This is a genomic window from Ruegeria sp. ABM4_193, assembly GCF_056158705.1.
Map to the genome: position 1 here is coordinate 921033 of NZ_JBSWTT010000001.1, position 452014 is coordinate 1373046.

Annotated in this window: 447 protein-coding genes, 3 tRNA genes, 5 pseudogenes and 1 riboswitch (1 of these 456 running past the window's edge); of the genes and pseudogenes, 244 read left to right on the forward strand and 211 right to left on the reverse strand. The window is 56.6% G+C overall.

What is annotated here, in order from left to right:
* Positions 1-36 precede the first annotated feature (36 nt).
* The gene (locus tag ACXADZ_RS04615; protein ID WP_171186923.1) at positions 37-252 is read right to left on the reverse strand and encodes a DUF1127 domain-containing protein; all 216 of its coding nucleotides are present in this window, start codon (positions 250-252) and stop codon (positions 37-39) included.
* Positions 253-586: 334 nt separating this feature from the next.
* Between ACXADZ_RS04615 and ruvC the strand changes: the two genes are divergently transcribed.
* From ruvC to ACXADZ_RS04705, 18 genes are all read left to right on the forward strand, one after another.
* Complete coding sequence (gene ruvC, locus ACXADZ_RS04620; RefSeq protein WP_475193033.1) at positions 587-1084, forward strand: crossover junction endodeoxyribonuclease RuvC; 498 nt, start codon at positions 587-589, stop codon at positions 1082-1084.
* Complete coding sequence (gene ruvA / locus ACXADZ_RS04625) at positions 1081-1758, forward strand: Holliday junction branch migration protein RuvA (RefSeq protein ID WP_475193036.1); 678 nt, start codon at positions 1081-1083, stop codon at positions 1756-1758. The genes ruvC and ruvA overlap by 4 nt, the downstream gene beginning before the upstream one ends.
* A gap of 4 nt (positions 1759-1762) precedes the next feature.
* Positions 1763-2782 carry a Holliday junction branch migration DNA helicase RuvB gene (gene ruvB, locus ACXADZ_RS04630; RefSeq protein WP_475193039.1) on the forward strand — a complete coding sequence of 340 codons (1020 nt, stop codon included), beginning with the start codon at positions 1763-1765 and terminating at the stop codon, positions 2780-2782.
* Between the two features lie 63 nt (positions 2783-2845).
* The gene (locus tag ACXADZ_RS04635) at positions 2846-3469 is read left to right on the forward strand and encodes a hypothetical protein (RefSeq protein ID WP_475193041.1); all 624 of its coding nucleotides are present in this window, start codon (positions 2846-2848) and stop codon (positions 3467-3469) included.
* Positions 3466-3849 (forward strand): tol-pal system-associated acyl-CoA thioesterase, encoded by a 384-nt coding sequence (ybgC, locus tag ACXADZ_RS04640; RefSeq protein WP_171094210.1) that lies wholly within the window; start codon positions 3466-3468, stop codon positions 3847-3849. The genes ACXADZ_RS04635 and ybgC overlap by 4 nt, the downstream gene beginning before the upstream one ends.
* Before the next feature lie 110 nt (positions 3850-3959).
* Positions 3960-4655, forward strand: coding sequence for a protein TolQ (tolQ, locus tag ACXADZ_RS04645; protein ID WP_171186917.1), 696 nt, complete (start codon positions 3960-3962; stop codon positions 4653-4655).
* 2 nt (positions 4656-4657) lie between these two features.
* Positions 4658-5134, forward strand: a complete 477-nt coding sequence (gene tolR / locus ACXADZ_RS04650; protein WP_475193042.1) for a protein TolR — start codon at positions 4658-4660, stop codon at positions 5132-5134.
* Between the two features lie 9 nt (positions 5135-5143).
* A complete protein-coding gene (locus tag ACXADZ_RS04655; RefSeq protein ID WP_475193044.1) occupies positions 5144-6247 on the forward strand; it encodes an energy transducer TonB in 1104 nt (367 codons plus the stop codon).
* Entirely contained in the window at positions 6244-7563 is a 1320-nt protein-coding gene (tolB, locus tag ACXADZ_RS04660; protein WP_171094205.1) for a Tol-Pal system beta propeller repeat protein TolB, read from the forward strand. Before ACXADZ_RS04655 ends, tolB begins: the two co-directional genes overlap by 4 nt.
* Positions 7564-7635: 72 nt before the next feature.
* A complete protein-coding gene (gene pal, locus ACXADZ_RS04665) occupies positions 7636-8142 on the forward strand; it encodes a peptidoglycan-associated lipoprotein Pal (RefSeq protein ID WP_171094203.1) in 507 nt (168 codons plus the stop codon).
* Positions 8143-8146: 4 nt separating this feature from the next.
* Positions 8147-8968, forward strand: coding sequence for a tol-pal system protein YbgF (gene ybgF, locus ACXADZ_RS04670; RefSeq protein ID WP_171669285.1), 822 nt, complete (start codon positions 8147-8149; stop codon positions 8966-8968).
* Positions 8959-10218 (forward strand): tRNA lysidine(34) synthetase TilS, encoded by a 1260-nt coding sequence (gene tilS, locus ACXADZ_RS04675; protein WP_475193048.1) that lies wholly within the window; start codon positions 8959-8961, stop codon positions 10216-10218. The genes ybgF and tilS overlap by 10 nt, the downstream gene beginning before the upstream one ends.
* A 75-nt stretch (positions 10219-10293) precedes the next feature.
* Complete coding sequence (gene ftsH, locus ACXADZ_RS04680; protein ID WP_171094198.1) at positions 10294-12210, forward strand: ATP-dependent zinc metalloprotease FtsH; 1917 nt, start codon at positions 10294-10296, stop codon at positions 12208-12210.
* 99 nt (positions 12211-12309) lie between these two features.
* Positions 12310-12885 carry an MOSC domain-containing protein gene (locus ACXADZ_RS04685; protein ID WP_475193052.1) on the forward strand — a complete coding sequence of 192 codons (576 nt, stop codon included), beginning with the start codon at positions 12310-12312 and terminating at the stop codon, positions 12883-12885.
* A gap of 165 nt (positions 12886-13050) precedes the next feature.
* The gene (locus ACXADZ_RS04690) at positions 13051-14727 is read left to right on the forward strand and encodes a formate--tetrahydrofolate ligase (protein WP_475193054.1); all 1677 of its coding nucleotides are present in this window, start codon (positions 13051-13053) and stop codon (positions 14725-14727) included.
* Between the two features lie 58 nt (positions 14728-14785).
* Positions 14786-15091: a chorismate mutase gene (locus ACXADZ_RS04695; RefSeq protein WP_475193056.1), complete on the forward strand. Its 306-nt coding sequence runs from the start codon at positions 14786-14788 to the stop codon at positions 15089-15091.
* Positions 15092-15143: 52 nt separating this feature from the next.
* Positions 15144-16034, forward strand: a complete 891-nt coding sequence (gene folD, locus ACXADZ_RS04700; protein WP_171669281.1) for a bifunctional methylenetetrahydrofolate dehydrogenase/methenyltetrahydrofolate cyclohydrolase FolD — start codon at positions 15144-15146, stop codon at positions 16032-16034.
* Positions 16035-16133: 99 nt separating this feature from the next.
* A complete protein-coding gene (locus ACXADZ_RS04705; RefSeq protein ID WP_253762724.1) occupies positions 16134-16991 on the forward strand; it encodes a LytTR family DNA-binding domain-containing protein in 858 nt (285 codons plus the stop codon).
* 2 nt (positions 16992-16993) lie between these two features.
* Here ACXADZ_RS04705 and pdeM read toward each other — a convergent pair whose 3' ends face one another.
* The 15 genes and pseudogenes from pdeM to ACXADZ_RS04780 all read right to left on the reverse strand — a co-directional run bounded on the left by pdeM (position 16994) and on the right by ACXADZ_RS04780 (position 32622).
* Positions 16994-17656 carry a ligase-associated DNA damage response endonuclease PdeM gene (pdeM, locus tag ACXADZ_RS04710; protein WP_171669280.1) on the reverse strand — a complete coding sequence of 221 codons (663 nt, stop codon included), beginning with the start codon at positions 17654-17656 and terminating at the stop codon, positions 16994-16996.
* 40 nt (positions 17657-17696) lie between these two features.
* Complete coding sequence (locus ACXADZ_RS04715; protein ID WP_475193065.1) at positions 17697-20108, reverse strand: ligase-associated DNA damage response DEXH box helicase; 2412 nt, start codon at positions 20106-20108, stop codon at positions 17697-17699.
* A 40-nt stretch (positions 20109-20148) separates the two neighbouring features.
* A complete protein-coding gene (locus tag ACXADZ_RS04720; protein ID WP_475193070.1) occupies positions 20149-21456 on the reverse strand; it encodes an ATPase in 1308 nt (435 codons plus the stop codon).
* A gap of 117 nt (positions 21457-21573) precedes the next feature.
* Positions 21574-22119 (reverse strand): prepilin peptidase, encoded by a 546-nt coding sequence (locus tag ACXADZ_RS04725; protein ID WP_475193075.1) that lies wholly within the window; start codon positions 22117-22119, stop codon positions 21574-21576.
* Between the two features lie 3 nt (positions 22120-22122).
* Positions 22123-22974 (reverse strand): tetratricopeptide repeat protein, encoded by an 852-nt coding sequence (locus ACXADZ_RS04730; RefSeq protein ID WP_475193079.1) that lies wholly within the window; start codon positions 22972-22974, stop codon positions 22123-22125.
* 29 nt (positions 22975-23003) lie between these two features.
* Positions 23004-23585: a tetratricopeptide repeat protein gene (locus tag ACXADZ_RS04735; RefSeq protein ID WP_171094176.1), complete on the reverse strand. Its 582-nt coding sequence runs from the start codon at positions 23583-23585 to the stop codon at positions 23004-23006.
* A gap of 15 nt (positions 23586-23600) precedes the next feature.
* Positions 23601-24576, reverse strand: a pseudogene (locus ACXADZ_RS04740) (type II secretion system F family protein).
* Between the two features lie 9 nt (positions 24577-24585).
* The gene (locus ACXADZ_RS04745) at positions 24586-25554 is read right to left on the reverse strand and encodes a type II secretion system F family protein (protein WP_475193086.1); all 969 of its coding nucleotides are present in this window, start codon (positions 25552-25554) and stop codon (positions 24586-24588) included.
* Between the two features lie 11 nt (positions 25555-25565).
* Positions 25566-27008: a TadA family conjugal transfer-associated ATPase gene (locus tag ACXADZ_RS04750; protein ID WP_171094170.1), complete on the reverse strand. Its 1443-nt coding sequence runs from the start codon at positions 27006-27008 to the stop codon at positions 25566-25568.
* A 24-nt stretch (positions 27009-27032) separates the two neighbouring features.
* Positions 27033-28271 carry a CpaE/TadZ family protein gene (locus tag ACXADZ_RS04755; protein WP_475193094.1) on the reverse strand — a complete coding sequence of 413 codons (1239 nt, stop codon included), beginning with the start codon at positions 28269-28271 and terminating at the stop codon, positions 27033-27035.
* 208 nt (positions 28272-28479) lie between these two features.
* Entirely contained in the window at positions 28480-29100 is a 621-nt protein-coding gene (locus ACXADZ_RS04760; protein WP_171094167.1) for an OmpA family protein, read from the reverse strand.
* 16 nt (positions 29101-29116) lie between these two features.
* Positions 29117-30490, reverse strand: a complete 1374-nt coding sequence (locus ACXADZ_RS04765) for a type II and III secretion system protein family protein (protein ID WP_171094164.1) — start codon at positions 30488-30490, stop codon at positions 29117-29119.
* Positions 30491-30684: 194 nt separating this feature from the next.
* A complete protein-coding gene (gene cpaB / locus ACXADZ_RS04770) occupies positions 30685-31566 on the reverse strand; it encodes a Flp pilus assembly protein CpaB (protein ID WP_171094162.1) in 882 nt (293 codons plus the stop codon).
* Positions 31567-31850: 284 nt separating this feature from the next.
* Entirely contained in the window at positions 31851-32090 is a 240-nt protein-coding gene (locus tag ACXADZ_RS04775; protein ID WP_475193104.1) for a hypothetical protein, read from the reverse strand.
* 304 nt (positions 32091-32394) lie between these two features.
* Positions 32395-32622 carry a Flp family type IVb pilin gene (locus ACXADZ_RS04780; RefSeq protein WP_171094161.1) on the reverse strand — a complete coding sequence of 76 codons (228 nt, stop codon included), beginning with the start codon at positions 32620-32622 and terminating at the stop codon, positions 32395-32397.
* Positions 32623-32975: 353 nt separating this feature from the next.
* On the opposite strand from ACXADZ_RS04780, the gene ACXADZ_RS04785 reads away from it, so the two are divergent.
* On the forward strand, positions 32976-33842 hold the full coding sequence (locus tag ACXADZ_RS04785; protein ID WP_475193109.1) for a lytic transglycosylase domain-containing protein: 867 nt from the start codon (positions 32976-32978) through the stop codon (positions 33840-33842).
* Between the two features lie 36 nt (positions 33843-33878).
* On the opposite strand, the gene ACXADZ_RS04790 is transcribed toward ACXADZ_RS04785, so the two are convergent.
* From ACXADZ_RS04790 to tldD, 5 genes are all read right to left on the reverse strand, one after another.
* Positions 33879-34505: a 3-oxoacid CoA-transferase subunit B gene (locus tag ACXADZ_RS04790; RefSeq protein ID WP_050603192.1), complete on the reverse strand. Its 627-nt coding sequence runs from the start codon at positions 34503-34505 to the stop codon at positions 33879-33881.
* Positions 34505-35209: a CoA transferase subunit A gene (locus tag ACXADZ_RS04795; protein WP_171094159.1), complete on the reverse strand. Its 705-nt coding sequence runs from the start codon at positions 35207-35209 to the stop codon at positions 34505-34507. The genes ACXADZ_RS04790 and ACXADZ_RS04795 overlap by 1 nt, the downstream gene beginning before the upstream one ends.
* Positions 35210-35300: 91 nt before the next feature.
* The gene (topA, locus tag ACXADZ_RS04800; protein WP_475193118.1) at positions 35301-37919 is read right to left on the reverse strand and encodes a type I DNA topoisomerase; all 2619 of its coding nucleotides are present in this window, start codon (positions 37917-37919) and stop codon (positions 35301-35303) included.
* A gap of 180 nt (positions 37920-38099) precedes the next feature.
* Positions 38100-39224, reverse strand: coding sequence for a DNA-processing protein DprA (dprA, locus tag ACXADZ_RS04805; RefSeq protein WP_475193121.1), 1125 nt, complete (start codon positions 39222-39224; stop codon positions 38100-38102).
* Positions 39225-39461: 237 nt separating this feature from the next.
* Entirely contained in the window at positions 39462-40883 is a 1422-nt protein-coding gene (tldD, locus tag ACXADZ_RS04810; protein ID WP_475193123.1) for a metalloprotease TldD, read from the reverse strand.
* A 176-nt stretch (positions 40884-41059) separates the two neighbouring features.
* On the opposite strand from tldD, the gene coxB reads away from it, so the two are divergent.
* From coxB to ACXADZ_RS04865, 11 genes are all read left to right on the forward strand, one after another.
* Positions 41060-41971 carry a cytochrome c oxidase subunit II gene (coxB, locus tag ACXADZ_RS04815; RefSeq protein ID WP_171094153.1) on the forward strand — a complete coding sequence of 304 codons (912 nt, stop codon included), beginning with the start codon at positions 41060-41062 and terminating at the stop codon, positions 41969-41971.
* Between the two features lie 89 nt (positions 41972-42060).
* A complete protein-coding gene (cyoE, locus tag ACXADZ_RS04820; protein WP_171186863.1) occupies positions 42061-43011 on the forward strand; it encodes a heme o synthase in 951 nt (316 codons plus the stop codon).
* On the forward strand, positions 43008-43169 hold the full coding sequence (locus tag ACXADZ_RS04825; protein WP_171094149.1) for a hypothetical protein: 162 nt from the start codon (positions 43008-43010) through the stop codon (positions 43167-43169). The genes cyoE and ACXADZ_RS04825 overlap by 4 nt, the downstream gene beginning before the upstream one ends.
* Positions 43169-43744 (forward strand): cytochrome c oxidase assembly protein, encoded by a 576-nt coding sequence (locus ACXADZ_RS04830; protein ID WP_475193126.1) that lies wholly within the window; start codon positions 43169-43171, stop codon positions 43742-43744. The genes ACXADZ_RS04825 and ACXADZ_RS04830 overlap by 1 nt, the downstream gene beginning before the upstream one ends.
* 22 nt (positions 43745-43766) lie before the next feature.
* Positions 43767-44582: a cytochrome c oxidase subunit 3 gene (locus tag ACXADZ_RS04835; RefSeq protein WP_171094145.1), complete on the forward strand. Its 816-nt coding sequence runs from the start codon at positions 43767-43769 to the stop codon at positions 44580-44582.
* Between the two features lie 156 nt (positions 44583-44738).
* Positions 44739-45416: an SURF1 family protein gene (locus ACXADZ_RS04840; RefSeq protein ID WP_475193128.1), complete on the forward strand. Its 678-nt coding sequence runs from the start codon at positions 44739-44741 to the stop codon at positions 45414-45416.
* Entirely contained in the window at positions 45413-46801 is a 1389-nt protein-coding gene (gene thrC, locus ACXADZ_RS04845; RefSeq protein ID WP_475193131.1) for a threonine synthase, read from the forward strand. The genes ACXADZ_RS04840 and thrC overlap by 4 nt, the downstream gene beginning before the upstream one ends.
* Positions 46798-48060 carry a M16 family metallopeptidase gene (locus tag ACXADZ_RS04850; protein WP_475193133.1) on the forward strand — a complete coding sequence of 421 codons (1263 nt, stop codon included), beginning with the start codon at positions 46798-46800 and terminating at the stop codon, positions 48058-48060. The genes thrC and ACXADZ_RS04850 overlap by 4 nt, the downstream gene beginning before the upstream one ends.
* Positions 48060-48644, forward strand: a complete 585-nt coding sequence (locus tag ACXADZ_RS04855) for a GNAT family N-acetyltransferase (protein ID WP_171094139.1) — start codon at positions 48060-48062, stop codon at positions 48642-48644. Before ACXADZ_RS04850 ends, ACXADZ_RS04855 begins: the two co-directional genes overlap by 1 nt.
* Before the next feature lie 103 nt (positions 48645-48747).
* Positions 48748-49566 carry an MBL fold metallo-hydrolase gene (locus ACXADZ_RS04860; RefSeq protein WP_475193135.1) on the forward strand — a complete coding sequence of 273 codons (819 nt, stop codon included), beginning with the start codon at positions 48748-48750 and terminating at the stop codon, positions 49564-49566.
* Positions 49567-49604: 38 nt separating this feature from the next.
* A complete protein-coding gene (locus tag ACXADZ_RS04865) occupies positions 49605-51020 on the forward strand; it encodes an FAD-binding oxidoreductase (RefSeq protein ID WP_475193137.1) in 1416 nt (471 codons plus the stop codon).
* Between the two features lie 37 nt (positions 51021-51057).
* On the opposite strand, the gene ACXADZ_RS04870 is transcribed toward ACXADZ_RS04865, so the two are convergent.
* The 3 genes from ACXADZ_RS04870 to ACXADZ_RS04880 all read right to left on the reverse strand — a co-directional run bounded on the left by ACXADZ_RS04870 (position 51058) and on the right by ACXADZ_RS04880 (position 52468).
* Positions 51058-51540 carry a fasciclin domain-containing protein gene (locus ACXADZ_RS04870; RefSeq protein WP_475193139.1) on the reverse strand — a complete coding sequence of 161 codons (483 nt, stop codon included), beginning with the start codon at positions 51538-51540 and terminating at the stop codon, positions 51058-51060.
* A 170-nt stretch (positions 51541-51710) separates the two neighbouring features.
* A complete protein-coding gene (locus ACXADZ_RS04875) occupies positions 51711-52250 on the reverse strand; it encodes an adenine phosphoribosyltransferase (RefSeq protein ID WP_475193141.1) in 540 nt (179 codons plus the stop codon).
* A gap of 83 nt (positions 52251-52333) precedes the next feature.
* On the reverse strand, positions 52334-52468 hold the full coding sequence (locus ACXADZ_RS04880; RefSeq protein ID WP_256367903.1) for a hypothetical protein: 135 nt from the start codon (positions 52466-52468) through the stop codon (positions 52334-52336).
* Between the two features lie 107 nt (positions 52469-52575).
* On the opposite strand from ACXADZ_RS04880, the gene ACXADZ_RS04885 reads away from it, so the two are divergent.
* A complete protein-coding gene (locus ACXADZ_RS04885; RefSeq protein WP_170384937.1) occupies positions 52576-52749 on the forward strand; it encodes a hypothetical protein in 174 nt (57 codons plus the stop codon).
* Positions 52750-52756: 7 nt separating this feature from the next.
* On the opposite strand, the gene ACXADZ_RS04890 is transcribed toward ACXADZ_RS04885, so the two are convergent.
* Positions 52757-53386: a LysE family translocator gene (locus ACXADZ_RS04890; RefSeq protein WP_475193145.1), complete on the reverse strand. Its 630-nt coding sequence runs from the start codon at positions 53384-53386 to the stop codon at positions 52757-52759.
* 251 nt (positions 53387-53637) lie between these two features.
* Between ACXADZ_RS04890 and ACXADZ_RS04895 the strand changes: the two genes are divergently transcribed.
* Entirely contained in the window at positions 53638-54486 is an 849-nt protein-coding gene (locus ACXADZ_RS04895) for an alpha/beta hydrolase (protein WP_475193146.1), read from the forward strand.
* Between the two features lie 2 nt (positions 54487-54488).
* Here the strand turns inward: ACXADZ_RS04895 and ACXADZ_RS04900 are convergent, their stop codons facing one another.
* Both ACXADZ_RS04900 and ACXADZ_RS04905 read right to left on the reverse strand, forming a co-directional pair.
* Positions 54489-55361 carry an S-methyl-5'-thioadenosine phosphorylase gene (locus tag ACXADZ_RS04900; protein ID WP_475193147.1) on the reverse strand — a complete coding sequence of 291 codons (873 nt, stop codon included), beginning with the start codon at positions 55359-55361 and terminating at the stop codon, positions 54489-54491.
* A gap of 66 nt (positions 55362-55427) precedes the next feature.
* Positions 55428-56093, reverse strand: coding sequence for a hypothetical protein (locus ACXADZ_RS04905; RefSeq protein ID WP_475193150.1), 666 nt, complete (start codon positions 56091-56093; stop codon positions 55428-55430).
* Positions 56094-56154: 61 nt separating this feature from the next.
* Between ACXADZ_RS04905 and ACXADZ_RS04910 the strand changes: the two genes are divergently transcribed.
* On the forward strand, positions 56155-57789 hold the full coding sequence (locus ACXADZ_RS04910) for a SulP family inorganic anion transporter (RefSeq protein ID WP_171647542.1): 1635 nt from the start codon (positions 56155-56157) through the stop codon (positions 57787-57789).
* Between the two features lie 136 nt (positions 57790-57925).
* Here the strand turns inward: ACXADZ_RS04910 and ACXADZ_RS04915 are convergent, their stop codons facing one another.
* Complete coding sequence (locus tag ACXADZ_RS04915; protein ID WP_475193153.1) at positions 57926-58531, reverse strand: flavin reductase family protein; 606 nt, start codon at positions 58529-58531, stop codon at positions 57926-57928.
* 71 nt (positions 58532-58602) lie between these two features.
* On the opposite strand from ACXADZ_RS04915, the gene ACXADZ_RS04920 reads away from it, so the two are divergent.
* The 5 genes from ACXADZ_RS04920 to ACXADZ_RS04940 all read left to right on the forward strand — a co-directional run bounded on the left by ACXADZ_RS04920 (position 58603) and on the right by ACXADZ_RS04940 (position 61660).
* On the forward strand, positions 58603-59097 hold the full coding sequence (locus tag ACXADZ_RS04920) for a GNAT family N-acetyltransferase (protein ID WP_475193156.1): 495 nt from the start codon (positions 58603-58605) through the stop codon (positions 59095-59097).
* A 52-nt stretch (positions 59098-59149) separates the two neighbouring features.
* Positions 59150-59893, forward strand: coding sequence for an EcsC family protein (locus ACXADZ_RS04925; protein WP_475193159.1), 744 nt, complete (start codon positions 59150-59152; stop codon positions 59891-59893).
* Positions 59894-60028: 135 nt separating this feature from the next.
* Positions 60029-60490 (forward strand): NUDIX hydrolase, encoded by a 462-nt coding sequence (locus ACXADZ_RS04930; RefSeq protein WP_475193160.1) that lies wholly within the window; start codon positions 60029-60031, stop codon positions 60488-60490.
* 72 nt (positions 60491-60562) lie between these two features.
* Positions 60563-61018 carry a DUF1178 family protein gene (locus ACXADZ_RS04935; protein ID WP_475193162.1) on the forward strand — a complete coding sequence of 152 codons (456 nt, stop codon included), beginning with the start codon at positions 60563-60565 and terminating at the stop codon, positions 61016-61018.
* A gap of 3 nt (positions 61019-61021) precedes the next feature.
* Entirely contained in the window at positions 61022-61660 is a 639-nt protein-coding gene (locus ACXADZ_RS04940) for an SDR family oxidoreductase (RefSeq protein WP_475193165.1), read from the forward strand.
* Here ACXADZ_RS04940 and ACXADZ_RS04945 read toward each other — a convergent pair.
* On the reverse strand, positions 61654-62010 hold the full coding sequence (locus tag ACXADZ_RS04945) for a hypothetical protein (protein WP_475193166.1): 357 nt from the start codon (positions 62008-62010) through the stop codon (positions 61654-61656). The genes ACXADZ_RS04940 and ACXADZ_RS04945 overlap by 7 nt on opposite strands.
* A gap of 165 nt (positions 62011-62175) precedes the next feature.
* Between ACXADZ_RS04945 and ACXADZ_RS04950 the strand changes: the two genes are divergently transcribed.
* The 6 genes from ACXADZ_RS04950 (at position 62176) to ACXADZ_RS04975 (ending at position 70985) form a co-directional block, all read left to right on the forward strand.
* The gene (locus tag ACXADZ_RS04950) at positions 62176-63414 is read left to right on the forward strand and encodes an aspartate kinase (RefSeq protein ID WP_171094108.1); all 1239 of its coding nucleotides are present in this window, start codon (positions 62176-62178) and stop codon (positions 63412-63414) included.
* Between the two features lie 46 nt (positions 63415-63460).
* Positions 63461-65704, forward strand: coding sequence for a phosphoenolpyruvate--protein phosphotransferase (gene ptsP, locus ACXADZ_RS04955; RefSeq protein ID WP_475193168.1), 2244 nt, complete (start codon positions 63461-63463; stop codon positions 65702-65704).
* Between the two features lie 148 nt (positions 65705-65852).
* The gene (zwf, locus tag ACXADZ_RS04960) at positions 65853-67298 is read left to right on the forward strand and encodes a glucose-6-phosphate dehydrogenase (protein ID WP_475193170.1); all 1446 of its coding nucleotides are present in this window, start codon (positions 65853-65855) and stop codon (positions 67296-67298) included.
* Between the two features lie 3 nt (positions 67299-67301).
* The gene (gene edd / locus ACXADZ_RS04965; protein WP_475193171.1) at positions 67302-69107 is read left to right on the forward strand and encodes a phosphogluconate dehydratase; all 1806 of its coding nucleotides are present in this window, start codon (positions 67302-67304) and stop codon (positions 69105-69107) included.
* A gap of 3 nt (positions 69108-69110) precedes the next feature.
* Positions 69111-69743: a bifunctional 4-hydroxy-2-oxoglutarate aldolase/2-dehydro-3-deoxy-phosphogluconate aldolase gene (locus ACXADZ_RS04970; protein ID WP_475193172.1), complete on the forward strand. Its 633-nt coding sequence runs from the start codon at positions 69111-69113 to the stop codon at positions 69741-69743.
* Positions 69744-69794: 51 nt separating this feature from the next.
* Positions 69795-70985, forward strand: coding sequence for a pyridoxal-phosphate-dependent aminotransferase family protein (locus tag ACXADZ_RS04975; protein ID WP_475193175.1), 1191 nt, complete (start codon positions 69795-69797; stop codon positions 70983-70985).
* A gap of 21 nt (positions 70986-71006) precedes the next feature.
* Here the strand turns inward: ACXADZ_RS04975 and ACXADZ_RS04980 are convergent, their stop codons facing one another.
* Complete coding sequence (locus ACXADZ_RS04980) at positions 71007-72122, reverse strand: pyridoxal phosphate-dependent aminotransferase (RefSeq protein WP_475193177.1); 1116 nt, start codon at positions 72120-72122, stop codon at positions 71007-71009.
* 86 nt (positions 72123-72208) lie between these two features.
* Here ACXADZ_RS04980 and ACXADZ_RS04985 point away from each other — a divergent pair, with 86 nt between their 5' ends.
* From ACXADZ_RS04985 to ACXADZ_RS04995, 3 genes are all read left to right on the forward strand, one after another.
* Complete coding sequence (locus ACXADZ_RS04985; RefSeq protein ID WP_475193180.1) at positions 72209-73279, forward strand: SMP-30/gluconolactonase/LRE family protein; 1071 nt, start codon at positions 72209-72211, stop codon at positions 73277-73279.
* Between the two features lie 66 nt (positions 73280-73345).
* A complete protein-coding gene (locus tag ACXADZ_RS04990; protein WP_475193183.1) occupies positions 73346-74128 on the forward strand; it encodes a crotonase/enoyl-CoA hydratase family protein in 783 nt (260 codons plus the stop codon).
* Positions 74125-74499: a VOC family protein gene (locus tag ACXADZ_RS04995; protein ID WP_475193184.1), complete on the forward strand. Its 375-nt coding sequence runs from the start codon at positions 74125-74127 to the stop codon at positions 74497-74499. Before ACXADZ_RS04990 ends, ACXADZ_RS04995 begins: the two co-directional genes overlap by 4 nt.
* Here ACXADZ_RS04995 and ACXADZ_RS05000 read toward each other — a convergent pair.
* The 4 genes from ACXADZ_RS05000 to ACXADZ_RS05015 form a co-directional block, all read right to left on the reverse strand.
* A complete protein-coding gene (locus tag ACXADZ_RS05000; RefSeq protein ID WP_475193185.1) occupies positions 74496-74828 on the reverse strand; it encodes a DnaJ family domain-containing protein in 333 nt (110 codons plus the stop codon). The genes ACXADZ_RS04995 and ACXADZ_RS05000 overlap by 4 nt on opposite strands.
* Before the next feature lie 39 nt (positions 74829-74867).
* Positions 74868-76031 (reverse strand): benzoate/H(+) symporter BenE family transporter, encoded by a 1164-nt coding sequence (locus ACXADZ_RS05005; RefSeq protein WP_475193188.1) that lies wholly within the window; start codon positions 76029-76031, stop codon positions 74868-74870.
* Between the two features lie 142 nt (positions 76032-76173).
* A complete protein-coding gene (locus ACXADZ_RS05010; protein ID WP_475193193.1) occupies positions 76174-79335 on the reverse strand; it encodes a valine--tRNA ligase in 3162 nt (1053 codons plus the stop codon).
* Between the two features lie 79 nt (positions 79336-79414).
* On the reverse strand, positions 79415-80143 hold the full coding sequence (locus ACXADZ_RS05015; RefSeq protein ID WP_171094086.1) for a dienelactone hydrolase family protein: 729 nt from the start codon (positions 80141-80143) through the stop codon (positions 79415-79417).
* Positions 80144-80255: 112 nt separating this feature from the next.
* Here ACXADZ_RS05015 and ACXADZ_RS05020 point away from each other — a divergent pair, with 112 nt between their 5' ends.
* Positions 80256-82547 (forward strand): xanthine dehydrogenase family protein molybdopterin-binding subunit, encoded by a 2292-nt coding sequence (locus ACXADZ_RS05020; protein WP_475193197.1) that lies wholly within the window; start codon positions 80256-80258, stop codon positions 82545-82547.
* Positions 82525-83601 (forward strand): DUF2235 domain-containing protein, encoded by a 1077-nt coding sequence (locus tag ACXADZ_RS05025; protein WP_475193200.1) that lies wholly within the window; start codon positions 82525-82527, stop codon positions 83599-83601. Before ACXADZ_RS05020 ends, ACXADZ_RS05025 begins: the two co-directional genes overlap by 23 nt.
* Before the next feature lie 3 nt (positions 83602-83604).
* Here ACXADZ_RS05025 and ACXADZ_RS05030 read toward each other — a convergent pair whose 3' ends face one another.
* Entirely contained in the window at positions 83605-84249 is a 645-nt protein-coding gene (locus ACXADZ_RS05030) for an NUDIX hydrolase (protein ID WP_475193201.1), read from the reverse strand.
* A gap of 5 nt (positions 84250-84254) precedes the next feature.
* Positions 84255-84830, reverse strand: coding sequence for a GcrA family cell cycle regulator (locus tag ACXADZ_RS05035; RefSeq protein WP_171235262.1), 576 nt, complete (start codon positions 84828-84830; stop codon positions 84255-84257).
* Positions 84831-84956: 126 nt separating this feature from the next.
* Here ACXADZ_RS05035 and ACXADZ_RS05040 point away from each other — a divergent pair, with 126 nt between their 5' ends.
* The 3 genes from ACXADZ_RS05040 (at position 84957) to ACXADZ_RS05050 (ending at position 87394) form a co-directional block, all read left to right on the forward strand.
* Positions 84957-85760 (forward strand): ABC transporter permease, encoded by an 804-nt coding sequence (locus ACXADZ_RS05040; protein ID WP_475193206.1) that lies wholly within the window; start codon positions 84957-84959, stop codon positions 85758-85760.
* Between the two features lie 108 nt (positions 85761-85868).
* Positions 85869-86978 carry a Hint domain-containing protein gene (locus ACXADZ_RS05045; protein ID WP_475193210.1) on the forward strand — a complete coding sequence of 370 codons (1110 nt, stop codon included), beginning with the start codon at positions 85869-85871 and terminating at the stop codon, positions 86976-86978.
* Entirely contained in the window at positions 86975-87394 is a 420-nt protein-coding gene (locus ACXADZ_RS05050) for a NusA N-terminal domain-containing protein (protein WP_171094075.1), read from the forward strand. Before ACXADZ_RS05045 ends, ACXADZ_RS05050 begins: the two co-directional genes overlap by 4 nt.
* On the opposite strand, the gene ACXADZ_RS05055 is transcribed toward ACXADZ_RS05050, so the two are convergent.
* Entirely contained in the window at positions 87374-88276 is a 903-nt protein-coding gene (locus ACXADZ_RS05055; protein ID WP_171669239.1) for a DMT family transporter, read from the reverse strand. The two genes, ACXADZ_RS05050 and ACXADZ_RS05055, sit on opposite strands and share 21 nt — an antisense overlap.
* Before the next feature lie 301 nt (positions 88277-88577).
* Here ACXADZ_RS05055 and ACXADZ_RS05060 point away from each other — a divergent pair, with 301 nt between their 5' ends.
* Both ACXADZ_RS05060 and argF read left to right on the forward strand, forming a co-directional pair.
* Positions 88578-89765, forward strand: a complete 1188-nt coding sequence (locus ACXADZ_RS05060; protein ID WP_475193217.1) for an acetylornithine transaminase — start codon at positions 88578-88580, stop codon at positions 89763-89765.
* A 75-nt stretch (positions 89766-89840) separates the two neighbouring features.
* Complete coding sequence (gene argF / locus ACXADZ_RS05065) at positions 89841-90767, forward strand: ornithine carbamoyltransferase (protein WP_475193219.1); 927 nt, start codon at positions 89841-89843, stop codon at positions 90765-90767.
* Here argF and ACXADZ_RS05070 read toward each other — a convergent pair.
* Positions 90764-91360, reverse strand: a complete 597-nt coding sequence (locus ACXADZ_RS05070) for a ferric reductase-like transmembrane domain-containing protein (RefSeq protein ID WP_475198485.1) — start codon at positions 91358-91360, stop codon at positions 90764-90766. The genes argF and ACXADZ_RS05070 overlap by 4 nt on opposite strands.
* Positions 91361-91366: 6 nt before the next feature.
* Positions 91367-91855: a twin-arginine translocation pathway signal gene (locus ACXADZ_RS05075; protein ID WP_475193222.1), complete on the reverse strand. Its 489-nt coding sequence runs from the start codon at positions 91853-91855 to the stop codon at positions 91367-91369.
* A gap of 171 nt (positions 91856-92026) precedes the next feature.
* Here ACXADZ_RS05075 and ACXADZ_RS05080 point away from each other — a divergent pair, with 171 nt between their 5' ends.
* The 3 genes from ACXADZ_RS05080 to ACXADZ_RS05090 all read left to right on the forward strand — a co-directional run bounded on the left by ACXADZ_RS05080 (position 92027) and on the right by ACXADZ_RS05090 (position 95035).
* The gene (locus tag ACXADZ_RS05080; protein WP_475193226.1) at positions 92027-92899 is read left to right on the forward strand and encodes a phytanoyl-CoA dioxygenase family protein; all 873 of its coding nucleotides are present in this window, start codon (positions 92027-92029) and stop codon (positions 92897-92899) included.
* 121 nt (positions 92900-93020) lie between these two features.
* A complete protein-coding gene (locus ACXADZ_RS05085; RefSeq protein ID WP_475193230.1) occupies positions 93021-93983 on the forward strand; it encodes a pirin family protein in 963 nt (320 codons plus the stop codon).
* Positions 93984-94060: 77 nt separating this feature from the next.
* Complete coding sequence (locus ACXADZ_RS05090) at positions 94061-95035, forward strand: 2-dehydropantoate 2-reductase (RefSeq protein ID WP_475193232.1); 975 nt, start codon at positions 94061-94063, stop codon at positions 95033-95035.
* 9 nt (positions 95036-95044) lie between these two features.
* Here the strand turns inward: ACXADZ_RS05090 and ACXADZ_RS05095 are convergent, their stop codons facing one another.
* The 3 genes from ACXADZ_RS05095 to hrpB form a co-directional block, all read right to left on the reverse strand.
* Positions 95045-96523 carry an inorganic phosphate transporter gene (locus tag ACXADZ_RS05095; RefSeq protein ID WP_475193235.1) on the reverse strand — a complete coding sequence of 493 codons (1479 nt, stop codon included), beginning with the start codon at positions 96521-96523 and terminating at the stop codon, positions 95045-95047.
* A gap of 89 nt (positions 96524-96612) precedes the next feature.
* The gene (locus tag ACXADZ_RS05100; RefSeq protein ID WP_475193238.1) at positions 96613-97089 is read right to left on the reverse strand and encodes an NUDIX hydrolase; all 477 of its coding nucleotides are present in this window, start codon (positions 97087-97089) and stop codon (positions 96613-96615) included.
* A gap of 136 nt (positions 97090-97225) precedes the next feature.
* A complete protein-coding gene (gene hrpB / locus ACXADZ_RS05105; RefSeq protein ID WP_475198487.1) occupies positions 97226-99676 on the reverse strand; it encodes an ATP-dependent helicase HrpB in 2451 nt (816 codons plus the stop codon).
* Between the two features lie 176 nt (positions 99677-99852).
* Between hrpB and meaB the strand changes: the two genes are divergently transcribed.
* The 4 genes from meaB to ACXADZ_RS05125 all read left to right on the forward strand — a co-directional run bounded on the left by meaB (position 99853) and on the right by ACXADZ_RS05125 (position 102586).
* Positions 99853-100824: a methylmalonyl Co-A mutase-associated GTPase MeaB gene (gene meaB / locus ACXADZ_RS05110; protein ID WP_475193241.1), complete on the forward strand. Its 972-nt coding sequence runs from the start codon at positions 99853-99855 to the stop codon at positions 100822-100824.
* A gap of 185 nt (positions 100825-101009) precedes the next feature.
* Complete coding sequence (rpmB, locus tag ACXADZ_RS05115) at positions 101010-101297, forward strand: 50S ribosomal protein L28 (RefSeq protein WP_171094054.1); 288 nt, start codon at positions 101010-101012, stop codon at positions 101295-101297.
* 405 nt (positions 101298-101702) lie between these two features.
* Entirely contained in the window at positions 101703-102053 is a 351-nt protein-coding gene (locus ACXADZ_RS05120; RefSeq protein ID WP_475193246.1) for a hypothetical protein, read from the forward strand.
* A 44-nt stretch (positions 102054-102097) separates the two neighbouring features.
* Positions 102098-102586, forward strand: a complete 489-nt coding sequence (locus ACXADZ_RS05125; RefSeq protein ID WP_475193249.1) for a copper chaperone PCu(A)C — start codon at positions 102098-102100, stop codon at positions 102584-102586.
* A gap of 89 nt (positions 102587-102675) precedes the next feature.
* Here ACXADZ_RS05125 and ACXADZ_RS05130 read toward each other — a convergent pair whose 3' ends face one another.
* Positions 102676-103284, reverse strand: a complete 609-nt coding sequence (locus ACXADZ_RS05130) for an HdeD family acid-resistance protein (protein WP_171647523.1) — start codon at positions 103282-103284, stop codon at positions 102676-102678.
* Positions 103285-103345: 61 nt separating this feature from the next.
* Complete coding sequence (locus ACXADZ_RS05135) at positions 103346-104044, reverse strand: NAD-dependent deacylase (RefSeq protein WP_475193257.1); 699 nt, start codon at positions 104042-104044, stop codon at positions 103346-103348.
* Between the two features lie 27 nt (positions 104045-104071).
* On the opposite strand from ACXADZ_RS05135, the gene ACXADZ_RS05140 reads away from it, so the two are divergent.
* A complete protein-coding gene (locus ACXADZ_RS05140; protein ID WP_475193261.1) occupies positions 104072-104515 on the forward strand; it encodes a low molecular weight protein-tyrosine-phosphatase in 444 nt (147 codons plus the stop codon).
* On the opposite strand, the gene ACXADZ_RS05145 is transcribed toward ACXADZ_RS05140, so the two are convergent.
* A complete protein-coding gene (locus ACXADZ_RS05145) occupies positions 104512-105465 on the reverse strand; it encodes a LysR family transcriptional regulator (protein WP_475193265.1) in 954 nt (317 codons plus the stop codon). The genes ACXADZ_RS05140 and ACXADZ_RS05145 overlap by 4 nt on opposite strands.
* Positions 105466-105531: 66 nt before the next feature.
* Positions 105532-105840, reverse strand: coding sequence for a hypothetical protein (locus ACXADZ_RS05150; RefSeq protein ID WP_171647517.1), 309 nt, complete (start codon positions 105838-105840; stop codon positions 105532-105534).
* Positions 105841-106104: 264 nt separating this feature from the next.
* Here ACXADZ_RS05150 and ACXADZ_RS05155 point away from each other — a divergent pair, with 264 nt between their 5' ends.
* Both ACXADZ_RS05155 and lepA read left to right on the forward strand, forming a co-directional pair.
* Positions 106105-106635: a hypothetical protein gene (locus tag ACXADZ_RS05155; RefSeq protein ID WP_475193272.1), complete on the forward strand. Its 531-nt coding sequence runs from the start codon at positions 106105-106107 to the stop codon at positions 106633-106635.
* Positions 106636-106753: 118 nt separating this feature from the next.
* On the forward strand, positions 106754-108553 hold the full coding sequence (lepA, locus tag ACXADZ_RS05160; RefSeq protein WP_475193276.1) for a translation elongation factor 4: 1800 nt from the start codon (positions 106754-106756) through the stop codon (positions 108551-108553).
* Between the two features lie 181 nt (positions 108554-108734).
* On the opposite strand, the gene ACXADZ_RS05165 is transcribed toward lepA, so the two are convergent.
* On the reverse strand, positions 108735-109853 hold the full coding sequence (locus tag ACXADZ_RS05165; RefSeq protein ID WP_475193281.1) for a hypothetical protein: 1119 nt from the start codon (positions 109851-109853) through the stop codon (positions 108735-108737).
* Positions 109854-110137: 284 nt separating this feature from the next.
* Between ACXADZ_RS05165 and ACXADZ_RS05170 the strand changes: the two genes are divergently transcribed.
* A complete protein-coding gene (locus tag ACXADZ_RS05170) occupies positions 110138-110458 on the forward strand; it encodes a hypothetical protein (RefSeq protein ID WP_475193286.1) in 321 nt (106 codons plus the stop codon).
* 28 nt (positions 110459-110486) lie between these two features.
* On the opposite strand, the gene ACXADZ_RS05175 is transcribed toward ACXADZ_RS05170, so the two are convergent.
* On the reverse strand, positions 110487-111137 hold the full coding sequence (locus ACXADZ_RS05175; protein ID WP_475193289.1) for a hypothetical protein: 651 nt from the start codon (positions 111135-111137) through the stop codon (positions 110487-110489).
* Between the two features lie 328 nt (positions 111138-111465).
* Here ACXADZ_RS05175 and ACXADZ_RS05180 point away from each other — a divergent pair, with 328 nt between their 5' ends.
* Positions 111466-111915 carry a hypothetical protein gene (locus tag ACXADZ_RS05180; RefSeq protein ID WP_171094022.1) on the forward strand — a complete coding sequence of 150 codons (450 nt, stop codon included), beginning with the start codon at positions 111466-111468 and terminating at the stop codon, positions 111913-111915.
* Between the two features lie 1154 nt (positions 111916-113069).
* Here ACXADZ_RS05180 and ACXADZ_RS05185 read toward each other — a convergent pair.
* Together ACXADZ_RS05185 and ACXADZ_RS05190 are read right to left on the reverse strand one after the other, a co-directional pair.
* On the reverse strand, positions 113070-113207 hold the full coding sequence (locus ACXADZ_RS05185; protein ID WP_171094020.1) for an entericidin A/B family lipoprotein: 138 nt from the start codon (positions 113205-113207) through the stop codon (positions 113070-113072).
* Positions 113208-113268: 61 nt separating this feature from the next.
* Positions 113269-113610, reverse strand: a complete 342-nt coding sequence (locus tag ACXADZ_RS05190; RefSeq protein WP_171094018.1) for an ArsR/SmtB family transcription factor — start codon at positions 113608-113610, stop codon at positions 113269-113271.
* Between the two features lie 367 nt (positions 113611-113977).
* Between ACXADZ_RS05190 and ACXADZ_RS05195 the strand changes: the two genes are divergently transcribed.
* The 6 genes from ACXADZ_RS05195 (at position 113978) to ACXADZ_RS05220 (ending at position 117827) form a co-directional block, all read left to right on the forward strand.
* Positions 113978-114610 (forward strand): ATP-dependent Clp protease proteolytic subunit, encoded by a 633-nt coding sequence (locus ACXADZ_RS05195; protein WP_170530866.1) that lies wholly within the window; start codon positions 113978-113980, stop codon positions 114608-114610.
* A gap of 131 nt (positions 114611-114741) precedes the next feature.
* Positions 114742-116010 carry an ATP-dependent Clp protease ATP-binding subunit ClpX gene (clpX, locus tag ACXADZ_RS05200; RefSeq protein WP_171094016.1) on the forward strand — a complete coding sequence of 423 codons (1269 nt, stop codon included), beginning with the start codon at positions 114742-114744 and terminating at the stop codon, positions 116008-116010.
* A 161-nt stretch (positions 116011-116171) separates the two neighbouring features.
* Positions 116172-116534 carry a RidA family protein gene (locus ACXADZ_RS05205; protein ID WP_475193302.1) on the forward strand — a complete coding sequence of 121 codons (363 nt, stop codon included), beginning with the start codon at positions 116172-116174 and terminating at the stop codon, positions 116532-116534.
* Positions 116535-116614: 80 nt separating this feature from the next.
* On the forward strand, positions 116615-116998 hold the full coding sequence (locus ACXADZ_RS05210; protein ID WP_171094011.1) for an NADH:ubiquinone oxidoreductase subunit NDUFA12: 384 nt from the start codon (positions 116615-116617) through the stop codon (positions 116996-116998).
* 11 nt (positions 116999-117009) lie between these two features.
* Complete coding sequence (gene mlaD, locus ACXADZ_RS05215; protein ID WP_171094008.1) at positions 117010-117462, forward strand: outer membrane lipid asymmetry maintenance protein MlaD; 453 nt, start codon at positions 117010-117012, stop codon at positions 117460-117462.
* Positions 117459-117827 (forward strand): DUF2155 domain-containing protein, encoded by a 369-nt coding sequence (locus ACXADZ_RS05220; protein WP_475193309.1) that lies wholly within the window; start codon positions 117459-117461, stop codon positions 117825-117827. The genes mlaD and ACXADZ_RS05220 overlap by 4 nt, the downstream gene beginning before the upstream one ends.
* Here the strand turns inward: ACXADZ_RS05220 and aat are convergent.
* The 4 genes from aat to ACXADZ_RS05240 all read right to left on the reverse strand — a co-directional run bounded on the left by aat (position 117782) and on the right by ACXADZ_RS05240 (position 121012).
* On the reverse strand, positions 117782-118414 hold the full coding sequence (gene aat / locus ACXADZ_RS05225; protein WP_475193313.1) for a leucyl/phenylalanyl-tRNA--protein transferase: 633 nt from the start codon (positions 118412-118414) through the stop codon (positions 117782-117784). The two genes, ACXADZ_RS05220 and aat, sit on opposite strands and share 46 nt — an antisense overlap.
* A gap of 51 nt (positions 118415-118465) precedes the next feature.
* Positions 118466-119812, reverse strand: a complete 1347-nt coding sequence (gene accC, locus ACXADZ_RS05230) for an acetyl-CoA carboxylase biotin carboxylase subunit (RefSeq protein ID WP_171669215.1) — start codon at positions 119810-119812, stop codon at positions 118466-118468.
* Between the two features lie 9 nt (positions 119813-119821).
* Positions 119822-120325 carry an acetyl-CoA carboxylase biotin carboxyl carrier protein gene (gene accB / locus ACXADZ_RS05235; RefSeq protein ID WP_475193315.1) on the reverse strand — a complete coding sequence of 168 codons (504 nt, stop codon included), beginning with the start codon at positions 120323-120325 and terminating at the stop codon, positions 119822-119824.
* Positions 120326-120475: 150 nt separating this feature from the next.
* On the reverse strand, positions 120476-121012 hold the full coding sequence (locus tag ACXADZ_RS05240) for a helix-turn-helix domain-containing protein (protein ID WP_171093998.1): 537 nt from the start codon (positions 121010-121012) through the stop codon (positions 120476-120478).
* 212 nt (positions 121013-121224) lie between these two features.
* Here ACXADZ_RS05240 and ACXADZ_RS05245 point away from each other — a divergent pair, with 212 nt between their 5' ends.
* The 5 genes from ACXADZ_RS05245 (at position 121225) to ACXADZ_RS05265 (ending at position 127139) form a co-directional block, all read left to right on the forward strand.
* Entirely contained in the window at positions 121225-122517 is a 1293-nt protein-coding gene (locus ACXADZ_RS05245; RefSeq protein ID WP_171669213.1) for a helix-turn-helix domain-containing protein, read from the forward strand.
* Positions 122518-122594: 77 nt separating this feature from the next.
* Positions 122595-122975 carry a response regulator transcription factor gene (locus ACXADZ_RS05250; protein WP_171093994.1) on the forward strand — a complete coding sequence of 127 codons (381 nt, stop codon included), beginning with the start codon at positions 122595-122597 and terminating at the stop codon, positions 122973-122975.
* Entirely contained in the window at positions 122975-123280 is a 306-nt protein-coding gene (locus ACXADZ_RS05255; protein ID WP_475193326.1) for a hypothetical protein, read from the forward strand. Before ACXADZ_RS05250 ends, ACXADZ_RS05255 begins: the two co-directional genes overlap by 1 nt.
* Positions 123280-125958 (forward strand): ATP-binding protein, encoded by a 2679-nt coding sequence (locus ACXADZ_RS05260; RefSeq protein WP_475193330.1) that lies wholly within the window; start codon positions 123280-123282, stop codon positions 125956-125958. The genes ACXADZ_RS05255 and ACXADZ_RS05260 overlap by 1 nt, the downstream gene beginning before the upstream one ends.
* A 77-nt stretch (positions 125959-126035) precedes the next feature.
* On the forward strand, positions 126036-127139 hold the full coding sequence (locus tag ACXADZ_RS05265) for a FliM/FliN family flagellar motor C-terminal domain-containing protein (RefSeq protein ID WP_475193333.1): 1104 nt from the start codon (positions 126036-126038) through the stop codon (positions 127137-127139).
* 10 nt (positions 127140-127149) lie between these two features.
* Here ACXADZ_RS05265 and ACXADZ_RS05270 read toward each other — a convergent pair whose 3' ends face one another.
* The 4 genes from ACXADZ_RS05270 to ACXADZ_RS05285 are packed head-to-tail and all read right to left on the reverse strand — an operon-like array spanning position 127150 to position 129340.
* Entirely contained in the window at positions 127150-127581 is a 432-nt protein-coding gene (locus tag ACXADZ_RS05270; protein ID WP_171669210.1) for a protein tyrosine phosphatase family protein, read from the reverse strand.
* A 9-nt stretch (positions 127582-127590) separates the two neighbouring features.
* Positions 127591-128022 carry a DUF6691 family protein gene (locus ACXADZ_RS05275; RefSeq protein WP_475193341.1) on the reverse strand — a complete coding sequence of 144 codons (432 nt, stop codon included), beginning with the start codon at positions 128020-128022 and terminating at the stop codon, positions 127591-127593.
* Entirely contained in the window at positions 128022-128450 is a 429-nt protein-coding gene (locus ACXADZ_RS05280) for a YeeE/YedE family protein (RefSeq protein ID WP_475193343.1), read from the reverse strand. Before ACXADZ_RS05280 ends, ACXADZ_RS05275 begins: the two co-directional genes overlap by 1 nt.
* Before the next feature lie 26 nt (positions 128451-128476).
* Positions 128477-129340, reverse strand: coding sequence for an MBL fold metallo-hydrolase (locus ACXADZ_RS05285; protein WP_475193345.1), 864 nt, complete (start codon positions 129338-129340; stop codon positions 128477-128479).
* Positions 129341-129584: 244 nt separating this feature from the next.
* Between ACXADZ_RS05285 and ACXADZ_RS05290 the strand changes: the two genes are divergently transcribed.
* Positions 129585-129800: a hypothetical protein gene (locus tag ACXADZ_RS05290; protein WP_171093981.1), complete on the forward strand. Its 216-nt coding sequence runs from the start codon at positions 129585-129587 to the stop codon at positions 129798-129800.
* A gap of 9 nt (positions 129801-129809) precedes the next feature.
* On the opposite strand, the gene ACXADZ_RS05295 is transcribed toward ACXADZ_RS05290, so the two are convergent.
* Entirely contained in the window at positions 129810-130028 is a 219-nt protein-coding gene (locus ACXADZ_RS05295) for a hypothetical protein (protein ID WP_475193348.1), read from the reverse strand.
* Positions 130029-130179: 151 nt separating this feature from the next.
* Here ACXADZ_RS05295 and ACXADZ_RS05300 point away from each other — a divergent pair, with 151 nt between their 5' ends.
* Both ACXADZ_RS05300 and ACXADZ_RS05305 read left to right on the forward strand, forming a co-directional pair.
* The gene (locus ACXADZ_RS05300) at positions 130180-130446 is read left to right on the forward strand and encodes a DUF2312 domain-containing protein (RefSeq protein ID WP_171177687.1); all 267 of its coding nucleotides are present in this window, start codon (positions 130180-130182) and stop codon (positions 130444-130446) included.
* A 169-nt stretch (positions 130447-130615) separates the two neighbouring features.
* Positions 130616-130701 (forward strand) — tRNA-Leu (locus ACXADZ_RS05305).
* A 64-nt stretch (positions 130702-130765) separates the two neighbouring features.
* Here the strand turns inward: ACXADZ_RS05305 and ACXADZ_RS05310 are convergent.
* Both ACXADZ_RS05310 and ACXADZ_RS05315 read right to left on the reverse strand, forming a co-directional pair.
* A complete protein-coding gene (locus ACXADZ_RS05310; protein ID WP_475193352.1) occupies positions 130766-131263 on the reverse strand; it encodes a hypothetical protein in 498 nt (165 codons plus the stop codon).
* Positions 131256-132008, reverse strand: a complete 753-nt coding sequence (locus ACXADZ_RS05315; protein ID WP_475193355.1) for a helix-turn-helix transcriptional regulator — start codon at positions 132006-132008, stop codon at positions 131256-131258. Before ACXADZ_RS05315 ends, ACXADZ_RS05310 begins: the two co-directional genes overlap by 8 nt.
* 599 nt (positions 132009-132607) lie before the next feature.
* Between ACXADZ_RS05315 and ACXADZ_RS05320 the strand changes: the two genes are divergently transcribed.
* The 6 genes from ACXADZ_RS05320 (at position 132608) to ACXADZ_RS05345 (ending at position 141330) form a co-directional block, all read left to right on the forward strand.
* Entirely contained in the window at positions 132608-134902 is a 2295-nt protein-coding gene (locus ACXADZ_RS05320) for a hypothetical protein (RefSeq protein ID WP_475193358.1), read from the forward strand.
* A gap of 133 nt (positions 134903-135035) precedes the next feature.
* A complete protein-coding gene (locus tag ACXADZ_RS05325; RefSeq protein WP_475193359.1) occupies positions 135036-136991 on the forward strand; it encodes a type I secretion protein in 1956 nt (651 codons plus the stop codon).
* A gap of 192 nt (positions 136992-137183) precedes the next feature.
* Positions 137184-139253 (forward strand): type I secretion system permease/ATPase, encoded by a 2070-nt coding sequence (locus tag ACXADZ_RS05330; protein ID WP_475193361.1) that lies wholly within the window; start codon positions 137184-137186, stop codon positions 139251-139253.
* A 2-nt stretch (positions 139254-139255) separates the two neighbouring features.
* Positions 139256-140608 (forward strand): HlyD family type I secretion periplasmic adaptor subunit, encoded by a 1353-nt coding sequence (locus tag ACXADZ_RS05335; protein WP_475193365.1) that lies wholly within the window; start codon positions 139256-139258, stop codon positions 140606-140608.
* 66 nt (positions 140609-140674) lie between these two features.
* A complete protein-coding gene (locus ACXADZ_RS05340) occupies positions 140675-141052 on the forward strand; it encodes a rhodanese-like domain-containing protein (RefSeq protein ID WP_475193369.1) in 378 nt (125 codons plus the stop codon).
* A 92-nt stretch (positions 141053-141144) separates the two neighbouring features.
* Complete coding sequence (locus tag ACXADZ_RS05345) at positions 141145-141330, forward strand: hypothetical protein (RefSeq protein WP_171093954.1); 186 nt, start codon at positions 141145-141147, stop codon at positions 141328-141330.
* Here the strand turns inward: ACXADZ_RS05345 and ACXADZ_RS05350 are convergent, their stop codons facing one another.
* Complete coding sequence (locus ACXADZ_RS05350) at positions 141331-142089, reverse strand: alpha/beta fold hydrolase (protein ID WP_475193374.1); 759 nt, start codon at positions 142087-142089, stop codon at positions 141331-141333. It abuts the gene before it with no gap.
* A gap of 89 nt (positions 142090-142178) precedes the next feature.
* On the opposite strand from ACXADZ_RS05350, the gene ACXADZ_RS05355 reads away from it, so the two are divergent.
* The 4 genes from ACXADZ_RS05355 (at position 142179) to ACXADZ_RS05370 (ending at position 144294) form a co-directional block, all read left to right on the forward strand.
* A complete protein-coding gene (locus ACXADZ_RS05355) occupies positions 142179-142553 on the forward strand; it encodes a hypothetical protein (protein ID WP_475193376.1) in 375 nt (124 codons plus the stop codon).
* Between the two features lie 57 nt (positions 142554-142610).
* Positions 142611-143201 carry a TetR/AcrR family transcriptional regulator gene (locus ACXADZ_RS05360; RefSeq protein ID WP_171669198.1) on the forward strand — a complete coding sequence of 197 codons (591 nt, stop codon included), beginning with the start codon at positions 142611-142613 and terminating at the stop codon, positions 143199-143201.
* Positions 143202-143294: 93 nt separating this feature from the next.
* A complete protein-coding gene (locus ACXADZ_RS05365; RefSeq protein ID WP_475193386.1) occupies positions 143295-143972 on the forward strand; it encodes a PspA/IM30 family protein in 678 nt (225 codons plus the stop codon).
* Positions 143973-144009: 37 nt separating this feature from the next.
* Positions 144010-144294: a YiaA/YiaB family inner membrane protein gene (locus ACXADZ_RS05370; protein ID WP_171093944.1), complete on the forward strand. Its 285-nt coding sequence runs from the start codon at positions 144010-144012 to the stop codon at positions 144292-144294.
* Positions 144295-144383: 89 nt separating this feature from the next.
* Here the strand turns inward: ACXADZ_RS05370 and glyA are convergent, their stop codons facing one another.
* Positions 144384-145679, reverse strand: coding sequence for a serine hydroxymethyltransferase (glyA, locus tag ACXADZ_RS05375; protein ID WP_475193396.1), 1296 nt, complete (start codon positions 145677-145679; stop codon positions 144384-144386).
* Between the two features lie 168 nt (positions 145680-145847).
* Here glyA and ACXADZ_RS05380 point away from each other — a divergent pair, with 168 nt between their 5' ends.
* Complete coding sequence (locus ACXADZ_RS05380; protein WP_171091113.1) at positions 145848-146609, forward strand: NAD kinase; 762 nt, start codon at positions 145848-145850, stop codon at positions 146607-146609.
* 259 nt (positions 146610-146868) lie between these two features.
* Here the strand turns inward: ACXADZ_RS05380 and ACXADZ_RS05385 are convergent, their stop codons facing one another.
* The 3 genes from ACXADZ_RS05385 to ACXADZ_RS05395 all read right to left on the reverse strand — a co-directional run bounded on the left by ACXADZ_RS05385 (position 146869) and on the right by ACXADZ_RS05395 (position 152925).
* On the reverse strand, positions 146869-148305 hold the full coding sequence (locus ACXADZ_RS05385; protein ID WP_475193403.1) for an amidase family protein: 1437 nt from the start codon (positions 148303-148305) through the stop codon (positions 146869-146871).
* An 88-nt stretch (positions 148306-148393) separates the two neighbouring features.
* Positions 148394-150283, reverse strand: coding sequence for a propionate-CoA ligase PrpE (gene prpE, locus ACXADZ_RS05390; RefSeq protein WP_171091108.1), 1890 nt, complete (start codon positions 150281-150283; stop codon positions 148394-148396).
* Between the two features lie 368 nt (positions 150284-150651).
* Positions 150652-152925, reverse strand: coding sequence for an NADP-dependent malic enzyme (locus ACXADZ_RS05395; protein ID WP_475193406.1), 2274 nt, complete (start codon positions 152923-152925; stop codon positions 150652-150654).
* 183 nt (positions 152926-153108) lie between these two features.
* On the opposite strand from ACXADZ_RS05395, the gene ACXADZ_RS05400 reads away from it, so the two are divergent.
* From ACXADZ_RS05400 to upp, 7 genes are all read left to right on the forward strand, one after another.
* Positions 153109-153813 carry a hypothetical protein gene (locus tag ACXADZ_RS05400; protein ID WP_475193408.1) on the forward strand — a complete coding sequence of 235 codons (705 nt, stop codon included), beginning with the start codon at positions 153109-153111 and terminating at the stop codon, positions 153811-153813.
* Positions 153776-154879: a cupin domain-containing protein gene (locus ACXADZ_RS05405; protein ID WP_475193414.1), complete on the forward strand. Its 1104-nt coding sequence runs from the start codon at positions 153776-153778 to the stop codon at positions 154877-154879. The genes ACXADZ_RS05400 and ACXADZ_RS05405 overlap by 38 nt, the downstream gene beginning before the upstream one ends.
* Before the next feature lie 92 nt (positions 154880-154971).
* The gene (locus tag ACXADZ_RS05410) at positions 154972-155364 is read left to right on the forward strand and encodes a cytidine deaminase (RefSeq protein WP_475193418.1); all 393 of its coding nucleotides are present in this window, start codon (positions 154972-154974) and stop codon (positions 155362-155364) included.
* Between the two features lie 4 nt (positions 155365-155368).
* A complete protein-coding gene (locus ACXADZ_RS05415) occupies positions 155369-156676 on the forward strand; it encodes a thymidine phosphorylase (protein ID WP_475198488.1) in 1308 nt (435 codons plus the stop codon).
* Positions 156673-157884: a phosphopentomutase gene (locus ACXADZ_RS05420; RefSeq protein WP_475193422.1), complete on the forward strand. Its 1212-nt coding sequence runs from the start codon at positions 156673-156675 to the stop codon at positions 157882-157884. Before ACXADZ_RS05415 ends, ACXADZ_RS05420 begins: the two co-directional genes overlap by 4 nt.
* Positions 157881-158867 carry an adenosine deaminase gene (locus ACXADZ_RS05425; RefSeq protein ID WP_475193425.1) on the forward strand — a complete coding sequence of 329 codons (987 nt, stop codon included), beginning with the start codon at positions 157881-157883 and terminating at the stop codon, positions 158865-158867. The genes ACXADZ_RS05420 and ACXADZ_RS05425 overlap by 4 nt, the downstream gene beginning before the upstream one ends.
* A complete protein-coding gene (gene upp / locus ACXADZ_RS05430) occupies positions 158864-159496 on the forward strand; it encodes a uracil phosphoribosyltransferase (RefSeq protein WP_171091092.1) in 633 nt (210 codons plus the stop codon). Before ACXADZ_RS05425 ends, upp begins: the two co-directional genes overlap by 4 nt.
* 6 nt (positions 159497-159502) lie before the next feature.
* On the opposite strand, the gene ACXADZ_RS05435 is transcribed toward upp, so the two are convergent.
* Positions 159503-160516, reverse strand: a complete 1014-nt coding sequence (locus ACXADZ_RS05435) for a hypothetical protein (RefSeq protein ID WP_475193432.1) — start codon at positions 160514-160516, stop codon at positions 159503-159505.
* Between the two features lie 147 nt (positions 160517-160663).
* On the opposite strand from ACXADZ_RS05435, the gene ACXADZ_RS05440 reads away from it, so the two are divergent.
* Both ACXADZ_RS05440 and ACXADZ_RS05445 read left to right on the forward strand, forming a co-directional pair.
* Positions 160664-161599, forward strand: a complete 936-nt coding sequence (locus ACXADZ_RS05440) for a DMT family transporter (protein ID WP_475193437.1) — start codon at positions 160664-160666, stop codon at positions 161597-161599.
* A gap of 223 nt (positions 161600-161822) precedes the next feature.
* Complete coding sequence (locus tag ACXADZ_RS05445; RefSeq protein ID WP_475193441.1) at positions 161823-162596, forward strand: Hint domain-containing protein; 774 nt, start codon at positions 161823-161825, stop codon at positions 162594-162596.
* 56 nt (positions 162597-162652) lie between these two features.
* Here ACXADZ_RS05445 and ACXADZ_RS05450 read toward each other — a convergent pair whose 3' ends face one another.
* The 8 genes from ACXADZ_RS05450 to ACXADZ_RS05485 form a co-directional block, all read right to left on the reverse strand.
* Entirely contained in the window at positions 162653-164854 is a 2202-nt protein-coding gene (locus ACXADZ_RS05450; RefSeq protein WP_475193446.1) for a 3-hydroxyacyl-CoA dehydrogenase NAD-binding domain-containing protein, read from the reverse strand.
* On the reverse strand, positions 164847-165335 hold the full coding sequence (locus ACXADZ_RS05455) for a cupin domain-containing protein (protein WP_475193451.1): 489 nt from the start codon (positions 165333-165335) through the stop codon (positions 164847-164849). The genes ACXADZ_RS05450 and ACXADZ_RS05455 overlap by 8 nt, the downstream gene beginning before the upstream one ends.
* Positions 165335-166546 (reverse strand): acetyl-CoA C-acetyltransferase, encoded by a 1212-nt coding sequence (locus ACXADZ_RS05460; protein ID WP_475193456.1) that lies wholly within the window; start codon positions 166544-166546, stop codon positions 165335-165337. Before ACXADZ_RS05460 ends, ACXADZ_RS05455 begins: the two co-directional genes overlap by 1 nt.
* A gap of 11 nt (positions 166547-166557) precedes the next feature.
* The gene (locus ACXADZ_RS05465; RefSeq protein ID WP_475193459.1) at positions 166558-167196 is read right to left on the reverse strand and encodes a glutathione S-transferase family protein; all 639 of its coding nucleotides are present in this window, start codon (positions 167194-167196) and stop codon (positions 166558-166560) included.
* A 279-nt stretch (positions 167197-167475) separates the two neighbouring features.
* Positions 167476-167688 (reverse strand): hypothetical protein, encoded by a 213-nt coding sequence (locus tag ACXADZ_RS05470; RefSeq protein ID WP_171091078.1) that lies wholly within the window; start codon positions 167686-167688, stop codon positions 167476-167478.
* Between the two features lie 54 nt (positions 167689-167742).
* A complete protein-coding gene (locus ACXADZ_RS05475; protein WP_475193463.1) occupies positions 167743-169524 on the reverse strand; it encodes an acyl-CoA dehydrogenase C-terminal domain-containing protein in 1782 nt (593 codons plus the stop codon).
* A gap of 42 nt (positions 169525-169566) precedes the next feature.
* Positions 169567-169968, reverse strand: coding sequence for a MerR family transcriptional regulator (locus tag ACXADZ_RS05480; protein ID WP_171091075.1), 402 nt, complete (start codon positions 169966-169968; stop codon positions 169567-169569).
* A 270-nt stretch (positions 169969-170238) separates the two neighbouring features.
* Complete coding sequence (locus tag ACXADZ_RS05485; protein ID WP_171091072.1) at positions 170239-170607, reverse strand: MerR family transcriptional regulator; 369 nt, start codon at positions 170605-170607, stop codon at positions 170239-170241.
* A gap of 115 nt (positions 170608-170722) precedes the next feature.
* Between ACXADZ_RS05485 and ACXADZ_RS05490 the strand changes: the two genes are divergently transcribed.
* Genes ACXADZ_RS05490 through ACXADZ_RS05500 form a run of 3 tightly spaced genes read left to right on the forward strand, consistent with a single transcriptional unit; the run spans position 170723 to position 172981 of the window.
* Positions 170723-171142 (forward strand): PaaI family thioesterase, encoded by a 420-nt coding sequence (locus ACXADZ_RS05490; protein WP_171091070.1) that lies wholly within the window; start codon positions 170723-170725, stop codon positions 171140-171142.
* A 1-nt stretch (position 171143) separates the two neighbouring features.
* The gene (locus ACXADZ_RS05495) at positions 171144-171662 is read left to right on the forward strand and encodes a PaaI family thioesterase (RefSeq protein WP_171091068.1); all 519 of its coding nucleotides are present in this window, start codon (positions 171144-171146) and stop codon (positions 171660-171662) included.
* Between the two features lie 2 nt (positions 171663-171664).
* Complete coding sequence (locus ACXADZ_RS05500; RefSeq protein ID WP_475193475.1) at positions 171665-172981, forward strand: MATE family efflux transporter; 1317 nt, start codon at positions 171665-171667, stop codon at positions 172979-172981.
* Here the strand turns inward: ACXADZ_RS05500 and arsC are convergent.
* Genes arsC through ACXADZ_RS05520 form a run of 4 tightly spaced genes read right to left on the reverse strand, consistent with a single transcriptional unit; the run spans position 172978 to position 175137 of the window.
* The gene (gene arsC / locus ACXADZ_RS05505; RefSeq protein ID WP_171668619.1) at positions 172978-173319 is read right to left on the reverse strand and encodes an arsenate reductase (glutaredoxin); all 342 of its coding nucleotides are present in this window, start codon (positions 173317-173319) and stop codon (positions 172978-172980) included. The genes ACXADZ_RS05500 and arsC overlap by 4 nt on opposite strands.
* Entirely contained in the window at positions 173316-174374 is a 1059-nt protein-coding gene (locus tag ACXADZ_RS05510; RefSeq protein ID WP_475193483.1) for a quinone-dependent dihydroorotate dehydrogenase, read from the reverse strand. Before ACXADZ_RS05510 ends, arsC begins: the two co-directional genes overlap by 4 nt.
* Entirely contained in the window at positions 174371-174802 is a 432-nt protein-coding gene (locus ACXADZ_RS05515; protein ID WP_475193488.1) for a DUF1330 domain-containing protein, read from the reverse strand. Before ACXADZ_RS05515 ends, ACXADZ_RS05510 begins: the two co-directional genes overlap by 4 nt.
* Positions 174799-175137, reverse strand: coding sequence for a DUF952 domain-containing protein (locus tag ACXADZ_RS05520; protein ID WP_171668616.1), 339 nt, complete (start codon positions 175135-175137; stop codon positions 174799-174801). The genes ACXADZ_RS05515 and ACXADZ_RS05520 overlap by 4 nt, the downstream gene beginning before the upstream one ends.
* Positions 175138-175244: 107 nt before the next feature.
* Between ACXADZ_RS05520 and ACXADZ_RS05525 the strand changes: the two genes are divergently transcribed.
* A complete protein-coding gene (locus tag ACXADZ_RS05525; protein WP_475193493.1) occupies positions 175245-176828 on the forward strand; it encodes a bifunctional metallophosphatase/5'-nucleotidase in 1584 nt (527 codons plus the stop codon).
* 64 nt (positions 176829-176892) lie between these two features.
* Here ACXADZ_RS05525 and ACXADZ_RS05530 read toward each other — a convergent pair whose 3' ends face one another.
* Complete coding sequence (locus ACXADZ_RS05530) at positions 176893-178545, reverse strand: tetratricopeptide repeat-containing sulfotransferase family protein (RefSeq protein ID WP_171668615.1); 1653 nt, start codon at positions 178543-178545, stop codon at positions 176893-176895.
* Positions 178546-178599: 54 nt separating this feature from the next.
* Here ACXADZ_RS05530 and ACXADZ_RS05535 point away from each other — a divergent pair, with 54 nt between their 5' ends.
* The gene (locus ACXADZ_RS05535; protein ID WP_171668644.1) at positions 178600-179265 is read left to right on the forward strand and encodes an SOS response-associated peptidase; all 666 of its coding nucleotides are present in this window, start codon (positions 178600-178602) and stop codon (positions 179263-179265) included.
* A gap of 47 nt (positions 179266-179312) precedes the next feature.
* Complete coding sequence (mnmH, locus tag ACXADZ_RS05540) at positions 179313-180365, forward strand: tRNA 2-selenouridine(34) synthase MnmH (RefSeq protein ID WP_475193498.1); 1053 nt, start codon at positions 179313-179315, stop codon at positions 180363-180365.
* Here mnmH and selD read toward each other — a convergent pair.
* From selD to ACXADZ_RS05575, 7 genes are read right to left on the reverse strand one after another with little or no spacing between them, the layout of a single operon-like run.
* Positions 180356-182515: a selenide, water dikinase SelD gene (gene selD / locus ACXADZ_RS05545; RefSeq protein WP_475193502.1), complete on the reverse strand. Its 2160-nt coding sequence runs from the start codon at positions 182513-182515 to the stop codon at positions 180356-180358. The genes mnmH and selD overlap by 10 nt on opposite strands.
* A gap of 5 nt (positions 182516-182520) precedes the next feature.
* On the reverse strand, positions 182521-182907 hold the full coding sequence (locus tag ACXADZ_RS05550; RefSeq protein WP_171091048.1) for a Na+/H+ antiporter subunit G: 387 nt from the start codon (positions 182905-182907) through the stop codon (positions 182521-182523).
* A 7-nt stretch (positions 182908-182914) separates the two neighbouring features.
* Positions 182915-183187 carry a K+/H+ antiporter subunit F gene (locus ACXADZ_RS05555; RefSeq protein ID WP_174825372.1) on the reverse strand — a complete coding sequence of 91 codons (273 nt, stop codon included), beginning with the start codon at positions 183185-183187 and terminating at the stop codon, positions 182915-182917.
* Positions 183184-183681 (reverse strand): Na+/H+ antiporter subunit E, encoded by a 498-nt coding sequence (locus tag ACXADZ_RS05560; protein ID WP_171091225.1) that lies wholly within the window; start codon positions 183679-183681, stop codon positions 183184-183186. The genes ACXADZ_RS05555 and ACXADZ_RS05560 overlap by 4 nt, the downstream gene beginning before the upstream one ends.
* Entirely contained in the window at positions 183681-185225 is a 1545-nt protein-coding gene (locus ACXADZ_RS05565) for a monovalent cation/H+ antiporter subunit D (RefSeq protein ID WP_475193511.1), read from the reverse strand. The genes ACXADZ_RS05560 and ACXADZ_RS05565 overlap by 1 nt, the downstream gene beginning before the upstream one ends.
* Positions 185222-185581, reverse strand: coding sequence for a Na+/H+ antiporter subunit C (locus ACXADZ_RS05570; RefSeq protein ID WP_170751150.1), 360 nt, complete (start codon positions 185579-185581; stop codon positions 185222-185224). Before ACXADZ_RS05570 ends, ACXADZ_RS05565 begins: the two co-directional genes overlap by 4 nt.
* Positions 185581-188451, reverse strand: a complete 2871-nt coding sequence (locus ACXADZ_RS05575) for a monovalent cation/H+ antiporter subunit A (protein ID WP_171676146.1) — start codon at positions 188449-188451, stop codon at positions 185581-185583. Before ACXADZ_RS05575 ends, ACXADZ_RS05570 begins: the two co-directional genes overlap by 1 nt.
* 222 nt (positions 188452-188673) lie before the next feature.
* On the opposite strand from ACXADZ_RS05575, the gene ACXADZ_RS05580 reads away from it, so the two are divergent.
* Both ACXADZ_RS05580 and ACXADZ_RS05585 read left to right on the forward strand, forming a co-directional pair.
* A complete protein-coding gene (locus tag ACXADZ_RS05580) occupies positions 188674-189147 on the forward strand; it encodes a rhodanese-like domain-containing protein (protein WP_475193516.1) in 474 nt (157 codons plus the stop codon).
* The gene (locus ACXADZ_RS05585; protein ID WP_475193520.1) at positions 189144-189968 is read left to right on the forward strand and encodes a CE1 family esterase; all 825 of its coding nucleotides are present in this window, start codon (positions 189144-189146) and stop codon (positions 189966-189968) included. The genes ACXADZ_RS05580 and ACXADZ_RS05585 overlap by 4 nt, the downstream gene beginning before the upstream one ends.
* Here ACXADZ_RS05585 and mdoH read toward each other — a convergent pair whose 3' ends face one another.
* The 13 genes from mdoH to cbiE form a co-directional block, all read right to left on the reverse strand.
* Positions 189969-191840 (reverse strand): glucans biosynthesis glucosyltransferase MdoH, encoded by a 1872-nt coding sequence (mdoH, locus tag ACXADZ_RS05590; RefSeq protein WP_475193524.1) that lies wholly within the window; start codon positions 191838-191840, stop codon positions 189969-189971.
* Positions 191837-193336, reverse strand: coding sequence for an OpgD/OpgG family glucan biosynthesis protein (locus ACXADZ_RS05595; protein WP_475193527.1), 1500 nt, complete (start codon positions 193334-193336; stop codon positions 191837-191839). The genes mdoH and ACXADZ_RS05595 overlap by 4 nt, the downstream gene beginning before the upstream one ends.
* Entirely contained in the window at positions 193333-194550 is a 1218-nt protein-coding gene (locus ACXADZ_RS05600) for an OpgC family protein (protein WP_475193529.1), read from the reverse strand. The genes ACXADZ_RS05595 and ACXADZ_RS05600 overlap by 4 nt, the downstream gene beginning before the upstream one ends.
* A gap of 28 nt (positions 194551-194578) precedes the next feature.
* Positions 194579-195949 carry a tetratricopeptide repeat protein gene (locus tag ACXADZ_RS05605; protein ID WP_475193533.1) on the reverse strand — a complete coding sequence of 457 codons (1371 nt, stop codon included), beginning with the start codon at positions 195947-195949 and terminating at the stop codon, positions 194579-194581.
* 179 nt (positions 195950-196128) lie between these two features.
* Positions 196129-197313, reverse strand: coding sequence for a CaiB/BaiF CoA transferase family protein (locus ACXADZ_RS05610; RefSeq protein WP_475193536.1), 1185 nt, complete (start codon positions 197311-197313; stop codon positions 196129-196131).
* A complete protein-coding gene (locus ACXADZ_RS05615) occupies positions 197300-198919 on the reverse strand; it encodes a thiamine pyrophosphate-binding protein (RefSeq protein ID WP_475193539.1) in 1620 nt (539 codons plus the stop codon). The genes ACXADZ_RS05610 and ACXADZ_RS05615 overlap by 14 nt, the downstream gene beginning before the upstream one ends.
* A 79-nt stretch (positions 198920-198998) precedes the next feature.
* On the reverse strand, positions 198999-199457 hold the full coding sequence (locus tag ACXADZ_RS05620) for a DUF302 domain-containing protein (RefSeq protein WP_171091026.1): 459 nt from the start codon (positions 199455-199457) through the stop codon (positions 198999-199001).
* A 91-nt stretch (positions 199458-199548) separates the two neighbouring features.
* A complete protein-coding gene (gene cobF / locus ACXADZ_RS05625) occupies positions 199549-200286 on the reverse strand; it encodes a precorrin-6A synthase (deacetylating) (protein ID WP_475193546.1) in 738 nt (245 codons plus the stop codon).
* Positions 200279-201007 (reverse strand): uroporphyrinogen-III C-methyltransferase, encoded by a 729-nt coding sequence (gene cobA / locus ACXADZ_RS05630; protein WP_475193550.1) that lies wholly within the window; start codon positions 201005-201007, stop codon positions 200279-200281. Before cobA ends, cobF begins: the two co-directional genes overlap by 8 nt.
* Positions 201004-202326: a cobyrinate a,c-diamide synthase gene (locus ACXADZ_RS05635; protein ID WP_171668599.1), complete on the reverse strand. Its 1323-nt coding sequence runs from the start codon at positions 202324-202326 to the stop codon at positions 201004-201006. The genes cobA and ACXADZ_RS05635 overlap by 4 nt, the downstream gene beginning before the upstream one ends.
* Positions 202313-203107, reverse strand: coding sequence for a precorrin-4 C(11)-methyltransferase (gene cobM / locus ACXADZ_RS05640; protein WP_475193553.1), 795 nt, complete (start codon positions 203105-203107; stop codon positions 202313-202315). The genes ACXADZ_RS05635 and cobM overlap by 14 nt, the downstream gene beginning before the upstream one ends.
* Positions 203104-203484, reverse strand: coding sequence for a cobalamin biosynthesis protein (locus tag ACXADZ_RS05645; RefSeq protein WP_475193554.1), 381 nt, complete (start codon positions 203482-203484; stop codon positions 203104-203106). The genes cobM and ACXADZ_RS05645 overlap by 4 nt, the downstream gene beginning before the upstream one ends.
* Positions 203481-204680: a precorrin-6y C5,15-methyltransferase (decarboxylating) subunit CbiE gene (cbiE, locus tag ACXADZ_RS05650; protein WP_475193556.1), complete on the reverse strand. Its 1200-nt coding sequence runs from the start codon at positions 204678-204680 to the stop codon at positions 203481-203483. The genes ACXADZ_RS05645 and cbiE overlap by 4 nt, the downstream gene beginning before the upstream one ends.
* Between cbiE and ACXADZ_RS05655 the strand changes: the two genes are divergently transcribed.
* The gene (locus ACXADZ_RS05655; RefSeq protein ID WP_475193559.1) at positions 204679-205425 is read left to right on the forward strand and encodes a cobalt-precorrin-6A reductase; all 747 of its coding nucleotides are present in this window, start codon (positions 204679-204681) and stop codon (positions 205423-205425) included. The genes cbiE and ACXADZ_RS05655 overlap by 2 nt on opposite strands.
* Here ACXADZ_RS05655 and cobJ read toward each other — a convergent pair.
* From cobJ to ACXADZ_RS05690, 7 genes are read right to left on the reverse strand one after another with little or no spacing between them, the layout of a single operon-like run.
* Positions 205416-206180 (reverse strand): precorrin-3B C(17)-methyltransferase, encoded by a 765-nt coding sequence (gene cobJ, locus ACXADZ_RS05660; RefSeq protein WP_475193562.1) that lies wholly within the window; start codon positions 206178-206180, stop codon positions 205416-205418. The genes ACXADZ_RS05655 and cobJ overlap by 10 nt on opposite strands.
* On the reverse strand, positions 206177-206905 hold the full coding sequence (locus ACXADZ_RS05665) for a precorrin-2 C(20)-methyltransferase (RefSeq protein ID WP_475193566.1): 729 nt from the start codon (positions 206903-206905) through the stop codon (positions 206177-206179). The genes cobJ and ACXADZ_RS05665 overlap by 4 nt, the downstream gene beginning before the upstream one ends.
* Positions 206902-207531 (reverse strand): precorrin-8X methylmutase, encoded by a 630-nt coding sequence (locus ACXADZ_RS05670; protein ID WP_475193568.1) that lies wholly within the window; start codon positions 207529-207531, stop codon positions 206902-206904. Before ACXADZ_RS05670 ends, ACXADZ_RS05665 begins: the two co-directional genes overlap by 4 nt.
* A complete protein-coding gene (locus tag ACXADZ_RS05675) occupies positions 207531-208652 on the reverse strand; it encodes a cobalamin biosynthesis protein CobG (protein ID WP_475193571.1) in 1122 nt (373 codons plus the stop codon). Before ACXADZ_RS05675 ends, ACXADZ_RS05670 begins: the two co-directional genes overlap by 1 nt.
* The gene (gene cobN / locus ACXADZ_RS05680; RefSeq protein WP_475193574.1) at positions 208649-211942 is read right to left on the reverse strand and encodes a cobaltochelatase subunit CobN; all 3294 of its coding nucleotides are present in this window, start codon (positions 211940-211942) and stop codon (positions 208649-208651) included. Before cobN ends, ACXADZ_RS05675 begins: the two co-directional genes overlap by 4 nt.
* A gap of 3 nt (positions 211943-211945) precedes the next feature.
* Entirely contained in the window at positions 211946-213001 is a 1056-nt protein-coding gene (cobW, locus tag ACXADZ_RS05685) for a cobalamin biosynthesis protein CobW (RefSeq protein ID WP_475193577.1), read from the reverse strand.
* A gap of 1 nt (position 213002) precedes the next feature.
* Positions 213003-213377, reverse strand: coding sequence for a DUF1636 family protein (locus tag ACXADZ_RS05690; RefSeq protein ID WP_171090997.1), 375 nt, complete (start codon positions 213375-213377; stop codon positions 213003-213005).
* A 94-nt stretch (positions 213378-213471) separates the two neighbouring features.
* Positions 213472-213688, reverse strand: a riboswitch (cobalamin riboswitch).
* A 146-nt stretch (positions 213689-213834) separates the two neighbouring features.
* Between ACXADZ_RS05690 and ACXADZ_RS05695 the strand changes: the two genes are divergently transcribed.
* Positions 213835-214791 (forward strand): NAD(P)-dependent oxidoreductase, encoded by a 957-nt coding sequence (locus ACXADZ_RS05695; RefSeq protein WP_171186127.1) that lies wholly within the window; start codon positions 213835-213837, stop codon positions 214789-214791.
* Between the two features lie 80 nt (positions 214792-214871).
* Here ACXADZ_RS05695 and ACXADZ_RS05700 read toward each other — a convergent pair whose 3' ends face one another.
* Both ACXADZ_RS05700 and ACXADZ_RS05705 read right to left on the reverse strand, forming a co-directional pair.
* Positions 214872-216728: an SLC13 family permease gene (locus ACXADZ_RS05700; protein ID WP_171186249.1), complete on the reverse strand. Its 1857-nt coding sequence runs from the start codon at positions 216726-216728 to the stop codon at positions 214872-214874.
* A 154-nt stretch (positions 216729-216882) separates the two neighbouring features.
* Positions 216883-217803 (reverse strand): LysR family transcriptional regulator, encoded by a 921-nt coding sequence (locus ACXADZ_RS05705; protein ID WP_475193579.1) that lies wholly within the window; start codon positions 217801-217803, stop codon positions 216883-216885.
* A 111-nt stretch (positions 217804-217914) separates the two neighbouring features.
* Here ACXADZ_RS05705 and ACXADZ_RS05710 point away from each other — a divergent pair, with 111 nt between their 5' ends.
* Complete coding sequence (locus ACXADZ_RS05710) at positions 217915-218838, forward strand: SDR family NAD(P)-dependent oxidoreductase (protein ID WP_475193583.1); 924 nt, start codon at positions 217915-217917, stop codon at positions 218836-218838.
* 17 nt (positions 218839-218855) lie between these two features.
* Complete coding sequence (locus ACXADZ_RS05715) at positions 218856-219230, forward strand: DUF4345 family protein (RefSeq protein WP_475193588.1); 375 nt, start codon at positions 218856-218858, stop codon at positions 219228-219230.
* Between the two features lie 324 nt (positions 219231-219554).
* On the opposite strand, the gene ACXADZ_RS05720 is transcribed toward ACXADZ_RS05715, so the two are convergent.
* The 3 genes from ACXADZ_RS05720 to ACXADZ_RS05730 all read right to left on the reverse strand — a co-directional run bounded on the left by ACXADZ_RS05720 (position 219555) and on the right by ACXADZ_RS05730 (position 222731).
* Positions 219555-220118 carry an IS5 family transposase gene (locus ACXADZ_RS05720; protein ID WP_475193592.1) on the reverse strand — a complete coding sequence of 188 codons (564 nt, stop codon included), beginning with the start codon at positions 220116-220118 and terminating at the stop codon, positions 219555-219557.
* A 236-nt stretch (positions 220119-220354) separates the two neighbouring features.
* Entirely contained in the window at positions 220355-221266 is a 912-nt protein-coding gene (locus ACXADZ_RS05725) for an alpha/beta hydrolase (RefSeq protein WP_475193595.1), read from the reverse strand.
* A gap of 541 nt (positions 221267-221807) precedes the next feature.
* A complete protein-coding gene (locus ACXADZ_RS05730; RefSeq protein WP_475193598.1) occupies positions 221808-222731 on the reverse strand; it encodes an MBL fold metallo-hydrolase in 924 nt (307 codons plus the stop codon).
* Positions 222732-222820: 89 nt separating this feature from the next.
* Between ACXADZ_RS05730 and ACXADZ_RS05735 the strand changes: the two genes are divergently transcribed.
* On the forward strand, positions 222821-223717 hold the full coding sequence (locus ACXADZ_RS05735; protein ID WP_475193601.1) for a GlxA family transcriptional regulator: 897 nt from the start codon (positions 222821-222823) through the stop codon (positions 223715-223717).
* Positions 223718-223966: 249 nt separating this feature from the next.
* On the opposite strand, the gene ACXADZ_RS05740 is transcribed toward ACXADZ_RS05735, so the two are convergent.
* Positions 223967-224731 carry a hypothetical protein gene (locus ACXADZ_RS05740; protein ID WP_475193604.1) on the reverse strand — a complete coding sequence of 255 codons (765 nt, stop codon included), beginning with the start codon at positions 224729-224731 and terminating at the stop codon, positions 223967-223969.
* A 396-nt stretch (positions 224732-225127) separates the two neighbouring features.
* Here ACXADZ_RS05740 and ACXADZ_RS05745 point away from each other — a divergent pair.
* From ACXADZ_RS05745 to ACXADZ_RS05755, 3 genes and pseudogenes are all read left to right on the forward strand, one after another.
* Positions 225128-225601 (forward strand): annotated as a pseudogene (locus ACXADZ_RS05745) (adenylate/guanylate cyclase domain-containing protein); the annotation flags it as partial.
* Positions 225602-225796: 195 nt separating this feature from the next.
* Positions 225797-227356 carry a HEAT repeat domain-containing protein gene (locus tag ACXADZ_RS05750; protein WP_475198492.1) on the forward strand — a complete coding sequence of 520 codons (1560 nt, stop codon included), beginning with the start codon at positions 225797-225799 and terminating at the stop codon, positions 227354-227356.
* Between the two features lie 312 nt (positions 227357-227668).
* A pseudogene (locus tag ACXADZ_RS05755) lies at positions 227669-228092 on the forward strand (tyrosine-type recombinase/integrase).
* A gap of 389 nt (positions 228093-228481) precedes the next feature.
* Here the strand turns inward: ACXADZ_RS05755 and ACXADZ_RS05760 are convergent.
* Positions 228482-228862: a VOC family protein gene (locus ACXADZ_RS05760; protein WP_475193606.1), complete on the reverse strand. Its 381-nt coding sequence runs from the start codon at positions 228860-228862 to the stop codon at positions 228482-228484.
* A gap of 86 nt (positions 228863-228948) precedes the next feature.
* On the opposite strand from ACXADZ_RS05760, the gene ACXADZ_RS05765 reads away from it, so the two are divergent.
* The gene (locus ACXADZ_RS05765) at positions 228949-229701 is read left to right on the forward strand and encodes a DeoR/GlpR family DNA-binding transcription regulator (protein WP_475193608.1); all 753 of its coding nucleotides are present in this window, start codon (positions 228949-228951) and stop codon (positions 229699-229701) included.
* The gene (locus tag ACXADZ_RS05770; protein WP_475193611.1) at positions 229698-230879 is read left to right on the forward strand and encodes an MFS transporter; all 1182 of its coding nucleotides are present in this window, start codon (positions 229698-229700) and stop codon (positions 230877-230879) included. Before ACXADZ_RS05765 ends, ACXADZ_RS05770 begins: the two co-directional genes overlap by 4 nt.
* A gap of 33 nt (positions 230880-230912) precedes the next feature.
* Here the strand turns inward: ACXADZ_RS05770 and ACXADZ_RS05775 are convergent, their stop codons facing one another.
* The gene (locus ACXADZ_RS05775; protein ID WP_475193615.1) at positions 230913-232247 is read right to left on the reverse strand and encodes a tetratricopeptide repeat protein; all 1335 of its coding nucleotides are present in this window, start codon (positions 232245-232247) and stop codon (positions 230913-230915) included.
* Between the two features lie 78 nt (positions 232248-232325).
* Between ACXADZ_RS05775 and ACXADZ_RS05780 the strand changes: the two genes are divergently transcribed.
* The 4 genes from ACXADZ_RS05780 to ACXADZ_RS05795 all read left to right on the forward strand — a co-directional run bounded on the left by ACXADZ_RS05780 (position 232326) and on the right by ACXADZ_RS05795 (position 236075).
* Positions 232326-232580: a hypothetical protein gene (locus ACXADZ_RS05780; protein ID WP_170594381.1), complete on the forward strand. Its 255-nt coding sequence runs from the start codon at positions 232326-232328 to the stop codon at positions 232578-232580.
* 10 nt (positions 232581-232590) lie between these two features.
* Positions 232591-234057, forward strand: a complete 1467-nt coding sequence (gene gntH, locus ACXADZ_RS05785) for a guanitoxin biosynthesis MBL fold metallo-hydrolase GntH (RefSeq protein ID WP_216602963.1) — start codon at positions 232591-232593, stop codon at positions 234055-234057.
* Positions 234058-234071: 14 nt separating this feature from the next.
* Positions 234072-235052, forward strand: a complete 981-nt coding sequence (locus tag ACXADZ_RS05790) for a CobW family GTP-binding protein (protein WP_171671623.1) — start codon at positions 234072-234074, stop codon at positions 235050-235052.
* Positions 235053-235469: 417 nt separating this feature from the next.
* Complete coding sequence (locus ACXADZ_RS05795) at positions 235470-236075, forward strand: hypothetical protein (RefSeq protein ID WP_475193621.1); 606 nt, start codon at positions 235470-235472, stop codon at positions 236073-236075.
* Positions 236076-236408: 333 nt separating this feature from the next.
* Here the strand turns inward: ACXADZ_RS05795 and ACXADZ_RS05800 are convergent, their stop codons facing one another.
* A complete protein-coding gene (locus tag ACXADZ_RS05800) occupies positions 236409-237338 on the reverse strand; it encodes a hypothetical protein (protein WP_475193626.1) in 930 nt (309 codons plus the stop codon).
* Positions 237339-237850: 512 nt separating this feature from the next.
* Here ACXADZ_RS05800 and ACXADZ_RS05805 point away from each other — a divergent pair.
* The 12 genes from ACXADZ_RS05805 (at position 237851) to ACXADZ_RS05860 (ending at position 247616) form a co-directional block, all read left to right on the forward strand.
* A complete protein-coding gene (locus tag ACXADZ_RS05805) occupies positions 237851-238189 on the forward strand; it encodes a hypothetical protein (RefSeq protein ID WP_475193629.1) in 339 nt (112 codons plus the stop codon).
* The gene (locus tag ACXADZ_RS05810) at positions 238182-239408 is read left to right on the forward strand and encodes an HlyD family secretion protein (protein ID WP_475193632.1); all 1227 of its coding nucleotides are present in this window, start codon (positions 238182-238184) and stop codon (positions 239406-239408) included. Before ACXADZ_RS05805 ends, ACXADZ_RS05810 begins: the two co-directional genes overlap by 8 nt.
* Before the next feature lie 31 nt (positions 239409-239439).
* Positions 239440-239766 carry a potassium channel family protein gene (locus tag ACXADZ_RS05815; RefSeq protein WP_475193635.1) on the forward strand — a complete coding sequence of 109 codons (327 nt, stop codon included), beginning with the start codon at positions 239440-239442 and terminating at the stop codon, positions 239764-239766.
* Positions 239767-240049: 283 nt separating this feature from the next.
* A complete protein-coding gene (locus ACXADZ_RS05820) occupies positions 240050-240253 on the forward strand; it encodes a hypothetical protein (RefSeq protein WP_475193640.1) in 204 nt (67 codons plus the stop codon).
* 109 nt (positions 240254-240362) lie between these two features.
* Positions 240363-240719, forward strand: coding sequence for a hypothetical protein (locus ACXADZ_RS05825; RefSeq protein WP_475193642.1), 357 nt, complete (start codon positions 240363-240365; stop codon positions 240717-240719).
* A 532-nt stretch (positions 240720-241251) separates the two neighbouring features.
* Positions 241252-242493, forward strand: coding sequence for a tyrosine-type recombinase/integrase (locus ACXADZ_RS05830; RefSeq protein ID WP_475193645.1), 1242 nt, complete (start codon positions 241252-241254; stop codon positions 242491-242493).
* A 12-nt stretch (positions 242494-242505) separates the two neighbouring features.
* Positions 242506-243171 carry a hypothetical protein gene (locus tag ACXADZ_RS05835; RefSeq protein WP_475193647.1) on the forward strand — a complete coding sequence of 222 codons (666 nt, stop codon included), beginning with the start codon at positions 242506-242508 and terminating at the stop codon, positions 243169-243171.
* Between the two features lie 416 nt (positions 243172-243587).
* Positions 243588-245108 (forward strand): YfjI family protein, encoded by a 1521-nt coding sequence (locus ACXADZ_RS05840; protein ID WP_475193651.1) that lies wholly within the window; start codon positions 243588-243590, stop codon positions 245106-245108.
* A complete protein-coding gene (locus ACXADZ_RS05845) occupies positions 245105-245386 on the forward strand; it encodes a hypothetical protein (RefSeq protein WP_475193653.1) in 282 nt (93 codons plus the stop codon). The genes ACXADZ_RS05840 and ACXADZ_RS05845 overlap by 4 nt, the downstream gene beginning before the upstream one ends.
* Before the next feature lie 184 nt (positions 245387-245570).
* On the forward strand, positions 245571-245993 hold the full coding sequence (locus ACXADZ_RS05850; RefSeq protein WP_475193655.1) for a hypothetical protein: 423 nt from the start codon (positions 245571-245573) through the stop codon (positions 245991-245993).
* Positions 245994-246719: 726 nt separating this feature from the next.
* Positions 246720-246795, forward strand: a tRNA-Thr gene (locus ACXADZ_RS05855).
* Between the two features lie 518 nt (positions 246796-247313).
* The gene (locus ACXADZ_RS05860) at positions 247314-247616 is read left to right on the forward strand and encodes a hypothetical protein (protein WP_475193656.1); all 303 of its coding nucleotides are present in this window, start codon (positions 247314-247316) and stop codon (positions 247614-247616) included.
* 732 nt (positions 247617-248348) lie between these two features.
* On the opposite strand, the gene ACXADZ_RS05865 is transcribed toward ACXADZ_RS05860, so the two are convergent.
* The 3 genes and pseudogenes from ACXADZ_RS05865 to ACXADZ_RS05875 form a co-directional block, all read right to left on the reverse strand.
* Positions 248349-252956, reverse strand: a complete 4608-nt coding sequence (locus tag ACXADZ_RS05865; protein ID WP_475193658.1) for an NACHT domain-containing protein — start codon at positions 252954-252956, stop codon at positions 248349-248351.
* Between the two features lie 581 nt (positions 252957-253537).
* Positions 253538-254732: pseudogene (locus tag ACXADZ_RS05870) on the reverse strand (IS91 family transposase).
* Between the two features lie 12 nt (positions 254733-254744).
* The gene (locus tag ACXADZ_RS05875; protein WP_475193661.1) at positions 254745-255632 is read right to left on the reverse strand and encodes a tyrosine-type recombinase/integrase; all 888 of its coding nucleotides are present in this window, start codon (positions 255630-255632) and stop codon (positions 254745-254747) included.
* Positions 255633-256147: 515 nt separating this feature from the next.
* On the opposite strand from ACXADZ_RS05875, the gene ACXADZ_RS05880 reads away from it, so the two are divergent.
* A complete protein-coding gene (locus ACXADZ_RS05880; RefSeq protein ID WP_475193662.1) occupies positions 256148-257641 on the forward strand; it encodes an AAA family ATPase in 1494 nt (497 codons plus the stop codon).
* A complete protein-coding gene (locus ACXADZ_RS05885; RefSeq protein WP_475193664.1) occupies positions 257638-258279 on the forward strand; it encodes an HNH endonuclease in 642 nt (213 codons plus the stop codon). The genes ACXADZ_RS05880 and ACXADZ_RS05885 overlap by 4 nt, the downstream gene beginning before the upstream one ends.
* Before the next feature lie 44 nt (positions 258280-258323).
* Here ACXADZ_RS05885 and ACXADZ_RS05890 read toward each other — a convergent pair whose 3' ends face one another.
* From ACXADZ_RS05890 to ACXADZ_RS05905, 4 genes are read right to left on the reverse strand one after another with little or no spacing between them, the layout of a single operon-like run.
* A complete protein-coding gene (locus tag ACXADZ_RS05890) occupies positions 258324-258584 on the reverse strand; it encodes a phospholipase D-like domain-containing protein (RefSeq protein ID WP_475198493.1) in 261 nt (86 codons plus the stop codon).
* Entirely contained in the window at positions 258584-259102 is a 519-nt protein-coding gene (locus ACXADZ_RS05895) for a dCTP deaminase domain-containing protein (protein WP_475193666.1), read from the reverse strand. The genes ACXADZ_RS05890 and ACXADZ_RS05895 overlap by 1 nt, the downstream gene beginning before the upstream one ends.
* Positions 259099-259908 (reverse strand): HD domain-containing protein, encoded by an 810-nt coding sequence (locus ACXADZ_RS05900; RefSeq protein WP_475193670.1) that lies wholly within the window; start codon positions 259906-259908, stop codon positions 259099-259101. The genes ACXADZ_RS05895 and ACXADZ_RS05900 overlap by 4 nt, the downstream gene beginning before the upstream one ends.
* 44 nt (positions 259909-259952) lie before the next feature.
* Positions 259953-260606, reverse strand: coding sequence for a hypothetical protein (locus ACXADZ_RS05905; protein ID WP_475193673.1), 654 nt, complete (start codon positions 260604-260606; stop codon positions 259953-259955).
* 177 nt (positions 260607-260783) lie between these two features.
* On the opposite strand from ACXADZ_RS05905, the gene ACXADZ_RS05910 reads away from it, so the two are divergent.
* Genes ACXADZ_RS05910 through ACXADZ_RS05920 form a run of 3 tightly spaced genes read left to right on the forward strand, consistent with a single transcriptional unit; the run spans position 260784 to position 263296 of the window.
* Positions 260784-262001: a hypothetical protein gene (locus ACXADZ_RS05910; protein WP_475193675.1), complete on the forward strand. Its 1218-nt coding sequence runs from the start codon at positions 260784-260786 to the stop codon at positions 261999-262001.
* On the forward strand, positions 261998-262687 hold the full coding sequence (locus ACXADZ_RS05915; protein ID WP_475193676.1) for an endonuclease/exonuclease/phosphatase family protein: 690 nt from the start codon (positions 261998-262000) through the stop codon (positions 262685-262687). Before ACXADZ_RS05910 ends, ACXADZ_RS05915 begins: the two co-directional genes overlap by 4 nt.
* Positions 262688-262693: 6 nt before the next feature.
* A complete protein-coding gene (locus ACXADZ_RS05920) occupies positions 262694-263296 on the forward strand; it encodes a methyltransferase domain-containing protein (protein WP_475193678.1) in 603 nt (200 codons plus the stop codon).
* On the opposite strand, the gene ACXADZ_RS05925 is transcribed toward ACXADZ_RS05920, so the two are convergent.
* A complete protein-coding gene (locus ACXADZ_RS05925) occupies positions 263293-263844 on the reverse strand; it encodes a deoxynucleotide monophosphate kinase family protein (RefSeq protein WP_475193680.1) in 552 nt (183 codons plus the stop codon). The genes ACXADZ_RS05920 and ACXADZ_RS05925 overlap by 4 nt on opposite strands.
* Before the next feature lie 238 nt (positions 263845-264082).
* On the opposite strand from ACXADZ_RS05925, the gene ACXADZ_RS05930 reads away from it, so the two are divergent.
* Together ACXADZ_RS05930 and ACXADZ_RS05935 are read left to right on the forward strand one after the other, a co-directional pair.
* Entirely contained in the window at positions 264083-264436 is a 354-nt protein-coding gene (locus ACXADZ_RS05930; RefSeq protein WP_475193681.1) for a hypothetical protein, read from the forward strand.
* A 459-nt stretch (positions 264437-264895) separates the two neighbouring features.
* Complete coding sequence (locus tag ACXADZ_RS05935; RefSeq protein ID WP_475193684.1) at positions 264896-267811, forward strand: zinc dependent phospholipase C family protein; 2916 nt, start codon at positions 264896-264898, stop codon at positions 267809-267811.
* Between the two features lie 50 nt (positions 267812-267861).
* Here the strand turns inward: ACXADZ_RS05935 and ACXADZ_RS05940 are convergent, their stop codons facing one another.
* From ACXADZ_RS05940 to ACXADZ_RS05970, 7 genes and pseudogenes are all read right to left on the reverse strand, one after another.
* Positions 267862-268140, reverse strand: coding sequence for a DUF3768 domain-containing protein (locus tag ACXADZ_RS05940; RefSeq protein ID WP_475198494.1), 279 nt, complete (start codon positions 268138-268140; stop codon positions 267862-267864).
* A pseudogene (gene tnpC, locus ACXADZ_RS05945) lies at positions 268037-268729 on the reverse strand (IS66 family transposase); the annotation flags it as partial. The pseudogene tnpC and the gene ACXADZ_RS05940, both read right to left, overlap by 104 nt.
* A 99-nt stretch (positions 268730-268828) precedes the next feature.
* Complete coding sequence (tnpB, locus tag ACXADZ_RS05950) at positions 268829-269176, reverse strand: IS66 family insertion sequence element accessory protein TnpB (RefSeq protein ID WP_475193686.1); 348 nt, start codon at positions 269174-269176, stop codon at positions 268829-268831.
* On the reverse strand, positions 269173-269553 hold the full coding sequence (gene tnpA, locus ACXADZ_RS05955; protein WP_475193688.1) for an IS66-like element accessory protein TnpA: 381 nt from the start codon (positions 269551-269553) through the stop codon (positions 269173-269175). The genes tnpB and tnpA overlap by 4 nt, the downstream gene beginning before the upstream one ends.
* Before the next feature lie 125 nt (positions 269554-269678).
* Complete coding sequence (locus ACXADZ_RS05960; RefSeq protein ID WP_475193690.1) at positions 269679-269807, reverse strand: hypothetical protein; 129 nt, start codon at positions 269805-269807, stop codon at positions 269679-269681.
* Positions 269808-269927: 120 nt separating this feature from the next.
* Entirely contained in the window at positions 269928-271130 is a 1203-nt protein-coding gene (locus ACXADZ_RS05965; protein ID WP_475193692.1) for an McrC family protein, read from the reverse strand.
* Positions 271131-271189: 59 nt separating this feature from the next.
* Entirely contained in the window at positions 271190-274147 is a 2958-nt protein-coding gene (locus tag ACXADZ_RS05970; protein WP_475193695.1) for an AAA family ATPase, read from the reverse strand.
* A 455-nt stretch (positions 274148-274602) separates the two neighbouring features.
* Here ACXADZ_RS05970 and ACXADZ_RS05975 point away from each other — a divergent pair, with 455 nt between their 5' ends.
* Entirely contained in the window at positions 274603-275127 is a 525-nt protein-coding gene (locus tag ACXADZ_RS05975) for a hypothetical protein (RefSeq protein ID WP_475193697.1), read from the forward strand.
* Positions 275128-275436: 309 nt separating this feature from the next.
* Positions 275437-278451: a UvrD-helicase domain-containing protein gene (locus ACXADZ_RS05980; protein WP_475198497.1), complete on the forward strand. Its 3015-nt coding sequence runs from the start codon at positions 275437-275439 to the stop codon at positions 278449-278451.
* A gap of 128 nt (positions 278452-278579) precedes the next feature.
* On the opposite strand, the gene ACXADZ_RS05985 is transcribed toward ACXADZ_RS05980, so the two are convergent.
* Positions 278580-278653 (reverse strand) — tRNA-Cys (locus tag ACXADZ_RS05985).
* 226 nt (positions 278654-278879) lie between these two features.
* Here ACXADZ_RS05985 and ACXADZ_RS05990 point away from each other — a divergent pair.
* From ACXADZ_RS05990 to ACXADZ_RS06000, 3 genes are all read left to right on the forward strand, one after another.
* Positions 278880-279533: a protein-L-isoaspartate O-methyltransferase family protein gene (locus ACXADZ_RS05990; RefSeq protein ID WP_475193700.1), complete on the forward strand. Its 654-nt coding sequence runs from the start codon at positions 278880-278882 to the stop codon at positions 279531-279533.
* A 95-nt stretch (positions 279534-279628) separates the two neighbouring features.
* Positions 279629-281047: a TolC family outer membrane protein gene (locus ACXADZ_RS05995; protein WP_475193702.1), complete on the forward strand. Its 1419-nt coding sequence runs from the start codon at positions 279629-279631 to the stop codon at positions 281045-281047.
* 73 nt (positions 281048-281120) lie between these two features.
* Positions 281121-281891, forward strand: coding sequence for a hypothetical protein (locus ACXADZ_RS06000; RefSeq protein ID WP_475193705.1), 771 nt, complete (start codon positions 281121-281123; stop codon positions 281889-281891).
* A gap of 3 nt (positions 281892-281894) precedes the next feature.
* Here the strand turns inward: ACXADZ_RS06000 and ACXADZ_RS06005 are convergent, their stop codons facing one another.
* The gene (locus ACXADZ_RS06005) at positions 281895-283352 is read right to left on the reverse strand and encodes a cobyric acid synthase (RefSeq protein WP_475193706.1); all 1458 of its coding nucleotides are present in this window, start codon (positions 283350-283352) and stop codon (positions 281895-281897) included.
* Positions 283353-283414: 62 nt separating this feature from the next.
* On the opposite strand from ACXADZ_RS06005, the gene ACXADZ_RS06010 reads away from it, so the two are divergent.
* A complete protein-coding gene (locus tag ACXADZ_RS06010) occupies positions 283415-283984 on the forward strand; it encodes a cobalamin biosynthesis protein CobQ (protein ID WP_475193707.1) in 570 nt (189 codons plus the stop codon).
* An 81-nt stretch (positions 283985-284065) separates the two neighbouring features.
* Here ACXADZ_RS06010 and ACXADZ_RS06015 read toward each other — a convergent pair whose 3' ends face one another.
* Positions 284066-284386 (reverse strand): DUF6280 family protein, encoded by a 321-nt coding sequence (locus tag ACXADZ_RS06015; RefSeq protein ID WP_171090939.1) that lies wholly within the window; start codon positions 284384-284386, stop codon positions 284066-284068.
* 218 nt (positions 284387-284604) lie between these two features.
* Here ACXADZ_RS06015 and efp point away from each other — a divergent pair, with 218 nt between their 5' ends.
* Positions 284605-285168 (forward strand): elongation factor P, encoded by a 564-nt coding sequence (efp, locus tag ACXADZ_RS06020; RefSeq protein WP_475193711.1) that lies wholly within the window; start codon positions 284605-284607, stop codon positions 285166-285168.
* 53 nt (positions 285169-285221) lie between these two features.
* Here the strand turns inward: efp and ACXADZ_RS06025 are convergent, their stop codons facing one another.
* Both ACXADZ_RS06025 and ygfZ read right to left on the reverse strand, forming a co-directional pair.
* Entirely contained in the window at positions 285222-286163 is a 942-nt protein-coding gene (locus tag ACXADZ_RS06025; protein WP_475193714.1) for an ABC transporter transmembrane domain-containing protein, read from the reverse strand.
* A gap of 112 nt (positions 286164-286275) precedes the next feature.
* A complete protein-coding gene (ygfZ, locus tag ACXADZ_RS06030) occupies positions 286276-287013 on the reverse strand; it encodes a CAF17-like 4Fe-4S cluster assembly/insertion protein YgfZ (protein WP_171090935.1) in 738 nt (245 codons plus the stop codon).
* A gap of 73 nt (positions 287014-287086) precedes the next feature.
* Between ygfZ and ACXADZ_RS06035 the strand changes: the two genes are divergently transcribed.
* The 3 genes from ACXADZ_RS06035 (at position 287087) to ACXADZ_RS06045 (ending at position 290338) form a co-directional block, all read left to right on the forward strand.
* Positions 287087-287761 (forward strand): TIGR04283 family arsenosugar biosynthesis glycosyltransferase, encoded by a 675-nt coding sequence (locus ACXADZ_RS06035; RefSeq protein WP_171090933.1) that lies wholly within the window; start codon positions 287087-287089, stop codon positions 287759-287761.
* An 867-nt stretch (positions 287762-288628) separates the two neighbouring features.
* Positions 288629-289399 carry an alpha/beta hydrolase gene (locus ACXADZ_RS06040; protein ID WP_475193716.1) on the forward strand — a complete coding sequence of 257 codons (771 nt, stop codon included), beginning with the start codon at positions 288629-288631 and terminating at the stop codon, positions 289397-289399.
* 99 nt (positions 289400-289498) lie between these two features.
* On the forward strand, positions 289499-290338 hold the full coding sequence (locus ACXADZ_RS06045; protein WP_475193719.1) for an EamA family transporter: 840 nt from the start codon (positions 289499-289501) through the stop codon (positions 290336-290338).
* Positions 290339-290353: 15 nt separating this feature from the next.
* Here the strand turns inward: ACXADZ_RS06045 and ACXADZ_RS06050 are convergent, their stop codons facing one another.
* The 5 genes from ACXADZ_RS06050 to yghX form a co-directional block, all read right to left on the reverse strand.
* The gene (locus tag ACXADZ_RS06050; protein WP_475193721.1) at positions 290354-290635 is read right to left on the reverse strand and encodes a DUF1496 domain-containing protein; all 282 of its coding nucleotides are present in this window, start codon (positions 290633-290635) and stop codon (positions 290354-290356) included.
* 203 nt (positions 290636-290838) lie between these two features.
* The gene (locus ACXADZ_RS06055) at positions 290839-291810 is read right to left on the reverse strand and encodes a UDP-glucuronic acid decarboxylase family protein (protein WP_475193724.1); all 972 of its coding nucleotides are present in this window, start codon (positions 291808-291810) and stop codon (positions 290839-290841) included.
* A 197-nt stretch (positions 291811-292007) separates the two neighbouring features.
* On the reverse strand, positions 292008-292823 hold the full coding sequence (locus tag ACXADZ_RS06060) for a toll/interleukin-1 receptor domain-containing protein (RefSeq protein WP_475193727.1): 816 nt from the start codon (positions 292821-292823) through the stop codon (positions 292008-292010).
* Positions 292824-292841: 18 nt separating this feature from the next.
* A complete protein-coding gene (parE, locus tag ACXADZ_RS06065) occupies positions 292842-294800 on the reverse strand; it encodes a DNA topoisomerase IV subunit B (RefSeq protein ID WP_475193729.1) in 1959 nt (652 codons plus the stop codon).
* 244 nt (positions 294801-295044) lie between these two features.
* On the reverse strand, positions 295045-295959 hold the full coding sequence (yghX, locus tag ACXADZ_RS06070; protein WP_475193732.1) for a YghX family hydrolase: 915 nt from the start codon (positions 295957-295959) through the stop codon (positions 295045-295047).
* A gap of 364 nt (positions 295960-296323) precedes the next feature.
* Between yghX and ACXADZ_RS06075 the strand changes: the two genes are divergently transcribed.
* Positions 296324-296932 (forward strand): carboxymuconolactone decarboxylase family protein, encoded by a 609-nt coding sequence (locus tag ACXADZ_RS06075; protein ID WP_475193734.1) that lies wholly within the window; start codon positions 296324-296326, stop codon positions 296930-296932.
* Positions 296933-296945: 13 nt separating this feature from the next.
* Here the strand turns inward: ACXADZ_RS06075 and ACXADZ_RS06080 are convergent, their stop codons facing one another.
* Positions 296946-297824, reverse strand: coding sequence for an alpha/beta fold hydrolase (locus ACXADZ_RS06080; RefSeq protein ID WP_475193736.1), 879 nt, complete (start codon positions 297822-297824; stop codon positions 296946-296948).
* A 122-nt stretch (positions 297825-297946) separates the two neighbouring features.
* On the opposite strand from ACXADZ_RS06080, the gene ppk2 reads away from it, so the two are divergent.
* Both ppk2 and ACXADZ_RS06090 read left to right on the forward strand, forming a co-directional pair.
* On the forward strand, positions 297947-298870 hold the full coding sequence (gene ppk2 / locus ACXADZ_RS06085; RefSeq protein WP_475193738.1) for a polyphosphate kinase 2: 924 nt from the start codon (positions 297947-297949) through the stop codon (positions 298868-298870).
* A gap of 107 nt (positions 298871-298977) precedes the next feature.
* Positions 298978-300348 (forward strand): MATE family efflux transporter, encoded by a 1371-nt coding sequence (locus ACXADZ_RS06090; RefSeq protein ID WP_171090912.1) that lies wholly within the window; start codon positions 298978-298980, stop codon positions 300346-300348.
* Here ACXADZ_RS06090 and ACXADZ_RS06095 read toward each other — a convergent pair.
* Positions 300345-300746, reverse strand: a complete 402-nt coding sequence (locus ACXADZ_RS06095) for a hypothetical protein (RefSeq protein ID WP_171090910.1) — start codon at positions 300744-300746, stop codon at positions 300345-300347. The two genes, ACXADZ_RS06090 and ACXADZ_RS06095, sit on opposite strands and share 4 nt — an antisense overlap.
* A gap of 2 nt (positions 300747-300748) precedes the next feature.
* Positions 300749-301951, reverse strand: coding sequence for a pyridoxal phosphate-dependent aminotransferase (locus ACXADZ_RS06100; RefSeq protein ID WP_475193741.1), 1203 nt, complete (start codon positions 301949-301951; stop codon positions 300749-300751).
* Between the two features lie 92 nt (positions 301952-302043).
* Here ACXADZ_RS06100 and ACXADZ_RS06105 point away from each other — a divergent pair, with 92 nt between their 5' ends.
* From ACXADZ_RS06105 to ACXADZ_RS06115, 3 genes are all read left to right on the forward strand, one after another.
* Entirely contained in the window at positions 302044-302436 is a 393-nt protein-coding gene (locus ACXADZ_RS06105) for a helix-turn-helix domain-containing protein (protein WP_171185995.1), read from the forward strand.
* A gap of 29 nt (positions 302437-302465) precedes the next feature.
* Positions 302466-302690: a succinate dehydrogenase assembly factor 2 gene (locus ACXADZ_RS06110; protein WP_171091216.1), complete on the forward strand. Its 225-nt coding sequence runs from the start codon at positions 302466-302468 to the stop codon at positions 302688-302690.
* 78 nt (positions 302691-302768) lie between these two features.
* Positions 302769-303266 carry a MarR family winged helix-turn-helix transcriptional regulator gene (locus ACXADZ_RS06115; protein WP_475193745.1) on the forward strand — a complete coding sequence of 166 codons (498 nt, stop codon included), beginning with the start codon at positions 302769-302771 and terminating at the stop codon, positions 303264-303266.
* On the opposite strand, the gene ACXADZ_RS06120 is transcribed toward ACXADZ_RS06115, so the two are convergent.
* From ACXADZ_RS06120 to ACXADZ_RS06130, 3 genes are read right to left on the reverse strand one after another with little or no spacing between them, the layout of a single operon-like run.
* A complete protein-coding gene (locus ACXADZ_RS06120) occupies positions 303267-303980 on the reverse strand; it encodes a DUF1194 domain-containing protein (protein ID WP_475193748.1) in 714 nt (237 codons plus the stop codon).
* The gene (locus tag ACXADZ_RS06125) at positions 303977-304678 is read right to left on the reverse strand and encodes a DUF1194 domain-containing protein (RefSeq protein ID WP_171668569.1); all 702 of its coding nucleotides are present in this window, start codon (positions 304676-304678) and stop codon (positions 303977-303979) included. The genes ACXADZ_RS06120 and ACXADZ_RS06125 overlap by 4 nt, the downstream gene beginning before the upstream one ends.
* Positions 304675-305103, reverse strand: coding sequence for a VOC family protein (locus tag ACXADZ_RS06130; protein ID WP_475193751.1), 429 nt, complete (start codon positions 305101-305103; stop codon positions 304675-304677). Before ACXADZ_RS06130 ends, ACXADZ_RS06125 begins: the two co-directional genes overlap by 4 nt.
* Positions 305104-305279: 176 nt before the next feature.
* Here ACXADZ_RS06130 and thyX point away from each other — a divergent pair, with 176 nt between their 5' ends.
* Positions 305280-306188 (forward strand): FAD-dependent thymidylate synthase, encoded by a 909-nt coding sequence (gene thyX / locus ACXADZ_RS06135; protein ID WP_171090900.1) that lies wholly within the window; start codon positions 305280-305282, stop codon positions 306186-306188.
* A 105-nt stretch (positions 306189-306293) separates the two neighbouring features.
* Positions 306294-306557: a hypothetical protein gene (locus ACXADZ_RS06140; RefSeq protein ID WP_475193754.1), complete on the forward strand. Its 264-nt coding sequence runs from the start codon at positions 306294-306296 to the stop codon at positions 306555-306557.
* Positions 306558-306644: 87 nt separating this feature from the next.
* Here ACXADZ_RS06140 and ACXADZ_RS06145 read toward each other — a convergent pair whose 3' ends face one another.
* On the reverse strand, positions 306645-306851 hold the full coding sequence (locus ACXADZ_RS06145) for a cold-shock protein (protein WP_008758035.1): 207 nt from the start codon (positions 306849-306851) through the stop codon (positions 306645-306647).
* Between the two features lie 214 nt (positions 306852-307065).
* Here ACXADZ_RS06145 and ACXADZ_RS06150 point away from each other — a divergent pair, with 214 nt between their 5' ends.
* Together ACXADZ_RS06150 and ACXADZ_RS06155 are read left to right on the forward strand one after the other, a co-directional pair.
* Positions 307066-307383: an ArsC/Spx/MgsR family protein gene (locus ACXADZ_RS06150; RefSeq protein WP_475193756.1), complete on the forward strand. Its 318-nt coding sequence runs from the start codon at positions 307066-307068 to the stop codon at positions 307381-307383.
* Positions 307384-307424: 41 nt separating this feature from the next.
* Positions 307425-307793, forward strand: coding sequence for a hypothetical protein (locus ACXADZ_RS06155; protein ID WP_171090895.1), 369 nt, complete (start codon positions 307425-307427; stop codon positions 307791-307793).
* A 1-nt stretch (position 307794) separates the two neighbouring features.
* Here ACXADZ_RS06155 and ACXADZ_RS06160 read toward each other — a convergent pair whose 3' ends face one another.
* The 5 genes from ACXADZ_RS06160 to thrS form a co-directional block, all read right to left on the reverse strand.
* On the reverse strand, positions 307795-308322 hold the full coding sequence (locus ACXADZ_RS06160; protein WP_475193759.1) for a DoxX family protein: 528 nt from the start codon (positions 308320-308322) through the stop codon (positions 307795-307797).
* Positions 308319-309080: an HvfC/BufC family peptide modification chaperone gene (locus ACXADZ_RS06165; protein WP_475193762.1), complete on the reverse strand. Its 762-nt coding sequence runs from the start codon at positions 309078-309080 to the stop codon at positions 308319-308321. The genes ACXADZ_RS06160 and ACXADZ_RS06165 overlap by 4 nt, the downstream gene beginning before the upstream one ends.
* The gene (bufB, locus tag ACXADZ_RS06170) at positions 309077-309934 is read right to left on the reverse strand and encodes an MNIO family bufferin maturase (protein ID WP_475193767.1); all 858 of its coding nucleotides are present in this window, start codon (positions 309932-309934) and stop codon (positions 309077-309079) included. Before bufB ends, ACXADZ_RS06165 begins: the two co-directional genes overlap by 4 nt.
* A gap of 73 nt (positions 309935-310007) precedes the next feature.
* Positions 310008-310310, reverse strand: a complete 303-nt coding sequence (locus tag ACXADZ_RS06175; protein WP_171090883.1) for a BufA1 family periplasmic bufferin-type metallophore — start codon at positions 310308-310310, stop codon at positions 310008-310010.
* Between the two features lie 221 nt (positions 310311-310531).
* The gene (thrS, locus tag ACXADZ_RS06180; protein ID WP_475193769.1) at positions 310532-312490 is read right to left on the reverse strand and encodes a threonine--tRNA ligase; all 1959 of its coding nucleotides are present in this window, start codon (positions 312488-312490) and stop codon (positions 310532-310534) included.
* A 215-nt stretch (positions 312491-312705) separates the two neighbouring features.
* Between thrS and ACXADZ_RS06185 the strand changes: the two genes are divergently transcribed.
* The 4 genes from ACXADZ_RS06185 to ACXADZ_RS06200 all read left to right on the forward strand — a co-directional run bounded on the left by ACXADZ_RS06185 (position 312706) and on the right by ACXADZ_RS06200 (position 315907).
* Positions 312706-313455: an alpha/beta fold hydrolase gene (locus ACXADZ_RS06185; protein ID WP_475193772.1), complete on the forward strand. Its 750-nt coding sequence runs from the start codon at positions 312706-312708 to the stop codon at positions 313453-313455.
* Positions 313455-314447 carry an alpha/beta hydrolase gene (locus ACXADZ_RS06190; protein WP_475193774.1) on the forward strand — a complete coding sequence of 331 codons (993 nt, stop codon included), beginning with the start codon at positions 313455-313457 and terminating at the stop codon, positions 314445-314447. The genes ACXADZ_RS06185 and ACXADZ_RS06190 overlap by 1 nt, the downstream gene beginning before the upstream one ends.
* Positions 314448-314491: 44 nt before the next feature.
* A complete protein-coding gene (locus ACXADZ_RS06195) occupies positions 314492-315106 on the forward strand; it encodes a hypothetical protein (protein ID WP_475198504.1) in 615 nt (204 codons plus the stop codon).
* 84 nt (positions 315107-315190) lie between these two features.
* On the forward strand, positions 315191-315907 hold the full coding sequence (locus tag ACXADZ_RS06200) for an alpha/beta fold hydrolase (RefSeq protein ID WP_475193776.1): 717 nt from the start codon (positions 315191-315193) through the stop codon (positions 315905-315907).
* Here ACXADZ_RS06200 and ACXADZ_RS06205 read toward each other — a convergent pair.
* Together ACXADZ_RS06205 and phaZ are read right to left on the reverse strand one after the other, a co-directional pair.
* The gene (locus ACXADZ_RS06205) at positions 315898-316485 is read right to left on the reverse strand and encodes a DUF6151 family protein (RefSeq protein ID WP_475193781.1); all 588 of its coding nucleotides are present in this window, start codon (positions 316483-316485) and stop codon (positions 315898-315900) included. The two genes, ACXADZ_RS06200 and ACXADZ_RS06205, sit on opposite strands and share 10 nt — an antisense overlap.
* Before the next feature lie 6 nt (positions 316486-316491).
* Entirely contained in the window at positions 316492-317763 is a 1272-nt protein-coding gene (gene phaZ, locus ACXADZ_RS06210; protein ID WP_475193785.1) for a polyhydroxyalkanoate depolymerase, read from the reverse strand.
* 111 nt (positions 317764-317874) lie between these two features.
* On the opposite strand from phaZ, the gene ACXADZ_RS06215 reads away from it, so the two are divergent.
* From ACXADZ_RS06215 to phaR, 3 genes are all read left to right on the forward strand, one after another.
* Positions 317875-319677, forward strand: coding sequence for a PHA/PHB synthase family protein (locus ACXADZ_RS06215; RefSeq protein WP_475193790.1), 1803 nt, complete (start codon positions 317875-317877; stop codon positions 319675-319677).
* Positions 319678-319808: 131 nt separating this feature from the next.
* Positions 319809-320255: a phasin family protein gene (locus tag ACXADZ_RS06220; protein WP_475193792.1), complete on the forward strand. Its 447-nt coding sequence runs from the start codon at positions 319809-319811 to the stop codon at positions 320253-320255.
* 134 nt (positions 320256-320389) lie between these two features.
* Positions 320390-320941: a polyhydroxyalkanoate synthesis repressor PhaR gene (phaR, locus tag ACXADZ_RS06225; RefSeq protein WP_171185965.1), complete on the forward strand. Its 552-nt coding sequence runs from the start codon at positions 320390-320392 to the stop codon at positions 320939-320941.
* Between the two features lie 41 nt (positions 320942-320982).
* Here phaR and ACXADZ_RS06230 read toward each other — a convergent pair whose 3' ends face one another.
* From ACXADZ_RS06230 to ACXADZ_RS06260, 7 genes are all read right to left on the reverse strand, one after another.
* Positions 320983-322197, reverse strand: coding sequence for a DegT/DnrJ/EryC1/StrS family aminotransferase (locus ACXADZ_RS06230; RefSeq protein WP_475193795.1), 1215 nt, complete (start codon positions 322195-322197; stop codon positions 320983-320985).
* Between the two features lie 113 nt (positions 322198-322310).
* Entirely contained in the window at positions 322311-323615 is a 1305-nt protein-coding gene (locus ACXADZ_RS06235) for an NAD(P)/FAD-dependent oxidoreductase (RefSeq protein ID WP_475193796.1), read from the reverse strand.
* A gap of 8 nt (positions 323616-323623) precedes the next feature.
* Positions 323624-324982 carry a glutamine synthetase family protein gene (locus ACXADZ_RS06240; protein WP_171090858.1) on the reverse strand — a complete coding sequence of 453 codons (1359 nt, stop codon included), beginning with the start codon at positions 324980-324982 and terminating at the stop codon, positions 323624-323626.
* Positions 324982-325662 (reverse strand): type 1 glutamine amidotransferase, encoded by a 681-nt coding sequence (locus tag ACXADZ_RS06245; RefSeq protein WP_171090856.1) that lies wholly within the window; start codon positions 325660-325662, stop codon positions 324982-324984. The genes ACXADZ_RS06240 and ACXADZ_RS06245 overlap by 1 nt, the downstream gene beginning before the upstream one ends.
* 58 nt (positions 325663-325720) lie before the next feature.
* Positions 325721-327040 (reverse strand): glutamine synthetase family protein, encoded by a 1320-nt coding sequence (locus tag ACXADZ_RS06250; RefSeq protein ID WP_475193799.1) that lies wholly within the window; start codon positions 327038-327040, stop codon positions 325721-325723.
* Positions 327041-327175: 135 nt separating this feature from the next.
* Positions 327176-329362, reverse strand: a complete 2187-nt coding sequence (locus tag ACXADZ_RS06255) for a xanthine dehydrogenase family protein molybdopterin-binding subunit (protein ID WP_475193801.1) — start codon at positions 329360-329362, stop codon at positions 327176-327178.
* A 3-nt stretch (positions 329363-329365) separates the two neighbouring features.
* Positions 329366-329830 carry a (2Fe-2S)-binding protein gene (locus ACXADZ_RS06260; RefSeq protein ID WP_171668556.1) on the reverse strand — a complete coding sequence of 155 codons (465 nt, stop codon included), beginning with the start codon at positions 329828-329830 and terminating at the stop codon, positions 329366-329368.
* Between the two features lie 137 nt (positions 329831-329967).
* On the opposite strand from ACXADZ_RS06260, the gene ACXADZ_RS06265 reads away from it, so the two are divergent.
* Positions 329968-330591: a TetR/AcrR family transcriptional regulator gene (locus ACXADZ_RS06265; RefSeq protein WP_171668555.1), complete on the forward strand. Its 624-nt coding sequence runs from the start codon at positions 329968-329970 to the stop codon at positions 330589-330591.
* 143 nt (positions 330592-330734) lie between these two features.
* Here ACXADZ_RS06265 and ACXADZ_RS06270 read toward each other — a convergent pair whose 3' ends face one another.
* On the reverse strand, positions 330735-331613 hold the full coding sequence (locus ACXADZ_RS06270) for a LysR family transcriptional regulator (protein WP_475193805.1): 879 nt from the start codon (positions 331611-331613) through the stop codon (positions 330735-330737).
* A 111-nt stretch (positions 331614-331724) separates the two neighbouring features.
* Between ACXADZ_RS06270 and ACXADZ_RS06275 the strand changes: the two genes are divergently transcribed.
* The 10 genes from ACXADZ_RS06275 to ACXADZ_RS06320 all read left to right on the forward strand — a co-directional run bounded on the left by ACXADZ_RS06275 (position 331725) and on the right by ACXADZ_RS06320 (position 341344).
* Complete coding sequence (locus ACXADZ_RS06275; RefSeq protein WP_171090845.1) at positions 331725-332561, forward strand: hypothetical protein; 837 nt, start codon at positions 331725-331727, stop codon at positions 332559-332561.
* Between the two features lie 5 nt (positions 332562-332566).
* Positions 332567-333322 (forward strand): sulfotransferase-like domain-containing protein, encoded by a 756-nt coding sequence (locus ACXADZ_RS06280; protein ID WP_475193811.1) that lies wholly within the window; start codon positions 332567-332569, stop codon positions 333320-333322.
* Between the two features lie 13 nt (positions 333323-333335).
* Entirely contained in the window at positions 333336-335093 is a 1758-nt protein-coding gene (locus ACXADZ_RS06285) for a bifunctional sulfate adenylyltransferase/adenylylsulfate kinase (RefSeq protein ID WP_475193815.1), read from the forward strand.
* Between the two features lie 11 nt (positions 335094-335104).
* Entirely contained in the window at positions 335105-335869 is a 765-nt protein-coding gene (gene cysQ, locus ACXADZ_RS06290) for a 3'(2'),5'-bisphosphate nucleotidase CysQ (protein WP_475193820.1), read from the forward strand.
* Entirely contained in the window at positions 335866-337119 is a 1254-nt protein-coding gene (locus tag ACXADZ_RS06295; protein ID WP_475193823.1) for a Coenzyme F420 hydrogenase/dehydrogenase, beta subunit C-terminal domain, read from the forward strand. Before cysQ ends, ACXADZ_RS06295 begins: the two co-directional genes overlap by 4 nt.
* 279 nt (positions 337120-337398) lie before the next feature.
* Positions 337399-338394 carry a tRNA dihydrouridine(20/20a) synthase DusA gene (gene dusA, locus ACXADZ_RS06300; RefSeq protein WP_475193824.1) on the forward strand — a complete coding sequence of 332 codons (996 nt, stop codon included), beginning with the start codon at positions 337399-337401 and terminating at the stop codon, positions 338392-338394.
* A gap of 15 nt (positions 338395-338409) precedes the next feature.
* Entirely contained in the window at positions 338410-339234 is an 825-nt protein-coding gene (locus ACXADZ_RS06305) for a sulfite exporter TauE/SafE family protein (protein WP_171090837.1), read from the forward strand.
* A complete protein-coding gene (locus tag ACXADZ_RS06310) occupies positions 339231-340013 on the forward strand; it encodes a hypothetical protein (protein ID WP_475193827.1) in 783 nt (260 codons plus the stop codon). Before ACXADZ_RS06305 ends, ACXADZ_RS06310 begins: the two co-directional genes overlap by 4 nt.
* A 36-nt stretch (positions 340014-340049) precedes the next feature.
* Complete coding sequence (locus tag ACXADZ_RS06315) at positions 340050-340778, forward strand: SpoIIAA family protein (protein WP_171668502.1); 729 nt, start codon at positions 340050-340052, stop codon at positions 340776-340778.
* Between the two features lie 425 nt (positions 340779-341203).
* The gene (locus ACXADZ_RS06320) at positions 341204-341344 is read left to right on the forward strand and encodes a hypothetical protein (protein WP_475193829.1); all 141 of its coding nucleotides are present in this window, start codon (positions 341204-341206) and stop codon (positions 341342-341344) included.
* Between the two features lie 4 nt (positions 341345-341348).
* Here ACXADZ_RS06320 and ACXADZ_RS06325 read toward each other — a convergent pair whose 3' ends face one another.
* Genes ACXADZ_RS06325 through ccmI form a run of 3 tightly spaced genes read right to left on the reverse strand, consistent with a single transcriptional unit; the run spans position 341349 to position 343282 of the window.
* Positions 341349-341582 carry a DUF1289 domain-containing protein gene (locus ACXADZ_RS06325; RefSeq protein ID WP_171090831.1) on the reverse strand — a complete coding sequence of 78 codons (234 nt, stop codon included), beginning with the start codon at positions 341580-341582 and terminating at the stop codon, positions 341349-341351.
* A gap of 18 nt (positions 341583-341600) precedes the next feature.
* Entirely contained in the window at positions 341601-342065 is a 465-nt protein-coding gene (gene ruvX / locus ACXADZ_RS06330) for a Holliday junction resolvase RuvX (RefSeq protein ID WP_171090829.1), read from the reverse strand.
* Complete coding sequence (gene ccmI, locus ACXADZ_RS06335) at positions 342062-343282, reverse strand: c-type cytochrome biogenesis protein CcmI (protein ID WP_475193835.1); 1221 nt, start codon at positions 343280-343282, stop codon at positions 342062-342064. Before ccmI ends, ruvX begins: the two co-directional genes overlap by 4 nt.
* A gap of 176 nt (positions 343283-343458) precedes the next feature.
* Here ccmI and ACXADZ_RS06340 point away from each other — a divergent pair, with 176 nt between their 5' ends.
* From ACXADZ_RS06340 to ACXADZ_RS06360, 5 genes are all read left to right on the forward strand, one after another.
* Entirely contained in the window at positions 343459-344703 is a 1245-nt protein-coding gene (locus ACXADZ_RS06340) for a sarcosine oxidase subunit beta family protein (protein WP_171090825.1), read from the forward strand.
* Positions 344703-345011 carry a hypothetical protein gene (locus tag ACXADZ_RS06345; protein ID WP_475193843.1) on the forward strand — a complete coding sequence of 103 codons (309 nt, stop codon included), beginning with the start codon at positions 344703-344705 and terminating at the stop codon, positions 345009-345011. The genes ACXADZ_RS06340 and ACXADZ_RS06345 overlap by 1 nt, the downstream gene beginning before the upstream one ends.
* Positions 345005-345337, forward strand: coding sequence for a sarcosine oxidase subunit delta (locus ACXADZ_RS06350; protein WP_475193848.1), 333 nt, complete (start codon positions 345005-345007; stop codon positions 345335-345337). The genes ACXADZ_RS06345 and ACXADZ_RS06350 overlap by 7 nt, the downstream gene beginning before the upstream one ends.
* A 64-nt stretch (positions 345338-345401) precedes the next feature.
* Positions 345402-348416 (forward strand): sarcosine oxidase subunit alpha family protein, encoded by a 3015-nt coding sequence (locus tag ACXADZ_RS06355; protein WP_475193852.1) that lies wholly within the window; start codon positions 345402-345404, stop codon positions 348414-348416.
* On the forward strand, positions 348409-348975 hold the full coding sequence (locus ACXADZ_RS06360; RefSeq protein ID WP_475193855.1) for a sarcosine oxidase subunit gamma: 567 nt from the start codon (positions 348409-348411) through the stop codon (positions 348973-348975). The genes ACXADZ_RS06355 and ACXADZ_RS06360 overlap by 8 nt, the downstream gene beginning before the upstream one ends.
* 37 nt (positions 348976-349012) lie before the next feature.
* Here ACXADZ_RS06360 and ACXADZ_RS06365 read toward each other — a convergent pair whose 3' ends face one another.
* Both ACXADZ_RS06365 and ACXADZ_RS06370 read right to left on the reverse strand, forming a co-directional pair.
* Positions 349013-349405, reverse strand: coding sequence for a hypothetical protein (locus ACXADZ_RS06365; RefSeq protein WP_475193859.1), 393 nt, complete (start codon positions 349403-349405; stop codon positions 349013-349015).
* A 106-nt stretch (positions 349406-349511) separates the two neighbouring features.
* The gene (locus ACXADZ_RS06370; protein ID WP_475193863.1) at positions 349512-350270 is read right to left on the reverse strand and encodes an FkbM family methyltransferase; all 759 of its coding nucleotides are present in this window, start codon (positions 350268-350270) and stop codon (positions 349512-349514) included.
* A 100-nt stretch (positions 350271-350370) separates the two neighbouring features.
* Between ACXADZ_RS06370 and ACXADZ_RS06375 the strand changes: the two genes are divergently transcribed.
* From ACXADZ_RS06375 to ACXADZ_RS06385, 3 genes are all read left to right on the forward strand, one after another.
* Positions 350371-350970 (forward strand): superoxide dismutase, encoded by a 600-nt coding sequence (locus tag ACXADZ_RS06375; protein WP_298381235.1) that lies wholly within the window; start codon positions 350371-350373, stop codon positions 350968-350970.
* A gap of 4 nt (positions 350971-350974) precedes the next feature.
* Positions 350975-351853, forward strand: coding sequence for a metallophosphoesterase (locus ACXADZ_RS06380; RefSeq protein ID WP_475193867.1), 879 nt, complete (start codon positions 350975-350977; stop codon positions 351851-351853).
* A 219-nt stretch (positions 351854-352072) separates the two neighbouring features.
* Positions 352073-352534, forward strand: coding sequence for a host attachment family protein (locus ACXADZ_RS06385; protein WP_171090811.1), 462 nt, complete (start codon positions 352073-352075; stop codon positions 352532-352534).
* Between the two features lie 42 nt (positions 352535-352576).
* Here the strand turns inward: ACXADZ_RS06385 and ACXADZ_RS06390 are convergent, their stop codons facing one another.
* Positions 352577-353128, reverse strand: coding sequence for an LOG family protein (locus ACXADZ_RS06390; protein WP_475193869.1), 552 nt, complete (start codon positions 353126-353128; stop codon positions 352577-352579).
* 127 nt (positions 353129-353255) lie between these two features.
* Here ACXADZ_RS06390 and ACXADZ_RS06395 point away from each other — a divergent pair, with 127 nt between their 5' ends.
* The 3 genes from ACXADZ_RS06395 to ACXADZ_RS06405 all read left to right on the forward strand — a co-directional run bounded on the left by ACXADZ_RS06395 (position 353256) and on the right by ACXADZ_RS06405 (position 356857).
* Positions 353256-354632 (forward strand): LysM peptidoglycan-binding domain-containing protein, encoded by a 1377-nt coding sequence (locus tag ACXADZ_RS06395; RefSeq protein WP_475193874.1) that lies wholly within the window; start codon positions 353256-353258, stop codon positions 354630-354632.
* Between the two features lie 92 nt (positions 354633-354724).
* Positions 354725-356515 carry an ABCB family ABC transporter ATP-binding protein/permease gene (locus ACXADZ_RS06400; protein WP_475198509.1) on the forward strand — a complete coding sequence of 597 codons (1791 nt, stop codon included), beginning with the start codon at positions 354725-354727 and terminating at the stop codon, positions 356513-356515.
* Positions 356516-356584: 69 nt separating this feature from the next.
* Positions 356585-356857, forward strand: coding sequence for a DUF2147 domain-containing protein (locus ACXADZ_RS06405; protein ID WP_475193877.1), 273 nt, complete (start codon positions 356585-356587; stop codon positions 356855-356857).
* Positions 356858-357014: 157 nt separating this feature from the next.
* Here the strand turns inward: ACXADZ_RS06405 and ACXADZ_RS06410 are convergent, their stop codons facing one another.
* Both ACXADZ_RS06410 and ACXADZ_RS06415 read right to left on the reverse strand, forming a co-directional pair.
* Positions 357015-360803, reverse strand: coding sequence for an efflux RND transporter permease subunit (locus tag ACXADZ_RS06410; RefSeq protein WP_475193880.1), 3789 nt, complete (start codon positions 360801-360803; stop codon positions 357015-357017).
* On the reverse strand, positions 360800-362026 hold the full coding sequence (locus ACXADZ_RS06415; RefSeq protein WP_475193883.1) for an efflux RND transporter periplasmic adaptor subunit: 1227 nt from the start codon (positions 362024-362026) through the stop codon (positions 360800-360802). The genes ACXADZ_RS06410 and ACXADZ_RS06415 overlap by 4 nt, the downstream gene beginning before the upstream one ends.
* A 227-nt stretch (positions 362027-362253) precedes the next feature.
* On the opposite strand from ACXADZ_RS06415, the gene ACXADZ_RS06420 reads away from it, so the two are divergent.
* The 5 genes from ACXADZ_RS06420 (at position 362254) to ACXADZ_RS06440 (ending at position 367665) form a co-directional block, all read left to right on the forward strand.
* A complete protein-coding gene (locus ACXADZ_RS06420) occupies positions 362254-362925 on the forward strand; it encodes a hypothetical protein (RefSeq protein WP_475193888.1) in 672 nt (223 codons plus the stop codon).
* A 45-nt stretch (positions 362926-362970) separates the two neighbouring features.
* Positions 362971-364293, forward strand: a complete 1323-nt coding sequence (locus ACXADZ_RS06425) for a PQQ-like beta-propeller repeat protein (protein ID WP_171668487.1) — start codon at positions 362971-362973, stop codon at positions 364291-364293.
* 49 nt (positions 364294-364342) lie between these two features.
* The gene (gene der, locus ACXADZ_RS06430) at positions 364343-365806 is read left to right on the forward strand and encodes a ribosome biogenesis GTPase Der (protein WP_475193891.1); all 1464 of its coding nucleotides are present in this window, start codon (positions 364343-364345) and stop codon (positions 365804-365806) included.
* Between the two features lie 162 nt (positions 365807-365968).
* On the forward strand, positions 365969-366952 hold the full coding sequence (locus ACXADZ_RS06435) for a fatty acid desaturase (protein ID WP_171090790.1): 984 nt from the start codon (positions 365969-365971) through the stop codon (positions 366950-366952).
* 89 nt (positions 366953-367041) lie between these two features.
* Positions 367042-367665 (forward strand): helix-hairpin-helix domain-containing protein, encoded by a 624-nt coding sequence (locus tag ACXADZ_RS06440; RefSeq protein ID WP_475193898.1) that lies wholly within the window; start codon positions 367042-367044, stop codon positions 367663-367665.
* Between the two features lie 55 nt (positions 367666-367720).
* On the opposite strand, the gene serS is transcribed toward ACXADZ_RS06440, so the two are convergent.
* Both serS and ACXADZ_RS06450 read right to left on the reverse strand, forming a co-directional pair.
* Positions 367721-369013 carry a serine--tRNA ligase gene (gene serS, locus ACXADZ_RS06445; protein WP_171185898.1) on the reverse strand — a complete coding sequence of 431 codons (1293 nt, stop codon included), beginning with the start codon at positions 369011-369013 and terminating at the stop codon, positions 367721-367723.
* A 72-nt stretch (positions 369014-369085) separates the two neighbouring features.
* Complete coding sequence (locus tag ACXADZ_RS06450) at positions 369086-370750, reverse strand: mechanosensitive ion channel family protein (RefSeq protein WP_475193903.1); 1665 nt, start codon at positions 370748-370750, stop codon at positions 369086-369088.
* Positions 370751-370951: 201 nt separating this feature from the next.
* Here ACXADZ_RS06450 and yajC point away from each other — a divergent pair, with 201 nt between their 5' ends.
* The 10 genes from yajC (at position 370952) to ACXADZ_RS06500 (ending at position 377903) form a co-directional block, all read left to right on the forward strand.
* Entirely contained in the window at positions 370952-371239 is a 288-nt protein-coding gene (yajC, locus tag ACXADZ_RS06455; RefSeq protein ID WP_171090782.1) for a preprotein translocase subunit YajC, read from the forward strand.
* Positions 371240-371272: 33 nt separating this feature from the next.
* Positions 371273-372934 (forward strand): protein translocase subunit SecD, encoded by a 1662-nt coding sequence (secD, locus tag ACXADZ_RS06460; RefSeq protein WP_475193905.1) that lies wholly within the window; start codon positions 371273-371275, stop codon positions 372932-372934.
* 1 nt (position 372935) lies between these two features.
* Entirely contained in the window at positions 372936-373904 is a 969-nt protein-coding gene (gene secF / locus ACXADZ_RS06465; protein ID WP_475193907.1) for a protein translocase subunit SecF, read from the forward strand.
* Entirely contained in the window at positions 373897-374649 is a 753-nt protein-coding gene (locus ACXADZ_RS06470) for a sulfite exporter TauE/SafE family protein (RefSeq protein ID WP_171668479.1), read from the forward strand. Before secF ends, ACXADZ_RS06470 begins: the two co-directional genes overlap by 8 nt.
* A 12-nt stretch (positions 374650-374661) precedes the next feature.
* On the forward strand, positions 374662-375015 hold the full coding sequence (locus ACXADZ_RS06475) for an Mth938-like domain-containing protein (RefSeq protein WP_171185889.1): 354 nt from the start codon (positions 374662-374664) through the stop codon (positions 375013-375015).
* Between the two features lie 98 nt (positions 375016-375113).
* A complete protein-coding gene (gene ccmA / locus ACXADZ_RS06480; protein WP_475193916.1) occupies positions 375114-375728 on the forward strand; it encodes a heme ABC exporter ATP-binding protein CcmA in 615 nt (204 codons plus the stop codon).
* Positions 375725-376381 (forward strand): heme exporter protein CcmB, encoded by a 657-nt coding sequence (gene ccmB / locus ACXADZ_RS06485; protein ID WP_475193918.1) that lies wholly within the window; start codon positions 375725-375727, stop codon positions 376379-376381. The genes ccmA and ccmB overlap by 4 nt, the downstream gene beginning before the upstream one ends.
* Positions 376382-376442: 61 nt before the next feature.
* A complete protein-coding gene (locus tag ACXADZ_RS06490; protein WP_171090769.1) occupies positions 376443-377216 on the forward strand; it encodes a heme ABC transporter permease in 774 nt (257 codons plus the stop codon).
* Positions 377213-377371: a heme exporter protein CcmD gene (ccmD, locus tag ACXADZ_RS06495; RefSeq protein ID WP_171185881.1), complete on the forward strand. Its 159-nt coding sequence runs from the start codon at positions 377213-377215 to the stop codon at positions 377369-377371. Before ACXADZ_RS06490 ends, ccmD begins: the two co-directional genes overlap by 4 nt.
* Positions 377364-377903: a DsbE family thiol:disulfide interchange protein gene (locus ACXADZ_RS06500; protein WP_171185879.1), complete on the forward strand. Its 540-nt coding sequence runs from the start codon at positions 377364-377366 to the stop codon at positions 377901-377903. Before ccmD ends, ACXADZ_RS06500 begins: the two co-directional genes overlap by 8 nt.
* 25 nt (positions 377904-377928) lie before the next feature.
* Here ACXADZ_RS06500 and ACXADZ_RS06505 read toward each other — a convergent pair whose 3' ends face one another.
* From ACXADZ_RS06505 to acnA, 3 genes are all read right to left on the reverse strand, one after another.
* A complete protein-coding gene (locus tag ACXADZ_RS06505) occupies positions 377929-378630 on the reverse strand; it encodes an SDR family NAD(P)-dependent oxidoreductase (protein WP_475193925.1) in 702 nt (233 codons plus the stop codon).
* A 139-nt stretch (positions 378631-378769) separates the two neighbouring features.
* Positions 378770-380272 carry a BCCT family transporter gene (locus ACXADZ_RS06510; protein WP_475193928.1) on the reverse strand — a complete coding sequence of 501 codons (1503 nt, stop codon included), beginning with the start codon at positions 380270-380272 and terminating at the stop codon, positions 378770-378772.
* Positions 380273-380389: 117 nt separating this feature from the next.
* The gene (gene acnA / locus ACXADZ_RS06515) at positions 380390-383080 is read right to left on the reverse strand and encodes an aconitate hydratase AcnA (RefSeq protein WP_475193930.1); all 2691 of its coding nucleotides are present in this window, start codon (positions 383078-383080) and stop codon (positions 380390-380392) included.
* A gap of 225 nt (positions 383081-383305) precedes the next feature.
* Between acnA and ACXADZ_RS06520 the strand changes: the two genes are divergently transcribed.
* On the forward strand, positions 383306-384007 hold the full coding sequence (locus ACXADZ_RS06520) for a DUF1223 domain-containing protein (RefSeq protein ID WP_475193933.1): 702 nt from the start codon (positions 383306-383308) through the stop codon (positions 384005-384007).
* Here ACXADZ_RS06520 and ACXADZ_RS06525 read toward each other — a convergent pair whose 3' ends face one another.
* The 4 genes from ACXADZ_RS06525 to purB form a co-directional block, all read right to left on the reverse strand.
* Positions 384008-384931 (reverse strand): lysophospholipid acyltransferase family protein, encoded by a 924-nt coding sequence (locus ACXADZ_RS06525; protein ID WP_171668472.1) that lies wholly within the window; start codon positions 384929-384931, stop codon positions 384008-384010.
* A 126-nt stretch (positions 384932-385057) separates the two neighbouring features.
* Positions 385058-386152, reverse strand: coding sequence for a flagellar motor switch protein FliG (locus tag ACXADZ_RS06530; RefSeq protein ID WP_475193934.1), 1095 nt, complete (start codon positions 386150-386152; stop codon positions 385058-385060).
* Between the two features lie 69 nt (positions 386153-386221).
* Complete coding sequence (locus ACXADZ_RS06535) at positions 386222-386770, reverse strand: tetratricopeptide repeat protein (protein ID WP_475193938.1); 549 nt, start codon at positions 386768-386770, stop codon at positions 386222-386224.
* A 379-nt stretch (positions 386771-387149) separates the two neighbouring features.
* On the reverse strand, positions 387150-388454 hold the full coding sequence (gene purB / locus ACXADZ_RS06540) for an adenylosuccinate lyase (RefSeq protein WP_171668471.1): 1305 nt from the start codon (positions 388452-388454) through the stop codon (positions 387150-387152).
* Between the two features lie 88 nt (positions 388455-388542).
* Here purB and ACXADZ_RS06545 point away from each other — a divergent pair, with 88 nt between their 5' ends.
* Both ACXADZ_RS06545 and ACXADZ_RS06550 read left to right on the forward strand, forming a co-directional pair.
* The gene (locus ACXADZ_RS06545) at positions 388543-388875 is read left to right on the forward strand and encodes a hypothetical protein (protein WP_171090748.1); all 333 of its coding nucleotides are present in this window, start codon (positions 388543-388545) and stop codon (positions 388873-388875) included.
* Between the two features lie 153 nt (positions 388876-389028).
* Complete coding sequence (locus ACXADZ_RS06550) at positions 389029-389589, forward strand: hypothetical protein (protein ID WP_475193945.1); 561 nt, start codon at positions 389029-389031, stop codon at positions 389587-389589.
* A gap of 175 nt (positions 389590-389764) precedes the next feature.
* Here the strand turns inward: ACXADZ_RS06550 and ACXADZ_RS06555 are convergent, their stop codons facing one another.
* On the reverse strand, positions 389765-389917 hold the full coding sequence (locus ACXADZ_RS06555) for a hypothetical protein (RefSeq protein ID WP_475193947.1): 153 nt from the start codon (positions 389915-389917) through the stop codon (positions 389765-389767).
* Positions 389918-389963: 46 nt separating this feature from the next.
* Positions 389964-391178, reverse strand: coding sequence for a bifunctional alpha/beta hydrolase/OsmC family protein (locus tag ACXADZ_RS06560; protein ID WP_475193949.1), 1215 nt, complete (start codon positions 391176-391178; stop codon positions 389964-389966).
* 281 nt (positions 391179-391459) lie between these two features.
* On the opposite strand from ACXADZ_RS06560, the gene ACXADZ_RS06565 reads away from it, so the two are divergent.
* Complete coding sequence (locus ACXADZ_RS06565) at positions 391460-391654, forward strand: hypothetical protein (protein WP_171668469.1); 195 nt, start codon at positions 391460-391462, stop codon at positions 391652-391654.
* Between the two features lie 10 nt (positions 391655-391664).
* Here ACXADZ_RS06565 and dddP read toward each other — a convergent pair whose 3' ends face one another.
* Positions 391665-393008 (reverse strand): dimethylsulfonioproprionate lyase DddP, encoded by a 1344-nt coding sequence (gene dddP / locus ACXADZ_RS06570; RefSeq protein ID WP_475198512.1) that lies wholly within the window; start codon positions 393006-393008, stop codon positions 391665-391667.
* A 122-nt stretch (positions 393009-393130) separates the two neighbouring features.
* Here dddP and ACXADZ_RS06575 point away from each other — a divergent pair, with 122 nt between their 5' ends.
* On the forward strand, positions 393131-393874 hold the full coding sequence (locus ACXADZ_RS06575; protein ID WP_475193951.1) for a heme-dependent oxidative N-demethylase family protein: 744 nt from the start codon (positions 393131-393133) through the stop codon (positions 393872-393874).
* Between the two features lie 35 nt (positions 393875-393909).
* Here ACXADZ_RS06575 and ACXADZ_RS06580 read toward each other — a convergent pair whose 3' ends face one another.
* The 5 genes from ACXADZ_RS06580 to ACXADZ_RS06600 all read right to left on the reverse strand — a co-directional run bounded on the left by ACXADZ_RS06580 (position 393910) and on the right by ACXADZ_RS06600 (position 398429).
* Entirely contained in the window at positions 393910-394821 is a 912-nt protein-coding gene (locus ACXADZ_RS06580) for a hypothetical protein (RefSeq protein WP_475193954.1), read from the reverse strand.
* Between the two features lie 199 nt (positions 394822-395020).
* A complete protein-coding gene (locus ACXADZ_RS06585) occupies positions 395021-395809 on the reverse strand; it encodes a lytic murein transglycosylase (RefSeq protein ID WP_171668465.1) in 789 nt (262 codons plus the stop codon).
* 66 nt (positions 395810-395875) lie between these two features.
* Entirely contained in the window at positions 395876-396523 is a 648-nt protein-coding gene (locus tag ACXADZ_RS06590) for an MSMEG_1061 family FMN-dependent PPOX-type flavoprotein (RefSeq protein ID WP_475193959.1), read from the reverse strand.
* A gap of 127 nt (positions 396524-396650) precedes the next feature.
* Positions 396651-398057 (reverse strand): type I glutamate--ammonia ligase, encoded by a 1407-nt coding sequence (gene glnA, locus ACXADZ_RS06595; protein ID WP_475193962.1) that lies wholly within the window; start codon positions 398055-398057, stop codon positions 396651-396653.
* A gap of 33 nt (positions 398058-398090) precedes the next feature.
* On the reverse strand, positions 398091-398429 hold the full coding sequence (locus tag ACXADZ_RS06600) for a P-II family nitrogen regulator (protein ID WP_050602105.1): 339 nt from the start codon (positions 398427-398429) through the stop codon (positions 398091-398093).
* A 169-nt stretch (positions 398430-398598) separates the two neighbouring features.
* On the opposite strand from ACXADZ_RS06600, the gene ACXADZ_RS06605 reads away from it, so the two are divergent.
* From ACXADZ_RS06605 to tig, 3 genes are all read left to right on the forward strand, one after another.
* Complete coding sequence (locus ACXADZ_RS06605; RefSeq protein WP_475193967.1) at positions 398599-400203, forward strand: NAD(P)H-hydrate dehydratase; 1605 nt, start codon at positions 398599-398601, stop codon at positions 400201-400203.
* Between the two features lie 308 nt (positions 400204-400511).
* Positions 400512-401636 carry a porin gene (locus ACXADZ_RS06610; protein WP_475193969.1) on the forward strand — a complete coding sequence of 375 codons (1125 nt, stop codon included), beginning with the start codon at positions 400512-400514 and terminating at the stop codon, positions 401634-401636.
* Between the two features lie 187 nt (positions 401637-401823).
* Positions 401824-403155 carry a trigger factor gene (tig, locus tag ACXADZ_RS06615; RefSeq protein ID WP_171091203.1) on the forward strand — a complete coding sequence of 444 codons (1332 nt, stop codon included), beginning with the start codon at positions 401824-401826 and terminating at the stop codon, positions 403153-403155.
* Between the two features lie 101 nt (positions 403156-403256).
* Here tig and ACXADZ_RS06620 read toward each other — a convergent pair whose 3' ends face one another.
* The 6 genes from ACXADZ_RS06620 to rpsF form a co-directional block, all read right to left on the reverse strand.
* Positions 403257-404111: an acyl-homoserine-lactone synthase gene (locus ACXADZ_RS06620; protein ID WP_171185842.1), complete on the reverse strand. Its 855-nt coding sequence runs from the start codon at positions 404109-404111 to the stop codon at positions 403257-403259.
* Between the two features lie 107 nt (positions 404112-404218).
* The gene (locus ACXADZ_RS06625; protein WP_475193981.1) at positions 404219-404920 is read right to left on the reverse strand and encodes an autoinducer binding domain-containing protein; all 702 of its coding nucleotides are present in this window, start codon (positions 404918-404920) and stop codon (positions 404219-404221) included.
* 237 nt (positions 404921-405157) lie between these two features.
* Positions 405158-405646 carry a transglycosylase SLT domain-containing protein gene (locus ACXADZ_RS06630; protein ID WP_475193984.1) on the reverse strand — a complete coding sequence of 163 codons (489 nt, stop codon included), beginning with the start codon at positions 405644-405646 and terminating at the stop codon, positions 405158-405160.
* 152 nt (positions 405647-405798) lie between these two features.
* On the reverse strand, positions 405799-406419 hold the full coding sequence (rplI, locus tag ACXADZ_RS06635) for a 50S ribosomal protein L9 (RefSeq protein WP_171090720.1): 621 nt from the start codon (positions 406417-406419) through the stop codon (positions 405799-405801).
* A gap of 12 nt (positions 406420-406431) precedes the next feature.
* Complete coding sequence (gene rpsR, locus ACXADZ_RS06640) at positions 406432-406659, reverse strand: 30S ribosomal protein S18 (protein ID WP_005608650.1); 228 nt, start codon at positions 406657-406659, stop codon at positions 406432-406434.
* 28 nt (positions 406660-406687) lie between these two features.
* Complete coding sequence (rpsF, locus tag ACXADZ_RS06645; RefSeq protein WP_171090718.1) at positions 406688-407041, reverse strand: 30S ribosomal protein S6; 354 nt, start codon at positions 407039-407041, stop codon at positions 406688-406690.
* Positions 407042-407324: 283 nt separating this feature from the next.
* On the opposite strand from rpsF, the gene ACXADZ_RS06650 reads away from it, so the two are divergent.
* Together ACXADZ_RS06650 and ACXADZ_RS06655 are read left to right on the forward strand one after the other, a co-directional pair.
* Positions 407325-407843 carry a hypothetical protein gene (locus ACXADZ_RS06650; protein ID WP_475193989.1) on the forward strand — a complete coding sequence of 173 codons (519 nt, stop codon included), beginning with the start codon at positions 407325-407327 and terminating at the stop codon, positions 407841-407843.
* A gap of 127 nt (positions 407844-407970) precedes the next feature.
* On the forward strand, positions 407971-408543 hold the full coding sequence (locus ACXADZ_RS06655; protein WP_475193990.1) for a YceI family protein: 573 nt from the start codon (positions 407971-407973) through the stop codon (positions 408541-408543).
* 61 nt (positions 408544-408604) lie between these two features.
* On the opposite strand, the gene ACXADZ_RS06660 is transcribed toward ACXADZ_RS06655, so the two are convergent.
* A complete protein-coding gene (locus ACXADZ_RS06660) occupies positions 408605-409825 on the reverse strand; it encodes a cytochrome b/b6 domain-containing protein (protein ID WP_475193995.1) in 1221 nt (406 codons plus the stop codon).
* A 174-nt stretch (positions 409826-409999) separates the two neighbouring features.
* Here ACXADZ_RS06660 and fabD point away from each other — a divergent pair, with 174 nt between their 5' ends.
* The 7 genes from fabD to mltG all read left to right on the forward strand — a co-directional run bounded on the left by fabD (position 410000) and on the right by mltG (position 416323).
* The gene (fabD, locus tag ACXADZ_RS06665) at positions 410000-410938 is read left to right on the forward strand and encodes an ACP S-malonyltransferase (protein WP_475193998.1); all 939 of its coding nucleotides are present in this window, start codon (positions 410000-410002) and stop codon (positions 410936-410938) included.
* 42 nt (positions 410939-410980) lie between these two features.
* Positions 410981-411718 carry a 3-oxoacyl-[acyl-carrier-protein] reductase gene (gene fabG, locus ACXADZ_RS06670; protein WP_171090708.1) on the forward strand — a complete coding sequence of 246 codons (738 nt, stop codon included), beginning with the start codon at positions 410981-410983 and terminating at the stop codon, positions 411716-411718.
* A 208-nt stretch (positions 411719-411926) separates the two neighbouring features.
* Positions 411927-412160, forward strand: a complete 234-nt coding sequence (locus tag ACXADZ_RS06675) for an acyl carrier protein (protein WP_050602116.1) — start codon at positions 411927-411929, stop codon at positions 412158-412160.
* A gap of 138 nt (positions 412161-412298) precedes the next feature.
* Positions 412299-412838 (forward strand): GNAT family N-acetyltransferase, encoded by a 540-nt coding sequence (locus ACXADZ_RS06680; protein ID WP_171185824.1) that lies wholly within the window; start codon positions 412299-412301, stop codon positions 412836-412838.
* Between the two features lie 123 nt (positions 412839-412961).
* Positions 412962-413705: a 1-(5-phosphoribosyl)-5-[(5-phosphoribosylamino)methylideneamino]imidazole-4-carboxamide isomerase gene (locus tag ACXADZ_RS06685; RefSeq protein ID WP_475194007.1), complete on the forward strand. Its 744-nt coding sequence runs from the start codon at positions 412962-412964 to the stop codon at positions 413703-413705.
* A gap of 194 nt (positions 413706-413899) precedes the next feature.
* A complete protein-coding gene (gene fabF, locus ACXADZ_RS06690; RefSeq protein WP_171185820.1) occupies positions 413900-415165 on the forward strand; it encodes a beta-ketoacyl-ACP synthase II in 1266 nt (421 codons plus the stop codon).
* Positions 415166-416323, forward strand: a complete 1158-nt coding sequence (gene mltG / locus ACXADZ_RS06695; RefSeq protein WP_475194011.1) for an endolytic transglycosylase MltG — start codon at positions 415166-415168, stop codon at positions 416321-416323.
* 85 nt (positions 416324-416408) lie between these two features.
* Here mltG and ACXADZ_RS06700 read toward each other — a convergent pair whose 3' ends face one another.
* Positions 416409-417674 (reverse strand): DEAD/DEAH box helicase, encoded by a 1266-nt coding sequence (locus ACXADZ_RS06700; RefSeq protein ID WP_171185815.1) that lies wholly within the window; start codon positions 417672-417674, stop codon positions 416409-416411.
* 314 nt (positions 417675-417988) lie between these two features.
* Entirely contained in the window at positions 417989-418525 is a 537-nt protein-coding gene (locus ACXADZ_RS06705) for a winged helix-turn-helix transcriptional regulator (RefSeq protein WP_475194016.1), read from the reverse strand.
* 39 nt (positions 418526-418564) lie between these two features.
* Between ACXADZ_RS06705 and ACXADZ_RS06710 the strand changes: the two genes are divergently transcribed.
* Entirely contained in the window at positions 418565-418945 is a 381-nt protein-coding gene (locus tag ACXADZ_RS06710) for a VOC family protein (RefSeq protein WP_171090692.1), read from the forward strand.
* A 511-nt stretch (positions 418946-419456) separates the two neighbouring features.
* Positions 419457-420743, forward strand: a complete 1287-nt coding sequence (locus ACXADZ_RS06715; RefSeq protein WP_475198513.1) for a DNA-packaging protein — start codon at positions 419457-419459, stop codon at positions 420741-420743.
* 95 nt (positions 420744-420838) lie between these two features.
* Here the strand turns inward: ACXADZ_RS06715 and ACXADZ_RS06720 are convergent, their stop codons facing one another.
* On the reverse strand, positions 420839-421321 hold the full coding sequence (locus ACXADZ_RS06720; protein WP_475194023.1) for a hypothetical protein: 483 nt from the start codon (positions 421319-421321) through the stop codon (positions 420839-420841).
* 241 nt (positions 421322-421562) lie between these two features.
* Between ACXADZ_RS06720 and ACXADZ_RS06725 the strand changes: the two genes are divergently transcribed.
* The 16 genes from ACXADZ_RS06725 to ACXADZ_RS06800 all read left to right on the forward strand — a co-directional run bounded on the left by ACXADZ_RS06725 (position 421563) and on the right by ACXADZ_RS06800 (position 434237).
* Positions 421563-422723 (forward strand): phage portal protein, encoded by a 1161-nt coding sequence (locus ACXADZ_RS06725; protein WP_475194027.1) that lies wholly within the window; start codon positions 421563-421565, stop codon positions 422721-422723.
* Complete coding sequence (locus ACXADZ_RS06730) at positions 422716-422934, forward strand: GTA head formation protein, RCAP_rcc01685 family (RefSeq protein ID WP_475194032.1); 219 nt, start codon at positions 422716-422718, stop codon at positions 422932-422934. The genes ACXADZ_RS06725 and ACXADZ_RS06730 overlap by 8 nt, the downstream gene beginning before the upstream one ends.
* Positions 422935-422960: 26 nt before the next feature.
* Entirely contained in the window at positions 422961-423506 is a 546-nt protein-coding gene (locus ACXADZ_RS06735) for an HK97 family phage prohead protease (protein ID WP_475194035.1), read from the forward strand.
* A gap of 34 nt (positions 423507-423540) precedes the next feature.
* On the forward strand, positions 423541-424719 hold the full coding sequence (locus ACXADZ_RS06740) for a phage major capsid protein (RefSeq protein ID WP_475194040.1): 1179 nt from the start codon (positions 423541-423543) through the stop codon (positions 424717-424719).
* A gap of 170 nt (positions 424720-424889) precedes the next feature.
* On the forward strand, positions 424890-425489 hold the full coding sequence (locus tag ACXADZ_RS06745) for a head-tail connector protein (RefSeq protein ID WP_475194043.1): 600 nt from the start codon (positions 424890-424892) through the stop codon (positions 425487-425489).
* Positions 425486-425824 (forward strand): phage head closure protein, encoded by a 339-nt coding sequence (locus tag ACXADZ_RS06750; protein ID WP_475194045.1) that lies wholly within the window; start codon positions 425486-425488, stop codon positions 425822-425824. Before ACXADZ_RS06745 ends, ACXADZ_RS06750 begins: the two co-directional genes overlap by 4 nt.
* A complete protein-coding gene (locus tag ACXADZ_RS06755) occupies positions 425821-426234 on the forward strand; it encodes a DUF3168 domain-containing protein (protein WP_475194049.1) in 414 nt (137 codons plus the stop codon). Before ACXADZ_RS06750 ends, ACXADZ_RS06755 begins: the two co-directional genes overlap by 4 nt.
* 20 nt (positions 426235-426254) lie before the next feature.
* Positions 426255-426668 carry a phage major tail protein, TP901-1 family gene (locus tag ACXADZ_RS06760; RefSeq protein WP_475194053.1) on the forward strand — a complete coding sequence of 138 codons (414 nt, stop codon included), beginning with the start codon at positions 426255-426257 and terminating at the stop codon, positions 426666-426668.
* 4 nt (positions 426669-426672) lie between these two features.
* Positions 426673-426993 carry a gene transfer agent family protein gene (locus tag ACXADZ_RS06765; protein WP_475194055.1) on the forward strand — a complete coding sequence of 107 codons (321 nt, stop codon included), beginning with the start codon at positions 426673-426675 and terminating at the stop codon, positions 426991-426993.
* Positions 426990-427199, forward strand: coding sequence for a rcc01693 family protein (locus ACXADZ_RS06770; protein WP_475194059.1), 210 nt, complete (start codon positions 426990-426992; stop codon positions 427197-427199). The genes ACXADZ_RS06765 and ACXADZ_RS06770 overlap by 4 nt, the downstream gene beginning before the upstream one ends.
* Positions 427186-427848, forward strand: a complete 663-nt coding sequence (locus ACXADZ_RS06775; RefSeq protein ID WP_475194063.1) for a phage tail tape measure protein — start codon at positions 427186-427188, stop codon at positions 427846-427848. Before ACXADZ_RS06770 ends, ACXADZ_RS06775 begins: the two co-directional genes overlap by 14 nt.
* Before the next feature lie 15 nt (positions 427849-427863).
* On the forward strand, positions 427864-428496 hold the full coding sequence (locus tag ACXADZ_RS06780; protein WP_475194068.1) for a phage distal tail protein, Rcc01695 family: 633 nt from the start codon (positions 427864-427866) through the stop codon (positions 428494-428496).
* Positions 428496-429383: a DUF2163 domain-containing protein gene (locus ACXADZ_RS06785; RefSeq protein ID WP_475194070.1), complete on the forward strand. Its 888-nt coding sequence runs from the start codon at positions 428496-428498 to the stop codon at positions 429381-429383. The genes ACXADZ_RS06780 and ACXADZ_RS06785 overlap by 1 nt, the downstream gene beginning before the upstream one ends.
* Positions 429380-429826: an NlpC/P60 family protein gene (locus tag ACXADZ_RS06790; protein ID WP_475194074.1), complete on the forward strand. Its 447-nt coding sequence runs from the start codon at positions 429380-429382 to the stop codon at positions 429824-429826. Before ACXADZ_RS06785 ends, ACXADZ_RS06790 begins: the two co-directional genes overlap by 4 nt.
* A complete protein-coding gene (locus ACXADZ_RS06795) occupies positions 429826-433941 on the forward strand; it encodes a baseplate multidomain protein megatron (protein WP_475194076.1) in 4116 nt (1371 codons plus the stop codon). Before ACXADZ_RS06790 ends, ACXADZ_RS06795 begins: the two co-directional genes overlap by 1 nt.
* The gene (locus ACXADZ_RS06800) at positions 433941-434237 is read left to right on the forward strand and encodes a DUF7742 family protein (RefSeq protein WP_475194079.1); all 297 of its coding nucleotides are present in this window, start codon (positions 433941-433943) and stop codon (positions 434235-434237) included. The genes ACXADZ_RS06795 and ACXADZ_RS06800 overlap by 1 nt, the downstream gene beginning before the upstream one ends.
* On the opposite strand, the gene ACXADZ_RS06805 is transcribed toward ACXADZ_RS06800, so the two are convergent.
* Entirely contained in the window at positions 434218-434556 is a 339-nt protein-coding gene (locus tag ACXADZ_RS06805) for a TraR/DksA family transcriptional regulator (RefSeq protein WP_475194081.1), read from the reverse strand. The genes ACXADZ_RS06800 and ACXADZ_RS06805 overlap by 20 nt on opposite strands.
* Positions 434557-434640: 84 nt before the next feature.
* Here ACXADZ_RS06805 and cysE point away from each other — a divergent pair, with 84 nt between their 5' ends.
* Complete coding sequence (gene cysE, locus ACXADZ_RS06810) at positions 434641-435450, forward strand: serine O-acetyltransferase (RefSeq protein WP_171090686.1); 810 nt, start codon at positions 434641-434643, stop codon at positions 435448-435450.
* Between the two features lie 404 nt (positions 435451-435854).
* Here cysE and ACXADZ_RS06815 read toward each other — a convergent pair whose 3' ends face one another.
* The 5 genes from ACXADZ_RS06815 to ACXADZ_RS06835 form a co-directional block, all read right to left on the reverse strand.
* Complete coding sequence (locus ACXADZ_RS06815; protein ID WP_475194086.1) at positions 435855-437153, reverse strand: pyruvate dehydrogenase complex dihydrolipoamide acetyltransferase; 1299 nt, start codon at positions 437151-437153, stop codon at positions 435855-435857.
* Positions 437154-437167: 14 nt separating this feature from the next.
* The gene (locus ACXADZ_RS06820) at positions 437168-438538 is read right to left on the reverse strand and encodes a pyruvate dehydrogenase complex E1 component subunit beta (RefSeq protein ID WP_171090679.1); all 1371 of its coding nucleotides are present in this window, start codon (positions 438536-438538) and stop codon (positions 437168-437170) included.
* Positions 438539-438553: 15 nt separating this feature from the next.
* Positions 438554-439543, reverse strand: a complete 990-nt coding sequence (gene pdhA / locus ACXADZ_RS06825) for a pyruvate dehydrogenase (acetyl-transferring) E1 component subunit alpha (protein WP_171090677.1) — start codon at positions 439541-439543, stop codon at positions 438554-438556.
* Positions 439544-439719: 176 nt separating this feature from the next.
* Complete coding sequence (locus ACXADZ_RS06830; protein ID WP_171185806.1) at positions 439720-440019, reverse strand: FtsB family cell division protein; 300 nt, start codon at positions 440017-440019, stop codon at positions 439720-439722.
* A gap of 163 nt (positions 440020-440182) precedes the next feature.
* Entirely contained in the window at positions 440183-441373 is a 1191-nt protein-coding gene (locus ACXADZ_RS06835; RefSeq protein ID WP_475194094.1) for a phosphoglycerate kinase, read from the reverse strand.
* Between the two features lie 133 nt (positions 441374-441506).
* Here ACXADZ_RS06835 and ACXADZ_RS06840 point away from each other — a divergent pair, with 133 nt between their 5' ends.
* Positions 441507-442013, forward strand: coding sequence for a peptidylprolyl isomerase (locus ACXADZ_RS06840; protein ID WP_171090671.1), 507 nt, complete (start codon positions 441507-441509; stop codon positions 442011-442013).
* The gene (locus tag ACXADZ_RS06845) at positions 442006-442563 is read left to right on the forward strand and encodes a peptidylprolyl isomerase (RefSeq protein WP_475194100.1); all 558 of its coding nucleotides are present in this window, start codon (positions 442006-442008) and stop codon (positions 442561-442563) included. Before ACXADZ_RS06840 ends, ACXADZ_RS06845 begins: the two co-directional genes overlap by 8 nt.
* 47 nt (positions 442564-442610) lie before the next feature.
* Here the strand turns inward: ACXADZ_RS06845 and ACXADZ_RS06850 are convergent, their stop codons facing one another.
* From ACXADZ_RS06850 to ACXADZ_RS06880, 7 genes are all read right to left on the reverse strand, one after another.
* Positions 442611-443453 carry an alpha/beta fold hydrolase gene (locus ACXADZ_RS06850; RefSeq protein ID WP_475194102.1) on the reverse strand — a complete coding sequence of 281 codons (843 nt, stop codon included), beginning with the start codon at positions 443451-443453 and terminating at the stop codon, positions 442611-442613.
* A gap of 97 nt (positions 443454-443550) precedes the next feature.
* The gene (aqpZ, locus tag ACXADZ_RS06855; RefSeq protein WP_475194105.1) at positions 443551-444240 is read right to left on the reverse strand and encodes an aquaporin Z; all 690 of its coding nucleotides are present in this window, start codon (positions 444238-444240) and stop codon (positions 443551-443553) included.
* Between the two features lie 112 nt (positions 444241-444352).
* Positions 444353-445162, reverse strand: coding sequence for a M90 family metallopeptidase (locus tag ACXADZ_RS06860; protein ID WP_475194108.1), 810 nt, complete (start codon positions 445160-445162; stop codon positions 444353-444355).
* A gap of 119 nt (positions 445163-445281) precedes the next feature.
* Positions 445282-445782 carry a bactofilin family protein gene (locus ACXADZ_RS06865; protein WP_171090660.1) on the reverse strand — a complete coding sequence of 167 codons (501 nt, stop codon included), beginning with the start codon at positions 445780-445782 and terminating at the stop codon, positions 445282-445284.
* Positions 445772-447103 (reverse strand): DUF5930 domain-containing protein, encoded by a 1332-nt coding sequence (locus tag ACXADZ_RS06870; protein WP_171185793.1) that lies wholly within the window; start codon positions 447101-447103, stop codon positions 445772-445774. Before ACXADZ_RS06870 ends, ACXADZ_RS06865 begins: the two co-directional genes overlap by 11 nt.
* Before the next feature lie 174 nt (positions 447104-447277).
* Positions 447278-448168 carry a ferritin-like domain-containing protein gene (locus tag ACXADZ_RS06875; RefSeq protein ID WP_475194112.1) on the reverse strand — a complete coding sequence of 297 codons (891 nt, stop codon included), beginning with the start codon at positions 448166-448168 and terminating at the stop codon, positions 447278-447280.
* An 18-nt stretch (positions 448169-448186) separates the two neighbouring features.
* A complete protein-coding gene (locus ACXADZ_RS06880; protein ID WP_171090654.1) occupies positions 448187-448648 on the reverse strand; it encodes a peroxiredoxin in 462 nt (153 codons plus the stop codon).
* Between the two features lie 68 nt (positions 448649-448716).
* On the opposite strand from ACXADZ_RS06880, the gene ACXADZ_RS06885 reads away from it, so the two are divergent.
* Positions 448717-452014 carry the 5' portion of a YhdP family protein gene (locus ACXADZ_RS06885; RefSeq protein ID WP_475194118.1) on the forward strand. It continues 80 nt past the right edge of the window, so only the first 3298 of its 3378 coding nucleotides appear in the window; its start codon is at positions 448717-448719; its stop codon lies off the right edge, out of view.

Here is a 452014-nt window from a genome sequence, read left to right on the forward strand (position 1 = left end):
ACGAAAAAGTCAGGGGCGTGTAAGTGGTGGTCGGGATCACCGACGACCTTCGGCGATGGCGTCAATGTCGCCACGGCACAGGCCGATGTCTTCCAGTTCGCGGTCGCTCAGAACGATCAGCGCGTTGCGGGTTACGCGGGCGTCATTCCATTCGATTGCGGCGTTCACGGCCGATACGAAATATGCGCCGATACGGCCAACGAGGCCGAACGAGCCAGTGGTGGCGATGCGGGTAGTGTCCAGTGCAGCCATATCCTGTTTCCTTCTGGTTTGTGTTCACTTTTCAATCTTGCGATCTGAGCGGCATCTAGTGCTGCCAATTCGTGTGCACAAGTACAGTTTTTGCATGTGTCCTATGCATTTTTTGCAATGCTCTGAAATGCTGAAACCCCCTTAATTTATTGGTAAATTTGCGTTAACAAAGGTGCCGTTTTCAGACCTTTTTGACGTCGTAAATCTGCTTTGGGGTCGCGACTGAGATACAGGTGTCGCTTTCAGACTTCAGGTCAATTCGCTTGGAAAATGTTCACGCTTCGTGCTAGGCGTTGAAAAAAGATCACAAAACCCGAGCAGGCCGAGGCACAACATGCGAATTCTGGGCATTGATCCGGGGCTTAGGACCCTGGGGTGGGGCGTCATCGAATCAAATGGCAGCCGTCTGAGCCATATTGCCAATGGATTGTGCAAGTCAGATGGGGATGATCTGGGTGAGCGTCTGCTGTCGCTGCACAACCAGATTGTTGAGGTGATCGCCGATCATCAACCGGACCAGGCTGCCATTGAACAGACATTTGTGAACAAGGATGGGGCAGGGACGCTCAAACTGGGTCAGGCGCGGGGCGTTGCGTTGCTGACATTGGCGCAGGCTGGATTGCCAGTTGGCGAATATGCGCCCAATCGGGTCAAGAAAACCGTCGTGGGTGTGGGTCACGCCGAAAAAGAACAAGTGCTCCACATGGTCAAGCTACAGTTGCCGGGGTGTTCGCCGAAAGGTGCCGACGCTGCAGATGCGCTGGCGATTGCCATCTGTCACGCCTATTACGGAAAGACACAGCAGGCGCGTGTGAAAGAGGTGCGGGCATGATTGGCAAACTGACAGGGCGGCTGGATTACCGAGCAGCAGATCACGTTCTGATCGATGTTCGGGGTGTCGGCTATATCGTTTATTGCTCCGACCGGACCATGGCCGCGTTGCCGGGCGTGGGCGAGGCCGTCTCGATCTATACCGACATGGTCGTACGTGAGGACCTGATGCAGCTTTATGGGTTTCTGTCGCTGGTCGAAAAGGAATGGCATCGCCTTTTGTGCTCGGTTCAGGGCGTTGGCGCAAAGGTGTCTTTGGCGATCCTCAGCGCCTTGGGACCGGATGGCGTAAGCCGAGCCATTGCCCTGGGCGATTGGGGTGCAGTCAAAGCGGCCAAAGGGGTAGGGCCTAAAACGGCGCAGCGGATTGTGCTGGACCTCAAGGACAAAGCGCCGGGTGTCATGGCCATGGGCGGCACGGTTGCCGAGGCGCTGGATGGGCCAGCGCTTGAGGTTGTCGAATTGGCCGAACCTGCGCCCGCGCCCAAACGGTCGTCTAAACCGCCATCGGGGGCTGCTGCGGCATCTGCCGGCGCATTGTCGGCCTTGGCCAATCTTGGGTATGGTCCGTCTGACGCAGCAGCCGCTGTGGCTGAAGCGGCGGCAAGTCAGCCCGAAGCGGGCGAGGCCAAATTGATCCGCGCGGCGCTTAGATTGTTGGCTCCGAAAGGGTAAGTGAATGGTAGATGCTGATCCCACCCTGCGCCCGGATCCTCTGCCCGAGGACAACGACCGCGCCTTGCGCCCACAGGGTCTGAACGAGTTCATCGGTCAGGCCGAGGCGCGGGCTAACCTGCGCATCTTTATCCAGTCTGCCAAGCAACGGGGCGAGGCGATGGACCATACCTTGTTCCATGGCCCGCCGGGATTGGGGAAAACGACTCTCGCGCAGATCATGGCGCGTGAGCTGGGGGTGAATTTTCGCATGACCTCTGGCCCGGTTCTGGCCAAGGCGGGTGATCTGGCGGCGATCCTGACCAATCTGGAAGCACGCGATGTGCTGTTCATCGATGAAATCCACCGTTTGAACCCGGCGGTGGAAGAGGTGCTGTACCCAGCGATGGAAGATTTTGAGTTGGATCTGGTGATCGGCGAAGGACCTGCGGCGAGAACCGTGCGGATCGAGTTGCAGCCGTTCACGCTGGTGGGGGCCACGACGCGAATGGGTTTGCTGACGACTCCACTGCGCGACAGGTTCGGTATCCCGACCCGATTGCAATTTTATACGGTCGATGAATTGCATGAGATCGTCACGCGCAACGCGCGGAAGCTGGGCGCGCCTGCAGATGATGATGGCGCACGAGAGATTGCGCGCAGGTCTCGTGGCACCCCTCGGATTGCGGGGCGGTTGCTGCGGCGGGTTGTGGACTTTGCCATCGTTGAAGGCGACGGGCGGATCACGCGCGAACTGGCGGACGGAGCCTTGACACGGCTGGGTGTGGATCACCTGGGGCTTGATGGCGCGGACCGTCGGTATCTGAAGCTGATCGCTGAAAACTATGGTGGCGGTCCCGTTGGGATCGAGACGATGTCGGCGGCCTTGTCTGAAAGCCGCGACTCGCTGGAAGAAGTTATCGAACCCTTTCTGTTGCAGCAGGGATTGATTCAACGCACCCCGAGGGGACGGATGTTGGCGCAAAAGGCGTGGACCCATTTGGGTATGGCTGTACCTAAGCGGCAGAGCGATCTGTTTGGTTGAAGCCCGGGCGCAGAGATTCTAAGCCTTCGGCGAGAGTATTTTTGAAAACATGAAGGGCTGGGCGTGACACCGGAAGAGATCGAAGCGCTGTTCACGCGCGAAAGCGGTGAGTTTCTGTTCGCTCGATGGGGGCGGCCGATTGTACCAATCGTGTTTGGTGTTGAAGACGAGACGCTGGCCACGGTGAAAGGTGCGTTTGAGGCCGTTGTCACTTTGGCTGGGCATCAAATGGCAGAAACCGATCCAGAACTTGGTGTCAATTGCATGGTCTTCTTTTTTCGCGACTGGCAAGAACTGCTGGAAGTGCCGGATCTTGATCGACTGATCCCGGACCTTGGGCCTTTGGTGGAACGCCTGGTGGCTGCGGATGCCAATCAGTATCGTATATTCCGGTTCGAAGTAGATGGCGCAATCCGAGCGGCGTTTGTGTTCCTGCGTATGGACAAGGAATTGTCCAAGGTTCCGGCGGAAACGCTTGCCCTTAGCCAGGTGGTGCAGACTGTCTTGCTTTGGTCCGATACTGCGTTTCGCACGCAATCACCGCTGGCTGTCGCAGGAGAGGCAACGATCCTGCGCCCTGACATTGCCGCATTGATCCGGGCCGCCTATGATCCGGTCCTGCCCGGGGCGGCGCAGGATGCGTCTCATGCACTCAGGCTGTTTGCCCGGCTGGAGCTGCCACAATGAAACACGTGTACCCGGTTCGCGTTTACTATGAAGACACCGACATGGGTGGTGTCGTCTATCACGCGAATTATCTGCGGTACATTGAGCGTGCCCGATCAGATTGGGTGCGCAATCTGGGCAATGATCAGAACGCAATGCGCGAGGAAGGCATTGTTTGGGTCGTGCGGCGGGTTGAGGCCGATTACCTTTCGCCTGCCAAGTTTGATGACGAGTTGATTGTTGAAACCGAAGTGACTGAGATTTCCGGCGTGCGCCTGACCATGGCGCAGTTGGTTCGGCGGGGGGAAACCGAGATTTTTCGCGCCTCGGTTACGGCCGTGTGCATCAACAAGGATGGCAAACCGATCCGCCTTCCGGCAGAGATTCGCGCATTGATGTAACAATTTGCGGACCAAGGGTGGTTCTGTTGGCTTTTCAACCCCAACTGCGTTAGCGTTTGGCAAAACAAGGCCAAGCAAACGGCCGTCAGGCAAAAACAAAGAGCAGGTTCATGGAAGCTGAAACGCTGGCGCTGGCGCAGGAGATCGATTTCTCCATGTGGGGGCTGTATGCCCGCGCGACCTTTATCGTCAAATTGGTGATGCTGATGCTGATCGGTGCATCGATCTGGTCCTGGGGCATTATCATCCAAAAGCTGATCAACTATCGGGCCGCGCGTCGCGAGGCGCAGGTGTTCGACGAAAGTTTCTGGTCGGGCAACCCTTTGGATGAGCTGTTTGAGCAGATCGGAACGCAACCGGACGGCAGTTCTGAAAAGATCTTTGCCGCAGGTATGATCGAATGGCGAAGGTCACACCGTAATGATGGTGGCCTGATCGCCGGTGCAACTGCGCGGATCGACCGATCGATGGATGTTGCCATCGCGAAAGAGGCAGAGACCTTGCAGAAAGGGTTGCCCATTTTGGCCACGGTGGGCTCGACCGCACCGTTTATTGGCCTGTTCGGTACCGTCTGGGGCATCATGAACGCCTTTATCGAAATTGCCGAGCAGCAGAACACCAATCTGGCCGTTGTCGCCCCTGGTATTGCCGAAGCGCTGTTGGCGACGGGTCTGGGTTTGTTGGCCGCGATCCCGGCGGTTATTTTCTACAACAAGCTCAGTGCGGATAGTGATCGGATCGTTGGCGGGTATGAGGCTTTTGCCGATGAGTTCGCCACCATTCTGTCGCGTCAGTTGGACAGCTGACCATGGGCGCGGCGGTTCAGCAATCTTCGGGTGGCAACGGGCGCAGACGCGGACGGCGTCGCGGGCGCGCTCAGCCCATGGCCGAGATCAACGTGACTCCGTTTGTGGACGTCATGCTGGTGTTGCTGATCATATTCATGGTCGCGGCACCGCTTCTGACCGTGGGTGTTCCTGTCGATCTGCCTAAGACTGCGGCAAGCGCTTTGCCCGGTGACAACGAGGAACCATTGACCGTGACACTCACCGCAGATGGGCGCGTACAAATCCAGACGACGGATGTCTTGCGCGAAGAGTTGATTGGCAAGCTGCGCGCGATTGCGGCAGAGCGGAGCAGTGACCGTGTGTTCCTGCGCGCTGATGGTGAAATTCCCTACGCGCAGGTGATGCAGGTCATGGGCGCGCTGAATGCGGGTGGGTTTTCCAACGTTGGCCTTGTGACCGATACGGGCGGGCCGACGCTGGATGAAGGTGGAGAGTGAGGTCGCACGGTGGATACCGGCACCAAGATTTCGGCGATTGCGCATGTCAGCCTGATTGGCGTCGCGCTTTTTGGCGGCACCTTCCGGTCCGAGCCGTTGCCGATGGCCGTGCAGGATGTTTCCGTGATTACCGCTGAACAGTTTGCGGCCATGACTGCGCAGCGCGACGCGCCTGACGTTTCCGAAGTACCGGCTGCTCTGCAGCAACCACCCAAACCTGAGCAGACCGAAACCACTGCTCCGGAGGCGGTGGTTGAGGAACAGCCGCGCCCCGAACCCGTGGTTCCTGCTGAACCTGACCCTGAACCTGCGCCCGTTATCGTTGAAGCCCCGCCAGAGCCCGAGCTGCCGGAAGAGCCACCTTCATTGGCCGAGCCTGAGGTTGAAACCGTTGCACAGCCCGTGCAGCCCGAGTCTGAGGCACAGCCACACCATGCTGATCGCGTTGCGCCTGAGGCGATTGCGCCGCCGCCGCCCGAGGCAACGCCGGATGAGTTTGAAACGCCACCGGTGTCCTTGGATGAGGGCGCTGAGGTGCAGCAGGAACAGCAAGATCAGACCGCGCCAGAAGAGGCCGCGCCGGAAATTGTAACCGAGGCGGAAGAGACCAAGGAACCCCTTCTCAGTTCACCTCGTCCGCGCACACGCCCCAACCGGCCCAGCCCGCCGCCGGAACCAGAAGTTGCTGAAACGCCCGAGGCGACCCCGGAACCTGAAACACAGGCAGACGAAACTGCGATCAACGATGCCTTGGCTGAGGCTCTGGGTGCTGGCACCGAGCCTTCAGGTCCGCCGCTCACCAGCGGCGAAAAAGATGCAATGCGACTGGCTGTGTCCAGATGCTGGAACGTAGGTTCACTGTCTACAGACGCACTGAACACGGTGGTTGTTGTTGCGTTTTCGCTGAACCGTGATGGTACAGTTGTAGGCGGCAGTATTCGGATGCTGGACAGCTCGGGCGGGTCTGCCAGTGCCGCCAATCAGGCTTACCAGGCTGCCCGACGCGCGATTTTGCGCTGTGGCGCCAAAGGATATGACTTGCCTGCTGACAAATACGCTCAGTGGCAGGATGTTGAGATTACATTCAATCCCGAGAGGATGCGGATCAAATGATGAAACTTCTGACCAGCCTCTTTGTCGGTCTGACCCTGATGTCTGCGCCGGTTTACGCACAAAATGGCCCCCTGCGACTGGAATTGGACCAGGGTATTATCGAGCCTTTGCCGTTTGCGGTTCCCAATTTCGTGCCCGATAGCCCCTCGGCGGCACAATACGCGCAGGATATTTCGCGTGTGGTGGCAGCGGATTTGACCGGGACAGGCCTGTTTCGCGAAATCTCATCGGATGCGTTCATCAGCCGGGTCAGCAGTTTTGAAGCGCCGGTTCAGTTCGCTGACTGGAAAGCGATTAACGCAGATGCACTGGTCACCGGGGCAGTCAATGTCTCGGGCAAAAGATTGACGGTTCGGTTCCGTGTCTGGGATGTGTTCTCGGGTCAGGAGCTGGGCACCGGACTGCAACTGGCAGGTACGACTGATGGTTGGCGTCGCATGGCGCATAAGGTGGCTGATCAGGTCTATAGCCGGATCACGGGCGAAGGAGGGTATTTCGACAGCCGCGTGGCTTTTGTGTCGGAAAGCGGACCCAAGGATCAACGCCTCAAACGGTTGGCGATCATGGATTACGACGGCGCAAATGTGCAGTACCTGACCGACAGTTCCGCCATCGTGCTGGCACCGCGCTTTTCACCCACAGGTGACCGGTTGCTGTATACCAGCTATGAAAGCGGCGCCCCGCGCATTTATGTTCTGGATGTCGGACGCGTGAAACGGCAGGAACTCAAGACCCAGGACGGCACCATGAGCTTCTCGCCCCGTTTCTCGCCGGATGGTCGGTCGATCGTGTATTCGCTGATTCAGGGCGGGAACACGGATTTGTGGAAGATGGATCTGGCCTCGGGTCAAAGTACACGCCTGACCAACACGCCTGCAATCGAAACGGCACCCAGCTATTCACCGGATGGCAGCCGCATCGTTTTTGAAAGCGACCGGTCGGGCACGCCGCAGCTCTACGTGATGCCCGCAAACGGGGGTGAGGCAACGCGGATCAGCTTTGGCGCGGGGCGCTATGGCACCCCGGTTTGGTCGCCGCGCGGCGATTTGATTGCCTTTACCAAGCAAAACAAAGGCCGGTTCCACATTGGCGTCATGCGCACAGACGGGTCGGAAGAGCGGTTGCTGACTGCGTCATTCCTGGACGAAGGCCCCACCTGGTCGCCCAATGGACGCGTCATAATGTTTACCCGCGAAACGCAGGGGGCCAGCGGGCGGGCCTCGCTATATTCAGTGGATATATCGGGCCGCAACCTGCGCCCGGTACGCACGCCGGATGGCGGCAGCGACCCGTCATGGGGCCCATTGCAGAATTGATCGCAGTAAAGTTCACAACGAATCGCGCCTGTGGTAGACAGGCGGCAATAATCAAAACACGAGGCACTTGAAATGAACGTATTGAGCAAAGTTCTGGCGCTGGGCGCACTGAGTGTGATTGCCGCCTGTTCAAATAACGACCCTTCCGCATTGGGGGGCGGTGGCGCAGGTGGCACTGGCGCTATCGTGCCGGGCTCGCCAAGCGACCCACGTTCGCCGGCGTATTTCCAGCAGACGGTTGGCGACCGTGTCCTTTTCGCGGTTGATCAGTCCACCCTTACGCCGCAGGCACAAACCGTGCTGCAAGGGCAGGCTGAATGGCTGCTGGCCAACCCTGATTTTGTTGCAACCATCGAAGGGCACGCGGATGAGCAGGGGACGCGGGAATACAACCTTGCACTGGGTGCGCGCCGGGCTAACGCTGCGCGCGAGTATCTGATTTCCCGTGGGGTGGCGGGCAACCGTCTTAAAACAGTCAGCTACGGCAAGGAACGCCCGATCGAGATTTGCAGCACCGAGGACTGCTATTCCAAAAACCGCCGCGCGGTGACGGTGCTGACCGGGTCAACTTTGGGGTAAGACGATGCGTATTGCAGGATGGGTTTTGGCAGCCGTCATGGCGACGGCGGGTGTGGCTAAGGCACAGGATCAGCAGACCCTGGCGGATATTCGTCAGGAGCTGACTGTGCTGCATGTCGAGATACAGCGCCTGAAGCGCGAGTTTTCCACCACCGGGTCGCCTGCGCCAAACCTGTCCGGCAGTTCGGTGCTTGAGCGTGTCGACGCGATTGAAGCAGAGCTTCAGCGTCTGACGCGCCAGACAGAGCAATTGAACCAACGGGTCCAGAATATCGTCACTGACGGCACAAACCGGATTGGTGACCTGGAGTTCCGGTTGGTCGAACTGGAAGGCGGAGACCTGTCCGCGCTTGAGGAAACATCGACTTTGGGCGGTGACACTGTGTCAGAAACAGGCTCGGCGAACGTTGCAACGACACCTGCAACTGACCAAACCGAGCTTGCCGTGGGCGAGCGCGCAGATTTCGATACGGCGTCGCAAGCTTTGACCGATGGAGATTTCCAGACCGCCGCCACCATGTTCGCGCAGTTCGAGGCAAATTATCCCGGCAGCCCTCTGGCCCCTGAAGCGAACCTTAAACGAGGCCACGCCCTTGAAGGTCTGGGCGACACCCGCGAAGCGGCCCGTGCCTTTTTGGCCAGCTTTACCGGTGATTCCGAGGGGGCCTTTGCCCCCGAGGCTCTGTATGAGCTGGGCGCGGCATTGGGCCGATTGGGACAAACCGATCAGGCCTGTATCACGCTGAACGAGGTCGGGGTGCGTTTCCCCTCTGCGCCCGCTTTGTCGAACGCCACGCAAGAGATGACCGCGCTGGGGTGTTCTTGAGCACTCAGCCAGACAGCCTGATTTCCAATCTTCGTGATCGGTTGCCGGACAATTTGCCCAGCAAATTGGGGATCGCAGTCTCAGGCGGTGGAGATTCCATCGCCTTGATGCATCTGTTGCACGCAATTGCGCAAACCGAGGCAATCACTCTTTACGCCGTCACAGTTGATCATGGTTTGCGCCCGGAAGCCGCGCAGGAGGCCGAGGCCGTTGCCCGTGAGGCGACTGCTCTTGGGGTGCAGCATGACATTTTGAGGTGGTCCGGTTGGGACGGCACCGGCAATCTTCAGGATCAAGCGCGGCAAGCGCGGTATAGCCTGATGATAAACTGGGCGCAGTCCTGTAACATTGGCGCAATTGCCTTGGGACACACAGCAGACGATCAGGCCGAAACACTGCTGATGCGGTTGGGTCGATCCTCTGGCGTGACGGGTCTGTCAGGTATGTCGCCCGTGCGGCAACGGGGCGGAGTAACGTTGTTGCGACCGATGCTGGGGATCACTCGCGACAGGCTGCGCGCCTACCTAACTGAAATCGGAGCGAGTTGGGTTGAGGATCCATCGAATCAGGACATGCGATTTGACCGGATCAAGGCCCGCGATGCCTTGCAAAGCCTTTCGCCATTGGGAATCGATGCGCTGTCTTTATCTCGTGTGGCGGAAAATTTGGCGCAAGCGCACAAGGCATTGGGGGTGTTTGCGCAGGAATCCGCGCGGAATGTGGCACAGGTTGACCACAGCGATGTGAGAGTGGACCAGGCTGGCTTTGCCGCGTTGCCGCGAGAAATCCAGAGACGCGTGTTGCTGGGATCACTTCAATGGATTGCCGGGCAGGGCTATCCCCCGCGCCAGTCGGCTTTGGAGCAGGCTATGGATGCGGTAATTCACGGTCAAGCCGGGTCAATTGCCGGGTGTCTGCTGGTGCCGAAAGGCGCGAGTGTTTGGATTTGCAGGGAATTTAAGGCCGTAGAGGGCCAAATTGCCGCATCTGGCACCGTTTGGGATAGCAAATGGGTGCTGACCGGCCCGGATACCCCAGACGTGGAAATCCGGGCGTTGGGCGAAAAAGGGTTGCAGCAGGTTCCGGATTGGCGCGCCACAGGGCGTCCCAGGCTTGCTTTGACCGCAACGCCTGCCGTTTGGGCGGGTGAAACGGTTCTTGCAGCCCCACTTGCGGGATTTGCCAATGGATGGCAGGCTGATACGGTCTCGGATTGGCCCGCGTTTGACGCATCTTTTTTATCGCATTGAACATAGAACAATCCTCTCTATTTTAAGAGACAACTTGGCAGTTCCTCACCTGCCGAAACTTTTGGGAGATTTTCCTTGGGCAACGCTCGCAATATCGCGTTTTGGGTCGTTCTGTTCCTGCTTATTCTGGCACTGTTCAATCTGTTCAGTGGACCGGGCGGAACGCTTCAGAGCAATGAGAGAACATATTCCGACTTTGTCGGTGCCGTCCAAAGCGGTGAAGTCAAAAACGTGACGCTGGATGGCGAGCAGATTCGCTATACCACCGAAAGCGGTGCGACCTATGTCACCATCAAGCCCGGCGATGCCGAGGTCACAAAACTGCTGATCGATGAGAACATTCCGGTTCAAGCGGTCAAACAACAGCAGTCTGGGTTCCAGTCGTTCCTGATCACGCTGCTGCCCTTCCTACTGCTGATCGGCGTTTGGGTTTACTTCATGAACCGGATGCAGGGCGGCGGCAAAGGCGGTGCGATGGGCTTTGGCAAGTCCAAGGCCAAGATGCTGACCGAAAAGCATGGCCGTGTGACCTTTGACGACGTGGCTGGCATCGACGAAGCCAAGGAAGAGCTGGAAGAGATCGTGGAATTCCTGCGTAACCCGCAGAAGTTCAGCCGCCTCGGCGGCAAGATTCCAAAAGGCGCGCTGCTGGTTGGCCCTCCGGGTACCGGTAAAACATTGCTGGCCCGCGCGATTGCAGGTGAGGCGGGTGTGCCGTTCTTCACCATTTCCGGTTCGGACTTTGTTGAGATGTTCGTGGGTGTCGGTGCATCCCGCGTGCGCGACATGTTCGAACAGGCCAAGAAGAACGCGCCTTGTATTGTGTTCATCGACGAGATCGACGCTGTGGGCCGCCACCGTGGTGCCGGTTACGGCGGCGGTAACGACGAACGCGAACAGACCCTCAACCAGTTGCTGGTTGAAATGGACGGGTTTGAGGCAAACGAAGGTGTGATCATCCTGGCGGCGACCAACCGTAAAGATGTTCTGGACCCCGCGCTGCTGCGCCCGGGCCGGTTTGACCGCAACGTGACCGTCGGGAACCCCGACATCAAAGGCCGCGAGAAGATTTTGGGCGTGCACGCGCGCAAAACACCTCTGGGCCCCGATGTCGATCTGCGCATCATTGCGCGAGGCACGCCGGGCTTTTCTGGTGCCGATCTGGCGAACCTTGTGAACGAGGCTGCGCTTATGGCAGCACGTGTGGGTCGTCGCTTTGTCACAATGGAAGACTTTGAGAACGCCAAAGACAAAGTGATGATGGGGGCCGAGCGCCGCTCGATGGTGCTGACCCAGGACCAGAAGGAAAAGACCGCCTATCACGAGGCCGGTCATGCTGTTGTTGGTCTGGAACTGCCGCTGTGCGATCCGGTCTATAAGGCAACGATCATTCCGCGCGGTGGTGCGCTGGGTATGGTTGTCTCTCTGCCGGAAATGGACCGCCTGAACTATCACCGCGATGAGTGCGAGCAGAAGCTGGCGATGACCATGGCCGGTAAGGCTGCTGAGGTTATTAAATACGGTGAAGATCATGTTTCGAACGGCCCTGCCGGTGACATCATGCAGGCCAGCCAGTTGGCACGGGCCATGGTGATGCGCTGGGGCATGTCGGACAAGGTGGGCAACATCGATTATGCCGAAGCCCATGAAGGGTATCAGGGCAATACAGCAGGTTTCTCGGTGTCCGCCCATACCAAAGAGCTGATTGAGGAAGAGGTGAAGCGCCTGATCCAGCAAGGCTATGAGCGCGCTCACAAGATCCTGACAGACAAGAACGAAGAATGGGAGCGTTTGGCACAAGGTCTGCTGGAATACGAAACCCTGACCGGCGACGAGATCAAGCGCGTCATGAATGGTGAATCGCCGACCGAAGGCGATGACGAAGGTGACAAGCCGGACGAAGGCAATGCCCCCAGCGTTACGGCCATTCCCAAGACGAAGGCAAAGAAGTCGCCACCTGAGGGTGGGATGGAGCCTGAACCCACCACATAAACGCCAAAGACCCGGGCCAAGGCTCGGGTCTTTTTTCTTTTCTTCAGGTCGTTGCCGGGCAATATGCGGTCGCAAGCACCAACGAAGAGGGAAACCCAAATGCCGTTCTTGCGGGAAACTGAATACGCAGCCGAAGTGGTTTGGCTCGGCTATGTCCCTGCTGGGCAATCGCTGCGCGCCGAACTGGTCCAAGCACTGGACCTGGGCTTCGATGGCGTAGCGGGTGAACGGCACGCGGGTCTCAACCGTGCATCCTGTGTGCGGGTCAAGAATCTCTATTCTCAAGGCACCGAAATCCGTAACGTCCGTCAATTGTCGGTGCTTTCTGTGGAAGAGCTTGAACAGATTGCACTTGAGATGGGTCTCGATGCGCTTGATCCGGCTTACCTTGGTGCATCGATCGTGCTGAAGGGTATCCCCGATTTCTCGCACGTTCCCCCGTCCTCTCGGCTACAGGCGGGGGGTGGTTTGACGATAACTGTGGACATGGAGAACGCCCCCTGCGTTTTACCGGGGCGCGAGATCGAGGCGGATCAACCCGGGCATGGCGCCGCGTTCAAACCTGCTGCGGCGGGGCGGCGCGGCATAACAGGATGGGTCGAGCGCCCGGGGCGGATTGAGCTTGGCGATCGTTTGGCTTTGTTTGTTCCGGATCAACCCAACTGGGCGCCATAAACGGTTCAGGTTTCCGATTAGAAACCCACGAAATGACCTTACGACGCTTCGCGACACCAGAATGTCGGAATCCATGGCTATTGAGATTGTACACAAGGGTATGGAATGCGCAGCGCCGACGTTTTGCGTCGGCTTTGCACGGTATTCAATTAAGGACCCCGGCCAATGAGCTACAAATCCGATATCGAAATCGCACGTGAAGCGAACAAAAAGCCGATTCAGGAAATCGGTGCCAAAATTGGCATCGACTCTGCGGATCTGCTGCCCTACGGCCACGATAAAGCCAAGGTCAGCCAGGACTTCATCAACTCGGTTCAGGGCCGCGAAGACGGCAAACTGATTCTGGTGACTGCGATCAACCCGACCCCTGCAGGTGAAGGCAAAACCACCACGACTGTTGGTCTGGGTGACGGCCTGAACCGCATTGGCAAGAACGCCATGATTTGTATCCGCGAAGCCTCGCTTGGCCCGAACTTCGGCATGAAGGGTGGCGCTGCAGGTGGCGGTTACGCGCAGGTTGTTCCGATGGAGGAAATGAACCTCCACTTCACCGGCGATTTCCACGCCATCACCTCGGCCCACTCGCTGCTGTCGGCGATGATCGACAACCATATCTATTGGGGCAACGAGTGTGAGATTGACACCCGCCGTGTCGCATGGCGTCGTGTGGTCGACATGAACGACCGTGCGCTGCGTCAGATCACCGCCAGCTTGGGCGGCGTGTCGAACGGCTATCCGCGTGAGGCTGGTTTCGACATCACCGTGGCGTCCGAGGTCATGGCGATCCTGTGCCTGGCCAACGACCTGAAAGACCTGGAAAAGCGTCTGGGTGATATCATCGTTGCTTACCGCCGTGACAAGACACCGGTCTACTGCCGCGACATCAAGGCGGAAGGTGCAATGACCGTTCTGCTGAAGGACGCGATGCAGCCGAACCTGGTGCAGACGCTGGAAAACAACCCGGCCTTTGTTCACGGTGGCCCGTTCGCGAATATCGCGCATGGCTGTAACTCGGTCATCGCGACCAAGACCGCTCTGAAAGTCGCTGACTATGTTGTGACCGAAGCGGGCTTTGGTGCCGACCTGGGTGCCGAAAAGTTCATGAACATCAAATGTCGCAAGGCGGGAATCGCTCCGTCGGCAGTTGTATTGGTTGCGACTGTACGCGCGATGAAAATGAACGGTGGCGTTGCCAAGGCTGATCTGGGTGCCGAGAATGTCGAAGCCGTTCAGTCGGGCTGTGCTAACCTGGGCCGTCACATCGAGAACGTGAAGTCGTTTGGTGTGCCGGTCGTCGTTGCCATCAACCACTTCGTCACCGACACCGACGCCGAAGTTCAGGCCGTGAAAGACTATTGCGGCGAGCACGGGGTCGAGGCGGTTCTGTCGCGTCACTGGGAACTGGGTTCGGAAGGGTCTGCTCCACTGGCCGAGAAAGTTGTTGAAATCGTTGAAGGTGGTTCCGCGAACTTCGCGCCGATCTACCCCGACGACATGCCGCTGTTCGAGAAGATCGAAACCATCGCCAAACGCATCTACCGCGCGGACGAGGTTCTGGCCGACAACAAGATCCGCAACCAGCTGCGCGAGTGGGAAGAAGCCGGTTACGGTAACCTGCCGGTCTGCATGGCGAAAACCCAGTACTCGTTCTCGACCGATCCGACACTGCGCGGCGCGCCGACCGGTCACTCGGTTCCGGTACGTGAGGTTCGCCTGAGCGCAGGTGCTGGCTTCATCGTCGTTGTCTGCGGTGAGATCATGACAATGCCCGGTCTGCCCCGCAAACCGGCTGCTGAAACCATCTGCCTTAACGACGCAGGTGAGATCGAGGGCTTGTTCTAAGCCGCATTTTGAACCATCTCGTGGTCCGGGGACTTCCCCGGGCCATGAGGAGACCGCGATGCCCACTCTGACACCGCCGCAAGACTGTAACACGATGCAGGAATTGCGCGTTCAGATCGACCGGCTGGACCGCCAACTAATCGACATGCTGGTGAAACGCGCCAGTTACATCGACCGAGCGTCTCAGTTGAAACCCGGCGAGGGGCTGCCCGCCCGAATCCCGGACCGTGTCGAAGAAGTGGTACAGCGCGTGCGCAAGAGTTCCGATGAACTGGGTATGGACCCTGATCTTGCCGAAGAACTCTGGCGTATTTTGATAGACTGGTCGATTGCCCGCGAAGAGCGTGTGCTCGGCTCTGACTGACTGAGCGGGCGCATTTTGCGCCCGATCCGTTTTTGAAAGAAGGGATCAAAGGATGGTAGCGCAGGTTATCGACGGTAAGGCATTTGCGGCCAAAGTGCGCGCGCAAGTGGCTGATCAGGTTGCTAAGCTGAAAGAAGAAAACGGCATCACCCCCGGCTTGGCGGTGGTTCTGGTCGGTGAAGACCCGGCCAGTCAGGTCTATGTCCGCTCAAAGGGCAAGCAGACCGTCGAAGTTGGCATGAACTCGTACGAACACAAGTTGGATGCCGAAACATCGGAAGAAGATCTTCTGGCCCTGATCGACAAACTGAACAACGATCCTGCCGTACACGGTATTCTGGTTCAGCTGCCGCTGCCCAAGCACCTGAACGAAGATCTGGTGATCAACTCGATCGACCCGGCCAAGGATGTGGACGGCTTCCACATCTCGAATGTGGGTCTGCTGGGTACCGGTCAGAAATCGATGGTCCCCTGCACGCCGCTGGGATGCCTTATGATGCTGCGCGATTATCATGGCTCGTTGTCGGGTATGGATGCCGTGGTGATTGGCCGTTCGAACATCGTGGGTAAACCGATGGCGCAGTTGCTGCTGGGCGACAGCTGCACCGTGACCATCGCGCATTCGCGCACCAAAGACCTGCCGGACGTTGTACGTCGCGCGGACATTGTTGTGGCCGCTGTCGGCCGTCCCGAGATGGTGCCGGGCGATTGGATCAAGGAAGGCGCCACGGTTATCGACGTGGGCATCAACCGTATCGAGCGCGACGGCAAGAACAAGCTGGTTGGCGATGTGGATTACGCAAGCGCGGCTGAACGTGCGGGCGCAATCACCCCGGTTCCGGGTGGCGTGGGTCCGATGACCATCGCGTGCCTACTGGCCAACACTCTGACCGCCTGTTGCCGGTCCAACGGTCTGCCAGAGCCTGAAGGTCTGACTGCTTAAGTTCGAATTGTGGGTCGGGCCGTGCTAAGCGGCCCGACACCCGTCCCTTGAGCGCAATATAAGATCGGACTGCCCCAAAGCGTCAGGGGCGATCGGATTTTGAATGACTTCCCCAGCTTGAAAAATCGTGATAAGCCCGTATTCTCAGTTGTTTACAGGTTAGTTTCCCTTGTGTGTATTGCACTCGGGCAATGTACGTACAAAAGCAGTATGACGTCTAAGTTAAGTTTAATTCGAAATGCATGTACTCCGCAGAGAGTTACAGCGGGTGTGGTTTTTCTTCCTTTGCTGGCCTATGCGTTTCCACCTTTTCTTGTATCCGAGCTAAATTTTGGTTTGCGTCTGTTATTTTGGGTCGGGGTGATGGTTCTGGCGCTTTCTGTAACCGGGCTGGTTCGGAAACTGATGCTAAACAGCCCTCTGCTGTTAAACATTCCAGCCCGTGATTTAGCCTTCGCTGCTCTGATCCTGACAATTTTTACGCCGTCGCTTTGGCTGTTGGCGTGGATCTTGTTCACTTGTGGTGGCCAAATGGCACCGGGGGCGCAAACCGTGGCTGTTTATGGGGTGTTGTTGGCCACAGGTCTGGTTTTTGTGCAGCGTCATGAATTGCAGGCTGCAGTGGCACCTACGTTCAAGGATGAAAAACCGAGACTTGTCAATCGTTTGCCGCCTGATTTCGATGGGCAGATCTATCGCCTGACTGTTCGGGATCACAATGTGGATGTCGTGACCTCAGAAGGTGTTTTTACGCTCCGGTCACGGTTTACGGATGCCATCGCCGAGATGGAACCGGTTCCCGGTCATTGCTCGCACCGCTCACATTGGGTGACTGATGACTCCATCACTGGTGTAGAGAAAACAGGCGGCAAGACTTTTCTAAAGCTGGTCAACGGCGATCTGGTTCCCGTCAGTCGCAAGTACAAACCAATGCTGGAACAGGACGGTTTGATCTGACCTCAGCGCGGCATCGGTATCATGTGCGGGTGCGGGCCGGTCAGGATTGCTGTTGCATTCTGGTCCATGAGGTCGGCCAGAACCCGGTCTGAGCTGCGCAACCCACCCGTGAAAGCACCGTAAGCTGGCAGGATCAACCGGTTGCTGTCCAACAGAAAAGCGGGCCGAGAGATATGTCTTCCTTTCACACGAATTTGCGCTTTTGGGTGGTAATGGCCAGAGACTTCTCCTTGCGGATGGTCCTCTGCGATATGGCGAAAGACCAGCGGATCGCAGCGCCATTCGAACAAGTGTGTACCGCCCAGCTCAATCGGCCCAGGATCGTGGTTGCCTTCGATCCATATCCATTTGCGCCCGGCCTGCAATGTAGAAATCCGAAGCCTTTCCGCTGAAGGCAACGCCCGCGCGGCTTCAAGGTCATCGAAGCTGTCACCCAAACATAGAACAGTTTCCGCGTTGGTGCGTTCCAAGTCATCTGCCAACCGATCCAATGTTTCGCTTGTGTCATAAGGGGGCAATGCGGGTCCACCGCGCCGCAGCATTCGTTCGGACTTACCAAGGTGCAGGTCTGAGACGCACAGTAGTTGGCGCTCGGGCCACCACAGTGCGCCCGATGGCAACGCGACGAGACGCTGTCCTGCTAAAGAAAACTCGCATATGTTCATGATACGTTCTTGACGCGTTTTTGCATCCGGCGCAAGGGGATCAAAGCTGATCAAGACCGGCCGCCTGCATCAGACGCGCGCTTTCCTCGGCCAGCAAACGCTCCTCTGCCGCGCCTTTGACGGGCACTTTCCCGACCTCAAGAAACAACGGAGCAGACAACGGCGAGACACGATCCAGGCGGAGCAGATCCACACGGTCGCCGATCCGATCCAGCATGGCTTCGATCCTGCCAAAATCAACCAGTCCACGCATGGCTTCTTCACGGGTGATCTGCATCAGCAGGTGATCAGGATCGTATTTCAGCAGGGTATCGTAAAGGATGTCAGACGAAAACGTCGCCTGCCGCCCGCTTTTCCTTTGTCCTAACGTATTGCGTTCGATCAGACCCGCTATGGTGGCAGAAGCGCGAAAGGTGCGTTTCATCACGGCATTGCCAGCCAGCCAGGTGTCCAACCCGTCGCGCAGCGCGTCGCGTTGAAACAACGGGGTAGGGTCGGTGACAGCATCCAGACCCCAGATCAGCGTGGCGTAGTCAGTCGCAACAAAGCCCATCGGGGCCAGGCCGGTATCCTCCATCCGTTTGGTCAGCAGCAGGCCGAGTGTTTGTTGCGCGTTGCGGCCGGCGAAACCATAAACGCATAGATGTTCCCGGCCGTCGCTTGGAAAGCTTTCGATCAGCAAGCGGTCGCGCTGGGGCAGGCGCGAGATCTGCCGCTGCAAGGCTAACCAATCCGCAGTATGAGAGGGCAGTTGCGGCCAGTCCCTTTGGGCAAACATGCGCAGAATGCGGTCGCTGAGCTGGGTAGAGGTCGCGAATTTCGTGCCCGAGAAGGTCGCGATCTTAGGCTTGCGATCAGCGCGGCGGCTGACCTCGACCACCATTTCGCGTAGGCCCTCATATCGCACGATTTGCCCGCCAATCAAAAAGGTGTCGCCGGGCGTTAATGAGGCTGCAAAAGCTTCCTCAACCTCTCCCAACGGCTTGCCGCCCCGGCTGCGTTTAAGACGTACTTTAAGGGTGTCTGTGTCTTGAATCGTCCCCAAATTCATACGAATGCGCGAAGCCGCGCGGAGGTCACGCAACTGCCATTGCCCGTCGGCACGCTGTTGTAAACGCTGCCAACGGTCGTAAGCCCTGAGTGCGTAGCCACCGGTGGCGCAGAAATCGAGACACGCGTCAAACGCGGGCCGGGCCAATCCTGCAAAAGGCCCGGCAGATGACATCTCGGTGTAAAGGTCGTCGGCGTCGAACGGTCCGGCACAGGCGGCAATCAGGATGTGTTGGCACAAGACATCGCGAGGGCCGGGACCACGCGGTTCACCATCCAGATCATGGGCTTTTGCGGCCTCCAGAGCGGCGATGCATTCGACCACCTCAAACCGGTTGGCAGGCACCAATAGGGCCTTGGACGGCGCGTTATAGCGATGATTGGCGCGTCCGATCCGTTGCACCAGACGTTTGACGTTCTTTGGTGCGCCGATCTGAATCACCAGATCCACATCGCCCCAATCAATGCCCAGATCCAAAGAGCCTGTGCAAACGATGGCGCGCAGATCGCCCCGGACCATCGCAGCCTCAACCCTCTCACGCTGTTGCCGGTCCAGGCTGCCGTGATGGATGCCAATCGGCAGGCCGTCGTCGTTTGCCAGCCACAAGTTGTGAAAGAAGATTTCGGCTTGCGCGCGGGTGTTGTGAAAGATCAGCGTAGTTTTGTGTTGCCGGACCTGTTCGAGCACGGCGGGGATCGCATAGGCCGCGCCACCACCGGACCACGGCGGCATCTCGACCGTTTCCAACATTCGGATGTCCGGGTCCGGGCCGGGATCTGCTTGCACGATCTGGCATGGGTCAGGATGGCGAGCAAGAAAACGGGCAATTGCACCAGGGTCCTCGACCGTGGCCGACAAACCAACGCGGCGCAGATCGGGGTTGAGGCGCTGCAGACGCGCCAAGGCCAGCATAAGCTGATCACCGCGTTTGCTTTCTGCCAACGCGTGAATTTCATCAACGATGATCCGCTGCACCCCATCAAACATACGTGGCGCATCCTCGTAAGAGGTCAAAAGGGCCAGACTTTCGGGCGTTGTCAGCAGGATATGAGGCGGATCTACGCGTTGGCGTTTCTTTTGAGTGGCTGAGGTGTCGCCTGTGCGATCCTCGATCCGGATGGGCAGGCCGATTTCGTCCACAGGCGTACGCAGATTACGTTTAATGTCCGCCGCCAGTGCCTTGAGGGGTGAAACATAAATCGTATGCAGCCCGCGATGAAGGCCGTCAGAAAGCTCTGCCAATGTTGGCAGAAACCCGGCCATGGTCTTTCCGCCACCCGTCGGCGCGATCAGCAAGGTCGCGGGGTCTTGCGCCCGGTTGAACATCTCATGCTGATGCGGGTGAATGGACCAGCCTTTGGCGGAAAACCATGTGCCAATCCGAGCGGGAATCTGCGTCATGAACACAGATTACCCGCCCGGCGGAGGAATTGGCATGGCGTTATTTGACGATTTTTTCGTCTTTTACGAACATGTTGGCCCAAGCACGGTCGATCAGTTCGGGGCTCATCTGATAGGGGATGCCTTCGAACTCGCAGATCGAGATCATCTGATCGATCAGGAAGATCGGCTGATAATTTGCGTAGATGTTGTTGATGGTCGGGTATTTGACCTTCAGCAGGTGCACCAGCGCTGCCTCATCCAGCGGCATTCCGCGTTTGCGGGCCACCATGGCAAAGATTTTCAGGAAGTTTTCCTGGTTCGGACCGTCGATTTTGATTTTGAAGAAGATCCGGCGCAACGCCGCTTGGTCGAAGATCTCGTTCGGGTGGAAGTTGGTCGAGAAGATGACCAGCGTGTCAAACGGCACTTCGAATTTCTCACCCGATTGCAGCCCAAGGATATCCTTGTTCTCTTCCAGCGGAACGATCCAACGGTTCACCAGCGCCTGTGGTGGTTCGGCCTGACGGCCAAGGTCATCCACGATGAAGATGCCGCCGGTCGATTTCAGCTGCAGTGGGGCCTGATATGTTCGAGCGGTCGGGTTGTAGACCAGATCCAGCATGCTCAGCGACAGTTCACCACCGGTCACAACCGTGGGTCGTTCACATTGGACATAGCGCGAATCAAACCGTTTGCGGCGACGCAGGCTGTTGGGGTCGTCTGGCTCTTGATCGATCGCAGTGTGTACGATCGGGTCATAGACGGTGATCACCTGACCGGCATATTCGATGGCGTAAGGCACATAGACGTTGTCCCCAAGCGCGTCGCGGATACCGTTCGAAATCGAGGATTTACCGTTACCCGGAGGGCCGTACATAAGGATCGACCGGCCCGCGCTTACTGCAGGGCCCAAGTGGTCCAGCAGACTGTCGGGCAGAACCAGATGACCCATTGCACCAACCAGTTGCTCTCGGGTGACTTGGATGTTGCGGATAGACTGGCGTTTGACCTGCTCGCGATACACGTCCAGCGGAACAGGCATTGCGCCGAAATACTCTGATTGGCTGAGCGCGTCCAATGCACGGGCCTTGCCGGCATCGGTCAGCTGATACCCCATCTCGTTACCACTGTTGGCATTCAGCGTTCCGGTCGCTTCCAGCAGCTTCTGGTCACGTGCTATGTCGACCAATTCCTGCGTCACAGCACCAGGCAGACAGATGGCTTCTGCGATTTCAGAAACGGTGCTGGCATTTTTGCGGAAGACGGTTTTCAGCATAATGTCCCGCATCATCACCAGCGGAAGTCTCATTTCACCCAGGCCTTTTGGGGCAGGGGGGGCCATAACTGCGGAAGTCTGCATATTCATGCGCGTTGCTCGTTCGTCAAATTGTCACGCCAAATGCCCGAATGGGGGCGGTTTGGAGGAAAAATGACCCAGCTTTGTGGCGGGACAAAGGCAATCGCAAGGCGTGCTGATGATAGTTTACGATCCGAGAACAGTGCCCAAAATCAGATACATGGCCAGTGAGCCTGCCAGAGCCAGACCCATTGGGAACTGTTTGCCACGATCCCAGCTTTCCCAATGTGGTGCAATGGCCCGCAGCGGTGTGTGCTTGGCCAGCCGATGTGTGACAACAGCAGCCAGAATGCAGGCCATGAGGATCATTACGATAACCATGAAGTCGTTCGACCAGAGAAAGGCTGACGCTGCCGCCATAAACTTGGCGTCACCTGCGCCCATGGCTCCTGCAGCATTTAGAATGATGCCTAATAGCAAAACCACAACGATATGAAGCAGTTGCCAGCCATAAACCGGTAGCGACACAGACAAAGGCCCCAGACTTCCGCTGAGCCATTCCGAGGACCAGGGCGGAAGTGCGATCAATCCAACCACCACAAAGACGAGCGCCAGCGCGTAAACTGCGTGGTTTTTGATCCGCATGTCACGCATATCGGTGAAGGCTACATAAAAACAGATCGGCAGCACAAACGGCAAAAACCAAGCCGCGGCGGCTGCGGGGATGAGCATGTATCAAGCCCCTTCAAGCGCACGAAGCGAGCGGACCGCTTCGTCAAAATGCTGCGGATGGGTTGCGATCGCTTCGCGGAACAGGTTCTTGGCGGTTGCCACGTCGCCTTGTTTGACCGCCGAAATGGCCATCGTGTTTAGCAGCCGTGCGCGTTCGATCTGGCTCATCGGAACGACGGGCAAGCTATAGTTTCCCTGTGCCGACCGGGCGAGGACCAGATTGTTTTTGGCAGTGAACAAAGAGCTGTCCTGACGGATGGCATCAGTGAACAGGCGTTCGGCCTCGGCATATTGACCGCGGGTCAGTTTTGAATAACCCCAGTTGTTCATCACGCTGCCTGGCCGAGTGGTCAGACCGACAGCGGTTTCATAAAAGTGATCCGCCCGCTTCCATTCTTTGCGTAAATCCGCGACCACCGCTTCAAGGCGATACCGTTTGAAGGTTTCAAGGGTGGGTGGAACGGAATCCAGAACGGACTTGGCCTGTGTCCAGTCACCGTTGCGTACCAATGCATCTGCGTATTCGACTTTGTCAGAGGCGTTCGTACCCTTCATCGTCGTCACACGTTTCCAGGCGGCGGCGGCTTCGGTCGTGCGTTTTGCCCGGCTTAGAGAAACCGCCAGTCCGCGCTGAAGATCGATCCTGTCGGGGTTCTTGAGCGCGGCGCCCTGAAAATAGGTCACAGCCTCATTTGGGTCAGCTGCGGACAGTAGCACATCGTTCAGGTTGGTTTCGTCAATGACGTTCACCTCTTGAAAGGTGCGTTCAACCTTTTCCTCTTCGGTTTCCTGTGCACAGGCCGAAAGGATCAGACCGCTGAAAATGACAGTCGGAATCAAGAATTGCTGGCGCATTTTTGCGTCCTTTACTGCTCTTGCCTCAATTACTGGATCTTGCGGAGCGTAAATTGCCCATCGCCCTGCTGTTCCAGCGTGTATTCTTGTTCTTGAACAGTAGTATTAACAGGATTTTCCATTTTTGCGAGTGCTAAGCGCAGATTGTCCCGGATTGCGTCACTTTCGCCATTGTCCAACGCAAACGCCCGTTGAAACACCTGTGCGGCCTCGGGGTATTCCTGTTTTTCCATCAGCAGAACGCCCAGATTGTTCCAGGCAACCGGCCAGTCAGGGTCGTCCTCTACAGCGCGGCGCAGAAGCGTTTCAGCCTGGCCCAGTCGTCGCAAGCCAAGATTTGCCGTTCCCAGAGACGTCAGGATCTGCGTCGTCATGCCCTGATCCAGGGCCGCGCGGGAAAAAGACTTCAATGCCAGTTCATATTCTCCGGCGGCCATTAGTCTGTTGCCAACCGCCATGCTGTCTTCGGCTTGGGCGTTGTGATCAACACCCGGTGCATCCAGGCCGTTAGATGACGGCCCTTCCGTGCAGGAAACCACCACAGCGCAAACCGTGGTGGCCCAGAGTATTCGGCGAACCCCGAAAGGGAAGCACCTGAAGTCAGTTTTCATAGGGTTCTATCCGCCCTAGCGACCAAAACTCGAAATGACGTTTGCCGACGGGCCGACCAGAATGATCAGCAGTGGCGGAACTGTCAGCATCATTGTGACAAGAGTTCATCTTGGTCGGCAACTTGTTAGCAGCTTCTTCGGCGCGCATGACCCGTTTATCGCGCATCTCGCCAGCGTAAACCCGCAGCGCTTCGGCAATGGATGTACCGAACGTGGCCGATTGGATCATAACGGTGACAAATGAGGTCACATCCTGGACCCCACACCGCGTGCCAAAGTCCCGCAGAACCGTGTCTTTGTCCTTACCGGCCTTCATTTCGTGGGCGACGATTTCGAACTCCTGCGCAATTTCCGGGTAAGATGTATTCATTTCGCTGGCGACACGCACGATCGCCTGATCCAGCGATTGTCCGGCTTCAACGCAAACCAGCATCAGGTCAAGCGTGTCTGGAAAGCCTGCGGTAATCGCTTCCTGCCGCTCGGCCACCCGGCGTGTGATCCAGTATTTGGGAGCATAATAGCCAATTGCAGCTGGAACAAACACCCGGATTATCATCTGTTGACCGGTGAATTCCTGACCGCTGGAAAAGACCGTAATCAAAAGTACTCCGACCAGGATGCCAATAATGCCCAGCGCAAACTGCGCAAAGTGGAAAAACCGCACCGAGTCCTTTGATCGATACCCAGCCTGACGCAGCTTCAACTCAACCGCCGAATATTCTTCCTCGTTCTTAGGCTCAAGGAAGTTTGCGAATTTCTCAAGCTGTTCGTTGCGGCTTGAATTACGCAAACGCTCTTTCTTGTCTTTGGTCTGCTTTTTGGGGGCAACGTTCGACCTTTGCAGCTTTTTCAGCGGGTCCTCAGGCTGATTAATCATCAGCAACACGGCCACGATAATCAAAAGCAAGCCGAGGATACCCACAGCTATGAGCGGCCCAAACTCACCCAAGTTCTGGGTCAAAAGGTCATTGATTCGCGTCAGAAATTCCATTGGCTGTCCTCAGACCTTGATGTTGGTGATGATCTTCATGACAATCAGGTTCAGCGTCAGAAGTATGCCGACTACGAAACACGCAGGGATAAACCAAGGGTGGTCCATAACGTCGTCGTAGTACCCGGGATCCTTGACCAGGATGAAGATCAAACAGGCGACGGGAAAGCCGGACAGAAACTTGCCGGACCACTGCGCTTCGGCGGTGATGGCCTTTACCCGGCGGAAGAGGCGGAAGCGAGCCCGGATCACTTGGGCGAGGCCGGCCAGAATTTCGGCCAGGTTACCCCCTGATTGCTGTTGAATGCCAACAGCCACGGCCAAAAAACGTAGATCCTGCATGTCCAAGCGCTCGGCCATGTCTTTCAACGCCTCGCCAACGTCGCGGCCATAGGCGCATTCGTCCGCAATGACCCCAAATTCGGTACCAAGCGGATCCTGAACTTCATTCGCAACCACTTGAATGGTCGAAACAAACGGGTTGCCGACGCGCAGCGAGCGGACCATCAGTTCAACCGCGTCAGGCAGTTGTTCTTCGATCATACTCATACGTTTCTTGGCCTTGTGATTGACCCACGCGTAAACGCCGCCGATACCAATCGCGATCGAGATTGCTGCCCGCAGCGCGGTATCTGTGGCTGTACCGATGCTCAGCCCGACAAAAGCGACGCCGGACACCAAAGCCATGATCATGATCAACTGGCGAGGTGAAAATGCAATCGCCGCCTTCTGAGCCTTGTCCGCGAGCAGGGAGTACAAGGGGATGCTTTGCGATTTCATATGCTGCTGCATTTCTTTGCGCAGCTGTTCCAGCACCTGTTCGCGCCCAGCACCCTTTTCCAACATGTCCAGGCGGCGATTTACTCGGCTGTTCAGGCTGATGGACTTGCCAAAGGCGACAAGATAAATCCCTTCAACCAGGGCAAGAACCCCCACAAAGATGGCGACATAAATGATCGCCTCCATAGGCAATTGCATACCCGGTTCTCCTACATTGTGGTTGGGTCGTAGATCGACGCAGGCAGATCAAAGCCCCACAAACGGAAGCGTTCCGAATAGTGGCTGCGCACGCCGGTTGCGGTGAAATGTCCGATGATCTTATTGTCGGGTGTCAGGCCAACACGTTGAAAACGAAAGATTTCCTGCATCGAAATCACATCGCCTTCCATGCCTGTAATCTCGGTGATCGAGGTCATGCGGCGCGAACCGTCCTGCAGACGGCTTGCCTGTACGATCAAGTTCACAGCGGACGAAATCTGGCTGCGGACGGCCTTGATCGGCATTTCGATCCCGGCCATGGCGATCATGTTTTCCAGACGCGAAATCCCGTCACGGGCCGAGTTGGCGTGGATCGTGGTCATTGATCCATCGTGGCCGGTGTTCATCGCCTGCAACATGTCGATCACTTCCGCGCCACGCGTCTCACCCACGATGATGCGGTCAGGGCGCATACGCAGGGCGTTTTTCAGGCAGTCGCGTGGGCTGACTTCGCCTTTACCTTCCACGTTGGGCGGACGGCTTTCCATCCGACCCACGTGTGTCTGTTGCAGCTGAAGTTCTGCCGTATCCTCGATGGTCAGAATACGCTCGGCATCATCGATAAAACTGGAAAGCGCGTTCAGCGTCGTGGTTTTACCCGAACCGGTACCGCCGGAAACGATCACGTTCAGGCGGGTTGACACTGCGGCTTGCAAATATGCTGCCATTTCTTCGGTGAACGCGCCGAAATTGACCAGATCGTCGATGCCAAGCTTGTCTTTCTTGAACTTACGAATCGAAACCAGCGATCCATCCACGGCAATTGGTGGAACCATGGCGTTAAAACGCGATCCATCCGCCAGTCGGGCGTCAACGTAAGGGTTTGATTCGTCGACACGACGGCCCACAGCGGACACGATCTTGTCGATGATCCGCATCAGGTGTTTTTCGTCCTTGAACGTAATGTCGCTGAGTTCCAGCTTACCGGCGCGTTCCACGAAAATCTGTTGGGGGCCGTTCACCAGAATATCGTTGACCGTATCGTCCTGCAGCAGAGTTTCGAGCGGGCCGAGACCCGTCACCTCGTCATACAGTTCCTTATTCAACTGTGACCGGTCTTCGCGGTTCAGAACAATATTCCTGGTTTCCAGCACCTCACTGGCAATTGCGCTGATTTCAGCCCGCAATTCAGCTTCGCCCGCGTTTTCCAACGCGGCAAGGTTCAGGTTCTCCAGCAGTTCCCGGTGCAGTTCGATTTTGATCTCGCCCAGCCGTTCCTTGCGTTTGCGATCACGATCAGAACCCGCAACCTCGCCGGGTTTCTTCTTTTGGGGTTTGCGTGCAACCGCAGTCGTAGTCGCGGGGGCCTCTGCAACGGGCGCTGCCGGCTCGGCAGTTTGTGCCGGCGTTTTCACGGGCTGTGCAGCGGACGGTTTTTTATATCTTGAAAACACGGCAGGTACCCCTTTGGTAAGTTGTTACGCAGCTTCTTCGGCGCTGCTGCTACCAAGGCTGTGAAGCGATTTCGCCAGTTTCGCAATTTCCCGGCGCAATGGATTTTTGGCGGCCGAGTTTGCCAGCGGGAGACCGTGGTCACCGCTTTGCATGACTGGTTTGCCCCCGTCGGGCAATTGCAGATCAATTGAGATACCAAGGCTTTCGCCCATACGCTTTACCCGGCTCTTACCGTTGAGATCGGTAAACTTGGGCGCGCGGTTCAGCGCAAAGCGCAGTTTGTTGAACGGCAGCTCTTCTGCTTGCAAGGCGCGTTTCAAACGCAGTGCATTCTGAGCGGAACGCATGTCCAGTTCGATCATAGCGAAGTACACATGTGCGGCTTGCAAGACAGTTTCGGACCACAGGACCAGCGTCTTTGGCATATCGACGATCACGTAGTCAAAATGCGCACGGGCCATATCGATGACACGCTGAATATCGTCTGGCGTAATCAGATCCAAGGGCACCATATCGGACGGCGCTGTCAGTACTTGTAGCTTTTCTTCATATGTTTGAAGGGCTTGTGAGAAAACTTCATTGTCCATCGACTCTGTGTCTGACAACATCTCAAAGACTGTTTCGCGCCGCGGAAGATCCAGATAGGTGGACACGGTCCCGTACTGCAGATCCAGATCGATCAGGCAAACAGACGGTGCATCCTTGTCCGACGCGCAGGCAAGCTCCCACGCCAGGTTGACGGCCATAGTGGTCGCGCCGACACCGCCAGCCAGTCCGTGTACAACGAACAACGCGCCCTCTTTTGAGTCCCCTTTAGCCAAAGGCACTGCGGCGGCCTGTGCGACTACTACGGGGTCGGGCTGTTTCATCCGCTCAATCGCTTCCTGCAATTCACCTTCCGGAAGCGGGTAGGGGACGAATTCGTCAGCGCCCTTACGCAGCAGTTGATGCAGCGAGGCGGGAGTTACATCCTCGGCGATCAGGACAACTTTGATCTTCTTTTCCTTGGCTTGTGTGATGATCTCACCCATCAGCGAGAGACTGTCTTCATCCTCGCCGTCGATAGCCAATGCTACGAATTCAAGTGTTTCAGCTTCTGGTTGGCTAAAAAAGGCCAGCGCCTCGGCAAAGCCCAGATCACCCCAACGCTCTCCCAGAATGGCCTCCATGTCTTCGATCAAAAGATCGAAATTCTGGACATCCCGGCTGATGGTGCAGGCCAAAATTGCTGTTTCGTCATCTTGCGGCGTCGCGCTGGTCATAAACACTATCCTCGTCGTGAGGGCTCAGCATGTCATATGAACGAAATCCGCCAAATTGATGTGCTGTCGCCCCAATACGGTCAAATTTGGCCGCAGGTCACCCTATTGTTCACAATGTTGCTTTGAAGTTGGGCGAGAATTGGGCGCAAAAGAACCAATTGTAGGGAAATGGGCGACGATGCCGCCCATTCCGGATGAATTATCCACTTTATTCGGATACTTCCGTGGTGCTTGAGTCGATGTAGCTCTCGCGCGTGGCGCTTTCGACGTATTCGCGGTAGATGACGGCGGCATACTTGCCGTCCAACTTCTGAATGCGGCCATCAACGAAGCCAGAAACTTCAGTCACGGTTCGGCGATTCCTGCGGTCGCGGTTTTGCGTTGCAATCAAAGGTTGGCTTTTGCCGAACGAAACGACGGCTTCAAGCCTGGATCTTGAAATCCCCTGTTGCACCAGAAAGTTAACTGCAGATTGCGCGCGGCGGAGACCAAGGCTTTGGTTGTAGCTGGTCGAACCCACAGCGTCTGTATGGCCGTAAACCCGGAAGCGAGCTTCAGGGAACTGTTTGATCCAGTCAGCTTGCTGTAACAAGATTCGCTGTGCTGACGCGTCCAGCTGTGAACTGTTAAATGCAAAATTCACCTGGCTCGGCACATCAGCGGCAAAGCGACGGCTCAGAATCTGAGCGTAAGTCAGTTCACCATTCAGGACCTGCGTGTTGTTCAGTGTCGCGTTGCCAAAAGCACCCTGATCAGCTTCATAGCCAGCCTCACGGGTACATGCCGAGACGGCGACCGTAAGACCCAGTGTAATGATCCACTTGTTCATTGGTCTGTCCTCCTCATCAATCTAAGACGTAGCCGTAAGAGCTTCCGAAGCTCTGTTTGGCAACTTCGGATGCAGCACCTGCGCCCGTGCGGGTCGTGCGCGCGGTTTTCCCATTCAGGAACAGATCAAATTCACTGGGAGGTTTGACGCGATCAGTTGGTAGCGCCAGCGCTTCACCCCGGGTCGGAGACACCAGATGCGCGGTGACAATGACCACAAGTTCACTTTGGTCACGTTGAAAATTAGCGCTACGGAACAGGGCTCCCAGAATTGGAACATCTCCAAGCCATGGCACTTGATTGGCCTCGTCTACAAAGTTGTCCTGCAGAAGCCCTGCGATGGCAAAACTCTCCCCGTCGCGCAATTCAACTGTGGTTTTGGCTTGACGCACGATAAAGCTCGGAACGGTGTCTCCGTTGATCGTGAAGTTCGAGCCGGGATCGATGCTTGAGACCGATGTGCCCATCTCCAGATTGATCAGGTCACCGTCCACAACCCGTGGAGTAAACGCCATCTGAACGCCGAAAGGCTTAAACTCGATCGTAACGACGCCGTCATCCTGCGGAACAGGGATCGGAACCTCACCACCAGCCAAGAAGGTTGCTTCCTGCCCGGAAAGCGCTGAGAGATTGGGTTCAGCGAGGCTGCGAACAAGGCCCTTCGTCTCGAGCGCTTGCAGCAGCAGGTTGACCTGGGCTGAACCGACGCCGAAACCAAACAACAAGACGCCATTTTCAACCTGAACAGGGGGAACAAGGTTCTGCGGATTGAAACCACCGACAAAGTCAGTGCCGTTAATAGAAAGCGTCGAAGAAAGCTCTTTTGCGACCGAGCGATTCATCTCGGCAAACCGAACCTTCAGCATAACCTGCTGAACGCCACCGACCGACATCAGGTTCGAAACGCGCTCCGGCGCGTAGCGTTCGGCCAATTCTAGCGCGCGTGCCAGTTTGGCCGCGCCTGAAACTGTCCCGGACAAGACGATGCCATCATTTGCGGTCCGAACTTCAATGGGTTCATCGGGCAAAATCTGACGCAGACGTTCTTTAAACTCTGTAACGTCGGGCGAAACGCGTACGCGTACGTTGGCCAACAAGTTGCCGGCCCCGTCAAACAGGGTTAGCGTCGTCAGGCCGGGGGCCTTGCCCAGAACATAAATAGTTCGATCCGATAATGACGAGATATCCGCAATGCCCGCATTTGCAATGCTGAGCTCGGCAAAGGGTTGCTCGCTTTCAACGACGATTGCGCGGTTCATGGGGACATCCAGTGTTTCCACTGTACCCTTTTTTACCACGCGCAAAGTTTCAGCCCAGGCGGCGTCGCCAACCGGACTTACAACAAGCGACAACCCCAGCAGGGTTGCGCTGATCCAGGAACGTATTGTCATGTGACCTGCCTCTCCGATCACGCCTCGTTTTTTTGGGTCTTATGCCCTATAGGAAAACAGACTGCGCGAATTCCAAATTTATTGCAATAATCAATGGTTTCTGGAATGTTCCTTATGTGGAGAATTGGCAACAATCATAAAAAAAGAGCCGCACCCAAGGTACGACTCTGATCTAGTAAGGTTCTGAATTGGCGTCAGTTTGTGCAGGGAATTGGCACGTTGACGATCTCACCGCCGCGTCTGATGCGGGTTGTGCAAACCTCTTCAACCTTTTTCTCTGGTTCAGGGGCAGCAGCTTGAATACCAAGCAGCTTGCGCTGGTCGACCTCGATCGTTGACGCAACAGATTCATCGGCGACGCCAACCAATGCCAAGGATAGTCGCCCTGAATTCTGGGCTTGGGCCAGCGCGGCGACCTGTTGAGGAGTCACCGCAACAGTGACAGTTCGCGCGATTGTCGTATTGGCTACGTCTGAACCTGCTGTTTGGTCGACTGCGATCAGCTGTACATTGGTTTCGATCAATTTGGTAATACCGCCACTGCCATTTCCTTCAATGGTACCGCTGGTGCCGGTCCAGTAAATGTCAACATTGTCACCTGGGCGCAGAAAGCCGGAAACACCCGAGGCAACATCGACGCTGATTGCGAAGGCCCGCATTCCCTTTTCCAGGCGCGAGGTCAGCCCCGCCTTTTCACCGGGTTCGGTGATTTTGACAGCCATGATCGCTTCGTCTTTTTCCATCGTTCTCAGAACGAAACGCTCAGTAGGGCCGCTTTCAGGGAACAATGCGGTGAGTTCCGAGAAAGTGCCTTCCGGAATCGCGTTTTCCGGCCAGTCCACAGCACGGATGTCTTCTTGGGTCAGACGTTCGCCATATTTCAGCGCACGATTCGAGACATAGACAGTTACAGTTGGAATCACCTCGACCTGGGCATTGGCCAGAGCCTCTTCTGCGGCCAGTCTTTGACGGGCAAGCTCGTTCTGGTAGGCCGAGATATAGTTGCGCGCCATATAGACTGCGCCACCGGCCAAAGCTACGCCGACAATCAGGACAAGTCCGAATACCGCTCGCATGCGAGTACCTCTTTATTTTGTTTTGTCGAACACTAAACGGCCAATAGGTCGTTTTGAAACAGCCTATGTCTTAAAAGCAAATTGTGTCGAAATGTGGGACAAATATGTCTGTTTGTCAGTTTCGCCGTCAAAATCCGCACAATTTTTTGCTCGAGTCGTTAGGCTATTCGAGCGGAATAGGTTCGCGGCGGATGCAAAAACGCCACGTCCTAAAGGACGTCGCGTTTTTTCGCGCCGATAACCGTGACCAGCTTAGACTGCTTTAGGCAAAATGCGGCCGAGCTTTAGCTTCCGCCACCTGCGGTGCCCTCTGTTACAAGGCCACCGGGCGTGCTGTTCGAGCCGGTGCTGACTACAGATGTACTCATGGCTTCGTTGACGTTGCCGCCCAAGCCGTCAACGCTTGAGCTGATGACAAAAAAGGTCGCGCCCGACAATCCTATGAGCACAGCAGTCAATACCACCCAATCAACTGTCACAGCGCCCGCTTCGTCGGACTCAAACCGATTTAGGAAACTGAACATGAGTTTCTCTCCAATACTTATATCATTTCGTCGTTTATTAAAAACTCGCCGACAACTGGTTCATCTGCATGGCGGAAATCAGGCCAAAAATTGATTTCGAAAAAAACGCAGCCCTCTCAGCTTGCCAGATGCTTTATTGATGCGGCCTGTCCTAAAATTTGATTGCAAATACTGTGGTGCGAGCCTCAGCGCGGCACGCACACATGGGTCACCAGCCGACGTTCAAGTTGTTTGGTCTTGCGAGTGATCACAAAAAAAGACCGCGCCAAAAGGCGCGGTCCCGATACCTTACTAAAGCAAAAGCTTAGTTGGTGCCTTCGCCAGTGATACCACCGGTGGTGGTGTTGCTGCCGGTGCTCAGCGATGCAGCATTCAGCGCGGTGTTTACGTCGGTCGCCAGACCTGTGGCACCTGCCGAAATCTGGTTGTATGCAACGGCGGCCAGGCCGATGACTGCTGCGGTCAGAACAACCCAGTCAACTGTTACTGCGCCGTCTTCGTCTTTGCGGAAGTTCTTGATGAACTTGATCATGTTACGTCCCTCCTAAAGGATCTAAATAAGTCTAATGAACCTCGGCGTCTTCCAGAGCTTCCTCTCTCAGTCCGCTCCCGTCCGTCTCGGTATGCATCTATGTTTGCCTGTGAGGCGTGGCAGGAATTGGGCCAAACGCAGATTTTTTTCCGTGCAACTTAACTTTTTGGTTAGAAAATTAGTAACCAATTGAAAAATAACAAATAAAATATCGATTGATTTGCTTCGCACTTCCCTGGGCGGTGCAAAATTGCGTCAAATGAGGCGAAATTGCCCCATTTCGCTTTGTTTTTCTGGCATTGCGCGAAGATTCGGGGTTCAAATCGCCTAAAAAGAAAACATGAGGCAGGCAAATGAATCTCCGGACCGCACTCCAATGCGCCGGTGTACTGGCGTTTCTCGTATCGGGTGTCACATCTGTAGATGCGACCGAGGTTGAACCGCGCGGCGTGTACAAACGGATCAAGGCGCCCCAACCGGGGCAGCGCCCTCGGGTGACTGTACAGATTACTGCAGAAGAACATGCGACGCAGCCCTCAGCACCCAGTACAGGGGCTGAGATTTCGGTGCCTGAAGTTATTGCGCGCACCGAAGTTGCCCAACCTGTTCAGCCGGATTTGAAGCCTAAGCGTGATCCTAAAGGCTCGTACAAGGCGTTTTGGGACAGGATCTCGCCAGAGATCGCCCAAGGTGGGGCCGGGCGCCTGGATGCGGCTATTTCCGCCCTTGCTGCGACCAACGTCCGTTCGCCCCGCCTGCAAACGCTCCAGAATATTGCGCAGCAGCAGGGCAAAGAGATTCTGCGTTCAACTGTTGGAACGAATGTTTCGCCCGCACTTGTCCTGGCAGTCATCTCGGTCGAGTCGGCAGGACGGGTAGATGCGATCAGTTCCGCAGGCGCGCAGGGCCTTATGCAGCTCATGCCCGCCACGGCAGCTCGTTTTGGTGTGAAAGACAGCCTTCAGCCAGACCAGAACATCGCCGGGGGTGTGAAATACCTCAATTGGCTGATGGAAGAGTTCGGGAACGATCCGATTCTGGTTTTGGCCGGTTATAATGCGGGTGAAGGGGCAGTGCGCAAACATAGCGGCGTTCCACCTTACACGGAAACTCGGGACTACGTGCCCAAAGTTCTGGCGGCATTCCAGATCGCAAAGGCCTTGTGTGCCACGCCGCCCGATCTGATTTCTGACGGTTGCGTGTTCCAGACCTCAAACTGAATAAGGCCCGCCTTGATCCGGCGGGCCTTTGTGCATTTAAGAGACAAGCGTCGCTTGGGTCGCAGCGCGCATCTCGTCTTCGCTGACCCCATCGGCCAGTTCGACGATCTTCAACCCACCTTCGACGACATCCAGCACACCCAGATTGGTGATAATGCGATCGACCACCCCTTTACCCGTCAAGGGCAGGGTGCATTCTTTGAGAACCTTGCTGTCACCGTGCTTGTTGGTGTGATCCATCACAACGATGACCCGGCCGACACCAGCGACCAGGTCCATCGCGCCACCCATGCCTTTCACCAGCTTGCCGGGAATCATCCAGTTTGCTAGGTCGCCTTTTTCATCCACTTCCATTGCGCCCAGGATCGCCGCAGCGATCTTGCCGCCACGGATCATGGCAAAGGATGTGGCGCTGTCGAAATAGGCGGTGCGGGACAGTTCCGTGATCGTTTGTTTGCCCGCATTGATCAGGTCCGGGTCTTCTTCGCCTTCAAACGGGAAGGGGCCCATGCCCAGCATGCCGTTTTCGGATTGCAGGGTGATGTCCTTGTCACCCACATAGTTCGCCACCAGCGTCGGGATCCCGATGCCGAGGTTCACATACATGCCGTCTTCCAGTTCCTCTGCCGCGCGCGCGGCCATCTGATTGCGGTCCCAGGGCATTATGCGTCCTCCTTCTTGCGGGTGGTGCGTTGTTCGATGCGCTTTTCGTGATCGCCCTGAATGATGCGATGCACATATATGCCGGGCAGGTGAATTGAATCCGGATCCAATGAGCCGCGTGGCACAATCTCTTCTACTTCGGCCACGCAAATTTTTCCGCAGGTCGCCGCGGGCACATTGAAATTGCGGGCGGTCTTGCGGAACACGAGGTTTCCGGTGTCATCCGCCTTCCACGCCTTAACGATGGCCAAATCGGCGAAGATGCCTTCTTCAAGGATGTAGGTCTCGCCGTTGAAGTCTTTGTGTTCCTTTCCATCGGCGATAACGGTGCCCACACCGGTTTTGGTGTAAAAGCCCGGAATACCAGCGCCGCCAGCGCGCATCCGTTCAGCCAAAGTACCTTGCGGGTTGAATTCCAGTTCCAACTCACCGCTCAGATACTGGCGCATGAATTCTGCATTTTCGCCGACATATGAGCTGATCATCTTTTTGACCTGCTTGGTCTGCAGCAGGATGCCGATTCCGAAATCGTCCACACCGGCATTGTTCGATGCAAAGCTCAGGTCTTTGACGCCCGAATCCTTGATGGCCTCAAGCAACAACTCCGGTATGCCGCACAGGCCAAACCCGCCTGCGGCAATCAGCATGCCATCCGACAGCACTCCGTCGAGCGCTTCAGAGGCATTGGCATAGACTTTCTTCATGGAAAACTCCCCCAATGACATGGTGATGGGCAGGTTGTGCCGCCACGTCATGGGGAAGTCAATGAAACCAAGGGGGTGTTGGTATTTCTACCTATTCCGCCGCCTTCTTGGTTGTCTTCTTGGCTGCAGCCTTCTTCTTTGGGGCTGCCTTTTTCTTGGTGCCTTTCTTGGCGGCGCGTTCGTTCACCAGTTCGATGGCCATTTCCTGCGTCACGTCTTCGGGCTTGATGTCCTTGGGGATGGTCGCATTGACCTTCTCCCACTTCACATAAGGCCCGTAACGCCCATCTAGAACCTGCATTGCGCCGCCGTCGGGGTGTTCACCCAACTCTTTCAACGGTTTGGCAGCGGCCCGACGCCCGCGCCCTGGATTGGCGCGTTTTTCGGCTAGCATTTCAACGGCACGGTTCATGCCAATCTCGAACACATCGTTTGGGTCTTTGAGGTTGGCGTAAACCGGCTTTGCCTCTTCCGGCAGCTGATGCATGAGGTAAGGGCCAAACCGCCCGAAATTCGAGCTGATCATGCCACCTTCCGGGTGTTCGCCGATCTGACGTGGCAGGGACAACAGCGTCAGTGCCTTGTCCAGATCCATGTCATCCTTGCTCCAACCACGTGGCAGAGAGGCGCGCGGTGGCTTCTTGTTCTCGGGCGTGGGTTCGCCGCGCTGAACATAAGGACCGAAACGACCGGATTTCAGCCAGATCTCGTCCCCCCCATCTTCGCCCAGCAAACGTTCGTCCCCCTCGGCACCTTCACCTGCGATGGGGCGCGTATAGGTACATTCGGGATAGTTGCCGCAGCCCACAAACCCCCCGGTGCGCGAGGTTTTGAGATGCAGTTGGCCAGTACCGCATTTCGGGCAGATGCGCGGGTCCGATCCATCCTCACGCGGCGGGTACAGCTGCGGCGCCAGCGCTTCGTCCAGCTTGTCCAGCACTTCCGAAATTCGCAGCTCGGATGTCTCGCCAATTGCGGCCGAGAAATCGCGCCAGAACTTGCCCAGCAGGTCCTTGTAATCGCGGTCTCCGGCGCTGACGTCGTCCAGCTCTTCTTCCAGATTGGCTGTGAATTCATAACCCACATATTGCCGGAAGAAGTTCAGCAAGAAGATCGTAACGATCCGGCCCTTTTCTTCGGGGATTAACCGGTTCCTGTCCTTGCGCACATATTCCCGGTCCTGAATCGTCGTCACGATCGAGGCATAGGTTGACGGACGCCCGATCCCAAGCTCTTCCATCCGCTTAACCAAGGTGGCTTCGGTATAGCGGGGCGGCGGTTGGGTGTGGTGTTGCAACGCCAGAACGGCCTCGTTCTCGGACAGGATCGCGGCTTTTTCTTCGGCTTTCGCGAACTGATCTTTCAGCGAGGTTTTGGCAAAACGTGCCGGATCGCCTTGCATGATCTGCGGCAAGCGCTTTTCGTCGTCATCGGCTACATCGTCGCGACCTTCTTCATAAACGCGCATGAAGCCATCAAACAGAACTACCTGACCGGTGGCACGCAGGCCGACTTGCCCGTCATCGCTGCCGATCTCGACGGTGGTACGTTCCAACCGGGCGGCGGCCATCTGGCAGGCAATGGTGCGTTTCCAGATCAGGTCATAAAGTTTGCGCTGATCCTCATCGGTGACCTTCAGCGCCTTTGCGTCGCGTGACATATCCGTTGGGCGGATACACTCGTGCGCTTCCTGTGCGTTCTTTGCCTTGTTCTTATACATGCGCGGGCTGTCTGGCACATATTCGGCGCCATAGCGGTCCGCGATTGTATCGCGGGTCGCGGCCACGGCCTCGGGGGCCATGTCGATGCCGTCGGTTCGCATGTAGGTAATGTACCCGGCTTCATATAGCCGCTGCGCCACCTGCATCGCGTGGCGCGCACCCATGCCGAACTTGCGGCTGGCCTCTTGTTGTAAGGTTGACGTCATGAACGGCGCGCTGGGGTTGCGGGCTGCCGGTTTCGCTTCGACCGATGTGACGCTCAGCGCACGACTGGTGATCGCCTGCACCGCCAGTTCCGCCTGCGTGGCGTTGGCCAGATCGTGTTTATCCAGCTTTTTCCCGGCTAGCGTAACCAGCCGCGCCTCATAGGTCTGGCCGCGCGGTGTTTCGAAAAGCGCCTTAACCGACCAGTATTCAACCGGCTTGAACGCCTCGATCTCCATCTCGCGTTCGACGATCAGGCGCAGACAGACGGATTGCACGCGACCAGCGGACTTTGCCCCGGGCAGCTTGCGCCAAAGGACGGGAGAAAGGTTGAAGCCCACCAGATAGTCCAGCGCGCGGCGGGCCAGATAGGCCTCGACCAGCGGCATATCGACCTCACGCGGGTTCTGCATTGCCTGGGTGACTGCTTCTTTGGTGATGGCGTTGAACGTTACGCGGCTGACCGGCGTATCTTTCTTGATCGAACGGCGCTTGGTCAGAGCTTCTTGCAAGTGCCAGCTGATCGCCTCGCCTTCACGATCAGGGTCGGTTGCAAGGATCAGCGCGTTGTCTTCTTTCAGCGCGTCAGCGATGGCTTTGACATGCTTGCGGCTGTCATTGCCAACTTCCCATTTCATGGAAAACTCATGCTCGGGATCAACCGATCCATCCTTCGGAGGAAGGTCCCGCACATGGCCGTAAGAGGCCAAAACGGTGTAGTCGGGGCCGAGATATTTGTTGATTGTTTTTGCTTTGGCCGGAGATTCTACAACAACTACAGGCATTTAAGGGGAAACCTCGCTCGACGAATTTGGCGCCTTCTATGGTGGTGCAAAATGTGTGGGGCAAGCGGGAATTGTCAATGCGTTCCTTTTGCAGGCTGAAAAGCAACGTGATTTCAGGCAACTATTACAGCTCTCGTGCCGTTAGATAGGCCGATGCCATGGTCTCGGTGGGCGGTTCGATCAGCCCGCCAGCGACAGCAGACCTCCGGGCTGGCGCTGGATTCGTCCATCCAGTTCCAGATCGACCAATGCGGGGCCAAGCTCACCAGCCGAAGCCGCAATGTCGCGCAGCAATTGGTCTTCTGCGATAGGTGAGGGGCCGAGCCGTTCGAGGATTTGAACGTGCAAGTCTTGGGACCTTGGTGCGGCGGGGGCAGGGGGCTGATCAGGCTTACGTGAAAACAGGTCGTCCTTTTGCGGCAGGGCTTCAATCACGTCCTCTGCCGACCGCACCAGAGTAGCACCATCCCGAATCAACAGATTGCACCCGGCGGCCCGCGCATCGAACGGGTGGCCAGGAACGGCCAGAACCTCGCGCCCCTGATCCAGGGCATCGCGTGCTGTGATCAGACTGCCGGACTTGGCCGCAGCCTCGACCACGACTACGGCCTGCGCAAGGCCCGAGATGATCCGATTCCGACGAGGGAAGTGCCGGGCCTGAGGTGTCACGCCCATCGGTTGTTCCGACAGGCGCAGCCCGTTGGAGGCGATGTCATGGGCCAGTTCTGTATTCTCTGCCGGGTAAATCACATCCACGCCGCCCGCCATGACAGCAATGGTGCCGGAAGTCAGGGCTGCAATATGCGCTGCCGTATCTATTCCTCGGGCCAAGCCAGAGACAATGACATGTCCTTTGCCGCCTAAATCGGTCGCCAACCCTCGGGCCATCCGTGCGCCAAGCGAGGAACAGTTTCGCGCGCCGACCATTGCAATAGCTGGCTGCTGCAGCAGAGATACGTTGCCGATCGCCCACAGCATCGGGGGCGCATCGTTCAGATCATTCAAGGCTGCTGGGAAATCAGCGGACCCAAGGTACAAAAGCCGCGCTTTGGCGGCTTTTGCGGCCTTGAGTTCCGCCTCGATCACGCCGGGGGGGCAGATTTCATACCCTTCTATTCCGGCGGCGCGTGCTATTTCGGGCAGCGCAGCCAGCGCGTTCTGCGCCGAGCCATGTTCCCGTAGAAGCCGGCGAAACGTCGCCGGACCAACCTTGCGAGAGCGCAAAAGGCGAAGCCACGAAAACCTGTCCTCTTCCGTGGTGGGTGGGAGTGGGGGGTGATTGGAAGAAAGCTGCTCTTCGGTCATCCGGTGCTCCGCCTTGTTGCAAAACTGGTTTACAAGAGGGCGGGTTAACAGCCTGTAAATCGTAGAAAATTAAAGGCATATTTTTTCGAACGTGCTGTCAAAAACTCCCTAAAGCGTTGGAAAATATGAATTAAAATAAATTCGGATACCCCAGCGCAGAATGAGGCTTGCGGTCAGAGGGTAAGGCGTACAGGTGCAAGGTTAACCCTGCATCCGTGTTTTCCATACTTTTCCGACTCAGGCCGCTGAGCCGCCTACGGTCAGACCGTCCATCAGCACAGTTGGCTGTCCGACCCCCACCGGCACCCATTGTCCATCCTTGCCGCAGGTGCCCATACCGGGATCCAGCGCCATGTCGTTGCCAAGCCCCCGGATCCGTTTCAAAGCAGACGGTCCGTCACCAATCAGTGTAGCTCCTTTGACGGGTGCGCCGATCTTGCCGTTTTCCACCCGATACGCTTCGGTGCAGGAGAAGACGAACTTGCCGTTGGTGATGTCCACCTGTCCGCCGCCGAAACCCACGGCCCAGATGCCGTCCTTTATATCCGCGACCAAGGCCGCAGGGTCAGCCTCCCCTCCCAGCATGATCGTATTGGTCATACGCGGCATGGGTTTGTGCGCGTAGCTCTGCCGCCGCCCGTTGCCAGTAGGCGCAACGCCCATCAGACGCGCGTTCTGACGGTCCTGCATGTAGCCAGTCAAAATGCCATCCTCGATCAGCACTGTGCGCGAACTGGGTGTGCCTTCATCATCCACGGTGATCGAGCCTCGGCGGTCAGCAATCGTGCCGTCATCGACTACGGTTACACCTTTTGAGGCGATCTGCTGTCCCATGAGACCGGCAAAGGTCGAGCTGCCCTTGCGATTGAAATCCCCTTCCAACCCGTGGCCGATGGCCTCGTGCAGCAGAATACCCGGCCAGCCTGGGCCAAGCGCGACTTCCATCACCCCCGCAGGGGCTGGAACCGCATCAAGATTGACCACCGCAATGCGCAACGCTTCACGGGCTTTGGCCTGCCAGTCCTTCGGATCGATCAACCCGCTCAGGCCAACGCGGCCACCGCCACCTGCCGAACCACTTTCGCGGCGTCCGTTCTGTTCAACGATCACCGAAACATTCACACGCGTCATCGGGCGCACATCCCGCACCATCACGCCGTCAGGGCGCAGAATCTCGACCTCTTGAACAGCGGCTGAGATCATAGCGCTGACCTGCACCACACGCGGGTCCATATCGCGGGCAAAGGCATCGATCTCGCGCAGGGTTTCGATCTTGACCGGAAACGCGGCAGAGTCGATGGGATCTTCGTCGGTGTAGAGGCGCGTGTTGGTGGACCGGGGTGCCTCGGCCAGCGTCCCGCCACCGTCCCCAACGGCCAGCCGCGCGGTCTCGGCCGCGCGTTTCAGAGCGGGAATCGACACTTCTGTGGAATGCGCGTAACCGGCCACTTCGCCTTGAACTGCGCGCAGCCCGAATCCCTCGGACGCATCGTAAGACGCGGTGCGCAGACGCCCGTCATCAAACACCAAGGACTCGGATTTGCGACGCTCGACATACAGTTCTCCGTCTTCGGCCCCGGCGGTCGCCGATTGCAGAATAGACAACGCCTCATCATGCGGAAGGGCGCTTTCAAACGGGCGAAAAGGGGCGTCGGACATGGGTTGTGACCTTTCGGGTTTGATCCAGATCAAAAATAGCGTCTGTTTGACGCAAGCATTTTGCTTTATCTACCCGACGGAATATGGTTTTTAACGCGGCCAAAGACAACGGGAGAGGTGCGACCGATTCACACCTTTTCGCCAGGGACGCAAAGATCAAACGATCAGGACAGAACATGAAGAATGCTTTGATGCTTTCAGGGTTTATGACAGCCCTCTCCAGCCTTCCCGCCATGGCTCAGGAGCTTGAGATTATTGGCAAGCCGGTCGATGGCGGTATGGGCTTCCAGCCTGCGGCCACAAGCTTGGCCGATGGTATTCAGCGGCTGGACACAATGATTCTGGTGATCATCACCGTAATCTGTCTGTTTGTTGCGGGCCTGCTGCTTTACTGCATCGTACGTTACAACCAGCGTGCAAACCCGACCCCGGCGCGATTCTCGCACTATACCCCGGTCGAGATTGCCTGGACCCTCGGTCCGATCCTGATTCTGGTCTTCATTGGCGCGTTCTCGCTGCCGGTTCTGTTCAAGCAACAGGAAATTCCCGAAGGTGACATCACCATCAAAGTTGTGGGCAACCAGTGGTACTGGACCTACGAATATGTCGATCACGACTTTGCGTTCGACAGCTACTTGCTGGGCCACCCGGCCACATTGGACGAAGGTGCGCGCCCTGCAGATGCGGACGTGACCCCATTTGTTCTGGATGATGCCATGCGCGCCAAGCTGGCAGATGCGGGTTACAGCGACGACGAATGGCTGCTGGCCACCGATACCGCAGTGGTCGTACCGGTTGGCAAGGTTATCGTGATGCAAGTGACCGCATCCGACGTGATCCATTCGTGGACCATCCCGTCCTTTGGCGTGAAACAGGACGGCGTGCCCGGACGTTTGGCTGAACTGTGGTTCGAAGCCGAGAAAGAAGGCGTTTACTTCGGTCAGTGTTCCGAACTCTGCGGCAAGGACCACGCCTATATGCCGATCACCGTCAAAGTGGTCAGCCAGGAAGCTTACGACGCATGGCTTCAGGGCGCGATCGACGAATATGCGGGTCTGCCGCAAAGCTATCAGGTCGCCTCGAACTAACTGAGCGACATGGGCGGGGATAACCCCTCCTTGGACATGACGCAGGCTGCGCGGGTGATCGCGCAGCTTTCGCCCCAGAAGGACCGGAAATGACCGACGCAAGCATCAATGCCAGCACTGCGACCGCCCATGCGGACGAGGCCAGCTTTGGCGACTACTTCGCTCTGCTGAAGCCGCGTGTGATGTCTCTGGTTGTCTTCACCGCGCTTGTCGGACTGCTGGCGGCACCCGTTTCCGTGCATCCTTTCGTTGGCTTTTGCGCCATTTTGTTCATAGCGATCGGCGGTGGAGCGTCTGGCGCTTTGAACATGTGGTGGGACGCAGATATCGACCGCGTGATGAAACGCACCAAGGGTCGCCCGATCCCTTCCGGTAAGGTGGAAGAGGGTGAGGCGCTGGCGCTTGGGCTGGCTCTTTCGGGCCTGTCCGTGATCATGCTGGGTCTTGCAACAAACTGGTTTGCAGGCGCGTTTCTGGGCTTCACGATCTTTTTCTACGTTGTTGTCTACACAATGTGGCTCAAGCGTTCGACGCCGCAGAACATCGTCATCGGCGGTGCCGCTGGTGCGTTCCCGCCCGTGATCGGCTGGGTTGCTGCTACCGGATCGATGACGGTTGAGCCCTGGCTGATGTTCGCCCTGACCTTCATGTGGACTCCACCGCATTTCTGGGCGTTGGCTCTGTTCATGCGCTCGGATTATGATGATGCGGGTGTTCCGATGCTGACCGTTACACATGGCCGCCGCGCCACACGGTTTCATATTCTGGTCTACACGGCGCTGCTTGCGGTGCTGGCTGTCGGCACAGCGTTCTCGAATATCGGTGGCCCGGTTTATCTGGCGGTTGCGCTGGTGCTGAACGCCCTGTTCCTGCGCGGAGCTTGGCAAATCTCGCGGCGGACCGAAGAGGATTCCGAAGCCGATAATTTCAAGGTTGAGCGCAGCTTTTTCAAACTGTCGCTGCTCTATCTCTTCCTGCATTTCGGTGCCATTCTGGTTGAAGCTTTGCTGAAACCTTATGGCCTGGGAGGTTGGTCATGAGCCTGCGCAAGAACCATGAGTTGCATCAGCGCCGCTTCAGTCGCAATCTGGGTGTTGGTCTGACACTGGCCGCATTTATCGTAATCATTTTTGGGCTGACGGTCGTAAAGGTCTCGGGCACGGATTTCGGTATGGCACCACAGGAGGTTCAGAACTGATGGCTTTGACAGGTCCGCAGAAAACGGTTGCACAGACTGTTGGCGTAGTCATCCTTATGGGCAGTCTGGCCTGGGCGGCTGTGCCATTTTATGACTGGTTCTGCCGGGTAACGGGTTTTGGCGGCACCACGGGTGTAGCTGAGTCAGCGCCCGAAGAAATTCTGGATCGCACCATCACCGTCCGGTTTGACGCCTCTAAGGCCAAGGGCATGGCTTGGGAGTTCAAACCGATTGAGCGTGAGATGGAAGTGCGCATCGGCGAAACCGGGCTTGCCTTCTACGAAGCATACAACCCAACCGACCGGCCGATTGCGGGCCAAGCCTCTTACAACGTCGCCCCCTATTCGGCGGGTGGGTATTTCCAGAAAATCGCCTGTTTCTGCTTTGAAGAGCAGGTGCTGCAACCCGGCGAACGTGTAGAGATGCCGGTGACCTTCTTCGTCGACGCGGAACTGGTCGACGATCTTGAAGCAAAGTATGTTCATACGATCACGCTGTCGTATACATTCTACGAAATTGACCTGCCCGAGGGCTATGCCGCCCTTGAAACGCAGGCAGATACAAACACGAACTAACGCCTGTAGGTGAGGGACGCTGATGGCACACGCTAAAAACCACGATTATCACATTCTGGCCCCGTCGATCTGGCCTCTGATCGGAGCCGTTGGTGGCTTTGTGATGCTGTTCGGGGCCGTCCTTTGGATGCATGGCCTTACGCCGTGGATGTTCTGGGCCGGTCTGGTCGCGGTGCTTTACACCATGTTCGCATGGTGGTCCGAAGTGGTTGTTGAAAGCCGTCAAGGCGATCACACGCCCGTCGTCCGCATCGGTTTGCGTTATGGTTTCATCCTGTTTGTGATGTCCGAAGTGATGTTCTTCTTCGCTTGGTTCTGGTCGTTCTTCAAGCATCGCATGTATCCGATGTACGACTATGCCGGCACTGAATACATCCAGCCGGATATTCATGCGGTTGACCCCTTCCACCTGCCGCTGATCAACACTCTGGTCCTGCTGCTGTCGGGCTGTGCGATCACCTGGGCACACCACGCGCTGGTGCATGACAATGACCGCAAGGCGCTGATCAACGGTCTGGCCATCGGTATCGTACTGGGTCTGCTGTTCACCTTCCTGCAGGCCTACGAATACTACGAGCTGCTGGCCCACGAAGGCTGGGAATTCGGCGGCGATCAGTTCTATTCGAACTTCTTCATGGCAACCGGTTTTCACGGCGCGCACGTGATCATCGGGACAATCTTCCTGACGGTCTGTCTGATCCGTGCTCTTAAGGGCGACTTTACCCCCGAGAAGCATGTGGGTTTTGAGGCGGCAGCATGGTACTGGCACTTCGTTGACGTTGTCTGGCTGTTCCTGTTCTTCGCCGTCTACATTTGGGGCCAAGCCCCGCTGATGTAATGCCGATCAGGTAATCCAATTGGAAAAGCCGCCCTCTGGGGCGGCTTTTTCTCTGTTCTGGGTACAAGATTGCGCCCGATACAATTGCGTGGTTGCATTTTCGTCTGCTCCGCCCTTAACAAGACGCCGGTTCCTGCAACGAGGTCTGATCCCGCCATGCACCGCATTCTATTCCTGCTGATCTTCGGTCTCGCCGGTCTGGGCGTGTTGCTGTCGCTTGGCATTTGGCAAGTGCAGCGTCTGTCATGGAAACAAGAGTTGCTGGCCGAGATTGAGGATCGAATTTCGGCGGATCCTGTGGATCTGCCAGCGCAGGTGTCAGAGGATGCGGACAAATATCTGCCGGTGATCGTGTCAGGTGAAATGGTTCCCGGGGAAATTCACGTGCTGGTCTCAGTGAAACAGGTAGGGGCGGGTTATCGCATCATCCAGTCTTTCAACACAGGGGATCGTACGATCCTTGTGGATCGGGGCTTTGTTCCAACAACTGCCAAAGACACCGAGCGTTTGACCGGCCCAATGGAGATTGCCGGGAATCTTCACTGGCCGGATGAGATCGACAGTTACACGCCTGAGGCGGATATCGACGCCAATATCTGGTTCGCCCGTGACGTACAGAACTTGGCCGCTGCTTTGGGGGCTGAACCGGTTCTGTTGATCGCCCGGTCACAAACCGACCCGAATGTGACGCCCTTACCGGTCGATACGGCGGGCATCCCGAATGATCACCTGCAATATGCAATCACCTGGTTTGGTCTGGCTCTGGTCTGGGCCGCGATGACCGTATACTTCCTGTGGCGCAGCCGCGCCAATTCTGAGAGTGACGCGACATGAAATACATCTCGACCCGTGGCCAAGCGCCTGAACTGACATTTGAAGAGGCGATGCTGACCGGTCTGGCCCGCGACGGCGGCCTGTACCTGCCCGCCGAGATCCCGGTGATGGGCCACGACGAGATCGCCGCTTTGGCCGGTCTGCCTTATGAGGAAATCGCGTTCCGGGTGATGTGGCCCTATGTCAGCGGCTCATTTGCCGAAGGTGAGTTCAAGGAAATCATCACACGCGCCTATGCCGGGTTCGGCCACGATGCCCGTGCGCCATTGAAACAGTTGAACGAGAACCACTTCCTGCTGGAGCTGTTCCATGGGCCCACGCTGGCTTTCAAAGACTTTGCGATGCAATTGATCGGTCAGCTGTTCCAGGTGGCTTTGAAGCGCCGCAATGACCGCGTGACCATCGTGGGTGCAACCAGTGGTGATACAGGTTCCGCTGCCATTGAAGCCTTCCGGGGGCTGGACGCGGTGGATGTGTTCATCCTGTACCCACATGGCCGCGTGTCCGAGGTGCAGCGGCGACAGATGACAACACCAGCGGACAGCAATGTGCATGCTTTGGCCGTGGATGGTGATTTTGACGATTGTCAGGCCGCGCTGAAGGACATGTTCAACGACTTTGACTTCCGCGACAGCGTGAAACTGGCTGGTGTGAACTCGATCAACTTTGCCCGCGTACTGGCGCAGATCGTGTATTATTTTTCTGCTGCCGTCAGTCTTGGCGCGCCACATCGCAAGGTCAGCTTCACCGTGCCGACCGGCAATTTTGGGGATATTTTTGCGGGCTATTTGGCCAAGCGGATGGGCCTGCCCATTGATCGGTTGGTGGTTGCGACAAATCAGAACGATATCCTGCACCGCTGTCTGAGTGGTGAGGGGTATTTCAAGGGAGATACCATCCCCTCGATCAGCCCCTCGATGGACATTCAGGTCAGCTCGAACTTTGAGCGCGCATTGTACTACGCTTATGGCGAGGATGGCAGCGCGGTCGCTCAGTTAATGGACGGGCTCAAGAATGGCGGCTTCAACGTCAGCCAGGGCGCGATGGAGGCGCTGCGTGAGAGTTTCGACTCGGGCCGCGTATCCGAAGATCAGACGCTGGAAACGATCAAGCACACGCTGGCGCATAGCGCGGAACTGGTTTGCCCGCACACCGCCATTGGTATCAAGGTTGCGGAAGAGCACCGAGTGGCTGATGTGCCGATGATCACCCTGGCGACTGCGCACCCTGCAAAGTTCCCGGCGGCTGTCGAGAAGGCGAGCGACGTGCATCCGCCTCTTCCATCCCGCATGTCTGATCTGTATGAACGTCCGGAACGGGTAACCCGCATTGCAAATGATCTGGGTGCCCTCGAGGATCATATCAAAGGGCATATCGCCGAGTGACTGTCAGACAAGACCAACTGAAGAACGGCTTTCGTATCGTCAGTGAACACATGCCGGGGCTGCAATCAGCGGCCATCGGCATCTGGGTGACCGCCGGTGGGCGGCATGAGCGGATCGAGCAAAACGGCATCGCGCATTTCCTTGAACATATGGCGTTCAAGGGAACCGAGCGTCGTTCTGCGCTGCAAATCGCTGAAGCGATCGAGGATGTGGGCGGCTATATCAACGCCTATACCTCGCGCGAGGTGACGGCCTACTACGCGCGTGTTCTCAAAGACGACGTCGCGCTGGCCATGGATGTGATCGGCGACATCGTTCTAAACCCGGTTTTCGATCCGCGTGAGATCGAGGTCGAGCGTGGGGTGATCCTGCAAGAAATCGGTCAGGCCTATGACACGCCGGACGACGTGATCTTTGACTGGCTGCAAGAGCAGAGCTATCACGACCAACCCTTGGGCCGCACTATTCTGGGGCCAACTGAAAAGGTCAGTGCGTTTTCACGCGAGGATCTGTCGGGCTTTGTAGCCGAGCATTACGGCCCCGAGCAGATGATCCTGTCGGCTGCCGGTGCAGTGGATCACGATGCGTTGATGAAAATGGCCGAAGAGATGTTCGGGCACCTGCAACCGCGCAAGGGCCTGATCCCGGACGCTGCACGGTTCACCGGGGGTGAGGCACGGCAAGAGAAAGAGTTGGAGCAGGCGCACTTTGCCCTGGCGCTGGAAAGCCCCGGTTACCGCGACGATGCGATTTATACGGCGCAGATTTATTCGACGGCTTTGGGCGGCGGCATGTCCTCGCGTTTGTTCCAGGAGGTGAGGGAAACGCGCGGGCTGTGCTACACAATATTTGCTCAGACCGGTGCTTACGCTGATACTGGTACAACCACGATTTATGCGGGAACCTCGGCGGATCAGGTTGGTGAGTTGGCGACAATCACCATTGATGAGATGAAGCGCGCGGCCGAGGACATGAGCGCAGAAGAGGTCGCCCGTGCCCGCGCCCAGATGAAGGCCGGAATGTTGATGGGACTGGAAAGCCCATCGAACCGGGCCGAACGTTTGGCGCGGCTGGTGCAGATTTGGGGTAGGGTGCCCTCGCTTGAGGATACTGTTGCCAAGATCGATGCGGTTGGCACTGAAGATGTGAGAGCCTTTGCAGAAACCATGGCTGTACAGGCTCCGGCAGCTCTGGCGCTTTATGGGCCTGTGTCTGGTGCGCCAAGTTTGGCCGAACTGCAGGAGAGGCGGGCGGCGTGATGCTGTTGGGCAGACGCAAGCTGAAACTCGAAACCGCGCGGCTTAGCATGCGCCCGCCTGTACATTCCGATTTCAATAACTGGTCCGCGTTGCGGCGGTCTTCAAAAGACTATCTGACGCCGTGGGAGCCTGTCTGGGCCAGCGATCATCTAAGCCGCAAGTCTTTTACCAATCGGGTGTATTGGGCACAGCGTTCGGTCGCCAGTGGCACTGCGATACCGCTGTTCCTGTTTCGTCGCGAGGATGACGTTCTGGTGGGGGCCATCACGCTTGACAATATAAGGCGTGGTCCCGCGCAGGCGGGTACTCTGGGATATTGGACCGGTCAGGCTTTTGCCCGGCAGGGATACATGCGTGAAGCAATTGGTGCGATGGTTCATCACGCCTTTACCCGACTGGATCTGAGCCGGATCGAAGCGGCCTGCTTACCGGAAAACCGGGCTTCGCGCGGGTTGTTGGAAAGCTCGGGCTTCAAATACGAAGGTGTGGCGCAATCTTACCTGCAGATCAACGGGCGGTGGCGGACACACGTTTTGTATGCCAGCCTACGATCCGACAGGCGCGGGAAAACCGACGCGGGTTAGGGGGCGCTGCCCCCGTCGCGGCTTGCCGCGCCTCCCCCGAGGTATTTTTGGCCAGATGAACAAGGGGGCATGACTCGGGCGCGTTCTGCGCTACACTTGGGTTATGCGCTGGTTGGTTGCGGCATTGATGGTGATTTCGGGCGGGGCTGCAGCGCAGGAGCGGCGGCCGAGCCATTGCATTGCCGTTGCTGATGCCGCGCCGGGTATTGAATACCTTCACAAAGCGGCTTGGCAGGATCCAGTGCCGGAATTTTCCGTGCGGATCAGCTACATCGCGCACGCGTCGTTTCTGATCCAGACGCGGGGTGGGTTGAATGCCGTCACGGATTTTACAGGGTTCATCGGCAGTGCGGATTTGATTCCCGATGTTGTGACGATGAACCATGCCCACAGCACCCATTGGACCGCCCATCCCAACCCGGCGATCCCGCATGTTCTACCGGGATGGGGAGAGTTCGGGCAGGGCATTGAGCATCATCTCGATCTGGGTGAGATGCTGGTGCGGAATGTTTCCACCGATATCCGGTCAGTCTATGGCGGGGTCGAGGAACGCGGGAACTCGATCTTTGTATTCGAGGTCGAGGGTCTGTGTATCGGTCATCTGGGCCATCTGCATCATGTGCCATCGGACGAACAGTTTGCCGCTTTGGGGCGGCTGGATGTGGTCATGGCTGCGGTTGATGGGGGGACCACGATGCCCTTGCCGGACATGATCTCGGTTTTGAAGCGGCTGAAGAGTTCGGTGATTATTCCGATGCATTGGTTCTCGGGGTTCTCGCTGGATCGGTTTCTGGTCGATATTCGTGATACATTTCCAGTTGACCGCCAGGGGGTGTCAGAACTCACCGTTTCCCTCAGGGATCTGCCAGACAGGCCGACGGTAATTGTTCTGGAACCGCAATATCTGATTGATCTGGAATAGGGCTTGCCGCAGCCGCGTTACTTGGGCATTGAAAACGTATGAGTTTGAACCCCGCCGATGCCCGTTTTGCTGCGCTGATCCGTTCGACATTGGGCGAAGATATCCTGCGCCCCGTAGAAGTTCGGTATCTGGAAGAACCGCGCGGGCGGTTCGCTGGCCAGATCGGTGTGTTGGCTGTTCCCCGAAACACCGAAGAGGTTGCCGCGTTGGTGCGGTTGGCTGCAGAGGAGCGAGTGCCGGTTGTCCCTTATGGCGGCGGCACAGGTCTGGTAGGCGGGCAGGTGATCGCAGACGGCCCGCCACCTTTGCTGATCTCTTTGGAGCGCATGACAGCTATTCGGTCTGTGTTTCCGACTGAAAACATTCTGATCGCCGAAGCCGGTGCCATTCTGCAAGACGTTCAAGTGGCGGCTGAGGAAGTGGATCGGCTGTTTCCACTGTCATTGGCGGCGCAGGGGTCCTGCCGGATCGGGGGCAATCTGTCGACCAATGCCGGGGGCGTCAACGTACTCCGCTACGGCAACGCGCGCGATCTGTGTCTGGGGCTTGAGGCGGTGCTGCCCAATGGCGAGATTTGGCATGGGCTCAGCCGCTTGCGGAAGGACAACACTGGCTATGACCTGCGCGATCTTCTGATCGGGGCCGAGGGCACATTGGGCATCATTACGGCGGCGTCCCTCAAGCTGTTTCCAAAGCCTGCAGTTCAGGGCACGGCCATGTTTCAGGTGGCTTCACCTGAAGCGGCCATTGACCTGCTGGCGCTGGCACGGGATCAGGTGGGCGAGACTGTCAGCACTTTTGAACTGATCCACCGGCAAGGGTTTGATTTCCTGTCAGAGGTTCTTCCAGACGTCCGCCAACCGTTCAGCACCCGCCCAGAGTGGTGCGTATTGATCATGCTGGGTCTGGCCGCTGGTCAATCATCTTCAGATGCTTTGGAGACTCTCTACGTTGCCGCCGAAGATCGTGGGCAAGTTCTGGACGGAGTGATTGCGCAAAGCGAAGCCCAACGTGCCGATCTTTGGGCGGTACGCGAACGCATCCCCGAGGCCAATCGGCTGATCGGTTCGGTTTCGAGCCACGATATTTCGGTTCCGATTTCCAGAATTCCTGACTTCATTCGCGAAGGTGGAAAGATGATCGCTGAACTTGGCCCGTACCGGATCAATTGCTTTGGGCACCTTGGGGATGGCAACCTGCATTACAATGTATTTCCACCCAATGGGCACAGCCGATCAGAATTTGAAGATCAACGCGGTGTCATCAAACAAGCGGTGCATGATCTGGTTGACGCCTATGACGGCTCGGTCAGTGCGGAACATGGGGTGGGGCGTCTGAAGACCGACGATCTGGAGCGTTATGGCGATCCGGTCAAGCTGAGTGCGATGCGGGCCATCAAGGCAGCTTTGGATCCGCAGGGTATCATGAACCCCGGTGCGGTCCTGAAGGTGTGAACACGGCCCACACCAGGGGCCGTGCCCGACGATTTCTTTACGATGCAGGCAGGATCACCTTGTCGATCACATGAATTACGCCGTTCTTTGTCTCGATATCGGCCTGAACGACGTTCGCATCATTGACCATCACACCAGAATCCAGATCGATTGTGATGTCGCCGCCCTGAACGGTTGCGGCGGTCATGTCGTCGCTCAGATCACCTGACATGACCTTACCTGGCACAACATGATAGGTCAGGATGGCAACCAGTTGATCCTTGTTTTCAGGCTTCAGCAGGTTTTCAACAGTGCCTTCAGGCAAAGCCGCGAACGCGTCGTCGGTTGGGGCAAACACTGTGAACGGGCCTTCGCCTTTCAGCGTGTCCACCAGTTCGGCGGCCTGCACAGCAGCAACAAGTGTTTCAAAGCTGCCAGCGGCAACAGCTGTGTCAACAATATCCTTTCCGTGACCATCGGCCAAAGCAGTTGTGGTTAACAGTATCGAGGCGACACCGGCGGCGGCGAGTTTGCGGAACATATGCTAATCTCCCTAGGTTAGAATGCTTCAAGCAGCATCACCCGAGTTACGCAGTAGCCTCACAGCAAGATCACTTGTTTTGAGCCAACTTGCGACTTGATCAACAAACAAGCCGCGCTAAGCCAGCGCGGCTTTTGGCTTCCAGTCACGTTTTTGTGAAGTTCTTTCGATCAGAGCCCTTCAAATTCGCACAGCACGTGCACATCCATGTTCATGTCTTCAAGAACTTTGCGGCCTCCCAACTCGGGAAGGTCGATGATGAATGCGCATGAGATAATTTCGCCGCCAAGCCGTTCGATCAGCTTGATGCCTGCCGCCGCCGTGCCGCCTGTGGCCAGCAGATCATCGACCACCAGAATCTTTTCACCGGGTTGGATGGCATCGTCGTGGATTTCGACAATGGCCTCACCGTATTCAAGTTTATAGTCTTGGCTGATTGTGGTTCCGGGCAGTTTGCCTTTTTTGCGGATCGGCACAAAACCAACACTCAGCTGATGCGCAATCGCACCGCCCAGGATAAATCCCCGCGCTTCAAGCCCAACCACCTTGTCGATCCGCTCACCGGCGTAGGGGTGCAGCATCTGGTCGATCGCCATCCGAAACCCGCGCGGGTCGGCAAAAAGGGTTGTTACATCGCGAAACATGATCCCTTCGTGGGGGAAATCGACGATGGTTCGGATGTAATCTTTGACAGATTTATTTCTGGACATAGGCCAACCCTTTTAGCGGCAAAACACGCAAGGGTTTTTGGCCTATCAAACGACACCATGCAAGATGCCATTCCGGCGCACGGTCAGGAACGGCGGGTCACGATAGCCTTGGGCAGGCTTTTGTAGCGATACAGCGTGGCGGGCAACCAGGACAGGTGCGGTTTGCGCCAATTGCGTTGATCTCGCAATAGAAATGCCTGAGCAGTATGAAGGTTCATTGCCATATTCCTTTTATTGTTGTTAAGTGCCCGATAACGACAATCACTATGCTATGTATATACAATGCATCGCCTAAAATTGCAAGATGATGTTGGGGACAGCGCGCGTGGCTAAGAAAGACGGCAAGGGATCGACCAAGAAAAACAGTCAGCTGGTCCTGCGCTTGGACAAGGATGAGCGCGACGCTTTTGTGGAGTTGTGCAAAGAGCTGGACACGTCAGCCGCACGCGAAATCCGCCGGTTTATTCGCGGTTTCATGAAAGAACACGCCGAGGACTAAGCGCGCCTCAGGCGGGGCGGCGCAGAACAGCCGTCGCGACCCCCATTCCGATCAAAGTCAGTCCACCAAATCGCGTCATTGCCGTGATAACGCTGGCACGGCCAATCACGCGCCGAAGCTGGTCGGCCAGCAGCGCATAGGCCAACGCGTTCAGCCAGGCCAGCCCCACAAATGTCGCGATCAGGATGACGAATTGGGGACCCAGCGGATCGGCTGGACGCAGGAACTGCGGAACAAAGGCGATGAAAAAGGCGATGGATTTCGGGTTCAGTGCGGTCACGGCAGCGGCGTGCCCAAACACATTGCGCGCCGTTACATCGCGCTCGGTGTCGACCGCGTTCAGCCCGCCGGACGGTGCGCTTCGCAGCAATTTGATCCCAAGCCAGACCAGATAGGCAGCCCCGACCCATTTGAGCACTGAAAATAAGGTGGCGGATGCCAGCACCAGCGCACCCAACCCCAACAGTGAGGCGGTCATCGCGAAAAGATCCCCCACCGCGACTCCAGTTGCCGAGGCCACAGCAACGCTGCGGCCCTTGGACAGCGCATAGCTAAGCACCAGCAACACGGTCGGGCCGGGGATCAGCAGCAAAGCGGTGGACGCGGCGACAAAAGCCAGCCAGAGTTCAAGCGACATGGGGTCTCCTGTAGAGGTGTCGTCACACCAAGCCCTTGTATGATGCCAACGTCAAGTCTCTGCCTTGATCGTTTAGCTGTTTTTGAGGCGGCAAGATCGAGCACCTGTGCGTTTCTCGCATCTGAATCGCAAAGCTGATGGATTTGAGCAGTGTGACAACGGCTTGAAGTTTAGATGAAGCTTTGCTCATTCATCTTGAAACGGTCCTGAACCTGCCCAGACTAAAGGGTATAACTTCGCAGGAGGCAAAGGTGCAGATCCAAAGTACAGATGCCAATACGATGAGGCGGATCAATCGTATCAAACGGTTGCTGCTTGGCCTCTTGTTGGCCGGGGGCGTCGTGTATGGGGTCATCGTCGGATACATGTACTTCAACCAGCAATCGCTGCTTTACAAGCCAGACGGTGAATTGCCTGATCCAGCCTCGGTTTCTTTGGCGGATATCGATGTGCTTTCAATGCCTATGTCCGATGGTACGGTTCTGACGGCTTGGGCCGCACCGGCAGCCGTCGAAGGTGCCCCGACCGTATTGTTTTTTCATGGCCAGAGCGGCAATCTGAGCGATCGCGCGGATCGGTTCCGAGAGATACTGAACAGCGGCTACGGGCTACTGGCGCCCAGCTATCGCGGGTTTCCCGGCAGTGCAGGCGCGCCGTCCGAGGCGGGTTTGATCTCGGACGGATTAGAGTTGTTTGACCAATTGCACAGCGCCGGAGAGCCAGTTGTTCTACATGGCCAAAGTCTTGGTACAGGAGTGGCTTCGGCGGTTGCAGTACAAAGGCCCGAGGCCGAGATGCTGGTGTTGGAAGCGCCGTTTACGGCGACCGTGGATGTGGCGGCTGAACGTTACCCTTGGTTGCCCGTATCGGCCCTGATGCGCGACCAGTTCGCCACCCGAGACATCATCGACGCGATCGAGGTGCCGACATTGATCTTCCACGGCACCGACGATCAGACCGTTCCCGTGCATCACGGAGAACGGCTTGCCGACATGGGTGGTGAAAGGGTGGAGTTCTTCGCGGTTCCCGACGGAACCCACAATGACTTGTGGTCACATGGTCTGTGGCAAACTGTTCAGGACCGTTTGCCACAAAGGTAACGTCAGAGAATGCGTCCTGCCACTGCGTCCAGCTTGGCCAACAGCGCAGGGTCGCGTTTATCAGGGGCAGTCAGGATCGCGTATTCCAAGGCCCTGTCACAGCCATGCGGGCAAGGTTCTCGTTCAGCCCCCAGCAATGCAGGCAGACCCTTGACCAAAGCACGACCCTTGTCTGCGTTGCCGGTCAGCGTGGCGATGATGGCGGTCACGTCAACCTCACCATGGTCCGGGTGCCAGCTGTCATAATCCGTGACCATCGCAACCGAGGCGTAACAAAGCTCGGCCTCTCGGGCGAGTTTGGCTTCGGGCATGTTGGTCATGCCAATCACATCGCAGCCCCATTGCTCGCGGTACATCTTGGATTCTGCTAGGGATGAGAACTGAGGCCCCTCCATCGCCAGATAGGTGCCGCCACGATGGATGTTGATGCCTGCGGCTTTCCCTGCTGTTTCGCAGGCGTCTGACAGGCGCGGGCAAGTCGGATGCGCCACGCTGACATGAGCCACACAGCCACTTCCGAAAAAGCTCTTATCCCGTGCAAAAGTCCGGTCGATGAACTGATCGACAATCACGAAATCGCCGGGTGCCATATGCTCGCGAAACGATCCGCAGGCTGAAACCGAGATCACATCCGTCACGCCAAGCCGCTTTAACGCGTCAATATTAGCGCGATAGGGCACATCGGTTGGCGAATGCACGTGGCCGCGCCCGTGTCGTGGCAAAAAGGCCATTTCAACCCCGCCCAATGATCCGGTCAGGATGTGGTCCGATGGTGTTCCCCAAGGAGTCTCAACCTCGACCCATTCCGCATTTTCCAGCCCGTCGATCTCATAAATGCCTGATCCGCCAATAACGGCAATCTTGGTTTGGGTCAAAGTCCTGCTCCACGTATTGAATTGCTGTTGAATTTTTGCGGGTTGGGGGGGCTTTTGACAAGGGGGCTAATCCTGTTTCGGTAACAGGTTGCGCAGACGGGACTGTGTCTTGAAATCAGCCCAGGCTGTGCCGAATGTTTCCAGTGGCCAGGTTAAGTCCTGCGATTGCCCATGCCTGTCACGAAATACAAAGCGATACGCGTCCCCGGCCAGCATGGCATCTAACAGGTCTTCGGCACGCTGATCTTCGAAGGTGCAGCCAAGCCCGGTCAGGCAACCGGGACGCCGCGTGCGCCAGATGGTTTCATTACCCTTGTCGATGCGAAACCCGTACGGATTGAAAAGGGTGCCGGGTTCCATTCCGAATTCCACCTTGAAGCCTTCGACCTCTGGCGTGATGAAAACGAACTGTGCCGCAAATTTCGGTCTTAGCGAAAACACCTCTGCCCGTCGGATGTAACACCGCTGCTTCAACGCCCCGTGTTCTTCGCGTTCGTCGCAGATCGAATTCCATATCCCGAAAATTTCGTGATGCGTGACCCGCCAATTCCCGGCCGTGTCGTTACCTTCCAGATCCTGGGCCAAAGCGGGCAGGGCTGAGACGAGAAAGAGCATGATCCAACGCATGACCACACTGTTGGTTGGTGAAGCGTAGACCTGCAAGTCACGTTGCCGCGAGGCCGAGGTATGCATCAAGCACATGGCTGCATCCCGCTTGATGCGGTAGCTCAACACCCTTGTGTCCGCTACATAGGCGCCTTCGCGCGAACATAAAACCCTATAGGACTGACCAATGCCCCGAGCCTTGCTGGCAAGTTTTGCCAACCGCGTTGCCATGCCCGATCTGCGCTGGGTGCCTGATGAGGGGTTGACCTTCTCTCGCCTGCGGATCGAACTCTTGTCCGGCCTGACCGTGGCCCTTGCGCTGGTGCCCGAGGCCGTGGCTTTTGCCTTTGTCGCAGGCGTGCACCCGCTGGTTGGTCTCTATGCGGCGTTCCTGGTTGGCCTGATCACGGCACTGATCGGCGGGCGGCCCGGTATGATCTCGGGCGCAACCGGCGCTTTGGCGGTGGTTATGGTCGCGCTGGTTGCCGAACACGGAGTTGAATATCTGTTTGCGACCGTTGTTCTTATGGGAATTCTCCAAGTCATAGCCGGGGCGATGCATTGGGGACGCTTTATCCGTTTGGTGCCGCATCCGGTGATGCTGGGCTTTGTGAACGGTCTGGCCATCGTGATCTTTCTGGCCCAGATGGGACAGTTCAAGGTGCCCGGAACCATGGAAAACACCGGCCATGGCATGAGCGGAGGGGAATGGCTGTCGGGAATGCAGCTTTATACCATGCTGGGTCTTGTGGCGCTGACAATGGCGGTGATCTGGGTCATGCCGCGTGTCACGCGTATCATTCCTGCGCCTCTGGCCGGAATTCTGGTGGTCGCAGCTCTGGTGATCGGCCTGGGACTGGACGTGCCACGCGTTGGCGATCTTGCCTCGATCGAAGGCGGTCTCCCTGCGTTCCACATCCCGATGGTGCCGCTGAACTGGGAAACGTTCGAAATCATTCTGCCTTATGCTGTCATTCTGGCGGCCATTGGTCTGATCGAATCCCTGCTGACCCTGAACCTTGTGGGCGAGATCACCGGTAAACGTGGCGGCGCGTCTCAGGAATGTATCGCGCAGGGTGCGTCGAATATCGTGACCGGGTTCTTTGGCGGCATGGGCGGCTGCGCAATGATTGGTCAGTCGATGATCAACGTGAAATCCGGCGGCCGAACTCGTATCGCCGGTATCGCTGCGGCGCTGTTCCTGCTGGTCTTTATCCTGTTTGCCTCGCCCCTGATCGAACAAATCCCGCTGGCCGCATTGGTCGGTGTGATGTTCATGGTGGTGATCGGCACCTTTGCCTGGAACTCGTTCAAGATCATGCGCAAGGTTCCCATGACGGATGCTTTCGTGATCGTGCTGGTGACCGTCGTGACCGTGATGGAGGACCTTGCGGTTGCCGTTGTGGTCGGCGTCATCGTCTCGGCACTGGCTTATGCCTGGAACAACGCCAAACGCATTCACGCGGTCACGCGCGACTCTGAGACCGAAAAGGGCGCAAAGGTCTATGAAATTCAGGGGCCTCTGTTTTTTGGGTCCTCCGATGGTTTTATCGAGCTTTTCGATGTCCCGAACGACCCTGAAACAGTGATTGTTGATTTTGCCGAAAGCCGCGTTGTGGATCAGTCAGCCTTGCAGGCCATCGAAAACATCGCTGCGAAATACGAAGCTGCGGGAAAACGTGTCATGCTGCGCCACCTGAGCCGCGATTGTCACAAGCTGCTGAATAAGGCCGGACACCTGATGGTCGACAGTGACGACGACCCGGATTACGAACTGGCGGTCGATTACTCTGTCCGCACTGGAATTCTGGGCGGGCACTAAGCATTTTGCGAGGCTCTGCCTCGCGCTCCGAGGTATTTGACGCCAGATGAAGCAGGGGATCCTTTATTCATCTGGCGTCAAATACCTCGGGGGAATCGCCCGGAATGGGCGGCGGGGGCAGCGCCCCCGGATCACGCTAATCATCTGGGCGATTGAGTGAGAACAACTCGGAAACAACCGAGTAATCCCGGTAGCCCAGGCGTGCCAATGGTTGAAACGATGTCACGTCAAACTTGCCGTCCCGGATGTGATCATCGTGCAGGTGCACGCCGATTACTTCGCCGAATACTACCCGATTGGCTTCACCGGGTAGAGTGACGATCTGGGTGAGCTTGCATTCCAGTGCAGCAGGAGCCCCTGCAATCCGGGAACATGGAATCGTTTCGCATTCGATGGGTGACAGCCCGGCATGTTCAAACTCATCGACGTCTTTCGGCAGGCCTGCTGAACTTGCGTTCATCGCGTCCCGATGCGCATGAGCCACCACGTTTACACAGAAAACGCCGGTCGCTTCGATATTTGCGATGCTGTCCTTACCTCCGTTCTGATCGTGTTTGGTGCCGGTTGTGGCAAACATCACCTGCGGTGGCGTGTAGGCGACGCCATTGAAAAAGGAATAAGGTGCCAGATTGTTGATCCCATTTGCATCCCGGGTTGAAATCCAGCCGATCGGGCGCGGAGTGATAATGGCGTTGAACGGGTTGTGCGGCAGGCCGTGGCCGTCTTCGGGGCGATAGAACATCTGATCTCCAAGCGTTTGCCCAAGGCGTACCGAAGTGCTAGGGCGAATTCCAGCAAGGAAAAGAGGGCAGGGTGCAGCAATTCGGGATCAGGCCGGAAGAGCCGGACGATTGGTGGGAGGTTGAGGCCCTCTATGACCTGTGCTTTGCGCCGGGTCGTGAGGCTTTGTCGTCTTATCGATTGCGCGATGACGTGCCGCCGGTTGCGGGTCTGTCTTTGGTCGCGCGGGATGGTCAGAGCATTCTGGCCGGTGCAATCCGGTTCTGGCCCGTTCATGTCGGCGATCACGATGCGTTACTGTTGGGGCCCGTCGCCGTACACCCTACTCATCAGGGCGAGGGGCTGGGCGGGTATCTGATCCACGCAGGTGTTGAGGCAGGGCGCACGCGCGGGTGGCAGCGGGTCATGCTGGTGGGTGATGAACCTTACTACAAACGGTTCGGATTCCAGCGTTTAAGTGGGGTCGAGATGCCGCCGCCCACCAATCCTGACAGGGTTTTGGGATTGGAATTGAAACCCGGCGTCTGGTCCGGAGTTCAGGGTGCAGTGACCCGTTGGAGCCGCTGACCTATTGAATCCACGCCGCGCAACGCCGATGTTGATAGACAGGAGGGCGTAGATGCACAACGTGGTTCTTGTCGAAAACGTGGATGCCGAGGCCGAACTGGATCGTCTGGCGGATCACTACCGATCTGCCGGTGGTGCTGGCGTCAAACTTCTGAACAAGCTGGGCGGATCAGCCGAGTCTTTGCTTGAGCAGTTGCCGGAACCGGTGCGGCATGGCTTGACCGGAGCAACCGAGCAGGCTTTGTGGCTGGCGATGCACGCCGCGCAAGGTTCACGGCGCGCCGTTCCCGATCAGAAACCCTGGGTGAATACCGCTGTCACGACGGCCATGGGTGCGGCTGGCGGGCTGGGTGGGGTTTCGACAGCTTTGATGGAATTGCCTGCAACAACCGCTATGCTGCTGCGCGCCATTCAAGGGGCTGCGGCGCGCGAAGGCTTTGACCCTACAGCAGAGAACGTGAAATTCGACTGTGTGCGGGTTCTGTCCGCCTCGGGGCCGCTTTCCCATGACGATGGTGCGGATCTTGGCTTTTTCTCGGTTCGCTTGACCTTGACGGGGCCCGCTATGCAGCGCCTGATTACAGCGGTTGCACCGCGCTTTTCGATTGTGCTTGGCCAAAAGCTGGCGGCTCAGTCCGTACCTGTACTCGGAGCATTAGCCGGCGGTGGGACGAACTATGTCTACACGCGGTACTATCAGCAGATCGCACGCGTACATTTTGGATTGAGACGTCTGGCAATCGACGCTGATATTCCCCACGACGAACTGGTGCGGCAACTTTCGGCCCGAATGTAGTTCGCCCATCAAACCTGCGCCTGACTTGGCGATCAACACATTATATGGTACCTTGTAGCATGCCTTGCACCAAATGGGTTCGTTTTGATCCTATTTGCGAAAGGGCTGAATTTTGACCTAAGGAACCGCCAGGTCATGAAACAAACGCTGCTGCGTCTTGAAGATCTTAACGCTGCGGAACAGCCCGTTTTGCAGCAGGCCGCTGCACTGTGTTACCGGATCAAGAACAACCGGCCTGAGGTGTTGCTGATCACAACACGCAAGGCGCAGCATTGGATTATTCCCAAAGGCTGGTTCATCCCGGGTTTGTCCCCGGCTGAAACGGCCTTGCAGGAGGCGTGGGAAGAAGCAGGAGTCTCCGGTCAAAGCAGCGGGGTTCGACAGGGGCAGTTTTTTCATCACAAACACCAGCCGAATCGACCGCCCGTGTTGATTCTGGTGGATGTGTTCCCAGTTCATGTGCGGTCCGTTTCGCAGGAATTCCCGGAACAAGGGATGCGCAAGCGCAAGTGGTACCCGCTCAAAAAGGCAGCTCTTAAGGTGCATTCACCAGGACTGTCCAATCTGTTACGAGACTTTAAGCCATACGCACATTAAGATCAGGCCCGAGAGGCTTGATATTGTCATTTTGGTCGGTATCTATTCGCCAATCGATTTTTTGGACAGAACATGATTCAATACGCGTTGAAATGCAGTGAAGGCCACACGTTCGACAGTTGGTTCCAATCCGCCGAAGCCTACGACAAACTGGCTGCGGCAGGGATGGTAACCTGCGCGGTCTGCGGATGTGAGCGGGTCGAAAAGGCGATCATGACGCCACGCGTTCGTCCGGCGCGAAACGCGCAACCGAAACTTCAACAACCGCCAGCTGCGGAAGAGAAAATCGATGTTGCCACCCCGTCGCCGGAAATTGAGAAGGTTTTGGCCGAGATGCGGCGTCATGTCGAAGAAAACTCGGATTACGTAGGCAAGGATTTTGCCAGCGAGGCGCGCAAGATCCATCTGGGCGAGGCCCCGGATCGCGCCATATACGGAGAGGCCAAGCCAGACGAGGCCAAATCGCTTATCGAAGATGGCGTGCCGGTCGCTCCGTTGCCCTTTGTCCCCAGCAGAAAGACGAACTGACACATGCACGTCGTGATCACCGGCGCCAATCGCGGCATCGGACGCGCTCTGTCTCAGCGCTACAGCGACAGGGGCGAAGCTGTTACCGGAACGTCGCGCGACGACAGCGCGCAATTGCGTCTGGACGTAACGGATCCGGTGCAGCAAACGGCTATGGCTGAACGGTTGAAGGATAAGCCCATTGACCTTTTGATCTGCAATGCAGGCGTGTATCTGGACAAGGGCCACACGATCAGCGACTACCCGGCCGACATGTGGGCGCAAAGCTTTGCGACCAACGTTACCGGAGTGTTCCTGACCATTCAGGCCCTATTGCCCAATCTTCGCGCGTCAGGCGGCAAGGTGGCGATCCTGTCGTCGCAAATGGCCTCGCATACCCGCGCGCCGGGTGGCAGCTATATATACCGCGCGTCCAAGGCGGCGGTGTTGAACTTGGGTCGCAACCTGGCGACAGACCTCAAGCAAGACGGTATTGCCGTTGGTATCTATCATCCGGGCTGGGTTCAAACCGATATGGGCGGTGTCGCGGCTGACATTCATGTCGACCAGGCCGTGTCCGGCCTGATGGACCGTTTTGATGACTTGTCACTGTCCACCTCAGGTTGTTTTGAAACCTATGACGGGCAGCCGCACGCTTACTGAGTAGCCAGTGCGGCCTTGGGGATCTCGTAGACCTCGCCTGGATCGATATAGATCACCATCAGGTCGCCGCGCGTTTCATAAGACATCTTCGAGGTCGAGCTGCTGGATTCAGGCACGCCATCTTTGAAATAAATATTTCGCACTTGTCCGCCGCCCAAACCGACTGCAAGCGTTATTGTGCCGTCATCGTGGCGGCGCAGCTCTGCATTACAGCTTTGCAGCGGATCACCTGCATTGGCGGCGCAGGGCACAGTCCCCAATGCGTTCTGGCCATCAGTCCCCGCGACGCTTGCGACTTGGGCCAGGGCAGGCGATGAAAGGAGAGCAACGGCAAGGGCTAGGCGAAACATGTAGAACCTCTTGATTTGGTTGTCGTCCTTAGGCTGACACCACGCCCTTACAAAGTAAAGCGGCCCTGCGCCGCAGGCAGACGCCTTTTGCGCCCTTGCTCTTGGGATGCCCCTCGCATATGAGGCACGGAACCTCTAATCCACGGCGCGGAGACTTTTGCCCCCATGCCCTTACTCGTTATGAAATTCGGTGGCACATCTGTCGCCAATCTGGACCGCATCCGCCGTGCCGCCAAGCGCATTGGTGTTGAAGTTGCCAAAGGCTATGACGTGATCGTCATCGTCTCGGCCATGTCCGGCAAAACCAACGAGCTGGTGGGCTGGGTGAATGAGACATCGCCCCTGTTTGACGCGCGTGAATACGATGCTGTTGTGTCTTCGGGTGAAAACGTCACTGCTGGTCTGATGGCCCTGACCTTGCAGGAAATGGATATTCCCGCACGCAGTTGGCAGGGCTGGCAGGTGCCGCTGCTGACCACCAGCGCGCACAGCCAGGCCCGAATCGAAGAGATCCCGACCGAGAACCTGAACCAGAAGTTCGGGGAAGGCATGAAAGTGGCTGTTGTTGCGGGCTTCCAGGGTCTTAGTCCCGAGGGCCGTATCACCACGTTGGGTCGCGGCGGCTCGGACACCACAGCTGTGGCTTTCGCAGCGGCGTTCGGTGCCGAGCGCTGTGACATCTACACAGATGTGGATGGGGTCTACACCACCGATCCACGCATCTGCGAAAAGGCGCGCAAGCTGGACCGCATTTCGTTCGAAGAAATGCTTGAACTGGCATCGCTGGGCGCAAAAGTGCTGCAAACCCGCTCGGTCGAGCTGGCGATGCGCTATAAAGTGAAACTGCGCGTTCTCTCAAGTTTCGAAGAACAATCCGACGAGGCCGGTACTTTGGTCTGCGACGAGGAGGATATCATGGAATCCAATGTTGTGGCCGGTGTGGCCTATTCCCGTGACGAAGCCAAGATGACCGTCGTATCGGTGGCCGACCGCCCTGGTATCGCCTCGATCATCTTCACTGCGCTCAGCGACGAGGGTGTGAATGTGGACATGATCGTTCAGAACATCTCGGACGAGGGCCGCACGGATATGACATTCTCCTGCCCGACCGATCAGGTGGCACGCGCAGAAAAAGCGTTGCTTGCGATCAAAGAGGCGGGCGAGTTGAACTATGCTGAGTTGGTTGCCGACAATGATGTCTGCAAGGTCTCGGTTGTGGGAATCGGCATGCGCTCGCAGTCGGGTGTTGCGGCCAAAATGTTCAATGTGCTCTCGGATGAGGGGATCAACATCAAGGTCATTACAACCTCTGAGATCAAAATTTCCGTTCTGGTCGACAGGAAATACATGGAACTTGCTGTTCAGGCGCTGCATGATGCCTTTGAACTGGACAAGGCGGCCTGAGCTTTTCAGCCAAGGGTCTCGCCTGACACACTAAACTGGGTGGGCCATGGCGGACGGCACCGAAACAGAATCCCGTAAGCTGCTGCGGCGGTTGCGCGAGGAAATGGCGAGCGAAGCCGCCGGTCAGGAGCGCCTTGACCGGATTACCCACCTGATTGCTGACAGCATCCGGGCCGAGGTGTGCTCGGTCTACCTGTTCCGCGATGAAGAGACACTGGAACTGTGCGCGACCGAGGGTCTCTCACCTGAATCGGTTCATAAAACGCGGATGCGCATGGGCGAAGGTCTTGTGGGGCGCGTCGCCAAGTTCGGAAAAATCGTGAATACGGCGGATGCACCGTCCGAAAAGGGATTCCGGTACATGCCGGAAACCGGCGAAGAACGGTATTCGTCCTTCCTGGGCGTCCCGGTTCAGCGCCTAGGGGAAAAGCTGGGCGTTTTGGTGGTCCAGTCTCGTGAAGCGCGCGAATTTTCCGCTGACGAAGTGTATGCGTTGGAAGTGGTTGCCATGGTTCTGGCCGAAATGGCCGAGCTTGGTGCTTTTGTGGGCGAGGGCGCGGCACTGTCACCGCTGCACCAGCAATCGGTTCTGCTGCGTGGTGGTCAGGCACAGGAAGGGTCTGCGGAAGGACATGTCTGGCTTCATGAGCCTCGCGTCGTTGTCACAAACCCGATTGCCGAAGACCCCCACCGAGAGCGTGAACGGCTGGTCGAAGCGGTCGACGAACTGCGTGTCGGTGTCGACAAGATGCTCGAGATTTCTCAGAACGGCGATACGGAACAGCTTAAAGTGCTGGAAGCCTATCGCATGTTTGCCAATTCCAAAGGCTGGATGCGCCGAATGGAAGAGGACATAGCACTTGGCCTCAGCGCCGAAGCTGCAGTTGAGAAAGAGCAATCGCAGGCGCGGGCGCGCATGGGGCAGGTGACGGACCCCTATCTGCGCGAACGGCTGGCAGATCTGGACGATCTGAGCAACCGCCTGCTGCGCATTCTGACCGGGCAGGGCAAGACCGACAGTGCCGATTTGCCACCTGATCCGATCCTGATCGCCCGCAATATCGGCCCCGGAGACCTGTTGGAATACGGACGGGCGCTGAAGGGAATCGTGCTCGAGGAGGGCTCGGTCGGCAGTCATGCGACCATCGTGGCGCGGGCACTGGCGATTCCGCTTGTGGTACATGTGGGTCGGATTACGACCGAAGCGTTGAACGGTGATCATATTCTGGTCGATGGGGATCAGGGCGTTGTGCATTTGCGCCCCGAAGATACCGTGGTCAGTGCCTTTCGTGACAAGATCGCCATGCAGGCCAAGGCGCAGGAACGCTATGCCTCGATCCGAGAAACCCCTTGTGTTTCCCGTGATGGCGCGCGCATCAATCTGGTGATGAATGCGGGTCTGATGGCTGACCTGCCGTCGCTGGGTACGTCGGGCGCAGAAGGCGTGGGCCTGTTCCGCACGGAACTGCAATTCCTGATCCGTAACAAGATGCCAAAGCGTTCCGAGCTTGTCACGCAATATCAACGTGTTCTGGACGCGGCAGGCGACAAACGGGTGGTGTTCCGCACCCTCGATATCGGGTCGGACAAAGTGTTGCCCTACATGAAACACGTGGCCGAACCAAACCCTGCGCTGGGCTGGCGCGCCATTCGCGTGGGCCTGGACAAACGCGGCGTTATGCGGATGCAGTTGCAAGCGCTTCTACGGGCTGCAATTGGTCGTCCGCTGACCATTATGTTCCCCTTTGTCGCGCAGGCCGACGAGTTCCGCGAAGCCCGGTGGGAGGTGAACAAAACCATCGAGCGTGAGAAACGGTTGGGCCACGTCCTGCCGGAAATGCTTGAGGTCGGCGCGATGCTGGAAACGCCATCGCTGGCTTTTGCCCCTCAGAAGTTCTTTGACGAGGTGGATTTCATCTCGATCGGCGGCAATGACCTCAAACAGTTTTTCTTTGCGGCCGACCGTGAAAACGAGCTGGTCCGCCGGCGATATGACACGCTGAATGTCAGTTTCCTGAGTTTGATGGAGCGGATTGTCGAGCGCTGCGATATCTCGGACACCCCCCTCAGCTTCTGTGGCGAAGACGCAGGCCGCCCGGTCGAGGCTCTGTGTCTGGCGGCGATTGGCATACGGACATTGTCGATGCGTCCAGCCTCAATTGGCCCGGTTAAAAGCCTGTTGTTGCGCTGTGACCTGTCGGAGGTGCGCAAAATCATTGCCGACGCCCGCCATCGCGGCGAGCAAAGCGTGCGCCCGGCTGTGATGGAATGGTTGCGCAATCAGGGGTAGGGCGCAAAACGATCCAGTTTGGGAAACTCTGCTTGATTTTTTTGCTGGAGCTTTCTATTTGACTGGCAATGTTAGCGATAACAGTCTTTGTATTGTGCGGTTTCGTGCCATGCGAGGTTGATATCGGCACACTCAGAAGGAGCCCGTGATGGTTTCACGCGTAATTCCGGTAGAACCATTTGATCTGGTGCTGTTTGGGGCGACCGGCGATCTGGCACAACGCAAGATCCTGCCGGGCCTGTGCCATCGTTTTGCGATTGGTCAAATGCCCGAGGGCGCGCGTATCATCGGCACGGCGCGGTCAGAGATCGACAGCGACGGGTTCCGCGATCAGGTCCGCGCCTCGATGCAGAAATTTGCACCGGACTTTTCGTCCGAGACGCTGGATCGGTTTCTGGCACATGTCGAATATGTGCCTGTGGACGCTTTGGGTGAAGCCGGGTGGCCCGATCTAAAAAAGCTGGTGCGTGATGATGTTGTGCGGGCCTTTTATCTTTCCGTTGGGCCAAGTCTGTTTGCTGGCATTGCGCAGCGCTTGCATGGCACTGGCTTGGCGACACCCGACAGTCGCATCGTCGTCGAAAAGCCGTTTGGTCATGATCTGGCCTCGGCTAAAGCACTTAACGAGGGTTTGCGCGACTGTTTCGAAGAGCATCAGATTTATCGGATCGACCATTATCTGGGCAAGGAAACCGTGCAGAACCTGATGGCGCTGCGCTTTGCGAACTCGCTGTTCGAGCCGCTTTGGAATTCCACCCATGTCGATCACGTTCAGATCACCGTGGCCGAGACCGTGGGCGTCGAAGGGCGCGGGGCCTATTACGATCAATCCGGTGCAATGCGGGACATGATCCAGAACCATCTGGTGCAATTGCTGTGCCTTACAGCGATGGAGCCGCCTTCGAAATACGCACCAAACGCCGTGCGTGACGAAAAGGTCAAAGTCATCGAAGCGCTGGAGCCGGTCGAGCCCAAGGATATCGCGCGCGGCCAATACCGGGCGGACAAGGGTGAGGGCGGCTATGTCGATCATGTGGGCAACCCCGCCAGCCGAACCGAAAGCTTCATTGCCCTAAAGGTTCATATTGGTAACTGGCGTTGGGCGGGTGTGCCTTTCTATCTGCGCACCGGCAAACGTCTGCGCGCGCGCGAATCCGAGATTGCGGTGTTCTTCCGCGACCCGCCACATACCATTTTCCCCAATGTCGGCCCCCTGCACGGAAACGTGCTTGTAATCCGTCTGCAACCCGACGAAGGCATTACCCTGCGCACCACGATCAAGGATCCGGGTCCCGGTGGGTTCCGCCTGTCGGACGTAGCACTGGACATGAGCTTTGCCGATGCGCTTGGGGCCGAGGCGCAAGCCCCAGATGCCTATGAGCGGCTGATCATGGATGTCATCCGAGGCGATCAGACGCTGTTCATGCGCGGTGATGAGGCTGAGGCCGCTTGGGCCTGGGTCGATCCCATTATTCAGGGCTGGGAACAGCGCGGCGACCGCCCGTCTCGCTACGATCAGGGCAGTTCCGGCCCCGAAGAAGCACTGATGCTGATGCATCGCGATGGACGCCGCTGGCGTCAGATCGGAGGGTAATCAATGGTACATTCAGTCATTACCGACGTCACCAAACGGATCATAGACCGCAGCGCCGATCTGCGCGGTCCGCATCTGGAACGCATGGAGCAGGCTAAATCCAAAGGCCCGGCCCGTGCGCATCTGTCTTGCAGCGGGCAGGCTCATGCTTACGCAGGCGCCGGGGACGACCAGCAGTCCATGGCAACCGGCACGGCAGGCAATCTGGGAATCGTCACCGCCTATAACGACATGCTGTCGGCGCATCAGCCGTTTGAGCGTTATCCCGAACTGATCCGTCAGGCGATCCGCGCCGCAGGCGGCACCGCACAGGTTGCAGGTGGGGTTCCGGCGATGTGCGATGGCGTCACGCAAGGTGAGGTGGGGATGGAGCTGTCGCTGTTTTCACGCGACGTGATCGCATTGGCGACCGGGGTTGCCCTTAGCCACAACACGTATGACGCTGCTGTGTTCCTTGGGGTTTGCGACAAGATCGTCCCCGGACTGGTCATCGGCGCGCAGGCTTTTGGCCATCTGCCAGCCGTTTTCCTGCCCGCAGGTCCGATGACCAGCGGGTTGCCGAACGACGAAAAAGCCAAGGTCCGCCAACAATTCGCGGCCGGAGAGGTGGGTCGCGACGCGCTCATGAAGGCGGAAATGGCCGCTTATCATGGCCCCGGCACCTGCACCTTTTATGGCACGGCCAACACGAACCAGATGCTGATGGAGTTCATGGGCCTGCATCTGCCGGGCTCTAGCTTTGTCAATCCAAACACGCCCTTGCGTGATGCCCTGACCGAGGAAGGTGCGCGCCGCGCCCTGTCGCTCAGCGCGCTAGGCAACCACTACACACCGGTCTGCCAGATTCTTGACGAACGAGCCTTTGTGAACGGGATCGTGGGTCTGATGGCAACAGGTGGATCGACCAACCTGCTGATCCACCTGATCGCTATGGCGCGGGCAGGCGGTATCGTTTTGGATTGGGAAGATTTTTCCAAAATCTCTGCCGTGGTGCCTTTGGTTGCGCGGGTTTATCCCAACGGTCTGGCTGACGTGAACCACTACCATGCCGCCGGAGGGCTTGGGTATACCATCGGCACTCTGCTGGAGAACGGTCTACTACACCCCGATACCCTGACGGTAGCAGGGCAGGGCCTGCACAATTACACCAAGGAACCCAAACTGATGGACGGAGACCTTGTCTGGCAAGACGGCACCGACCACAGCCTGAACAAAAAGATTTTGCGCCCGGCCAAGGATCCGTTCCAACCAACCGGAGGTCTGTCGCGCCTGACGGGCAACTTGGGCACCGGTGTTATGAAGGTTTCAGCCGTTGCCCCGGAACATCAGGTGGTCGAAGCACCTGTACGTGTGTTCCATGATCAGGATGACGTCAAAGCGGCCTTCAAGGCCGGAGAATTCACGGATGACGTAATCGTTGTCGTGCGTTTCCAAGGCCCAAAGGCGAACGGGATGCCCGAGCTTCATTCGCTGACTCCTATTCTGTCGATCCTGCAAGGCCGGGGTCAAAAGGTGGCGCTTGTCACTGATGGCCGTATGTCCGGTGCGTCGGGCAAAGTTCCCGCAGCCATCCATGTCTGTCCTGAGGCGCTGGACGGTGGTGCCATTGCGCGCCTGCAGGATGGCGACATTCTGCGTGTTGATGCGGTGCAGGGTCAGTTGGAAATCCTGACCGAAGGCGTGCTGGACCGCCCCGTTGCCACCGCCGACCTTTCAGCAAATCAACACGGTGTCGGGCGCGACCTCTTTGGTGCGTTCCGGCTGAACGTCGGATCTGCCGACACAGGCGCCAGCATATTCGGAGCATAAGTGATGACGAAATCTCGACGCACCCGCGAAATCTGCGCTCTTGCGCCTATTGTACCTGTCCTTGTGGTCGACGACGCAGTGCATGCGCGCCCTTTGGCTGAAGCGTTGGTCGCTGGAGGCTTACCCGCGCTCGAAGTCACATTACGCACACCGGCTGCATTGGATGCAATCCGGGCCATGGCAGAAGTGCCCGGCGGTGTTGTAGGTGCAGGTACACTGGTCACCCCCGAGGATGTCCGTGCAGCCAAAGAAGCGGGTGCTCAGTTTGGTGTCTCTCCGGGCGCAACTGACGCGCTGATCGCAGCGTGCGAGGCAGAGGGCCTGCCGCTGTTGCCCGGCGCTGCCACAGCAACCGAAGCGATGGAGTTGTTGGGAAAAGGCTACGACATGCTGAAGTTCTTCCCGGCCGAGGCTTCGGGCGGGGCACCGGCATTGAAAGCAATCGGTGCGCCTCTGCCGCAGATCAGTTTCTGCCCTACAGGTGGCGTGTCCCCTTCTAACGCCCGCGATTACCTGACATTGTCCAACGTGGTCTGTGCTGGAGGCAGCTGGGTCGCGCCAAAGGATCTGGTCAAAGCCGGGAATTGGGCGGGTATTGAAGCGCTGGCGAGCGAAGCCTCGAAGCTGATGGATTGACGCCGCCAAAACCCTTGCTAGGGTGTGCATCAATTCAGACAGGTTGATCTTATGACAAACCAAATTTCGCTCGTGCAAGGGCGCGAGTATTTGGCCATTCCCGGCCCGTCGGTCATGCCCGACGCCGTATTACAAGCCATGCACCGCCCGTCGCCAAATATTTATGACGGTGAACTGGTCGAGATGATGCCCGCGCTGATCACTGATCTAAAGCGCGTCGCACGGACACGACATAATGTGGCAATCTACATTGCCAACGGTCACGGTACCTGGGAAGCAGCACTTTCCAATGTGATCGCGCCGGGTGAAACAGTGCTTGCCCCGGCATCTGGCCGATTCACCCACGGATGGGCTGAAATGGCTGAAGGGGTGGGGGCGAAGGTTCAACTGCTCGACTTTGGAACCGCCTCAGCGTGGGACTTTGACCAAATCGACGATGCGTTGCGCGCGGATAAAGACCATCAGATCAAAGCCGTGCTAGCGGTTCATGTGGACACGTCCAGCTCGATCCGCAACGACATCCCCACGCTTCGCCGACTTCTGGATGATCTCGGTCACCCGGCATTGCTGATGGCTGATTGTATTGCCTCTTTGGGATGCGACCGGTTTGAGATGGATGACTGGGGCGTAGACGTAACGGTCAGTGCCTGCCAAAAGGGTCTGATGACTCCAGCCGGGTTGGGGTTTGTTTTCTTTAACGAAAAAGCTCAGGCCAAGCGGGCCACAATGCCGCGCGTGTCGCAGTATTGGGACTGGCAGCCGCGCGCAAACCCAGACCTTTTCTACCAGTATTTCAATGGCACAGCGCCGACGCATCATCTCTACGGTCTGCGCGCCGCGCTGGATCTGATCCATGCCGAGGGGATCGAACACGTTTGGGCCAGGCATGAACATCTGGCCAAAGCGATCTGGGCCGCGTGCGAAACCTGGGCGCAAGGCGGGGCTTTGCATCTCAACGTCACCGACCGTGCCCACCGCAGCCGTGCCGTCACGTCTTTGCGCCTGAGTGATGGCAGGGGTACCGCTTTGCGCGCCTACACCGAAAACCAATTGGGTTTGACGCTTGGTATCGGTTTGGGGATGGAGGACTATGACGGCTGTTTCCGTCTCGGCCACATGGGGCATGTGAACGGGCAAATGATCATGGCGATGCTAGGGGGCATGGAAACCGCATTGGCTGCGTTGGACATCCCCCGAGGCGCAGGAGCGCTAGAGGCCGCCGCATCAACGCTTGCGATATAAACTGAGCCAAGCGATTAAGTTTCAGCCGACGCGTTCCTGCGCGTCGGCAAGCGCTTTTGGCAGGGCTGCGGCAAACGCGTCCAGATCCGCGACCTCTCCACAACTGACCCGTATGCACCTGTTCTGAGGTGCAGCAAACGGCATCCGAACAAAAATCCCTTGCGCAACCAAAGAGTCCAAAACCGCTTTCGCAAAGTCTCCATCCCGCCCGCAGTCAATCGCGACAAAGTTGGTCGCTGAAGGCAGGGGGTCCAACCCGTTCTCGCGCGCTATTGCAGCGATACGATCTCGTGCTTCCGTGATCCGGGCCTGAATGTGCGACAACCAGGCTTGATCCTGCAGCGCCGCCAAGGCACCGGCTTGCGCCGCGCGGTTCATGCCGAAATGGTTGCGCACCTTGTTGAAGGCGGCGATCAGATCCGGCGCTCCCAACGCATAGCCTACTCGTGCGCCTGCCAAACCGTAAACTTTTGAAAAGGTTCGCATCCTGATCACTCGGGGGTCATCTATTTCGACAGGCGCAGCGGTCCCATCAGGCGCGCATTCCACGTAAGCCTCATCCAGAACCAACAGGCAGTCTTCTGGCATGGCATCCAATGCTGTCACGATCTCTGCGCCCGAGTGCCAACTGCCCATTGGGTTGTCTGGGTTGGCCAAATAAACCAGCTTGGCGCCGACCTCGGTTGCTTTGGCAAACAGGGCACCTGGATCCTCGTGATCCCCTGTGTAAGATACTTTGTGCAGATCGCCGCCGAACCCGGCCACGTGATAGTTAAAGGTCGGATAGGCCCCGTCTGAGGTCACCACCGCGTCTCCGGGACCTATGATCAGACGCACCAGATACCCCAAAAGCCCGTCAATCCCTTCGCCCACAACGATATTCTCTGGCATCACACCATGATGATCTGCCAATGCACTGCGCAGGTCATGGTTTTCGGGGTCGCCATACATCCAGATTTCAGATGCGGCTTGCGCCATGGCCTCGATAGCCTGTGGTGAAGGGCCAAACACGCTTTCATTTGCCCCAAGACGTGCCGCGAACGGGGCACCCCGTTGCCGCTCTTGCGTTTCGGGGCCGACAAAGGGCACGGTGGCGGGCAGGGATTGGGCAAGCGGTGTGTATCGAGGTCCGGTCATGTGGGCAGATAACCTCAAGCCCACTTATTGAGCAAGCTCCCAACGCGGTTAGCCGCGCTGTGGCGAACTTTAACAAGGGAACGCAAATGCGCATTCTTTTCGCGGTTTTTCTTCTGGGTGTCGCTTATCTTCTGTTCTGGCCTGTACCGGTTGTACCCGTCGCTGCCGAGTTTCCGGAGGACGCTGGATTCACTGGGGATTTCGCAGAAAATACGGCGCTGGACGCCGCGCAGCTTGTCCGCTTGCCCGGGGAAGAGGTTGGCCCCGAAGACATCGCCGTTATGACGGATGGCACGGTGTATACGACAAGCCTGTCAGGCATACTTTACCGCGTTGATGGAGCTGAGCCTGTCGAGGTTGATCGTCTGGGTGGGCGACCTCTTGGCCTTAAGGCCGGGCCGGATGGCGCACTTTATATTGCTGACAGTTTTCGAGGTGTGATGCGATGGACCGGGCCGGGCACCTTGGAAACGGTGGTTGCTGACGTCAACGGTGCGCCAGTGATCTATGCCAACCAACTGGACGTGGCGCAGGATGGCACGATCTATTTTTCCAATTCAACAGACCGCTTCGACCCGGAAACCATGGGGGGGACCAAACCCACCTCGGTCCTGACTATCTGGGAACAGTCCGACACAGGCTATATCGCGCGTCGCGCACCGGATGGTACGACCGAGAAGATCGCCGAGGGGTTCGTCTATACCAATGGTGTCGCCCTTTCACCTGATGAGGACTTTCTGTTGATCGCAGAAACGGGCCGCGCACGGGTGCATAAGCTTTGGCTGACCGGTTCCAAGGCCGGACAACAAGAGATTCTGATGGATAACCTGCCTGGGTATCCCGACAATATCGAGGCGCAGGGAGATGGCACTTATTGGTTGGCTTTTGCCAGCCCGCGCGTACCGTCCGAAGCGCTGATGCCCTACCCGTTCTTGCGGAAGGTGATCTGGCGGCTGGGTCCAGCAGTGCGTCCGGCACCAATTCATCGAGGTATGGTGGTGCAATTCGATGGCGAGGGCACAATCCTGCGCACGTTACAGGACCCGCAGGGCCGCTTGGGTATCACAACCGGGGGCAAAATCGTGGGCGGTCAGTTCTATGTCATGACCCTCGATTCCGCATGGTTTGGGCGAATGCCTATCAGCGATCTGCCCTGACGTCGTGGTGGTATTCGGCCGCCGGGGCGGGCATGTTTGCAACACTGGAATTTCGAGAGGCCGCCTATGTCACGTGTATCCGTCACTTACCAAGATCATGTTGCCCATGTCACGCTGACACGAGGCGACAAGATGAACGCGCTGGATGACGCGATGATCAAAGCGCTATTGTCCGCCGGGAAAGAGGTTGCGGCCTCGGATGCGCGCGCCGTGGTCTTGTCCGGGGAAGGAAAAAGCTTTTGCGCGGGGCTGGACATGGCCAGCTTTGCGAAGATGGCCCATATGGACCCAACCGAATGGCTGATGACCCGCAGCCACGAAGACGCCAACGAGATGCAGGAACTGGCCCTTATCTGGCGCCGTGTCCCGGTGCCGGTGATTTGCGCCTTGCAAGGTGTGGCTTATGGGGGCGGGCTTCAAATTGCGCTGGGCGCGGACATTCGGATTGCGCATCCCGAGGCCAAACTGGCTGTGATGGAGATGAAATGGGGTATCATTCCGGACATGGGCGGCATGGTTTTGTTGCCGCGCTTGGTCCGTTCGGATGTGCTTCGGTTACTGACCTACACAGCGCGTCCGATTGGTGCGCAGCAAGCGGCGGAGTGGGGTCTGGTCACGCAGCTTTCCGATGATCCGTTGACCGAAGCTCTGGCCCTTGCCGAGAATATCGCCGGTCAAAGTCCCTCGGCTATCCGCGCTGCGAAGCGTTTGATCGAAATCGCCGAAACGCAGGGGCGCACTGACGTTCTGATGGCGGAATCCGCCGAGCAGGTGGAATTGATCGGCAAGCCCGACCAGATGGAGGTTGTGATGGCGCAGATGCAGGGCCGAAAGCCCGAGTTCAAATGACCGCTTTTCCCGCGATCAATCGGTTGGTGCTGTACACCAAACGAATGGACCAAATGGTGGCCTTCTACGAAACCCACTTTGGCTATGTTGTTCAGCGGAACCCGGGTGATCGAATTGTTGAACTGGTCCCAAAATCAGGTGGCGTACATCTTCTTCTGCATCCGGCGGCCAAAGGCACCCGAGAAGGGCAAGCCGCAGTGAAGCTGGTTTTTGACGTACCGAATGTAGCAGAGTTTTGCGCTCAGGCGGCTGAGTGCGGCTTGGTATTTGGGCCGATTCATCAGGCTGACGGGTATCAGTTTGCAAATACTAAAGACCCCTCCAAAAACTCGGTTTCCGTCTCGAGCCGCGCTTTCCTGAATAAGTGCTAGCGCATAAAGGCCCGGCGTGCGTCGCGGGCCATATTGTAGCGCATTTCCAAATCGGCAATGCGGGCCATCGCGGCTTTGCGCTTGACTGGGTCAGTCAGGTCGGCATAGGTCTGCCGGGCAGTGTCGAGCTGCTTCTTGATGTGGAACTCTTCCGGTAAAACACCGGCTTGCGCCATGATCCGGTGACCTGCAGCGATGGCCGGATCAGTCATCGCTTCTGATGACCTGTCAGGCAGTGGTTCGCCTTCACCCTCCAACCCCTGCAATTGGCCTTCGGACTGAGCCTTCTTGATCTGGCGTTCGACCAGTTTTGCCAATGCTCCAAACATGGGTTTAGTTTAATCGATCTGGAGTGTCAGAAAAACCATCTATCTGATCCGTTGCGAGATCAGGTAGGCGACCCCGCCCGCCAGCAGACCCCAAACAGCCGCGCCGAAACCAAACGCAGTGATGCCCGAAGCTGTGATTGCAAAGGTCAGGATGGCTGCTTCGCGCTCTGCAGGAACTTCCAGCGCAGCGAAGGTGGCGTTGGCCATCACGCCGATCAAAGCGACGCCGGTCAGCGTTCCCATCAGCAGCGGGTCGGCATGGGCGGCAAATCCGGTAATCGCTACGGCGAAGATACCAAACAGGCAATAAAACACCCCCGCCATGATCGCTGACCAATAGCGTAAGGTGCGATCCGGGTGGCTGTCTTCGTTGGAGCACATGGCGGCCGTGATGGCTGCAAGACAGGTGGCGGGTGCCCCGAATGGGGCGGACAACAGGCTTGCGCCACCCACTGACGAGAACAGCTTGCCCGGTTCGGGCGTGTAGCCAAAACTGCGCATGACCGCGATGCCCGGTATATTCTGGGTGGCCATTGTCACGACAAATAGGGGCAAGCCAATGCCGATGGCAGAGGCCAGCGAGAATGTGGGCATTGTCCAGACCGGAGCAGCCAGGTAACTCTCGGGTCGTACTGATGTACCGTCGGCGCTGAATACGACGACCAGTGCGGCGGCCACAACGGCAGCGGGCACGGCGAATAGCTTGTTGAAGCGCCCGGCAATAAACCATGTCAGGATGACAGGCAGAGCTTGCCAGGGCAGTTCGACCGCGGCCTTGAAGGGGACGATACACAGCGGTAGTAGAACGCCCCCCAACATGGCTTGGGCCAGCGTCGTCGGGATTGCAGCAGCCAAACGGCCGAGCGGTTTCCAGAGACCGGCCAAAACCGTCAACGCGCCGGCGCATAGGAATGCTCCGATCGCGCCCGAGAAGCCCTCGACCGGGGTGGCGGAAACGGCCAGCAGCGCCGCGCCGGGGGTGGACCAGGCCACGCTAATCGGCTGTTTGTATCTTAAGCTGAGAAAGATCGCGGCCAGCCCCATGGCGATGGCGGCGCTCATCAGACCCGAGGCGGCCTCGGCCTTGGATGCGCCCATGGCGGTGAGCCCTTGCAGGACGATGGGGAACGAGCTGAAGAACCCGACGACGGCCACGACCAGTCCGGTCGAGACGGTTTGCATCGGGGGAAAGGGCTGCGCCATCAGAGCCTCGGGCGTTGTTTTGCTTGATTGCTAACAACTGGCGGGTGGGGCGAACAAGGGGAAAGCTTTGAGGGTAAAGAAAAACCCCTGCGTCGGTTTGGTCGCAGGGGTTGGGACTTGAGTATTTTTGAAAAGATGAAGATCAGGCAATCTCAGCGAGGCGGGCGAGCGCCTCGTTCAGTTTCGCCTCTTCTTCCTCGCGGGCGGCGAGGTTGGCTTTGGCTTCTTCGACCACCTCTTCCGGGGCCGAGGCCACGAATTTGGGGTTGTTCAGACGCCCGCGCAGGCCGCCGAGTTCCTTGGCCAGTTTGCCTTTGGCTTTTTCCAGCCGTTCTTTTTCTGCGCCGATGTCGATGATATCGGCCAGTGGCAGACCGAAGGAGGCTCCGGGGGCGGCGATGGAGATGGTGCCTTTGGGCAGCTCATCCGCCGATGTCAGGCTGTCGATCCGCGCCAGGCGCTTGATCAGCGCCTCGTTGCGATCCCACGCAGCTTGGCCGTTGGTGTCGATCTCGGTCACCAGCATTGGTACGTAGAGGCCAGCCGGAACACGCATCTGCGCACGGGCCGAACGGGTGTTTTCGATCACCGAGATTACCCAGTTCATCTCTCGATCCGCCTCGGCGTCGATCAGGTCGGCAGCGGCGTAGGTGGGCCAGTCGGCGTGGACGACCATCTTCGCGCGGTTGCTTGTCAGGCCCCAGAGTTCCTCGGTGATGAAGGGCATGATCGGATGTAGCAAGACCATGCACTGATCCAGAACCCAACGCATGGTGGCGCGGGTTTCGGCTTGCGCTTCGGCATCGTCGCCTTGCAGCAGCGGTTTCGACAGCTCCACGTACCAGTCGCAGACCTTGCCCCAGACGAAGGCATAAAGCCCGTTGGCCGCGTCATTGAAACGATAGCTTTCCAGCGCCGCGTCCACCTCTTCGCGCACGCGGGCGGTTTCGCCGATGATCCAGCGGTTCACGGCAGCATTGGGTTTCAGGTCGGCCACGTCCAGTTGCGGTACGGCGTCGGTGAAGACCTCGTTCATTTCAGCAAAGCGGACGGCGTTCCACAGCTTGGTGCCGAAGTTGCGATAGCCGGTGATGCGCTCGCGCGACAGTTTCAACACGCCGCCAATCGCCGCCATCGAGGCGTTGGTAAAGCGCAGCGCGTCGGCGCCGAATTCGTCCACGATCTCCAGCGGGTCGATAACGTTGCCGGTGGTCTTGGACATCTTCTTGCCCTTCTCGTCGCGGACGAGCTGGTGCAGGTAGACGGTGTGGAACGGGATCTGATCGACCACGGCCAGTTGCATCATCATCATCCGGGCGACCCAGAAGAACAGGATGTCGAAGCCGGTGATCAGAACGTCCGTGGGGAAGTAGCGCTCCAGTTCCTCGGTTTGCTCGGGCCAGCCCAGCGTGCCGATGGGCCAGAGGCCGGAGGAGAACCATGTGTCGAGGACGTCGGGGTCGCGCCAAACAGGGTAGACCAGCTTGGTTGGATCCTGTTCGACGGCATATTGAGCCAGGCTTTCCGCAAACTGATGGATGGCTTCCTGCTTGTCACCGACTTCGATAACCGTCGCGTGGCTCAGTGGACTTGGAATGTTTGCGTTGTCGTCGAGGAATTTCTCCGTCACAGCCTCAAGGCTCGCACCGCATTCCATGACGTTGCCACGGTGCAGCATTCCACCTTCGCTCAACAAACGGCCCAGTTCGACCAGATCAAGGTCGCCGTCATTTTCGTCGTCCTTGAAGTTCTCAGCCGAGAGATCAAGGCCATACCAAACCGGAATCTGATGCCCCCACCATAGCTGGCGCGAGATGCACCAGGGCTCGATGTTTTCCAGCCAGTGGTAATAGGTTTTCTCACCCGACTCGGGGATGATCTTGACCGTGCCGTCCTTGACTGCATCCAGCGCGGGGCCGACGACCTTTTCGGCGTCGACGAACCACTGGTCGGTGAACATCGGCTCGATCACGACCTTCGAGCGGTCGCCAAAGGGCTGCATGATCGGTTTGCTCTCGACCAGCGGTACCATCTTGTCGGCACCTTCGTGATCGGGCTTCAAAGCGGTCGAGCCCAGACGCGGATCATCCGCGCGGGTCATGACAGCCAGACCGTCGGCGGTGATTTCCTCGACAACCTTCGCGCGCGCTTCGAACCGGTCGAGGCCGCGCAGGTGATCGGGGATCAAGTTGATCGCGTCGATCTCGTTCTCGGTGAACTCTTTGCCGCGTGCATATTCTTGCGCCTTGTCGGCCTCGTCGGCGTAAGGCGCACCATCGGCTCGCATCGCGCCCTTTGTGTCCATCAGGCGATACATCGGAATGCCGCCTCGCTTGGCCACCATGTTGTCGTTGAAGTCATGCGCGCCTGTGATCTTCACTGCGCCTGAGCCGAAATCGGGATCGGGGTAGTCATCGGTGATGATCGGGATTTGACGGCGATGCTCTTTCGGACCAACCGGGATTTCGCAGAGCTTGCCCACAATGGGCGCATAGCGCTCATCCGACGGATGAACAGCAACCGCGCCGTCGCCCAGCATGGTTTCGGGGCGTGTGGTGGCGATGGAAATATAATCCCGCTCCTCGCGGAAGATCACATTCCCATCTTCATCTTTTTCCAAATACTCATATGTTTCACCGCCGGCCAAGGGGTACTTGAAGTGCCACATATGCCCGGCGACCTCAATATTCTCGACCTCAAGGTCCGAGATCGCTGTCTCGAAATGCGGGTCCCAGTTGACCAGACGCTTGCCGCGATAGATCAGACCTTTTTCGTACATATCGACGAAGACCTTGATCACGGCGTCGTGGAAGTTGGCCGAGTTCTCATGCCCCGTGCGTGGATCACCTGCTGCACCGGCCATGGTGAAGGCGTTGCGCGACCAATCGCAGGAGGAGCCCAGGCGTTTCAGTTGTACGATGATTGTACCGCCATACTCGCCTTTCCATTCCCAGACTTTCTCAAGGAACTTCTCACGGCCCAACTCGCTCCGACCCGGCTGTTGCGTGGCGGCCAGCATCTTCTCGACCTGCATCTGCGTGGCGATGCCCGCGTGATCCTGACCGGGTTGCCACAGCGTGTCGAACCCGCGCATCCGGTGCCAGCGGATCAGGATGTCTTGCAACGTGTTGTTGAATGCATGACCCACATGCAGCGCACCCGTAACGTTGGGCGGCGGGATCATAATGGTAAAGCTTTCGTCGCGCGATTTATTTGCGCCTGCCTTGAAGGCTCCGGCCTGTTCCCAGGCTTCATAGATGCGGGCCTCGGCCTCGGCCGCGTTGAATGTCTTTTCCATCGCCATGGGGTGCGTCCTGCGTCAACAAATTCGGGTCAGCGCCTGCAATAGCGAATGGAGGCAGGAAGGGAAAGGCCTTGCGCGCTTAGGTTATACCAAAGCGGGCTTTGAAATAGGCGTCCACGCGTTGATAGGCGGGATTGTGGAAATCCAATGTCAGCAGCGAATGGTCCCTGCCGGGGTATTCAACCGTTTCCAACAGATCGCCGAAAGCCTGTTCCAATGCTTGCATCAGTTTCTTAGGTGCCAGCTTGTCTTCGGAATACCGCATCGCCAGCCCGGGCCCCTTCGCGGCCATTCCTGCCGATGCTGCGCCGATATCCTGCGCGCTCATATGCAGATGCTTGCCACCAAAAACTGGCAATGCAGGTTGACTGGCGACCCCACCAACAACGGCGTCTTCGGCCATCAAAGTCAGGGCAAAACTGCCTGTCAGGCACATGCCGATGACACCTACACCGGCGCTACCTTCGCGCTTTTTGATCTCATGAGTAAGGGCACGCATCCACCCTGCGATGGGGCTTTGTTTGCCTCTGGCGAAGATGTTGAACTCTTTCCGGACGCAAAACAGCCGGGCGGTGTTTTTGGCCATCTCGACCTTACCGTAGGTGCCGAACAGATGTGGCAGGTAGACACGAAAACCGGATGCGTTCAGCTTTACTGCCAGCGCCAAAGTCTCTGGTCCGATTCCGGGCAATTCCTGAAGGATCAGGATCGGTGGCCCCTCTCCACCGACATAGACGTCATGTGTCACGCTCTGACCGCCAGTTAGCGGAGCGGAAAAAGGAAAAACGGTGTCGTGGGTCCAGGTCATGACCAAACCTACTCCAACATCTGGCAGGCACAAACGAATTTCCGTGAGCCCCGCTGGACATCGTCGGGGCACGGGCTAGGCTCGGCCGCAAGATCCATAAGGAGGACCGCCCATGGAAAAATTCGGCAAGAGCCAGCCCGTCAAACGGACCGAAGATCAGCGGTTCCTGACTGGGCAGGGGCGTTACATGGATGATGCCGTGCCTGAAAATGCGCTGTTTGCTGCCTTTTTCCGCAGCCCGGTTGCCCATGGGGAAATTACAAGTTTAGATCTTGAGGATGCGCGCTCTGCCGAAGGCGTGCGACTGGTGATGACGTTGGATGATCTGGCAGCTTCGGGCATCGACACGGTGCTGAACGCCGCTGTTTTGCAGAACCGCGATGGATCGAAGGCGGCGGCGCCTGATCGGCACATGCTGGCCAAGGACCGCGTGCGCTTTGTCGGCGAGCCGGTGGCGGTTGTTATCGCGGATACGCTGGCAAAGGCGCAGGACGCGGTTGAGTTGATCTGGATGGACATGGAGGAGCGCCCTGCCAAGCTGGACGTGAAGGCAGGCGGTGAGATTCTGCACCCAGAAGCCCCCGACAACCGGGCCTTTGATTGGGGGCTGGGTGACGAAGCCGCCACCGAGGCCGCTTTCCAGGACGCGGCCCATACCGTGTCGCTGAACGTGCAGGACAACCGGGTCATCATAAGCTCGCTGGAACCGCGCGGATGTCAGGCCGATTGGTCCGATGGTCGTCTGCATTTTTCTTACGGCGGGCAGGGCGTCTGGGCGATGAAGGCGCAACTGGTTCAAAAGCTGAAGCTTGATGCTGAGGATATCCGGGTCACCACGCCGGATGTGGGCGGCGGCTTCGGCATGAAAGTGATGCCATATCCCGAATATTTCTGCGTCGCTGTCGCTGCGATGAAGTTGGGCCAGCCAGTGCACTGGATGTCGGACCGGTCCGAGGCGATGCTGTCCGATCACCATGGCCGCGATCTGCACTCGTTGGCTGAACTGGCCTTTGACGCTGATCACAAGATCACGGCTTACCGTGTTCACAGCAAGGTCAATCTTGGTGCCTATAACAGCCATTTCGGGCAGGCAATTCAGACAAGTCTGTTCAGCAAGGTGCTGATGGGTGTTTATGACGTGCAAACCACATATCTGCGGGTCGAGGGGTTTTACACAAGCACGACGCAAGTCGATGCATACCGCGGTGCAGGCCGCCCCGAAGCGATCTATGTGCTGGAACGCGCGATGGACCGAGCAGCGCGCGAGCTGGGCGTTGATCCGTGGGAGCTGCGGCGCAAGAACTTTATCCGCCCCAACGATTTTCCTTATACCTCAGCCTCTGGCGAAACCTATGATGTTGGCGATTTCGACATGATCCTCAGTCGCGCAGCCAGCCAGACCATCGGCTTCGAGGCCCGCAAAACGGCAGATGCCGAGCGCGGCCTGATCCGGGGGCAGGGCCTTTGTTACTATATCGAAAGTATTTTGGGTGATCCTTCCGAGAACTCAAAGGTCGAGTTTTGCGAGGATGGCAGAGTGAACCTTTACGTGGGCACGCAGTCGAACGGGCAAGGGCATGAGACGGTTTACGCCCATTTCTTGTCGGACCAGACCGGTATCCCCATGGATAGAATTACGGTCATTCAGGGCGATACCGACAGGCTTGGCCACGGCGGCGGCACGGGCGGATCACGCTCGGTCACGGTGCAAAGCACGGCAACGCTCGCCACGATCGACAAGATGATCGCCGCATTCACGCCTTATCTGGCCGATAAGATGGGGGTCGAGGAAAACGATGTGAGTTTTGACCACGAGACATTCCGCGCGCCGGGGTCCAACCTGACGCCGACCCTGACCGAAGCGGCCGAGATGGCGCGCATCGATGGACGTATGGATTTGCTACAGCATGAAGCCCGCGCCAACCTGGATGCCCGCAGCTATCCCAACGGCGCGCATGTTGCCGAAGTCGTGATCGATTCTTACACCGGGGAAACGTGGGTTGATCGCTATACGGTTGTTGATGATTTTGGCAACCTTATCAACCCGATGCTGGCCGAAGGGCAGGTGCACGGCGGGGTGGTGCAAGGCATCGGACAAGCGCTGAGCGAGCATGTTGTGCACGATGCACACGGGCAACTGCTCACGGCTTCGTTTATGGATTACGCCTTGCCCCGTGCCGCCGACATACCCATGATTAAGTTTACCTCGGTGCCGGTTCCGTCAACCTCGAACCCGATGGGCATGAAAGGGTGCGGCGAGGCCGGTACAGTGGGCGCGCTGGCCGCAGTGGCAAACGCGGTTCAGGATGCGCTCTGGGATAACGGGGTGCGGCAGGCGGATATGCCTTTCACACCTCAAAGAGTATGGGAATTGCTGACGCATGAATCTGTCGCGGCTGAGTAGAAAGGTTCTTGGATGGCTCGGACGGCCTTTGCGGTCCGAACATTCTGCCGAAGTTCTTCACCGAGAACCGCTCAGCCATGTCATCATCCTTGACGGTACCATGTCGACGCTCGAACCGGGGTTCGAGACCCATGCAGGGCAAACCTTGCGCCTGTGTTGCGAGATGGGCAGCAAGGTTTCGGTGTTCTATGAGGCAGGCGTGCAGTGGGAGAGCTGGAAGTCCTCGCTGGATGTGATGATGGGGCGGGGTATCAATCGCCAGATCCGCCGTGCCTATGGCTATCTTGCCTCACGCTACAAACCTGGGGACCGGATCTATTTCATTGGCTATTCGCGTGGGGCGTACGGCGTGCGCAGTCTGGCCGGAGTGATCGACATGATCGGCTTGCTCAAGGCCGAACACGCGACCGAGCGCAACATCCAGCAAGCCTATCGCCACTATGAATGCAATCCCAGCGGCACCGCCGCGCGCGATTTCCGCCGCAAGTTTTGTCACGACGAGGTTGAGATCGAGATGATCGGGGTCTGGGACACCGTCAAGGCGTTGGGCCTGCGGCTGCCGCTGTTGTGGCGCTGGGCCGAAGAACGCCACGCCTTTCACAACCATCAGTTGGGCCCCTCGACCCGCCACGGCTATCACGCAATGGCATTGGACGAGACGCGCGAGGTGTTCGATCCGGTTCTGTGGAAATGCACGCCCGAATTCAAAGGGCATGTGGAACAAGTCTGGTTCCGGGGCACACATGGTGACATCGGCGGGCAGTTGAACGGGTATGAAGAGGCACGGCCGCTCAGCAACATTTCCTTGATTTGGATGCTGGACAAGGCCGAGATGCACCGATTGCCGTTACCTGAAGGCTGGCGTGACCGCTTCCCCACCGATCCGCACGCGCGTTCGGTTGGGACGTGGCGCGGCTGGGGCAAGATTTTCCTGCTGCGCAAACACCGCAAAGTAGGCCGCGATCAATCCGAGCGTCTGCACGTCTCGGTTTCACCTGACGAATTGCCCGGTTGGGTGGCGATGCCGAACCTGCCGTCACATCCCGCGCAGTAGAGATCAGTCAAACAGCGCTGTTGCCGTCGAGTTAGATTGCGCTTCAAACGCTTCTGCAATGTCCCTCTCAATGTTTCGGGCAAGGGACAAGTCTGGCAGATTTGCTATTGGGAAGAAACCAACATCGCTGGTTTCGCTTCCCGCTTTGGGGTCAGCCTGCCCAACTTCGTCACACAAGAAGAAGAACTTATAGAAATCCCGTGCATCTGCCGGGTAGGGATGCCGCGCTTTGTGGCGTAGGGCGTACAAACGCTGCGCCCGAACGCGCAGCCCGGCCTCTTCCCAGACCTCACGCTCGATATTTTCTGCCGGAGAGCTGCCGATATCGGCAAAGCCGCCGGGCATCGACCAACACCCGTCACTACGTTCGCGCACCAGAAGGATGCGGTCGTCCCGGATCACCGCACCGCGAATATCGATACTGGGCGTGGCGTAGCCACCCGCGTGATCTGTGATCAGCCCTTCAATCCGCGAAATCGGTACCTGACCGAGATCAGCCAGCATGGCGCGGGCCATGGCGGCGATCTCGTCGTAACGTTCCCGGTCAAAAGGGTCTTTGGTGAAATGCTGGCCGGTTTCAGACAGGGCCAGCAGGCGCTTTGCACGGGCTAGCCAGGTATCCTCCATTGCTGTCGGATCCTGGCGCATCTGTGTTACCGGCGTCGGTCGCGACGCGCGCTCATGGGTTGGAAGGCCACGCCCACATGCGCCTCGCAATAGGGTTTGCCTGCTTCAACGGGCAGACCGCAGAACCAGAAATCTTCTGTCGCTGGATCGCCGACCGGCCATTTGCAGGTTTTCTCGGTCAGTTCCATAAGCGTCAGCTTCTTGGCCTTCTTTTCGACCTCGTTGACCTTTGCCAACGCCTCCGGGCTGATCTCGTTGGCCGACGGCTGTGGAGGCAACGGTTGACCGGCAGGGATGATCTGACGGCGGGCAGGCACGGCCGGTTTGGCCTCGGCCGCAGGGGCAGGGGCCGGACGTGCGGGTTCGGTCTTGGGCGCAGGCTTTGGCTTGGCCTCGGCCTTGGGTGCCGGAGCTGGTTTTTCCTTTGGCTCTGACTTGGCCGGAGAAGCGCCCGCTGCCCGGTTGGACAGGCCCAGGCGATGCACTTTACCGATCACCGCGTTGCGGGTCACACCGCCCAGTTCCTTGGCAATCTGGCTGGCCGACTGGCCTTCGCCCCACATCTTCTTCAGCAGTTCTACGCGCTCGTCTGTCCAGGACATCGTTAGCCTTTCAAAAGCGGAAAGCGGCCCCGGATTCGGGCCGCCTTGGGAAATCGTCTCAGCCCCCTATTCTAAACACTGCAGCCCGAGTTACAAGCTGTCTTCGAATCAGGTTGAGGGTAAACCATGCAGAATTCCGCAGAACAGACCGCGCACCGCTTCGGAGCAGTCAACTGGATGGGCCTTTACACGCTGGCGCAGCGCGAAACTCTGCGCTTTCTGGCGGTTTGGACGCAAACCCTTTTAGCGCCGTTGGTCACAGCGGGCCTGTTTCTGCTGATCTTTAACACTGCCATAGGGCCCAGCCGCCCGGATGTCATGGGGGTGCCGTTCCTGGTCTTTCTGGCACCAGGGATCATGATGATGACGGTGATCCAGAATGCCTTTGCCAACACATCGTCTTCCATGGTCATTTCCAAAGTACAGGGCAATATCGTGGATACCCTGATGCCACCGCTGTCGCCGCTTGAAATCCTGCTTGGCTATCTGGCGGGGGGAATCGCCCGAGGCATCCTGATTGCGTGCGTCGTCGCTGTTGCGCTGGCCTTGGTTCTTGGCATCGTGCCACAAAACTTCATTATCGCGACGATCTTCGTCGTTTTGGGCGGCGCTTTTATGGGAGCATTGGGACTGTTTGCCGGAATTTTTGCCAATAAGTTTGACCAAATGGCAGCCATTACCAATTTCATCGTCACACCGCTGGCCTTCCTGTCGGGCACGTTCTACTCGGTTCAGGCGCTCCCTCCGGTTTTGAACCGTCTGACTCACCTGAATCCGGTGTTCTATCTGATTGACGGTTTGCGCTACGGCATGATCGGTGTCTCGGACAGTTCGCCTTGGGTGGGTATGGCCGTCTGTTCCTTTGCTACGGTGGTGATCGGTCTCATCACCTGGCAGATGTTGCGCACAGGGTATCGCCTCAAGGCGTAGTGCTGCGCAGGCGACGTAACGTAAAGTTGATGCGTTTTCCGACTGTTATGTTGGCGGCAAGGGCCGAGTAGGGTACTTGGTTACCGAAGAACGACAGGCGATTTTCTTATGGCTCTTACAGAACTTATTGTCGGTGGGGATTTTCAATCACCCGGCATCACGGGTCCGTTTCAGATCTTCAGCACCTATGGTGCGTGGTTCGGCAACGAAATTGAGATTGGTCAGGAATCACTCTTTTTTAGCGGTGGAGATCCGTCAGATCTTGTCCTTGAGCTTGACGGCAACGCCGGCCCGACTTCGGTTGTTCAGCAGAGTTTTGTGGTGACCGGTGACAACCGAGGTGCCACGCTGAGTTTCGACATCGGTGCCCGAAACACGGGCGGGGTGCATGCAGATCCGGTTCTTGTTGAGGTTGTGGATTCCAGCAACACCGTGATTTTTACGCAAGTCGTGACGCCGACCACTGTGGGAAGTTTCACGAACGTTTCCCTGAACTTCAATTTCGGTGCCGAAGGGACGTATACGCTTCGCTTCACCGAGCAGGGTCCAAACAACAGTCTCGGGACGATCCTCGATAATGTCTCGTTGATGGTTTGTTTCACATCTGGCACCAGGATTAAGACACCGGATGGTGAAGTGGACATCGATGACCTTTCAGCGGGCGACTTGGTTTCAACTCTGGACGGTGAACCGCAGGCTATCCGTTGGATCGGGTCCAAGAAACTCAACCGTTTGGACTTGATCGCCAATCCCAAAATGCGGCCGATACGCATTCGGAAAGGTGCACTTGGTCTGGGCATGCCAGCAACCGATCTGACGGTTTCCCCTCAGCACCGTTTGTTGGTGCGCTCAAAAGTGGCGCAACGGGTTCTGGGAGAGGCTGAAATACTTGTTCCCGCCAAGAAACTTACCGGGTTGCAGGGGATTGAGAGAGTCGAAACCTGTGAAGAGGTTGAGTATTTCCATTTTGCACTCGAAGACCACTCAATTGTGGTCGCGGATGGTGCCTATGCCGAATCTCTCTACATCGGCCCCCAAGCAATGAAAATGCTGAGCGCCGAAGCAATCGAAGAACTGGAATGTCTGTTTCCCGACCTTCTCGATGAAACTACCAATCCCACACCCGCGCGACCGTTTCATGCCCACGGAAAACACATCAACCGATTGTGCCAACGCCTGAGCCAGAACAAAAAGCCTGTGGTGGAAGTTTCTGCATGACAGGTGAAATATTTCTGGACCTTCCTGAGGAGATAAATCTGAAAGGCGAGCGAAACTTGCTTGTCCTGGCAAACGTCCTGACCCGAGCGCAGCAGATCCCGCGGGAAACCGCATTGCGGGAAATCGAAGCGGCCTATGTTCGCGCTGCCGAGGCGGAGTATGGGGCCGAGTACGAATTCTGGGCCAAGGTCAAGAAAGAGGGGACAATTGAATTGGCTCAGGTTCTTAAAGTCGTCGACGTTATGTTGAATGAGTACCGTGAAGTCGCGCTCACCGATATTAGAAACACGCAGTCGGATGCCGAACTTGGGCACTATGTCGTAAATCCCGTGCCCCCCATTCATCCGCACAGGATTTCAGAGTGGTTACGGTCAGGCGAGACACAGATTCGGAACTTATCGATCAATGTGCGCTGAAGGGTGTTTAACCACTCGCGCTTCACGCCAGACCAAAATCAATCCTCCCGCCAGAATAATGGCGGACCCGATCAGGCTTGTCCGATCCGGGATCACATCGAACACGACGAAATCGTAAAACGCAGCAAAGATCAGTGTCGCGTAGCTGATCGGTGCTACAAAAGAAGCATCCGCCCGCGCCATGCCATTGACGAAACAGGCTTGCGCGCAGGCCATCAAAACGCCGATTCCAGCCAACGCTGCCCATTGCGCCGAAGTTGGCGTCTGCCACACTGCAATCACTGCAACAGTGGCGATTGCCAATCCCATGGAGTTGTTCACCAATAAGATCTGAATCGGAATTTCGCGGCCAGACAGCTTTTTGATGAAAATTAACTCCATTCCAATGACCGCGGCTGCGGTCAAAGCCAGCAAAGCCGCAGGTTGAAAACTGGCCGGGGTCGGGCGCAACAGAATCAATGCGCCGATAAGGGCAACGGCCGCCGCCAGCCAGCGCCAGGGCCCAACCCCTTCTTTCAATAGCGGGATCGCCAGAACCATGGCAAAAACCGGGTTTAGGAATGAAATCGCAGTAGCATCTGCCATCGGAATGTAAGCGACCGAAGCAAACATCAGTGTGATACCCAACCACCCAAAACTGGTACGCCCGATATGCAGCCTCCAATGCGGGCGTCTAAGGGTCGGGCGCATTACAGCAACGGCTGAGACAATCACAAGAAACGCAAACAAAAATCGACCATGGCTGATCTGCATCGGATGCAGCGGCGGGCCCAGCGTATCCGTGCCAAGCGCCTTGGCCAGCAAGGTCGTGCCAGCCAGAAGAGCGCTGGCGGCAAAGATCAACAAGGCCGCGAGGGCTGGATTCTGGCGTGCGGGTGTCATGCCCCAGCGGTGCGACACGCGGACGCGAATGACAAGTAGGAAATCTCGCCGTTATTACTTCCGAGCGAATTTTCGAAGCATCGCAAATAAAGGGTTTCCAGATCGAACCAGCCTCGTTATACGAGCCACCATGATCAAAGCCGCACATATCCTGCGACTCCGACGCCGACGCCTGACCGCGTAACCGGCCCGTTTGATCTATTGCGCGTTCAAAATCTGCGCAAACCCCACCAAATCTGTTGACGACCAAGGCTCTCGTGTATCACTCACAGGGCTCAAGCTATTCGAAAAGGATGATCCGATGATCCCGTCCGTTCTGCCGACCTATAACCGTGCGCCCCTGACATTTGTGAAGGGCGAAGGCGCCTGGCTGACCGAGGCGGATGGCCGACGTTTCTTGGACCTCGGGGCGGGGATCGCAGTGAATGCGCTGGGCCACGCGCATCCAGCACTGGTGGCCGCACTGACCGAACAGGCGCATGCCGTTTGGCATGTCTCGAACTTGTACAACATCCCACAGCAGCAGGCGCTGGCCGACAGACTTGTGGAACACACCTTTGCCGATACGGTGTTCTTTACGAACTCGGGCACTGAATCTTGCGAGTTGGCCGTGAAAATGGCACGTAAGTTTTTCTATGAGAAAGGTCAGCCCGAGCGGGTCGAGATCATAACCTTTGACGGCTCATTTCATGGTCGGTCCTCGGCTGGTATTGCCGCCGCTGGTTCTGAAAAGATGACCAAAGGCTTCGGCCCGTTGCTGCCCGGCTTCGTTCATCTTGCCTTCGGCGATCTTGACGGCGTCACCAACGCTATAACCGATAAAACCGCAGCGATCCTGATCGAGCCGGTTCAGGGCGAAGGCGGCATCCGCCCGGTGCCTGATGCTGAACTCAAAGCTCTGCGTCAAATTTGCGACGACAACGGTCTACTGTTGATCCTTGATGAGGTCCAATGTGGTGTTGGCCGTACCGGCAAGCTCTTTGCGCATGAATGGGCCGGGATCACTCCCGATATCATGATGGTCGCCAAAGGCATTGGCGGCGGTTTCCCTCTTGGCGCGGTGCTGGCAACCGAAGATGCCGCCTCGGGCATGACGGCTGGCACCCATGGCTCGACCTATGGCGGCAACCCGTTGGGCTGCGCTGTGGGCTGCGCTGTGATCGATCAGGTCGCAACGCCAGCTTTCCTCGAAGGTGTAAACCGCAAGGCCGGCCTTCTACGTCAAAAACTCGAAGGTCTGATTGCCGACCACCCTGATGTATTCGAAGAGGTTCGCGGCTCTGGCTTGATGCTTGGTCTCAAGTGCACGGCACCCAACATCGATGTCGTGAATGCGGGGTATGACCACGAGGTCATCACCGTCCCCGCCGCGGACAACGTAATCCGCCTCTTGCCACCACTGACATTGACCGAGGATGACATCGCACAGGCCATGATCCGCCTCGACAAGGCCGCGAAACAAATCGAAACCCAGCTTGCGACGGCCTAAGCTTCATCTTTTCCCAAATACTCCGGGGGTTTGGGGGCTGGCCCCCACCCGTCATCAGCCAAAAAGCGAAGTAAAATGAACCATTTCCTCGACATCCATAAAACCGATGCAAGCGACCTGAGGGCCATGATTGATCAGGCAGGCGCAATGAAACAGGCGCGTCTGGGTCGACCCAAGGCAGCACTTGATCAGGAACAACCTCTGAAAGACCGGATGGTCGCGTTGATCTTTGAAAAGCCTTCGACCCGGACGCGCGTATCCTTTGACGTTGGCGTGCGCCAGATGGGTGGGCAGACCATGGTGCTTTCGGGCAAGGACATGCAACTGGGCCATGGCGAGACGATTGCCGACACAGCCCGCGTGCTGTCCCGTTATGTCGACATGATCATGATCAGGACCTTTGATGAAACGATCCTGACCGAGATGGCAGAATACTCGGACGTGCCGGTGATCAATGGCCTGACCGACCGCACGCATCCCTGCCAGATCATGGCCGACGTGCTGACGTTCGAAGAACATCGCGGCCCCATCGCAGGTAAAAAAGTGGTCTGGACCGGAGATGGGAATAACGTCTGCGCCTCGTTCCTGCACGCGGCGGGCCAGTTCGGGTTCGATCTGACGTTCACAGGTCCGGCGCAATTTGATCCCGAAGAAGAATTCATGGGTTTTGCCCGCCAGAAGGGCTCGCAAATCGTGGTGGAACGCGACCCGTTCAAAGCCGTTGAAAGGGCTGATCTTGTGGTCGCAGACACCTGGGTTTCCATGCATGATTCCCAATCGGCCAAAGAACGTCGCCACAACCTGCTGCGCCCCTATCAGGTCAACACGGAACTTATGTCCCACGCCAAACCGGATGCGTTGTTCATGCACTGCCTGCCCGCGCACCGTGAAGAAGAAGCTACGTCCGAGGTGATGGACGGCCCGAACTCCGTCATTTTCGATGAAGCAGAAAATCGTCTTCACGCGCAAAAAGCGGTCATGCGCTGGTGCCTCGGCGTTTAGGCTCGTCGGCGGATATCCCAAACCTTTAGCTTGGCGAGCGTCCGTGCGCTCGCCAAGAGAACCAGAACGCATAACGTGGTCTTGGTCATGATTTCCATTGTTCCCTCGATCAGCATCGCGTGAACAACGCTGCCGATAATCGTCACCATTGCCAGACCGGTATGGCTAAGTCGCCAAAGGCGAAACCGCAGGTTCAAACGTTGGCGCATGACACCCAAAAGAGCCGCTGCAAAAGCTGTCCACAACGCGATGACACCCCAATTCGAAAACGGGGTGGCTGAAACAAAAAGCAAGGCGTCGACTACGTCTGGCGGGCTGGTGATCCATAGACCTCCCACATGGATCAATATGGCCACGATCAGGGCCAATCCACACCGCCTGTGCCAATGGCGGCTGGATACAGGGGAAAGTCCAGGCAACCATCGCCCGGCCAGCAGCGGTTGCAGCAGCAAAAGACATATTCCGATAATGCCCGCAAATCCGGCGAGAATGTAGATCGGATCACGCCACGCCAGATAAGGGCTATAGGCCGCTGCGGTGATCGGGATAGCAAGTGCGGCACTTAACAGCACCCAGATCAGGCTGCGCCTCAGCACCACTCAGAGAGGCTGCAATACAAAATGCGCGGCCAGTGTCTTATCCCTTGCGCTCGACATCACAGGGCGCAGGAAAACGGTCTCGAACTCCCCGCTGTCATAGGCCAAATGCCCGTGAGGTTGACCGAAGGCGGGCACGATTTGCGGCATCTCCAGCCGAAACTCACCCTTCGCATCCGTCAACGTCGCGCCATGGCTGTGCGGATCGCGTTCGTGCCCCTCGGTCGTGTGCGCCCAGATCTGAATGCGTTGGCCGGGCAGGGGAGCTCCGTCGCCTGCACGCCGCACCGTGCCGGTCATCCAGAACCCACCGCCACCGATCCGGTTCACAATAGGTGCTCCGGGACGGTAATTGTTCGATCCGCCCCGCATCGAAGGCGTTGGTGCAAGCCCGCTCGCACGTGCCGGTAACAAAAGCCCCGAGGCCCCAGTTGCCACAACAGCGGCACCTTGGGTGATCAGTGAACGACGGGAGAGCAACGCGTCAGCCATTGAGAAACCTCCAATCCGCGACCCCTTACGGTCCGATATCGATACTCAAGATAGCATGGTTCCGGTGGATTCCGAGGCACACCGGATCACAAAATCTTACTCTCACGGTTCTGTGAGGCGGACAGGGGTGGCGGCACCGAATCTTTTTGACGTTTCGTTTTACAAGGTGCGATGCTTACGGACATTGTGTTTGAAACGAAAGGTCGTGCCATGACACAAGCGGATCAGGTCTCAGCCGAGGATATAGCTGCATTCCGACACGACGGTGCAGTTGTTCTGAGGTCCAAATTCTCGCGCGACTGGCTGTCGTTGTTGCGTGAAGGCATCGACGCCGACCTTGAAAATCCGACCGACAATTTCACGCGCCACACCAAAGACCCAAACGCCCCCGGCTATTTCGAGGATTACTGGGCCTGGAACAAGATCCCCCAATTCACCGATTTCGTTCACAACTCACCTTGCGCGTCACTTGCCGCCGGGTTGCTGGGCGCACCGTCCATCAACCTTGTTATGGACAACTGGTTCCTTCGTGAAGCCGGATCAACATCCCGCCCGCCGTTTCATCAGGATCTGTCGTATTTCGATTTTGAGGGCACTATGTGCGTGCTGTGGTTGCCGCTGGAGCCGGTGACGAAGGAAAACGGCATCGCATTCGTCAAAGGTTCGCACCTGTGGAACAAGCTGTTCATGCGGGTGCGCTTTGCTGATGGGCATCCGAGTTATGAGCCGACTGAGGTTGCCGGGCAAACCTATCACCCGCCACCTGACGTGAATGCGGACCCTGATGCGTATGACCTGTTGCAATGGGATCTGGAGCTTGGGGACTGCATCTTTTTCGATATGCGAACCTTGCATGGCGGGCTATCGGCAACGACCCCATCGGAAACGGTTCGCCGTTTTACCCTCCGCATGACTGCTCCGGATGGCGTCATCCGATACCGCGGCGACTGGGCCAAAGACGAGCGTACGCAGTTCGAGGCCGTGGGTTATGGCGAAGGGGATCGGATCGACGGCGCATTCTTCCCTCAGCTCTGGCCACGATAAGAGCGCTCGTTTCGCACCTGGTATGTGCGAAGATGCACTTTATCAGGACGTGGTTAGGGTTATCTCTGTTATCAGCGAACGATGTGCCAGCCCGGCCATCTGAGATTTAGGGAGAAAAGGAATGAGCTGGAACCCGACCCACAATCCAGATTGCGTCTCGGAAAATCCGGCGCTGGATACGTTGATTATTCCGCGCGCCCGAGATCTGGGAGGTTTCGAGGTGCGCCGCGCTTTGCCTTCGGTCCAACGGCAATTGGTAGGCCCGTTCATCTTCTTCGATCAAATGGGTCCAGCTGAATTCATCACCGAAGGTGGCATAGACGTACGGCCCCACCCGCATATCGGGTTGGGCACTGTCACGTACCTCTATCAGGGCGAGTTTGAGCACCGCGACAGCCTTGGCACCCACCAGATGATCTATCCGGGTGAGGTTAACTGGATGGTAGCAGGGCGCGGCGTGACCCATTCCGAACGCACCAGCGATGAGACACGGGGCAAGAAACACAGCCTTTTTGGCATCCAGACCTGGATCGCCTTGCCCGAAGCGCATGAGGATATGGCCCCTGATTTTGAGCACCACAAACAAGGCGCGCTGCCGCACATTCAGGATGCGGGTGTCAGCGCGCGGCTAATCCTGGGCTCAGCCTATGGTGAGTCCAGCCCGGTCACCATGCTGTCTGAGACGTTCTATCTGGATGTACAGCTTGAGCCCGGCGCGTCCTTCCCGCTGCCAGACGATCACGAGGATCGCGGTGTCTATGTGACGCAGGGTTCAGTCGAGATCGCGGGCGACACGTTTGACGAAGGCCGCATGATGGTGTTCCGCCCCGGAGACAAACTGTCGGTCAAGGCGGGTCCTTTGGGGGCGCGGCTGATGCTGCTGGGCGGTGCGACACTGAACGAAGACCGATATATCTGGTGGAACTTCGTATCCTCTTCGAAAGAAAAGATCGAAACTGCAACGCGTGAGTGGAAAAACGCCGATTGGGCCAATGGTGCCTTTCATCTTCCGCCCGGCGACGATCAGGAATTTATCCCGATTTCTAAGGAACTTGAGCGAACCAAACCACGTCTAGCGCGATAACCGGCCATCCCCGTCGAGGCGGGGTTGTGTAACCAGCGGTTTGCGGTGATCCTTTCAGGTATTTCTGAGGGGGTATTATGAAACTTGTCATTGCGGGCGCGGGCAGTATTGGCTGCTATTGCGGAGCTCTGTTGGCCCGAGCGGGCCATTCCGTCACCTTACTGGGCCGTGCGCATGTGCTGGATCCGATCCGCGAAAACGGGTTGACGGTCACGGATTTTGACGGGCTCGATTATACCGCACCAGCAGGGTCGTTGGCTCTCAGCCAAGATCCAACCTGTCTGGGGCATGCGGAACTGATCATCGTTACGGTCAAATCGGGGGCCACGGCGGATATCGCCGACCAGATCAGCACCGAGGCTTTGCCGGACGTGCCGGTTCTGTCCTGGCAGAACGGGATCGAAAACGCAGCGACCTTGCGCGCAGCCCTGCCCGGGCGTGATGTGCGCGCCGGAATGGTGCCTTTCAACGTCGTTCCAAATGGCCCTGCCACCTATCACCGGGCGACGTCGGGCGAGATTATTATTGAAAGCGGTCCGGGCGATCTGGCGTCCCACCTCAGCAGCCCGGATCTGCCAGTTTTGACGAGTGATCAGATCGAAGCTGTGCAATGGGGCAAATTGCTGATCAACCTGAACAACGCGCTGAATGCGTTGTCAGGCCTTACGATTGTGGATCAACTGACAAACCGCGACTGGCGCATCCTCGTTGCAGATCAGATGGCAGAAGCGCTTTCGGTTCTAAAAGCAGCGGGGCACCCTGTGGCCTCTACCACGCCGCTTCCCGCCTGGATGACCCCGCATATCCTGCGGCTGCCGACGCCCTTATTCACCCGCATTGCGGCCAGGATGCTGACCATTGATCCCAGCGCCCGAACCTCGATGGCCTACGATTTGATGGCTGAACGGCAAACGGAAATCGACAGCTTGCAAGGCCATATCATACGACTGGGTCGAGAAACCGGCGTGCCGACACCCATTTGCACGCAAGTGTCTGACTTGATCAAACACGCGCCCGATCATCCGTTGACGCCGGATCAGATCAGGCTGTAACCACTCCGGTTACACGAAGGCAGTCAACATCCAATAGATAACGGCCGACATGGTTGCAGCAGCAGGTACGGTGATCACCCATGCCGCCACAATGGTCATGAAGTGTGAGCGTCGTACCAGCTTGCGACGACGGTACTCCTCTGGGGCCAGACTTTGGGTCGCTGCACGTTGAAAACTGACTTGCTTGCGCCGCCGTTCAGAGTGCCATTCACGGTAAAAGCCGACGCCAAAGACCGCACCCACTGCAATATGTGTTGAGCTGACCGGAAGGCCAAGCCAGCTGGCTACGATCACGGTAATCGCTGCCGAAAGGGCAACGCAGAAGGCTCGCATGGGGTTCAGCTTTGTGATCTGGCTGCCGACCATACGGATGAGCTTGGGGCCGAACAGGAACAGGCCGAACGAAATGCCAAACGCGCCGATGATCATCACCCAAAGCGGGATTGTAACTTTTGAAGCGAAATCTCCGAATTCCGCCGCGTGCACAATCGCAGCCAAAGGACCGACCGCGTTGGCCACGTCATTGGCACCATGGGCGAAACTCAGGAACGTGGCCGAAATGATCAGAGGCAGGCCAAAGAGGGTTTTCAGCGATCGTGTCCGGTTTTCAAGACCTTCGGACTTGCGCCGCACCCAAGGTACGGCGGCGGACCAGGCCAGCAGACCCGCGCCGAAGCCGATCACAAGAGCCATCTCAAGTTCGATTTTCACGATGCGTTTCAGACCTTTGACCGCGAGGTAGGTTGCAAAAGCCCCTGCCATCATCGCCACAAGAATAGGCACCCATTTTCGGGCAGCTGCAATCTTGTCGTCCTGATACTGGATCTTGGCCTTGATGAGCGCCAGAAAACACGCGGCAATCACACCGCCCAGCACGGGCGAGATCACCCAACTGGCTGCAATCGCGCTCATCGTGCCCCAGCTGACTGCGCTCAGCCCCGCAGCTGCGACTCCGGCCCCCATAACCCCGCCGACAACCGAGTGCGTGGTCGATACCGGCGCACCGACCCAGGTCGCCAGATTGACCCACATGGCTGAAGAAATCAGAGCCGCCATCATGGCCCAGATGAACACATTGCTGTTCTGAACCGAAGTAGGGTCGATAATGCCCTTCGAGATGGTCGAGACCACATCGCCACCTGCCAGCAACGCGCCCGCGCTTTCGGCAATGGCGGCAATCACAATGGCCCCGCCCATGGTCAGCGCGTTTGCACCAACTGCCGGGCCCATGTTGTTGGCCACATCATTGGCGCCGATATTGATCGCCATATAGGCCCCGAAAGCGGCAGCAGCCACCACGATATAGCTGCCCTCTGCTTGGCCAAACAGAACGGCTGCCACCAGTCCTGCAACGACCATGAACGCCAACGCGATGCCGGGTGCCAGCATGGGGCGCGACACGTGTATGCTGGCGTTTTCAACGCGAGAAATGCGATGCAGATCGGTATCTAGCGCCTGCCAGCGTGGTTTTGGGTTTGTATCAGACATGGGCTTGATCAGTTTTTCAAAGACCGCCCGCAGCTAACGGTTCGCTATTGCAAGAGCAAGCCACGTGTCATGAAATTGTTGTGTAAACGTTACATTTTGCGCAACAACGCCCGCAACTCAGGTTCCTGCACGTGCGAAGCCGCCTCAGCCGGGGAAAACCATTTGCGTGTTCGCTGATGAGCTTCGGGGAAATCTTCGACCAGCTTGCTGACAGCAATCCGGTAGACATTGGTCAGCACCGGCTGTGCAGACCCGTCCTTGAGGATTTTGTCATAGATAAAGTGACCTACCGGCGTCTTATCAACGGTTTCCGCGCGCACTCCGGCCTCTTCCCAGGCTTCCTGCAGCGCTGTTTCAGCCCCGTCCAGACCGTCGATGGGCCAACCCTTTGGAATGATCCAGCGACCTGTGTCACGGCTTGTGATCAACAGAACTTCGTCCTGGCCTTTCTTCTTTCGGGTGCATAGGGCCGCGAACTGCACCCGCCGAGGGCGCAGGATCAGAGGTCTGCCGACCTCTTCCCATAGATTTCGCAGTTTTGAGCCCATTAGAAGCGGTTTACCCATATGCTGTCATCGGAATTGAAGGGACGTAACAGTGGAAATGTTGAATTTCAATTAAATCTTCAGGAATTCTCAGTTCGCGAGCGGTTTTAGGGGCGGATTGCGGAAGTACTGTGTGTTTTGAGCTTTTGGGGCGAGTCTAATCGCGCCTGCGTTTGGCTCTTAGCGTGGGGTCGGCTTGGGTTGGGTCCTCGGGCCAGGGATGTTTGGGGTATTGCGCCCTCATGTCCTTACGGACGTCCGCGTAAGAGCCAGCCCAAAATCCAGGCAGATCGCGTGTGATCTGGATTGGGCGCTGCGCAGGGGACAGAAGGGTGATTTTCAGCGGCGTGCCCCCGACAACCGGATGACGGGACACGCCAAACAACTCCTGCAACCGGACCGAGATTTCTGGGACCGCAGCACTGTAATCAATCGGCACCTTGCGCCCCAGCGGTGTTTCAAACGACCCCGGCGCGCGCCGGTCCAGCTCTTGCGTTTGGGACCAATCCAATCTGGCGCGCAAGGCGGGCAATAGATCGAACCGCTTCCAATCTTCTGCACTTTTGACACCTGAGAGCATCGGCAGGAGCCAGCCCTCCAAACTGGCCATCAGACCCTCGACCGAGAAATCGGGCAAGTCGACCCCGTCCGCGCGAACCAGTTCGACCCGAGCCGCCAGGCGGGCGGCAGCCCCATCCAATCGTAAGCCCAGATCACGTACCCCGTCCAACATTGTCCTGGCGACCACATCATCCGGGACATCCTTCCAGATACGATCATCCAGTGTGATCGATCCGAACCGTTCTTGTCGTCGGGACACAACCCGGCGCTCGCGTTTCGACCATGTACAGCTGTCTGTCCATGCGATTTGGTCCGAGAACAAATCCCGGATCTCTTGTTCCGAAATCTGCGTGGCCAGTCGCACCTTTGCTTCGCGCGGGTTGCCATCCGTATCGGTCACAACCAAGTAAGGCGCGCCTGCCAGCGTGTCGCCGTTGTCCAGAACAACGCCCTTGCCGCCCGACAACACATAGCGTGGTGCTTCCCCCTTGCGCCTTTGTCCTATGCGATCAGGATAGGCGAGGGCGGCCATGGCAGCCGTGCTTTGCGGCTCGGATCCGTCTGTGGATTGCGCCCGCAACCGTTTGGCCTCGGCCTTTATCCGGTCTAGGGCGCCCATATTCACCTGCCAGACGCGGTTGCGTTGAAATGCCCGCGCATCCCGCAGCGCCTCTTGCCGCAGCGCGATATCGACCGGGGCACCGCGCAGAGGGTCGCGCTCGGCCATCAACGCTGCCAGTGGTGCGGCCTGCGCGCCTGCGCGCTCTAACATGTGACCTAAACGGGGGTGCAGAGGCAGCGCCGCCAAAGCTCGACCATGATCCGTGATCCGGCCGTTGCTGTCCAACGCGCCCAGCATTCTTAGCAAAGCCCGCGCCTCGGACATGGTTCCGTCGGGCGGTGGGGTCAGAAAAGCCAGGTCGCTGGCATCCGCGCCCCAAAGGGCCAGCTCTAACGCCAACCCGGTCAAATCGGCTGCCTCAATCTCGGCTGGCGGGTAGGCGGCCAGCGCGCCTTCCTCACCTTTTGACCAGAGCCGATAACAAACGCCTTCGGCCACACGGCCCGCGCGGCCTGCGCGTTGCGTCGCTTCGGCACGTGTCACGCGGTCTGTGACCAGCCGCGACATGCCCAAGCCCGGATCAAACCGCGCCCGCCGTGCTTGGCCCATATCCACGACCACCCGGATATCGGGGATGGTCAGCGACGTTTCGGCAATCGACGTCGCCAGCACCACTTTGCGCCCGGTCTTGGCCGGGACAATCGCCGCGCGCTGGGCGGCAAACGGCATTGCTCCGAACAGCGGATGCACGGCGCAGGCTTCGGGCAGCCGGGACTTCAACGCGCCTTCAGCCCGACGGATCTCGCCCTCGCCGGGCAGAAAAACCAAAAGGCCATCCCCTGTTGTGCGCGTTTCACGCTCGGCCTGTACCACCAGTTCAACCAGTGCATCCAGACGCCGAGCCTGAGGCCCCAGGGGGTGATCCAGCCAGCGGGTCTCGACCGGAAAGCTGCGCCCTTCGGACGTGATCAGCGGGGCGTCCATCAACCGGCCAACGGGTTCTGCGTCCAATGTGGCGGACATGGCCAGCAGGATCAGATCATCCCGCAGGGCACCCGCCACCTCAAGACACAGCGCCAGCCCCAGATCGGCGTTCAGAGAGCGTTCGTGGAACTCGTCAAAAATCACCGCGCCAATGCCGGGCAGATCAGGGTCGGATTGCAGCATCCGGGTCAGGATGCCTTCGGTAACGACCTCAATCCGCGTGTCTTTAGACACTTTCGTGTCGCCGCGCACGCGGTAACCCACGGTTTGCCCCGCGCGTTCGCCCAGAGTTTCGGCCATCCGCTCGGCTGCCGCCCGTGCCGCCAGGCGGCGGGGCTCCAGCAACACGATCTTGCCGTCGCACAGGCCCGCCTCGAGCATCGCCAATGGCACCCGCGTAGTCTTGCCTGCGCCTGGTGGCGCTTGCAAAACCGCTCGCCCGTGTGTGCCTAGGGCATTCAGCAGGTCGGGAACGGCGTCGTCTATGGGCAGGCTTGTTATCATGCGGACCTTATCCGCCATCGTTCCGATGGCGTCTAGTTCCCGCACGCCCATCGGCACCTTTCCCAGAACGAAATGACGCAGGTTTTGCATGGAACGCATTTCCCGCGTTCTCTGGTCTGGACAAACGCCCCCTGACCACGGCAACTATTCCTGCCTCATGGATCGGGACAAGAATGCAGACAGACAGTTTAAGCGACAGGATTTTGAACGGTGAGCGTCGAGCGCTGGCGCGTGCGATTACTCTGGTCGAAAGTAACCGTGCTGATCACCGGGCACAGGCCAGCGATCTTTTGGCCCAACTGGCGGGATCTGGACGTCAGGCGTTGCGGATCGGTCTGTCGGGGACACCCGGTGTGGGTAAATCCACTTTCATCGAAAGCTTTGGCATGATGCTGACAGGGCAGGGGCTGCGCGTGGCGGTATTGGCGGTTGATCCAAGCTCGGCCCGTTCGGGTGGCTCAATTCTGGGAGACAAGACCCGGATGGAGCGCCTGAGCCGCGAAAAAAACGCCTTTATCCGTCCTTCTCCCAGTCAAAGCCACCTCGGTGGCGTTGCACGCCGCACCCGTGAGGCCATCGCCCTGTGCGAGGCTGCGGGATATGATGTGGTGCTGATCGAAACCGTGGGGGTCGGGCAGTCGGAAACGGTTGTGTCCGAGCTGTCGGATCTGTTCCTGCTGTTGTTGGCCCCTGCGGGCGGAGACGAATTGCAGGGTGTGAAGCGCGGCATCATGGAAATGGCCGACATCATTCTGATCAATAAAGCCGATGGTGACTTAAAGGCGACCGCCACGCGTACCTGCGCTGACTATGCAGGCGCATTGCGGCTGCTGCGCAAGCGTCCACAAGACCCGGAAGGCTTTCCCAAGGCCATGACTGTTTCAGCGGTTGAAGAGCAGGGCCTGGAGCAGGCATGGAACGAAATCCAATCCTTGACCCAATGGCGTCGTGACAATGGCATATGGGACGCAAACCGTTCCGCACAGGCGCGCTACTGGTTTGATCAAGAGGTTCGCCATGCTCTGCTTGCGCGTCTTGACACGCCGCAAGCCAGGGCCGAGATGGAGCGTTTGAACGCCGAAGTCTCAGCGGGCCATTTGAACCCGGCCAAAGCGGCGGAAGAACTGCTCAGCACGCTGACCTGATGGTTGGGCGCGGGCAAGGATCGTGATGGCCGAGCTAAATGAAAGATTTCGCGCGGCCTGTCTTGACCCTCCCGGCGATTCCCACTACACGCATCCAACCAGTTTTCGGGCGCGACTTCGGGTTGCGCCCCTTGTGATTTGGCCAAGGGTCTGAAGCCCGGCCTCCAGAAACAAAGGAAGAAACCATGTCGCGCCGTTGCGAACTGACCGGAAAAGGCCCGATGACTGGCAACAATGTCAGCCACGCCAACAACAAAACCAAACGTCGTTTCCTGCCGAACCTGAACGACGTCACCCTGCAGTCTGAGACTCTGGGCCGTGGCGTCAAGCTGCGCATCTCGGCAGCTGCCCTGCGCTCGGTCGACCACCGCGGTGGTCTGGACGCGTTCTTGGCCAAAGCCAAGGACGAAGAGCTGTCGGCAAACGCACTGAAAGTGAAAAAGGAAATCGCAAAGGCGCAAGCATCGGCCTAAGCCTTTTTCCTTATGAAATTCGAAGCCCTGCACCTTTAAGTGCGGGGCTTTTTTTGTCGCGGCCTCCGATGAGTGGCTGGCATTGTTCCCAATTTCGAAATTATTTTTCTCGATTGGTGAATTTCTTCACATACAGAGATTCGAATCTAACCTAACGTCAGGGCATTCATCAGGCGGGGGCCCTATAATGTCGTTAAAAAGTTTCTACATTTTTTTGTTTCTGGCCGCTGTGTTTCGTAAGGCAATTGCAGCCTGTTCACAGATGCAGCGCAGGGTGAACCGGACCCATACCAGCTTCACCGCAAGCCAGGTGAAACGGACCGGACTGGACTACTAAGACCTGCTTCAAGCGCGACCCTTTTGCGCTTGAAGCGCCTTCGGGCGCTGACCTATACCAAGGTCAGGATGAGACCTAAGACTACCAGAATCCTACCTTTCGTCGTTTCCCTGCTGCTGGTGCTGACCGGGCAGGGCGTTGCCATGTCACGTGGTATGGACACTGCTGTGGGTCAGATGGTGCTGTGCACCGGTACTGGCCCGGTTGTTGTCTATATGGACGAAAGTGGTCAGCCCACAGCGCCACCGCATTATTGCCCGGATTACGCGTTGTCCCTTATGGGTGCGATTGCTGCGGCCTATCCCCCGATGCCCGCACCGCCGGAACTGTCGCAGCCCGCGCCGTTACGGGATGTCGGTAATCAGATTGCGTTGCCAGTTCCCCATACCCCGGCCCGTGCACCGCCAGTTGTTGTTTGAAACTCCATCTTTTTTCGAGAAATCAAACAACAAGGAGAGACGCGATGTCTTTCAAATCAAATCTGCTCGCAACCCTGGCCGCGATGACCCTGGCCGTTCCTGTATTGGCTGACGGCACCATTTCTGTGGATGACGCTTATGCCAGATCCTCGGGTAAAACCGCCAAGGCTGGGGCCGCGTTCATGATGATCCAGAACCAGAGTGACACGGACGACCGCCTGATTGGCGTAGCGTCAGATGCTGCGGCGCGCGTTGAGCTGCACACGCACAAGGTTGATGACAACGGTGTGGCCAAGATGGTGCATGTCGAAGAAGGCTTTGTGATTCCAGCGGGCGAAACTCACATGCTGAAACGCGGTGGTGACCATGTTATGTTCATGGGTCTAACTGCACCGTTTGAGCAAGATGCTACGGTCCCGGTGACACTGATTTTCGAGAATGCTGGTGAGGTTGAGATCGAGATCCCCGTCGACCTTGAACGTCAGGACAAAGGCGGACACGGGTCACACGATCACGGATCGCATTCAGATTAAAGCGCGAGTCTTCGGACAGTCCGACGACCTTTGAATAACGTCAGGCCGGGCACTGCCCGGCCTGAAACGCTTTTTGGTCAATGGCCGCTCTACTTATTGACGGTCTTCAATCCGACCCGGTCACCCGCTTTGCGGAACCGGGAGGCCAGCCAGAACATGACGGCAGAAATTGCAAGCGCTGAGAAGGCGATACCCCAGCCCAACGCCACCAGCGCTACTGCTGGCCAGATCATAAGAACCAACCCGATAACCAAAGCCACAAAGCCCGAGACTCGCATGGAGCCACGCTGTGGGTCCCGCTCATGCATCTGTTGAGCCGCTGCCAGTGAACCGATTCCGATAATCAATGCCCATGCGCCCAAAAGGAAAAAGGCAAGCTTGACCGTGCCTTCGGGCCAAATCAACAGGATCAAACCGATCAGAAGTGCGCCGATTGCAGCGCCTCCCAACACCCCGCGACGTCCGATCCCCAAAAGTGTCAGGCCGCCATCTAAAATCAACAGTACACCGACCAGTTGCAACAGCATGGCGATGCTGCCAGACGGCCAGAACAGCGCAGCGATGCCCACAATTCCCGCAAGAACGCCGCGCAGCAAGAAGGTCCACCAGAGATTGGACAATTGCGCGCCCAGCAGGTCGCGTTGGGCCATGCTGCCATCCTCAAGGATTTCGCCGGTTTTGGGTTCTTGGTCGGTCATGGCTGATCCTCCGGTTGTTTCGGATGCAATCTAAGCAAATAAATCAAGCGGTGTCTGCACCTTATGAGGGTCGCGCCAGCAATTGCTCAACCCAGTGCGGCACAGTTTCTGACGCTTTGCCGAGGATATATGTGTCAAATCCCGAGGCCCCAAGCGTCGGCTCCAGATTAATCTCTAGGGTTTGTGCGCCCGCGGCTTGTGCCTCGTGCACAAACGCTGCAGCCGGATAGACCTGACCTGAGGTGCCGATGGCGGCGAAAAGCGACGCGCTGGCCAGATGGTCGTAAATCTCATCCATGTGGTACGGCATCTCTCCGAACCAGACCACATCGGGACGGGCCGTTGGCTGGTTGCAGGATGGGCAGGGCTCACCCACGGCCATCTCAGGTGGAGCGATCCAGCGATGCCCACAGGCCGAACACAACGCACCTGCCAGTGTCCCGTGCATGTGAATGACATTTCGCGCGCCACCAGCTTCGTGCAGGCTGTCGACGTTCTGAGTGACGATCACCACTTCTCCGGGCCAGTCCCGTTGCAGACGTGCCAGTGCTTTGTGAGCGGCATTCGGTTCTACGCCCGCCGCCTGAGTGCGACGCGCATTGTAAAATCCCTGCACCAAGGCCGGGTTGCGGGCAAATCCTTCGGGTGTGGCCACATCCTCAATCCGGTGCTGCGCCCATAGCCCGCCCTCATCGCGAAAGGTGCTGAGCCCGCTTTCGGCGGAAATTCCAGCTCCGGTCAGAATGACGATCTTTTCCATGTCCCCTCCACACGCTACAGCTTTGCCATGTCACACCGTATCCTCTTTGTCTGCCTCGGCAACATTTGCCGGTCCCCCGCGGCCGAGGGCGTCTTTCGCTCTCGCGCGCCGCATCATTCAATCGACAGTGCCGGAACAATGGGTTGGCACGCGGGTAAACCGCCCTATGGCCCGATGCAGGCCGCCGCCGAAGCCAGGGGCTATGACCTCAGCGACCTGCGTGCCCGTCAGTTCACGGCGGCCGATTTCGAACGTTTCGATCTGATCATCGGCATGGATGCAAACAACATGGCGGATATCGAAGATCTGCGCCCTGCAGGCAATAACACGCCTGTGCGCCTGCTGACCGACTTTGCCCATGAAACCCAGTCTGATCATGTGCCTGACCCCTATTATACGCGGGATTTCGATGGTGCGCTGGATCTGATCGAAACAGCAGTGGCCGGACTGGCCTCTCATCTGGAGCGCTAGCCGCCGATCACCTTCAACTGACCGTTCAGCCAGGGCAGTTTGTTCAGAGCCGGTTCGATGATCTGGTTTTGCATCAGCCGGCGTGTCATTCCCGCGACCTCTTGCGGCACCTGATCCGACCAATCGGTGCGGGCCAAAAGCGATATCGTGCGAGAGAAATCTCCGAACGGGGCAGGGTGGGCCTCTAAGCCATCATGGAACCGCGCCGCGCGCATGAAACCCAACGGTGTCGTGATCGCCCAGCCCAGGCCACGCGCGACCATGGCCATCAGCGCCATATGCGACCCAATTTCAAACCGTTCCTCGAACTCCTGCGCCTCGCGCGCCATATGCACTTCGATCTGGCGACTGATCAGTTGCTCGCGGGCATAGCGTAGAAATGGTAAACCGTCTTGCACCGCCGCCACGCCGCCAGATCCCTTCGGGGCCACCAGAATGAATGGATCGCGCACCAGAGGATATTCGACCACACCCTCTAACACTTCGCCGCTATGGGCGGTGACAGCCATATGAAGCCGTTGTTCGGCCAGTGCCTCGAACAGATCCAGGCTGGACAGGGTGATCAGTTTGAAATTCGACCGCGTCAGGCTGTCAGCCAGCAGCGTGGCCAACCGTGGGGTCAGATCGTTGTCGAAATCGTCGATCAACCCAATGGAAAGCGTGGTCAGGTGCCCCAGTTCCATGACCGACAGCTCGCTTTGTGCCATCTGCAACTCGGCCAAAACAGCCTCGGCCCGTTCCAGAAAACTACGCCCGGCTTGCGTCAGTCGCATCGGGCGTCGTCCGTGATCGACCAGATCGGTGCCCAGCGCCTTTTCCAGATTGCGCAATTGCTGAGAAACGGATGGCTGGCTAAGCCCGGTGATCTCGGCAGCCTGCGCTACCGATCCCGTCCGCGCCAAAGCCTCGAACACCTCAAGGCCCCGCAGGGTCAGCCCTTTCATCACCATCGCACACACCTTTCGCTGCGCCTTTTCTGGGGCGCAGCTTGCATCAGGTCAAGGATTTGCGGTGCGTTAGCTGCAGATCGCCTGCGCCATCTGGCCAAAGTTCTGATACCGATCCCACAACGCATCATCACGCGCGGTCTTCGACATCTTCAATTCTTGCGCCTGATGGGGGTCTTCGAACCATTTCGAGACGGTCTTCTGGTCACTGCGCGTCAGTGCCTGATCTGCCACGCGCTGAATGCAACTGCACCGATCCCGTGTGGCCGCCGCCCGATCCGACGCCAAGCAGGCGCGCTTGATCTGCGCGGCCTCAACCTGCGGAGCGATGGCCGTCATCGATGCGGCACAGAATGCGATTAAGAGGAACTGTTTCATGCTCATGCCTCGTTTTTGCCTGCACTGAGGGATCTTGTGCCCCTCTCGGTCTGCGCGGGAGTATGAATCAAAGTGGTTAACGGATCAATCATACGTTGCGAAAAAGTGATTGCACGAGTCGGAAACGCCTAGCCCGCAGGGCGGGCTTCAACCCGGCATTCATCTGAAAGAGTGTAACCCGCACCCATCGCGACATAGCTTGATTGCTGGACTATTGGCTATACGGTTGCTCCAACACTCAAGTTTATGAACGCGGAAGTTTGAATGAAACTAAAAGCAACAGGACTATTCTTAATCGCGACTTTGATGTTTGTGTTCGGCATGGCAGAGCAAAGCGCTGCTCAAGATCGATCAGACGACCTGGATAGACCTGTCAGAGTGCTCATTTCAGGCATCTCCGGTCAACTCGCCACTGAAGTAACCGGTGGGGATTTCAATCAGAAGATCGACTTCAACTATCCTTCAAAACAACTTTCTGATTTTGACCTTATGGTAATTTTTACCGACCATTTTTTTGAGGCTCTCGATGAAGAAATCGTAAGGGCGCTCGGATTTGTCGAAAGCGACTTTCAAAGTAATGATGAAGACAATTTTCTAACCGTATTGACGGCGGAGTTTGAGGGGGATGAAACACCATTCCCAATCCTCGTGATTGACCGGCGCCACTTCTATGCTCGGGATCGAACTTGCCATGTTCCTTTGCTTAGGGACCTAATTTTGAAAGCTGATTGGCGTGGCGTTCTTGATCGCGAGCGGGACTATAAGCTGGCTTCAGATTGCGGGAATTCATCGTAGACTAAAGCAATTGTCAAACGGCTTGCCGAGGTGAACAAGTCGAAGGACGTTGTATAGTATCGTCGGCGCACTCAATCCACCTTGACCAACCCACGATTCCTCTACATATCCCCAACCCATGACAGACCTCGCTCATATCCGCAATTTCTCCATCGTCGCGCATATCGACCATGGCAAATCCACCCTTGCTGACCGGCTCATCCAAGAGACCGGAACCGTCAAGGACCGCGACATGAAAGAACAGCTGCTCGACAGCATGGATATCGAGCGCGAACGCGGCATCACCATCAAGGCCAACACGGTCCGCATCGACTATACCGCCGACAACGGCGAGCACTATGTGCTGAACCTGATCGACACCCCCGGCCACGTGGACTTTGCCTATGAGGTCAGCCGGTCTATGCGCGCGGTCGAAGGCTCGCTGCTGGTTGTGGACTCGACCCAAGGGGTCGAAGCGCAGACGCTAGCCAACGTGTATCAGGCCATTGATGCCGATCATGAAATCGTACCGGTGCTGAACAAGATCGACCTGCCTGCCTCCGACTGCGACCGCGTGGCCGAACAGATCGAGGATGTGATCGGCATCGACGCGACTGATGCCATTCAGGTCAGCGCCAAAACGGGGCAGGGCATTCACGAAACGCTGGAAGCCATTGTGCAGCAACTTCCTGCGCCGGAGGGCAATCTGGATGCGCCGCTCAAGGCGATGCTGGTGGATTCGTGGTACGACGCGTATCTCGGCGTGATAGTTCTGGTCCGTATCATGGACGGCACGTTGAAAAAGGGTATGCGGGTCAAGTTCATGTCGAACAACACCCTGCACCATGTCGACCGCGTGGGCGTTTTCCGGCCTGAGATGGAGATGGTGGACTCGTTGGGCCCTGGTGAAATTGGCTTCCTGACCGCATCCATCAAACAGGTCCGCGACACCCGCGTCGGTGACACGATCACCAATGACCGCAACGGGACCGAAGACGCGCTGGACGGCTTCAAACCCGCGCAGCCGGTGGTGTTCTGTGGCCTCTTCCCCGTGGACTCGGCCGAATTTGAAGACCTGCGGGATGCGATCGACAAGCTGGCCCTGAACGACGCCAGCTTCAGCTTTGAAATGGAAACCTCAGCCGCGCTGGGCTTTGGCTTCCGCTGCGGCTTCCTCGGTCTTCTGCACCTTGAGGTCATCCGCGACCGCATCGAACGCGAATATGATATCGAGCTCATCACCACCGCGCCGTCGGTGATCTATCACGTCTACATGAAAGACGGCGAGATGATCGAGCTGCACAACCCCGCCGACATGCCCGACCCGTCGAAGGTCGACCATATCGAGGAACCGCGCATCAAGGCGACTATCCTTGTGCCCGACGAATATCTGGGCGATGTGCTGAAACTGTGTCAGGACCGACGCGGCATCCAGCTGGACCTGACCTATGCGGGCAGCCGTGCCATGGTCGTCTATGACCTGCCGCTGAACGAGGTTGTCTTTGATTTCTACGACCGCCTGAAATCGGTGACCAAGGGCTATGCCTCGTTCGACTACCAGATGACCGGCTATACCGAGGATAACCTGGTCAAGATGTCGGTGCTGGTGAATGACGAACCGGTTGACGCGCTGTCGACCATGGTTCACCGCGACCGGGCCGAGATGCGGGGCCGGGCGATGTGCGAAAAGCTCAAGGACCTGATCCCGCGCCACATGTTCAAAATCCCGATTCAGGCTGCCATCGGAGGCAAGGTCATCGCCCGCGAGACCCTCTCGGCCCTGCGCAAGGACGTGACCGCGAAGTGCTACGGAGGCGACGCCACGCGGAAACGCAAACTGTTGGACAAGCAGAAGGCGGGTAAGAAAAAGATGCGCCAGTTCGGGAAGGTGGATATCCCGCAGGAGGCGTTTATTAGCGCACTTAAAATGGATTCTTAATTCATTTTAAGTGCGAGTGCGCGAAAGCGTTTGGCAAAGCTAAACGCGTGCGGCACCCGGTGCAGTTTGAGAGAAACTGGACAGCTAAGGCCGTCCATTTTAAGTGACGGTGAGCGGAAGCGTTTCGCGCTGCCGATCGGGTGTTGAATTAGAAATTTCTAGGTCTTGATTAAATCAAACTTCAGTTAGCGCTGATTGTTGCCTCAACAGATTTTTGTAGGCCGCTTAAAACAGCCTTTCCTAAATCTAAGTTCAACGGATCAAAGCTGATGCTAAACTCGCGCATCTCTCCTGGATGCAGTGTCCGATGAGCTATAGCTTTTAGGTTGTCATTCTCTTTTTTCAGGACACATATGGTAGCCCGAATAGGATCAAAATCTCTTAACTCTGATTTGTAGTTTCTCACTGGACCTATCACCTCATCCGCCAAAATAGGCGATATTTGCCACGGGAGGATATCGAGGCTTTGTCCATTTCTTCGAATGCCGAATAAAAAAGATTCGCTTTCCACTCTCCGGCTTCCTGAATAGGCGGTAAGTTTGTTGTGGATTTCTAGGCCTCTTGTCGGATCCTCTGGGAGTATCACCGCCAAATTCACCCATGAGGGTATTTTGGACCACATACCCAGAGGCTTGTCGTAAAAGTAGCACTGAAAGTAACCGCCCCATGAGAGATTTGAGGCGTCATGCCCCAATTCAAATATTTGCCAAGAGGTTAGCGCGCCGTAGAGCCCTAGTATTAGCTCTTCTGCGGAAGCCCCGTTACCACGCGTGAATTCTTCAGGATTTATGCTCGAATCCCATTGCCGGAGAATTTGGCTCAGCGATTCCGCACCACTTCCCATGATATGGCAAATGCCAAAGTTTCGCGTTTCTAAGGCCCGATATTCACTATCTGGGCTACAGGTGTGAATTTTATCCTGATTAATATGTGCAGCAATCATGCTTATGCGTGTGTCTAGATCAGGAGATTGTCTTAAGGGCGATGAGTTGAATTCCTCAACAATACGCCCCGCAAATTCTAAGGGACGCTCATATTTCGGCCTGTTCTCGAACGCTTTTGGGAATTCTCGTATGAACTCCGATACGCCGTGCGCAGATCCTGCAAACGAAGAAATTGTATCTTGATCAATTCTGTAGGTTTTAGAGAAAAGTTGAGCTTTTTGGTTCAGATCATAGGTTCCGGTTAAACCAAAATTTTCAGGTCTTAATTTTGGTGCTTCGGCATCACGCCCGATCGCAAGGCAGTCGGAAATTACCACGGGCGTATTCATCGGGCTGGCATACAAACAAACGGTCATTCGTCTCTCAAATCCTTATTTTCGCGATCATATTTCGAGATTTTGAGGCCTGCAACTTCCGATTGGTCTATGGTAATTCCGCCCGGCGGCCCCGCTGGGCCGCGCCGACCCGCCCCCATCTAGCGGCGCGTTTGCGCCTCCCCTCGGGGCGGTCGCGGCCCTCAACTCTGATGAACAACCGTTGCAAACGCATAGGGCGGGTTTGTGGGTGTGACTAACCTCACAGCCCCAACCGCACCCTCCTGCTAAGCTTGACCTAACGGCAACCTCGGCAGGAGGCCCCTGTGTCCACATCCATGATCCCCCTCATCGCCCTTGGGTCGGCGGGTCTCTATTCCGTGGCCATGATCTCGATGAAGTTCTGGTGGAAGATCCCCGGTGTTGGCCTGACCCTACTGATCGTCGCGACATTGCTGGCCGCCGCAACGCTGGAACTCGCCGCGCTGCGTGAGGAGCGGTTGGGCATCATCTATACTGGCATTCTGGGGGCCGAGGTCATTCTGATCGCCATCGCCTCATTCTTTTTGTTTGGCGAGAATTTCTCAAACCGGGAAGTTGCGGGGATCGCTCTGGTTCTGATCGGCACAGCGCTGGCTTGGGCCTGACGCACTCTGTTCGCTCAGACCAAATACCTTATCTGCGCGGTACCAGATGCAGCCATTGCATCGGAAACCCGCGCCCTTCCGAGATGATCGGCCATTTGAAATCATCCCCCAGCTTGAGGACTTTATCCATCTCTGACGTGTCGCGGACGCTGCCATCCACATAAGTGATCTGGAAATACTGACCGCAAAAATCTTCGATGGCCCTCAGCTTGGCGGGGCCGTTCTCGACCATCTGAGGATGCAGTTCGATCAGGAATTCCGACTGGCGATACTGGGTCAGGAAGTCTTCGGTCAGCAGGCTGAATTCCACGCCTTCGATGTCGATCAGAAAGAAAATGTCACCGGGGTCGGGGGCGACACTTGCGATATTCTCGGCGGTGTTATCCAGCGCGTCGCCGAATACGGTCACGCGGTCACCGACACCGTTATGCTCGGCCGTCTCGCGGATGACCTCGCGGCCCTTTGCCGATACTTCAAAACACACGCTTTTCTCGAAGTTACCGGTCGAGACAAGGCCAACGCCCCAAAAGCCGTCGGCCGCGCCGATATCCACCAGCACGGGCTTGTTCGAGTTGCTCAGAATGCCAAGGTTCTGCTGTTCATATAGGCCAAAGATCTTTGTGGCGGTATCAGAATGCCCGCCCCAAAAGGCGTTTTCGGTAAAACGAAAGCCTTTCATCGGCCCGCACAGCACCTCAGAGCCGCTTTGTTCCAGCACAAACTGCGAAAACTCGCTTCGGAAGCGTCGGACAGCGCTTTTGAAGGCGCGATGGTGTCTTTTGGGAAAGTGCATTTGTACCTATTCGCGTTTCTGTCCGTCGGGCGGGTGTATCGCACCCAGTCTTTAAGTTGCGTTGACTGCTGTGGGAAGGAAAAAGGCGCACCATCAGCACGTTCCGGTCGCTTCAAGCGCCGGGCAACCTGAACGGTGTGTGAAGTTTACTTTAGGTAAGTTGTAACCGCTTCGCGCTCTCCCAATCTGTTGGGCACACAGAAGGAGAGAGCCCATGACCAGATACATGACTGCCGGAGCAGCTGCTTTGGCCACGACACTCACCCTTGGAACAGCCGCGATGGCTGAAACAACGCCCGACCTGCGCGGTACGTGGTTGGGGTCTTACACGACCGTCCAGCCGAGCCATTACTACAAAGGCGACGAGCCTCGGTTCAACCAGGCGGAATGGATGCTTGATGTGCAGATTCAGGAGGACAATGTCTTCTGGGGTCCCAGCAAGTGGCGGCGCGATGGCGACACCGAATGGAATGAGTACGAGGCAACCGGAACCATCAGTCTGGATGGCTCTGGCGCCATCGGCATTGTTGAAACCTCACCGCTGGTGATTGGCGCCAATGCGTTGATCGATGCGCGGTATGAAGACGGCAAGATCTATGCGGATTTCCGTAGCCTGCGAAACGGAACGACTTACAGCACCGTTCTGGAACGTCAGGTGAACTGAAGCGGTTCCGGCCCGGTCGGACCGTAGGGGGTATAGACCGCCGCCCGCCGCCTATGCGGCAGAGTGGCCGGTCGTCGTCCGGGTCGGACCGCTTCTCAGTATTGAAGCCATTGTCTTTTCCAAGGGGAGGAGACCGGGTGGCGATGTCACTGTGTGCTACAGGATTCAAAGCGTTCCGGTTGGAATGCGCTGTCCCAAGACCGGGGCCAGTTGGGTCTCGCACGTAGTGAATCTTCGCCATCCGGTTCTTGATGAATTACCGACAAGAGTTTTTCACGCCCTATTTCAGCTGGGGGCCAAGCACTGCCGTGGGTAACGAGGTGACCTAATAAAGAGCTGTTCAGGTCGTCGATTCGACGGATTTGGTGCCTGAGAGTTGATCAAACCCAGTGGTTCTCACCGAAACGGCCGAGTTTCCGCCTTTGCACCCGCAGCATTTCATGGAAAAGTGGCACATAATCGACGGCTACCTGAACATCCGATCAACTCAGCGCGGTGTCGTGCTTTCTCGGATTATCCACAGAAATGTCCCGCCGGATATCAACATTTTATCCCCGTCTATTTTTCATGCTGCAGTGCTATTTTCTTGCCGGGCGAGGACCGGAATGTAACAGTCTGATCACTGCCTAGGGTCCTCGGAACCGACGGTGGTAAGCAAAGGTCCAGAGGTTTGAGGGTTTGAGAGGGTCTTGGGATTTTCTTAGAGCTTCAAAGACTTACCGTTAAGGTCAGTTGTGGGCAGGCATCGCGCTTGTTTCAGTTGACTGTCCTCTTTGATGGCCGATGCATGCTGCGCGACTCTTTGGGGTCAAAGCAGTTGTCACGGCCCCTCAGTGGGCTGAGGCAAAAGGATCGGGGCACCCCTTGGGGCGCATCGACCCGGTAAGGCGTCAGGCGTATCCGAAAGGGTACTCGCAAAGACAACGTCTGCGCACCTGACGCCTTTTCCTTTGCCGGTTTACGGTTTTATACAGGCTACCACTCACCCCCAGCTGAACGGGAACGGGGCTCTTTCGCGCGTGCAAAAGAGCCCCGATGTGGTTCTGGAAAATAAAGCCAAGAGGCTGCGCCTCGGCAATGTGGGTATTGGGATCGGGCGCAGCAATCCGTCTACTTGGTTTGAAGACGAACGCACTGCGCAAGTTCGGAAAACCTTACAGGTTTTCCTGCACGTCTGTCGCAGCGTCCTGGATGGCGTCCCCAGCCTTTTCAATATCTTTCCCAGCGCCTTTTGCAGTTTCGCAGGCTGTCAGGGCAAACAGGCTCAGGCCAATCAAAATAACACGGATCATTGTCGTCTCCTTGGTGCTCGATGGAGGTTCGGTAGCAGCTTTCCGCCAATGAAACCAGTCGTTAAGAAGCACCCTCACCACAAAACAACTCATAGATCACTTCCAACATCCGTTTTGGACGATTGTCCGCCAAACGATAATAGATCGCTTTACCTTCCCGTCTTGGGATGACCAGACCTTCCAATCGAAGGCGCGACAATTGCTGAGACACCGCGGCTTGCCTTGCGGACAAAAGCTCTTCCAATTCTGTCACAGATTTCTCACCCGATACCAGGTGGCACAAGATCATCAAGCGCCCTTCATGGCTGATCGCTTTAAGAAAATTCGACGCACGTGTCGCGTTGCCGACCATGCGGTCAAAGTCTTCTTGGGACATGTCTTGTGACAGTTGGGGAAGTGCCATTGTTCTATTTCCTTGCTAACCCATCAAGTGGGTCACGTTATTACATCACAACGAACCTTTGCCGCGTTGCATCCACTTACATGTTTCGGTCATTTTGCTCTATATGTATAAATCAAAATACCGTGATGAGTGAAAGGGAAACAGAAGCCACCTTTCCCCCCTACCGCGACCAAAGGGCGCCGGCTGCGTTCCACCATTCGTTTTTGAATGTGAAGACCGGGTGCTGCCTTGCGCGTATTTGATCACAGTACACATTCCTGCGTCGTTCTCACTTGCCCCCCTTGCAGCCCCCCCGAGCCGATACTAAGACTCGGGTAATACTTGTTGGGGTAGTGTCCCGATCCATAGCAAAGCAGGCAGGTTCAGAATGTTCGATCCCGTAGATACCTACATGAATACGCTCGTTCCCATGGTCGTGGAGCAGACCAGCCGGGGCGAACGCGCTTACGATATTTTCTCGCGTCTGCTGAAAGAGCGGATCATCTTTATAAACGGCCCAATTCACGATGGTATGAGCCATTTGGTCGTTGCGCAGCTGTTGCACCTTGAGGCCGAGAATCCGAACAAGGAAATCTCGATCTATATCAATTCGCCTGGTGGTGTGGTGACCAGCGGTTTGTCGATTTACGATACAATGCAGTATATCAAGCCGAAATGTTCCACATTGGTGATCGGTCAGGCGGCATCGATGGGATCGGTTCTGCTGGCTGGTGGTGAGAAAGGGATGCGGTTTTCGCTGCCCAATAGCCGGATCATGGTACACCAGCCCAGCGGTGGCTATCAGGGCCAGGCAAGCGATATCATGATCCATGCGGCCGAAACGCAAAAGCTGAAGGATCGCTTGTATGACATTTACGTGCGTCATACCGGGCAGACCAAAAAGGCGGTTGAAAAGGCGCTGGACCGTGACAACTTCATGAGCCCGGAAGAAGCGAAAGACTGGGGCCACATCGATGAAATCGTCGAAAACCGTGCAAAAATGGACACGGAAGAGGCCTAAGGCCAGTGCTCCGCGCCATCGGCGCGGGGGTCATTTTGAGATTGTAGCCGCCAGAGTGCTGGCCTAAGCTGCACAAACAGGCGTAAGCGCATCCCTGCTGGGGTGCAGGGACGAGGCCCGAAAGGTAGATCATGGCGACGAATTCAGGCGGCGACGGGAAGAACACGCTCTACTGCAGTTTCTGTGGTAAAAGCCAGCATGAGGTGCGAAAACTGATCGCGGGCCCGACCGTGTTCATCTGCGATGAATGCGTCGAACTATGCATGGACATCATCCGTGAAGAGACCAAGGCCAGCGGGCTGAAGTCGTCTGATGGTGTGCCCACGCCCAAAGACATATGCGAGGTTCTGGACGACTATGTAATCGGGCAGGCAACCGCTAAGCGCGTTCTGTCCGTTGCGGTTCACAACCATTACAAACGTCTGAACCATGCTCAGAAAGCCGGCAGCGACATTGAACTGGCGAAGTCCAATATCCTGCTGATTGGCCCAACAGGGTGCGGTAAGACCCTTCTGGCGCAGACACTGGCCCGTATTCTGGACGTGCCATTCACCATGGCTGATGCAACGACGCTGACCGAAGCGGGCTATGTGGGCGAAGATGTCGAAAACATCATCCTCAAGCTGCTTCAGGCCAGCGAATACAACGTCGAACGCGCGCAGCGCGGCATCGTCTATATCGACGAGGTCGACAAGATCACGCGCAAGTCTGAGAACCCGTCGATAACACGGGACGTTTCGGGCGAGGGCGTGCAGCAAGCCTTGCTGAAACTGATGGAAGGCACCGTGGCCAGCGTTCCTCCGCAAGGCGGACGTAAGCATCCGCAGCAGGAATTTCTACAGGTGGATACCACCAACATTCTGTTCATCTGCGGTGGTGCCTTTGCCGGTCTGGACAAGATCATCGCGCAGCGCGGCAAAGGTTCGGCCATGGGTTTTGGTGCCGACGTGCGTGACAATGACGACCGCGGCGTCGGTGAGATTTTCAAAGATCTTGAGCCGGAAGATCTGCTGAAATTCGGCTTGATCCCCGAGTTTGTGGGACGATTGCCGGTTCTGGCAACGTTGGAAGATCTGGACGAAGACGCATTGGTAACGATCCTGACCAAGCCCAAGAACGCTTTGGTCAAGCAGTATCAGCGCTTGTTCGAATTGGAAGATGTCGAACTCGACTTCACGGATGATGCGCTGAAATCTATCGCCAAGAAAGCGATTGAGCGCAAAACCGGTGCACGCGGCTTGCGGTCGATCCTGGAAGACATTCTGCTGGATACCATGTTCGAACTGCCGGGCATGAAGAACGTCAGTGAAGTTGTCGTGAACGAAGAGGCGGTATCGTCCGAGTCACAACCACTGTTCATCTACGCTGACGCGGCGCCGGAATCGGCATCAGCAGGTTAGAAGCAATTCACGGGTGTTGGATTTGACAAGACAGTAGGGGGTTCTGCCCCCGCTGCCGTTTTACCAGTGTCCCCGAGACAGTTGCGGCCCGAGAACTGGCGATTGCCTTTTTTCGTTTGTAGCAGTGGTCTTTGGCTTGCGATCAACGAAGAGGAAGCGGCATGGCGATTCAGCGGATCTCATCCGGTGGTGAATTCGAAGCAAAAGTTGGGTATTGCCGTGCGGTTGTCGCGGACGGCTGGGTTCACGTGGCCGGAACGGTTGGGCAGGGTGAAGATATTGTTGCGCAGTGCCGTTCCGCGCTGAGCATCATTGAAACTGCTCTGCAAAAGGCAGGTGCAGGATTCGAGGATGTGGTTCGGGTGACATACATGTTGCCGGATCGCACAGAGTTTGAACCGTGCTGGCCGATCTTGGCAGAGACCTTCGGCGCAAATCCTCCGGCAGCGACCATGATCGAATGTGGGCTGATCGATCCTAAATACAGGATCGAGATCGAAGTGACCGCGTTTCTGCCGGAGTGACGCATGCGGCCCCAGGGGCACTGGACCTTGGCGAGCCTTTGGTCCATACCTTTTCTCGACCGAAATGCCGGAGGCACCCGATGGGAATCCTGAATAGTCTTTTGCGAGCCGTAACCTGGTGGAACGGATCCACTTTGAACACGCAGATTTACACCTCGCGAAAAGGCGTCAAAGTCGGCGAAGACAATGAAGGCAATGTGTTTTATCGCACAGCGGACGACAGCAAACGCTGGGTAATCTTCAACGGTGAGGCTGAAGCCAGCCGAGTTGATCCTGAATGGCACGGTTGGTTGCATCGCACCTGGGATGAACCTCCGACGGACAAGCCTTTGCCGCATAAATCCTGGGAAAAGCCGCATCAGGAAAACCTGACCGGCACTGCTATGGCTTATGCGCCTGCAGGTTCGCTGCGTCGGGCCGAGCCGGTAGAACGCAAGGATTATGAGGCCTGGAGCCCAGAATAAGCGAGGCGAACATGTCGAGCCATAATTGGACCGAAGTATTTGTCGGTGGCGTCGTGTTGGCCGGCGCTCTGGCATTTGGCGTTTACGCCAGCCAATCGACGGGCTTGTCGCAAGGCGCGGCCGGGTACGAACTTGGTGCGTCTTTCAGGTCGCTGGAAGGGGTCGGTGTTGGCACGGATGTCCGTCTTGCAGGCGTCAAGATTGGAACGGTAACCGGTGTGACGCTGAACGCGGATACCTATCGTGCAGACACGACGTTCACCATTGCCGATGGCATCCTAGTGCCGGATGACAGCGCCATTGTGATCTCGTCCGAGGGGCTGCTGGGTGGCAATTTCGTCGAGGTTATGCCCGGTGGGTCACCATTCTATTTCGAGCCCGGAGACGAGATCGAAGATACACAGGGCGCGGTCAGCCTGATCTCTCTGCTGGTCAAGTTTGTGGCCGGAGATGGCAGCGAATGATCCGCGCTGCTTTGATTGCCCTTCTTATGGTCGGGACTAGTGCTGTTGCTCAGCAAAAGGTCCAGTCCGGTCCGGGGGCCATGCTGCGCGGGCTGGACAAAGTCAGCGGTCAGACCGTCGATGTTGAAATGCGAAGCGGTGAGACCGAAGCTGTGTTCGGCTTGGATGTTGCGTTGGGGGATTGCCGCTATCCGGTTGACAACCCGACGGGTGACGCGTTTGCCTATCTGACGATTTGGGAAACGGGGAAAGCTGATCAGTTGTTTGACGGCTGGATGATTGCGACATCCCCAGCCCTAAATGCGTTGGACCATGCGCGTTATGATGTCTGGGTGATCCGCTGTATTACACCCGCTGTGGACTGATCGATTGAAGCTGTGAAATCGGCGCTGAGATTCAGAGCCTCCTCGAGTTCTCTTTTGTAAGCGCTGCGCGGGATTTCGATAGCACCAAGGGACGCCAGATGCGCAGTCAGAAACTGCGTATCGAACAGGTGGAATCCGGTTTGTCGCAGGCGGTCCACAAGATAGGCAAGGGCGATTTTCGACGCATCGGTGCGGCGTGAGAACATGCTTTCCCCGAAGAATGCAGCCCCCAAGGTTACACCATAGACACCGCCCACAAGTGCGGCTCCGTCCCAGACTTCGAGAGAATGGGCATAGCCTGTTTGATGCAATTGGCGGTACAGATCGTGCAGTTCTGCGTTGATCCAGGTATCGGCCCGATCGGCACAGCCATCCACGACGCCTGAAAAGTCCTGATTTATCGTGATATCGAACCCGCAATTGCGGATGCGGCGTGAAAGGCTACGGGAGACATGGAACCCGTCCAACGGAAACACGCCGCGAAATTTTGGATCGACCCAGAACAGCTCGGGGTCATCGCGGTGTTCTGCCATCGGGAAAATGCCGATGGAGTACCCGTGCAGCAAAAGTTCAGCGGATAGGCTCATTTTGGGTAAGAGGGAACCGGAAGGCGTGCGCCATCCGGTTCTTGGAGGTTACTATTCCATATTCTCCGCAAGCCAGCGCTCCAGCCAGTGGATGTTGTAGTCGCCGCTGTGCAGGTCGGGCTCCTGTAGCAGGGCATGGAACAGAGGCACTGTGGTATCGATGCCGTCCACGATCAACTCTCCCAATGCGCGTTCCAGCCGCGCCAGCGCTTCGGCCCGGTCTCGGCCCTGAACGATCAGCTTAGCAATCAGCGAGTCATAGTAGGGCGGGATTGAATATCCGTCATAAAGCGCTGAATCCATCCGCACGCCCAGACCACCCGGCGCGTGATACGCGGTGATCTTGCCCGGGCAAGGTGAAAAGTTCGGCAGCTTTTCCGCGTTGATCCTAACCTCAATCGCGTGGCCGTTGATTTCCAGATCATCTTGCCCAAATGACATCGGCTCGCCTGCGGCCACGCGGATTTGCTCGCGCACCAGATCGACGCCAAAGATACCTTCGGTTACCGGATGCTCCACCTGAAGGCGGGTGTTCATTTCGATGAAATAGAACTCGCCATTCTCATAGAGGAACTCGATGGTGCCCGCGCCGATATAGTTGATCTTGGCCACGGCGTCGGCACAGATCTTGCCGATCCTGGCCCGTTCTTCGGGGGTGATGCAGGGGCCGGGGGCCTCTTCAAACACTTTCTGGTGCCGGCGCTGCAACGAGCAGTCGCGTTCACCCAAATGCACCGCTTTACCCTTGCCGTCGCCGAAGACCTGAATTTCGATATGGCGCGGCGTGGTCAGGTATTTCTCGATATAGACCTCGTCATTGCCAAAGGCGGCTTTGCCTTCTGCACGCGCGGTCATAAAGGCGCTTTCCATTTCATCCGCATTCATCGCGACCTTCATGCCGCGGCCGCCGCCACCGGCGGTGGCCTTGATGATGACCGGATAGCCGAATTCCTCACCGATGCGCTTGGCGTCTTCCAATGTGGGTACGCCACCGTCAGATCCGGGCACGCAAGGCACGCCCAGTGCTTTCATCGTGTCCTTAGCGGTGATCTTGTCGCCCATCACGCGGATATGCTCGGCGGTGGGGCCGATAAACGTGATGTCGTGATCTTCGACAATCTGCACGAATTCGGCATTCTCGGACAAGAAGCCATAGCCGGGGTGTATGGCCTGTGCACCAGTGATCTCGCATGCCGAAATGATGGCAGGCACGGACAGATAACTTTGCGGGCTGGGCGGGGGACCAATGCAGACCGATTCGTCCGCCATGCGTACATGCATCGCGTCGCTGTCGGCGGTGGAATGGACGGCGACCGTCTTTATCCCCATCTCGCGGGCAGCGCGGATGACGCGCAGGGCGATCTCGCCTCGGTTGGCAATCAGGATCTTGTCGAACATGGGCCCGCCTTACTCGATGATGACCAAAGGAGTGCCGAATTCCACAGCGTCGCCATCACCGACCAGAATGCGTTTGATCGTGCCCGATTTTGGGGCGTGGATGTGGTTCATGGTTTTCATCGCTTCGACGATCAGCAGCGTGTCGCCTTCCGAGACCGCAGCGCCAACCGAGATAAATGCAGGCGCACCGGGTTCGGGTTGCATATAGACCGTTCCAACCATGGGTGAGGTCACAGCACCGGGATGGCTGGCCGGGTCTTCCTGCGCCGCTGGGGCTTCGGCAGCGGCAGGGGCGGCCGCAGGGGCGGCAACTGGAGCAGGGGCTGCGGCGGCGGGCACCGCGACCTGAACCGGAGCGGCAGCGGCCTGTGTCATACGGCTGACGCGCACGTTCAGGCTGTCTTCTTCGCCGTATTCGCGTTTGACCTGCAATTCGGTCAGGTCGTTTTCGCGCAGCAATTCAGCCAGAGCCTTGATGAATGCCACATCCGCTTCGTGTTTGGTATCTGTCATGAGTGTCCTCGACGGTTCCCCTTTGGCCCGTCTGTTTTTGCGGGCTCTGATCAAATTACGCAGCGTTATAGGCCAAGCAGCGGTGCATGAAAAGCGCCGACTCGCACCATCACGAACTGGTTTGCCGCTTAATTTAAAGGGCCGATTGACTTACAGGGGCATCCCAGACAGCTTCGCGACCAGTTCAGACAGCTTTCGTGCGCCAAATTTTTCAAGCAACCGGGCGCGATAGGCTTCGATCGTGCGATAGCTTAGCCCCAATTCTGCGCCGATTTCCTTGGCCGACAAACCGCGGCAGGACAAGATGGCCACTTCACGTTCACGCACCGTCAATTCAACCAAAGGTCGTTCCTCTGAGATATCCGAAAAACTCCAGATGCCGTGCCGAAATGGGTCATCGGGGGTCAGTGATCGACCGCGCGCGCGACACCAGAACAGATCGCCATCGCGCCGTCTCATGACGCGTTCGTCAGTGTAATAGCCGGTGTCGCGCATGACCTGCAGGCTGCGCTCTCCGATCCGTTCCCAATCGGCGACTGAAGGATAAAGGTGCAGCAGTGGCATGTTGCGATAGTCTGCTTCCTCGCCACCGAACGTGCGCGCGAATTGCAGATTGCAGCGCCGGATGATCCGGTTTTCAAGCTCTACAAGGCCGATGGGCGCATATTCGAAGGCTGGGTCGCTCATACGGGTATCGTGCCGGGAAACTGCGCAGAAGAGAAGGGGGGAAGGGCCTTATCGAGTGATAACGATCAGTCATCCTTGCGCGGTGACCACGCTGGCTTTGTCAAAATTGTAAATCAGGATTGAAAACTTTGAACTAAACCTCAGAAATATATAATATGTTTCGATAATAACTTTCGCGATCTCGGCTTAACCTTAGCCAGGAGGATGCAAGCATGCGTGATACTCTGACGGGAAGCCGTATCCGAGAGAGGCGGCAGATTGCCGGGCTCAGGCAAGCTGAATTGGCGCGGTTGGCTGGGATTTCGGCCTCTTACCTGAACTTGATCGAACATAATCGGCGTCGGATCGGGGGCAAGCTGCTGGTGGACATCGCAGCGGCCTTGTCGGTAGAGCCTTCGGTGCTGACAAAGGGGATCGAAGCCACATTGGTGTCGGCCCTGCGCGAAGCAGCGGATGATGCGGTTGGTCAGACCGCCGAGTTGGACGGTCTGGAAGAGTTCGCCGGGCGCTTTCCTGGCTGGGCCGGGGTGCTGGCACAGATGCATCGCCGTGTCGTCTCGTTGGAACGCAATGTCGAGATGCTGTCTGACCGACTGACCCATGATCCTCAGCTGGCTGCCTCGATGCACGAGGTCTTGTCAACAGCAGCAGCGATTCGATCTACGGCCGCGATTCTTGCAGACACCGAGGATATCGAGGCTGAATGGCGCGAACGGTTTCATAAGAACCTGCATCAGGATGCCGAACGATTGGCAGGCAGTTCCAAGGCGTTGGTGACGTTTCTGGATGAAAGCGATACAGCGGTCGACCCGCGCGGTGTACCTTTGGAAGAGGTCGAAGCGTTCTTTCAGGCGCGTGATTACACTTTCCCGGAATTGGAGGGTCGAGGTGAGGCTGATATCATTGACCTGAGTGACCTTAACACTGCGGCAGCCCGAGCCGTCGCACGTGATATGTTGGAAACACTGAGCGCTGACGCACAAGCCATGCCAATGGATGCGGTTGCCTCGTTTATCCAAGACGCTGGCCCAGATCCGATTAACCTTGCGCGCCACTTTTCTGTGGACATGGCAACGGTCCTTAGACGCTTGGCATGTTTGCCCGAAAGTGTTGTGTCTGGCCCGATCGGCTTGGTGCTGTGCGACGCGTCCGGCAGCATCTTGTTCCTCAAGCCGGTTCCGGGATTTGCCATGCCAAGACATGGCGAGGCTTGCCCCCTTTGGCCAGTTTTTACTGCTTTGAATCGCCCCCTGGTGCCGGTGCGCAAGCGCGTTGTGCAGACCGGACGGGCCTCGGCCACGTTTGAGTGTTTCGCGTATGCCTGGCCGCATTCTGTGGCCGGGTACGATCAAGATCCAGCTTATCGATCTGTCATGTTGGTGCGCCCCGAGCCGGAAACGGCTTTCGAACCAGCAGTTACCGAGGTTGGACCTAATTGTCGGGTCTGCCCACGCAATGATTGCACAGCACGCCGCGAGCCGTCGATTTTGAGCGAAGGTTTTTGACACTTTCCTGACAGAACGCTTAATCTGGCTACGACCGGCCAAGGGATGGGCGACCGGTCTTGGGAGGAACTGAAAAAATGAGCCGTAAGGTTCTGTTGATCGAGGACGAGCCGAATATCGCCGAGGCAATCCGGTTCTTGCTGACCCGCGAGGGATGGCAGGTCGAGATTCACGGCGACGGTGCCGACGCGCTTCAGGTAATTCAGGGCGCACAGCCTGATCTGGTCATTCTGGATGTCATGCTGCCGGGCAAAAGCGGCATGGATATTCTGCGTGATCTGAGAGAGATGGAAGAGCTGTCCGGTCTTCCTGTACTTATGCTGACGGCGCGCGGACAGTCGCGCGACCGGGAAATGGCGGAAAATGCAGGCGTCAGCCGATTTATGACGAAACCCTTTTCCAACGCCGAAGTGCTGACGGCTGTGCGTGATCTTCATGCGCAGGCGACGCGACTATAATGTCAGACGAGAGTAACAAAGATCAGCCGCCGGGCGCACGACCTTCGGTTTTTCTGGAACGTCAAAGCTATCGCCGTCGCAGGTTGACAGACGCTGCCCGACTGCTGCCATTTCTTGGGGCTCTCTTGTTCGCACTACCGCTTCTGTGGCCAGATCGCTCCAACGGGGATGCCGCAGTGCCACTGTCATCGGCAATCTTCTACGTCTTCGTTTGCTGGGGCGCACTAATCGTGATCGGTCTGATCTTTGGCTTTGCTGCCCGCCGCATACCCACGCCCGAGGATCAAGACACAGGGGTTGAATGATGACCACTGTGAACGTTCTGATTCTCGTTTGTTTGGGCTATGTCGTATTTCTGTTTGCTGTAGCCTTCGCAGCAGATCGCATGGCTGCGGCTGGGCGTGGGAAATGGCTGCGCTCTCCACTGATCTATACGCTGTCTCTGTCGATCTATTGCACCGCTTGGACGTTCTACGGTGCTGTGGGCAACGCTGCGCGGTCGGGGTTAGAGTTTGTCACCATCTACCTTGGTCCCACGCTGGTTATGGTCAGCTGGTGGTGGGGGCTGCGTAAACTTGTGCGTGTGGGGCGCAGTCAAAGGGTGACTTCGATCGCGGACCTGCTGTCGTCGCGCTATGGCAAGTCAAACACGCTGGCGGTCTGCGTCACCATTCTGGCGGTGCTGGGCGGAACGCCATATATCGCGCTGCAATTACAATCGATTACGCTGTCTTTCTCGATCTTTGCCGAGGCCGACCCGTCGGGCCTGTATCGCGAAGGCTCGAGCGTGTTTTGGGTTGCGGCTGGCTTGGCCGTGTTTGCCATTCTCTTTGGCACACGCAATCTGGACGTAAATGAACGCCATCACGGGGTGGTCACGGCGATTGCGGTCGAAGCCGTCGTCAAACTGTTTGCACTCATCGCAGTCGGCGTTTTTGTCGTTTGGGGCATTGCCGGTGGTATCGCACCCATGATGGAGCGGATCGATGCGTCGGAAATTGGGCAGTGGAACGTCGACGCCGGGCGTTGGACGACCTTCATTTTTTTGTCTGCTGCAGCCTTTATCTGCTTGCCGCGCATGTTCCAGGTGATGGTGGTCGAGAATGACGACGAAAGCCATCTGAGAACCGCAGCCTGGGCTTTCCCGCTCTATCTTCTATTGATGAGCTTGTTTGTCGTCCCGATTGCCGTCGTGGGCCTGGACCTGCTGCCCGAAGGCGCCAATCCAGATTTGTTCGTTCTGACTGTGCCCCTGTCACAGGGTAACGATTGGCTGGCGATGCTGTCCTTTATCGGTGGATTTTCATCTGCGACATCAATGGTAATCGTGACTGCTATGGCGCTATCGACCATGGTTTCAAACCATGTCGTCATGCCCATCTGGCTGAACACACAGGAAGGCACGGGCTCAGTCTCGGGCGATGTTCGCAATATCGTTCTGATGGCCCGCCGCGTGTCTATCGCCGTTGTTATGGCGCTCGGCTATTTCTATTATCGGGCGTCGGGCGGAGGAGCCGCGCTGGCCTCGATCGGTTTGATCGCCTTTGCCGGAATTTCTCAGATCTTGCCTGCTTTGGTTGGTGGTCTGTTTTGGCGCGGGGCCACACGAACCGGTGCACTTGTCGGGCTGACGGTTGGGTTTCTTCTGTGGATTTACACCTTGCTGCTGCCTGGAATGGGCGGCGCATCAATGCCCGATGGCGTGCTGCAGAACGGGTTGTTCGGAATCGGCTGGCTGCGTCCACAGGCCCTGTTTGGGATTGAGGGGATAGATCCGATCGTCCATTCCGTAATGTGGTCGCTGTTGCTGAACACAATCGCGTTCTGTGTGGCCTCTTTGCTCAGTTTTCCCAGCCCGCTTGAGCGGTTGCAGGGGGCGCAATTTGTCAACGTGTTCGATCATTCGGTCGCTCCGCGCGGCTGGTCGGGCTCGGTCGCGCAAAGCGAAGACCTGATGATCATGACCCAGCGCATTCTGGGCACCGGTCCCGCGCAGGAGTTCTTTCAGGCCGAAGCCGAGAAGCAGGGAGGGCGGTCGCAACTGCCGGAACCTACCCCCGGATTTCTCAGCCGTTTGGAACGCGAATTGAGCGGGTCCGTTGGGACGGCCACGGCCCATGCCATGATCGGCCAGATCGTGGGCGGCTCGTCAGTTTCGGTCGAAGATCTGCTGGCTGTGGCGGATGAATCCGCTCAATTGCTGGAATACTCCAGCCAGCTTGAGGTGAAGTCATCCGAGCTTAGCCGAACGGCGCGGCAACTGCGCGAGGCTAATTCCAAACTTACACAGGTGTCGGCGCAAAAGGACAACTTCCTTAGTCAGGTCAGTCATGAATTGCGGACGCCCATGACCTCGATCCGGGCGTTTTCTGAAATCATGCGTGACACTGAAGGTCTGAGCCGTGAGGAACAAACCCGATACGCCACAATCATCCACGATGAGGCGCTGCGATTGACCCGCCTGCTGGACGATCTGCTGGATCTGAGTGTTCTGGAAAACGGTCAGGTCAACCTCAACATCAGTGATGACAGTTTGCGTTCGGTTCTGGATCGTGCCGTGTCCAGCGCATTGGCCGGAGCAGGCCGCAAGATAACTGTACGGCGCGCACGAGCTGCTGAGCGGATTGGCTTGCACACGGATTTAGACAGGCTGGGTCAGGTGTTCATAAACCTGATCTCAAACGCACAGAAATACTGCGATGCTGTCGAGCCCGTTCTGACAATTTCAGCATACGATGTTGGCGGGCGGGTTATCATCGATTTCATCGACAATGGCAGTGGCATTCCACCCGGCGCGCGTTCGATGGTATTCGAGAAATTTGCGCGCGTTGGCGTCGACAAGGCCGGCGGGGCAGGGCTGGGTCTGGCCATCTGCCGCGAGATCATGCAGCGACTTGGGGGTGAGATCACCTATCTGCCGGGACAGGGCGGAGCGGCGTTTCGAGTGAGCTTGCCTTTGGCTCATCGGCAAGCTGCTCAGTGATGCGGTCATAAAGAACTTTGTAACGTTCGGCGATGTAAACCTATTACCAGTTGCTGGAACAATTGGTGATCGGCGTCATGTCAGAAACCGTCAATGCCGCCTTGGCGCGAAAACTGACCGTTGGTCAGAAAGATCTGGGTGACCGTCCGCGCTCGGTTCTGCGGGCGCTGCGTCTGGGGTTTGCGCGGGCCGCAAACGACCGCGTGAATTTATCGCTTGCAGTAATAGGGGCTAAGCAATCCAGCCGGTCTGCAGAGGATCTGGTCGAAGCGATTGGTCCGGATTGGCTGTTGCTGGTGTTTGACGGGCCTGGGGGGCGTTTGGCGGCTTGCCTTGACCCGCATCTAGTGTCCGCCATCGTTCAAACCCAAACGATCGGAGAAGTCTTGCAGGACGATCCGGCTCCTCGCGCATTTACAGACACGGACGCCGCCATGTCTTCGCCTCTGATCGAAGCTGCTCTGACCCGATCCGCCGGTCTGATTGACCCGACAGCAGAGCAGGTTTGCCTTGATGGTCATGAGTATGCATCGCGCGCTGCGAGCCTTCGGGAACTGTCGCTGGCTCTGACAGATGAAGCATATCGGGTCTTTGATCTGACTGTCGATTTGGCCAATGGGATACGGCAAGGGCATATCTCGGTCTTTGTGCCAGAATCCCCAATCGTGTCTGACATAGCTGATGAGGCATCGGATCATTCAGGTCCGCGACTTGAGCATTCCTCGGGTGTGGTGAAGGCCGATTTGAACGCGGCTTTGTGTCGGATGACCGTGCCGTTGTCTATGCTGACCGCTATGCAAATTGGCGACATCCTACCCCTGCGTGGGGCGCGTTTGGACCGAACCGAGATCCTGACGATCGAACGCACGCGGGCAGGTGTTGGTCGCTTGGGCCAGTGCGGAGGGTTGCGAGCAGTACGCTTGAACGAACATGCTGCGCTACCAGCGTTAAGCGGAACTGAAGCCCAGGAGTTTATTGAAAGCCGCGGAGGGATTCACCCGCAGGACAGTTTGGACGATCCAATGGCCAACATGGTAGAAATCACACCCCCGGTGCCCATGACGGACTTTGAGGGGAGCCTTTCAGAAGATCTGATCCTGGACAACTCTGATCGGATGGTGGCCGAAATCTCTCAACTGGCCGGGCTGAATACACCCGAACCAGAGAATGGCAGCTCGTAACGCAGAGTGTTTAACCCGTTTTGGTGCGAAGACTGTCCAAAGCAGGGCGCAAATTTTCCAACTGATACCCTGCATTCGTCGTTGCGTTCAGGATTTCATCTGTACTCATTTGGTCGCATTGCCCCAAAGCCCAAACAACGGAACATCGCGTGCCTGACGCACAGTAGGCCAAGACCGGTCCGCCGCATCTCTCTGCCATCTCACGTTGCAGTTTCACGTTCTCGGGTGTCATCGTCTGATGCGTCAGCTCCAGCACCTCATATTCCATGCCTGCAGCGCGTACTGCATCGCCGATTGCATCGGATTGCATCACGGGCGGGACCTCGACATTGGGGCGGTTGCAGATCACCTTCACAAAGCCGGCAGCGGCTATTGCTGGCACATCTTCAACAGTGATCTGCGGCGATACGGCATAGCGGGGGGTGATGGGTCGAATCTCCATGCCAATTCCTTAGGCCGCGTTTGCCGCTCTGTCCAGTTGCGCGCCAAATGTTGGGGCAACGAACATGCCTGCCGCCATCGAAATCAGAAAGACCACACCGCCAAGCCCTCCGTAACTCAACGACGCCAACGCTGGTCCGGGGCAAAGACCAACCAGCCCCCAACCCATTCCAAACAGCACTGATCCTACGACCAACTTTCGGTCTACTTCGGGTTTTGCAGCTGGCGGAAATGCTTTTCCAGTCAAAGGCTTGCGCCCTGTTGTCAAACGCCACGCGATCAGCATCGGCAAAATCGCTCCACCCATCACAAAGGCCAAGGTCGGGTCCCAGTTGCCGAAAACATCCAGCCACCCTTGAACCTTTGTCGTATCGGTCATGCCTGAAATCAACAATCCGGTACCGAAAAGTGATCCGGCAAGTAAAGCAATGAAAAGGCGCATCAGATCAGGCCCCACAAGTGACGCAACAAAACCAGGGTCACGCCCCCGGCTAGGATATAAAAGACGGTGGCCACGATCCCGCGCAGTGAAAACCGGGAAATGCCGCAAACCCCGTGACCAGACGTGCAGCCATTGGCGATGCGTGTGCCGACGCCAACCAGCAACCCTGCGATGACGACAAGGATCAAGTTGCTGGTAAGATGTGTCTGAACCTCGGGCGCAATCAGCGGGCGCAATAGAAACGGCATACCGATCAGGCCAGAAACAAAGGCCAACTTCTCGGCCGTAGTATCGCGGGCGCTGCCATCAACAAGGCCGCCCAGGATGCCGCTTGCGCCCATGATCCGACCGTTGCCAAGTAGATAAACCGCCCCGCCCAGACCAATCAGTACGCCGCCGAACAGGCCCATGACCCACTCTATATTCATGAGGTTTATCCCTTTGTTTACCCGTCTCAGAGTTTGTTGATCGGCAGTTTCAGAAAGACATCCCCTTCCTCATCTGCCGGGGGCATTTGTCCCGCGCGCATATTGACTTGCAAGGACGGCAAAATCAGGCGTGGCATGGCCAGTGTCGCATCGCGTGCGTCGCGCATTTCAACAAACTCTTCGATGCTGCGGCCCTGTCCGATATGGACGTTCAGGGCCTTTTGCTCGCCCACCGTCGTTTCCCACGCGTATTCGTCGCGGCCAGGTGCCTTGTAGTCGTGGCCCACGTAGATTCGCGTCTCATCTGGCAGGGCCAGAATTTTCTGGATCGACGCGTAGAGGGTCGCCGAGGAGCCGCCGGGGAAATCGCATCGTGCCGTTCCGAAATCGGGCATGAACAGCGTGTCTCCAACAAAAGCTGCGTCGCCGATCACATAGGTCAGGCAGGCAGGCGTGTGACCTGGGGTGTGCAGCACGTCTCCGCGCATCTGGCCGATGTGGAAACTGTCGCCTTCCGAAAACAACGCGTCGAACTGGCTGCCATCGCGCTGGAACTCGGTTCCTTCGTTGAAAACCTTGCCGAACGTGTCCTGAACGGTGACGATCTGAGCACCAATCCCGATCTTGCCGCCCAGCTCCTGCTGCAGATAGGGGGCCGCAGACAGATGATCGGCGTGAACGTGGCTTTCCAGAATCCATTCAACCCTAAGGTCGTGACTGCGCACATAGTCGATGATCTGATCAGCCGAAGCGGTCGTTGTTCGACCCGAGGCGTGATCGAAATCCAAAACGCTGTCGATAATGGCGCAGGCGCGCCCTTGTGGTTCGTAGACGACGTAAGACACCGTAAAGGTTTGATCGTCGAAAAACGCTTTCACTGCGGGCGTCATATTGTCCTCCGTTTCGGTTGCTTAATTCATATATGTATTTCGGAATGTGACACAACTGCCAATCTGAATTTGATGCCCGTCAAGGCAGGTTCGATTAAAATGGCTTAAACTTTAACCCATCTGCGCCGAATTGCCGAAATTACGATTACGTCAGGCAAAAACCCGCACATATTCAGGTTAACATCTGCGGGTCTTAATCCCGTTACCTATATGAGGGATACTGGCAACACTTGGGAGGATGGTTATGACAGCAACTAATCTGTATTCCGAAGCAGAACAGCTTGAACAAAAGCTTCAAGGCGCGTGTCTGGACACGCGATTGGCGCTGCAACCGAGTGTGAGCAAGGTTGTTGATCGAATGCGACAGCAGGGTATGCACGTGCCGTCGCGATTGCGACGACTGGATGCGGCTTTGTGCGAAGACGCGATGGAAGCGCAGTTCGATAACCTGCCGATCTGACCTAGGCGGTCATCCGAAGGATATCCCGAGGATGACCATCATCAATCCAGTAACCGACAAGAACAAAGAGGCCAGGTTCCAGGGCAGTACGCCCTGAACAACCGCGCGCAATTCGTCATCCGACAAACCGGCCTTACGCGCTTTCATCACGCGAAGAATACACCAGACAAGACCGCAAAGCCCGGCAAGGGACACGGCTGCTCCGCCCCAGGTGATGAATTCAAACATGGTTCCCCACATCTCATCGTGAACTGACCCCGCGCTTAACGGATCGGATCAGGTGGCACAAGTGCGTCTGAGGATTGGGTGCTTGCGACCCGGGCTACAGCACTGTATCCGGCATCTTGCATCAGATTTTCAGCCTTTGGGAGAGACGCAAATGGAAGACATCACCGAAGATCAGGCCGCCGCCAATTACCGCGTGACCGCAGGCGAGCTGCGCCAGTTCATCGAACGGTTCGAACGTCTGGATGCCGAGAAAAAGGACCTGGCCGAACAACAGAAAGAAGTCATGGCCGAAGCCAAAGCCCGGGGCTACGACACCAAGGTCATGCGCAAAGTGATCGCGCTGCGCAAGCGTGACAAGGACGACATTGCCGAAGAAGAGGCTGTGTTGGAGATGTACAAAGAAGCACTTGGTATGTGAGACCTTCCGGCAAGGAGGGGCGGTGCCTCTCCCTTGTCAGGCAAAAAAGGCATGTGTGGCTTGGGATTGGACCGCCGACCATATTTCCGACCTCATCTGCATCAAAGCGCATTGTTCTCGTCCTGTTGTGAATGTAAGGAAACTGCATAGCCCAAATGGGCCGCGCCGTGCGGGCGTGATGGAATGGTAGACATATCAGACTTAAAATCTGAAGGGCGTATGCCCGTGTGGGTTCGAGTCCCACCGCCCGCACCACTTTGATCCGACACGACCATCCGTTTTGTCGCAGATGCATTGGAACCGGTCGCGCTGGTTTAATCTAAACCGGATACCCCAGATTTTGAATCAACTTCCAAATGTCCTTGTTTGCCACGGACAGCTGATCAACGACCCGTTCAATTTCACGTAAGGCATCGTCGTCCACTGTATCTTCGCGACCAAGTTTGATGTCGGTTTTACGATCCGCGATTCGCATCAGAATAGTCTTTGGATTGCCGCTTTCGGGGTCGAAGGAATAGATACAGTGATTGTATTTGTTGCGGATGCCCGACAGTTTGGTCAGCCGCTGTGTATGTGCAAGGATCGGGTCGCGGATTTGAGGCGACCGCCCCTCCATCTTGGCCAGCCGTTCGACCAGATCAATTCGAGCGCGGGTGGTGTTCAGCGTCAGAAAGATGATTACCGAGACGTCTTTGGATGCCCCCGTCAGGCCTGCTATCAGGTGGATCATCAGGCTTTCCGTATTGGTCCACATGTAGTTCAACCTGCCAACCAATAAGATCAGGCGGTCGAACCGGGTTTCGAATGTGTCAGTCAAGGGCAGACTGTTGCGCCGCGTGAGGCGCGACCTCAAAATAGAAATGCGCCGCAGCGGTTCGGTTGCTGACGCCAATTTTGCCCACCACATTGTGCATGTGCAGTTTGACTGTATGTTCCGTGATCCCCAACTTGGCTGCAATAAGCTTGTTGCTTTTTCCTTGCGAAACAAGTTGCAACACCTGTTTTTCACGACGGGTCAGTTTTGAGTAGCGGGCATGTCTGTCGACACCATTTGGAGCAACCGGCGGCGCTTGGATAGCAGTCGGGGCGGGGCTTTGAGATGGGGTGTGAACGCAGTCAGCCAGAAAACTTGGTAAATACAGCTCTTCATGCATCAGCAATCTTAGGATTGCTCGCCATGCATCAGGTGCAACATTCATTGGCAGAAATCCGATCTCACCCAATTGCGCTCGATCCCACCCCTGAAACAAGCGGCGGGCCAAATCTTCTTTGCGATAAGCAAACGCCAAACAACCAGCGCCGGTCGAGTTGGTATAGGCATTGGGGCGCGACAGGAGATCTTCAAGCATCATTTGGTCGACAACGATAATTCTGTTACCGGTTGGCGCCTGCGCACGCATCGCTTCAAGGGTCTCGAAACGTTCTGCATGCACGCCAAATTCGGTCTGCACGCTTCTGAGCGTTTGATTGGAATAGAACAGCTCTTTCCCAACAAAGATTATCGATAGATCTTCTGAACAACTGTCAAGACTGGCATGTTCATTCTGCAAAGACTTACTCATTATTGCCCCCTACAAAACAGGCGAAACCGGAAATTGGTGCTTAATTAAATTAGAACCAGGGTAAAAAACGTTAACTAATCAAGGAATTATATTCTTTTAATTATAGCTCAAGTCTTGAATCTCTACAACCTGACGATGCACGACGGGCCGTTAAGATATAGAACTATTGATTAGGTTTTAGTGCCTTCTTTTGTGTAAGCGGCGGAAACAATTGTGTTTATTTTTTGACTATATCCAAGTCTAGAACTTCGACCATGATCCAGCGCTGTCTTGAGCGCTTCGCCAAAATAATGTTAAAAGACAAATACTTGAGTAAAGTTATACTTTCAATCAGCTAGGCGCGGGCTGATGTCGCTGCGAACATGGCCAAGCTTCAATTTCAGAAGCGACTATCCCTGACGTGATCGCCTTCAGCGTATTTTAGCATTGAATCGGAGAGTCACGTTTTCGGCTAAGCCGGGAAAGGAGGTGGCCTCGAATTAGTAAATCTACACCGCATTCAGCGCTTGGTTCGCTGCGTGTGGTTTTTTGTTTCAACCGCGCCTGATACCGCTTTGTAGATGAATGGCGGTCTGGCGTTCCAGAAATGGGATTTTGTTATGAGACGCAATGTAAATAATACCAACGTGACGACCGTCGATGAAATTAACGTCGAAAATCTGGATGCTCCGGTCAATGTTGAAATTCCAGTAGAAGAAGCCTTTGTCGAGGCTGATCTGACAGCGCAACAGCAGCAGCAGGACCAGAATGTCGACAACTCGAACGATCAGGGTCAGGATCAGGGCCAAGGCCAGGATCAGGGTCAGGAACAAGGTCAAGACCAAGGCCAGGATCAGGGTCAGGACCAAGGCCAGGATCAGGGACAAGACCAGTCGCAGACATTGGATGCCGGTGACGACAGCAACGACAACTCGAATAACAACGCTATTAATATCGACTTTGGTGGTGGTGAGTGGATACCGCGCGACGATGATCAGGTTGATCTGGATCTTGGGGATTCCGCGACGGTTGGCGATGTGATCACCGCAGGTCGTGATCTGACCTATGATCCCGGCGACGACATGAACCTGGACATCTCAATGGATGGAGCCGGTACGGCGATGTCATCAGTCAACAATCAGGTTGCCAGCCTGAGTGATGACGACACGCTGGAATCAGCGAGCGTTGCCAACAATTCAGGCTTCTACCAGAACGGCGACGCCAATGGCGGTACAGCCACGGCTGCTGAAGGTATCCGGGCAAACGCAGACGGCGGAACCTCGGGTGACGGAGGAACCACAGTAGGTGGTTCGGCAAACTCATCAACGCTTGGTAGCCACGCGTGGGCGGCAGGTGGTGACACCGGCAGCGCCGACGCGGATTCGGCAGGCGGAGACGGTGGGTCTTCGGGTGACGCGTCCAACGCAAGTATGGGCATGGGCACTTCCGATGCCAGCTCGACCGGCGACAGCTCGGGTGGCAACGGGGGCGATGCTGATGGTTCGGCCTCTTCGGACAACGATGGCAGCACAAGCGTAGACGGTGATGGAACCGGCGGCGCAGGTGGCAGCGCGGATTCGTTCGGCTTGGGTCTTGGTCTGGGTCTGTCGGGTGCAAGCTCGTCGGGTAACGCCGACGGCGGAGACAGCGATTCCGATTCGACCGGAACCGGTACCGGTACTGCCGACAACGCAACAGATGCGTCCGGAGCGGACGGCGGCGACGGTAATGCTGCGACAGAAGGTTCAGCTTCGAACAGCAGCGATAGCGACACCGAAGCCAATGACGCCTCTGCAGGCGACAACACAGCGGATGGCACTGCAGACAGCGGTGCGGACAGTTCGGCTGATGGTGACGGCGGCGACGGAACTGGCGGCGACGGCACAGGCGGTGACGGAACCGGCGGCGACGGAACCGGTGGTGACGGAACCGGCGGTGACGGCGAAGGTGGTTTTGCTGCGTTGCTTGAAGCTGCAATCATGGAGCTGCAAGAAGAGCTTGGCATGATTGATGCGGAACCCGGTGAAGGCGGTGACGGAACCGGCGGCGACGGAACTGGCGGAGATGGTGACGGCGGTGACGGAACGGCTGGAGACGGCTCGGGCGGCGATGGTTCCGGTGGCACTGCTGATGCGGATTCCGACGCTCAGGGTGTTGGCGATCAATCGGCAAGTGGGCCTGATATCGACCAGAGCCCAGGCGATGTGAACGGTTCAGCCAGCAACTCGCAAGCCACAGATGGCAGCGGCGGTGACGGCGGTTCGAATGCAGCCGACGGCGCGGCAGATGCGATGGGCTCTGGCACATCTGCAGCTGACGGTGACGGCGGCGCAGGTGGCAGCACCACTCCGACGTCTACATCCAGCGGCAACGGTGCCGGATCTGCCGATGCAGCCAATACCGCAGGCGGCGGCGGTGCAGCGGATGTCTTCGGAGACGCGGACACAAACGGTGCAGCGGACAGCCTGGCCGAAGCGATCGCCGGTTACGGCGGTGCGGGTAGTTCCGACAACGACTCGACCTCGACCGGTTCCGGTGATGCGACGGGTTCGGCTGACTCGGGTAACGGTGGTGCCGGTGGCGCGTCTGCTGCAAACGGCGGAACCAGCGGAGCCTCGATGGGCAGCGCAACCTCGGGTGACACCATGGGTGGCACCATCACGGGCGGCAGCGCAGCCGGAGCCTATTCGGGTGACGGTGGCGCAGGTGGCACGGGCGGCAACTGGGGCGCAAACAATGGTGGCGATGGCATCGTGACCGGCGAATCCTACGCCTCGGCTGCGGCGGTTGTTGATACTTCGGCCTTCAACCAATCCATCGTCATGGGTGCCAATGTGCTTGGTAACTCGGTCGATACAACCATGGTTGGCGGTTCGATGACGTCCTCGTACGCAAGCGACGACACCGACACCTAAGTCAAACAAGCGGGGCCCGCATTTTCGGGCCTCGTCTCATTCTACAAAACTGCCGGGGCCGTAAAACGCGGCCCCGGCCCAACAGAACCCAGACCGGAAATTTGTGCTGGCACGGGTGAAAAGGAAAACCGACATGGCCCTAGACAGTATTTCTGAAACGATAGCGCATTTTGTTGGAACTTTTGAGCTTACGATCGAACAGTCTCGGTTGCGGGATCAATACGAAGAATTCACCGCTCTGAGGCGCAAAGCCGAAATCGAAGGGCTGGAAGATCCGGCCTCGATCCACATCAAGGCAGACCTTGATATTCCTGCGGGCGAGTACAAAGCTTTGCCCTATACTTTCCAAACCTCTGACCCCGAATTGCCGCTGCCGAACGCGCCTACCGTTCCGGTGTCCGAAGCGATGATTGTTATCGATGGTTCCGCAGAACCTGTGCGGTATGTGCCGGAAAACGAAATAAGCGATTCAGGCCCGTCTTCGTTTATCCAACTGATCATTCTGCCGCCTGAAACAGTGCCTTTGGGTTCGGCTGTGACCGTTACGGTACAAAGCGTCTACATGCGCGACAACGACGTTGTGGGCGAGGGCGACTTCCGGGATCCTGAGGTTCTGATGGCCCAGGGCGAGCAGATGATGGATATGGCTCTGTCGCTTCACGCCATTGCTGCGCCATCATTTTCACTCGCGGACTACCAATCGACAGAAATGCTTGAGGCGCTGGCCGAACAGATGGCAAACCCGGTGATCGCAGACATTGAAGGCGTGATTGTGCACCAGTTCCATGGCGACGATGCGTTGGGTGTGATCGTCAACGGCGAATACGTAACGGACGCTCCGGAATGGAAAGATCTGCTTCCCGAATATCATCAGCCTGATGATACGGAAGACACGGCCGAGCTGCCGTATCCCGATGAATGGGATCAGTCAAAGGACCCGGAATTTGATGACGGGCACCTGGTTGTGACCGGTGGCAACGTTGCGATCAACGCCATGTCGGCCACTGTGGCTTGGGTGGACGCCCCGATTATAGCTGTAGGAGGGCAGGCGGTCAGCCTGACGGCTATTAGTCAGGTCGCTGTTGTTTCCGACTGGGATCAAGGTGCTCCGGGAACGGGAAGTGGTACGAATATCGTGCAGACTTCGCAAATCGAGGTCGAGTCCAAAACGGCACCTTGGCTTGGTGCAACATCAGGCGCTGCGGCAGCGGCGCCGATTGTTATCGTAGACCATGTTCAGGGTGATCTGGTCGTCGCGAATTTCATCAAGCAGGATATCGATGCCACAGATATCGACCAAATCGAGACCGAAATTTCGGCTTCGTCGACCGTGTATGCGCTGGGCGACAACGAGATGTACAACGTCTCGGACCTTATTCAGTTGGGCAATTACTATGATGTGATCATCATCGACGGAAACATGGTTTCTGTGGACGTTGTGAACCAGACGCTCGTTTTGGTGGATGACGATGTGATCAGCGGCGGCATGGACCCGTCAATGAATGAAGGCGAAGCCGGGGGCGACGAAAACCTGGTCATGAACGAAGCCTCTGTCAAAACGGTTGGGGACGATACCTATCAGGACATGTCCCAAGAGATGTCCGACACTATGGCGCTGGCCGATGACGACATTGCCGCGCTTGAAGACGCTTTGTTGAATGATCCCAATTTCGCCGGGATGGAGCAGATCCGTGTTCTGAAGATCGACGGAGATCTGGTTCAGGTGAACGTCGTTGAACAGACCACCTTGATGCAGGATCAGGATGACATTGAGCTATCCGGCCCCGAAGCGCCGCAGACCGAAGTGGTCGCCGGCAGCAACGCCCTGTTGAACAGCGCAAGTGTGACCAAGATGGGTGTGGATTCGACAATCATGGCCGCAAACGGAGCATATTCGGATCTGCTTTTGCATCAGGCCAGTCTGCTGGATATGCCCACGAATGAAGACATAACGGCAATGACCAACGAAGCCATCGCCGCCATAATGAGCGATATGAGTGTCGCGCAGCCGGATGCTGCGTTGGCCTTGACCACTCCGGCAACAGATACCACGACCAACGACGACGGCCTGCAATCCGTGCTGGCCTGATTTTCCTGTTTTTTTACCGAGTGACCAAAAGGTTAGTAGATGTCGATCGTATTCACGTCGCGCCGCCCTTACTTATCCAGCCCCCTGGACAGACAGGGCGGAGGAAGGCCGCAAAGCCAAAATCTTGGTGCAAGGGTGAAACCCGCACCTGAAAGGCCCAAAATCGCACCGCGTCTGCATCTGACAGAGCAGATGCGCGTACCAAACCCAGATGAAAAACAGTCAGAGAAACCTGAGAAACTGAAACACGCCGAGGACCAACACCACTCACAGGAACAACGGCGCGCTGATCCTCCCCATCGGCGCGTGCAGCCGCAGCCCGCACAAGACAAAGACCCAACGGGTGGCGGCAATGGGGTGGCCGATGCTGACGGCCCCGATCAGGTAACCGCCGAGGAAACGACTGCGCGTAAGACCCCCTCTGCGCGCGCAGCCGGCGAAAACCGCATGGGCACCACGATCGAGGCCAAGGCGAACCAGCCACTGCCGCAAAATCAGACCGGCGGCGGTGATGGCAAGGGGCCACCCCAAACTTTTCACAAGCGCACCCCGCCCGAGGATTTTCAGCGTACCTTGCAGGTGTCGATCCGCGCGATCTGGCGCAACCTTGCTTTTGTGCTGGTTCTGACTTGCGCCACCAACATCCTGATCCTGGCGATCCCGATTTACCTGTTTCAGATCAGTGACCGCGTTCTGACCAGCCGGTCGTTGGACACATTGATCATGCTGACCGCAATCGTTGCAGGCGCGGTGATCTTTCAATCGGCCTTTGACGCGGTGCGCCGGTTCATGCTGATGCGCACCGGGGTTGAAGTGGCAGCCCGCTTGGGCGCACCTGTGCTCAGCGCGGCGGCCCATGCGTCTCTGCATGGCAACGGGCGCGAATACCAGACGTTAGGCGATTTGCAGCAACTGCGTGGCTTTTTGGTATCGGGTACTCTGATCTCATTCTTGGATGTCCCTTTCGCGCCTTTGTTTATCCTGATGATTTTCCTGGTGCATCCGCAGTTGGGCATGATCGTTGTCGTGACCGCGCTGCTGTTGATGACGATTGCCTTGATCAACCAGAAAATGACAGCCAAACCTTTTGCCGAGGCCAACAAGGCGCAGTCGCTGGCGAACCAGCATCTGGATTCGATGTCACGCAACAGCCAGATCATCAACGCGCTGGCCATGATCCCCGAAGCCGTGCGGATCTGGGGCAGGGACACCGCTCAGTCTTTGACATGGCAAGTGCGCGCGCAGGACCGCAACGTGATCTTCGCCGCGGTTTCGCGCGCTGTAAGGTTACTGACCCAAATTGGTATCCTGGGCTGGGGCGCCTATCTGGCCCTGCAAGGAGAGATCACCGGCGGGATGGTGATTGCCGCCTCGATCATTGCAGGTCGTGCCTTTGCGCCCATCGAAGGTTCGATTGAAGGCTGGAACAGCTATTTGCTGACACGTGGGGCCTACAGCCGGATCAAAGCGTTGCTGTCGACCTCGGCCTTGCAATACGAAAAACTGCGCCTGCCGCGCCCCGAAGGCCGTTTGGATGTTGAACGCCTGCTGTATGTGCCCGGTGGGACCAAACGGGTGGTTTTGAACGGGATCACATTCTCGCTGATACCTGGAGAAACGTTGGCCATTATCGGCAACTCCGGTGCGGGGAAGACGACGCTGGGGAAAACATTAGTGGGGTCTATCCTGCCGACTTCGGGCAGTGTGCGGCTGGACCTGATGGATATTCGTAACTGGGATCCACGCCAGTTTGGGGAAAGCATCGGCTACCTGCCGCAGGATGTCCAACTGTTCCCCGGCACGATCAAGGACAACATTGGTCGGATGCGGGCCGATGCGACCGACGAACAAATCCACGACGCTGCCGTTTTGGCCGATGTTCACAACATGATCGCGACCTTGCCGCAAGGGTATGAGACGGTGGTCGCCGCAGATGGCGCGCCTTTGTCCGGTGGGCAAAAACAACGCATAGCGCTGGCGCGGGCGTTCTTCGGCAACCCGAGAATGGTTGTGCTGGATGAGCCAAACTCGAACCTCGATGTGGCCGGTGACAAAGCGCTTGCCCGAGCGATTGAACAGGCGCGCGAAAGCAAGATCACCGTGGTCGTTATAACGCAGAAACCGACGCTGTTGAACGTGGTCGACAAGATCATGCTGCTGACCGATGGGCGCGTGGCCCTGTTCGGGCAGCGCGATCAGGTTCTGCAACAGATCAACGCGCCGCGCAAACAAACCGGAATTGAAGGCCAGCAGGGGGGCTGACCATGAATGACCTCGTACCTGTGAAGAATTCTGCCGATGAACCTCAGCTTTGGTATGCCGAGGTTCCGCGCTCGATCAACCGGCTGATTGCCATCGGGCTGATCATGCTTCTGGTGTGCTTTGGCGGTTTTGGGGTCTGGTCCTTCAGCGCCCCTTTGGCGGCAGCGGTGATTGCACAGGGCAGCTTTGTGGCCACCGGTCGCAACAAGATCGTTCAGCATCTTGAAGGCGGCATCATTGAAGATATCAAGGTGGTCGAAGGTCAGTCGGTTCAGGCCGGGCAAGTGCTGATGACGTTGGACCAAACTTCGGCACAGGCCAATGAGCGTGAACTGTTCATCCGTAAACTGCGCCTGCAAGCCATGACCCAACGGCTGCTGGCCGAATATGGTGAACAAGACCGACTTGTCTTTTCACCTGATCTTGTCGAGGCATCCGATGACGTCGAAGTCATGGCAATTCTCGATGGGCAAAAACTCAGTTTTGACGTGTCGCGCAAGACGTTGCTGAATGATGTCGCATTGCTTGAGCGGAACATGGAAGCGTTGAAAATCCGGTCCAGCGGCTTTGAGGCTCAGTTGGACAGCATGATGCGGCGCGCCGAGATTTTGCAGGAAGAATACGAGGCCAAGAGCCAACTTTACGAAAAGGGGTTGGTCCGCAAGGGTGAGCTCAACACGATCCGTCGCGTTCAGGCCGAGGCCGAAGGGCAACAGGCGCGCTTGCAGGCCGAAGCCGCCGAGATCAACCAGATGCTGTTGAAATACGAAGAGCAGATCATGCGCACCCGATCTGCCTATCGTGAAGCTGCGCTGGATGAGTTGGGCGTGATCGAAGCCGATCTGGAAAGCGTGCGTGAAAAATCTCGTCAGGCCCGCAGCGTTCTGGACCGGGCGGTTGTCCGGGCCCCAGTTACCGGTACAGTCGTGCGGCTGCACTACCACACGCCGGGCGGTGTTATTGAAACTGGCGAACCCATTGCCGAGATCCTGCCTGCCGATGCCCCCCTGATCATCGAAGCGCAGATTCCTCGTACGGAAATCGACAGCGTGATTACAGGGCAGACAGCCTCGGTGCGTCTGATCGCGTTGAACCAACGCACGACCCCGGTTTTGTATGGAGAGGTTTTCTATATTTCTGCTGACGCTTTGCCTGAACAGACCACAGGCAGCCCTCAAGAAGTGTATCTGGCACGTATTTCCCTTACTCCGGATGAACTGCAACGTGTCAGCGGCTTTATCCCAACGCCCGGGATGCCCGCAGAAATCATGATCCAGACTGAAGAGAGGACCTTTGCCGCCTATATCGCGAAACCAGTGTCAGACAGCATGTCTCGTGCATTTCGTGAGCATTGAGGTCACGGCTACACCTTCCAATTTTTGCATGTTACCCTTTGCCGGAACAGGTGAAGGAGTACACACATGCCGGTAACGGTCAAAGACATGATGGCGGCCGCCAATGCGGTGGTTGCGCGGATTGATACAGCGCAGGCGAAGACCATTCTAGAGCAGGGCGGGCTGCTTCTGGACATTCGAGATGCGGCGGAATTACAAGCCACCGGCCGTGCCGCCGGGGCACATCATATCCCGCGCGGAATGCTGGAGTTCCGGGCAGACGACACGCTGCAATCCCACGACCCGGAATTGCGCAAAGACCGTCCCATCATTTTACATTGTGCTTCGGGTGGGCGTGCAGCGTTGGCTGGCAAGCTGCTGAAAGACATGGGATATCTGCAGGTCTACAACCTTGGCGGTTTGGTGGATTGGGTAAACGGGGGCGGCGAACTTGTCAGCGCCTGACATATGGGCGTTTCGCATCTGACCCAAATCAAAGCAAAACACATTAGAATCGTGTGATATTTAGCTGGAAGTCACCAAAAGGAATTCCGGCCATGTTTCGCCTTGCCGCTATGCTGTATTCACTGATCGCAACTGCCCTGTCGGGCTCGGCTGTGATCGCCGTTTTGTCTGCCGGTATGGTTTCAGTCAGCGCGATTGTTGGTGCCGCAGCAGCAGGGGCCGTGCTTGCTGCGCCAGCATCCTGGATGGTTGCCAAGCGGTTGTATCAGGGCGCATGATCAAGCGTTCAGAAACGTTCTGACGGCCGCTTCAAACTCGCGCGGTTTCTCGGCGTGCAGCCAATGACCGGCTCCGGGAATTTTGGCAAACCGTGCGTTGGGAAACAGCGCGCGGATTTTGTCACGATGCTCTGGCAGAACATAATCTGATGCACCACCTGACAAAAACAGAGCGGACCCGTTCCATGAGGCATCCAAGTTGGGAAAGCCCATGATGTTGGGCATCTGATCCGCCAATACATCCAAATTCAGCAGCCAACGTTTGCCATTGATGTCCAGGGATTGCGTAAAGAAGCTCTGCAGTGCTTTTTCAACACCCAGTTCAGCCAGTTGCTGCTCTGCGTCTGACCGGCGTTCGATGCGTGAAAAATCCACTGCCCGCATGGCATCGATGAACTGGATCTGACTATGCGTGTATTTCACTGGCGCAATGTCTGCGACCACCAGCTTGTTCACCAATGACCCGTGTTGCAGCGCCAGCGTCATCGCAGCCTTGCCGCCCATCGAATGCCCCAGCACATCGGCCTTGCCGCCGTACTGTTCGATGACTTCAGCGATATCCTGCGCCAGATGCGGATAGTCATGCTGCGGGTCCCACATGCTGCGCGCGTGATTGCGCATATCCACCGCCACGACCTGCCGTTCGTCCGAAAGCCGTTTGGCAATCACACCCCAGTTGCGGGCGGATCCATACAGGCCATGTGCAATGATAAGCGGCGGAAGGGCGGTTGGTTCGCCATGTATTATTTTTTTCAACATGTCCCGAGTGATACCCGCACGCACTGCCGACGACCAGCCCCATTGTAGGTCTTTGAACCAAACGCTAGATTGCCGCGTTAGGAGGTTCCATGCCGCAGGACATAGACATTCAAACCCGGATTGCCGAGACCGTAGCCTTGCTGCGCGCCAAGCTTGGCGTGCGGGACAAGACGCTTGAGGCGTCGATCCGAAAAGCCAAGCGACGCCTGCCGCGACGTGTCTACAAGCAAGCCATGGTGTTGGCACGGTCCGAGGCGATGGCTGCGCATCCCAAGCTGAGGCAGGTACTGGACACACCCAAGCTGATCCGCGCGTCAGATGTCGTGCAAGGACATCTCAGCGCGATCAATCTGGCCGACCGCAGATGGGGCTGGTTTTTGGGAATGCTGGGTGGGTTGGCCTTTAACTTGCTGGCACTGACGACACTGCTGCTGGTTTTTCTGTGGTGGCGTGGCTTGATCTGACCTTGGGTTCCGGACTATGCGCAGGGATCTGAACGTGGTTCAATCTCTGAGGGCGCAATGGCAACCAAAGCACAAATCCGGCGAGAGCAGTTGCGCGAAAAACTGGTTGAGGCGGCCGAGATACGCATCGATCAACACGGTCTGAGCGACCTTCGTGCACGCGATCTGGCCAAAGATGCTGGATGCGCATTGGGTGCCATATACAACGTGTTTGAAGATCTGAACGCGATTGTCATGGCTGTAAACGGGCGTACGTTCAAACGTCTTGGGCAAGCTGTCGGAACGTCTTTTGACGGCAGTGAGCCACCAATGCAGCGCCTGATTGTCATGAGCACGGCTTACCTGCATTTCGCCGACAAAAATACCAATCTGTGGCGGGCTTTGTTTGATCTGCAGATGCCGAATGATGGCTCGGTACCCGATTGGTATCGCAGCGCGTTGAAAGACCTGTTTTCCTTTATTGCCGAACCTGTCAGCGAGTTGTTCCCCGAATTGGATCGAGTCGAGATGGATTTGATGACACGGGCGCTGTTCTCATCGGTGCACGGAATTGTCACCCTTGGGCTAGAGAACCGTATCTCAGGCGTGCCGCCTGAACAGATTGAACGCATGATCGCGCAGGTTCTTTCACGAATTGGAAACAAATAGTTTCCTGAACGCCGTTCATGAAAATACTTGAACGCTGTTCAAGAAATTGCTATCTCCGAATTGTGAACGATGTTCATGAATTTGGAGGATCACATGTTCAATACATTGAAGACCCTGATGAATGGTGCAAATGCCCGGGCCGAAGACAGGCTGCGCGATAGTTTTTCAGTTGAGCTGATTGACCAGAAAATCCGGGAGGCCGACCAAAATCTTAAGGCCGCCAAGTTGACGCTTGCCAGCCTGATCCAGAAGCAACGCGGTGAAACCCGCCAAATCGAAACCTTGCAGGCTCGCATCCAGGATTTGATGGAAAGGACCCGTCAGGCGCTGGCAGATGATCAGCAGGATCTTGTTCAAAGCGCGGCGCAGGCGGTTGCAGATTTGGAAAACGAATTGGCGTTGCGCCAGCAAACCGTCGACCGGCTTGAGGCGCGTATCTTGCAACTGCGCCACTCGGTGCAAACGGCCAACCGCCGTATTCTGGATCTCAAGCAAGGCGCAATCTCGGCGCGAGCGGTGAAACGAGAGCAGGGGCTGCAAAAGCGGCTGAACCGTCACTTGGGTGGCACCAGCCCGGCGGAAGAGGCGGAAGAGCTGATCGCCCGAGTGATGTCTCAGGATGACCCGTTTGAACAATCCGAAATCCTGCGCGAGATCGACGCGGGCTTGGATCACAGCACCGTGGCCCAACGGATGGAAGAGGCCGGGTATGGCCCCAAAACCCGCTCTAGCGCAGCGGAAGTTCTGAGCCGCCTTAAGGCTCAATCCTGAAACTGACGAACCCGTATTTTGACTAAGGAGACTTCAAATGACTAACCGTGGTGAAAACAACTTGATCCTGATGCTGAACGGTGCTGGCGTGGCTGTGGCTTATCTGTTGCTGGGTATCTCTTTGTACTTGTCTACCGACGTGCCGCTGGCGACCAAGGGTTACTGGGGTATGGGCATCGTTTTGCTGACACTCAGCCTGATCAATGTTGTGAAATACCGCTTTGACAGCCGCTCGGCTGAGGATCGCATCAACAGGATCGAAGAGGCGCGAAATGAGAAACTGCTTGAAGATGCTTTGAAAGAGGCCGAGGGCGAGGTCTGATCCCACCCGTTCCGGCCGTTGCGTTTGGCCCGAGCCTTAGTAAGAAAAACGGCGCCTCAGAGGCGCCGTTATCATTTGTGTTTTATAGATTACAAGTTCGGATAGATTGGGAAGCGGGCGCAGAGGTCTGCGACCTCGGCTTTGACCTTGGCTTCGACAGCGCCGTTGCCGTCTTCGCCGTTGGCCGCCAGGCCGTCGACCACTTCGATGATCCAATCGGCGATCTGGCGGAACTCGACCTCGCCAAAGCCGCGGGTGGTGCCTGCGGGTGAGCCCAGACGGATACCCGAGGTAATGGTCGGCTTTTCGGGGTCAAACGGTACGCCGTTCTTGTTGCAGGTGATATGCGCCCGGCCCAGAGCCTTCTCGGTTGCATTGCCCTTCACGCCCTTGGGGCGCAGGTCGACCAGCACCACATGGGTGTCGGTGCCGTGGGTCACCGTGTCCAGACCGCCCTTGATCAGCTGGTCCGACAGCGCTTGCGCGTTGGTAATGACTTGGCTGATATAGGTTTTGAACTCGGGCCGCAGGGCTTCGCCAAAGGCCACGGCCTTACCGGCGATCACATGCATCAGCGGGCCGCCCTGAATGCCGGGGAAGATCGCCGAATTCACTTTCTTAGCGATATCTTCATCATTGGTCAGGATCATACCCCCACGCGGTCCACGCAGGGTCTTGTGCGTGGTCGTGGTCGCCACATGTGCATGTGGGAAGGGGCTGGGATGCTCACCCGCCGCCACCAGACCGGCGAAGTGTGCCATGTCCACGTGCAGATAGGCACCCACCATGTCGGCGATCTGGCGCATGCGGGCAAAGTCGATCTGGCGCGGGATGGCCGAGCCGCCGGCGATGATCAGCTTGGGCTGGTGCTCTTTCGCCAGCGCCTCGACCTGATCATAGTCCAGCATGTTGTCTTCTTTGCGGACGCCGTATTGCACCGCGTTGAACCACTTGCCCGACTGGTTCGGGCGCGCGCCGTGGGTCAGGTGACCACCGGCATCCAGGCTCATGCCCAGAATATTGTCACCGGGCTGGATCAGCGCCTGGAACACACCCTGGTTGGCCTGAGAGCCCGAGTTCGGCTGCACATTGGCAAAGCCGCAGCCAAACAGTTCCTTGGCCCGGTCGATGGCCAGGTTCTCGGCAATATCGACAAACTGGCAACCTCCATAATAGCGCCGACCCGGATAACCTTCGGCGTATTTGTTGGTCATCACCGAGCCCTGCGCTTCCATCACGGCGGCAGAGACGATGTTCTCGGATGCAATCAGCTCGATCTCGTCGCGCTGACGGCCCAGCTCGGACGTGATCGAGCCGAAAAGCTCAGGGTCACGGTCCGATAGGGACTGGGTGAAAAATCCGGTATCACGAAGGTTGGCGTTCATGGGCGCTCCACATGGCTGGGTAAAAAACTTGCGGATTTCCTATCGGAAACGCTGCATCTTCAAAAGCTGTAAAGCGACGATTTGGTCCGCTGGGGCGTCAAGACTGGCCTATTGGGGAAAGGTATGTTTGTTTCGGAACCAAATGTGTAGCACCGGAAACCGGAAAACATGAAAAAGAGAATTGCCTTTCTTGCCAGCGATGTCAAAGTGGCGCAGACGGCCCGGGATATTCTGGTTGCCAAACACGGAAACGCGGCACCGCGGGATGCTGATGTTGTTGTCGCTTTGGGCGGGGACGGCTTCATGTTGCGCACCCTGCACAACATGCAGCATCTTGATACACCGGTTTACGGCATGAACCGGGGCACGATCGGATTCCTGATGAACGAATATCACGAAGACGACCTTATGGCACGTCTCGAGGATGCCGAGGAAGAAGTAATCAACCCGCTTTTGATGCGGGCAATGGATCAATCCGGCACGCTGCACGAGGCGCTTGCCATTAACGAAGTGTCGCTGTTGCGGGCAGGGCCACAGGCGGCAAGGCTGAAGATCAGCGTCGATGGCCGCGTGCGGATGCCGGAACTGGTCTGCGATGGGGCTCTGTTGTCAACACCAGCCGGATCGACAGCCTATAATTATTCCGCGCACGGACCGATCCTGCCCATCGGATCGGATGTTTTGGCGTTGACGGCGATTGCCGCTTTTCGCCCCCGCCGTTGGCGCGGTGCGCTGTTGCCCAAGATCGCAAAGGTTCGGTTCGATGTTCTGGATGCAGATAAACGCCCGGTTATGGCGGATGCCGATTCCATCTCATTCCCGGAAATTGATTGGGTTGAAATCAGGTCTGAACCGGCCATTGCTCACCGTATTCTGTTTGACCCCGGCCACGGCCTTGAAGAACGCCTAATTTCTGAACAATTCACATGAATTTGAGCCGCCGCACATTTTTTTCTGGCTTATGTGAACCAGTTCACAGGGAATTTATCGCGAATTGGCTAGGGTGAATTCACCCGGAGAACACGCCAAGGTGGGAGTGAGTGGCCACCTGAACGGCGTTTTCGAATGATTGTGCAAATTTTGCGCTGGCGAGGGTGGGTGGTGCTACGCTCGTCATCAGATTTCCGGGCTTATTTAAGCAGTCGGACCCTGGGCACAATGACCCAGGGTCTATTTTTTTTGCATTCGCCTACGTCGTGTCCATTTGTTCCCAAAGCGCGGTGCACATTTGACCCACGCGGGCTTCGATCGCCACCGCGGCATCTACCGCCAGATCTTCGCGCCAACGATTGGCGGCAATCTGAACGTTGATCGGCTGAGGCCCTTTAGGCAGATTTGCCAGCCGTGCGGGTACGCAGGCTGCTGGCAGCCCCAGGAAGTTCATCGCATAAGAATACACGGCACAGCCCAGAACCTCATGAACACCTTCAACTCCTTCTGTATCCCGGTCGGGCTTGAAAAAGGGCTGCGGCAGGAACGGCGACAGAACCAGCGGATAGTCTTGCAAGAACAGCGACCATTCACGCGCATAGTGGCTGCGTTTGGCCAACATCTTAACCAACTCGGTTTCGACGATAGGTGGAAATTCTTGAAAGTAGACGTCGAAAATCTCTCGAATGGTTTGCGATCCCGCTGCTTCGATATCCGATTTCATCAAGGTCAGAACTTCGCCCATCAAGGTCCGATAGCCGATCCTGCCACATTCAAACACGTCTGGTGGATCAACCTCATCCACGGCATAGCCAGCATCGACCAGAGCGTCCCGTGCCGTATCAAGCGCCTTTTCGACCTCGGGATGCAGGGCATATCCAAAGGTATTTTTAGTGAACGCCACCTTGATGGGGCCGTCGGGGGATTCACCGCGCCAAGGCATTGGCACATGGAAAGGGTCACGCGCGTCGGCCGCGATCACGCTGGGCATCGACAGGTGCAAATCCGCAGCTGAGCGTGTGATCAGGCCCTGAACGGACATCGACTGGGCCAACAGACCTCGTTCAACCGTTTGGCTGGGGTTCCAGGCCGGGACACGCCCCAGCCCAGGTTTCACAGTGACTGCTCCGTTGGCCGCTGCCGGAAAGCGCAGGCTGCCGCCAATATCATTGCCATGAGCCAACGCACCGATACCTGCCATTACGGCAGCGCCCGCCCCGCCCGAAGACCCGCCGGGTGAGATATGCCGCCCCCAAGGGTTATGCGTGCGCCCATATAGCGGGTTGTCTGTGTCGGCCCGAAACGAAAACTCTGGTGTATTGGTCCGCCCGATGACAACGGCCCCAGCTTTTAGCAAATTGCTGACGACCGGCGCGTCATCCGGGGCGATCACATCTTTCAATGCCACAACGCCATTGGTGGTGGCGTGCCCTTTTTGGTCGACATTCACTTTGATCGTAACCGGTACACCATGCAGGGGCCCGGTCGGTTGATCGTTTGCACGGGCGTGATCCAGAGATTGCGCGCGTTCCAAGGCTTCGGTGCGTAGATCTTCTACAACAGCGTTCAGGTCCGGGTTGACTGCATCCATCCGGTCAATCGAAGCTTGAGCAGCCTCAGTCGCACTCAGATCACCGCGACGTGTCAGGTTGGTCAAATCTGTAGCGCTGAGACGCCAGATGTCAGAGTGTGTCATGGGCCCTCACTGTTTACAGCGAGAGTAGGGGGCCTGATCCAGGATGCAAGTGCAGACGCGAAAAGGGCGGCCTACGCCGCCCCCTAGATTACTTGGCGTAACCGATTGTTTGTAAGGCGTCCTTGATTTCATCAAGGATGACCGGGTCGTCGATCGTGGCAGGCATTTTATAGTCCTGGTTGTCAGCAATAGAGACCATGGTGCCGCGCAGGATCTTACCCGAGCGTGTCTTGGGCAGCCTGTCTACTACAACGGCCAGCTTGAACGCTGCAACAGGGCCGATCTTTTCGCGCACCATCTTGACCACTTCCTGAACCACATCGCCGTGATCCCGGTCTGCGCCCGCGTTCAGGCACAGGAACCCGACCGGCATCTGGCCCTTCAACTGATCCGATACGCCGATCACCGCACATTCGGCCACGTCGGGGTGGGCGGCCAGCACCTCTTCCATCCCGCCGGTCGACAGGCGGTGGCCTGCCACGTTGATGACGTCATCCGTACGCGCCATGATATAAAGGTAACCGTCCTCATCGATCATGCCCGCATCACCGGTTTCGTAATATCCGGGGAAGTGCTCGAGGTAGGATTTCTTGAACCGTGCCTCTGCGTTCCAAAGGGTGGGCAGCGTGCCCGGAGGCAGCGGCAGCTTGACTGCAATGGCACCCAACTCCCCCGCTTTCATTGGATGACCGCCTTCGTCCAGGATCTGTACGTCATAGCCCGGCATCGGTTTGGCGGGTGAGCCCAGCTTGACCGGCAGTTCTTCGATGCCCAGCGGATTGCCAGCGATGGCCCAACCCGTTTCGGTTTGCCACCAGTGGTCGATCACCGGAACCTTCAGTGCGTCTTGCGCCCAGATGATGGTGTCGGGATCAGCGCGTTCGCCGGCAAGGTAAAGGGCGCGCAGATGGGACAGGTCGTACTTGGCGATCATCTCCCCTTTTGGGTCTTCTCGTTTTACGGCACGGATCGCTGTCGGGGCTGTGAAAAAGCTTTTGACCTTATGCTCTGAGATCACGCGCCAGAAGGTGCCAGCGTCGGGGGTGCCAACCGGTTTACCTTCGAACACAATGGTTGTGTTGCCATGGATGAGCGGTGCGTAGCAGATGTATGAATGGCCCACGACCCAGCCCACATCGGATGCGGCCCAGAACACGTCGCCCGGATCGACGTTATAGATGTTCTTCATTGACCAGTTCAGCGCCACCAGATGTCCGGCAGTGGGGCGCACGACACCCTTGGGCGCGCCCGTAGTGCCAGAGGTGTAAAGGATATAGGCCGGATCATTGCCATCTACCGGCACACACTCGGCCGGTTCAACACCATATTGGAAGCCGTGCCAGTTGAAATCGCGCCCTTCGATCAGCTGGGCAACCTCTTGTTCACGCTGGAAGATAACGCAGAATTCAGGTTTGTGTTCGGCCAGGTCGATCGCGCCGTCCAGCAAGGGTTTGTAATGCACCACACGGCCCGGCTCCATCCCGCAGGATGCAGCGATGATCGCCTTTGGCTTGGCGTCATCAATCCGAACGGCCAATTCGTTGCTGGCAAACCCGCCGAACACGACCGAATGCACTGCACCCAAACGGGCGCAGGCCAGCATCGCCTCAAGCGCTTCGGGGATCATCGGCATATAGATGATGACGCGATCACCTTTCTCGACGCCTTTGGCTCGCAGTGCACCGGCAAGGTTGGCCACGCGGTTGCGCAGTTCAACATACGAAATCTCACGTTTGGTGTGCGTGATTGGGCTGTCATAGATGATGGCGGTTTGTTCGCCGCGACCGTTTTCAACGTGGCGGTCCACAGCGTTCCAGCATGTGTTGACCCGCGCATCACTGAACCATTCATAGAGAGGCGCATTTTCGTCGAACAACGCTTTGCTGGGCTCTTTTACCCAGTCGATCCCCTTGGCAGCGTCCATCCAGAACGCTTCGGGGTCAGTTTTCCAGCTGTCATAAACGTCCTGATACGCCATCTCGTCCTCCTCACAACGACTTGGACATTGTGTTAGGACCCAGAAAACTTTCGGGCAAGCGTATCAAATGACGACGCGTCAGTTTATCGCAAAATATTTGCAGGAACCCGCTGAGGGGGCTGCAAAGTTTTGCAAACCCCTTTTTCAATATCGGGAATTCGATATTCTTCAGCCCATTTTGCAAAACTGCAAACTACTTGCTGCAAAAAAACACCGGGTCACGACTCACCTTAACGCGCAAGGTCTGGTCGGTGCGCGGCCTTCAGAAAATCGGGCTATGCGTGAACTGCAATAGCAGAGCGGCGGTAAACTTTTGGTAAACCGCACCCAACACTGGGGAGCGGTTTTGGTTTTCTTGCTGAGTTTGCTCAGCCGTAATGCGCAACCGGGGTGCCTGCTATGGCAGCCATATTCAGCAACCCGCGCGCTGTGATCGAAGGCGTGACAATATGAGCTTTGTTGCCCATGCCCATTAGAATGGGGCCAACTTCGATCCCGTCCGCCTTCATCTTGAGGATATTGCGCACCCCGCTGGCGGCATCCGCATGAGCAAAAATCAACACATTTGCCGCGCCCTGCAGTCGTGATCCCGGAAAGATGCGGGCCCTTAGGTCCGCATCCAATGCGGCATCCAGATTCATTTCGCCCTCGTAAACGAAATCACGCGGCTGTTGATCCAGAATGTCCAGCGCCGCGCGTAGCCGTTTGCCGGACCCTTCGGCTTGGTTTCCGAATTGCGACTGCGAGCAGAAGGCAATCTTTGGTTCGATCCCGAACCGGCGCACATGCCGCGCGGCACCAATTGTGCTTTCGGCCAACTCCTCGGGCGTGGGCAGTTGACGAACATGGGTGTCGGCGATGAACAAGGGCCCGTCCTCCAAAATCATCAGAGACAAAGCGCCATGCGGACGTAGGTCGCCTTCGTCCAACACCTGTTCCACGTAGTTCAGATGCCAGCGATATTCGCCGAATGTGCCACAGATCATGCTGTCAGCCTCACCGCGATGAACCATGATTGCGCCAATCGCTGTGGTGTTGGTGCGCATGATCGCCTTGGCCAAATCCGGTGTGACACCACGGCGTTGCATGATCTGATGATACGAGTTCCAGTAATCATAATACCGCGGATCGTTTTCCGGGTTCACGATCTGGCAATCCGTTCCAGGGCGGATGGTCAGGCCGAGCCGTTCACAGCGTGCTTCGATCACTTCTGGGCGCCCGATCAGGATTGGTGTTTCAGTTGTCTCTTCCAAGATGGCTTGTGCGGCCCGGAGCACCCGTTCGTCCTCACCCTCGGCAAAGACGATTCGGCGGGAGGCAGCTGCTGCAGCCTCGAACACGGGGCGCATCAGAAGGGCAGACTTGAAGACGGTTTGGTTCAGCTTTTCCTTATAGGCTTCCAGATCCTCGATTGGCCTCTTGGCGACGCCGCTATCCATGGCCGCCTTTGCCACAGACGAAGAGACCACACCAACCAGACGAGGGTCGAAAGGTTTGGGGATCAGGTAATCTGGACCAAATGTCAGCTGTTCACCTTTGTAAGCTGCGGCAGCCTCGGCACTTGTCGTCGCGCGCGCCATTTCGGCGATACCGTCGACACAGGCAATCTGCATCTCATCGTTGATCTCGGTTGCACCTACATCCAGTGCGCCCCGGAAGATAAAGGGAAAACACAGTACGTTATTGACCTGATTGGGAAAATCGCTGCGCCCTGTGGCGATGATCGCATCCGGCGCGACCTCGCGCGCGGCCTGGGGCAGGATTTCCGGCGTTGGGTTGGCCAGCGCAAAAATAATCGGGCGGCTGGCCATTTTCGCAACCATTTCGGGTTTCAGGACATTCGGGCCGCTGAGGCCCAGAAACAGGTCTGCTTCTCCGATCACGTCGTCCAATGTCCGCAGATCCGAGTTCTGGGCGAACTGGGATTTCTGTGGGTTCATGTCCTCGGCACGACCTTCATAGACAAGCCCGTGGATGTCACACAACCAGATGTTCTCGCGCTTGACGCCCAGTTTCAACAGCATGTTCAGGCAGGCAATTCCTGCGGCCCCGCCGCCGGTTGAAACGACCTTGATGTCGCCAAATGATTTTCCTGCCACATGCAAGGCGTTCTTTGCGGCCGCCCCCACGACAATGGCGGTGCCGTGCTGGTCATCATGGAACACCGGAATGTTCATGCGTTCGCGGCACAATTTCTCGACTATGAAGCAGTCGGGGGCCTTAATATCCTCAAGATTGATCGCGCCAAATGTCGGCTCCAGCGCACAAACGATATCCGCCAGCTTCTCGGGGTCAGGTTGGTCGACTTCGATATCAAAGCAATCGATGCCTGCGAACTTTTTGAACAGGACGGCCTTGCCCTCCATCACCGGTTTCGAGGCAAGTGCTCCGATATTCCCCAGCCCGAGAACAGCAGTGCCGTTGGACACCACCGCAACAAGATTTCCACGTGCGGTGTAACGCTCGGCATTTGCGGCATCGGCTTTGATTTCAAGACTGGCCTCTGCCACGCCGGGCGAATAGGCCCGAGCCAGATCGCGCCCGTTGGCCATTGGCTTTGTGGCCTTGATCTCAAGCTTTCCGGGCTTCGGATGTGCATGATATTCAAGCGCAGCCTGTCTCAAACTGGGGGTGTCAGGCATCGGTTCTTCTTCTCCCTAAAAAATATAATTTAACTTTAAACTATTTTTTCAAGCTTGGCTACGTTGCGTCACTTCGGCGAGTTGTCGCAACTGTGAGGCGTCTGCGGATTGAATTTTGTCGCAAAACATTTACATACGGGCAACTTTGCGATTCAAAAACCACTCAGGCAAGAAGCAGCAGTAATGACAATCAAGCTAAGTGATCAAGCCGAGGGCTTCTCGTCCGGCTTTTCTGCACATGCTGGCTATTCTCGGCTGGCGTTGTGGGGCTTGGTGGCATTGGCGTGCGCTCTCGTTGGCGTTGTTCTCGTCTGGCCCGAGTTCGCAGCGACGTTTAATCAGGAAGGTGGCCCGATCGAAACACTCTCGGCCGCTGGTTTGTTTGTCGCAGGTCTAGCTGCGCTGTGGCGCTATCAGGGCATCTCGCGTGCATATATTGGCCTGACTTGCCTTTTGCTGGCCGAACGCGAATTAGAGGCCGACATCTATTCCGAGGGCAGCCTACCGTTCGCAATCCTTCACGGTTTGGACGTTTTTTTAGATGTCACCTGGGTCAGGGGTGCTTTGGTCATCCTTGTGCTCGGTGGTGCCATCTGGCACGGCATTCCAACAGGTTGGCGCGCGTTCAAACAACGCAACCTTTCCTTAATGGTGTTTATTGCGGCGGGGTCTGTTGCTGTCATCGCCCAACTTCTGGAAGAGTTTTCGGGATTATATGCTGGTGCTTTGTCAGACCTCATGATGGTGCGCCTTTTTGTGCTGGAAGAAACGCTCGAGATGTTCTTTTCGATTGGCATTTTGGTCGCTGTTCTGATCGGATGGCCCAAAACGCAATCCAACGGAACGCACGATGACCAAGACAGCCAATCCATCGCAGACATACGCTGAATTTCGCCAGCCCACGCAGGAGTTGCGTGACGACATCCCCTTTTACACAAATACACTGGGGATGAAGATGGACATGATCTATCCCGCAGACGATCCGCGAATAGCGGTGTTCTCAGGTCATGGGTTGCGCTTGCGCATCGAAAAGGATGCACCCGAAAGCGCTGGAACGCTGCGTATCCTGACCGATGACCCCGAAGGTTTCGCCAACGGTGAACGCGTTCTTGTTGCGCCCAACGGCACCCGTGTTGAAATCGAAGAGCGTAACCCCCCACTTGTGATGCCTGAAACGGTTCATTCCTTTGTGGTGCGCAGGCTCAAGGATCAGGCACCTTGGATCATTGGCCGCGCAGGGATGCACTACCGCGATCTGGTGCCAGACCGCTTGGGTGGATCGATCATCGCCAGCCATATTCGTATCCCCGACGGTGGCCCGGTGCCTGACATGGTGCATTTTCACAAGGTCGGGTTTCAGCTGATCTTTTGCATCCACGGATGGGTTGATGTCGTCTATGAAGATCAAGGTGAGAAAATGCGCCTGACCGCTGGCGATTGCTTTATCCAGCCGCCGGAAATTCGTCATCGCGTGCTGGAAGCATCCGATAACGTTCAGGTCATTGAGATCGGTGTGCCGGCAGAACATGTCACGGAAATCGACCATGACATGCAGCTCCCAACCCCGCATTTTCGCCCCGATCGGGAATGGCAGGGGCAACGCTTTGTCTACAATCAGGCGAAGGACGCGGAATGGACGCCATTCCGCCTGCCGGGATACATCTGCCGCGACACAACGATTGCCGAGAACACCAAGGGTGTCGCCGGGGTTCAGGTCGTGCGCAAAGGGCAGGGTGATCCGGAATGGGCCAGCCATGACACCGATATCCATTTTACCTTTGTGATGGACGGCCAAGTGACGCTGGAAGGCGAAGGGCGTGAACCATACCGGCTGGAGCAAGGGGACGCATTTGTCATTCCACCGGGTATGCGTACGCGCCTGTCCGCGCCGTCGGATGATGTCGAGTTGCTGGAAGTCACCTTGCCCGGTACCTTCACCACTACGCTGGGGTGACTGAAAAACAAGGGAAGGGGGGCTTCTATTCCCCCACCTTTTTCCGGTAGGGTCCAATTTTCTGACCAGATGATCAAAAATAGGGAATCGCCATGTCGCTGAAAGACGCTGCTTTGTCTGTCCGGGAAAACGCCTATGCGCCTTATTCGAACTTCAAGGTCGGCGCGGCGCTGCGGTCTTCCTCGGGTCAGGTTTTTTCCGGTTGCAACGTCGAGAACGTCGCATACCCCGAAGGCACGTGTGCTGAGGCCGGTGCGATTGCCGCGATGGTCGCCGCGGGCGAGCAGGAACTGACCGAAGTTTATGTGGTCGCCTCTAGCCCGCAACCCGTGCCGCCTTGCGGTGGGTGCCGACAGAAACTGGCCGAGTTCGGCAAGCGCGATGTGAAAGTCACTCTGGCGACCGTGGACGGCGCCGAGTTCGAAACCACCATCGGAGAATTGCTGCCGGGCGCGTTCGATGCCTCGCATATGGAGGATGTCTGAACGCATGGACGCCCGTTCGATTATAGCAAAGCTGCGCAAGCACGATGTGCCGGGGTGCGAGGAACTGATCTGGTTCGCGCAAGGTCTAGCCGATGGCAGCGTCAGTGACGCGCAGGCCGGGGCCTTTGCCATGGCTGTCTGCATGGGGGGATTGGGTTCGCAGGGGCGTGCGGATCTGACGGTTGCGATGCGCGATAGCGGTGAGGTTCTCACTTGGGATGTGGACGGGCCTGTGATTGACAAACACTCGACCGGCGGGGTCGGGGATAGCGTCAGTCTGGTAATTGCCCCGGCGCTTGCGGAGTGCGGGGCTTATGTTCCGATGATCTCGGGCCGTGGCTTGGGGCACACTGGTGGCACGTTGGACAAGCTTGAGGCAATACCGGGTGTCAGCACACAGATCGGGCAGGATCGCCTTGCGCAGATCTTGCGCGAAACCGGTGCGGCCATCGTCGGGGCAACGGGCCAGATCGCTCCGGCCGATAAGCGACTTTATGCGGTGCGCGACGTGACCGCGACTGTGGAAAGTTTGGATCTGATCACCGCATCGATCCTTTCCAAAAAATTGGCGGCCAGCCCGGATGCGTTGGTTTTAGACGTCAAGGTCGGCAGCGGTGCCTTCATGAAAACGATGGAAGAAGCCAACAAGCTGGCCTTTGCATTGACTCAGACCGCGAACGCGGCCGGGTGCCGGACATCAGCCGTCATAACGGACATGAATCAGCCATTGGCACCGGCGCTTGGCAATGCGTTGGAAATAGCCGAAGTCATGAAGGTCCTGACCGGATCGCAATCTTCACCGTTGGCTGACATCTCTGCCGAGTTGGGCGGGGTCCTGCTGCATGATGCTGCAATGTGCGCATCGGTTGAAGAGGGGCGAGAAAAAATTGCCGAAATCATTCGTGACGGGCGCGCTGCGGAGCGGTTTGGTCGCATGATGGCTGCGGTCGGCGGCCCCGTACAGTTCGTCGAGACCTGGGCCCGGTTCCTGCCCGAGGCAAGCGTCATCCAAGAAGTCTCTGCCCCGAAGGACGGCTATATCGCGGCTATCAACGGTGAGGCGCTGGGTCTTGCCGTCGTAGCACTGGGCGGTGGTCGTCAGGTCGAAAGCGACCAGATCGACCCGGCTGTTGGGATTTCCGGCATTCTCCGGCTAGGGGATCGTGTGTCCAAAGGGGCACCCATCGCCGTAATCCATTCGGCGCGGGAGGACGCTGCACGGCGCGCCGCTGAAAGCGTGCTTGACGCGATCACGATCAGCGATACTGCTCCGACGTTACCTGCTCTGATCCACGAAAGGATCAGCTTATGAGCCGCGCCTTTCTCGTAGTGACGGATTCCGTCGGAATTGGCGGGGCGCCGGATGCCAACCGGTTTTTCAACGGCAACGTTCCGGATACCGGCGCGAATACAGTGGGCCACATCGCGCAGGCTTGTGCCGAGGGGCGCGCGGAAGAGGGTCGTTCCGGTTTTTTGAACCTGCCGCATCTCGACGCATTGGGTCTTGGTGCGGCTGTGCGCTTGGCGTCCGGTGAAGCGTCCCCGGGATTGAACGCAGAACCTACGGGCCTTTGGGGCTGCGCGCGAGAGCATTCGCCCGGCAAGGACACACCTTCGGGCCATTGGGAATTGGCGGGCCTACCGGTGCCATGGGATTGGCATTACTTTCCAGACACGGTTCCAGCCTTTCCAGCGGACCTGAGCCGTGCTGCGGCTGAGGCAGCGGGGACCGAAGGCGTCCTTGGGGATTGTCATGCGTCGGGCACTGCGATCATCGCCGAGTTGGGTGCCGAGCACATGCGGACCGGTTGGCCGATCTGCTACACCTCTGCCGACAGTGTGTTTCAAATCGCCGCTCATGAAGAAAGCTTCGGGTTGGACCGGCTGCTGGACATGTGCCGCTCACTTGCACCGCGTCTGCATGAGATGAAAGTGGGTCGTGTCATTGCGCGCCCCTTCGTCGGCACGCCAGAGACGGGCTTTGAACGCACGACCAATCGCAAGGATTTCGCCATTTTGCCGCCCGCACCGGTGCTGACCAATTGGGTGCAGGATGCAGGGCGCAAGGTGCACGCAGTGGGCAAGATCGGCGATATCTTCTCGATGCAGGGCATCGACACACTGCGTAAAGGGTCGGACGCCGAATTGATGCAGCACCTGTCTGATCTTGTGGATGAGGCGGAAGAAGGCAGTTTAACCTTTGCCAATTTTGTCGAATTCGACAGCCTTTACGGCCATCGCCGCGACATCAGCGGTTATGCCCGCGCTTTGGAATGGTTCGACCGCGAGATCGGAAAGATTCTGGCAAAGCTCCGCCCCGGCGACCTATTGTTGCTGACTGCTGATCATGGCAATGACCCCAGCTGGACCGGAACGGATCACACGCGTGAACAGGTGCCGGTTCTGATAGCAGGGCAAAGTGCGGGACAAATCGGGCACGTGGACTTTGCCGACATAGCCGCCAGCATTGCCCATCACCTGAACATTCCGGCGCAAGGGCCGGGTAGGAATTTTTTATGAGCGTCGCCGACCTTCCAAAAATCGAACTGCACCTGCATCACGAAGGCGCAGCGCCCCCCGCATTCATCCGCCAACTCGCGCATGAAAAGCGCGTGGACCTGAGCGGTATCTTCAAACCGGACGGATCGTATGATTTCCGCGACTTCGCGCATTTCCTGAGCGTGTATGAAGCCGCGTGCGAAGTCCTGAAAACGCCCGAAGACTTCCGGCGGCTCACTTTGGCCATTCTGGAAGAAAGCGCTGAGAATGGCGTGGTCTACTCTGAGACTTTTCTGAGCCCTGAATTCTGTGGCGGCGGAGATCTGAACGCTTGGCGCGATTATCTGAACGCCATTCAGGATGCGGCAGACGAGGCCGAGCGCAAATTCGGTATCACTCTGCGTGGCGTCATCACCTGTGTGCGCCACTTCGGCCCCGAACAGGCCAAGCGCAGCGCCCATTGTGCAGCTGAGACGGCGGGCGACTGGATTACCGGTTTCGGTATGGGCGGAAACGAATCCATCGGTGCGCAGGGCAATTTCAAATGGGCCTTCGATTGTGCACGCGAAGCCGGTCTGCGTTTGACCACTCATGCGGGTGAGTTCGGCGGCCCTGACAGCGTACGTGATGCCATCCGCGATCTGGGGGTCGAACGCATCGGTCACGGCGTCCGTGCCGTTGAAGACCCGGACCTTGTTCGCGAGCTTGTCGACCGAGACATCACACTTGAAGTCTGCCCGGGTTCGAACGTGGTACTGGGTCTATTCCCTGATTTCGCGGCCCACCCGATTGCGCGCTTGCGCGACGCGGGCGTGAAGGTCACGGTATCCACAGACGACCCGCCGTTTTTTCACACGACCATGCGGCGGGAATATGAGATGTTGAACGCAGCTTTCGGCTGGGAGGCCGAAGATTTTGCGGCACTGAATGAGATGGCCCTGGATGCGGCTTTCTGCGATGAAGACACCCGCGCGCGGGTCAAGAAAAGACTGGAGATATCATGAGCGAACATCTGACCGTCGTCGATCACCCGCTGGTTCAACACAAACTGACGCTCATGCGTAACAAAGGCACCTCAACGGCTGAATTTCGGCAGTTGCTGCGCGAAATTACGCTTTTGTTGGCCTACGAGGTCACGCGCGAAATCCCGTTAACCACGCGCCATATCGAAACGCCGATGGAAGAGATGGACGCCCCCATTCTGGCGGGTAAGAAGATGGCCTTGGTGTCTATCTTACGTGCCGGCAACGGGATGTTGGATGGCGTTCTAGAACTGGTGCCTTCAGCGCGTGTCGGTTTCGTGGGTCTATACCGCGACGAAGAAACGCTGAAACCCGTTCAGTACTATTTTAAGGCACCCGAAGGGCTGAAAGACCGACTGGTCATTGCTGTTGACCCGATGCTGGCCACTGGCAACAGCTCTGCCGCCGCTATTGACCTGCTGAAAGAGGCGGGCGCAACGGATATCCGCTTCCTTTGCCTTCTGGCGGCACCTGAAGGAGTGGCGCGCATGAAAGAAGCGCACCCTGACGTGCATATTGTCACCGCCGCTTTGGACCGTGAGCTGAACTCGAAAGGCTATATCATGCCGGGTCTGGGCGATGCGGGCGACCGTATGTTCGGCACCAAGTAAGTCCGATTATTCGCCACAAATGTTCTGAAGCCGGACCCAGTCGCGGTCCGGCAAAACCTGTTCCAGGGTGCGACCTGCCATCGGGTCCGCCTCGATCAGTCCCAAGACAGTTTCACCTGTTATATCTCTGGCATACGCATAAGGCGTCGAGGGCAGGGCGGCTTGTGCAAAGACCGTCAAAAGCTGGTCATCCAAAAGCGAAGGCCGAGGGTCTGACATAACTTGCTCGGTGTAGCTGTCTATGATGGCAGGTGTCAGCCCACCGGTTGTCAGCAAACGGAAGGCCGACGATGCGCCGGTTCGATCCAGAAGATCATCAAGCGGGTCCGTCTGTTCCATGCGGGCACGTTCCGCAATAACGTAACCCGCTGCCACGGCAGGATCTTCAAAGTCTTCGACCAACGATTTGTTCAACACAACCGTGCCGCCGGGAAGGCTCAGACTATCCTGAACGCCTGCGGGCAGGATAATGATCTGGCGTACACCAGTCCGCTTGGCCAGCCGATCCAGCGAAGCCTGCGCATCAACCGAAGAACAGGCGCGCCCGGAAACACGTTCAATTCGGTGTAGAATGGTTTCCCCGATCTCTTGTCGCTTGACCTGAGGTACAACCGAGACGACGTGGCCTTGCAGCGCAGCAGGCAGCCAAAACAGCAACAGGGCCAGAACAGCAGCAACGACGCCCCCAACACTCAACCACCGCAGACGACCGGGATGCGGGCGTGCGCGATCTATGGCGCGTTGCAGCCGGTCGATGGCGTCCAGCATCGTGGTCTCGGTTTCGGCCAGTTCCAGCGTTTCGTCCGGGTCGCCGTCGGGGTGGAAGATGGCCGGAAAAGAGCCCGGATTCTGTCGTTCCAAGGCTGCCAAAGACCAATGGGTCAATGCCCTGTCATTAAAGTCAGAAATCGTCAGAGTGGCTTCGCCGATCGACACCACGACCTCTCGCCGTTGTTCATCGGGCGAGGGGCGCCACAGACCGGTGGCTTCGATCCGCTGGTACTTTTTCAGGGCCGTCATCTTGATGGGGTCTGCTCAGATTTGTTTTGCCACAGCTTAGCATGGGGCATTCGTTAGGCGCAAACCTGTTGCGCAGTCCTTCCGAAATGTGCTGGATACCGAACAGGATTGGAACCGCCGATCTTTGATCGCAATTGGGGCGTTTACATGCAGGATCATCCAACAACTTCACCGGTGTTGGCCTCTGGCTTGATGGTCGGTGCCATGGCGATCATTGGTGTGATCGACAATGTGGTGGTTCTGTTGGCTGAAACGGTTGGCTTGTGGCAGTTCCACCTGACCCGCGCTCTGCTGATGTTTCCGCTCATCGTTGGCCTGTCTGCTCTGGGGTTGGGTGGGCTGCGTCCACGTCGTTGGGGGGCTGTCATTTTGCGCAGCATTCTGATGACGACGGCCATGCTGTGTTACTTCGCCTCGTTGTCAATGATGCCAATTGCAGAAGCGTTGGCGGGATTGTTCACGTCCCCGATCTTCGTGTTGCTGATCTCGGCGCTTGCGCTCAAGCAGACGATAGGCCCCTGGCGCATTCTTGCTGTTCTGATGGGTTTTACCGGTATTCTCTTGGTGCTTCAGCCAAACCCGACTGACTTTGATGCGCGGACGCTTTTGCCGGTTGCCGCAGGGTTTTTCTATGCGCTGAGTTCGATCCTGACACGTTCGATGTGCTCTGAAGAAAGCACAGTGGCAATGTTGGCGGCAATGGTTACCACGCTGGCCATTGCCGGAGCGATTGGTGTTATCACCTTCACGGTTGTTCCCGTTGAAACCCCTGACAGACCGGATGGATTTGTCACGCGTGGCTGGGTTTGGGCGTTCGGACCCGCGATGCTTTGGATAGGCATCCAGGCTGTGGGTTCAACAATCGCTGTCTATATGCTGATCAAGGCGTATCAGGTTGGCGAACCGTCGTATGTGGCGGTTTTCGAGTATTCAGTGATGATTTTTGGTCCGCTCTTTGCCTTTGTCGCGCTTGGGCAGACCATCGGTGCTCTGCAAGTTTCGGGAATAGTCTTGATAGCGGCGGCAGGGGCATTGCTTGGATGGCGGGCCAGACGCTCTTCGTCGTTGCAAGAGGTGGCTTGACGCTTCCAACGCACTGAAGGGCCGGGATTCGAACAAAGAGTGCCCGCTTTTCGTTTCAAATTTCGCAATAAAGCCCGTTTATTCGGTGAGAGTGTTTACAAAAAAGCCGGAACATAAGGCAAAATTAGCATAAATTGGGCGTAATTATGTCGGAAATAAGACGACCTTCATCTTTGGTGCTACCACTGAGACATATCAATTGGTGCCAAAGGGGGTTCGGCACGTGTCTGAAGTTACGAGTATTTCTGTTTATCTGAATCAAACGCCTGACGGTGATCCAACCAACCTGAACCAAGCGGTGAACGCACGCCGCGGAGGGTTTCTGAAAGGCACGAAAGTTGCAACCACCAGTGGCTGGAAACCCGTCGAACGGATCGCTGTTGGTGATCTGGTCCGCACGTTGGATCACGGCTTCAAAGAGGTGCGCCGCATTTCAACCAACGTTGTGGTTATCCCTGCAGACGAGCGGCGGGACGAATATCTGCCTGTTTTTGTACCGGCCCGCGCCGCGTTTAACGGACGGCCTGTCTGGCTGATGCCCGAACAGGGCATGGCGTTGACCCTGTCCAAAATCGATGCCGAAAGAGACGGGGTGTCAGTGGTGCCCGCGCGTGTGTTGAGTGGCGCAGGTCGTCTGATGTCGCAAGCACCGGGTTCTTCTTTTGAAGTCTGCTCACTGTTTTTCGACGAGGATCAGGTGATCTTTGTCGAAGGCGGCTTACAAGCCTATTGCCCCTCGGGTCGTTTTTCGATGCGCGGGTCGCTGCATAGGCAAAGCTACGAGGTCGCAGACGACGTGGCCGCTGCGGACTTGGCCAATTTCATAGCAATCAAGGGTGATATGTCAGCCCTTGCAAACCCATTGGGTGCACTGCCTGCACCCATCCCACAGGACCCGATATTTCCGATCCGCCCGCCATCTGGGGTCAGGCGACCGGGTCGACCGGGGCGTCCGAACGCTCCGGTTCTGTTCCTGCGGCCCGAATGGCAGATCTAACCAAACACTGACAAGAACGATGCAGGCGCGTGGTTTCACGCGCCTGCATCATTGTTTCAGGCGGCTTTTGCTTCAGGATTGAAGCGGCCATAGAAGCTCTGACCTTTTTCGGCCATCTCACGCAGCAGCGGTGGGCAGGAAAAGCGCTCGCCATAAGCTTCTGCCAATTGATCGCAGCGCTCGGCCGCATAGGGCGTGCCGATGATATCCAGCCAGCTCAGCGGACCACCCGACCATGGGGCAAAGCCCCAGCCCAGAATCGCGCCGACGTCGCCTTCGCGGATGTCTTCCAGAACGCCTTCTTCCAATGCGCGGACGGCTTCCAGAACCTGTGCAAACATCAGACGTTCCTGCACTTCGATCAGGTCTGGTTGGTCTTTGGCCAGCGGGTACTTGTCTTGCAGACCCTTCCAGTATTCAACGCGCTTGCCTTTGTCGTCATAGTCAAAGAACCCCGCATTGGCCTTGCGACCCAAACGGCCCTGTTCCTCCATCCAGAAGATCAGATCGTCCGAGGGGCTGTCCGGATAGGCGTCGCCCATGGCCGCCTTGGTGGCGCGGGCGATCTTGGCCCCGAGATCAATCGAAGTTTCATCGGTCAGCTGGATCGGGCCGACCGGGAAGCCAAGCTGACGCGCGGCGTTGTCGATCAGGATAGGGCTGACGCCCTCGGTGATCATGCGCGCACCTTCGTTGATATAGGGGATGATGCAGCGGTTGGCATAGAAGAAGCGCGCATCGTTGACCACGATCGGTGTTTTCCGGATCTGACGGACATAATCCAGCGCCTTCGCCACTGCGCGATCCCCGGTTTCCTTGCCCTTGATGATTTCGACCAGGAACATCTTCTCAACGGGCGAGAAGAAGTGGATACCGATGAACTGCTCGGGCCGGACCGAGGCTTTTGCCAGATCGGTGATCGGCAGGGTCGAGGTGTTCGAAGCAAAGATGCAATCCTCGGGGATGATGGCCTCTACCTTCTTGGTCATCTCGGCCTTCACGCCCGGATCTTCGAAAACGGCCTCGATGATCAGGTCACAGCCTTTCAATTGTTCCAGATCGGGGGTGGCAGTGATGCGTGCCAGCAGGGCCTCTTTCTTCTCAGCCGTGGCTTTGCCGCGCTTGATGCCCTTGTCCATATAGCTTTCGCTGTACGCCTTGCCCTTGTCGGCGGCTTCCTGATCACGGTCGATCAGAACAACCTCCATCCCGGCCTGAGCCGAGACCAGAGCGATACCAGCACCCATCATGCCCGCGCCCAGAACGCCAACCTTTTTAACGCGCTGATCTGGCACATCCTTGGGACGCACGGCGCCTTTCTCAAGCGCTTCTTTGTTCAGGAACAGCGATCGGATCATGGCCGACGAAGAGGGGTTCATCAGGACATTGGTGAACCAACGCGCCTCGATTTTTAGGGCGGTGTCGAAGTCAACCAGCGCGCCTTCATAGATCGAGCTCAGCAGAGCCTTGGCCGCCGGGAACGCACCTTGTGTCTTGCCGTTGACCATCGCGCTTGCACCCACGAAGGTCATGAAGCCTGCAGGATGATAGGGCGCGCCGCCGGGCATCTTATAGCCTTTCGCGTCCCAAGGCTTGACCAGATCGGCATCCTTGGCGTTCAGAACCCATTCCTTCGCCGCCGCAACCGGGTCATCTGAAACTGCGTCGATCAGCTGTGCACCCTTAGCCTTCTTCGGGTCCATCATTTTGCCTTCCAGCAGCACTGGAGCGGCGGCCATCGCGCCAACCATGCGGCTGTAGCGCATTGTGCCGCCGCCACCCGGGAAGATACCTAGCAGAATTTCGGGCAGACCGATCTTGGATTTCGGGTTGTCGGTCATCACGCGGTGATGGCAGGCAAGGGCGATCTCGGTCCCGATCCCGGCGCATGTGCCGTTGATTGCGCAGGCAATCGGCTTGCCGCCCTTCTTGGTCTTGGGGTCCATACCTGCCAATTCCAGCTTGCGCAGAATGTGATGGCCACCCATGACGAAATCGAACAGCGCTTGCGCCGGTTCTTCACCCGCCTCCCGGCGAATGGTGGCCAGCGTATTCAGGTCCATGCCGCCTGCAAACGAACCTTCTTTGCCCGAGGTGATGACGATCCCCTTGATCTCATCATCGTTCAGGGCCTGATCGATCAGTTGGCTGACCTCCTGAAACGCCTCGCGGGTCAGCACGTTCATGGATTTGCCCTGGGCGTCCCAGGTTACAAAGGCGACGCCGTCCGCGTCTTTGCTCAGAGTGAAATCAGTCATTGTCATCTCCAATCTGGTCAGCCGTCAGCGGGCTACCGTCTTTCCGGGTGAAAGAAAATCCGTTCTCATCATCCTTCACCATCATGTCTAAGTCGCTGTAAAAACAGGTCTCGGTCGGGGTCCGAGTGCCCACCACCAGAAAGGTCGCAGGCGCATCGGTTCTGTTCACAAGGTGATGGCCGTTGGCTTCACCAGCGGGCCAGGCGGCGCAATCACCGGGCTGCATCTCATGCTCTCCATCGTCGTCGATCAGCACGCATATACCGCTGAGCATGATGGCAAACTCGTCCTGCTCCATATGATAATGACGCAGCGAGGACAGAGCCTGCGGCTCAAGCCGCACGATGTTGACCCCGAATTGGGTCAGCCCACCCGCATCTCCAACGCCTTGGTTGAAACGGCCTCCGACCGCCTCAGCCAGCTTGCCGGGATAGGACGAGCCACCCTTGAACGGGATCTGAGAGAGATCCAGCTTGGGCATCAGACCCGCTCGATAATCGTTGCCGCACCCATGCCGGACGCGATGCAGAGCGTGGCCAGACCGGTTTCCTTGTCCTGACGCTCAAGCTCATCCAGCAGAGTGCCGATGATCATCGCACCAGTTGCGCCCAACGGGTGCCCCATCGCGATCGAGCCGCCGTTAACGTTAACAAGTGCCGGATCAACGTCGAATGCCTGCTGGAAGCGCAGCACGACCGAAGCGAAGGCTTCGTTCACTTCGAACAGGTCCAGATCACTGATCTTCATGCCGTTGTCGGCAAGAATCTTTTCGGTCACCGGAACCGGGCCGGTCAGCATGATGGTCGGATCGGTGCCGATCTTGGCGGTTGCCTTGATACGGGCGCGCGGCTTGAGGCCGTATTTTTCACCGAATTCCTTGTTGCCGATCAGAACAGCCGCCGCACCGTCCACGATGCCCGAACTGTTGCCCGCGTGGTGGATGTGGTTGATCCGTTCCAGATGCGGGTACTTGATCATCGCCACCTTGTCGAAGCCCGGCATCTGTTCACCCATCATCTGGAAGGACGGGTTCAACGCGCCGAGGCTCTGCATGTCAGTACCGGGACGCATATATTCGTCGCGATCCAGAATGGTCAGACCGTTCTGGTCAGTCACCTTGATGACCGATTTCTCGAACCGGTTGTCTTCCCATGCCTCTGCCGCGCGTCGTTGCGATTCAACGGCCAGCGCATCTGCGTCGTCGCGGCTAAAGCCATACTCAGTAGCGATAATGTCGGCCGAGATACCCTGCGGAACGAAATAGGTGTCCATTGCCAGCGAAGGATCAACAGCAATCGCGGCGCCGTCGCTGCCCATAGCCACACGGCCCATCATCTCAACACCGCCAGCGATATAAGCTTCGCCAGCGCCGCCTTTGACTTGGTTCGCCGCCAGGTTCACGGCTTCCATGCCCGAGGCGCAGAAGCGGTTGATCGCCAGTCCGGGGATCGACTGATCCAGGTCCGAGGCCAGAACCGCCGAGCGTGCCAAACAGCCGCCTTGTTCCATTACTTGTGTGACGTTGCCCCAGATCACGTCCTCGACGGCGTGGCCTTCAAGGTTATTGCGTTCTTTCATCGCGTTCAGGGTCAGGGCGGACAGGCGCACCGAGGTAACCTCGTGCAGGCTGCCATCCTTGCGGCCCTTGCCGCGCGGGGTGCGCAGGGCGTCATAAATATAAGCTTCGGTCATGGGTCTTCTCCTTAAGCTCGATCCGACGGGTTGCCGGGCATCAGGTCATAGGGGTGTTTCCAGCCGGGCTGCTCGGATAACCGGGTCAGCCAGGCGTCAATGTGGGGCCAGTCGGCGCGGTCAAAGCCGAATGGTTCGGGGTAATAGAGATAGCCGCAGCAACTGAGATCGGCGTTCGTCACGCCGTCGCCAACGATCCAGTCGCGACCCTCCAAATGGGCGTTCAACACTTGGTAAGCTGCCTTCAGGCGCCCTTGATTGAAAGCAATCACATCGGGATTGCGATGCTGTTCCGGGAGGAAATTGATCAGAAAACGCGTCAAGCCTGCCATCGAACTAAGCTTGTGATTGTCCCACAAAACCCAGCGGAAAATGTCGTAATTTTCATCGCGATCCTTGCCTCCGAACTTGCCCGATTTTTCAGTCACATAAGCTTGAATGGCGCCGGATTGACTGGTGCGGAAATCACCGTCGATCAGGACAGGCGCTTCGCCCATCTCATTGACCTCAGTACAAAACTCAGGTGTTCGGGTTTGACCGTTGAAGAAATCGACAAAGACGGGCTCCCAATCCAACCCGGACATTTCCAGCGCTAAAGCAGCCTTGTAGCTGTTTCCGCTTTCTCCAAAGCAATGAAGTTTGATGCTCATGCGATCGCCCCTCCCAAGGCGCAATTGGCTAGGCCGGATTTGAGTATTTTTGAAAAGATGAAGGTCTGTCAGTAACCTTTGATCAACCATCTTCGAATTCAATGGTCCCGCGGTACAGGCTGGAGAGCCGATGACCGCAAAAGGTGAAGTCGTCCCTGTCCTGGTGGCGAGTGCGCCCTGTGGCAGGGACGCGTCGCCGCTTCATCTTTTCACAAATACTCCCGCCGGAGGCATCCGGCATTTAGGCTAGCGTTGTCATCGTAAGTTCACCGCATTGGCTCATCTTTTCCGCGCCTCAAGCTCAGAGTTGAAGATACGCAAGCGGTGGGTCAGGTTTTCCTCATCAATCACGCTGTTGAAATTCTCGAACAAAAAAGACAAAGCCTCACCTTCGTCCAGACCAGCCTCTCGCGCGAACGCTTTGAGCTTGCGGTACCCGTCCTCAGTCATGGCGACAGGAAAGCGACGTGTCAGGCGAAAACGCTTTGGCATTTGGGTCCTCCGGTGGTCTGGGTCCGGGCAGGGTTGCCCGAACCCACACTGAGATCAGAAGTTCGCCGCGTCCAGTGCCATTACCGTGTCCGCACCCGTCTGAATGCGCGCCAGGTGCATCCCGGTCGCGGGCAAGCGGCGTGCCATGTAGAAGCGGCCGGTGTTGATCTTGGTCTCGTAAAACTCTTTGTCCGATGCACCACCGTCCAGAGCATCTTGTGCAGCTTTCGCCATCTGCGCCCACATCAGGCCCAGGCAAACATGGCCGAACATGTGCATAAAGTCGTACGAACCAGACAGCGCGTTGTTCGGGTTCTTCATGCCTTCCTGCATGAAGTACATACCAGCGGCCTGCAGGTCCTTGGATGCAGCTTTCAGCGGCTCGATGAACGCTTTGTCATAGGCTTCGTCCTTGCCACCGTTTTCCTTGCAGAAGGTTTTGACCATCTCAAAGAACGCCATGACGTGCTTGCCGCCGTCCTGCGCCAGTTTGCGGCCAACCAGGTCAAGCGCCTGAACGCCATTTGCGCCTTCGTAGATCATCGCGATACGGGCGTCGCGGGTGTATTGCGACATGCCCCATTCTTCGATGTAGCCATGGCCGCCATAAACCTGTTGCGCCTGCACGGTCATGTCATAGCCCTGATCCGTCAGGAAACCCTTGATGACCGGCGTCAGCAGCGAGATCAGACCATCCGCGTCTTTGTCACCCGAGCGATGCGACTTGTCGAGCATCGTCGCGCCCCAAAGGATGAACGCGCGCGCGCCCTCGGTAAAACTTTTCTGATCCATCAGGTTGCGGCGGATGTCAGGGTGTACGATCAATGGATCGGCGGGACCATCGGGGTTCCTCACTCCGGTCACATCGCGGCCCTGAAGGCGGTCCTTGGCATATTCCCGAGCATTTTGGAACGCGGCCTCGGCCTGTGCCAGACCTTGCATCCCCACACCAAGACGCGCTTCGTTCATCATGGTGAACATGGCGCGCATGCCTTTGTGTTCTTCGCCCAAAAGCCAACCGGTGGCCTCGTCATAGTTCATGACGCAGGTCGAGTTGCCGTGGATGCCCATTTTCTCTTCGATCTTGCCGACCGAGACGCCGTTGCGCTCACCCGGTGTGCCGTCTTCGTTGACGATGAACTTCGGCACGATGAACAGCGACACGCCCTTGATGCCATCGGGGCCACCGGGGATCTTGGCCAGCACCAGGTGGATGATGTTGTCGGCCATGTCGTGATCACCGGACGAGATAAAGATCTTCTGGCCAGAAATCTTATAGCTGCCATCGCCATGCGGTTCCGCTTTGGTGCGCATCAGGCCCAGATCGGTGCCGCAATGCGGCTCGGTCAGGTTCATGGTCCCGGTCCATTCACAGCTGACCATGTTCGGCAGGTACTTGTTCTTCTGCTCGTCAGTCCCGTGCGCCAGAATCGCAGAGGCCGCGCCATGCGTCAGACCCTGGTACATGGTAAATGCCTGGTTTGAACCCGAGAACATCTCGCCCACGGCGGTGCCCAGCACATAGGGCATGTTCTGGCCGCCATACTCTTCCGGCATGTCCAGGCCAGTCCAGCCACCTTCCTTCATCTGCTCGAAGGCGTCTTTGAAACCGGTAGGAGTGTACACAATACCGTTTTCCAACCGGCACCCTTCGGTGTCCCCTACGACATTCAGCGGATGCAGGACGTTGGTGGCAACCTTGCCAGCCTCTTCCAGAACCGCGCCGGTAAACTCGGCTTCCAGTTCGCTATAGCCGGGAATATCCGACTGAGAGATTTTCAGAACGTCGTGCAGGATGAACTGCGTGTCTTTGGTTGGCGCGTTGTAAACGGGCATGTGAAGCTCCCTTAATTCATATGTCCGGATGGCGGGGCGAGGTTACTCGGCCGCCTTCTTTTCCTGTTTCATCGAGGCGATGACTTTCTCGCCCCAGCGCAACTGCTCTTTCAGATCGTCGATGGCTTGCGTCAGCTCGCGGCGGCGTTCTTCCATATCCGCCAGACGTTCCAACGCGATTTCATATGTGCGGGTCATCTGAGTGACCTGCTGGTCGCCCACATGGTACAGATCCAGAAGTTGTCGGATCTCTTCCAGGCTGAAGCCAAAGCGTTTCCCGCGCAGGATCAGTTTCAGCCGCGCCCGGTCACGTTTGGTGAACAGACGTTTTTGGCCTTCGCGGATCGGGAACAAAAGTTCCTTGGCCTCGTAGAACCGCAAAGTGCGTGGCGTGACATCGTAAGTCTCGCACATCTCGCGGATTGTCATCACATCTTCGGTCATTCGTCATACTCTCGTCACTGGCGTCATGAGACATGAGTTGCGCAGTTGCTTTGAGCTTTACAACACGTGAGTGACGTTTACGTAATTCAGACGCTGCGTCACTTCAAAGTTGACGTAACATCCAAACGCGTAAACGGACTTTCGCGTAATTTTCTTGCCCTAAGGTCAAGCCTGAGCCCCAGCTTTTGCGTGCAAAAAAGCTGTGCGCACACGCGTGAGGTGTGTCGCGAGACAGAGTGTACAGGAAAGAATTCCGAAGCGACGGAAGACCTACTTCAGGGACTTTGCTGTCTGGTCGCGCAGGCGCTTCAGTTCGTCCATGGCTTCGTCAAGTTGCTCGCGTTGTTGCTCAAGCTCGCCCATTTGGCGGTCCGCCATCTCAACAAAAGTAGCCATTTGAGCTTCGTTGCCCTGATCCTCATAGATCAAAAGCCATTGGCGAATCTCTTCCAGCGGGAATCCAAACTTGCGGCCACGCATGATCAACTTCATCCGGGCGCATTCCCGCGCGCCGTAAAATCGGGACCGGCCTTCGCGATCTGGTTGCAGAAGTTCGATGTATTCGTAATAGCGCAGGGTGCGCGGTGTTACATCGAACTCCGCGCACATCTCTTTGAATGACAAACGGTTGTTGGACATTCCTAGTCTCCTTGCCAGCAACCTAGGCGGTCCCGATCCCAAGCGCAACAGGTGGGCTTGCCCTTTGCCGAAACAGCGGCTCATAAAGGAAGGGACGAGAACAGGACAAATGCCAATGGTCGACAAGACAGTACTAGCCCGCCAATTTATCGAGGCGATCCCTCATGCGCGGGCCCTGAACCTGACGCTGACCCATATTGGCGAGGGCGAAGCAGAGATCACGCTGCCATACAACGAAGATCTGATCGGAGACCCGCGCACCGGCGTGATCCACGGCGGGGCAATCTCGACCATTTTGGATACGTGCTGCGGTGCTGCGGTGATGAGCCACCCATCGGCACCCGGGGGGACTGCAACCATAGACTTGCGGATCGACTATATGCGCGCGGCAACGCCGGGTCAGACAATCACGGCACGCGCGACCTGCTATCACATCACGCGGAACGTGGCGTTTGTGCGGGCGACTGCCGTTGACAATGACACAGACCTGCCTGTGGCAACCGCTGCCGGGTCCTTTACGGTTGAGGGGAAGTAACATGGCAAGACCGCGGCCTGAACCGATGCAGGTGGTCAAACAACGGCGCGATGCGGCATTGCGCGCGCTGGTTGATGGCGTACCCTATATCCGCTTTCTCGATATCAACTTCGACCGGCGTGGGGATGAACTGACCGGTGTGTTGAATTTCGACGACAAACTGATCGGCAACCCGTTTTTACCTGCGATTCACGGTGGGGTAACGGCGGCTTTTCTCGAAGTGACCGCTGTCATCACTCTCAGTTGGGAACACATGTTCCCGCGCATCGAGAGTGGTGAGATCGATGGCGAGGCCATCGTGACCGACCCGGACATCCGCTTTCCCAAGACAATCGACTTTACCGTCGATTACCTGCGATCGGGCCTGCCGCGTGATGCTTACGCAAGGGCTTTTGTCAGCAGGTCGGGGCGGCGTTATGCTTCGGTCCGGGTGGAAGCCTGGCAGGACAATCATGCGAAACTGTTTGCGCAGGCATCAGGGCATTTCCTGATGCCTCAACCCCCCAGAGACAAGAGCTGACGATGCAGTACGCGTCGGCGCCCATCACGCACAGACGGGTGCTGAAGATCGCAGTCCCGATCGTGCTGTCGAACGCGACCGTGCCCATTCTTGGCGCGGTAGACACGGGCGTAGTCGGTCAAATGGGGCAGGCCGCACCTATCGGTGCCGTGGGTATGGGCGCGGTTATACTGGCTTCGATCTACTGGATCTTCGGGTTTCTGCGCATGGGCACGACTGGCCTGGCTGCGCAGGCGCGCGGGGCAGGTGACATCGCTGAAACAAGGGCTTTGCTGATTCGAGGGCTTCTGCTGGGCGCGGCAGCGGGCGTGTTCTTTGTCCTCGCGCAGGCGGCAGTCTTTGCTGGGGCATTTGCCCTGTCGCCTGCCAGCCCCGAGGTTGAGTCACTGACGCGTGCATACCTTGAGATTCGCATCTGGGGTGCTCCGGCAACCATTGCTTTGTATGCCGTGACCGGATGGCTGATCGCGGTTGAACGGACGCGTGGCGTTTTCATTCTGCAAATCTGGATGAACGGGCTGAATATCGTTCTGGACCTTTGGTTTGTTCTGGGGCTGGGATGGGGCGTGGAGGGCGTCGCTGTGGCCACCCTGGTCGCCGAGTGGACTGGTTTGGCGCTGGGCTTATGGCTGTGCCGGGACGGATTCGAAGGCAAAATCTGGCGTGACCGGGCCCGGATTTTCGATGCCGGGCGCCTGCGCCGAATGATGCAAGTAAACGGTGACATCATGATCCGTTCCGTCCTTTTAACAGGCTCGTTCACGACTTTCCTGTTCGTGGGTGCGGATCTTGGCGACGTGACCCTGGCCGCCAATCAGGTTCTTCTGCAATTCCTTGAGATCACAGCCTTTGCCCTGGACGGGTTCGCCTTTTCAGCCGAGGCTTTGGTCGGTGGCGCAGTTGGTGCGCGGGATCGGCACCAGCTGCGACGCGCCAGTATCATGGCATCGCAATGGGGGCTTGGTGGAGCCATATTACTGGGGGCTGTGTTCTTCCTGGCTGGCCCGGCCCTGATTGATCTGATGTCAACCTCGCCCGAGGTGCGTTTGGCCAGCCGCGACTACCTGTTCTGGGCGGCATTGGCCCCGATTATTGGTGTGGCCAGTTGGATGTTCGATGGCATCTACATTGGTGCCACCTGGACCCGGGCCATGCGCAACGCAATGATTCAATCCGTGGCGATCTATGTAATCGCGCTGTTCATTTTAGTGCCGAGCCTCGGAAATCACGGTCTGTGGGCCGCGCTTATGGTTCTGAACATCGCGCGGGGTGTGACGATGGGCTGGCGCTATCCCAAGCTGGAAGCGCAAGTGGCTTAGAGCAGTGTCAGCAGGTTCTCAGGTGGACGCCCGATGGCGGCTTTGTCCCCGGCAATGGCAAGGGGGCGTTCGATCAGGATCGCGTTTTCCGCCATGGCGCGGATCAAGTCGTCATCTGATGCGGTCTTTGTCAGCCCCAATTCCTTGAACCGTTTTTCACCGGTGCGCACCATATCAATCACAGGCAATCCCAGTGAAACGTGCGCGGCCCTTACTTCGTCTGCTGAGGGCACATCTTCAAGGTATTTTCGCAGTTTGATCTTTGCGCCATTCTCCTCCAACAGCGCCAACCCGGCGCGGGATTTGGAACAGCGGGGGTTGTGCCAGTATTCGATCACAGCCAGTCCTCTCGTTTGCTGCCCACGGCCTCGGCAACGCTGTCATAGCCATCACGCGCCAGCAATTGATCCAGCCCATGCGCGATATCAGCAGCAAGTGAGATCCCACCGTAAACCATGGCGGTATAGAACTGTACAGCAGACGCCCCGGCGCAGATCTTGGCATAAGCTTGCTCGGCATTGCTGATGCCGCCGACGCCGATCAGCGGGATTGCTCCATCGGTCAACTGGCTCAGCTTCGCCAGCACACGGGTGGATTTTTCGAACAAAGGCGCGCCAGACAATCCTCCGGTTTCCCCTTTATGCGCGCTAAGCAACCCGTCGCGCGACAGGGTGGTGTTGGTGGCAATCACCGCATCCACGCGGGTTTCGCGAGCGACCTCAGCAATGTCCTGCAATTCCGGTTCAGTCAGATCAGGCGCAATTTTCAGAAAGATCAGAAGCGGGCGGGGCAGAGCATGGCGTGTTTCGATCACACCATTCAACAGCGCGGTCAGCGCGGCCTTGCCCTGCAAATCGCGCAGTTTTTCCGTGTTCGGTGACGATACGTTTACGGTGGCAAAATCCAGATGTGCCGCGCAATGGGCCAGAACTTTCGCAAAATCACCAGCGCGGTCTTCGCTGTCTTTATTGGCCCCAAGGTTCAGGCCGATCACTGCGTCTTTGGGGCGCTCTGCCAGCCGTTTGGCCATCACCTCCATGCCTTCGTTGTTGAAACCAAAGCGGTTGATGGCTGCCTTGTCCTCGGTCAGACGAAACAGGCGTGGTTTGGGGTTTCCCGGCTGCGGACGGGGCGTGACTGCGCCCACCTCGATAAAGCCAAACCCGGCGCGCGACAGGGGTGCGAGAACCTCGCCATTCTTGTCAAAACCAGCGGCCAGACCGACCGGGTTGGGCAGATCCAACCCCGCCACTTTGGTTTTCAGGCGCGGTGTAGTCACTGGTCCCGGCGCGGGTGTCAGCCCGGACTTCAACGCTATGATCGACATGCCATGCGCAGCTTCGGGATCCATGCGGTGCAGGGCGCTCAGCCCCAGTTTTTCAATCAGCTTCATCCGAAGGCCTTTCCGCTTTCCCCGGATCCACACCGGATCAGGCGCGAGGTTTCGACTGCAGCCTGACGGTGGATCACCGCGGCCCGGTACACTGGGTCTGTCACCATTTCAAGGAACGCGTGCGCGGTCGGATAGCGGGCGATAAAGACGGCATCCCAGACCTCATCAACCGGTCCGATGAGAGTTGTTTCAAACACCCCACGCCACAAAATACTTGCCCCGATACGCGCAATAATCGGGGCGGTTTCAGCACCGTATTTCTGATAGGCTTCTGCCCCTGTCAGCCCCGCGCCTGCCAATTCATGCGACGCGGGATACTGTGCTTCGGCCCGGAATTTAACCAGATTGAGCATTTCGATCGGCTGGTTGCGATCCAGCGCTTTGAATGCTTCGAACTGATCCCGATCCGGGTCGATAAAGGATGTCATTCCATGTCCTCGGGGAACTGGTGCACAGCACCGTCAAATGGCAGAGGGCGCGACCAGACAACGTCGCCAAGCCGGATCTGGCGATAGAGATGCGGGAACAGGGCACCGCCCCGCGAAACTTCCCATTTCAGATCGTCGCCCATGGCGTCGGCATTACAGGCCAGTAACGTCAGATCATCCACACCTGCGAAGTGTTTCGCCGCCGTCTCAGCGGCTTGTTCAGCCGTTGAAAAATGGACAAAGCCATCGGTGACATCAATTGGCGCGCCATCTGTTGCGCCCTTGTCTTGCAAGGCAGCCCATTCATCGGCCCGGAAAATTTTGTAAATCAGCATATCGATCTGATGCCCCGCGCAGCGTTCGGAATCAAGCCGGATTTCCTCTTTGACTCTCGCTCTGCATAAGCGCACGATCTCTGAAAATATAAACAGGGAGATTCAGTATGTTGACCCGATTCTTGGCGTCTGCTGCAATTCTTGGCCTCACTGCCGGTATGGCGGCGGCCGAATATAAATTAACTATTCTGCACACCAACGACATTCACAGCCGCATCGAGTCGATCAATAAATACGATTCAACTTGCGACGCTGAGGATGAAGCGGAAGGCAAATGTTTTGGCGGGGTTGCGCGCCTCAAGACGATCGTTGATTCCCGCCGTGATGCGCTGGCGGATCAGAATGTTCTGCTGCTGGACGCGGGCGATCCTTTCCAAGGGTCGTTGTTCTACACCACTTACAAGGGCGCAGCAGAAGCCGAGTTTATGGAAGCGATCGGCTATGACGTCATGGCCGTGGGCAACCACGAATTCGACGACGGCCCCGAAGGCTTGGCGTCGTTCATTGAAACGGTCAGCTTTCCGGTGATTTCAGGCAATCTGGACCTGTCATCGTCGGCCGAGCTGAACGGCAAGGTTGAAAACCATGTTGTGCTGGATATTGGCGGGCAGAAAGTCGGTATCATCTCGGCGCTCGCCACGGATACGGTTGAGACGTCCAGCCCCGGAAAGGACGTTGTGTTTCAGGACGAGATCGACAGCCTGAAGGCCGATGTGGCGGCACTGCAGGATGAAGGCGTCAACATCATCATCGCCTTGAACCATGTGGGTCTGGCCAAGGATCTTGAGATCGCAGCGCAGGTTCCGGGCCTCGATCTGGTTGTCGGTGGCCATTCGCACACGCTGTTGTCGAACACGCAGGAGGGCGCGGCCGGGTCGTATCCAATGATGGTTGGTGACGTGCCGGTGGTTCAGGCTTACGCATATTCAAAATACCTGGGCGAGATCACCCTGACCTTTGACGACGACGGCAATCTGATTGCAGCCGAGGGCGAACCCATTCTTCTGGACGCCTCGGTCACGCCTGACGCGGATATCGCAGCCCGCGTGGCCAAAATGGGCGCGCCGATTGAAGAGATGAAGCAACGCGTTGTTGCAAACTCAGGCGCAGCAATTCAGGGCGACAGGTCGATCTGCCGTGTGCAGGAATGTGAAATGGGTAACCTTGTGGCCGACGCGATGCTGGCCCGTGTCGCCGATCAGGGGGCGCAGATTGCAATTGCCAACTCAGGCGGCCTGCGTGCGTCTATCGACGAGGGTGATGTAACCATGGGCGAAGTGCTGACGGTTCTGCCGTTCCAGAACACGCTGTCCACTTTTGAGATCACCGGCCAGACCGTCATCGACGCGTTGGAAAATGGCGTCAGTCAGGTTGAAGAGGTAAAAGGCCGCTTTCCGCAAGTTGCGGGCCTGAGCTTTACCTGGGATCCTAGCGTGGCCCCAAACGAAGGCCGCATCAGCGAAGTCATGGTGGCCGAAGGTGACGGATTTGTTCCGATTGATCCGAACAAGACTTACCTTGTTGTGACCAACAACTATGTGCGCAACGGTGGCGATGGTTATTCGATGTTCGAAGGTGACGACAAGAATGCCTATGATTTCGGCCCCGATCTGGCCGATGTCACAGCCGAATATCTGGCGGAAAACGCGCCGTATCAGCCCTATCTGGACGGGCGTATCAAGCAGAAGTAAATTCTGCCACCTGAAACAAGAAAGCCGCATCCAGGTGATGCGGCTTTTTCTGTTTCACGGCCTGTCAGCTGAAATCGTATTCCGGCCAAAGCGATGGGTCCAAGTCGTCCAGCATAGGGCGCAAATGTTCGGAGACGCTCTGCCATCCACCAATGGATTTGGTTGAGATTTTATTGCGAACCTGATCGATGCTAGCTGTTCTGACCTGTTTGGTGTTTTGCTCGGGTCGCATCATGGCCTCGCTCCATTCAATGCCGCAAAACGCGGCGACCTGTTTGCTGTAGGTCTCCGGGTCGGCCACCAGCTTCTCATAAGGAATGGTCAGGATGTTTTCGCCAAACACGGACTGCCAATGCGCCATGTACTGGCGGTACAAGTTCGCCGAATGAGCAATCGACCGCAGATTTGACGCATAACGCATCCCACCTGCAGGAAAGCGGCGAATCCACTTGGACAAGCCGACATCGCGGGGATCTCGCAGCATGTTGATTATCTTGGCATTTGGGAACGCGGCCAGCAGGAACCCCACTCGCTGAAAATTGTGGGGCATCTTGTCGACAAAGGCGACCGAATCCGCGGGGATTGGCGGCATTAGCTTACGGAATTCCTGCGCAAATTCGGTTGCCTTCGCGGCGGTGAAAGCGTTTTTACCGTTCTCGAAGTCTTGGGATAAGTCCGCGCCCAGCATTAACTCGCCACACCCAGCAATATGTGGCGCAGAACTAAGCATCATTTCCATCAGTGTGGTACCAGACCGCGGCTGCCCAAGTACAAAGATCGGTACCGGTGAATCGTTGTTGTCAGAGGTTTGAATGTCGTCGCCGAGCGGGAACAGGCTTGTGATATTGCGAAGTTTTTTCTCTTCTGCAGCAAAGTTATATGGATTGCCGTCGTGCTGAATCGCATTGGCGTAAGCAAATTGCGACAGCGCCGCGTCCAGACCATCGGTTTGGGAAATCAGATGCGCTTTGGCGAACTCAAGCTCCACCAGCACGTTCTCGTTACTGGCGATAGCGATCTCAACTGCGTCCATCAGGTTCACCGCATCCTCCTTGCCGACCATTGTCGACAATTGCAGCAATGTCGGGGCGTGCTCAGGATTTTCCTCAAGGATACGGTGCAGAATCTCGGTAGATGCTTCTTTATCGCCGCTTTGGTGCAGATTTACGGATTTCTGGAAGGAGATCTTAATATTGTTCGGGTCCAGTTCATAGGCACGCGCAATATCACGGGAGTTTTCATCGACAAATCCAATCTTGGAATAGGCTCGGGCCCGCTTGGTCAACAAATCAGCATTGTCGGGGTCATTGGCCAGCTTGTTGGTTGCGTGTTCAATGATCGAACGCCACGATGTACCTTTGAGGTGTATCTCATCCAGAACTCGGTTCAGTTCCTTGTTGTTGGGGAACTGTTCCAATTTTTGTTCGGTGTATTCCAGCGCTTTGGGAAACTGGCCGATCTGCATCAGAGCGTTGGCGAGGTTTTCCACGAATTGCGGATCATCCGGTTTCATCCGCGAGGCTTCGACGAAATGCGGAATGGATTTCTTGTATTGTTTCATCTCGGTCAGAACAAAACCGGCGATGGCGTGAAAGTCCGAGTCCTTGGGGAATTTCTTGACGCCCAGCTGCGCCTTTTTCAAAGCCTGTGGCAACTTTTCTGCTTCCAGAAGGGAAATCGCTTTGCTCTTGAGGGATTGAGTCGTTTGGTTTTTCATGTGACCCGTAAGATCCTGCGCCTGTATCAAGAATGTATCGATGGTTCATTACCCATGTGTGGACGGTTTGCAATAACTCTTCCGAATGACGCCATGGCGCAGCTGTTTTCCGCACGACCGGCAAATACGCTGCCAGCAGTTCCAAACTTTAATGTTTGTCCGACAAATCAGGTACATGTGGTGCGCAGCGGTGAAACAGGCCGCCATCTGGACGGGTTGCGTTGGGGATTTCTGCCACACTGGTACAAATCTGAAACGGCTGGCCCGCTGTTGATCAATGCGCGGTCCGAGACTTTGGCGGAAAAACCAGCCTTTCGTGAAGCCTGCCGGTCGCGCCGCTGCCTGATCGCGGCCACCGGGTTCTACGAATGGACGAAAACCGATCAGGGCACCCGACTGCCGTGGTACATCCATCGCAAGGATGGAGCCCCGATTGCCTTCGCGGGCGTCTGGCAGGATTGGGGACCACAGGAAAGCCGACAGGGCACCTGCGCTATCGTGACCACAGGTGCAAATGAAAATCTTAAGACAATACACCACCGGATGCCCTTGATCCTTGAGCCTGAAGACTGGCCATTGTGGCTGGGCGAATCGGGAAAAGGGGCCGCACGGTTGATGCAGCCGGGTGACGAGGGGGTGCTGGCCTACCACCGCGTCGACCCGGCAGTGAATTCCAACCGGGCCAGCGGACCCGAACTGATTGAACCTTTCGACGGCTAAGGGCGCATGACCTTTTCTTTCGAAACTCGGCAAGCTAGACCACTGGTATGGCTTTGAATTTCCCTGATCTGACCAAGCTTTACGCGCATAACTTTGATACGGTTATCGACGTGCGCAGCCCGGCTGAGTATGCCGAGGATCATTTGCCGGGTGCGATCAACTTGCCGGTTCTGAATAATGAGGAACGGGCGCGCGTCGGAACCATCTATGTTCAGGAAAGCCCGTTTTTGGCACGCAAACTGGGGGCCGCGCTTGTGTTCCGCAATGCGGCCAACCACATCGAGCAGCATCTCAGCCATCACGAGGGTAGTTGGAGACCATTGGTCTATTGCTGGCGTGGTGGCCAGCGTTCGGGATCGTTCACCTGGATGTTGCAGCAAATCGGTTGGCGCGCTGATGTGGTCGAAGGCGGCTATCGCACCTATCGCCGGTTGGTGAATGCGTATTTTTACGACGATCCTCTACCGCATCGATTGATCGCCCTGGATGGCTATACTGGAACGGCCAAGACGGATCTGTTGGCTCTGTTACAAAGGCGCGGCGTACAGGTTCTCGACCTTGAGGCATTGGCCAATCACCGGGGATCTTTACTGGGGGAAAGGCCAGGCGGACAGCCCGCGCAAAAGGCGTTTGAATCGGCATTGTCCAGCGCGCTGTGCGCAATGAATCCAGCGCGCCCTGTTGTGGTCGAAGCGGAATCTTCGAAAATCGGCAGTCTAATCCTGCCGCCCAGCCTGTGGACCGCGCTATGCGCGGCCCCCAGGGTGCAAATCACGGCACCGATGGAAGCGCGCGCCGCCTATCTGGTGAGGGCCTATGACGACATCCTGTCTGACAGTGATCGTTTGCGGGATCGGCTTTCTCCGCTGCGTTTTCATCGCGGACATGACGTTGTCGATGGGTGGATGCACCTGATCGATGCGGATGAAAAACACGCGCTGACACAGGCGTTGATGGAACAGCACTATGATCCAGCCTACACCAAATCGCGGCGGTCGCGGTCCGCAGAGGTGCTGGCCAACATCAACATTGCGACATTGGACGATGACGGCCTTGCAACGGCAGCGTCTCAAATCGAAAGCCTGTTGGATCAGCTTTGAAGGCGCAGGCCCGGAGTATCAGTCAATTCGCCAATGATTACGGCGGGGTAGCCTGCGGCCTTCAAATCCTGAATCAGGGCATCGGCCGCTGCCGCATCGACAGCCGCCAGCAAACCACCAGCCGTTTGCGGATCGAACAACAAAGCGGCTTTGCCTTCGGCGGGCAGGTCCATGGCAATTGCCCGGTTGTCGGCAAAGATCGTTGACCGCATACCTTGTTCAGACAGCTCCAGCGCACCATCCATCACCTCAATCGCGTCCAGATCAAGCACGGCACCGCAGCCTGAGGCGTCGCAGATACCTTGCAGGTGTCCGGCTAATCCAAACCCGGTCACATCCGTCATCGCATGGGCTTTGGCCAGAATACGTGCCGCCTCTCCCTGCGGTTGGGTCATCTGCTGGTAGGCCGCTGCGACCCAGGCTCCGTCCGCTAGACCGGCCATTTCCGCAGCCATCAGAACGCCGCTGCCTAAAGGCTTGGTCAGGATCAGACAGTCCCCCGGTTGCCCGCCCGCCAGTGTTACAGGAGGCGTTTCACAAAGGCCGGTTATCGTAAAGCCGATGGTCATCTCGTCGCCCATGGAACTGTGCCCACCCACGATCTCGGCCCCGGCCTCTTTCATCACCTTGCCCGCGACTGCCATGATTTCTGCCATGGTGCGGCCCTGAAGACTGGCGGACATACGAGGCAGGATGATCGTCGCCGTTGCGGCCTGAGGCGTTGCTCCCATGGCCCAGATATCCCCCAAGGCGTGCACAGCAGCAATGCGCGCCATAAGGGCGGGATCATTGGTGAAAGCCCGCAGGTGATCCGAGGTCATGACCTGCTGAACGCCACCCGTCTGTAACAAAGCCGCATCATCGCCGGGCAGGGGGGTGATGTCTGATCGGACAGGCGCGGGTTGCGATTTCAGAGCGGTCTGCAACGCGTCGCGCCCGACTTTGGCCCCGCATCCTCCGCACATGGGTTTTTCCCCAAGCGCCTCATCCAGCCCAAAGGCCCGGTCGCGTGGTAATGTTGGAGGCTTCATCTGCGGCAGGTTTCGAAACCTGTTCATGAAGGTTTGGTCGATGTGGTTCTTCCATTTCCACATGATCGGACCGCTGAAGGATGTCCCCAAACGTTCACCAAGCGCGGATTTGCCGCCCAAAGAAATCAGTTTGAGGTAATCCTTCTGCGGGACATACCTGCGAATCCGTCCCGCCCCCAGCGCGGCACGCAGATTATCAAAAAGAACGGGCGCTTCGCGCACCGCGTAAACGCCTGCCTTGGGGCGCGGATTATCCGACAGGTGGGCGCAATCTCCGGCTGCAAAAACAGCGGGGTCGCTGGATTGAAGATGGCCGTTCACCCGGATGTACCCGTCCTGCAGATCCAGCCCGGTATGTGCGATCCAGTCATAAGGGCGCGCCCCGGCGGCTCCGGTGACGAAATCTGCAGGTATTGCGCGGCCGTCCTTCAGTTCCACGTGATCCGCGCCGATCCGGGTGATCACTGCGTTTTCGATGACGTCCACACCCAGATCCTGCATGGCGCGGCGGATCGTGGCCGCCGCCTTGGGTTTGGTGGCCGTCAGGATCGAGGCATTATCGATCAGCGTTATCCGCGCCGCGCGCCCCTTTGCTTTGAGAGCATGGGCCATGGCCATGGCCAATTCGGCCCCGGCAACGCCCCCGCCGATCACCGCGACTGACGCAGGGCCATCGTGATTAAGGTAGTCAGCCCACCGCGCAGCAAATCGGCCCAGAGGTTTGGCTGGAATGGCATGTTCGGCAAAGCCCGGCAGAGCGGGCATGTCCGAAGTGATCCCGACATTGACCGACGCCACATCAAACCCGACCGGCGGGTGTCCGGGAACATGCACCTGATGTGCGTCGGTATCGATCCCCTCAACCGCACCCAGAATGACACGAGCGCCTGCGAAGCGCGCGAGTTTCACCAGATCAATGTCCAATTCCCGGCGATCATAATGTCCGGCGACAAATCCGGGTAGCATCCCGGAATATGGCGCGGTTGGACCGGGGTTGATCACTGTCACCCGTGCCCCGGGCAGGGGGTTCATCCCCCATTTCCGCAAAAGCAACGCATGGGTGTGACCTCCGCCAACAAGAACCAGATCGCGGGTTAAAGGCAGCGGAGGTGAGTGCATTGGTTTTAATTCGCGCTATGGTCCGGGACGTCTTCGACCTGCTCGACCGCGTGGGTGGCCCAAAGCTCATCCTCACCCGCATCCGGCAAATCGCTGGGCTTTTCATGACGATGAATGTGCCATTTGGCAATGAACAGGGCCGTGATCGGTGCCGTCAGGAACAAGAAAAGCGTGATCAGAAGCTCATGCAATGACAGTTTGCCTTCCAGCAGGACGGAATGCGTGATCGAGGCCAGAAGCACACCGCCCACGCCCAACGTCGTCGCCTTGGTCGGGGCGTGTAGTCGGGACATAGGGTCCTTTAGCTTGATCATGCCGAAGGAACCGACAAAACCGAAAATGCCCGACATGATCAGGAAAACGGCGATCAGAATTTCGACGAGTAATGTCATGCCGCCCTCACTCGATAATGTTGCCGCGCAACATGAAGCGCGCGTAAGCTACAGTTGAGACGAAGCCGAGCATGGCAATGATCATGGCAGCTTCGAAAAAGATTTCGGTGCCCTGATCCAGACCATACAGGATCATCAGGGCGATGGTGTTGATCACCATCGTATCCAGCGCAAGAACGCGGGTGCCAACGCCGTCTGCGGTGATGATCCGCCAAAGGCACATCATGATGGCAGCTCCGAAACAGGCAAAGGCAAACAAGATGGCATATTCCAAAATCATTCGAAAATCTCCTTCAACCTGCGCTCGTAACGCTGCTTGATCTGATCGCGCACCTCTTCGGGGTTGGGGGCGTCAAGACAATGCACCAAAAGGTTATGCCCTTGCGCCGACAGATCGCAGCTGACGGTGCCTGGGGTCATGGTTATGGTGCCCGCCAGAACGGTGATCGCCTCTGGCGTGCGCAGTTCCAACGGGACACAGACCCAGTTGGGTTGGCGGTCGGCATCGCGTTTGAACAGGATAATTCGGGCAACGGTGATGTTTGCAATCACAATGTCCCAAAGCACGACCAGCATGTACTCTGCCACCATCGGCCAATTGCGCAGCTTGGGACGATCCGGCCAGTAGGGCTGCGTAATAAAGGGGATGATGATCCCCAAAATCAGACCAAACACCAAAGAGTTCAAAGACCCGTTATTGGCCAGCAGCACCCAGACGAGCGTCAGCAAGAAAGTCAGATGAGGGTGCGGAAAGATCCGGTGGAGCAGTTTCATCATTCTTCCCTTCCCAATACGGCAGAGATGTAGTTTTCGGGCGCAAACAGCTGAGCTGCGGTCTTGCTTGTGTATTCAAGGGCCGGACCTGCAAACAGGGTCAGCAGGATCAAACCCGCCACCAGTCCAAACACGGCTGTGATCGCAAGGCCGAGTTGCGGTTCTGGGGCGACCGGTGCTGGGACCTCTTCGCCTTCGACAGGCTCTTCGATGGTGACGACCTGCGTGTCGTGGCTTTTCCAGAAGATCAACGTTCCCGCGCGCGCCAGCCCAACGATGGTGACAAAAGACCCGATCAGAATAACAGCCCAGACCGCCGTTGCATCCGGTGCATCGCGGGACGCGTCCAGAACCAGCAGTTTGCCGATGAAGCCCGAAAGCGGTGGCATCCCTGCCATTGCGATGGCTCCGACAAAGAACAGGGCCGAGATCAGGCCACTTTGGGGCATCGGCGCTGTGGGTGCGATGGCACCGCCGCGACGTTCCATCACCAGATCCGCCACCAGGAATAACAGCGCAGTCGCAAGCGTCGAGTGGAACACGTAGTAAAGTGCCGCCGCCGTCGCATCCGGCGTGAATTGCGAGATTGCGATCAGCAGGGTACCCATCGAAGCGATGGCGCAAAATGCCACCATGCGGGCTATGTGCTGAGATCCCAATATGCCGACGGCCCCAACGGCCAAGGTCAAAAGCGCGGCAGGTTGCAGCCAATCGCCGACCAATCCCTGGGTCGCTTCAACCTCTGGTCCAAAGGCCAGCGTGTACATCCGAATGATCGAGTAAGCACCGACCTTGGTCATGATCGCAAAAAGGGCGGCAACCGGTAGGGGGGCGTTGGCATAACTGGCGGGAAGCCAGAAATGCAGGGGCAACACTGCGGCTTTGATACAGAAAACCAACAGCAAAAGCACAGCGCCGACCCGTAGCAAAGCCGTGTCTTCAGCCGGAAGCTCCGCCACACGCAGCGCAATATCGGCCATGTTCAGCGTGCCGGTGACGCCATAAATCGTGCCCAGGGCAAATAGAAACAGGGTCGAGCCCAGGAGGTTGTAAGCCACATACTGCACGCCCGATTTCAATCGAACCGAACCGCCGCCATGGGTCATCAGACCGTATGAGGCGATCAGCAGAACCTCGAAGAACACAAACAGGTTGAACGCGTCGCCGGTCAGGAAGGCTCCGCAAACGCCCATAAGCTGGAAATGGAGCAGTGCGTGGAAATGTTTCCCGCGCTCGTCCCAGCCTGACGCTATGGCATAAAGCACAATGGGTAAGGCCAGCAGCGCGGTCAGCAGAACCATCATGGCTGAGAGCCGATCCAACACCATGACAATACCGAAAGGTGCAGGCCAATTGCCCAACTCGTAGACCAGAATTTCACCACCCGACGCTTGCGCGGTGATGGTCAGGGCAATGCCCAGCAGGGCAATGACACCGGCGACCGAGAAGATGCGCTGCAGGTCCAGATGATACCGCAGGACCATGATGATGAACGGGGCCAGGATCGCGGGAAGGACGATCGGCGCAACGATCCAGTGGTTCATGCGTCTTCTCCCGGCGCGTCAACGCTGTCCTGTGGGCTCATGTCTATATGGTCATCCTTTGAAGACAGGTAGGCCGATAGGGCAATCATCACGATCACGGCCGTCATCCCGAACGAGATCACGATGGCTGTCAGCACCAGCGCCTGTGGCAGCGGGTCGGTATAGGGTACGTCTTCGTATTTGTTCAGAACGGCTGGCGCATTCAGCGCGAGGCGCCCTGTGGCAAACAAGAACACGTTCACCGCGTAGGTGATCAGGGACAGGCCTAGAATGACCGGGAAAGTCCGACGGCGCAGGATCAGGAATATCCCGGCGGCGGTCATAATGCCTACGGCAGAGGCTACGAGCGCTTCCATCAGGCCTGCTCCTTCTCTTTATCTTCGTCTTGAGGGGCATCCCGCAGTGGGTTGATATCCATCGGGAATTCCTGCGCCATACCTGGCCGCCACGCAAAGCGCGACAGGCTATCCAGCGCCAGCATCACCGCCCCAAGAACGGCGAGGAAAACGCCCACGTCAAACAGCATGGCCGTGGCCCATTCGAACTCTTCCAGCGGTGGCCAGTTGATGTAACCGAAATCGCTGGTAAGGAAGGGACGTTCGTTGAACCAGGCCCCCAGGCCGGTCGCGGCTGCAATCAGAACACCCCAGCCGATGGTGCCGTGATAGTAGAACCTTTGTCGTTCGATGGCCCACGTATATCCGCTGGCCATGTATTGCATCAGAAAGGCAATTGCGACGACAAGACCAGCGATGAAACCGCCGCCGGGTTGGTTGTGACCCCGGAAGAAAATGTAGGCGCCAACCATCAGGGCGATGGGCATCATCACACGCGTCGCAACCACCATCATCAGCGGATGAGAATCCCCCGATTGCGGCCAATGCGGTTTTCGGTTCAGAAGATAGCCGCGCACATTCGTGCTCAGAACCGCTTCGGTCAAGGCAAAGATGATCAGAGCCGCGATGCCCAGAACGATGATCTCGCCAAAGGTATCAAAGCCCCGGAAGTCGACCAGAATAACGTTCACCACGTTGGTGCCACCACCGCCCTTGTACGAATTCGCCAGATGGAAGTCTGAGATTGTCGGGAAGGCAAAGTCCCGCAGCATGATCGCGTAAATCAGCGCTCCGGTCCCGATACCCGCGACAACAGAAATCGCAGCATCTCGCCACCGTCGTGCGGCTGAACTGTCCCACGGCGTTTCCGTGGGCAGGAAGTTCAGCGACAGAAGCAGCAGGATCATTGTCACCACCTCGACCGAGATCTGGGTCAGAGCCAGATCCGGTGCAGACAGATAGTTGAAGGCGACCGACACGATCAGGCCGACGACGCCGATCAGGACAAGCGACAACAAACGGTTGCGGTGGAACCACATGATCCCCAAGGTCGCGCCAACCAGACAAATCCAGCCGATGATCGGGATGATCTGCGCAGGCAGCGGAACACGTGTTTCAACGCCAATCGTGCCTGTCGAATAGGCGTAGTAGCCCAGACCGACGGTAAAGGCGACGAAGATGATCGCGTAGCGGCTGAGGACACCGTTGTGCAGCTCATCCGTGATCCATTGGCTGAGGCGGGTGAAGGCGTTGATGATCGCTTCGAAAATGACCTTCGCCTCAGGGCGGGGCAGGGCGTTCCATAGCTGCTCACCGCGTTTGTGCATCGACAGCAGGAACAGGCCACCCAGCGTCGCGACAATCGACATGTACAGTGCCGGCACAAAACCGTGCCACAGCTTCAGCGAGTAGTAGGGCAGCTTTTCTCCGCCGATCACCGCGCTGGACACCACGGCGACCAAGGGGCCGACGATCGCAGCCGAATAGAGGCCGATCAGAATGACCAGCACGACCAGGAAGGCTGGTGCAATCCACAGACCGACGGGTGGATCATGCGGATGCGCAGGGTAGTCGTCGCGCTGCGGGCCGAGGAACACGTGGCTCACGAAACGGAAGGAATAGGCTGCAGAAAACAGCGATGCCAGCAAGGCCAATCCCGGCACCAGATAATGCGAGTTCAGCCATGTCGTGTGGACGGTCTCCTCCAGCATCATCTCTTTCGACAGGAACCCATTTAGCGGCGGCAGGCCCGCCATCGACAGGGCCGCGATGGTGCCGATTGTAAAGGTGATCGGCATCAGATGCCGCAATCCGCCCAATCGCTTGACGTCACGGGTGCCGGTTTCATGGTCAACGATCCCGGCGGTCATGAACAGGGCGGCTTTGAAGGTCGCGTGGTTGATGATGTGAAACACGGCGGCGACAGCTGCGAACTTGGTGCCAAAACCCAGCAGCATGGTGATCAGGCCCAGATGAGAAACGGTCGAAAACGCAAGCAGCGCCTTTAAGTCATCCTTGAACAGAGCAATCACCGCGCCCAACAGCATGGTCACCAGACCAGTGGTGGCGACAATATAGAACCATGCATCCGTCCCAGCCAAAACCGGCCACATCCGCGCCATCAGAAACAGACCGGCTTTAACCATTGTGGCTGAGTGCAGATAGGCCGAAACCGGCGTAGGGGCCGCCATCGCGTGCGGCAACCAGAAATGGAACGGGAACTGGGCCGATTTTGTGAAGGCGCCCAACAGGATCAGGATCAGCGCGGGCAGGTAGTAGGGCGAAGCCTGGATCAGTTCTTTGTTTTGCAGAATGACGCTCAGATCATATGACCCCACGATGTTTCCCAGGATCAGCATCCCGGCAATCATCGCCAACCCGCCGCCACCCGTAACGGCCAGCGCCATACGCGCGCCTTGGCGACCTTCGGGCAGGTGTTTCCAATAGCCGATCAGCAGGAATGAGCTGAGTGACGTAAGCTCCCAGAAAATAAGCAAAAGCAGGATGTTGTCTGACAGAACGATCCCGACCATCGCGCCCTGAAACAGCAGCAGATAGGTATAGAACTGCCCCATCGGATCTTCGCGCGAGAGGTAGAACCGCGCGTACAGGATGATCAGCAGACCGATGCCCAAAATCAGCAGGGCAAACAAAAACCCTAGCCCGTCCAGCATAAAGTTCGCGTTTAAACCAAGTCCCGGAATCCAATCGAACCGTGCAGTAACAACTTCGCCGCGCATGACCGAAGGGATGTGGATCAAAAGCCCCATCAGGGCGAGAAACGTCGTCAATGCCGCTGCGGATGCAGCCGCGTTTCTGCCTGCACGGATCAGAAGAGCAGGGAACACAGCACCAAGGAAAGGAAGGGCCGCGATAAGGAATAGGGACAAGTGCGATACTCCGGTCTGAGCGGTCAGGATGAAGCCAATTTTGTAAGGATATTTTCTTGACTGTCCAGATATTGTAACTTCTTCACAAAATTCTACTGAAACACTCAACTATACTGCAGCTCTGCGAAAAAATGACGCGATCTTGATCTTGTTCAGGGGTTTAGTGGGCTCCGTTTTCCTCCATCTGTGCTAGATCAACGGGTAGCAAACAGGAGGTATCCCGTGGCCGAACAAGTGAACCGAACCCGCAGATGGGTGTTGATCGGCGGTGGTACCGCGGTCGCTGCCGGGTTTGCGATCCGGGAATATCGCTTGATCCCCGAAGATCATGGCGGTGGCCGGATCAGTGTAGCTGCAGCTCATGAACAAGCCCGCGAAGGGCACATCCTGCTTGTCGATATTCGAACGCCGCGCGAATGGCGCGCTTCGGGCGTTGGTGAGGGTGCTACTCCGCTTGATATGCGGCGTGAAGATTTCATCGAAGCGCTCTCGCAACTGACTGACGGTAACAAATCGGCACCCGTCGCGCTGATTTGTGCGCGTGGTGTACGCTCGGCACGATTGAGCAATCAGCTCATCGCGGCCGGTTTCGCCAATATCATTGATGTGCCCGAGGGCATGCTGGGCTCGGCGGCTGGGCCGGGTTGGGTTCGGGCCGGACTGCCGGTTCGTCGATATAATGAGGATGCAGGATGATCCGAACACTCAGTCTAACGGCATTTCTTGCCGCAACCGGGCAGGCGGCATTGGCCGGGTGCGCCGGTCAGGATGCTGTATGCGAAACGCCAATGGGCACCTATCACCTCGAATTGCCTGATGCGGATAATCCTCCGATGGTTCTATTCCTGCACGGCTACGGTGGCAGCGGATCGGGCACGATGCGCAATCGCGCGATGGTCGAACCTTTGCTGGAACGTGGCTATGCGGTTATGGCACCTGAGGGTCTGGAACGACCTGATCGGGGCGGCACCAAAAGCTGGAATTTCTATCCCGGGTTTGGCGAACGGGACGAAACCGCCTTTCTGACTGAGGTTGTGCAAGATGCCGCCGACCGGTTTGGCGTCGATCCCGACCGCGTCCTGCTGGGTGGATTTTCGGCAGGGGGCTTCATGGTCAACTATCTGGCCTGTGAGGCCCCTGATACGTTTTCTGCCTACGTTCCCGTCTCGGGCGGGTTCTGGCGCCCGCATCCCGGGGCTTGCGAGGGTCCGATCCGCATGTTCCACACTCATGGCTGGACGGATAATGTGGTGCCCTTGGAAGGTCGCTTGTTGGGTGGCGGGCGGTTCCAGCAGGGTGACATTTTCGCCGGGCTTGAAATCTGGCGCGAAGCAAATGGTTGCGTCGATCACAAACCGAGCAGTTTTACGGTGACGGATGACTTCATGCGCCGTCGCTGGACGGGGTGCGCCGAAGGCAGCGCGTTGGAGTTTGCTCTGTTCCCCGGGGGGCACAATGTACCTGCCGGTTGGGCAGACATGATCGTCGATTGGTACGAGGGGTTACCCGGCAGTTGATTATTCCGCCGGGGTCATGTTGCCCTTGCCTTCGACCAACCGCTTGAGCTCATCGCGATAGCGGCGGGCCGAGCGTGTGATTGCAGGCTCGCTGAAATCCTCACGCATTCCGACCATTCTGCGTGCAGTGCCTGCAGACACACCGCTGAGGGCCGACAAAGGAATTGCCAGTGCAAGGCTGATGGCAATCGGGGCCAGCCAGATCGAAACCAGACCGGACAGGATACCCACGCTCAGCGCGATGCCACTGATCGTTTCCAGCGCATGGCATAGGACCAGAGTACCCAACCCATAGCTGCCGCCATCACGGGCTTGCGGTGACCAGCCGCGTTGGATGCCAAAGGCCGTACGGAAGACTGCAATCATCTGCTGCACCATCAGAATAGGCGCGTACAGAATAGACAGCAGAACCTCGGCCAGGAACGACGTCAGAAACTTGCGCGCTCCGCCAAAGTCGGAATAGCGCATACCGCTCAGCGGCAGGGCCAGAACACCAAGGACCTTGGGCGCAAGCAACATGGCGTACATGACCAGAATGATCAGCACATGCCGGGTTTCCGACATTTCGGGCCATTGCGGGAACAAAGGATTGTCAGGGCTGAAGTAATGCAGGACAGATGCGTCCTGACCCTGCCCAATCAGCGCCCACATTAACAGCAGGGCGAACCACAAAGGTGACATCAGGTATCCAACCGCACCGTGAAACATGTGAAAACGCGATACGGCACGGAACCCGGTCGATCCAAGCAGTTTCAGGTGTTGCAAATTGCCCTGACACCAGCGGCGGTCCCGCATGGCATGATCGATGAGGGTGGGTGGTGTTTCTTCGTATGATCCGCGAATGCGTGGCAAAAAGCGCACCGCCCAACCGGCGCGGCGCAGCAATCCAGCCTCGACAAAATCGTGGCTCATGATCAGCTCGTCCTGACCGCTGAATGACCGCAGCTTGGGCAGACCGGCGCTGGTGGCAAAAGCCTTGGTGCGGATGATGGCGTTGTGGCCCCAATAATTGCCTTCTTGCCCGCACCAACGCGCCAGACCTTCAGCAAAGGCGATGCCATAAACGCCGTTTGCGAATTGCTGCATCCGGGCAAAGACGGACTGTGCGCCTATGAGTTGCGGATAGCTTTGGATCAGACCCGCGCTGGGATCACGCGCGAGTGCATCGGTCAGTCGATAGATCGCGCGCCCGGTCATCAAACTGTCGGCATCCAGCACCAACATCGCATCCCAATCCGCGCCCCAGCGGCTGACCCAGTCGGCGATATTTCCCACCTTGCGATCGGTGTTTTGATCGCGGCGGCGATAGTACAATTCCAGCCCCGGTGCCAAAGTGGTACGCAGGGCCTCGACACTGGCCTGTTCCTGCGCCGCTATTTCGGGGTCCCGTGTATCGGAAAGGATGAACATGGCATAGTGGTGCTGTCCGCCACGGGTCTGCAAGTCTTCCAGCATGGTGCGGGCATTGCCCAGCACGTTCCACGGCACCTCGTTGTAAACCGGGGTCAGCAAGGCCACGCGCAATGGCTGCGCGCTGTGGCTTTTCTGCGGGCGATCCTGCCGCGACAGGGACACCATACCCAAAAGAACCGTGCAAACCGTAAACGAGATCCAGAAGAAATTGAACGAGATCAGCGCCAATAGGATGGCTTCGATCAGGTTGATCCCTTCGGCGCTGAACCAATCGCTCATCACCCAAAGCAGGCCCAGTGTTGCCGCCATAGCCGGGGAAAACGCCAACGCACGCCAGAACCCAGCCGATGAGCCGCGCTTGCCGGAAGGTGCATCCGCATCGCGGAACCGCGCGCCGAAGTTCTGCGCGGGCATCGCCAGAGGGGCTTCTGGTGGCATGATATGCAGATCGCGGCTCAAGCGGTCCAACGGTAAAGCCAGACCTCAGAGGCGGGCAGTTTGTCTTTCAGAAGCTGCGCGCGCAGCTCGACATGGTTGCGGTCTCCGGGCTGGAACGAAAAGGCCAGACGTAGGCCACCAGTATCGGGATTGCGTTGCAGAACACCTTCCGAGGTTTCGGCATGGGGCGAGTCAACAAAGATCGAGATCGCGTCGATGTCCTCGAACAGTTCACTGTCTTCAAAGTCAATGACAGCCAGACGGCCCTCGCCGAACGTGTTGTCCCCCATCGCGGTGTTGATGACCCGCGGCATAGGCGTGCGCTGAGGTTCTTCACCCCAGATCAGACGATAAGACATATCGACCTGACTGCCCGCCGCATAGGGCTCAGCCGGGCGCCAATAGGCGACGATATTGTCATAGATTTCCTGATCAGCGGGGATTTCCACCAGCGTCACAGTGCCTTTGCCCCAATCCTGATTGGGTTCGACCCATAAACCGGGGCGCTTGTGATAATTCGCTTCCAGATCGGCATAGTCCGAGAATTCGCGCTTGCGCTGCATAAGGCCAAACCCGCGCGGGTTCGTATCAACAAAAGACGAGATCTGCAGGCGGGTCGGGTTGGCCAGTGGCCGCCACAAAACCTCGCCCGCGCCATTGCGGATCAGCAATCCGTCACTGTCATGCACGGCGGGGCGGAAATCGTCGAACCGGCTGTGGTTGGTTTGGTCAAACAGGAACATCGATGTGCCCGGCGCAATTCCGACATGGGGCAGCTCTTCTCGTGGGAACAGCGTGGCCTCAACATCCATGACGCAGTCTGCACCTGCTGTGACGTTGAACCGATAGGCCCCGGTCACGCTGGGGCTGTCCATCAAGGCATGCACAACCATATTGCGCTGGCCGGGTTCCGGGCGCTCCAGCCAAAAGCGGATAAACTCGGGGAATTCCTCGCCATCGGGATCGCCGGTCTTCAGGGCCAGACCTCGGGCGGACAGGCCGTATATCTCGTGCAAGCCAATGGCGCGGAAATAGCTTGCGCCTTGCCAGACGCAGAATTCATCTGTCTTGCCGGGGCGGTGCATCTCGGTCCGAAGGCGCAGGCCCGAAAAGCCAAGCGTATCGTCGATGGGCAATTGCGGGACATCTTCGGACTTGTCGAACATCGCTAGGTCGAAAGCGACCGGCGTGGTCATGCCATTTTCAACCGTTTCGACCTTTACGGCGCGCGGAAAGTACAAGCCAGGAGTGAAGAAATCCACGTTGAACGGGGTCTCAGTCTCGTACCAAAGCGCGCGGTCCAGCCGGAACCGGATCGAGCGGTATTGCTGATAGGTCAGGTCCTGCCATTCCTGGGGAACCATATCGCGTTCCGCATAGGGACGGCTGGCCAGATCACGCGCCATCTCGATCACATAGTTACGATCAAAAGGTACTTCGCCGCCCGTCGCATAGGCGGACGGGGCAAAAGCCAAAGCGGTCGTCGAAACGAGGAATGCGCGACGGGTAAAGTTCATTTCTTGGTCTTCCAGGGTTGTGACTTGAACCAAGCTGCCAAATAGGCAACGCCGATGATCATCGCAAAGCCAATCATGTTGGCGACAAAGACACTGGCGACATCCCGCCCAGATTGGTCCAGCGCGACACCGATCAGGCGGGCTGCAGCCATGGAGAACACAAAGACTGCAAGGGATTGCTGGCCGACCTTTGTGATAACCGCCAGTAGAAGTTGCCAGACACGCGCGCCCACACTGTGCCCCGTTGCAATCAGGCGGTGGCCATGCTCGCCCGCAGCAACCCAACCCAAATAGGCCAGCGACAAGAAGTGGACGTAACGCAGCAGACCAAATTCGGTTTTTCCACGCAGGTCTTCAGTCAGAGGCCAGCCCTTGCGAATTACTGCACCAAGATCGGGCGCGGCTGTGTTGATCCAGGTAAAGACCTTCCACGATCCGAACGGAGCTGACAGGACAACAAAGGCAATAGCCACCCAGATCAGGGTCTTCGAAACGGGCGGGGCGGGAATCCAGCCGCGCATGAAGGCAAAGCCGGTGAAGAACAGCAATTGCCATCCGAACGGGTTGAAGTACCACTGACGGTCCGACCATGGCTCGGCCGGTAATGCCAATGCGCCGGTCTGAGCAATAAACCAGATGCTGACCGATACTGCTGCCATCAGCCAGAAGCTGACACGATACAGCGCCATGTAAAGCGGCATCAGCGCCAGTACCACAAGATACATCGGCAGGATGTCAAAGTAGTTTGGCACGTAGGTCAGTGTGAAAATCCCAACCATCTGCGAGGCCGGATCGTTGAAAAAATGCTGCAAATTCAGAGATGAGATGTAAGTTTTCTCGAACGCACCGGTCTGGTCCAGCGCAGCCATGGTCATGGCCACAAAGAAGAACAGACAGATATGCGCCCAGTAAACTTGCCAGATGCGGAACGCCACACGTGCTGTTCCCATCCACCAGCCCTTGCGCAAAAACGCGCCGCCAAAAGCAATGGCAGAGGCCATGCCAGAACAGAACACGAAAATTTCTGTCGCGTCGGAATAACCGAACCGCGCTGGAATCCATTTGGCCCAGGGATCGTTTGGGATATGGGCGATGAGGATGATGAACATCGCAATACCACGGTAGAAGTCCAACCGCGGATCGCGCGTACGGGAAGGGGCCGCGGCAGGGGCCGCAGCTGGTGCAAAATCAGAAGCGGGCGATATGGTCGCCATACGTTTTCTGTCCTTCTAGATCGTCTTGTTATTCGGCGGGGACGCTTTGCACGTCGCCGCTATCGCGGGCCGCATCAATCAGGGCGCGGCGTGCGATGGCAAAATTGTCTTCGCCTCCGGCACGCTTGGCACGACGGTCGTCCAGAATACGCTCGACCGCGTCCAGACGTCCGGCGCGCAGACCGGAATCGATGGTAATGCGTTCAAATACATCACGTTGCGCGTGGCTGCCACCGGCCAATTGCATCGATCCTCGCGCCGCCAGCAGGTGATCGAAGGCGGTGCCATAATGGCCGTCTCCGAAGGCTTCCAACCCCATGGCTGCGGCAACACCGGGATCAGCCATTCGGCGGGTGGTGTCGTCTTTTGCGTGGGCTGCGTCACGGTTCATGCGGCTCAGCATCTTGGAGGTTGCATCGGCACGATTGTCGCCGGTCAGAGCCAACAGGTAATGCAGGTCCGCGAAGATCAGGCAGCCATCTTCGGTGCGCGCAGCACTCAGATCGGCCAGTTCTTCCCAGCGGTTGCCGACATCCACGCCCTCAAGCTCAAGCCGGGACAGAAGCGAGGTTGCGTTCGAAATGTCGCGGTAATCGTCGGTCTTGTCCTTGCGGATATGGGCGTCGTACAGCTCCATCACCTGATCAACCTGACCCAGATCCAGATGCATCAGGGCTTTGTGCCACCAGACGTGATAGCGGAAATTGTTACAGTGCGCCCAGGCATCTTCGCGCCCTGCAAGCCAATCCAAACCCAGCTGCGCGTTGCCGGTCATCTCATGCACATGGGCCACCGCGTGCAGGCCCCAGGCGTCGTCCGACACCATCCACAGCGCCTGACGGCCTGCGATTTCGGCCTTTTCATAGGCGCCGGTTTCCTCCAGCGCGAAAGAGTGACAGCCCAGCAGATAGCCACGGCCCGGATGGTCGGGCTCATAGGCTGGCATCACACGTTCGATCGACCGGCGCATACCTTCGGCATCGCCCAGAACAAATCGTGTTGCATGGCTCAGTTTCATCGCCAGTGTGTCCTGCGGATGATCACGCAGGACCGCTTCGAATTTCCGCACCGCCTGCGTTTGTTGTCCCGCCAAAAACAGCGCCAAAGCGTCCACGTACAAGCGCTCGCGGGCCGAGATCGGTTGACGTTCCATCGCGGTATTGGCCGCTGCCAGGGCTTCAACCGCTACGGCCATCATCTCGCGTCTGCCCAGTAGCGCCATGAACAGACCTTTGACTGCGTGACCCAGTGCAAAATCAGGTTCAAGCTCAAGCGCTTTGCCCAGATGTTGGGGCGTGACGGCTGCATGCGCCATGAACCCAAGCAGAACACCATTCCAGGAGTCGACCGCAGCCGGCTGGGTCAGGGTGTTCATCTGTCCAAAAACATCTTGTTTCATACTTGGGTCCAATCTGATTGCGGTATTTCACACTGTTCGATGTAACAGAGTGTGAGAGAGGGACGTAACAGTATCGACCCTGCTCTCGAATTGGTGAAATGCCGTGTGCGAAAAAGGCGAAAAAAACCGCCAATTCAAGAGCATGTTTCAGCGAGTTGCCGCCTAAATGTGCAAGTATTTCAATCCTCGAACGGGTTTTCGGCGTTCAGAACTGCTTCAGTATCCGCTCCACACACCGGGGGCGCACTGCGATATGTTACAGGCGTGCGTGACAGATTGAGCGGATTTCCGATCAGACTGACAGGGCCCGGCTGGGCTTGCATGTCGATCTTCATGTGCCGTGCGGCGACTTGTTCGGTGTCGAAAACCTGATCAAGCGTCTGCACCGGGCCAACCGGAACTTTCAGAGCTTCAAGACCCGAGATGACCTCTTGTGTGTCCAGCGCCTGCATCGAGGGCCGCAAGATAGCATTCAACGCGTCCCTATGTTCAAGGCGTGATGGGTTGGTCGCAAATCGGGGGTCTTCGGCCAGTTCGGATCTTCCTAAAAAGCTGCAGAACCTTTTGAATTGTCCGTCATTCCCAACGGCCAGAATCACATGGCCGTCTGCGGTTTCATAAACCTCATAGGGCACGATATTTGGATGTCCGTTGCCGCGCCGCTGGGGGACACTGCCCGAGGTCAGGTAGTTTACGCCTTCGTTGATCAGCCACGCAATCTGCGCGTCGACGAGCGCCAGATCGATCTGCTGACCTTCACCGGTCAGGTCTCGGTGGCGCAGCGCGGCCAGAATCCCAACACTCGCATACATGCCACACATTACATCTGCGATGCCAACGCCCACCTTCATCGGTGCGCCCTCAGGATCGCCTGTCAGCGACATGATTCCGCCATAGCCCTGTGCCATCAGGTCATAACCCGGCTTGCTGGCGTTCGGTCCGGTTTGCCCATAGCCCGAGATCGAGCAGTAGACCAATCCGGGAAACTCTTTCGACAATGTCGCGTAGTCCAAACCGTATTTGGCCAACCCGCCAGGTTTGAAGTTCTCGATCAGGATGTCCGCGTGTGAGGCCAGGCGACGGATTTCGGCCTGACCCTCAGCGGTAGCGATATCCAGTGCGACGGATTTCTTGTTGCGGTTGGCGGACATGAAATAGGCGCTCAGGTCCGAGCGGTTGCCCTCGGCATCTTTCACATAGGGCGGACCCCATTGCCGTGTGTCGTCGCCGCCTGTGCCGGGGTTTTCGATCTTGATAACGCTTGCGCCCAGATCGCCCAGCAATTGCGTGCACGTGGGCCCTGCCAGAATCCGGCTAAGGTCCAGAATTTTGACGCCCTTTAAGGGGCCTTCAGATGCGGCCATCATAGCCTCCACGCTCAATCTCTGCCGCGATGACAGTAAAAGTGTCCGCCTTTACAGCAGCTTCCAACGCTGCGCGCAATTCTGTCCGGTTGCGAACGGTATGGCCATGTCCACCAAAGGCCCGACCCATAGCAGCGAAGTCGTGGTGGCCAAAATCGACGCCCTTGTTTCCCATTTGTCTTTGACGCTGTTTCAGTTCGATCAGCGCAAGACTTGCGTCGACAAAGACCATAAAGATCGGATTGCCGCCCATTTCGGCTGCGGTCGATAACTCCCCGGCCACCATCAGAAAACCGGCATCGCCTGAAAAGCTGATGACCGGGCGCTGCGGCTCTGCCAGTTTCAGGCCGATGGCCATTGGAACCGCACATCCCATGGTGCACAGCGCCGAAGACTGGATCAGTCCCCGCTCCTCGCTGCAATTCCACATCTGACTCAGCAAAATACGATGTGCTCCGCTATCTGCGGTTGCCAGAGTTTCAGGGGGCAATACTGCCCGCGTTTCAGCAATAACCGCCGCCGGTCCCCAATCTTCGTCATTCGGGAAGGCCTTTGCCAAAGCGGCTTTGACCTGCGAGGGCTCGCTCGCCGGCCACGTGGCCCGCGCCGGATTGCCCTTGGCGATGGCTTCCAATGTCTCGCCTGTGTCGGCCACCAGATTCAGCCCCGCCTGATGCATGTAGTGATCATTGACCACGGCAGAGATATCGATAACGCGTTTGTCCTCGGGGTCCCAAATCTCGCGCCAACCGGGGCGCATTTCGATTGGGTCATAGCCCAAACACAGCACCAGATCCGACTGTTCGATCAGAGGCACCAGATGCTTGTCCGCCAGCGGCGACAGACCGGCACCGCCCAGACACAAGGGGTGATCTTCTGGGACCACGCCTTTGGCTTTGTAGGTGGTCACAAACGGGATGCCGAAATGTTCCAAAAACGCCTGCACTACGCTGCGCGAGTCGTCGTACAGAACATCCAGACCGACAATGGCAACGGGACGTTCGGCCTCTGCCACCCAGCGGCGGGCCTTTTCCAAACACTCGCCCCCGGGGCTGACAGGCGCGATCTTGGCCAAGCGGCGGCGTTTCATCCCGGTCACTGGCGTGTCGGCGACCGAAATCGGAACATCGATATGAACCGGGCCGGGGCGCGGCTGCATCGCCAGCGAGACCGCCTTGTCCGCAATGACATCCGCGCCTTTGGCCGTCAGGGTGAAGGTGCCCTTGGTGATCGAGCGATAGACCTGCGCGTGATCCATGACCTGATGTGTGTAAGTCAACGCTTCGTCCGCATCGACACACCCTGTTAGCACGATCATCGGTACACGGTCCTGCAATGCGTTGGCCACCACGTTGATGCCATTCATCGCGCCGGGGCCAAGTGTTGCCACCAGTATCGCAGGCGCGCCGTCGCGGTGATGCACCGCCTCCGCCATGAAACCGGCGGAGTTCTCGTGTTTGGTCAGGTGAAAAGTGATACCTGCCTTTTCCAGCGCATCGACCAGTGTCAGAACTTCGCCCCCCGGCATCCCAAAGGCGTGGCGGCACCCTGCTTCGTACAGGCGTTGGGCCAGAAGATCCGCGGCGCGGGGCGAGGGGTCCTGCATAAGTCATGCTCCGAAAAAACCGTTTCAAAGCAGATTGCGGAGGACGCCCCCGGACGCAAGGCGGTTCACGCCAGTGTGACTATTTGACTGCGTCTTGGGCGACAGATTGAAACTTTGTGTCAAGTTCTGTGGCGATGTCCGCCAATGCTTGCCCCCCTTCCGATGCGTAAGGGGCAAAGACAAAGCTAGGGGTTTTGTAGGACAGTGTGGCAGAGCCGTCCTCGTTTTCCGTGACATAAAAGCGGATGGGCGCTTCGATCATCGCATGGGTTGAGGTTTCAAGCACCCGCACGGCGTAGTCGTTGTTGAAAGCTCCGATCACCCGGTTGCCCGGAATGGTGATCCCGCGGGCGGCAGCTGCCTTGGTGGGGCCAGCCTGCGTCACGACGATCAACCCGTTTTCCTTGATGGCGGCTTTGGTGTCGTCAACCAATTCTGAATAGGGTTTGTCTGTCGGGTAGACGGCCCAGCCTTCCGGCGCATCCTGCGACCAGACGGGCGAAGCAATCAGGCAGAGCAGGGGAATAAAGGCTTTCATGATCACGTCTCCGATAGAATGCTGAGACTTATGTGCCAGACTTAGGCGCGCTGCGCGGTCACAAACGCGTGTTCATCGCGAGCAACTAACCTCAGCGCTTCTTAAGCACATAGATGTCCATGATCCAGCCATGATCTGCTCGTGCTTTGGCACGCGTATCCAGGATCTGTTGGGCGACCTGATCCAGCGGACCGTTGATCAGCAGCTCTTCTTTCATACCCACATACGCGCCCCACCAGATGTCGAATTCCGCCATCTCAAGGGATTGGAACGAGCATTCTCCATCTAACATAACCGCTACTTTTGAGCCGGTTGCGGGCCACCCTTCATCCCGAATGCGGCGGCCTGTTGTGACGACATAAGGCGCACCCAGATCATTGATCGGGATCGCATGGGCCGCCGTCAGCGCTTGCAAGGCGGTAATGCCGGGGATCACTTTCGTGTTGGGTTTGGGGTCCAGCCGTGCAGCGATGCGCAGCGAGCTGTCGTAGAGCGACGGGTCCCCCCAAATCAGCAAGGCCACACGTTGTGCCGTTGGGTGGGTATCCATAGCCTCTTGCCAGCGCAGGGCAATGGCATCGTGCCATTCGTCAACTCCGCGCAAATAGCCATCGTCAGCGCGCCGTTTGGGGATATCGAAGTAAGCGATCTGAGGCGCGGTATCGGTGACTTCTGCAATGATTTCCTCGCGCAGCCCGGCCAGATCGGCTTTGTTCTCCCCTTTTCGCGGAATCAGAATCAGATCCGCCGCCCGGATTGCCTTCGCCCCTTGAAACGTCACATGATCGGGGTTGCCCGTGCCGATGCCGATCAGGCTCAGGTCAATCATCTTCGAACTCCGCCAGCGGGCCATACAGGATCAACGCCGGAGCTTTGCCAATCTCGGATTTCAACTTATCCGCCAACGCGCCGATGGTAGCGCGCTGCAGCTTTTGATCCGGGGTCGACACGGATTCAGCCATCAACGCCGGAGTGTCCAGTGGCAGGCCATGGGCGTTCAACGCTTCAACCAGCAGCGGGAAGGTGCGCTTGCCCATGAACACAACGGTGGTCGCTTGAGAATCCGCCAAAGCAGTCAGGTTCAGATCGTCCGGCAGTTCACCGCTGACGTCATGACCGGTGACAAACTGCACCCGCCGCGCGGTCAATCGGCGCGTCAGTGGAATGCCTGCCGCCGCTGCTGCTGCGATGGCAGAGGGGATGCCGGGAATGATTTCATAAGCGATTCCAGCTTCACGCAGGGCCACAAGCTCTTCTTCCAGACGTCCGAACATGCCACCATCGCCGGACTTCAGCCGCACAACGTGCTGGCCGGTCTGGGCATAATCTACCAACAACCGGCTGACATGGTCCTGTTTGGGCGAGGGGCGACCAGCCCGCTTGCCGACCCCCACAAGATCCGCATCCTCACGCGCGTGGCTCAAGATTGGCCCGCTGCTTAGATCGTCGAACAGAATGGCATCCGCTTTTTGCATCCGGTCCACGGCCTTCAGTGTCAGCAATTCCGGATCACCGGGGCCCGAGCCGATGAAAGAGACAAAGCCGCTCATGCCGAGGCCTCTGCGATCAGGTGAAAGAACGTGCCGGTGACATTGCCGCGCACCGAGCCCGTCTGCGGGCCTTCTGCGCCTTCGGCATCAAACACACGTGCAAGCGGGGCATCAGGTTGGTCCACAATCGAAGAATAGTGAAATTCGTGCCCGCGCAGTGCAGCGCCTTCAGCAAAACCGGGCATGGGCGCAAGAAGCTCGGCCTTGCGATATCCAAGGTTGAACTTGCGCTTTTGATAAGATGTCACCAGTCCCAGCAAACCTGCCATTTCATGCTGCCCGCCATCCTTGTCGATCAGCGCTGTCCCAAGCGCCATATAACCCCCGCATTCCCCATGAACCGGCTTGGTCTCAGCATGCTTGCGCAGACCCGTCAGGAACGTGTTCGCAGCGGACAGTGTCCCTGCGTGCAACTCTGGGTATCCACCAGGCAGCCAGATCAGATCAGCATCTGTCGCAGGCGCTTCATCGGCCAGTGGCGAAAAGGGCAGGATCTCGGCCCCTGCCGCGCGCCAGCCTTCCAACAGGTGCGGATAGGTGAACGAAAAGGCCGCATCCCGAGCCAGCGCAATCCGCTGAGCCGGAGGGCGCGGCAGCGCGGCTGACGATGGCCCGCCGGGGCCTGAGGAAGCCGCCCGCTTAATCGCCTCAAGGTCGACATGTTCGCGTAAAAACGCCGCATAACCGACGATTGCGCTTTCCAGATCCGGATGCTCAACCGCCTGAATCAGACCCAAATGCCGTTCCGGCAATGTCAGATCTCCGCGACGGGGCAGCACGCCCAGCACCGGCAATCCTGCGCGTTCCATGCCCAGTCGGGTCAAACGCTCATGCCGGGGGCTGGCGCAGCGGTTCAGGATCACTCCGGCAAAGGGCAGATCGGGATTGTACATCTTGAACCCCAACGCCGTCGCTGCCGCCGATTGCGCCTGACCGCCGACGTCCAGAACCAGAACCACCGGCCATCCCATCCGCGCAGCGGTTTCAGCACTTGACCCGTGGCCCAGTTCTCCGGGTTTGGCGACACCATCGAACAGCCCCATCGAACCTTCGGCCACAACGATATCCGCGCCCTCGGCCTGCGCTGAAATCGCGCTCAGCAGCGGATCGCCCATCGCCCAGCTGTCCAGGTTGAACGAGGCACGGCCCGCTGCCGCCCGATGGAACGCAGGATCAATGTAATCCGGCCCGCTTTTGAACGGTTGCACGGTCAGACCATCCTCAGCCAGCGCCCGCAACAGGCCCAGCATCACCGTTGTCTTGCCGGTGCCCGACGACGGGGCCGAGATCAGAACGCCTGGGGGATTAGTCATCGCCATGGCTCCAGCTGGACCACGGGCTATCCGCGCTTTGAGGGCGGTAGCGGCGGTCATAGGTCTTGGAATACAGGCAGCTTTCGTCAAAGCCTTCGCCCGCCAGCGCCGGGCCGACCATGATCAATGCAGTGCGTGAGATTTTCTCGTCCAGCGCGTCTTTGAGTGTTTCCAACGTGGCTCGAATGATCTGCTCGTCCGGCCAGCTGGCGCGGTAAACTACGGCTACCGGGCAATCTGCTCCATAGGCTGGTGTCAGATCGGCGATCACCTTGTCCAGATTGCCGATCGACAAGTGAATGGCCAGCGTCGCCCCTGTGCGCGCGAAGTTTTCCAGCGTCTCGCCTTCGGGCATCGAGGATGCTCGTCCCGGCGTCCGGGTCAGCACCACCGATTGCGCCAGACCCGGCAACGTCAGCTCCGTACCCAGCGCAGCAGCGGCGGCGGCAAACGAAGGCACGCCCGGTGTGACGCTGACCGGGATGCCCATCTCTTTCAGGCGGCGGATTTGTTCACCCATAGCCGACCAGACCGACAGATCACCGGAATGTAGCCGCGCCACGTCCTGACCCGCTTTATGGGCCGCGTCGATCTCGGCCATGATCTGATCCAGATGCATGGGCGCGGTGTTGATGATCTTTGCACCCTCGGGACAGTGGCTCAGGATCTCTTCGGGCACCAGTGAACCAGCGTAAAGGCACACGGGGCAGGATGCGATGATATCGCGCCCGCGCAGCGTCAACAGGTCGGCAGCGCCCGGTCCGGCGCCGATGAAATGAACGGTCATGTTTGTCCTCCGATGGCTATGGCGCAGGTCGCCAGCCGGTCGTCTGAAATCTGTCTGGGTGAGAGCAGCCGCGCGCCCGAGCCAAATAGCTCTCTGGCTGCGGCCAATGCGGATGCTTCGGCCACGCTTCCGGTGCCATAGGTGGCACGGCTGCGGGTCGAGCAGGTGAGTGTGCGTTGCCCGGCCAAATCGGCTGCGGCAATCAAATGCACGGGCAGAGACACCTCTTCTGCAAAGGATGTCAGTGCTGAATGACCTTCCTTGTCGGCAACAGTCGCCAAGGCTGCCACATCATGGTTCGCAGTCGCCGCGTTAAATGCTTCACGCAAGCTATCTTCTGTTGCAGCAGAGGAGAAACCGAGGCCAGCAACGATCATAGCGTCACGCTCCACTGCACCACCGGATAGGCAGACTTCCAGCCGCGCCTTGGACCAAGCGGGGCGGAATGTGCAAGTTCTATCCGAAGCAGGTCACCGCCCAAGTCCTCGTGCCATCGTGCCAGCAGGGCCTCGCTTTCCAAGGTGACCGCATTTGCGACGAGGCGCGTTCCTTTGGGAAGCGCATCGCGCAGCCACGCCAGCAGATTGGCGCTCAACCCTCCGCCGATGAAAACGACATCCGGCAGGTCGACACCTGACAGCGCTTCTGGTGCGGTTCCGTGTACTACATTCAATCGATCTTGCCCCAACGTATCTGCATTTCGGCGGATTCGCTCAGCCCGGTCAGCACGTGGCTCAATACACGTCGCGGAAAGGGTCGGATCACACATCAGCCATTCGATGCTTATTGAACCTGTGCCGCCACCGATATCCCACAGATGTTCGCCCCGTTGCGGGGCAAGCGCCGAGAGGGTCAGCGCTCGGATGGGACGTTTGGTGATCTGCCCGTCGGTTTCAAAGATGTCATCGGGTTTGCCAGACGCTTTGGACAGCGCAGGACCTGCGCCGGTGACGTCCAGGCCAACGCAGACGGGGTGGTCGAACGTGCCAAGAAGGGCCTCGGTCAGAGTGACGGTTTGAGAGTTTTCGCGCGGGCCGCCCAAAGCCTGCATCACGTGCAGGGAAGAATCCGCAAAACCGGTTTCAGTCAGATATGTTGCCAGTTCCGCAACAGCCTTTCCGTCGCGCAACAACAGAATCGCGCGCAGACCCGAGGCCAGATGGGGCCGCAAACGGGTTAGCGGCGCGGCGTGCAGGCCAAAGGTCAAAGTGCTTTCCAGGGGCCAGCCGAGCCGGGCAGCGGCCAGCGAAAAGGTGGATTGGCCGGGCAGGGCGCTCCATTCAACTGCATCGAAATTGCGCGCAATGACAGACCCCGCGCCAAACCAGAACGGATCGCCCGAGGCCAGAACCACTGTTTGCTGTCCGCGCAAGCCTTGCAGGATCGGCAGTCCATCCAAGAACGGCACCGGCCATTCAATGCGTTCCGCCCCGGTTTCGGGCAGCAGTGACAGGTGGCGTGGTGGCCCCATGATCACTTCGGCTCGGTCCAGCACTTGACGGCTTGTTGGCGACAGGCCATCAAGCCCATCTTCGCCCAGCCCCAGAACTGTCAGCCAGGGAGCATCAGACATGACCAACCTCCTGATCCCCAATGTGTTGATTCTGGGCGGCACGACCGAGGCCAACGCCTTGGCTAAAACCTTTTCGGAACAACGGATTACGGCTGTCTATTCCTACGCGGGACGAGTGGAAGCGCCACGCCCGCAGCCTTTGCCCGTGCGTGTTGGCGGTTACGGCGGGTCGGAAGGTCTGGCAGACTACATCCGCGACAACGCCATCACTCATGTTGTGGACGCAACCCATCCGTTTGCGGCCCAGATGAGCCGGAATGCGATCGAGGCGTGTGGCGCAACGCAGACGCCCCTGGCCGCGCTGACCCGCGCGGCGTGGACGCCGCAGACCGGCGATAACTGGCATCACGTCCCTGACATCGCGGCGGCTGTCGATGCACTGTCCGGGGACGCACAGCGGGTTTTCCTGGCCGTTGGCCGTATGCATCTTGAGGATTTTGCCGCCCAGCCCCAGCACATTTATCTGCTGCGTCTGGTGGATGACCCCGACAGCTTGCCCTTGCCGAATGCCGAAGTTGTCGTTGCCAGAGGGCCCTTTACCGAAGCCGACGACCGCGCGCTGATGCAGCGCCATGGGACGCAGCTTGTTGTCTCCAAGAACGCGGGCGGTTCCGGTGCGCGGGCCAAGCTGGACGCGGCGCGCGCATTGGGCCTGCCTGTGCTGATGATCGACCGCCCGGTTCTGCCACAACGGACCGAGCTTACGACTGTCGCTCAGGTTTTGGACTGGCTTTCTCATCCCTGATCCTTATCAGGGGTGAAGCGTGGGGTGTAGACGATTGGTGCGCCTTTGCGCTCGATCACGCGGGTGCGGGACGAACCCACAATGACCACTGTCTGCATATCCGCCATCTCGGGTGTGGCTTCGGCAAGCGTCGAAATTCGGATCGCCTCGTCTGACCGCGAAACCGCGCGAGCGAACATAATTAGGCGCTCGGGCTCACATTCGTCACGCAGGATTTCCAGCGTTTTTACAAAGCCTTCCGGACGAGACTTTGAGCGTGGATTGTAAAAGGCCATTGAGAAATCCGCCTGTGCCGCCAGACGCAGACGCTTTTCGATTAGTGACCACGGTTTCAGATTGTCGCTGAGGTTTATGGCACAGAAATCATGTCCCATGGGCGCACCCGCCCGCGCAGATGCGGCCAACATTGCGGTGATGCCCGGCAGTACATCGATCTGAAGATCGCGCCATTCAGAAGGGCCGCTCTCCAGCGCCTCAAAGACGGCTGCGGCCATGGCAAACACACCAGGGTCGCCCGAGGATACGACAACAACTTTCTTGCCCTCAGCTGCCATTCGCAACGCATGTTGCGAGCGGTCGATTTCGACCCGGTTATCACTTGCGTGCAAGGTCAGGCCGAGGCGTTCGGCCACACGGGCCACATACGGGATGTAACCTACCACATCGGTGGCCTCTGCCAGCGCCGCAGTGACTTCTGGTGTCACCAGTGCCTCATCACCCGGTCCCAACCCTGCAATCTTGACCCAACCGCTCATGGTCGCCGTCCCTGGCCATGCACCACGATGATCGAGAAATACGGGGTGATCTTTTCGCAAGCCTCCGACAGTTTTGTCACCGTCTGGTTCGGCATTTGCGCGTATTCGACGATCCACGCCCGGTCATAAAGACCTGAGGTTTTCAAAGCCCGCTTCACCTTGTCGATGTTCCGCCCGATCTTCATCACAACCAGCGCATCGGTCTGCGCCATACGCTCGGCCAAAGTGTCTTCCGGCAAGGTGCCAACCAGCACGGTCAGTACGTCATCACCCCATGTGATCGGGTCACCTGTCGCGGTCCACGCACCGGACATGCCGGTGATTGCAGGCACAACCTCCACCGGAGCTTCATGGCGCAACCGGCTGTAAAGATGCATGAACGAGCCATAGAAGAACGGATCGCCTTCGCACAAAACCACAACGTCCTCGCCCTGTTCGGACAGCGTTTTCAGATGAGCGGTGCAGTCTTCATAGAAGGCGGCGAGCAACTCATTGTAACGCGGGTCCGCGACGGGGATCTCGGTGGTTACGGGGTATTCCATCGGAAATTCCACCGCACCTTCAGGGATCATTCCGTTGACGATCTTGCGGGCCTGACCGCTGCGGCCTGGCTTACGGAAGAAAGCCACGTGCTTGGCGTTACGCAACAGGCGATCCGCCCGGACGCTCATCAGGTCCGGGTCGCCTGGGCCAAGGCCCACGCCATATATGGTGCCCATGCTCATTCTGCCCGGCTTGCGATGGCGTTGACGGCTGCCACGGTGATGGCGCTGCCGCCCAGACGACCTTTGACAATGCAGGACGGCACCGGTTGTGCCTTCCACAGGGCATCCTTGGATTCTACGGCGCCGACAAAGCCCACGGGGCAGCCAATGATCGCGGCGGGGCGCGGGCAATCAGGGTCTTCCAACATGTTCAGAAGGTGGAACAGGGCGGTTGGCGCGTTGCCGATCGCGACCAGCGCGCCTTCCAGATGCGGACGCCACAGTTCCAGCGCGGCAGCAGAGCGGGTGTTGCTCATCTCGGCGGCCAAAGGGCGCACGCGTTCATCGTGCAGGGTGCAGATCACTTCGTTATCGGCGGGCAGCCGGAAGCGGGTCACACCTTCGCTGACCATACGCGCATCACACAGGATCGGTGCACCGTTTTCCAAGGCCGTGCGGGCAGCCGTCACAAAACCAGGCGAGAAATGGACGAACTCTTCCAGCCCGACCATGCCCGCGGCGTGGATCATCCGGACAGCGACCTGCTCTTCATCGGCATCAAAACGGGCCAGATCAGCCTCGGACCGGATGGTGGCAAAGCTTTCCTTGTAGATCGCCGCGCCATCGGTTTCGTATGTGTAGGGCATCAGGTGAAGTCCATAGTCATGAGTGTTTCGGGGTCGAGCCCGCGCTGGCAGGGCTCATCCCCTGCGCGGCCCTGTTTTACAAGATCAAATCGTCCGTTTGCGCCCACCAATGTGATGTCGGCAGGCCCCTTCCGGGCACAGCCCTTGGCACATCCCGAGACATGCAGTCGCCCGGGTATGCGCGCAGCCAAGGCGCGGGCGATGTCGCGGGTTTCTACCTGCGCCTGTGGGCAGAACGGTGCGCCGGGGCAGGCGTCGGTGGTCATCAGCGGGTCAGAGGCATCCGTGACAAACTTTGTTGCGGGTATCGCCGCACCGCCTTCCAGTAAGATCAGCCGCCACGGCGTGACACGCAGGGCAGTCGCGCCGCTGTCGTCAATTAGGTCATAAAGCTTGCGCGCAGGCAGCGATCCAAAAGCTGCACCATACAGAGCGCCCAGATCACATGGGCCAGGTTGCAGTTTTGAGCCGACGGGACCCGGCGCATGTCCTTGCCATTCCTGCGGCAACGCGTCGATGACCCGCGCCATGCGGCGAGTTTCGGAGGTGTATGTCGTTGAAAACCACATGGCTAACGCGATCACATGATCAATGGCGTCGGCCTCGGTCACAGGTCGCCCTGTTTCGCAGCCATCGGCGCGCAGGATCAGGCCGTCAACGCCCGTTTCCAGACGAATATCCGCTGAATCCGCGTTCAAAAGCCGCGCGGGTCCGGTGTCGATGGCAAAACCGAACTTGGCGGGAAGGGCAGGCAACTCCGCCAACCGGTCGATCAGTTCCTGAGTCAGCCGCGCAGTCAAATCACCGGCCTGATACAGCGGTGTGACCAGAATATTGCGTCGAACCTCGATGCCGGGTTCCGCATCCAGAAGGTTCAGCGCTGCAAGCTCCTTAAGCAGCGGCTGATGGTCATAGTCCTCCACGCCCCGCAATTGAAGATTGGCACGGTTGGTCAAGTCGATCGACCCGTTGCCAAACCGATCTGCAAGGTCGCACAGACCCAATGCCTGATCAGCTGTCAGACGCGCCAGCCGGGGCCGGACCCGCACGACCAACCCGTCGCCGGACATCATTGGACGATGGGCACCGGGGCACCAACCCTGCACGATAGGAGCGCTCATGTCAGGCCCTCCAGATCCGCCCGGATCGAGTTTCGACGGGTGTTCCAAAGCCCGGCCTCAAGCAACGCGCGGAACCGGTCCTGCATTGCTTGATGGGCCAGGGGATTGGCCTCTTGCAGGAAGGTGTCCACTTCTTCGTTGCCCAAAGTGGCATCGTGGTAAAGATCGAACAGATGTGGTGCGACCGTCCCGGACAGATGGGCGAAGGATGCCATGTGATCAAGCGTCGCCGCGATTTCAGCCGCGCCCCGGAATCCATGCCGCTGCATCCCTGCGATCCAGATGGGATTTGCGGCGCGGGCGTGAACGACACGGCTGATCTCTTCCGGCAGGGTTCGGGCGCGGGGGTTTTCGGGGTTTGTGTTGTCCAGATGGTAAAGCTGCACGCTACCTCCGGTGATTTTCTTGGCTGCCGCAAATCCGGCCTCATGCGTAGCGTAGTCATTGGCCAGCAGCAGATCGGTCTCGGTCAGATCCTGCAGGTGAACAAAGCTGTCAGCATTGGCCACGCGCTGGGTGATACCGTCTTTGTCCTGAGCGATGTGTTCGCCTTCCAGCGCGAAAGAACTGGCTTCCAGCCAAGCCTCACCCGCCTGGGCGCGCGCTTCGTCGGTGTAGACTTCGGACAATTGGGTCATGTTGACGCCATAACTCCCGGGAGCCGGGCCGTAGACGCGGGCCGTAGGGGGCAGGCCTGCATAGGGGTTCCAGTCCGGTGCTTCGTCACGCGCAGACAGCGCCCGCACGGCTTGGCCGTATAGCGCGGAAAGGGTCGGGAACACATCCCGGAACAAGCCCGACACGCGCAGAGTGACGTCCAGACGCGGGCGGCTGAGATCGGTAATCGGCAGGACTTCGACGCCCGACACCCGTTCGGAACCCTTGTCCCAAACGGGTTTGACGCCCAGCAGATGCAGCGCCATGGCGAATTCTTCGCCCGCAGTGCGCATGGTGGCTGAGCCCCACAGGTCTACAATCAGCCCTTTGGGGTAATCGCCTTCTTCCTGCAGATGACGGCGCACAAGTTCTTCAGCCAGTTTGACGCCCTGCGCATATGCTGCGCGGGTCGGGACCGAGCGTGGGTCGGTAGTATAAAGGTTTCGCCCGGTCGGCAGCACGTCCGACCGCCCACGATACGGAGAGCCGGATGGACCAGCCTCGATCCGTTTGCCCGCGAGCGCGTCGATCAGAGCACTTCGTTCGGCATGGGCCGAAGCCGTTGGGTCAAAATTGCCTGTCACTTCGGGCACGCGACCAAAGATATGTAGCCCGTCACCGAATTGGCTTTCCTTGATGTCACAGACAAAGCGGTCGATCCGGGTGATCGCCTCGGCTGTGCAGGTGGCTTGATCGAGGCCAAGATCGTTTTCCAGCCCGATGGCCTGCGCTTCGTCCCGGATATCTTCTTGCAAACGATCGCGGCGCTTGGGGTCTAACCCGTCTGCGTTCGAGAACTCATCCAGCAGCGACTCCAACCGCACCATCCGGTCCGGCGTCCCGCTTTCCTTCATCGGCGGTGGGATGTGGCCCAGCGTGACGGCCCCGATCCGACGCTTGGCCTGCGCGGCTTCGCCGGGGTCGTTGACGATAAACGGGTAGATCACTGGCAGGTCGCGGATCAGCGCTTCGGGCCAGCAATCGGCAGACAGGGCCACAGATTTGCCGGGCAACCATTCCAGAGTGCCATGCGCACCGATATGGATTAGCGCGTCCGCACCAAGACCTTTGCGCAACCACAGATAAAAGGCGACATAGCTGTGACGGGGCGTGCGCGACAAGTCGTGATAATCGTCATCGCGCAGTTCCGGTGTACCGCGTTCGGGTTGCAACGCGACCAGAGCTTGACCACGGCGCAGTGCTGTGAAGTGGAACGCGCCATCTGCAAAGGCCGGATCGTCTTCGCATTTGCCCCAAACTGTTTGAAGGTCGGTTCGCAACTGCTCGGGCAGATCGGTCAGCGCTTGCAAGTACTCGTCCAGCGGCCATGAAATCCGGGCGTCCAACAGTGTTTCAGCAATCGGCTCTGCTGGCGCGGTGTCATAGCCTTCGTTCTGGAGATCGGACAGCATCGCCTCGGCGGATGCCAGCGCGTCCAGACCCACCGCATGGGCCATCTGCCAGTCTTTGCCGGGATAGGTCGACAGCACCAACGCCGGGATCTGATCCGCCTTCGGTTTGTCGTTCAGGTGCAGCCAGCCTGATACCCGGTCGATAATGGCTTCGATCCGTTCGGCCTCGGCCCGGTGGGCAAAGCGGGAGTATTCCAGATGAGGATCGCGTTTGCCCGGTTCTTTGAACGAAGCGATGCCCGCCGAAATCCGCCCGTCTACCTCGGGCAAGACAACATGCATGGCAAGGTCGGCAGGTGAGAGACCGCGTTCCGCCTCAGCCCAGGCTTTGCGGCGCGAGGTGGCCAGAGCGACCTGAAACACCGGCACATTGGCGGCATCCAGCGGAGACGTGCCCGACGCGCCTTTGCCCGAAAAGGACGTTGCGTTGATGATGGCAGCGGGGGTCAACGCCCCAAGCGTCTCGCGCAACCAATCGGCAGCAGTTGGCGCTTTGAGCGAAGGCGCGAACAGGCCCACTGCCGCAATTCCGCGCGCACGCAAACTGCGGATCAGAGCTGCGACTGGGGCGGTGTCGGCCGACGCCAGGTAGGCGCGATAAAACGTTACGACGATACGTTTCGCGCCGCCTTCGAACGCGGTATCCGCTGGGATTACACCACGATCCGGGCACCATGCGCCGCATTCAGGTAGAGTCTTTGCGCCCATCACCGGCCCGGCGTAAAGCCCTGCTGCCAAGGACATCTGGGCCAATGCGGCTTGTGCTGCGACCTCACCACCGGTGTCACACAGATGGGCCAAACGGCGCAGCGTTGAAACGGGCAGAGTGGAATAGTCATCCAGCCGCGTATCTTCGCGCCCATCCGCAGGCAGAACGGCAAGCGCGATACCCTTAGCCTGCGCCAGCGCCAAAACCTGCTGCAAGCCGTAGGACCAGTAAGGCACGCCGCCAATCAGGCGGACCAGAATGCCCTTGGCGCCGTCCAACGTCTGCTCGACATAAGTGTCGACGGACAGAGGGTGTTTGAGGGCGGTCAAATTGGCCAGTCGAAGCGTTGGCATTCGACCCTCGGTTCCGCCGCCACGATGCCAGCCCGCCGCGAAAGCGCCGAGGTCGCTGTCCGAGAAGGACAAAACAACCAGATCCGCCGGGCTTTGGCCCAGATCGGTTGGGGTCTCGGTTTCCTCGAGCCCGTGGCTTTCGCGGAAGACGACGTGCATGGTTTACTCGGCAGCCTCGGTGACGCCCGCGAGGATCGCGTGGATTTCGGCCTCTTTGATGTCGTCATGCTCGGCGATAACAACCAGACGCGAACGGCGCTCTTCCTCTGGTCCCAATGGGCGGTCATATTGGTGACGGACGCGTGCGCCCACGGCCTGAACCAGCAGGCGCATGGGTTTGCCCTGTACTGCCGCATAACCTTTGACCCGCAGGATGTTCAGCTCGGTCGCCAGGCGTTCGATCTTGGCGACCAGATCGGCTGGATCGGTTTGTTCCGGCAACTCGACGATGATGCTTTCGAAGTCGTCATGTTCGTGATCGTGGTGACCGTCGTGGTGCGACGGACGTGCATCCATGTCGTCTTCGGCTGCAGCTTCCAGTCCCAGTACAACGCGGACATCCACGACGCCCTCGGCGACTTCGACAACAGGCAAGGGGCGCGGTGCTTCGGCGGCGATCACCTCTTTGGCCTTGGCCACACCTTCGGGTCCTGCAAGATCAGGCTTGGTCAACAGGATGATGTCGGCGCACGAGATCTGATCCTCGAACACTTCGGACAGGGGCGTTTCGTGATCGATCGAGTCGTCGGCGAGGCGCTGGGCATCCACAGCTTCGACATTCGGGGCAAAGCGACCGGCGGCGACGGCCTCGGCATCGGCCAGAGCGATCACGCCATCGACAGTGATCTTTGAGCGGATATCCGGCCAGTCGAACGCTTTCAGCAGCGGCTTGGGCAGGGCGAGGCCAGAGGTTTCGATCAGGATATGCTCGGGGCGCGGTTCCAGCGCCATCAGCGCCTCGATGGTCGGGATGAAGTCATCCGCGACGGTGCAGCAGATGCAGCCGTTTGCCAGCTCCATGATGTTTTCCGCCGGGCAATCCGGGATGGCGCAGGATTTCAGGATATCGCCATCCACGCCCACATCGCCAAACTCGTTGACGACAACAGCCAGACGTTTGCCCTGCGGGTTCTGCATCAGGTGTTTGACCAGCGTTGTTTTTCCCGAGCCCAGAAAGCCGGTGATCACGGTGACGGGAAGTTTTTCGAGATTCGACATGTCAGGCTCCAATCGGGGGAATGCGCGAGGCGCAGTTTTTGCGGAAATGTTCAGGGCGCTCGCGCCATTTCACCAGACCATCTTCGGTGGCCAGATACTTGGTTGCGCCGTCGACGATTACATCGACATGGTCCACTTCGTTCAGGTTTTCGTAAACGAAGGTCCAGCGATCGGGACCGCCGCGCAACACGATAGAACAGCCCTGATCGCAGTTCGAAAGGCATTCGACAGGTTTCAGGGTGATGCCTTCGGGCAGCTCTGCTTGTTCCAATGCCTGGTGCAGCAATGTACCGGGGCGTTGCGCATCGTCTTCGATGGGCAGCCCGCGGCGGCAGGTCGTGCAGACCAGCAGTTCGACCGGTGTGGTCTCAGTCATGTCTCTCATCCCCCCAAATCCTCTTCGCGGGGGACGGGGTTTCAAGCGGGCCACGTGTTGCAACATGGACCCGATACCGGAACACCCCGCCCGGTTTCAACTTCGGGTGCTGGCAGGTCTCCCGGCTTGCGGATGTCAGAGGCCCGGTACGTCAGGGTCCTCTGTCGGATGTCCCGCCTTCCCGGCCTAGGCCAGTGGCATTGGGCACCCTCTCCGGTCACGGTCGCGGGGGCGGCTGCGTTTGGCGGAAGATCCGTTGACGCATTCCCTTTTCATCGGCTCTTGCCGACACCAACGAATGGGTCATGCGGCACCGCTGGCCCGCTTGTCAAGCGCGTTGCGCGTAACATCAGGAGGCGGGTGTGAAAAGCGACCTGTGGTTGTCGTTGGGCGGCATGAATGGTCAGATAAATCCGTGATCGCATGACAGGTACAAGCCAGCAGGGAGAGGCGACATATGAAAGTAGGATTCATCGGGTTGGGAAACGTTGGCGGCAAGCTTTCGGGATCCTTGCTGCGGAACGGTATTGATCTGACGGTGCATGATCTGAACGCGGATCTGGTGGCCGCGTTTGTCGCCCTTGGCGCAAAGGCAGCCGAAGGCCCGGCACAGTTGATGCGCGATTGCGATGCGGTCATCACCTGCTTGCCATCGCCTGCGGCGTCAGATGCGGTCATGCAAAAGATGCTGCCCGAAGTGGGCCCCGGCAAAATCTGGATGGAGATGTCGACAACCGATGAGGCCGAGGTCAAGCGTTTGGGGGCCGAGGTGATCGAACGCGGAGGCGCGGCAGTGGACTGCCCGGTTTCGGGCGGGTGCCATCGGGCGGCCACCGGCAATATCTCGATCTTCGCGGGATGTGACCGTGCGACTTTTGAGCGGATTCTGCCGTTTCTGACCACCATGGGACGGCGTGTTTTGCACACGGGTGAATTGGGCTCTGCCTCGGTTTTGAAGGTGCTGACCAACTATCTGGCCACAGCCAACCTGATCACCTGCGCCGAAGCGCTGGTCACGGCAAAGGCGGCGGGCATGGATCTCAACACGACATATGAGGCGATAAAAATCTCGTCCGGTACGTCCTTTGTGCATGAAACGGAAAGTCAGGTCATACTGAATGGTTCGCGCGACATCTCCTTCACTATGGACTTGGTGAAAAAGGACATTGGTCTGTTTCAAGAGGTAGCGGACCGCGCCGGGGTGCCTCTGGAAATGAATCCGGTCATGATCAAGATTTTTGAAGATGGCATTGCCCGGTATGGCGATCGCGAGCTGTCGCCGAATATCATCAAACGTCTGGAAGAGGCGACTGGTTTGGACATCACAGCCCCCGGTTTCCCGCCGGAGATGGAAGATGATGAACCGGAAGAGCCGGGGTATGAGGTTGTCCCGCAAGGCCGGGGCTCGGCGTAGAGGTTCAAGCTAACCTTTCCAACGAAATGTAATCGGCAATCGGGGTGGGCCAGCCCAGAAATCCGGCCCCGATTGCCGCGCTAGTACATAACGTTGATCATCACCAATGAAACGACAAGGAACAGCGCGGTCATGATGCCGCCTGAACGGACGAAATCCATGACCTTGTACCCTGCCGGACCCATGATCAGCGCATTGACCTGATGGGTCGGGATGATGAAGCTGTTCGAGGTGGAAATGGCAACGGTCAGCGCAAAGACTGCAGGGTTGCCTCCGGCAGCCACTGCAATGGACACAGCCAGCGGTACGAGCAGAACGGTGGCGCCAACATTCGACATGACCAATGAAAACGCCGTTGCCAGAACAGCAATGCCCGCTTGAAGCGACCAAAGCGGCCAGCCGTCGAGAATGACCATGATCTGCTGTGCGATCCATGCGGCTGTGCCGGTATTTTGCACCGCCTGTCCCAAAGGTATGAGGCAGGCAAGCAGGAAAACAGTGTTCCATCCAACGGCACGGTAAGCCTCATCCACGCTGAGAACGCGGCTCAGCATCATGCCAGCTGCCCCTGTGAGAAGACAAAGCGAAAGGCGTACGTCGGTAAACAGGATCAGGCATATTGAAATAGCGAAAAAAGCAAGCGCCCACCCGACTTTCTGAGGTCTCAATTCCTCCTGCGGGAAATCGCTTGTGACCACAACGAAATCCGGATCGCGGGTGATCCGCATCAGATTGTCCCACCGCGTGTGTGCGACCAGCATGTCACCAGCATGAAACTTTTCCAGCCCGATCTGAGTGGACTGATGATCATCGGTCTCTACGTGGCTGAGCGTTTCTTCCCCTCTGTGAATAGCCAGAAGCGACATACCGTATGTCTTGCGGAACAAAAGCTCGCGCGGGCATTTGCCGATCAATTTACTGTCGGGGGTAACGACAACTTCGGCGACACCGGCGTTGGTGGGTGCGAACTCCTCAACAAAAACATCCAGATCGGGAAGAACTGTTAAGCCGAATTTCTTCGCAAAAACCTCTACCTCGCCACGCCGTCCAACAATCGCCAGCCGACAAGGGGCTGCGATTTCAGCGGTCAGAACCTGAACCATTGACGTTTTGCCGCGATAGAAGGTTGAAATGATGTACAGGTGGTTCTCATGGTTGATATCGGCCAGGATCTGCCCGACCAGCGGGCTGTCTGCAGGCACAACAACTTCGAACACATCTGCCTTTAGCCCATACACCCGCTGCAAATACTCTTGTGTGCCCTGACCGGTGCCCGTGTTGTCTGCCCCTTCCTGCACAGGAAGAACCCAGCGTCCCAGCAGCAGAAAGTACCCGATGCCTGTCAGGATCAGTACCGCCCCGATCGGTGTTACCGAGAACAGCCCGAACGGCTGCATTTTCTGATTATCCGGCAAGCCGTCATTGGCCGTTTGGATCAGGTCGTTGAGCAAGATCAGCGGTGAGGACCCCACCATCGTCATCGTCCCCCCCAGGATCGCACAGAACCCCATCGGCATAAGCAGTCGCGACAGCGGTATTCCGGATCTCGTGGATATCCGGCTGACAACTGGCAGGAACAAGGCGGCGGCGCCGACGTTTTGCATGAAGGAAGAAATGACGCCAACAGTTCCCGAGATGATCGGCAGCACGCGGCTTTCCGATTTGCCGCCGTACTTCAGAATAACGGCCGCAACCTTGTTCATGATGCCGGTTTTGTCCAAGCCAGCACCAACGATCATGACCGCAATGATCGAAATGACCGCGTTTGACGCAAACCCATCAAACAGACGCGGCACATCCGCCAGATTTTCTAGGCCGGGTGCGTAGCTTAGCAAGCCGACAAGAACCAAAACCAGTATGGCGGAAAGGTCGATTCTGACGACCTCGGACACAAATAGGAAAACTGTGAAGGCGAGAAGCGCGCAAACGACCCCCATCTCGAAGGTAAAGGTTATGTGTTCCACTAGACGTCCAGAACTTATTACTTATTCTGAAATAAATCTTTAGTTCATCCCGCATTCATTGTCATGAAATTTCGATTACGACCCGATTTTGGACATAATGTTACTCATTCGATTGCTTGCATGTTTTCTATTGAGGCAGTGTCGTTCCAGCAACCCAGAACTCATTCCGCCTCGATTGGACGCTCGCGGCCAAGAAATCCACGAATAGTCTGACCCGGGCCGTGTTCTTCAGGTCGCGGTGTAGCAATAGCCAGATGCTTCTGTATGGCATGGGTTTTTGAAACGGTGCTCTGATCAGGTTTGGGTGCCGGTCTCCCAAATTGCAGGCAAGGTACGCCATGCCCAGCCCGGAAGCCGCCAGCGAGATCAATGGGACAAGTTCAGATACACGGTGTTTCAGCGTGGCCTTGGGATAATAACTGTCTTTGACCCACTTCGCTGTGGTTACTTCTTCAGGCTCATGCCAGCCAATCAGGTGCAATCCCGCGCCTCCGTTGTCGCTAATAAGTTCCGCGTAGTCGCGTGTGCAATAGGCGGCCTGTGACATTTGGACGAGTTTTCTGCCAACCACATCATCAGTCACCTCATTTGCTATGCGCAACGAGACATCCGCTTCGCGTCGTGTCAGATCGCGGATGTCGTTGGTGAAGTTCATGTTGAGGGTAATGTCCGGGTAGAGGTCAGCGAAGGCGGCGAAATCATCCATCAGCGAGGTCATCGCCAGACCATGGGGCAGCGTTACGTATACCGTGCCCGAAGGTTGCGCATCCCGTCCGACAATGACCCGAGACGCAGCGGCCATTTCGGCTTCTACCCGTTCGGCATGGGGCATCAGATCTTCGCCAAGCTGTGTCAGAACCAGACCTTGCTTGGAGCGATCAAAGAGGCGACTTCCGACACGTTCTTCCATAACTGAAAGTCTCCGGGTCAATGTCGTGTGGTTGACCTGAATGCTATCAGCGCCGCCCCGCAATGTTCCGGTGCGGGCAACAGCAAGAAAGTACTTCAGATCATCCCAGTTAAGTGAGTGGCTTTCCTTTATCGACATGAAGCCTGTGTTTCATAATTGAAGCAGGATGTCCACAATTACCCATCTACAGTTCATTTATTGACCAGCCTACATTGGGTCTGTCGAACTTAAACCCAAGGACCCTACCCGATGAACCAGATACAATCTGTATTGATCACCGGCGCAAATGCCGGACTGGGCCGAGAAGCGGCCCGGCAACTTGCGCTTCAGAAAGGCATATCCAAGGTCTATCTGGCCTGCCGCAACCCAACGAAAGCCAAAGCAGCGAAATCGTCGCTGGAACATGAAACCGGACGCAAGATTTTTGAAATTGTCCTGATGGACGTGGCCGATCCGGCCGCGGTTCGCGCCGTTGTGGCCGAACTTTCCACCCCGATTGACGCTGTAATCCTGAATGCGGGTGGAACGGGCGGACAGAACCCAAACAGCCTCACCAGCGATGGCGTGACTAACATTTTCGCAACAAACGTTTTGGGCCACGTGGTGTTGGTAGACGCGTTGCTGGAACGCCAGTTGGTGACATCCACAATCCTATACGCCGGGTCCGAGGCTGCTCGTGGTATTCCCAAAATGGGTATGCACCGCCCCGACCTGTCCGATGGAACAGTCGACGAATTCAAATCAATCGCCGACGGCAGCAAGTTCGGACCTGAGGGCGACCCGATGCAGACCTACGGTTATGCCAAGCTCACCGCGACCCTGTGGATGGGGGCTATGGCGCGCCAGCACCCCCATATTCGCTTTGTCACCATGAGCCCCGGAGGCACCGCAGGAACCGCTGGCTTTGACGACCTGCCACTTATGAAACGCATTGTCTTCAAACATGTGGGCGGAGTGTTGATGCCCTTGTTCGGCATGATGCACAGCGTTGAGGCCGGGGCAAAACGGTATCTCGATGGTTTGCTAAACCCGGAATTCAAAACCGGCCACTTCTATGCCAGTCAAACGGGTTATCCCACCGGGCCAGTCGTGGATCAAGCCAGCCTAGACAGGGCTCTGTCAGATATCACCACTCAGGACAACGCGAACCAGGCATTGCGACAGTTCGCTTAATTTAAAGGAGAAATGAAATGGAAACCACATTGAACATCTTCGTCATCCTCGCAACCATCATGCTGTCTGGCCTCGGCATCATGTCAATGTTTGCTCCTCGGCGCATGGTCGCCAACTTTGCCATCGCGCCGGTCGGCACCGCCGGACTCAGTACGATCCGTTCGGTGATTGGCGGGCTGTTTCTGGCCTCAGTGGTTTTGCTGGTGATCGGTCTGACCACCGGTCAGACACTGGGCTATGTGGCTGTTGCGATCCTGACGGGTGTTGTCGCTGTCGGTCGTATTGTTGGAATATTGGCGGACGGATTTGACAAAGCTGTTCTGCCCCCGCTGGTCGTTGAACTTGTGATCATCGCGGTGTTGCTGTCAGCCTACTACCAGCTCTCCTTCTAATCGTCTTCGAAGCAGATGGATGGCGGCGAGCTTGAAGTTGCCGTCCAATCAGCCAACCACCAAATCCATGAGTAAATTTCCAACAGTTTCCGGGCCGTCCTGCTTTACGGACTTGGCAGAACTGACCAACGAAGGGCGCTCAGCTCAGGCCCTGAGCGGGTGGTTGTTTCGGCAACGATCTCAAATACTCACGATGTTTATCACTATCATCGGCGCTATCCGCTCCTCTAAGTAGCGATCAGCGCGCAGGTTACGAGTGACGCGACTGGGAAACTTGGTGGTCAGGCCGATTTAGAACAGCAGCTTTTCCCTAGGGGTCAAGACTCATAGCCAATAGATAACGTTTGCCGTGAGAGCGATGGCTGAGAAGAAGACCTTGGGACAGCGGTCATATCGGGTTTCCGCGCGCCGCCAATCCTTAAGACTGCCGAACATAATTTCGATCCGGTTGCGCCGATTGTAGCGACGCTTGTCGTACTTCACTGGTTTCTTCCACTGTTTCCGGCCAGGGATGCAAGCGCGTATCCCTTTGTCTTTCAATGCGTCTCGGAACCAATCGGCGTCATAGCCACGGTCGCCGAGTAGCCAGTCCACCTTCGTCAAACTGTTCACCAATGCACGGGCTTCGATATAATCGCTGACCTGTCCTGAAGTCGCAAACAGGTTCAGCGGACGTCCTTGGCCGTCGCAGATGGCGTGCAGCTTGGTATTCAAGCCGCCTTTGGTCCGCCCCATCAGGCGTCCACGCCAGCGTAAGTCATTACGATTGATAAAGATAATCCCACTCAGTACACGTCGATCATCAACGCGAGCTTTGCCATGAGACTTCGGAAAGAAAGGCTCAAGCCGCGCCATCTGCGCGTCTGTCAACCAGAAAAGATCAGACATGTTCACCGCTCGTTTTCGAACCGTGAACCACGCAACCAAGCGGAAATCAATGGGTCCTGACCAAAGGAGCGAGGCGCGAGCAAATTGGGCTTTTACCTATCACCTGACGCAATAAATCATGCTTTGCCACGCCTGAACATGGCTCAAGGTCAGGTGTGTGGACAAAACTGCCTTTGCTGAAGGCGACCAATGCTAAGGCAGTTGTCAATCGCCGCTTGCAGCTGTTCATCTGTGCATCACTGTTCTTTGCCAATTACGCGTTCGAGGAACTCGGCAATCCGACCTTCCACGGACATGCTTACTGCGTCGCCACCCAAGCTGGCTGCTCCGGCAGGATAGAAATGTCCAAAGCCTGGCACCCACGCAAACTCATGCTCCACGCCGACTTTTTCGTAGTGAGCGACAAGGAGGGGAACTGAAGACAACGCGCCCGGCAGATCATACTGACCCATGAACATTAGTATCGGCGGTCTGTCTGACGAAGCTGTAACCGCTTTGTTCACGTCAAACCCGGCGTCTATGCCCGAGAGGAGAAAAACACCAGAGACAGGAACTCCCATACCATGTGCAACATTCCAGGACGTCACTGCGCCTGCGGAAAACCCTCCAAGTACAATACGGTTCGGATCGATGTTGTAAGTGGTCGCGGAGTCCCGGATATGCAATACCGCTTCGCGCAAATCCTCGGCAGCCGAGATCACACCATCAACCATTGTCTTCTCTTGTTCGGGGACGCTGAAATCAAGCGGCGGCAGGTCCATAGTTCCCCGAATATGGTTGGCCTGGGGCAATAGAGGCAACAGGCTGTCGGGCGCGATCCAGTCTGCTTGATAACCTTCACCCGATGGCACAGGCCCTTCGGGTGTCAGCCGATAATCGATTGCAAAGCACGTATAGCCCCGCGCGGCAAAACGGCGGCAATAATTGCCCATCGAGGTATCCTGAGCACCACCCGATTGAAACGTAAGTCGCGGACTGCCGCGATGGAATGCGCCGCCGAAGGTGAGGATTAAAGCAGGTCGCGGCGGCGTGTCTGTGCCTTTGGTCGGATGATAGACGTCCATCCACAAATCGCGCGAAATCTCCTTACCCTCTTTCGTCACAACTCCCTGTCCATAAACCACGTCTGCTTCCAGCGAATAAGTCACCGGGGCTGCCTCCTGCGCGTCAAGTGGAGCGGCAATCAGTACCTGCGAAAGTAAAACAACGGCCAAAGCACTGCAGTTGAATTTGCTAAACCTACGCAATTTGGAACCTCGCTGAAGTGGTTAGACAGATTTTCTTTGAAAGAGATCATGTAATGGCTACGCGACGGGCTTTGAGCGTAAACGCTCGGTTGGACAAAACTCAACCTTTGTATGATGGGTGAATTTGCCGGCCGCCGAAGGCTGGCGCAGTGTGTCTGTTACACTTCCGTTTTGCGTTCAAAGCAGTCTTTCGCTGTGTAGTGCATCAATTACCCCAGCGCGGGACCAAACGGGCATGAAGATGTTGCACCCCTATGGCTGCTTCACGAAAGATAGACGAAAATGCTCTTGAGAGGCGTTGTTATAAATTTCAGACCATTGGTTCGCTCAGTGAAGCTATTTAGAATGCAAATGCGAATATCTGAACAACCATGATCGCCAGTACATGAAGCATCGGCGTAGGTAGAAGCAATAAATACGCGCCCACCTACACCTTTAATTTTCAGGTCAGAGGAACAAATGCAAAGCCTTCGCCAGCGCGTTCGACGCGCCCGGTGCCCGGATAGCTAAGATGCGTTGCGGAAAACACCGTTTCGTTTTCCGCCAACTGGACCAACAACTCTGTCCGTGTTGCAATCGCCTGCGCTGGATCGGAATCAAGCGCGTAACTCACGTTCGGATGCGCGAATTGCAAGGCTTCTGAAATGACCGCGTCACCGACAATGAAGAGAGCTTCGCCATCTACCGCCGCAACGCGGACGCCGCTGTGACCTGCCGTGTGTCCGGGCAGCGGAACAAGTGTGACGCCTCCACCAAGATCAGCTTCTCCCACATATGTAGTGACCCGATCCGCCAAAGGTGCGGCGATGGATTGCAGCAATTCAATCATCGGTTTGTCCGCCTCTGGCGCATTGGCAAGCAACGCGGGATTTGTCCAGAACGCCCATTCGGCCTCAGCCACATGGATTTTTGCATTTGCAAACCCACCCGCGTCCAAACCCATCAAACCACCAATGTGATCTGCATGCATATGGGTCAGAACGATATCGGAGATGGCGTTTTTTTCGATCCGTTCAGCAGCAAGGAGCGCGTCCAGTTTGCCGACGGTCGGAAACATTCCTGACAGGGCCTGACCGGATCCCGTGTCCACAAGAATGATGCGGTCGTCATCTCGCACCAGCCAGGCTGTGGCACCGATATCAATGGGATCGCCTGCGGCGGCTAAGGCTTCTTCGTCAGCTCCCTGGAAAAAGGCGGAAGGAAGGCTGAAATGACCGTCCGACAACATCGAAACTACCTTTGTCCCAATGTTCAAAGAGACGACTTCTCCCGCAAAGACAACCGGGGGGAATGCCACAGACGCTGCAGTGCCGAGAAGGGCTGTGGAAAATGTCCGTCGGGATAACCTGAGGTTTTTCATGGTCATGTCCTTTCATGTTACTTGCAACCAGATTGATTTTTTCCCGCCATTTCGCTACTGGCACAAATGACAAAAACTATGCAGGTAATGACAAGATGAGCCAAGCCAAACGCATCGCCGTCATAAGCTATATGGGCGCTTTGACTTCCGCAGTGCATGGCATCAAAGAAATGCTAGAGCTTGCCGGAACCTTGAAACGCGATCGCTCTTTGTGTGTGGAACTCACAGACGCCGTTGAGCCTGGATATGATGTCTACATTCTGCCACCCACGGGCCAAGAGATCGACGTCATAGCGCAGCCGGACATCCCTCTGTCACTTCGTCGGGAACACGCTCGCGGAGCGCTATTGTGTTCGGTATGTGCTGGATTGATTTGGCTGGCAGAAGCCAATGTTCTGGGCAATCGACCGGTGACAACGCATTGGGGCTTGGAGACCCAAATGAAAGAGCACTATCCCAGTGTCGCGACCGATGTGGATCAAATCCTGATTGAACATGCGGATCTTATCACCGCAGGCGGGATGATGGCTTGGGTTGATCTTGCTCTCGCATTGATCGAGCGCCTGATCGGCCGTGATGTGATGATTGAAACATCGCGCTACTTTGTCGTTGACGTTGCCCGGATCGACCAACGGCGCTATCGCAGCTTCACCCCAAACCTGTCGCATCAGGATACAGCCGTGCGAAAGGCACAATTGCATATCGAAAGTAATTATGCGGACAACCTGTCGGTGGATGATCTGGCCAAATCTGCCGGGCTTGCAGCGCGCACATTCATCCGACGCTTCACCTCCGTAACCCGACTGACACCAATGGCCTATGTAAATGCAGTCCGGATTGAGAACGCCAAAGAATTGCTGATCCATTCAACAAAACAAATTCAACAGATCGCTTTTGAAATCGGATATTCTGACCATTCGGCCTTTGGCCGAAAGTTCCACGAAGCAACAGGGATCACACCTCGGGATTTTCGCGTGAAGTTTTCAACTTAAGAAATATCGCCAGCGACGTAGATTTCCTCACTTACGAAAAAGCTACTGATTTACGTGACTTTCCTCTGGCTTTCATATCCGGACCGCGAAAACAGCCATTCATTCAGGTTGCGGCATCGGTCAAATAGGGCTCGGAGCAGCCGTGCGCCGCAACCCTTACAAACGACTGCTTCGCGGACACAGCGGAAGTATGGACTCAGCTGCGAGAAAACCTACGCACGCATCTGGCAAACAGGCTCAATGCTGCGATCAGAACCTAACCCTAAATGCCAGACCGACCAATGGCGCTGTTTCATAGCTCTGACGACTAATTTCCGCTCCATTCGCATCATCTAGCGTCAGGCGGCCGTCAATTTCTGCGCCTGCAAAGACGCTCAATGAAACCCCGGGATTCGGGTTGTACCCAACAGAAAGAACTACAGGGATACTCTTATCTTCACCTACACCATCCGGGGCAAGGCCATCCCCATCCAACCTGAATCGTATCCTTTCCGATCGCGCGGTCAACGAAAGGTCTATCGTGTCATTCAACGCGTAGCTCAGTGTCAATCCGGGACCTTGCGTTGCTCCTAAACCAGAGCCAGTGTTCAAGTTCCAGCGATCATTTATGTCCCAGTCGATCAGCAAAGCCGGAAAAAAATCAGTACTGTCATCGTCAAATTGAGAATACGCACCAAAGGCCGGGCCAATCGTCAGGCGCTCGCTCAGTTGCCAAGCAAGACCAGCAAAAACACCATAGGTTCTGCCGTCAGATGAGGAGGCCCCGCTTTGATAGTCCCGCCTGATTTGTGGCGACACAAAAACCGTAGCTGTGTCACCCACACGAAACCGGACAGGAACAGCAATGCGAAGGTCACGGATGTTTTCCCAAGGCTGGTTGTTCGGTTGGCTGAAGTTATAATCCAGCTTGCCAAAGCTGGTGGAAAGCCCAACGGAGTTTCCTTCTTCCAGATTGTAAAGTGCGGTGACACGTAGAAATGATCGACTTGCAGAGAACTCGCCACCGCCGCTCAAATCCGCGTCCCCTTGAAACGCGGCAAGCCCATCAATCTGATACGCCCAACCTAGCCGGGGCTGTGCAGCAGATGGAAACGCCGTGAACCCTAGGGAAATAGCTCCAAACCAGCACGTTAGAACAAGGTTTTTCATGTGACATTTCCTGCGTGACGCTGGATTCCCTTTGGGTTGCCATTCCTTAACGAGCGGTTCAAGTCCGTTAGAGTCTGATTTGCGAACAAAGCTGGCGTGTGCATTTTAACGCTTTCTGCAGAATCCTAGCCTGAAAATCAATAAACTACGAGTATTTGTCCGATCCAAATGGCTGACACGTAGGTTTCAATAGTCAGCACTGAATGCCTTGCCGTGAAAACCGGTTTCCAGAAAAACAGCCCAATGATAGGCTGCGAAATTATGGAAAGCCGACCAAAACGTCGATTAGCAGCTATCTTAGCCGCCGATATCGCAGGCTATTCAAGATTGGTCGGTTTGGATGAAGAAGGTACCATCGACAAGCTGCGTGAGATCCGTTCCCAAGTCATCGAACCATTGATCTCCGGGTATACCGGGCGCATTGCGAACACAGCGGGTGACAGTTTTCTGATTGAATTCCACAGTGCGGTCGATGCTGTTCGCGCGGCCGTAGAGATACAATCTGAACTCTCGAAAAGAAACTCAGAAATCGAGCCCGACCACGCTATCGTTTTTCGGATCGGTTTGAACGTCGGAGACGTTGTCTCGAACGCTAATGACATCTTGGGCGATGGCGTCAACGTGGCCGCTCGGCTTGAGGCGCTGGCGGAGCCAGGGGGAATAATTGCGTCACAGTCGATCGTCGAATACGCCCGCAACAAGGTACCTTTCAACTTTGCACCTATTGGCCCTCAGGCAGTCAAGAATATCGCGGAGCCGGTTGAGGCTTTCCGCATCGAAACCGATGCGACGCGGTCGTTATCGAAGCCCGAAACCAAGCTAGCGCCACGTTTCATGAAGTTGGCTGCAGTCTTGATGGTGCTAGCTGTGCTAGGGTATTTCGGGGCAAAGACATGGGAAAAGGGTCAACTGCGCGCCTCAGAAGCGCAAATGGTCTACCCGCTACCTGACTTGCCTTCGATTGCCGTACTTCCGTTGACAAATTTTACCAGTGACGCTTCCAACAAGATGCTGATCGATGGTGTATCTGAGGACCTGATAACGGATTTGTCTCGGATTTCCGGGCTATTCGTCATCGCTGGAAACACATCTTTCGCTTTTCAGGACCGCGACATTGATGTTGCTAGCTTTGCCGAGAAATTGGGTGTTCGCTACGTAGTCGATGGTAGCCTTAGGCGCACCGGCGAAGGTTTTCGGGTTAATATCCGCCTGACCGACACATTGGACGGTAGATTGATTTGGGCAGAACGTTTCGATGGTGAAATTGATGACATTTTTGACCTGCAAAACAGCATTGTGCTGGCAATTGCGCGGGAGTTAGATGTTCCGCTTGACTCTCAAAGTCGGACTGCAATCGAAAACGTAGAAACTGAAACGATCGAGGCGCGCGAAGCCTTCCAGCGTGGTTGGGAACTCTATTCGCGCTTCAATGAGCAAGACAACCTGGCTGCGATACCACATTTCGAACGCGCGGTTGAACTGGACCCTGATTATGGGCGCGCGTGGGCAACACTTTCTCTGGCACATTTACGACCACACATTTTTCACCATTGGACTGGCTTCGCGGACGCCGAGGAGCAGATGCACATTGGCCTGTTCTACAAGTACTATCGTGAGCTTACGCAGCAAGACACCTCACTGATCCACGTGGTCAGAGCAATTGTCAGTTTAAATCTTCCGGATTGGGACAGTGCTACGGGTAAAAGCCGAGGAACGGATGAAGCCAGACAGGAAGCGGCAAAAGCCATTGCTTTACAACCCAGTGATCCCGAAGCGCACTTGACGATGGGATGGGCTCTGATTGCGGGCGGTAAACCTGAGGAAGGTCTTGCATTTGTTCAAGCTGCGATGCGTCTCGACCCTGCGTACCCCAGCCATTATGCGTTATTCGAAGGTGCTGCGTATTTTGCAATGGATGATCTGGTAGGCGCAGAGGTAGCCATATTGCATGAACTGGAGCGAAACCCTCAGGCAATTGAATTGATGCCTTTTGCCGCCTCGATTTTGGCATTGAATGGCGACCGGCGGGCTGCGCGGGCATTGATAGATCGATGGCGTAAAGGTGAAAAAGAGAGTGGTCTGAACGAAGTTGTTCGCGAGTATTTCTTTATTGTGCGTTGGATTGGCGAGCAGAAATACCTGAACAACCGATTAAAAAAAGGCCTGCAACTGGCAGCGCTTCCGCCGAGCACGACAGTCGCAAGCCTTAGAGCCGATTTGTCACGCGGGGATGCCAAAGAACAGCGTGACGCAGCTCAATCTTTGGCGCTATTTGGGTCCGAAGCAGCACCAGCAGTTCCGGAATTGATCATGCTGCTGGATAGCCCTTCGGTCTTTGTCAGAAAAGAAGCGGCCATAGCCTTAGGGGAAATCGGCGAAGGAGCATCTTCTGCGTTGCCTGCGTTAGAAGCAAACGTCGACGAGTCTTTGTCGGGCAGTGTAGCCGCTCGAGCTATTGAACAGATACGCGGATACTCACAAAAGCAGTGACCGCAGTGTCTACTTTGGGCTCAGAGCAGCCTTGCGGCAGTACAGCATCATCGAATTGGACGATGTTTCGAAACCTGCCATTCGGTATTCTGCGTAGACTCCACCGGTCGACAAGACAATGTGTCGAAGCATGGAGCGGGAGGGATGAATGGAGGAAAGCTCGTGTCCAAAACTCAACTTCCCGAAGTCCAACCAAATCGTGCCGTCTGGAACAAAGGGCGATTGGTCGGTCAGAAACGTCCATTGCTTCTAAAGTAGGTCTGGGCCATTCGCGCCCGGCTCGAACTGGCCGGCAACTTGCGGGATCTGGCGATGTTCAATCTGGCGATCGATAGTAAGTTGCGCGGGTTGCGACCTTGTAAGACTAAAGGTCGCCGATCTTGTAAGCGAAGATCAGGTGCGCGAGCGCGTGACCATCACTCAAAGCAAGGCGAAGCGGTGGTGCAGTTCGAGGTGTCTGAAAACACACGCGAAACCATCTGGAATTGGGCACGGAGCCCCGATATGGTCGGGTGTGCCTGTCTCTTTCAAAGCCGGCTCCACAAAAGACCACATGTCTAAACGCGGCAATATGCACGCCTGGTTCGTGAACGGATTTCCGCCATAGGTCTCGAGCCGAGCGTACGGCACGCATTCGTTGAGACGCGCAAAGGCAGCTCGGATCTATCGCAAGACGGGCAATCTGCGCGCCGTGCAACTTCTGCTCGGTCATACGAAAGTTGACAGCACGGTGTGATACCTTGGCGTTGAGCTTGAGGACGCCCTCAGAATTGCGGAGAAAACAGACATCTGAACATTGAGCGAACAACTTAACCAGCCGTTCGTCTTTTGAAAGCAGTCATCTGCCAGATGCCCTGCGAAAGGCGGCCCAGAGGCCATAGTGACCTATGCTGCGCGATCAACCGACGACGGCTATGCGCAGTAATCAGGCGTAGCAAATCTGCAAAGTCTACCCGTTATCCACACAGGGCGAAGTCCAAATTCATCGCGGGTTTTTTCAACCGCCGTACACTTTCTAAGCGGAGATAATTTGAATGGATTGTGACGCTCGTCTCGAAGCTAAGAAGCATAGGGCCTTTGCTGTTGACAGCAAAAAACTCAAAACACTTCTGGCCATAAGTGAATTCATTCGACGATCTCCACCATGAGACCTTCCGGAGATCGAACCACTGCTTCATAATATCCGTTTCCCGTTCGCCTCGGTTCGGACACTAGCAGCCCAGCGTGTTTGAAGCGATCTGCGACCGCATCAACATTCGATACACTACCTACTGAAAAGGCAACGTGTGCCCTGCCACCTTCCTCGTGAGAGCAGGGCTTCACCCATGGCCCTTCCATCAGTTCGATGCGGACGTCTTCGTTTGGCAACGTGGCGAAGCGGGGGGCAAAGCCGAGGCGATTCACACTCTCAAACCTGTCGCTGAGTTCCGCTTCGAAAAACTCTACCCAAAATTTCGAGGAGCGCTCCAAGTCTATTGTCCAAAGAGCAATGTGGTTCAATTTCATCCCAGTCTCGCTCACATACTTTTCAGTATTGACGGAAATCGCATAACAGCCTATGCGGTTTTTTGCAATATTCTGAAAGTTTCTGCATGAATCTGAATGTCCCTGACACACGACAACTCGAACTGGCTCGGCGCTTGCAGGAAGGTCAGCAAGTCATTGCGGTCGAAGCTGCTCAAGAATTTGACGTATCAGTTGATACGATCCGGCGGGATATTCTCGCCCTCGAAGCAGAGGGAAAGGCCCAACGCGTTCGCGGTGGCGCTGTGCCTTTGTCCACTCCGGCAACGCCGTTGCATAAAAGACTGTCGAGAGATGTCGCGCCTGACACGAAGCTGGTATCGGCCGCTATCCGAGAGATCGGCAGTGCAGCGACACTTCTGATCGATGGAGGCACGACAACACTTGCCATAGTCGAACACCTGCCCCAGGAAGAGGGTCGTCTTGTGATCACACCGTCGCCCTGGATTGCGATTGCCTGCCAGCAAAAGAACGTCCCGGTATATGTTTTGGGTGGTAGCCTAAGGCCGCAAGGCGGCATTGCGACAGGAGACACCGCAATCGAACGGGTTGGGGATGTCGCGGCTGATGTTGCCATTCTGGGAGCGTGCGGACTGGAGGCAGAGTTCGGTTTAAGCTCGGACGATGCAGAAGAAGCCATGATGAAGAAGGCAATGCACCGCGCCGCAAGCCGCACTATTGTTGTGACTAGTCACGCGAAAATTGGCCTAAGAGCCCGTCATCGAACAGTAGCGCTCTCAGAGATAGATGCCATTGTCACAGATTCACACAACGCGACAACAGATTTGATTGCGTCTCATACGCGTGTGGTGACCAAATGACCGACAGTTCTCATGTAAGTGAATTGACCCGGAGAATTGGCCAGCCGACTGATCATTCGGCTACAAACTCGGCGCGTTTAGCCACACGTTTGGCCTTTTTTACGGCGGGTTTCTCCCTGGCCTGCTGCGCGCCCCTTTTTCCCTTTTTCAAAGAGTCCGTTGACGTAGACAAAACTCAATTTGGTTTACTCCTGCTTTGTCTTGGATTTGGATCCATAGTCGCCATGCCGGTTACCGGCGTCTTGGCAGCGCGCAGTGGAGCGCGTCCACTTATTTTGCTTGGAGGTTATGGCTTGATCGCCATGCTTCCATTACTGGCACTATCGCAAACGCCAATAGCATTGGGTGCAGCTTTATTCGTTTTCGGAGCATCACTTGGGACCATCGACGTCGCAATGAACGTTCATGGCGCGGAAATTGAAGCTATCGAAAATCGCCCCCTTATGTCGAACTTTCACGCCCAGTTCAGTATTGGTGGGTTTTTCGGAGCTGGTTTGGTTACACTGTTGTTGTCGTTGTCCATCCCAGTTCTGGCTTGTGCCATGGTGGGGGCTATCGTGGCATTGGCTTCGATGCTGTTGGCCCGCTCCCGGTTTTTGGAGGTCAGTGGCAAGGATCCGGAACCCATTGTCGTTCCGCGTGGGATTGTTCTGCTCTTAGCCATTTTGGCGGCAATCACGTTTTTGGTCGAAGGTGCCCTGCTGGATTGGGGCGCTCTTTTAATCATTGATCTTGAACTCGCCGAACCCGAAAGCGCCGGCGTCGGCTACATATTGTTCTCAATCGCAATGGTATTAGCCCGCCTGACTGGTGACCGAATTGTCGAGCGATGTGGGGAATATCTCGTGCTGCTGGTTGGCGGATCAATCGCAATTCTTGGGATCGCGAGTATTTTGCTATCGACCAACTCGGTTGTTGCCATGCTTGGGTTTGTCTTGATTGGGCTCGGAGCCGCGAATGTGGTGCCGATCTTATTCAGCGCTGCTGGACGTCAAAACTTGATGCCACCGGGGATTGCGATCGCCTCGGTTACTACAACGGGATATGCAGGCATACTTATGGGGCCAGCATTGATTGGTTTCATAGCTGGGACATCGACATTGGCGGCGGCATTCTGGATTCTCGCGCTGCTTTTGGTATCAGTTCCGATTTCCGCAAGTCTGGTGGCGAAAGTCTGAAACCAACATAGGCAATAGCCGCAATAGGTTTCGTCAGTATCTACTCAGCGTTTCCAGTATCAAATTCCGCGTATTGACGTCGTTGTGGAAAATCCTGTCGGCGAGAAACTCGGACGGAAACTCAGGCCATGTCCCGCGCATTTCAGCAACGAGCCGTCGTGCTTCTTCTGGATTTCCTAACTGATCGTGCGCAACGGCTTGGAATAAGAGCGAAGGAGCACTGACTGGCGCTCCGGCAGCTGGCGCTCCCTGAAAGGCTTCAACAACATTTTCGTAGTTCCCGAGCATAAGTTGCGAAACGCCCCAAATGTTTCTCGCACCAAACCTGCCAGATCCTGATTTGGGTCTCTCCTGGGTGCTAACCTCGGCAGCAAGTTTCGGGGCGTTAGCCAAGATGGCGGTGATACCTGCAAGGTCGAGAATATGGCCATCATTCGGTGCCAGTTCGACGGACATTCTTGCGTATTTCAATGCCTCGTTTGGCTGGTCTTGAACAGCCAGCACCCAGCCGTTTGCGCCGTTTGCCCACGCATCAGCTGGGGACAATTCAAGCGCTTTTCCTGACATTTCTGAGGCTTGATTGAAGAAATCATCCCTTTGTGCTTCATCCGGCGACAACACCGCCAGGATCGCCAGGACCTGCGCTGATCCGGCATAACCGTCAGACAGGGCCGGGTCGAGTTCCATCGCGTGCTGGAACATTCCCAGTGCTAATTGCTGACGCTTGACATCAAAAACGGGAAAAAACATGCCTCGGGCTTGGTCCGCAAGGTTGGCCGCCTGGAGTCTTGTCAACGAATGCTCTCCCAGTGCTGCACGTTCTGCTTTCTCGATGGATTGAGTCGTTGGAACAACCTCCCTGTTATCCTGGCTCATCCAAGTGCCAAGCACAGCGACTAATGCAAGAACACCCAGTCCGGCTGGCAGCAATTTCAGCGAACGCCAACGGCCAACTGGATTGTCGATCTTCAGTTCACTTGATGTTCGGTCTTCGATTGTAGGTTCGTAGGAAAACCGCGGCTTGTATCCGCCAGGGTCAACAAAAATGCGAACACCGTCACCGTCCCATTGTTCTTCGTAAAACGCGTGTAGCAGTCGACGTAGCCGCCTGGCTTCGACGCGAACGAGGTTTTGACCGCCAGTGCCATCAATGCGACGCTCATAGACCTCCACAGCGATAGCTTTACCTCGTATCTGGGGACCACGACCCGCGATAGCTTCCTCGACTACGTATGTAAGAAACTGCTGGAGACGGGGCGAAGCTTGAAACTCGTCGCTCGATACAACGCGTTCGAGTGCTTCCCGGACAAGATCCGGCGACGGCTGCTCAACATGTTGATCTATCGGCAATTCATTGGCTTTGTTCAAGGCAAACTCACCCCCAACTCACGGTGACTCACTTGGCGTGCGCGGTCAACCGCACTCATTTCGATGTGAGAATAGATAGTGGGAGCCGGGATTTATCCAGTGGCGGTGGACCTGACAAAAGAAATTGCAGAACTGTCCGAGGCGTTGTCAGGGCGTATCGAAACGGATGCTTTGCTCAAAGAGGTTATCGAAGACCTTAAGAAAGCTTCCGAGCTGTTGGATGACGTTTCGACCCCAGCTCAAGAGCGTGCGGAATGGGCCCACATCAGATCTGAACTCGTGAACGAGCTTCGCCGGATGGTGAAGCGCAATCTTCGTAACACTTTTAACTGAGGACCGAACCATGACCAAGGAAGACAATGGGAAAGATCTGGAGAACAAACAAGTTCAGGCGACAGACCAAATTGAAGACCCCTCACGACGGAGTGTTCTTAAGGGTTTAGCCACTGGAGCTGCCGCGACAGGGGCGGCTGGGTTTGCGGCAGGGAGTGCCGAGGCCCACGAAGGAGACGGCCCGCTGGGAGAAACTCTCAAGAACCCATACGGTGGGCGACCCGCAGGTGGTATCTCTTTGCCAGAGTATTTCCGCCCGACCAAATACATGACAGGCTCAAACGCGAACTATTTTCCACTTAGTGAGGAGTTGGGACCAGATGAGATGCGCATCTCATTCTGTGGCTCGACACCCTATCCGCCGCGCGAAGATCAGGCGGGTACGTGTATCATGGTAGAGTTGGGAAATGGAAAACGGTTCTTCTTCGACTTTGGATCCGGTTGTGTCCGCAATATCATTGCCATGCAGGTGCCGGGGCAGCTGATCAACGACATCTTCATCTCTCACCTGCATGTCGACCACTATGCCGACATCCCTTACATATACCCTTTCCGGGCCTGGTCAGGAGGGTACACTCCACTTCGTATTCACGGCCCGTCCGGTCGGACACCCGAGCTTGGCACAGCTGGGATGGTCAAAGGCATGCAGCAGATGCTCAAATGGCACCTTGAAGCATTCGATGTGTTCCCAATTGGTGATGGCTATGAGATCGAAGTCAACGAGTTCGATTTCAGCCAGGAAGGTGGCATCGTTTATGACCAAGACGGTGTGACTGTTCGGTCCTGGCCGCGCAGCCACGCCAAGGACGGCGCAGTTGGGTATCGGCTCGATTGGAATGGTCTGAGCTTTGTATGGACAGGCGATGGTCGCCCGGATGAGCTTTCACGGAAATACGGCGAAGGTGTTGATGTTTTTGTAACCGAAATGTCGGGACAGGATATTGGTCAGTTGATGACCTACAAATACGGTATCCCACAGGATCTGTTTAATTACACAATCGATACGCATCATACCTCCCACTATGCCGTGGGTAAGCTCTTTGCTGACACAAGGCCGCGGTTGGGAATGGTGACGCACTATACACAGGACGAGGATATCGACGCTGAAATGCTGGCTGGTATTCGCGCCCACTATGACGGTCTGTTCCAATGGGGTCTCGATGTAGCCGTTGTGAACGTGACCAAGGATGCGATTTGGTACAGGAAAGCTGCACTGCCCGGAAAATCCGGTACTGTGCCACCATTTCGTGAACTGGCTGCGGCAGCCGAGGCCGGGCGTATTGAGCTTCCGGATGAAATCACATTGCCGAATCCGAGGCTCACTCGAGCAGATCAGCAAGACCAAAAGTACCGCGATATGGAGATCGATCCACGCGAATACTACCCAACTGACGTTTTCCGAGCACCCGGCGGGGACTGGCCGCAGGACTTTACCATCAAAGTTTCGGATGTAATCGGCCCGCGTGATGAAGACTGAGAGGAGATCGAACAATGATTGAATTTGGTTCGACTTCTGCGATCCCCGTAACGATCCTTACCGGCTTTCTCGGCGCCGGTAAGACAACACTTTTGAACCGCATCCTGACAGGCAATCACGGGTTGCGGGTTGCGGTTCTGGTGAATGACTTTGGATCAATAAACGTTGACGCTGACTTGGTAGTCGGTCTCGAAGATGATGTGATGAGTCTTGCGAATGGCTGTGTGTGCTGCTCGATCCGAGATGACCTGATCGAAACGGTAGAGGCCGTTCTCGCCAGGCCTGAGAAACCGGAATATATCGTTCTTGAAGCAAGCGGCGTGTCGGACCCATCGTCAATTGCGATGACGTTTACGGATCAACGGTTCCGCGACATGATCCGCTTGGACAGCCTCATGTGTCTTGTCGATGCGGAACAATTGTTTGCCGCGCCGGAACAAATGGAACTGAAACTCCGACAAATTGCGTTTTCGGACATGGTAATTCTGAACAAGGTTGATCTTGTCGACAGGGCCACAGTTCAGAAGGTGCACGATTGGCTGGGGTCTCGATTCCGTCGATATCGATTGGTCGAAGCTGTCAATGCGGACGTCCCTCTGGACATACTTCTTTCTGTAGGTCGCTTTGCCGCCGAACAGCTCGAAACAGAAATACCTGATCATCATGAGCATGGGCCAGATTGCGGTTGTCACCACTCTGATCACTCAGACAGCTTTTCAACAACCATGATGAAAGCTGACCGACCGATAAGCCTATCCTCTCTTCGTAGCGCTATTCGGAAACTTCCCGGAGATGTCTATCGCCTCAAGGGTTTTGTCTTCAGTGAGGAGGATCCGGATCATCGCATTCTTGTACAGGTTGTCGGAAAACGCATGGACATCGCAAGGGATGGTGCATGGGGCCACCGAAAACCCGAAACAAGGCTTGTTGCAATAGGTGCACCAGGAGCCCTTTCGGAATACGAGCTTTCCGAAGCGTTGTTGGAACCTGCGTAGCGGCAAGTTCGACCAAATGTGTTTGCGTGTGTTACTTTAATTCCAACACGCAGCAGCGCGGAAGCCCGCAGCGCCGAATACCAAATGGGGAGAATAACCTTATTGCTGAAGCGGTTTAGGAAATGGATTCAAGCGACCAACTTGCTTGCACTTGCCACTGCGTTTGTCTTGTCGGGAACGGCTGTGTACGCGCAGGACGTATCAAGTCGGGAACTTGAAGATACAACCCCAAACCTCGGATTGCCGAGTTCAGCCGGAGGACAAGAAGCCGAGTTGCTTTCTGCTTTCCATGGGCTTGAGGCGTTGCCCCGAGTGGCAAATTTCATTTGCAGAGGTTCCAGGGGCAAACACGGGATGCCTGTCATTTTTTCTACCCAGGTAGATCTGGAAACTCTGCAGGCAGGTGACTTCAGAGTTATGACAAAGTCAGGCCAGATCGGAACAATGCACTGCGCGTCAGTGTTGCCCGCGACCGATCCCGGTGAATTGCGAACGGTGCTTCTCATCGGGGATTTTGGGAACCTTCCCGACGATCCCCCCATCGAAGTCGAGGTTGTTGGGCACCTTCATTCCATCGACGGGACACTTGATTTTCGAGGTGCTACAGTAGCCGTAACTCCGCTGGAAGACGGGCCCTCAATGATCTTTGCCGAGGTTGTCGAGGATTGGACTTTGGTCGGAAATTTGGGGCCACGTCGAACCAGAGGAAGCCCTTGTCCAAGTGACAACATCGTACAGGCCATTCGGGTAACTTGGGCGGGTGGCGTTACGCTGGCCAACGGCAAGGAACCTGGCGAGGTGGAACGTGATCTGTACAGTATCCTCGTAGAGGCCGAAGATGGATCTCAACGCATAGTAACACCCGCAGCGCTTGCTGATCTGGGCGACGGAGACAATAACCACATGCTCTGCCTCGATACAATGGATCGACCTATCTCGGTTTCCTTCCCAGCTGGCATTTTGACGGATCCGAATGATGATTTAAACCCTGAAACCAGCGTGTTTCTCACAAAAACCAATTAAGAAACCGCTTTAAATTTGTTCGATTGGACTCTTAGCTGAAAATGCTTAGCCGGGCCGGTTGCGGGCATTCCAGTGGAGAATGCGAATGAATGGATTTGTTCGCTAAGTTGGCGTTGTAAAGTTCGGTTTTGAAGGTCTGCTTCGGGCTGACTGCGGTCCTTTGAATTAAGAATGCGGGTGGCTGCAAAGTCCGCAAAGCTGTCACTCAGGCAGAACGTAGCGAACGGCTGCTCTGCGTCCGAAGCGGTCACTTTTCAACTCAGCGCATTTACAAGTCGCGGTTCAAGACGAAATTGGGCTCATCGGTTATTGTCAGGCTAGAGCAGCCTCGACTTAGAACCGCAGACCGAAGCCTATAGAAAAACCGGAAAATTCTTCGGCAACTATACCGTTTATCATTAAACGCCCCGCTTGCACGGCCGGTAGGCCGGTCAAGCGAGTATCAATCTCAAGTCCGAAACCAGCCGTTGCTAGCCAATCGGTATCAAGAACGGTTGCGCTGTCACCGTGATACAGCACGACACCGGCATCCAGAACAAGTTGCGTTGGGAGTTCGAAGAGTCTGACGTTGTCCAACGGATAGCGATGACGTGAGAACAAGGTTGTTTGATTGGAACTCGCACTTGCGTTCCCAGCCTGCGGCTCATTGATCGGGTTAAATTCCAAGATTGTTTGACGGAAGCGGTATTCCACTTGCCAGGGCCCAAATTGCGCCTCTCGGAAAATGCCAAGCGAAGCACCGATCCCAAATGCGTTTAAATTCCCATCGATCAATTCGTTGGAGTTAGATCTCGGGCCCAGCAGTGGAAAGTCGGCAAAAATGGCATCTGCAGTCACTTGGCCAAGTGAGAGATGTCCGACCGGCCGAATCTTCCACTCGTTAATCAATGGAAACTCCCAGCCGACGCCAACCGTTGCTGCCACGCTTGACCAAGTTACATCCAACTCAGTACCGGCAGCAATCTCTGGGAAGAAGATAACCGGGTTGTACTTTTGGTAGGCAACAAGACCCTCTAAATAAAGTCCGTTTTCAAATGGCTTGTACCCTCCTCGCAGCTGGGTCGAGCGTAGACTTTTGGTACCTCCGGAAGCATCAAGAAAAGAAAACGAGGATAAAGTCTCATTTGGAGTGGCAGCGATACTCAAGACAGACAAAGCCGCCCGTGCAGCAGCCTCGGAGGCATCAGGGTTTATACTTTGAGCAAAGGTTGGACTGGTCGTATTTGCAGCCGATAGTGCAGCGAAAGCAAGAATTCGTCTCAAGGTATTGGCTCATTTACCAGAAAAGAAGACCAAGCGATATCTCTTCATCTTAGCACTACAAGAGCAAGAATACCGCGCCTTTTGCTGTAAATATTTTGTTGTTAGACAATTTTGTCTGGTTTGTGACGCCTTAAGATAACCCGTTCGAGTTCTTTCTGGGTTGATGGGTTGATCTCCCCAATTGATCGTTGCCGAAGCAAACGACGGCTTTGTCCGCAAAGCGGATGCTCATGCCGAGTGCAGCGAATGACCGCTACGAGCCCTGAGCGGTCATTACCGTGCCAGTTGAATGCTGCGGATGCATTCGGCAGCTGCGCCTCCAGAGCAGACTTTGGATTATTCTGATTAAATTCCCGGTAATTGATCTTTACTCCAATCTCAAAGCCCGGTGGTTTAGCCAAGTCTGAAATGATGCCTTTGAGAAAATTCCAAAGCCTCAAGTCAAATTGGTTTTCTTGATTTCAATCAGTTATATTCGAATGTGATCACTTGGATGCGGCGGGAGGAGACAGGTGAACAGTTCTTTTTCTGATGAGGAAATGGGAAGGCTCCCGTTTTGGGTAACACCTCCGGGGGAGACAGACGGTTTTCTGATCGTTGTTGGATTGGTTCTAGTGATAGTGCTGCTGGGTTTTGGTGCACTCTACTTTACTGTACAGGCCATTCCCGACCGCATGGCAGCAGGTGCTCATAAGGTCCAAATGCAGTTGGTCGGTGTGCTTGGGTTGATCTCTCTCTTCACCCTGAACAACGCCTTTTGGATCGCGGCAATTCTGATCGCCGCCGTACCGTTGCATGAAATCTTTCCACTTAAGACCGAAGTAGACGTCTTGGAGAGCGACGATGCTTGAGTTGGTCTTCTCTGCGCTGATCACAATCGTCCCGGATTATTTGTATCGCCGTTACAAACAGGGCAAGCGGTGGGGCCGCGAAATAACCCTGTTCAACGTCTGGTATGAATTGCGGTGGGGTTTGACCGCCTGTGCAATACTGGCTGTGACGCTGATCACGGTGATCTTCTATTTCCATCCCTCAACGCGAAATGTCTCTGCTGCGTTTCGCACGGTCACAATTCTGTCGGATCGCGCTGGGCGGGTCGCGGAAGTCTACGTTGCCAATAATGACGACGTGAATGCTGGTGAGGCCATTTTCCGACTGGACACCACACGGCAGGAGGCAGCAGCGGAAACGGCTCAGCGTCGCATCGAAGAGATCGAGGCAGCTTTGGATCTGATCGCAACAGAAGTCGCGAGCGCCACCGCGCAGGTCGAGGCAACAGAGGCCAATCTTGCTCAGGCAACGAGCGATTTGGAGCGGCGTCTGGAGCTTGCAGAACGAAACAACACCGTTGTCAGTGAGCAAGAACTGGAGCGCTTGCAAACAGCAGTGACCGGCGCAGAAAGTCAGCGCGCAGCCGCTATTGCCTCGCTAGACGGTGCCAAATTGCGCCAATCCACCCTTCTCCCTGCACAGCTTGAAACTGCGCGTGCGGTTTTGAGAGAGGCTGAGGCCGAGATATCGAAATCAACCGTATTTGCCGAGGTGGACGGGACGGTAACGCAATTCCTCCTAAAGCCGGGTGATATCGTAAATCCAATACTACGCCCTGCTGGGATCTTGGTGCCGGAGGTCACGGGACAAGGACGTTTTATTGCGGCTTTCGGTCAGATTTCTGCCAGTGTGCTAAAGCCGGGTATGCTGGTGGAAATTACCTGTGCGTCCAAACCGTTAACCATAATTCCAATGGTTGTGGACGACGTGCAGGACGCGATTGCTGCGGGGCAGTTCCGACCGGGGGATGCGCTGCTGGATCAGCAGGATCGAGCGCGACCTGGTACAGTTACAGCGTTCCTAGCACCTATTTTCCCAAAGCATCTTGAGAGCATCCCGCCCGGTAGTGCGTGCGTTGGAGTTGCTTATACGAGCCGAGCAAAGGAAATCGACGCCGGTGAGATCACGGGCCTGTCTGCTTTCATCGCAAGGATTGTGGATGGCATGGGTATAGCAAATGCAATTGTCTTGCGTGCACAAGCCATTCTGCTCCCTGTGAAGACATTGGTATTCAACTAGGCCCTGAAAGGCGGAGAGGTAGAGTTTCGCTATGGGTTGCGACGCCATCTATATTTGCACGTTTCTGTCGGTTTTCATTTGGGACCTGATCTACCTGTCACCGATACTTGTTTTTTTGTTGGTGCTGGTTTGCATGCTAGGGGTATCGATTGGTCGGATCGAAGGCTGGTCCACGGGATCGAGCCTCTACCATGCCTTCATTAACGCAACTACGGTTGGCTACGGCGACATTAAGCCGGAGAAGCCCGCGAGCCGGGCTTTGGCGGTTATCAACGCTTTTGTTGGGCTTATCTTTGCAGGCATTGTCGTAGGTATAGGTGTACATGCAGTCGAGACCTCGATGAATGTCGAATTTTAATTTGTGTAGGTTTCAAAAAACGAGAATGACCGGTTTGTCCGCGACTCGGACATTGGTCCAGCAATTCTCGCTGCACATTCCACCAACGTCCGCTTTTCCTTCTGCAGCGCGGCAGGTGGCCAATGTTGAAGGCGAAGCGGTACCACTGATCGACTGCGGTTGAGCAACGCCTATATGAACCAGCATTGGTAACTGACTGAGTTTACTCCCGTTCCTTGAAGGCTCGCTCGTCAGCGTCGGTTTTTCGGACACCCTTCGGACGCAGCAGCCAAGGAGACCCGGAATGCAGATGCTCCGCTGGCTATTCGGCTCACGTGAGCCGGATTGTGAGAAAATGCTGGAGCGGACCGACGCCCATATTCGCATCGAGCGGGCCGGAGGCGATGTGATCGAGATCACGCCGAACTCTAGCGCCCGTCAAAAGAACGGTGGCGGCCCGCAAAAGCAGCATCACCAGAACGGCATCGGCCAGAGACCGAACGGTTAATCCGAACGCGACAACCAGCTCTTTCGACGTTGACCAGACCTGCTCCGGCCACTGTGCCGTGGCGGGTTTTTCGGACACCCGCAGGAAACAGGCAAAAAAGGAAAACACCATGTGTCTGGAAACTGGCGGCTGGTGCAGCGATACGTTCCGCGTCTGCGACATGGACGATTTCACGCGGTGGATAAGGCTCTGGCCCGAAGTGGATTTCGAGATGAGCAACGATGACACTGTTCGGCTCTACCCGGCCTGGGATCTCGACTATGCGCCGAACCTGCCCGACTATTGCTATGACGCGCGGGCAAGAGACTACGTCATCGATGAAGAGCGATACGAAGGCCTCTTTCTCCAAGAGCTATCGTGGTGTTTCGCTGTGGGCGAGACCTGCGTTCTGAAAGTCGCAGGTACCTCTTTAGGGGACGTGCATGCCTACAGCATCGCGATTGCAGGCGGGAACGAACCACCGTAACAGCGGATCGTCAGCCTGAGCCTGAGCGAATTCTATGACCGCGCCGCAGATGAACTCGGGCAAGGCTGGCTGATGTTCACCTATGTCGCTGAATGAAGTTGCACCGCCGATGCAAGGCGGTGTAATTTTTTTAATTCGCGTTCGCGATAGCCGTTCTGGATGCCGAAGTCTTTTGCGGGACCAGCCTCCACCTTCTCATGCGAAGGCCAGCGCAAGATACCCCCTGAAAACTACAAAAGTGTGTTCAGAGTTTGCTCGGGTTGAAAATCGGCGATAATGGCGAATGCCAATCGGGTGGGGCATCCGCCAAAAAATTGTTCAATATTAATAGTAAAATTTTGGAGGCGAGTACCACTTGAGAACCGCTGTCGCAAACTGTCTCATTTAGATTTATTTTCAAATAGTTGGCGGAAATCCCTTGTCCGCACTTGTCGCATGAAATAGCACTGTGTCACATATTTTTGGATGGGTAGGAGAGGGATAGGTTTTTTCATGCCAAGTTCGATTCCCTGTTTGAACAAAGGGCAGATACTTGCCGAAGCGGGCTAAGGAGCTGGGGCCCCTTGAGGTCAAACGTCTTTCCCACCCTGGCGTGCATGCTGTGGGCGGCGTTGCCGGGCTTGCACTGCAAGTGACCGGTACCGGTGCACGGTCCTGGGTGTTTCGCTACCGCCACAATGGGCGACGTCGGGAGGCCGGCTTAGGGCCTTATCCGGACGTTCCTTTAGCTAAGGCCCGCGAATATGCGCGCGAAGCGCGGGATATGCTGAGGCAGGGCATCGATCCCATTGCAGAGCGGCAAGCCGCGCGACGCAGGCTTTTGACATTTCAGCAGGCGGTTGCAACCTACGCGGAAGAGAAAACCGTCGAATTTAACAGCGCCCTACATCGCAAACAGTGGCGCGCTTCGCTGGAAAGGCATGCAATCCCGACCCTCGGGGATATGGCCGTCACCGACATTACTTTGCAGGACGTGTTGGAGACACTTCGGCCGATCTGGATGAACAAGACCGAGACCGCTTCGAAAGTCAGGCAAAGGATCGAGCGGGTGTTGGATTACGCGACGGTGGCCGGGCACCGCAGCGGAGAGAATCCCGCCAGGTGGCGCGGCAATCTCGACATGGTTTTGCCAGCCCCAACCAAGCTAACCGGCGGGCGAAACTACCCGGCGCTAAAACTTGATGATGCAGCACGATGGTTTGCCGCCTTGCAAGCACGGGCTGGGATCAGCGCGCGTGCGTTGGAATTCCAGGCCTTAACGGCTGCGCGTACTGGCGCCGTTCGTTTTGCGACTTGGGATGAAGTTGACTTAGATCGCGGGCTTTGGACCATCCAGCCCGGTCGGCAGTCCTCCAAGATCCCCCCGTCCGGCCGACCGCATCGCGTGCCTCTAACACCTCAAACGCTGAAGATCTTGCAGGCTTTGCCACGCGCCGCAGATAACCCGCTGGTTTTCTGGACCCCGCGCGGCGGGGCTTTCTCCGATGCGTCTCTTGCCGCGGTGATGCGGAAAATCCATGCCGCTGATGAACGAGAAGGCGACAAGGGCTTTATCGATGCGCGCAGCGACAAGCCCGCTGTTCCACATGGGTTGCGGTCGACGTTTCGCACATGGGTTGCAGAACGCACGCAGTTTGATGGAGACATGGCTGAAATCGCACTCGCACATAAAGTGGGGAACAGGGTCCAACAAGCCTATGATCGCTCCGATCAGTTGGAAAAGCGCCGAGCGATGATGGAGGCTTGGGGGCAGTTTTTGCTGGGAAAACACTAGAGAGGCCAGGCAATGGCGCGGGTAGAACATTTGAAAAACTTGGGGCTCAACGAGCTCCTCGAGACCAAGGAATACTACATTGCCGTAATGGACGAATTGGAAATTGAAGAGACGCTCGATCCGGTACCACAAGGCGAAGAGATCAATAACCCAGAAATCGAGGCAAAACGTGCGGCGCTACGAGAGATTGATCGTCTGAAATCCAAAGGCAAGTATCAGGACGAGAGAGCACGCTTGCGCAAAGAACTTGAAAAAGGGCCGCTGTCGGGGCTTTTGAACTCCGGGGGCATCAAAATTCCTGCTAAATTTCTCGAGTTTGCAGAGCGCTGGAGTAACTTACGTGCCGGCATGCAAAGCCCCGACCTGGATCAGCAACAGCGCTTCCAGAGATTTTTCGAAACCGCAGATATTATGTCGAAATCTCTGCCGGAGATCTCTGATCTACTAGCAGTGCTGGAGCCGCCTGAGGTAAAGAAAAAATCGGGCAGAAAAGTCGAAATCCGGCCGAAATGGCGCAAGGACGCCGGAGTTCTAGATGAAATGCGCGTCATGGTGGCTCAGGGATTTAGTATCCCAGAGGCCGCGCGTCAAATGGCTTTCAAAGAAGGCTTCGCTCACCAGGACAGCAGAGCAAAACGCTTTGAGAACTTGTATCGAGCCCGCCTGAGGCTTCGGTAAAATAATTGGCCGTCAATTCATTTACTTTGCGGGTTCCGCACTTCGTAGACATGTTGGTTTCAGCAGTAACAAAAGGTGAAACCAATGAACGAAACGTTTCTTTCTGACACCGATCTAGCTGTTCGCTTCAAGGTCACCCGGCAGACAGTGTGGCGCTGGCACAGATCAAACCCCGGCTTTCCGCGCGCTGTCAGCTTGTCTCCCGGGTGCACGCGTTGGAAGCTCTCCGCAATTGAGGCCTGGGAGACCAGCCTTGCAGAAGCCGCCTAATGGTGGGCAATGGGCAAGGTATGAGTTGCTAAGGTGCTAGACCTTGAAACTCAATTCGCGCTGGCTCTGCCACTAGCTTTGGCGCCGACCCCCATTAAAAAAATCTGAGCGAAGAAGCTCTGTTATCGACAATTTGGAGATTAGGAATGCTAACTGCAAAGTTCAGCAAACGGGAAAGCTATGCCCCCGCGCAAGAAATGGACCCAACGCCTCTATTTGGGGAGTTGAGAGAAGCAGAACCTGTTCCTTGGCAGGCGCTTGGTCCTCTGGCAGACCCTGCCAAGGCCATAGCAATGCTTACTCAAGCGCCAGACGCTATCGCAATGCAAAGTGTTTTGACGGTTGCCAGCGTTGCCACACAAGCGTTTGCGGATGTCGAAACTCTTCAAGGATATGTCCCTATCAGCTGCTTTGCACTGACGGTGGCTCAGTCAGGAGAACGCAAGTCCGCCTGCGATTCATTGGCTACGGCCGCAATCGGTCGGATTGATCAGGAACGCGTGCGCATCTACACCCGAGAAAAGAGGAAATACGAAGCTGAAAAGCTCGAGTACCAAAAAAGTCGTAGACGCTCTTCCTCGAAAGACTTTGAGGTAATTGAGACTGATCTCGATAGTGAAGACCTGGACCTCCCGCCGGAACCTCCGCTGTTTCCCGCGATCAGGATTAGCGATCCAACGATTGAAGGACTTTTCCGCCAGTTGGAGAACGGCCATCCTTCGGTGGCTGTAATGACAGACGAGGGTGGGCAGTTTTTTGGTGGCCACAGCATGAAACGCGAGAACGCCCTTAAGACTGCCGCTGGTTTCTCAAAACTTTGGGACGGGGCACCCCTAAGCAAAAGCAGAGCGTCGGCAGAACCCGTGTGGCTTTGCGGGAAACGTGTCTCGCTTCATTTGATGATTCAGCCAGGAGTGGCGCAGAGCGTGGTTGGCGATCCGACGATGAAAGATCAAGGTCTCCTCTCTCGTGTTCTCGTCGCGTGGCCAAGCAGCAAGATTGGATCTCGAATGATCCGAAAAGGCGTTGCACACCAAGAGCTCCTGGAGCTGGCGAAGTTGATTTTGGCGAAATTTGATGCGCGGGTGACCCAGCTGTTGGGCCTCGAACTTCCATTGCACCCTGATACACGCGCTGAACTAAATCCACGACGCCTTAAACTTCCAGACGAGGCCCGTGACTTGCTGGAGGCATTTTACAACCGGGTTGAAAGCGCCTCGGGAGAGGGCGGAGCATTCGAATACATGTCTGGCTTTGCGGCGAAAGCACCTGAAATGGCTGCCCGCATCGCCGGTATCCAGAGTATTTTTTCAAACGAGGGAGTAGACGAAGTCACTGCGCAAGCGATGGAGAATGGTATCGCAATGATGGAGTGGTACCTGTCGGAGATGCAGCGGATCACCGACACTGGCCGACCTGAGCAGGATCTTTGCGATGCTGAAACAATACGCCGATGGCTTCACAACAACTGGAGTGGGGAGTTTGTCGACAAGCGGACGCTGATGAAAAAAGGGCCTGGTCATCTCCGCGATGGCAATACGTTGTCACGGTGCATCCAAAGACTTGAGGCGCATGGTTGGCTTGTTCGCGGAAAGGGTAAGCAGGTTATCGACGGGGCAAACAGCAGAACTTACTGGCGCATTGTGCGTTTCGGTAGTGAGACATGAGCGATGCAAGATATGATCTCGTCAGGGCTTGTTTTGAAAACATGGAGGAGATCTTCCCCGCGGGAGATCCGAGAAACGACAGGAAATCGAACTCTAAGAAGTCGATAAGGAATTTGCCGCAGATGCCGCAGATTCCGCAAAGAGTTCCTCCCGCATGCAAACCACTCCCGCTGCCGGAAGAACTCTTCGAGGAACGTGCTGCTATAATGGAATATGATGGGGGCCTGCCTCGAAATTTGGCAGAATTTCTGGCCTGGAAAGGAGAGGCAGGTTCGTAGCATGACGAAGATATGCGCGGGTCCTTCCCGGTGTCTGGATTCATGCGGGTAGTTCGCTCCCCACGTTGGAAAAGAATATATTTTTTTCACAGGATTGAGGATTGAGTTCTTGTTGTTGTTGGCGATAGCTTCGGTTTTGAGACGCGTGGTCTGCCGGAAAATCAGAAAATATCAGAGGTGAAAAATGAGCAAACTAGATCAAGTCTCAATGCCAGTAAGTTACATGGAGCTTGCTGTGCGCTTCAATGAATCCGACCCTGAATCGGCGCTTCAAATCGGAGAGCAAATGCGTGAAATCTGGGCGCGGGCGCTTGGATTGAAACAGGCTGGCGGAACCAGCTGGTGGGGCCGCCTTCTTGGACGTGCACATCCTGAATATCAAAAGGGAGCGAGCGTTAAGTTCCCACTTAACTTACCCGCGGACCACAAGACGTCGCTTTGGAATATGGACGGCAAGCCCGCTGTGTGGGTTAGTATTGCCAACCATATAGATGAGAAAGCAATAGAGCAGGCCTGCGCGAATTTTGGTCTACGGGTAACAGTGCCGGACTATCCTTCCTGGCACTATCCCAACTCGACCCGGCTCATACTTTGGCAAAAAGCTTAGTTTTGAATATCCCAATATTTGTTTTGAGAGACTTGATGCTACAGACGCTTGAGGACTCTACATTGTCAATGGTCTTGTCGCTTCAGATGGCGAAATGCGATCAGATCGCCAAACTCTGTCAAAAAGTACTTTGTCGACAGTTTGGCGCTGATTTTTGGAACGGCATTGAACTTCGGTGGTTGGGAAGGCTCGTGTTTCGGCAGTGGCTAATGGCCATCGTTGAGGGCGCGTTTAGATGCAATAGCCCTCACTGGCGGCCAAGCACTAATCCCAGAAGTATGCGGCCATGCAAAAGGGCCGTAACCCAACGATGTAATGCCCGCAAGTACCACTTCGTCAACTGGACACCGACGCCATTTCTTCGGTCACAAAACGCGACCAAAATTGCCGACGAACCGGCTTGCGTGTAGATAGTCCCATATTGAACGCTTCAAAATAGAGCTTTGTTCTGATTGATGACACAACTTTCACTCGAACCCGTCCACCACGATCTGAGTAACACTAATACATTGGGCGACATAGTTTTTATCCATGGGATTGGCGGAGACCAATTTGAGTCTTGGATGACCGATCGGTTAGACCAGTCAACATTTTGGCCAGCGTGGCTAGCAAGGGATTTTCCTTCAATTAGTGTCTGGACGCTCGGATCCCCGCGAGAATGGCTTGCGAAACCAATGAGTTCGCGGCAAACACATAGAACTAGTAGGGCCATAGTAGGGTCTGAAAGCCTCAATAGCTCAGCTGGTAGAGCAGGTCCTTCGTAAGGACAAGGTCGGGGGTTCGAGTCCCTCTTGAGGCACCATCATTTTTCTGTTGCCTGTCGGCCAAATTGTAGTTTTCGGCCCAATGTGGACACTCGTTACATCTATTGCCGCTGCGGCGCAGCCTCACGAACATAGACGTTCATCGAACTCAAATCACCTTGGTTTTCCAAAAGTTCAAAACAAAAAACTGGCGGTCGGATTTCCTGAATTTGACGCTGAATTGTGTCGCTGGAAAACTAACGCATCATGCATTAACAATGGCTGATTTAGATCACTGACTGATTACCCTCTAGGATGATTATCAATACGATGCTTGACGAGGATGCAAATCTATATGTTTCCATACAGCTTTCTGAACTCGAGACAGCTGCGTTGGAGAGGGCACGTACGCTGCTCAGACAGTCGCGGTCATTGTATTTGCGATTCAGTGTTTTCGCACCGCCCAGACCAAGATCCGGTTGTTGACTGCTGCCTTGACCCTGCAAGAGCGTACGGAGATCACTTTATTAATCAGGCGAGCATAACGCTATCTTTTGACACAAACTAACTCGCTCGCATGGAAGCCGTGCTCAAAAGAAAAAAGGGGGAGCTGGTTGATAAAGACGAGCATCGCGTACTTGCAACAATTGCTCTGGCGATTTTTTGCGATGCGGCGATGACCCCAGGGTTCGCGCTTGCCGAAATGTTAAAAGAAACATCCGAGTCTCGCGCGCACATGACGTCTTCCTATCGGGCCTTTAAATATCTTTGCATCAACTGTCCGAAAGAAGATGTCTTCGAAACTGTTTTGACTGGCCGGATTCCGGACTGGCAGTTGGCAGTCCCAATCGACGTAGAAATTCCGATTTCGCAGGTATAAGCAATAGCCAGAAACGCCCGCTTCAATGGCGAGCTTTTTGCTTGCTTGTGCGAAGGCATAGTCGAGCGCAAGTGTGCGGACACTCTGAGCAACGATGAAAAGCTTGAGCTCTTCCTTAGCATGGTTAGGGAAAGAGGAGCGCTCGCCCCAGGTTCAATGCGCTATTTTGCGCTTTACTTTTCAGACCAACCGGCCAAACTTAATATTCAACGGCGATCGCTGCTTAAGGGAGTGCTTTCGTCCTCGCTTACCAAAGTGATCTCCGGTATCTGAAACGCGGCAAGCGATTGTTACTTTGCTTCCGAGTATTCAGCTAGCTTGAATACTTACCATGAGAGGCTGGATAACAGGATATTTGCGACCGAAGACCGTGCTCTGCAACATCTCCTTGCCCAAGATGCTCAGCACAGAGAAGGAGGTAGCTCCGACTTTGCTGACTCCTTGCGCAACCTACGCGGCGGAACCCTACCAAACAGCATTAAGCATATGCTCGACGATCTAGTGTCTTACGTGCCGGTAGAAGAAGCGAAACCTTCGGCTATGCTGCCTCGGCGCGCATCAGCTCGAAAGTTCTTAGAGAACCCAATTCCGGAAACTTCGCTTGCATGGGATGAACTTGGGTCTTTGGTATAGTCGGCCCATCGCTGTCGTTGCATGGCGATGTTTCAAATGCATTACAGCATCACTAAAGCGGCCATTCATACCGTCAGTGAGCGCTTTCTCATATAGTCTCTAGCGTTTTGTATCATTGTTCCAGCCAACTTTCTTCCAATCATGGCCATCAAACCAAATCGCACCTTCGGAGCGTCGCCAACAGGACTCTTCGTTTACACCCCTAGGCCATGTGTTGCGCTCTGCGATCATTACCCAAACTGGTTCAATTTGACTCTCTTCTGAGTACCGACGAAGTGCAGCCTCATCTATGGCCACCACTGTCTGGTGACTCCCTGGCTGTTGCGTTTGAACAACTATGTTTCCAGCACTGTCGGTCCAATGCTGAGGCCCCTCGGAAGACATGGTCAGACCTAATTCTTCCGCGAACCATTTTTGCGGCATGTAGCTTGTGAAGCCTTCGGGTAGCGTTTTGTCGAGATGGCTTTCCCAATGGTAGTGTGCGACTGGGATGGCAAACTCACAGTCGGGTGGCGCCCCCCAAATGTGTTGGTCAAATTTTATTGACCGCCAAGTCTCGCGCCAGAATGCTTCTCGCAGAAACGGTCCATCAGTAAATTCTCGGGGTTGGAAGTTGTGGACATCCAAGCTTCCTTCGACAGCAAGATAGTTTGTGAAATCAGTAGCTTTTCCCTTCTTCACAAACACACAGTAGAAGAACCTGAACTCTTCATATCGTTTGCCGTGAACTCCAGGTCGCGGTTCTGCGTAGTCCGCTTCCGCCAAACTGAATTCGTAGAGAACTAACCATCGTTTTTTGTTTTCATCCACTCGCACCAGCTTGTCCGGCATTGCTTCAGTGGGATCTTCAGTGAACGGCCACTCTTTCAACTTTTCTTCGGCTACCTCTGGTAGCACGATCTGTGGTTCGGACATCCAATCAGTGCTGACCTGCTGAGATGAGGGGTAACGAATTGTAGTAGGCAGGATAGTAGGCTCGATATTTCGGCGGAACTCATGATGGCTGTACCGATACTGGTACGGTCGCTCTGGCCAGCCTTCGAGGAGCCAGAAGTTGTCCGCCAACCTAGCTTGCAACTCATCTAGAGCGATGCGCTGGTACTTCTTCCCGATGCGCTCAAGGTCGTTTTCGTAGCGTGAGTAATTTCCTCCGTGTCCATCCTTCGGAAACAAGTCGTCTGTCCATCCAAGTTCGTAAGCTCGCTTAGTAATCCAGAGACGGCACTGTTGAACGTTGATCGTCTCGTAGTCACCATGGCCCGCGGTATCGTTGAAATACTCATCAACCAGACGACGCTGTTCTTCCGCGTTTAGCAGCTTGTTCAACGCAGCGAGAGCGTCTTCTTTGCTAATGTCATCATCGTTCTCTTCAATCTCCAGTTTGATAGTTTCCAATTCCGTCTCCTCGCCCTGATCGTCAAAAATCGTGCGCACGATCACGTCGAGTGGAACGATTGATGCTTGTTCGTATTCTTCGAGCGCGGCCACTCTATCTGGATAGGGATCGATAATTTCGGCTTTGAAACGGTCTTTTACTTCCGACGCTGAGATAGGTTTAGGTTCAGAGAGTCGAGTGGTCAGGAAGCCACGCACTCGTCCCGGAATACTGTACTTTCCGTAGTCTCCCCACTCGTTTGACGCCGAACTAAAAATTGACTTGCTGCCATGACTTTCCGCAATTTTCTCAACCTGTTCTTTTGTCAGCCCGAAGGCCGGCTCTTCAGAGTTGAACGGGTGGTAACAATCTTCGAGGCTTGCCCCCTCATCAAGGGCGTCCTTGTGTGCTGCGAGTTCAATGATTCCCAGAGCGTAGTCCCTAGTCATCAACGACACGGGCGGTGCACCTTCAGCAAAAGCCTTTGCGAAGACTAATTTTGAGTATGTCTTGAGACGCTCCACACTTTGATCGATGCAGCAGGCTCCAAAAGCTGCAGCGTAAAGCCTCTCAACCACGTAGGGATCGTTGCAGGAGTGTGTTTCACTAAAGACAAAGTTGAATACTTTGGGTTCAGTCAAGAAAAGCGAAGTAAGAGCCTTGGTCGACCGATCCCGCAAAGTTATGTGCGATGATGACAAGGACCACGCCAAGATCAGGGAAGCCAACTCCATGTGTCTTGAGTTGGTCTTTCGATCTTTTGTCGACATTGCCCAAGAGATGATGCGATCGATCTGGCTGAAATCTTCTCTAGACGCCAAGTTGATCCAGCGGGTCCAATGACTGTCCCGCTCGGCCATCCCAAAGTTCTGGAGGTGCGTGTTCAGAAACTTCGCATTGTATGGGTGATCAATTGTGATGGACACCTCGAGCAGCAAACCCCGAGGGTCGACAGAGTGGCCATCCAGAGCGTTGAAGAGTTCCCCAGCGTCTTCCGTGAAGGCTTCCAATTTTCGCCATTTGAAGCTTTCAGCAAATCCTACTTGAAGCGGCGTGCCATTTTCCCAGTGTCTCTCCCAACCTGGTAGTTCTGTGGCGAACTCTTTGCCGATTTTTTCTGGGTAGATCGTCGACAAGGCACCGACCAATCCGGAGTATTCGTAACGAATTTGGCGAGAGATGTCACCGTGGTAGAAGAGGAAGTTGAGTGGTCCTCCTGCCTGAAATTCCATCCCCGATGGTGAACGAGCCCTCTTAAAGCCGACACGCTCTAAGAGCGTGAGTCCTAATCTGACTATGGATGAAGGTTTTGCGTTAGCGGCGACCCTGACGGCAATTGCTTTTTCGACCAGCGCATCCGCCATAAGATAGTCCTGAAAACGCTGGAAAGAGAACCTAATTAGCTCAGAGGGTGGGTTTAGTGGATCGATCTCCTTCGAATAAGGTGGCGGGTCGCGACGGAGCAGGTTCGAGTGAATGAAGACATCCAGCCATGATTTTCCTTCGGGCGGTTGGCGACTGCCGAACTGCTCCTGCGCAAGATTATTGGCAACTTCAAGCTCAACGTAGTCTCGCCCATCCTCTGCCATAGTAGCCGCGATGCGTTGAACAAACTTCTTGAGAGACAATGACAAATCCTCAGCTCGAACAGAGCGCACACCAGTTCTGGAAGCGACCCCGTCGAGGTAGAATGCCATTAACTCTGAAACACCCTGCAAACCTCTCGGAAACTCTGACTCACCTTTTTCAAGCAGTGCTTCGCTTGTGCTCTTCAAGAAGAGCGGGTTAGTGAATTCGGGGGACAGCCATGGCGTGTTCGGACGAGAAATACCCTTGTTGTCTAGGTATTGGATTGCAGCGCGTTCTCGTTCTTCAAGGCTAAAGAAGCCTTGCATACTGAAGACAGGCACGGTCTTTAGAAGTTTTTCAGGAATTGCATAACGTGAGTAGACGTCTCGGCAAGAAAAGACGGCAGCGACGTACGGATATGATCTTAGCGCGTCGATGACTTGAGGCATCCAGTGCATCCAGTAGGTTGCACCTACTCCCTCGTTGATTGCGTCAAAGAATAGAAGAGTTCTTACTCCTTTCCTTGAACCTGCTGCATCCAGGACACTAAGAATTTCATCTGAGGTCTTTGCTTCAAGCCCCAAGAGGCCGCCAAGCTGCGGCCAAAATGGAGCGTTGGCCAAGTCTTGGCCTAGAACAACGATCGTCGGCAAACCTTGTTGAACACGTTGCAAAGCAGCTTGTCCCAGAGAATGAGATTTGCCTGAACCGGCTTCCCCAAGGACTATCGCAGACTTTGCGGCTTCTGCCGACCAGTCTCGTTGACTGAGCGCATCGCCGAGCGTTGCAAGAGCCGTCTGAAGCTTCCTCAGGCTATCATTCACAACAGTAAACTTCTGTCTTTCGGTCTCCTCTAAGCTTTTGCTGTCGATGTTTGTAAATGGGCGTTCTAGCTTCCACGCAAGGTTGCGGAGCGTATCCAGTGTTTCTTTGGCTTTCGCCAAATTCCATTCAATCGTTGGTTCCTGATCGATCAGCGTCTGAATCTCTACGAGCTCGGACCAGAGTGATTGCGCTTCTGCTAGGACCTTGGGATCTGGCACCAAAGAAGTTGTGGTAAACTCAATTGACGGTACTCTGTTGCTCGCCAAAACTGCGAAAGCATCTTGAAGACGGGCACGCGATCTCGGCCCGCGGACTATAGCGTCGAACATCGCTTCAATTGATACTTCAACGTGATCTTCAGGGTTGAAGCGATCATCTAGTTTCAGAGTCGCCGCATCAACTTGGGTACTGAACCACTTGCCGTCCAATACATCGCCGCCAAACCAAAACCGCTGCAAGGCGAGATTATCATTGACTAGAAGCTTGTCATTGAGGACCGTCGCCCCCCAACACTCGAACTCAACTGAAATAGAACTCTTGGCCGCAAGAGCTTTCCAGGTCGCAACGCGATCATCCCATCTTTCTTGTTGTGATTTGCCCTTCGCCTTTGGGCCCCGCTTGGGAGTGAAGTCTAGCGGCAGAGCAAACACATACCTCTTGATCTCCGGATGGGTCTTCAACGCCTGCTCAACGGACTTGTCCATTTGCTTCCACTGGGTGTCCCCAAGGGCTTCAAAGAACTTAGATTGATAACCGATCTTGTCGCCGTTTTTCAGTATCCAGATGGCTTCAACGCCACCGTCGCCGCCTCTTCCATCGTTCGGTTGAAATTCGTAAGCGTTTTCTGGCGGTTCTCTTCGTGCCAAAATTTTTATTAGAGCCTCAAATGAATCGCGTTTACCCGTTTCAAATCCACGGATTTTTTGAAAATCGATCATTAAGTATATTACCCGTCTTGCCTAAAGCTTTAAATTACAGTCGCACTTCGAATGGCTTCAATAAGACGCGCGATTTCCCGGTTGCAACTTCATTCTCGTCTAAACAGCGATAAGTCCGAACGCAACGTGTTGGGTCGCGCGGTTTGCTTGGCCCCTTCGGCATGGACCGTTGCGTGCTGTGGGGATGTCTGCTTTCCTCGACCCAGTCTTTGCATTCTTGGAACCGCAGTGAAGGTCCGTTCCCTGAAGGTTTTTCGATGCGGGCCGAGGTGCAACTTTGCCGTCAGGAGCTTCCGGCGGCCCGCGTTGACAAACCTCGGAAGGAGGAAGCCACGGGGGTCTCGGATCAGGTTATGGGGAAAGAGCGCCGGCGGGCGAAGCTGACTTTGCCACGGGCGCGGCGTCGATTGTGTTGGGTTCGCCAGTTGCAGTCGTTTTCCGCCACCTTGGTCGCGGATGTTCCGCAGATTGGACGCTGAGAACGCAACGCCGATCGTCATTTTGGATGATGGTCGCAAACGGTCTTGGCCGATCAGCCAATGACGACCGGAGCATATCGAAGTGTGGGGTCAAGCATCGGATCATGCACCCTGCTCCCTTGGTGGCGCGCGTGACATCGGTATCTGACCGCGCCGAAAGATCTCGATGACACGCATAGGACCGCCGCAGCGGGGACACGGCTCGCGCAGGGTGAGAGAGGTCGTCTCGGGTTCCATCTCTTGTTCGGTAGTTCCTTTTTCGCTTTGAACAGCAATCAAAGCCCGGATCTTCCGGATGTTCGTTTTGCGCGCTGAACTGGCCAGCAGACCGTAGTGGCGGATGCGGTGGAACCCGTCGGGGAGGACGTGAATGAGGAAGCGGCGGATGAACTCTGGCGTTGCCAATCGCATGACCTTTTGGCGGTCACCTCGTTTGATACGGTAGTCTTTCCAGCGGAAAGCCACGGTATTGGCAACCGCACTAACCAGTCTGCGGTTCGAGATCGCGACCCGGTGGGTATAGCGGCTGAGATAGGACAGCACCGCCTCGGGCCCGCCGAATGGGGGTTTGGCATAGACCACCCAGTCGGTTTTGCGGAACGGGGCGAGCCACTTCGCGAAGGAAGCCGCTTTCGCCAGGCAGGCGAGATCGCCAAAGAAAATGAGCTGGCCAGCGCGATACAACTCGAGAAGGCCTTCCAGAAACAGGCGTCTGAACAGCCGCGCCAAACCGCGCACATGCAGGAAGAACCCCGGCTTGCAGGCCACCCATTTGGTGCTGTCCGGTGACAAGCCACCACCCAATCATATGGATATGCGGATGGTGGGTCAGCGCCGAACCCCAGGTGAGCAGCACGCTGGTCATGCCGACCTTCGCACCGAGCCGCTTGGGATCGGCCGCGATGGTCATCACGGTTTGCGCTGATGCGCGGAACAGCAGGCCGTAAACCGCCTTCTGGTTCCAATACGCGATGCGAGCGATCTCGGCCGGCATCGTGAAGACAACGTGGAAGTATTCAACCGGCAGCAGATCCCCGGCGCGCACCTCCATCCAATCCCGCGCGGCGGGGCCCTAGCACTTGGGACAGTGACGGTTCTTGCAGCTGTTGTATGCGATGTGATGGTGGGCGCACTTGGTACAACCCACCACATGCCCACCGAGCGCTTCGGTTCGGCAGGCTTCAATCGCCGACATCACCTTGAGTTGGCCGAGACTGACATGGCCCGAATTGGCCTGCCGATATGCGGGACCGTACTTCCGAAAGATATCTGCAATCTCCAACCCTGGGCGCGGCATCCGCCCGTACCGTTACTCCAGCCCCCGCTTGACAGTGTGATCCTGCAGCTTCTCCAACATCTCATAAGGACTGACGGTACCGCGGATGGTTTTGGTCGCGACATGTGTATGGCGCGCTGTCGTGCTGAGCTTGGAATGCCCCAGAAGAACCTGGATCACCCGCACGTCCGTTCCAGCCTCGAGCAGATGCGTTGTAAAGCCGTGGCGCAGGGTGTGAAGGGTCGCGGGCTTGTTGATCCCAGCCATATGTTTGGCGGACGTGAATGCCCGGTTCAACTGGCGCGGCGACAGGGCCATGATCTTTGGCTTGCCGGGAAATAGCCAGCCCTCAGGCCGCGCCTCTCGCCAGTAGTCACGCAGTAGATCAAGCAAGGCAGGTGACAACATGGCTTTATGGTCTTTGTCATTCTTGCCCTCGTCGACATGGATCAGCATCCGGTCACTGTTGATGTCCGCGACCTTGAGATTGCAGACCTCAGATGCCCTCAGACCCGCGCCGTAGCTGATCCCCAAGGCCGCGCGATACTTCAGCCCAGGACCGGGAACTGCCGCCAAAAGATCGCCCACCTCCTCGACGCTTAAAACAACGGGCAGCTTCTTCGCCTTGCGCCGGAACTGCATGTACCGCTTCATCTCCTCGCGACCGCAGGTCATCCCGTAGAAAAACCGTAGCGACACGATCCTGGCGTTAAACACACCGGTCGAGACGCCAGTATCGGTCATGTGAAGCTGGTACGCGCGCAGCTCATCCGGTGTCGCTGTATCGGGTGAGCGCCCGATGAACTCGGCCAAGTACCTGACCGCCCTGATATGGCCTTGCTGGGTCTTCGGTGACATCCCACGAATGCGCATATCTTCTATCATCCGCGCACGCAGCGGGCTCATCTTCTCCTCTGTCATCAGAACCTCCTGTCATCAGATTGAGAAACCCCAATCGTCAGACAGGTCAGCAAGATCGCAAAATACACGCCGTCAGGATTGGCCCAAAACCCTAGCCAAAAGCGCCATTGCCGCGTTAGCGGCTTCGTCCTTCCGCCGATTTAACCATTCTCAGGAGCAATATCCTGGATAAGAACGCTTGAACGGGCCTGCAGCTGCTTGAACTGCCGCATATGTCCGAAACGGATCATATCTCGCGCACCTGCCACACAGGCCTTTTGAAATCATAACCGCGCCGATGTCTCGGCCGTTTGGAAGTACATATCTTCAAGCGATGTAGGTTTACCAAAGTTTGCAGGGTTTGGCGGGTTTGGCGCCACCCCTAGCGCCGGTGCTACGGAGCAACCAAACAGCACTATACGCCAATCTTACATAAGGGCGCTTATGCCCTTGCCTTCTCTGACAAAAATCTAGCACCATCGCGCATAGATACCCCAAGAATGGCGATGCAGGAAAAGTAAGGCCGATTGAGAAACATGGCGAAAAGCATAAGAATTGAATCCTCGCCCAGATTTGCCGGGAACAGAGCGTATGAAAACGGACCAACAAATATACCCCTGTTCTGGAGCGATAAGAGAGAAGATCATGAAAATGCCACCACAATAATCATTGGAAACAACGGCACTGGAAAAAGTCGTTTGCTGCAGTCGTTGGTTAGTAGCCTTCTCGCGCTTTATGAAACTGACGAGAAGAAGATGTTGAGTTCAAAGAGCCGCAAAGCTGTTGGCGATTTCAGCTTTCATTGCGACGGTGAAAGATATCAGGCTCACCACGACAGGCGCGGAGGGATGCGAGCTTACTCCCGCGGAACCAAACCTGGCACACAGCCAAACCCACTCCCATCTAGAGTTATTGCAGTGTCGGCCTCCCCATTTGACAAGTTTCCTCTCCCATTGCGACAAGCAAATCTCTCGCCGCTGGATAGTTTGGAGGGTGAGTACTTCTATTTTGGTTTGAAGGATAGAAGCGGAAGGGCATCTGCGTCTGCTGCCATATACCGAACTGTGGACAATCTGATCTCCGCATCAATTGCTCAGGGCGAGAGGCAACTTGCGATTTCCAGAGTATTCAGATTCTTAGGGTATCAGCCGCGGATAGATGTCCGATATCGACTGACCACTTCCATTTCAAAGCTGCAGTATTTTGTTTCAGACCTGGACATCAGTTCGAGGCAAGAAAACATACCGGACTACCAACTGAGGCGAATTTCGAGATTTATCGAACAGGAGAAGCTCGAAGAAAAAGAAATTCAAGAGTCTTTTGAAATTGTGCTGAATTCATTGGTTGATGATAAGCACATTTCAATAGCTACAGATTTTCCAGGAACTCCCATCGAGTATGAACTGTTTCGCTCAGTCCAAACCTTGCGACGCATAGGGGTCCTACGTCTCGAAGAAGCCGTCGTTCGCAAGCTCAATCAGGACCAAGTATTCAACTTGATGGAAGGTAGTTCGGGAGAGTTAGCAATTCTCTACAGCCTTCTGGGTGTTTCTACGGCAATCGAGAGTGGCTCAGTCATACTAATAGATGAGCCAGAAATTAGTCTGCATCCAAGTTGGCAAGATCGGTATCTCGATCTTTTGCTTGACGCTTTCAAGGAGTTTTCTGGTTGCCACTTCATTTTGGCAACCCACTCTCCGCTTATCCTTTCTGACATCCAGCGAAATAGTGCTTTCATACTCAGTTTGGACGATGAAAAGGCAGTTGAAGTCGACGATGTTTCTGGGAAATCATCGGACTACCTACTGGCCCAAACATTCGGAGTACTCTCCAATGATAACCACTACTTGAGGCAGCGAGCCGTTGTCGCACTTAGGCTTTTGGCGGAAGGCGATGTGAATGATCCTGGGCTATGGGAGATCAAAAATGAGTTTGAGAAGCTAGTGCCGCATCTTGACAAACAAACTGCTGTTTCCGAACTTCTAGTTTCAATCATCAGTGCGATTGACGAAGGGTCTTATTTAAAGTGATTCAGAACCCTGTTGAGTACCTCGAGCAACACTTGGAGCTAGTTGAACGTTTCATACGGACTGATCTAAAGGACCCGGATTATTGGTCCGATGAAGAAACGACAGACATCAAACGTCACATCAAAAATCACTATGTCCAAGAACAAGCCCGGGTCTGCTGCTACTGCAACAAAGAGTATCCAACGAATCATGGGAGAGCTTGGGACACAGAGCATATTCAGCCCCGCTCAAAAAGCCCGCAGTTCATGTTCACTCCCGAGAATCTGGCCGCTTCTTGTATCGAGTGCAACAATGCAAAGTCCGCAGAATTGGTACTAGACAGAGACGATAGGGTAAGATACCCGAATAGCTCAGCTCTCTTCAAAATCGTACATCCTCATTATGACGACTACGATCAGCACATTCGGAGGTTGGGTAATGACTATTACCTTGGACTATCCGCCAAAGGTACTGCCACAATTTTCATCTGTCAGCTGCATCGCTTTGCCGGTGATGGAACGCTTCCAGTACAGCTAGAGAACAGGAATTTTGAACGGCTTGTGGACACGATTTTCTCTGGTTCGCCGGAAGAAGCAGAGCAAGCTGTTCAAGATTTTAACGATTTAATTGAAGCTGGCAGGCGCAGGAGACAGGAGTAGACGCCTACCGCATTAACGTAATGGACCCTATCGGTTGTGCGTAGTCATTTTTCTCGGGTGCCTAGGCTCCGAAAAATCGTGTTAATCTCCGTCTCCAAATGTTGGCCTCTGTAGACAAATGAAGTCTCATGTCGCGCGTACTTTCCGTGTAGATCGGCGCTAAGCCAGTTGTAAGACCCGATTGCAAGCAGATCGCTGTCAACTGCTACGATCTTGCTATGCAACCTAGGCACTTCGTGAAGTCGAACGCCAATTTTGGATAGAGTCCGTGCCGATGCAGAGCTGTAGGTGGTTGGGACACAGATTAGTCAAGGAGGGGAAACCTTAGATGATGAGGTGTTGAACTGGTCTCTTTAACTGGTTCTTGGAGCTCAAAGAGAACCAGGAATCCATACGATTCCAAGGGATCAAAACCAATTGTGTCAGACCTCGAACTAATTTCGAAGACTATTGGCGTGGGGTCCGTACGCCCAAAACCTGGGGCAACAATGAATGATGAGGACATCAGATCCAGGCCGAGCCTTGCATACTTGGACCGCGTATTTAGCAATCCCATTAAGTTCAATGGGAGCCGCAACCTTTCCGTTGAAGAGCCGAGGTACCTTTCGTTCTTTGAGACACCGTCCTTATACAGGCTCCTCGTAGCAGGATCGACAGACATCGAAAAATTGATCTCAGGTGGCAGCACTTTAAGCTCGTCCGAGATGCGAAGGCCGATACGAAAATCATCGAGCATGGTGAATTCTTCGCTACCACTGCTTTTGATTTGTAACTGACCTTGGCGTGAAAGCTCGTTGATGCGGGAACGGCGACAAAGCTTCATGAAGCAACCAACGAGATCGGCGAGTTAACTGGACGCTCTACGAATTCTGGTTCGCCTAACACCTTGAATTCTTGCAGAAACATTGGGCTCGGCTCAACGCCGCCGATTACGTAAACCTTCACTCTAGTAAGTGTCAGATTTGGTAAGGGGAGGTAGGTCGATGCAACAAAAGCGTTACCGGCAATCTTGCGTGCCATTTCGAAAGCAAAAGCAATTTCCCTCGGGTGTGTCTCTAATTGCGGAATGCACAACTCAAGTGTCAAAACCCCCGCGGTAACATCAATGCTGCTCGAGGTGTGCCAGCGAGCAAAAATGTGGTGGCTCCTGCTTAAAGGCGGAATGAGGCCTAGGCTGTACATTTCGTGGTTTTCGCGTCCTGCGCCTTCGATTATCTCGTCGGCAAGGCTTACGAGTGCTGCAAGAAACCTAGTCCTTATCGCTTGAGGACCAATTTGCATTATGTTTGCAACTCTATCGAACCGCTTATTGTCACCTGCGTGTGCTGCTGCAACAGCAATGATCGCTCTCCGCTCGCCAAAATTAAAGTATCTATCGGCTGAACCGTAATCCCAAATTTGATCGACCTTGGTTTCATGGCCACGGCGCCCGAAAATGTTGCCGAGGTCGTGCAGGAAAGCGGCAACCGTCAGGATTTCACGCTCGGCGGAGCTGATCGACGGTAAAATTTGGTTTGCCAGTCTATTAGAACGGTCGGCGACTTCGATAGCATGTGAGAAGTCGTGGGCCGTCAGTAGGGCGTTGCCACCATCGGCAATGGCTGCCCCAATGTTGGTGTTGTCATACAATGGCCGCCATGCCTCGATCGCAGATTTTATTCTCCCTGCTAGTCTCATGCGGCACCAGATTTCACGTTCAGGTTTGCCGACGCGAAAACCTGCGTTGCGCGCATCAAATCGGCATAGGGTTCCTCGCGCCAATTCCAATTCAGGCTGTCATCTTTGATGGCCTTTACGGCTGCTCGGCGAATAAACTGCCGCGGTAGTTTTTTGCTTTGATAGGCGAGGGTTTCCCGACCGATCTTGACAACCGTGTATCCGGAGTGGAGGCGAGCGACGACGTCTGACGGATCACTTCCGGTTAATTCGGGATCGCCCGCCATCTCGAGGATCGCGGCGCGGAGGTGTTCAATCCTTTCGCCCATTGGTATCAGGTGAACATGCGCGTGGTGAATACAACTTGCACTAGTGGCGGTGGGATTGTCGATGCGGACAGAGCCATGCTCGGCTAGTGCGTATTCTCCCACCGTCAGACCCAGCACCTGGGAAAACTCCTCTGCGCGGCTCCAAATTAGTGAGCGGCGCTCGGGCGTCATTTCTGCTGTGGAGCAGACATGCTCGTCCGGTGTTAGGAGCAAGTATCCCGGCAGAAAGCAACCTTTTGTCGGAAAGAGATTCAAGCCGTCCGACGCAAGGACCAATCGGTCTGACTGCTGGCCAGGGCCAAACTCGCTGCAGATCTCGCAGTTGGGATCGCGTTGTTGCATGTAGTTCTGTGGAGGCAGGTGGCGCATCATGATGTCGATAATGCCTAAAAAAATGAAATTTGTCTACACTATCGACAATTTACATATTTGACCTAATGAGGTATCGTTGTCGACAATTTCACAAGTTCGTGGCTCGCATGCTATAATGTGGTGTTTCAACAGAAAGTGGCCTGAAGAATGAACGATGAACACAGTGTGGACCAAGACCTAGTGAGAGCACTTGCGTTATGGCCGGCGCGAGAGGACTCGCTACTTCGAATGAGCATAGGCCAGCTGCGCGCTCTCTACCTAATAGGCAACCTAAGAAGCTACTCAGATGCCGTGGATCGCATCAATGAGGAAAGAACCGATAGAAAGATCACACAAACTGCGTTGAGCCGCCAAATCTCGTCCCTTGAGAAGCATCTGCAACCCTTCATATCGAACGGTGATGGAAAAGACATCCAGCTACTCACGCCGGACAAGGAGCTGGGGAAAGGGCATTATAGACTTACCATAGCTGGCCAAGCGATGATCGGCTTTGCAGAACAAGTACTAAAGCAACTAGTAGCATTCCGGAGCCAACACGATGCTCGAGGTCACGCGCAAATCGTAGTGGGACTTACCACGTTTCTTCTGCCAGCCATTCGACCGTTTCTGTCCGACATTCGCGAAAGCGGGCTTGGCGACTCCTCGAATGCGGTAGACTTTCGATACATGAATGTGAAAACAGACCAACTGCAATCAACACTCAGGAACGGCAAGGCCAGCTTCGCTTTCGGCGGATTGATGACAACACCGGGCGATGGCCTCCACGAAAGACTGAACCATGAAAGTACTGAGCCGGGGTATGAATTCGATGACCCGAAAGACAACGACATAACGTTCGTTCTCATGGGCTCAGACGAGCTTGGCTTCCTTTCCTGTGGAAATATTTTGGATGAAGAAGTATCAGACATCCGCACACTTCAAACAACCCTTCCAGGACAACGCTTACCCGTAATCCTCCCACGAAGGGGAATTGTTTACGAATACCTATGCGGTTACTTCGGAAGTGCTTCGGAGCTCGAGCGAGCATTTGACGTCAAAGAATGGGTCGAAGATGTACATTTTGGATTAGAGATGATTCTGATGTATCAAAACGAAGGAAAAGCTGTCGCAATGCCATTGCTGCGGGGAATTTACGATGATCGCTTTATGAAGCGATATATTGAGCCACGCAACGCATCGAAGTTTCAATTTACAACTTTAAGAGGCGAGAGGATAAGGAGTAGCCACACGGTGTTCGCATACTCGAAAACCAATATCGCGGATTCATCGCTTAGAGCCGACTATATGTTGATGGTGAACGACTATATTGAAAGAGTGAAAGAGTGTATAAGCGCTGGCAAGCTCGGGCGTAAAGGGACCATATGAAAATACTATGGGTCAACGTGAGAAGAAGAGCACGAAATCGAAGAGTTGCGACTAGAATCGAAAAAATAGTACAGAAAGAAAATGTTGATCTAACTATTCTCATTGAAGCACAAGGATCAAATAGAAAGGAGCTATTTAATTTCATAAGCTTCAATCAAGTCATTATAAGTTCAAAATTCTGCGTTCTTCACCAGAACTCTCGACGAATCGAGGTCGAAGAGATTGAGCCGTTAAGTAGTATTCGAATAATAACCGATGAATGCGATATTTACGGAGTTCATCTTTCTCCTTACCGAGCAGCCGACAGGCGAAAACAGCTCGAGAAGATTGGTGAGCTTCTGAGGAGACGACACACAGACAAGGTGCTTATCGGAGGAGACTTCAACCTACTCCCTCGATCTGTAGACGGCTTGTATGGTGGTGAACCCAGCAAATGGTCAACCAGAAAAGAAATGGGTTTTTTTCATGAGTGGATGACAAGACATAAGCTTCTGGACCTTCTTGCCGACAAGCAGCCGGAATTTACAGTCGAGAGAAAAATAAACGGCAAAAAAGCAAAGTTTCGATGCGACTTAGTTTTGACAAATGTGCCGGAATCCGTTCGTGCCGAAACACTCCATCAGTTTCGCATGGGAGAGGAGCCGCTATCTGATCACAGCGGCCTAGTTGTGGAGATATACAATTGAGACGTTATGAAAGAATTGTTTGAAGAAAGTGTGGATATTCCGTTAAGTTGGTTTCGATCAGAGAACACCGCTATTCGGCGCTCGAGAGAGACTCCATTTTCTAGAGCGCTAGTCGAGACTAACTACTTGTCGGAGGAAGGCATTACTTCAATACTGGACTTTGGCTGTGGAATTGGAAGAGACGTCGAATACTTCCTGAATAAAGGATTTTCTTGTTCCGGATATGATAGCTATGTGCCTTTTGGTTTTTCAGAGATAAACGAAACTTGTCGATTTGATTTAGTAAATTTAATATATGTTTTGAATGTAGTTTCCGAAAAGGAGGAAAGACAACGTATAGTCGATAGTGTTGTGAGATTTACGAAGAGTAACGGTCAGATTTTAGTAGTATGCCGGTCCGAAAGAGCGATAGAACAACAGGCGAAGAAGAAAAAATGGCAGAAATATAGGGATGGATATATATCTTCAAAGTCTAGGCGCACTTTTCAAAAGGGCTACACAAAGGAAGAGATCTTGGAGTGTTTTTCTCCGAGGTTTTTTGAAGAGATTAAATCTCCGCTAAAATTTAGCAGTGATTGCGTTGGTTGTCTGTTCAGAAAGTTTACCTAGTTATCTAGTGCTTTGAGGATTGATTCCATAACATCCGAAATCGATCCTGAATTAGATATACTGACATCTGCATCGATGGAGTGTAGTTCAGTATCTGAAACATGAAATCCCATTTCCGTGTTCCCTCGACGAATCCTAATGAGCTTTCCTCTGTAAGCCTTAATGAGGTTAGCTTCGGTCTGGAAGCGAACATCGTCAACAACTACAAGGCGCGGACTACGCAATTGGGTATATCGTCTTTCCCAATGTCGAAGCCAGATATCGGGACCAATCAGGTTTCGACCCCATTCCGTCCCAAGAGTTTGTAGCGCCCAGCGTGGTGACTTGCCGCAAAGCGCATCATGAGCGCTCTCTTTCTGCCACTCTTCCAATTGATCAATATTAACACCCATGCAGGCAAGCATATCTTTCATTGGGTCAGAGAAGCGCAGCGCTCGAAAGCCATGATGATCAATTAAGACTTTCGCGATAGTGGTTTTGCCAACGCCGCTCGATCCCATCAGTCCGATGAGCACGTCCGCATCTGAGCCAATGAGTGCCTTGCGCATGCTAAGGCTTGTACCCAAAAGCTTCCGCTCTTCGCAATAGTGGCTTGTAGTTTGCCATGACGGTTCGCGGACGCTAGACCAAACCCGAGACTACGGCACCAAATGAAGCTTGGTTTCAGTCTCTGCCGATTTATCGGAGCCCAAGTATTGGTCTAGGCATGCCAAGGACCACAAGACACCCGGCCAGAAAAATGACCTCAAGTGCCTCTTTGGGCGTGTCAGTGAGCGGTCATAGCAAATGGCCGTGAAGCGCATGTATGAAGGTATTCCAAGCCGTGCTGACGAAAACCGAATGCAGGCATTCCACAAGTCGGATTGGCCGGAACGTGCGGAGATAGCCGAAACCTTCGAGGACGACAGATACCGTGAATTGGCGCGGCGCCTTGTGTTTGCGAAGGCTCCAGAGGCTTTGTCGACTGCGCGTCACGAACAGCTGCAAGCTTGGCTGAACAACCGCCGTCATGGGCGTGACGGTGTCGAAACCGGGAGAGCTTTGGCAGACGCAACGTCAGACCTGGAAAAAATTAAAACAGAACAACCTGCAGGCAGTGAGCCAATTACCGTCATAAAGCATTGGCTTGAAGCTTTTTGAGTGCACTCGAGTTTGCTGGGCATATCACCAGTTGGAAAACGCAGTTTTGCACCGCGCAGAGGCCAAAACCAAACCCGATAAATAGATCTAGCGTCCGAGTTTGGTAGGGTGCTCAAAGAACACAGGCGCCCCCCTTGTTTAGGCAAGCTTGATTACTTCGATGTAGAAGTTGCCACTTAGATCGCGCAGCACTCCCAAGCGTTCAGCTTCGTTGCGTTTCACTTTGTCCGAGAGCGGCTGAACTAGCCGAGGCTGGATAGTCTAGTATACGTCCCTGAAACATAATTCTTTCATCGCAGGACAGATTAGGCAACTTGGTAAGGGTGGTGGCTAGGAAGCAAAATACGAAATAATTCCAAATTCTTAACGAGATCGCCAAATGGCAAATTTGAAAATCCTTGACAGTTAGGGTTTTCGGCAGGTTATCCTAGGTTTATTTCAATCTTACAGGGGGATGAAATGCGGTCCCTGGCTTTTTTTGCGATTGCACTAGTTTTAATGGGCTTTTCTAATCAAGCTCGTGCTTGGAAAATTGACGTGCACATTTGGATTGCCGAGCAAGTATTGGCAGACATCCAAGACGGCGACCTCGACCTACTTTTAGATGGGCGGAGAGTATCCATTCCGGTTGAAGCCCGAGAGTTGCGCGCACTTAGAAATCACCCGAAAATGTATCTTCTTGGGAGTATTGGACCAGATGCATTTCCGGGTGCGTTTTCTGGCCAACTTGTTATACACCCGTCGGTGCAGGGCGGTTGGGGTACGTCTGATTGGTTGGCGCATCTCCTTGAAGACAATAGTCTCACTGATGCCGAGCGTGCTTTTGCATTGGGTTTCGCCTCTCATGTCGCTTCAGATGTTTTTGCCCACACTTTTGTAAATCGATACGCGGGCGACGTATTTGAGCTTACTGAGCACGAATGGGCAGCTATTCGACATATCCATGTTGAGTCATATGTCTCCAACTTCTTGCCGGGCGTTCTGGATCGAGCAACCGGTAGAACGACTAACGCTGCAACGGCTGTTCGAACTAACGGAAAGATTGAGATACCTGAAGATCTTCTTGTCCGAAAAATTTTTCTAAATGCCGATGCGATGGGGCAAATGGAAAAGTCCGGTTTCGCGCCTCATCTGGTGGGTGCACGAAATCTACATAGAACTCTCGATGATTTTGTCAGCGATGATGGGTTGCTAATTGAAATTGAAGCACTTGTTATTCAATATTTGGCGGAGCTATACCTGGAAATTCCTATTTCGAACGAGCAGGCTAAGGAGTTGCAAAAGCTGTCAAATAAGATAAACGCCGAGCTCAACAAAGCTGGTTCAGATGCATCCAGGATTTTACAGGACCTGAATACTGAACTGCATAAGATCGAAGGTTTTCAAATCGATCTGCATGAAGACCTGTTGAATACAGCAGTAGATATATCCTCCAAATTGGCCGATGCCCACATCAACATAGCTAGGGAGTTAAATAAGCTGCATCGCTTAGAGGCCGAGTTGTTAAACATACCCGCTACGATAATCGAAGAAGTAAAAGAGAAGATTCCAGGCTCTTGCGAGATCATATCCTTAGGGGGGCTAAATCCATTTACAAAGGAGGTTTGTGACTGGGTGACGAAGCAAGTTGTGAAGGAAAACCCCTTATTTAAGGCCAAACAACTGCAAATTGACCTGGTTAACTCAGCCATCAACACTGCGGAAAATGCAAAAAATGACTTGGATAAAGATCTTCGAGACGCAATTCGTGAAGGCATTGATGCAATTCGTAAGGCGCATGACAAGAAGCTCGAACTCACAAATCAGCTGATTTCTTACCTTGAGTCGAACCCGTTCGGCCCTCCTCACCGAAAAAGGTTCGAGCAATGGCGGGACAGTATTCCGGTAGCGTTGTACGAATTCTCACGCGCGAACGCAGAAGCCATTGTAAACTCCGTGGACCCGTCAGACCCCAGTATTTTTGAACCTCTACAAGATTGGTTAATTTGCTACGGACCCGTCTTTATCTCAATCCCCGCCTTTGCAGGTGATGCAGTTTGCGCTGGTTTGGATGCCTTCCGAGAGATAAAAGAAGAGATTGACGAGTTTGAGCGTGAACTCGCCGATGTGGTTCCTGTACTTGGCGAAGCAATACGTTTGAAACAGAAAATTGAAGATCGTATTTCGACGCTGAAAGACGAGGTATTGACAGGTGCTATAACGACCGGATTGTCTGAGTTTGACAAAATTGCAAACACTAACTCCACATACATTTTCAAGGGTCTCACTCAGCATGTTGGTGAAGATGAACTGAATGATGTCATGCGGCAGGATCGCGGTGGTCAGGGGCTTCCACGATACTTTGATGCCGCGCAGCGTATTAATGCCGAAATGGCCATCGAGAACGGGACCTTCAACCCGGATAAGTTTCACGCTGCTTTCAATTCGGTTGTGCTTTCCAAATTGTCCGTGTTGGACGACTCTGGCCTAAGATCTCTGGCTCGTCGCGCCGGGGTGGGCTCGTCCGTCTATGGTTCCTCGCTCTACGACGGTCGAACAGAAGAGAGCAGGAACATACTATATGGCTTCGCACGGAATATTGATGGTAACCACCATTGGCATGTACTTGCGCCCCCTCATCCAAGAGACAATGGAGGCATTGAGCAAACGGACTTTCTCCTTCGTGCAAGCACACCAGACCGTCGATTCGGTAGGTTCGATGATTTTTGCTCCACCGAGAAGAACCTTGGAATGCGAATGTGGGTGGACGAATTGGCGAGAGAGAAGCTGTTTAAGGCACTGTTTCGCGGTCCAGTGGCGTCAGGCGTAGACCGTCCGCAGCAACTCGGCCAGGGCTTTTCAGATGTCTTGCCAGCCGGTTATCCAACGCAACTTTTCCAGGACGATGGCTGGAATGAGGACGGCCTCAAATACTACCAAGAAATTTCTTCTGCGATGACGTCATTTGATGTCAGCGTAGTTAGTCCCATTGAGGGTGAGGTAGTGGTGTCAGTCGGCGACTTGGAGCTTCATCGTGCTTTGTTGGCGCAGGACGATACGACCTATTTCACCTTTCAAGTACCAAGCGCCATGATCCCAGCGAAAATTACCTTTGAGAATCTACGCAGCAATGGTGCGCTGCATAGCAAAAGGATAGTTGATGCAGGTTGTAATCAGCAATCCATCGAACAGACTCTTCTAGAGCCAGAAAAATTGGCGGTCGTAAGAGGTGATAATCTATGGAAGCTCACAAAGGCGTTAGTCGGAGACGGTAGGCGTTATCCAGAGCTTGTCGAAGCGAATATCGAACTTATAGACGATCCCGACCTAATTTTCCCTGGTCAGATATTCGCTGTTCCATGGGATAGCGGTGTTGAGGTCAAGTTGGCCAACTGACGAAGTATTAGCGACAATAGACACGCCGCCCAGTAAGGGGCGGCACTTGGTCAGTACTCTGCGGCAAGCATGATAGTCAGAACGCGATGGGTGCAGCCTTCATTCGCCGGGTTTTCAGAGCTTTGCTGCATTGATGGATCATAATAGTTAATCTTGAAAAAGACCTTCTCACCGTCAACGGTGCCCGTCCGTTGAACCCGCCCTGTTGAGCTGGTGTGGAAGCTGTTACGCTGCTTGAGCAGCGTAACTCCAAGGGAGTAGTTCGTCGAGGCGGGTGATCTTATGGTCTGCGATTTCGCCGAGGACCCAGGTGAGCCACGCTTGCGGATCGACGTTGTTGAGCTTAGCAGTTTCGATCAAGGTGAAGGCGATTGCTATGGCTTTGCCGCCACCCTCCGAACCCGCAAACATCCAGTTTTTGCGACCGATGGCCACCGGTTTGACCGCTCGCTCGGCTGTGTTGTTGTCCAGTTCCAGGTGGCCGTTCTCATGATATGCCGGCGCCTTTGGCATCCGGCCAAGGGTGTAGCGGATGGCTTGGGCCAGCGGCGATTTACCGGAGATTTTAGGCAGTTGTGCGTGCAGCCAGGCTTCCAGATCATCGAAGATTGGCTTTGATCGGGCTTGCCTCAGCGCGACGCGCTCTTCGGGCGCTTTACCCCGCGCGTCTTTCTCCACGGCATAAAGTTCCGCAATCCGGCGGATTGCTTCCTCGGCAATCGCGTTGCCCTGAGATGCGAAGACATCAACAAACTTGCGCCGGACATGAGCCATGCAGGCTATCTCATCTGCCTTGTCGTGGCCAAATAATCCGTTGAAGCCGGAATAGCCGTCGGCATGCACCCAGCCCTTGTAGCCTGCGAGATGGCTGACGGGATGTTCACCCTTTCGATCAACGGTGAACTGGTACCACGCGCATCCGGCGTGATATCGAGGTTTTTCAGCATCGCCGATCCTATACCGGATCAGGGACAGAACCTGAATCCCGAAAGCACTCAACGTGCTGTATTTGTTACCTTATCCAGCCTTCAAAGGTCGCCACGTCTTTTGTGGCATCCGCCGATCGATCCCTTCCAGCAGCATCGACAACTGCGCGGCGGTTACGCTGACCTTGCCGTCTTTGGCGGCCGGCCAAACAAAGCGGCCTTTCTCCAGCCGCTTGCTGAACAGGCACGTGCCCTGTTGATCCCACCAGTTGATCTTGAGCAGATCACCACGCCGCCCTCGGAACACAAACAGATGGCCGGAATACGGGTCCAATTTCAACGCCTTCTCAGCCTGCCCGGCCAAGGTGTTAACCCCACGCCGCATGTCCGTGAAGCCAGCAGCAAGCCAGACGCGCGTGTTGCTTGGTACCGGGATCAAGCTGTCAGACCGTGTACCAGGCTGACCAAGGAGGTCAGCGCTGTCGGCCCCTCGACCAGAATGCGCCGACCATCTGACAAAGTAATGTCGACACGGCTGGCCGACAGAGGGGCAGATAGAGGTGGCAGTGGCACGTCGATTGGCGCTGGGTCGAGGGCAACATCAGCCGCGATCTCAATCGGCGGAAATGTTGCTTCCTGTTCAGGCGCCGCAGACTCTGGTGTAAAGCGCGGGTCCTTCAGCCATTGGAAAATAAGGTTCGCATTCACCGCATACCGCCGCGCAACCTGTGCCACCGACATCCCCGGCGTCATTGCCTGCGCGCAAATCTCGCGCTTCTCTTCATCCGACCAAAACCGCTTCTTCCGCTTGCTCATAGAGTGCCTCATAGTGTCCACTATCGATGGTGGACACTTAGCCTCCGCAATTGGTTCGCGTTAGGTCAGGTTCAACGGACGCTTACCTTTGTCCTCAAAGATCAGTTGCCCATCAACGCGCACGATCATGATGCAGTCCGGCAAATCCCGGACGCAGGGGTGACAACAGACTGCTCGCCTTGGTATGTGTAAAATCTCTCATCGACCAGCGCGCCCTGACCGTTATGGGTCGACGCCTTTGATGTTTGTGCCATTTTTCTGGCCTCCTGTGATTACAACAGGCCTCTTTCAATAAGCACTATTTTCGCGGGGTCACCGGCTTTAAATCAGGCGTTTTCTCCATTCACAGAAAATCTTCGAACCGGGCAATCGGCTTAGTACTCCGGGAACAACAGGCGAAGCTGATTGAGCACCTGATGCGGACGACCAACGTCTACGCAAACCGCTTGTAGCAGGCGCTTCGTACCGGCCACATTCCATTCCTTCAATAACCCCGGTTTGCCTAGGTGGCTGTCCCATGGGTAAAGTAGGATAAGCCGGCCGGCATCGTAGGCATGGGCGTAAGCCAGCATCTGATAAACGTCGGATTGTGAAACGTTGCGATTTCTTACGTCTTCAGTATCAAGACGCTTCCACTTCGTATCGAGGATCACGGGTCCACGTTCGGTCTCGATGACCACATCAGGTCTGAGTGAAAATGACCCAGCTCCCCCTGGAAGGTGCCTCAAAGCATAATGCCTGCGATCTTGGAGTTGCACAGGCAATGGTGACAAAGCGCGCTTTAAGCTTCTCCCAATAAACTTCTCGAACAGGTCGTTCATCGGGAAAAGAAGGGAGAACCCAGACGGTCCACCAGAGACGGTACTCTGCCAATCACCTGACAAAAATATCTTTGCGAGACCATACACGCTATGGAATGCGGTGTTTGTTCGGTCCAAGCAAACCGGCTCTGCAAGCGGTCTAGCGCTGGTACTTGCATGCTCAAGTCGGCTTACCAGCTCATCCAGCCGCCTAAGGTTTTTCGAAGTTCGAGCAAGTTTCGATAGCCGGAGCACCGCCGCCTTCAGAACCCGGTTGATAGGAGTATTTTCACTTAGTTCGTCAAACCTGCACGCGAGACGGTCGGGGCGCGCTGCGTGCACCGTCAACTGGCGCTTTACGAGTAGACTGCCGCGGAACACGGGGAGGTCGTCCTCTCGCTCTAGGTATTGCCGCGACAAACCACGTTTAACCGCTGCGAGTAATCTCTCACAGAAAAGACGGATAAGCAGCTCAAGCAAGTCGTGTCTTTGGGTTTGCAGAGACGACAATTCACCCTCCGAAACCCGTAAGTCATAGGCGACAGCAAGCATGCGGATTAATGCGCTGCGAACGGCCCCGTCGTCGCCTTCAATCTTGGGGAGTATTTCAACAGTAAGGCCTGGGATCGACAGAATTCCCGTGACCTGCTGGGCTCTCAAACCATGATGGGTTCTGGTAAGCACGCCAGTTTCTGGGAGCCTTAGTTGACGTGAAGCTTGTACAGCAAGACCGTGTAACATGTTGGCTTGAGACTCGCGAAGGTCGCCATCCTCCACGCGCAGTTCCTGCCATTCGCGCCGAGTAATGGTTGGTAGTGGTTTGGATCCTAGAGCCGTCATTCAGAATCGACCGGTTCCGCACCAGCAATGGCTTCCGCATATGCCGATAGCCCGTATGAACCTTCGCTTAAGTAGCGATCCACAAACTTCCAGCGCTCCTCGCCATAGTCATCGATTCCGGGTGGCGTCGGGATCTTTTCACGCCTCAAGAACCTATCTCCACCACCAAGCACGGCCCGAACACGGTCAAGGTCCTCATGGAAGTATTCGCGCAGAAGAGGCACTATTTTATTCGACATGACTGTATCGAGTTCAGGGAGAGTGGTTGCGCCCATCAACCACGCGTGACCAATCAGTTGGTCCGTTCCAAGGAACCACTCCAAACGGGAATTGATGCTTTCGAGCACAGAGGCGACATCAACGCCGTCAATCTCTTTGAGGACATTGGGCTTCGGTGGCATTTCTACGAATTGAAAGCGCCGTCTCAGGGCCGTGTCGAGCAGAGCAATTGACCTATCAGCCGTATTCATTGTTCCAATGATGTGAAGGTTTGGCGGCAGCGTGAATGCCTCGCCCGAGTGCGGCAGAGTCACAGAGATTTCGTTTTGTGCGCCGGATCTCTTGTCCTCTTCCAAAAGCGTTATGAGCTCACCCATAACCTTGGAAATGTTAGCGCGGTTTATTTCGTCGATAATTAAAACATGAGGTGGCGGTGGAGCGGCCGATCTCTTTTCTTGGACATAAGGCACCAAAGCGTCCCAGTTAATCTGATTGTTATAGAGCTGATAGATCGAGTGCTGGGTGAAGTTCTTTGAATAAATATCCTCGACGGCAATGCCGTCATCCGTTTCATCTTTCCAGAGCCACTTAACTGGGCGTCGATGGTGGTATTCATCTATGTCGCGAGGAACATACTCATAAGGTCCTGATACAATACCTACCGCCTGTATCCGACGGTTTCCTCGACTGGCCAGAACGACGTCGCCGGCCTGCATTGCAACGCGAATCCGTGACGTGAAGACGATGTTGCCATGGCGCCCGTCAGTGTCTTCTTGCCCAGGCTCCTCCCGCCATCGATTTGCTATCGCTTCGTAGCTATCAAACTGCGGACCTGACCAGTCAATTTCGCCTCCATAACCCAAGAGGACATATCCATTCTCTAGACACTCATCGCGCAAATAATCGTCTTCGGGGTTATTGCTGCGCCCGAGTGAAACTTTGAAGACCTTCCGCCCTGAAGGATCAAAAGTTTCTGCAGTCGTGCTCGGTAGTTTTCTTGCTCTGTCGGCGATCCTTTTGAGCACACCTTCCACGGGTTGAAGTCGAAAACCTGCGCTCGAGGTCTCGTCGTCGCTTTCTCCTGTTTCTGGTCGTAGCCCTTCAACAAACTCTTCGTACCCATACGTCTGGTGAAAAGTAACGAATTCGACCCGCTTTTGTTTTACGAGCTGGTCATAACGTTCCCGTAGCTCCCCATTTTCAGTGGGAGCCAGGTCATCACAGATTTCTACGGCACGCCTTGCAGTGACATACGTCTTCCCAGTTCCCGGGGGTCCGTAGAAGATCGTATTGAGAGGTTTGGCCTGCATTGTGCTCGTCTTTCGGCGTTCGAAGGGGGTGGTCACATCGGGCAAATCAACCAGCTTTCTCCCTGCGGTCTTCTGATACGCCTTATTGAGCAGGGTCACCAAAGACTGAGGCGCGTTGGATAAATACGCACCTTGATTCAATTCGAGTTTCCGATTGTAGAACAGACCGTGGCCGTCTTCGGTCTCCAAGAGGGCGCGCATTTCTGGTCCGATTTCCGCGTCCTTGAAGAACACATCGCGCGCTAGTTCTGGGTCCAGAGGTTCGAATTCACATAGTTGGACACGATAGCCAGGTTGGCCTGCCCAATCGGTGTCCGGAAGGCCGACAAACTGATCATTCACCTCCTCAGCAACTACGGACTTGCCTGTGAAACCGAGGTTGTCTGTCAGGTGCAGAACGATATCACCAGGTGCCACCAATCGCATACTTGAATAGAAGTCACCACCGTTTTTGGCGCGTTGTGGCGACCAAAGTGCCACGCCAAGACGGTGTTCCCCTGACTGACGATCAGGTCTGCTTTTGACGATCGTCTTCTCAATCCAAATGTTGGGTCCCGCGGCGGGTTGCTCACTACCGGCACCGGTCTTGCGTTTTTTTGGATCTTTGTCCTCTTTCCCCCATCTCTCCCTTAACTTCTTGTCATAAAAATCGATCTCTGTTGTGCCGTACTCTGCTTCCAGTTTCTTGCGGATTGAGAGAATGGTTTTATCCAAATTGCATGGTGTTTTGCCGACTTTGAAGAAGTCTTGATCTGGGTCAAGGATTTCAGCAAAAGAGCCGTACAGTTGCTTTTTGTGACTTCTGCTGCAGATCCTTTCGAAATATGACGGGTAGCAATAATACAAAAACATGTGGCGAAAAGCTCTAACCACACTGCCATCGTTGCTTGCGACCCATTCACATAGCTCCCAGGGCGCGTCATCTAGCAATGCCTCACGGTTCTCGGCCGGCACCTGTTTCCAAGCAACAAGCAACTCAATAAGAAATCCGTACTCATCGGGAATCTTCGTGAGAAATGCAGTCCCTGGGTTGGCGACACCAGCCAATGCGTCTGCATTAAGGGCCGCAGTCTTAGGGAGCTGGTCACCCGAAAGCTCCCAGACCTCTCGAATGCGTTCCGTCTTGGTTGCGGCACCAAAGTAGCTATCGCCGACGAACACAAGCAACAACCACAACGCCTCAGCTGCGAGCTTAGCAACTTCCGGTCTTGCGCCTTCTAGTTGAAGGGCCAGTTTTTCATAGAATTTCTGATCACCCAAAATTGGGTTATCGACAAAATGTGTCCTTAGCTCAGCAAAATTTTCGGTGGTCCAAAGTGCCTGATCTGAAAAAACGCTGCCACTGCCCTGCAGGCACCTGGATTTCCATGCGTCTGCCTGAGCAAGAACCGCCGGTGTTGTTTCATATCCCGTCCAAGTCGCCATTTTTAATCACAAATTTCCATTTTACTGCAATTTGTGACAACTATAACGAACCAAACGCGGCATGATAGTAGATTGTGCCGAACCCATTTTGCGATGACGCCACCAAGGCCCAGCTCTGTTCGCCAACTCGTTCGAACCAGGGATAGCTCGCCCACCGTAAGCGCCGTACGCCGTCAATGGGGTGGGGTTGCCCGGGTTTGCAGTGTTTACCGGGTTTGGTGCGGCTGGTAGTTGCGCCTGTGGCTAAAAAACTGTGTATTGCGGTTCAAGTTAACATTTGGGCGCTTCGGGAGAGCCGTGCACAAGCTGTGATTGTGGGTGATGGGAATTGCGGCGACGGATAATGCAGGAAGCGCAAGTCAATCAAACCAATTAGGGGGTTTGTAAATTTTTACCTCTTGACGTGAGTCATGCGGCTCACTACATATGCCGAACCGCTACAAAGGGAGTTCCCAATGCGCAGTATTGAAGTCGAAACCAGCGTATTCGCCTTGATCTGGGCGCTGCGTGCAGACGGTGAAGAGTCCGAAAATGAAATACTTTCTAGAGTATTGCCAGACTATATGTTGATCAAAGACTCTGAAGCAAAAAATCTGGCAGCGGAGTCGCAAGGAACACATCCGAGCTCCAAGGCTCTCTCACAACCAACCGATGCTTCCGAGTCGTTGGAGGTAAAAGGCTCTGAAAAGACTCTTGGTCAAGCATTTGAGAGGGAGACTCCAATGGGAAAGATTCGCTGGGTAGATGACGTGTTCGAAGCAATTCGTAGACTCGGAGGCAGTGCCACCCTGCATTCGATCTATAGGGAAGTAGAGTATACCCGCCGGAACGCTGGGCGCTCAGTTCCAAAGACGCTTGATGCGACTATTAGAAGGACGCTGGAAGATCACTCGTCTGACTCCGCCAACTATCGTGGGACTGATCTTTTCGCCAACGTTGGTCGCGGTGAATGGGCAATCCGGGGCTATCGCCGCGCTTAGCGCTGGCGCATCGGTGCCTGTGGGAGCGCATCTGCGCTTAGGTTGCTGCCTTACTACCGTCTGATTTTGCTGTAGAAAATTGGTGATTAAGAACCGGGGCGATTGCGCACTATGGAACCAAAAAAGCGGAAAGAGATAGTGCGAAGCTGGCTTGCCGGCCTGGTATTGGGTCTTCTGGGGCACCGATACAGAGGAATTGCGCTTTCGAATTCTGGGGTAATACTACTTTCTCGAGCGCCCAGACAATTTTCGTTCACTGACATTACGCACCCCCTGCAAGTAACTAAGATCTTGGGCAAGTCGTCAGTGATGGTAACTATCAGGGGCGGCGAGGAGGTCAAAGCTGCTGGCTTCAAAAAGTCAGTTGCGGCTGAATTCGTCACATCGGCCAACACTGCTTGGCGGCGACACTTTGTCGAGCAGGTCGACCGCTATGACGGAGAACTCCGTGCTCTGGCCGAAGCGGTTGGATGTTTGGATCAGCCGAAACGTTATCCGTCAGCGTGCCTTCTCCAACCATTTCTCGCGCGCGCAAATGCTGTAGTTGAGAAACTGCCAGCCGAGATACCCAAAGATGTCTTGTCATCTGAACAGCAGAAAATCTTGGATCGAGTTTGGGAGTTTCAGAGAGAGCCAGTGCGTTTGCGCGACGCCGCAATTAAGACATTTACTGACGCCGAGCTCGGCCAATTCGAAGATTTCTTCAACACGATCGAGTCAAACCCACTAACGCCGGAGCAGCGACTGGCAGTTGTTGCTGATGAAGACGCTACGCTTGTTCTTGCTGGAGCGGGTTCCGGCAAGACGAGCGTGATCGTCGCCAAAGCGGCATATCTGATACAAAGTGGGATCCGACAGCCCGATGAAATCTTGCTTATGGCGTTCGGAAAAGATGCGGCGGCCGAAATGGCCAGTCGTATCGAAGAAAGGGCTGGGGCAACAGTAGACGCGCTGACCTTCCACGCCCTTGGCAATAGTATCATACGGCAAGTCGAGGGCGGTGCTCCGGCGTTAGCGGCACATGCAAGCGACGACAAGCAATTTGCAGTGCTTCTCCGTGACATTCTCTTCAACGACATTGCGAAGCTACCGGTGCTGGGAGCGCTACTTCTGAAGTGGTTTTCGGAGTTCTATTGGCCCTACAAGAGCGAATGGGACTTCGAGACAAAAGATGAATATTACCAGTACGTTGAGTCGCATGAGCTTCGGACGCTCCAAGGCGAGCTGGTAAAAAGCTTCGAAGAGTGGGAAATCGCCAATTGGCTCTACTTGAATGGCATTGCTTACGAGTATGAGCCTGACTACGAACACGATCTCCCAGAGAACGACAGGACTGCCTACACACCGGACTTCCGACTTGCCGAAAGTGGTGTCTATATCGAGCATTTCGGCGTTCGGAAGTCCCAAGGACCGAACGGAGAAGCCAGGCTTACAACGGCACCTCACGTCGATCGCAAAGAATATCTTGAAGGCATGGAGTGGAAACGAAAAGTCCACGCCGAACATGAAACAACTCTGGTCGAAACCTTCAGCTACGAACGTGTTGAAGGTCGTCTGACAGAGGCGCTGGAGGAGAAGATTGCGCCTTACGCGACCCCCAACCCAATCCCACCTGAGCAGGTCTTCGAACAACTGACTGAGATGGGTCAGGTAGACGCCTTTACGCAAGTCCTAGGCACCTTCCTTCGGCACTTCAAGAGTTCTGGGACGAGCGTTTCGAACTGTCTGGACCGGGCAAAAAGATCCCGAGATAAAACGCGCGGCGTTGCGTTCTTGAAAATCTTCGAACCAGTGCTTGAAGCGTATCAAAACCGATTGGGCGACCGCATCGATTTTGAAGATATGATCGTTCGGGCGACTGAGCATGTAAAAGCGGGTCGGTACAAGAGCCGCTACCGCCACCTTCTGGTGGATGAGTTTCAGGATATTTCCGAAGGAAGAGCGAGCCTGCTGAAGGCCCTCAAATCGCAACATCAGGACGCGCGGGTTTTTGCCGTTGGAGACGACTGGCAGTCAATTTATCGGTTCACTGGATCAGATATTCATCTGATGAGAGACTTCGGTGAAGAGTTTGGCGGCGTCTTCGCTGGGGCATCTGGTGTACACAGCTCGGTTGATCTTGGGCGCACATTTCGAAGCGTCGACAAAATCGCTTTACCCGCTCGAACATTCGTTCTTCAGAACCCGTCGCAAATCACAAAGCAGGTTATTCCGGCAGGCAAATCCGAACTCCCGGCGATTAGGGTTGCACACTACGGGTGGGGTCAGGAGATTGATGCGCTCAAGTCTGCACTTGAAGATATCGAAGCCGTCACCAATGAAAGCGAAACATCGGTTCTCTTGCTTGGCCGCTATAACTTTCTGCGCCCAGAGGAGCTGCCTGAGCTGCAAAGGCGTTATCCAAACCTCTCTCTCAAGTTCATGACGGTGCATCGCTCCAAAGGATTGGAGGCTGACCATGTGGTGGTACTTAAAGCTGCTTCTGACCGCATGGGTTTCCCGTCTGAGATTGTGGATGATCCTTTGTTGGATCTCGTTCTTCCTAAGCCAGAGGAATACGACCACGCCGAGGAAAGGCGGTTGTTTTACGTCGCTCTAACGCGAGCACGAAAAACCGTGACGGTTCTGGCAGATCGGCAAAGGCCTTCAGTCTTTGCACGTGAGCTGGTTGAAAACCCCGACTATGGAGTGGTCGAGCTCGGTGAAGCGGGCATTTCCGAACACCGATGCGGCGTATGTGGGGGCAGAATGCTCTCGCAAACGTCAAAGAAGGGAAAACCGTACTTTCAGTGTGAACACCGAAAGCTCTGTGGCGAGATGCTTCGACCATGCAACGAGTGCGGAAAAGACCTTCCGATTGATGACAAAGCCCATTCTGGAACTCTAGTCTGCAGTTGTGGTGCCACCTTTCCTGCTTGTCCAGAGTGTTCTGATGGATGGTTGGTTGAGCGAAAGGGTAAATGGGGCATGTTCCTTGGATGCGTTAAGTATCCGGACTGTAAAGGTAAGCAGAGTCCAAAGCCGTCAAGGCGTACTCGGTCGGTGAAGGAAGTTGTCAGATCTCCGAAGGCGAACGATGACCTCAATCAACTCGCTTTGCAGGAGCTACTCGACAGCGGGAAAATCCGGAATGTTGCGGGATTGGTGGACTACGTCTCGTCTCGAGGATGGTCGCTGAAGCGGGATAAGAGGCGTGCACCCGGTGGACGCTACACGATCGGTATCCGCACGGCCCCATACGAGATTTTCCGTGTTCGCACTGAATTTGACCCGTCTTCTGCCTATCTTCCGAGATCGAAACACGGCCGAGTGCGAAAGGAATGAGCGATAAACGCCCAGGCTAAAAGGTTGCAATAAACTAAAAGGCTTTGAGTTTTGGGCGGGTAGTTGCGCAAAAATTTTGAATACCCTTCTGAAGAAGTTAATGAATACAATTATTTACGGGGTTTTCGTGGAGGCGAGTACCGGAATCGAACCGGTGTACACGGATTTGCAATCCGCTGCGTCACCACTCCGCCAACTCGCCTTTTCAAGTAAAATCAAATACTTGCCGTGGTATGCTTGGGTTTGTAGCAGCTTTCCTGGAAGCCGTCCAGTGGATTGCGTGCAAATTTGGAGACAAGAATGAATTTCGCATGAGCTGGCGCCGGATTATTTCGACACCTTGGCTGGGTTGCGGCAACAGGGCCGTTGCTGGTCGGGTCAGGATGTGGCACAAGCCGGACATCCATGGGAATGAGACGAGATATCCAATGACAGATTTCGCAGCCCGGCGCCGCACAATGGTTGATACACAGGTCCGACCCTCTGATGTCACCAAATTCCCGATCATCGAAGCAATGTTGAGCGTGCCGCGCGAAAATTTTGTTCCAGATGCTCAGCGTGAAGCTGCCTATGTCGACGGTCTGATCGATATGGGCGAGGGGCGCGCTATGATTGAGCCGCGGACACTGGCCAAGATGCTGGATGCGTTGAACATTTCGAATGATGAGATGGTTCTCGATATCGCGCCGGCCAAGGGGTATTCCACGGCGGTGGCCGCGCGCATGGCGCAGTTGGTCGTTGGTGTGGAAAGTAACGAGGCACTGGCGGCTGAGGCGCAAAGCCTTCTGGCCGAAGCAGATGTTGATAATGCCATCATTCATGTGGGTCCGCTGGAGCAGGGTGTTGCCGAACATGGCCCGTACGACGTGATCATGGTGCAGGGCGGTGTCGAGCAAATCCCCGAAGGTTTGCTGGATCAACTCAAGGAACATGGCCGAATCGCGTGCTTGTTTGTCGACGGCAACTTGGGGACGGTGCGGGTTGGTCGAAAGTCTGGCGGTCAGGTCAGCTGGCGCGACGCATTTAACGCCAGCGCGCCGGTCTTGGAGAGTTTTTCGGCTGAGTGTGCATTTTCGCTATAGTCTGCCGATAGATTTTTCTTCCGCCTTGATTAGTTGAAAACAAGGCCGCAAACTGCCTGTAGGGCAGTGTAATTTCGTTTTGAGAGGATTTCGGTATGCGTGGTTCAGCGACAGGCAGGCTGGTCAAGGCATTCGCAGTGACCGCAGGGCTTGCCATGAGCGTAATGCCAGGGCGTGCAGCGTGGGCTGATAACATAACAGACGCCTTCATCGGTGCGTATAATACAAGCGGTTTGCTGGAGCAGAACCGGGCACTTTTGCGGGCTGCGGATGAAGATGTGGCCATTGCGTTGTCGGCGTTGCGGCCGATCATCAACTGGACGGTGCAGGTTAGCCAGGATTATACCCGCAGTCGGACCAGCAATGTGGTCACAACCAATGAGCCGTCGCGGTTTTTTACGGGTCTGACCCTGGGTCAGCTTCTGTATGACGGTGGGGCTTCGATTCTGGGCAAGCAATCTGCGCAGGAAACCGTGTTGTCGACGCGGCAAACTCTGATCGACATCGAACAACAGGTTCTGATCCGTGCGGCAAATGCCTACCTGGGCGTGTTGCTGCAGGAAGAAACCGTGGCGATCCGCCAGAACAACGTCGAAGTTTCGGCCGAAGAACTCAGAGCATCGAATGATCGCTTCGAGGTTGGCGAAGTCACGCGTACAGACGTTGCCTTGTCCGAAGCGCAGTTGGCAAGCTCGCAGGCGGATTTGGCGGTCGCGCGTGGTGAGCTGAGCATCGCGCAGGCAGAATATGTGAACGCGGTCGGGAAGGCACCGGGGCGTACAGCGGGACAGCCGAGTCTGCCCAACCTGCCGCGGTCCGAGGCTGAGGCCGTCAGTCTGGCGCAGCGCAACCATCCCGCGATTCTGTCAGCGCAGCATCAGGTGCGCGCATTTGATCTGATCGTGCAGCAGCAGCGGGCCAATCTTGGACCGAACGTCAGCCTGAACGCTGACGCGGGGGTCACAGAAAGCTATGACAACGATGATTATATCAACGATGCGACTATCTCGTTGAACTTCAACCAGCCCATCTATGCTGGTGGTCGGTTGGCTGCGAATATACGTCGCGCAATGGCGACCCGGGATGCGTCGCGCGCGAACCTGTTGAATGTCCAAAAAAACATCACACAGGGCGTGACTGATCGTTATGCGGCGTTCCAGGCGGCCAGCGCCAGCCTCAGGGCATCGACTGAACGGGTTCGTGCCTCGCAAGTGGCGTTTGACGGGATTCGCGAAGAGGCAACACTGGGCGCGCGGACAACTCTGGATGTGCTGAACGCTCAGCAGGACTTGCTGGATGCGCAATTGGCCGAAGTTGCTTCACGCACTGAACGCTCGCGCGCGGCTTACCAGTTGTTGCAGGCTCAGGGTCTGCTGACGGCTGAACGTCTGGGTTTGGCGGTGCAGATTTACGATCCAACCTTGTATTACAACTTGGTCAAAAAGGCACCGGCACAGGTCAGCAAACAGAGCAAAGATCTGGATCGCGTCCTCAAAGCATTGCGTCGGGACTGATCGACCATACTATTTGTTGTGAGGTTGAGATTGTTTGGCTACACTCGATCCAAGGATAGAGCGGTAGAGAACAATGACTGATAACGTCGTAAAAGCAGGGATCGAAGACGTTCTGTCTTCGGTCAAACGTCTGGTAAGCGAAGACAACCGCGATAAATCCGTCTCGGATCAACAGCCTGTATCGAGAAAGCCGGGGCGGCTGGTTCTGACGGATGCTTTGCGTGTCAGCACGCCCAAGCAGACCAATGGGGTTCCCATCCAGACCGAGTCGGACCTCAAGATGTCCGACTCGGCGAAACCCATGTTGCTGCGGGCCTGCGATATTGTGCAAGCGGGCGAGCCGGCCAACGCCGCAGAGGACGCGGCCGATGCGCCTAAACCTGCTCAGTCTGCGGATGCTGCCACCAGCTTAAGCGCTAAGATCGAAGCGCTGGAAGCGGCCATTGCACAAACAGAAGATCAATGGGAACCGGATGGCGACAGCGAAGATGCTTACTCGGGCACACCGTCGCAATCTTTGCCGTGGAACGTAGAAGCAGAATTTGCCGCAGCCGAGGCCGTTGGTTCCATTGACATTGAGCAAGCTGACGCGTCCGACGATGAGAGCGAAGCACACGTTCAAGCTGAGTTCATCCGTTCGCCGAGGGTCGAGACCGAGGTGATCGCAGAGCCTGCCGTCGATGACAGAAGAATCGACATGGATGAAGAGGATCTGCGCGCCTTGATCGCCGAAATTGTCCGGCAAGAGCTGCAGGGCACGATGGGCGAGCGGATCACGCGGAATGTGCGCAAGATGGTCCGGCGCGAGATTGCACGTGCCCTAGCCGCAAAAGATCTGGAGTAACGCCTAGCTGCGCCTAGGGGGCTGGGAGAGGCTCAGCAGCAGATCAAGATTCATATGGCGTTCCAAATGATCTGCCAAGTCATCCAGAACCTGTTCGACGCCATCCTCATAAGCGACGTCCGAGGTCACGCCCAGCGTTGAAAGGTAACGCGCGCGGAACGTGTCAGACGAAAAGATACCGTGCAAATAGCTGCCCTTGATCCGTCCGTTGGCGCTGGCGGCACCTTCTGGTTTGCCTTCGACCTCCAGCCATGCACGGTCACAATCAGGTCCTTCAGTGTGTCCCATATGGATTTCATACCCGCTGACCGGATCGCGGTCGGGCAGGGCATGGGCCGAGCGTAGAATGACTTGCTTTTGTCCGCCCATCACAGTGTCGACATCCAGCAACCCCAAGCCTTCGACCTTGCCGGGTCTGCCGTCGACCCCATCCGGGTCGGAAATGGTTTTACCCAGCATTTGATAACCGCCGCACAGGCCCAGAACATGCCCGCCGCGGCGCACGTGGCCGTAAAGGTCGATGTCCCAACCCTGCGCTCGAAAATAGGCCAGATCCCCGATGGTGGATTTGCTGCCCGGCAGCAGAACCAGATCGGCATCACCGGGCAGGGGGCGTCCGGCTGGGATGATCTCGACACTCACGTCTGGTTCAGCGGACAGCGGATCAAGGTCGTCAAAATTGGCCATCCGTTCCAGCTGAGGCACAACCACCTTGCACGTGCCGCCAGTATGAGAGCGAATGTCCATCATATCCTCAGCAGGCAATTTCCACGCGTCATGGAACCAGGGCACAACACCCAAGCAGGGCCAACCAGTACGGGCGGCGATGTCGTCACGCCCTTCGTCGAACAAAGACACGTCCCCTTTGAACCGGTTGACAGCAAAACCCCGGATCTGCGCCAGATCGCCGCCGTCCAGCACAGCCTGAGTGCCGACGATTTGCGCGATCACGCCGCCACGATGAATGTCGCCGACCAGAACCACGGGAATACCTGCGGCGCAGGCAAAACCCATATTGGCGATGTCACCGTTGCGTAGATTGGTTTCAGCGGGGCTGCCCGCACCTTCGATCAGAACCAGATCCGCATCCGCACAAAGCCGGTCAAAGCTTTCCAGCGCGGCCCCCAGCAGCTTGGACTTATCTTTACGGTAGTCCCCGGCCTTCATCGTACCCGCGCGCTGCCCTTGAACGATGATCTGAGCACCGGTGTCCGTCTCGGGCTTCAGCAGAATGGGGTTCATATCTGTATGGGTCGCCCGCTTCGCTGCACGGGCCTGAAGCGCCTGCGCGCGGCCAATCTCGCCCCCGTTTTCGGTGACGGCCGCATTGTTTGACATGTTTTGTGGCTTGAACGGAGCAACCCGCATACCCCGGCGCGTAAAGGCGCGCGCAAGCCCGGCCACAAGAACCGATTTTCCGACATTGCTGCCAGTGCCTTGAATCATGATGGCGCGAACCATGGGTTGTCTCCTATATGTCGAGGCGCAGATGACTTGATTTGAGCGGGAAGGGAAAGACCTGGATGAACACACCAGCGCATCTTTTGATCGGGGCTGCCGCTTTTGCCCGACCGCCGCAGGGCCGTATCTTGTTGGCTGCAATGCTGGGGGCAGTGCTGCCGGATTTGTCCCTGTATCTCATGGTGGGAGTGTCGTTGTTTGTATTGGGCATTCCGGAACAGGTGGTCTTCGGGCAACTGTACTATTCGCAGGCCTGGCAAACCGTCTTTGCGATCGACAACTCCTTTATCCTTTGGGGGATTGCATTGTTGCTGTCAGTTTGGCGTGGCTGGCACGCCGTGGCTGTCGGAGCAGCGGCAGGTTTGTTGCACCTAGCGACAGATTTTGTGCTGCATGCAGGCGACGGGCGACCTCAATTCTGGCCGCTAAGCGATTGGGTGTTTCACAGCCCGGTCAGCTATTGGGACAGCAGCCATCACGCATTATGGGTGGCTCCAGTTTCTGCCGCAGTTTGTCTTGCTGCGTATGTCGCACTGTGGCAGCGCGGTCTGTCCGTGTGGGGCAAGTCCATGTTTGGCGTCATGCTGTTGGCCGAAGTTTGGGTGGCACGGCAGTGGCTGTTATTTTTCTAGCCTTTTGGACATCGAGGTAGAGCATAGAAAAACGCGCTCTGTCGGACAGAGCGCGTTTTTTCTGTGCGAACTCGCTTAAGTTCAGGCGGCTTCTGCGTGCTGAGCGGCGTTGCGGCGCTCGCTTTCTTCACGGGACAGTGCGACCGAGGTCCGCACACCGCGACCAACGAACTCCATCAGTCCGCTGACAACCCGCTCGTTCGGGTCAATACCCGCGCAGGACAGAACTTCGCGCCCATCGCGCGAACGGGCCCAGCGGGCGATTTGTTCGGGGCCATTGCCGTATTTCTTGTCATCGGCGATAGCGTCATCGAGTGCAGCCAACACAACGGCCGCGAAAAGTTTGCGCGCACGATTGCCTTGCTCGTTGTTAAAGGCAGTGCCGTCAACGAAATCTCTCATCTCGTCTTCCTTGTTGTTCTTGCTCTTGCATTTTCGGCGTGAGGGTCCTTATGACCTATTAGGTACGATTCGGATACAGCTAAAATGCATAGTTGCGTTGCGTCACTTGCATGGCTTGCTGCAAGTGCAGCACTAGGTGTCGTTGTCTTGTCAGGTGTGATCCCGCCAGATATAGGGACCGCAACTGATGCATCAACCGTTTGTGAAGGATTTATGTAATGCCCAAGATAAATGGGAACGAAATTCGCCCCGGCAATGTGCTTGAGCATAACGACGGCCTGTGGGCAGCGGTCAAGGTTGACCACGTAAAACCGGGCAAGGGTGGGGCGTTTGCTCAGGTCGAACTGCGCAACCTGCGCAATGGCTCAAAACTCAATGAACGCTTCCGGTCCGCGGACAAGGTCGAGCGTGTTCGCCTTGAGCAGAAAGATCAGCAATTCCTGTACGAATCCGATGGGACGCTGGTGTTCATGGATGCAGAAACCTACGAACAGATTGAATTGCCGGCAGATTTGCTGGGCGAACGTCGCCCGTTCCTTCAGGATGGCATGACCATTGTCGTTGAATTCTACGAAAGCGAGGCGCTGAACGCGACGCTGCCGCAGAAAGTGACCTGCCAAATTGTCGAGACCGAGCCGGTCGTCAAAGGCCAGACCGCCGCAAACTCGTTCAAGCCTGCGGTGCTGGACAATGGCGTGAAAGTCATGGTGCCTCCTTTCATCGGTCAGGACGAAATGATCGTTGTGAACACCGAAACGATGGAATACTCGGAACGCGCGTGACGTTCCGTCACTTTGCGAAAGAGACCGCGCAGGCACCCGCCGCGCGGTTTTTTTTACGCGTTACGGCGGTAACGATACCGTGTTGGGTCGGGGCCAAACAGTTCCAGCATTAGTTCATACTTGATGCGATTGGCGCTGACCTGGCGATAAAAAGCGATCAGAAATGCGGTCGGCCCCTGAATTCGGCTAAGGCCACTGGTGGCGGCCACAACGGTGCCTACATCCGTTTTCCCCTGTAACACCAGATAACCGCCCAGCATCAGAATACCGACGGTACCGGCCCCATTGATCACGCTCAGCAGGAATTTGGCCGACAGTTTCCACAGGAACATACGTCGCCGTGTGTGGTAAATTTCGTCAAACATGGTGTTGATGTCCCGCTCGACCGCTTCGATATCCTCGGTCGTCAGCCGGTCTGTGGCACCGCGCAGGATGCGGACGCGCTCTGCCACGAAAGTGTTCACTTTGCGTTGCGACACCAGAACGATGATGATCTGCGGCACAATCATCGAAAAAGCGATCAGCCCAAGCCCCGGTTGCGTGGATGAAATATAGCCGATCACGCTGATCAACGTTCCAATCTGAACCACCGGATCCGAGAAAGCGCCGCCCGCGAACTTTCCCAACTCTTCAGCCTCGGCGGAAATGGCCGTGGTCATGGTGCCTTTGCGTAGGTCCTCGCCCGTTTCCTTCAGATCGGTTGAACGCCATAGCAGGCGCTGCCGGATCAGTCGGATCATGTCTTCACCCAAAGTGCCAGCACGGTATCCAAGGATCCATTTCAGCCCAAGGCTCAGCAGGATAACGGCCATCATACCAATACCCAATTGGATCAGCTTTTCAGTGCCGACATCATCTGCCGTCAGGTGGTTGACGATGTCGCGCTGAAACTCCAGCGGAACGGCGGCAAGCGCCGCAATGGCGATGGACAGCACGATGAGGATGATCTGCCGTCCGGCACTGGCGCGCCAAATCGCGGAATATAGTCGAAACATGGGTGTATCCGGTTTGACCTGTTTCCCTCAGTTTGGCAGGGCTGAGGAACAGGTTCAAACTTGGCGATATGTGCCGACGTGGAGTTCGTGCTGATTAGGCAACAAGCGGTACTTAGTCGGTCAGTCTCACCGTGGCCTCGCCCGCCTGCATTTCACCGCTTGCGCGGTCAAAACGCAGATAGGCAATCGCGTGGCCCCCGGATTGAGTGAACAGGGTGCCTGCCGGTTTGCCATTAGCTGTGATCTCGGTCCCCACGGGCGCGGTGCCGTCGACAGAGACCCTACGCAGACCCTTACGCAATTCGGTCTTGTGTTTCATGCGCGCGGTCACTTCCTGACCTACATAACAACCCTTTCTGAAATCCACGCCATTCAGCGCTTCGAACCCAGATTCGAGGATATAGCTGTCCTGGGTCAGCTCAGTACCCGCTTCAGGAATACAGTGTTGCACACGCAGTGCATCGAAATCTGTGCCATCATCCTGTTCGGGTGCCGCAGAATACATGCGCCAGCCCATGTCAGGGTGCCGCGGGTCGGGCAGGGCACTCTCGGGCGAGGAGCCGGTTCCGCGCTGCAGGTTCATATCGGTGCTTTCGATGGCCACGTCTGCTCGCAGTTTGTACATGTTCAGACGTTTGATCAGATCATCGGCAAGGTGCTCGGCCGCGTCCAGCAGAATGCCATCGCCATCACGCTTGAGGAAAAAGTCCGCCAGATACTTGCCTTGCGGCGTCAACAGCGCGGCATATACCAGCCCGTCATTCAAACCCTGAATGTCATTGGTGATCAGGTCCTGCAAAAAACTTTCGGTGTCCGAGCCGGTCAGGCGCAGGATGCGGCGGGTGGGCATGGCTTGGTCCTCGTCATTTCCCTTGGCCTCGTGATATAGGAAGATCCGCCGCCAAGACCAGAGGGTATCAGACGTGCCAGCCCCGATCTCTGTTGTTATTCCGACCCTAAACGCTGCCGATGCCTTGCCCGAGTGCCTTGGCGCATTGATGGAGGGACTGCATGCCGGGCTGATCCGGGACCTGATCATCAGCGATGGCGGGTCTGACGACCTGACACTGGAGATCGCGGAAGAGGCCGGAGCAAGGGTTGTCACAGGCGCGCCGTCACGCGGTGGGCAATTGCGCCGAGGGTGCGCAGAGCCCAATGGAGATTGGTTGCTGATCCTGCATGCTGACACTGTATTGGAAAGCGGCTGGAGCGAGGCGGTGAGCGCCCATCTATCCAGCAACGGACCTGCGGCCTTTCGATTGGCGTTTAAAGCGCGGGGTATTGCGCCGGGATGGGTCTCGGGCTGGGCCAATCTGCGCAGCCGGGTGTTCGGGCTGCCATATGGGGATCAGGGGCTTTTGGTGCCGCGTGATGTCTACCATGCCGCAGGCGGTTTTCCGGACCAACCCTTGATGGAAGACGTCGCCCTAGCGCGTCGATTGCCCCGGATCACACTTCTGGATGCACGGGCCTTTACGAGCGCGGAGCGGTATGAGCAGGCGGGCTGGATTCGGCGGGGTAGTCGGAACCTGTGGACTCTGCTGCGTTACTTTCTGGGGACGGATCCGCAGGTGTTGGCACAGGCGTATCGGCGATAAGTGTCGTACGTAGCTCGACCAGCGATTTCCCCAACCGGAACGGGGCTGCAAAGCTGACAAGGCACAAAGCTACGATTTGCAGAACCAGAATGTGGGCGTTGGCCTGCAAATATTCCCATTCGTCTTTCAATTTACCAACCTGTTCAATCAGGTCATCATAGCTTTGGGCCAGGATCAGGTAGTCCCCAGCAATGGCCGGTACTTTCCGGCGCATGTTGTTGATAGCTGTCTGCGTTTCGTCGTCCAGCGAGGTGAAGACCAGAAACTGGTCGATATCGAAGGCGTCAGCCTGCGCGGCAGCGCTGCGCATTTCATCCATGTCATCTTTGGCTTGGCGCCCGAACAGGAAATGCAGCCCCTGCAATGGGGCGACCTCATCGGTGACGGCAATGAACAACGGCAGTTCAGAATTGCTGGCGGTTGAAGCCGAGAGGAACTCGACTTTGTCGCATAAAACAGCCGTATCCGGGTCAAAGGCCGGATCACAAAAGCGCAGGCGAAACCGTGCCGCATCGCGATCAAAGGCCAGAGTGGCCGCATAGGCCACGTCGATCTGACGATCCAGCCGAGAGCTGTCGGAAGTGTAAAGCCCGGCCATAACCGCAACCAACGCCCCGATGCCGCCCAGAACGACCCAAACCAAGTCGGCCAGTTTCCACGCCCGATGCCCCGCTGGTTTTCGGAACAGAAACGCCGTACCGATCGATCCTATCACAAAAAACAGGATCAGCAGGGGCAGTTGGTTGTCGGTTACAAAGCTCATAGTCCCGATCTTAGGACCTGGCCTGCGTCCTGCAACAGGGATCACGGGCTGTTGTAACATCTTACCGGATGTTCATACTGATTGCAGAGCCACAGGAGATTTCGATGCCAAAAGAAATTGTTCTGATTCATGGGGCGTTTGCCGGACCCTGGTGCATGCAGGATTACGCAACTTTCTTTCGGGATCGGGGATGGACCGTACATACACCAGCCTTGCGTCACCATGGCGGTGATCCGAAAGCAGACACTGATCCCGGTCTGACGGAAACCAGCGTGTTGGATTATACCAATGACATAGCTGAATTTGTGCAGGGCCTGGGCAGCAAACCGGTTCTGCTGGGTCACGCCATCGCGGGTGTGGTTGCGCAACAGGTGGCCTCACGCGGTTTGGCCAGTGCTATTGTGTTGATTAACCCCAATGCACCCTGGGGCACTTTGCCGGAAACCGACGACGAACGCGCCGTGCCGCGGGCGTTGATGGAAGGTGGGGCCTTCTGGAAACAGCCCATGCGTGTCGAATTCGACCTGATGGCGCCTTTTGCGCTTAATAAAATGGACGAGGCTCAACAGCATGCTGTGTTCGATCAACTGGGGGCCGAAAGTGGGCGCGTGATGTTCGAAATGTTCTTTTGGATGTTCGACGACGATCACGCGATAAAGGTCGATTTCGAAAAGGTCGACTGCCCGGTTCTAGTCGTTTCCGGTGCAGAAGACCGGGCGGTTAACCCCGATACCTGCCGCGCCTTGGCAGAGCGGTACGGGGAACGTGGGACCTTTTTGCTGGTTCAGGACCACGCGCATTTTCTGTTTATGGAGCCCGGCTGGCAGGGGCCGGCAGAGCAAATCGAAAGCTGGCTTGGTCAGCAGCCGGTTTGAATCCGGGTTGACAAAAATCGCCGTTTTGGCCGAGATCGCGCCAAGTGAATAGGGCCACTGACCCTTTTTGCGCATAATATCTGCGGGAAAGGTCCGGGCATGACCCTGTTTGTCATCCTTATCATTCTGTCTGCGGCACTTCTGCATGCGGTTTGGAACGCCATCGTCAAGACAGCGGCGGATCGCACGACGATGTTGGGCCTTGTTGCTTTGGGCCAAGTGTTGCCAGCAGCCGTGATGGTGATGGTCCTGCCACTGCCCAGTGCTGAAAGCTTTATCTACATCCTGATCTCGACCGTTGTTCATTTCGGGTATTACTTCATGCTGGGCAAAGCTTATCAGCATGGCGATCTGAGTGTGGTCTACCCCATTGCGCGGGGAATCGTTCCGGCGCTGGTTTCGCTTTGGGCGATGGTTCTGGTGGGCGAGGTGCTGCCATTGCAGGCATGGGGTGGCATTGCACTGATTGCATTTGGCATTCAGCTGAGCAGCTGGAAAGCGCTGCGCTCGGGGGTCGGACGCAGCGCGCTTGGCTTTGCGCTGGGCACCGGGTTCTGCATTTCGATCTACTCGGTAGTGGATGGGATCGGCGTTCGGCTGTCAGGCAATACGCTCAGCTATTGGGCCTGGGGGGCTTTCCTGCATCTGTTCATTGCAGGCTTTGTCGGAATTAAGAAACGCGATACCCTCAAAAGCCTGCCAGCCAAGGTCTGGATGACAGGCATTCTGGGCGGGCTGGTTTCGATGACCGCCTATGGGCTGGTGCTTTATGCCAAGAACTTTGCACCGCTCGGCGCGGTCTCGGCGCTGCGGGAAACCTCAGTCATCTTTGCTGCGCTGATCGGGTTCATCTTCCTGAAGGAAGGCAACTGGATACGACGGCTGGGGGCCGCCGTACTTATGGCCTTAGGCGTTGCCTTGATCGGGCTCGCCGTCTGATCGCGTTAGCAGGGCTTAGTTGTTGGTCGAGAACGTGCTCTGCGGTCTCCATTTCAGGGTCCCGTCGTTGTCACGGTGGCAGCGCAGCAGGCGTTCCTGAACCGTGGTGATCGTCGAAGTCACAGTATTATCACCGACCATCAGGACAAATGCGTCCTCGGAATAGGCCATACCATCATAATAGCAAAACCGGGTCTCGGCCCCGTCCGGAATAGGGGATGCGGTGCTGAGCATCTGCTGCGCAGGGGCTTGTGAGGCCAGCAGGGTCAGAGCCAGTCCGAAGGTTAGTGCTTTCATGTCGTCCTCCCGTCTTAAAATCGTAGTCGGTAAAAGAAATTGGACGCCCGGACCTCAAGCCATTGTTGTTATGTCGCGGTAAGTGTGAACGAGATCAAAGGTTTAGGCAACGAGAAATTGCCATAGCCCCTGCGTGCCAGCCTGTTGATGCCTAGGCGCAGACCTGAGCAATCCTGGCCAATTGGGGGAAAGCAGCCCCTTGTTCAGTGGTACACGGCTTCTGACTGTAGCTCTCTGAAATAGCTGATTGTGGACGCCAACCCTTCTTTCAACTGCACCTTGGGTTCCCAGTTCAGCACGCTCCGCGCCAGAGTGATGTCGGGCTGGCGTTGCTTGGGGTCGTCCTGAGGCAGGTCCTTGAAACTGATCGGTGTGTCGGTGCCCACAAGCGCCTGCACTTCGCTGGCCAGTTCATTCATCGAGAATTCATTGGGATTACCCAGATTGACCGGGCCGGTGACGTCTTTGCCGGTCTCCATCAACCTGATGAACCCTTCGATCAAATCATCCACATAACAGAATGACCGGGTCTGCGTGCCGTCGCCAAAGATCGTGATCGGCTGACCGGTCAGGGCCTGCATGATGAAGTTCGACACGACGCGCCCATCGGCAGGGTGCATTCGGGGTCCGTAGGTGTTGAAGATGCGGGCCACCTTGATCTCCAACCCCATCTGCCGGTGATAGTCGAAGAACAACGTCTCGGCGCAGCGCTTGCCCTCGTCATAGCAAGAGCGCGGACCAACCGGGTTGACGTTACCCCAATAGTCTTCGGTCTGCGGATGAATAGTAGGATCGCCATAAACCTCAGAAGTTGAGGCCTGAAAGATCTTGCATTTCAGCCGCTTCGCCAGACCCAGCATGTTGATCGCGCCATGCACGCTGGTCTTGGTCGTCTGCACCGGGTCGTGCTGGTAATGCACGGGTGAGGCCGGACAGGCGAGGTTATAGATCTCGTCCACTTCCACAAACAGCGGGAAGGTCACATCGTGGCGCATGAACTCGAACCGCGGGTTGTTGTGCAGGTGGTCAATGTTGCGCTTGGTGCCGGTGAACAGGTTGTCGACGCACAAAACCTCGTGCCCCTGATCCAGAAGCCGGTCGCACAGATGCGAGCCCAGAAACCCGGCCCCACCGGTTACGAGAACACGTTTTCGACTGTCATAAAGGCGGGCCATTGCAAATCCTTAATCGTTAAATCCAAGCCAGCTTGTCACTGGGAAGCCGGGTCTTGGGTTGATTAGTAAACTGAAGGAATTTGAATTGCAGTAGATTTTGGTTTTTTGAGGGCGCGAGGGTTTTGATCGGGTAGGATGGGTGTTTACACCCACCTTGATTTGGAAAATAGGTGGGTGCGAGCATCTATTTTTTGCTTTTAGGTGGACTCCTCGTCCGCCTTGGCGTCATTGTGCGCTGATGGACTGTTTTCCTCGCTGTCCCGTTCGATGACCAAGTTACCTTCTGAGTCTAAGTCAAGATTACCCCGTGGTCCGTCTGGCGAAGAATACCACCTCAATGCGTTAACAGAAGGATACTCAGCAGCTAGCGCATTTAGTTGGTTTCGATTCCTTGGATCCCAATAGCGCCATGCGACCTTTCCTGATTGATCCTCCAAGACTGCCTGTTTGGTTAAGCTCCTAGAAAGATTGAGAATTTCTTCGAGCAAGTCGCGATCGGAGCGAGTATGTGTCTTCTTTTCGACTGGAGCAGACTCGAGGACCTGATTGATGTCCGCCTCTAAATCTGGCCACCACTTTTCAAACACAGCATTAAGCGTACTGCCTTCAAGTGCTGTGTCTCCGCCAGCTTTGTTGATCATCTCCACGAGTTTCTTAAAGTCCGATTTTTCAAATTTAGTATTTTGGAACGTAGACAATGGCCCGGAAATATTGGCGCTTTCGATACCGAAGAGCACTGCGGAAACGCGCGACTGGCTAATATTCTTTGATAAAGCCCCTGCCTCAAACAGTATCCAAGGCTTGTCTAAGTTGTTCTTGGTAAGACAGATTATCCCAACTTCGCACTCAGCAAGCGACTTTGATATTTCTGAGTTCCATCTAGTGCCTTTCTCAATATCATCTGGTGAGTAGTAAGGCTTAACCGACTGTAAGACATTTGGTAGCCAATTTCGAAGCGCCTTTGCTATTGCTTCACTAGTTTCGCCGCTCCAGCTAATAAAAACTTTGGTCAATCCGAATCCTCTGAATTCCTAAACATCCAACTCCTCCACAAACCGCGCGTTCTCCTGAATGTACTGGAACCGCAGTTCGGGCTTCTTACCCATCAGACGCTCGACCAGGTCGCCGGTCTCGCCGGGTTCGTCCTCGTCGATGGTGACCCGGATCAATTTCCGGGATTTGGGGTCCATTGTGGTCTCTTTCAGGTCCTTGGCGTCCATCTCACCCAGACCTTTGAAACGCGAGACGTCGATCTTGCCCTTGCCGCCCAGACCTTTCTCAAGCCATTCGTCGCGCTCGGCCTCATCCAGACAGTAAACGCGTTTGGCGCCTTGGGTCAGGCGGTACAGAGGCGGGCAGGCGAGGTACAGGTGGCCCGCGTCGATCATCGGGCGCATCTGGGTGAAGAAGAACGTCATCAGCAGCGAGGCGATATGCGCCCCGTCCACATCCGCGTCGGTCATGATGATGACCTTGTCATAGCGCAGGTCGTCGACGTTGAACTTGGTGCCAAGGCCGACACCCAGCGCCTGGGTCAGATCGTTGATTTCGGCATTGGTGCCCAGTTTCGAACTGGCCGCGCCCAGCACGTTCAAGATCTTGCCGCGCAGGGGCAGCAGGGCCTGCGTTTTGCGGTCCCGGCCCATTTTCGCAGACCCGCCCGCAGAATTGCCCTCGACAATGAATAATTCCGTGCCATCGCGTGTTGAACTACTACAGTCCACCAGCTTGCCGGGGAGACGAAGTTTCTTAGTGGCGGACTTGCGTTGTGTTTCCTTCTCGGCCCGTCTGCGCAGGCGTTCTTCGGCCCTCAATATGAGGAAGTCGAGGATCGCCCCCGCAGATTTCGTATCCGCAGCCAACCAGTTGTCGAAATGGTCACGGACCGAGTTTTCGACCAGCCGTTGCGCCTCGACCGTGGCCAGGCGGTCTTTGGTCTGGCCTACGAATTCCGGTTCACGGATAAAGCAAGATACCAGCGCGCAGCCGCCAGTGATCAGGTCATCGCGGGTGATCTGCGCGGCCTTCTTGTTGTTGATCAGCTCGCCGTACGCCTTGATCCCCTTGAGGATCGCGGCCCAGAACCCCGCCACATGGGTGCCGCCTTCGGGCGTGGGGACGGTGTTACAGTAGGACTGGATGAACCCGTCGCGCGAGGGCGTCCAGTTGATCGCCCACTCGACCTTGCCGGGCGTGCCGAATTTTTCGTTGAAGTCCACGGTGCCCGCAAAGGGCTGCTCGGCATAGGTGGACGAGCCGTTCATCGTCTCTTTCAGATAATCCGACAGGCCGCCGGGGAAGTGGAAGGTGGCTTCGGTCGGTGTTTCACCGTCGTCGATGGCGGATTTCCAGCGGATTTCAACGCCCGAGAACAGGTAGGCTTTGGAACGGATCGATTTGAACAGGCGTGCGGGTTTGAACTTGTGGTGGCCGAAGATGTCCGCATCCGCGTGAAAGGTGACGGTCGTGCCGCGCCGGTTGGGGGCCGCGCCGACCTTTTCCACGGGGCCCAGCGGAACGCCGCGCGAGAACCGTTGTTCGAACAGCGTCTTGTCGCGCGCCACCTGCACGACCATTGAATCCGACAGCGCGTTCACCACGGATGCACCCACACCGTGCAGGCCGCCCGAGGTCTGATACGCCTTGCCCGAGAACTTACCACCCGCGTGCAGGGTGCACAGGATAACCTCAAGCGCGGATTTGTCGGGAAACTTGGGGTGCGGATCAATCGGAATGCCGCGCCCGTTGTCGCGCACGGTCAGGGCATAATCGGCGTGCAGTTCCACCTCTATCCGGTTGGCATGGCCCGCGACTGCCTCGTCCATCGAGTTGTCGAGGATTTCAGCCACCATATGGTGCAGCGCGCGTTCATCCGTGCCGCCGATATACATGCCGGGGCGTTTGCGGACCGGTTCCAGACCTTCGAGCACCTCGATCGAGGAGGCGTCATAGGTATTGGTCGCTTCGGGCGTCAACAGATCGTCGGGCATATGGGCTGCTCTTGTTTTTGAGTTTCCCCCATTATGGCAGGTGATGTGGTCCGGGGGAAGAGGGGCGCGAGGTGTTGTGGGATGTTTGGGTGCGCGTGCACCCAAACGAAACCTTCGCTGTATTGGTGATGTTGCGTATTTCGTTCGTCGTTTTGGCGGACGACGAAGCTGTCATTGGCATTCCGTACTTGGAGCGCGGTAAACTGAATGGATCGTGCCCGGTTCTTCGTGGGTGCAAACTGGTTCAGCCCGCAAGATACGTTCTGAACCAAGCCACCATGCGTTCTTCGGCCAGCTTTGCCGCAGCTTCGTCGTAACGCGGAGTTGTATCGTTGTGGAAGCCGTGGTTCACACCTGGATAGATGTAGGCCTCGTAAACTTTGTCGTTTTCCACCATCTCCTTTTCAAATGGAGGCCACATCGCATTGATGCGTTGATCAAGCGCGGCCAGCTGAACCATCAGCGGCGCTTGGATCTTGGGCACTTGGTCAGCGTCTGGAAACGAGCCGTAGAACGGAACGCCTGCTGACATTTCCGGGTAAGCGGCTGCCAGCCTGCTGACCACTCCGCCTCCGTAGCAGAAACCAGTTGCCCCCACCTTACCATTCGTCCCATCCAACGACTGAAGATACTCAAACCCTGCGAAGAAATCGTTCAGGAGTTGCCCCTGATCAAGCGTGCGCTGCATCTGCCGACCTTCATCATCGGTTCCCGGATACCCTCCGAGTGAAGACAGCCCATCCGGACCCATCGCGACGAAACCTGCCTTTGCGAGGCGACGCACCACGTCCCGGATGTAAGGGTTCAGCCCGCGGTTTTCATGAACGACAAGAATTGCAGCAGGTGGTCTGTCAGGGTTTATTTCAGTTGGCCGGACGAGATAAGCGGTAATGTCACCAGTGCCGTTCGGGCTCGGATAGACGATATCTTCACCTACAATATCGGGGTCGTCCTCAGCCACTTGCTGCGCAAGCGCGTAATTTGGCGAAAGCGTGCTGAGAATAGTCGCCGCCGTCAGCCCGCCGACGGCCCATTTACCAGCGCGATCGAGAAATTCGCGTTTCGAAATCTTGCCATGCGCATAGTAGTCGTAGAGATCTAAAAGGTCTTGGTCAAAGTCCGCCGCCGTCAGCCGGCGGGATGGCGTTGAATTGTTCATCCTTAAACTCCCAGTGCTTCTGCGTGATGCTGTTTCGTGTTTGCGATCGCCCATGGTTACCTTTTGCCAACCCTGCAGGGATCTGAATTGTTGTTCGCTGCTCAGTAGATAACGAACTGCTGTCTAAAAGAACGTACCATGCGCCTGTTCATTCAAACAATAAATGTTTGCCCGGGTGAACGCCGGGCCACGCGAAACAGAAGTCAATTTACGTTCGTAACATAGGGTCAAAACGCGCAGCAGTGCGGCGGACATCATTGACGGCTTAGGGCTAATTGCTGACATACGCTGAATTTTATCTCGCCACCAATTCAAAGCGCTCATAGTCTCTGGCTATCAAAGAACTACTACAGCAGGACCCCAAATGAGCTGGATCAAAACCATCCCCTTCACTGAAGCCACGGGCAAACTGAAGAAACTCTATGACCGGGTGACAGGCCCGGACAACAATGTGGACAACATCATGATGGCGCACAGCCTGAGGCCGCATTCGATGGAAGGTCACATGGCGATCTACAAGGCAGTCCTGCATCATTCGGGCAACAAGATCCCTAAATGGTTCCTTGAGGTGTTGGGCGTGTGGGTCAGTTCTCTGAACCGGTGCGGGTATTGCGTTGAACATCATTTTGCCGGCTTGCAGCGGTTGCTTGGCGATGAGGCGCGGGGCAAAGCGATCCGGGCGGCGATTGAGGCGCGCGATCCGGCCGCCGCTCCGTTGGATGCAGCGCAGCTGGCTGCCATGATCTATGCCCGTAAACTGACCGAAACGCCTGGGGATATGGTTGAGGCGGATGTTATCGCCCTGCGCGAGGCCGGATGGGACGACGGAGAGATCCTTGAGATCAATCAGGTCTGTTCGTACTTCTCTTATGCAAACCGGACAGTGCTGGGGTTGGGATGTTCAACCGATGGCGACGAATTGGGTTTGTCGCCGAACAATTCTGACAACCCCGACGATTGGGGCCATCGTTAATGGACCTGACAGGTTAGGCCGTTTGAATCCATACCTGAATGGCATGTGCAACGTCCTGCGGTTTTTGGTGATGCAGCCAGTGGTCAGTGCCAGGGATCGTGATGCGGGTCAGATTGGGCGCGAAGGTTTCCAAGCCTTCAGTTGCCTCGGGCAAAAGGGCTTTGTCATCCGGTCCCCAAAGCAACAGATGCGGGCATCGGACATGCAGCCGATCCAGCGGCAGATCCGGCAGGTCTGTTGCGGGAAGCCCTGGCTGCGCGACAACCAGCGGAGAGGCGCGATACCAGTTCAACATCGCCTCTAACCGTCCTGGTCGCGCCCATTCCGCTCGGTATTCGGCCATGCGGCTCTCGGTCAGCCAATCCAGTCCCATGCCGTGGCGAAAGAACTTTTCGAGCAATGCAAAGTTGTTCTCGGACAGTTTTTGTGCCGCATCGGGTGCCCGCAGTTGGTTGATGTATTGCGAGGCTTCTGATTGCGCGGCTCCTGCGGCCATGGCGCGTTGAAACGGAACTGGGTGGACGCCGTTTGCAATTATAAGCCGGTCAACAAGATCAGGGCGGAACATGGCAAGGCCATAAGCCACCGATGCACCCCAATCATGGCCCAGTACAGCAAAAGGTGCACCGTGGGTCTCAATCAAAGTGGCCATGTCGGACACCAGTTGGGACAGGGTATAGTCCTGTACCCCTTCAGGGCACCAGCTTTGGCCATATCCACGTTGGTCCGGAGCAATGCAGTAAAAGCGATCCGCCAGATAAGGGGCGAGATCTGCCCACGCACCGCCGTATTCTGGGAAACCATGCAGCATCAAAAGCGGTGGCGCATCAGGTTCGCCCCATGTTCGGAGGCAAAAGGACTGGCCATTCAGATCGGCAAATGACGTGCGCATCGGAACCTCTGATCCAGAGTGGAATTTATGGGTTTTTGAGGCATCAATTTGACACCAATCAAAGCGGATTTTCGGGGTTTCTGCTAGCCCTCATTCAGGACAGTAGAAAAAGGATAAGATGTATGGAAGCCATTGCTCCGGTCGAAGCAAAATCCCCTCAGATCAAAGTCGTAGAGGACAAGGCGGTAAACGCGGCAGAGCCAAGCCCCGAGAAGATCCGGCAGGCGTTCGAAAGCGGAAAATACCCCTATGGCCGCAAGATGGCGCGGTCGACCTATGAGGCGCAGAAGGCAAGCCTACAGGCGGAGCTTTTGAAGGTTCAGCTGTGGGCGCAGGATACGGGGCAACGGTTCGTTCTGCTGTTCGAAGGCCGTGATGCCGCTGGCAAGGGTGGCACGATCAAACGGTTCATGGAGCATCTGAACCCGCGTCAGGCCCGTGTGGTTGCACTGAACAAACCAACTTGGGAAGAGAAGGGGCAATGGTATTACCAGCGCTATGTTCAGGAACTGCCGACCGTCGGCGAAATGGTGTTCTATGACCGGTCTTGGTACAACCGCGCAGGTGTCGAACGTGTGATGGGGTTCTGCTCGCCCAACGAGTATCTGGAATTCATGCGTCAGACGCCGGAACTGGAGCGGATGCTGGTGCGCTCGGGTATTCAGCTGTACAAGTACTGGTTCTCGGTCACGCAGGAAGAGCAGCAGCGCCGTTTCAAAAGCCGCGAGACCGACCCACTGAAGCAGTGGAAGCTGTCGCCGATCGACAAGGCCAGCCTTAGCAAATGGGACGACTATACCGAGGCGAAAGAGGCGATGTTCTTCTATACTGACACCGCAGACGCGCCATGGACGATCATCAAGTCGAATGACAAGAAACGTGCGCGCCTGAATTGTATGCGCCATTTCCTGTCGACGCTGGATTACCCGGGCAAGGACTTGAACGTCGTGGGGGACCCTGATCCGTTGATCGTTGGACAGGCCCACCACGTGATCCACCGGTCCGAGCATATTCTGGGCGCAACATTGCATCCGGATGCCCGCTAATCCTCAACGCGCCCGTTTTTAATGGTGAGGCGGGCGCCATAGTCTCATAGTGAAATTTTACTGATCCGCTCTTGTCCCGCGCCAAGCCCGCGCATATGGCTGGTGCAATGACAAAAGTGATGACATACCCCGCCCATTTTCGGGCGATTGCCGTGCTTGGCTTGCCGCTGGTCGGTGGCCATCTGGCGCAGTTTGCCATCGGTTTGACCGATACCATCATGTTGGGTTGGTACGGGGTCGAGGCACTTGCTGCGGTCACGTTGGCCAGCAGCTATTACTTTGTGCTGTTTTTGTTTGGGGCCGGGTTCGGCTGGGCGGTCATGCCGATGGTTGCCACAGCTGCGGCGGAAGGGGACGAAACCAGTATTCGACGCTCGACCCGCATGGGGCTTTGGCTGTCTTTGCTGTACGCAGTAGTGGTCATGCCGTTGCTGTGGTGGTCTTATCCAATCCTGATCGCCATGAAGCAGGAGCCACAGGTTGCTGAAACAGCATCAGAATATCTGCGTGTAGCTGGTTGGGGGTTGTTTCCGGCCCTTATCGTGATGGTGCTCAAATCCTACCTTGCGGCCTTGGAGCGCACGCAAATCGTTCTGTGGATTACAGTCGCGGCGGCATTTGTGAACGCGGTGACCAACTATGCGCTGATCTTCGGCAATTGGGGCGCACCGGAATTGGGTGTGATGGGTGCAGCAATCGCCTCAATCGCGACGCAGGTCGTTTCGCTCATCGCTGTCGTCATCTACGTGGTTCGAACGCTGCCGGAGCACAGCCTTTTCCAGCGTTTCTGGCGACCGGATTGGGAGATGTTCGTCAGTGTTTGGAAGCTCGGGGTTCCCATTGGCCTGACCACGTTGGCCGAGGTGTCTTTGTTTGCGACATCAGCTGTGATGATGGGCTGGTTGGGACAGGTTCCACTGGCGGCGCATGGGATCGCGCTGAACCTCGCTTCGGCCACGTTCATGGTGCATTTGGGGCTGTCAAATGCGGCCACTATCCGAGCCGGTAATGCGCTGGGACGTCGGGATCGCGCGCATCTGGAGAAAGGCGCAATTGCGGTGACAGGCATGTCTCTGGTTATGTCTGTGTTCACAGTCATCCTGTTTCTGACCTGTGCCGAACCATTGATTTCCCTGTTTATGGAGGCGGATGATCCGCAGCGTGGACAAATCCTTGCCATTGGAACCGGGTTGCTTGCCATGGCGGCGTTGTTTCAATTGGTGGACGGCGCGCAGGTCATTGCGCTGGGCCTGTTGCGCGGGTTGCAGGATGCCAAGATTCCCATGGTCATGGCAGCGCTCAGCTATTGGGTCGTGGGTATCCCGGCGTCGTACTATTTCGGTTTCGTCCGGCAGATGGATGGCATTGGAATCTGGCTGGGGCTCGTGCTTGGCTTGGCATTTGCTGCCGTGCTCCTCATGGCCCGGTTCTGGATGCATTCGGTGCGGCAAATGCCAGCAGCGGCTGAGCCTGCTTAGTCTTTACTCAGCCGATCTGCTTTTTTCCGAACCAGAACTGTGCGCAGGTCATGCATCGCCATCAGCAGCCTGTCAGTCACATCCTCAAGCTGGGCGTCGGTTGCCTTGGACTGAACCCATTGAGTAGTCAGGTTCAGATGATCGACGGCACGGTGAATGTCGTCAATGTCGCGCTGCGCCAGCAGTGCCCGGCGCTCTTCCATCCAACGGTGGATTTCGGCCTGATCCCGCTCTGAAAGGGTCCGCTGTCCTTGCGGTTTGACGTCACCATTGCGGATGTTGATGACCGCGATCTGGTCCATCTCAATCCGGCGTTGGCGATTTTCCGTATCGACCCGAAACACTGCAGCCCCGTTTTCACGGATGCGAAAGTAATATTCGGGAAGATCGGCAGACATGGTCACCTCAGTGATGCACAGAAACGCTGAATGCGGCTGCAGGCCTCGGTCAGCGCCGCATCGGACGTAGCGTAGCTGACCCGGAAATTCGGCGAAAGTCCAAAGGCAGCGCCGAAGACAACGGCAACATCTGCCTCTTCCAACAGGGCATTAGCAAAAGCTTCGTCCGTGTCGATGACCGTTCCGGCAGGAGTTGTTTTACCAATCAGCCCGGCGATTGAAGGGTAAACATAAAACGCACCCTCCGGCGTCGGGCAGGTGATGCCGTCGATCTCGTTCAGCATGCGCACAACCAGATCGCGGCGGCGTTTGAACATCTCGTTATTCGGGGCCAGAAATTCCTGCGTGCCGTTCAACGCCTCAACTGCGGCCCACTGGCTGACCGTACACGGGTTTGAGGTGGATTGAGACTGGATTTTGCGCATTGCCGCGATGATCTCGACCGGACCCGCTGCATAGCCAATGCGCCAGCCGGTCATGGCGTACGCTTTGGAAACCCCATTGCAGGTGAGTGTACGGTCATACAAGCCGGGTTCCACTTCGGCAGGCGTGCAAAACTCGAATCCGTCATAGGCGAGGTGCTCGTACATGTCGTCCGACATGATCCAGACATGCGGATGGCGCATCAGGACGTCGGTCAGCGCTTTCAACTCGTCCCGGCTATAACCGGCACCTGTCGGGTTTGAGGGTGAGTTGAAGATGAACCATTTTGTCTTTGGGGTAATCGCAGCTTCAAGCTGTTCTGCGGTCAGCTTGAAATTGTTCTCCAGCGTTGTCGCAACCATAATCGGCGTACCGCCCGCAAGCGTCACCATGTCCGGGTAGCTCACCCAATAGGGCGCTGGGATGACGACCTCGTCGCCGTGGTTCATTGTCGCCATCAGGGCGTTGTACAGCGTTTGTTTGCCGCCGGTTCCGACCGATATCTGAGCAGGGGTGTAGTCCAGGCCATGATCGCGCTTCATCTTGGCGCAGGCCGCTTGTTTGAGTTCGGGAATGCCGTCTGGCGCGGTGTACTTGGTTTTTCCTGCCGCAATAGCTGCAACAGCGGCATCTTTGATGTTCTGAGGCGTGTCGAAATCCGGTTCTCCCGCGCTCAGGCGAATGACATCGCGACCGGCGGCCTGCAGTTCAGCTGCCTTGGCTGTCATGGCGATGGTGGGCGAAGGTTTGACGCGTGACAGTGTCGCAGACAGGAAACTCATGGTCGGCCTCGGTTTGTATGTTCAACCTGACTGTCATAGGGTGCGCCCGAAAGACGTTCAAGCCGTATAGAAACTCTGAGTTGGAGATCCGAATGACTGATGAAAACGACTGGTATGGTCCGGATTCTGCAACATTTGGGGACCGTCTGGCTGGCGCGCGTGAAGCCGCCGGAATGACCCAGGCGCAATTGGCGCGACGCCTCGGTGTCAAAAAGGCGACCGTTGCTGATTGGGAAAACGACCTGTCCGAGCCGCGCGCAAACCGCCTTTCGATGATAGCCGGGATGGTCAACGTTTCGATCATGTGGCTTTTGACTGGCGAAGGCGAAGGAATGGACGCACCGGTGGACGAGGGCGAAGGCGGAGTGGAGTTATCAACCGCCGTCGCTGAGTTGCGCGCCATTCGCGGTGAAATGCGCGCCTGCGCCGAGCGCGCGGCGCGGCTTGAAAAGAAAATGCGTCTGATGTTGGAGCAACGACATTGAGCGAACAGCGGGATGTGCGCATCAAGCGTATGAAAATGCGCTCGATGCGGCGTGGGATCAAAGAGATGGATATTATTCTCTCCGCTTATGCGGATCGCAATCTCGCGGATATGGATGACGCCGGATTGGATATCTATGACGCGCTGCTTCACGAAAACGATCAGGATCTCTATCAATGGGTGACCGGACAGGTTCAGCCCCCCAGCCAGTTTGCCGATCTCGTTTCAGACATCGCACAAACGTTTCAAAAATAAAGACAATTCAAGCTTAACCGATTTTTCGGATTTTCGGTTCATCGTGTCTCAAACAGCACGACTGAATCGGAGGGTCGGATGAGTATGGAAATGAAGGTCTCCGGACCGGAAACCAAGGGGTTCATGACCAGCTACCTTGAGGCGCTGGCCCTTGTGGAGCGGTTGCACCGGTTGCTGCTGGACGTCATCAAGGATGAGTTTGAGCGCATTGGCGTTTTGGAAATCAACGCTGTGCAGGCGCTTTTGTTGTTCAACATCGGTGATCATGAGGTCACAGCCGGTGAACTGAAAAGCCGTGGCTACTATCAGGGCAGCAATGTCAGCTACAACCTCAAGAAACTGGTTGAGATGGGATACATGCACCACCAACGTTGTGAGATCGATCGCCGATCAGTGCGCGTGCGCCTGACGCCCCAAGGCCGAGAGATCCGGGAAATCGTCTCGGATTTGTTTGCCCGCCACGCCGAAGGCTTGCAGGGACGGGGCGTGCTGGAACTGGATGGCATCGAGGATATCACAACCTCTCTGCGCCGCGTGGAACGGTACTGGACCGATCAGATCAGGTATATCTATTGATCAGGGGCGCGCATCTGACAGAACGAGGCTGTCCAACTCTCGGATCAATTTGCGGGTCATGGCCTCTGCGTAGGCCTCAAACCCCAGCGCGACTTCAACGAACGCGTTTGGGCCGGAAATAACCCAGGCATTGTAATACGCCGACAGTTCCCCAACTTGCACATAGCGCCGGTCACCTGAACTTGGATCATCCGCACCGATAACAAGCCCGTTGATTGTAATGCCACTGCCGCGCAACGCTGTTCTGACATCTCTGGGATGGGGCCCAAGGTTGTGTTTGCCATCACCTGATAGATCCAAAGTTCGCCGCCAACACGTCTTTTGCTGATTCAACAACTCAGCACCAAAAGCCATCGCCGCCCCCACCGCCGTTCCTTCAGCGGTTGATCGCCTCGATGTCTGGATGAGACGCGTACTGATGGCGTTCAGATCGGCCGTGGTTTGGATATCAGTCCAGTTGAGCAGAACCCTCTCGTGCCCTGGTTCTGTCCATTCATAGACGGCCAACCTCATGGATGTTGAGCCATTCGCCACCATCAGTTGGCTGACCTCAGGATCGCGCAGAGCAGCGGCCAGGCCCTCCAGCTGCAATCTGTATTCACCGCTATCGACAGATGCCGACACATCCAGACCCAAAGCCAAGGCATGGCGACATTGCGCAAGGGCAGGCCCTGACAGCAGGAAGAGCAGCATGACCAACAAGCGCGTCTTCATTGGTCGTACACTTGTACTGCACCAATTTGCAGCCCGCTCAGTTCCCGTTCAAGTTTTCTGCGCATCGCGCGTTCGAAGTCTTCAAAACCTTGTGCGACTTCCAGAAAAGCGCCCGGGCCATGCAGGACGTTGTTTTCGAAAAAGGGGATGAGAAAAAGTTCTCCTTCAAAATCAGCGGCGTTTATCACCAGACCATTAACGACGATGTCATGACTAAAGAACCGCTGATATGCGATCTGTGGTCCATAACCGTCGTTGTTGGACCCGTCTCCTGAAAGATCGATGGTGCGAAACAGACACGAAGGCGCGGTTTGGAACAGTTCGGCCCCAAACCGTAAGGCGTGGCCCATAGCCGTGGCAGAGCCTTCATTGGACCGGATCGACTGACTTATCCGGGTCGCTGCAGCCACCAGATCTCCGTGATTTTCGATCAAGCGCCAGTTCAGGATAACGTGCTGGGTACTTTGCCCGCTCCATTCATAAACGGCCAACGCAACAGGTAGCGGAGATGAGAAGAATGCTTCTTGCACTTCAGGTGCCAGAAGCGCTGCGGCCAGTCCCTGTCGCTGCAAAATGTCTTCCGCGTCGTCGACCGAAACCGAAATGTCCATCGCAAGCGCAAGGGCCAAACGGCATTGTTCAGCCCGCAAAGGGCTGGCCAACAGGGCCAGCCCCAACTTTATGATCCAACGGATCACCAGTGGCCGGTGCTCTCCATGCTGGCCCAGGGCTCGGCTGGTTCCAGCGCGTCACCATTTTGAAGCAGCTCGACCGAGATGTTGTCCGGAGAACGGACAAAGGCCATGCGACCGTCGTGTGGTGGGCGATTGATGGTCACGCCGTTGTCCTGCAAATGCTGGCAAACCTCGTAGATGTTGTCGACACCGTATGCCAGATGGCCAAAATGCCGGCTGTCGCTGGGTAACTTATCATCGCCATCCCAGTTGTACGTCAGTTCGATTGGGGCGTCTTCCTGCCCCGGAGGCGCCATGAAGATCAGCGAGAATCGCCCGGCTTCGCTGTCATATCGACGTGTTTCCTTTAGCCCCAGCAGTTTATAAAACGCCATGGACTTTTCCAGGTCTTTCACACGGATCATAGTGTGGAGATATGTCAGCGCCATTTTGGCCATCCTTCATTGATTTGGTTTGCCAGCAACTTAGCGCACTGGTTTGGCCTGTCGAGAGCACCGAGCAGCCCAAATCGAAATTAGAGCAGGTTGCGGCATATATCGCGGTTCCGATGGCGGGGTTAGCGATATATAGTAGGGGGCGACTCATTGCCAGAAAGGAAGATTTGATGCCGCTGTCCGCTGACCAACAGGCCGAGATCGAGGCGCAACGCGCGCAATCGCATCCCACACGTCGCGTCGTTTCAGCAGGAATGGAAGACCATTTGTACACCGCGCATCAGGTTCTGGATCACGGTTTTGTCCGCGTGATCGACTATATGGGCGATGACGCCGCGATCTGTCAGGCGGCCCGTGTGTCTTATGGCAAAGGCACAAAGTCGGTTCAGAACGATGAAGGGTTGATCCGGTATCTGATGCGGCACTGGCACTCGACCCCGTTTGAGATGTGCGAAGTCAAACTGCATGTGAAACTGCCGGTTTTCGTGGCCCGCCAATGGATTCGGCACCGGACGGCAAATGTGAACGAATACTCCGCCCGGTACTCTATTCTGGATCGTGAGTTTTACATCCCCGCACCCGAACATGTGGCGGCGCAGTCAGAGGTGAACAATCAGGGCCGTGGATCAACGCTGGAAGGTGAAGAAGCCGCGCGTGTTTTGGAGATACTGAAGGCCGACAGTACCCGCTGCTATGACAATTACGAAGCCCTGATCAGCCAGGACGGGCAACAGGGGTTGGCGCGTGAGTTGGCCCGGATGAACCTTCCCGCCAATATCTATACGCAATGGTACTGGAAGGTTGACCTGCACAACCTGTTCCACTTCCTGCGCTTGCGCGCGGACCCTCATGCGCAATACGAAATCCGCGTATATGCCGATGCGATGTGCAAGATTGTCGCCGACTGGGTGCCGTTTGCTTACAAAGCCTTCGAGGATTACCGGTTGGGCGCAGTCAACCTGTCTGCTCAGATGGTAGAGAGTCTTCGGAACATGCTGGCGGGCGAGACGGTCACGCAGGAAAACTCGGGCATGACCGCCCGTGAATGGCGCGAGTTTGAAGAGATCATCCGCAAGTAAAGGCTGCCGACGCATAGCGATTGTCTATACATCTTGTCATGGAACCGTTACATTGGTTCCATGATGCGTATTTTGAAACCCGCTTTACTCTGTCTGGTATTAGGCATGGCTTTGCCCGTGCAGGCGCAGTCACCTATCGCTGAAATCCTGTGTGAACCCACACCCAGGTTGCACCAAAAGCTCAAGGGACAGTTCCGCTCCGAGCGCGTGGCCACCGGTATTCGTGGACCTGAGCAAATCATGGAGGTCTGGTCTAACCCACGCGGCGACTGGACGATGGTCGTGACCTACGCAACCGGGACGTCCTGCATCGTTGCCATGGGCGACAACTGGACTGCTCATGACAAGCCGAAGCCCGCGCGAGGGTAATGGAACAAATCCGGTGGGGGGCGGGTGACGGCCGGAAATTGGCCGCCATCCTAAGATGTTTCAACCCCGCGCAGTGCGGGGGTGTCGTTACAACGGCTTTAAATCAGCTGCCATTTGGCGGCCATCGCGTCCGTCCTGCAACTCGTACGAGACTTTTTGGTTGTCTGCGAGTCCGGTGAGGCCGGACCGTTCTACGGCCGAGATATGAACAAACACATCTTTGCCCCCTTCATCAGGGGCAATAAATCCATAGCCTTTAGTGGTATTGAACCATTTCACGGTGCCGGTTGGCATGTCCCGTGTCTCCTTCTACTTACGCATTGTCCCACAAATTGGTGGGGGCTGTGGTCAGCGTCATCGTAAACCCCACTGTTTCGCGTTCGCAGAACAGTCCAATTTACATGTTTCGCCTTTTTCAACATTGCACGGTGAAGTAAAAAATCAAGAATAACTGCCAAAAACTGGCGTGATTGCACAAAATCGAAGCACGAGCAGGAGTATCCAAGAAATGAAACTTTATGGGCTAAAGACCTGTGACACCTGTCGTAAGGCGCTGAAATCTTTGCCAGATGCGGTCTTTTTCGACGTTCGAATTGATGGCGTGCCGGATCCGGTGCTGTCGCAGGCTTTTGCCGAATTCGGCAATGCTCTGCTCAACACAAGATCAACCACTTGGCGCGGGTTGGATGAGAGTCAGCGCGCGAATGCACCGCTGGAGCTTTTGAAAGAACACCCAACCCTGATGAAGCGCCCGTTGATCGAAGCTGACGGTAAGTTGCTGTTGGGGTGGACCGCTGAAACGCGGGGTCAGCTTGGCATTTCTTAAACGGGTGCTTATCTGCCAATGGTCAAGAATGAGGATTACCTATGCGCAATGCCGCAATGATTTTGGGCGTTATTGCCGGACTGATCGGCATGATCGTCGGGTTCTTCGGGTATGCCAGGGTGGTTGTGGTTGACCATGTTGGCGAGATAGATGGCGTTCTGAGCCAAGTCGACAACCCCGGCCTGATCCAGGCCCTTTCGATCGTCGCGCCTTTGTTGGCGATTGCTGGTGGCGCTATGGCGCCTGCGCGGGCTCTGATCGGTGGGGTTTTGTTGCTGATCTCAGCAGGGGCGATGTATTACGCGTTTGGGTTTGGTGTCTTTACTATGTTTCCGATTGCCTTCGCCGGTGTGGCGGGCGTGCTTGGGCTGGCGGCAGGAAAACCGGATCAGCCCAAGGCACATTTCTAGATCATTTCAGGTGCAGGATCCGGTCAACCGAGAGCGGGCCTGAACCATGAATGACAATCACAGCCAGCAGGAATGTCCAGATTGTTCGGTCGTCCAGCAAGGTTGGGGCGTTGGTGAAATAGCTGCCCAGTTCAACACCGTGACCAGTCACGTCCACAATGGTCTGGACCCAGACAAACCCAATCATGCCTAAGGCGGCAAATCGCGACAGCAGGCCGATGACGATCAAGGCTGGCAGTAGAAATTCGGCCCATGTGCCTGCGACGGCCACAGCCCAATGGAAGATGCCCAGTTGCGAGCTGTCATAGCTGACGGCTTCCATCGCCTTGGGGAAAATTTGCACGTAGGCCCCATCCGATGGGCGCAGAAACCCAAAGATACCGCTGCCCAGTTTGGTTGTTGCCGAGTTCCAGTAGTACACAAGCAACGTTGCGGCAAAAACCAGCCGGGCCAAGCTTGGTGTGAGCCAGCCGGAGGTCACGCCCAACCGTCCCAGGGTGTTGTTGTGCAATGAGATCAGCGCAGTCATGTCTTCGGCCTTTCGATAGTCACAGAGGTTATTGCACCACCCTGTAAAAGCAGTGCCAGAGTGGTTCCGAGGTCAAATTCGGGTGTTTCAGCAGCGGTTTTTTCAAACGCCGATCCGATCGTGTCCCTATTTTGCATATGCGCGATCCAGTTTGCCCCGCCCACTGGCAGCAAATGAGGTTCCGGGTCGTATTCGGGACGCGTGATCAGCACATCCTCAGCTTGCGGTTGAGGCTTCGGGGCATCGGCCACAGAGTTAAAGCGCCAGATCGCACGGATGGGCCATTTCGACCGGATCAATTGCATAGATGGCGCAAACTGCAACCTGGCCTGCATGACCTGTTCTGGGTCTACAGCCAATGCCTCAGCCGGTGCAGGTTGGCTGTCGGCTGCGTGATAGGACCGGCGCAGCGCCAGTTCCAACCGGGCCATGTCGGGCAGGTATCCAAGGTGCGAAAGCTGCTGCATACCCGCCAGAAAATCGGGAAACGCCTCACCGTAGAACATCATAAGCGGTGAGGATGGAGGATGCTGGCGCAAGAAAATCCCTGCCAGCCCGTCCATATTCTGAGCACCCAACAGTTTAGCGATCACAGGGAACGCTTGATGCATTGCTTCGGTCAGAGAAACGGCAACGTTGTTGCGGTAGACGCTGAACCTGCGCCCAGCCGGTTGCGCGTCGGCGTCCAGCAGACCGGATGGAACCGGCGCGGAAGCATCCATCATGGCGGCGCGAAACTCGGACTGAGATACGCTCATGCCGGTACCCGGTCCAGTGCGGTCTGAGCGCGAACTGCTTCTTCGCGCAACACCGGCCAGTCGGGTACATCGGTGTCCCACTCGACCAGCAGCGGCTTGGGGCCCGACCGTTCCAGAACATAGTCGAGCAGGGCCCAGACCGGATCGACCACTTCGCGCCCATGGCTGTCGATCAGCAACGGATGGCCGTGATCATCTTCGTCCTCATCATGGCCTCCAAGATGGATTTCACCCACCTTTTCAAGCGGGTAGGCGTCTATGTAGCCTTGGGGCGAGAAGTCGAGGTTGGTGGCCGAAACAAAGACGTTGTTCACGTCCAGCAGCAAGCCACAGCCAGTACGTTTGGCAATCTCTCGCAGGAAATCGGGTTCCGACCAGGTGCTTTCTTCAAAAGCCAGATAGCTGGACGGGTTTTCAAGGAGCATCTGCTGCCCAACGGTGTCCTGCACCTGATTGATGTGCTCGCAAACTCGCGTCAGCGTCTCGTCCGTGTAAGGAAGCGGCAGCAGGTCGTTGTAAAAATGGCTTTCGTGGGTGGACCAGGCCAGATGTTCGGAAAAGCTCGCGGGTTTCAACCAGCCGATCAAGTGTTTCAGTCGGGCAAGGTGGTCTGGGTCCAAGGGGCCTTCGCCACCTATGGACAGTCCAACGCCATGGACTGAAATCGGAAAATGTTCGGACAGGTGGCGCAGCTGTGCCAAGGGGCGCCCACCATCGCCCATATAGTTCTCGGCGTGAATTTCCAGCCATGCAACAGGCTGCGCGTGTTCAAGTATCTGAGCGAAGTGTCGCGGCTTGTACCCTACACCCGGCGCTGCGGGCAGGCGATTCGAGCGGAGCGCATTATCCAACATGGGTCAGTTCCTTGATCACGAAAAGGAAGGGGCGGGCGATCTGGCCCGCCCCTCTGAATTCGTTTGGTCGACCTTATGCCGGCAGGTCGCGATCCAGTGCTTCCAGCGAACCTTTCCGCGGGGTGCCGTCTGCTTCGGCTGGCAATTCGATGTCCGCACATGTTCCGGCGTCAACCAGGGTCCATGCGTTGCCCTGATAGTCAACGGTCGAGGTGCCCGCGCATGTGGTGCCGGGGCCTGCGGCGCAGTCGTTCTGACCGGCCAGCGATACGCCATAGCATTTTTCTTTGGCTTGCGCGGTTGCTGTGGTTGCAGCGCCCGATACGGCGGCTGCGACTGCGGTTGCGATAACCAGGGACTTAGCTGTGTTCGACATCTCGGTAATCCTCTTGATGACAGGGTATGTCTGCTTGTGACACTGACAAAACTAGTGGCTTGTCGGCCAGAGTTGAATTCACGAGCCCGTGTCTCACAAGCGCGTCAGGGGGCGGCACGCCCTCTTGAAGCCTAATACATTGTTTTTGATGAAGAAAGAGTGAAATGTTACAATCCGGCCCCGTTTCAAGGGCCGGATTTCCAGCGGTATGCCGCTGATTGTTACAGCAGATCTGGTGGTGTGGCGGCGTGCGAAAGCTCATTTGTTACAACATCAAGCGGTTGAACCTGCGTCTGTTTTTCACCCAGACGCCGGACGCTGACGGTGCGTTCTTCAACTTCGCGGTGACCAACGGCCAGAATCACCGGCACTTTGCCAACCGAGTGCTCGCGGACCTTGTAGTTGATCTTTTCGTTGCGAATATCTGCTTCGGCCCGCACACCGGCGGCGCGCAGGGTTTCAACAACTTCGGCAACATAGGCGTCGGCCTCGGACGTGATCGAGGCGACCACGACCTGACGCGGGGCCAGCCAGAAAGGCAGCTTGCCTGCGTGTTCCTCGATCAGAATGCCGATGAAACGTTCGAACGAACCCAAAGTTGCCCGGTGCAACATCACAGGGCGGTGTTTGCCGCCGTCGGCTCCGATATAAGTCGCATCCAGACGTTCGGGCAGAACAAAGTCCACTTGGTGCGTTCCGCACTGCCAGTCACGGCCGATTGCATCGGTCAGAACAAATTCAAGCTTCGGGCCGTAGAACGCGCCTTCACCGGGGTTGAGTTCCGGTTCGATCCCCGCCGCACGGGTCGCGCTGAGCAGGGCGGCTTCGGCCTTGTCCCAAACCTCATCCGATCCAGAGCGCTTTTCGGGCCTATCCGAAAATTTGACCGAGAAGTTTTCGAACCCGAGGTCTTTGTAGATTTCGGAAAGGAAACGAATGAACTCGGCAGTCTCGGATTCAATCTGATCCTCGGTGCAGAAGATGTGACCATCATCCTGCGTAAAGCCGCGCACGCGCATGATGCCGTGCAGGGCACCTGACGGCTCATAACGGTTGCACGATCCGAATTCTGCCATCCGCAGCGGCAGGTCGCGATAAGACTTCAGACCCTGGTTGAAAATTTGTACGTGGCAAGGGCAGTTCATCGGTTTCAGGGCATTGATAGCCTTTTCACGCGCATGTTCTTCGTCCACTTCGACGATAAACATGTTTTCCTGATATTTGTCCCAGTGACCCGAGGCTTCCCACAGTTTGCGGTCAACGACCTGAGGGGTGTTGACTTCGACATAGCCGCCTTTGCGTTGCTGGCGGCGCATGTAGTCCTGCAATTGCGTGTAGACGGTCCAACCGTTGGGATGCCAGAAGATCTGGCCGGGGGCCTCTTCCTGCATGTGGAACAGGTCCATTTCACGACCAAGCTTGCGGTGGTCGCGTTTGGCAGCCTCTTCCAACATGTGCAGGTGGGCTTTTAGCTTTTCCTTTCCTGTGAAGGCCACGCCGTAGATGCGCTGCAGCATCGCGCGGTCACTGTCGCCACGCCAATAGGCGCCAGCGATTGACATCAGCTTGAACGCGTCGCCCGGCACCTGGCCGGTGTGTTGCAGGTGCGGGCCACGGCATAGGTCCTGCCAATGACCGTGCCAGTACATGCGCAGCGGTTCGTCGCCCGGGATGGATTCGATCAGTTCGACCTTATAGGGTTCGTTGTTGGCCTTATAGAATTCGATCGCGCGGTCACGGTCCCAAACCTCGGTGGTCACGGGATCGCGCTTGTTGATGATCTCTTTCATCTTTTTCTCGATCAGGCCAAGATCTTCGGGCGTGAACGGTTCCGCTCGGTCAAAGTCATAGTACCAGCCGTTTTCGATCACGGGGCCGATGGTGACCTTAGTGGCGGGCCAGATTTCCTGAACGGCGCGCGCCATGATGTGAGCCAGATCGTGACGGATCAGCTCATTGGCTTGTTCTTCATCCTTCATGGTGTGGATGGCGATCTGGGCGTCAGCGTCAATGGGCCATTGCAGATCCCAGTGTTGGCCATCTACCGTGGCCGAGATGGCCTTTTTGGCCAATGAAGTTGAAATATCTGCAGCCACCTGAGCAGGTGTAACGCCTGCGTCATAAGTGCGTGCATTGCCATCGGGAAAGGTGAGAGAGACGGATTTTGAATCCAGGGCCATATCGGCTCTCCTCGTCGGTTTGGCGCCCACTGAACGCCCGGTTGCGGGTTATTTGCGTTCGGCTCGTTTGGCAGGTGGTTGATCCTGTGTCAAGGGCAGGAGCGAGGGGCCAGCCCCTCGCGCACCCCGAGGTATTTTGAGCCAGATGAAGAGGGATCCGGGAATTGCACTTGGGTACGTGGCGTGCATGATGCTGCGAAAGGAAAGAGGATTTCATGGCAGCAACAAATTTTCTGGAGACGGCGCAAAGCCGCCGGTTGGCCTATCACAAAAGTGAGGGTGCGGGCCCGACCATCGTTTTCCTGGGCGGGCTGATGTCGGATATGGAAGGCACCAAGGCGGTTCATCTGGAGGCTTGGGCACAGGCGCGAGGGCAGGCATTCTTGCGGTTTGACTATTCGGGGCACGGAGAAAGCTCGGAAGCGTTTACCGATGGGTGCATCGGCGATTGGCACGAAGATACTGTAGCGGCCGTGACGGCGTTGACTGATGGGCCGTTGATTGTTGTGGGATCCTCCATGGGGGGGTGGCAGGCGTTGTTGTTGGCTAAGGCGATGCCGGACCGGATTGCGGGCATGGTCACAATTGCTGCTGCGCCGGACTTCACAGAAGACGGCTACTGGGCGGCATTCAGCGACGAGCAAAAGGCGATGCTGGATAAAGTTGGTCACGTGGAACTGCCTTCTGACTATATGGAACCCTACATCATCACCAAACAAATGATCGAAGACGGGCGGCAGCGATTGGTTCTACGGGATCCGCTTCATCTGCCCTTCCCGGTGCGTTTTCTTCAGGGAACGGCGGATACGGCGGTGTCGACGGAAACCGCAGTGCGGCTATTGGATCACGCGACCGGGCCGAATATGCGCCTTTTGCTGGTCAAGGATGCGGATCATCGCTTTTCGGACGGTCCCTGTCTGGGGCTGATTGAAGACGCGGTGCTGGATGTGGTGGGAGGCGTCTGATGCAGCGTTTGGGCTGGTTGCTTGGGCGGTTTCTGTTGGCGTTGATTGTCGTCGGCGGCCTCATCTATTGGTTCGGGCCGCGCGAGGAGGTGGATTTGCACCCAACATTCGACTCTCGCAAGTTTGGTGAAGGTGTTCAGGTCTATTTCGAAAGCACTGAATCAGCTTTTGACGATATTGTTCCAGGCGTTGAGAAGCGTGTGGTCTGGCAGGAAGGTTTCAAGGAGCAGCGCACACCTTACTCTGTGCTCTATATCCATGGGTTTTCTGCAAGTTCCGAAGAAATCCGTCCGGTGCCTGATCTGGTCGCCGATGCGCTTGGGGCAAACCTTGTCTACATGCGCCTGCAGGGTCATGGCCGAGATGGATCTGCCATGGCGGAAGGCACGGCGTCAGGTTGGATGCAGGACACTGCCGAAGGGTTGGCTGCGGCGCGGGCGGTTGGCGACAAGGTGATCGTTATCTCAACCTCTACCGGTGGTACTTTGGCGGCGGCTGCAGCGCTTGACGCGGATCTTAGCAAAGATGTTGCCGCAATGGTCTTTGTGTCGCCGAATTTTGGCGTGAATACTGCCGCGGCGTGGGTGCCGACGCTGCCTTGGGCCCGGGATTGGTTACCGATCCTTATGGGGCCAGAGCGAGATGTGTCCGGACCGGATCCAGAGAAGAACACGTATTGGTCCGCCGTCTATCCTTGGGAAGCCGTCGTTCCGATGTCCGTTCTGGTTGATGTCGTTTATGCGTTGGATTTTTCCGAAGCTCTGGTGCCAGCCTTGTTTTGGTTTTCGGACGATGATCAGGTTGTGCGTCCCGACAAGACACATAAAGTCGCCGAAGCCTGGGGCGCTTCAGCAACGGTCGAGTTGGTCACAATGGGGCCAGGAGACGATCCCGCATCACATGTCATTGCCGGGCGGCTGATGTCGCCGGGGCAGACCGATGCCGCCGTTGAGAGTATCCTGACTTGGTTGAAAGAACTGGGGATAGAGTAAAGCCCAACCGAAATTGAGGAGGCAAAATGCGAAAGCCGGGCAGCATGTGGAGTTTAGAGACCTTGGGTCGCGTTCGCTTGTCCCGGCATTTCTTCATGCGCGATTTTCTGTATTCGGAGATCGGCAATTTCCACCAAAAGCAGAATATTCCCGACAATCCGGACCTGGCGATCGAGACGGGGCGCGCGTTTTGCGAAACACTGCTGGACCCGTTGGAGGAAACCTTTGGCCGTGTCGCCGTGCGATCAGGGTACAGGTCGCCGTCTTTGAACCGGTTCGGCAATGAAAATCGGCTGAACTGCGCCCGCAATGACAACCGGCTGGAGTGCCATATCTGGGATCGCGGCGAATGCGATGCGCGAATTGCAGGAGCTTCTATCGTGATCCCTTGGTTTGCAGATCACTACGCGCAAGGGCGGGACTGGCGCGATTTGGCGTGGTGGATGCACGATCACCTGACCTATTCCGAGATTTGGTTTTTTCCCAAGCTTTGCGCATTCAATTTGGTGTGGCGGCCTAAGCCGCTGCGCAGGATTGACAGCTATATCGACCCGCGGGGCTGTCTGTTGAAGCCGGGGGCTGACCCCGATGAAGACAGATCCAAACGTCAGCTCCGGTACGCGGATTTCCCTGCGTTTCGCGGAATTGCCTATCCATAAGGTTTCCCTTGCCCGACTGCGGCAAACCTTTCATCCTGACAGAAAAGGGAAGGGCTCGGAAAACCGATTAAATGGAGGCCCCGCGTGATCGAGCCGCTGGTGTTCTTGCCTGGGTTGATGTGTGATGCCCGACTGTTTCGCCCTCAGATCGAGCTGTTGTCGCGTGCGCGGTCTGTGACTGTCGCACCTGTGTCTGGCGGCGAGCGCATTGAAGAAATCGCCTCGGGGTTGCTTGACCAACTACCACATCGTTTTGCGCTTGCCGGGCACAGTATGGGGGGCGTGGTGGCTTTGGAACTTGTGCGTAGGGCGCCGGAACGGATTTCTCGGCTGTGTCTGATGGCCACCGATGCGCAGGCTGATACACCGCAAATGGCGGCCAGTCGGGAAGATTTGATCATTGGTGCGCAAGGCGGTCGTCTGGAAGAGATGATGCGCAAACTTGTGGGATCCGACGCCTTGGCGCCGGGGCCTCGGCGCATCCCCATTCTGAACGATTTTTTAGCGATGGCAGAGGGGTTGGGTGCCGAAGTGTTCGTGCGCCAGATGCGAGCCTTGCAACGACGACCTGATCAGCAAGCAGCATTACGGAAAATCAAGGTGCCGACACTGGTGCTATGCGGCGCACATGACACTCTTGCACCGGTCAGACGACATTCGTTTATGGCTGATTTGTTACCGGAGGCCGAAATGCTTGCTCTTCAAAACGCAGGTCATCTTTTGACCCTTGAAGCGCCTGACCACGTGAACGAAGCCCTGCAAACTTGGCTGAATGCTCAGCTTCCGTTCGACTATGGATAGAGCGCTGCGCGTTCGTTTTTCGTTATCAGCAACGGCGTCGCAACGGGTTCGCCGGATTTCGGGTCGAAGAAAGGTGTGTTCTTCCAGCGCCCAGACAGACGCGAAGCTGCAACGCGACGCATCAGACCGAAGGCCGCAAACCTGATTTTCTCGTGTTTCTGTTTTCCATCGGGTTGGGGCACAAATCCGCGCGTTGTGACGGGACCCAGGACCGAAATGTCGTCGGTGATCCTGCGAACCAGAAATCCGGCAAAGGGAAAACTTGCGCGTGGTGGCGTTGTTGCCAGCGGGGCATTGCAGCAACTGGCGTACCATCGCAGCATCCCGTTGGGGCCAAGCTTCATCGCCGCCAAAAATTGACTGCCGGAGGAGATTTCGATCTCTTCCGGTGCCATCTGCAGTATGTCGACAGGTCCGGGGGCTGGGTCCGGTTGTTTGAAATACAGCTGTGCGGCGCGGCAATCGTGGCAAAAACAGGAGACATGAGTCCCTTGCCGAACACCCCTTGCGGAAATGTGCCCCTGCAACTTTCCGCACTGGCAGGAAAAGGCGAGGCCGCAATGCGCAGGCTCGCTCATTCCGTTTTACGCGACTTTGTTGGTGTTGGCAGCGCGGCGACGTGGCTTGCGGCTGTTTTCATTCATGAAATCAATCACAAGCGGGCGGATGTTGTCACGCCAGCTGCGGCCTGCGAAGATGCCGTAGTGACCTGCGCCGGGTTCCACATGGCTTGCCTTCTTGCTGTCAGGCAGGCCGGTGCACAGTTCAAGCGCGGCGATGCACTGACCGGGTGCTGAAATATCGTCATTTGCCCCTTCGACAGTTTTCACTGCAACATCCGTGATCTTGGACATGTCCACCTTGTGACCGGCGACGACAAACTCATTCCGCGCAATCTCGCGGTTCTTGAAGACACGCTCGACAGTCGAAAGATAAAACTCGGCGGTCATGTCCATGACGGCCAGATATTCATCATAGAACCGGTTGTGGGCGTCCATGTCCGAGGCTTCGTCCCGGATAACGCGTTGAATCTGATCCGAAAAAGCCTTGGAATGGCGTTCGGCGTTCATCGACATGAAAGATGCAAGCTGCAACAGGCCGGGATAGACCATGCGACCGACGCCTTTGTATTTGAAGCCGACACGCTGGATCATGGTTTCTTCCAACTGACCCATGGTCACGCGCCGTCCGAAATCGGTCACGTCGGTGGGGGTCGCATCCGGGTCGACCGGGCCGCCAATCAAGGTCAAGGTGCTGGGTTGTGCTTTCGGTTCCACTTCGGCCAGGTAGGCTGTGGCCGCAAGGGTCAGAGGGGCCGGTTGACAGACTGCAACAACATGCGTTTCTGGGCCCAACTCTTTCATAAAATCGACAAGATAGAGGGTGTAATCCTCTACATCGAACTTGCCCGCAGACACAGGGATATCGCGCGCATTATGCCAGTCGGTGATGTAGACTTCGCAATTGACCAGAAGGCTTTTGACGGTCGAACGCAGCAGCGTTGCGTAGTGGCCCGACATGGGCGCGACCAGCAGCACCTTGCGCGGTTGTTCTTCGCGGCCGTTGACGCGGAAATGGACCAGATCGCCGAATGGGCGTTCCAGAACAGTTGTAATCTCAACCAGGTGGTCCTTGCCGTCTTCACAAGTGAAGGTGCGGATACCCCAGTCAGGTTTCACAACCATGCGCTGGAACGTACGCTCAGTCACCTCACCCCAGGCGGCCATCCAGTTGAAAGCCGGGTTGGGCACCATCGAAAACATTGGGTAAGAGGCCATCGCGCTGGCTGTTGCCCCAAGCCATTGGTTGGTGTTGCGCATGGTTTCCATAAGGTCGTAGGTCATCATGTAGCGCATAAATGGGGCCTCCTGAGTGTCAGTCTGAAAGTTCGGACCATTCGTCGCTTTGCCCCCCAGCACCCACGACGTTATTCTGCATAGCAGCGAGGTTAGGGGGGAATTGTTAAAATGACAACTAGCGAAGACCAAATGCCAGACGTATCAGACGAACACATTGAACGCCTTAAAGAAAATATGGACAAGGTCGAGCAGCTCTCGAAGCGATTGATTGAGGTCATGGCTACTAAAAAGCCGCATACCCCCGCGCTGGATGGCCCGAATCAAGAGCTTTTCGCACGAGCAGCAACGGCATATTGGGCCGAAGCTTGGCAAAATCCCGCCAAACTGTTGGAACAGCAAATAGAATTCTGGGGAAAGTCTGTTCTGAACTTTGCCGAAGCGCAGCAGGCATTGACCCAAGGTGAATTGGAAGACGAAAACCCCGCCCCCGGAGACAAGCGTTTCTCGAACCCCCTATGGGAAACCAACCCCTATTTCCGTCTGATCCGACAGCAATACCAAACCAACGCGCAGGCCATCGCGCAAGCTGTCGCTTCGGTCGACGATCTGGATGCCAAGGACAAGCAGCGCTTGCAGTACTTTTCGCAGCAGATCATCGACATGATGGCCCCCACCAATTTTCTGGCAACAAACCCTGATGCCCTGCAAAAGGCGGTTGAGACCGAAGGCCAATCCTTGATTCAGGGATTGGAAAACCTTGTTTCCGACTTGGAGGCCAATGATGGCGAACTGGTTGTAAAGCTTGCGGATGAAAATGCGTTCGAGGTTGGCGGAAACCTGGCAACCACACCGGGAGACGTGGTGTTCCGCAACCGGATGATGGAGCTGATCCAATACAAGCCTGCAACGGAATCCGTGTACGAGACGCCGATCGTCCTGTTTCCGCCCTGGATCAACAAGTTCTATATTCTGGACCTGAAAGCGCAAAACAGCCTGATCAAATGGATCACCGATCAAGGCTACACCTTGTTCGTCGTCAGTTGGGTTAATCCAGACGAAAGTTATGCCGAAACCGGCATGGAAGATTACATTCAGGACGGCTTTTTGACGGCAATCGACGTCGCCAAGAAGATCTGCAAGGTCAAGCAAGTCAACGCGGTCGGCTATTGCATCGCGGGCACGACGCTCAGCCTCACCTTGTCGTTGTTGAAACAGCGCGGTGACAAGTCGGTCAAATCGGCCACGCTGTTTACGGCGTTGACGGATTTCTCTGATCAGGGTGAGTTCACGCCTTTCCTGCAGAACGACTTCATCGACGGTATTGAGGAAGAAGTGAACAAGGAAGGTGTCCTTCGCTCGTGGATCATGGCGCGTACCATGTCGTTCCTTCGGTCGCGCGACCTGGTCTATGGGCCGGCCATTCGCAGCTATATGATGGGAGAGGTGCCTCCGGCGTTTGATCTGCTGTACTGGAACGGCGATGGTGCGAACCTTCCTGCCAAAATGGCTGTGCAATATTTGCGTGGCCTGTGTCAGCGCAATGAGTTCGCAACAGACGGTTTTGAGTTGATGGGCCACAAGCTGACGTTAAGCGACGTGGATGTGCCCTTGATGGCCATTACCTGCGAGACCGATCATATCGCTGCCTGGAAAGACTGTTATCGCGGTGTCCAAAAGATGGGCTCGCGGTCGAAGACTTTCGTGGTTTCAGAGTCGGGCCATATCGCCGGTATTGTGAACCCGCCGAGCAAAAAGAAATATGGGCACTACACCAATCCGGACTTGAAAGCGGACTCTGATACTTGGCTGAAAGAAGCAGATTTTCACCAAGGATCGTGGTGGCCCATGTGGGACGCTTGGCTGAAGAAACGGTCGGGGAAACAGGTGCCAGCACGCGATGCAGGCGATTCGGGCCATCCAAGCCTTGCACCCGCTCCGGGGACCTATGTTTTGGCGAATCCAAACGCCTGATTTCATTTTGAAACTTAATTTTTTCTGCGCTGCAGCAAGAAAAAACTTGCAATGCTGCGGCGCAGCAATCATATTGTCCTCAAGCTGATGAAGCCCGGGGTGGGCCCGGACCGGCTAAAAGGATTAGGACAATGGCAAAGACCCAAGACTTTAGCGCGATCATGAAAGACATGATGGGCGCATTCCCGGTGGACACCACCGCAATGGAAGACGCATTCAAATCGACCGCTTCGCTGAACGAAAAGCTGTCGGGTGTTGCTCTGGAAGCTGCTGAGAAATCGGCTGAGATCTCGAACAAATGGACCAAAGAAACTCTGGCCAAACTGACCGAGATGTCGAAAGCAAAGGCAGAACCTGCTGATTACGCAAAAGCGGCAACCGATTTTGCAAGCGCGTCGGCTGAAGTTGCAGCTGAAAACCTGGCTGCTTTCGCTGAAATCGCGAAAAAAGTTCAGACCGAAACCGTCGAGCTGCTGATGGCTGCTGGTAAAGACGTTGCAGAAGAAGCAACTGCTGCTGTCAAAAAAGCAACCAACGACGTGACCACTGCTGCTAAGAAAGCCGCAGCGGCTAAGTAAGAACGTCCGCGAAGCGCACCCAATCCTCCCATGAGGTGCAATCGCGTTGGGCAGGTCGATTGACCTGCCCTTTCTTTTTGTGCTGCAGTCGCATAACCTGTGCTGCAACGCATCATCCTTGGGGAGGGTACCCGGTGTCGGACCAAGAAAAACCGCTGCTGATCAAGCGCTATGCCAGCCGTCGGCTGTATAACACCGAGACCAGCGATTACGTGACGCTCGAAGATATTGCGGGCTTTATCCGCGACGGGCGTGAGGTGCAGATCATTGACCTGAAAACCGGGGATGACCTGACGCGGCAGTATCTACTGCAAATCATTGCTGAACATGAAAGCCGGGGTGAGAATGTGCTGCCGGTGAACGTTCTCAACGATTTGGTCCGCAGCTATATGGTGCCGGGCGGGGGTATGATGCCGCAATTCCTGCAAAGCTCGTTCGAGATGCTGCGCGAAAGCCAAAGCAAGATGATGGAGAACATGAGCGCCATGAACCCGATGTCTCAGATGCCGGGTTTCGACGCGCTGCAAGCGCAGCAACAAGCGTTCTTGAAAGCCATGACCGGTGGCTTGTCCGGCGGATGGTCTGCGCCTGACGCGGAAGAGGAAAAGGCCGAGCCGAAAGAGGATCTGGATGATATCAAGAAACAGCTGGCAGAGCTTCAGCAGAAACTATCCAAGCTGAACTGATATCGAAAAGAAAAGGCCCGCAGCTAAGCGGGCCTGCTTTTTTAGGTGCCATAGACCGGCATCGGGCCGGTCACTTCACCCACCGAGGCCAAAATAACATCCGCGATCACATCCAGTTCCTCGCGCGTCAGTCGCACAGGCAGGCGGACGTCACAGGCTTTCATCAGCATGGCGCGGGTTTGCGGCAGTTCGAATGTTTCAGGAAGGAACTGCCAGTTCCAGAAGGCGCGGGCATTGTCCTCGCTCAGACCAAAGACCTGAACTTTTACGCCGCGTGCCTCGGATGCGGCGGCAAACGCACGAACCTCGGCCTCGTCCATCCCAACAAGATTGAACTGGATCGAGTCGGGTGCACGCCGTTCAGGTGCCAGCGGTGCGGGAACATCGATATAGGGTGAGGTGTTCAGGCGTTCGGCCACATAGTCGTGGTTCGCCAGACCGTCGCGCACACGGCGCGCAAGTTCCGGTATCTGAGGGCGGATTACTGCCGCGCTCAGATTGCTGAGACGCAGGTTATACAGGGGCAGTTTGTTCTGCCAACGGGCAAACGCCTGTTCCAGTTCAGGCGAGTTATCGCCGTGCGGGGTTTTGTGCTTCTTCCAGTTATGCTCATACGCGCCGGACATGATGACAGCGCGGGCCACCAGATCGGCATCGTCTGTGACCAGAATGCCGCCTTCGCCTGCGTTGATCATCTTGTAGGATTGGAACGAGAAACAACCGACCTTGCCGATCGTACCAATATTGCGGCCATGCCACGTGGTGCCCAGCGAATGCGCAGCGTCTTCGATCACTGGAATGCCGCGCGCGTCGCACAGCTCCATTATTGCGTCCATGTCGGATGTATGTCCGCGCATATGGCTGATGATCACGGCCTGTACGCCGTTCAGCTTGACTTCGAAATCGGCAATGTCGATGCGATAGTTTTCGCCCACTTCGCAGAGTACGGGGATGCAATCTGCGTGAACGACGGATGACGGCACTGCTGCGAAGGTAAAGCCTGGGATCAGAACGCGCGCGTCGCGGGGTAAATCCAGCGCCTTGAGCGACAGGAACAGCGCAGCCGAGCAGGACGATACAGCAAGCGCGTATTTCGAGCCCAGCAATTCCGCGAACTCAGCTTCCAGCAAGGCCACCGGGGCGTCTTGCGGTGCGGTATAGCGGAACAGATCGCCTGATTGCATCAAGGCGCCGATGGCTTCGCGGGCTGCTGCGGGGATGGGTTCGGCGTCATGGACGTTTGGTGGAAGCGTCATATTTGGATTTCCCGAATTCTATCTTTGGGAAAGGTAAAGGTAATCACATGGCAATCCAAGCCCTCAATCACAGGGTTGGCAAAAATTCACCAATCTGTCGTAATTTACGTGGATCAGATCCCAAGCCGGTCGCGCAGCGCGAACCAGGTCATCGCAAGCACCAACAGCGGGTTGCGCAGCGCAGGTCCGCCGGGGAAGGGCAGGGCAGGCACGCGCGCCATTGTGTCGAACCCTTCAGCCTGTCCTTGAATGGCCAATGCCATGAGCTGCCCGGCGTGGGTCGCGGTGCCGACACCATGACCGGAATAGCCCGAAGCGGACAGGATGTTCGGCGCGACGCGGGCCAAATAGGGCATCCGCCGCATGGTGATAGCCAGCGTTCCCCCCCAAGCATAGTCGATTTTGACGTCACGCAGGTGGGGGAAAATCTCGGCCATGGGTTTGCGAACCTTGGCGGCAATGTCCGAAGGGAAACGGTAGCCATAGCTTTCGCCGCCCCCAAACAACAGTCGACCATCCGCACTTAGGCGGAAGTAATTTACCACAAACTTGGTGTCCGCAACCGCGACATCCTGTGTCAAAACCCGCGCCGCATCGCTGCCCAAAGGTTCGGTGGCGGCAATGAAGTTGTTGATCGGCATGACCCGAGAGGCAACAGAGCGATTGAGGTCGCCCAGATAGCCGTTGCACGCCAGGATCACATGCTCGGCCCGAACAGTACCGTTAGAGGTACGGATCACCGCAGGCCGGGAGTCATCAATCCCTGTGACCTCGGTGCTTTCAAAAATCCGCACACCCGCTTTTGCCGCCGCGTGCGCCAACCCCAAGGCATAGTTCAAGGGATGCAGGTGCGCCGCGCCCATATCCAGATATCCGCCTTTGTAAGCTGGGGACGGGCAGAGCGCGCGGCCTGCGTTTTCGTCCAACAGCTCAATCTGATCATAGCCGTACCGGTCAGACAGGTGACCGGCATGGTCGTGCAGTTCTTTCTGCTCTGAGGTGCTTAGCCCCAAAACCGCGACGCCGGGTTTCAGGTCACATGCGATCTGGTTTTTGGTGATCAGAGACTTGACCAAATCCTTGGCGTCTTCGGCCAGACTCCACAGTTTGGCGGCATCTTCATCGCCAACAAGGCTTTCGAGATCCTCTTGATCCATCCGTTGTGCGCTGCCCAACTGACCACCGTTGCGGCCGGATGCGCCAAAGCCGACGCGGTGGGCCTCAAGCAATACGACGTCGAACCCGGCTTCGGCAAGATGCAATGCTGTGGACAGGCCGGTATAGCCACCACCAACAACACACACATCTGCTTTGACGTCTTCTGACAGTGCGGGGAAACGATCCGTCGGGTTTGACGTCGCAGCGTACCAACTGGCAGGGTATTCGCCCTTGCGGTCATTAGAATAAAGCAGGTTCACGGCGCGTCTCAGACGTTGACCAAAAGATGTTCGCGTTCCCACGGAGAGATGACCTGCAGGAATTCCTCGTACTCGGCCCGTTTTACAATGCCGTAGACGCGGGCGAATTCAGGTCCAAGGACCTCGTGCAGGGCAGTGGCCCCGTCAAACAGATCCAGCGCTTCCCCCATGATCTGAGGAATATCCCCTTCGCCTTCATAAGCGTCGCCATAGAATTGGCGGCGGGGGCGTTCCTGTTCGACCAGTCCCAGATAGCCGCAGGCCAGTGACAACGCGATGCCCAGATACGGGTTGCAGTCCATTCCGGCGATGCGGTTTTCGACACGGCGCGCCGCCGGGCTGGATAGGGGCACGCGGATACCGGTTGTACGGTTGTCGCGGGCCCATTCCAGATTGATCGGCGCGGCGTGGTCTTTCACATAGCGACGGTACGAATTCACATATGGTGCCATCACCGCCAGACCAGCAGGCAAGTGGTTCTGCAAGCCTGCGATGAAATGGTAAAACGCGTCCGTCTCACCGCCTTGCGGACCGGAGAAGATATTCTCACCCGTTTCCATGTCGATGATCGAATGGTGGATGTGCATGGCCGATCCGGGCTCTTCCTCGATCGGTTTGGCCATGAACGTCGCGAAACAGTTGTGGCGCAGCGCGGCTTCGCGGATCAGGCGTTTGAAATAGAACACCTCATCCGCCAGCTTGATCGGATTGCCGTGACGCAAGTTAATCTCCAACTGTCCGGCTCCGCCTTCCTGCGTGATGCCGTCGATCTCGAACCCCTGGTGTTCAGCGAAATCATAGATGTCGTCGATCACCGGGCCGAACTCGTCCACCGCAGTCATGGAATAGGCCTGTCGCGCCGCGGCTGGGCGACCAGAGCGCCCCATCATCGGCTTAATGCCCTGTGCCGGGTCGACATTGGGGGCGACCAAGAAAAACTCCATCTCGGGCGCGACAACAGGTTTCCAGCCCTTGTCGTGATAAAGCTGTACAACACGCTTCAGGACGTTACGCGGGCTGTACGGGATAGGGTTGTCCTCTCGGTCATAGGCGTCGTGGATCACCTGCAGCGTCCAGTCTCCGGTCCAGGGCGCGGCGGAGGTGGTCGAGAAATCGGGCTTGAGGATCATGTCCCGCTCGATAAAGCCATCTTCACCCGCCGCTTCACCCCAGCCACCAGTGATGGTCTGGTAGAATATGCTGTCGGGCAGGTGGAAATACGACTGCTTTGCAAACTTTGAGGCAGGCACCGCCTTGCCCCGCGCAATACCCGGCAGGTCCGAGATGATGCATTCAACCTCATCCAGCCTTTGCCCATGGAAATACGCTTTGGCAGCGTCCGGCAGTTTATCGGTCCAATCAGCCATCAGGCTCTCTCTTTCTTTAGAAACTCGGCCATCTGGCGCGCGATTCTGGCATTGTCATCGGGTGCAGTTTCACGGTTTGCGGCGGCTTGCATAAGGGTGTCGGGAACCACGCCTTTGCCTCGTGTTCGCATCAGGCCCGAAACGAAGCCGTTGGAAAACTCTGGATGCGCCTGAACGGTCCAGATTGTGTCCCCATAAGCCAGCATCGCGTTTTCACAGAATGCATTCCGTCCCAGAACACGCGCCTGTTCAGGAAGGTCTACAACCTGATCCTGATGCCAGGCATTCAGCCAGACCTTATCCCCGTTATAGTCGTATTCGGTGCGCCCTACGGCCCATCCGCCCGAGAATTTTTCGACCTTGCCGCCAAGGGCCTGCGCGATGATCTGGTGACCAAAACACACACCAATAAGGGGTTTGCCGCTTTGGTGGATCTCTCGGACCAGTGCTTCCAGTGGCGCAATCCAAGGCAGGTCTTCATAAGCGCCATGGCGCGAACCGGTGATGACCCAACCGTCTGCGTCATCAGCATCCTTCGGGAAAATGCCGTCCACCACAGCGAAGGTTTCGAAATCAAACCCGTGCCCATCAAGAAGTTTGGGAAACAGAGCATCGTAATCCCCGAATTCACCCTGCAGCACATCGGGGGTGTGGCCGGTTTGTAATATGCCGATTTTCATGTGTCACCAAATTTGATCAAATTCATACTAGCCGAGTCCATACAAGGCGGCAAGAGGGTCAAACCGCCTCAAGATAGCTCAGCCAGTGCGCCTCTGGTGGGATGCTCGAAAACCGTTTGACTTCCTGTCGTTTGGTCATGGCTAGATACCGGATCAGGTCGGCAGGGAACAGGCGTGCGATCATGGGGTCTGCTTCAAATCGGTCTATTGCCGTTGACCAGTCGGGCATTAGCTGCGGCAAGTCTGTCAGATCATAGGCATTTCCGGAAATCGGAGCAGGCGGTTGCAGCCCGTCTTCGATACCAACCAGTGCCGCCCCCAGAACCGCAGTCAGCATGAGGTAGGGGTTGATGTCCCCTCCTGCGACGCGGTGCTCGATACGGCGCGCGGATGGGTTTCCACCGGGAATACGAATGGCGGCAGTTCTGTTCTCGTAGGCCCAGCACGCCCCCGTCGGCGCATGAGCGCCCGGCACAAGCCGGGTGTAAGAGTTGCCGTGCGGCGCAAAGATCAGCGTACTTCCCGGCATGGCCGCAACACAGCCTGCAACGGCAGACTTCAGAGCCTGAGTGCCTTCTGATCCACCGTTGTCGAACACGTTGCGCCCGTCCTGATCCAGAACCGAGAAATGCACATGCATCCCGTTGCCTGCATCATCGGCATAGGGTTTCGACATGAAGGTGGCGGCAAATCCATGTTTGCGGGCCAACCCACGCGTCAAGGTCTTGAAAAGCCACGTATCGTCAGCGCATCGCATAGCGCCTTGGTGGTTCAGGTTGATCTCAAACTGGCCGACACCGCTTTCTGAGATAGCCGTCTGCGCAGGGATCCCCATATCAGCACAGCCGTCGTACAGGTCGGTGAAAAATTCTTCGAACGCGTCCATTTCAGTAACCGACAGAACGGCTTCGTCCGACATACGACGTCCGGTAATTGGGTTTATCGGAGGTTGCGGTTGCGGGCCAGAGGCGTCCACCAGAGTAAACTCCAGCTCGGTTGCTGCCATGACCGACCAGCCGCGTTGCGCATAACGGTCCAGCGTGGCTGACAACGCGTGGCGTGGATCTCCGGCAAATGGAACACCTTCATCATCATAAAGGCTCATTGGCACTAGGGCTGTTTCACTCTCAAGCCATGGTACAGGGACTGCGCCGCGTTCGGTCGGACGCAACACGCCATCAGCATCACCGGTTTCAAAGACAAGCGGGCTGCCGTCGATGTCGGCGCCCCATAGATCGACATTCAATGCTGAAAACGGCATTCGAACTGCGCCTTTGTCCAATTTGTCCGCATAGGCAGGGGGAACGCGCTTGCCACGCATCTGGCCATTCAAGTCACATGCGGCAACGCGAAAATTGTGCAGGGCGCTCAGGTCCATTGGGGGCTCCGTCGGTGCTGGTTCCCCGTGATGTACTTCAATGAACCTGTTTTGTCACCAAATTTGATCAAATTTTAGATCAGGAGACCAAGGCCAAGCCCCGCGCTGGTGTGACCCGGCGCGGGGCAAAGCTATTTATGCAAAACTAACGCCGTTCTCTTCCATCGGCAGTTGCGCAACAAGAAGACCCGACATGGCGTGGATCGCGTTGGCCAGCGCCGGCGCCGAAGGCGGAGTGCCGGGTTCTCCAACACCGGTCGGTGCCTCGGCGGACGGCATGATATGCACGTCGATCGCGGCAATATCGCCAATGCGAAGCGGTTCATAGTCAGGGAAATTATACTGATCTACCGCTCCGCTGGTCAGTGTGATCTGGTCGCGCATCACATGGCCAATGCCGTATCCAATGCCACCTTCCATCTGGGCGCGCACAGTATCGGGGTTCACGGCAATGCCACAATCCACGGCGCAAGTGACCTTTTCGATCTTGATGCCGCTTTCCGGATCGCCCGAAATCTCGACCACTTCAGCTGCGTAAGACCCAAAAGACTTGTGAACCGCAACACCTAATGCCCGGCCCTCACGAGGGGTTCCCCAGCCAGCCTTTTCCGCAGCCAGCTTCAACACGGCCGCCTTGCGCTGCTGGTCAGGATTGCTGCTGTCGGACAAATGAGCCAAGCGGAACTCTACCGGATCGCGTCCCGCGCTCTGAGCGGCAAGATCCATCATGGTTTCCATGACATAGGCCGTGTGGGTGTGCCCCACAGACCGCCACCACAGAAGCGAGGTTGCTTTTGGTGTGTCCGTTAACCCCAAGGCCATACCGGGAATTGCATAAGGGCTGTCCGCGATACCTTCGATCGAGCTGTGATCAATGCCGTCATGAACCAATACCGCTTCGAAGGGTGTACCTTTCATGATGGACTGGCCTGCGACCTGGTGCTGCCATCCGACGATGTCGCCTTGACCGTCCAGTCCAATCCGAACCTTGTGGCCGAACGCCGGGCGGTAATAGCCGCTGCGGATATCATCTTCACGTGTCCAAACCAGCTTCACCGGGCGGGTGCGATCTGTGAGCACAAAGGCCAACGCCGCCTCGACCTGATAATCTGCGTCCGGTGTTGCGCGGCGCCCAAAAGAACCACCGGCCAACAGGGTGTTGATCTGGATTTTCTCGGGCGGCAATTCAAAGACTGCGGCCAGGGCGAAATGTACGATGGTAGGAATCTGCGCCGCGTCGTGCAGCACAATCGTACCGTCCTCTGCCTGTTCGATGGTGCAGTTCATCGGTTCCATCGGTGCATGTGCCAGCAGCGGGAAGTAGAACGTTTTCTCCAGAACTGTGTCGGCACCGTCGATCTTTGCTGCAACTTCGGTCGCGTCCGCCCCGTTGACGTTGTACTGAGGCGCAGCGTCCAAAGCGGCGCGGATCTCTTCCTCAATTTGCTGAGAACTGCGGGTTTCGGCAGCGGAAACATCCCATTCAACCTCAAGCGCTTCACGCGCCTGAATAGCCGCCCATGTGTTTTCGGCATAGACAGCCACACCGGCCTGGTTCGGCAGGGTCGCTGCGTTGATGAAACCTTTGACTTGCTGTGACCCGCTGTCGTCAAAACTCTTGACCGTTCCACCGCGAGCGTCTGGACGTTTGATCATCGCAACCATTTGGTTGGGCAGGTGCAGGTCCATGCCGTAAATGGCCTGGCCATTGCCTTTGATCGCCGAATCCTTACGGCGCACGGCTTCGTTGCCGATCAGGCGAAACTCTGACGGGTCTTTAAGCTGCGGTTCGGCTGGCGCTTCGAGTTGTGCAGCAGCAGCAACAAATTCAGCAATCGGTGCCGACTTGTCGCCTGCTTTGACGATGCCCTCTTCGATGGTCACACCCGATGCATCCACGCCCCAAGCCTGAGCGGCGGCGTTGATCAGCATTTCGCGCGCTGCGGCTCCGGCCTGACGGTATTGTTGCCAAGAGTTTGCCATGGCGGTCGACCCGCCGGTGCCTTGTGCCTGACCGAACGCGAGGTTGGCGTAGACATGTGCATTGGACGGGGCAAATTCATACGCGATTTGGTCCATGCGCAGGCCGATTTCCTCGGCAATCAAAGTGGGCAGGCCGGTCGCTGGTCCTTGGCCCATCTCAAAGTGCTTTACGATAGCTGTTACTGTGCCATCGGCGTCAATTTTCACGAACGGATTGAACTGAGCGCTTTCCGTTGTTGTGGCAGCAAGCGAGCCATCAGGACGAGCGCCAACCAGCAGGACGGCACCAGCAGCGGCAGCACCTTTCAGAAATCCACGGCGGGAAGTGTTGATGGTCATGAATCAGGCCTCCAGGATTTCAGACGCGCGCTGGATACCGGCGCGGATGCGTTGATAGGTGGCGCAGCGGCACGCGTTGCCAGCCATGTAATCGTCGATCTCTTCGACCGACGGTTTGGGGTTTTCCGAAAGCAGCCCCACCGCTGACATCACCTGACCCGATTGGCAATAGCCGCATTGAACCACATCCAGCTCGACCCATGCCTGTTGAACAGCAGCACCGATCTTGTCGTCGCCAACCGCTTCGATTGTGGTTATTTCGGCGTCTTCGACGTCTTCGATGTAAGTCTGGCACGAGCGGACAGGCTCGCCATTCAAATGCACGGTACACGCGCCGCACGACGCAACGCCACATCCGAATTTGGTTCCGGTCAGCTTCAACTCGTCCCGGATCACCCACAGCAAGGGCGTGCCGGGTTCGGCATCAACCTCATGGGTCTTGCCGTTTAGTTTCAAAGTTAATGACATTGGGGACTCTCCTGTTCGGGCTGGTTTCCAGAGTGGTAAACTGGCGGGTTTACTAGTGGCACAGATTTACGCCCTTGTAAACTCTTGCGTTTACCTAGGGTTTGACCGCTCCCCGTCAATGGGTCTATAGCTCTGATATGAACGAATGCAGCACACCGAATGCGTCCAAATACGCACAGATCATCGAAGCTGCTGTGGCCGAATTCCAGGAAAAGGGTTTTGCTGCGGCCAGTATGGATCGAATTTCAGCTCGGGCAGAAGTGTCCAAGCGTACGCTGTATAAGTATTTCGAAAGTAAGGACAATTTGTTTCGCTCTATTGTTGTTGAGCTATCCAGCCGTTTTGCCGAAGTTCTGGAAATCCGGTATGAAAAAGGCCGCGATATTCGCGAGCAATTGACTGAACTGGCCTGGGCCGAGGGACGGATTCTGATGCATCCCGACGTGATCGCCATGGCGCGGATGGTGGTCAGCGAAACTTTGCGCAACCCCGAACTTGCGGCGAAGGTCCAAGGGAAACTGGACAAGACGCAGACCTTTATTGCGATGTTAAAAGATGCAGCCGAGGACGGGCAGTTGCAGGTCGATGATCCCGAACGCGCGGGGATCGAGTTTGTCGGTCTGATTAAGGCGCGTGCTTTTTGGCCGCTGATGTTCACGGGTGGAACGCTTAGCGAATCGGAAATGGCGCAAACGATCGAAAACAGTGTTGAGATGATGATCAGCAGATACGGCGTTTCTTCTGCTTCAAGCGGTGATTGATCTGACGCTTTTTTACGAGGGCAGGGGAATCTGCTCGCAATTCTGTTTTTCGCATAACACTGCCCACTATGAAGGCTTGTGTTGCGATACGGGGTTTCAACCCAATGTATCTGCTATAAAGTCCTGCGCCAGCAGCGATGCAGCTATAGGTTTTCCAGCAGTTTAAGGCATTTTCGAGCGATAGGGTTTTGTTGGCCGTAGCGGGTCAGCCTAGCGTAAATGATGGTCTCTCTTGAATACCAGTCATCGGGCATTTCAACCAGATCGCCACGGTCCAGATAGGCATCGACAAAGCTACGCCACCCAAGGCCGAGCCCTTCACCAGAAGCGGCGGCTTCCAATAAGTAGACATAGCTATCGAACTCTTCTGAAATCGGCCAGTTGGCATAGCCGGGATGCGCGCTTTGCCAGTCGGACCAGTCCATCCAGCCATAGTTTTCCTTTTGAAGCTTCAAAAGCGGTGGCGGATCGCATTTGCCCTGCAAAGCGTCTATTGCTCTGGCAACGTTCTCGGGCGTTCCAACGGGCTTAATTTCTTCCTTACAGACGACGACATGTTCGTGCTCGGGCGGTGAAGAGGAGTATTCAAAAACGATATCACCGCCTGTCTCAACAGCAGCCTGAACCAGATTGTACGCCGATGTCATAAAACGTAGCTCGACATTGCGACCCAACGCCTGCCGGAGTTTTCCGAAGCGTGGCATGAGCAACAGATGCGACACCGAATGCGAACACACCAGTGTGACCCGATTTTCGACGCGCTCAAGATCCCGAACCGCGTTTTGTAATGCGTCAAATCCCTGAACAACTCCGGCATAGAACAAGCTTCCTTTAGCCGTCAGGCAAATCGGTGTTCTGTCCCGATGAAAAAGATCCGCCCCAAAACGAATTTCCAGATTGCGGATGTGACGGCTGATTGCAGGCTGAGAGGTATTAAGTTCTTCGGCTGCTCGCGCAAACCCCTGTAACCGCGCCACCGCCTCAAACGCAATCAGAGAACTTGTTGATGGCAGGTTATACATACGGGACGTCATATCAATTTCGATATGATTAGAGGCACAAAAAAGCAATAGGAAAATTAGGCGAAACAGGTCTAACTCTCGGCTAGAATTCTCCAATGGAAAAGAAGAGCGATGAACACCTACGTAAAGCCGCCCAAGTGGGAAAACCCCAAGGTTAAACTGTTCCCGCATCAGGTGGGCTTCACTTGCCCTCCGCATGACTTTGATGCAGCCCCGTCGGACTTCCTGCGCATGGCTCCGCGCAGTGTGGGCGTTCACGGGCGTATGCTTCACGTGCCGGACTACGCCCATCGCCTTGATCAGCGTAAAAAGAACTTTGGCCTGCTGGAAGAATACATGGAATGTATGGCCAACAACGGCGCTGACGTCTGCGGGCAAGTCGGTTCGAACTGGGTGCACGCCAGTGGTCTGGGTGTTGAGGGCATCCGCCAACATATCGAAATGCTGAGCGACAAGTACGAAACGCCGTTTCACATGTCTGGTTATTCGATGGTCGAGGCGCTGCGGGATCAGAATGTCGAAAAGGTTGCGCTCAACGCCTGCTATCACAGGGACACATGGTATCAAGGAACTGTAGGATTTCTGAAAGAAGCCGGGTTCGACGTGGTCTGGGCCGGCAACTTCTTTGATCAGGGTTGGTTCGACAGCCAAGAGGCGGTCGATGATTGCATTTGGTGTTTTGACGAAGAACTGATTTACAAGTCCTTCGATTATACCGCCGACAAAGCCCCCAATGTGGATGCCTATCTGATCAACGGGATGAGCAATTACCGCCGTCCGTCTGACGGAATTGCGCAACGTCCGGTTCACTATGAGGTCGAGTTGGAAGAACGCCTCGGCAAGCCGGTCATCGGCCATGACACTGCGCTCTACTGGCGCATCTTCAAAACCCTGGGCCTGGCCCCGGAAACCCAGCAGGGCAGCCTGCTCTCCTCACTGAAAGACTGAAGCGAATGCACAAGATTGTAGCTCTTTGGGCGATACCCCGCTCTACCTCGACCGCGTTTGAATGGATGATGCGCCAGCGTGGCGATCTGGATTGCCTGCACGAACCTTTCGGCGAAGCCTGGTACCAAGGTGAAGACCCAATGTGGCCGCGCTACAAAGAGGGTGAGGTCACGACCCCCGGCCTCACTCTGGAAAGCGTATGGGCGGATATCAAAGCGCGTGCCGAAAAAGGCCCGGTCTTCATCAAAGACTTCCCGCATTATATCAACCACATGTGGGATCCTGAGTTTCTGTCGTATTTCACCCATGCGTTCCTGATCCGCGACCCGGCCAAGACGATTTCGTCCATGTACAACAAATGGCCGGATTTCGATGAGCTGGAGGTTGGTTTCCCCGAGCAGCACGCGCTGTTCGACCTGCTGACGGCGCTGAACGGTGGCAAGACCCCCCCGGTTGTCGACAGCGACGACTTGCTGGAAAACCCCCATGACATGACCAAGGCGTTCTGCGACTCCGTTGGCATTCCCTTCATCCCAGAGGCGCTGACCTGGGAAGCGGGCGGGGACCCGTCCGAGCACAGTTGGTGGGATGGCGGCTCGTTCCACGCCAATCTGGCGCAATCCACCGGCCTGACGCCGCAAAAACGTAAATATATCGAAGTGGCAGATGCTCCGGAACGTGTGCGTCGCGTCCATCGTCGGATGAAGCCCCACTACGATCACCTCTATAAGCATCGCATCCGGGTGTCGGAAACCGTTTGAAAGTCTTTGGAAAATGAACAAGCAAGTGAAAACTGAGGCGGCTCCGCGCCCTGCAAAAGTCATGCCCTATGGCCCGATCCCCGAGCTTTATGTGTCGTATGACTCGGCTGCGAAACTGAAGGTTGAGGCGGCGGATCTGACCAGCCATGACCTGAGCCCACGCCAGATCTGCGATCTGGAACTGCTGATGAATGGCGGGTTCAACCCTCTGAAGGGCTTCCTGACCGAGGCCGACTATGACGGCGTGGTGGAGAATATGCGCCTGGCCGATGGCACGCTCTGGCCAATGCCGATCACGCTGGATGTCAGCGAAGACTTTGCCGACAGCATCCAACTGGGCCAGGACATCGCCCTGCGCGATCAGGAAGGCGTGATCCTTGCCACCATGACCGTGACCGACCGCTGGACGCCGGACAAGGCGCGCGAGGCCGAGAAGGTGTTCGGCGCGGACGACGACGCGCACCCGGCAGTCAACTACTTGCACAACGTGGCTGGCAAGGTCTATCTCGGCGGTCCGGTGACAGGCATCCAGCCTCCGGTGCATTACGACTTTAAAGCACGTCGTGACACGCCAAACGAGCTGCGCGCTTATTTTCGTAAAGTTGGCTGGCAAAAGGTCGTCGCCTTCCAAACCCGCAACCCGCTGCACCGCGCGCATCAGGAACTGACCTTCCGCGCCGCGAAGGAAGCACAGGCCAACCTGCTGATCCACCCTGTGGTCGGCATGACCAAACCGGGCGATGTGGATCACTTCACCCGCGTGCGGTGTTATGAGGCCGTTCTGGACAAATACCCGGCATCCACCACCTCAATGTCGCTGTTGAACCTGGCGATGCGCATGGCTGGCCCGCGAGAGGCGGTCTGGCACGGGTTGATCCGCGCCAACCACGGCTGCACGCACTTCATCGTCGGGCGCGACCATGCCGGTCCGGGGAAGAACAGCCAAGGCGAGGACTTTTACGGGCCGTACGACGCGCAAGATATGTATCGCACGCATCAGAGCGAGATCGGCTGTGAAATGGTCGATTTCAAGCACATGGTTTACGTGCAGGAACGCGCGCAATACGAGCCAAATGACGAAATCAAAGACAAGGACAAGGTGACGATCCTGAACATCAGCGGCACCGAACTGCGCCGCCGTCTGGCCGAAGGTCTGGAGATTCCTGAATGGTTCAGCTTCCCCGAAGTGGTTGCGGAACTGCGCAAAACCAAACCGCCGCGAGCCGAGCAGGGCTTTACCGTGTTCTTCACCGGTTTTTCAGGCTCGGGCAAATCAACCATCGCCAACGCGCTGATGGTCAAGCTGATGGAGATGGGCGGCCGCCCGGTGACACTGCTGGATGGGGATCTGGTCCGCAAGAACCTCAGCTCGGAACTGGGTTTCTCGAAAGAGCACCGCGACCTGAACATCCGCCGCATCGGCTATGTGGCGTCCGAGATCACCAAGAACGGTGGCATCGCCATCTGTGCACCAATCGCCCCTTATGCCACCACCCGCCGGGCCGTGCGTGAGGACATCGAAGCTTTTGGTGCGTTTGTCGAGATCCATGTGGCCACCAGCATCGAGGAATGCGAACGCCGTGACCGCAAGGGTCTGTACAAGCTGGCGCGCGAGGGCAAGATCAAGGAATTCACCGGAATCTCAGATCCTTATGACGTGCCGGAGAACCCGGAATTGCGCATCGAGACTCAGGGCACAGATGTGGACAACTGCGCCCATCAGGTGATCCTGAAGCTGGAACAGATGGGCCTGATCTCGGGCAGCTGGTGAGAGGACAGGCGATGGATCTGGATGTATTGAAGGCCGCTTTGGTTCCAGTTGCCCGCGAAGCGGGGACGAAGATCATGGAGGTCTATCAGAAACCCGCCGAGGCTGAATACAAGGGCGATGGCTCTCCGGTCACCGAGGCGGACGCGGCGGCAGAGGCGATCATACTCCCAGCGCTTCACGCCGCCGCCCCGGACATCACCGTGATCTCGGAAGAAAACGCGGCCAGCCATGCGCTGACCGCCCCCGAGACGTTTTTCCTGGTCGATCCGCTTGACGGCACCAAAGAGTTCCTCAAACGCGATGGCAAGGGCAGCTTCACGGTGAATATTGCGCTGATCGAAAAGGGCCGTCCGGTGTTTGGCGTTGTGTATGCTCCGGCGCTGGATCGTATGTTTGTTGGTATAGTCGGACACGAGGCCGAGGAAACCAGTGGCGGAGTGACGCGTAAAATCAGTGTGCGTAACGTGCCGGAAAGCGGAGCCGTTGCAGTGGCCAGCGCCTCGCACCGGGATGCCGATACCGACGCCTGGCTGAGCGATCATGGGATCGACCAGACTACCTCGATCGGATCGTCGCTCAAGTTCTGTCTGGTGGCAGCGGGTGAAGCGGACGTCTATCCCCGCTTCGGGCCGACGATGGAATGGGATACGGGCGCTGGTCACGCGGTTCTGGCCGCCGCAGGCGGACGTGTCACCAATCCAGACAAAACCTATTTCACATTCGGTAAAACGGACTACCGCAATGGCCCGTTCGTGGCTTGGGGTGGGCTTGAATGACAAACACCGACCCGAACACACGTTTCGACAAGATCCTGAAGGACGGTTTGTGCATCGGCTGCGGTCTGTGCCAATCCGTGCTCGGGTCAGAAAAACTGCAAATGGAGAAGGCGCAGGATGGTGAACTGCGCCCCAAGATCCAAGGGGAGCTGTCCAACGCGGATGTCGACCTTGTGTACGACATTTGCCCCGGAACGCGCTGTGAGGCTATTCCACCCGAAGACGCAAAGGCAGCACCGCACCATGATCTGGTCTGGGGACCATATCACAGCCTGTCGCTTGCTTGGGCGTCCGAGGCCAACACCAGGTATGAAGGCTCAACAGCCGGTGTGTTAACCGCGCTGGCGCAATACCTCCTGCACTCGGGTCGGGTTTCGTTCATCCTGCATGTCAAAGCCTCGGAAGACGAGCCGACCTTTGGTATGGCGACGATTTCCACAACCGTGGAAGAGGTGCTGGGCGGGGCAGGGTCTCGGTATGGCCCAACAGCGCCGCTGATCGGGTTAGGGGCTGCATTGGACCGTGAAGAGCCTTTTGCTGTTGTGGCAAAGCCCTGTGATCTGAACGCGATCCGCAATCTCGCGCACAAGGACGCGCGTGTGAACCGGCTGATCAAATACATGATGGCGATGGTCTGTGGCGGTTTCATGCCGGATCAGGCGATGGGTCGGTTTCTAGCCGACAACGGAATTGAGCGCGCGCAGGTGACCGGGCTGCGCTATCGCGGGCGCGGGTGTCCTGGGCCGACGACGATCAAGACCGCAGATGGCGACACGCGCGATTTCCACTATCTCGATTTCTGGGGTGAGGATGAAAGTTGTTGGTCACTGCCGTTTAGGTGCAAGGTTTGCCCGGATGGTATTGGTGAGGCCGCAGACATTGCCGCCGCCGATACATGGCCCGTTGCCACACCGGATCGCGAAGTTTCAAAAACCGATCCCGGCACCAATTCCATCATCACTCGAAGCGTTCGGGGTGAAGCGCTGTTGCAGGCTGCAATTGCTGATGGGTTTCTGACCGCTGGGGGAGAGGTCGACATCGACTACATGAACAAAACCCAACCTCATCAGGTCACCAAAAAGCGATCCATGTATGCCCGGTTCAAAGGCATGAAACGCGCGGGTCAACTTGTTCCGGCGACGTACGGTTTGAGACTTGAAGAGCTTTCCGATCAAAACTCTGCTGCAGAAAATTCAAAACAAGAACAAGGGGCATTTGAACGCGCCCGAAGACTAAGTGGCACCGAATAAAGAGCTTTGCCCACACAGTTCCTGTGGGCAAAGGCTTACGGATTGACTTGATCGAACCCGAAACACCATAGCAGTTTGGTGGCGGTTCAAGATACGTCTCAAAAGCAAGGCCAATTACAAGGCCCGGTGCTGAGCAGCTATCCGTCTGCTGTTCGCGCCTTCTGGATGTGCTACACCCCAAGGACACTCGAATCGAGATCCTTGGACAATTTGCGGAAACACAGCAAAAACCAAGGAGCTTGTACACAAAGAAGTTCAAAGCTGTGTGGAGCTAGCGCTTTGAAAAATAACGCACAAAAAGCAGCGCGTTTAAGCGTGGCACCTATGATGGACTGGACCGATCGACATTGTCGGTTTTTTCATCGTCTGCTCAGCGCCGAGACTTTGCTGTATACCGAGATGGTGACGGCCCCGGCACTTGTGCGGGGTGGGGCGATGCATCTGCTAGAGTATTCCCAAGACGAACATCCCGTGGCTTTGCAATTGGGCGGGTCAGACCCGGAAGAGCTGGCGCAAGCGGCGCGGCTGGGGGCCGAGGCTGGGTATGATGAGATCAACCTCAATTGCGGTTGCCCGTCGGACCGGGTGCAATCGGGCACCTTTGGCGCGGTTCTGATGAAGGATCCCGGTCGTGTTGCCGATTGCGTATCCGCTATGCGCGCGGCGGTGGATGTAGACGTGACCGTCAAATGCCGCATCGGTGTGGACGACCAAAACCCCGAGGAGGTTTTGCCTGCGTTTTTGGACCAGATCCGCAGTGCGGGGTGCCAAAGAGTGACTATTCACGCGCGTAAGGCCTGGTTGCAAGGGCTCAGCCCCAAAGAAAACCGGGACATTCCGCCTTTGGATTACGATCTGGTGCATCGGATGAAGGCGGCGTTTCCCGACCTTCATATCTCAATCAACGGTGGCATCACATCACTGAACGAGGTGAAGGTTCATTTGGACGCAGGTCTGGACGGGGTGATGATCGGACGTGCCGCCTATCACCAACCAGGAGACATCCTGTCTGAGGCCGACCCGCGTATCTTTGGCGTTGGAGACGCGCGAGATCCGATTGCGATCGTTCAACAAATGGTGCCCTATGTCGATCAGCACCTTGCCAAAGGTGGACGCTTGCACCAGATCACGCGACATATGCTCGGTCTTTTTGCCGGTCGCCCCGGCGCCCGCGCGTGGCGGCGCGCCTTGTCCGAAGGGGCCGTTCACAAAGGGGCCGGGCCAGAAGTGATGTTGCAGGCGCTGAACCACGTTGCGCCGATGGCAGAGGCGTAACAGGCAGGGGGAACAATGCCCGAAACGATGTTGCTGGCCCAGATGTTGGGCCTTTTGCTTGTGATCGGGGCGCTTGCAGGCGTTCTGGCCGGGTTGCTGGGGGTCGGCGGAGGTATCGTCCTTGTCCCCGCGTTCTTTTATGCGTTCCAAACCCTTGGCTATGGCGGCCCGCAACTGATGCAGCTGTGTTTGGCGACGTCGCTTGCCACGATCATTGTGACATCGGTTCGTTCAGTAATGGCGCATAACAAAAAGGGTGCAGTGGATTGGGATATATTGCGTGGCTGGGGCCCGGGTATCGTCATCGGTGCGGTCATCGGTGTTCTGGTCGCATCTGCCCTGCGGACCGAGGCCCTGCAGGCTTTGTTTGGCGTTCTGGGTATGGTGATCGGCGCGTATCTTGGGCTGGGCCGTGCTGAATGGCGGCTGGGCGATGTCATGCCGGGGGGGATCAAAAGGGCAGTTCTGTCGCCCATGGTGGGCTTTCTTTCGGTTCTGATGGGAATCGGGGGTGGCAGTTTTGGCGTTCCGCTGATGAGCCTTTATAACACCCCGATCCACCGTGCGGTCGCAACAGCGGCAGGCTTTGGTGTGATCATCGCAGTGCCGTCGGTTATTGGCTTTCTGTTTCTCGAAATTGCGCCCGAACACCGCCCTCCGTTGACAATCGGGGCCGTCAATCTTGTGGCCTTTGCCGTTGTTGTTGCGATGACGATGATGACCGCACCCTTGGGTGTGAAACTGGCGCATGCTATGGATCCGAAACCCCTAAAGCGGGTCTTCGCCGTGTTTCTGACGCTGGTGGCGCTGAACATGCTGCGGAAGGCAATTGGCCTATGAGTGATTTTTGGGCCAAGGGCTGGGTAAAGTTTGCCAATGACCCGTCGCTGGCCGAGTGGGTCAGCCATGCGTTGCCCGCAGCCCGCGCCTCGACTTCAGACTCGGCTCATGCGGAATGGTTAGACTGTGAAGGGACATGGTTCATCGGCGTAGATGCACTGCCCAACGACACGCAGGGTAGGGTTGGTCAGTCTGCGCCTTTATCTGGGCAAGCCGTGTCGTTTATTCGCAAACATTATGGTGATTTACCCCTGCACAAAGGGCAGGTGTCGGTCATTTATCCGGGTTACCCGCGCCCGCGTCGTGGTGAGAATGAGGCCGCGACCCGGTATCGCCGGAACCGGGATGCGGCCCATGTGGATGGCTTGCGTCCGATGGGACCAGATCGCCGCCGACGCGTGGATGAGCCTCATGCGTGGATATTGGGCATTCCCCTGACCGAGGTCAGCCCGGATGCGTCGCCCATGGTGTTGTGGGAAGGCAGCCACCACATTCTGGGCGCTGCGTTCAGGGATGCGCTGAATGGCAGGTCAAACGAGGCGCTGCACGAAGTTGATGTAACCGACATTTACCAGGCCGCGCGTCGCGAGGTGTTCGAGACTTGTCCACGGATTGAATTGCCCGCCAAACCCGGCGAAGCCTATCTGTTGCATCGCCACTGTTTGCACGGTGTTGCACCTTGGGCCGACGCCGCGACGGCAGGGCCAGATGGACGGATGATTGCCTATTTCCGCCCCGAATGTGCCGGAGGTGTAGCCGAATGGATCGAATCTGCCTAACCTCCTGCCGTTATTTGGCTTTGGAGGCATTGACGGATGATTACGGTCCATACGAATTCAGATGGCGCACTGATTGAGGTCGAGTTGTCGGGGCAGGTTACAAGTGCCGACTACACAAACACTCTGGTCCCCGCGATTGAAGCCGCGCTGGCCGAGCATGACTCGGTGCGTCTGCTGGCCATCGTGCAGCCCGAGTTCAAAGGATATGATCTGGGTGCGGCATGGTCTGACACGAAGCTGGGGCTAAGTCACTGGCGTGGCTTTGACCGGATCGCCGTTGTTGCTGATCAGGGGTGGGTGCAGACCAGTATTCGGCTGGCAGCCCCGATCTTGCCGTGCCCTGTGCAATTATTTGACTTGGCCGATCTGGAAGCAGCCCGCCGTTGGATGCGCGAGTCGCTGGGATCGATACACCTGACAGACCTGGGTGGGCCTTGTGTGCAGATCAGTCTGTTGGGCAAGCTGGACCCCGAGGAGTACAAGCAGGCAGAGCGTGATCTGGACGTATTGCTTCAGGATCGCGCCGGTTTTCGCCTGTTGATTGACCTGCGGGAATTTGACGGCTGGCAGGGGTTGTCTGCCCTGGCTGCGCATTTTCGGTTGGCCAGCCGCCATATCGGTCTGTTGGACCGGGCGGCCATTGTAGGGGACAAAAGCTGGCAGCATATGGCCCAGAAGGTTGCCAGTCATGTTCTGGGCACACGCACTCAGTTCTTCTCTTCTGAAGAGTTCGACAACGCGAAGAACTGGCTGGCGACAGGTTAGTTTCTGGCGGGATTCAAAAGATAGCGGTCAACTTTTGACCGCTTTTTTTGCCCGCAAACTCCGTTACGATTCGCAATCCACAGGCGGTTTTTCCGGGATCGCGCGGATTATTCGCCTTTTGCCACGTCGGCTGAGCCAAATTGTGACGTTAGGGAATTTTGCGTCATATTGGGTTTTTATTGATCAGCGCGTCAAAAAAGATCAAAACCCAGGTGTTTTCCCCCTAATTTTTACGGGAAACACCTTTAGCCACGCTTTGTCGCTGCGGGTCACCACTCACGTAGAACAGTCACGTTCAAGAGCTTGAACCCTCGGAGCTCGAACTCGACCCGCAGCGACATTGTTTTTTAAGCGGGAATTCTGAAATGACACTTAAAGGTCTGATAGGAAGATTTCTTAACCGCAGCACGTCGGACAATTGGCGCGTGACACAAAAACGCGAAGCTGTTCGGCACGACAAGGCGACGCGATCAGAGATGACTGTTTTGTTCCGCAAGGAATTGCGCAAACCGATCCCGCTCAGGGGCTGGCACGCTCAATCCAAAGCGCGAAAAAAAGTGGGCTGATAGCTCAGGAGCCGTTCAGTCGGGCTGCTCGTCCGCCACGCCGTTTGGCAAGCCGTGGTTTGCGCGAGGGCAGATCATCCATTATGTCGGCACGTTCGGAGCTGTCCATTTTGGACCAGCGCGTGATTTCGTCGATCGTGCGATAGCAGCCCGTGCAGATGCGTTCGGTCGGATGAACAACGCAGATCTGGACGCAAGGGCTTTCGACCTCATTCCGTTTCCACACCATATTCGTCATTGACGGTCTCCGACCTCGTTACAAAAAGCGCAGCCTGTCCAGCGCCCCTTGCAAGATATAACCGGCAGCAACGTGATCAATAACCTGTCCGCGACGTTTTCGTGTCGTATCCGCCTCAAGCAGTGCTTTTTCTGCCGCAACGGTGCTGAGCCGCTCGTCCCAGAAACCGATTGGCAGATCCGTCAAACGTGACAAGTTTCGCGCAAAAGCCCGCGTTGACTGGCAGCGTGGGCCTTCGGACCCATCCATGTTTTTCGGCAATCCCAACAGTATGCCGCCGATCTCACGGTCGGTCACAATCTCAATCAGACGAGCGGAATCCAAGGTGAATTTCTTGCGCCTAACTGTTTCCAACGGACTGGCCACGCCGCGCATCCGGTCAGAGACGGCAACACCGATTGTCTTTTCGCCAAGATCGAGACCCATCAATGCGGTCATCGGCGACAACGCCGCAGCGAACTCTTCAAAGACGTCATGGATCATTGGGCAATCCCGGCCTGCAACGCGGCTGCGTCAAGGATTTCAAGCGCTTCGGAATTCCCGGCAAATACTTGCATGGCCTCTTTGTGAATGTCGATGGCCCGCTGGCCCTGACCCAGAACGCCCAAGGCTGCGATCAGGCGAGCCCACTCTTCGGGCGCGCCGCCTTCGGTTGCCAGTCGGTCAGACAGTTGGTTCACCATTCCCTGAATCATCTCTTGCCGTTCTTCAGGGGTCAATTCGGCGGCGGCATTCACGTCGTCCTGGCTTGGACCTGACGCTGCACTCAGGTCCGGTGCATTGAAGACTCCTGCACGGAAAGCAAGTTCATCCAGTTGCGCCCGAATGGCCCCGGCCCAGGGCGCGCCGCTTGGGGCTTCCTGCAAGGTTTGCACCCACATGCGATAGGCCAGATCGGGCCGTCCGACCTGCGCCAGCATTTGCCCCCAATAATACCGGGCGGGCCCGTGGCGTGGATCTCGGTTCAATGCCTCGGTCAGGGCTTGTTCCGCTTCGGGCGAGACATAGCCGCCAGCCGCAAAGATCATCATTTCGGCAAGATCGGCATAGGCGTCCGCAGTTGCCGCATCACCGGACAGTTCGATTACCTTTTGCTGTGCGGTATATCCCGCCTTGAAATTACCTGCATTTGTTTCGTGTTGTGCCAACAGCATCTGGCCCTGCAGATCATTTGGACGGTTGGCGACTGTATCTCGCAGTTGTTTCAGCAGCGCCGCATAGCTTTCGTCCAGCTGTGCAGGCTGGGGCGGAGTCGCCAGTTGCTCGGCGGCGTTTTGGGGTGGTCGGTTGGCCCGGACATCTTCGGCAAGCTCCAACCGAGCCGTCAGTGGCATGTCCGGCAAACCGACGGCGCCGGTGCGATCATACAGCGCCATCGCTCCACCGATCAGGATCAGCGCGATCACCACCACCGAGACGATGGACACAGCCCGCGACGGGCCAGACGCGGCACCGCCCTTTTTCAAATTCTCGTCCGCAGCCAGAATGCGACGAGAGATTTCGGTGCGAACCCGTTCGGCGTCTGCCTCGCCAATCACGCCGCGCGCAAGGTCTTTATCAACCCCCGCCAATTGTTCGCGGTATACCTCAAGGTCATATGCGGCTGCAGGCTTTTCCGCGCGGCGGTTGCGCAGCAGGGTAAAGCAAAGGAAAGCCGCAATCAGAAGCGCGACAATGAAAATCAGAACCCAGAACGTCATGGTCCCTCCGAAGATGCTGTCCTGACTTAGACCTACGCGCCGCCCGACAAAAGGGACAAATGGCCGCGAATGAACGACATGTCGCAATAGTGCGATATTGCGGCGTTGCACGGCAGGGGTAAAATGCACGTACACGGCATATCTGCGCCCAATCACCGAACCGGATGGATTCGCACATGAAACATTATTCAGCCTTTGCTGTGGCGCGGGAAGCGCTGCGCTATCACACCGGATGGGAACGCGCCTGGCGTTCACCCGAACCCAAGAAGAAATATGACGTCATCATCATTGGCGCAGGCGGGCACGGTCTGGCGACTGCGTATTACCTTGGCAAGAACTACGGCATTCAGAATGTCGCGGTGATCGAAAAAGGCTGGCTGGGTGGTGGCAACACCGGCCGTAACACCACGATTATCCGGTCCAACTATCTGCAGGACCCTTCGGCAGCCCTTTATGAAAAGGCGCGGGGCCTCTACGAGGATCTTAGCCAGGACCTGAACTACAATATCATGTTCAGCCCGCGTGGCGTGATGATGCTGGCGCAGACACAGCACGAGATTCGCGGCTATCAACGCACGGCCCATGCCAACGCTTTGCAGGGCGTGAAAACTGAATGGATTACGCCCGAGCGCGTCAAGGAACTGGTGCCGATCATCAATCTGGACGGTCCGCGCTATCCGGTTTTGGGCGCGTTGTGGCAGGAACGCGGCGGCACCGCGCGCCACGATGCCGTGGCCTGGGGTTATGCCCGTGCCTGTTCTGCCATGGGGATGGACATCATTCAGCAATGTGAAGTCACCGGCGTGCGCTCGGATAACGGCCGAGTGGTTGGCGTCGACACCACCAAAGGCGCCATCGATTGTGACAAGCTGGGCATCGTCGTTGCCGGCCATTCCGGGCAACTGGCCGAAATGGCGGGTTTCCGTTTGCCGCTAGAAGCGATTGCATTGCAGGCACTGGTGTCGGAACCGATCAAACCCTGCATGGATGTGGTCGTGATGGCGAACACCGTGCACGGCTATATGTCTCAGTCCGACAAGGGTGAGATGGTGATCGGTGGCGGCACCGACGGGTTCAACAACTACACCCAGCGCGGCTCGTTCCATCACATCGAGGAAACCGTCCGCGCTTTGGTCGAGACCTTCCCCATGATCTCGCGCCTGAAAATGCTGCGTCAATGGGGTGGGATCGTGGATATGACCGGCGACCGGTCCCCGATTTTGTCCAAGACACCGCTGGGTGGCTGTTTCATCAACTGTGGTTGGGGGACTGGCGGCTTCAAGGCGATCCCGGGGTCCGGCTGGGGCATGGCACAGCTGATGGCCACCGGCCATTCGCCGCTAACCGAAGCCTTTACTCTCGATCGCTTCAAAGAGGGCCGCTTTATCGACGAAAGCGTCGCTGCTGGGGTGGCGCACTAATGGTGATCGTTCGATGCTCCAAAAGCTCCGCCGCGCGCTCCGCCGTGGCCAAGATGATCAACCGCGCGGGTGTGTTCGGCTTTGGTATGGGGGTCGACTCGTTCGGCCAGGTTCAAGTCATGCCTAAGAAAGTTCCGACCGCGTTTGCGTTCTGCGATAGCAATCAATATGCCGACGGCCAGAACGCCCCCGACTATAATGAAAACAATATCCATACAACGAATGTAGGCATTCAACGCGGTTCGTTCAACTTTGGCTTGATCGAAACCCGTTTTCAGCCTGCCGTCGAAAGGGTGACAAAATGCTGATCCTGACATGCCCATACTGTGGCGTTGCCGCCGAAGAAACTGAACTGGCTGCTGGTGGCGAAGCACATCTGAAACGCTATGGCCCCGGTTCGTCGGATGATGAATTCCACGACTACCTGTTTATGCGCGAAAACCCCAAAGGTGTTCACTTTGAACGCTGGCGCCATGCCAACGGCTGCGGCAAGTGGTTCCACGCCGCGCGCTGCACACAAACGCTCGAAGTCTTCGGCACCTATCCGGCCCAGACCACCGAGCCACCGCAAGAGATCAAGGACGCCATCACCGCCAAGCGCCCCGGATGGTCATGGAGAGAGTTCTCCGTATGATTCACGTTTTCAAAAACACTCCCGCCGGAGGCTCTGACGCCTCCACCTGCGAAAGGTCCGCACCATGAGCACCCGTCTCGCAAAACAGGGCCGGCTGATTGACCGGTCGAAAAAGGTCACATTTACGTTCAACGGCACTGCGATGCAGGGCTATGAAGGCGATACGCTCGCCTCGGCGCTGCTGGCCAATGATCAGATGATGATGGGCCGTTCCTTCAAGTACCACCGGCCGCGTGGCGTTGTCGCCAGCGGTGCGGAAGAGCCGAACGCTTTGGTTGGTCTGGGGCAAGGCAATCGTTTCGAGCCGAACCAGCGCGCGACAACGACCGAGTTGTTCAACGGGCTGAACGCGATCTCTCAGAACCACTGGCCGAACCTCGAGTTCGACATCGGTGCAGTGAACACGGCTTTGGCGCGGTTCCTGCCCGCCGGTTTCTACTACAAGACGTTCATCCATCCGAAACCGTTCTGGAAACACGTCTACGAGCCCTTCATCCGTCAATCTGCTGGTCTGGGCAAAGCGCCTGACAAAGACAGCCGCGACGCGGATACCTATGAACACTTCTACGCCTTTACCGATGTGTTGGTGATCGGCGGTGGTGTCGCCGGGCTGCAGGCCGCCAAAACGGCCGCGCAATCCGGTGCCAAGGTTCTGCTGATCGAGCAGACCGCGCATTGGGGCGGTCGCGCTCCGGTTGACGGCGGTACGGTGAATGGCGAGCCTGTGGATAAGTTCGTGGAACAATTAGTTTCCGAACTCGAAACAATGGACAACGTTACCATGCGCGCGCGCTGTATGGGCGCGGGCGTCTATGACCACGGTTATGTACTGGGATATGAGCGTCTGACAGACCATACGCCGGGTGTTCAGGGTCCGCGTCATCGGTTGTGGCGCATCCGGGCCAAACAGGTTGTCACCGCCACCGGCGCAATTGAGCGTCCGTTGTCATTCGCGGGCAACGATGTGCCGGGCGTGATGCTGGCATCTGCGATGCGCGACTATGTTGTGAACTGGGGTGTAACACCCGGTGAGCGCGTAATTGTTGCCACCAACAACGACGACGCCTATCGCACCGCGATCTTGTTGAAACAGGCCGGTGTTGATGTTCTGCGCGTGGTTGACGCCCGTGCATCTGCTGGCCCTCTGGCGCAAGAGGCGCGGGACCTTGGTATCCGCGTTGATCCTGGCAAGGCCATCGCGAAGGTCAAGGGCGGCAAACGCGTCAAGAAAGTCGCCATCTGTAACCAAGAGGGTATCGGCGGCGCGCGCGATGAGGTCGAAGCCGATGCGGTCGCCATGTCAGGCGGCTGGTCTCCGGTTGTGCATATGTGGTCGCACTGCGGCGGCAAACTGATCTGGGACGAGGCGCACGCGCATTTCCGCCCCGATCCTGATCGCCCACCGCTAGGTGCTGATGGTGAAGGCTTTGTTCTTGCTGCTGGCAGCTCGAATGGTCCGTTGGCTCTGGCGGATGTGCTGAAAGACGCAGACGCAGCGGGTAAAGCCGCAGGCAAGGCAGTCGGTCACACGCCCAAACGCACCAAAGCCCCGGTTGGTGAAACCACTGCCGAGGCACCGATGGAAGCTGTTTGGCTGATGCCTGCCAATGCTGAAATCCAACTGCGGGCTAAGTCCTGGCTGGACTTCCAGAACGATGTCAAAGTGTCCGACGTTCAGCTGGCGGCGCGCGAAGGGTATGAAAGCGTCGAGCACACCAAGCGTTACACCACGCTGGGCATGGCGACCGATCAGGGTAAGCTGAGCAATATCAACGGCTTGGCGATCCTTGCTGATGCACTTGAGTCAGAGATTCCCAAGGTCGGCACCACCACCTTCCGTCCGCCCTATACGCCCATTTCGATGGGTGCGATCGGGGGCGAGGCGCGGGGTGAAGTATTCCAGCCGATCCGTCAGACTCCGATGCACAACTGGCATGACAAGAACGGTGCCGATTGGGAACCTGTCGGCCACTGGCGCCGGACATATGCCTATGTTCGTCCCGGTGAATCCGTGCATGACGCAGTGAACCGCGAAGTGAAGAACACGCGCGAAAACCTCGGATTACTGGACGCATCGACACTGGGAAAACTGATCGTCAAAGGGCCTGATGCAGGCAAGTTCCTGGACATGATGTACACCAACATGATGTCCACGCTGAAGGTTGGCAAATGCCGCTATGGCCTGATGTGTTCGGAAAACGGCTTCCTGATCGACGACGGTGTTGTTGCCCGCATCGATGAGGATACGTGGCTGTGCCACACCACCACCGGCGGGGCCGAGCGCATCCATGGTCACATGGAAGAATGGCTGCAGACTGAATGGTGGGATTGGAAAGTCTACGTCGCCAACGTGACCGAGCAATATGCGCAAGTCGCCGTGGTCGGACCGAACGCGCGCAAGGTGCTCGAGAAACTGGGCGGCATGGATGTCAGCAAAGAGGCGCTGCCATTCATGGAATGGCGTGATGGCAAGATCGGTGACTTCGATTGCCGCGCGTACCGCATCTCGTTCTCGGGTGAGCTGTCCTATGAGATCGCTGTTCCTGCAAGCCAAGGTCAGGCATTCTGGGATGCCTTGATGGAGGCGGGTAAAGAATTCGGAGTGATGCCGTACGGCACCGAATGTCTGCACATCCTGCGGGCCGAGAAGGGCTTTATCATGATCGGTGACGAGACGGACGGCACCGTGATCCCGCAGGATCTGGGGCTGCACTGGGCCTTGTCGAAAAAGAAAGAGGATTACCTCGGTAAGCGGGCCCATTCGCGCAGCCATATGACCGATCCAGAGCGCTGGAAACTGGTCGGTCTTGAGACTGTGGATGGTTCTGTCATTCCCGACGGTGCCTATGCGGTGGGCGAAGGCGTCAACGCCAACGGTCAGCGCAACATGATCGGGCGCGTGACCTCGACCTATTACTCGGCCAATCTGGGCAAAGGCATCGCCATGGGCCTGATCAAGCACGGCCCGGATCGCATGGGTGAGATTGTCGAATTCCCAGGCACCGACGGTAAAACCTACAAAGCCAAGATCGTGGACCCGATCTTCTTCGACAAGGACGGGGAGAAGCAGAATGTCTGAACCCATCAGCGCACTGAACCACGCCAGCTATGACGGCATCGCCAAGATCGCGGAATGTGGCCTGCAAGGCATGATCACCCTGCGCGGTGATCTGTCCGACAAGGTGCTGGCCAAAGCCGTCAAGGACGCAACCGGGCAGAAAGTGCCGGGTCAGCGCGAGGCGTTGGTCAAGGGCGACACCGGCGTGGCTTGGATGTCTACCGATGAATTGCTGGTGTTGGTGCCTTACGCCGAGGTCGAGGCCAAACTGGCGGCAATGACCAACGCGCTCAGCGGCACGCATGCTCTGGCGGTCAACGTCTCGGATGCGCGTGCGGTATTCAGCATCTCGGGTGCCAGCGCGCGTGAAGTATTGGGCAAGCTGGCCCCGGTTGAGCTGTCGGCAGAGGCATTCCAACCCGGCCAGATCCGCCGTTCGCGCCTTGCGCAGGTGGCTGGCGCATTCTGGATGGACGACGATCAGACCTTCCGCGTTGTGTGCTTCCGCTCCGCTGCGGACTACGTCTTTAAATTGCTGAAGGTTGCCGCGCAGCCGGGCAGTGAGGTTGGCGTTTATTGATAGAAAGTTAAAAGCCCCGGATCATCCGGGGCTTTTCTCAGCATTGGACACTACAAGTGCCAACACCATATGGCTTGTTCGCAAAGTTACCATGCAAAAAGGCCATGCGCACAGTAACGGACTTATCAGAAGGTTTGAGGTTGGCCTGATAGCGAACACGAACGTTTCCGCCTGCGGCCATGGTTTGATCTAGGTTCCAGACAACACGATAGCCTTTCGCGCCTCGATCTTTAAATTGTGCCGCCTCCCATTCCTGGTAAGAGCTGGCTGCCTGTGCCGACGCTTGGGCTGTATCAATCTTGAACCCATACTCTGGCGCGATCCAGCCGTGGGCGTCCTGTTTTGTCATCTTACATACATAAGTAACGGTTTCGGCCGCTGCGGTTTGTGCAAATGCAAGCGCGGCAATCGTCAATAAAAATCTTTTCATTTCATCCAGTTATTTTTGGTTTCGGATGAGTGCAAACAACCCAACACATCCAGAAGATGCAAGGTCAATTCGTTGAAGTTTGTAGAATACCGGCCCCGGTGTTTCTTTATTGTAAAAGGATTGTACGATACCGGTTTAACCCCTCCGGGTTCAAAAGCTCCGCCGTTTTCAGCGGTTGCATCTTGTCATCCGAGAGAGAGGGGTAAAAATCCAGCGCCTCCAACAAACCGGCCACCCGGTCGCGTCTTTCAGCCTCGGGCAGCAAAGGAGCGTGTAGCGACAAAAACAGGGCAGGGCGATGTTCTCTGAGCCACGGGGCGAGGGTTGGTAAGACAAAGAACTCTGCGCCCTCGATATCCATCTTAACCAACGACACGCCGGACAGATCATTTATAGACGCGAACTGATCCCAGGCGATGGTCAACGCGTCAGAGCCATGCGCCCCGTCATGCAGAAGCGAACTTGTGGAATCCCCCGGCTCGCCCCGAACGGACGCCATGCGGGCCACGCCAAACTGGTCCGACAGGGCGACGCCAAAGGCCGAGACATTGTGAACGTCATTCAGATCCAGGTTCCAGGCCAGATGCCGGTACGCGGTGGGGTCGGGTTCGAAGCACCACACATGCCGTGCTTTTCGTGCGCCATAAAGGACGGTGGGACCGATCCAAGCCCCGATGTCCAGATAATCGCGATCTTGGGAAAGGAACTGATCCAGAACCGCAAAGGTCTCCTGCTCCCAAGCGCCAGTAGACGCTTTGCGCCAGAATTTTGAATGATAGGGGTCCAAGCGAAAGGGCTCGCCGTTCAGGGTGCCTGCATAGTATCCGCGGGCGCGGTAAAACATCTTGCGCGCCTGTGTCAGCATCGCGGACCTCCGGGTTTTATCGTCTCGCCCCTTGACCTGCGGCGGCTGCCACAGCATTTAACCGTTGGGAACCGCAACTTTAATTTAACAGGGGGCCGACATGGCTTTTGAACTTCCTGATCTTCCTTATGCACATGACGCGCTGGCAGCCAAGGGTATGTCCGCGGAAACACTGGAATATCACCACGATCTGCACCACAAAGCCTATGTCGACAATGGCAACAAGCTGATCGCCGGCACCGAATGGGACGGCAAGTCGCTGGAAGAGATCATCGTTGGCACCTATGACGCAAACGCAGTGGCGCAAAACGGTATCTTCAACAACATCAGCCAGCTGTGGAACCACAACCAGTTCTGGGAAATGATGGGCCCCGGCGCGGGCGCGATGCCCGGTGAACTGGAAAAAGCGCTGACCGAAAGCTTTGGCTCGGTTGACGAATTCAAATCGCAGTTCAGCGCGGCTGGTGCCGGTCAGTTCGGTTCGGGCTGGGCCTGGCTGGTCAAGAACGCCGACGGATCGCTGGCCGTGACCAAGACCGAGAATGGCGTGAACCCGCTGTGCTTCGGTCAAACCGCACTGCTGGGTTGCGACGTGTGGGAGCACTCGTACTACATCGACTTCCGCAACAAGCGCCCGGCATACCTGTCGAACTTCCTCGACAATCTGGTGAACTGGGAAAACGTCGCATCGCGGATGTAATGAGTTGAACCGACGTCGGTTTATAAAGGGCCTGCTGGCGGTGACGCTGGCAGGTCTTGTCACGTCAGCCTACGGGTTTTTCATCGAACCCGCAGTGCGGCTGCGCGTGCGCAAATGGCGCGTGCGTCGGGACGATTGGACCGCATCACCTCTCAGGATTGCGGTGCTGTCCGATTTGCACGTGGGCGAACCCTATGTTGGTCTGGATCGCATAAGGCAGGTTGTGCGCCGTACAAACGCGCTGGCACCTGATGTTGTCCTGCTGCTGGGCGATTTCTTCGCAAGCCACAAAGGGGTCTCTGAAACCGTCGAGATGCAGGATCTGGCACCTGTATTGGCGGGGCTAGAGGCAAAGAACGGTGTCTTTGCCGTGCTGGGCAATCACGACTGGTGGGATGACAAGCCAGCACAGCGCCGTGGGGCAGGACCCAATCGCTATACCGAGATTCTGGAACAGAACGGCATTTCGGTTTTGTCTAACACCGCCGTGAAACTTGAAGCCCCCGGCATCTGGCTGGCAGGGCTTGAGGATCAACTGGCGATCTGGCGCAACGGTAAACCAAAAGGGCTGGACGATCTGGAAGGAACTTTGGCGCAGATCACCGACGATTCCCCGGTTGTGATGATGGCGCATGAACCGGATGTTTTCCCTAAGGTGCCAGACCGGGTGGCCTTGACCCTTTCGGGGCATACACATGGCGGCCAAGTGCGCCTGTTTGGGTGGTCGCCCGTGGTGCCGTCGAAGTTTGGCAACCGGTTCGCTTATGGCCATGTGCGCGAAGGTGCGCGTGATCTGGTGGTGTCGGGGGGGATCGGATGTTCCATCTTGCCAGTTCGGTTGGGCGTGACGCCCGAAATCACCGTCGTAGAGATGTCGGCCTAAAGGAATGATGATCCGCCGGTGAAAACCCGCCGACGGGTTTCTTTTCGGCACAACCGCATCTTGTTTGCCGTTCTGCAATGCACATCTTTGTAGGGCGGAGGGAGAGAACCGCACACCAATTCAAACAACGACCGGGCTGCGCACCGCTGGTGCGTCAACGAACCCGTAAGCCCGGCAGGTCGAGGGATACCCAGAGAACAACCTTAACAGGAGATCGCAATGGTCGCACTTACACAGGGAACTTGGGTTATTGTTGCAGATGGAGAGAAAGCGCTGGTGATGGAGAATATCACCGATGCTGACGATCCCAATCTTGTCGTCGTCGCTGTCGAGGAACAGGACAACCCAGCCTCAAAGCCGACTGACCGCGCCGGTCGCCGGAACGATGGCGGGCCAAAGCAGAAATCGGCCTTAGAGGACCCAACGTGGAAGACCCATGCAAAGTCCCTGTTTGTGCAGGATCTGGCGAATTTGTTAAATCGCAAAGGGCTGAAAGGCGCTTATGACCGCTTGGTTTTGGTCGCCAGCCCTCATGTTCTGGGCCTGCTGCGCCGCCGTTTGCACAGCGAAGTGCTGGGTAAGGTCGTGGCCGAGGTCAACAAGACACTGACCAATCACCCATTGCACAAGGTCGAGCAGGTTGTGCGCCACAGCCTGCAGCCCAAGGCCCGGCTGGCCTGATCAACAAGTCGGGCGGTTTTGCCGCCCGCACCGTTTCTGGTGTCAGTTCAGCTTGTTCCGCAAGGCGACCATGGCCGCATCTGCATCTTGTACCCATGTGATGAAATCTGCCAGCGACGCGTCGGCAAAGCCTTGTCCGATCACCTGACCCAGCAGCGTCTGCAGCGTATCCCAATAGCCATTCACGTTCACCACGACGATGGGCTTGTCGTGCAGTCCCAACTGACGCCAAGTGAGGGCTTCGAACAATTCATCCAATGAGCCCGGCCCTCCGGGCAGAACGACCACCGCGTCGGCGTTCATGATCATGACCTTCTTGCGCTCGTGCATCGTCTCGGTGATCACGAAATGGGTCAGATCGGTTTTTCCGACCTCGCGCTGAACTAAATGCACCGGAATGACGCCAAAGGTTTCACCACCGGCATTTTGCGCGGCACGGGCCACTTCGCCCATCAATCCCACATCCCCGGCGCCATAAACCAGCCGCCAGCCTTCCTGTGCCAGCAGCGTGCCGAACTGCCGCGCGGTTTCAGAATAAGACTTCTCGGCACCATTGCGTGACCCGCAATACACACAGACTGATTTCTGAGACATCAAACAAGGGCTCCGGGGTTGTGTCAGAGGTTTTGACCCGTGATAGCGGGATTGATAGATTGCCTCAACTGTCCGTCGGAAAGCTTTTCAACGTAAAGCTTTTGTGCGGCGGCGCGAAAGGAAAAGAATGGACGCCAAGTCGGGAAACGGAAGCTCGGGCAATTTCATCTGGGGGGTGATTGCGGGTCTAGTTGCGGTATTGGGTGCGGGGGGCCTGTATCTTTCGGGTGTCTTCACCACTGCGCCAGAACCTGAGGAGAGTGCGCCGCAAGAAACAGCTTCTGCACCTGTTGTTTCGAAACCGTCAGAACCGGCGCCGGACAAGGCTGAGGTGACAGAAGAGGCAGCAGGCTCTGAACCAACCGAGCCGGAGGTTGAGAAGCCAGAAGAGACATCTTCACCAGAGGAAGATACGGTTGAGCGGGTTGAGGCGCCGGTAGAAGCCGAGACGACTGAGGCTGCAGAGGAAGAAACTACGCACACGCCAGCCGCGCCTCCGGTCCTTGATCAGATTTTTGTTGAAACAGACGGAACTGCGCTGTTGTCGGGCGATGCAGAACCCGGCAGTCGGATAGAGGTTCTGCTGAACGGCGAAGTCGCACATTCCTTCACCGTGGATGGCAGCGGTCAGTTTGCTGAATTTGTGACGATCCCCTTCAGCGACACGGCGCAGGGACTTGTGTTGCAAAGCACGGACGGGGCGCAAGCAACGCGATCCGACGATTATCTGATTGCCGCCTTGCCCAAGCCAATTGAAGAAGAACCTGTTGCCGAGGCAACGCCCGAACCGGAGCCGAGCACGTCGAACGAAGAACAGGTCGCACAGGTTGATGAAACCGAGTCCGACACGAATACCACAGCACAGGTTGCGGAACCTGAAACTTCAGAACCCGAGGCTGAGACAGTAGAAACCGCTGATCTGCCCGCCGAAACGCCCGAGCAGGACCAAAAGGTTGCGGTGCTGCGATCAGGGGAAGAGGGTGTTGAACTTGTCCAGCCTCCAGTCGTACGCGACACACCGCCCGAGCAGGTCGCCCTGGACACGATCGGCTATTCTGACACCGGCAACGTACAGTTGACAGGGCGGGTTCAGGATGGGGCCGCCATTCGGCTGTACTTGAACAACCGTCTGGTCGCGGATCTTGCCCCGGAACAAGATGGATCCTGGCGCAGCGATCTGGAAGGCATTGATCCTGGTGTCTACACGCTTCGGGTAGATGCGGTAAACACGGATGGGACGGTCCTTAGCCGGGTCGAAACTCCGTTCAAACGCGAACCACTTGACGTTCTTCAGGCTGCAACGGGCACGGCTCAGGCAGATACGCCTCAAGCGACCCCTGCAATCCGGTCTGTCACGGTGCAGCAGGGCGATACGCTATGGGCCATCTCACGTGATCGATTTGGCGACGGGGTCTTATATGTGCGGCTGTTCGAAGCCAATCGTGACTTGATCCGCGATCCGGATCTGATCTATCCCGGGCAAATCTTTACAATCCCGGAATAATCAGCCCTTCTGGCCTTTTATGGGCAGAGGTCTAACTCTGACCGCAGATAAGGCACGTGATGAGACGCACATCTCCTAGGACTTCAGATGACATGGTGTCGGATGACGAACGCAGCTCGGGCTGGCGGACGATCCGCAAGGTTGCCCCTTATCTCTGGCCCGACGACGAACCGTGGGTAAAGCGTCGCGTTGTCATCGCCATGGGTATGCTTGTTCTTGCCAAGCTGATCGCAGTTTATACGCCCATTCTGTACAAGGGCGCTGTTGACGCGCTGGCAGGTGAGGGTGTGCCGCCATTGGCGCTGGGCGCAGTTGGATTGACTGTGGCGTACGGCGTGGCGCGAATGATGACGGTAGGCTTTCAGCAATTGCGGGATGCCGCCTTTGCCCCCGTCGGACAACGCGCCTTAAGGGCGCTGGCGCTTGAGACGTTTCAACACATCCACAACCTATCGATGCGCTATCACGTGACGCGTCGCACTGGCGGGCTGAGCCGTATCATCGAACGGGGCGTCAAAGGGGTTGAGTTCCTGCTGCGGTTCCTGCTGTTCTCGATCGGGCCGCTTATTCTGGAGCTGCTGCTGGTCGCCATCATCCTGATGTGGCTGTTCAATGTCTGGTACCTGGTTGTCGTTGCCGTCACCATTGGTCTGTACATCTGGTTTACTTTTGCCGTGACCGAATGGCGCGTGAAGCTGCGGCGTGAGATGAACGATCAGGACACCGAGGCCAACCAGCGCGCCATCGACAGCTTGCTAAACTTTGAAACCGTCAAGTATTTCAACGCCGAAACCCGCGAGGCTGAACGGTACGACGTGTCGATGAAGGCCTATGCAGCGGCTGCGCTGAAGACGGCCTATTCATTGGCATTTCTGAACTTCGGACAATCCTTCCTGATCACCTGCGGCCTGATTGGTGTGATGGTTCTGGCCGCAATCGGGGTACAGAACGGCAACCTAACTGTGGGCGATTTTGTCATGGTCAACGCCTACATGATCCAGATTACCGTGCCGCTGAACTTTCTTGGTACGGTCTATCGGGAAATCCGGCAATCCTTGGTCGATATGGGGCAAATGTTCGACCTGCTTGAACAACCCGCCGAAGTCACAGACAAGGCCTGCGCGCCGAACCTGAAGGTAAACGGCGGCGAAGTCACGCTTGAGGACGTGCATTTTGGCTATGATCCCGAGCGTGAAATCCTCAAGGGCGTGTCCCTGACTGTCCCGGCTGGAAAAACCGTGGCCATTGTGGGGGCGACAGGGTCGGGCAAATCGACCATCGGGCGGCTCTTATTCCGGTTCTACGACGTGACCAAAGGGGCGCTGAAGATCGATGGTCAGGACATTCGCGACGTGACCCAGACCAGCCTGCATGCCGCCATCGGTGTCGTGCCGCAAGACACGGTGCTGTTCAACGACACGATCCGCTACAATATTGCCTACGGCCGCGACGGTGCCTCCATGGACGAGGTTGAAGCAGCGGCCAAGGCGGCACAGATTCACGACTTCATTTCCTCACTGCCCGAAGGGTATGACACCAAGGTGGGCGAGCGTGGCCTGAAGCTTTCGGGTGGTGAAAAGCAACGTGTCGGAATTGCACGTACCTTGCTGAAGAACCCACCGATCCTGCTGCTGGACGAGGCGACCTCGGCGCTGGATACGGATACTGAGCAGGACATCAAAGATGCCCTGGCCCGCGCGGGTGAAGGGCGGACGGTGATCACCATCGCACATCGTCTGAGCACCATCGCCGAGGCCGATCAGATTGTGGTTCTGGAGGCCGGAGAGATCATCGAACAGGGTACGCATGATCAACTATTGGCAAGGTCGGGTCGGTACGCTCAACTGTGGAACCGCCAGCAATCAGACGGTGAAGCGGCCTAAGGCTCTTTGAACATCGCGATATGTGATAGGCTGCGATGAGTGAAAAAGGTGGCTGCCATGATTGCCAGAATGAAAAAACGGCTGCTGCCGATTTTGATTGCGTTTTGTCTTCCTGTTGCCGTTGCAGCGGATCCCATCGTTGGGATCTGGAAGACCGAGCCGGATCGAAAGAACCTGACCTCACACATCAAAATCTCGGCTTGTGGAGATAAATTCTGCGGCCAGATCCTTTCGGCCTATGACGCCTCGGGCAAAGAAGTCCAAACGCCAAACATAGGTAAAAAGCTGTTCTGGGATGTTGCCAGCGAAGGTGACGGAAAATACGGCGGCGGAGAGTTCTGAGTTCCTCTGATTAACGTGGATGCTGTGCCGCAAATGACTTTGCAGGGTGACAAGTTGTTGGTCAAAGGGTGCGAGCATGAGATTTGCGCGCATCAGACATGGTCTCGTCTGTGAGCTCAGCCAAATAGAAAAGGACCGGAAACTCCGGTCCTCTTGATTATTCAGCGGCCTTCAGCGGCGGTCCCGACGGGTGATCAGGTCGATCCGATCCGCTGTCCTGTTCCGGCCCTCCTGATTGCGTTTCATCCTCCCACACAATCTCGGTTGCCTGCATTTGGCGGGCAGAGCGGCCAATCGCCATATCTTGCGCAATCTGGCTAGACCTGCCAGCGGTCACGCGCGCCAGCAAACGACTGAGCCACACCGCATAGGTCGTCACCCAAACCCGCAACGCCAGAAGCGATGGCGTCACGATCAGGGTCAGAACAGTGGCAATACCCAGACCAAAGACCACCGCCGTCGCCAACTGCTTCCACCACAGGGCAGTGGGGCTGTCGATGGAATAGCCGCCATTGATAAAGTCCAGCGACAGTCCGAACATCATCGGCGTCAGACCTGCCATTGTCGTGAGGGTGGTCAGCAGAACCGGACGAATGCGCGATTCTGCGGTTCGAATGATCGCCTCGATCCGGGGCATGTACGTGCTGTATTCTTGATAGGTATCGATCAGAACGATGTTGTTGTTCACCACGATCCCTGCCAAAGCCACGATGCCTGTACCTGTCATGATAATCGAGAACGGCTGTTCCATCACGATCATGCCGATCAGAACCCCGGTGGTGGACAGAACAACCGCCAACAGCACCAGCACTGAATTGTAGAACGAATTGAACTGGGCCAGCAGGATCACGAACATGAGCCCCAGCGCGCCCATGAAGGCGTTTACCAGGAAAGCGCCTGATTCTGCCTGTTCTTCCTGATCGCCGGTCCATTCCCAACTGATCGAATTGGAAAACGGACCCGTTTCAAGCCATTCGGTCAGAACCGCAATCCGTTCATTTGGGTTGATCAGCGCAAACTGTGCGTCTCCGCCCTCAACCGTGCTGATGAGTTGATCCACGCTATCGGCGCCGGTCAATTGAACCAACTCGTAGGATTTGCCGCCCCCGCTGTTGAGGACCGTGCCAGTCGGGGTGTAACCTTCGACAATTTCCCGGACTACGGCAAGACGGATAAGTTCGCCATCGGGGCCTTCGGTCGTAACCTTGCTCAAACCTGGTTCGACATCTGCTTTGACGTCGTAGTACCGCTGCTGATCCACCCGGTTGATCTCGGCCAGTTTGGCCACGGGCTTACGGCTCACGAAGTTCGACAGTGGCACCAAACCGTCCGGGGTACGAACCTTGAGCGTGTCCAAAGTTGATAGCACGCGATCTTCTTCGGGCAGGCGTACGCGAATTTCAATCTCTTCATCATTACTGTCCGGGCGCATCTCGCCCAGCAGAATGCCGCGTGTCACCAACTGCACCATGGCCCCAACCGTGGCCACGTCAGCTCCGAACCGACCGGCCTTGGCGACATCCACATCGATTTGCCAGTCGATGCCGGGCAAGGGCAGAGTGTCTTCGATCTTGATCAACCCTGGCGTGGTGTCGAACACCTCGCGCGCGTTGAGCGTCGCCGAGGTCAGATCCTCCCACCCGTCACCCTTGATACGTAAATGCACGGGCTTGGCCGAGGCCGGGCCTTGTTCCAATGGCAGGATCTCGACAACGATGCCGGGGATCTCCGCCAGTTGCGCGTTGAGTTCATCAATGACGAAGTCGCCGTCAAATTCAGGCGCAACAAAGTGACGATCAAACAGGCCCCACAGAACAGATTCCGAGACGTTGGGTCGGTCTTCCCAAGGGATAATCTCGAACTGAACACGACCCACTGTGTCGGCAGGTTCCTGAGCGCCCCCGTTGTTCTGGTTCAGACCGCCTTCGCCCGCGAACGAGAACACGTTGATCACGGCCGGGTGGGCGGCGATCACATCTTCTGCCGCTAAGACCATGCCATCTTTTTCCGCAAGCGAGATGTTCCCCCGCGCGCGGACATAGGCTGTGGCTTGTTCCGGTTCGCTTTCCACGAAAAATTCGACGCCTCTGGATTCCTGCGGGAACCAGACGAAGGCAACGGTGTAGACGGCAAAGAACACTGCGGCCAATGACACGATGGGCATGATCGGATTGCCAACGAGGAACTTGACCACATGGCCAAATGGGGTGTGTTCATCGGCTGTGTGAACGCGCTCTTCCACTTTGCGTTCGATCCTGGCCGCGCTCAGGGTCACGGATCCTGCAAAGGCCCCGAACAGGAACAGAAGCGCACCAGCGATTGAACCGCCGGGTAGCAGGTAATCCGGGTTCAGGGTCTGCATCGCGCCCAGAAAGATCATGTACAGCGAAGGAGGCACCAGCACAGCCCGTAGCCACCAGGGCGTACGCGCGCGCAACCAGATCGACGAGCGGTCGAAGACGCGGCTTAGCCGCCCTGACACACCGCCCATGACCGGCAGGTAAATCAGCGCCACGATCAGCGACGCCGACAGAACAAAGATCAGAGTAACGGGCAGCATTCCCATGAACTCACCCGGTACGCCGGGCCAGAACAGCATGGGCAAGAAGGCGCAAAGCGTTGTCGCAGTCGACGACACGATGGGCCAGAACATGCGCTGCGCCGCCTCAACATAGGCGTGCATCGGTCCGACGCCCTGCTTGATGCGTTTATCGGCATATTCCACGACGACGATGGCACCGTCCACCAGCATACCGACCGCCAGAATAAGACCGAACATCACGATGTTCGAAATGCTGACGCCCATGACCGCCAGGAAAGCAAAACACAGAAGGAATGAGGTGGGGATCGCGAAACCCACCAACAGTGCAGCCCGCGTGCCCAGCGAGGCCAGCACCACGATCATCACCAGTGCAATCGCGGTCAGAACCGAGCCTTCCAACTGGCTGACCATTGAACCCACGATGCGGCTCTGGTCGTTGGACGTGCCCAGATCGACGGCGGCCTGAAGTTCAGGTGGCCACTTTGTTTTGGCTTGCTCGATGGTCTCTTTGACCTGAGCAACGGTATCGATCAGGTTGAAGCCCTTACGTTTTACCACTTGCAGGGCAACAGTTGGTTCACCGTTGAACCGGGCCGTGCCGGCGCGGTCTTCGAAGGTATAATTGATCTGCGCCAACTCACCCAGAGTCACGACCCGGTCGCCATTGACCTTGATCGGCAAGCCATACACGTCCTGCGCGGTTTTGAACGACGACGGAATCTTGACCGAGAACGTGCCTTGCGCGGTTTCAACTTCACCTGCTGCAATCAACTGGTTGTTGTTCCGAACCACATTGATCAGCTCATCTGCGGTGACGTTGTATGCCTCAAGCCGTAAGGGATCGATGACAACCTCGAGCATCTCGTCGCGATTACCTGCTATGCCAGCCTCAAGTACCGAATCCAGTGCCTCAAGCTCGTCCTGCAAGTCTTTGGCAACGCGCGCCATTGTGCGTTCAGGAACTGCGCCGGTCAGGTTAACAATGACGATGGGGAATTCTGAAAAGTTGATCTCGGTCAGCGAATACTGTTCCGCGCCTTCAGGAAAATCCGCCTGCGCCGAATTCATCGCGTCGCGGACGTCGGCCATGATCGCGGTTTTGTCCCAGCCGAAATCAAACTCCAGCGCGACCCCCGCATAGCCTTCGGCGGCGGTCGACGTCATTTCCTTGAGGCCATCGAGATCCGCCAGTTCGGTCTCCATCGGCTTGATCAGAAGATTTTCGGAGTCTTCCGCTGAAATGCCGGGAAACTGTACCGAGACGAACAGGGCAGGGATTTCAATATCCGGCTCACCCTCTTTCGGCAATGAGACATAGGCAAACCCGCCAATAACCAGCGAGATGGCGATAAACGCCAGGACCATGCGGGCTCGATGCGCGGCCCATGCGACAACACCCGTCATTGTGAGGCTTCCCGATAGGTGGGTTTCACAGTGACGCCGCGGGTCACAAACTCTTGCCCGACAACGATGATGTCAGTCGTTTCCGGCAGCCCGCCGATCCATACACCTTCTGCAGTGTCGCGCAGAATTTGGACGGGCTTGAAGTCGACAATGTTGCCTGCGCCTACCGTGCGAACCCCCAATTGACCCTCATTGCTAAGCGTCAGCGCGGACTGCGGCAGCAGATGCGCCTTGGCCCCTTCGGCGGCGATTTGAATGGTTGCGGTCTGGCCGTCTCGGATGGTCAGATCCGGGTTGGGGACAGTGATCTCTACTTCGAATGTCCGCGTTGTCTCATCGGCCGAACGGCTTAAGAACGTCACCCGCCCATTAAGTTGCCGCCCGGTGACCAACGTCGCGGATGCTTCGGAACCGACAACCACGCGGTTGACCTCGGTCTCGGGCACAAAGCCCACCAACTTGATCGGATCCAGCTGAATGACCGTCGCGCAGAGCGATCCGGGCTGCATCAGGCTGCCCAGTTCTGCGGTGTCGCTTTCCAGCAGGCCCTTGAAAGGCGAGGTGATTATCACGCGACCGGCCTCGCGCTGTGCGGCCTCAACGGCTGCGGCTGCGGCTTCAATCCCGGCACGGGTGGCTTCCAAACCGGCCTCTGCCGACTTCACCCCGGCCTTGGCGGTGCTCATCGCCGCTTCGCTGGAAATCCTGCGGGTTTCCGACGCAAAGCCGGTTTCCGCCAATTTGCGTGACGCGGTCAGATTGATCTCGGCCTCGGCCACCAGCGCATGGGCTTCTTGCAGGCGGGCTTCGGCTTCGGGAATACGGCTTTCGGCCTCAAGCTTGCCTGCCATGGCTTCGGCCAGTTGGGCGGGGCGCGTGCCGGGATCAAGTTCACACAGAATGTACCCGGCTTCGACAAAAGCACCTTTGCGCTTGGGTTCAGAGATCACGGTCGACGTTGTTTCCGACAGAACCTCGACCTGCCGGTTTGCTTTGGTCTGACCGCGCAACAAGACCGCGCTGTCGATCTCGCGGGCCTGCGAACGCAGGGCGACAACACCCACCGCCGCGATTTCAGAAGTCTCGGTTGCCGCGGCTTCACTTTGCGCGGTTTCTTCGCCCTCACCACGTCCGGCGAAGGCAAACAGCGCATCACGCTCGAACACAAGAAAATACAAAGCAACAATGACCAGAATGGCGTTGATGAATGAAATCAAACGCATACGGGGATTCTCCTAGAATTCTTTGCCCAAGAACACGAAACGTTCATGCCTTGAAATGGGGCTTTGCCTATGTCTTTTCTACACTGAACTGAATAGTTTGGTTCACTTTTTTTCGCAAGAGTGATGCCTGAGGGTGAAAATGTACAAATTCGGACCCTTGGCTTGGCGTTGGTGCCGGGGTATGACATGGCGCACCAAGACAAGATATACAGCCCAGGGGGCAGGGAATGAGCGACACAGACAGTTTCATTGATGAGGTCACGGAAGAGGTACGCCGCGACCGGATGTATCTGCTGTTGCGCCGCTGGGGCTGGGTCGGTGTGGTTGCCGTTGTGCTGATCGTCGGTGGTGCGGCCTTTAATGAATATCGCAAATCCCGGGACGCGGCACAGGCGCAGGATCTGGGCGACTCAATTCTTGCTGCTCTGACCCAGAATGGTTCCGATGGGCGGGCCTCTGAGTTGCAGAGCATTGAGACGGTATCGCCCGGCGGTGACGCCGTATTGAACATGTTGCTTGCAACCGCGCAGATTGACGCCGGATCGCGCGAAGATGCGGTCAACAGCCTGAATGCAATTGCGGTTCAGGGCGATCTGCCCGAGATCTACCGTGCCATCGCAAGCTTCAAAGCCTTATTGCTGCAAAGCGACATCTTGCCCGCGGCAGACCGTCGACAGCAGTTCGAAGCGCTTGCGGCACCGGGCGCCCCGCTGCGTCTGCTTGCGGAAGAGCAACTGGCGCTGATCGACGTGTCCGAGGGCAATGTCGAGGCGGCGCTGGATCGTTTGCAGGCGCTGCGGCAGGATGCCGAGGTTGGAATTGACCTGCAACAGCGTGCAGCGCAACTGATTGTGGCGCTGGGCGGCGAACCAGAACCGCTGGTGGCGCAACAAGGCTGATCGGGCGGTGAATAAAGACATTTTGACAGGCGAGTTCGGAATATCATGGTAACTAGACTATTCTCCCGCGTGGGACTGCCGGTCGCGGCGCTGGCTTTGACCGCATTGGCCGCCTGTGAAGAACCCGAGGCCATTCTCCCCGGAGAGCGCGAAGACATCCGGCCGCTGTCGGATTTGGAGACAGTCGAAAAAAGCGGCTCTCAGCCGATCAGCCTTCCATCACAGCAGGCGAATGCCAGCTGGTCGCAAAGTCCGGGAACGCCCGCGTACCGTACAACAAATGCGGCACTGCGCGCGACGCCGCAGCGGATCTGGTCCACTTCGATCGGTCAAGGTGACTCGCGCAAGCAACGCATCACCGCCGAGCCAGTTGTGGCGGGAGGGTTGATCTATACGCTGGATGCCGGAGCAATTGTTTCAGCCGTAACGCCTCAGGGTCAGGTTGCCTGGGAGACGGATTTGATCCCCTCAAGTGACGGGGATTCCGATGCGACGGGCGGTGGCATGGCCTATGCCGACGGCGTTCTGTACGTTTCGTCCGGCTATGGTCGCCTGACTGCGCTTGACGCAAAAACTGGTGCTGTTCGGTGGCAGAAACGTTTGCAAGCCACCGGAAGCGGTGCACCGCTTGTCAACGACGGTCTGCTCTATTTGGTGGCCGGGGATGAAACCGGATGGACCATCGCAACCAAGGATGGCCGTATCGCCTGGCAAATCGAAAGCACGCCCAGCGTGGGTAATGTGCTTGGTGCACCTGCGCCTGTGATCGCCTCGGATTTGGCGGTATTTGCTTTTGGTTCAGGCGACGTTGCCGCCACGTTCCGTCGGGGTGGCATTCGCCGTTGGAACGCATCGGTTGCCGGTGGGCGCCGAGGACGGGCCGCCGCGCAAATCGTTGATGTGACCGGTGGTCCTATGGTGTCCGGGGACACGATCTATATCGGTAACCATTCGGGCCGGACTGTCGCTTTTGATGTTGCAACGGGCGAACGCCGTTGGACAGCTGACGAAGGGGCCGTGGACGCCGTATGGCCTGCTGGCAACAGCATTTTCTTGATCAGCGACCGCAGCCAGTTGGTGCGTCTGAACGCGGCAGATGGCTCGGTTGTCTGGGCGCAGGATCTTCCGGGCTTTGTGAAAGACAAACGTGGTCGTCGTGGCCCGATCTTTGCGCATTACGGTCCGATCCTCGCCGGTGGCCGTATTGTGATAGCATCCAATGACGGATATCTGCGGTTCTTCAATCCGGTCGACGGAACGCTGGTTCATCAGGTCGAAGTACCCGGAGGCGCGACGACAGCGCCGGTCGTAGCGGGTCAAACATTGTATGTCGTTTCGACCAAGGGTGATCTACACGCTTTCCGTTGACGGAAAGATGCGTTAAAGGGCGCATCTTGAGTCTTGAAAGTTGAGTATCATGTCGCTGACCCTCGCCATCGTGGGGCGCCCGAATGTGGGCAAATCCACTCTGTTCAATCGCCTAGTGGGCAAACGCCTGGCCTTGGTAGACGACCAACCCGGCGTGACACGCGACCTGCGCGAAGGCGAAGGGCGTCTGGGCGATCTGCGCTTTACCGTGATCGACACGGCGGGTCTTGAGGACGCAACCGATGACAGCCTTCAGGGGCGGATGCGCCGCCTGACCGAACGCGCGGTGGACATGGCCGATGTGTGCCTGTTCATGATCGATGCGCGCACAGGGCTGACCCCAACGGACGAGATGTTCGCCGAGATTCTTCGCAAGCGCTCGAAGCATGTGATCTTGGCGGCCAACAAAGCCGAAGGTTCTGCTGCGGACGCGGGGGTTCTGGAAGCTTATAATCTGGGTCTGGGTGAACCCGTGCGCCTGTCTGGCGAACACGGCGAGGGCATGACGGACCTTTACGCCCAGCTTATGCCTCTGGCAGATGCGGCCGAAGAAACACAGGCCGAAGAAGCCCCGGAAACCGATATTGAACTGGATGAAGAGGGCGAGGGTGAAACGCCTCTGATCACCTCTGCCAAGCCGTTGCAAGTGGCTGTCGTCGGGCGGCCGAATGCGGGGAAGTCGACGTTGATCAACAAGATCATCGGTGAAGATCGCCTGCTGACTGGACCCGAGGCAGGGATCACCCGCGATGCGATCAGTCTGCGGATTGATTGGGCCGATCCGGATGGCGAAAGCACGCCTATGCGTATTTTCGATACAGCGGGGATGCGTAAAAAGGCGAAGGTGCAGGAAAAGCTGGAAAAGCTGTCGGTCTCGGACGGTTTGCGCGCCGTGAAATTCGCCGAGGTTGTCGTGGTCTTGCTGGACGCGGCCATTCCGTTTGAGCAACAGGACCTGCGCATCGCCGATCTGGCCGAGCGCGAGGGCCGGGCCGTTGTCGTTGCAGTCAACAAATGGGACGTTGAAGAAAACAAGCAGGAAAAACTGCGCGAACTCAAAGAGTTTTTTGACCGTCTGCTGCCGCAATTGCGCGGCGCGCCTTTGATCACTGTGTCTGCCAAGACTGGCCGAGGCCTCGAAAGACTGCGCGCAGCGATCCTGCGTGCCCATGACATTTGGAACCGCCGGGTGCCGACCGCTGCACTGAACCGCTGGCTGACTGCGATGTTGGAGCAGCACCCGCCTCCAGCGCCACAAGGACGTCGGATCAAGCTGCGCTACATGACGCAGGCCAAAACGCGCCCGCCGGGCTTTGTTGTGATGTGCTCGCACCCCGACAAGATGCCAGCCAGCTACACACGCTATCTAGTCAACGGATTGCGTGAAGATTTCGACATGCCGGGCACCCCAATTCGTTTGACCCTGCGCGGGCAGGGGGACAAGAATCCTTACAAAGGACGCCGCAAGAAAAACGCAGGCGCGCTGGCCAAGCATCTAAAGGGGCGCGCGTAACTGCGCCAATTTTCAGCATTTTCGGCGCAAAGACGTGACAGCGCCTTTTCGGCACGCTAGCATTCGCTTGCGTGCATTTGTTTTTGTGTGCGCGGCTTGCACCTGTTCAACCAGGTCATATTTTTAGTTCAAATTTAACAGGCCATCGTGGGAGAGGGCTGGATGGATCTGAGGGAATATACGCGGCAATACGCTGTTCAGGACAACAGGCTTGCAGCGCTGAGCTATTTTGGAACTTTCGCGGTGTATTTTGCATCGCTGGCGCTGGCGATCGGATATGTGGATCGCTGGTATGTTATGGTTCCTGCGGGTGTGGTCTTTGCCTTCTCGGCGGTGCGGCTTTATGTGTTGCAACATGATTGCGGCCATCATTCGCTGTTCGAGACGCGACAGCAGAATGAATGGGCGGGGCATGGGTTGTCACCGTTTACCTTTGCCCCATTTGAGGTGATGAAGCAGAACCACAATCTGCACCACGCGGGGATCGGCAATCTTGAACATCGCGAGACCGGCGAAATTCACACAATGACCCTGCGCGAATGGAACGAGGCCGATTGGAGCAAACGCCTTTTCTATCGGCTTTATCGCAACCCGTTTGTCCTGGTGCCGGTGGGGGCATTGTTCACCTATTTCATCCGGTATCGCTGGCCCAAGAACACCATGCGGTTCGGATTGAAAGGCGTGTTGCTGCACAATCTTTCGATCGTTGTTTTTCTGGGGCTGCTTTATTTGATTGCCGGCAGTACCGGCATTCTGGTCTGGCTTGTTTTCTCACTTCTGGGTGGGATGCTGGGTGTGTTCCTTGTCTATCTTCAGCACAACTTCGAGGACACGTACTGGGATCGTCGCCCGGATCTGGATCCGCAACTTGCGGCGCTGCAAGGCTCTTCCGCATTGGATTTTGGCTGGTGGTTCGACACCGCAGTGGCCTGCATCACCTTGCACGACATTCACCATTTCAACGCACGCATTCCATCTTATCGTCTGCGTGCCTGCCATTACAATTTGCCACCCGAGTATACTCCGCGTCGGATCAAGTTCCCCGAGGCGGTCGCAGCGCTGAACCTCAAGCTTTGGGATGAGGACGCCAAACGTTTGGTGCCGTTCCCAAAGAAAGGGCGTACGGCGGACTTGGCCCATAGTTGAACAGAGTCGCGCGGTTTGGACCCGCGGCTTGAAGTGGCGTATATCTTGTGTATATACGTTAATGCAGGGAGAAAGAGAAAGGATCCGGAATGACCGCAGTGACCGATGTTAAAGGTGTGGGCGAAGCGCTTGCCACGGCTTTGTCCACCAACGGCTTTAAGACAGCCGAGGCGATTGCCAAGGCCAAGCCCGAAGATCTGGTCAAGGTTCCCCGGATTGGTCTGGCGCGTGCTGCGGTGCTCATAGCTGCTGCAAAAGAGGCTACTTCTTCAAAAACCGCTGCCGCTAAACCCGCACCCACGAAACCCGCTGCGCGCCGGGCTCCGGGTCGTAAACCTGCTGATCAAAAACCTGCGGCGCGTAAGCCTGCGGTACGACGCCCGGCCGCCCGCAAGACCGTTGCAGCCGCCGCCGCCGAGAAACGCGCCGAAGAGGCGGCGAAGAAGGCAGCAGAAGAAAAAGCAGCCGCTGAAGCCGCCGAGGCTAAAGCCCGCAAAAAGGCCAAGGCCAAAGCCAAGGCTGAAAAAGCCGCCAAGAAGCGTGCCGAAATGGAAGCCGCGTTTTCCAAGGCCAAGGACAAGGTGAAAGCCAAGTCCAAAAAGGGCAAGAAGTCCAAGAAGGACGACAAAAAGAAAGACGCCGGGAAAAAGGGCGACAAAAAAGACGGTAAGCAGAAAGACAAGAAAAAGGATAAGAAAAAGGCGAAGAAATAAGTCTTCTCCGCCTTTTCATCATATGCGACCGACGCCTTATGGGGCGTCGGTTTTCTTATGCCAATGTGCCGTCCAGTTGCAGCGTCAGTTTGCCACCCAGATAAGGGCTGAGAGCTTGCGGAAGGGTTACACTGCCGTCCGCGTTCTGGCCGTTTTCCAACACAGCAATCAGGCAGCGCCCAACGGCCAGACCCGAGCCGTTCAGCGTATGAACGTATTCCGGTTTTCCACCACCTTCGGGACGGAATCGGGCGTTCATGCGGCGTGCCTGAAACGCTCCGGTGGTCGAGACCGAGCTGATCTCACGATACGTGTTCTGACCGGGCAGCCATGCTTCGATGTCGAATGTACGGCGTGCACCAAAACCCATATCTCCGGTGCAAAGAACAACGGTGCGGTAGGGAATGCCCAATTGCTCCAGCAGGTCCTCGGCGCAGCGCAGCATGCGCTTTTGTTCGTCATCCGACTTGTCGGGATGCGTGACCGAGACCATTTCAACCTTTTCGAACTGGTGCTGACGCAGCATGCCTGACGTGTCCTTGCCCGCGCTACCGGCTTCGGAGCGAAAGCAAGCTGTGTGCGCCGTCATGCGGATGGGCAGGGCAGCTTCATCCAGAATGTCACCTGCGACCGAATAGGTCAGTGTCACCTCAGACGTCGGGATAAGCCACCAGCCGTTGGTTGTCTGATAGCTGTCATCACCGAATTTTGGCAGCTTGTCTGTCCCGTACATCGCCTCATCGCGAACCAAAACCGGGGTCTGCATCTCGGTCAGCCCGTTCTTGTCGATATGAGTATCCAGCATGAACTGAGCCAGCGCGCGATGGATGCGCGCGACGCCCTTTGACAGGTTAACAAAGCGGCTGCCGCTGGTCTTGGCGGCCGTTTCAAAATCCATCGCGGCGGCAACGGCTGGGATTTCGAAATGCTCTTTCGGGGCAAAGGCGAACGTGCGCGGGGTGCCCCAACGATTCACCTCGACATTGTCGTCCTCATCCGCACCTTGAGGCGCGTCATCGGCAGGCAGATTGGCGATGCGGGCCAGTTGATCGGTCAGCAGCGCGTCGAGATCCTTTGCCTCGGTCTGCATCTGGGCGATCTCGGCCTTCTTCTGGGCGACAAGCGCGCGAAGGCGTTCGAACTCTGCCTCGTCACCGCGACCTTTGGCTGCACCGACCTCTTTGCTGGCTTTGTTTTGCTCAGCCTGCGCGGTCTCGGCGGCCAGAATCTTGGCCCGGCGACTTTCGTCCAGCCGCAGCAGGTCTGACGACACCGGCGCGTCCCCACGGCGCGCAAGGGCGGCGTCGAAGGCGGCAGGGTTTTCGCGAATGGCGCGGATGTCGTGCATGTCTCAGATCCTTAAATGCGTGAATCACTGAAAACGCTTATGCACCATCTGTCGGGCAGGGTGTAGCACTGGTTACGACTTACCGTCCCCGTCGTGGATTTCATGCGCCAAGTGCCCATCCCATTCTTCTGTCGGGATCTTTGGTTCCGGCGGGTCGGCCATGTAAGACGGCGTCATGATCTGCACGTTATTCTCGTTGAATACGGCCACAATGTTGCGATGCAGGTCCGAGCGGATTTTCGGAATGATACTGCCGCGCGTTGTGTAGCCGTTGATCTGATAGTTGATCGCGTAGTCGGCCAGCGCGGTCCACAACACGAATGGTTCGGGCTTGGCCTTGATGCCTTTTGTGCGATTGGCAGCCTCGATCAGCATCGCCTCGACCTTTTCGGGCGGCTCTTCATACCCGATGCCGACCGTTGTGTGCAGCAACAGCCCGCTGCCATCGGTCTTCTTTGAAAAATTCACTACGTCTGAATTCATCAGTTGCGCATTTGGAATCGAGATCAATTCGTTCTTGATCGACTTCAAATGCGTTTCCATGAGTTTGATCTGCACCACGTCTCCGATGTGATCTCCGATCTGGATCCGGTCGCCGATTGAGGTGGATCTTCGGTAAATTACGAACAATCCCGCCAGCATGTTGGACACGACCGAGTTAGCGCCCAGCGACAGCATTGCACCGACCAGAATGGTCAGCCCCTGAAACGCCGCCGAGTCCGAGCCGGGGATGTAGGGGACAGCAAAAACCAGCGCGATCAGAATCACGATGACACGGGCGATATTGAATGTCGGGTTGACCCAGTGTTTCTCGAAATCGCCCATATCGAACGAGCCCGCTTCAACCGCATCGAAGAACACGCGCATCCCTTTGATTACGTACATCGTGACCCATGTGATCAGGCCCAGCATAATCATGTTGGGTATGTAGCTGAGGATGCCTTTGAAGATCAGAAGGACAGGTTCTGTCAGGTAAGTAAGAAGAAGCTGCGCGAAATAGCGTGTTTCGGCAAAAGCCAACAGCACAAAGGATAGATAGTAGTAGAAACCCAGAAAGAAGATCACCAGCAAAACGAAGTTCAGTCCGTACCGGACCAGGGCGGCGATTGCCTCTGCTTGAACGCTTTTCGCGGTGGCGGTTTCTACGTCCTTCAAATACCGCTTTACCAACTTCAGAGTGCGCCGTCTGATCCGCCGGTGCAGCCACAGTATAACCAGCACAAAGACGACAAATCCTAAGGTCCATCCCGCGGCCTCAATCGCACCTGACACGCGTGCCTGCTCTGTGCGATTAGAACGATAGTTGAGGATGGCTTCTTCGATCGCCTGACCATGAAGGAAGCTGAGAACATCCAGCTCCATCTGGTCCAACTCTGCATCTGCGACAGTCACAATTGAAACGATCACGCCGTCGGCACGGATACGTATACCCAAATCGGTGTCTTCGAAAGAGATATCAACCGCAGGGTTTTCCGAGGATTCGGCCACCTCAATGATCTTGTTTTGAACGCTTTCTGCACGCTCTGGCGCGGGTAGGGCGCTGGAACCGCGCAGGAAAAACAACATGTCGCCGTCCACGATGACCGGCGCTTTGAAACTGTCTGTTTCTTCCGACTCGGGCTCGGCTATTTCAGCAGGTGTTTCCTGAGCCTTTAGTGGCGCTGCCAACCACAAAATAATGGTCAGCAAGGACAGCAAAAGCGTCAACGATTGGAAAGGCTTGTAACGAACTCTCATTGTCCCCCCTAAGACCTGACTATAGCCAATTAGGGGCACCTGCATAGGACATATCTGCAACGCTTTGTCTGCGGTTGTCGCGGCTTGGACGGTTTAAGGTGGGACACATGACCGCCTTTGCTTGCAAACAGGCATTTCAAAGCATAGGTTCCGGCCAAATTTGCGGAACGGTACCGCAAGATCTGAACAAAGGAATATCCCATGGAAGGTGGCGCAATCGCCCAGTTTCTCCCGCTGATCCTGATTTTCGCGATCATGTATTTCCTGCTGATCCGTCCGCAGCAGAAGAAAATGAAAGAACACCAGGCCATGGTCGAAGCCGTGCGCCGGGGTGATCAGGTGATTACTCAGGGTGGGGTGATTGGCAAAGTCTCCAAGGTCAAGGAAGGTGAGAACGAGATCGAGGTCGAGATCGCCGAGGGCGTCAAGATCCGCGTGGTCAAGTCGACGATCGCTCAGGTTCTGAACAAGACCGAACCTGCGAAGTAAGTTCGCGCGACAATCCCTTGAAAAGGCAGGGTAATGCTGCAAATTGATACCTGGAAGCGGGTTCTGATCTGGCTGGTCTGCGTGACCGGCTTGCTCATGGCCCTGCCAAACGCGTTCTATACGCGGGTCGAACAATCCAACGACGCAAAAGTTGCCATCGAGTTGGGCAACGACACGCCCGAGATGCAAGCTCAGGCGGCGGAATGGCCCACATGGCTGCCGTCATCTCTGGTTAATTTGGGTCTGGATTTGCGCGGCGGGGCGCATCTTTTGGCTGAAGTCCGGGTGCAGGACGTTTACGAATCCCGGATGGAGGCCATGTGGCCCGAAATCCGGGATGCCCTGCGTGACGAACGGGCGACGGTTGGCACAATCCGCCGCCAGGACTCGGCCCCGGATGAGATTCGAGTGCGGATCAGCCAGCCCGAAGGGATGTCCCGCGCGCTGGAAGTGGTGCGCGGACTGGCCCGTCAGGTGCAAACCCTGACCGGTGTCGGAGCCACGGATATTGAGGCCCGCGCAGACGGCGACACTATTGTGGTTCAACTGTCCGATGCGGAAAAGCTGGCGTCGGACGACCGGACCGTGCGTCAGTCGCTTGAAATCATCCGCCGCCGGATTGACGAGGTGGGTACACGCGAACCCACCATTCAGCGCCAGGGGTCGGATCGTATCCTGATCCAGGTGCCGGGCATCGGCAGTGCCGGAGAGCTTAAGGAAATCATCGGAACTACGGCTCAGTTGACCTTTAATCCTGTCGCTGGGCGTGGAAGCGACCCGGACGCCTCTGTCGGGATCGGTGAAGAGGTTGTGCCTTCGATTGACGAAAACGGCGTGTTTTACACCATTGAATCCGCTCCGGTCGTGACGGGTGAGGAACTGGTGGATGCACAGCCTTCGTTTGATCAGAATGGACGCCCTGCGGTCAGCTTCCGGTTCAATACCTCGGGTGCGCGCAAGTTTGGCGACTATACTCGCGACAATATCGGCGCGCCTTTTGCCATTGTGCTGGATGACGAGGTGATTTCCGCCCCTGTGATCCAAAGCCATATCCCGGGCGGGTCTGGTATCATCACCGGCAACTTCAGCGTTGAGGAAAGCACCAACCTGGCCATCCTGCTTAGGGCGGGCGCGTTGCCTGCCGGGCTGGAGTTCCTGGAAGAGCGCACCATTGGTCCCGAATTGGGGCAAGACAGTATTGATGCAGGTAAAGTTGCCACCATCGTGGCCTTTGCGGCTGTGCTGGTTTTCATGGGCCTCAGCTATGGGCTGTTTGGCATCTTTGCTAACATCGCCCTGATCATCAACGTGGGCCTGCTGTTCGGGTTGCTGTCCCTGATCGGAGCCACGCTGACCCTTCCGGGTATCGCTGGCATCGTTCTGACAGTCGGTATGGCGGTGGATGCCAATGTGCTGATCTTTGAGCGGATCCGAGAGGAACTGAAGTCTGCCAAAGGCCCGGCGCGGGCTATTGAGCTGGGTTATGAAAAGGCGCTGTCGGCCATTTTGGACGCCAACGTCACCACATTCATCACTGCAACCATCCTGTTTGCCATGGGCAGTGGTCCGGTGCGCGGCTTTGCGATTACGCTGGGGCTGGGCATTTTGACCTCAGTCTTTACCGCGATCTTCGTGACGCGCCTGATGGTTGTCATGTGGTTCGAACGCCGCCGTCCGAAAATGATCGAGGTTTGACATGAGACTGAAACTCGTACCCCAGAACACCTCGTTCGATTTCTTCAGCCGCTGGAAAATCTGGCTGGGCATTTCGGGCCTGATGATGGTTGTGGCGTTTGCTTCTTTCATGTTGCAGGGCTTGAACTTCGGTATCGACTTCCGTGGCGGTACAACGATCCGTACGGAAAGCGCGCAGCCGATAGATGTGGGGCTCTACCGCGACACGATTGCGCCTTTGGAACTGGGTGATGTGACAATCACCGAGATTTTCGACCCCACCTTCGGCCCGGACGAAAACGTCGCCATGATCCGAATTCAGGCGCAGGCGGATGCCGAAGCGGTTGAGGCCGCCACGATCACCGCCGTCGAGGGCGCACTGCAAACCGTTGTGCCTGACATTCAGTTTGTTTCGGTGGAGTCGGTCGGGCCAAAGGTATCTGGTGAGTTGATCCAGACTGCGGTTATTGCCGTTGCGCTGGCTATCGGCGCGGTGCTTGTTTACATCTGGCTGCGCTTCGAATGGCAATTTGCGCTGGGGGCCGTGGCTGCCCTTGTGCACGACGTGATCCTGACCATCGGCATCTTCTCGGAACTGCAAATCCGGTTCGATCTGGCGATTATCGCGGCGCTTCTTACCATCGTGGGCTATTCGCTGAACGACACGGTGGTTGTGTTCGACCGCGTGCGGGAAAACCTGCGCAAATATAAGAAAAAGGATCTCAAAGAGGTTCTGAACATCTCGATCAACGAAACCCTCAGCCGGACAGTCATGACCTCGGTCACCACTCTGTTGGCGCTGATTTCACTTTACGTGCTGGGTGGAGACGTGATCCGCGGCTTCGTCTTTGCGATGATCTGGGGTGTTATCGTCGGGACCTATTCGTCGGTCTTTGTGGCCTCGACAATCCTGTTGTGGCTGGGGGTCAAGCGCGACTGGTCCAAACCGTCGAATACGGCGGGCAACCAGTTTGCCAACATTGATGCCTGACGCATTACAGCAGGCCCTGGCATTGCCGGGCCTGAACTGGCTAATCCTGACCATCGGAGCCGCGGGCCTTGTCCGCGGCTTCACTGGGTTTGGGACAGCGATGATCTTTGTCCCGGTCGCCACTCAGTTCCTACCGATTGCAGATGTGGTGTTTCTGATGGCAGCGACAGGTATTGTTTCGACTTGTGCGCTGGCACCGCAGGCTTGGCGTGAATGTGACAAATCAGAAATCAGCACTTTGGGTATTGCGGCAGCCATTACCGTACCGCTGGGGCTGTGGATTATGGCGCAGGTGGACACGATCATTCTGCGTTGGATTGCTTGCGGTATCATCGGCCTGACCCTATTGGCTGTGATAACCGGATGGCGTTGGGAAGGGCGGCTGGGCCTGCCCGGTCGACTTGCCATTGGGGGCAGCGCTGGGGTCATCGGCGGGATGACTGGCCTGACCGGCCCGGTTGTCATTGTCTTCTATCTGGCCAGTTCAACGAACGTGCGTAAAATTCGCGCCAATACAATCATCTTCCTAGCATTGCTGGATATTGCGATTGTCTTCAACATCCTGATCAGAGACGCGGCAGATTTGTCGATCCTGTGGATTGTCCTGTTGCTGGGGGTGCCCTATCTGATCACCACGCTCATCGGCAAAGCCGTGTTTGATCCCAAACTGGAACGCATCTATCGCGTGGCGGCTTATTCGGTCATTTTGATCGCGGTGGTGTCCGGACTGCCGATCCTGGATTGACGGAGGAACGACATGCGTCTGAACCAAGTGACCTTTAGCGATGCAAAACCAGTGGACGGTTACGGCCCCGGGTTCTTTCGTATTGGCGGAGAGGTGTTCGAAGGTGCCGTTCTGACCGGCCCGGCAGGGCCTGTGGGCTGGAGCGGCTATGACGATGTTCAATCGCTCCTGAATCTCGCCGATGATATCGACGTCCTGTTTATTGGCACTGGCAAAGACGTGTCCCACATTCCGCAAACTCTGCGTGCCGATCTGGAGAACGCCGGAATCGGTGTCGAAATCATGAACTCACCTGCCGCCTGCCGCACCTATAACGTGCTACTTTCGGAAGGCCGTCGGATCGCGCTTGCGTTGATACCTGTTTGACAGGCTCCCTGTTTCGGCATCGGGACTCGGCAATGTCGCTGCGACCCTGCGGCAAATCTTGCCTTTTGCCCCTGCAAACAATCCGCTAAGCGGGTTTCATGACTCTGACTGTATCCGACTTGTCGATCACGCGTGGGGGCATTCCAGTGCTGGAAGGTCTCAGCTTTCAGCTGCCACCCGGTAGGGCATTGATCTTGCGTGGGCCGAACGGGATCGGCAAAACGACCCTTCTGCGCACTTTGGCAGGTTTGCAGCCGCCGCTTGCAGGAACCATTGAAGGTGCCGAAGATCAAATTGCCTATGCGGCGCATTCGGACGGGTTGAAACCAACATTGACGGTGACCGAGAACTTGACCTTCTGGGCCTCGGTCTTTGGGACAAGCGGTATACAAGACGCATTGGATGCGTTTGATCTGAACGAGTTGGCCGATCGCCATGCCGGTAATCTATCAGCTGGTCAGAAGCGACGGCTGGGGCTTGCCCGGATGCTGGTGACTGGACGACCGATCTGGATGCTGGATGAGCCCACCGTGTCGCTGGACAAAAACGCGGTGCAGATGTTTGCCGATGCGGTGCGGGCCCATCTGGGACAGGGTGGGTCGGCCCTGATTGCGACCCATATCGATCTTGGCCTGGACGGAGAGGTTCTGGACGTAGGACCCAACAAAGCCAAACCCAAACCCATTGACGATTTCGACGGAGGCTTCCTGTGATCGCCCTTTTGCTGCGCGACCTGAAACTGGCCTTCCGTGCAGGCGGCGGTTTTGGACTGGGACTGGCGTTTTTTCTGATCGTGACCGTGATGGTGCCGTTTGCTGTTGGGCCACAATTCTCGCTGCTTTCGACCATAGCACCCGGAGTTCTTTGGCTGGGGGCGTTGCTGGCCTGTTTGCTGTCGCTCGACCGCTTGCTAGCCTTGGATTGGGAGGACGGGTCGCTGGACTTGTTGGCCACCGCGCCGCTACCGCTGGAATCGGTTGTGACCATCAAGGCTTTGGCGCATTGGCTGACCACAGGATTGCCACTGGTTCTAGCCGCTCCGTTCTTGGGCGTACTGCTCAACCTTCCTGTGCCGGGTTTTTTTTGGCTGGTGATTTCACTGCTGATCGGCACCCCTGCGATGAGCGTGATCGGAACTTTTGGCGCGGCTTTGACCGTCGGCTTGAAGCGTGGCGGCTTGCTTTTATCACTGCTGGTGCTGCCGCTATACGTGCCCACATTGATTTTCGGGGCCGAGGTTGCGCGTCGCGGCGCAACGGACATGGAAGTACAGACGCCTTTGCTCATGCTGGCAGGCATCACGGCGGCGACGATCGCGCTGCTGCCCTTCGCCAGCGCGGCAGTGTTGCGGATCAATCTGCGGTGAACCGTCTCAATATTGACCGAGGTCAATTGAGAACCACCCCAACTCGGACTAGATAGGGCCCATGTCTATCGCAGCCAAAGCCAATGCCCTCTGGGAATATGCCAACCCGCGCAAGTTTCTTGCAACCAGCGAGCGTGTCCTTCCGTTTTTCTGGATCACCTCGATTGCCTGCATCGTCGTTGGGCTGATCTGGGGCTTTTTCTTTACGCCGGACGATTACAAACAAGGGTCGACGGTCAAGATCATCTATCTGCATGTGCCTGCGGCACTGATGGCGATCAACTGCTGGCTTATGATGCTGGCGACGTCGTTGGTTTGGCTGGTACGACGTCACCATGTCAGTGCGCTGGCAGCGCGGGCGGCGGCACCGATTGGGATTGTGATGACCCTTATTGCTTTGCTGACAGGCGCGATCTGGGGCCAGCCTATGTGGGGCACCTGGTGGGCCTGGGATCCGAGACTGACCTCGTTTCTGATCCTGTTCCTGTTCTACCTTGGATATGTCGCCCTGTGGGAGGCGATTGAAGATCCCGACACTGCGGCCGACCTGACCTCGGTCCTGTGCCTTGTGGGGTCTGTTTTTGCGATCCTCAGCCGTTATGCGGTGAACTTCTGGAATCAGGGGCTTCATCAGGGCGCATCTGTCATGCGCGCAGCAGCAGTGACCGGGACAGACACCGAAGAAAAGGTCAGCAACATTTTCTTCTATCCGCTGCTGGTCTGCATCATCGGCTTTGTTCTGCTGTTCATCGCATTGGTGCTGTACCGTACCGGAACCGAAATTCGCGCGCGTCGGATCAAGGCGCTGATGGCGCGGGAAAGGGTGGGCGGATGATTCCCGATCTTGGAAAATATGCTGACGCGGTTCTGTCGTCTTATGCCGTGTCGATCGTTCTTCTGGTGGCCTTGGTTGCGTTCAGTGTGATGCGTGGACGCAAGGTGCGCAAAGATATGGAAAAGGTCGAACAAAGGATGTCGCGCAATGGCTAAGATTTCGCCCTTGATGATCGCTCCGCCGCTGATTTTTGGTGCCTTTGCCGTATTGGCTGGAATCGGCATGTTCCGCGACGATCCAAACGCTCTGCCATCCGCGCGGGAAGGGCAGCCCGCCCCGCCTGTGGTCCTAAGCGAGTTTCCCGGCAAAATCCCATTCGATGACGCAACCCTGCGCGACGGAGAGGTCAAGCTGGTCAACTATTGGGCCAGTTGGTGCGCCCCTTGTCGCGCCGAACACCCCAATCTGGACGCTTTGGCGAAAGAAGGCATTCCGGTCTATGGTATCAACTACAAGGACCAGTTGGCCAACGCAGACGCATTTCTGACCGAGCTTGGCGATCCTTACACTGCGATGGGACGGGACGAGCAAGGCCGCATGGCGCTGGATTGGGGCCTTTACGGCGTGCCTGAAACCTATGTGATTGATGGCGATGGCACCATCATCCTGCGTTTTGCCGGGCCTATTACGCAGCGTGTGATCGAAAGCACGATCCGCCCTGCCTTAGAAAAGGCTGCGGGCGGATAACGCCCTCATTTTGCATCAGCTAGAATTACAACCGATAGCCCCCGGTGACACCTAAGACTTCACCGGTTATGAACCCCGCTTCGTCCGAGGCAAGAAAGCGCACGACTTTTGCGATGTCTTCCGGCGCGCCAACCCGGCCAAGGGCGGTGTCTTTGACAAACAATTCCGTCAGATCGTCAGAGCGTGGAGCCTCGGGGATATTGATCGCGCCTGGGGCAATCGCATTGACCCGAATACCCTGCGGACCCAGTTCCTTGGCCATGGCACGGGTCCACAGGTTGAGCGCAGCCTTGCTGGCCCCATAGGTCGCGGCATCGCGCGGTGGGAGGGTCGCGTTCATGGACGAGATGTTCACGATGGATGCCCCGGCTTGCAGGTGGGGCAGGGCGGCGGTCAGAAGGGCCACGGGTGCAAGCAAATTCAGGTCAAGGATGTCTCTGTGATCCTGCGAATTGAACGCCTCTTTAGGCGTTGGGTGGACAAGCCCGGCATTGTTCACAATGACATCCAGCCGTCCGAACTGTGCGATGACCTGATCAATCACGCGAGTGGGCTGATCTTGCTGCGTCAGGTCTGAGCGTATCGCCAGAACGTCGCCATCCAACACATCCAAATCGGGGGCGCTGTTCAACCACGTGAACGCGATTTGGTGATCATGACCGAGGTTTTCGACGATTGCGCGGCCAATCCCCCGGGCGCCGCCGGTTATCAGTGCAACTTTTTCCATAGGCACACCAAATCTGTAAAGTGGATGTGTTTCAACGCTTAATCTGATCGCCTTGGAAAAGCGTCAGCTGCGCAGCAGAATCCAGATCATCGCCGCGATGAACGCAAAGGTTACCAGGTTCATCAGAGTATCTGTGAGATCACCGATCAGCATCGTGCTGGCCCTCCTCTCTTAGGCCGCGGAACAGGCAGACCATCAGCAGGACTGAAATAAAGACAAAGGGTAAAGCACCAAGCGAGATGAGGATCTTGACCGAATCCACTGACCCGGAAAGGATCATCGCCACGCTCAGCAGCCCCAGCAAGGCCCCCCAGATCAGGCGCACGCGCGGAGGAGGGTTCTCGTCTCCTCCGGTCGAGAAGGTGCCAAGGACAAATGCCGCGCTGACGACGCTGGTCACAATGAACAGAAACGCAGCCAATACCGTTGCGAGTGTTGTGATCAACGACAGCGGCAGCCGGTCGAGCAGGGCAAAGGTCACGCGTTCAATGTTTGTCTGCGTGTAGGCCAACAGTTCGCCCGCCCCGTTGAGCGCCTCGAAAAGTCCGATACCGCCAAACGCGCCAAACCAGAGGATTGAAAACAAAGTGGGGGCGAACAGTACCCCGATCACAAACTCTCGTATCGTTCGACCACGAGAGATACGCGCCACGAAGACACCTACAAATGGCCCCCAGGCGATCCACCAGACCATGTAGGTGAGGGTCCAGTCGCTGAACCATCTGGTGACGTCGTCCCCAAAAAACGTGAAGGTTTGAAAGCCGCGTGGGATGACATTGGTGACGTAATCGCCAAATCCCTGCACCACGGTATTCAAAAGGTATTCGGTTGGCCCAAGAATGATGGTGTAGGCCACGAGGCCGATCGCAATCAGCATGGCAGCGTTAGATAAGCGCGCCATACCCTGCCCCAGATCAATCAAAAGCGCAGGGATGTAAGCTCCGACCATTGCCAGAAACACGACGGTAATCAAAAATGCTCCGCCCGTTTCCCGGCCTCCCAACACCGCGATTCCGTCTGCGACCTGAAAGACGCCCATGGCCATTGAGCCACCAACGCCAATGGCAATTGCAATGATCGCCATGAAGTCTGAAAGCCATCCGACACGTTCGGCCCAGCGTTCACCGGGAAACAGGCTTATGATCGGTGCGCTGACCATCATCCCGGTGCCGCGCCGGAAGCTGAAATATGCGATGGTCAGCGCAGTTGATCCGTAAATGGCCCAAGCGTGCAGGCCCCAATGGAAGTTGGTCGCCAGCATGGCCTGCTGCGCCGCGATGTAATCGGGTGCCATGCCTGAGATGAAATTGAAGTGGGTTAATGGTTCGGCCACGGCCCAGAACAAAAGACCGACCCCCATCCCGGCTGAGAACAACATCGAAATCCATGTGGCGGTGGAGAATTCAGGTTCTTCGTCATCGCGACCAAGGCGAATGTTCCCGTATTTCGAGAACGCCAGAACCAGACACCCGATCAACATGCCCGAGGCGGCAAGCATCACAAACCATCCCCGGCTGTGGAAGGTCTGTTGGACAATACCACTGGCCCAGGTCACCAAACTCTGGATGTCGACAACCCCCCATATCCCGATCACGGCAATGACACTGAGGGAACAAACCAGCAGGGCGTTTGGTTTTTGCATGGCGCGTGGCTTCCGTGAATGACCTTGCCCAACAGTTTCAGGTTTTCGAATGGATGACCAGAAAACAAAACCCCCGGCGCTTGGCCGGGGGGTTAATTCGCACGTTGAGCTGTCTGGTCACGATGCCTTTGCAAGGTTGCGCAGCACATAGTGCAACACGCCACCGTTTTCGATGTATTCAATCTCGGGTGCGGTATCGATGCGGCATTTCAGGGTGATGGTTTTCTCACTTCCGTCGCCATAAACTATTGTGCAGGGCACCTCTTGCAGGGGCTCAACTGAATCCAATCCGTGGATTGAGACGGTTTCATCCCCTTTCAGGCCAAGCGTCTTGCGTGTGTCACCCCCCGTAAATTCAAACGGAATGACGCCCATTCCAACCAGGTTTGACCGGTGGATACGCTCAAAGCTTTCGGCGATGACGGCTTTCACACCCAGCAGCGCAGTGCCTTTGGCTGCCCAGTCGCGGCTTGAGCCCGCGCCGTACTGCTCGCCACCAAACACCACCAACGGCGTGCCGTTCGCCTGATAGGCCATCGACGCGTCGTAGATCGAGGTCTGTTCGCCATCCGGGCCCTTGGTGTAACCGCCTTCAACGCCCTCCAGCATCTCGTTCTTGATGCGGATATTGGCGAAGGTGCCGCGCATCATGACCTCGTGATTGCCGCGGCGTGAGCCGTAAGAGTTGAACTCACGCGGTTGCACCTGCCGTTCGATCAGATACTGGCCAGCGGGCGAGGTCGTCGCAAATGACCCGGCAGGCGAGATATGGTCGGTTGTGACCATGTCGCCCAGAATCGCCAGAACCTTGGCCCCTTCGATATTCGAGATTGTGCCCGGTTCAGCACCCATGCCCTGAAAGTAAGGCGGGTTTTGAATGTAGGTCGAGGTCGGCGGCCAGTTGTAGGTTTCCTGTTGTGGAACTTCGACCCCGCGCCATTTCTCGTCACCTTTGAAGACATCCGCGTATTTTGACTGAAACGCCTCGCGGGTCACAGTGGCCTCGACCAGTTCAGCGATTTCACTCTGGGTCGGCCAGATGTCTTTCATGAAGACGTCATTGCCGTCCTTGTCCTGACCGATCGGTTCCGAGGTCAGGTCAATATCCATCGTGCCGGCCAGTGCATAAACCACCACCAGTGGCGGCGAGGCCAGATAGTTGGCACGGACGTCCGGTGAAATACGCCCCTCGAAGTTGCGGTTGCCGGACAAAACCGACGTGGCGACCAGATCGCCCTCGGCAATTGCCTCGGAAATTTCTTTCTGGATCGGGCCCGAGTTCCCAATGCAGGTGGTACAGCCATAACCAACAAGGTTGAACCCGATGGCGTCCAGATGCTGTTGCAGACCGGCGGCCTCGAGGTATTCAGACACGACCTGCGAACCGGGGGCCAGAGATGTCTTGACCCAGGGTTGACGGTTCAGCCCCAGTTCATGTGCTTTCTTCGCCACCAAACCAGCGCCGATCATCACATAAGGGTTCGAGGTGTTGGTGCAGGAGGTAATCGAAGCGATCACGACCTTACCCAACTCCATGCCGTATTCTTCGCCTTTGACTTCGACCTGTTTGCCCATCGGGCGTTTGAAGGTCTCGGCCATTTCCTTGGTAAAGGCCGCCTTGGCGTCGGTCAGGGCAACATAGTCCTGCGGGCGCTTCGGGCCCGAGATCGCCGGAACGATGGTGCTCATGTCCAGCGTCAGGGTATCGGTGTAGATCGGAGCATAGTCCGCATCGCGCCAAAGGCCGTTTTCCTTGGCATAGGCTTCGACCAGCGACAGACGGTCCTCGTCGCGGCCGGTATTGCGCATGTAACGAAGGGTCTCGCCGTCGATGGGGAAGAAGCCGCAGGTCGCACCGTACTCTGGTGCCATGTTGGCGATGGTCGCACGATCGGCCAGCGGCAGGCGGTCCAGGCCTTCGCCGTAGAACTCTACGAACTTACCAACAACGCCCTTTTCGCGCAGCATTTCCACGACCTTGAGAACAAGGTCTGTACCGGTGGTGCCTTCGACCATCGAACCCGTCAGTTCAAAACCAACGACTTCGGGTATCAGCATCGAGATCGGCTGACCCAGCATCGCGGCCTCGGCTTCGATGCCGCCAACGCCCCAACCCAGAACGGCCATGCCGTTGACCATGGTGGTGTGGCTGTCGGTGCCGACCAACGTATCAGGATAAGCGACCTCATCCCCGTTTTGGTCTGTGTCCGACCAGACAGTCTGCGCAAGATACTCCAGATTCACCTGATGGCAGATACCGGTTCCGGGGGGCACGACACGGAAGTTGTTGAACGCCGACTGGCCCCATTTCAGAAACTGGTAGCGTTCCATATTGCGTTCGTATTCGCGGTCCACGTTCATCTGAAATGCGCGCGGATTGCCGAATTCGTCAATCATGACCGAGTGGTCGATGACCAGATCAACCGGGTTCAGCGGATTGATTTTCTGTGCATCGCCGCCCAGTCCTTTGATGCCGTCGCGCATCGCAGCAAGGTCCACGACCGCCGGAACGCCGGTGAAATCCTGCATTAGCACGCGGGCAGGGCGGTACGCTATCTCACGCGGGTTCTTCCCACCGTTCACGCCCCATTCGGCGAATGCTTTGATGTCTTCGACAGAGACTGAAAAGCCGTCATCTTCGAACCGCAGCATGTTTTCCAGCACGACTTTCAGTGCCGCTGGAAGTTTCGAGAAATCACCCAGACCGGCCTCTTGGGCGGCGGGGATGGAATAATATGAAATGGATTTGCCGTTCACGCTTAGGCTGCGGCGTGTCTTGGCAGTGTCCTGTCCGACTCTGATGGGCATCAGTGGCCTCCTTGTCAAATGACTTGGGCAATGGGATTCGCTGTCTGTTATCTGTATCACCAAACCCCCTCGTTCAAGGAAGAACAAGAATAAAGGGAGCAATTTTGTATACCATCGCACACATTGATGAGGCAAATGTGCATCTGCGCCTCAAGAAACCTTGATTGGTCGTTGAACAGCAAAGCAGCTATTGCTGAATCCCAACCGCCGAAATCGAGAGTTCTTATGTTCAGACCCGCCATTTTGACTGCCCTGGTGTCCTGTTTTCTGGCTGCCTCTGTCGCGGCCGAGGATGATCCTGTGGTGGTTGAATTGTTTACGTCACAAGGCTGTTCGTCTTGTCCCCCGGCGGACCGGCTGATGCATGATCTGGCCAAGCGAGACGACGTCATCGGCTTGGCGCTGCACGTGGACTATTGGGACTACATTGGGTGGAAGGATGAATACGCTGACCCGGACCACACCACACGGCAGCGCGCCTATGCCCGGGAAGGGGGGCGCTCGATGATCTATACGCCGCAGATGGTGATCAACGGGCAGCATGACATTGTGGGTGCGCAATCTCGAGAGCTCGACCGCCTGATCAATGCGCATCTTAAGGCAGTGCCCGAGGCTTCGGTGATCGCAACCCGGACAGCGGATGAAGTGACTGTGGAAGTCATGCCGGTAGAATTGCCGGAGGGCGAGACCTATGACATTCGTGTCGTCCAGTATTCGCCCATGCGCCACGCCTCGATCCGTCGTGGAGAGCTGGCCGGGCAAGACTTGGACTATGCCAATGTGGTGGAAACCTGGCAGATCGCCGGGCAATGGGACGGCGTCGCACCACAAACCTTCTCAGCCCAACTTGGATCGGATCTTCCGGCGGTTGTTTTGGTTCAACGCGCAGGCCACGGCCCTATTGTTGCGGCAACGCGCGTGAAGTGATCAAGGCATCTCGTCCGGGGCAATGCCAAGCCCGTTCCAGTGCTTCCAGCGGCGGTGAATCCAGAACCATTGCCCCATATGCTGGCGGACCATCTTCTCTAGGTCATCATTGGTGAACTGGGTCATGGTTTTTGGATCCGTATGCGGAACCGGATCGTGCAAAATGATCTCAAAATCTATGCCATTGGGTTGACGCACAGCGTAGCAAGGGATGAGTTCCGCCTTGTATTTCATCGCGAGTTCAGCGTTCAGCACAGAGGTCACGGCGGGTTTGTCGAAAAACATCAGTTCTTCGCCCCCCATGGCGTGAAGGTCAGACACGATGGCAATGATGCCACCCTTTTTCAGCGTGCGCACCATTTCAACCATCCCTCGACGTCCTTGTTCGAACATGGGGGCACCGGTCTTGTAGAAGGCTTCTACGTAAGCGTCGTTGAAATAAGGGTTTGCCATCCTGCGATACAGGCAGCCTATCGGCTGACCGCTGTGTTTTTGCAGGGCAATGCGCGCGGCCAGATAGTGGCCAAAATGCGCAGTAATCATCATGACCGGGCGCCCTTCGGCGACTGCTGCATCAAAGGCGGCAATGCCTGGGCCTGAAATCTTTGCTGTACTCTGACGCTCGGTGAAGCCCTCTGGCGAAAAATGCTCCATGATCGCCCGACCTGCATTGTCCGGCACATCACGACAAATCTTTTTAACCTCGGCATCGGAAAGGTCAGGGCAGGTGAGCTTCAGATTGCGACGGATACGTGTGCGAAAACCAACCACCGGGGCCAGTGATCGCATGATCGCGCCCATGGTCGCGATGCGCCGTTCATAAGGAAGCAGGCGCATTGCCCCGATAATCCCCTGAAGGACCAGATTGGTGACATAGTATTTTCCAAGCTCAAACTTGCTGAGCTCCGACTTTTCGACGGGCATGGAGGCATCTCACCGCGTGTTGCGAAGTTCTGTGCCAGACATACAGGCCGATGTTGGTAAGCTCAAGCGTTCAGCAAGGTGCCGATCAAAGTGGACGGATCGCGGCGCATAATCTTGACTTAAGTGCTATCCGGCCTCTTCTTCGGGATCGACCAAAGCGATTGTTCCTGCATCAGCCAATGTCCGAATGGCACCAACCACCTGTGTCATCGCGTCTTCAGCTTCAGATTGCTTGACGCGTCCACGTTCGCCCATCTCTGCGCGCAAATTATCCGCCATGCGGGACGAGATGTTGGACAAAAGAAACTCGACCGATGCTTTGTCATCATCGGCGGCTGCTCCGGTTAGGGCCGTGACCAGAACGGGTTGGTCCACTTCGCGCAGTATGGCGGGAACATCGCGGGCTGCGATACGGCTGGAGATATGGGCGAAGGTAAAGATTGATTGACGCACGAGATCGGCAAAAGCGGCGTCATCCTCATCCAGTGCATTCAGCAAATCGTCACGCGTTGCAGCCGCAGACTGGTTCAGGATCGCGCCGACACGCGCGCCGGGGCCGTCATCGAACGCCTGAGCCGGGCGCTGATCCAGTTGCGCAGCCAAGGACCAGCCAATTCGTTCAACCAATTCGGGGGTGACATTTGCCGTCTTTGAAACTGCGTAAGTGATCCGACGGGCCACCGGGCCGGGCACATGACCCAGCATCTGAGCCGCCTGTGCGGTGTCCATTTTGGATAGCATCACAGCAGCCACTTCGGTGCTTTCCGCCTGAGCCATGGCGGCAAGATCCTCGGCAGGGATGTCGCGCAGTCTTTGCCACGGATCGCCGACCTGACGTACACCCGCCACTTTGCGCAGACGGGCCGCCGTTTTGGGGGCGATTTTTCCGGTTACTGCATCCAGTGCCCCTGCCAGCCCGTGCGGAAACGCCAGCCCAAGGTTATTCAAAGCCTCGCTGAATTCCTGCGCCACGGCATCCAGAGTTACACGATCCACCAGCCCCATCTCGCCAAGTTGATGTGTCAGCCTTTCTTGCAGATCATCTGGCAGTTCTTCCAGAGGAAGATCCGCGCCTTCGTTGAGCAAAAGGCGCACAACAACCGCAGCCTTCTGGCGGCTGGTCAATGTCCTGGGAACAAGTCGCGGTGTGTCGTCATTCCCTGTGGCAAGCGGAGCGGATGCCCCGGGTGCCGCTTGTATCAATGCGTTTGTGTCCTGCATCTGCCTGTGGTGCCAAAATTTCTGAACCACAGGCAGATTACGGAGAATTGGGTTAAATAACCTTGAAGTTTAGTAGTTATAGGTCAGCCCGGTGCGGATGGCTTCACGCAACGATGCCTCGGCCCAGGTTCCTTCGCCACCACGTGCTTTGATCTCGCGCCATTGCTCGATCGCAAGATCGGTTCTGCCTTCGGCGACAAAGCCCTGTCCCATGTAACTGCGGGCGAGGATGTTGTCGGGGTTAGAGTTGATGGCATTGGTGTAGAAGACGCTTGCTAGCTCAAGCTCACCCATTTTGCGGTACGTAAAACCCCAATACGTCAGGACGCGATCATCGTCCTGATCCATGATGCGCAGAATGTTCTGAGCGTTCTCGAATTGCCCGTCATAAGCCAGCTCGCGCACGGCGTCATACAGCTCATCATCGGTGAAATTGGTCTTGTTCGGTTTGACACAACGCCCCGCGTCCTTGTCGTAGACGCGGCCAAAAAGGCACCTCTTGGTCGTGTTCGTTGGTTTTGGTGGGGTCGTGGTGCTGCCACCATCGCCGGCTGCATACAAAGCCGGTGCGAAGGCGAAAGCCTGAAGGGCAATAGCTGAAACTAAAACAAGGCGCATTTTCCTACTCCGTTCTTTGGGCTGCTCTGATCAAGCATAGCGCGATTTGATAAAAGGCTAACAATTGCGCTGTCGCTTTTATTCACAAGTAGGAAAGAAAAACCTCAGCTATTGACAGTTTTTACGCAGCTATGGGCTTCGGCGTCCCATTGTGTTCCCGGCGCGCAGGACTGCGTTTGTTCAGTATGGGCGCTGCAGGCCAAAGCGACAAAGGCTGAGCAGCCAAGGGCCAATGCGCAAATCAAAGTCCGGATCATCAAGCTTCTCCTGTTCAGGAATGCGCGGACAAGATAACCGATTTTTGATGATCTGGCAAAAGAACAAGGCTCGGATCGCTGCGTGCGAACCGGGCCCCTGAACTGCTTGATCGACTTAAGAATTATTCGCCGAACACTCGGGCAAAGATCGTATCGACATGCTTGGTGTGATAGCCGAGGTCGAATTTTTCTTCGATTTCTTCAGGGCTGAGCGCAGCGGTGACATCCGCATCTGCCAGCAACTCTTCTTTGAAGTCGGTGCGATGTTCCCAGACCTTCAGCGCGTTGCGTTGGACCATGGCGTATGCGTCTTCACGGCTGACACCGGCTTGGGTCAGCGCCAACAAAACCCGCTGGCTCATGACAAGGCCTGGGAATTTGTTCATGTTCTCCATCATGTTTTCAGGGAAGATCAGCATCTTGTCGACCACGCCAGTCAGTCGTGCCAGCGCGAAATCGAGCGTGATCGTGGCGTCCGGCCCGATCATACGTTCAACTGACGAATGCGAAATATCACGCTCGTGCCAGAGCGCCACGTTTTCCATCGCCGGGATCACGGCCGCGCGGACCATGCGCGCCAAACCTGTCAGGTTCTCGGTCAGAACCGGGTTCTTCTTATGCGGCATGGCCGAAGAACCTTTCTGGCCCATCGAGAAAAACTCGGCCCCTTCCAACACCTCGGTCCGCTGCATGTGGCGGATTTCGATGGCGATGTTTTCGATGCTGCTGGCGATGACGCCCAGAGTCGCAAAGAACGCGGCGTGGCGGTCTCGCGGTATGACCTGCGTGCTGATTGGTTCCGGCACCAGCCCCATCTGGTCGCAGACATGTTCTTCGACGCGCGGATCGATATTGGCGAAGGTGCCAACCGCACCGCTGATCGCGCCGGTTGCGATTTCCGCGCGAGCGTCACGCATGCGCGACAGGTTGCGGTCCATCTCGGCGTAGAAGCGGGCAAAGGTCAGGCCCATCGTGGTAGGCTCGGCATGGATGCCGTGGCTACGACCGATGCGTACAGTGTCCTTATGTTCAATCGCGCGGCGCTTGAGCGCGGCCAGAAGACCTTCAAGATCGGCGATCAGTATGTCAGCGGCGCGGGTCAGTTGTACGTTCAGGCAGGTGTCCAGCACGTCGGAACTGGTCATGCCCTGATGCACAAAACGGGCTTCTTCGCTGCCCACATGCTCGGCCAGATGGGTCAGGAAGGCGATGACATCGTGTTTGGTGACGGCCTCAATCTCATCAATACGGGCTACGTCGAATTCCACGTCTTTGGCTTTCCACACGGCCTCGGCGTTTTCGCGCGGGATGACGCCCAGATCGGCCATGGCATCGCAAGCATGTGCCTCGATCTCGTACCAGATGCGGAACTTGCTCTCGGGCGACCAGATGGCGACCATGTCAGGGCGGGAATAACGAGGAATCATTGGCGGCAGCACCTTTTTGTGATTGGGATGAGGCGTTGGCGCGGGGTTTAGCCCTGTGTGCAGCCGGGAACAAGAAGAGAGAACGCGTATGAGACGGTTTGCCCTGATTTTGGCCCTTTGGCCGGGTGTTTTGGCCGCAGATGGCTTTCAGAAATTGTCAGGTGATGAAATTCTAGCTGCGCTGACGGACAAGAAACTCGAATATGGTGCAGGGGTTTGGCAAACCTTCGAGGCCAGCATGAGCACGCAGTACTTCTCGGGTGGGCCAAGCGCCGGGCGCTGGGCCGTGCGCGAGGATCAGTATTGTTCGATCTGGCCACCTTCAGATTTGTGGGCCTGTTACGATGTCTTCCGCAATGAGGATACTATCCGGTTCGTCGATGATGCAGGCGGTCAGACAGACGGCGTTTACGCGCAATAGAGGCGCGATTTCTAACCCCGTCGGCGACGGCAACCGCGCTTTGAAAGCTCACATGCGGGGTCGTAATCCGCCCGGTCTTTGCGTGCCGGTACTGGACAAACTGCGTCTGGAAGGGTCAAGCTGCGTTTGAGGAAATCATCAGGTTATTGAGATATGCGTTTATTTTCAGGATCATTGCTGGCCGCGTGCGCTGCCGTGTGGCTTGGCGCGGCAGGGTCAGTGACAGCCGATACTCCGGTGACATACACAGAAGATGGTCGTGCGTTGTTTCGATTCAGTGTCCCTGACTTCTGGGTGCTGCGCACTGGCGGCCCGCGAGAGATCGAGGATTCCGAGCTGGGTGATACGCGCGGAGTGTCACGCGTCATGGGAATGCGCCCGGTGACAGACGATACAGTCTGGATGGGGTTTGTTTCGCCAGACGGCGTTGCATCCATTCAGGATGGTGTCCGCTACTTGCAGGATATCGACAAGTTTCTGGTCAACAATCCAACCGTCACCAGCACCAGCGACACACGTATCGGAGGATTGCCTGCGAAGGTGTTCCGGGGCACCGGACGCCGCGAAGGCAGGGGGGTCAGCTTTACAGCAACGCTCATTGACCTGCCGCGGGGCCGCGTTGCAGTTGCCGTGGCCATCCTGCGCGATGGTGCGAATCCGGACTATGCTGACGATCTGAACGCAGTCTTCGCGTCGTTCCGGTCGCTTCAGTAAGGAGAGGGTGCGATGAATTTTCAAATGATCAGACGGATTTCTCTTGCACTTGGGTTGGGCGCAGCAAGCTTTGGATTGTCGGCCTGTGAAGGCGTCTCGGTTGGCGTTGGGTATGGATATGGGTACGACCCGTTCTACGACTCGATGCTTTGGAACGACTATTACCGTCGAGACGTCAATATCGACATCGACCGGCCTGATCGACCAAACCGGCCCGACCGCCCAGTTCGTCCTGAACGTCCGAAACCGCCGGTTGCCAAACCGCCTGCACGGCCAAGGCCGCCGACGGCGCGTCCACCTGCCGCACGGCCACCCATTCATCGGCCATCACCGCGCCGCTAAAAATTAAAGGCCGCCAGACAGGCGGCCTTTTTTTACGGCAGAAGCTCGGTTGTGATATGGGCGGAACCTTCCAGCGTTCGGTGTACCGGGCATTTGTCAGCTATCTCAAGCAGGCGCTGTTTTTGCGCCTGATCCAGCGGACCGGTCAGACGGATTTTCCGACGAAACTGATCCACTTTGCCCTCATTGGCCAGACCTGCATCCTGCGCATGTACTTTGTCATGACAGACATCAACGCTGACATTTGTCAGGGGCCAGCGCTTGCGCCGGGCGTACATCCGGATCGTCATGGATGTGCAAGCGCCCAGACCAGCGGATACAAACCCGTAGGGGGACATGCCTTTGTCTGTACCGCCGTACGAGACCGGCTCATCCGCGACCGCGTGGTGATGGGGTCCGGCCTGAATATCTTGCATAAAGCCGCTTGGGTCAGCCTCGGTGACACGTACAACACCTTCCGGGGCACCGGGTGGCGGGGCGGGTGGGCAAAGCTTTACGTAACGCGAAACCCATGCGGTTATCACATCAGCCGCATATTCGGCATCCTCAGCACCTGTGATCAGGTGATCGGCATCGTCGAGAGTCACAAAGCTTTTGGGATGTTTTGCCGCCAGAAAAATCGTGCTGGCGTTATCGATGCTGACGGTTTCATCCCGCGGTGCGTGAAGGATCAACAACGCAGCTTTGAGTTCGGCAATCGACGCCGACAAGGCAGATTGCGCGATGTCATCTACAAAGGCTTTGCCAATGCGGAAAGGACGCCCGCCTAACGTGACTTCGGCACTGCCGTCCTGCTCAATCTGCGGTAAAGCGGCTTCGAAATGATGCGAGACATGACTTGGGTCTGCCGGAGCCCCGATGGTCACCACGGCTTTTATCGACGGAATGCCCGCCCGTGCACGCAGAACGGCTGCGCCGCCCAGCGAATGTCCGATCAACAGGGCTGGGGCCATGTTCCGTCCGGCCAGGTATTGCGCGGCGGCAATCAGGTCTTCGACATTCGAGGTAAAGGTCGTGTTCGCGAACTCTCCTTCGGAATGGCCCAGCCCGGTAAAGTCAAAGCGCAGAACTGCGATCCCCATGGCGGCCAGTCGGGCAGATATACGTCGGGCCGCTGGGATGTCCTTGGAACATGTAAAGCAATGGGCAAAGAGCGCTGTCGCCAGCACCGGACCGTCCGGCAGGTCAAGACGCGCGGCCAGTTGGCTGCCGTCATGTCCGGCAAAGGTAATGCGTTCCGTGGGCATGTCGGCTCCTTGAATGGGTTGGGGGAACACCGACAATAGTGGGTTTGTGTTGGTCCGGTCTCAACCCTTATGTCAGTCGCGTCACGTGAAGGTGAGAACTTTGTGCGCGTTTTCTCACCTGTGAACCATCATGTAGCTAAGCGTAGTGATTGAGAGGGCGGTCTTACAAACTTGCACTTATAACATCATGTATTGTGAAGTTAGGCAAATCAAACATTCATTTTACTTATATTCTATTGGGACACATCTATGGATCGCAGTTGTCGACCAAGGAGATACCCATGTCACACGCAGAAATCACCGCCCGCACCCCTGTGATGCACCCTCTGTGGATCATCGCGTTGCTACTGGCCGGTGTCACAGGCTTTGTCGCTGGACAGTCCTGGCCCGCAAACTTGAGCGGGCCACAGGTTCAAGACGAACCGATCCTGGAAGACTGGCACGGCAATGTCCGCCGGTCGCATTGGTCAAAGTGAGGCGTTGGCCTCACTCTGCCCCCATTAAGCGGGCATCGAACGGGTACTTTGTCAGGTTCTCATAGCCGTCCTCGGTAATGAGAACCTGATCTTCAAGCTTGATGCTGAAATCACCGCCAACCTCGCCAACGCAAGCTTCGACACACAGGACCATTCCGGGTTCCAGCGCATAGTCATAGGATCCTTCGACGGCCTTATCCGGATAGGCCACAAGCGGCCACTCGTCGCACAGGCCCACGCCATGCATCAGGCAGCCGTATTTCTGCGCCTGAAACTTGTCGTCCAACCTGTGGGAATTTGCCGTCAGTTCCGGGATCATCACACCGGGTTTGAGCATCTCCACATTGGTCATGATGTGTTCATGTGCGTGCTGCATGGCATAGATCATGTCCGCCCGTGGTTTTTGATCGCCAATCCACCAGCTGCGCGAAATGTCTATGCAAATTCCGTAGGATCCGATCAAATCGGTGTCGAACGAGATGATCTCGTTCTGCTGCGTTATCCGAGGGCCGCATTCCTGAAACCACGGGTTGGTTCGCTGGCCCGAGGCCAGGAGGCGGGTTTCGATCCATTCCCCACCGCGCTTGATGTTTTCCGCATGCAGAACAGCCCAGATGTCATCTTCTGAGGTCTTCCCATTGCCCACATTGGCACGGGCAAACTTCTCCATTTCAGCTACGGCTGTCTCGCACGCATGGCTGGCGCAGCGCATAGCAAGGATTTCGTCCGGTCCTTTGATGGCTCGGGTCTTTTCGGTCAGCTCTTCGCCTTCCATGATCTCGAAACCTTGCGCCTCAAGCGCGCGCAGGCCGTGCAGCATGATCTTGTCCACGGCAAGGCGTTTGTTGCCGCCGCTGTGCTCTTCGATCAGCACCCGCACTTCATTCGAGAACACATCCGCCGCCACGTCGACCTTGTCGCCTCGGTCGAAATAAAACAGGTCCGCGCCTGAGCGTTGTTCACGCACCAGTGGGTTGAACGTGCTGAGGAAGGGCGAGTTCTTGTAATCCCAAATCACCATGTACCCGTCGGCACACAACAAAACGGCACGGAACGGGTTATGCGTGTTCCACAGCTGCATATTTGTGCTGTCGGTCGCATAGCGAATGTTCAACGGATCGAACATCAGCACGCCGCCATACCCGCGATCCACTACAGCCTGCGTCAGCCGCTTCCAGCGATGTTCCCGCATACGGGTCAGGTTGGGCAATTCCAGTCCGGCAGCGGCCCATTCATCAAACGCCAGCTGCGTCGGTCCGATCTCAATCCGGTCATTGTCGTTCGGAGTGCCGTCGCCCAAAGTTGCGCCTTTGGTGGGATCGATCTTGCGCGTGTCTCTGTAGTGATGATTTATGGCTGGCCTCGTCATGTGTTTTGGTGAAACTAGTGTGCCGATCTACCGCGTCTGAAAAAAATGCGACCGCGAGTTTGTCGTTTTCGACCGACACGTCGTCTGGGGCATGCTAAGCCTTTGTCATGAGGCAGATTCTGCAAAGCACAATTCCGTACGATGTCCGAAATCCGCGTGCCTTGCCGGGGATACAACCGACGACATTGGAAAACTGGCTGCATCAGGACGATGCATTTTCTGGTCAGATGCAACGTCGTGAAGAGCTGCTTTTTGACCATCGAGACGATGTTCTGGCCCTTGATCCACAGGCGGAACCTGCCGCCCGCGAGCTGTTGGATCTTGTTTTGGCCCAAGTCTACCCTTCAGCCGGGGAGACGGTTGTCAGGCCCGATGGTGCAATGGTTTCTATCGACCACAGCCAGCCGTTGGATACGTTGTGCAAATTGGTGCAGGAAGATTTCTGTATTCTTCAAAAGCGCGGGGATGAGCATGTTCTGACCGGCGCGATCCTGTGCTTTCCAGCCAGTTGGCGTTTGGCGGAAAAATTCATGCGGCCACTGATCGACATTCACGTGCCCGTCGAAAGCTATGACGACAGTATTGCGAAGAGGGTTCAGCGGTTGTTCGATGGCATTCAGCCCGGGCGCCCATTGTGGCGTTTCAATGCCCTCTGGTATGAAGATCCCGAGCTATTCCAGCCCCGCAGTGTGCACGCACCGCGGGAAATTCGGGACCGGCAACAGGACTCGTATCTTCGGAGTGAACGTCAAACCATGTTGCGCCTGCCCAGGACGAATGCGGTCGTATTTTCCATTCATACGTATGTTTTGGCTGCGCACGCGGTTGCAGAAATGGAAAACCCCGCCTGACGGCGGGGCCTCCAAGGAGGGTCTTGGTAATTTGGTTACATGCCCAAGGCGGTGGCAACGTCGGCAAACGCGTTGCTGGCGTTCAGTGCGACAATGGCAAACGTGAACACGAGCACTTGAGTGTTGAGGCGGAAATCTTCGCCCCGGATCAGGTTGACTGCAGTCATCGACAAGGCGATCGGTGCAGAAACGCTGGCCAGAACGCCTGTCATACACCAGCTGCTGAGACGCAGAATATCGCTTGGTCGTTCGTCATCTGTCGCCACATCAGTACTAGGCGCTGCCTGATCAGATGGAGCGGCGTCATCACTGCGGAACGCGATGCTGAGCAATTGTTCATCCGTAAGCTGGATCGGCCGAGCCGTCGGAGCGTGCAGGGCAGTGATGTTGTCATCCAGTTCAGGCATTTTGACGTCGGCGAACTGACCGGTCAGGGACTGAAAGATCTGTTTCCTGTCTCGCGTTTCGCGACTTGGAGTCAAGGTATCGAAAGCGCTCATGAATTGTTCGACCGTCAGCACCGTGTGCGGTGACAGCCATTCAACCCGCCGGGTCGAGCAGATATCGACCATGCGATACAAGATGACCACCAGCATCAGTTCCGAGATTTCGGTATCATCCAGTATCGGCGACACGGGGGTGACTGACAGCACAAGCCGGTTCTGAGGATGCGAGACGCGGGGCTTTGTTATGGTTTTTAGCCCCGCGGCGCGATCCATGCGCTCGTATCGGTCTTCCTGCTCGGGTGTGCCTGTATCCAGCGTCAGCCGAACCAGATATTGGCTCGAGACGATGCTGGCCTCGGAATAGCTGAGCAGCGCTTTGCGCTCGACCAGATGGCCGTAGTCCTCAAACGTTGTCGCAACGATGGTTCCAAAGCGCTCGAGCGCGCCAGTTGCGTCACCATCAAATTGCAGACCGCCATGGTAGCTATGCTTCCGAGCCACTGCTTTGTCCTTATTCAAGCATTGTTCGAAAGACACTCTAGCAACCGTTCTGGGGGAGAATTTGGCAAAAAATGCAAAAAAACGAAATTTTCCCGCGATTGATTACGCTTTGGAAACCAAGAAACTAAAGGCTTTTGTTTGTCACTGTGGCGGAAATGTGGCGAAAACGAGCGTGGCGCGTGTTTTCCGTGCGGCGACGCTATTGATCGATTCGGGCGGCCATGATGGCAATGGATTGCTGATACACAGAGGCCGCGTTCCACTGCTGCAAAACACGAAAATTTGGTTCTCCGGGCTGGTAACCGCGACCGGGTTTCCACCCTTTCTTACGAAGAAAATTCGCGGTTGAGGCTAGAGCGTCCGTCATATTGTAGAAATCCACACGCCGGTCACCAGTGGCATCGACGCCATAGGTCAGCGCGTTGCCGGGCAGGAATTGAGTATGGCCCAATTCGCCATGTTTTGCCCCTTTTGTCGCCATTGTGATACTGCCCATATCCACCAGTTTCAGTGCCCCAATTGCGTGGGGAATAAAGAACTCGGATCGGCGACAATCATAAGCCAGAGTGGTTATTGCGGAAACAATCTGGCTGTCACCCATAAAACTGCCAAAGCCGGTTTCCATGCCATGAATGGCGATCAGCACACCAGCTGGCACACCGTACTGGCGCTCGAAGGCTGCATAATAGTTGGGGTTGGCGGCTTTGCGTTTACGTCCTTGCGCCACGATCGTGTCTGCCCCGCGAACCCGCATGAACTTGTCTAGCGAGTATTTGAAGCTTTTCTGATTGCGATCTGCCGCAATGGTGCGCGTTGCGTACTGTGTCTGCGACAGCGCTTGCAGCCCCTTTTTCTTGACCCCGGCCTTACGTGCCTGTTTCGCAAAATCGGCTTTCCACGCTTCAAACCCGGCGCTGGTGTTCCCGCAGGGCGCGGCCAAAACAGGCGAGGTCAGTGACAAAGCGAGGATAGCTGCAAGGCGAAACATGGGCACAATCCGTTTGAGATGAAGTCTGAAGTCAGCGTAGCTGGGGCCTTGGGTTCGGGAAAGAAGTTAGTAGAGGTCCAGCTCTCCTTTCTCTTTAAGTGTTTCGAACCATTCGTCCGGGGTGGCCTTTATGCGGGCATGTTTCACCATCATGGCGTTCATGTTCGGCAGGTTCGAGGAATCCGGCCACGCGTCGGGCTGCCACAGGTTTGAGCGAATGACGCATTTGGGGCAATGCGCAAACACCGTATGAACGTGGATCAGCAGCGCCAGTTTCGGCGCATGGCCAGCAATGGCCATTTGCTCCAGTAGCTGCGGGTCCGCGCAGATCCGGGCCTCGCCCCGAAGTCTGAGGGTCTCCATCTTGCCGGGAACAAAGAAAATCAAACTCACACGCGGGTCTTTGAGAACGTTGTGGAAGGTATCCACCCGTTTGTTGCCCGGACGGTCCGGGATAGCGATCAGTGTATCGGACAAGACCTGAACAAAACCTGCAGGATCCCCACGAGGGGAGATATCCAGATATCCGTCGGGGTTGGCTGAGGCGATCAGGCAGAAGGGCGAAGTAGCGATGAAGTCGCGGCACATCTGGTCCAGTTCAGAGAGTTCTTTGGCAATGATCTGCGGGAGAGGGGTGCCGGAAATCTGAAGCAGTTCTTTTTCGGAGGTCACGATATTTGAGTATTTCGAAAAAGGTGAAGTGCTGAAGGCCATACTGTTGTCTCCGGTTGGGAGTGTCCTCTTGAGTTTGTTGAAACTCAGGCGACGCGTCAAATCATACTGGTAGAAAAGACAAGGGCGCCCGATTGGACGCCCTTGCAGATGTAAACCCAAATCCGGTTTAGCAGCTGTAATACATGCCGTATTCAACCGGATGCGGGGTATGCTCGTAGGTTTCGACCTCTTCCATCTTCAGTGCGATGTAGCCGTCGATCTGGTCTTTGGTGAACACGTCGCCCTGCAGCAGGAAGTCGTGATCCGATGCCAGAGCTTCCAGAGCTTCGCGCAGGCTGCCGCAAACGGTTGGGATGTCAGCCAGTTCTTCGGCAGGCAGATCGTACAGGTTCTTGTCCATGGCTTCGCCCGGATCGATCTTGTTTTTGATGCCGTCCAGACCAGCCATCAGCAGCGCGGCAAACGCCAGATAGGGGTTCGCAGCCGGATCGGGGAAGCGGGCCTCGACGCGCTTTGCCTTCGGGCTTTCGGTCCACGGAATACGCACACAACCCGAACGGTTACGGGCCGAGTAGGCGCGCAGAACGGGTGCTTCGAAGCCCGGGATCAGACGCTTGTAGCTGTTGGTCGCCGGGTTGGTGAAGGCGTTCAGGGTTTTGGCGTGCTTCAGGATGCCGCCAATGAAGTACAATGCTTCGTCCGACAGGTCGGCGTATTTGTCACCTGCGAACAGGGGCTTGCCGTCTTTCCAGATCGACATGTTCACGTGCATGCCGGTGCCGTTGTCACCCGCGATCGGCTTCGGCATGAAGGTCGCCGATTTGCCGTAGGCATGGGCTACGTTGTGAATGACGTACTTGTACTTCTGCAGCTCGTCGGCCTGCTTGGTCAGGCTGTCGAAGATCAAGCCCAGCTCGTGCTGGCACGAGGCAACTTCGTGGTGGTGCTTGTCAACCTTCATGCCCAGACGCTTCATGGTCGACAGCATTTCCGACCGTAGGTCCTGTGATTTGTCGATGGGGTTTACTGGGAAATAACCGCCCTTGACGCCCGGACGATGGCCCATGTTGCCCATCTCGTACTCGGTGTCGGTGTTCCACGACGCGTCGGTTGCATCAACTTCGTAGGATACCTTGTTGATACTGTTCGAGAAACGAACGTCGTCAAACAGGAAGAATTCGGCTTCAGGCCCCATGTAGGCGGCATCACCGATACCCGATGATTTCAGGTAAGCTTCGGCTTTCTGAGCGGTGCCACGCGGGTCACGCTCGTACGCCTCGCCGGTGTCGGGCTCAACAACCGAGCAGTGAACGCAGATGGTTTTTTCTGCGTAGAACGGATCTACATAGGCGCTTTCGGTGTCGGGCATCAGTTTCATGTCGGATGCTTCGATCGACTTCCAACCGGCAATGGAAGAACCATCGAACATGAAGCCTTCTTCCAAGAAGTCTTCGTCGACCTGATCGGCCATGATGGTCACGTGCTGAAGCTTGCCGCGCGGGTCGGTAAAGCGGATGTCGACGTATTCTGCGTCTTCGTCCTTGATCAGCTGAAGAACTGCGTCCTTGCTCATTCTCTAGATTCCTCTGACTTGAAGATTGGAGGGTTATAGTGCGTCCGAACCGGTCTCGCCGGTGCGGATACGGATAGCTTGTTCGACGGGCGAGACGAAGATCTTGCCATCGCCGATCTTGTCGGTTTTGGCGGCCGAAACGATAGCTTCGATGGCGGCATCGACCTGATCATCGTCCAGCACGACTTCAACTTTCACTTTGGGCAGAAAATCGACGACATATTCCGCGCCGCGATACAGTTCGGTATGGCCTTTCTGACGACCGAAGCCTTTGACCTCGATCACGCTGAGGCCCTGGACGCCCACGTCCTGCAATGCCTCTTTCACTTCGTCCAGTTTGAACGGCTTGATGATCGCTTCGATCTTTTTCATCCCGGCTCACCTTGAATGGTTGTCTCAGGGGCAGTGATCACGTCTAAGATCGGGCGGCAATGTGATTGCGGATTTGGGCAGGTTGGGATGCATCGAAATCTGGCAGCGTGCTAATTTATGGGCGTATTGCACAAAAACTAATCAGAATTGAATCGAATGAGGGTGTGGGATGACGGAATTGCTGACAGCGGCGCAGATGCGGGCCATTGAGCAGGCTGCCATCGAATCCGGTGAGGTGACAGGTCTTGAGCTGATGGAGCGGGCCGGGCGGGGCGTTGTTGAGGCAATTTTCGAGGAGTGGCCAGAGTGGGACAGGCGAGGGGCCAGCCCCTCGCGCTCCCCGAGGTATTTGGGGCCAGATGAAGGGGATCCGCTGCGTGCGGTGGTGCTGTGCGGGCCGGGGAACAATGGTGGCGATGGCTTTGTTGTCGCCAGGTTGTTACGGGAGTTGGGATGGGAGGTTGAGGTCTTTCTGTACGGGGATCCGGAGAAGCTGCCGCCCGATGCGCGTGTGAATTATGAGCGGTGGCTGGATGAAGGCGACGTTAATGTGTTCGCCGTCGATGCCAGCCCAAGTGACGCGGAATATCTTCAGCTTCCGAAGGACACTGATCTGATTGTCGATGGAACGTTCGGAACCGGTCTTACCCGACCGTTTACAGGTGTGTTTTCTTTATTGGCGAATACTGAGACAAGGGCATTGCTGCGGGATCGAGGTGTAAAGGTCGTCGCAGTTGATACGCCAAGTGGCTTGTGCGCCGATAGTGGCCGCGTTTTAGGCAAAGTCATTGTTGCCGATTTGACGGTCACGTTTCACAGTAAAAAGGTCGGGCATGTTTTAGGCGATGGCCCAACGTCCTGCGGTAGGGTGCAAACAAAATCGATTGGGCTCGAAACAGCTGAAAGAAGCCGGATTGTCCAAATGGCTTCCGTCGAGGGGGCGAGGCTGCAGAAGAAAACAGAAGGCCACAAGTACTCTCATGGCCACGCTCTGATCTTGTCCGGAGGGGTGGGAAAAACCGGCGCGGCGCGATTGGCCGCACGCGGGGCGTTGCGGATTGGTGCGGGATTGGTGACGTTGGGTGTACCGCCTGCGGCGGTCTTGGAAGTGGCCAGTCAGATCAAGGCGCTCATGTTGCAGCGCGTTGAGGGAAAAGATGGCCTGGTCGAGGTTCTGACTGACCCGCGCCTCAATGCGCTCTGTCTTGGCCCCGGGCTGAGAGTGGAACGCGCGCGTGAGTTGGTTCCGGTGGCTTTGGCAGCGCGCCGGGCGACGGTGTTGGATGCGGATGCGTTGTCGGCCTTTGCGGACGACCGGGATGCTTTGTTTGCGCAGCTGCACGAAAACTGCGTGCTTACCCCGCACGGAGGAGAGTTTGCGCGGCTTTTCCCCGACATTGCGGACAATTTGAAAGCTGCGCCGACACAGGGGCCGGCCTATTCCAAGGTTGACGCAACGCGGGCGGCTGCAAAGCGCGCTGGGTGCGTGGTTCTGTTCAAGGGGTCGGATACCGTGATTGCCGCACCTGACGGGCGATGTTCGGTCAACTCGGCCTCGTACGAAAGGGCGGCTCCTTGGTTGGCGACCGCTGGATCTGGCGATGTGCTGGCGGGCTTCATCACCGGGTTGCTGGCACGTGGGTATCCACCGTTGCAAGCTGCAGAGACTGCCGCGTGGCTACATGTGGAATGCGCACTGCAATTTGGGCCCGGCCTGATTGCCGAGGACTTGCCGGAACAGCTGCCTGACGTGTTTAGAAAGATGAATATTTGAGTGTGTTGGCGGGGAATGGCCCAATCTACGTCAGATCGGCGAATTTTCGCCGATCAGGGCTGCGGGGGTGCAGAGTGAGTGTTTGCCAGACGCACAGACCGGAGGCAAAGTTGTTTTGAGCACCTCCGAAACGGACTGGTGGTGATGTATTTAAGCAAATGAAATACATTATAAAATTCTCTTGGCCTCTGCGTTCTGTGTTGCGAATTTGCCATTCCTTTATCAGACAGCGCGCGGGCATCTGGAACGTCGGTGCTCGATGATCAATTGGACGGGGCGTAACACCCGAACCATTCATGGTGAGTGAAATGACTTCTAAATTCAAAACCCTTTCCGCTGCCGCTGCGCTGAGTGCAACGGCGGCAATTCCGGCTGCAGCTGAGCTGAAATACGAAAACAACACAGGCGGTTATGTGTTGCTTTATGGACAGTTGCACCCAGCCCTGATTTCGGTCGATGACGGGCAGGACACCGAGACACGGGTCCTCGACAACGACTTGTCGAACAGCCGCGTGGGCCTGCGCCTGATGCAGCCTTACGGTAGCAATGAGTTCCAGTTTTGGTTTGAAACAGGGCTTGGCCTGCCCGGTTCGGCGTCTGCTGATCAGTTTGGAACCAACGCGGATGGCTGGAATCGCGAAGATATTCGTCACGTGGATTTCTCGCTGAAAGGTGGGTACGGCAAGTTTTCGGCGGGGCAGGGCAGTATGGTCGCTGACGGTGCCGCTGAGGTGGATCTGTCATATGTCGGAACCGCGCTGTATTCGTTCACCAACGATGAAAACGCCGGCTTCTTCTATCGCGACACCGCTGGATTGCTGAGCGGAATCACGGTTGGCGACAGTTCCAGCAACTTTGACGGCTCGCGCCGTGGGCGCATCCGGTATGACACACCGACATTCAACGGGTTCTCGGCGGGCTTCGCCTATGGGCAGAACATTCTGTCCAGCAGCGACGACGATGACTACTACGACGTTGGTCTTTTCTATGAAAACACCTTTGCCGGTGGCGTGGAATTCGCGGCAGCTGTTGCCTATTCGGTGCGCGACCGGGACGACAATTCCGGCGATCGCAAGGACACGATTGGTTCGGCGTCTGTCCTTCTGCCAAGCGGGCTGGGATTTACGATTGCCGGTGGTACGCGTGACGACGATCAGGCCGGGGCGACGGATCCGAATTACTGGTATGGCAAGATCTCATACGAAGGAAGTTGGATCGCCTGGGGTAAGACCGGTGTCGGCATAGACTACTATGACGGTTCAGACTTCGACAGCAACGGGTCGGGCACCAAAGCCTGGGGTATCGCAGTTGTTCAGAAGGTCGATGCAATCAAGACAGATGTTTATCTGAAGTACCGCAACCACGACTTCGATGATGGTTCATCCTTTGACAACAACGAAGCATGGGTTCTGGGCGCACGCTGGAAGTTCTGATCGTTGTGACTGGATTAAAAACGAGCGCCCCGGTTTCCGGGGCGTTCTTTTTTTGGGGGAATAGGCGATCAAATACAGGTGGATTCTGCCTTTGCCCCTTGCACGTACGCTGCTGGGCAAATAGAAGGCGTCAAATTTGCCCGGCGCGCCCTTTTTGCGCGCCCCGAATCCTATGGGGACTACCATAATGCAGGTTACAGAGACGCTGAACGAAGGTCTGAAACGCGGCTACAACATCGTTGTGACCGCAGCCGAGCTGGACGACAAGGTCAATGAAAAGTTGACCGAAGCGCAGCCGGAAATCGAAATGAAAGGTTTCCGCAAAGGTAAGGTGCCGATGGCACTGCTGAAAAAGCAGTTTGGTCAACGCCTGCTGGGCGAAGCGATGCAGGAAAGCATCGATGGCGCGATGAACAAGCACTTTGAAGACAGCGGTGACCGCCCTGCGCTGCAGCCCGAAGTCAAGATGACCAATGAAGATTGGAAAGAAGGCGACGACGTTGAAGTAGCCATGTCTTACGAGGCACTGCCTGCGATCCCAGAGGTTGACCTGAAATCGGTCGAGCTGGAGAAGCTGGTGGTCAAGGCTGACGACGCGGCTGTGGAAGAAGCGCTGAACAATCTGGCTGAAACTGCGCAGGATTTCAAAGCGCGCCGCAAGGGCTCGAAGGCGAAAGACGGCGACCAGATCGTTTTTGATTTCGTTGGCAAGGTTGACGGCGAAGAATTCGACGGCGGTTCGGCTGAAGAGTACCCTCTGGTACTGGGCTCGAACAGCTTCATCCCCGGTTTCGAAGAACAGCTGGTTGGTGTGAAGGCCGAGGAAGTCAAAGACGTCAACGTGACCTTCCCCGCTGAGTACGGTGCAGAGCACCTGGCCGGCAAAGACGCTGTTTTCACCTGCACCATCAAAGAGGTGAAAGAACCGGTGGCCGCAGAGGTCAACGACGATCTGGCCATGAAGTTCGGTGCTGAAGATCTGGATGCCTTGAAGGGGCAGATTTCGGAACGTCTGGAAGCAGAATACGCAGGTGCATCGCGTGCCGTCATGAAGCGTGCTCTGCTGGACGTGCTGGACGAGAAAGTGTCGTTCGACCTGCCTCCGTCACTGGTGGACGCTGAAGCCAAGCAGATTGCACATCAGCTGTTCCACGAGGAAAACCCGGACGTGGAAGGCCACGATCACGGCGAGATTGAGCCGACTGAAGAGCACACCAAACTGGCCGAACGCCGCGTGCGTCTGGGTCTGTTGCTGGCCGAGCTGGGTCAGAAGGCCGAGGTCGAAGTGACCGACGCAGAAATGACCCAGGCGATCATGAACCAGGCGCGTCAGTACCCGGGTCAAGAGCGTCAGTTCTTTGAATTTGTTCAACAGAACGCTCAAATGCAGCAGCAGATGCGCGCACCCATCTTCGAAGACAAAGTCGTCGACTATGTGTTCGAACTGGCTCAGGTCAACGAAAAAGACGTGAGCAAAGACGATCTGCAAAAAGCCGTTGAGGCACTGGAAGAGGAGTAATCCTCTTCCGCCCATTCTTACGAATGGGCACAAAAAAACGGAGCCGCCTGCTAATCAGACGGCTCCGCATGGGTGGCTTTTGTACCTATGAGGTGAGGGGGTCAGGCCTCATGAGCAAAAGCACGGGGGGTTTGTAGCAGAGCAGTCTTCTGCTCTGGTGTGAACGTGTTCGAGAGCGTTTCGATCAGCCTCAGCACATCTTGCCGTTCAGCTTCTGTCTTGGCGGCGCTCATCTGTTCCACAAAATACTTTTCAAGATCAGTCAGTGGTTTGTGATCCTGATTGGCAGGGCTTTGTGCTGCGGCTTTCTTGGCCGCAAACAGGGCCAGTGCCTCTTCGTCGTCGATGAAGACATCGTTGTGAATGTCTGCAAACTCACGCAGACCCGCGATGCGTTCGTCTGTGCAATCCAGCAGAGCAGCCAGCGCATGAACTTTCCCCATTGGGACAGTTTGGCCGACATAGTCATACGGGGCGCAATTCGAGCGTTTCAGGACCCGATCCATAACCGGATCGATCACGGTGATGATGTCCTGAATGCCAGCGTTCTTGGCATATTCCAAAGAACCGATCATCAATTCGCAGGTTGCGTAGGAAACCGAGTTCTTTTCTTTGCCGCGTGTGAGACGCTGGGTATCTACGCAAAAGCGGGTCGATTCCCACATGGTTGCGCTGCGCAGTGGTGCTTCGCCGCAAAGGATCGCCGAGAAGACATCCGACAACATGTGAGGGCCGGTGGTCTGGAGGGCACGCACGGCTGCGACGACATTCCCCTCATCGTCGAGTCCGATTACATATGCCGGGTCCAGATGATCGAACTCGTCGATTTCTTTTCCGTCTTCTATTTTGACGTCCCATCCAAGACGTTCGCCAAATACACGTGCTCTCAACTCGAACATTTCGTCAAGAACTTCGCTGAACATATGTCTGTTCAGGCCATCTACCACGATGATCATTTCTTCCCCCTTCGAGTGGTTGTTCGGTAAATACGACGTTACCGGTCCCAGGGGATTTTTCTATTGGGGGTTTCCCGTATTTTGGCGAAATTAAGCGCTTTTTTTGATTAACCTGGGGTAATTAGCCCAATCGCAATCGCGCGTCCAACAGCCTGCGGGGTGGTCAGGGCGCTAAGCTTTTCCCGACTCGAACGCAAGTGTACTTCGACGGTCCGGTGCGAAATCGACAGAATATCGCCGATGTCCTGCTGAGATTTGCCAGCTGCGACCCACTGCAGGATCTCTGCTTCTCGGGTCGACAGGGTTGGATGGTAGAGCGCGCTGGTTAGCTGATCCGACGAAACGACGTTGTCGTGAATGTGTACTGCCATGGATTGCAGGTCGCTTATCACGTGGGTGTAGAGCTTGCGCCACTCTTCCTTGCTGCAATTGCGGGTTGCGCTGAGCAGGCCAATATCCCCGTACGGACCGCGTACAGGAATCGTAACACCTTGACTGGGCAGGCCAAAATCATGAGCGTCGCGGAATACACGCTGGAAATCGGGGCTGCGTTCAAGGCGGCTCCAATCCACCGGAGCAATGCTGCGGCGTGCCATGTGGATGGTTGGGTCGATCATGATCAGACCCTGGTTCTGGTAATGCTCTGTCCACTCTTCGTCATACGTGACAAAGCCAGCGACAGATCCAGCGGCAGGGTTCATGCCTGCATAAGCAGCATGGTCCATTTCATGCTTGTCACAGATTTGCCTTAGAAATTCGGTGTAGCGAACTTCTAAATCCGGCAGAGTGCTCAGATCGACAATTTCCATGCGGCGCCTACCAGCTGCGGCCCATCTTAACTGCCCGATGGTGTCGTCGAGCATACGTATTCAACAGAGTGGAACCCGGTTACCTCACTCAACCAGAACATCATATTTTCTTAATCCTGACAAGCAGAGGCATCAATTGTCTGCGCTATTCAGGATATTGTGACATTCAATAGAGCATTTTTGTCACTATCCCGCCTCAAGTGCTAATTTTCAGGCGAAAATTGACGCTAACCACCGTCAGGGTGCGGGTTTGAGCCCGGTTTCTACCAGCAATCCCCTTGCTTTGGCCTCGGGCCAATACCCTTTTGCATACAAAAAGATCGCGCGTTGCTGGTCTCCGTCGGACAGCAGCCATGCCCCGCGCAAGTACTTGCCCGCGAATTCCAGGTTGGTATCCGCATTTAATAGTCCCTCGGCATTACCTTTGTACCCCATCGATCGTGCGGTGGCCGGAAGGATCTGTAGCAGCCCATAGTAGGGGCGGTTCACGGCCCAAGGGCGGTGTGTGCTTTCGCGAATGGCCAGCTTGTGTACAAGCTCGCGCGGAAGCTCGTATTGATCAGCCCATTTGTTGATCGAGGCTCTGAGTTCCGGCGTTTCATTTGGATAGAGCGGCGGATTGAACTGAGTGGTGTCGGCTTTGGAGACTTCACCTCCACCGCATGCAAGCAGCGGGGTTGCGAGCAACAGGGAAAGGAAGCTGCGGCGGGGGAAAACGGGCATCATGAATCTCCGGTCAATAAGGCGGTATGATATGGAACGTCTGTTCGGTCGCAACTCTAGCGATCAATTTGGGCCGAAATTTGCTGGTCTGGCTGCGGCATAAAAAAAGGCCGCACAAAATGCGCGGCCTTTGTCTTGTTCAAAGCGTAGCCAGATCAGGCTTTGGCTTCGTCTTCCTCAGCCGGAGCAGCTTCGGCAGCCAGGTCATCGTCTTCTGAAGCGGCCGAACCGATGTCGTCGAACAGTTCGGCGATTTCGAATTCAGCGGCAGCTTCTTCTTCAGCGGCCAGTTCCTGAATCGATTTGCCAGATGCCTGCAGTTCGGCTTCTTCTTCCGAACGGGCAACGTTCATCTTGATCTCAACTTCGACCTCGGGGTGCAGGCGAACAGCGACAGAGTGCAGACCCAGTTCTTTGATCGGAGCGACCAGAACGACCTGTTTCTTGTCGACTGTGAAGCCTGCTTCGGTTGCAGCGTCTGCGGCGTCACGCGGGGTGACCGAACCGTACAAAGCGCCAGCATCCGATGCCGAGCGAATCACGATGAACTGCTGACCGTCCAGCTTTTCAGCCAGAGCTTCAGCTTCTTTCTTGGTTTCCAGGTTGCGGGCTTCCAGCTGCGCTTTCTGGGCTTCGAACGAGGCGATGTTCGACTCGGACGCGCTCAGCGCTTTGCCTTGGGGCAGCAGGAAGTTGCGGGCGTAGCCGGGCTTGACGTCAACGACGTCGCCCATCTGACCCAGTTTCGCAACGCGTTCCAGAAGGATAACTTGCATGTCAGTCTCTCCTTACTTCACGGCGTAGGGCAGCAGGGCGAGGAAGCGGGCGCGCTTGATAGCACGAGCCAGTTCACGCTGCTTTTTCGCCGAAACGGCGGTTATGCGCGAAGGAACAATCTTGCCGCGCTCAGAGATGTAGCGCTGCAGCAGACGGGTGTCCTTATAGTCGATTTTCGGTGCGTTCTCACCCGAGAATGGGCAGACCTTACGACGGCGGAAAAATGGTTTTGCGGCCATGGTTTAGTGTCCTTTCTTCAGGCGGTGATCAACGGCGCTCGCGGCGGTCGCCACGTTCGTCACGCTTCTGCATCTGAACCGACGGGCCATCTTCGTGGCCGTCGACCTTGATGGTCAGAACGCGCATTACGTCGTCATGCAGACGCATCAGGCGTTCCATTTCCTGAACCGCACCCGAGGGGGCATCGGTCTTCAGGAAGGCATAGTGGCCTTTGCGGTTCTTGTTGATCTTATAGGCCATCGTCTTGACGCCCCAGTACTCGCTGTCGACAAGGCTGCCGCCGTTGTCCGCCAGTACGGTGCCAAAGTGTTCGACGAGGCTTTCCGCCTGCGCGTTGGACAGGTCCTGACGCGCGATCATTACATGCTCATACAGTGGCATGTGCACTCCTGTTTATATCAAGGCGCATTTCATAGGCGGGGCCATTTGGTCCTTCGCGACCCTGCCACGAGAGGCTGCGCAATTCATATGACTGCGAAGGATGGCCCCGTATACACGTTTGAACCGCAGGGGCAAGACCCGCCACATATGCCTTGGTGAAGTCGCCCAATTTCCTTTGGGGTGCCCAATTGCTGACGCTTTTCGGCTCAAAGTTGTTTTGCATACCGGACATTACCCGGAACCAACTGAAAACCGACAGTAACCTTATAAAGGGTGAAACGTTATGACCGCGACGAACACAAACACATACCGGGAAGAAGCGGCTGGATCGCGCTTTGAAAACTCGGTTCCGGTAATGATCGCATTCGCGCCGAATTGGAAGGCGCGCTTGATTCTGGCGCGGATGGTTGGCGCATTCCTGATCGTGTCAGCGTTTTCAATGTGGCTGATGCCGGGGTCGGTCATCGCTGCGGATGTCTGGCCGATTAAGATGGTTGCTTCGATGCTGTTTCTGATCGTTGGGGTCAGCTTGCTGACGATTGAGGTTCTGGATCCGCGTCCCGATGCGTATTTCGATCCTATTCGTCGCGAGGTGCGGGTATTGCAAAAGAACGAAGATGGGCGCCCACAGACTGTTTTGCGTCGCAGCTACAATTCCTTGGGTGGTGCACGCTTTGAAGAGAATGAAGTTCACTTGTTCGACGTGGACGGGAGCCTGTTGATGAAGCTGCCACTTGAATCGGCGGATGTCAGCCGAGCCCTGAAGGGGCAATTGAGCAAAAGCGTAACAATTTTCGGCTGAATTTTATTCTGTTCAAAAAGGAACAGAAATTGTTAGCCAAAAGAGGTTGTGTGCCGCCCTAGGGCGGCACATCTTGTTTGTGAGCAACCCCCATCGGCTTGCACACAAAAAAAACGCGGAGATTGTTATGAAATCCACCCTTCTTGCTGCGGCTTTGGCCGTTTCGGCAACTGCTGCAATTGCCAGTGCCGAGAAATATGTACTGGACCCCAGCCACAGCCAGGTCATCTTCAACTATGATCACCTTGGCTTTTCGACCACTTACGGCATGTTCTCGGGCTTTGAGGGCGAGATCATGTTCGATCAGGAAAACCCTGCGGCATCCAGCGTTACGGTTTCAATGCCGGTTATGGAGATGTTCACAGGATGGAAGCCTCGGGAAGACCACTTCATGACCGAAGACTTCTTTGGCGCTGCCGAAGGTGATCTGATCACTTTCGTCTCGACCGGGATTGAGGTGACAGGCGATGATACAGCCAATATCACCGGCGACCTGACCATGAATGGCGTAACCAAATCGGTTGTTCTGGATGCCAAGTTGAACAAAGTGGACAATCACCCGATGGCCAACAAGCCTTGGGCAGGTTTCAACGCGACCACAACGCTGGTTCGCAGTGAATTTGACCTGGGACAATTTGCACCGTTCGTAAGCGACGAAGTGCAGATTCAGATCTCGGTTGAGGCTCAAAAGGCTGAGTAAGTCGAAGGACTTGAAAGGTTAAACCGCCGGTGAGTATCTCACCGGCGGTTTTTTGTTGGCATTACTGACTGCGGCTGGCGGTCAGGTCGACAGAAACAGAGACGGCAAAGCCCAGGGACTCTTCGGTCGGCTGTGACGTGCCGACGTTGAAATCCAACCGGTTGAGTTCAACAGAACCCGACATGGTGGCCGTATCGCCCTGAAGCTCCAGGGAAAACGGAAGAACGATATCCATCGTTTTGTCGCGGATGGTCAGCGGGCCACGGGCTTCGTACCCGGTTTCGGTCTTGAACAAATCTGCAGTGAACTGCGCCGTAGGGAATTGTGATGTGTCAAAGAAATCGGAACCCATGGCTTGATCAGTGACCGAACCAAGGCTCAGAGAGCCAATGGCTATGTTAACGTCCACAGATCCCGCAGGCCCGACTTGTGCAGGTTCGTCGAAGGTGATGGCAGCGGTCCAGTCGGCAAAAGATCCGGTGACCGGGCTGCCCAACTGAGAGATTGTTATCGACAAGGCCCCGGTCTGCACTTGCCAGTCAGATTGAACTTCGGCGAGTTCGATGTCGGCATCGTCGGCTTCGCGTGCGAATTCACCCGTGACCCAGCCGCCAGTCAGAACCATGCCCCAAACCGCCACGGCAGCAAGCGCAGGGACAAGTGAATGGTGTTGATGCGGCGGTTCTGGTGCGTCCGAATGACCAGGGAGCATTCTTCGCAATGTACTGTCCTTGTCGATGACGTGATGTTTCAGCGCGCCAACAATGTGCAGCGCCAATGAGCCCACCAGAACCCACATGAACAGCCAGTGAAGGACTCCGGTCATCTCGGCCAGGGCTTCAGACTTGGGAACAAACGGCAGGTTTTGCCCAAAAGGCCAGAGGATCGGTGCGAACCCTTCTGTCGCGGCGTGGTGGATCCAACCGCTGAGTGGAACAAGGATCAGCGAACCGTATAAAAGCCAATGAACGGTTTCCGCCGCAAAGGCCTCGGGCTTGTTGTCTGCATTTAACAAGCCGGGCTTTGTTTGTGTGAAAGCCCACAAAATGCGCGCCAATGCCACGAAGAAGACAGCGATCCCTACAGTTTTATGCAGCGAAAAGACGCGCGCGGCGCGGGCGATCTGGGCCTCGGTTGGGGCGGTGTCTGCGTGAAGAACCGCGTATGCCAGGTTATCTGCGATCCAGCCAAGCGGCAGGGCTGTCAGGATCAGAAGGGCTGTGAGCCAGTGAAACGTTTTTGCAACGCTTCCGTAACTGGAAAATGAATTGGTCGCGGCCATGAAAATAAGACTCCGGGATTCTCTGTCGTGTCCAACGTAAAGACGCGTGAGACTGACACAAGTAAGCGCGGACGCACAGCAACGGTGCCAGAATGCAGAATGCAGGCAGCGCTTGTGCCAGACGAGCAGTCAGTTTACACCCCGCCGCAACCTAACAGTATGCATGAGGTTGCAATGACACTCGCGTTCGTTTTTCCAGGGCAGGGCGCCCAGACAATCGGTATGGGCAAAGCTTTGGCCGAGGCTTATCCGGCGGCGCAAGCCATATTTGATGAGGTGGACGACGCTCTGGGTGAGAAACTGAGCAGCCTTATCTGGGAAGGCGATATCGCCGAGTTGACGCTGACACAAAATGCGCAGCCCGCATTGATGGCGACGTCAATGGCCGCAATGCGCGCCTTGGAGGCCGAAGGTGTTTCGATCAGCAAAGCCGCATTTGTGGCGGGGCACTCGCTTGGTGAGTATTCCGCTTTGGCCGCTGCTGGAGCGTTGTCAGTCGCTGACACCGCGCGCCTGTTGCGCACGCGCGGGCAAGCCATGCAAAGCGCTGTGCCTGTGGGCGAGGGTGCGATGGCTGCCATTCTTGGCTTGGATCTTGACGCCGTGCGCTCTGTTGCTGAGGAGGCCGCGCAGGGCGAAGTGTGTCAGGCGGCAAATGACAACGATCCAACCCAGGTTGTCGTGTCCGGTTCAAAAACCGCTGTCGAGCGCGCTGCCGAGATTGCCAAGGAAAAAGGTGCAAAACGGGCTGTTATGTTGCCCGTAAGTGCTCCATTTCACTGTGCGCTGATGCAACCTGCTGCAGATGTAATGGCGGAAGCCCTTACTGCGGTCGAAATCAAGGCACCCGCTGTGCCCTTGGTGGCGAACGTACGCGCCGAGGCGGTTAGTGACCCGGATTTGATCCGGCAGTTGCTTGTCGAACAGGTGACTGGGTCGGTCCGCTGGCGCGAGAGCGTGCAGTTCATGGTGGCGCAGGGGGTGACCGAGACATGGGAGATTGGCGCGGGCAAAGCGCTGTCTGGTATGATCCGCAAGATCGACCGTGCCATTGCGGGCAAAGCTGTGGGCACGCCGGAAGATGTTCAAAAGGCCCTTCAGGCCGAATTGTAAGCTAAATGCGCGTCTTTGCGGACGCACCAAGAGGGAAACTGTATGTTTGATTTGACAGGTAAGAATGCGCTGATCACCGGTGCATCGGGTGGTATCGGTGGCGACATTGCGCGTGCACTGCACGGCGCGGGTGCAACGGTTGGATTGTCTGGTACGCGAGTCGAACCACTGCAAGCCCTGGCAGATGATCTGGGCGAGCGCGCGCATGTGCTGCCCTGCAATTTGAGCGATCCGGAAGCCGTGGAGGCGTTGCCAAAGCAGGCGGCCGCGGCGATGGGATCGGTGGACATTCTGGTCAACAACGCTGGAATCACACGCGACAACCTGTTCATGCGCATGTCCGACGAAGAATGGCAGAGCGTTATTGACGTGAACATGACCTCGACCATGAAACTGTGCAAAGGCGTGATCCGGGGTATGATGAAATCGCGCTGGGGCCGGATCGTGAATGTCTCGTCCGTGGTGGCTGCAATCGGTAACCCTGGTCAGGCGAACTATGCGGCGTCTAAAGCCGGAATGATCGGCTTTTCCAAGGCCTTGGCCCACGAAGTTGCAACGCGTGGGATCACAGTGAACGCTGTGGCACCGGGATTCATCACGACGGCTATGACCGAGAAACTGACCGAGGAACAGAAAAAGGGTCTGTTGGTCAAAGTTCCTGCGGGTCGCATGGGCGATCCTAAAGAAATTGCTGCGGCTGTTTTGTACCTTGCAAGCCCCGAGGCGGGTTATGTCACTGGAAGTACCTTGCATGTGAACGGCGGTATGGCCATGTTGTGATCGCGACAGGGGCGGACGCGAAAGCGTTTGCCTCTCGCGTCGACTATGCTATAGGCGGCGCATCTATGCGGGGCCGGTCTTTCAGGTCGGCCTTCTACTTTCCCGGTTTCCCGGGACCCAAACCGCCCGAAACGGGCAAATCAAGGCCAACCCGTGCGGGCAAGGGCAGAATCGGGCAGACCGCCCTGTAAAGGAATGAGGAATAGACATGAGCGACGTCGCAGATCGCGTTAAGAAGATCGTTGTTGAGCACCTGGGTGTTGAAGAAGACAAAGTCGTGGAAAACGCGTCTTTCATCGACGATCTGGGCGCAGACAGCCTGGACACCGTTGAGCTGGTTATGGCGTTCGAAGAAGAGTTCGGCATCGAGATTCCCGATGACGCAGCCGAAACCATCCAGACCTTCGGCGACGCGGTCAAGTTCATCAGCGAAGCGTCCTAAACGTTTCTTTCTGATCAAAAGCGGCGTTTCCGAGCAACGGAGGCGCCGTTTTTTTATGTCCGCGCAAAATTCGCACTTGCGTGGCCATTTTCCACTGCGCACTGTTTCCATTGAGGCAAAACTCAAAGTGGACAGGGCATGATAAGATCCACTCCAATGATAAATACCGCGCGTTTGACCCTCTGCGCCATGCGTCCGGAGGATTTTGAACGGTTCGCTGAAATATGGCGTGACCCGTGTGTCGTGCAGCACATTGGCGGTACGCCCCGATCGCGAGGCGAAGCGTGGGACTCTTTTCTGCGCAATGCCGGGCACTGGCAAATGGCCGGGTTTGGCCAATGGGGCGTGATGCAGCAATCGACGCGCACGCTGATTGGGCAGGCGGGGTTCTTTTATGGCAACCGACGTTTGGGCGAGGATTTTGATGGCTTCCCCGAAGCAGGTTGGATTCTGGCCCCCGAGGCACAAGGTCAAGGGTTGGGGTATGAGGCGGCCAAGGCGGCTCATGACTGGTTCGACCGTGTGATTCCAGGGCCTTTGGTGGCGATGGTGAACGCATCCAATCTGTCGTCCCAAAAGCTGGCCAAAAAGCTGGGCTATGTTTTGATGCGCGAAGGGGTGTATAATGAAACCCCGGTGCATTTGTTACGGCGCAACGGACCACCCGCCCGCGCGTAATTCCGCCAGTTCGCCTGTATGCCGCAAAATGGCCAAACTGTGCCGATCCCGGTAAATCGGGTTTGGAACGTTCGACCTATGCTACCGGGGATTTTCAGAGCGATTGAGCGGAGGAACAGGCTCATGAGGATTTACCCCACGATGGAACTGCAGAACGGCCGGTGTGTCACGCTGGACAAAGGCCGTCTGGATAACGCGATGATCTGGCACGTGAATCCGGTTGAAACCGCGCGGAGCTGGGCTGAGGCGGGTGCCGAATGGATGCATCTGACCGATTTCGACGCGATTGAAGGCAAAGATACCAATGTCGAACTGGTCGAGGAAATCATTCGCGGAGCTGAGATTCCTGTGCAACTGGCCGGTGGTATGCGCACGCGGGAACAGGTGGAGCATTGGATCGACAAAGGCGTAGGGCGCGTTGTCATTGGCACTTTGGCCGCGCTGGAGCCGAATCTGGTCAAAGAGCTGGCCAAGCTGTATCCGGACCAAATCGTGCTGTCTGTCGACGTCTGGCAGGGATATGTCATGACAGATGGTTGGCGCAACCAAAGCGCCTTTACCCCCGAGGCGTTTATAGACGCGTTTGAGGGCGTTCCGTTTGCAGCGATTGTCGTCACGGATATCGATAGCGACATGGAAGATGTAGACGCGCAGCTTGGTCTGATTTCCGGGATTGCCGGTCATTCCCGGACCCCAGTGATTGCAAGCGGAGTCGTGCGCACGGCGGACGATATATCCCGTCTGGCCTATATCCCGAACATTTCGGGCGCAATTGTCGGGCGGGCGCTGTTCCGCAAGTCGCTGGAATTATCAGATGCTCTGGAGATGGCTAAGGCCGCACACGAGCCAGTGGCGCAGTTCCAATAAGCCGAATAAACAAACCATTCCGCCTTTTCTGCTGCGCGCGTGAAAGGGCGGGTACTGTGTTTTCTTTAAAATACGCGTTTCTCTGGGTGATCGGCGGCTGGATGCCGGTGCGGAAATCGCCCTTGCTCTTGCCCCCGCACCCCGGGCCGGGGTATGAGCGGTTCTCATAACAGGAAGCAGGCAAGAGGCACTTCATGCGCAGAGTCGTTGTAACCGGTCTTGGATTGGTCACTCCTTTGGCCAGCGGGGTCGAGGAAACATGGTCGCGGTTGCTGGACGGAGAATCCGGCGCAGGCCCCATCACGCACTTTGATGCGGTCGGCAGCGGGGTCACAACGACCTATGCCTGCGAGGTGCCGCGCGGGGATGGAACCGACGGAACGTTCAATCCCGATGATTGGATGCCGCCGAAAGAACAGCGCAAGATCGAGGACTTTATCCTGTATTCGATCGCGGCTGCGGAAATGGCCTGCAAGGACGCGAACTGGTTGCCAGAAGATGAGGAAGACCGCCTGCGGACAGGTGTTCTGATTGGTTCGGGTATCGGGGGACTGGGCTCGATTGCCAATACAGCCAATCTGATCCGCGACAAGGGTCCGCGCCGGGTGTCTCCGTTCTTTATCCCGGGAGCTCTGATCAATCTGGCCTCGGGTCAGGTGTCTATCCGCCACGGGTTCAAGGGACCGAACCACTCTGTTGTGACGGCATGTTCGACTGGCGCCCATGCGATTGGCGATGCCAGCCGGATTATCCGCGCGGGCGATGCGGACGTCATGGTTGCAGGTGGCGGCGAAGGCTGTATCTGCGAGATCGGGATTGCAGGTTTCAACGCCTGTAAGGCGCTGTCGACGAAATATGCAGACGACCCGAAGAAAGCCAGTCGTCCCTATGATGTCGACCGTGACGGGTTCGTCATGGGTGAGGGCGCGGGCATCGTGGTTCTGGAAGACTACGAACACGCCAAGGCGCGTGGAGCGAAGATTTATGCCGAGGTTCTGGGCTATGGCATGTCGGGTGATGCCTATCACATCACCGCACCGTCAGAGGATGGCGATGGGGCCGAACGTTCGATGAAGGCCGCGCTGCGCAGTGCCGGGCTGGAGCCGAAAGATCTGGACTACATCAACGCGCATGGCACCTCGACCATGGCGGATACGATTGAGTTGGGTGCTGTGGAACGCCTGCTGGGCGATCATGCGTCAAACGCCACAATGACCTCGACGAAGTCGGCCACCGGACACTTGCTGGGGGCTGCAGGCGCGATTGAAGCGATCTTCTCGATCCTGGCGATCCGGGATCAAGTTGCGCCGCCGACGATCAACTTGGACAACCCGGCGGTCGAAACACCGATTGATCTGGCACCGAATGCCAAGCGCGAGCGTGAGATCAACGTGGCTCTGTCAAACTCGTTCGGGTTTGGCGGTACCAATGCCAGCGTGATCTTTGGAAAGGTCAGCTAAATGTGGCGGGCCATTGCTTCGAATGCGCTGACCATGTTGGTGGTCGGCCTGTTCCTGATGGGCGGACTGATCCTTTGGGGGCAATCTCAGTACAAAGCGGACGGCCCGCTTGAAACCGCTATCTGCCTACAGGTCAGAAGCGGGTCGAATATGACGCGTGTCAGTCAGGAACTGGAAGATCAGGGCGCGATCCGCAATGCAACGCTGTTCCGTATGGCTGCGGATTATACGGACCGCGCACAGCAGCTGAAAGCCGGTAGCTTTCTGGTACGCGAAGGCGCGTCGATGGAGCAGATCATTGCCGAGATCACCAGCAGCGGGGCCAGCACGTGTGGATCCGAGATCGAATACCGCATCGGCGTGACCCGTGCCCAGACACGGGTACGCGAGTTGAACCCGGCGACGTTGGATTTTGATGAAATCGCGTCTTTTGATGCTTTGGAGGAAGAGGCCCCAGCAGCCTATACCGAAAAGCGTGATGAGGCGGACACTCGGTATCGCGTATCTTTGGCCGAAGGCGTGACCTCATGGCAGGTGGTTGAAGCGTTGAAGTCCTTTGAGGCGCTGACCGGAGAAGTGACTGAGATACCGGCTGAGGGTATGTTGGCCCCGGACAGCTATGATGTTGTGGCTGGTCAGGACCGCAATGATGTCCTGAAGGCTATGCAAGACAAACAGCAGCTTCGGATCAATGCGGCCTGGGAAAACCGTCAGGATGGCTTGCCCCTGGAAAGCCCCGAAGAGATGCTGATCCTTGCTTCGATCATTGAAAAGGAAACCGGAGTTCCCGAAGAGCGCGGACAAGTGGCCAGCGTTTTCGTGAACCGACTGAATCAAGGGATGCGGTTGCAGACAGACCCGACAGTCATCTATGGCGTGACCAAGGGGCAAGGCACTTTGGGTCGGGGTTTGCGGCGCAGTGAGTTGAATCGCCCAACGCCGTGGAACACGTATCAGATCGATGGGTTGCCGCCGACCCCGATTGCGAACCCCGGTTTGGCAAGTCTTGAGGCCGCCGTTGCGCCGGATGACACCAGCTTTGTGTTCTTTGTGGCCGATGGCACGGGCGGTCATGCCTTTGCAGAGACATTGCAGGAGCATAACCGTAACGTTGCCAAGTGGCGCGAGATTGAAGCCGAGCGGAACTCGGGAAACTAGACCCAAATTTCAAAACTACGAAAAGAAACGCCGACGTCAGAGGAATATCCGACGTCGGCGTTTCTTTTTGTATTGGCTTTTGGTGTTAAGCGGCAGGGCGTCTGCGGCGGGGTCGGCGACCCTTTCCAGCCGAAGGCTTTCCATCGCCATTGGCTGGTTTGGGTTTGAACCCACGACGGCGATTATTTTGGCGGCGCGCTGGTTTTTGGGGTTCAACACCTTCAGGCATTGTGCCGCTTGCGACGGGAATTTCGATCTTCATCAGTTTCTGAATCTGACGCAGCAGATCGACTTCTTCAGGTGCACAAAATGCAATGGCCTCACCTTCACGCCCGGCACGCGCCGTGCGGCCGATCCGGTGGACATAGTTGTCAGGCACTTCGGGTAGATCGAAATTGAAAACATAAGCAACGCCAGGGATATCGATGCCACGCGCGGCAACGTCGGTGGCCACCAGAATGGTTACCTCACCTTCGCGAAACGCCTTGATCGCGCGGTCCCTTTGCCCCTGGCTTTTGTTGCCGTGGATCGAAGCCGCGTTGTACCCATCGGCAACCAGACCCTTCATCAACCGTTCGGCCCCGTGTTTGGTGCGGGTGAACACCAATGTCAGCGCATCGCTGTCTCGTGAGAGTATTTCACGCAGCTTTGCTGGTTTTCCGGGTTTCGACACAAAGTGCAGCGACTGTGTGATCTTGTCAGCGGCCTTGCCTGGAGGCGATACCTGAACCCGTTGGGGGTTGGTCAGGTACGCGCGGCTAAGCTCTTCCATCTGTTTTGGCATGGTAGCCGAAAACAACATGGTTTGGCGTGGAGTACCCAGCGCTGGTGCAATTTTGCGCAGGGCGTGGATAAACCCCAAATCCAGCATCTGGTCAGCTTCGTCCAAAACCAGATGGCGAACCGAGCTGAGATCGACGGCGCCACGGTCCATCAGGTCAATCAGGCGACCCGGAGTGGCGACTAGAATATCTGTGCCACGCGCCAGGAACATGATCTGCTTGTTGATCGATTGTCCGCCCACAACTGTCCCAACGCGCAGCTTGGTGCCTTTGGTCAAGACGCGCAGGCTTTCGGCGATCTGGTTCACCAATTCGCGGGTCGGCGCAAGGATCAACGCCTTGGCTGTCTTGGGATCAGGTTTTCCAGGCTGAGCCAGCAGGTGATCAATCAGAGGCAGGCCGAAGGCCAGTGTCTTGCCGGTACCTGTTTGGGCAAGACCCAGAATGTCGTGGCCGTTCAGCGCAAGCGGGATGGCTTGGTTCTGAATCGGGGTAGGCTGTGTGAAATTGGCGCTTTTCAGCGCTTTGTTGAGTGCGGGGGCAAGACCCAGCATGTCGAAGTCGAACAAAAAACTATCCTTTATGTCCGGAGCTATTGCCCACGGACAGGTCGTGACGGGTCGCGCGCGGCGACCTGCAGGGGTTGTGCGAGACCTCGGGACGGGTAGGCGCACCCTGCGCTGTCCGGTCGTCGCGTCAAGAACCCTGCGTGATGGGGAACTATGGGTGGATCGGGCGCTGTGGGGCGGACAAGGTCCGCTAAGGCTCACGCTGCAGCGCTTGGCTTTGAGGGGACATGAGGGTTGAGCTCGGAAATGTCAACCTCGGGCGTGACTTAAGAAGCCTTGCCGATACGAAAACAACACTTGGCGTGGTTGCTGAGTTATAGCGTTAGACCCACAGCCTTGTTGATGGTAAGACCGGTTTTTACTGCGCGGTATGTCGGAAACGGCATCCGCCCGGCTGTGTTGATATCACGCCTGATCCATTCTTGTGCCTCCAGCTGATGGAGTGACGATGACAGCGCCCGATCTGTAATGATCGAAAGTCCCGATTTGATGGTCGAAAACCGATGGGGCCGGTCCGTTAGAGCCAGAACCGGAACGGTCCATGTTTTTCGCAAAAGACTGGTTTCATCTTTGTCGCGAGCAGCAGTGATAATTTTGCTGGCAATTTCGGCGGTCGCGATCCCGGATGGTGTCAACCGGAATTCCGGCCGTAGCGGATGCCCATGGCCAGGGTTCCTTTCGATCAGGTCAAGGTCTGTGAGGTGGGCAAAACTGGCTGCAAACGCGGTACGGCTTGCATTGGTGGCAGTCAAGAGTGGTGCCTGCCTACCCGGAACCCCTTCGTGCAGCAGGGCAAGTATGTTCAACGACCAAGCCCGAGAGGTCAGCTTGACAAGTGTCTTTATGTCCATAAAGTATAGTAACTATATTTTAAAAAAGAAGAAAGTGCTATGCCGCTCGTTTCATTGAAAAATACCATAACGCTGGCGATGTCAGTTCGGGATCGGCATGTAAGCGTCGATTGGTATACCGACAAACTTGGTTTTGAGCTTATCCATCACATCGATGAAGCGGGTTGGAGTGAAATGCGGACAAGTGTCGACGGAGTCACTTTGGGTCTGGGCGAGCAAGTCGAAGCTTTGCCGGGTAACTGCGTCCCCGTTTTTGAAGTTGCCGATATCGTGGACGCGCGCGAAAAACTGGAGAACGCCGGAGTTAAATTCGACGGAGAAACGGACACGATTGAAGGGATGGTCAGCACGGCAACATTTTATGATCCGGACATGAATGCTTTGATGTTGGCGCAGGATTTATCGGGCGGACAGTCTTAACGCTGCGAACGGTGCGTGTTGCGTGCGTGTTGCTTAACACATTGACATTGCGTTCTTTTTTATCTACTGATTGTGCTATGCTAGAAGAAGTGGGCAACGGCCGCGGGGCAACCCGGTGGCCGTTTTTCGTTTCTCTCGTGCGGAGAAAACTCACGCATGAGGTCACAGGCAAACATGACTTTGATTACCCCGGAAGAGCGGATTTCCCAGACGGCTGACTTGTTGCAGTCGCTTGAGAGGTCCATTCGCGATCTGCGGCAAGCGGCGGAAGACCTGCGCAAACAGATCGGTGCCGGGGAGGATGCAGATCTTGCTGGTTCAGCCAGGCAACTCGGGCAGTTAGAGGGGCTGATCCGAAGTTGTCAGAAAGTGGAGACAAGCTTTGTCGAACAACATCACAGACAAGCCGGAATTGCCCAAGGGGGGTACGCGCTCGACCTTGAGCGCGCTCGATTTGAAATCGGGTGCAGGTTGGCTCGCCTCCGCCGATGCTGCGGTGCGAGAGAGATTTCTGAGTGAGATCGGGGAGGGGGGGCTGTGCGCCCTCCCTTTCCTGTTTGAGTTTTGGGCGCTGCCGCATCAGTTGCCGCCCGAGGGAGATTGGCGGTCTTGGGTGATTATGGGCGGGCGTGGAGCCGGGAAAACACGTGCCGGGGCTGAATGGGTGCGGTCGATGGTTGAAGGGGCGAAACCGTTGGATCGTGGAGAGGCCAGCCGGGTGGCGTTGGTCGGTGAGACCTTTGATCAGGTGCGCGATGTGATGATCTTTGGCGATAGCGGGATATTACAGTGCTCGCCGCCGGATCGTCGGCCCACATGGAAGGCGTCGGAACGGAAACTGATCTGGCCCAACGGGGCCGAGGCGCAGGCGTTTTCGGCGCATGATCCTGAGGGGCTGCGCGGGCCGCAGTTCGATGCAGCATGGGTGGATGAGCTGGCCAAGTGGAAAAAGGCGGGCGAGACCTGGGATATGCTGCAATTTGCGTTGCGGTTGGGGGAGCGGCCTCGGGTCTGCGTGACCACGACACCGCGCAACGTGAAGGTTTTGAAGGCGTTGCTAGCGTCTCCCTCCACTGTGCAGACCCATGCGCCGACCGAGGCGAACCGGGCCAATCTGGCGGACTCGTTTTTGGAAGAGGTGCGCGCACGGTATGCGGGCACGCGGCTGGGCCGGCAGGAGTTGGACGGTGTGTTGCTGTCGGATGCCGAGGGGGCGCTGTGGACAGGGTCGATGTTGGATGCGGCGCGCTGTGCGCAGGTGCCCGATTTGGATCGGGTTGTGGTCGCGCTGGACCCGGCGGTGACATCCGGTTCAGGTTCGGATGCTTGCGGGATCTTGGTTGTTGGAGCGCAGGTACAGGGTCCGCCTGAAGAGTGGCGCGCCTATGTGCTGGCCGACCGCACGGTGCAGGGCGTTGGGCCTGCTGGTTGGGCGCAGGCGGCGATTGACGCGATGGATGAGTTCGGGGCCGAACGGCTGGTGGCCGAGGTCAATCAGGGTGGGCAACTGGTGGAAGAGGTCGTGCGGCAGGTGGACCCTCTGGTCCCGTTCCGGGCAGTGCGGGCATCCCGCGGCAAGGTTGCGCGGGCCGAGCCTGTGGCGGCGTTGTACGAGCAGGGGCGGGTCAGCCATGTGACCGGCTTGGACGCGTTGGAGGAGCAGATGTGCCAGATGACTGCGCGCGGGTTCGAGGGGCAGGGCTCGCCCGACCGTGTCGACGCACTGGTCTGGGCGCTGCATGAGTTGGTCGTGGGACCTGCGGGGGTGTATCGGCGGCCTCGGGTGCGGAGTTTGTAAGGATTGAGAGATGACATCCCTCTATGCAATCACTGCTCTGTGTTATGGTACACGTGGATTGATTTACAGCGTTTCGGTCAGATCGCGATCGTAAGTCAATCGGCGTCACACATGGCAACAGTTGAAGTCCGTGACCATAGAGTCATCTGGTCGTCTTTAGTATAAACTTGCACATTGATTTCTAGGCCATCCGTAGTTTTGAAATTTGCGTCGGCCAAATAAAGCGATGTGGGGGCCGGAAGGAATGACACGTCAGTTTCTGCTTCTCCGTGCTCAATTTCCAGCCGAAGTATTATTTCGACGAATTCTTTAAAGCCTCCGGGAAAGTGTTCATCAATTGTCCAGAGCGTTTGGTCGCAAAAATAGAGTGTTAGATCGGTACCTTCTACTGTCTTAGTCTCCGGGAACCAACTACCGTGTGCGAGTGCCCATCCATTTGCTTCACCCGCTGCTTCTATTTCTGGAAGCGTTTTTCCAATCGCAATACCCTTCGGAAGGTCACCGACTTGAGCGTGTGCCGATGTAATGTTGGCGATAGTTGACAGTATCACAAGATATAAAAAGCGAATAGCGAACATCTCATTAGCCAAAAAGTAGTAGCATCTAAGACATTGAGCGGTACAGAAGTTGAGCCAAATCCGCAAGTTAAGGGTTGAACATATTTTAGCTCTCAAAGGTTATTCGTTCTAATGCAGAGGCAGTGGAGTTTTAGGATAGCCGTTGCTCACCCCCCGTACGCCCCATTCCCAAGCCCTAAACTACTTTCCGTCATAACTCCTTTCAACAAGCCGGGCAGAGCGGCGGCAGAAAGGAGCACAGATGGTATTCGATTTCTTGCGTCGTGGATCGGCTGAGGAAGCGCCCGAGGCGAAGGCGAGCGCGGCGGGGCCTGTGGTGGCTTGGCAGACGGGCGGGCGCGTGGCGTGGAGCCCTCGGGATGCGGTGTCGCTGACGCGGACGGGGTTTTCGGGGAACCCGGTGGGGTTTCGCTCGGTCAAGCTGATTGCCGAAGCGGCGGCGGCCTTGCCCTTGGTGTTGCAGGATCAGACGCAGCGGTTTGATGTGCATCCGATCCTGTCGCTGATGCGCCGACCGAATGCGGCGCAGGGGCGGGCAGAGTTGATGGAGGCCTTGTTCGGGCAGTTGTTGCTGTCGGGCAATGCTTATGTTGAGGCGGTTCAGGCCGAGGAAGGCCTGCCGGTTGAGCTGCATGTGTTGCGATCCGACCGGATGAGCGTGGTGCCGGGCGCGGATGGCTGGCCCAAGGCGTATGATTACGCGGTGGGCGGCAAGAAGCACCGGTTTGCGGCGGAAAACATCTGTCATATCAAATCGTTCCATCCTCAGGATGATCATTACGGGTTCTCGCCCATGCAGGCGGCGGCGATGGCGATTGATGTGCATAACAGCGCGTCTCGGTGGTCGAAGTCGCTGCTGGACAATGCAGCGCGTCCTTCGGGGGCGCTGGTGTGGAAGGGCGATGGCCATGGGGTGATGGCCGAGGATCAGTTCCGGCGCTTGTCGGATGAGATCGAACAGAACTATCGCGGGGCGCGGAATGCGGGTCGTCCGATGGTTCTGGAAGGGGGCTTGGATTGGAAGCCGATGGGCTTTTCCCCTTCGGACATGGAGTTTCAAAAGACCAAGGAAGCCGCTGCCCGCGAGATCGCGTTGGCCTTTGGGGTCCCGCCGATGCTGCTGGGGATCCAAGGCGACGCGACCTATTCGAACTATCAGGAGGCCAACCGGGCGTTCTATCGCCTGACAGTGCTGCCCCTGGTGACGCGGGTGGCGGCGGCGGTGTCGGACTGGCTGGCGGGCTTTGCCGGTGAGGAATTGGTGTTGAAGCCCGATCTGGATCAGGTGCCCGCGCTGTCGGCGGAACGCGACGCGCAATGGGCGCGGGTCAACGGGGCCGATTTCCTGAGCGATGCCGAGAAACGCACGCTGCTTGGTCTGCCGGAGCGTCCCGATGACTGAGGGGTATCCCTCGTTCGAATGCGCGCCGGGCTTGCGTCTGGCCGCGCATGAGCGGGTGGCCGAGATCCAGCACGCGCATCTGTGTCGGCGGCTGGATCAGATCGAAGAGATGATGGAACGGCTGGAGCGTCGGTTGTGGCTGACGGTCTACGGTGTGGCGGCAGTGATCCTGGCGCAGGCGTTTCAGTCATTCCTTGCGGTAACGCCGTAAAATCAGTGGATTACATGGAGAAGTTCATGGATTTAGAGCATAAATTCGCACGGTTTGGAGACGGTTTGTCGGTGTCCGAAGACGCGGTGATCGAGGGCTATGCCAGCCTGTTCGGACAGGTCGATCAAGGCAGCGATGTGGTGCAACGCGGCGCGTATAGCGGCTCGCTGGAGGGGCTCGCCAAGGCGGGTCAGCGGGTCAAGATGCTGTGGCAGCACGATCCGGCGCAACCCATCGGCGTTTGGGACGAGGTGCGTGAGGATGACACTGGCCTTTGGGTCAAAGGTCGACTGCTGGAGGCCACGCAAAAGGGCCATGAGGCAGCGGAACTGATCCGTGCGGGGGCAATGGACGGTCTGTCGATTGGTTATCGCACCAAGCGGGCCGTGAGGAATGACAAGGGCCAGCGGGTCCTGACGGAACTGGAGCTGTGGGAGGTGTCCTTGGTGACCTTCCCGATGCTGCCCAGTGCGCGGGTGGCGGCGAAGGGTTTTGAGCCTGACGCTGAAAACACTTGGCGCAGTATTGCCGAGGTGTTCCAGGACGCCCGGCAGGAGCTGGCGCGGATCTAGCGCGCCTCAAACCCCACCCAAAAAGGAAGTGCTGATGAGCAAGACCGAGACCCCGGCCTTGACCGGAGAGGGTGCGCCCCTGGTTCAGGAGGTGAAGCAGGCGATGGCTGGCTTCGTGAATGAATTCAAGGGCCTCAAGGCCGAAGTTAAAATCAAAATGCAACAGACAGAAGAGCGACTGACCATGCTGGATCGTAAATCAACCATCGCGGCGCGCCCGCATCTTGCGGCGTCCATCGAAGACGGTGCACCGCATCAGAAGGCCTTCGACGCCTATGTGCGATCTGGCGAGGATGACGGGCTGCGTGGTCTTGAGATGGAGGCCAAGTCGCTTTCGACTGCGGTAAACAGCGATGGTGGCTATCTGGTTGACCCGCAAACCGCTGAGACAATCAAGTCGGTGCTGAACTCGACAGCTTCGATCCGTTCGATTGCGTCGGTGGTGAATGTTGAGGCGAACTCGTTTGACGTGCTGATCGATCACACAGACGTTGGCGCAGGTTGGGCGGATGAAAGCGCGGCTGCAGCGGAAACTGGTACTCCTTCGATTGACCGCATTTCAATCCCGCTGCACGAGTTGAGCGCGCTGCCCAAAGCATCGCAACGTCTTCTGGACGACAGCGCGTTTGACGTCGAGGGCTGGCTGGCCGGGCGTATTGCGGACAAGTTTGCCCGTGCCGAGGCCTCGGCCTTTATCAATGGCGACGGTGTCGACAAGCCGAAGGGTCTGATGATCCATCGCGCGGTGCCAAATGACAGCTGGTCCTGGGGTAGTCTGGGCTATGTTGCGACCGGCATTGACGGTGGTATCGATGCGGACGCGATTGTCGATGTTGTTTATGCGCTGGGCGCGCAGTACCGCGTCAACGGCACTTTCGTGATGAACTCGAAAACCGCGGGTCTGATCCGCAAGTTGAAAGACAGTGATGGGCGTTTCCTGTGGTCTGATGGTCTGGCCGCTGGCGAACCTGCGCGTCTTATGGGCTATCCGGTGCTGATTGCCGAGGACATGCCAGATGCGGCCTCGGACAGCTATGCCATTGCATTTGGCGATTTCCAGGCGGGCTACACCATCGCCGAACGCCCCGACCTGCGCGTTCTGCGCGACCCGTTCAGCGCCAAGCCACATGTTCTGTTCTATGCGACCAAGCGCGTGGGCGGTGACGTGAGCGACTTTGCCGCGATCAAGCTGCTGAAATTCGGCACTGCCTAAGCGGTGACGGATCCGGGGGGCCTGTGGCCCCTCGGGCGGCGGGCGCGGGCCGGGGTGAGATCCCCCGCGTTGTCTAGCTGCTCCCCTCCGTCCGAGCAACGTGGGGCGGCGCGTGCCCGTCATTTTCATGAATGCGGCCCCGGAGGGGTCCGAGATTGCGGAGTGAATGGATGATGTTGATCGAAGAAACCGCCATCGCGGATGCGGCGCTGCCGGTGGATCAGTTCAAGGCGCATCTGCGGCTGGGCACGGGCTTTGCCGAGGACAATGTGCAGGACGAAGTATTGAAGGGCTTTCTGCGGGCCTCGATTGCAGCGATTGAAGCGCGTACGGGCAAAATGCTGATTGAACGTGCTTTTTCCTGGAGTTTGAATGGTTGGCGCGATGCGGCGGGTGAAGCTCTGCCAGCTGGTCCGGTTCGGTCTATTGACGTGGTGACAGTGACCGATGCGGTTGGCGGAGACAGTGTTGTTGATGCAAGTGAGTATCGGTTGGAACGAGATAGTCAGAGCCCTCGGTTGCGACCGGCGGGAGCTATGTTGCCGAAGGTGTCGACCGGTGGTCGTGTAAAGATCGATTTCACCGCCGGAATGGCCGCGGATTGGGCTGGTCTGCCGGCAGATCTGGGACAGGCTGTTCTGCTGCTTGCAGCGCATTACTACGAATACCGCGATGAAACGGCGCTGGGCGATGGCTGTATGCCGTTCGGCGTTACCAGCCTGATCCAACGCTACCGGATGGTGCGTTTTGGCGCAGGAGTGGGCCAATGACCTCGCCGCGTTTGAACCGAAAACTGGTGCTTGAGACCCCCGTGCGCGTGGCTGATGCCGCGGGTGGATTTTCCGAGACGTGGCAGCCGCTGGGCACCCTTTGGGCTGAAGTGACGGCGCGCAGCGGGTCTGAGCGATCCATCGCCGGAGTGCCGGTGTCGCGCGTGGGTTATCGCATTGTCGTGCGAGGCGCGCCCGAGGGGTCGTCGATGCGGCCAACGCCGGACCAGAGGTTCGTCGAAGGCACCCGACGGTTTGTCATCCGCGCGGTCGCGGACCGTGATCCAAAAGGTCAATACCTGACCTGCTTTGCAGATGACGAGGTGGCGGCATGAGCTATGGCGTTTCAGCCGCTTTGCAGGCGGCGGTGTTTCAACAGCTTTCAGGCGATGCAGAGGTTAGCAACCAATCTGGCGGTGCGATCTATGACGCTGTGCCGACCGGAACTGTTCCTGAAACCTATGTGACGCTTGGTCCCGAAGAGGTTCGGGAAGCCTCGGATCGGTCGGGCGCTGGTGCGCTGCATCGGTTCACGATTTCGGTGGTCACCGAGGCGGCAGGGTTCAGCGGGGCAAAGACGCTGGCCGGTGCGGTGTGTGACGCGCTGGACGGTGCGGAACTGAGTTTGGACCGAGGGCACCTTATCGGGCTTTGGTTCGAACGTGCCCGCGCCAGGCGCACAGGAACGGGTGGCGCAGTCCGCCAAATCGATTTGAGATTCCGCGCCCGCGTGGAAGACGACTAAGCAATCAACGGAGAGAGCACATGGCTGCCCAGAACGGAAAAGACCTGTTGGTCAAAGTGGATATGAACGGCACGGGCCTGTTCGAAACCATCGCGGGCCTGCGGGCCACGCGGATCAGTTTCAACGCAGAAAGCGTGGATGTGACAACGCTGGAGAGCCAGGGTGGCTGGCGTGAGCTGCTTTCGGGGGCGGGGGTTAAGTCGGCCTCGATCTCGGGTTCAGGTGTGTTCAAGGACGAAGCCACAGACGAACGCGCACGGCAATTGTTCTTTGACGGCGAAACTCCTGGTTTTCAGGTGGTTATCCCCGATTTCGGAATCGTTGAAGGGCCCTTTCAGGTGACAAGCATTGAATACGCCGGTTCGCACAATGGTGAGGCGACCTATGAGATGAGCATGGCAAGTGCCGGCGCTCTTTCCTTTACGGCGCTTTGATCAGATGGCCAATCCGTGGACGGGCGAGGTGGCACTGACCATCAATGGGGAACAGAGGGTGCTCAAGCTGACGCTGGGTGCTTTGGCGGAGTTGGAACAAGAGCTGAGCGCCGGGTCGCTGGTTGAACTGGTGCAGCGGTTTGAAGGTGGCGCTTATTCCAGCGCGGATGTGTTGGCTCTGATTGTGGCGGGATTGCGGGGCGGCGGCTGGGCGATTGCGCGTGCCGACATACTGCATGCTGAAATTGAAGGCGGCCCCATGGCTGCGGCCAGAACTGCGGCCGAGCTGTTGGCGCGTGCCTTCATGGTACCGGAGGGCGCATGAGCGGGTTCGACTGGCCCGTCCTGATGCGAGCCGGGTTTCTGGGGCTGCGTCTGACGCCGGATCAATTCTGGCGTCTGACCCCGGCGGAGTTGGGATTGATGCTGGGGCAGGGTGCCGGGATGCCCGCGATGAACCGGGCGGGGTTGGATACTTTGCTGGCCGCGTATCCGGACAAGATTGAAGGAGAGCGTGATGACGGATCGTGATGGGTTCGATGACCTGCAAGAACGGGGAGAGGCGCTGGGCGACTCTCTGGGCGATGCTGCAACCATGGCAGCAGCGTTCGACAGCCAGATGAAGCGCATCAGCGCCGCCTTTGAGGAAACCGGCAAGGATGTCGCGACATTGGAACGGGGAATGTCCAGTGGTTTGCGCAAGGCCTTCGACGGTGTGGTGCTGGATGGGATGAACCTGTCTGATGCGTTGGATGTTCTGAAGAACTCTTTGATCCAGACAGCTTATGCGGCTGCGATCAAACCCGTTACAGACCATTTTGGCGGAATGTTGGCGAATACAGTCGGTGGGCTGGTGAAGGGCATCCTGCCCTTTGCCGACGGCGGCAGTTTCAGCCAGGGCCGGGTGATGCCCTTTGCCAATGGTGGTGTTGTCAGCGGCCCAACCATGTTCCCGATGCGCGGCGGTACCGGACTGATGGGCGAGGCGGGGCCCGAGGCGATCATGCCGCTGGCAAGGGGAGCCGACGGCAAGCTGGGGGTCCGCACACAGGGCGGCGGGCGTGCCGTGAATGTGGTGATGAATATAACGACGCCCGACGTGCAGGGGTTCCGCAGATCTCAGGGGCAGATCGCCTCGCAGATGAGTCGTGCTTTGGGGCGTGGCAATCGCAACAGGTAAATCAGGGAGTAGGTCATGAATTTCCACGAGGTGAGATTTCCCGCCAGTCTGAGCTTTGGCTCGGTCGGTGGGCCCGAGCGGCGCACGGATATCGTGACGTTGGCCAATGGGTTCGAAGAACGCAATACGCCCTGGGCGCATTCTCGACGCCGTTACGATGCGGGGTTGGGAATGCGATCGTTGGACGATATCGAAACGATGATCTCGTTTTTCGAGGCACGGCAGGGGCAGATGTTCGGATTCCGATGGAAGGATTGGTCGGATTTCAAATCCGGCAAGGCCACGCTGGAGGTCGATTTCTCGGATCAGGTGATTGCCCGAGGGGATGGTGTCACCACCGAGTTCCAATTGATCAAGACATACAGCTCGGGCGGGGTCAGCTATGCGCGCCCCATTGTCAAACCGGTGCTGGGCACAGTGCGCTTGGGTTTGGATCAGGATGAGATCAGCGAGGGTGTTGATTTCGAAGTCGATCTGTCGACTGGCAAGATCATGTTTGGGGATCCACCTCCGGAAGAGATTGATATTACCGCCGGGTTTGAATTTGACGTGCCGGTGCGGTTCGACACCGACAAAATCCAGACAAGTGTAGCCAGTTTCCAAGCCGGTGATGTGCCGAATGTTCCGGTGGTCGAGGTGCGTGTCTGATGGCTGGGGATACTCAAGGCCTGCAGGCGCATTTGCAGAGCGGGATGACAACGGTGTGCCGGTGCTGGGCGATCAAACGCACAGATGGGCAGGAATACGGTTTCACAGATCATGACATGGAGCTGACTTTTGAAGGATTGACCTTTAAGGCCAGTTCCGGGCTGACGGCGGCTGCCATCGAACAGGCGACCGGCCTGTCGATTGACAACACCGAAGCTATGGGCGCGCTTTCGGATGCATCAATTCGCGAAGAGGATATCGAGACAGGGCGGTTTGACGGAGCAGAAGTTCGGGCCTGGTTGGTCAATTGGGCTGATCTGGACCAGCGCGTGTTGCAGTTCCGCGGCTCTATCGGTGAATTGCGTCGCGCGGGCGGCGCGTTTCATGCTGAGTTGCGCGGTCTGACGGACCTGCTGAACCGGCCTTTGGGGCGTATTTATCAGAAACCCTGTACGGCTGTTTTGGGCGATCAAAGCTGCCGGTTCAATATGGACACCCCTGGATATTGGATCGACGGCAATGTCACCGGCTTTGACGGTGGAACCGTTCTATTGGTGAAAGGCGGGGCATCCGTTGCGGACGGCTGGTTCGAACGCGGTCGGGTAGACGTTGTGACCGGCAAAGCAAAGGGTTTATGGGCCTCAATCAAGCAAGATCGTGTAACGGCCGTTGGGCGTGAAATTACGCTGTGGTCTGGGTTTGGTGAAACTCTTGCCGCAGGTGACACCGTCCGGCTGCGGGCCGGTTGTGACAAACGCGTGCGAACCTGCCGGGTCAAGTTCAACAACGTTCTGAACTTTCAAGGGTTTCCGGATCTTCCGGGGGAAGATTGGGTCATGGCCGTTCCCAAAAAAGGCAAAGCCAACAGCGGAGGGAGCCTGCGTTGACACTGTACAGACAGGAAATTGTTGCGGAGGCGCGCAGTTGGCTGGGAACGCCTTACATTCATCAAGCGTCAGTTAAAGGGGCAGGAACGGATTGCTTGGGATTGTTGCGTGGCGTGTGGCGTGCATTGATCGGGCAAGAACCCGAAGCTGTGCCAATCTACAGCTTGGATTGGTCCGAGCCGCAGGGCGAAGAACGCATGTGGGCAGCGGCGCAACGGCATCTGGTTGAAAAGCCGACATCGCGTTTCGCACCAGGAGATGTGCTGTTGTTTCGGATGCGCGATGGCAGTGTCGCCAAACATCTGGGCATTGTCAGCGCGACGCAGCCCACCCCACGATTCATTCATGCTTATTCCCGTCGCGGCGTTGTCGAGAATGCTCTGAGTGCACCGTGGCAGCGCCGGGTCGTTTCCTGTTTTGAATTCCCGATGGAGGACCGCTGATGGCTACCATTCTTCTTTCCGCAGCAGGCGCTGCGCTGGGCGGTTCGATTGGCGGCACGATTGCTGGCCTGTCTACCGCCATCATCGGGCGGGCTGTTGGTGCCACGATCGGCCGGGTCATTGACCAGCGGTTCTTCAGCCAATCGGTCATGGGCAGCGGTAGCGAAGTTGTCGAAACCGGGCGCATGGATCGCTTCAGGCTTACGGAAACGGGCGAGGGCGCACCGGTTAGCACGGTGTTTGGGCGCATGCGCGTAGGTGGGCAGGTTATCTGGGCCTCGGACTTCCTTGAAACAAAGACATCGACGACCGAGGGGGGCGGTGGCGGTGGCAAAGGAACGCCTAGTACCCCCGAAGTTACAACCATCTCGTATAGCTACTCGGTTTCGTTGGCTATCGCCGTCAGTGCAGGCGAAATTGCGGATGTGGGTCGTGTGTGGGCGGACGGGGAAGAGCAAGAACGATCCCGCCTCAACATGCGGATCTATCGGGGCACGAAAAATCAATTACCCGACCCTTTAATTGAAGCCATTGAGGGCGCAGGCACGGTGCCCGCGTATCGGGGAACGGCGTATGTGGTGATCGAGGATTTTCCTCTTGCCGCCTTTGGCAATCGCGTGCCGCAGTTTTCATTTGAAGTCGTACGGCACACACAGCGTGGCATGCCGGATCATGGTAGCGCGGTTTCTCAGATCGTGCGGGGGGTCGCCATGATTCCCGGAACTGGCGAATACACATTGGCTACGACACAGGTGAATTTTAAGAACAAAGGGAAAAGCTGGGCTACCAACGCGCATTCAGCGTCTGGCACGACCGATTTCCTGGCCTCGACACGCGTTTTGAACGCAGAACTGCCCAATTGCGACGCGGCCTCTCTGGTCGTGTCCTGGTTCGGGAACGACCTGAGGTGTGGCGCTTGCAAGATACGTCCCAAGATTGAGCAAAAAAGCATTGATAGCAGGGATATGCCCTGGGCTGTGTCAGACCAGAAACGAGGCACTGCGGGCGTCGTGGCCAAAGAGAATGGCCGCCCGGTCTATGGTGGAACACCTGCGGATGCAGCTGTGGTCGAGGCGATCCGGCATCTAAAAAAGACCGGTAAAAGGGTCATGTTCTATCCATTTATCTTGATGGAGCAGTTAAAGGGCAACGGCTTACCAGACCCTTGGTCTGACGCAACGACCCAGCCACATTTGCCGTGGCGCGGGCGGATCACGCTGAACGTGGCACCCGGGCGTGCCGGGTCACCGGATCAGACAGCTGCCGCAGACGCTCAGGTGGCCGCCTTCTTTGGAACAGCGCGGGCGCAGGACTTTACAATCAACCGCGAGGCACTTGACCCGGACACTAACTCTGAAGGCGAAACACTTACCCCGCCACTGCTTGGGGGGCGCCCAGATGACCGGGGGCGAGGAGAGTTGATTTGGTTCGGTGAAAACGGACTATTTGCGGGGCTTGGCGTTCCTGAAGACCCCATTGTCGCCAAGGAAATCATCTCTTATTCCGGGCCACAGGAATGGAGCCTACGCCGCTTTATTCTGCACTACGCAATGCTGTGCAAAGCAGCAGGTGGTGTGTCGTCCTTCTGTATATCATCCGAAATGCGTGGTCTGACGCAAATACGCGGTGCTTCTGGCTTTCCTGCCGTTGCGCAACTGCGTGCCCTGGCGGCAGAAGTGCGTCAGATTCTGGGGCCGCATACGAAGATCAGTTATGCGGCGGATTGGTCCGAGTACTTCGGCTATCAGCCAGAAGGCAGCAACGACAGGTATTTTCACCTCGATCCACTTTGGGCGGACGATAACATCGATTTCATTGGCATCGACAACTACATGCCACTGTCTGATTGGCGCGATGGTGAAAAGCATGTGGATGCTGAGGCCGGTGCCCCCTCTATCTATGACCTCGAATACCTGCGCAGCAACATCGAGGGTGGTGAAGGGTATGACTGGTACTACGCATCGCCAGAAGAGGCCGACGCGCAGATCAGAACCCCTATCGACGACGCGGCGCATGGAGAGGCATGGGTCTGGCGCTATAAAGACCTGCGCAATTGGTGGTCGAACCCGCATCACGAAAGGATCGGTGGTGTGCGACAACCCAATCCGACAGACTGGGTGCCGGGTTCAAAACCAATCTGGTTCACGGAACTGGGCTGTGCGGCAATCGACAAAGGCACAAACCAGCCAAATAAATTCCTCGACCCCAAGTCCTCGGAGTCGCTTTTGCCAGCTTATTCGAACGGATTGAGGGATGATTACATTCAGGCGCAGTATTTGACCGCGACACTAGGATATTGGAGCGATCCCGCAGTCAATCCAGTGTCACGTATATATGGCGCTCGGATGCTGGATTTGGCGAACGCGTACGTTTGGGCGTGGGATACCCGTCCGTTTCCAACATTTCCAAATCTGCAGAGCCAATGGGACGATGGAGAAAACTATGCCAGAGGGCATTGGCTGAACGGGCGGTCCGGGTCGCGGACGCTTGCATCTGTAGTGACCGAAATCTGCCATGGGGCAGGGGTGACAGCCATCGATGTTTCGCGGCTTCACGGTGTGGTTCGGGGCTATGTGATCGAAGATGTGACAAACGCGCGGTCCGCTTTGCAACCACTGATGCTGCGTTACGGGTTTGATGCAATTGAACGGGACGGTCAGTTGCGGTTTCAGATGCGCGACGGTTACGGTGCGGTCGCACTCAACCCTGATCAGCTGGCGATCAGCAGCGATCTGGAAGGCGCGGTTGAACATCGGCGTGAGGCCGAGGCCGAGATGACTGGTCGGGTTCGCCTGCGCTTTGTGCAGTCGGATGCGGACCATGATCTGGTCGCAGAAGAGGCCGTACTCCCTCAGGACAAAACCCATTCCGTTTCGGTGAATGAAATGCCGTTGTCGATGACCCGGGCAGAGGGTCGTCAAACCGCGGAACGCTGGCTGAGTGAGGCAAGGGCCTCGCGTGATACCGTGCGCTTTGCGCTGCCGCCGTCGCAGATACATCTGGGTGCCGGGGGTCTGGTGCGATTGTCAGAGGTCGAAAACAGCCCGATTTACCGCATTGACCGACTGGAAACATCGGACCTGCAACTGGTCGAGGCGGTTCGGGTCGAACAAGGTGTCTACAAGGCTTCGGACCTGCGCGAAGATGCCCCGACAGTGAAACCCTATGCTGCGCCGACCCCTTTGCTGCCGGTTTTTCTGGACCTGCCGTTGTTCACTGGCGCAGAAATTCCGCATGCCCCTTATCTGGCTGTCACGGGCGATCCGTGGCCCGGCGCGGCTGCGGTCTATACCTCGTCAAGTGACGAAGCTTACGCGCTGGGCGACATAATCCAGGGCCAAGCGATTGTTGGTGTCACCGAAACCCCGCTGTATCGTGCCAGCGCGGGTGTGTGGGACGAGGGTCCGGCGTTGCGGATCAAGTTGGTGTCGGGCCAGTTGGAATCCCGCCCCCGTGGTTCAGTTCTGAATGGCCTGAATCTGGCTGCTATCGGCGATGGGTCGCCGGGCAACTGGGAGGTTTTTCAGTTTTCTGATGCGGTTCTCGAAGCGCCCGGAGTCTACGCCTTGTCCGGGCGTCTCAGGGGGCAGTTGGGCACTGACGCGTTGATGCCGGATGTCTGGCCGGATGGCTCAGTTTTTGTTCTTCTGAATTCTCAGATCCAGCAGACAAGTTTGTTGCGCAATGAGCGTCGGATGGCCAAACACTACCGCATCGGGCCTGTGGATCGCAGTTACGATGATCCGTCTTTCCAACATCTGATCGCGTCTTTCGATGGTAACGGATTGCGTCCTTACGCACCGGTGCACCTGAAAGTTCAAGCCGGTCTGTCCGGCGATGCATTTTCATGGATCAGACGTGCGCGTCTGGACGCGGATGATTGGTCGGGGCTGGAGATACCTCTGGGCGAAGAAACCGAATCCTATCTGGTGCGCATCCGTGCAGATGGAACATTGCTGCGCGAAGACCTGATCGCGGAACCACGCTGGACCTATTCCTCAACAATGAAGGCGGCGGACGGTTCGACCGGCGCGTATGAGGTCGAAGTGGCGCAGGTGTCAGCCGTCTACGGCCCCGGTCCGTCAACCCGTCTTTTGGTGGGGCAGTCAGCCTGATGCGGCCGGTCCTGCACGGAGATGTCAGTGCCGCAGCGCGTGCTTTGCTGGCAACTCCTCAGGCAGACCGGACACGTTTATGCGTTCGGATGATTCATGAAGCAGAACTGGCTGACAGGCATCTTGAACGCACGGGGCGACTTCATCCCGTTTACGGCAACGGCTCGCTGATGGCCGTTGCTCGAAACAGAACCCTGGCGAATGAGCCGGGGTTCGACGACTTGCAGTATTGCCAATGTTTTGAGACGGTTCTGCACCATCTTTCCAAATTCTTAGTCACCCGGCAGCGCAGCTGACACATTTGCTGGCGGCCAAGTCCAGCGCCAACCGCGCGTCTGGAATTCGGTCGCCGCAATCCTCGCAATACCCGTATTCCTCCTCTTCAATGCGTACCAAGGCGGCTTGAAGACGGCTTTTTTCAATATCGCGATTGGTTTGTTGCGCCTTTGCCATGGCCTGGTTTTGCAAGGCATCCATGCGACTCAGTCGGCCAACCGCTTGTTGATCCAGTTCAACGACAGCCTGCGCCTTTTGACCTGACGCTGAAAGCTGTTCCAACTCGGCCAGTCGCTCGCGAATTTTTGTTTCAAAATATGAGCTTTCGAACTCATTCATTTTTGTTGCATTGCAGATCACGGGTTTGCGTTTGGTCTTTTTACCACTAAATGGCATTCTAGGCGCAGCAAAGGATGAAAAGCCATGTTTGAAAAGCGCAGTCATGTAACGCCGGTTGATCCGGTTTGGACCCGCATCACATCCGAGGCCCACGCGGCCGTAGAAAAAGAACCACTCATGGGTGGTCTTGTGCACGCCTGTATCCTGCATCACCGCAGCCTTGAACGCGCGCTTTCCTATCGGATTTCGGCCAAGCTGTGCTCGAACGAGATGTCGATGATGGTCTTGCGAGAGATTGTGGACGAAGCATATGCCGATGATCCACATCTGATCGAAGCGGCGCGGGCTGATCTGATGGCCGTTTACGAGCGTGACCCCGCATGTCACCGCCTGTTGCAGCCGATCCTTTACTTCAAAGGGTATCAGGCGATGCAGGCCTATCGGGTTGCGCATTGGTTGTGGAAAAAGGGTCGCTACGATCTGGCCTATTTCTTCCAGATGCGCTCGTCTGAGATTTTCGGGATAGATATTCATCCGGCTGCAAAGATCGGCAAGGGTATCATGATCGACCACGCTCATTCCATTGTCATTGGTGAAACCGCTGTTGTGGGCGATAATGTTTCAATGTTGCATTCGGTAACGCTGGGCGGAACCGGCAAGGAAGAGGAACAGCGCCACCCCAAGATCGGCAACGGGGTTCTGATTGGGGCCGGAGCGAAGGTTCTGGGCAACATCGAAGTTGGCCATTGCAGCCGTATCGCTGCGGGTTCGGTGGTTCTGCAACCTGTACCGGCTTGCAAAACCGTTGCTGGTATTCCCGCGAAGATCGTGGGCGAGGCGGGATGCGATCAGCCTGCGATCTCGATGGACCACATGCTGGGCAAAGACCAGTAGGTAAAAATCACTTCAAGCGGTTGGTGCGTTTCTCCAACCGCTTGCGCTTGCGTTCCTCTCGTCTCTGCTGACGCAGTTCTTTGCGCCGTTTTTGTTCAGCTTTGTGTTCGGCAATCGCCTCGGGGTCGTTGTTTTTGAATTTCGAGTGCTCGCCTGGATAACTGTTCGGTTTCGCAGAGACCTCGCTTGGTGTCGTCCCAGTCAAAAGGACCAAAACTACCAGGCTTTGTACTAGGTTCTTGCGGACCACAGAGCACTCTCCTTCTGACTTAATCTTGTAGAAGAAGGTGGGAGGTCAATGCGCTTTAGGCAATTGATACGCCAATCACACGGGTTCAATTCAGCGCCAAATGATAAGATGACCCCCGCCCAACAAAAGCTTGGGCGGGGGGTGTTCGAGTGCCTCAGGCCAGCATGACCATCGGATTTTCCAGATTGTCGACAATGGCCTTGAGCAGTTCTGCCCCTAGCGCCCCGTCGATGACGCGGTGATCCACGGACATTGTGACAGACATCACGGTTGCCACGGTCAGTTCGCCATCATCTCCGACAACAGGCTTTTTCACACCGGTCCCTACAGCCAGAATTCCGGCATGTGGCGGGTTTACGATTGCATCGAAGTTGTCGATGCCAAACATACCCAGATTTGAGACGGCAAAGGTGCCGCCCTGATACTCATGCGGTGCCAGCTTGCGTTCGCGGGCGCGGGCTGCAAGGTCTTTCATCTCGGTCGACAGGGCGGACAAGGACTTCATGTCAGCATCTTGCAGAACCGGGGTGAACAGGCCGCCCTCAATCGCAACAGCAACGGCGACGTCCGAAGGCTTCAGTTGCAGCACGCGGTCACCCGCCCAGACTGCGTTACAGGCCGGAACCTGTTGCAGTGCGTTTGCGACAGCTTTGATGATGAAATCGTTGACGCTCAGCTTGACGCCACGGCCTTCCAACTGCTTGTTCAACTGGCTGCGGAACTTGAGCAACGCGTCCAGCTTGATGTCACGACGCAGATAGAAATGCGGGATGGTCTGTTTGGCTTCGGACAGGCGCGCGGCGATGGTTTTGCGCATACCGTCCAGCTGGATTTCCTCGTACTCGCGCCCTTCATACATCCGAGCGACCATGTCTGCCGACGGCCCGGTTGGTGCCGCAGGCGCAGATGGAGCAGCGGTAGCAGGCGCTGGAGCAGCTGCAGCCGGTGCGGCTGTGGCGCTTTCCACATCCGCCTTGACGATGCGACCATGCGGGCCAGAGCCGGCGATCTGCGATAGATCAAGACCTTTTTGCGCCGCAATGCGACGGGCCAGTGGTGAGGCGAAAACACGACCGCCATCAGCCTTGACCGGAGCAGCCGGGGCAGGGGCAGAGGCTGGCGTCTCGGACGCCGCTGGCGCTGCAGTTTCTGCTGCGGGCGCAGCCGCAGGCGCGGCGGCAGGCGTCGCACCAATGTCATCTGCGCTTTCGCCGTCTTCCAGCAGAACAGCAATGGCGGTGTTGACCTTAACGCCTTCGGTTCCCTCGGCGATCAGGATCTTACCGATGGTGCCTTCATCAACGGCTTCGAACTCCATCGTGGCCTTGTCGGTTTCGATCTCGGCCAGCAGGTCGCCAGAGGAAACGGTGTCGCCTTCCTTGACCAGCCATTTGGCAAGCGTGCCTTCCTCCATGGTGGGTGAAAGGGCGGGCATCAGAATTTCGGTGGGCATCTGTCTGTCGCTCCTTACCGGTAGGTCACTTGTTTGACGGCGGCGATCACCTCATCGGTGGTGATCAGGGCCAGCTTTTCGAGGTTCGCGGCGTAGGGCATCGGTACATCTTTGCCGGTGCAGTTGATGACCGGGGCGTCGAGATAGTCAAACGCTTCCTGCATCACGACCGAACTGATGTAGCTGCCGACCGAACCTTGCGGCCAACCTTCTTCCACAGTCACCAGACGGTTCGTCTTCATCACCGAGTTGATGATTGCGCCAGTGTCCATCGGGCGGATTGTGCGCAGGTCGATAACTTCGGCACTGATGCCTTCTTCCGCCAGTTTGTCGGCGGCTTCGAGTGCGTATTGCATGCCAATGCCGAAGCTAACGATGGTCACATCCGAACCTTCACGCCAAATACGCGCCTTGCCCAGCGGGATGGTCAGGTCATCCACCTGCGGCACGTCGAAAGAACGCCCGTAGAGGATTTCGTTTTCCAGGAAGACAACCGGGTTGGGGTCGCGGATCGCCGATTTCAGCAGACCTTTAGCATCGGCTGCCGAGTAGGGCATCACCACCTTCAGGCCGGGTATCTGCATGTACCACGCTGCATAGTCCTGAGAGTGCTGCGCAGCCACTCGGGCGGCGGCACCGTTAGGACCGCGGAACACGATGGGGCAGCCCATCTGACCGCCTGACATGTAAAGCGTCTTGGCAGCAGAGTTGATGATCTGGTCAATCGCCTGCATGGCGAAGTTGAAGGTCATGAACTCGACAATCGGTTTCAGACCTCCAAAGGCTGAACCAACGGCGATGCCTGCAAAACCGTGCTCGGTGATCGGCGTATCGATAACGCGCTTGGGGCCAAACTCGTCCAGCAGACCTTGGCTGATTTTATACGCGCCCTGATATTCGGCGACTTCTTCACCCATCAGGTAGACGTCTTCGTCACCACGCATTTCCTCGGCCATCGCGTCACGCAGCGCTTCACGGACGGTTTCGGACTTCATCTCTGCATCTGCGGGCCAATCGGGCGACAGGTCAACGACCGGAGCAGCGGGGGCAGCGGCAGAAGCGGGGGCCTCAACCGCCGCAGGGGCGGCCTCGGTCACCGCTGCGGCTGCAGGAGCAGCCGCTGGCAGGGCAGAGGCGTCTTCGCCTTCTTCCACCAGAACCGCGATAGGGGTGTTCACCTTGACCCCTTCGGTACCTTCAGCGATCAGGATCTTGCCAATGATGCCTTCATCAACGGCTTCAAATTCCATCGTCGCCTTGTCGGTTTCGATCTCGGCCATGATATCGCCAGAGCTTACAGTGTCGCCTTCCTTGACCAGCCATTTGGCTAGTGTGCCCTCTTCCATTGTGGGCGAAAGGGCGGGCATGAGAATTTCGGTTGCCATGTCTTATTCGTCCTCTCAGGCGTAAATGTCAGTCCAGAGCTCTTCGACGGAAGGCTCGGGGCTTTCTTTCGAGAATTCGGCGGCTTGATTGACGACCTCTTTGATCTCTTTATCGATCGCCTTCAGATCATCCTCGGTCGCGTGTTTGCCAGTCAACAGCAGCTCGCGCACATGTTCGATCGGATCGCTTTGTTCGCGAACCTTCTGAACCTCTTCGCGGGTGCGGTACTTGGCCGGGTCAGACATCGAGTGGCCGCGATACCGGTAGGTTTTAACCTCAAGGATGTAAGGGCCTTTGCCCGCACGGCAGTGGGCCACGGCTTTCTCACCTGCGGCCTTAACCGCCAACACATCCATTCCGTTGACGATCTCGCCGGGAATGCCAAACGCCTCGCCGCGCACGTAGATGTCTGGCGACGATGTTGATCGCGCCTGCGCTGTACCCATAGCGTATTGGTTGTTTTCGATCACAAAGACCACTGGCAGATCCCAGAGAGCAGCCATGTTGAACGTCTCATAGACCTGACCTTGGTTGGCCGCGCCATCACCGAAATAGGTGAATGTCACGCCACCGTTCTCTTTATATTTGTCAGCAAAGGCCAGACCTGCGCCCAGCGGAACCTGTGCACCAACGATGCCGTGACCGCCATAGAAATGCTTCTCTTTCGAGAACATGTGCATCGAGCCGCCCTTGCCTTTGGAAAGGCCGCCTTCGCGCCCGGTCAGTTCGGCCATAACGCCGCCCGGATCCATACCGCAGGCCAGCATATGGCCGTGATCGCGATACGAGGTGATGCGTTTGTCACCTTCCTGTGCGGCGGCTTCGAGGCCGACAACAACCGCTTCCTGTCCGATGTAAAGGTGGCAGAAGCCGCCAATCAGACCCATACCGTAAAGTTGACCGGCCTTTTCCTCGAATCGGCGGATCAGCAGCATCTCGCGGTAGTAGGTTTTGAGCTCTTCCGCAGAAACATTTGGTTTCTTTGTGGTTTTTCGCGCAGCCATTGTGGCGATCTCCCCCTTTCGGACAGATAGTTTAGCGTTAAACTATCTTCTAAAGCATTTCGGGCGATCTGGCGAGTGTTAATGTGACGCAGCGTCGGTTTACGCTAAGCCGCGCTTATCAAAGCAAAATGAATTGTTGCAAGAGAAGGGCTTTTCGACGAAAAACCCAAGTCTGCTTATCGGATGACGATCTCGTCCGCGCGGATCATACCCAGAACCGAGCGTGCCTGCTGGTCCAGAAGGTCCAGGTCAAGATACGTGTCAGACAACCGTAGCGTCAGGTTCTCCATCTCGGCGATCTCGGTATTCAGCTTCGCCAAATCGCGCGACAGAGCGTCCCGTTCCGCTGCAATCTCGACCCGCCGGAACAGGCCATAATCTCCTTGTACGGCGGCAAAGGTGAAATAGACACCCAGCATGAAAGCCACCGAGAAGAAAGCAACTGCGCCCAAACCGGGCCGATGGGAACGGGACACTCTGTTTACCGCCGTATGAAAACTTGCCTCAATAACGGGTCCTTTTCGAACCTCTGTCAGCACTATGTCACAGGTGATTCGGCTTGTGAATCCCCTGATTCCCAAAAATCAGGGGATGAGTCAGAATGTCTCGCAAGGTAAGCGAAAGCGCGCCGCGACAGGACTACTGTTCCAATGCGGCTACACCGGGCAGGGTCTTACCCTCCATCCATTCCAAGAACGCGCCGCCCGCAGTGGAGATGTACGAGAAATCATGCGCCGCGCCCGATGCGTTCAATGCGGCAACGGTATCGCCGCCACCGGCAACTGAGACCAACTGGCCCGAACGGGTCAAAGCCGCCGCTTTCAATGCGGCCGCATTGGTCGCTGCATCAAAGGGTTCCAATTCGAACGCGCCAAGCGGGCCGTTCCAGATCAGCGTTTTGCTTTTTGTAAAGATCTCGGTGATCGCGGCGACGCTTTCAGGACCTGCATCCAGGATCATGCTGTCTTCGGGGCATTGATCTGCGGGCAAGACTTGATGCGGAGCATGGGCTTCGAATTTGTCTGCAACCACAATATCCGTGGGCAGAACAATGGTGCAACCCGAGCTTTCGGCTTTGGTCAGGATTTCCGCAGCGGTATCCTTCATGTTCCGCTCAGCCAGCGATTTGCCGACGTTCAGACCTTTTGCGACCAGAAAGGTATTGGCCATGCCACCGCCAATGACAAGATAGTCCACCTTGTCGATCAGATTGCCCAACAACTCCAGTTTGGTGGATACTTTTGCACCGCCTACAACAGCAGTTACGGGCCGTTTAGGGGCACCCAGTGCGCCTTCCAGCGCTTGCAATTCGGCTTGCATTAGGCGACCTGCACATGCGGGCAGAAGGCGCGCCAAAGCCTCGGTCGAACTGTGGGCGCGGTGCGTGGCTGAAAACGCATCGTTGCAATAAACGTCCCCCAGCTTGGCCATGCCTGCGGCCAGATCAGCGTCGTTCTTGGTCTCGGCTGCGTGAAAGCGCGTGTTTTCCAGCAGCAATACCTGACCCGGTTGCAGCGCATCGGCGGCCAGTTCAGCCTCGGTGCCCACGCAATCGGCTGCAAACAGGACAGGGGCGCCAAAAGTGCTTTCCAGTGTCGGCACCAATTGCTTGAGTGACAAGTTTTCGCGTCGCTCGCCACCTGGGCGACCGAAATGGGCCAGTAGGATCGGCTTACCACCGGCGGCCAGAATATCGCGTACTGTCGGTGCGATCCGCTGGATACGGGTGGCGTCGGTCACAACACCGTCAACGACAGGGACATTGATGTCCACGCGCACCAGCACGCGTTTGCCGTTCAGATCCATATCGTCCAGTGTTTTCCAGCCCATCGTGCAATCCTTCCCAGTGGCAACCGATTTAGGCGGTTCTTTTCCTGCATTTTGCCCTCAGGTCAATGCGTCACTTGGCATTCACGCGCTTGGCGCATAGGTATTTGCGCAAGACAAACGACAGGAGGGCCACATGGCCGAGATCAAAGATCCCGAAAACACAATCATCATCGAGCTGAAAGGCGGCAACGTCGTCATCGAGCTGTTGCCCGACGTGGCCCCCCAGCACAGCGCGCGGATGAAGGAACTGGCCCGTGGTGGAGAATATGACAACGTAGCCTTTCACCGTGTGATCGACGGTTTCATGGCGCAAACCGGCGACGTTCAGCACGGCGATATGGAAGACGGCTTCAACCTGCGCATGGCGGGCACCGGTGGGTCGTCGCTTCCGAACGTTCCGGCCGAGTTCTCGAAACTGCCCCATGATCGCGGCACGCTGGGCGCGGCACGGTCGCAAAACCCGGATTCGGCCAACTCTCAGTTCTTCATCAACTTCAAGGACAACCACTTCCTGAACGGTCAATATACCGTTTATGGCCGTGTGATCGATGGCATGGAGCATGTGGATGCCATCGTTCGGGGCGAGCCGCCAGCGAACCCGGATCGCATGATCAGCGTCAAAGTGGCCGCCGATGTATAAGCTGGCTGCGGTTTTTGCACTGGTGACCAGCCCGGCACTGGCCAGCGGTCTGCAGATTGAGGTTGAAGGGGAAGGGGCCAATGGCACTATCTCGATCGACTTGTTCGAGGACGTCGCTCCCAAGCATGTGGAACAGATCACTGCGCTGGCCACCGACGGTCAGTATGATGGTGTCGTGTTTCACCGCGTGATTGACGGCTTCATGGCACAAACCGGAGATGTGCAATACGGCAATTCCGGCGCGGCCGGGTTTGACATGCGTTACGCTGGACGCGGCGGATCAGACCGACCCGATTTGCCAGCCGAGTTTTCCGAGGTCACCTTTGACCGGGGCGTGGTTGGCATGGCGCGTTCGAACGATCCGGATTCGGCCAATTCGCAGTTTTTCATCATGTTCGAACCCGGCCCGTTCCTGGACGGGCAGTACACTGTGGTCGGTCAGGTGACCGATGGTATGGACGTGGTGGATGCGATCAAACGCGGGCATTCTCAGACCGGAGCAGTCACGGGCCAGCCCGACGTGATGAAAAAAGTCACCGTCACCGAATAAGCAGTGAAAGCCCGGCGCGGCCCAAAGCGCCGGGTTTTTTCTATGGTTTATTGATCGATAAAGTCGCGGATAGCTTGCGTATAGGCATCCGGCTTCTGAAATGAAGCAAAGTGACTGACATCTTCCAGAACAAGCAAGTCTGCCCCCGGAATAGCCTCGGAAATTGCCTGCGAATGTGCCATTAGAATAGCTTCGTCATGCGCGCTTTGAACGACCAGCGTCGGGAAAGTGATCGACGAAAGCGCCTCCAAACCACCGGGTTTTTCGGTGCTCCACATGGCAGCTACCCCGCCCAGGAATGCTTCGAACCCATCTGGCGTGGGGGACATGGATGCATAATCTTCGGCCATCATGCCGACATAGGCACCAAACACTTCGTTGGTTTCCACTGACGGATCGATACCATCCAGTGTCACGTTGCCTGCATGGGCGAAATGACTGGCCAGCCGTTCCGGGTTGGTGCTCGAAATCGAATAGCCGATGTTGGCCCCGTCGGACCAGCCAACCAGATGCACTTGATCGATCTTCAGATAGTCCAACAGAGCCAGATAATCCTGCGACAGCAATCCGTAGGAATAGGTGCTGCCATCATTGGTTGATCGCCCGTGCCCGCGAGTGTCGGCAACGATCACGGTGTGATCTGCGGCAAGATCGGCAACCTGTGCTGCCCAGATGTCACCATGCGCCAAACCACCATGGATCATTAATATCGGTGTACCCTCTCCGTCTCCATAGGTGGCGTAGTACATATTGATCCCATTGATTTCAGCGGTGCCGGACATGTTGGCTGGGGGCATCTCTGGGGCTGCTGGGATGCTCAGCCACGGGTCGTCAGCCCAACTGGCGGTGGCCAGGCATCCCAGTGCAAATGTAGTCGCTGTAATCTTCATAGTATCCTCCCGTTGATCCCGAGCCTTGGTTCAGCCGGGCGTTACGGAAGGATACGCTTGTTTTTTACTGACAGGGAAAAAACCGAGTCAGTTCACGTTAGTCTTCAGATGAAGTCACTTTCCAGATCAACGCACCGACCGCGCCGCCGATCAGGGGTGCCACCCAGAACATCCAAAGCTGTGCCAGCGCGGGGCCGTCTGCGAACAGGGCGACTCCGGTGGACCGGGCGGGATTGACCGATGTATTGCTGACCGGAATTGACACCAGATGGATCAGTGTCAGTGCCAGGCCAATGGCAATCGGTGCGAAACCAGCCGGTGCCTTATCTGAAGTTGCGCCCAGAATGATGAAGATGAAAAAGGCCGTCATCACAATTTCGATCACCAGAACCGACATCATTGAATAGCCTTGCGGGGACGCGTTTCCGTATCCGTTTGATGCGAACCCTCCGACCCCTTCGAAACCGGGTGCTCCGCTAACGATCAGGTACAACACAATGGCGGCTGCAATTGCTCCGATAACCTGAGCGACCCAATAGGGCAGCAGATCCTTGGCTGGAAACCTTCCTCCAATCATCAGCCCCAAGCTGACCGCCGGGTTGAAGTGACCGCCAGAGATCGGACCAACCGTGTAGGCCATTGTCAGAACTGTCAGGCCGAAGGCGAAGGACACTCCAAGCCATCCGATGCCGACATCTGCAACACCTGCGGCCAATACGGCACTGCCGCAGCCTCCGAGAACCAGCCAAAAGGTACCGAAGAACTCGGCAAGTAATTTTGACGACATGAAATTTCCTCCACAATGCGATGAGGTTAACTGTAATTCAAAAATTAACTTTTGTTAAATTGAGGCGAACGGGGAATTTCCCGGATGCCCTCTCACCCCAGGCGACAACTGACTAATGCCACTGTGCAGGATCCAGGTGAAAAAGTTTCGACAGTTGTTTGTAGACCTCTGGGTCAGAGTTGCGCAGAGCTTTTGGCCGCTCAAAGAACACTTCAACTGAAACGGCAAAAAACTCTTCGTGCCCTTCCGCGCCGTAGGGGTCAATTACAGTTGGGCGTCCCATTTCAACGGCCTGTACATGGGCGTCATAAGCCGTCAGAAACGCGGCCTCCCACTCGGAAAAACTCTGGTTGACGCTGAGAACGGGCACACCATTGGCCGACCCTGTCAGATCGTCGATCTGATGTGCGAATTCGTGAAAGACAACATTTTGCCCGTCATGATCGTTCATCGCACCACGTTGGCTGTGCGCCCAGGACAGGATCACCGGGCCGCGATTCCAGCTTTCGCCAGTTCGCACGATTTCTTTCTCTGTGACGACATAACCGCTGTGTCGGCTCTGTCTGGATTTGAAAGCACTGGGATAGATCAGGATGGTAGTGAGGTTGTCATACCAAAGCTCAGTATTCACAACCAACAGACAGGCTTGCGCGGCGATGGACATCTGCATGTCTTCTGTGACATCCAGACCGTCGCAGCCTATGAACTCGACCTGATCGAGAAACAGGTTGATTTTGCCTTCCAGCTTTGCGCGCAGGTCTTGCGGCACCTTCTGCAGGATCGGGACCTGAGCGTCGATAAGCCGTCGTTGCTGATCGCTCAGCGGCGCGGCCAGCAGGGCCTGGCGGGCCTGTTGCTTTGACCAAAAGTAATACGCCACACCACCAGCGATCAGGGCGACAAGTATCAAAAAAACCAACATGGCCCGACCCTAACGCGATGTCAGCGGGATCAAAACCAGTTTCACAGGCAAGCAGTTGTTATAAAAAAAGACGCCGCAGGTGTTTCTGCGGCGTCTCGGGTCAGACCTGAAAGGTCGAATTATTGTTTGACGTCAGCCGCCGGGTTCGATCCCCCCTTGGCGCTGCGGCCAGGGTTCAGCGGATCGTCCTGACGCTGCACCGAACCTTCGAAATGCGCACCGCTTTCGATGGCGATTGTCTTGTGGATGATGTCGCCTTCGACACGTGCCGTCGAGGTCAGGCGCACCTTCAGGCCACGTACCCGGCCAACGATGCGGCCGTTGATCACGACGTCATCGGCGGTGACTTCACCTTTGATGGTTGCAGATTCACCAATGGTCAGAAGATGAGCGCGGATGTCGCCTTCGACAGTGCCTTCTACCTGAATGTCACCGGAGGTCTTGATGTTGCCGGTGATGTGCAGATCCGAGGACAGAACCGACGCAGGCGGCTTTGGCTTGGGCGCAGTGGCAGGTTTTGACTCGGTTGGAGCAGGGGCCGCTGGGGTCGCCGGAGCGGCAGGTTTGGCCGCCTCAGGTGCCTTGGATGCGGGCTCGTTGATTTTGCTTTTAGAAAACATTTCTCGCAGCCTTGATGTAAGTCATTGGGTTCACGGGCTTTCCGTTCACGCGCACCTCATAGTGCAAATGCGTGCCGGTGGACCGTCCGGTGCTACCCATATCAGCAATATGATCCCCGCGCGAGACCCTTTGACCAACCTTGACGTTGATCTTGGTGTTATGAGCGTAAAGTGTCTCAATTCCAAACGCGTGCTTGATTTTCACAAGCCGTCCGAAACCCGATTGCCAACCTGCATGGGTGACCACACCGTCTGCCGTTGCAAAGATATCAGTGCCGTGCGCACCTGCGAAATCCGCACCGTTATGCATCCGACGACCTCCGGTTTTGGGGTCGCGGCGTGTGCCAAATCCGCTGGTGAAACGCACTGCACTGTTGACCGGGCTGGCGAAGGGGGCCTTTTCCGCAGCAATCCGGTACAGGTTCAACTGATCCATCTGTTGAAGCAAAATGTTCGCGCGGGCCTCGTCGGCAGACAGCTCGTCCTCCTCGCCACGCGTGCTAAGGGATAAAGGGGTCAGCGGACCGCCCATACCGCTATATCCGCGCCGGACCTCTTCGATGATACGATCGGTGGGCATCCCCGCCTGGCGGAACATCTTGTCCAGCGGTTCGACCGAGATCACCATGGCGTCTTCCAACTGGCGGAAGATCGCGTCGCTGCGCTCTTGCATCAGACGGATTTCCAGTTCCAGTTCGTCCCTCTGAACCAATGCATCTTGCGCGTCCGAAGCGATCTGGTCGCGTTCTTCGGCAGTGCGTGCCAAGGCATCCGTCATGAAGGCCATCTGCACTGGGGCGGTAGAGGCCGTCATATACATGTCGGTGTCACTGGTTTCCTGTTTCAGTGTCGCAAGTTCAGTCCGTGCCTCTTCCCGTTGCTTCATGGTGCTGCGCAGGGTGGTCTGGATAACCTCGATGCCGGTCTCAAGCTCGCGGCGGCGGTTTTCCGACGCCAGCAGCTCGGACTGCATAGCGGAAATCTGCTCAAGCGCTGCATTAAATCGGTCTTGGGCCGCAAGGGCCTCTTGCGCGCGGGCGTCCCGTTCTGCTGACAGGATGTTCAGGCGTTCCTGATAGGTCGCCTGATCGCGTTTGGCTTGTTCTCTGAAGTTGCCAGACCCGATGCTGTCCATCAGCAGAATGGCCGTTGCGACCGCTGTCCAGCCGACCATGACAGCAACGCCAGCCACCGCAATCACCTGCGTTTCCGAGCTAAGCCGGATAAAGCGTGTGTCCTTGTCAGATTTCAGAAAAACCCGGCGTTCCGGGAAATGCCGCTCGAGCAGCGAATGTAACTTTATCGTCAGACGTGTTCGCACGCGTCTTACCTCTCATCCCCAAGATCGGGACCGGTCGTGGTGCAATAGCCGTCCCTTGGGCCGATTGCATAAACGGCTCGTCGTGAACGGGCAAGTTTGTTGACCAATCTGCGTCAAACGGCGCAAAAATCCCCCTGAGATCGGCGAGAACTTGCCGAAAATAACGAAGAAGTGTCAGTTTGTGACTTCTCCGGGTGCAGGCAGATCTTCGGTTAGGGGCCAGTAGAAATCGGGGGGCAAGCCAGCTTCAGCGCGCTTTTCCTCGTTAAAGGGTGGTTTCAGTACGCCGTGAAAATAGCGTCGGACCAGCGCGTGAAACACATCCTTTGGGTCGGCATTTTCGCGACCGCACAGGAAATGGAACCATTTCGAGCCATAAGCAACATGGCCGACTTCTTCGGCATAGATCACCTCAAGAGCCGCAATGGCTTGGTCCAACTTGGCCTTGCGAAAGATCTCGATCATGCCGGGGGTGACATCCAGACCGCGGGCCTCAAGCACCATGGGAACAACGGCCAGCCGTCCCATCAGATCTTCGGCAGTGTCTTCCGCCGCGCGCCACATGCCTGCATGGGCGGGCAGGGCGCCGTAATGGCTGCCCATGCTTTCCAGGCAATCGCAAACCATCTCGAAATGGCGCAATTCTTCTTCGGCGCATTTCACCCAATCGTCGTAGAACCCGATGGGCATGGAAACGTGACCGAACCTGGCAATGATGTCCCAGTGCAGATCGACGGCGTTCAATTCGATATGGGCCACGGCGTGCAACAGCGCGATACGCCCGGCCTCGGTGCCCGGTTTTCGCTTTGGCACTTCGCGGGGCGACAAAAGCTCGGGCCTGTCCGGGCGGGCGGGGTTCAAGGGGGGTGTTGCCGTGCCAATCTCGATTGGGCCAGTTTCGCCCTTGCGAGCAGCAAACCATGCTGCGGCGTGCGCTTTGGACAGGGCGGTCTTGGCCCGCCCGTCCGCTGTTTTCAGAACCTCTGTCGCCATCTGTGTCAGTGTCTTGGTCACGGGGTCGCTCCGCCTCGGTCGTGTCGAGGCGGGTCTTAAACCGGATGGCATGACAGGTCGAGGGGGGGCTTACAGCGCCTTCACCGCCTCAAGCACCTCGTCCACATGGCCGGGCACTTTGACTTTGCGCCAGACCTTGGCAATGCGACCTTCAGCATCGATTACAAAGGTCGAACGTTCGATGCCCATCGACTTGCGCCCATACATGTTCTTTTCCACCCAGACGCCATAGTCCTCGCAAACGGTCGAATTTTCATCCGACAGAAGCGGTGTCGTCAGCCCATGCTTGGCCACGAACTTGTCATGCTTTGCGACGCTGTCGCGTGAGATGCCGAAAACGTGAGCACCCGCATCCGCAAAGGCCTGAAGCTGTTCTGAAAAACCGATGGATTCCTTCGTGCAGCCCGGCGTATCATCACGGGGATAGAAGAACAAAACCACGGTGCCACCGCGCAACGCCGAAAGCGTCACCTCGCCACCGCCGTCGCGCGGCAAAGTGAAGTCGGGGGCCATGTCAGAAATATCGGGCATTGGAAACTCCGCTAAAGGTTTTTAAAGGCTGCCTGATATCATAGGGCGACACGTGCGGGTTGGAAGGCGTGAATAGCAAATTGAAGCAACGCGAGGACGACGAAGGGGAGGCACCGAACAAACCGGTACGCCGCCGGTCGCGTCGTCGCGCTGCCGGGATTTGGGCCATGCGCGGGGCGATCATGCTGGTGCTGCTGGCGATGTTCACCGGGTTCATGATTGTGGGCCAAAGGATGCACGCGCCCGCCTGGCTCAGGGACAGGGTCGAGACGCGGCTGGAGCAGGCATTGGGCGGGCTGCAAATCCGGTTTGGTGACGTCAGTTTTATCATCCATGAGGGCTGGCGGCCCCGGCTGCGCCTGACCGATGTGTCCATCAGCGACGCGGCGGGCCAACAGATTGCACAGGTCTCGGACATGCGCGCCAGCCTAGCAATGCGGCCTTTGCTGCGTGGGCATGTCCGCCCGAAACGCATTATCCTGAGCGGTGCGCAGATCGCGCTGACCCGCGACACGGATGGGGCTTTGATCCTGACCGTCGGATCAGGCAGCGCACCAGTGCAAGAGGCACCGAATCTGGCAGAGTTGATCGAGGCGTCTGATCAGGTGTTCCTGTCTCCGGCCCTGTCAGCACTGACTTCGGTTGAACTTGACGCAATCACGCTGGACTACCGGGATTTGCGGCAGGGCCGGTCCTGGGTATTGGACGGCGGCCATATTCAGGCAAACCGCAGCGATAATGAGGTGCGACTGGCCACCGGGTTCTCGGTTCTGGCCGGGCGGGATTACGTCAGCGCGATCGAGGCCAACTATACCAGTACGCTTGGCAGTCCAGCTGCGCAGTTTGGCATCTCGGTCTCGGACCTGCCCGCAGAAGACATCGCCGGTCAGAGCCCCGTGCTTGCGTGGTTGCAGGTTCTGAGGGCCCCGATCTCGGGCGCTTTGCGGGGCAGTATCGATGAAAGCGGTGCTATCGGGACAGGTTTTGCAACTCTCAACCTTGGTGCGGGGGCCGTGCAACCCAATCCCGAAACACGTCCGGTGCCGTTCGAATTTGCCCGGACCTATTTCACTTATGATCCGAAATCCCAGGCGCTGAACTTCAACGAGGTTTCGGTGGTTTCTGCCTGGGGTAAAGTACAGGCGGACGGCACGGCATTTCTGCAGGGCGTGGAAGAGGGCGTACTGGACAGCCTTACCGCGCAGATGCGTTTGTCCGGCATCAACGTGAATCCCGCCAATCTGTTTCCCGAACCAATCCAACTGTCGCGCGCCAGCGTGGATTTCAAAATGGTCTTGGACCCGTTCGAGTTGCAACTGGGGCAGGTTACCATCGAAGACCCGGGCCACGTCATACGCGCCTTTGGGGTTCTGAGCGGTCGTCCTGACGGCTGGGCGGTCAAGCTGGATGCCCATCTGGATCAGATGACCTCGGACAAAGTGCTCAGTTACTGGCCTGAGCGCTTGGCGCCCAAGCCGCGTGAGTGGGTCACTGAAAATCTGTATGAAGGGGTTCTGTCGGATATGGACTTTGCCCTTCGGCTTGAACCCGGATCGAAACCTGATCTGTATTTGGATTTCGGATTCGAGAAGGCCAAAATCCAGTTCGTGAAAACCCTGCCGCCAATCGAAAACGCTCAGGGTCAGGCAAGCCTGCTCAATCAGCGCTTTACCGTTACCGCACAGCAGGGGGTGGTGATTGCGGATGAAGGTGGTGCCGTGGATGCCTCGGGCACGTCCTTCATCATACCCGATACCGATATCAAAAAATCAGCCCCTGCAATCGCGCGCATCCAAGCCAAAGGCAGTGTGACGGCGGCCTTGTCTCTGTTGGATCGTCCGCCTCTTGAATTGTTGACTAAGGCCGGGCTGCCGGTCGACCTTGCCGACGGAACAGCATCTTTGGCTGGTACGTTATCGTTGCCGCTGAAAAAGGGGCTCAAGTTTCAGGACACCGAGTTTCACTTCGACGGCCATCTGGCCAACCTGTTGAGCGACCGTCTGGTACCCGGATTTACTGTCAGCGCCGCTTTGCTGGATCTGTCAGGCAACCAGTCCGGCGTTCAGATCAAAGGGCAAGGACAATTCGGAGATGTCCCGCTTGAGGCGCTTTGGCGGCAACCGATTGATGGAAAAACCGCACAGCGCAGTACATTGACAGGCCAGATCGAATTGTCGCCGCGCCTGATGGATGAAATCGGCGCGGGGCTTCCGCCGGGGATGCTGACCGGGTCCGGGATTGCGAACATCTCCTTGGGGCTTGGCGCAGACGAGCCACCGAAATTGTCCGTTTCGTCGGACTTGCAGGGCGTTGCACTTGCGATCCCGGAACTTGGTTGGCGCAAAGCGGCGTCCGCTTCAGGGTCACTTACGGCCGAAGCGACCTTGGGCAAACAGCTAAAAGTGGACAGCTTGCAAATCGAGGGCGCTGGCCTGCGAACCAGTGCCTCCATCACTTTTCGGGACAACGGAGACTTTGACCGCATCCAATTCAGCTCATTCGATCTTGGCAATTGGTTGGCCGTTCCCGCCGTGATGATCGGACGCGGCGATGCCGTCCCGGACATACGCGTGCTGGGCGGTGTGCTGGATATGGGAAAAGCGACGTTTGGCGAAAGCAGCGGTGGTGGCGGGGCTGGTCCCAAGCTGGACGTTGCACTGGACCGCCTGCAAATCACCGAAGCTGTGGCGCTGACGGGTTTTCGGGGCTCATTTCAAACAACCGGGGGAGTGAACGGGGGATTTACGGCGCAGGTCAATGGTGGGGCAGCGGTTTCAGGGCAGGTGACCCCACGTGGAAACCGCAGCGCTGTGACGCTGACATCGAAAGACGCGGGGGCCGTGCTGCGTTCTGCCGGGGTGCTGACCCAAGCACGTGGCGGAGATATGAACCTGAACCTTGAGCCGGTCACAGCGCCCGGCAACTACGACGTCATTCTGAGGATTGTGAACACACGCATCACCGATGCTCCTGCCATGGCGGCGTTGCTGAACGCGATCAGCCTTGTTGGCCTGCTGGACGAGATGGCGGGACAGGGCATCTTCTTCTCGGCCATAGACAGCCGCATGAGGGTCACGCCCACCGAGATCAAAGTGCTCAGCGGCAGTGCAGTCGGACCATCCATGGGCCTGTCCTTCGATGGCACCATAGACACAGTGAACGAGATGCTAAACCTGCGCGGGGCCATTTCGCCGATCTATTTGCTGAATGCCGTCGGCAGCGTCTTTACCCGCAAGGGAGAGGGGGTGTTTGGTTTTAACTATACCCTCAAAGGACCGCTCGCGTCGCCGAAAGTGTCGGTCAACCCCTTGTCTGGCCTTGCTCCGCTGTTTCTGCGCGACCTGCTGCGCCAGCCCGCCCCAAAGG

Coding starts and splice junctions, on each gene's coding strand:
- ACXADZ_RS04615 (WP_171186923.1), bottom strand. CDS start 252: ATGGCTGCACTGGACACTACCCGCATCGCCACCACTGGCTCGTTCGGC.
- ruvC (WP_475193033.1), top strand. CDS start 587: ATGCGAATTCTGGGCATTGATCCGGGGCTTAGGACCCTGGGGTGGGGC.
- ruvA (WP_475193036.1), top strand. CDS start 1,081: ATGATTGGCAAACTGACAGGGCGGCTGGATTACCGAGCAGCAGATCAC.
- ruvB (WP_475193039.1), top strand. CDS start 1,763: ATGGTAGATGCTGATCCCACCCTGCGCCCGGATCCTCTGCCCGAGGAC.
- ybgC (WP_171094210.1), top strand. CDS start 3,466: ATGAAACACGTGTACCCGGTTCGCGTTTACTATGAAGACACCGACATG.
- tolQ (WP_171186917.1), top strand. CDS start 3,960: ATGGAAGCTGAAACGCTGGCGCTGGCGCAGGAGATCGATTTCTCCATG.
- tolR (WP_475193042.1), top strand. CDS start 4,658: ATGGGCGCGGCGGTTCAGCAATCTTCGGGTGGCAACGGGCGCAGACGC.
- tolB (WP_171094205.1), top strand. CDS start 6,244: ATGATGAAACTTCTGACCAGCCTCTTTGTCGGTCTGACCCTGATGTCT.
- pal (WP_171094203.1), top strand. CDS start 7,636: ATGAACGTATTGAGCAAAGTTCTGGCGCTGGGCGCACTGAGTGTGATT.
- ybgF (WP_171669285.1), top strand. CDS start 8,147: ATGCGTATTGCAGGATGGGTTTTGGCAGCCGTCATGGCGACGGCGGGT.
- ACXADZ_RS04685 (WP_475193052.1), top strand. CDS start 12,310: ATGCCGTTCTTGCGGGAAACTGAATACGCAGCCGAAGTGGTTTGGCTC.
- ACXADZ_RS04690 (WP_475193054.1), top strand. CDS start 13,051: ATGAGCTACAAATCCGATATCGAAATCGCACGTGAAGCGAACAAAAAG.
- ACXADZ_RS04695 (WP_475193056.1), top strand. CDS start 14,786: ATGCCCACTCTGACACCGCCGCAAGACTGTAACACGATGCAGGAATTG.
- folD (WP_171669281.1), top strand. CDS start 15,144: ATGGTAGCGCAGGTTATCGACGGTAAGGCATTTGCGGCCAAAGTGCGC.
- pdeM (WP_171669280.1), bottom strand. CDS start 17,656: ATGAACATATGCGAGTTTTCTTTAGCAGGACAGCGTCTCGTCGCGTTG.
- ACXADZ_RS04715 (WP_475193065.1), bottom strand. CDS start 20,108: ATGACGCAGATTCCCGCTCGGATTGGCACATGGTTTTCCGCCAAAGGC.
- ACXADZ_RS04720 (WP_475193070.1), bottom strand. CDS start 21,456: ATGAATATGCAGACTTCCGCAGTTATGGCCCCCCCTGCCCCAAAAGGC.
- ACXADZ_RS04725 (WP_475193075.1), bottom strand. CDS start 22,119: ATGCTCATCCCCGCAGCCGCCGCGGCTTGGTTTTTGCCGTTTGTGCTG.
- ACXADZ_RS04730 (WP_475193079.1), bottom strand. CDS start 22,974: ATGCGCCAGCAATTCTTGATTCCGACTGTCATTTTCAGCGGTCTGATC.
- ACXADZ_RS04735 (WP_171094176.1), bottom strand. CDS start 23,585: ATGAAAACTGACTTCAGGTGCTTCCCTTTCGGGGTTCGCCGAATACTC.
- ACXADZ_RS04745 (WP_475193086.1), bottom strand. CDS start 25,554: ATGCAATTGCCTATGGAGGCGATCATTTATGTCGCCATCTTTGTGGGG.
- ACXADZ_RS04755 (WP_475193094.1), bottom strand. CDS start 28,271: ATGACCAGCGCGACGCCGCAAGATGACGAAACAGCAATTTTGGCCTGC.
- ACXADZ_RS04760 (WP_171094167.1), bottom strand. CDS start 29,100: ATGAACAAGTGGATCATTACACTGGGTCTTACGGTCGCCGTCTCGGCA.
- ACXADZ_RS04765 (WP_171094164.1), bottom strand. CDS start 30,490: ATGACAATACGTTCCTGGATCAGCGCAACCCTGCTGGGGTTGTCGCTT.
- cpaB (WP_171094162.1), bottom strand. CDS start 31,566: ATGCGAGCGGTATTCGGACTTGTCCTGATTGTCGGCGTAGCTTTGGCC.
- ACXADZ_RS04775 (WP_475193104.1), bottom strand. CDS start 32,090: ATGTTCAGTTTCCTAAATCGGTTTGAGTCCGACGAAGCGGGCGCTGTG.
- ACXADZ_RS04780 (WP_171094161.1), bottom strand. CDS start 32,622: ATGATCAAGTTCATCAAGAACTTCCGCAAAGACGAAGACGGCGCAGTA.
- ACXADZ_RS04785 (WP_475193109.1), top strand. CDS start 32,976: ATGAATCTCCGGACCGCACTCCAATGCGCCGGTGTACTGGCGTTTCTC.
- ACXADZ_RS04790 (WP_050603192.1), bottom strand. CDS start 34,505: ATGCCCTGGGACCGCAATCAGATGGCCGCGCGCGCGGCAGAGGAACTG.
- ACXADZ_RS04795 (WP_171094159.1), bottom strand. CDS start 35,209: ATGAAGAAAGTCTATGCCAATGCCTCTGAAGCGCTCGACGGAGTGCTG.
- topA (WP_475193118.1), bottom strand. CDS start 37,919: ATGCCTGTAGTTGTTGTAGAATCTCCGGCCAAAGCAAAAACAATCAAC.
- dprA (WP_475193121.1), bottom strand. CDS start 39,224: ATGACCGAAGAGCAGCTTTCTTCCAATCACCCCCCACTCCCACCCACC.
- tldD (WP_475193123.1), bottom strand. CDS start 40,883: ATGTCCGACGCCCCTTTTCGCCCGTTTGAAAGCGCCCTTCCGCATGAT.
- coxB (WP_171094153.1), top strand. CDS start 41,060: ATGAAGAATGCTTTGATGCTTTCAGGGTTTATGACAGCCCTCTCCAGC.
- cyoE (WP_171186863.1), top strand. CDS start 42,061: ATGACCGACGCAAGCATCAATGCCAGCACTGCGACCGCCCATGCGGAC.
- ACXADZ_RS04825 (WP_171094149.1), top strand. CDS start 43,008: ATGAGCCTGCGCAAGAACCATGAGTTGCATCAGCGCCGCTTCAGTCGC.
- ACXADZ_RS04830 (WP_475193126.1), top strand. CDS start 43,169: ATGGCTTTGACAGGTCCGCAGAAAACGGTTGCACAGACTGTTGGCGTA.
- ACXADZ_RS04835 (WP_171094145.1), top strand. CDS start 43,767: ATGGCACACGCTAAAAACCACGATTATCACATTCTGGCCCCGTCGATC.
- ACXADZ_RS04840 (WP_475193128.1), top strand. CDS start 44,739: ATGCACCGCATTCTATTCCTGCTGATCTTCGGTCTCGCCGGTCTGGGC.
- thrC (WP_475193131.1), top strand. CDS start 45,413: ATGAAATACATCTCGACCCGTGGCCAAGCGCCTGAACTGACATTTGAA.
- ACXADZ_RS04855 (WP_171094139.1), top strand. CDS start 48,060: ATGCTGTTGGGCAGACGCAAGCTGAAACTCGAAACCGCGCGGCTTAGC.
- ACXADZ_RS04860 (WP_475193135.1), top strand. CDS start 48,748: ATGCGCTGGTTGGTTGCGGCATTGATGGTGATTTCGGGCGGGGCTGCA.
- ACXADZ_RS04865 (WP_475193137.1), top strand. CDS start 49,605: ATGAGTTTGAACCCCGCCGATGCCCGTTTTGCTGCGCTGATCCGTTCG.
- ACXADZ_RS04870 (WP_475193139.1), bottom strand. CDS start 51,540: ATGTTCCGCAAACTCGCCGCCGCCGGTGTCGCCTCGATACTGTTAACC.
- ACXADZ_RS04875 (WP_475193141.1), bottom strand. CDS start 52,250: ATGTCCAGAAATAAATCTGTCAAAGATTACATCCGAACCATCGTCGAT.
- ACXADZ_RS04880 (WP_256367903.1), bottom strand. CDS start 52,468: ATGAACCTTCATACTGCTCAGGCATTTCTATTGCGAGATCAACGCAAT.
- ACXADZ_RS04890 (WP_475193145.1), bottom strand. CDS start 53,386: ATGTCGCTTGAACTCTGGCTGGCTTTTGTCGCCGCGTCCACCGCTTTG.
- ACXADZ_RS04910 (WP_171647542.1), top strand. CDS start 56,155: ATGCCCCGAGCCTTGCTGGCAAGTTTTGCCAACCGCGTTGCCATGCCC.
- ACXADZ_RS04915 (WP_475193153.1), bottom strand. CDS start 58,531: ATGTTCTATCGCCCCGAAGACGGCCACGGCCTGCCGCACAACCCGTTC.
- ACXADZ_RS04925 (WP_475193159.1), top strand. CDS start 59,150: ATGCACAACGTGGTTCTTGTCGAAAACGTGGATGCCGAGGCCGAACTG.
- ACXADZ_RS04930 (WP_475193160.1), top strand. CDS start 60,029: ATGAAACAAACGCTGCTGCGTCTTGAAGATCTTAACGCTGCGGAACAG.
- ACXADZ_RS04935 (WP_475193162.1), top strand. CDS start 60,563: ATGATTCAATACGCGTTGAAATGCAGTGAAGGCCACACGTTCGACAGT.
- ACXADZ_RS04940 (WP_475193165.1), top strand. CDS start 61,022: ATGCACGTCGTGATCACCGGCGCCAATCGCGGCATCGGACGCGCTCTG.
- ACXADZ_RS04945 (WP_475193166.1), bottom strand. CDS start 62,010: ATGTTTCGCCTAGCCCTTGCCGTTGCTCTCCTTTCATCGCCTGCCCTG.
- ACXADZ_RS04950 (WP_171094108.1), top strand. CDS start 62,176: ATGCCCTTACTCGTTATGAAATTCGGTGGCACATCTGTCGCCAATCTG.
- ptsP (WP_475193168.1), top strand. CDS start 63,461: ATGGCGGACGGCACCGAAACAGAATCCCGTAAGCTGCTGCGGCGGTTG.
- zwf (WP_475193170.1), top strand. CDS start 65,853: ATGGTTTCACGCGTAATTCCGGTAGAACCATTTGATCTGGTGCTGTTT.
- edd (WP_475193171.1), top strand. CDS start 67,302: ATGGTACATTCAGTCATTACCGACGTCACCAAACGGATCATAGACCGC.
- ACXADZ_RS04970 (WP_475193172.1), top strand. CDS start 69,111: ATGACGAAATCTCGACGCACCCGCGAAATCTGCGCTCTTGCGCCTATT.
- ACXADZ_RS04975 (WP_475193175.1), top strand. CDS start 69,795: ATGACAAACCAAATTTCGCTCGTGCAAGGGCGCGAGTATTTGGCCATT.
- ACXADZ_RS04980 (WP_475193177.1), bottom strand. CDS start 72,122: ATGACCGGACCTCGATACACACCGCTTGCCCAATCCCTGCCCGCCACC.
- ACXADZ_RS04985 (WP_475193180.1), top strand. CDS start 72,209: ATGCGCATTCTTTTCGCGGTTTTTCTTCTGGGTGTCGCTTATCTTCTG.
- ACXADZ_RS04990 (WP_475193183.1), top strand. CDS start 73,346: ATGTCACGTGTATCCGTCACTTACCAAGATCATGTTGCCCATGTCACG.
- ACXADZ_RS04995 (WP_475193184.1), top strand. CDS start 74,125: ATGACCGCTTTTCCCGCGATCAATCGGTTGGTGCTGTACACCAAACGA.
- ACXADZ_RS05000 (WP_475193185.1), bottom strand. CDS start 74,828: ATGTTTGGAGCATTGGCAAAACTGGTCGAACGCCAGATCAAGAAGGCT.
- ACXADZ_RS05005 (WP_475193188.1), bottom strand. CDS start 76,031: ATGGCGCAGCCCTTTCCCCCGATGCAAACCGTCTCGACCGGACTGGTC.
- ACXADZ_RS05010 (WP_475193193.1), bottom strand. CDS start 79,335: ATGGCGATGGAAAAGACATTCAACGCGGCCGAGGCCGAGGCCCGCATC.
- ACXADZ_RS05015 (WP_171094086.1), bottom strand. CDS start 80,143: ATGACCTGGACCCACGACACCGTTTTTCCTTTTTCCGCTCCGCTAACT.
- ACXADZ_RS05020 (WP_475193197.1), top strand. CDS start 80,256: ATGGAAAAATTCGGCAAGAGCCAGCCCGTCAAACGGACCGAAGATCAG.
- ACXADZ_RS05025 (WP_475193200.1), top strand. CDS start 82,525: ATGAATCTGTCGCGGCTGAGTAGAAAGGTTCTTGGATGGCTCGGACGG.
- ACXADZ_RS05030 (WP_475193201.1), bottom strand. CDS start 84,249: ATGCGCCAGGATCCGACAGCAATGGAGGATACCTGGCTAGCCCGTGCA.
- ACXADZ_RS05035 (WP_171235262.1), bottom strand. CDS start 84,830: ATGTCCTGGACAGACGAGCGCGTAGAACTGCTGAAGAAGATGTGGGGC.
- ACXADZ_RS05040 (WP_475193206.1), top strand. CDS start 84,957: ATGCAGAATTCCGCAGAACAGACCGCGCACCGCTTCGGAGCAGTCAAC.
- ACXADZ_RS05045 (WP_475193210.1), top strand. CDS start 85,869: ATGGCTCTTACAGAACTTATTGTCGGTGGGGATTTTCAATCACCCGGC.
- ACXADZ_RS05050 (WP_171094075.1), top strand. CDS start 86,975: ATGACAGGTGAAATATTTCTGGACCTTCCTGAGGAGATAAATCTGAAA.
- ACXADZ_RS05055 (WP_171669239.1), bottom strand. CDS start 88,276: ATGACACCCGCACGCCAGAATCCAGCCCTCGCGGCCTTGTTGATCTTT.
- ACXADZ_RS05060 (WP_475193217.1), top strand. CDS start 88,578: ATGATCCCGTCCGTTCTGCCGACCTATAACCGTGCGCCCCTGACATTT.
- argF (WP_475193219.1), top strand. CDS start 89,841: ATGAACCATTTCCTCGACATCCATAAAACCGATGCAAGCGACCTGAGG.
- ACXADZ_RS05075 (WP_475193222.1), bottom strand. CDS start 91,855: ATGGCTGACGCGTTGCTCTCCCGTCGTTCACTGATCACCCAAGGTGCC.
- ACXADZ_RS05080 (WP_475193226.1), top strand. CDS start 92,027: ATGCTTACGGACATTGTGTTTGAAACGAAAGGTCGTGCCATGACACAA.
- ACXADZ_RS05085 (WP_475193230.1), top strand. CDS start 93,021: ATGAGCTGGAACCCGACCCACAATCCAGATTGCGTCTCGGAAAATCCG.
- ACXADZ_RS05090 (WP_475193232.1), top strand. CDS start 94,061: ATGAAACTTGTCATTGCGGGCGCGGGCAGTATTGGCTGCTATTGCGGA.
- ACXADZ_RS05095 (WP_475193235.1), bottom strand. CDS start 96,523: ATGTCTGATACAAACCCAAAACCACGCTGGCAGGCGCTAGATACCGAT.
- ACXADZ_RS05100 (WP_475193238.1), bottom strand. CDS start 97,089: ATGGGTAAACCGCTTCTAATGGGCTCAAAACTGCGAAATCTATGGGAA.
- meaB (WP_475193241.1), top strand. CDS start 99,853: ATGCAGACAGACAGTTTAAGCGACAGGATTTTGAACGGTGAGCGTCGA.
- rpmB (WP_171094054.1), top strand. CDS start 101,010: ATGTCGCGCCGTTGCGAACTGACCGGAAAAGGCCCGATGACTGGCAAC.
- ACXADZ_RS05120 (WP_475193246.1), top strand. CDS start 101,703: ATGAGACCTAAGACTACCAGAATCCTACCTTTCGTCGTTTCCCTGCTG.
- ACXADZ_RS05125 (WP_475193249.1), top strand. CDS start 102,098: ATGTCTTTCAAATCAAATCTGCTCGCAACCCTGGCCGCGATGACCCTG.
- ACXADZ_RS05130 (WP_171647523.1), bottom strand. CDS start 103,284: ATGACCGACCAAGAACCCAAAACCGGCGAAATCCTTGAGGATGGCAGC.
- ACXADZ_RS05135 (WP_475193257.1), bottom strand. CDS start 104,044: ATGGAAAAGATCGTCATTCTGACCGGAGCTGGAATTTCCGCCGAAAGC.
- ACXADZ_RS05140 (WP_475193261.1), top strand. CDS start 104,072: ATGTCACACCGTATCCTCTTTGTCTGCCTCGGCAACATTTGCCGGTCC.
- ACXADZ_RS05145 (WP_475193265.1), bottom strand. CDS start 105,465: ATGGTGATGAAAGGGCTGACCCTGCGGGGCCTTGAGGTGTTCGAGGCT.
- ACXADZ_RS05150 (WP_171647517.1), bottom strand. CDS start 105,840: ATGAAACAGTTCCTCTTAATCGCATTCTGTGCCGCATCGATGACGGCC.
- ACXADZ_RS05155 (WP_475193272.1), top strand. CDS start 106,105: ATGAAACTAAAAGCAACAGGACTATTCTTAATCGCGACTTTGATGTTT.
- lepA (WP_475193276.1), top strand. CDS start 106,754: ATGACAGACCTCGCTCATATCCGCAATTTCTCCATCGTCGCGCATATC.
- ACXADZ_RS05165 (WP_475193281.1), bottom strand. CDS start 109,853: ATGACCGTTTGTTTGTATGCCAGCCCGATGAATACGCCCGTGGTAATT.
- ACXADZ_RS05175 (WP_475193289.1), bottom strand. CDS start 111,137: ATGAAAGGCTTTCGTTTTACCGAAAACGCCTTTTGGGGCGGGCATTCT.
- ACXADZ_RS05180 (WP_171094022.1), top strand. CDS start 111,466: ATGACCAGATACATGACTGCCGGAGCAGCTGCTTTGGCCACGACACTC.
- ACXADZ_RS05185 (WP_171094020.1), bottom strand. CDS start 113,207: ATGATCCGTGTTATTTTGATTGGCCTGAGCCTGTTTGCCCTGACAGCC.
- ACXADZ_RS05190 (WP_171094018.1), bottom strand. CDS start 113,610: ATGGCACTTCCCCAACTGTCACAAGACATGTCCCAAGAAGACTTTGAC.
- ACXADZ_RS05195 (WP_170530866.1), top strand. CDS start 113,978: ATGTTCGATCCCGTAGATACCTACATGAATACGCTCGTTCCCATGGTC.
- clpX (WP_171094016.1), top strand. CDS start 114,742: ATGGCGACGAATTCAGGCGGCGACGGGAAGAACACGCTCTACTGCAGT.
- ACXADZ_RS05205 (WP_475193302.1), top strand. CDS start 116,172: ATGGCGATTCAGCGGATCTCATCCGGTGGTGAATTCGAAGCAAAAGTT.
- ACXADZ_RS05210 (WP_171094011.1), top strand. CDS start 116,615: ATGGGAATCCTGAATAGTCTTTTGCGAGCCGTAACCTGGTGGAACGGA.
- mlaD (WP_171094008.1), top strand. CDS start 117,010: ATGTCGAGCCATAATTGGACCGAAGTATTTGTCGGTGGCGTCGTGTTG.
- ACXADZ_RS05220 (WP_475193309.1), top strand. CDS start 117,459: ATGATCCGCGCTGCTTTGATTGCCCTTCTTATGGTCGGGACTAGTGCT.
- aat (WP_475193313.1), bottom strand. CDS start 118,414: ATGAGCCTATCCGCTGAACTTTTGCTGCACGGGTACTCCATCGGCATT.
- accC (WP_171669215.1), bottom strand. CDS start 119,812: ATGTTCGACAAGATCCTGATTGCCAACCGAGGCGAGATCGCCCTGCGC.
- accB (WP_475193315.1), bottom strand. CDS start 120,325: ATGACAGATACCAAACACGAAGCGGATGTGGCATTCATCAAGGCTCTG.
- ACXADZ_RS05240 (WP_171093998.1), bottom strand. CDS start 121,012: ATGAGCGACCCAGCCTTCGAATATGCGCCCATCGGCCTTGTAGAGCTT.
- ACXADZ_RS05245 (WP_171669213.1), top strand. CDS start 121,225: ATGCGTGATACTCTGACGGGAAGCCGTATCCGAGAGAGGCGGCAGATT.
- ACXADZ_RS05250 (WP_171093994.1), top strand. CDS start 122,595: ATGAGCCGTAAGGTTCTGTTGATCGAGGACGAGCCGAATATCGCCGAG.
- ACXADZ_RS05255 (WP_475193326.1), top strand. CDS start 122,975: ATGTCAGACGAGAGTAACAAAGATCAGCCGCCGGGCGCACGACCTTCG.
- ACXADZ_RS05260 (WP_475193330.1), top strand. CDS start 123,280: ATGACCACTGTGAACGTTCTGATTCTCGTTTGTTTGGGCTATGTCGTA.
- ACXADZ_RS05265 (WP_475193333.1), top strand. CDS start 126,036: ATGTCAGAAACCGTCAATGCCGCCTTGGCGCGAAAACTGACCGTTGGT.
- ACXADZ_RS05270 (WP_171669210.1), bottom strand. CDS start 127,581: ATGGAGATTCGACCCATCACCCCCCGCTATGCCGTATCGCCGCAGATC.
- ACXADZ_RS05275 (WP_475193341.1), bottom strand. CDS start 128,022: ATGCGCCTTTTCATTGCTTTACTTGCCGGATCACTTTTCGGTACCGGA.
- ACXADZ_RS05280 (WP_475193343.1), bottom strand. CDS start 128,450: ATGAATATAGAGTGGGTCATGGGCCTGTTCGGCGGCGTACTGATTGGT.
- ACXADZ_RS05285 (WP_475193345.1), bottom strand. CDS start 129,340: ATGACGCCCGCAGTGAAAGCGTTTTTCGACGATCAAACCTTTACGGTG.
- ACXADZ_RS05290 (WP_171093981.1), top strand. CDS start 129,585: ATGACAGCAACTAATCTGTATTCCGAAGCAGAACAGCTTGAACAAAAG.
- ACXADZ_RS05295 (WP_475193348.1), bottom strand. CDS start 130,028: ATGTTTGAATTCATCACCTGGGGCGGAGCAGCCGTGTCCCTTGCCGGG.
- ACXADZ_RS05300 (WP_171177687.1), top strand. CDS start 130,180: ATGGAAGACATCACCGAAGATCAGGCCGCCGCCAATTACCGCGTGACC.
- ACXADZ_RS05315 (WP_475193355.1), bottom strand. CDS start 132,008: ATGAGTAAGTCTTTGCAGAATGAACATGCCAGTCTTGACAGTTGTTCA.
- ACXADZ_RS05320 (WP_475193358.1), top strand. CDS start 132,608: ATGAGACGCAATGTAAATAATACCAACGTGACGACCGTCGATGAAATT.
- ACXADZ_RS05325 (WP_475193359.1), top strand. CDS start 135,036: ATGGCCCTAGACAGTATTTCTGAAACGATAGCGCATTTTGTTGGAACT.
- ACXADZ_RS05330 (WP_475193361.1), top strand. CDS start 137,184: ATGCGCGTACCAAACCCAGATGAAAAACAGTCAGAGAAACCTGAGAAA.
- ACXADZ_RS05335 (WP_475193365.1), top strand. CDS start 139,256: ATGAATGACCTCGTACCTGTGAAGAATTCTGCCGATGAACCTCAGCTT.
- ACXADZ_RS05340 (WP_475193369.1), top strand. CDS start 140,675: ATGCCGGTAACGGTCAAAGACATGATGGCGGCCGCCAATGCGGTGGTT.
- ACXADZ_RS05345 (WP_171093954.1), top strand. CDS start 141,145: ATGTTTCGCCTTGCCGCTATGCTGTATTCACTGATCGCAACTGCCCTG.
- ACXADZ_RS05350 (WP_475193374.1), bottom strand. CDS start 142,089: ATGTTGAAAAAAATAATACATGGCGAACCAACCGCCCTTCCGCCGCTT.
- ACXADZ_RS05355 (WP_475193376.1), top strand. CDS start 142,179: ATGCCGCAGGACATAGACATTCAAACCCGGATTGCCGAGACCGTAGCC.
- ACXADZ_RS05360 (WP_171669198.1), top strand. CDS start 142,611: ATGGCAACCAAAGCACAAATCCGGCGAGAGCAGTTGCGCGAAAAACTG.
- ACXADZ_RS05365 (WP_475193386.1), top strand. CDS start 143,295: ATGTTCAATACATTGAAGACCCTGATGAATGGTGCAAATGCCCGGGCC.
- ACXADZ_RS05370 (WP_171093944.1), top strand. CDS start 144,010: ATGACTAACCGTGGTGAAAACAACTTGATCCTGATGCTGAACGGTGCT.
- glyA (WP_475193396.1), bottom strand. CDS start 145,679: ATGAACGCCAACCTTCGTGATACCGGATTTTTCACCCAGTCCCTATCG.
- ACXADZ_RS05380 (WP_171091113.1), top strand. CDS start 145,848: ATGAAAAAGAGAATTGCCTTTCTTGCCAGCGATGTCAAAGTGGCGCAG.
- ACXADZ_RS05385 (WP_475193403.1), bottom strand. CDS start 148,305: ATGACACACTCTGACATCTGGCGTCTCAGCGCTACAGATTTGACCAAC.
- prpE (WP_171091108.1), bottom strand. CDS start 150,283: ATGGCGTATCAGGACGTTTATGACAGCTGGAAAACTGACCCCGAAGCG.
- ACXADZ_RS05395 (WP_475193406.1), bottom strand. CDS start 152,925: ATGCCTGACACCCCCAGTTTGAGACAGGCTGCGCTTGAATATCATGCA.
- ACXADZ_RS05400 (WP_475193408.1), top strand. CDS start 153,109: ATGACAATCAAGCTAAGTGATCAAGCCGAGGGCTTCTCGTCCGGCTTT.
- ACXADZ_RS05405 (WP_475193414.1), top strand. CDS start 153,776: ATGACCAAGACAGCCAATCCATCGCAGACATACGCTGAATTTCGCCAG.
- ACXADZ_RS05410 (WP_475193418.1), top strand. CDS start 154,972: ATGTCGCTGAAAGACGCTGCTTTGTCTGTCCGGGAAAACGCCTATGCG.
- ACXADZ_RS05415 (WP_475198488.1), top strand. CDS start 155,369: ATGGACGCCCGTTCGATTATAGCAAAGCTGCGCAAGCACGATGTGCCG.
- ACXADZ_RS05420 (WP_475193422.1), top strand. CDS start 156,673: ATGAGCCGCGCCTTTCTCGTAGTGACGGATTCCGTCGGAATTGGCGGG.
- ACXADZ_RS05425 (WP_475193425.1), top strand. CDS start 157,881: ATGAGCGTCGCCGACCTTCCAAAAATCGAACTGCACCTGCATCACGAA.
- upp (WP_171091092.1), top strand. CDS start 158,864: ATGAGCGAACATCTGACCGTCGTCGATCACCCGCTGGTTCAACACAAA.
- ACXADZ_RS05435 (WP_475193432.1), bottom strand. CDS start 160,516: ATGACGGCCCTGAAAAAGTACCAGCGGATCGAAGCCACCGGTCTGTGG.
- ACXADZ_RS05440 (WP_475193437.1), top strand. CDS start 160,664: ATGCAGGATCATCCAACAACTTCACCGGTGTTGGCCTCTGGCTTGATG.
- ACXADZ_RS05450 (WP_475193446.1), bottom strand. CDS start 164,854: ATGACTGATTTCACTCTGAGCAAAGACGCGGACGGCGTCGCCTTTGTA.
- ACXADZ_RS05455 (WP_475193451.1), bottom strand. CDS start 165,335: ATGCCCAAGCTGGATCTCTCTCAGATCCCGTTCAAGGGTGGCTCGTCC.
- ACXADZ_RS05460 (WP_475193456.1), bottom strand. CDS start 166,546: ATGACCGAAGCTTATATTTATGACGCCCTGCGCACCCCGCGCGGCAAG.
- ACXADZ_RS05465 (WP_475193459.1), bottom strand. CDS start 167,196: ATGAGCATCAAACTTCATTGCTTTGGAGAAAGCGGAAACAGCTACAAG.
- ACXADZ_RS05470 (WP_171091078.1), bottom strand. CDS start 167,688: ATGCCAAAGCGTTTTCGCCTGACACGTCGCTTTCCTGTCGCCATGACT.
- ACXADZ_RS05475 (WP_475193463.1), bottom strand. CDS start 169,524: ATGCCCGTTTACAACGCGCCAACCAAAGACACGCAGTTCATCCTGCAC.
- ACXADZ_RS05480 (WP_171091075.1), bottom strand. CDS start 169,968: ATGACCGAAGATGTGATGACAATCCGCGAGATGTGCGAGACTTACGAT.
- ACXADZ_RS05485 (WP_171091072.1), bottom strand. CDS start 170,607: ATGTCCAACAACCGTTTGTCATTCAAAGAGATGTGCGCGGAGTTCGAT.
- ACXADZ_RS05490 (WP_171091070.1), top strand. CDS start 170,723: ATGGTCGACAAGACAGTACTAGCCCGCCAATTTATCGAGGCGATCCCT.
- ACXADZ_RS05495 (WP_171091068.1), top strand. CDS start 171,144: ATGGCAAGACCGCGGCCTGAACCGATGCAGGTGGTCAAACAACGGCGC.
- ACXADZ_RS05500 (WP_475193475.1), top strand. CDS start 171,665: ATGCAGTACGCGTCGGCGCCCATCACGCACAGACGGGTGCTGAAGATC.
- ACXADZ_RS05510 (WP_475193483.1), bottom strand. CDS start 174,374: ATGAAGCTGATTGAAAAACTGGGGCTGAGCGCCCTGCACCGCATGGAT.
- ACXADZ_RS05515 (WP_475193488.1), bottom strand. CDS start 174,802: ATGACATCCTTTATCGACCCGGATCGGGATCAGTTCGAAGCATTCAAA.
- ACXADZ_RS05520 (WP_171668616.1), bottom strand. CDS start 175,137: ATGCTGATTTACAAAATTTTCCGGGCCGATGAATGGGCTGCCTTGCAA.
- ACXADZ_RS05525 (WP_475193493.1), top strand. CDS start 175,245: ATGTTGACCCGATTCTTGGCGTCTGCTGCAATTCTTGGCCTCACTGCC.
- ACXADZ_RS05530 (WP_171668615.1), bottom strand. CDS start 178,545: ATGAAAAACCAAACGACTCAATCCCTCAAGAGCAAAGCGATTTCCCTT.
- ACXADZ_RS05535 (WP_171668644.1), top strand. CDS start 178,600: ATGTGTGGACGGTTTGCAATAACTCTTCCGAATGACGCCATGGCGCAG.
- mnmH (WP_475193498.1), top strand. CDS start 179,313: ATGGCTTTGAATTTCCCTGATCTGACCAAGCTTTACGCGCATAACTTT.
- selD (WP_475193502.1), bottom strand. CDS start 182,515: ATGCACTCACCTCCGCTGCCTTTAACCCGCGATCTGGTTCTTGTTGGC.
- ACXADZ_RS05550 (WP_171091048.1), bottom strand. CDS start 182,907: ATGACATTACTCGTCGAAATTCTGATCGCCGTTTTCCTGATCATGTCG.
- ACXADZ_RS05555 (WP_174825372.1), bottom strand. CDS start 183,187: ATGATTTTGGAATATGCCATCTTGTTTGCCTTTGCCTGTTTCGGAGCT.
- ACXADZ_RS05560 (WP_171091225.1), bottom strand. CDS start 183,681: ATGAAACTGCTCCACCGGATCTTTCCGCACCCTCATCTGACTTTCTTG.
- ACXADZ_RS05565 (WP_475193511.1), bottom strand. CDS start 185,225: ATGAACCACTGGATCGTTGCGCCGATCGTCCTTCCCGCGATCCTGGCC.
- ACXADZ_RS05570 (WP_170751150.1), bottom strand. CDS start 185,581: ATGGAAGCGCTCGTAGCCTCTGCCGTAGGCATTATGACCGCCGCCGGG.
- ACXADZ_RS05585 (WP_475193520.1), top strand. CDS start 189,144: ATGATCCGAACACTCAGTCTAACGGCATTTCTTGCCGCAACCGGGCAG.
- ACXADZ_RS05595 (WP_475193527.1), bottom strand. CDS start 193,336: ATGAACTTTACCCGTCGCGCATTCCTCGTTTCGACGACCGCTTTGGCT.
- ACXADZ_RS05600 (WP_475193529.1), bottom strand. CDS start 194,550: ATGGCGACCATATCGCCCGCTTCTGATTTTGCACCAGCTGCGGCCCCT.
- ACXADZ_RS05605 (WP_475193533.1), bottom strand. CDS start 195,949: ATGAAACAAGATGTTTTTGGACAGATGAACACCCTGACCCAGCCGGCT.
- ACXADZ_RS05610 (WP_475193536.1), bottom strand. CDS start 197,313: ATGGCCGCATCTGAAGGCCCCTTAAAGGGCGTCAAAATTCTGGACCTT.
- ACXADZ_RS05615 (WP_475193539.1), bottom strand. CDS start 198,919: ATGCAGGACCCCTCGCCCCGCGCCGCGGATCTTCTGGCCCAACGCCTG.
- ACXADZ_RS05620 (WP_171091026.1), bottom strand. CDS start 199,457: ATGAAAGCCTTTATTCCCCTGCTCTGCCTGATTGCTTCGCCCGTCTGG.
- cobF (WP_475193546.1), bottom strand. CDS start 200,286: ATGATTGACCTGAGCCTGATCGGCATCGGCACGGGCAACCCCGATCAT.
- cobA (WP_475193550.1), bottom strand. CDS start 201,007: ATGAGCGGCTTTGTCTCTTTCATCGGCTCGGGCCCCGGTGATCCGGAA.
- ACXADZ_RS05635 (WP_171668599.1), bottom strand. CDS start 202,326: ATGGCGATGACTAATCCCCCAGGCGTTCTGATCTCGGCCCCGTCGTCG.
- cobM (WP_475193553.1), bottom strand. CDS start 203,107: ATGACCGTTCATTTCATCGGCGCCGGACCGGGCGCTGCCGACCTGTTG.
- ACXADZ_RS05645 (WP_475193554.1), bottom strand. CDS start 203,484: ATGATCGTTGCTGGCCTCGGTTTCTCCTCTGCTGCAACAGAAGATAGC.
- ACXADZ_RS05655 (WP_475193559.1), top strand. CDS start 204,679: ATGACCAACCTCCTGATCCCCAATGTGTTGATTCTGGGCGGCACGACC.
- cbiE (WP_475193556.1), bottom strand. CDS start 204,680: ATGTCTGATGCTCCCTGGCTGACAGTTCTGGGGCTGGGCGAAGATGGG.
- cobJ (WP_475193562.1), bottom strand. CDS start 206,180: ATGAGCGGTTGGGTCAAGATTGCAGGGTTGGGACCGGGTGATGAGGCA.
- ACXADZ_RS05665 (WP_475193566.1), bottom strand. CDS start 206,905: ATGAGCATGGGCACCATATATGGCGTGGGCCTTGGCCCAGGCGACCCG.
- ACXADZ_RS05670 (WP_475193568.1), bottom strand. CDS start 207,531: ATGCCCTACACATACGAAACCGATGGCGCGGCGATCTACAAGGAAAGC.
- ACXADZ_RS05675 (WP_475193571.1), bottom strand. CDS start 208,652: ATGAGCGCTCCTATCGTGCAGGGTTGGTGCCCCGGTGCCCATCGTCCA.
- cobN (WP_475193574.1), bottom strand. CDS start 211,942: ATGCACGTCGTCTTCCGCGAAAGCCACGGGCTCGAGGAAACCGAGACC.
- cobW (WP_475193577.1), bottom strand. CDS start 213,001: ATGTCGAATCTCGAAAAACTTCCCGTCACCGTGATCACCGGCTTTCTG.
- ACXADZ_RS05690 (WP_171090997.1), bottom strand. CDS start 213,377: ATGACTGAGACCACACCGGTCGAACTGCTGGTCTGCACGACCTGCCGC.
- ACXADZ_RS05695 (WP_171186127.1), top strand. CDS start 213,835: ATGAAAGTAGGATTCATCGGGTTGGGAAACGTTGGCGGCAAGCTTTCG.
- ACXADZ_RS05700 (WP_171186249.1), bottom strand. CDS start 216,728: ATGGGGGTCGTTTGCGCGCTTCTCGCCTTCACAGTTTTCCTATTTGTG.
- ACXADZ_RS05705 (WP_475193579.1), bottom strand. CDS start 217,803: ATGTCGATAAAGGAAAGCCACTCACTTAACTGGGATGATCTGAAGTAC.
- ACXADZ_RS05710 (WP_475193583.1), top strand. CDS start 217,915: ATGAACCAGATACAATCTGTATTGATCACCGGCGCAAATGCCGGACTG.
- ACXADZ_RS05715 (WP_475193588.1), top strand. CDS start 218,856: ATGGAAACCACATTGAACATCTTCGTCATCCTCGCAACCATCATGCTG.
- ACXADZ_RS05720 (WP_475193592.1), bottom strand. CDS start 220,118: ATGTCTGATCTTTTCTGGTTGACAGACGCGCAGATGGCGCGGCTTGAG.
- ACXADZ_RS05730 (WP_475193598.1), bottom strand. CDS start 222,731: ATGACCATGAAAAACCTCAGGTTATCCCGACGGACATTTTCCACAGCC.
- ACXADZ_RS05735 (WP_475193601.1), top strand. CDS start 222,821: ATGAGCCAAGCCAAACGCATCGCCGTCATAAGCTATATGGGCGCTTTG.
- ACXADZ_RS05750 (WP_475198492.1), top strand. CDS start 225,797: ATGGTCTACCCGCTACCTGACTTGCCTTCGATTGCCGTACTTCCGTTG.
- ACXADZ_RS05760 (WP_475193606.1), bottom strand. CDS start 228,862: ATGAAATTGAACCACATTGCTCTTTGGACAATAGACTTGGAGCGCTCC.
- ACXADZ_RS05765 (WP_475193608.1), top strand. CDS start 228,949: ATGAATCTGAATGTCCCTGACACACGACAACTCGAACTGGCTCGGCGC.
- ACXADZ_RS05770 (WP_475193611.1), top strand. CDS start 229,698: ATGACCGACAGTTCTCATGTAAGTGAATTGACCCGGAGAATTGGCCAG.
- gntH (WP_216602963.1), top strand. CDS start 232,591: ATGACCAAGGAAGACAATGGGAAAGATCTGGAGAACAAACAAGTTCAG.
- ACXADZ_RS05790 (WP_171671623.1), top strand. CDS start 234,072: ATGATTGAATTTGGTTCGACTTCTGCGATCCCCGTAACGATCCTTACC.
- ACXADZ_RS05795 (WP_475193621.1), top strand. CDS start 235,470: ATGACAAAGTCAGGCCAGATCGGAACAATGCACTGCGCGTCAGTGTTG.
- ACXADZ_RS05810 (WP_475193632.1), top strand. CDS start 238,182: ATGCTTGAGTTGGTCTTCTCTGCGCTGATCACAATCGTCCCGGATTAT.
- ACXADZ_RS05815 (WP_475193635.1), top strand. CDS start 239,440: ATGGGTTGCGACGCCATCTATATTTGCACGTTTCTGTCGGTTTTCATT.
- ACXADZ_RS05820 (WP_475193640.1), top strand. CDS start 240,050: ATGCAGATGCTCCGCTGGCTATTCGGCTCACGTGAGCCGGATTGTGAG.
- ACXADZ_RS05825 (WP_475193642.1), top strand. CDS start 240,363: ATGTGTCTGGAAACTGGCGGCTGGTGCAGCGATACGTTCCGCGTCTGC.
- ACXADZ_RS05835 (WP_475193647.1), top strand. CDS start 242,506: ATGGCGCGGGTAGAACATTTGAAAAACTTGGGGCTCAACGAGCTCCTC.
- ACXADZ_RS05840 (WP_475193651.1), top strand. CDS start 243,588: ATGCTAACTGCAAAGTTCAGCAAACGGGAAAGCTATGCCCCCGCGCAA.
- ACXADZ_RS05845 (WP_475193653.1), top strand. CDS start 245,105: ATGAGCGATGCAAGATATGATCTCGTCAGGGCTTGTTTTGAAAACATG.
- ACXADZ_RS05850 (WP_475193655.1), top strand. CDS start 245,571: ATGAGCAAACTAGATCAAGTCTCAATGCCAGTAAGTTACATGGAGCTT.
- ACXADZ_RS05860 (WP_475193656.1), top strand. CDS start 247,314: ATGGAAGCCGTGCTCAAAAGAAAAAAGGGGGAGCTGGTTGATAAAGAC.
- ACXADZ_RS05865 (WP_475193658.1), bottom strand. CDS start 252,956: ATGATCGATTTTCAAAAAATCCGTGGATTTGAAACGGGTAAACGCGAT.
- ACXADZ_RS05875 (WP_475193661.1), bottom strand. CDS start 255,632: ATGACAGAGGAGAAGATGAGCCCGCTGCGTGCGCGGATGATAGAAGAT.
- ACXADZ_RS05880 (WP_475193662.1), top strand. CDS start 256,148: ATGGCGAAAAGCATAAGAATTGAATCCTCGCCCAGATTTGCCGGGAAC.
- ACXADZ_RS05895 (WP_475193666.1), bottom strand. CDS start 259,102: ATGAAGCTTTGTCGCCGTTCCCGCATCAACGAGCTTTCACGCCAAGGT.
- ACXADZ_RS05905 (WP_475193673.1), bottom strand. CDS start 260,606: ATGCAACAACGCGATCCCAACTGCGAGATCTGCAGCGAGTTTGGCCCT.
- ACXADZ_RS05910 (WP_475193675.1), top strand. CDS start 260,784: ATGAACGATGAACACAGTGTGGACCAAGACCTAGTGAGAGCACTTGCG.
- ACXADZ_RS05915 (WP_475193676.1), top strand. CDS start 261,998: ATGAAAATACTATGGGTCAACGTGAGAAGAAGAGCACGAAATCGAAGA.
- ACXADZ_RS05920 (WP_475193678.1), top strand. CDS start 262,694: ATGAAAGAATTGTTTGAAGAAAGTGTGGATATTCCGTTAAGTTGGTTT.
- ACXADZ_RS05925 (WP_475193680.1), bottom strand. CDS start 263,844: ATGCGCAAGGCACTCATTGGCTCAGATGCGGACGTGCTCATCGGACTG.
- ACXADZ_RS05930 (WP_475193681.1), top strand. CDS start 264,083: ATGGCCGTGAAGCGCATGTATGAAGGTATTCCAAGCCGTGCTGACGAA.
- ACXADZ_RS05935 (WP_475193684.1), top strand. CDS start 264,896: ATGCGGTCCCTGGCTTTTTTTGCGATTGCACTAGTTTTAATGGGCTTT.
- tnpA (WP_475193688.1), bottom strand. CDS start 269,553: ATGAGCAAGCGGAAGAAGCGGTTTTGGTCGGATGAAGAGAAGCGCGAG.
- ACXADZ_RS05960 (WP_475193690.1), bottom strand. CDS start 269,807: ATGGCACAAACATCAAAGGCGTCGACCCATAACGGTCAGGGCGCGCTG.
- ACXADZ_RS05970 (WP_475193695.1), bottom strand. CDS start 274,147: ATGGCGACTTGGACGGGATATGAAACAACACCGGCGGTTCTTGCTCAG.
- ACXADZ_RS05975 (WP_475193697.1), top strand. CDS start 274,603: ATGCGCAGTATTGAAGTCGAAACCAGCGTATTCGCCTTGATCTGGGCG.
- ACXADZ_RS05980 (WP_475198497.1), top strand. CDS start 275,437: ATGGTAACTATCAGGGGCGGCGAGGAGGTCAAAGCTGCTGGCTTCAAA.
- ACXADZ_RS05990 (WP_475193700.1), top strand. CDS start 278,880: ATGACAGATTTCGCAGCCCGGCGCCGCACAATGGTTGATACACAGGTC.
- ACXADZ_RS05995 (WP_475193702.1), top strand. CDS start 279,629: ATGCGTGGTTCAGCGACAGGCAGGCTGGTCAAGGCATTCGCAGTGACC.
- ACXADZ_RS06000 (WP_475193705.1), top strand. CDS start 281,121: ATGACTGATAACGTCGTAAAAGCAGGGATCGAAGACGTTCTGTCTTCG.
- ACXADZ_RS06005 (WP_475193706.1), bottom strand. CDS start 283,352: ATGGTTCGCGCCATCATGATTCAAGGCACTGGCAGCAATGTCGGAAAA.
- ACXADZ_RS06010 (WP_475193707.1), top strand. CDS start 283,415: ATGAACACACCAGCGCATCTTTTGATCGGGGCTGCCGCTTTTGCCCGA.
- ACXADZ_RS06015 (WP_171090939.1), bottom strand. CDS start 284,386: ATGAGAGATTTCGTTGACGGCACTGCCTTTAACAACGAGCAAGGCAAT.
- efp (WP_475193711.1), top strand. CDS start 284,605: ATGCCCAAGATAAATGGGAACGAAATTCGCCCCGGCAATGTGCTTGAG.
- ACXADZ_RS06025 (WP_475193714.1), bottom strand. CDS start 286,163: ATGTTTCGACTATATTCCGCGATTTGGCGCGCCAGTGCCGGACGGCAG.
- ygfZ (WP_171090935.1), bottom strand. CDS start 287,013: ATGCCCACCCGCCGCATCCTGCGCCTGACCGGCTCGGACACCGAAAGT.
- ACXADZ_RS06040 (WP_475193716.1), top strand. CDS start 288,629: ATGCCAAAAGAAATTGTTCTGATTCATGGGGCGTTTGCCGGACCCTGG.
- ACXADZ_RS06045 (WP_475193719.1), top strand. CDS start 289,499: ATGACCCTGTTTGTCATCCTTATCATTCTGTCTGCGGCACTTCTGCAT.
- ACXADZ_RS06050 (WP_475193721.1), bottom strand. CDS start 290,635: ATGAAAGCACTAACCTTCGGACTGGCTCTGACCCTGCTGGCCTCACAA.
- ACXADZ_RS06055 (WP_475193724.1), bottom strand. CDS start 291,810: ATGGCCCGCCTTTATGACAGTCGAAAACGTGTTCTCGTAACCGGTGGG.
- parE (WP_475193729.1), bottom strand. CDS start 294,800: ATGCCCGACGATCTGTTGACGCCCGAAGCGACCAATACCTATGACGCC.
- yghX (WP_475193732.1), bottom strand. CDS start 295,959: ATGAACAATTCAACGCCATCCCGCCGGCTGACGGCGGCGGACTTTGAC.
- ACXADZ_RS06075 (WP_475193734.1), top strand. CDS start 296,324: ATGAGCTGGATCAAAACCATCCCCTTCACTGAAGCCACGGGCAAACTG.
- ACXADZ_RS06080 (WP_475193736.1), bottom strand. CDS start 297,824: ATGCGCACGTCATTTGCCGATCTGAATGGCCAGTCCTTTTGCCTCCGA.
- ppk2 (WP_475193738.1), top strand. CDS start 297,947: ATGGAAGCCATTGCTCCGGTCGAAGCAAAATCCCCTCAGATCAAAGTC.
- ACXADZ_RS06090 (WP_171090912.1), top strand. CDS start 298,978: ATGACAAAAGTGATGACATACCCCGCCCATTTTCGGGCGATTGCCGTG.
- ACXADZ_RS06095 (WP_171090910.1), bottom strand. CDS start 300,746: ATGTCTGCCGATCTTCCCGAATATTACTTTCGCATCCGTGAAAACGGG.
- ACXADZ_RS06100 (WP_475193741.1), bottom strand. CDS start 301,951: ATGAGTTTCCTGTCTGCGACACTGTCACGCGTCAAACCTTCGCCCACC.
- ACXADZ_RS06105 (WP_171185995.1), top strand. CDS start 302,044: ATGACTGATGAAAACGACTGGTATGGTCCGGATTCTGCAACATTTGGG.
- ACXADZ_RS06110 (WP_171091216.1), top strand. CDS start 302,466: ATGAAAATGCGCTCGATGCGGCGTGGGATCAAAGAGATGGATATTATT.
- ACXADZ_RS06115 (WP_475193745.1), top strand. CDS start 302,769: ATGAGTATGGAAATGAAGGTCTCCGGACCGGAAACCAAGGGGTTCATG.
- ACXADZ_RS06120 (WP_475193748.1), bottom strand. CDS start 303,980: ATGAAGACGCGCTTGTTGGTCATGCTGCTCTTCCTGCTGTCAGGGCCT.
- ACXADZ_RS06130 (WP_475193751.1), bottom strand. CDS start 305,103: ATGGCGCTGACATATCTCCACACTATGATCCGTGTGAAAGACCTGGAA.
- thyX (WP_171090900.1), top strand. CDS start 305,280: ATGCCGCTGTCCGCTGACCAACAGGCCGAGATCGAGGCGCAACGCGCG.
- ACXADZ_RS06140 (WP_475193754.1), top strand. CDS start 306,294: ATGGCTTTGCCCGTGCAGGCGCAGTCACCTATCGCTGAAATCCTGTGT.
- ACXADZ_RS06145 (WP_008758035.1), bottom strand. CDS start 306,851: ATGCCAACCGGCACCGTGAAATGGTTCAATACCACTAAAGGCTATGGA.
- ACXADZ_RS06150 (WP_475193756.1), top strand. CDS start 307,066: ATGAAACTTTATGGGCTAAAGACCTGTGACACCTGTCGTAAGGCGCTG.
- ACXADZ_RS06155 (WP_171090895.1), top strand. CDS start 307,425: ATGCGCAATGCCGCAATGATTTTGGGCGTTATTGCCGGACTGATCGGC.
- ACXADZ_RS06160 (WP_475193759.1), bottom strand. CDS start 308,322: ATGACTGCGCTGATCTCATTGCACAACAACACCCTGGGACGGTTGGGC.
- ACXADZ_RS06165 (WP_475193762.1), bottom strand. CDS start 309,080: ATGAGCGTATCTCAGTCCGAGTTTCGCGCCGCCATGATGGATGCTTCC.
- bufB (WP_475193767.1), bottom strand. CDS start 309,934: ATGTTGGATAATGCGCTCCGCTCGAATCGCCTGCCCGCAGCGCCGGGT.
- ACXADZ_RS06175 (WP_171090883.1), bottom strand. CDS start 310,310: ATGTCGAACACAGCTAAGTCCCTGGTTATCGCAACCGCAGTCGCAGCC.
- thrS (WP_475193769.1), bottom strand. CDS start 312,490: ATGGCCCTGGATTCAAAATCCGTCTCTCTCACCTTTCCCGATGGCAAT.
- ACXADZ_RS06185 (WP_475193772.1), top strand. CDS start 312,706: ATGGCAGCAACAAATTTTCTGGAGACGGCGCAAAGCCGCCGGTTGGCC.
- ACXADZ_RS06190 (WP_475193774.1), top strand. CDS start 313,455: ATGCAGCGTTTGGGCTGGTTGCTTGGGCGGTTTCTGTTGGCGTTGATT.
- ACXADZ_RS06195 (WP_475198504.1), top strand. CDS start 314,492: ATGTGGAGTTTAGAGACCTTGGGTCGCGTTCGCTTGTCCCGGCATTTC.
- ACXADZ_RS06205 (WP_475193781.1), bottom strand. CDS start 316,485: ATGAGCGAGCCTGCGCATTGCGGCCTCGCCTTTTCCTGCCAGTGCGGA.
- phaZ (WP_475193785.1), bottom strand. CDS start 317,763: ATGCGCTACATGATGACCTACGACCTTATGGAAACCATGCGCAACACC.
- ACXADZ_RS06215 (WP_475193790.1), top strand. CDS start 317,875: ATGACAACTAGCGAAGACCAAATGCCAGACGTATCAGACGAACACATT.
- ACXADZ_RS06220 (WP_475193792.1), top strand. CDS start 319,809: ATGGCAAAGACCCAAGACTTTAGCGCGATCATGAAAGACATGATGGGC.
- ACXADZ_RS06230 (WP_475193795.1), bottom strand. CDS start 322,197: ATGACGCTTCCACCAAACGTCCATGACGCCGAACCCATCCCCGCAGCA.
- ACXADZ_RS06240 (WP_171090858.1), bottom strand. CDS start 324,982: ATGGCTGATTGGACCGATAAACTGCCGGACGCTGCCAAAGCGTATTTC.
- ACXADZ_RS06245 (WP_171090856.1), bottom strand. CDS start 325,662: ATGAAAATCGGCATATTACAAACCGGCCACACCCCCGATGTGCTGCAG.
- ACXADZ_RS06250 (WP_475193799.1), bottom strand. CDS start 327,040: ATGGACCTGAGCGCCCTGCACAATTTTCGCGTTGCCGCATGTGACTTG.
- ACXADZ_RS06255 (WP_475193801.1), bottom strand. CDS start 329,362: ATGACCATCAACACTTCCCGCCGTGGATTTCTGAAAGGTGCTGCCGCT.
- ACXADZ_RS06260 (WP_171668556.1), bottom strand. CDS start 329,830: ATGTCATTAACTTTGAAACTAAACGGCAAGACCCATGAGGTTGATGCC.
- ACXADZ_RS06265 (WP_171668555.1), top strand. CDS start 329,968: ATGAACGAATGCAGCACACCGAATGCGTCCAAATACGCACAGATCATC.
- ACXADZ_RS06270 (WP_475193805.1), bottom strand. CDS start 331,613: ATGTATAACCTGCCATCAACAAGTTCTCTGATTGCGTTTGAGGCGGTG.
- ACXADZ_RS06275 (WP_171090845.1), top strand. CDS start 331,725: ATGAACACCTACGTAAAGCCGCCCAAGTGGGAAAACCCCAAGGTTAAA.
- ACXADZ_RS06280 (WP_475193811.1), top strand. CDS start 332,567: ATGCACAAGATTGTAGCTCTTTGGGCGATACCCCGCTCTACCTCGACC.
- ACXADZ_RS06285 (WP_475193815.1), top strand. CDS start 333,336: ATGAACAAGCAAGTGAAAACTGAGGCGGCTCCGCGCCCTGCAAAAGTC.
- cysQ (WP_475193820.1), top strand. CDS start 335,105: ATGGATCTGGATGTATTGAAGGCCGCTTTGGTTCCAGTTGCCCGCGAA.
- ACXADZ_RS06295 (WP_475193823.1), top strand. CDS start 335,866: ATGACAAACACCGACCCGAACACACGTTTCGACAAGATCCTGAAGGAC.
- ACXADZ_RS06305 (WP_171090837.1), top strand. CDS start 338,410: ATGCCCGAAACGATGTTGCTGGCCCAGATGTTGGGCCTTTTGCTTGTG.
- ACXADZ_RS06310 (WP_475193827.1), top strand. CDS start 339,231: ATGAGTGATTTTTGGGCCAAGGGCTGGGTAAAGTTTGCCAATGACCCG.
- ACXADZ_RS06315 (WP_171668502.1), top strand. CDS start 340,050: ATGATTACGGTCCATACGAATTCAGATGGCGCACTGATTGAGGTCGAG.
- ACXADZ_RS06325 (WP_171090831.1), bottom strand. CDS start 341,582: ATGACGAATATGGTGTGGAAACGGAATGAGGTCGAAAGCCCTTGCGTC.
- ruvX (WP_171090829.1), bottom strand. CDS start 342,065: ATGATCCATGACGTCTTTGAAGAGTTCGCTGCGGCGTTGTCGCCGATG.
- ccmI (WP_475193835.1), bottom strand. CDS start 343,282: ATGACGTTCTGGGTTCTGATTTTCATTGTCGCGCTTCTGATTGCGGCT.
- ACXADZ_RS06340 (WP_171090825.1), top strand. CDS start 343,459: ATGAAACATTATTCAGCCTTTGCTGTGGCGCGGGAAGCGCTGCGCTAT.
- ACXADZ_RS06345 (WP_475193843.1), top strand. CDS start 344,703: ATGGTGATCGTTCGATGCTCCAAAAGCTCCGCCGCGCGCTCCGCCGTG.
- ACXADZ_RS06350 (WP_475193848.1), top strand. CDS start 345,005: ATGCTGATCCTGACATGCCCATACTGTGGCGTTGCCGCCGAAGAAACT.
- ACXADZ_RS06355 (WP_475193852.1), top strand. CDS start 345,402: ATGAGCACCCGTCTCGCAAAACAGGGCCGGCTGATTGACCGGTCGAAA.
- ACXADZ_RS06360 (WP_475193855.1), top strand. CDS start 348,409: ATGTCTGAACCCATCAGCGCACTGAACCACGCCAGCTATGACGGCATC.
- ACXADZ_RS06365 (WP_475193859.1), bottom strand. CDS start 349,405: ATGAAAAGATTTTTATTGACGATTGCCGCGCTTGCATTTGCACAAACC.
- ACXADZ_RS06370 (WP_475193863.1), bottom strand. CDS start 350,270: ATGCTGACACAGGCGCGCAAGATGTTTTACCGCGCCCGCGGATACTAT.
- ACXADZ_RS06375 (WP_298381235.1), top strand. CDS start 350,371: ATGGCTTTTGAACTTCCTGATCTTCCTTATGCACATGACGCGCTGGCA.
- ACXADZ_RS06385 (WP_171090811.1), top strand. CDS start 352,073: ATGGTCGCACTTACACAGGGAACTTGGGTTATTGTTGCAGATGGAGAG.
- ACXADZ_RS06390 (WP_475193869.1), bottom strand. CDS start 353,128: ATGTCTCAGAAATCAGTCTGTGTGTATTGCGGGTCACGCAATGGTGCC.
- ACXADZ_RS06395 (WP_475193874.1), top strand. CDS start 353,256: ATGGACGCCAAGTCGGGAAACGGAAGCTCGGGCAATTTCATCTGGGGG.
- ACXADZ_RS06400 (WP_475198509.1), top strand. CDS start 354,725: ATGGTGTCGGATGACGAACGCAGCTCGGGCTGGCGGACGATCCGCAAG.
- ACXADZ_RS06405 (WP_475193877.1), top strand. CDS start 356,585: ATGAAAAAACGGCTGCTGCCGATTTTGATTGCGTTTTGTCTTCCTGTT.
- ACXADZ_RS06410 (WP_475193880.1), bottom strand. CDS start 360,803: ATGACGGGTGTTGTCGCATGGGCCGCGCATCGAGCCCGCATGGTCCTG.
- ACXADZ_RS06415 (WP_475193883.1), bottom strand. CDS start 362,026: ATGCGTTTGATTTCATTCATCAACGCCATTCTGGTCATTGTTGCTTTG.
- ACXADZ_RS06420 (WP_475193888.1), top strand. CDS start 362,254: ATGAGCGACACAGACAGTTTCATTGATGAGGTCACGGAAGAGGTACGC.
- ACXADZ_RS06425 (WP_171668487.1), top strand. CDS start 362,971: ATGGTAACTAGACTATTCTCCCGCGTGGGACTGCCGGTCGCGGCGCTG.
- der (WP_475193891.1), top strand. CDS start 364,343: ATGTCGCTGACCCTCGCCATCGTGGGGCGCCCGAATGTGGGCAAATCC.
- ACXADZ_RS06435 (WP_171090790.1), top strand. CDS start 365,969: ATGGATCTGAGGGAATATACGCGGCAATACGCTGTTCAGGACAACAGG.
- ACXADZ_RS06440 (WP_475193898.1), top strand. CDS start 367,042: ATGACCGCAGTGACCGATGTTAAAGGTGTGGGCGAAGCGCTTGCCACG.
- serS (WP_171185898.1), bottom strand. CDS start 369,013: ATGCACGACATCCGCGCCATTCGCGAAAACCCTGCCGCCTTCGACGCC.
- ACXADZ_RS06450 (WP_475193903.1), bottom strand. CDS start 370,750: ATGAGAGTTCGTTACAAGCCTTTCCAATCGTTGACGCTTTTGCTGTCC.
- yajC (WP_171090782.1), top strand. CDS start 370,952: ATGGAAGGTGGCGCAATCGCCCAGTTTCTCCCGCTGATCCTGATTTTC.
- secD (WP_475193905.1), top strand. CDS start 371,273: ATGCTGCAAATTGATACCTGGAAGCGGGTTCTGATCTGGCTGGTCTGC.
- secF (WP_475193907.1), top strand. CDS start 372,936: ATGAGACTGAAACTCGTACCCCAGAACACCTCGTTCGATTTCTTCAGC.
- ACXADZ_RS06470 (WP_171668479.1), top strand. CDS start 373,897: ATGCCTGACGCATTACAGCAGGCCCTGGCATTGCCGGGCCTGAACTGG.
- ACXADZ_RS06475 (WP_171185889.1), top strand. CDS start 374,662: ATGCGTCTGAACCAAGTGACCTTTAGCGATGCAAAACCAGTGGACGGT.
- ccmA (WP_475193916.1), top strand. CDS start 375,114: ATGACTCTGACTGTATCCGACTTGTCGATCACGCGTGGGGGCATTCCA.
- ACXADZ_RS06490 (WP_171090769.1), top strand. CDS start 376,443: ATGTCTATCGCAGCCAAAGCCAATGCCCTCTGGGAATATGCCAACCCG.
- ccmD (WP_171185881.1), top strand. CDS start 377,213: ATGATTCCCGATCTTGGAAAATATGCTGACGCGGTTCTGTCGTCTTAT.
- ACXADZ_RS06500 (WP_171185879.1), top strand. CDS start 377,364: ATGGCTAAGATTTCGCCCTTGATGATCGCTCCGCCGCTGATTTTTGGT.
- ACXADZ_RS06505 (WP_475193925.1), bottom strand. CDS start 378,630: ATGGAAAAAGTTGCACTGATAACCGGCGGCGCCCGGGGGATTGGCCGC.
- ACXADZ_RS06510 (WP_475193928.1), bottom strand. CDS start 380,272: ATGCAAAAACCAAACGCCCTGCTGGTTTGTTCCCTCAGTGTCATTGCC.
- acnA (WP_475193930.1), bottom strand. CDS start 383,080: ATGCCCATCAGAGTCGGACAGGACACTGCCAAGACACGCCGCAGCCTA.
- ACXADZ_RS06520 (WP_475193933.1), top strand. CDS start 383,306: ATGTTCAGACCCGCCATTTTGACTGCCCTGGTGTCCTGTTTTCTGGCT.
- ACXADZ_RS06525 (WP_171668472.1), bottom strand. CDS start 384,931: ATGCCCGTCGAAAAGTCGGAGCTCAGCAAGTTTGAGCTTGGAAAATAC.
- ACXADZ_RS06530 (WP_475193934.1), bottom strand. CDS start 386,152: ATGCAGGACACAAACGCATTGATACAAGCGGCACCCGGGGCATCCGCT.
- ACXADZ_RS06535 (WP_475193938.1), bottom strand. CDS start 386,770: ATGCGCCTTGTTTTAGTTTCAGCTATTGCCCTTCAGGCTTTCGCCTTC.
- purB (WP_171668471.1), bottom strand. CDS start 388,454: ATGATTCCTCGTTATTCCCGCCCTGACATGGTCGCCATCTGGTCGCCC.
- ACXADZ_RS06545 (WP_171090748.1), top strand. CDS start 388,543: ATGAGACGGTTTGCCCTGATTTTGGCCCTTTGGCCGGGTGTTTTGGCC.
- ACXADZ_RS06550 (WP_475193945.1), top strand. CDS start 389,029: ATGCGTTTATTTTCAGGATCATTGCTGGCCGCGTGCGCTGCCGTGTGG.
- ACXADZ_RS06555 (WP_475193947.1), bottom strand. CDS start 389,917: ATGGCCGATGAATGGGTGGCCGTGCGGCAGGTGGACGCGCCGTCGGCG.
- ACXADZ_RS06560 (WP_475193949.1), bottom strand. CDS start 391,178: ATGCCCACGGAACGCATTACCTTTGCCGGACATGACGGCAGCCAACTG.
- ACXADZ_RS06565 (WP_171668469.1), top strand. CDS start 391,460: ATGTCACACGCAGAAATCACCGCCCGCACCCCTGTGATGCACCCTCTG.
- ACXADZ_RS06575 (WP_475193951.1), top strand. CDS start 393,131: ATGAGGCAGATTCTGCAAAGCACAATTCCGTACGATGTCCGAAATCCG.
- ACXADZ_RS06585 (WP_171668465.1), bottom strand. CDS start 395,809: ATGTTTCGCCTTGCAGCTATCCTCGCTTTGTCACTGACCTCGCCTGTT.
- ACXADZ_RS06590 (WP_475193959.1), bottom strand. CDS start 396,523: ATGGCCTTCAGCACTTCACCTTTTTCGAAATACTCAAATATCGTGACC.
- glnA (WP_475193962.1), bottom strand. CDS start 398,057: ATGAGCAAGGACGCAGTTCTTCAGCTGATCAAGGACGAAGACGCAGAA.
- ACXADZ_RS06600 (WP_050602105.1), bottom strand. CDS start 398,429: ATGAAAAAGATCGAAGCGATCATCAAGCCGTTCAAACTGGACGAAGTG.
- ACXADZ_RS06605 (WP_475193967.1), top strand. CDS start 398,599: ATGACGGAATTGCTGACAGCGGCGCAGATGCGGGCCATTGAGCAGGCT.
- ACXADZ_RS06610 (WP_475193969.1), top strand. CDS start 400,512: ATGACTTCTAAATTCAAAACCCTTTCCGCTGCCGCTGCGCTGAGTGCA.
- tig (WP_171091203.1), top strand. CDS start 401,824: ATGCAGGTTACAGAGACGCTGAACGAAGGTCTGAAACGCGGCTACAAC.
- ACXADZ_RS06620 (WP_171185842.1), bottom strand. CDS start 404,111: ATGATCATCGTGGTAGATGGCCTGAACAGACATATGTTCAGCGAAGTT.
- ACXADZ_RS06625 (WP_475193981.1), bottom strand. CDS start 404,920: ATGGAAATTGTCGATCTGAGCACTCTGCCGGATTTAGAAGTTCGCTAC.
- ACXADZ_RS06630 (WP_475193984.1), bottom strand. CDS start 405,646: ATGATGCCCGTTTTCCCCCGCCGCAGCTTCCTTTCCCTGTTGCTCGCA.
- rplI (WP_171090720.1), bottom strand. CDS start 406,419: ATGCAAGTTATCCTTCTGGAACGCGTTGCGAAACTGGGTCAGATGGGC.
- rpsR (WP_005608650.1), bottom strand. CDS start 406,659: ATGGCCGCAAAACCATTTTTCCGCCGTCGTAAGGTCTGCCCATTCTCG.
- rpsF (WP_171090718.1), bottom strand. CDS start 407,041: ATGCCACTGTATGAGCATGTAATGATCGCGCGTCAGGACCTGTCCAAC.
- ACXADZ_RS06650 (WP_475193989.1), top strand. CDS start 407,325: ATGACCGCGACGAACACAAACACATACCGGGAAGAAGCGGCTGGATCG.
- ACXADZ_RS06655 (WP_475193990.1), top strand. CDS start 407,971: ATGAAATCCACCCTTCTTGCTGCGGCTTTGGCCGTTTCGGCAACTGCT.
- ACXADZ_RS06660 (WP_475193995.1), bottom strand. CDS start 409,825: ATGGCCGCGACCAATTCATTTTCCAGTTACGGAAGCGTTGCAAAAACG.
- fabD (WP_475193998.1), top strand. CDS start 410,000: ATGACACTCGCGTTCGTTTTTCCAGGGCAGGGCGCCCAGACAATCGGT.
- fabG (WP_171090708.1), top strand. CDS start 410,981: ATGTTTGATTTGACAGGTAAGAATGCGCTGATCACCGGTGCATCGGGT.
- ACXADZ_RS06675 (WP_050602116.1), top strand. CDS start 411,927: ATGAGCGACGTCGCAGATCGCGTTAAGAAGATCGTTGTTGAGCACCTG.
- ACXADZ_RS06680 (WP_171185824.1), top strand. CDS start 412,299: ATGATAAGATCCACTCCAATGATAAATACCGCGCGTTTGACCCTCTGC.
- ACXADZ_RS06685 (WP_475194007.1), top strand. CDS start 412,962: ATGAGGATTTACCCCACGATGGAACTGCAGAACGGCCGGTGTGTCACG.
- fabF (WP_171185820.1), top strand. CDS start 413,900: ATGCGCAGAGTCGTTGTAACCGGTCTTGGATTGGTCACTCCTTTGGCC.
- mltG (WP_475194011.1), top strand. CDS start 415,166: ATGTGGCGGGCCATTGCTTCGAATGCGCTGACCATGTTGGTGGTCGGC.
- ACXADZ_RS06705 (WP_475194016.1), bottom strand. CDS start 418,525: ATGGACATAAAGACACTTGTCAAGCTGACCTCTCGGGCTTGGTCGTTG.
- ACXADZ_RS06710 (WP_171090692.1), top strand. CDS start 418,565: ATGCCGCTCGTTTCATTGAAAAATACCATAACGCTGGCGATGTCAGTT.
- ACXADZ_RS06720 (WP_475194023.1), bottom strand. CDS start 421,321: ATGTTCGCTATTCGCTTTTTATATCTTGTGATACTGTCAACTATCGCC.
- ACXADZ_RS06725 (WP_475194027.1), top strand. CDS start 421,563: ATGGTATTCGATTTCTTGCGTCGTGGATCGGCTGAGGAAGCGCCCGAG.
- ACXADZ_RS06730 (WP_475194032.1), top strand. CDS start 422,716: ATGACTGAGGGGTATCCCTCGTTCGAATGCGCGCCGGGCTTGCGTCTG.
- ACXADZ_RS06735 (WP_475194035.1), top strand. CDS start 422,961: ATGGATTTAGAGCATAAATTCGCACGGTTTGGAGACGGTTTGTCGGTG.
- ACXADZ_RS06740 (WP_475194040.1), top strand. CDS start 423,541: ATGAGCAAGACCGAGACCCCGGCCTTGACCGGAGAGGGTGCGCCCCTG.
- ACXADZ_RS06745 (WP_475194043.1), top strand. CDS start 424,890: ATGATGTTGATCGAAGAAACCGCCATCGCGGATGCGGCGCTGCCGGTG.
- ACXADZ_RS06750 (WP_475194045.1), top strand. CDS start 425,486: ATGACCTCGCCGCGTTTGAACCGAAAACTGGTGCTTGAGACCCCCGTG.
- ACXADZ_RS06755 (WP_475194049.1), top strand. CDS start 425,821: ATGAGCTATGGCGTTTCAGCCGCTTTGCAGGCGGCGGTGTTTCAACAG.
- ACXADZ_RS06760 (WP_475194053.1), top strand. CDS start 426,255: ATGGCTGCCCAGAACGGAAAAGACCTGTTGGTCAAAGTGGATATGAAC.
- ACXADZ_RS06765 (WP_475194055.1), top strand. CDS start 426,673: ATGGCCAATCCGTGGACGGGCGAGGTGGCACTGACCATCAATGGGGAA.
- ACXADZ_RS06770 (WP_475194059.1), top strand. CDS start 426,990: ATGAGCGGGTTCGACTGGCCCGTCCTGATGCGAGCCGGGTTTCTGGGG.
- ACXADZ_RS06775 (WP_475194063.1), top strand. CDS start 427,186: ATGACGGATCGTGATGGGTTCGATGACCTGCAAGAACGGGGAGAGGCG.
- ACXADZ_RS06780 (WP_475194068.1), top strand. CDS start 427,864: ATGAATTTCCACGAGGTGAGATTTCCCGCCAGTCTGAGCTTTGGCTCG.
- ACXADZ_RS06785 (WP_475194070.1), top strand. CDS start 428,496: ATGGCTGGGGATACTCAAGGCCTGCAGGCGCATTTGCAGAGCGGGATG.
- ACXADZ_RS06795 (WP_475194076.1), top strand. CDS start 429,826: ATGGCTACCATTCTTCTTTCCGCAGCAGGCGCTGCGCTGGGCGGTTCG.
- ACXADZ_RS06800 (WP_475194079.1), top strand. CDS start 433,941: ATGCGGCCGGTCCTGCACGGAGATGTCAGTGCCGCAGCGCGTGCTTTG.
- ACXADZ_RS06805 (WP_475194081.1), bottom strand. CDS start 434,556: ATGAATGAGTTCGAAAGCTCATATTTTGAAACAAAAATTCGCGAGCGA.
- cysE (WP_171090686.1), top strand. CDS start 434,641: ATGTTTGAAAAGCGCAGTCATGTAACGCCGGTTGATCCGGTTTGGACC.
- ACXADZ_RS06815 (WP_475194086.1), bottom strand. CDS start 437,153: ATGCCCACCGAAATTCTGATGCCCGCCCTTTCACCCACCATGGAGGAA.
- ACXADZ_RS06820 (WP_171090679.1), bottom strand. CDS start 438,538: ATGGCAACCGAAATTCTCATGCCCGCCCTTTCGCCCACAATGGAAGAG.
- pdhA (WP_171090677.1), bottom strand. CDS start 439,543: ATGGCTGCGCGAAAAACCACAAAGAAACCAAATGTTTCTGCGGAAGAG.
- ACXADZ_RS06835 (WP_475194094.1), bottom strand. CDS start 441,373: ATGGGCTGGAAAACACTGGACGATATGGATCTGAACGGCAAACGCGTG.
- ACXADZ_RS06840 (WP_171090671.1), top strand. CDS start 441,507: ATGGCCGAGATCAAAGATCCCGAAAACACAATCATCATCGAGCTGAAA.
- ACXADZ_RS06845 (WP_475194100.1), top strand. CDS start 442,006: ATGTATAAGCTGGCTGCGGTTTTTGCACTGGTGACCAGCCCGGCACTG.
- ACXADZ_RS06850 (WP_475194102.1), bottom strand. CDS start 443,453: ATGAAGATTACAGCGACTACATTTGCACTGGGATGCCTGGCCACCGCC.
- aqpZ (WP_475194105.1), bottom strand. CDS start 444,240: ATGTCGTCAAAATTACTTGCCGAGTTCTTCGGTACCTTTTGGCTGGTT.
- ACXADZ_RS06860 (WP_475194108.1), bottom strand. CDS start 445,162: ATGTTGGTTTTTTTGATACTTGTCGCCCTGATCGCTGGTGGTGTGGCG.
- ACXADZ_RS06865 (WP_171090660.1), bottom strand. CDS start 445,782: ATGTTTTCTAAAAGCAAAATCAACGAGCCCGCATCCAAGGCACCTGAG.
- ACXADZ_RS06875 (WP_475194112.1), bottom strand. CDS start 448,168: ATGCCATCCGGTTTAAGACCCGCCTCGACACGACCGAGGCGGAGCGAC.
- ACXADZ_RS06880 (WP_171090654.1), bottom strand. CDS start 448,648: ATGCCCGATATTTCTGACATGGCCCCCGACTTCACTTTGCCGCGCGAC.